Genomic DNA, 461,373 nt, shown 5'->3' with positions numbered 1-461,373 from the left:
CAGGCCTGGCGCATCGAGCGCATGCTGTTCGAGTTGAAGCTTGGTGGCACGCTCGACGGACAGCGTGCCATCCTGATCGGCGGCCTGGGTGGCCAACGCGTCAGTGAGTACGACAACGGCTATGACATCGAGCATGCGTTGCAGCGTTTCGGCCAGGCCTGTGGATTGCCGATCGTGCGCGGACTCGCCTTCGGTCACGGTCAAGACAAATGGACCTTGCCGTTCGGTGCGCACGCGGTACTCGATGCAGCCGGTGGAACGGCCCACCTGTCGGTCATGAATTACCCGTACGTTCGCGAATGAGGTGCCATTAGACGCCGCCTAGGTGTTCATCTGCGAGCCAGCTACGACGCCGAGATCCCGGTAGCCTTTCGCCGCAGTCCTCCATCGTAGCCAGACCATGACCGACCCCCTGCATACACCGCACGATCGTGCGGCGATTCCGCTCGCGCCTTCGTTGGACGATTCGCTTGTCGAGGCGCACATGCCGACGCGCTTGCCGTTGATAGGCGCACGCGTGCTGCGTATCTGCGCACTCGCCATCCTGCTCGGTCTCGTGGTGGGTGGCGTGGCGCGATTGCTCACGATGCTGATCGGCGTGGTGACGAACCTCGCGTTCCATCAAACGTGGAGTACCGCTTTCACATCGCCCGCGGGACATCACCTGGGCGCGTGGGTCATCGTGGTGCCGGTCATCGGCGGCGTGATCGTCGGTGCCATGGCGCGCTGGGGTTCACGCGCCATCCGAGGTCACGGCATTCCCGAGGCGATGGAGCAGGTGCTCACCAACGAGAGCCGCGTTCCCGCACGCATGACCTGGCTGAAACCCGTGTCCTCGGCCATTGCCATCGGCACCGGCGGCCCGTTTGGCGCCGAAGGTCCGATTATCGCCACGGGCGGTGCGCTCGGGTCGTTGCTGGGTCAGCGGCTTCCCGTGAGTTCCGACGAGCGCAAGACGCTGCTTGCTGCCGGCGCCGCCGCAGGCATGGCAGCGGTATTTAGCTCACCGGTAGCCGCGGTGCTGCTGAGCATCGAACTGCTGTTGTTCGAACGCCGTGCACGTTCGCTTCTGCCGGTGGCGTTGGCCGCGGTCACGGGCACGGGCGTGCGTTTCGCGCTGGAAGGGCCGGGTCCGGTGTTTCCGATGCCCGCGCTGGCGGCCGCCACGTCGACGGCGCTGGCCGTCTACGCGTTGCTCGGGTTGCTGATGGGTGTGGCCGGCGTACTGGTGACGCGGCTGACCTACGGCATCGAAGATGCGTTCGAACGCTTGCCCATCCACTGGATGTGGTGGCCTGCGCTAGGCGGTCTCGTGGTTGGCGCGGTCGGTTACGTCATGCCTGCCACGCTGGGCGTAGGCTACGACAACATCACCGCGGTCATTTCCGGGCAATTGGGCCTTGCCGCCATGGCGTTGCTGGCGCTCGCGAAACTGCTGTCATGGTCCGTCGCGCTTGGCAGCGGTACCTCGGGCGGCACGCTGGCGCCCTTGTTCACCATCGGCGGTGCGCTGGGTGGTGTGTGCGGGGTGGCATTGTCGGCATGGCCGCTGCTGCACGTCGATCCGCACATGGCGGCGCTTATCGGCATGGCCGCTCTGTTCGCCGGGGCGTCGCGCGCGTTGATGACCTCGGCGGTCTTCGTCTTCGAAACGACGATGCAGCCGCATGCCTTGTTGCCATTGCTGGCCGCATGCACCACGGCGTATCTCGTGTCGGGCCTGATGATGCGGCACACGATCATGACCGAAAAGATCGAGCGCCGCGGCGTGCACGTACCGACGGATTTCGTGGCGGACCGCGCGGGCTGAGTGAGCGCGCCCGCGCGGTCGCCGTGCGTCAGCCGAGCGCCGTGACCTGCGTGGCGCCGATCACGCCGATGAAGACGATCGACAGCATCCAGAACCGCGCCGGATCGCGCCACACGCAGACGCCGAGGCAGACGATACCCAGGACGCAGGACACGATGCCCGCAGCAGTCAGGCCAAGCGCGGCCAGGGAAGGATCGCCGCCGCCGGAAGCGAGCAGCATGGGACGGAAGATCGCATACCAGGCCAGTACCAGGCAGGCACCGCCGACGATGCCGAGAAGCCAGTTGGCGGGATGGTGCTTCGGCAACGTGCGGATACCGAGGAAGAGCGCGAGTACGACGACAGCGAAAACGACGAGCAGCAACGCCATGCATTAACCCCTTTGTCGTGGCCTGCGGTCCCCACCGCGAAGCCGGTTTCCCGAGCATGGCGCATGGGGACCGCCAGGTCATGCTGCGCCGCGCAAGCCCTCGATGCCGGCTCGACCTTATTTCGTCGCCCTATACCGCGTTTCGTCGGAAAGGCGGCCAGCGCCGCGAGGTCGCGTCGTATGCTCGCCGGCAATAACGGTGGGAGCGAATGGGATGGCGAGCCTAAAATTTCTCGGGCGCATCGGAGTGGCATGGTTCGCGGCGCTTTGCGTGCTGCTCGCGGCGTGGTCGAGTACGAACGACCGCGACTTCCCGTTCCTGTTCACGCTCGTGTGGTTCATCGGGCTATTCGTGGCGCTCGGCCGCGGCGTCACCCACTTGTATCGGGTCCGCACGATTGCCGGCCGGGTCGATGGCGAAACCTTGTCGAACCGGCAGCGTCGCCGCGTCGAAGTGCCTTATCCGGCCGACGAGGCGTTCGCGCTCGTGGAAGAGGTCATCCGGGAGCTGCCTCATGCCACCGATGTGAGCGGCACGCGTGGCGGACTGCAATGTCGCGCCGTGATCCGTCCACCTGTCGATCCGTCGCGCCGTCGCCGTCGCTGGGGCTTCGCCTGGCTCGATCGCGAGACGACGGTTTCCGCGACCGTCACACCTGCCGATGGATCGTGCAGCGTGATGTTCGTCTGCGAACCCGATCGAGGGGCCTGGACGGACTGGTTCAACCCCGATGGCGGCGCCTCGCTGGAATACGCCGAGACGATCGTTCGTGCCATGACGCAGCGGCTGTCCGACAAGCGTAACCGCGAGCGTGCCGACGCCCGCCAGACGGCGATGGAGAAGGAACTGACGGCGGCGCAACTCGGTCTCCTGCAGGCCCAGGTGGAACCGCATTTCCTCTACAACACCTTGGCGAGCGCCCAGGAGCTGGTGCGTTCCGATCCGGCGCGGGCCGATCGGATGCTCGGCCACCTTATCGATTATCTGCGTCGCTCGTTGCCACGTACGGACGGCTCGCTGTCCACACTCGGCGAGGAATTGGAGCGTTCGACGGCGTGGCTGGAGATCATGCGCTTGCGGATGGGCGAGCGGCTGGCGGTGCATACCGACGTGCCGCAAGACGCCATGAAGGCACCGATGCCCACGATGATGCTGCAGACCCTCGTCGAGAACGCCATCAAGCACGGGCTGGAGCCAAAACCGGGCGGCGGCGGCGTCTGGATTCGCGCAGGTGTCGACGGTTCGGGCCTGTCGGTCACGGTGGCCGACGATGGCCTGGGTTTCCGCAGCGACGGCGCGGGTACGGGCATCGGCCTGAAAAACCTGCGCGAGCGTCTTCGCCTCATGTACGGCAGTGCGGCGACGTTCGCCATCGGCAACAACTTCCCGCACGGCGTCGCCGCCACGATCACGCTGCCGCTGATGGGAGCGCCCGCGCATGGATAAGAAGGCGCCCCGTTGCATCGTGGCTGAAGACGAGAAGCTGCTCGCCGCTGCGCTCCAGCGCGAATTGGCAGCCGCGTGGCCCGAACTGGACGTGCTGGAACTCGCCGAAGACGGTGGCGCGGCGCTCGACGCCATCGCGCAGCACCGTCCCGATGTCGCGTTCCTCGATATCCGCATGCCGGGTCTCAGCGGTATGGCGGTGGCTGCGGCGGCCGCGGAGGTGAGTCCCGAAACGCTGGTGGTGTTCATCACCGCCTACGATCAATACGCCGTCGATGCTTTCGAGCGCGGTGCGGTGGATTATCTGCTCAAGCCCGTCACTGCCGAGCGGTTGGCGCAGACGGTGACGCGGCTTCGCGCGAGGATCGGCGACGCGTCGCGTCACGCGGGTCGAACGGCGCAGGTCGCCCGCGATCTTGCTGAGCGCATCGATGCCTCGCTCGACGAGCCGCTGACCTGGATCACCGCCAGCACCGGACGTGCGACGCGCCTGATCCTCGTCGAGGACGTGATCTATTTCCGTGCGGAGAACAAGTACACGTTGGTGGCGACGGCGGAAGGCGATGCCTTGTTGTCGCGCCCGATCCGCGACCTGCTACGTCAGCTCGACCCGAAGACGTTCCGCCAGATCCATCGTTCCACGATCGTCAACCTGCGTCAGGTGGGTTCGGTGGAACGCGACGACTCGGGCAAGGGCTGCCTGCGCTTGCGCGGGCGCCCCGAAACGCTGGCGGTCAGCCAGACGTTCATGACCCTGTTCCGCGCCATGTGATCGAGGAGACTTCCATGCGCATCTTCCTTTCCATCGTCTATTGCTTCATGAACCTGGCGGGCTGTACGGACGCCCAGAACCGCACGCTCGCGACCACGAACCGCGAGAATGGCATCGTGACGCTGGACAGTCGCACCGAGGTGCGCATGGGCCGCGCCCGCTTCGCCTGTGCCGCAAGCACCACGGGCCACTGTCACTACGCGGTGTTCGATGGCGACCGCCTGGTCCGCACGCTCACCCTGGCGGTGCATGAGGAACGCCTCGTCGATCGACTTCCTGCCGGCTTTGCCCTCTGCGTAACGCCGACCGACGTGAAGGTGACGGCGGGCTGCGCTTCTGCCTGAGCGCCGCTGTCACCTTCACTGCGGCAGCCCTAGGGCTGCGCGCGCGGCACCACGGTGATCGTGATCTTCGACGGATGCGCCGCATCGTGATGCACGGCATTGTGGGCGATCACACCCTTGGCCTCGTCGTAATTGTTGCCGCCGGTGTTGAGGTTACGGTCGAAGCGCGGGAAGTTGCTGCTCGTCACCGCCACGCGCAGCTTGTGCCCGGGGAAGAAGAAATTGCTGGTGTCGATCGGCTGGAAAGTCACCTTGTACACCTCGCCGTCCTTCATCCACACCGGCGGTTTGTCGTAACCCTCGCGGTAACGCATGCGCTGGATGTTCTCCGTGAGGTTGAAGGCGCGCCCGTCGGGGTAGACGTCCATCACCTTGAAGGTGAAGTCGGTGTCCTTCGCATCGGATGAGACATACAAGGTCACCGTGATCGGTCCGCTGACTTCCGTGCCCTGTGTGAACGGTTCTGAGTCGTACACGAGGATGTCGTTGCGGGCGAGCTGCGTGTTCTGGTCGAACGAGCCGAACTTCACCGCCGTGCCCTGACAGCAGCCGCCGCCACCCAACGTCGTGACCGGATTGGCGGGGTCGTAGATGAAGCGATCCGGTTGATCGGCGCCACCCGCGCTATCGACAAGCTTGCCATCGCCGTAGAGCGTGTTGGCCTTGCCGCCGCTGGTGAAGTACAGATCGCGGGTCTGTGCGCCCGCGGGCGGCCACGTCGGCGAGTCGTGCCACTTGTTCTCGCCCATCACGTAGTACATGACCTTGGGCTGCTTATCGACTACCGGGCTGTCCACGCCCTTCAGGAATTTGTCGAACCAGCCGAACACGAGGCTGTCGTAGTCGAACCGTGCATCGCCCACGTCCAGGTCGCCGATCATCGTATGCTCGGTGGCGCGGGTGAACGCGCAGTGCAGCACCGGCGCAATGATCGCGTATTGCTGATCGGCCACCGCCTTGGGCGCGGTGGCGCGCACGTGGTTGTACGCCGCAAGGTTGGGCGACACCGAAACGTCGAACCAGCTCATGAACCACAGACCGGGTTTGTCGATCTTCATGTCGTCGTGCCACAGCCCGCCCTTGTACCAGGCCGGGCTGTTCGGGGTACGCGCGATCATGTTGCCGCCCGTGGGCACGTCCATGGCATCGGCGAAGATGCCCTTCGGGCCGTCGGCGGCCTTCATGATGTCCTTCTCCGGCAATGTCCAGAAGGCCTTGTCCCAGTTCACTTCCGGCGGCTGCGAATCGAGGTCGAACATCTTTGACGCGCGGATCAGGTCGGCCTGCGACAGGTTCGCAGGGAACATCGGGCGAAGCTGGTTCTGTTCCTTGTAGAGCCACGCAATGAAGAGCATCTGCATTGCGCCGCCGCGGTACCAGTTGCCCTGCTCGTAGTAGGGGCCGACTCGGCCCACGCCAGCGCCGAACCCCTGCACGTTGAAGGTGGCGAGACCCGGCTCGTGCTGCGCCACCACGGCCATCTGCCATTCCGCCGTGGAAGAACAGCCCGTGGTGCCGACCTTGCCGCTCGACCAGGGCTGGGAGGTGATCCAGCGCACCGCGTCCACGCCATCCGACAACGGCGCGCCGAGAATGTCGTAGTTGCCCTCGGAGAAGTAATGGCCACGCTCGTTCATCTCGACGTACGCGTAGCCCCGCTTTACGGCGTCGAGTTCGCGGCTCATGTCACGCGGCGCGCCGAGCTTCACGTCCCAGAAATTGAAGTTGTAGGGCGTACGGACGAAGATCGTGGGCACCTTGCCGCTGGCGTTCTTCGGGCGGTAGATGTCCGCCGCCATGCGTTTGCCGTCGCGCATCTTCACCATGACCTTGCGGTCGACGACCGCGATGTCGCTCAGCTGCCTCTCGAGGTCGTTCCGCTTCGCGATCGTGGCCTGCTGCTCGCGGGTCAGCGTGCTCTGTGCGGCCACCGGCGCAGCGACTAGCGCGAGGCAAAGGGACGACAGGCCGACCGACAGCGCGGTCCTGACAAGGTGAAGGGCAGGGCGCTTGGCTCGCATTGGGGAGGCCTGTTTTAAGGGACGGTTCATCGAGTCTTGCAAAAGCGTCACGTCAGGTAAATGCATGACTTCCGGCAGGGGGCGGCGCACGATGCGAGGTGCGTGGAGTTCGGCAGCGCCGTCGCGCCCGCTAAGATGATCCGTTATCCCGGGGGACGCATGGCTTCGACCGAACTGTTCAAATTCGTATTGCTGTTGCTCGTGGCCATCCTGGCGTTAGAGCTGATTGCGCGAAAGCTTCGCCTGCCGTCAGCCGCCGCGCTGCTCGCCGGAGGCGTTGGCATTGCCTTCCTGCCGGGCATTCCGGCCGTGAGTTTCGACCCCGAGCTGGTGCTGATGGTGTTCCTGCCGCCGCTGCTCATGGATGGCGCGTTCTACACCGTGTGGTCGGAGTTCCGAAAGTATCTCGGCGGCATCCTTTGGCTCGCGGTCGGCGCCGTGGTGTTCACGACGCTGGCGGTGGGCGTCACGGTCCATTGGGTGCTGCCGTCGCTGCCCTGGGCCGCGTGCTTCGCCCTCGGCGCGGTGGTGTCGCCGCCCGATGCCGTGGCGGCCAAGGCGGTGCTCGGCAAGGTACGCCTCCCTCGTCGCTTGATGGTGCTGCTGGAAGGCGAGAGCCTGCTCAACGATGCCACCGGCCTGGTACTGTTCCGCTTTGCGGTCGCGGCGGCGCTGACCGGCGCGTTCAGTGCGCAGGGCGCGTTGATGAGCTTTGCCGGACTGGCGCTCGGTGGCATCGCGGTCGGCCTGCTGGTGGGTGCGGCCCTGATCTTTGCCCTGCGCCACATCGATCACGTCTTCCTTGCCATCACTGCTGCGTGCCTGTCGCCATGGGCGGCCTACATCGGCGGTGAAGCCGTGCACGTCTCCGGCGTGATGTCCGTCGTGACCTGCGGCATCATCTTCGGCTGGTACCAGCACGACGTGTTCTCCGCGAACGTCCGCGTGCGCAGCCTGGCGTTCTGGCAGGTGCTGATCTTCCTGCTCGAGGCGCTGGTCTTCATCCTGATCGGCTTCTCGCTGCGCGGCGTGATCGAACGGCTTGGCGGCTTGGGGCAGACGGTGGCGACCCTGGGCGTACCCATTCTCGCCGTGGTGGCGGCGGTGGTCCTGTCGCGCTTCCTCTGGATCTACGCCACGGACTATCTCCGCGTGCCCCTCGCCAGGATAGTGGGTCGGCGTCCGCTGCCGCCCTCGGCCAAGGCGTCGTTCCTGCTGAGCTGGGCGGGTATGCGCGGCGTGGTGACACTGGCGATCGCGCTGTCGTTGCCGGAGTCGATGCCGGGGCGCGACCTTACGCTGGCGGCGGCCTTTGCGGTGATCCTGGTCACCGTGCTGGTTCAGGGCGGCACCATGGGGCCGCTCATTCGCTGGTTGGGTCTGGATGGCGGCGAGCATACGGAGTCCTCCCATCTCAACGAGGCCGAGGCGTCGCTGCTGATCGACCGTGCCCAGTTGGAAGTGGTCAAGGCGTATGCGTACGACACGGACGGTACGCTGATCCATCCGCGCCTGCTGGAGCAGTACACCTATCGCCTGTCGGTCAGCGAACGCTACAGCGCGGCACCGCAGGCGATGGAGGGCGGCCGACGCGCGCATTACGACGTGGTGCTCGCCGCCGTGGCGGCCGGCCGAGCAGAGCTGCTGCGCTTGCATCGGTCCGGTCGCATCCACGACGAGTTGCTGCACTACATCGAGCGCGATCTGGATCTGCAGCAGATCGAGGCCGAGAACGACCGCCAGGGACCGGCCTGATGCGTCACGCAAAAAAACGCCACCGTTGTCCACGGCGGCGAGGGGAGTTTGCAATGAGGGGCCGTCCGTGGACCGATTGTTGTTGTGATGCCTGAATGTGGAATCGATTGGACGACGGCGGACCGCAGGGGCCGCCGTCGTCGCGGCGAGCTACGTGTGGATCAGAAGTCGTAGGTCGCGGTCAGACGAGCGTAGCGCGGCGTCTGGAAGTACAAGCCGGTGCCGTACGTATTCGAGACCGTGTACGGGCTGTCCTCGTACGTGTAGTCCTGCAGCAACGGCTTACGCTCGTTGGTCACGTTGAACACCTGCAGGCCGAAGGCCAGCTTGTGATCGGCGAACGACGGGCGGTATTCCACGGCAAGATCCAACTGCTTCACCCATGGCAGGCGCTGTTCGCCCGGGGCGTACAGCTTGCCGGCGCAGGAGTGGTACGAGGAACCGTATCCGATCGGATCCTCTTCATCCGGACCGAAGTACCCAAGGCAAGACTTCGGCGCGCCCGAGGTGATGCGCAGCGAACCGGAGAACATCCATTCCGGCGTGAGCTGGTACGAGCCGTAGGCCTTGAGCTGGTGCTTGCGGTCGTTGGCGAGGAGACCGTTGCTGTGGATCATGAGCGCGGCAGCATCCCAGTCCTGGGTCTTCGAAATATCGTTCTGGCCGATATCCGACTTCACCTGACCTTCCGTGTTGCCGTAGCTCTTCGAGAACGTGTAATCGACGCGTGCGAAGAACTTGCCGTCGAACGGATGCTCAAGATAGAGGTCGAGGGCGTAATACTTGCGCTTCGCGCCCGAGGTAAAGCCCCAATCCGCTGTACTCATCTTCACCTGCGTGCGGCCGACGCCGTTCGCGTTTGCGAAGCTGAATTCATTGGTCTTGCCAGGGTTGAAGATCACGCAACCGGGGACCGTGACGGTGTCGGGGTCGATGCCGCTGGCAGCCAGCTTGTCACTGACGCGGCCGGTATCGCAGACGTCGTCGATGGCCGCCTGGAGCTTGCGCAGCGTGAACTTCGCACCGGTCACCCAGTTCGAGCCCAGCGTCTTGTCGAAGCCGAGAATGGCTTCATCCTGGTACTGCGAATCCAGGTCGCGCGCCGTGATCGACTTGGCATCGTTGGGCTGGCCATATTCACCGTTCGACGAGACCGGACCCGGGCCGATGGGGCTGAGGCCGGTCGGCGCGCCGTTGGCGTCGATGCCGGTATAGGTGAAGTACTCGTTGGTGTACGTCGACGACGAGGCGCCGCGGATGGCAACGCTGTTCGGCAGTGCAAGGTAGTAACGACCGAGGTTGCCGTAGATCTTCAGGCTCGAATCGCCAAAGACGTCCCAGGCGGCGCCGAGGCGAGGTGCCCACTGATTGCCGCTGTTGACGTAGCTGGCACCGACGTTGTTGTAGTTGGTGAAGCGGTCGTTGCGCACACCGACCGTCAAGAGCACCTTGTCGGTGACCTGCCACTTGTCTTCCAGGAAGTAGGCCTTCTGATCGACCGACATGCTGGTGGTTGTGTTGAAGATATAGCGGCGGACGTAGTAACCGCGGCCTCCCGGCGCGCCAACACCGAGGCTGGGAACGAGCGGCACGTCGACATTGGCGGCGCTGGCCTTCCCATATATCCAGAGGTAGCCCGGACCGGTGGTCGCCACGCCTTCGTTGTGGCCGCTGTACTTCATGTTGTCGATACCGCCGGTCAGGCGGTGGTCGCCCACCTGCCATTCCAGGTCAGCACGAAGACCATGTGTCTTGCTGTTGGCATCCGGCGCGTTCTGCTGCGATGTCACGGTCGAACTGCGGATCGGATTGCCCCCGGTGATCAGCGGGTCCTGATTGGTCGCGCTGCTGATCAGCGGAAGATCGCTGTTGCCCGGGTTGCGGAGAATGTCGTCGGTGCGGCTGCGACCGTAGGTTGCGGAGAACGTGAGGTCATCGGTGATGTAGCTGGTGTACTTCGCGATGGCGTAACGCGACGAGATTTTGGTCGTGTCCGGATACGTGCCATTGCGCCCGGTGTTCTGTTGGGTGTCGTAGTCGTAGATGTCGTAGACACCGCTGCGTTCGTCGGTCGAACGGATCCCGGTCAATTCCACGATGTTGCTGTCGTTGATGTTCCAGTCGAACTTGGCGTAGTACTTCGGCAGGTTATACGTGTACTCATTGGTCGCCGGGTTGGCCGAAACGGCGGACGACGTGCTCCGGCCCTCCGTCTTTTCGGACTCGGCAGCCACGAACATGTACAGCTTGTCCTTGATCAGGGGGCCGCCGGCATATCCGCTGACCGTGCGGGTCCACTGCGTGTCGCCCTTGCGGCTACGGTAGAGCGTGCCGGGCTGATCCGTGTTGGTGTAGTCGTAGCCTGCGGGCAGGGTGCCATCCGGAAAATACTGGTTGCCGGGATTCGAGCGAGCGAACTTCGGCTCCCAAAGCACCTGCGCGCCAAAATGCCATTCGTTGGTTCCGCGCTTGCCGACCTGGCTGATGACGCCGCCATCGGAGCGGCCATACATGGCGCTGTAGCCGCCCGTATAGACTTCCTGCTGGTCGATCGCCCCGTAAGGCAGGCTGACGCCGCCGAGGTTGCGCAGCGGATCGGAGGTGTTATAGCCGTTGATGTAGTAAGCGTTTTCCGAAACACCCGCGCCGCCGAAGGAGACGACACGGCCGAAGTCGCCGGAACCGGTGACGACGCCAGGGGCGAGCAGCGCGATGGATTCGGCGTTGCGGCCAAGCGGCAAGCGGGCCAGCTGTTCCGACGTGACGACGGTGCGCGAGTCGGTTGCGGAAACATCGATAGGCGGCAGCGCGTTGGCCGTGACCGTGACGGACTCAAGGGACTGCGCGCCCGCCGTGGCGGCGGTACCGGTGAATGAAACTTCCGAACCAGCGCCGACGGTGAGCCCGACGTTCTTGCGAGAATCGACCACCTGGCCGTTCTGCACCACGTTGACGGTGTAGCTGCCCAGCGGCAGGTTGCCGATGCGGTAGCGGCCGTCTTGGCCGACGGCGACCTCGCGGGTCACACCCGTCGAGCCGGCCACTTGAATGGTGCTGCCTGCGGCGGCCTGACCGAAGATCGAACCGGTAGTCGCCTGAGCCAGGACGGCACCGGTGCCGCCGAGACCGGCGGCAAGGGCAAACGCCAATGCGGAACGACGCAGAATCTGCGCCTGACGAATGTTGCGTGAGTTCATTTACGGCTCCCCAGAATGGCCGATGGGCCAGCGAAAACGGTCGGCTGATGCCGATGTTCACGTAGAAAGCTTCCCCGTCGTGGACCAACCTCTCCCCGGATGAACACGGACGGGAAACTACGTGCCGCGGTGTAGTGCTACACCGAGGTGGTCCGAACATAAAACTTACATTTGCGGCCCGTCAAGCATTTCCCTTCGACTAAGTCGGGATTGACGCGAGTAGGTGTTTGAGAACTATATGTTTATGATTTTATGGCCGAATATCCTAGGAAAAAGTCCTAGGTTGCTATCGTGAATTCTTGCGCTTTTTGACGCTCACGCAGGAATGCGTGGACGGGTCGGCAAGGTATCGGACGTCGTCGACTTGGCCTGACTGGACGCATTGAGCAGGCTCGCAACGAAACGCACGGCCTTGTTGAGCACGGTGCCGATGAAGGGGAGTCGGCTCACTGGCACGGAAATGACAGCCACTTCTTCACGCACCAGATGGATGCTCGGTTCGGCGTGCCCCCAGGCGAGTTCGACCTCGTTCGGTGCATGCGATCGGCTGGGTACGTCGTCGTGGGTAATCCGCTGCGTCTCGCGATAGAAGTGCAGGTGGATGAAGCCATCGTCCGTCGGACCGGTGACAGCGACGCCGGTCGCGACGGCCGAGGTGAAGTGCGTGGGACGCACGTGCTGCACGATCTTCTTCGATGAGTTCGTCACGACGTTGCCTCGGGTTCTGGACACGAACGGGCAACGGTCGACGTCGATGCTGGCGGATCACCCGCTGCACCGGCGCATCCTCGAACGACACGGCCCCCTGGGCGGCGAGCATACGGGAAGTTCGATAGGCCGCGGCACGAGCCTCTGTGACGCAGTTCGGATTTCCAGCGTCCGTCAGTCGTAAGCGCCCCGCACCCGAGTCCCATGTGGGAGCCCATGGTCTGGCCCCACGACGGGCGACCGATGCCCGAATACGCCGTCTCGGACGATCGGTCGTTTGGACGGCTAAACGATTTCTGAATAGCAGGGCTTGAAATCCGTTCTTGGCTTCATAAATTACGCATGCCGGCCGCTTCGGGACCGGCCCGCCGCTCGCCGATGGGGCGGCTTGGAGACCATTCCGTATTGCTACGAAAGAGGATATGGCTATGCGAACCCTTCTTGATTTTGCTCCGCTGCATCGTTCCAGTGTCGGCTTCGACCGTGTGTTCGACCTGCTTGAGGCTGCTTCGCGCAATCAGGCCTCGGACAACTACCCGCCGTTCGATTCGATCAAGTTGGACGAGGACCGTTACCGGGTGACCATGGCGGTCGCCGGCTTCCGCGAAAGCGATCTCAATATCACCACGCAGGGCAACCTGCTGTTGGTGAGCGGCGAGCGCAAGGGTGAGCCCGAGGGCGAATACCTGCATCGCGGCATCGCCACGCGTTCGTTCCAGCGCCGTTTCGAACTGGCTGAGCACGTGCACGTGACCGGTGCGCGCCTGGCCGACGGATTGCTCTCGATCGACCTCAGGCGCGAAGTGCCGGATGCCATGCGCCCGCGCCAGATTCCGATCGGATCGGCCGACACCCTGGAACACAACGGCTCGGTGCGCCAGATCACGGACCAGCAAGCGGCTGCTTGATCGACCTGCTCTGGTGGGCTTCGAGCGTGAATGGCAAGGTACGGAAGGGGCGCGGAAACGCGCCCCTTCTTGCTGTGCTCTCGGTCGATCGAGACGGACTTTTACGGCGAAGGTGGAGTAGATTCGGCCGGGTTTCGAGCCGCGACGTCCACGCCGGATCGGGTGGGAGGCAGGGCGGGCGGCCATACCCTGGCGTCATCACCGTAACACCGTCATGAGGGAGATGGGCATGAAGCGAGTCACTGGCATCGGCGGCATTTTTTTTCAGGCGGAAGATCCTGCCGCGCTACGCGCTTGGTACAAGACGCACCTCGGCATCGATGTGCAGACCTGGGGCGGCGCGGCCTTCCGATGGACGAACGATGCGGGTGAACCGGTCGGTGGCACGACGGCCTGGTCGATCGGAGCACGCGGTGATCACTTCGCGCCGAGCAAGTCCGCTTTCATGATCAATTACCGCGTCGACGACCTCGACGCCTTGCTGCGCGCGCTGCGCAACGAAGGCTGCGACGTACTGGACAAGACCGACGACTCCGAATTCGGCAAGTTCGGTTGGGTCATGGACCCCGAGGGCAACAAGGTGGAGCTGTGGGAACCGCCGGCAGGCGGTTGAACCGTACCCATGGCAATACCGCCGAGCGCCTGCGCGCTCGGCGGTCGTGGTTCACGCCGCGAAACCGCCATCGATCATGAGGCTCGCGCCGGTGATGTTGCCGGCTTCCGGTCCCGCCAGATACGCCACGAAGCTGGCGACTTCCTCGGGATGACCGTAGCGGCCGATGGCGAGGTACGGAATCATGCCTGCCGCCATCGGTCCGTTCGCGGGATTCATATCCGTGTCCACCGGGCCCGGCTGGACGACGTTGACGGTGATCCCCGCCGGGCCGAGATCGCGCGCCAGGCCCTGGGTCAGGCCCTGCAACGCGGACTTGCTCATCGCGTAGACGGCGCCACCGGAGAACGGCATGCGCTCGGCGTTGGTGCTGCCGATGTGGATGATGCGCCCGCCCTTGCCCATGACACGCGCGGCGGCGCGGCTGGCGATCACGGCGGCACGGATGTTCACCGCGATCGTGCGATCGATGTCTTCCGTGGTGAATTCCGTAATCGGTGCGATGGCGAGTACGCCGGCACTGTTGACCAGAATGTCGAGGCTGCCGAAGGTCTCGACCGTCTTGGCGATCGCCGCTTCGACTGCCGCGTCGTCTGCACTGTCGGCCTGGATGGCAAGTGCGCGACCGCCGGCCTTGGTGATGTCTGCCACGATGGCATCGGCCGCCGAGGCGCCCTGCACATAGGTCAGGGCAACGGCGGCGCCACCCGCCGCGAGCCGGCGGGCAATGGCAGCACCGATGCCGCGTGAGCCGCCGAGTACCAGCGCGCTTTTGCTCTGGATCGAGTTGAGGTCGTTCATGAGGATCTCCGGAGGATGGATAAGCTTGCCCAGTCAATGTAGGCCGCCGTGTCCTCAGCCGGTAGCGCCTTTACGGTAGTTACATTCGATCCAACCGGTTTAGAGTGTGTGCCCATGGATACGCTCAACGGTATCGCTTGCTTCATCCGCAGTGCGGAGTCGGGGAGCTTTGCTTCCGCGGCGCGTGTGCTCGGTCTCACCCCGGCCGCGGTCGGCAAAAATGTGGCTCGGCTCGAGACGGAGCTGGGCGTCCGCCTGTTCCAGCGAACCACACGGCGACTGTCGCTCACCGAGGCAGGTGCAGCCTTTCTGCGGGACGTGCAGGGCAGTATCGATCAACTCGATGGTGCGATGGCCAATGCACGGGCGCGTACCGGCGGGCCGGCGGGCGTATTGCGTGTGGCCTTGCCTTACGCTTTCGGGCGCGAGTTCATCGTGCCGATGCTCGACAGCTTCCTGCAGGCGTTTCCCGCGGTAAGGCCGGACTGGCGATTCGACAATCGACCGGTCGACCTCATCGCCGACGGATTCGATGTCGCCATCGGCGGCGGTTTCGACCTCAAGCCGGGCGTGGTCGCTCGGGCATTGGCGCCAGCGCAGCGCATCCTGATCGCGTCGCCCGACTTCCTCGGTCGTGGGCCGCCGATCCTCACGCCGGACGACCTGGCCGGCAGGGAAGGCATTCTTATCCGTTCGCCACAGACGGGCCGGATCAGGGACTGGGTGCTCACACGGAGGAAGGGTGGTGAAGTCGCCATTGCGCTCGACCGGCGCGTCGTCTTCGACGATCCCGACGCGGCGTGCCGCGCCGCCGCGCTCGGCATGGGCGTGGCGCTCGTTGCGGTGCAGTCGGCGTTGCCGTGGTTCGAGCGTGCCGCGGTCGTACGCGTGCTACCCGAGTGGTGGGTCGAGGGCGGGAACCTGTCGCTGTATTACCCTGCGCAGCATCTGCTGCCACAGAAAACCCGGGTGTTCATCGATCACATCGTGGAGAGCTTCCGAATACAGGATTTGCCCACGCGTTTTTCCGCAGGGCATCCCGCCGTGTGCTGAGTATGCGATGCCGGCGCGTGCATATCTCTCGCAGGAATTTCACGGTGGTCCACTGATGGTAGGCGTCCCAGCCGCTGCCAGGACACATCGATGGATGCCATCAAACTTCTCAAGACCGACCACAAGCTCGTCAAGGAACTTCTGACGCAACTGGAAGAGACCAGCGAGCGCGCCACGAAGAAGCGTGCCGCGCTGCTTCACGAGATTCAGGTCAACCTGAAAGCGCACACGACGATCGAAGAAGAAATCTTCTACCCGGCCTTCAAGGCAGCCGGCCGCAAAGATGAAGCAAAGATGTACTTCGAAGCCCTCGAAGAACATCGCGCTGCCGAAGACCTCGTCCTGCCCGATCTGCTGAATACCGACCCTGGCAGCGTTGAGTTTTCCGGCCGGGCCAAGGTGCTCAAGGAATTGATCGAGCACCACGCAGACGAGGAGGAGAAAGAGATGTTCAAGGACGCCAAGGAGCTTCTATCCAAGGAAGAGCTCGCCGAACTCGGCGCACAGATGGAAGCTCGCAAGGCTGAGGTTATGGCATCGTTTGCCTGAGACCTTGCATGGCATACATAGCTATCCGGTATCGCGCGGTCGATGCCGGATAGCGACGGAAGCCTCGCGCAGTCCTTCACGACGGGCGTGGGTTAAGCAACCGATGCACGCCCATCCCCGCGATCATGGCGACCACGAACACCAGGGTAGGCCAGGGGACGATGACGAGATCGGCGAGTGCCGGGCCTGGGCACAGACCGACCAGACCCCAGCCCATACCGAAGAGCGCGGCGCCCGACAGCAACGCGGTATCGATGCGACGCGATGTCGGCACGTGAAATTGTTGGTCGAACACGGGGCGGGACCGCCGACGGCGAATCTGCCACGCCAAGGCCGATGGGATCAGCGCCGATATCATCACCAAGGCGAGCGAGGGATCCCATGTCCCGGCAACGTCGAGAAAGGCTTGCACGCGCTGGGGATTGACCATATCCGAAAGCGCCAGGCCGACGCCGAACAAAAGGCCTGCCAACACGCTGACGAATCGCGTCATGACGTATACCCGAGGATGTGACGCACGACGTAGACCGTGATGGCGGCCGTGCACATGAAGACACCTGTCGCCGCTATCGAACGTGGCGACAACCGTGCAAGGCCACAGACGCCGTGGCCGCTGGTGCAGCCGGAGCCGAGTCGCGTGCCGTAGCCCACCAACAAGCCACCGACGATAAGAACTGCCATGTTCGCGGTGGGCCCGATGGCAGGCCGGTGCAGCATCAGGTAGGTCAGTCCGGCACCGGCCATCGATGCGACAAGAAACAAACGGTTAGCCGTTCGATCGTGCCCGTCGGCCCAGCCGAGCGACGCGGCCGCCATGCCGGACACCCCGAGTATCCGGCCATTGAAAAGCAGAAGCATGCCGGCAGCAGTGCCGATGCAGAGGCCGCCGAGCACGGGCCAATACCAAGGCAGATGGGCGAGCGTTGCGATCATCACAGCAGGTCCAGCGGAAGCTTGAGATAGCGCACGCCATTGCCTTCCGGTTCCGGCAGATTGCCTGCGCGCATGTTCACTTGAACGGACGGAAGCAGCAGGCGCGGCATCGGCAGGGTGGCGTCTCTGGCTTCGCGCATGCGTACGAAGGTGTCTGCATCGATGCCTTCATGTACGTGTACATTGCTGGTGCGCTCGGCGAGGATGGTGGTTTCCCAAGCATAATCGTCGCGCCCCGGCGCCTTGTAGTCGTGGCACAGGAAGACGCGCGTGGCATCCGGTAGCGACATCAACCGTTGAATCGAGCGATACAGCGTGCGTGCGTCGCCGCCTGGAAAATCGCAGCGCGCGCTCCCGTAGTCCGGCATGAACAGCGTGTCGCCGACGAACACCGCGTCACCGATGACGTAGGCCATGCACGCCGGTGTGTGTCCCGGCACGTGCAGAGCCACCGCCTGCAGCCCGCCGATGGAAAACGTCTCGCCATCGATGAACAGGTGATCGAATTGCCGTCCGTCCCGGGCAAAGCGATCGTCCTCGTTGAAGATGTCGCCGAAGGTCCGTTGGACGGCGGTGATTTGTGCGCCGATGGCGAGCGTTCCACCCAGGCGCTGACGTAACCAGGGTGCCGCGGTCAGGTGGTCGGCGTGCGCATGAGTTTCCAGGATCCACGCGACCTTGAGCTGGCGTTCCGTGACGATCGCCGCGATGTTCTCCGCCGAGCGCGTGGCTGTGCGGCCGCTGGGTGCGTCGAAGTCGAGCACGCTGTCCACGATGGCGCAGGCATCGCTCGTTGGATCCTGCACGAGATGGCTGACCGTAAACGTGGCCGGGTCGAAGAACGAGGTGACGAGAGGCGACAAGGCCGGGGTGCCCATGGCGCCTTGCGATGTGCGAATGGCGCGTTGAAGGGAGGCATCGCCTGGGTAGGGTGTCATGGCACGTCACCGGGTTGGGATGGGATATATTTACATGATTTATGTATATATGTAACTATGGCTTTCAGCCGGTATGGCTTCTGGTCAGATTTCGTTGATGGAGAGCCCTTTGAACGCCGCTTTTCAAACTCCGCGCCCGTTGCGCCTCAACGAGCACGCACCCGATTTCCGCGCCCGGACCACGCAGGGCGACGTATCGCTCTCGGATTACCGCGGGCGCTGGTTGGTGCTGTTTTCCCACCCGGCCGACTTCACGCCGGTGTGCACCAGCGAGTTCATGGCCTTCGCGCAGGCGGCCGCCGAGTTCGCGGCGCTGGATTGCGCGTTGCTGGCGCTGTCCATCGACGGTCTTTACGCGCACCTTGCCTGGATTCGCGACATCAACGAGCGGTGGGGCGTGGCTATCGACTTTCCCATCATCGAAGATCCTTCGATGGCCATTGCGCAGGGCTACGGCATGCTCGCTCCGGATGCCGCCGATAGCGCGACGGCGCGCATCACTTATGTGATCGATCCGGAAGGCGTCATTCGCGCGATGAACTGGTATCCGATGGAAGTGGGGCGATCCGTGCCTGAACTGCTCCGACTGGTGGCAGCGCTACAGACCAGCGATCGGCATGCCGTTGCGACGCCGGAAGGCTGGCGCCCGGGATCGCCCGTTCTCGAACGTGTGGAAACGGACGCATCGAAGGCGTCTGCGATCCAGCCTCGCGATGGCGAGTCGTGGTATTTCCGGTGGCGCCCGTGTCCTTGAGCAACGACGCCACGCTGGACGCGATGAAGGCCGCCGTACCCGAGGTGGCGGAGTTGCTGCGTCTGTTGAGCGCACCTACGCGTCTGCTGCTGCTTTGCCATATCGCGCAGGGCGAATGTGCGGTAGGCGACATCGAGCGAGATCTCGGCATTCGTCAGCCGGGCCTTTCCCAGCAACTCGGTGAACTGCGCCAGGCGAAGCTTGTGACGACGCGGCGGCAGTCGCGGTCCATCTATTATTCGATTGCCGATGAGCGTGTGCGCATGCTGCTGGGCGCATTGCATGCCATTTTCTGTGGCGAAGGGCTGCCGATGGTGGCCCCATCGCCCGCATTGCCTGCCACGCGACAGGGCGGTGCAGCGCGCTTCGCGCGCGTGTTGCCTTAACGGTTGCGCGGAACGTAGACGCTACGACTTCCCGTTGCGCCAACGCCCCCGTCGAACCGTGCTCGCCGCTATAGCGGCTCCTACAAAGAGACGCGCCCCTCGTGCGGGAAACGCGCTCCGTTGCAGGAGCGCGCTTCGTTGTAGGAGCCGCTACAGCGGCGAGAGGCCACCCTCACCCTCGCCCGCGGATAGGCTCAGAGCTTGAAGCCGCTGACCACGGACTCGAGCGTGCGGGTCTGGTCTTCCAGTGCCTTGGCTGCGGCGGCCGCTTCTTCCACCAGTGCGGCGTTCTGCTGCGTCATGTCGTCGAGCTGCGTGACCACTCCGTTGACCTGCTCGATGCCCTGGCTCTGCTCGTGGCTGGCGGCCATGATCTCTTCCATGAAGGTGGCGACGTGCGCGACGCTGCCCGTCAGCTCGCCGATGCGCTCACCCGCCACGCGGACGAGTTCTGAGCCGCGCTCCACATCGTCCACCGATTCGGCGATCAGCGCCTTGATGTCGCGAGCCGCCTTGGCCGAACTCTGCGCCAGGCTGCGCACTTCGCCCGCCACCACCGCAAAACCACGCCCCTGCTCACCGGCACGAGCCGCTTCCACCGCGGCGTTGAGTGCCAGCAGGTTGGTCTGGAAGGCGATGCCGTCGATGACACCCACGATGTCGGCAATGCGCGCCGACGACTTCGTGATGGCATCCATCGTGGTGACCACCTCCGCGACCGTGCCGCTGCCACCGTGCGCCGCAGCTGCTGCTTCGCGGGCCAGCGTGTTGGCCTGGCGCGCATTCTCCGCATTCTGGCGAACCGTGGCGGTCAGTTCTTCCATCGACGCGGCGGTCTCTTCGAGCGAACTGGCCTGTTCTTCCGTGCGCTGCGAAAGGTCGAGGTTGCCGCTGGCGATCTGCGTGGCGGCTGAGGAAATGGCCGAGGAGCTGTCGCGCACCTGTCGCATCATGCCCTGCAGGCGCGCCACGAAGCTGTTGAAGCTTTCCACGACGCCGTTGTATTCGCTGCCGTTGCCTTGGGCGAGACGACGGGTAAGGTCTGCATCGCCCGAATTCAGGTCATCGATGTTGGCCTTGAGCGTGGCGAGCTGGCGCATCAGGGCGCGGATACCCAGCACAAGGGCAGCAAGCAGCAACAAGGCGAGCGGCACCTGCACGGAGGCCAGCTTGGTGAGAATGCGCGAACTGTTCTCGGTGAGCAGGCGAGTGGGCAGGCTGGTGGCAAGTACCCACGGCGTGCCGGCGATCGGCTTCAGGAAGAGCGTGTGCGATTCGCCGTCGGCATCGTAGTCATGCTCGATCTGTCCGGCTTTTGCCAGGCCGGGCAGGGCGTCCTTCACCTGAGCGATCATCGTCGAGCTTCCGGCGAGGTCGGCGAGCTTCTTGAGGACGATATCGTCCTTGATGTACGTGCTGTTGCTGACGATGGTGCCGTTCGGCTCGACGATCAGGATCTGGCCCTGAACCTTCTTTTCCATGTCGGCGACAAGGCGGTTGAAGAAGCCGAGAGTGACGTCGATGGTCGAGACGCCGAAGATCTCGTCGCCCTTGTAGATGGCCATGGCGCAGTTCGTGCGCGGCTGGGCGCTGGCATCGTCCTTGTATGCATTGGCCCACAGGCAGTGCCCGCGTGGTGCGCTCAAGCCGTTCTTGTACCAGCTCTGTTCCCAGTACTTCAGCGCGTCCGGCTGGTTCCAGTGCGTGTTGACGGCCAGCTTGCCGCTGGCGTCGCGCGCGAAGAAGGTGCTGTCGCGTTCCTTGGTTGCTTCGCGCTTGAACGGCAGGGGCCAGATGCCGCCGCCAAACACGTCGGCGTCGCCGTACTGATCGACCAGTCCGGGCTGGAGGCGATCGATGGACGCGCTGTCCATCAGGGCCACCGTCTGGGTGATGCTGCGCTGCTGCGCTTCCACCTGGTGCAGCTTGTTGGTAATGACGCTACCGATCTCGTCCACATTCCATTCGACCAGCTTGGCCTCGGTCGCGCGGAGGTCCGGACTGACGAACAGGCGGATGACGACAAGAGTCAGTGCCACCAGGACAAGAAAATAGGCAGCGACCGCCACCGTGTAGCGTGCCTGGGTCGACTTGAAAAGATTCACGCGGAGAGACCGTAGGGATATGGGAGTTCAATTAACGGCCCGGCCGGGCGGTTCTTTAGGGCTAAATTGTCAGTCTTTACAAACCTTTGCGTCTCGTTGGGGGTGAGACAAATCTAAGTAAACGCTTACGTCGTTGGGGCCCGGTCATGACACAGCGACTGCGGCGCCGAGGTCGTGAACGGCCGGGAGCGTGCCTGGCATGCCGATGTCAGGCGCATTCTGGGTTTCCCCCTCCTCTGCCAGACGTCGTAGCAGCGAGGCGACGTCGAGCAGCAACAGCGTCGTTTCCCCGGGTATCTCGGCGACTTCATGCATGTCCTGCCGCAGTTCGTCGTTCAAATGAAGGGCGATCAGGGCCGGGACCAACAGCTTGTTGGACGGTTCGATGCTGGTGATGCTACGCACGGCGTCGACGACCAGGCCATATTTGTGCCCTGCATGTTCCACGACGAGGATGCGGGTGTCTTCCGTTTCGACGAATGGCTCCATGCCGTACACGTGGCGCAGGTCGATCACGGTGATAAGCGCGTGGCCGGTGTTGAGCACCCCGCACACGTACGGTGAAGATCCGGGCGGGCTGACGAGGGGGTCGTGTGCACCGATGACCTCGCAAACCTGGTCGAGTCGCACCGCCATGGGGCGATCGAGATCGAAGGTCAGCCAGGTTTCCCGTTGAGTCTTGCGGCGGGCGTCACTGGAGTGTTCCTCCTCGTCGGTCACGAGGTACAGGTCATGATGGCCCTTCGCGAGGTGCGCCATGTAGGGGTTGGCAAAGAGCGCGCTGGTGCTGATCAGGATCAGGTCGCCTTCGCCGGTATCGCGTCGGCTGATGACGTTGGCGAACAAACCGATCTGTCCGCGCGTCGGTGGCATGGGCAGCAGCTGCGCCTCTGTGTGCGCCACGATGCTGTCGATGTCGTCGACGAGCAGACCAAGGTAGAAACCCTTGTCACGAAGCACGACGATGCGGCGCATGTCCTCCGCATCGGATGCGTCGGGTGAAGCCAAAGACGAGGCTTCGAGCCCCAGGAAGCTGGACACATCCAGCACCGGCACCGGGCGGTCGCGCAGGTTGAACCAGCCGCGACAGACGGAATCGGCCAATACCGAATGCTCCAGCTCCGGTACTCGTACGATTTCATGGATGGCATCCATGGCTAGCGCCATGTGACGACCGTTCACATGGAACGAAATGACCTTGCTGACTTTGCGCAAGGCGTTGCGTTGGCGCGCCTGCAGAGCGAGCAAGGCGCTGTTGGCCTGCGGAACGCCGGGGAGGCGAACGAGTGCTTCCGCAGACAGCACCTGGATGATGCGCTGGTCGAAGTGAAAAGCCCCGGCGATCAGGCCGGTGGCGTTCGCGCCGTTATCGAAGCGTACGATCTGGCTGCTGGCGAGGCGGAGCATCTCACCGGTATGGTCGAAGGTTACGCCGAGCAGGCTCTGGTCGGCTTTGATGATCGCGACGCGACGATTCGCCTGGTCGCCAACGGCAGGCTGGCCAAGGAACCGGGCCAGGTCCATGACCGGGATCATCATGTCACGGAGCAGGAACAGACCGAGGACATAGTCCGGCGCGAGAGGGATCTGCGTCATGCCTGAGGGGAAGCTCACCACTTCCTGCAGGACGTCGATCGGCAAGGCCAGTTCGAACTCGCCCAGATGGAACGTGCCGAACAGTTGCACGTTGGCCTGAGCACCGGGGGCGAGGTCTAGCGAAGGCATTTCCACGGTGAATTCCTCTAAATGACGCGTTCGAAACTGCGGACGACGAAGTGTTGCGTATCGCAGTGGATGCTCAGTTGCCTCCCGACGTGACCACCGGTTTCCGTGTGAATCACACGAATGCCCGCTTCGGCCAACAGACGTTGTGCTGTCAGGGCGTTGCTTTCGCCGATGCCGCCGTGAAGGATGGGCCGCGTATGCGGCATCATGAAAGCCCCGCCCGCAACAACGGCCTCCAGTTCCGCGTGGTGCTCCGCCGTTGCACCGATCGATGCCAGTAACGACGGAATTGCATCGGTGACGTACTTTGCGGAGAGTTGAGTCGAGGGGACGGCGGATTCAGGAAGCAGGCAGTGGGCGAGCGCACATACACCACGCTGTGGCCAAAGAATCCCGATACCCACGCATGAGCCCAAGGTGCTGCGCAGGATCTGCGCGCCCTTGCCCGATCGCACCTCACACATACCCACGTAGACATCCAACGTGCTCATCATGTTGTCTTCGTGTTTCGATAGATCAGCGGCTGCTCGTACGTCAAGCCGCTGCGGATGCGGTGCAGCGACTCCGATTCCCCAATGATCAGGGTGGACTCAGGTGCCATCGCGCGTCTTACGCGCTCCACGACCGCCTCCTGGCCCGGTTCGTCGAAGTAGATCAACACATTGCGCAGAAGGACGAGATCGAAGCGTGTCGGTTCGGTCAGATCCTGATAGAGGTTATGGGGGCGAAACGTCAGGTGTGCCTTCAGTGCAGGGCGAGCGCTGAATCCGTCGTCCTCCGGCGCGAAGTAACGTTCGACCATCTCAGGGCGGCTCGCCTGCAGCCCCTTGGCGTTCCGGCCCGCGTAGCTCCCTGCGGCGGCGATGTCGAGCACCGCTTGCGAGATATCCGTGGCGAGAATGCGGTAGCTGAAGTCCGGGTGCTTCTGGCGAAACTCGTTGGCGAGCATCGCCAACGAGTAGCCCTCTTCGCCCGTGGACGCGGCCGCGGACCAGATCTGCATCGTGGCGCCAGGATGCGCCGCGTGCCACCGAGGAAAAAAATGTTCCTCGAGGTACTGCCAGATACGCGGAGTACGAAAGAACGACGTTTCGTTGGTCGTGACCAGATCGATGAAACAGCCGACTTCGTGCTTCGACCTGCCCAAGAGGGCCAGGTAGGCTTCGTAGCCCGAGAGCTGAAGCTCCTGCAGACGCCGACGAAGCCTCCCGTGCAGCATCGTCCACTTCCGCTCGGCCATCACGATGCCGGTGTGCAGGCGTACCTGCGCGAACAGCGCCTCGCGAATGGAGGGATCGACGGCGGCTTCCCGATCGAACATGGCGGGTCAGGTCGCGAAGTCGTTGACGGTGGTGTTCAGTTCCACGGCGCCTTCCATCAGCGAGCCGCAGGCGCGAGCGATGCTGTCGCAGGTGGAGGCTGTCTTTTCGGTCTCCTCTGCGATGTGCTGCACCGCGCTGGCGACTTCGCGCGCGGCGACGGCTTGCTCTTCGGCACCGCACGAAATCTCCGACATCGCCTGCGTGGTGCTGACGACACCGAACAGGATCTTGTCGAACGCCTCGGAGGCTTCCTTGGCGATCTGGCTGCCCTGGGATGCGCGCTTTGCAGACTCGTTGATCAGCTTCGAGATTTCCTTGGAGGCCTGCGACGACCGCTCGGCAAGCTTGCGCACCTCGTCGGCGACGACGGAGAAGCCGAGGCCATGCTCGCCGGCACGCGCCGCTTCGATCGCTGCGTTGAAGGCGAGAAGGTTGGTCTGGCTGGCGATTTCACCGATGACCTTACTGATGTCACCGATGTCTTCCGACGACTTGTTGATCAGCTCCATCGCTTCGATGGACTTGCCAAGCGCCTTCGCGCCGCGCTCGGCTTCCTGCTGGGTGTCCTTGGCCAGCCGATCGGCGTTCTGCGAGTTGCTCGCGATGGAGCTGATGGATGCGGTCAGCTCCTCGATGGTGGCGTTCATCTCCTCCACGGTTGCGCCGAGCAGTTGCGCACCCGCGGCCATCTCATTGGACTGCTGGGCGATCTGGGTGGAGGCGGTGGAGAAGTCCGCGGCGCGGCGCTTCACCAGTTCTTCCAGTTCGCCCTGGAACGTGATGTCCGCAGCAAACTTGACGATCTTCCGCAGACGCCCATTGCCGTCGTAGATGGGGTTGTAGCTCGCCTGCAGCCAGACCCGGCGACCGCCCTTGGCGACACGGCGATAACGGCCGCGATCGAATTCACCGCGACGCAACCGTTCCCAGAACTCGGCGTACTCGGCGCTGGCGGTATAGGCGTCGTCGCAGAGCTTGCGGTGATGCTGGCCCACCAGCTCGTCGAGCGAGTAGCCGACTACCGCGAGGAAGTTCGCGTTGGCGGAAATGACATGGCCGCTGGGATCGAATTCGATCACGGCCTGCGACTTGTCGAGCGCCGTCATCTTCCCATCCAGCTCGGCGGTCTTATCGATCAGGGTGCTGATATCGGTCGCGAACTTGACGATCTTGTAAGGCTTGCCATCGCGGTCGAACACCGGGTTGTAGGAGGCGCTGAGCCATACCTCTCGGCCGTCCGCGGCGATGCGCTTGAATTCGCCGACCTCCGGATGGCCCGCACCGAGTCGCTCCCAGAATTGTTGGTATTCGTCTGCGGCGACGAACGCCGGCTCGCAGAACATGCGGTGATGGTGCCCAATCACCTGGTCGGCCGTATAGCCGAGCGTATTAAGAAAGTTTTGGTTCGCCGCGAGAATGTTCCCCTGCAGGTCGAATTCGATAATGGCCTGAACGCGGTGCAGTGCATCGCTCGTGGCCTTGAGGTCATTCACTTCTTGAGCGGCATTTGCACTTGCATTGCTGGCCATTTTCTTTCCCCGTCGCGTTTCGTTAGTGCCTACGGAGTTATCGCCGCAAAAACGGCAAACTTTAGGGCTATCTTGCTGAGTTGTAAGGCTAAGCTTATCCGAAGCTACGTGAAGGGGATGGCCCGTGGCGGGCCTTGATCGGCAGGCTGCGGAGCGAGTTTCAGTGCTTGCATTGTCGGCGAATAACCGTCAGAACCGTTTATTGGAGCGATATAAAAATTAGTGCTTGGGCAATTATTGTCGGTGTGCTTGGAACCTGGTTTTCGGCACCTTGTCACGCCGTGACTCCTTCGACATGAGGGCAGGCTGGGTTTCACCTCAGCTTTGTGAAAGATGCGGCGCGATGAGGCATCGGAAACACGTGCTCTCGACAGGAGAGCTGGACCGCTGGAGCCTTTCTCTTCCACGAGGAGAAGAGGCGGAGCGGAAGCGGTCGCAGACATGGTGCACCTTCAGCGCATGCGACCCGATGCGATGATGTTCTCGCCCGTGACCCATGACCTTGAGGGCCGCTTTAGTCACCATCAGCAGGCCTTTGACGTTCACGTTGAACATCTCGTCGAAGAGCACTTCGTCGAAGTCGGTCTATTCCATCGCCCGGCACGCCCTTGCAGCCCCCCCCTTCAAAAGGGGGGTGCTAGCGCGTCTGCTTGAGAGGACGAGGCAAAGCTCATGGACATTGCGGGGCCGCTCCAGGCGTTTAACGACGCTCGCCACGAGGATGGCTCACCGGCCTACGCCGTACGCCTGCTTTCCGAGCGAGGCGGCATGGTTCGGACAGACACCGGCGTACGGTTGGAAACACACCGGCTGGATCATCGCGCCGTAGAGGATGTCGACACCCTGCTGGTGGCCGGGGGTGACCTGCTTATGCCAGCTCACTCGACGGCTTCCCTTCGTGCGGCGCTCGGTCCACTGCTTGCCAAGCCGCGGCGGGTGGGTTCGGTATGCACGGGGGCGTTTGTTCTCGCCCAACTTGGGATGCTCGACGGACTTCCTGCAACGACGCATTGGGCCGCTGTGCGCCGCTTCGCCCAGCAGCATCCGGCAGTCGAACTCAGGCCTGACGCCATCTTCGTCACCGCCGGGCATATCTGGACGTCAGCCGGGGTGACTGCGGGGGCAGATATGGCGCTCGCGATGATCGCGGCCGATATCGGACACGGTGCCGCGCTCGCCGTCGCGCGTGCGCTGGTGCTCTATGTCAAGCGCCAGGGCGGGCAATCGCAGTTCAGTGTGGAACTTCAGCGCCAGACGCGCGATGCACGCGGGCGGTTCGACGCGCTTCACGATTGGCTGCGGCTGCACCTCGACGCCGACCTGTCCGTGCCAGCGCTCGCGGAAGCCGCCCGCATGAGTCCGCGCAATTTCGCCCGGGTCTACCAGAAGGAGACCGGCGAGAGTCCTGCCCGCACCGTTGAGCGCCTGCGCCTTGAAGCAGCAAGGCGTCTGCTCGAATTGGCACCCGACTCCATCAAGACGGTTGCGCGGCGCACGGGATTTGGCGACGACGAGCGCATGCGTCGAGCCTTCGTCAAGAACCTCGGCGTCTCTCCGCAGGATTATCGGGGGCGTTTTGGGGGCAGGGTGGTCTAGGCTGCCCTTCACCGACGGCGCCCCCATAACGTGACGTACCAACGCAGCAGTCTTCTAAAGGCGTGGCAAGGGCAGATCGGATAGCTATGTAAATCTATAATGGCCGTGCGTCCAAGCCCGACCTAGCATCGGCTGTCTTCACGCTTTGGCCTGACGGCCCATGACCGGTCCAACGTCTTCCTACGAATTCCTGCCCAGCGAGCGCCCCTCGTTTCCGGGCTCACCCTTCACACCGCGGCTTTCGCTGCCGCGACGTCTCGGTTACGCAGCGATTGCCTTGCTCGTCGGCGTGACTGCCACGTTGGGTAACGCCCTCGTCAATGTCAATTTGGCCGCCATCGCCGGAAGTGCCGGGATGTACGTGGTCGAGGCGTCGTGGCTACCGGCGATCTACGTGGCCTTCAACGCCAGTGCAAACCTCATGCTGGTCAAAGCGCGGGCGCAGTTTGGTATTCCCCGTGTGGTCATTACCGTGCTGGGGCTTTACGCAGCAACGGCCGCGCTGCAATTGATCTTTCCGGTATACCTCGGCGCGGTCGCCGTGCGCGCAGCATCCGGTCTGGCCGCTGCTGCCCTGACCACCTACACCGTGTATCACCTCATCGAGGCACTTCCACCGGCCAAGCGCGCTGGGGCGTTGGCCATCGGTATTGTGATCCCACAACTGGGTACGCCGCTGGCGCGCATGCTTCCGGTAGAGCTGCTGACGACGCATCAGTGGCGCGGTATTCATCTGATCGAACTCGCCACCGCATTGTTCTGCATTGCCGCGACGGTAGCGCTTCCGCTGCCGCCGACCGAGCGGTCCAAAGTGTTCTCTCGGTTAGACGTGCTCACGATGGGCCTGTTGTTACCGGCAAACGTCATGCTTTGCGGCTTTCTGAGTCTCGGTCGATTGCTATGGTGGGTGGATGCCACACAACTCGCCTTGCTGCTGTGTGGGGCCATCGTTTGCTATGTGGCGGCGTATCTTCTCGAGCGGCATCGGCGCGCTCCTTTATTGCAGATGCGGTGGATTACCACGAAGGACATCCTGCGCTTTGCTGCCGTGGCGATCTTCGTGCGCCTGGCGCTCGCAGAGCAGACCTATGAAGCCGTCGGGCTCCTCGCCAGTGGCGGGTTGATCAACGATCAACTCGCTGGACTGTTTGCATGGGTCGCACTCGCCATGATCGTCGGTATCGGTGTGGTTCTCGTTCTGCTCTCGCAGCAGCGATTGCCTTATCTCGTCATGGCGGCCAGTCTGACCATCGCGGTGGGCGCGATCCTGGACAGTCACAGCAATGCTTTAAGCAGGCCAGCACAGCTCTATGCCAGCCAAATGCTTCTGGGACTGGGCACCGCGTTGTTCATGGGGCCGGCGTTGCTGTATGGCCTGATGCATATGCGCTCGCAGGGACCCAACTTTCTTGTCAGCTTCGTCGTTCTCTTCAGTACCACACAGAACATTGGTGGCCTCGCGGGGTCGGCGATTCTCGGAACTCTTCAGACGATACAGACACGCGTGCACGCCACCAGCATGGCAACTCACCTTACCAGCGCCAACCCCGCCATCGCCGCGCAACTCCACGAGGGCGCTGCCGGCTTTGCCGGCGTGCTCACCGATCCGGTGGCCCGCCAGCTAGCCGGCGGACGTCTGTTGGGGCAGGCATTGAATACGCAGGCGGCCGCGGCGGCTTACGATGACGTTTTCGCCCTGGTTGCCGTTTTCGCCTTGGGGACGGCCCTTTATGTCGGCGTTGCGACATGGTCGACTCGCTACGTACGAAGGGACCGGAACGCATGAACACCGTAGAGACGCCGTCCGAACCGTGGCGTTCGGCCGAACATCATTGGCTTACGGTCATCACCGTGTGTGCCATGGCCGTCGTAGGAATCATGGCGACTCTCGCGTTCTGGCATCTGCCCCCCTTTGACCTCGGCGTCGAAGAAACGGAGAACGCCTATGTCCATGGCGAAACGACCGCTTTGGCTGCTCAGGTCAACGGCAATGTCGTCGAAGTGGCCGTGAGCGATTACGCACACGTGAGACGCGGGCAGACGTTGTTTCGCATCGACGACCGCATCTATCACGCGAAGGTCGAACAAGCCCAGGCGAACCTGGACGCGGCGCAGGCGCAGTTGGCAAATAACCTTCAGGCGCACGCGGCACGTGAAGCACAGATCCGCGCCCAGGAGGCGGCGCTACGCAGTGCAACGGCACAAAGCGTGCGCTCTGCGGCTGACTGGCGCCGTGCGCAAGCGCTGGTGACCGACGGTTCGATTTCCAAGCGTGAACGTGACCAGACTTTGGCGGGACAGCTCCAGGCAAAGGCTGCTGTCGAGCAATCGCAATCGGCGTTAGCCGTGGCTAGGGAGGATCTGCGCACCGTGGACGTTGGCCGAGGAGCGCTCGCCGCGCAGGTTGATGCAGCTCGCGCTGCCCTTCATGCAGCCCAGGTAGATCTGGATTACACCGTCGTGCGAGCGCCGAAAGATGGGCAACTTGGGCAGGTGGGCGTTTATCTCGGACAATACGTCGGGGTCGGAACGCAACTGGTGACCCTGGTGCCACCTGTGCGCTGGGTCATCGCGGACTTCAAGGAAGCGCAGACGGCGCACATCCATTCGCATCAGCTCGCGAGCTTCGCCGTGGATGCGCTGGCGGGAAGGCGCTTCACCGGGCACGTTGGGTCCATGGCCCCGGCGACCGGCGCCGAGTTTGCCGTGCTGAAACCGGATAACGCCACGGGCAATTTTGTAAAGGTGCCTCAACGTATCGGCATTTTGATTGAGCTGGATGCCAATCAGCAGGATGCCGATCGCCTTGCCCCTGGCATGTCGGTGGTCGCTCGGGTCGACACGCAATGAAGATCTGGGCAGGAGCGTTTGCCATGGTGTTGACGGCGTGTGCGGGGCCGCGACCGGCGCCGCCGCCCGACGCTAACGTGACGATTCCGACGGGATGGCAGCGCGGTGCAGCACAGATGGAAACGGGAGCGCTTACGCCAGCGTGGTGGAGCGTCTTCGGTTCGTCTGTGCTCAACGATCTGGTGGAGCAGGCGCTGGCGCACAACAGCGATGTGCTCGCGTCGGCCAGCCGGGTCAGTCAGGCGGAGGCGGAGTTGAACGCCGTTCGCGGCCAATCGAAGCCTTCGGTCGGCCTGGGCCTTGGCGGCGATCGCGAGCGCCAGGTGAACGCATTTGGGCAACCTCAGATGCAGCGTGCCTGGAGCGCTCAGTTCCAGGCGTCCTACGAAGTGGATATCTTCGGACGAATGGCCTCCGCATCCGCCAGTGCACGTGCAGCGTTGGCGAGCACTCGCGCAGTGCAAGCGTCCGTGCGGTTGTCCGTCGGCGCAACCGTAGCGCGTGCGTACATAGATCTGCTGGTCCAGCACGAGACGCTGTCTGTCGCCCAGCAGACACTGCAGGCTCGATTGGGGTCCAAAACGGTTGCTCAACGGCGATGGGACGCGGGTTACGGCTCGGAACTGGAACTGCGGCAAGCCGAGTCCGAATACGAAAACGCGGCTGCCCTGGTGCCGGCCACACGTCTGGCGATTGCCAAAGACGAGGATCTGCTTGCCGAGCTGACGGGCAAGCCGCCTTCGCCGATCGCCATTCACGAGCATCTCGGCGATATCCGTATTCCCCGCATCCCGCTCGCCATCCCGAGCCAGGTGTTACGGCAGCGGCCGGATGTCATCGCGGCCGAAGACACCGTCGTGGCCGCCGATCGTGCCTTGGATGAAGCGCGCGCCGAGTTCATGCCGTCCGTGAGCTTGATGGCTACCGGCGGTTATGTGGGGTCGACGCTGCTGGCGTCCCCGGTGAAGGTCTTTACCGTGGGAACCACCGCGCTGGCTCCCCTTTTCGAGGGGGGACGGCTACATGCGCAGGCCGACCGGGCAGCGAGCCTGCGCGACCAGGCCGCCTTTGCCTACCGCCGCGCTGCGCTGTCGGCTTTTGCAGAGGTTGAAGACGCGCTGGCTGCTTCGCAGCAATATGCGGATCGAGAACAGGCGCTAACCCGTCAACAGGACGCCACAGCGGCGGCTTACTCGTTAGCGCGCAACCGGTTCCGCGAAGGGTATGCGGACTACCTCGAACAGCTCGACGCGGAGCGCGCGCTTCTCGGTGCTCAGCTGGCTGCCTTGGAAGGGCGCGAAGCGCGACTCGACGCGTCGGTAGCATTGATTCAGGCCGTCGGTGGCGGATGGAACGACGCCGCACATTCGCAGCGGCCTCCCGCAGGTGCGCCCTGAAACGGTGGGCCTTGAGGCATGCCCGATCGGCGCGATCGATCGGTTACGCACTCAGTCTCGAACGAACCAGATGCACGGCAGCATCGCTGGGCGACCAGGGGGGCAGGCGCAGGCGATCTGCCATGCGTACGAGGTCGGCCAGCGACGCCGCCTTCATCTTCTCCATGATCTTGCATCGATGCGCTTGAAGGGTGACTTCGCGAATGCCCAGAATCCAGGCGGATTGCTTGTTGAGCAAGCCCGCCACGACGAGGTCGAGCACCTCCATCTCCCGCGGCGTCAGCGTGGCATAGCGACCTCGCAGTTGAGCGAGCCCCGACCGCACCACACGCTGCTCGCGATCGCAGGCAAGTGCGGCCGTCACCGTAACGAACAGTGCATCGTCCGAGCAGGCGCGCGGGAGCACGTCGAAGACCCCAGCCCGCATGGCTTCGACGGCCTGGGGTACGTCGATGTCATCTCCGATGCCAATCACCGGCATCCGGTCATAGGGCGCGAGTTCGCGGACGTGCAGGTTGCGCGAGCCTGAGGGCCACAAGTTGACGATGGCGCAACTGGGCGCGTCTGCCTTGGTCATGGTCTCGTTGGCTTCCGCACGGGAAAGCGGATGCGCTGCAAGGTTCATGGCGATGAGGCGTGCCATCAAGCGACCGCACTCGAACGGGTCCGTCTCGACGATGTAGATCATCTGGTCTTGGGATGCCATGAGATGTCATCTCTTCTGAAGCGCGGGGCCAGCTCATTCGAGGCATGCAGGCGTGCACATCCGCAGCGAACGACTGCGCGCCACACCTATTTACGTCGAGGCTTGGGGCGCGGATGTCACCCAATGCGCTGCGCTGGTGCCATAAACGACACCTCGGGCGCGATTGAGATTTCCCAGCGGACGGAACTCGGCGGGACTGTTCCAGGGATTGAAAGCCAGGCTTTGCACGAGAGCATGACCTGCTCGGGAGGTCTCGCTATGAAGATCTTGCTGCGGTAGCACCAAGGTTGCGATCTCCACGGAGGGCGATGCCTCTTGGGTCCATGGAACCGAAGCGTCTTCAATGGGCGTGAGTTCTTCGCTGACGAAGGGCTGGACGCCAAGGCGAAAGCGCAGATCGCCTTGATCGAGTCGACGAGCCAGATCGTCGAAGAGTCCGTCTGGACCCAGCGGTTCCGAGGGCGCCGAGCCGGGTTCGAGCACGGGGTGGATGGCGTAGCGAACCGGCTGCTTGCCCCATAGGTAGGCACCGCGACTCCAGAAATGCTCCCCGGCGAGCGTCGGGCATGGACGCATTCCGGTCTGAATGTTCGTAAGCATCCGTTGCGTTTCCGCGGGCCCGAAGCGCTCCAGAAGTCGTTCCATCATCGTGGTTTTGTCGCCCGAGGCAATGACCGCAAAGTCGACGAACTGCTTGGCATTCCGCGCATGCGACGCGGGAAAGTTCGTCATCAACAGGTCATGGGCAGGTGCCTCGGGCGGAAACAAGCGTACGGCGATGCCACGCATGTCGGCCAGGGTATCCGCCTGTGGCACGCCGCTCGCGTTGGAAAAACGAATCAGTGCAGGGATGCTGGCGCCGGGCTGTATGTAAAGGGACCGGTAGGCCTCCGGCAGGTCTGCATCGACATCCAGGCGTGCAATGGTGATGCCGGCAACGATCTTTGCATGCAGCGTACGCATCGGGCATGCCGCCTCTGCCGCCGCTTGATTGCGCTCCTGGACAATGGTCATGCAGCTAGCCAGTTGCTTGAACAGCGTCGCCTCTTCGCTGGCGGAGCCGCCGTCGAAGCGTTCGGACCAGACGGGGAAAGTGGCGTTCATGGGTATGTCCTGCGAAGGGATGAGAAGCCAACATCAGACGCGAAGGTCGCGATTACCGGTTCGTCTGGATCATTTCGAGAACGTCTGCGCCGCGTCCAGCCAGGACGGCGCGAGCCGAATAGAGCGCCAACCCAGCGATGGGTTTGACTTCCAAGAAGGGCGGTTTGACCAGCTCTACCGGATTGACGCGAACATTGAGCAGTGCAGGACCAGGGGTGTTGAGCCAGGCTGTCATTGCGTCTTCCAGCTGGGCAGCGTGGGTGACTGTGCGTCCAACCATCCCGATGGCGTCGGCCAGTCGGCCAAAGTCGGGATTGGTCAAATGGGTGAAGGTCTCCAGCATCCCCTCCGACTTTTGTTCCATCTCGACGAAGCCAAGCTTGCTGTTGTCGAACACCACGATCTTGATGTCGAGTTTCTCCTGCACCACCGTGAGCAGTTCGCCAAGGAGCATCGATAGGCCGCCATCGCCGCACATGGCGATCACTTGCCTATCCGGGGCGGCCTTCTTCAGGCCGATGGCGCTGGGCAGTGCCGTGGCCATGGTGCCGTGAAGCAAGCTCCCAAAGACCTTGCGTGCGCCATTGGTCTTGAAGAAACGCAACGCCCAGACGATGGGCGTGCCGTCGTCTCCGCTGACCAACGCGTCGTCGTCGGCCAGTTCGTTGAGCATGGCGGTCAGGTAGGAGCCGGGAATGGAGTCGTTCGGGCCTGGGTGAAGGTGTGCCCGCCAAGCGTCCATGGCCCTCCCGAATCGGCCTTGGTAGTCATCGAGAAACGAGCTGTCTTGCTTGGCGTCGAGCTTAGGAAGCAGCGCCTGCAGGGTGTGTTTCACATCGCCCACGACGCCGCAGGTGACCGGATGGCGGCGCCCCAGATGCGTGGCGTCGATATCGACCTGGATGATGTTTGCGTGGGATGGGTAGAACTGCTTCCACGCAAAGTCAGCACCCAGCAGGAGCAGGGTGTCGCATTCCAGGATGGCGTGATATCCCGCTTCGTTGCCGAGGATACCGGTAAGACCCACGTTGTACGGATTCCCATGCTCCATGACGTTTTTGGCACGTGAGGTATGGGCCACGGGTGCCTTCAGGCGCTCGGCCAGCGCGAGGATTTCTGACTTGGCACCTTCACAACCCGCACCGGCATAAATGGTGATGCGGTTTCCTGCGTTGAGGAGGTCGGCCATCCAATCCAGTTCTGTTGCGCTCGGCAAGATCACCGGGCGCGGCGTATGGATCGGATAGGCGGCATCGTGGGGCACCTCACTCTGCGCGACATCGACCGGCACGATGACCACGGCCACGCCGCGCCGGGTGACGGCAGCCTGGCAAGCCATGACCATTTTCTTTCGCGCCTGTTCCGGCGTCAGGATCATCTCGCAGTAGACCGAGCATTCCTTGAAGACCGTCTGGAAGTCCACTTCCTGGACGAACTCGAAACCCAACTCGTTCATCGTCACCTGGCTGGCGATGACCACCAGCGGGACACCATTGCGGTTGGCTTCGTACAGGCCATTGATGAAGTGGAGGCTACCTGGACCACAACTGCCGGCGCACGCGGTGAGCTGGTGGGTGAGTGTTGCTTCGGCAGCAGCGGCGAAGGCACCGGCCTCCTCGTGACGTACATGTACCCAGTCGATCGGACTGCGTTCGAGATGTTCGGCAAAGAGGTTGAGCGTGTCTCCTACGATCCCGTAGCAGCGTTGCACGCCTGCCTGGCGGAGTACATCGACGAGGACTTCGGCAACTTTGGTCATGGGGAGCCTTGATGCGCGATACGCGCCGAGAGGGGATGGGTGGTACGTCAGTCTCCCCCGCATGCGTTGGTCTGCGTATCCCCATGATGGGGGCACGGAGGGTCGCAAGAAATAGCGGGAGGCGTTTCTCACGTTCGCGCCACCAAACCTAAAAAGAACCAAGAAAAAACCTTGGTATCACGACAAGCCGAGGCGCTTGGCCTACGTTTATGTCGAATGCGCGATAGGCGCGATGCGCAACCTCCGGACCGTCAGTCCCCGGAGTTTGGATCGAATCCTGGGGGCGAGATGGACACCGAATTTCAGCACCTGGACAACGTAGCGTGCCTGGAGCCACAGACCGGTGACATGCCTGCGCGCGAACCGTGGTCGACGGATGCTCAGCAGGCGCTTCCTTGGCGCGAGAGCCTGGATCGCGCATGGCAGGCTGCCCGACAGATGGATGCAGAGGCCTTCTTCAAGGCACTTTCGGTGATCGACCGTGCCGAGAAGGATTGCGTTTCCGATCGGTTTCCCTCGTGGGCCCGGGAGGCGAGCACGCTCCACGCCATCGGTCAGGTATGGCGAGACGATGCGCAGTCCGTCGCGGCTTCGGTGGTCGAAGGACGAGGGCGGCACCGCTCTGCGGTCCACGCGGTCCTTCGTTATGCCGCCTGGCAGCGGCATGACCTGGCGCGGTTTCATCAGCTGGCCCGGATGGGTCGTCCCCGTGGCCCGCTGGCGGTGCTGTATGTGTTCGAGTTATCCATGCAGGCGGCGGCCGAGGCGGAACAATTGCGCTTCAAGCAAGCCGAGCGACTGGCCAAGGCTGCGCAGAGGATCCCACTGAACGGTGAAGCGGCCGGTCCGCAATACTTGCTTCCCACCTGCGTGCTGGCGGCCATAGCGTATGAAACCGGCGATCTCGACGAAGCCGATGTCCTGATTCGTGGGCGTATGGCGACGGTCGAGCGGGTGGGGGCCGCTGAGAGTGCCATTTTGGGTTTCGTCGTGTCCGCCCGGGTTGCTGTGGACCGCGGAAACATCAACGTGGCGTTGCTGCTCTTGGCGCATGGGGAGAGACTGGCACTTGAGCGAGGGTGGCTCCGTCTCGCGCTGCGCTGTGCCAGCGAGCGAATCCTCATTTACCTTGATCGAGGGAACTTGGAAGCCGCTCGCGCCGCGGAAGCCGAATTCGATGACGTGCTGCGCGCCACGTCCTTGCGCCTGACTGATCCTGACTTTGACAGGTGGCCGCTGGAAGTGGCCCGTTGCCGATTGGCCATGGCAAGCGAAAGACCCAGCGAGGCGGTCGCGTCAGCCAGCGCGCTGCGCTTCAAGGCCCGGTCGCGCGGCCAATTTTGGGTGTCCCTACGGCTGAGCGTGCTTATCGCTGGTGCGTCGATGGCTGCGGGCGACTGGTCGAATGGCCTCGCTGAGCTGGCGGGCAGCCTGGAAGAGGGCGCGCGCGTGGGCCTGTTTCGTACGTTCATCGATGAGATGGGCCTGCTCGTGGTCGGCCTGCGCAGGCTTAGGCAGGATGCCGAATTCTGTCGCGGCCACATGGCGGCCTATCTGGACGGATTGCTCGCTCATGAAAAGCCCCGGCCGCCGTTGACCCGAAGCCGACGAAGGCCGCACAGGGGGCAGATCGAGTCATTGACCGACCGTGAAATCGTCGTATTGCGCCTGATGAGCCTGGGGCTGTCCAATAAAGAAATCGCGCGTGCGCTCGACATCATGCCGGAAACCATCAAGTCCCATGCAAAACGCATCTTTGCCAAACTCGCTGCCAAGGCGCGCACCGAAGCGGTCTCCCGCGCCAACGAACTGGGCATCATGTGATCGGCATGCCAGGCATGCGACGGAAAGGACACCCGGGCGTGCGTGAGTTCGACGGATTTCGCCTGGATACACGGGACCACATGCTATGGCGAGTGGAGAATCCTGGCGAGGCAGTCCCGGTGGCGCTCGTTGGCAAAGCCTTCGATGTGTTGCGTTACTTCGTCGAGCGGCCGGGCCGCCTGGTCACGCACGAGGAACTGCTGGAAGCGCTGTGGTCCGGCGTTGACGTTCAGCCGGAAGTACTCAAAGGGTATGTCCTGACGATTCGAAACGCGCTGGGCGACACCGCGCGGGCGCCACGCTACATCGAAACGCAGCGCGGCCGGGGCTACCGCTTCATCGCGACTGTTCGCACCCCGCTCGAGTCCCATCCTGTCTCGTCCTTAAGGCATGAGGCGCCCCTGGTCGGGCGTGTCGCGGAGGAGGCGCGGCTTGACGCTTCGTTTCGGGCCAGTGCCGCGGGTGTGGCGCAGTCGGTGTTTATCCGCGGCGAGTCCGGCATCGGCAAGACGGCGCTGCTGGAACATTTCTGCACGACAGCGGCCTTCCGCGGGGCGTTGATCGGTTTGGGCCGATGCATTGAAGGATTCGGTGGCGTCGAACCGTTTTACCCTGTCATCGAAGCGCTCTCGACGTGGATGCGCGGCCCCGAAGCGGCACGCATTCAACACGCGTTGGTCAATCTTGCGCCGTCATGGGGAGGGTTACTCAGCAGCCTGCTCACGCGAGATCGCCGGGCGAAATTGCTGCGTGACCCGCAACTGTCGGCACGTAGCCGAATGATCGGCGAGTTCAGCGACTTCCTTGAACACCTGGCGCAGACGGCACCCGTGCTGCTCGCGCTCGAAGATATTCACTGGGCCGATCACTCGACGCTGGATCTGATCAGCGCGTTGGCGCGGCGACGATCCGCGGCCTCGATTCTCGTGATATGTACGTTGCGTTCGGACGATCCATCCGAAGGCACGTCCCGCTTCAAGCAGTTGATCGGCGATCTGGTGCTTCATCGCCTGGCTTCGGAGATGGAATTAGGCCCGCTATTGGCCGATGACGTGGCCACGCTTATCGACAGGGGCGGCTTGACCCCCGTGCCCGAAGTGGCAGACACGATGCTACGGCGTTCCGGTGGCAACCCGCTGTTCCTGTCGATCTTGCTTGACGATTGGAAAGGCGCAGCCGAGCGAATGCCGAATGACGGCCCGGAAGCGACGTCTGGCGAGCATGCGGCGATGGTGCCAGCCCCGATCCGGGCACTGGTGGAGTCGCGCATTGCCGCTTTGGATGCAGATTCCCGTCACGTGCTCGAAGCCGCCAGTGCGTGCGGAGAAACGTTCACACCGCCGGTGGTTGCCTCGGCCGCTGGCATGAGCGTGCGTCGGTTTGAGGAAATCTGCGAAACCCTGTGCCGGGACGAGGCGTTCATACGACGGCGGGACAAGGTTCAGACGGCGCGCGGGGATGCTCGTGTCTACATGTTCCGACATGCTTTGTTCCGCGAGGCCTTGCTCGATCGCCAAGGCCCCTTGCGCCTGGCTCGGATCCACGCGTTGATTGCCAAGGAGCTGGAAGCGCAAGACAACGATATCGATGATGGCCATCTGGCCTTCAACCTGGCCGTTCAGTTCTCCGGCGCCCAGGACTGGGCCAAGGCGACGCGCTATCTGGAGGCAGCCCTGCTGACTGCCAAAAAGCGATTTGCGCACCAGGACGCGTTGTCGATACTGGATCAGGCGGATTGGGTGGCGTCGCATCTTTCCGGCGCGGATCGCGAAGCCGCACGCCTGGAACTCCTGGAACACCGCGGAAGCATCTATGCGGCGATGCGCGAGCCCAAGGCACTGCAGGTGTTTGCCGAACTGGTCGACATGGCCGCGCGTGCGGGACGGGTGGATGTCCAGGCGCGGGCGGAGATTGGCTTGGCCTTTGTGTGGGGCTGGAAGGACATTGGCACCTGCGTGACTCATCTGGAGCGCGCAACCGATTTGGCTTGGCGCCAATCGACACCTCAATTACGCGCGCGCACACTTTTGAGCAGCGCATCGTGGCGCATATGGATCAGTGGCTGGAATCAGGCATTGTTCGAACTGTGCGAAGCGAATCTGAAACCATTGCGCAATGGGCCCGATCGTCAGGTTGCTGCATGGGGAATGGTCGAGTTCAGCATGATGTGCTTGTTGTCGGGCCGCTACCGGGAAGCACTGGAGACCATCGACGAGAATGTCGGCATTCTCATGAGGCATGCCATCGATCGGCCTGAATTCAACATTTTCCGTGCCATCTGGATGACGCATTTGGGGCGGCCTTGGTGTTATCTCATGCTGGGAGAGTGGGGGCGGTCGCTCGAAGAATTCGACGCGAGCGAACATCTCTTCGTCGTCAACGCCAACCGTTACAGCATTTGCACGCTCTTGACGATGCAGGGGTTGCTCAAGGTGTTCGCTGGAGACTTTGAAGGCATTCGACGCATCTGCATGCGCCTTGGCGTTTACAGGGACGTCGGAGGGCCGAAACCGGAACCTCTTTACACGCCGCTGTTACCGAACGAACTACGACACTGCGCGATCCTGGCGGGTATCTCGGAGATTGGCCTGGGAGAGGCCGCCGCCGGCATCGCCAAACTGGAAGCACTTGACCAGGAGATCCGCGAGCATGCGGTCAACATGGATTGGTATTGGCGTCTGCTGATTGCCTGGACCCTGGGCGATGCCTATCTGGCGGATAGCAACCTCGCCCGGGCTGCGATGGCTGCGGAGCGGATGCGCGACCTGATCGCCCCGATGGAAGAACCTACATGGCAGGTGATGGCGTTGGAGTTGAGCGCGCGAGTCGCCGCTCGACAAGCCCAATGGGATGCGGCGAATGCTTATGTTACTGACGCGTTGACTGTCGTCGCCCAAAGTGGTGCCCCGGTGGCGGAATGGCGTGTGCATTCGGTCGCAGCGGAAATCCTGCACACACGTGGCAGGACTGACGACGCCTCGGCGCACGACGCAGCGTTCGAGCAAAGCGTCACCCGGCTCGTAGATAGCCTTCCGTCTGGACACCCGCTGGCAGCCTGTTTCGGTGCCTACGCCAAGCGGGTCCGCGACTGCTGCATCTAGAGCCGCGACAAGCGCGCGATCAGTGGAGCAGAAGCGGCGACCAGATCGTGGAAGCGGCGGTGTTGAAACTCGGCGATGCTGAGGGCTCGAGCGAGAGTTTCAGGGCGGTCATCGATAGCTAGCGTATGAAGCTCACGGACGCTTTCCAGGCAAATGGCTAAGCCCATATACCAACCTACGAGATCCTTCGGTAGCGGCTCGGGTAGTACGCCAACCTGATGCCCCAAGGAATGGAAGATCGGGGAATAGTCCCGCTCGCCACGGAAATGGTGGGTCGGGGCATGCTCGCAAGCGCGCAGCGCCTTGAGGCCCTCTCGGAGCATGGGTAAGTAGGAGCCATCGATCCGGTCTCGAAGCGATCCCAATTCTCCGATCAGCGCGCACGCGATGCTTCGGCGAGCCCGACGGTCCTGAAGCCAACGATGGACGTTGTTCGACAAGAAACCGGAAAAGCTGCCGAATAGGCCGCCGGCAATCGCACCGGATACTTGTTCGAGGGAAGTCGCCATGCCGATGCTCGTGTGTGGCACGTGCGCCACTGACCGTTGTATCGGCACCTTCGACGAAGTGGTCGTCGGGTGCTATCCCCCGTCTGGGGCACGCGGGCACGCCACCGGCATCGAACCCAACCTCACCGATTCGGTGAGGTTGTGAGATGTAGTGTGCGTGACAACCACACTTCAGTTCGGTGAATGTCGCCGCTTCAGGGGACAACATTGGGGTGGGTAAAAGATGGGGACGAAGACGACGTGTGTCGCCAGCCATAACGAGCGGACGCGTGCCGCCATGTGGCGTGCAAAAGTATTGAGTGCGGCCATTTGTGCCGGCCTGGGCTACAGCATGTCAGGCCATGCGCAAACGGTCTGCAGTGACAGTCAAGGTGCCGCCGCAGGCACGGCAGTAGCGGCAGACGGCACGGCTTGCGGACATAACGCCTCTGCTATCGGCGACGGAAGCACGGCCTTCGGTGATTCCGCTATCGCGAATGGCGACCACGCCGCAGCATTCGGCGGTGGAGCAATCGCTAACGGCTTGAACACCGCGGCGCTTGGCGTCAACGCACTCGCCAACAGTGACGGCGCCATGGCGGTGGGTGCGTCAGCCGTAGCGACGGCCACGAGTGCTTTGTCGCTGGGCACGGCGGCACAGGCCCTTGCCGCGAATGCGGTGGCGCTGGGTGCCGGTTCGGTGGCTGACCGGAGCAATACCGTATCGGTCGGTGCCAGCGGCGCCGAGCGACAGATCACCAACGTCGCGGCCGGCACATTCGCCACCGACGCGGTGAACCTCGCACAACTGACTGACGCGACCCACACGGCAAGCACGTTCTTGAGCGTGGGCGACGCCAATGGCGATGGCGCACCCGCCGTGACGGATGGCGATGGCGCGGTCGCGCTTGGTCGGGCCGCGTGGGCATCCGGTTCGGAATCGGCGGCGTTCGGTGCCGCAGCGCTTGCGCAAGGAAACGGCGCAACGAGTCTCGGTAGCGAGGCTGTCGCTGCCGGCAACCTCGCTCTTGCGGGTGGATACGGCGCGTCGGCAACCGACGTGAACGCGGTAGCGCTCGGCGGCAATGCCAGTGCCAGCGGCGTCGCGTCGCTGGCGATCGGCGGAAGGAACGAGACGGCAGACGGTACCGCGATCTTAACGGGCACGTCGAACACGCTGGCGTCGGGTGTCGCGTCCATGGCCGTGGGCGCGGGTGCCCGGGCTACTGGCATTTATGCCAATGCGGTAGGTGCCGGCTCGTACGCCAGTGACCGCTCCGCCGTCGCGGTGGGCGGTGTGGTGGACGTGCTGTACGACGAGTTGGGCGAGGGATTCGATGGCGTGAATCTGCAGGCGACCGAGGCCACGGCCCGTCTCGCCAGCGCCTTCGGCTCGGGCGCCCAGGCGACTGAGTACGCATCCACGGCCGTTGGCACGATGGCTTCCGCGTCCGGCATTCGTTCGATTGCGATGGGTTACAGGACGACAGCCACCGGCTATGACGCAACGGCGATTGGCGACCGTGCAGCAGCCACGGCCGACTGGGCCACCGCACTTGGCGCGGGCAACGTGGTCAGCGTGACGGAAGGTACAGCGGTCGGCGGCTTCAATACAGTCTATGCACAGAGCGGCGTCGCGGTAGGTTACGGCAATCTGGTGGCAGGCGCCTACGCGACGGCAATCGGCTACGGCACCTGGTCTCAGGCAGACGACAGCGTCGCCATTGGTCATCAGGCCTTCGTCTGGCACTCGGGCCTTCCTACGGATGACCAGCCAGCGGTTCCCTTCTCCAATGACGTGGCCATCGGCTCGTATTCGGAAGTGTTCGGCAGCAACTCCGTTGCCCTGGGGCAGGGTGCCAGGGTCGGCAACAGCATCTTCTCGCCGGGTGACTCGAAGATCGTGAACAACAGCGTCGCCTTGGGTGCGGGTTCCTTCGCGGATCGCGACAACACCGTTTCGGTGGGTAGCAGTGGCGCGGAGCGTCAAATCACGAACGTGGCGGCTGGCGATCACGACACCGACGCCGTGAATCTTGCGCAGTTGCGTGCAGTAGCAGGAAACGTGGGCGACCTCGCCAACGGCGCCGTGACCTATGACGACAGCACGAAGGCAAAGGTAATCCTGGGCGGAGCGTCGGGCACCGTGATCGACAACGTCGCGGACGGGTCGCTGGTATCTACGAGCCACCAGGCGATCAATGGCGGCCAGTTCAATCAGGGCCTGTCCACCCTGGCAAACATCATCGGTGGCGGCACGATCGTCGATCCCACCGGTCACCTGAGGGGATTCAAGGTGTCGGTGCTCGGCCAGGACTACACCTCGATTGCCGGTGCGATTGGCGCGCTCGACACAGCAGTGAATTCGCTCTCGCACGGTGTGGCGCCTTCCGTGGCAGGAGGCATTGCCGTTGGGCAGGGAGCCGCTGCAGTCGCCACGTCGTCGGTATCGGTGGGTGACGCGTCGCGCGCTGGCGGACAGATGGCGACGGCGGTCGGCTCTCATTCGCTGGCGTTCGGCCCTGGCGATACCGCGGTGGGTGGCGGTGCGAATGTCGGAGCGGATCAGAGCACGGCGGTCGGCGCCAACGCCACCATCGCAGCCTCGGCACAGAACTCGGTTGCCGTCGGCGCTTCGTCTTCCGTGCAAAGCGCTTCGGGCACGGCGTTGGGGCAAGGGGCAGCGGTGACCGCAACCGGCGCCGTGGCGCTCGGTGCGGGCTCGGTCGCAGACCAGGCCAACACGGTATCGGTCGGCAATGCCACCACGCAGCGTCGCATCACGAATGTGGCGGTGGGGCAGGCGCCCACGGATGCGGTCAATCGTCAGCAGATGGATGCGGCCACGACGCAGGCGGTGCAAACGGCGCAGTCGTACGCCGATGCAGGCGATGCGCAGACGCTGTCCAGCGCCAACAGCTACACCGACACACGCGTGGCCAACGCGGTGAGTCGGACCGACTTCAACGCCTTTGAAAACCGGGTCGAGCAGCGCTTCGGTGCGTTGGATACCCGCGTGGCCCGTGTGGGTGCGATGGGTTCGGCGATGAGCGGTATGGCGGGTGCGATTGCGGCCGCCGAAGGCACGGATAACAGGGTGAGCGCCGCAGCGGGTGGTTATCGAGGTGAAGGCGCGTTGGCCGTGGGCTATGCGCATCGGCTTCCGGGGCGCGGCGCCATCATCGTCGGCGGCGCATTGGCAGGTGGCGGCGAAAGCAGCGGCACGGTGGGCGTCAGCTTCGGCTGGTGATCGGCCTGATACGCACCGCTTGCACAACATCAATTCCAAAGGGGCTAGACATGAAGTACCCAGCTAACAAGATGTGGATCGTCGGCGCGCTGCTGGCTTGCGCAGCGCCTTGCGCGCTGGCGCAGAGTATCGACGCAAAGGTTGCCAGCATGGCGCTGTCCTCCGGGCAGCGCATCGATGGCTTCATCGTGCATTACAAACCGGGCATGACGCCGAATGGAGCCGCCGCGGCGCAGGACATCTATGCGGCGAGTTCATCGCTCATGCGTTCGTCGACGGCCATGTCCGCCATTCAGGCCAATGCGCTGCGCACCGCGGGTTTCTCGTTCAAGCGGAAGACGTCGGTGGGCGGTTATGTCGTGCGTGCCAGCAAGGCATTGGATGGCCCGTCTGCGATGGCACTGATGCGCGAAGCGGCGGCCAATCCGGCGGTGGAGTCCATTGAGCCGGATGTGCGGCTTTATCCGTTCCGCGATTACCGTCTGGAAGACGTATCGACGGGTACGCCCAACGACCCGAATTTTTCCTACCAATGGCATTTCCGCGCGGGCGACGGCACGCCTGAGACGATCGGCCGCGATACCCAGGCCTTCGCGAACAAGGGCGGCTCGAACGCCGCCAAGGCATGGAGCCTGTCGCAGGGTGAGGGCGTCGTGGTGGCGGTGATCGACACGGGTGCGACGTCTCACCCCGATCTCGACACCTCGCTGACGGACCAGAGCTACGACTTCATTTCCGACGCGCTCGTCTCTGGGCGTGCGACGGACGGTCGAGCGAAAGGCGCCTGGGATTTAGGTGATTGGACCACCGACAGCAAATACCTGGCCAGCAATGGAGGCTGCGTCGACAACGTGGCGATCCTGCCCGAACCCAGCTCATGGCATGGCACGCACGTGATGGGCAATATCGCCGAGCTGACGGACAACGGCGTGGGCATGGCCGGCGTGGCAGGCAAGGCAAAGGTGTTGCCTATTCGCGCACTGGGTCACTGTGGCGGCGCGACATCCGATATCGCGGATGCCATTGTCTGGGCGGCAGGCGGCCACGTCGATGGTTTGGATGACAACGCGTTCCCCGCACAGGTCATCAATATGAGCCTGGGTGGCGAGGGGGCGTGCAGCGCTTCCACCGATCTGGGAAAAGCCATCAATACGGCGATGAGCCTCGGCACCACGGTGATCGTGGCCGCGGGGAACAGCGCTCAGGACGCCACCGGCACCAGCCCTGCCAACTGCCCCGGTGTGGTCACCGTCGCATCGAACGGCATCACGGGTAAGCCTGCCTTCTACTCGAATTACGGTGCCAACGTATCGCTGTCGGCACCTGGTGGCGGCGTGTATCCGAACGATGCCTCGTCGGGTACGCCGGTGGCCGCGGGTTTTGCCTGGTCTGCGATCAACTCAGGTACGACCGTTCCGGCGTCACCGACGTATGGCTCCATGGCCGGCACTTCGCAGGCCACCCCCGAAGTGGCCGGTGCGGCGGCGCTGATGATCGCTGCACGCAAGAAAGCCGGCCTGCCGGCGCTCACCCCCAATCTGGTCAAGGACTACCTGACCTCGACGACCCGTGGGTTCCCGCAGTCCAACGCGCAGTCCTATGGCATCGGCATCCTCGATACCTTTGCCGCAGTCACCAAGGCACTCGATCCCAACAGCAGCCCGGCGCAGAGTGCCATTCCGCTGGTCAACGGTGTCGTGGTACGCAGGGACGTGGGCTATAACGCCAGCGAGATCGTCTATAAGTTCGTCGTACCCGCCAAAACACGCGTGGCGACCTTCCGGACCATGGGGGGGAGCGGGGATGTCTCCCTGGTCGTCGGCAAGGACACGGTTCCCGTCACGACTACCGGACCGTACAGCTCGGCACACGTGGGGAACAACGAGTCGGTGACGATTTCCGCGCCCGCCGCAGGAACTTACTACATGCGGGTCACGGGTATCGGTCCCACGACCTCGTTCTCGGTCGTGGCCATGACGGTGCAGTAAGGCAAGCGGCCCGTCGGTGCATGGCTCCGACGGGCCGTTATCGCAGGCAGGCAGGGCGGAGCACAGCCCGGTACGACTCGCATAATCGGCAAATCCGCGCTACGGTAGGCCCCGTGTGCAGGGGACGTGGTGGGGGTGACCAGTGTTGGCGCGAGTTGCCTTGGTCGAGGACGACGACGATCTGCGCAAGGAAATTCTCGGGCCCGGCTTGGCGTGCTACGGCTTCGAGGTAACCACGTGCGCAACAGCCGAAGAGTTTCATTTCAAACGAGCCAGCCAGGCGTTCGACCTGCTGGTCGTCGATATTAATCTGCCCGACGATAGCGGTCTGCGTATCATCCAAGGGCTGCGTGGCGAAGGCTCACAGGCGGGAATCATCGCGTTGAGCGCCATGCCGATCGAGTCCGCTGGCCTCTCGGCGTATCAGTTGGGCACCGATCTTTATCTGATGAAGCCCGTCACTGTCGGCTTGCTGGCCTCGGCATTGCACGCCGTGCTCCGTCGAAGCTGGACACCTCGCGCAGCATCAGCCGGTCCAGCGGCGATGGCGGCTCCGGCGACGGACGGCTGGTATGTCTCTGGTCCCATGGGAGAAGTGCTTGCCTTGACTCAAGCGGAACGCATCGTCGTTCAGCGGCTGCGGCAAGGGCAGGGCAACCCCGTTGACCGGGAGTTACTGATCGAATCACTCACTACGGACGTGGAGGATTTCGATCCGCATCGGATCGAGGTCCTCATTCACCGCCTTCGTCGAAAGCTGACCCGTAGCGAGCGTCCTCACCTGGAGATCGTCACGGTCCGCGGCGCCGGATACGTCCTGGTGGAGTCGTGACCGGCGCTTCTGGTGGTTCGTCAGGCACGCCGCAAAGCCAGTTCGAATTGCGCGCCGTTGCCTGCATGCTCACAGAGAGCCAGACGTGCTTGCATCGACTCAGCCATCTGCCTTGCGCTGAATAACCCGAGCCCCGTGCCTTTACCTTGTTGCTTCGTGGTCCAGAACGGCTGAAACGCGTATTTGGCCTTGTCGGCATTTATACCCGGGCCTGTATCCGAAATGGTCACGACCACGGCATCGTCCCGTTCTTGTGCGCGCAATGAAAGCGTGCCGCGGCCTTCCATGGCGTCACGCGCATTGGCGGCGAGATTCAGGAGAATCAGCGCCAGTTGGGGCTCGTCGAAAAGGACCGGTGGCACGTTGTCCATATCCACCTCGACGTTGATCTGCTTCCCGACAGTGACTTTCAGGAGCGGCGCGATTTCCACCATGGCCGCGTCGAGATTGATCGGATAAGGCTCTCGCGCTTCGTTGCGCATCATGTCCATCACCTGGCGATTCAGCCGAAGCGCCTTTTCCACGGCACGCTCGATGCCATCCAAGGCCCGGGTCAGTGGCGTGTCCATGGTCACGACGGACTCCCACGCGAGGTTTGCGTAACCTTCGATGGCATTGAGTAGATTGCCGAAATCATGGGAGATGGCGGCCGATACCGATACGGCAGCATCGTGTGCCGCAGTGCGGTTCAAGCGCTGCTGCAAGTCCATGGTGTGATTCATCTGGTCGGCAAGTTGCCGATGTAACGCTTCGGATTCCGCTCGCCGAAGGTCGGCCGCTTCCATCGCGTTATGCAGCACCACGATCGTCCGATCGACCAGGCAAGCGGCGAGAGGCACCTGGAACAACTGCTTGCATAGGGCGACGATATAGGTCGGCTCGCGTATCGACTCCAGCCCATCGAACAAGAACTGATTGACCGCCGAGCCCAGCACCGCGGCGACGATCATGCCCGTCACCCACCAAAGCGCGCGCCGCCCCATCGTATATGCGGCGATGATCATGATCAGCAGAGGCAGGAGTGCGCTCGGCAGATCGCGCATGTCGTTCGATATGTAATGCCACGCCAGATAGAAGATAAGCCCCGCCAACAGAGCACGGCAGGCGTAGCTGAAGTTACGCGGCAGAAAGACCAGCGCCGCGATGCATGCGATGCCGAGCCCGACGTCTCGAACAAGGTGGGTGTAGGCGAACGGGGGATCGACCGTGATGTTGTAGTGGAAGCTGTAGGTGCCCAGGCAAACGTTAATGATGAGGACCAGCCAGGTGACCGTTCGTACCAGGGCGAGCTGATGGCGAATCAGACCGGATGGGGGCTGGTTCGACGGTGCGGTGGTGGCGAGAGGCGGAGTCATTGTGACCTCGGGGCTTCAGAGAGGCGGTGCCTGGTAGGTACTACAGCGTTCCTCTCATCATAAGCACCTTTCGGAGCGGTATTGAGTCGCGACTCGAATGGACTTCTCATGAATCTGTCGGCGCGATTGACGACGCCATCCTGCGGGGCATCAGCAGGCGAATCGAAAGAGATTGCGGCTTGGGCGCGGCCAAAAGGGCGATGTCATCCCTCCGCGAAGACCGTCGCCTCAGGGCGGCCCGACGCGCAGGGCGTTCTTCACCACGTCGAAGTAATTGTTGCCACCCTCGTCGTTCAGGCATCCGACAACGTGAAGTCCCAACGTTTGCAGATGGGCGACATACGCGTCCTCGCCCAGCGAACGGGAGGTTCGGCACGTCAGCAGGTCGTCCCATTGGCAGATTTCCCGCGGTGCACTGAAAAGAAGGCGACCGCCAGGCTCGAGTGCATCGGCGATGCGGCGAAGCACCTCGCGCTGGTCGTCTTCGTCGAGAAGAAAGATCAGGCCGATGGAAACAGCACCGCCGAATGGTCGGCAGAAGAACACGCTCTCCTGCGCGGCTTCGCAGGCCACGGGCATATCGGGAAAGCGCGCATGAAATGCAGCGACCAAGTTGGGTGAGGCATCGATCCCGAAGACGTTGAATCCGTCTTCAATCAGCACCTGCGCGATGGGTACGCCCGACCCGCAGCCTACATCTAGCACCGACGCCGATGGTGGAAGATTCTCCCGCGCCCACGCGCGCACCAGGGTTGCGCCAATACTGGACCGCGCCGCCAGGTACTGGTCGGCAACGTCGTTCCAGCCTTCGGATCGATCGCGGGGCATGGGGGCGGCCTGGGGGTGATCGGTATCGTTCGGAGCGTATCAACATGTGATGCTGCCATGCGATCGACGGCACTTGCTCTCAAGCACATGCGATGCACAGCGTGCGCTCGAATGCTCTGCAACGCTGAACCATCCAACCGTTGTGAGAATCCCATCACAGCCACGGCATGCTGCTATGCAGCATAATGCTGAGCGTCAACCGACAACGCTTCGATAACGGGGGGAATCCGTGAAAAGCGCTATCGGAGACGCTTAATGAAAAAACTGAACTTGGCCGCGTGCCTCACGGCCGCCTTGACCTCGACAGTGGCCGCCCCGGTGTCAGCCCAACAGACCCGCGGTGCTGCACCAGCGTTGCATCCGGCTCAGCGCTCGCTACAGGGCATTCCCGCCGTGCGCGGGCACGCCCCGGACTTTCTCCAGGACTGGCTGGCCGACCAGATCGCCGACCGCATCGTCAGAAAGATGACGTTGCAGGAAAAGCTGGACTACATCGGTGGCACCGGTGCCTGGGACATCAAACCGCTTACGAGGCTTGGACTGCCACAGATCTACGCGACCGACGCGTCGCTGGGCGTGCGGCTTTCGTCGCCGGCAGGCGTGAGTTACCCGGCTGGGCAAGCACTCGCGTCGTCGTGGGACACCCATCTCGCAAAGCAGTTCGGCTCATCGATTGGGCGTGACGCGCGCCAGCTCGGTTTCCAGAACATCCTCGGTCCGGGCGTGAACATGTACCGGACGCCGTACGCGGGGCGTGCGTTCGAATACATGTCCGGTGAAGATCCCTACCTGGGCGCCGCACTCGTTCCCCAGGTCATCGACGGCATCCAGGACCAGGGCGTCTGGGCCACGCTGAAGCACCTGGTCGCCAATGACGAGGAAAACAATCGCCTTGCGGTGAACATCTCGGTCGATGAGCGGACGTTGCGCGAGCTATACCTCGTTCCCTTCGAGTCGGCAGTCAAGGCTGGCAAGCCCGCAAACATCATGTGCGCTTTCAATGGTGTCAATGGTCCGCTTGCCTGCGAGAACGCGCATCTCAACAACGAGATCGTCAAACAGCAGTGGGGCTTCAAGGGCTTCATCGAGTCCGATTACAACGCGTTGCAGGATGGCACCAAGGGCGCGCTGGGTGGTACCGATCTGGACATGCCCAACGGGCAGTTCATGAATGCGACGACACTCCAGCCGCTTATCGCCAACGGCACGATTCCCCAATCGGTCATTGACGACAAGGTGCGCCGCATCGTGCGGCAGATTGCGTTGTTTGGCTTCACGGATAATACGGTTTCCACGGACAACACGCAGACGCCCGAGCAGCGCGCGCAGAGTCAGGCGATGGCACGAGACATCGCGCGTGAAGGCACCGTATTGCTGAAGAACGACCACAACAATCTGCCCCTGGCCAGCGATCATCCGCTGAAAGTGGCGGTCATCGGTTACCGCTCCGTCACAGCACCGCCGTCCGGGTTTGGCAGCGCCAACATCAACCCGAATGAGTACGTCAATGACATCGACGGCATTCGCGCGGCTGCACCCCAGGGAAGTCAGGTCGATTACATCGACCGGATGTCCCTCGATCCTGGATTGACTCCGAGCGTGGGTGGCTTCACCGGTGCTTATTCGTCGAACGGCCAGACTGTCACCCGCGACGACCGTCTGATCAATCTCGACTGGAACAATGGTGGCTCACCCTTCGGTAGCGCCATGCCGGATGCGGCCGTTTGGTCCGGAAAGATCACTCCGACGACGACGGGCGATCATGTCTTCAAGGTGAGGGCCGACGGTGCAGTGCGCGTCCAGATCAACGGGCAGGAGATCGTCAACAACGGCGCAGGCACCGTCATCACGCCGTCGATTCCACCGACCATCCCCTCGTACGGCACAATTCGCCTTCAGGCGGGCCAAACCTACGATGTGAGCATCCAGTACGAGCGCAAGCCAAACTACTTCGGCACGCTGGGCGGATTTCAGGGTGTGCAGTTCAGCTGGGCGTCGCTCGTCCCGACGACGGATCTGGGCCAGTACGATGCCGTTGTCGTGGTCGGTGGTCTGGGTTCCGAATACGAAGGCGAGGGTTTCGATCGACCGTTCATCCTCCCCGAGGCCCAGGACGAGCTGATCGCCAACGTGGCCGCGGCGAACCCTCGCACCACGGTCGTGATGCACGCCGGCGGCGGTGTCAGCATGCGGGCCTGGGTCGATAAGGTGGCAAGCGTGCTTTATCCCTGGTACGCGGGCGAGGAGGGCGGTGCGGCGATTGGTGAAATCCTGTTCGGCAAGGTGAATCCTTCGGGCAAGCTGCCGATCACGATCGAGCGCGATGAGAAGGACAACCCGACGTACGCCAACTACCCGTTCCCGCAGAACAGTACGGCGAACAAGGAAATCGTCTATTCCGAGGGCCTGCTCAATGGGTATCGCGGCTTCGAGGCAAAGGGCATAACCCCTGAATTCGCGTTCGGTCACGGGTTGTCGTACTCCTCGTTTACCTATGGCGCGGTGCATGTGACTTTCGGGAACGTGCCCTATCTGGACGACCGCCAGATCGTGGCCCGGGCTCAGTTCACGATCACCAACACGAGCCAGCGCGAAGGTACCGAGGTGGCGCAGGTTTATGTGGGCGAGGACGCGCCGCCCGTTTCCCGCCCGAAGAAGGAATTGAAGGGCTTCGCGCGCGTTACCTTGAAGCCGGGCGAAACCCGTCAGGTCGCGGTGCCGTTGAACGCACGTGCTTTCGCCTGGTTCGATACGTCGGTCAATACGTGGCGTATCGACCGCGGCAGCTATACAGTCTCCGTGGGCGGTGCGTCGGATGCCATTGCCGGTACGGCCAGCATCACCCTGCCGCGAGATCAGTTGTTGTCGGTGAAAGACAGCCTGCCGGTCGTCGAGTCGACCCGCCGCAACGAGCGGTAAAGAAACACTCCAGTGGGAGGCGGCATTGGCCGCCTCCCACTGGGATTCCGCTGTTCACGCGCTTTCACCAGACTCTGGAAGGCGTACATATCGAGTCATTCCACCGCTCCCTTTTATCTGCGCTGTTGCAGCGCATCCCGGAAGGAAGGCTCACGTTGGCGGAATACTTAATAGTCTGCGTTACGGTCGAGGATGATGGCGGGATTTAATGGACTACACGGTTCGCAATATTTGCGGACCTTGAATTACCCCAGCTTCTTGTTGGCTGTCGCAGCGTAAAAAAGCGAATTAGTTGCATTAACTGCCGAATTTAAGTTTCGACCGAATTTGCCGAAAACGTATAGGTAACCGGTCAGTACATCAGTCGCCAGGTGACCGTATGGTCATCACGACCCGTGCTTCCCGGCATTTCGGCAAAAGCGCCCGCTCCTGAAAACGGCGGTAGCTCGCGCCTTCTCTGCCCAGGAGGCACCATGCAATTCATCAAACTGGCTTCACGCAACAAGCTCATCTTCAGTGGTTTCGCCGCCATCGCCATGGTAGTGATCGTGCTCGTCGGACTCGTCTACGCCGCACTGCAGACCATGGAGCGGAGCACCCGCATGGACCTGCACTCGAACGAGGTGCTGCGGGTAGAGGGAGCGCTCCTGGGCGCCCTGGTCAACATCGAAACCGGTGAGCGCGGCTACCTGATCACGGGCAAGGAGGCCTCGCTGGCGCCGATGATCGCGGGACAGGCCGCCTATGCGGATGCCCTTTCCAAGCTGCGCCAACTCACGATCGACAATGCCGAGCAGCAGAAACGCCTCGCGGATATCGATGCGGTCTATCGCAGTTGGACGACCGATGCGATCGATCCAGTCATCGCTCTGCAGAAGAAGCAGCCGGAGAACAGCGGATCGAGCGCGGAGGCACTGGCGTACGAGCGCGAGGGCAAGGGCAAGGCCCGGATGGACGAGATGCGCGACCTGCTGGGAAAGTTCGTCGGTGCCGAGACAGCGCTACTTGACGAGCGTTCGGCTCAGGCCGCCACGACGCGTGCGCGTACCGACGGTATCCTCCTGGGCGGCGGTCTGCTCGCTCTGCTGGCGATCGTCGGCGTGGCGACCGCGCTCGTGCGCAGTATCCTCGCGCCGCTGGAACATGCCTCGGCCGTGACGGCGCGCATCGCAGCGGGTCACCTGGGCGAGTCGGTGTCGGTCACGCGCAACGACGACCTGGGACGCATGCTCAATGCGCTGCACGCCATGGACGAGAATCTCGCTCGCATCGTCGGCGCCGTGCGCGAGAACGCGGTGCAGGTTGAGCACGCCGCACGCGATATCTCGGCGGGTAACGACGATCTTTCCAACCGCACCCAGGAGCAGGCGTCCTCGCTGGAGGAAACCGCGGCATCGATGGAAGAGATGTCGTCCGCGGTCAAACAGAATGCATCGGGTGCGGCGCTTGCCCAGCAGATCTCCCAGGGCCTGCGCACCGACGCCAAGAACGGTGGCGCGGTAGCCGACGAAGCCGTGGAAGCGATGAAGCAGATCTCCGAGGCCAGCCGGAACATTGGCGAGATCGCGGTGTTGATCGACGAAATCGCCTTCCAGACCAACCTGCTGGCCTTGAACGCGGCCGTGGAAGCGGCGCGTGCGGGTGAGCAGGGCCGCGGCTTTGCGGTCGTGGCCGCCGAGGTCCGCAACCTCGCGCAGCGCAGCGCCGCCGCCGCCAAGGACATCAAGAGCCTGATCGGCACCACGGTGCAGCGGGTGAGCACCGGCTCGGACCTGGTCAATCGCACCGGGCAGGCACTGGTCACCATCGGCAACAGCGCGACCAAGGTCGCCGACATCGTCAGCGAAATCTCGGCCGCGTCGCAGGAACAGTCGGCGGGCGTGGAACAGGTCAACGTCGCCGTAGCCTCCCTCGACGACGTGACCCAGCAGAACGCTGCGTTGGTGGAGGAAGCCAGCGCCGCCAGCCGCCAGGCTCTCGAGCTTGCTCAGGAACTGACGCGTCAGGTGGCCTTCTTCAAGCTCGCGGACTCGGCGGCTGTGGTAGCTGGCGCGTCGTCGAAGCCGTCGCCGCAGCCCGTCAAGGCGGCTCCGGTGTCTGCACCCCGCGAGCCGTTGATGGCGATGGCGCCCGCGGCCCAGCCGGCCCTCGCTTCGGGACAGTGGCGCGAGTTCTGAGGGTAGTGGCTTTGGGTATCCCGACGCGGGGCGACACATCGCCCCACGTCGAAGCGGAGAAACTCACGGCTGCCGCGATCTCTAAATGAATATGCAGACGCCCGGCTTTTGGCCGGGCGTCATGCTTTGCAGCCGGCGCATTGATTCAAAGACAGCGGATTACCGCATTGCTTGACGGCTGCTGCCGCGTTCCTGCTGATCCTGTTGCTAGCCCGCGCGCGGCGCGTCATGCAAAACAAGTTGCCAGTCCGCATAGACGCGTGCGATGGCATTGACCGAACCAAGAAACACCTTGGGCACGTCAGCGGAATCGAAGAGCACACGATATCTCTTCCGGTTTCGCGGAGAGACGATGGCGATATGGTGCAGCATCGACAGCGTGACGTTGTCGCTCGCTCCATGCAAACCGCCGATCCGTGCCCGGTCACCGCGCGCCCGTCGCAAGTAACGGCCAAGACTGGTGAGCGTGGAAACATCCAGCAGCACCAATCCGGTCGATCGAGCCAGTCGCTCGGGGAAGCACGCGGAGTAATTGCCATCGATGACCCATCGCTCAGAAGCAATGGCTTGATCGTGTAGCTGCCGGAACTCGTCGTTCGGACGGGGCTGCCACGCGGTTCCAGGAAGGTGATGGAACTGATCCAGGTGTATCACCGGCAACTGGCGAACGCGGCCGATCGCATCGGCAAGCGTCGACTTGCCACTATTGGATGGACCGAGGATGCAGATGCGTTCTCCGAGTGCTTCGATTCGTAAAAAAAAATCATCCATTTGACTGATCCACACTCAGGGCCGGAAACCGGCTTCGGCACAAAACGATACCTCGTGGATGGGCATTTCAGCTCGAAATTGAGCCCCAAAAACGCAGCCTTGGCCCGAGCGTCGATTGGTGGAGGTGGCGGGACAAATCCGGCGGATTCAGGCAAATGCCTGATCTCCTTGCACCGACCTGCGGCCAATGCCCCACAGAACCCCCAGCCGTGATACCCGGGCTGTGACTCTAGTTTTGATCGATTCCAGGCGGCGGGCAACTCATGGCGAGCAGGCGGTTTCGTTCAAAGTGACGGCTTCTCGTCTTTTCTAACCTCAGAAGACGAGGATGCATCCCTCGCGGTGTCTGCTGGCGTGCCGGCCAACGGGTTGATGAAGACGAGCGCATCAAGGTCTGCGTTGTAGCGAACAAATAAACCGTGCCGTCCGTTCCCTGAGTCGCCAGCAATAGTCACGTTATCGGCGTCCGGTCCATGTAGTTGATTGAGCAACTCAAAAAAACGGGTGAGGGCGGGCGCCGGGTCCTCCCCTGGTGTAAAGACCAGCCTGATGGACGTACCCCCATCAAAATTGGCGATGACTCCGATCCGGTGGGAGTAGCGCGGGACATCGGGCAGTTTGCCGGGCGTACCCGTGAGTTCAACGTCCGGCCCGTTGTCGCCGAGAACGCGCTTGCTCAGCTTCTTGATGGCGCCTTCGAGCGCTTTGTAGCCCGCTTTGCCCGCCTCTTCAAAAAACGCTTTGAAGAGGCTATTGACTGCGAGCGCAACGATGACGGCCGGCGGAATGAAAAGCTCTAGCGCAGCGTATGGCGTGTTGGAGCGGACCGTGCGCCTGAAGACGATATTGCTGCTGGCGAGCTCTGATTCGAGGTCGTCAAAAGGCCTAGCTGGCATGCCCTCCAAGACGACTAAGTGAACGGTCGGCGTTTGTGTCGATTCGGTCATCACTAGGTTCTTCCTGTGGGTTAGGCGTGCATCGTCGCGGGTGCTGGTCGCAGTTCACGAGACGAGTGGCTCACCCGTCGCGCAACCGGTATCCGTTTGCCCGCCGCCGACCTTGATGGGAAGGGCAGCCCTTTAAGCGTTTCCATCGCGCCCCTGTATCTGACTACTGGAAAGGGAATGCACGGCACAGCAGAATGAGGTAATACATATGCACCAGGAAGTGATGCATGAAGGCAAACCTCAAGGGACTCGTCCAGCGACTCAAGCTCGAAAACGGCAAGGGGATGATGCCCCTCTACGAAGCCATTTCGAATTCGATGGACGCCATCATCGAAGCAGGCAAGGCCGGTGCGGCCGGTCGCATCGACATCAGGCTTATCCCGCTGCAAGACCTGGGAGCGAGCGCTGTTGAAGGCAAACTGGTCGTTGATGGGGTCGAGGTCACCGACAACGGTATCGGGCTGGATGATGGGCATCTCGCCGATTTCCGGGAAGCCCACACGGTCTCGAAACTCAAGGCTGGTGGCAAGGGCGTCGGTCGTTTTACCTACCTCAAGGTTTTCGATGAGGTCCGCGTAATCAGCGTTTTCGGCAAGGACCGCCAGCGCAGGCGGCGGGACTTCCCGTTCGACTTCGCCGACGAGGACCTGACCAAGGCCGACGCGACAACGTCTGTCGAGGAACCCACCGGAACCAGAGTGACCATGAAGGGCATGGCGTCCCAGTACAGGGCCTCCTGGCCCGCTGACGTCGAAGGTGTCGCCCGTCGCATCATCGAACACTTCCTTATCCGGTTCGCCTCCCGGGGATGTCCGCAAATCACGGTGTCGGCCCTTGGATTTTCGACCGTGGACGTCAATCGACTGTTTGACACCTCGGTCGTCGGGCAAATCCAGGAGGCAACCTTTGAGGTCAAGGGGCAGCAGTTCTCTGTCCAGGTCCTCCGCCAGTTGGGAACGAACCGCAGCCACGAATACCACCTCTGCGCGACCTCGCGGGATGTGGCATCGGCCAAGCTCAAAGACCTCCTGCCAGAGTTGCCGGACCGGTTTGTGGGCGAGGACGGCAAGGCATTCAGCCTGATTGCGTTGGTCACCGGTGAGTATCTGGACGAGAACGCCAACCAGGAGCGGACAACCATCACGTTCGAGAGCGACGAAGGGCTGGAACTCGATCGCGTTTCCATCTCCCGGCGGGCCCTCAACAAAGCCATTGGCGACACGCTGCGAACCCTGCTCGCCGAAGACCTGCGGGTGACCAACGCCGAGAAGATTGCCCAGATTGAGCGGTTCGTGGAGAAAGCACCGGAATACCGGGTCCTCACCCATGAGCGGTACCGCGCCCGTCTCGAATCCCGTGTCTCTCCAGGACTAACAGACACGCAACTCGACGAAACCCTGCTCCACATCCGCCGCGAAATCGAAGATGAGGTGTCCAGGGAGGAGAAGAGCCTGGCTGCCCGGATGGAGAAAGAATCGTTCGACAAGTATCAGGAACGGTTCAAGGTGCTCATGGAGGAGCTCAACGAAGTCGGCAAGGCCAAGCTGGCCTCCTATGTCGCCCACCGTCGGACCCTGCTGGACCTTGTTGATGCCAGCCTGAAAAAGTCCCGCACGGACGACAAATATCCGCTGGAGAAAGTGCTCCACAAGATGGTGTTTCCGATGGGAGCAACGTCGAAGGACGTGTTCTTCGAGCAGCAGAATTTGTGGCTCATCGACGAGCGCCTGTCTTTCCACACGTTGCTGACGTCGGATGTGGCGATGAAGAAAGCGCGGGGTCTGGAAGACACATCGGCGAAAGAGCCGGACATCCTTGCCCTGTTTTGGGACCGGCCGGTCGCCATCGCCGAGCCGGAGGCGCTGGCTTCCGGTGGGGTGGTTATTGTCGAGTTCAAACGCCCTGGACGGGACGACTACAACAAGGACCCGGGTGACCAGATAATCCAGCGCTTTGTCGAGATTTCAAAGGGCGGCGTCAAGGATATTGATGGGCGGCCCATCAATCCAAAAAGTGTCCGTTATCATGGATTCCTGATTGCTGACCTCACCCCCAGCCTCAAGAACCACGTCGAGTTCCGTTACATCGAGGCGTTTGACGGGGAGGGATATTTTCTCACCCTGCCAGGCGGCAACGGGCACGTCGAAATCATCTCCTACGACAAGCTCATCCGGCTTGCCAAGCAGCGAAACCGGATGCTGTTCGACAAGCTTGGGGTGCACAAACACTGAGTCCCTTGAGCCTTCTGCATGACAGTGCCCTCGGTGTTTTTTGTATGGTGATTCGCGCGCTCAACCTATTTGGAACTAACGGATGAAAGGCAAATCGAAGGTCAAGCTATCGACTCTCAATCTGGTCTATCCCCCGGTCTCGAACCGGGTGGCTTCCATGCACAGCGATGATAAGGAATTCGCCAGAATCATCTCCAACAGCGACTTTTATATGATTGGAGGGCGTGCGGCGGCATGCTTTGCAAACGTCGTGCAGGAAGCGGAAGAGGGTACGGTCTCATTTGATATTGTCGTTGCCGGTGGCCCTACAGCGACAGGACGTCTTCACTTCGGACGCATTAAGCGAATTCTCGAAGATGGCCGGGATGAAGTTCCGCTTCGACTGAGTTGGGGAGACGATGAGCTTTCGGTCTGGATAGCGGATGAAGCAGGCGAATCCAAGCTTGCTGCCGCATATAGCCCGGAAAGTGCCCTGATGACCGTTGGACGGAAGGACCCCAGCCCCCTTTCCGGGCTCGAGAACTATAGAGAACTGATGACTTTCGACCTTTTGTACGTCGGCATTGCGAAGGTCGGGGATACGTTTAGTCGGCTGATTGGACACGGTCACCACGCGCGCCAGAAAATCCTTTCGGAGGAACCGCAGCGCTATCCCGGCGCGTCGGTTACTGATGAGATTTTCCTCTTTGCGTTCGAGGTCGACCCGATGTTTGTCAGGACTTTCGGGGCCGATGCAGACATTGAAGATGAGGATGTGGACTTTAGTTATAACCCCAAGCCAATCGTTGCTGATGCGGAAAAGGCCTTCGTGAGTCTTCTCAAGCCGCCGTACAACCGCCAGCTGTTCGCAAACTACCCACGTGGGAAGGATGGGCTATACAACAATGGCCTCGACTCTTATTCCTACTCGATTGCAGAGGGCATGACTTTCCGCACGTCGTGGGGCGATTTCCATGGTGCGCGAAGCTTCATGTTGGATTTCTCGAATGAAGCGGATTCCATCATGGTCAAGGGTGACGAAATCACTATCTACATTGGCGAGACAGAAACATTCCTCGTATCGAAGGGCGGCGACCCGGAGAGTGAGGGAAGCAGCTGAGACATCAGCAGCCATTGTGCAACGCATGTATCGCCTTTATTCCTCAAAAAAAAGTGGTTCATCCTCTAGCATCTCCATCGGTGCCATGCGCCCGCTTCGCCCGGTCTTCGACCGCCCGTTGCCGGCGGAGGTAGGGCTCGAAGAACCCCGGCTTCCGGGGTGCAAGCTGCACCTCCGGGAACGCCACTTTGCTGATGTCTGAGAGACTGGATGTAGTGCCTCCTGAGCACCGTGCTGCCGGTGCTGTGTCCGGTTAGCTGGGCAATCCGACCGTCGGGACGCTGGCCCGTTCCGCAGCCGTGGCAAAGCTGTGCCGGAAGGAATGAAACACCTTGGTTGGGCTCGTGATGCCGCAGGTCTTTCGGAGGTATGTCCGGTTGAACCAGTCACCGATGGAATCCCCTGGCCCGTTGTCACCCCAGGTCAGGCCTGGGAACACGTGCTCGAATCGCGCCTTTTTGACGTCGACGAGGTAATCGAGAAAGCTGAGGCGGATGAGTTCCGGGTGCAGGGGCGCAAACCGGCGGGAAGCACAGTTTTTTGTCTTGCGTCGGATGTGCAGCCCCCAGATGCCGGCGATTTCCTCCACGTCTTCGACATGCAGCTGCCCGAGCTCGTTGACCCGTGCGCCGGTATACAGGGCCAGAATCGGGGTCCAGTATTTGTGCGGCAAGGTGTAGACGAGCTTGTCTGGTGAAAAAAGGGTCCGGAGTTCGGCAGGCGAAAAGGGTTCCCGTGTCTGGGACTCGTCCTCCGCCTTGCTGGTCACCTGGAAGCCATCGCAGGGATTGAAGTCCACCTTCTTGCGCTTGAGCCAGGTCCCGAAAAAGAGCCGCAGCCGGTCCAGATGCTTTTCCCGGGTCCGGGGCGCAAGACCTGGCGTGCGCTCGCGCTTCGCCTTGGCCACAACCTCCCTCGGTGTCAGGCCCCTGTAGGCGGGTTTCTTGCTCGCGTTCGCCGGCCACACCCGCATGGCGGCCATGAAGGTGTCAATGTCGTCAGCGGTGCAGGCCTGGGTCGGCTTGTCGCCCACGAGGGCCAGGAAAATAGCGAAGGTGTTTTCCGTGTCGAGCAGGTTCTTCTTGCTGCGGTTCTGCCCGCCCATGTGGCCCAGGAAGGCGGTGATGCGCGCTGAGAGCAGGTCGTCGGGGTTGGCCTTTGTTTCCGGCTCAATGACAGGGGCGTGGGCAGGTGCATTCAGGCGCTGGCCTTCGAGCTCCAGGGCGGCGAACGGGCCTCCGCGTTCTCCCGGGCCGAGCCGTCCGTAACGATTCGGACGCCGCCCGGGAGCTCGATGGTCAGGTCGACATGGGGGCCCCGTGCGGCAGCCAGCGCTGTCTCCAACAGGTTCTTATGGTCTGCCACAGGCTGCCCCCGCATCCGTTCATAGACCTGGCCCAGAACATACCCGATTTGCGCGGCCCGGAGGCGGGCCGCATCCGCCCGCTGGCCCCCCAGACTGAGCACGATGTAGCGCCGCCCGAGGGAGGGTTGCAGGAACGCAGGCACGAAAAAGCGGACGTGGAGTCCGCTTGGTCGGTGCAACAGCAATGGCTTTGGCACATGATACCTCGCGTGATACCTGACGGAATCAGCCGAGGCGGGCCATTTTCCCCGATGGACTGGGGACATGGACCAATTTGGTGGAGGTGGCGGGAGTCGAACCCGCGTCCGAAGGCGTTTAATCCCCGGATCTACATGCTTAGCTCACCGTTGGATCTCGTTTGCCGACAGCACGGCGTGCTAAGCGCGCCGACAAACCAGCCTGTTAGATCTAGTCGTAGGCTGAGAGGCGACAGCCATTGACGATCTCGTGATAGTGACCCTACACCGACGAGCACGAGCACAAGTCGGTTCGGGGCTTACGCCTTAAGCGGCGAGAGCGTAGTTGTCGTCGTTGGCAACTATAAGTTTGCTGCTGGATTAACGAGGAAAGCTGCCCCCTCGGCATGCACCAGGCAATCGCACTACCCCCGTCGAAGCCAGAACACCCCCGGGGAAAACGTTGTGTAACTACCTACCCGCAGTATAGGGGCGCCAACTCCCTGTCACAATGGGCGGGCGCCGGCCGTTCAGTCAGCCGGCGCGGTTGTGGGCGCGCATCGCGCGTTGCTTGTCGACCGCCCACTCGCGTTCCTTCTCGGCGTGGCGCTTGTCGTGCTCCTGCTTACCCTTGGCCAGGCCGATTTCGCACTTCACCTTGTTCCGCTTCCAGTAGATGGCGGTGGGGACGAGGGTGTAACCCTTGCGTTCCACGGCGCCGATCAGACGGTCGATTTCCTCGCGGTGGAGCAGCAGCTTGCGCGTGCGCCGATCGTTGGCCACCACGTGCGTGGAGGCGCTGATCAGGGGCGGAATCTGTGCGCCGACGAGGAAGACCTCGCCTTGCTGGATGATCGCGTAGCAGCCTTCGCCGAAGTTGATGCGGCCGGCGCGCAGGGACTTCAGCTCCCAGCCCTGCAGTGCCATGCCGGCCTCGAAGCGCTGGTCGATGTGATATTCGTGGCGCGCGCGCTTGTTCAGCGCGATGGTGCCGCCGCCTTCCTTTTCCGTGTCCTTTGCCTTCGCTTTTGCCATGTCCGTTAAAATCGGTCTATCGAGTCCCTGATACAAGGCCGGCGTGTCCATGCGCCGACGAAATAAGACGAGGTCCAACGTGATTGAAATCCGCCGCAGTGCGATCGTGCCGTTCACGCCCGCGCAGATGTTCGACCTTGTCAACGATGTGGAAGCATACCCAAAGCGCTTCGGCTGGTGTGACGCCGCCACGGTGGTGGAGCGCGACGAGAACGTGCTGGTGGCCCGGCTGGATCTCAAGTTCGCCGGGTTGAAGCAGCATTTCACCACGCGCAACACGATGCAGCGGCCGGAACGCCTGACCATGAAATTCGTGGAAGGGCCGTTTCGTTCGCTCGACGGCGTTTTTTCGTTCCAGGCCCTGGGCGACGTCGGCTGCAAGATCTCGCTGGATCTGGACTTCGACTACGCCGGCCTGGGCGGTTCGGTGCTGAAAATGGGCTTCCAGCAACTCGCCAACCGCATGGTCGACGATTTCTGCGACGAAGCGAGGCGCCAGTATGGCTGAGATCGGCGTCGAGGTCGCGTATGCCGGGCCGGAAGGGCAGGTGGTCCTGAAACTCGGTGTGCCCGAGGGCACGACGGCCTGGCAGGCCGTGCAGCAGGCCGCGCCCGCCTTGCCTGCCGGTGTCATGCCTGATCCCACACGGATCGGGATCTTCGCGAAGAAGGTGCCCCCGGAGCGGGTGCTGGAGGAGGGCGATCGCGTCGAGCTTTACCGCCCGCTGACGCTCGATCCGATGGAAGCCCGACGGCGCCGCGCGTTACGCGGCGCCTGAGCCATTACCGCTTGCTGGCGGGGCTGTCGTCCGACGAACCGCCGACGCTGAAGCCGCCGTCGTCGTCGCTCTTCTTGCCGCTGGTGTTCTTGTCGCCCTCGGCGCCGCCCGTCGGGTTGGCCTTGTACTTCTCGGAGTCCTTCAGCAGCTGCTTGGCATCCTGGGCGAAGAAATCGCCTTCGGTGCGCACCAGCGTGTCGTTGTTGAAGGTGAGGGTCAGCGTGCGGGTCGTCATGGGGCGGCCGCGATGCGAGAAGGTCGACACGTAGTCCCAGCGATCCTGATCGAACGGCGAGGCGACCGACGGCGTGCCGAGCAGTACGAGGACCTGACGCTTGGTCATGCCCGGCTGCAACTGATCGACGTTCTTCTTGTCGAGCAGGTTGCCCTGCTGCACGTCGGGGGTATAGACGAGGCCACAGCCCGCGATGGCGGTTGCCATCATGGCCAAACCCAGCGTGCGGATGAGCTTATGCATGCGTAGTAACGTCCGGATCGTGAAGCCTGTGATGATACACTAAGCGCCTTATGGCACCGCGAGGGGTCTCGACATGGACCAGGAAACCAAAGAGCTCCGCAAGGCGGGCCTGAAAGTCACCCATCCGCGCATGCGGATCCTGCAGATTTTCGAGGAGGCGGACGAGCGCCACCTGACCGCCGAAGACATCTACAAGCGCCTGCTGTCGCACCAGGAGGACATCGGGCTTGCCACGGTGTATCGGGTACTGACCCAGTTCGAAGCCGCCGGCATCGTCATGAAGCACAACTTCGAGGGTGGGCAGGCCGTCTACGAGCTGGACCGCGGCAAGCATCATGACCACATGATCGACGTGGACAGCGGAAAGGTCATCGAGTTCATCAGTGAGGAGATCGAGCGCCTCCAGCACGAGATCGCCGAGCGCCACGGTTACGTCATCGAAGACCACAGTCTGGTGCTTTACGTGCGGCCCAAGAAGAAGCGCTGAGCGGCCTGTATCCCCCGCGTAAGAGGGCTCCCATCGGGGGCCTTTTTTATGCCTGTCGCATGGTCGGAGGGCAGGCGAGCGCCCAAATAAAAACGCCGTCGGTGGGCTCCTGCCCACCGACGGCTTGATCCGGTGTTTTCATGGCTCGTGAAACGCGAGTTGCTCGCAGATCCACCGACCACCATGTTGCACCGGCGAGGCAACATCCTGTCGCCTCATCAGGTCGATCGTCCCCACGACCGACCTGGGCTCACCGTCTCTCGACGGCGGCTCCCCCACATCGATAATGAGATCGTAACGATGTGTTCACTCTCCGGCTATTGGAAAATTTCCTATGCCGGATCCGATACTTGTGCTGCGCAGCAGCACGCGTAGGTGAAGTCCTACAGGCTCCGGCCGAATGCGAAAGAGGCCGCCAAGTGCGGTGATGCGGTCGCTCATGCCTTGCAGTCCACGCCCGCCGCCATCGCTGCGATGACGGGCGGGCGGCGCGGACGAAAGCCCGGTGCCGTTGTCGCGGATGTCCAGGATCGCCACGGGGCCACTGTCGCGCAGGCCGATGCGTAGGCGCAGTGTCATCCGGCTGGCGCCGGAATGGCGAACCACGTTGGTCGCGCTTTCCTGCACCACGCGGTAGATCGCGGTAAGGGTGTCCTCGTCCAGCAGACGGGGCTCGCCACGGAGGTCGGTCACGTAGGTGATGCCGGCGGCGGTCAGCATGTCGCGGATCGGGCCTTCGTCCAGCGCGCGCAGCAGGCCGAACTCGTCCAGCACCGACGGCCGCAGGCTGTCGAGCATGCGGTGCAGCGCCTTGCGCATGTGGCCGAGGATGCCGTTGATCGATGTACCGATGTCCTCCATGCCCGCACTGCCGAGCCGACTCTGTGCCAGCTTGAGGTGGGTCTGGATGGCCGTGAGGTTCTGGCCCAGCTCGTCGTGCAGTTCGGCGGCCATGTGCCGACGCAGGTTTTCTTCGGCCTGCAGGTTGCCGCGCGCCGCGTCGCGTAGCTGGCGGGCCAGTTGATCGAGGCGCTGGTTCGCGGCCGCCAGGTGGGTGTTCTGTTGCGCCACGCGCTCGCTGCTGCGGCGTAGCGCATCGGTGGCGGCGCCGAGCATCAGCGTGCCTGTGCCGGCCACCGCGAGGAACAGGTGGGCCGCGGCCGTGGGCGCGCCGCGGCCGATCATGTCCTCGGTGACATTGAGACCCACGCTGGTGATCAGCATCGCCAGACCGGCACCGCGCCAGCCGTGGCGGAAAGCAAAGAACAGCACGGGTGCGAGAGAGAGCACGCGCGCGAACTGCGGTTGCGGCGAATACTCGGCCAGGGTGATGAGAATGGCGAGCGAGGGCAGCATTACCAACAAGCCATCGAGCAGCAGTTCTGCCATAGAGGCTTGCGTGGGGCGCTCGCGGAAGACCAGCACCATCACCGGCACGACCAGCAGCACGCCCAGGTAATTGCCGAGTAGATCGCTACCGAAGGTGGTGCCAAGCATTTCCACCGGGGCGGCGGGGTGCATGGAGGCCATCATCGCGGCGTTGCCCGCGGTGGCGACCGTGGCCGTGACCATGGCCGACAGCAGCAGACGCGCCACGTCTTCCGGCGTACTGAGGCTGGCGTGCAGGTGCGCCCGACGCAGAAGCCACAGGCAGGCCGCTACGGTGAGGGGTTCGGGAGCATCGCCCAGTACGAAGCCTGCGCCGCCGATAGGCAGGCCGCTGCGCCACTCGCAGAAAGCGCTGGCGACGATTTCCGCGCCGAGAATCCACGCCCAGTCGCGCGTTCGCATCAACAGCAGCGCACCGAAACGCAGGCCGAAGGGCAGCACCCAATAGGGCTGCTCTGTCGGCCACAGCATGACCCACGCGACAGCGTAGGCAAGGGCGAAGAGGGGGCCGGCGAAGCGGGGTTGTAGTCGCATGCCGGAATGTTACACGGGCGATGGAGGGCGTCGTGGCCCTCATCGCCCGTACGCCCGCGTCCGGAGCCTGCTACATTCTCTCCATGCCAAGAATCGTCCTAGTAGATGACCACGCTATTGTCCGTGAGGGTTTCAAACGGCTCATCGAGCTGGAACCCGACCTGGACGTCGTCGCCGAAGCACGTAACGCCGATGAGGCGGTAGAGGCGGTGACCCAGCACCGGCCCGACCTCGTGGCCGTGGATCTAACGCTCCCCGATGGCAGTGGCCTGCCGTTGATCGAGCATCTGGGTAGCATTTCGCCGGGCATGAAGATCGTGGTGCTGAGCATGCACGACGGCGAGCCTTACGTGTCCGAAGCCTTGCGGCGCGGTGCACGGGGCTACGTCACCAAGGGCGTGGCGCCGGAGGAGCTCGTGGCGGCCGTGCGTTCGGTGCTCAGTGGCGAGCAATACTTGAGCTCCGACCTGCGCCAGCGGCGTTCGGGTCGACCGTCGACGGATCTTGACCCGTTCAACCGGCTCACCGCCCGCGAGCGGGAAGTGTTCCTGCTTCTGGCTGCCGGCCGCGCGCCGAAACAGGTAGCCGCGGAGTTGGGCATCGGCCAGAAGACGATCTACATCCATCGTGCCGCGGTCATGAACAAGCTCAACGCAGGGTCCGAGCTGGACCTCTATCGGATGGCTCAGGAACGGGGCCTCATCCGGACCTGAGGCCGCTCCGTGGGATCCCTTTAGCGGCGCGAACCTACGAAGCAAAGGTAGGAGCCACCCTGGTGGCAATGAGCCAAAAGGTGCAGGTGGGAGCCAGCCTGCTGGCGAAAAGCCGACGGAGCGGTGTAGCAGCGAGGCAAGCTCCCATCGCCAGCAGGCTGGCTCCCACCAGTAAGCCCCTTCGCCGCCATGGCGGCTCCCACAAGGGTGGGGCTAGCCCACTCGTGGATGGGCTTACCCCTGCGCGCGGTCGAGCATCTTCTTGGCGTGGGCGCGCGTCTCTTTCGTGATTTCAACGCCGCCGAGCATGCGGCTCAGTTCGTCGCGTCGGCCATTCGCGTCGAGCGCGTGGATGCGCGTGCGCGTGGCTTCGCCATCGCTTTCCTTCGCCACGCGAAGATGCGCGTGTCCCTGGGCCGCTACCTGCGGCAGGTGGGTAACGCACATCACCTGCACGCGTTCGCCGAGCGCCCGCAGTTTCTGGCCGACCACTTCGGCCACGGCGCCGCCGATGCCGGTGTCGACTTCGTCGAAGATCATGCAGCCGATGTTGTCGTTGCCGAGCGTGGCGACCTCGATGGCGAGGCTGATGCGTGCCAGCTCGCCGCCGGAGGCCACCTTGCGCAGCGGCCGGGGCGGCTGACCTGGGTTGGCGCTGACCAGCAGTTCGCAGCGTTCGCGGCCTTGCGGGTCCGGATCGTCGCCTTCGGCGGGCTCCAGCGCGACTTCGAGCCGCCCGCCCGCCATGCCCAGCTCACCCATCAGCTCCGCCACCGCATGGCCTAGGCGACCGGCGGCATCGCGGCGCGTGGCCGACAAATCGGACGCTGCCTCGTCGTATGCCTTGCGCAGACGATCGCGCTCCTTGCCGAGGCGATCCAGCGCGTCACCGGCGCCTTCCAGCTCGGCAAGGCGCTCGCGGAGTTCGTCGGCCTTGGCCGTCAATTCCTCGATCGGCAGACGATAGCGACGCGAGAGTTCGTGCAGGTGGCTGAGATGCGTGTCCACCTCGGCCAGCCGTTCGGGGTCGAGTTCGACGTCCTGTGCGTACCGACCCAGCCCATCGACGGCTTCGCCCACCTGAATCTGGGCGCTGTCCAACAGTTCGAGCGTCGGTGCCAGTGTGGCGTCCAGTTCGGCCAGCCGGGACAGCTCCGCATGCGCTCGGAGCAGGGCACGACCGATGGCGAATTCGCTCTCGCCGTCGAGCATTTCCACCACGCCGTTGGCGCCCTCGGCGAGACGGCCGGCATTGGCAAGGCGACGGTGCTGCGCTTCGAGTTCTTCCAGGGCCGCAGGTGCCAGCGCCCAGCGATCCAGTTCTTCCAGTTCGTGAGCGAGCAGTTCGATCTGGTGATCCCGATCGTCGCCGCCGCTCAAGGTGCGGATGCGTGCCACGGTGTCGCGCCAGGCGCGGGCCGTGTCACGCACGCGAGCCAGACGCTCCTCGTTGCCGGCATAGGCGTCCAGCAGGGCCATCTGATGCTGGCGCGAGAGCAGGGCCTGGTGCTCGTGCTGGCCGTGGATCTCCACGATCAACGCGGCCAGGGCCGACATCTGCGCGAGGCTGGCCGGGCGCCCGTTGATCCAGCCGCGTGAGCTGCCCTCGGTGCGGATCACGCGGCGCAATTGGCAGGTCTCGCCGTCGTCCAGTTCCTCCTGGCGCAGCCAGGCGGTGGCTTCCGGCAAGCCGGCCAGATCGAACTCGGCGGCGAGTTCGGCACGATCGGAACCGGCGCGCACCATGCCGCTGTCGGCGCGGGCGCCGGCCAGGAGCATCAGCGCATCCACCAGCAGCGACTTGCCCGCACCGGTCTCGCCGCTGACCACGGTGAGGCCGGGGCCGAAGGCGACCTCGGCTTCTTCGACGACGGCGAACTGGCGGACGTAGAGCGAGGTGAGCATGGGCACCGACGTGGCGGAGGGAAACGCCGCGATTGTAGCGGGAGCGGAGTCGCAGGAGCCGAGACTTGCAAGCGGGGCGGCAAGACCTTATTGATAGCGGCAGCAACCGACCCCTTTCTTCATCCAGTCAGGCGCATGAATCCGTTTACCGGTCACGACATCGATGCTCGCGCGCGCCGGCTGCTGCGGACCCTGATTTCCCAATACCTTTCGGATGGCGAGCCGGTCGGCTCACGCACGCTGGCGCGTTCGTCGGGTCTGGAAGTGAGCCCAGCCACCATCCGGAACATCATGGCGGACCTCGAGGAGGCCGGGCTGGTCGCATCGCCGCATACCTCGGCCGGTCGGGTGCCTACGCCGCGTGGCCTGCGTCTTTTCGTGGACAGCCTGCTCGAACTCAAGCCGCTGCCACGCGACGAGATGGCGCGCCTGCAGGGCAGCCTGCCACCGCACCAGACCACCACGCGCGATCTCCTGGGCAACGTCTCGAACCTGCTTTCGGCGATGACGCATTTCGCTGGCGTGGTCACCGTGCCACGCCAGGGCGATTTCCCGCTGCGCCATATCGACTTCGTTTCCCTGCCGGACGCCCGCGTGCTGGTGATCCTGGTGTTCTCGGACAACCAGGTGCAGAACAGGGTGATCCAGCTTGCGCGTCCGATCGGCGCCAGCGAACTGGAGCAGGCGGCCAATTACCTCAACGCGCAGTTCGCCGGCTTCCGGCTGGCGGACATCCGCGCGCACCTTGCCAGCGAATTGCGCGAGGCAGGCGGCGAACTCAATCGCATGCTTGCCAGCGTGGTGGAACTGGCCACGGCTTCGTTCGCCCCGGACGAGGACGCCGACGACGTGCTGGTCAGCGGCCAGACCAACCTCATGGGGTACGCCGAACTGGCCGATATCGACCGGCTGCGCGACCTCTTCGACGCCTTCCAGCAGAAGCGCGATCTGCTGCAGTTGATGGAAATGTGCGTCAAGGCGCCCGGCGTGCGCCTGTTCATCGGAGAGGAATCCGGATTCTCGGCCCTGGACGGCTGCAGCATCGTCACCGCCACCTACGGCACCAACGGCCGCATGCTCGGCGCTGTCGGAGTTATTGGACCGACGCGTATGGCATATGAGCGGGTGATCCCCGTGGTCCAAGCCACGGCCGGATTGCTCAGCGACGCCTTGAATCGCGCCGCGGCGACCTCATAAACCGCCCCGGGAGGCGGGTTTACTAATTTCCCGCGAATGTTCGGCCCCTCGATCGAGCGGGCCGGTTGGCTGACATTTGGAGCAAGCATGCAGAACAACGATCCCCATGTGCCGGATCCGGCGCAGGATGGTACGGCGGAGCACGGCGTGAACGCCGACCTCGACGCCCTTACCGCGAAGCTGGGCGCCCTCGAGAACGAGCTGGCGCAGGCGCGCGAGACGGTGCTGCGCGAGCGCGCCGAAATTGAGAACCAGCGCCGCCGCCTGCAGCGTGACCTCGATCAGGCTCGCCGTTTCGCCAACGAAAAGTTGCTCGGCGACCTGCTCCCGGTCTACGACGGCATCGTTCTGGGCTTGGCCAATGAATCGGCCGACGCGAAGACCTTGCGCGAAGGCCTCGAACTCACGCTCAAGCAGTTGGAGAAGGTCACCCAGGCCAACGGCCTGAGCGTGGTCGACCCGCTGCACCAGCCGTTCAACCCGGACCACCACCAGGCCATCAGCTCGGTCGAGTCGAACGAGCATGCGCCGGGCACCGTCGTGGCCGTGGTGCAGAAGGGCTTCGTGCTCAACGATCGTCTGCTGCGTCCGGCGCTCGTCGCCGTGGTGCGCGACAACTGAACGAAAACCCCGTGCGGTGCGGTCTCGAGGCCGCCGGGGCGTCTCACCAGGCATTGAATCAATGGGGCAGAGCCCCACTTTCACAACAGTCGCGGCCGCGGGGGCCGCTTAGCATTCCGGAGCAACTTCAATGGCCAAGATCATCGGCATCGACCTCGGTACGACCAACTCCTGCGTTGCAGTGATGGAAGGTTCGACCGCGCGCGTCATCGAGAACGCGGAGGGCGATCGCACTACGCCGTCCATCGTCGCGTTCACCAAGGACAACGAGGTTCTGGTCGGCGCGCCGGCCAAGCGTCAGAGCGTCACCAATCCCAAGAACACCTTCTACGCGGTGAAGCGCCTCATCGGCCGCAAGTTCACCGACGCGGAAGTCCAGAAGGACATCAAGATCGTCCCCTACGGCATCGTCGCGCACGATAACGGCGACGCCTGGGTGCAGACCGCTGACGGCAAGAAGATGGCCCCGCAGGAAGTCTCCGCGAAGGTCCTCATGAAGATGAAGAAGACTGCCGAGGACTTCCTGGGCGAGCCGGTGACCGAAGCGGTTATCACCGTGCCGGCCTACTTCAACGACAGCCAGCGTCAGGCCACCAAGGACGCCGGCAAGATCGCCGGTCTCGACGTCAAGCGCATCATCAACGAGCCGACGGCGGCCGCGCTGGCCTATGGCCTCGACAAGACCGCCACGGGCGACCGCAAGATCGCCGTGTACGACCTCGGCGGCGGCACCTTCGACGTGTCGATCATCGAGATCGCCAACGTCGACGGCGAGAAGCAGTTCGAAGTGCTGGCGACCAACGGCGACACCTTCCTGGGTGGCGAAGACTTCGACAACCGCGTCATCGACTATCTCGTCGAAGAGTTCAAGAAGGAGCAGGGCATCGACCTGCGCCAGGACCAGCTCGCGCTGCAGCGTCTGAAGGACGCCGCCGAGCGCGCGAAGATCGAACTCTCGTCCTCGCATCAGACCGACGTGAACCTGCCGTACGTCACTGCCGACGCCTCGGGTCCGAAGCACCTCAACATCAAGCTGACCCGCGCCAAGCTCGAGTCGCTGGTGGAAGACCTGGTCAAGCGCACGATCGATCCGTGCCGCACCGCGCTCAACGACGCCGGCCTGCGCGTGTCCGACATCAACGAGGTGATCCTCGTCGGCGGTCAGACCCGCATGCCGAAGGTGCAGGAAGCCGTGAAGGACTTCTTCGGCAAGGAAGCGCGCAAGGACGTCAACCCGGATGAAGCCGTCGCCGTGGGCGCCGCGATTCAGGGCGGTGTGCTGGGCGGCTCGGTGAAGGACGTGCTGCTGCTCGACGTGACCCCGCTGTCGCTCGGTATCGAGACGATGGGCGGCGTGATGACCAAGCTGATCGAGAAGAACACCACCGTGCCGACCAAGGCGTCGCAGGTGTTCTCCACCGCCGACGACAACCAGACCGCGGTCACTGTGCACGTGCTGCAGGGCGAGCGCGAGCGCGCCAGCGCCAACAAGTCGCTCGGCAAGTTCGACCTGCAGGGCATTCGTCCGGCACCGCGCGGCACGCCGCAGATCGAGGTCACCTTCGACATCGACGCCAACGGCATCCTGCATGTGTCGGCGAAGGACAAGGACACCGGCAAGGAACAGAAGATCGAGATCAAGGCCGGCTCCGGCCTCTCGGACGACGAGATCCAGCGCATGGTGGCCGACGCCGAAGCCAACCGCGAGGACGACCGCAAGTTCCACGAACTGGTGCAGGTGCGCAACAAGGCCGATCAGCTGGTCCATGCCACGCGCAGCCAGCTGAAGGAGCACGGCGGCAAGATCCCGGCCGAGCAGTTGGCCAGCATCGACAGCGCCGTCTCCGATCTGGAGAAGGTGAAGGACGGCGACGACAAGGGCGCCATCGAAGCCAAGATCGCCAACCTCGAGCAGGTCGCCCAGTCGCTCGCCGCGGCGGCCCAGGCCGGCGGTGCGCAGGACGCTTCGGGTCAGTCGGCACCGGGCGGCGGTTCGGCCCAGCCGGACGACGTGGTCGACGCCGAGTTCACCGAAGTCAAGGACGACAAGAAGTAAGTCGCCTTGTTGAGCAAGCGATACGCCGCGGGTTCATGCCCGTGGCGTGTTTCCAACGGTTGAAGCGATCGATCGCGCCGAGGGGAAACCCGTCGGCGCGATCGTCCGTCAAGGGAAAGCAAGCGTGCAATGAGCAGCAGCAAGCGCGACTACTACGAAATTCTCGGTGTCGAACGCACCGTGACCGAGGGTGACCTCAAGAAGACCTTTCGTCGCGTCGCGATGAAGTATCACCCCGATCGCAATCCGGAACCGGAGGCGCTCGAGAAGTTCAAGGAAGCCAAGGAAGCCTACGACATCCTGTCCGACGCGCAGAAGCGCGCCGCGTACGACCAGTACGGTCACGCCGCTTTTGAAGGCGGTGGCTTCGGCCGCGGCCATGGCGCCGGGTTCGGCGACGTGGGGGATATCTTCGGCGACATCTTTGGCGACATCTTTGGCGGTGGCGGCGGTCGCCAGCGTGCGCGCCGCGGCGCCGATCTGCGCTATATGATGGATCTCGATCTCGAAGAAGCCGTGTTCGGCATCGAGAAGAAGATCGACATCCCCACGCAGGTGAATTGCCACCATTGCAACGGCACGGGCTCGGAAGACGGCAAGGTCTCCACCTGTACGACCTGCAATGGCCATGGCCGTGTGCGCATGCAGAACGGCATCTTCTCCATCCAGCAGGCGTGCCCCACCTGTCATGGCTCCGGCCAGAAGATCGACAAGCCGTGCAAGAAGTGCCACGGCGAAGGGCGCCTCGAAGAAGAACGCACCCTGTCGGTGCGCATTCCGGCGGGCGTGGATAATGGCGATCGCATCCGTCTTACCGGGCAGGGCGAAGCTGGTCCGGCCGGTTCGCCGGCGGGCGATCTCTACGTAGAAGTGCGCGTGCGCGAGCATCCGATCTTCCAGCGCGACGGTTCCGACCTGTACTGCGAGATGCCGATCCGCTTCGCTCAGGCCGCGCTTGGCACGGAGTTGATGGTGCCGACGCTGGAAGGCGAGGTGCCGGTGAGCGTGCCGCCGGAAACGCAGACGGGTCAGCAGTTCCGCCTGCGCGGTCGCGGCGTGAAGTCGGTGCGCGGCGGACGCACGGGCGATCTCATCTGCACCGTGGTGGTCGAGACGCCGGTTCGCCTGACCAAGGAGCAACGCGACCTGCTGCAGCAGTTGGAAGTTACATTCGTCGGCGAGGACGCCGCGAAGCACACGCCGCGCTCCAACACGTTCATGGATGGCGTGAAAGAGTTCTGGTCGCGCGTCACGTCGTAAGCCCAGATCGGCTTCCAGAGCCCAGGAAGCCGCCATCTTTGTGTGAGAGCCACCATCTTCGTGCGGGAGCCGCCATGGCGGCGAGGGAAGTTGCCTCGCCGCGTCATCGCTGGGGGGGGGCGGCACGTGTACCCGTGCCGCCTGGGTATCCACTAGCATTGACGTTCCTCGTCCGCAGAGTGCCTCGCATGTCCCGACCCGTCCGTCTCGCGATCAGTGGCGCCTCTGGCCGCATGGGGCTTGCACTGTTGGACCTTGCGCGCGACGACGAACGTTTCGAACTCGTGCGCGCTGTTGTCTCCCCGTCGTCGGGTCGTTTGGGCAAAGCGGTGTATGGCGACGTTTCCCCCATCCGCTTCGCGGACTGGTCCGGCGACGGCGATGTCGACGTGGTCATCGACTTCAGTGGTCCGGACGGCTTGCTCGCCGCAATCGAGCGTTGCGAGGCGAGCGGCGCGGCCCTCGTCACCGGAACTACCGGCTTGTCGCCGGCCATTGAGGAGCGCCTCGCCAAGGCCGGGGAAAGCATCGCGGTGCTGCGCGCGGCGAATTTCAGCCTCGGTGTCGCCGTGCTGACGCGCCTTCTGCGCGAAGCGGCCGCGGCACTGCCGGGCTGGGACCTCGATATCGTCGAGGCGCATCACAATCGCAAGGAAGACGCTCCCTCCGGCACGGCGCTCGCGCTGGGTCATGCGGCGGCTGCGGGCCGCGGCGCCACGCTGGATGAACTGGCCGTCTATGCGCGCGAGGGGCGCACTGGTCCGCGCCAGGCTGGCACGATCGGTTTTGCGGTGGTGCGCGGCGGCGACATCGTCGGCGAGCACCAGGCACTGCTGATGGGCCAGGGCGAGCGCATCGAGCTTGGTCATCGAGCGACGGATCGCTCGATCTTCGCGCGTGGTGCGCTCGAAGCGGCCGCCTGGATCACCGGCCGCGCGCCTGGCGCGTGGACTATCGAGGATGTGATTGCAGCGAAGGTGTGACGCCGACTGCCGGAGCCGCTGTTGCGGCGAAAGTCCAAAGGCACAGGTCGGAGCCAGCCTGGAGGCGACAAGTCAAAAGGTGCCGGTGGGAGCCAGCCTGCTGGCGAAAACCAACGAAGCGGTGTAGCAGCGAGGCAAGCTTCCATCGCCAGCAGGCTGGCTCCCACCAGCAGGTTCCCGTCGCCAGCCGCCGCCGGGTGGCTGCCCGAACCTCGAAGCCGTGTTAACATCCGCGCCGATGTCATTGGGGAGTAGCCATCCTCGTTCCCCCTGAGGAGTTCGCGTCAACAGACTTGGCGGTCGTTTTCGACCCCATGGCGCGAACGGTAGCGGCGCATGGAGAGTGCGCTGTCGGCCCGGCGAGACCTTTGGCCATCGACATGCTCACCCGGCCGGGCGAGCGGTGTCGTTGTGCCATCGGTTTCTTTCGCTCGCCCGGCCTTAAGTCGATCATGCTGCTGACGTGCTTCCTGTTCCTGGTGTCTGCCGGGGCCATCTATTTCGCCTGCGAATACTTCGTCAACGGTGTCGAATGGTTTGGGCGCAAGCTCAATCTCGGCTCGACCACCACCGGTACAGTGCTGGCCGCCTTCGGTACGGCCTTGCCGGAAAGCGCCGTGACCTTTGTGGCCGTCATGTTCGGGAAGAGTCCCGAGGCCCGTGACATCGGCGTCGGTGCGGCGCTCGGCGGCCCACTGGTGCTGGCTACCATCGCCTATGCGGTCGTCGGATTCGCTTTATATGCAGGCCGCAAGCGCCTGAAACGACAGGACACGCGGATTCGTGTGGACCACCGGCGGCTTGCCCGTGATCAGTCCTGGTTCCTCGCGATCTTTCTCGTGAAGCTGGGCCTCGGCCTGGTGGCCTTCGCGTGGAAGCCGTGGCTGGGCGTGCTGTTCCTGGCCGCGTATGCGTTCTACGTGTGGCGGGAAATGCGCGACGACACCAGCGGTCCGGAAGACGAGGAACTCGAACCGCTCACATTCCGCAGGCACGAGGCCGATCCGGCGATGGGCTGGGTGGTATTGCAGACCGGGCTGGCGCTGCTCGTGATCGCGATCGCGTCGCGCACCTTCGTCTGGCAGTTGGAATCGCTCGGTACGTTCTTCAACTTATCGCCGCACATCGTTGCGCTGGTGTTGAGTCCGGTCGCGACGGAACTGCCCGAAACGGTGAACGCGTTGATCTGGGTACGTCAGGGCAAGGAGAGGCTGGCACTGGCCAACATCTCGGGCGCCATGATGATCCAGGCGACTATTCCCAGTTCGCTGGCGCTGTTTGCCACGCCGTGGCTGTTCGATACGCCGCTGGTGGTGGCGGGCGTCATCACTGCCGTCGCCATCATCGTGCTCTGGGCCATGTTCCGCCGGGGCGCGGTCGAAGCCCGCTGGCTGATGCCAATCGGGGCGCTCTACGGCGTGTTCGCCCTGTTCGTGGCGTGGTGGTTCGGCGGCCGGTGAGGGTTCGCCACTCCCCGTAGGGGCCGCCGTCCCCTTGCAGGAGCCGCCATCCCCCTTGTAGGAGCCGCCATGGTGGCGAGGGAAGCTTGCCTCACCGCTATCGCTTCCCGCAAAAACTTCCCGCGTCGCCGCTCTGTTGGCTTCTCGCCGCCATGGCGGTTCCCACAACATCGCTTCGGAACTTGCTGGTGGGAGCCAGCCTGCTGGCGGCGGACGCTTGCCTCGCCTCTACACCGCTTCGTTGGCTTTTCGCCACCAGGGTGGCTCCTACCTCTGCTTCGCAGGAACCGCCATGCGGCTCCTGCGTGGCTCAGTCGGGGTGAGAGGCGTTGCGGTCGCGGTCGGCGCCGACCTTGCGGTCGAGCTTGCCGAAGATCTTCTTGAAGGCTCGCGAGAACTTGCCGCGCTTGGTCTTGCGGGCCTTCTCTTCCTCCGAGGTGAGCCAGGCCACCTGGATGACCCGGCGTTCGCCTTCGTACGGCAGATGGCCGTGGAAGGAGTTTTCCGCTCGGCGAAAGACCGCGAACTCGCCGTAAAGCGGCTTCAACTCCGGCGCAATCATGTCGTCGATGTCGTTGATCGAGCGAAGGAAACGCAGGCAGCCGTCGCTGGTGTCCGGCCACATCGGGTTGAGATAGATCAACGCCGTGGCGATCTTGGACTTGCTGTCGGTATGAATGGTGCCGTGGCGGCGGTTGAGCAGCCGGCACAGCGTGACCAGGGTGGGGTAGTTCTCCAGGCCTTCGATGCCCATATGGCGGCCGATCGCGGCGGAAAACGCGCGCGAGGTCATCTGTTCCACCAGCTCGTTTACCGATGGACCGCAATCGCTGGCGTCGTAGGGAAAGAACCCGGCGCTGCTGTACTGGGGGAAGTCGCGCTCCAGGTCGCTGCGCGCCTCGTCCGGCAGTTGCCCGTGGGCGATCATGAACGAGAACGGATCGTGCCTGATGTCTGTGTCGGGACGTTCCAGGCGGGCAGGGTCGAGCAGCATGCAGGCGATCTCGGTTCAGGGTTACCTTGCCGAGCATTGTATCGTGTCGGACCACGTTCCCTCGCGGCATTTTCCTACGCGTTCATTCATCGGATGAGGTGGACAGAAAGGCCTTTCGCGCCTATCATTCTTACCCGCCCTACGATCCTTATCCCCAAGGCCCACGAGCCGCTTCACGCAGGCTTGCGGGCTTTGCTGCACCTGAAGGCGGCCATCCCATGCGTACTCCTGCTCTGCTTGCTCTCGAAGACGGCAGCATTTTTCACGGCCACTCTGTCGGTGCCCGCGGTGAGACGGTTGGCGAGGTGGTGTTCAACACCGCCATGACCGGTTACCAGGAAATCCTGACCGACCCGTCGTACTCCCGCCAGATCGTCACGCTGACGTACCCGCACATCGGCAATACCGGTACCAACGACGTCGACGTCGAAGCCGACCGCGTTCACGCGGCGGGTCTCATCGTTCGCGACGTGCCGCGCCTCGCCAGCAACTGGCGCAGCGTGGAACCGCTGCCGCAGTACCTGCAGCGTCATGGCATCGTCGCCATCGCCGGCATCGACACGCGTCGTCTCACGCGCATCCTTCGCGAGAAGGGCGCGCTGAATGGCTGCATCGTTGCGGGCGAGGCTATCGACGCCGATGCCGCAGTGGCCAAGGCCAAGGCGTTCCCCGGCCTCAACGGCATGGACCTCGCCAAGGTCGTCAGCACGACGGCCACCTACCAGTGGAACGAGGGCGTGTACGACCTCGACAAGCAGGCGTTCTACAACGCGCCGAAGAAATTCCGTGTGGTGGCGTACGACTTCGGCGTCAAGCAGAACATCCTGCGCCTGCTCGCCGGCCGCGGTGTCGACATCACGGTCGTGCCTGCGCAGACGCCCGCGTCCGACGTCCTCGCCATGAATCCGGATGGTGTGTTCCTCGCCAACGGCCCGGGCGATCCCGCCGCGTGCGACTACGCCATCGAGTCGACCCGCCAGATTCTCGATACCAGGATCCCCACCTTCGGCATCTGCCTCGGGCACCAGATCATGGCGCTGGCGATCGGCGCGAAGACGCTGAAGATGAAGTTCGGCCATCACGGTGCGAACCACCCGGTGAAGGATCACGATACCGGCCGCGTGCTCATCAGCTCGCAGAATCACGGGTTCGCGGTCGATCCGGCCACGTTGCCGACGAATGTCCGCATCACCCACACCTCGCTGTTCGACGGCTCGCTGCAGGGCTTCGCCCTGACCGACCGGCCTGCATTTTGCTTCCAGGGACACCCAGAAGCGAGCCCGGGCCCGGAAGACGTCGGCTACCTGTTCGACACGTTCATTGCCGCGATGGAAGCGCACAAGGTGAAGCAGGCGTCCTGACGCCCGCCACCGCCCATCCATCCGCCATCGATTCGCGAGAGAAACCATGCCAAAGCGCAGCGACATCAAGACCATCCTCGTCATCGGCGCCGGCCCGATCGTCATCGGCCAGGCCTGCGAGTTCGACTACTCCGGCGCGCAGGCGTGCAAGGCGCTCAAGGAAGAGGGCTACCGCGTCGTCCTGGTCAATTCGAACCCGGCGACGATCATGACCGACCCCGAGACGGCGCATGCCGTCTACATCGAGCCGATCAACTGGCAGACGGTGGAGCGCATCATCGCCAAGGAGCGCCCGGACGCGGTGCTGCCGACGATGGGCGGCCAGACCGGCCTCAATTGCGCGCTCGACCTGGCCGATAACGGCGTGCTCGAGAAGTACGGCGTCGAGCTGATCGGTGCCACGCGCGACGCCATCCGCATGGCGGAAGACCGCGACCTGTTCCGCAAGGCGATGGCCGAGATCGGCCTGGAATGCCCCAAGGCGGAAGTGGCGCGTTCCATGGAGCAGGCGCTCGAAATCCAGACGACGGTGGGCTTCCCGACCATCATCCGTCCGAGCTTCACGCTCGGTGGTTCGGGCGGCGGCATCGCCTACAACAAGGAAGAATTCGTCGAGATCGTCGGTCGCGGCCTCGAACTCTCGCCCGTGCACGAAGTGCTGGTCGAAGAGTCGGTGCTCGGCTGGAAGGAATTCGAGATGGAAGTCGTCCGCGACAAGGCGGACAACTGCATCATCGTGTGCTCGATCGAAAACTTCGATCCGATGGGCGTGCACACCGGCGACTCGATCACCGTCGCGCCGGCACAGACGCTCACCGACAAGGAATACCAGCGCCTGCGTAACGCGTCCATTGCGGTGCTGCGCAAGATCGGCGTGGACACCGGCGGTTCCAACGTGCAGTTCGGCATCAACGCCGAAGACGGTCGCGTCGTCGTCATCGAGATGAATCCGCGCGTGTCGCGCTCGTCGGCGCTGGCCTCGAAGGCCACTGGTTTCCCGATCGCGAAGGTCGCTGCCAAGCTCGCCGTCGGCTACACGCTGGACGAACTCAAGAACGACATCACCGGTGGTCTCACACCGGCGTCGTTCGAGCCGTCCATCGATTACGTCGTGACGAAGATCCCGCGCTTCGCCTTCGAGAAGTTCCCGGCCGCCGATGCCCGCCTCACCACGCAGATGAAATCGGTGGGCGAGGTGATGGCGATGGGCCGCACCTTCCACGAGTCGATGCAGAAGGCCTTGCGCGGTCTCGAGATCGGCAAGACCGGCCTGAATCCGACCGGCCTGGACATCGGCAGCGAGGAAGGCTTTCTTACGCTCAAGCGCGAACTGCGCGAGCCACGTCCGGACCGCGTTTTCCACGTGGCCGATGCGTTCCGCGCCGGCCTGTCGCTGGAAGAAGTGCACGATCTCACGCATATCGATCCGTGGTTCCTTGCCGCGTTCGAGGACATCGTGATGACCGAGGGCGAAGTGCAGCGCCAGGGTCTCACGGTGCTGGACGAGCCGCGCATGCGCGAACTCAAGCGCATGGGCTTCTCCGATGCGCGCCTGGCCGAACTGGTCGGTACCGACGAGGGCGCCGTGCGCCACCTGCGCCGCACGCTCGGCGTGCGTCCGGTCTACAAGCGCGTGGATTCCTGCGCCGCCGAATTCGCGACCACCACGGCGTACATGTACTCGACCTACGAGGAAGAGTGCGAGGCCAACCCGACCAATCGCGACAAGATCGTCGTGCTGGGTGGCGGTCCGAACCGCATCGGCCAGGGTATCGAGTTCGACTATTGCTGCGTGCACGCAGCGCTCGCCCTGCGCGAGGATGGTTTCGAAACCATCATGGTCAACTGCAATCCGGAAACCGTCTCCACCGATTACGACACGTCCGATCGCCTGTACTTCGAGCCGCTCACGCTTGAAGACGTGCTTGAAATCGTCGATCTCGAAAAGCCGAAGGGCGTGATCGTGCAGTACGGCGGCCAGACGCCGCTGAAGCTGGCGCGCGCGCTGGAAGCGGCTGGCGTGCCGGTGATCGGTACCAGCGCCGACTCGATCGACCTCGCCGAGGATCGCGAGCGCTTCCAGAAGATGATCCAGAAGCTCGAGCTGAAGCAGCCGCCGAACCGCACGGCACGCAACGCGGACGAGGCGCTCGCGCTCGCCCGCGAGATCGGCTACCCGCTGGTCGTGCGTCCGAGCTACGTGCTCGGCGGTCGCGCCATGGAAATCGTCTACGCCGATGCCGATCTGTCGCGCTACATCCGCGAGGCCGTGCAGGTGTCCAACGAGTCGCCGGTGCTGCTCGATCGCTTCCTAGACCACGCGGTCGAGGTGGACGTCGACATCGTCGCCGACGCCGAGGGTAACGTGCTCGTCGGCGGCATCATGGAGCACATCGAGGAAGCCGGCGTGCACTCGGGCGATTCGTCGTGCTCGCTGCCGCCGTATTCGCTCAGTGCCGAAGTGCAGGACGAGATGCGTCGCCAGGTGAAGCTGATGGCGCTGGAGTTGAAGGTCATCGGCCTGATGAACACGCAGTTCGCCATCCAGGGCGATGAGGTGTTCATCCTGGAAGTGAATCCGCGTGCGTCGCGTACCGTGCCGTTCGTCTGCAAGGCCACCGGCATGTCGCTCGCGAAGATCGCGGCGCGCGCCATGGCCGGTCGCACGCTCGTCGAGCAGAACGCCACCAAGGAAATCATTCCTTCGTACTACTCGGTGAAGGAAGCCATCTTCCCGTTCCTCAAGTTCCAGAACGTGGACCCGATCCTCGGCCCCGAGATGCGTTCCACAGGCGAGGTGATGGGCGTGGGCCGCAGCTTCGGCGCCGCCTTCGCACGTGGCCACGAAGCCGCCGGCATCAAGGCGCCGCCGAAGGGCAAGGTATTCATGTCCGTGCGCGATGCCGACAAGGATCGCCTGCTGTCGATCGCCCAGGACGTGGCCAGCCGCGGCTACGGCATCGTTGCCACCTCGGGTACCGCCAAGTTCCTGCAGGACAACGGCGTGGCGTGCGAGCGCATCAACAAGGTGCTCGAAGGCCGTCCGCACATCGTCGACCTGATCAAGAACGGCGAGGTGGTGTACATCGTGAACACGACCGAGGGCAAGCAGGCCATCTCCGACTCGTTCTCGATCCGCCGTGAAGCGCTGCAGCAGCGCGTCACGTATTCCACGACCGTCGCAGGCGCGCGTGCGCTCGTGCATTCGCTCGACTTCCACGCCGATGGAGAAGTGAACAGCCTGCAGGATCTGCACAAGGAGTTGAACGCATGAGCAGCACTCGTCCTCCCATGACCCAAAAGGGTGCCGATCGCCTGCGCGACGAGTTGGAGTATCTGAAGCGCGTGAAGCGGCCCGAGATCGTCGCCGCAGTGGCGGAAGCACGTGCGCACGGCGACCTCAAGGAGAATGCCGAGTATCACGCCGCGCGTGAGATGCATGGCTTCAACGAAGGCCGCATCGCCGAGCTGGAAGCGGCGCTGTCGAATTCGGAAGTGATCGACACCGAGCGCCTCAGCGTGGGCAAGCGGATCGTGTTCGGCGCGATCGTGGACCTGGTCGACCTGGATTCGGATGCCAAGGTCACTTACCAGATCGTCGGTGACCTCGAGGCCGACATCAAGCAGAACCTCATCGCCGTGTCCTCGCCGATCGCGCGTGCGCTCATCGGCAAGAACGAAGGTGACGAGTTCGACTTCAAGGCGCCCAATGGCGTCAAGACCTACGAGATCGTTGGCGTTCGCTATAGCTGATCGGCTGCTCTTGACCTGGACTCGCGGCCGGCAGGGATGCCGGACCGCCCTAAGGCGCCGCATCGATCTACAGAGAAAGTGCGCCAGCGGGTAACGCAAACCCACGCATGCCGCTCACGATGCGGGCAAGCTTGTCTGGGTTTCGCTGTGCATGGATGCGGCGGATCGTGCTGCCATCGGTCGTGAAGGTCATCGCCGATTCCAGATGGCCCTGGATGTAGCGCAGTAGCGCCCACTCGCCGTTGATGCGCGTCGCGCGTACCTCGACGTCCGCGCCGTAGCGAAGATGCGCTGCGTAGAACACCTGCGCGATGCGCTGCCCGCCCAGCATGGGTTTTGGGAAACTGGTGACTTTGCCGCCGCCATCGCCGCGTAGTTCCGCATCTTCGGCGAGCATCGAACGGATGGCAGGGAAGTCGCCACTCGCCATGGCGTCGGCAAGACGCCGCACCAGTTCCCGTTGCGCGTCCTGCGGTACGTAGCGGGCCGGCTGGTCCTCGCGCACCTGATCCTTCGCACGATGCACCAACTGGCGGCAAGCGGCTTCCGTTTTGCCCAGCGTACGGGCGATCTCCGCATAATCCACGTCGAACACTTCGCGCAGCAGGAACGCCGCACGCGCCTCAGGGGAAAGCCGTTCGAGCAGCAGCAGGAACGCGACCGATACGTCGTCTGCCAGTTCGCTCAAGTCTTCCGGGGACGCGCCCTCATCGGTCCACACCGGCTCGGGCAGCCAGATGCCGACGTAGTCCTCGCGGCGGGCCTTGGCGGCACGCAGTCGGTCGATCGCGCGGCGCGTCGTCGCCGCGACCAGCCAGGCCTCGGCATGCTCGACCGTGTCGCAATCCGCGTTCCAGCTCAGCCAGATGTCCTGCAAGACATCCTCCGCCTCGGCCACGGAGCCGAGCATACGGTAGGCGATGCCGTGCAGGCGGGATCGCAGGGCGGAGAAAGTGGCAGTGGCGTCGCTCATACCCATCAAGACGATCCTGACGGGTGCTTTGTGACACGTCTTGGCGGAAGGCGTCCAGGGAGGCCGGCGGTCCGACTCAGGGGCCGGTCATGACCAGCGGCTTCTTGGCGTCCTTCAGGATGAACACCACGAACTTCGCCGGCTCGGTCTGGCTGGCGTTGCGGCCTACCGTATGGATGTCGTCGGGGCCTTCGTAGAACGTGTCGCCTGCCTTCAGGGTCTGCTCCTTACCACCCTTGACGCCCATCACGATCGTGCCTTGAAGCACGTACACGACGGCATGGGCATCGTGGTGGTGGATGGGTTCGACGGTCCCGGGTGGATAGTCCACGGAGATCAGCGTGATCTCCTTGCCCGGATAGTCCTTCAAGGCCTTGGTCATGACATCGCTGACGACCGGCAGGGGCGCCGCGCCGCCATGGCCGGCGGCATCGTGGGCGAGGGCAGCAGCGGGCGTCAACGCGCCGAGCAGCGCGAGCACTTTCATCATGCTCATGGGGTGTTCCTCATTCGATCGAAAACGCATCAGGACAGGTTCGCCTTGTCCAGGCCCCAGGCTTTGTCGTAGCTGCCCGGTTCGGCGCGGAAGGCGACGTTCGCGCGGTTCCATGCATTGATGATCATCACCGCGTAGGTGAGATCGGAAAGCTCTTGTTCGGAAAACTGCCCACGCACGCGCTCGTAGACGTCGTCGGAAACGCCTTCCACGGGAATCTGCGTCAGCACTTCGGTCCACGCCAGCGCGGCGCGCTCTTTCGGCTCGAACAGGTTGGACTCGCACCATGTGGCGATATGGTGCAAGCGCAACGGCCGCTCGCCGTGCAGTGTGGCTTCCTTCACGTGCATGTCGAGACAGAACGCGCAGCCATTGAGCTGCGATGCGCGAATCTTCACCAGATTCTGGATCGTCGCGCCGATGGACGATTTGGCGTTCACCGCACTGAGTTCCATCATCTTCTTGGTGAGTTCGGGCGACTGCTTCATGTAATCGATGCGCTGGGTCATGGCGTAGGTCTCGTGAGGTAAGGGGGAGCCGCCGTCATGGCGGGCACTCGAAGGCTAGGCTTCGCTCCAGGCACCCGGTAGATCCGCCGCCGAGTCCACGGTGTTGCGTCGCGCGCACCAATACGCCGTCACAAACCGCGATGCAGGCACGTCTAAGCAACATGGACCCGAAGACTTCCACCTATGGACGGCTGCGCAGCGCGCTCACGACACGCCATGCCGGCGACGTGCTCTGGCTCGACCTGATCGATGCCATTGCCGCCTTGCCGACCGATGCGCGCCTGGCACTTCTCCTGGCGGATGTCTTTGACGCGTCCCCCGAAGACATCGCGATGCTGCTTCATCGAAACCCCGATGCCTGCCGACGGCTGATCGACGACGCACACGCGCAGATCCACGCGGCAGCGAGTTCGAGGAAATAAGCCATGTCTCTACGAGCCATCACCTCATCCCCCGTTGCCCTGGTCGTACCCGACGCGCTGGCGACGTCGTTCTCGGCCACGTACGCGGGCGTTGTCGCATTCATCGCCGTGGCAACGGAAGGCAGCTTTGCGCGGGCAGCCGATCGTCTCGGTATCGGGCGGTCGGCGGTCAGCCGCAGCGTGCAGAAGCTGGAAATCCAGGTCGGTGCGCGGCTCTTTTCGCGCAACACACGAAGCACCTCGCTCACCCGTGAAGGCGAACGTTTCTTCGAGAACTGCCACCCGGGCATCGAACGGATCGCGCAGGCGCTGGACGATATGCGTGAACTTCGCGATGGGCCGCCGCGCGGCCAGTTGCGCATTGCTGCCCCGGTGGGATTCGGTCGCAAGGTCGTAGCGCCGCTGCTGCACCGGTTTCGCGACGCGTATCCCGAGATCGCGATCGATCTCATGCTGGACGACCGCGTCGTGGACTTCACCACCGACCGGGTCGATGTCTCATTTCGCGACGGACGCATGGAGGACAGCCAGGTCATCGCGCGGCAGATCATGCCGATGCATCTCTTCGTCTGCGCAACGCCGGGCTATCTGGAAAGACGCGGACCGATCGAGCGGATCGACGATCTACTCGCCCAGCGTGCGATCCATTTCCGCACCGCATCGGGACGGGTTGCCGAATGGGAATTCTCGGTGGATGGCGACTCGCGCAAGCTGTTGCCACCCGCGATGGATGCATTCAACGACAGCGATCTCGTGCTGCAGGCCGTGCTCGAAGGCCGTGGCATCGCGCAACTCGCGGGCTATCAGGTGAGCGAGTACCTGCGCTCGGGGCAACTCGTGGCGTGCCTTCCGCACTACGCACCCAACGATCGCGGGCACTACATCTGCTACCAGAGCCGCCGGCAGTTGCCGGCACGCATTCGCGTCTTCATCGACTTCATGGTGGCGTCTATCCGCGCGTGCAGTGCGTCGTATGCAGGGGAGGTCATGGCTGCGCGACTGGCCACTACCTCGTCGGTGAAGACTTCGCGCCACGCCCGGTACGCGACGACCGCCTGAAGGGAGGTTTGCATCGCAGGATCGCCGATCGCTTCGTTGTGCGCCGCACCGATGTTTTCTTGCGACTTTCTCGCGTCCTGCAACTCCAACCACCCGCCGTCCATAAGACCAACGTAGGGTGGTGCGCAGGTGGAACCTGCCTAAGATGCGATGCGGGGTGGGTCAACCTTCAAGCAGGGGGTAGGTCATGGGTGCAGGTGGATGGCTGTCGCGGGAACGTACGATCGCAGGACCGGGGTTCAATCGCTGGCTTGTTCCACCGGCCGCTTTAGCCATTCATCTATGCATCGGCATGGCCTACGGCTTCTCGGTGTTCTGGTTGCCGATGACCAAGCTGGTGCCGGGCGCGGATGCCGCCCTGTGCGCGAGCCAGGGCTTTCTCGATCAGTTGACCACCACGACGTGCAACTGGACCGTGCCCTCGGTCAACCACATCTTCGAAACCTTCATCGCCATGCTGGGTCTCGCTGCTGCCATCTGGGGCGGTTGGCTTGAGCACGCCGGTCCACGCAAGGCGGGGTCCATCGCCGCCTGCTGTTGGGGCGGCGGACTTGTGCTGGGTGGCATTGGCGTATCGATCCACCAGCTATGGCTCGTCTATCTCGGCTGCGGATTGCTTGGCGGCGTAGGGCAGGGGCTTGGCTACATCACGCCGGTCTCGACGTTGATCAAATGGTTTCCCGACCGCCGTGGCCTCGCGACCGGGTTCGCGATCATGGGCTACGGTGGCGGCGCATTGATCGGCGCGCCGATCGCGGTCAAGCTCATGGACGTCTTCAAGCAGGGCGACGTCCCGGGCGTGGCCGCGACACTGATGTGTCTCGGCGCGCTGTATTTCGTTGCCATGTCGCTGGGCGCGTTCGGCTTCCGTGTCACGCCCAACGGGTGGAAGCCGGCCGGATTCCAGCCCAAGGCGAGCGCCGCAAGCGCGCCGCTCGTCACGCCGCATCACGTCCATCTCAATCGCGCATGGAAGACGCCGCAGTTCTGGTTGATCTGGGGCGTGCTGTGCATGAACGTGACGGCGGGCATCGGGGTGATCTCGATGGCCAGCCCCATGCTCCAGGACGTGTTTGGCGCGCGCCTGGTCGGGGCCGATGCCACCACCGTGCTCACCACGGCCCAGAAGGCGGCGATCGCTGCTGCCGCGGCCGGGCTGGTGGGGCTCATCAGCCTGTTCAACTCCGTGGGCCGGCTGGCCTGGGCGTCGGCCTCCGACGTCCTCGGCCGCAAACGCACCTATGTGGTCTTCTTCGTGCTCGGCATCGCGTTGTATTGCCTGTTGCCCACACTGGGGCATCTGGGGATGGCGGCTGCCTTCGTGGTCACCGTGTGCGTGATCCTTTCCATGTATGGCGGTGGGTTTGCCACCGTGCCCGCCTATCTCGCCGATCTCTTCGGTACACAGATGGTCGGGGCCATTCACGGACGACTGCTCACCGCGTGGTCCGTGGCCGGCGTGGTCGGTCCGGTGTTGATCGCCAGCCTTCGCGAAGCGCAACTGAGCGCGGGCGTGCCCAAGAACCTCGTCTACGACCGCACCTTGTATATCCTCGCCGGCCTGCTGCTGGTGGGGCTGGTCTGCAACCTCCTGGTGCGGCCGGTTGCCAGCAAATACCACATGACCGAGGACGAACTCCGGCGCGAGCGTTCCCTGCAGCATGAGGCGCCGGCGTCCGCGATGGACCTCGCCGCTGCGGCGCGCGGACCGTTCGGTGTGCTGGGTGTCGTGGCCTGGGCGGCCGTAGGCATTCCCTTCCTCATCGGCGTGTGGATCGCCCTGCAGAAGGCGGCAGCGCTGCTCTAGCCCGCGGCCTTCACCTCGGGTTCTCGATCCGCGTCACAACCCTTCGAACCCGGCCGGCTGGCCTACTACTCCATCGCTCCCGGCCGGGGCTATGATCCGTGCGCGGGGGACCTCGAGGGGAGGACAGCCGCCAGGGCCAGGGTATGGCCCCTGCACTCAGAGGATGAGGTGATGGGGAGGAGGGTTATCCAGCATGCCGGCTGCCTTGGCAGCCGTGCGGCATTGTTCCGCGTGTCGTCTTCGGCACGAGGCCGAACTGCGGCGCGCGTACAGCGATGCCTACGCTGGGCTTTGGGGTTGCTGCTGGTCGTTTTCGCAACGGCCCAGGCGGGCGGCGTAAGCGATCCGACGCCATCGGCGATTCTCGACCGCGCCGATGCCGTCAAAGGTACGGACTTCGCTACGTTCTCTCGGCTGGTCGATCAGATGGCGCCGCGCGAGGCGGACCTCGAGCCGACCGAACGATGGCGTCTGCACTTTCTGCAGGGGTGGCGAGCGACCTGGCAAGGCGACTACGACGCAGGCCGTCGTTGGCTGAGCGACGTGGCGGATCATTCGACCGATGACGTGATACGGCTCCGCGCGATGGCGACGCTGATCAACCTGCTCGGCAACAGTCATCACTACGAGGAAGCGTTCACGCGCCTCACGCAATTGCAGGAACTGATGCGCTCGGTGCGCGATCGCTATGCATTGTTCGCCGCGCGTAGCGAGGCTTCGCAATTGCTCAGCTCGGTCGGTCAGTTCGAGCAGGCCGAAGCGTATGCCAAGGACATGATGGAAAACCCGCCGGCAGGTCAGACCATCTGCTTCGGTGCGCAGCACCTTCTTCGTGCGCGTCGCGAGGCGAATCGCCTGGTGTCGATTGATCCTTTGTTCGAACGTGCGCTTCAGGTGTGCGAGAGCACGGGCTATCAGGTTTTCGCGGAAAACATGCGCGCCGACATCGCTGCGTTCCATCTGGCGCAGGGGCGTCCGGCAGAAGCCGTGCAAGTGCTCGCGGCACACCGCGAAACCATGCGACGGCTCGATTACCCGGTGCTGCTGTCGGAGTTCGATGCAACGCTCGCCAAGGCCTATCTGTCGCTCGGAGACCTCGCCAATGCACGTCGCTTTGCGCAGTCGGCGGTAGCGGGCGCCATTCCTAACGAGTTCACCGATTCCCGTCGTGTGGGCTACGAGGTGCTGTATCAGATCGAACGAAAGCTGGGCAATGCATCGGCCGCTCTCGTTTTCCACGAGAAATACATGGCGGCGGACAAGGCCTATCTCGACGACGTCAGCGCGCGCAGCCTGGCGTTCAAGATGGTCGATCAGCAGGTCATCGCGCGCAAGGCAGAAGTGGATGCGCTGAGCCGGCAGAACGAAATCCTGCGCCTGACCGGGGCGCTCGACCGCAAGGAAGTAGAGACGGGGCGGCTCTACATCGTCGTGCTGATCGCGAGCCTCACCGCGATCATCTGGCTGGTGCTCAGACTGCGTCGCTCGCAGCTCCGTTTCATGAAGCTGGCGCGCCGTGATGGCCTCACAGGCATCTGCAACCGCGAACACTTCGTCGAGCAGGCGGAACGCGTGCTGGCCTACGGCGCGCGTTCGGACCGCGCGGCTTGCCTGATCCTGTTCGATCTCGACCACTTCAAGAACGTCAACGATACGTTCGGCCACGCTGTGGGCGACGAGGTCTTGAAGCGCGCTGTCGAAGTGAGCCGCCGTGCGCTGCACGCGTGCGATGTCTTCGGTCGGCTGGGGGGCGAGGAGTTCGCGGTGTTGCTGCCCGATTGCAGCCCGGCGCAGGCGCGTGCGCGTGCCGAACAACTGCGTTTGTCCATCGCCGCGGCGGCTGGTCTCCATGGGAAGCCGGCGCCGTCGGTCACCGCCAGCTTCGGCGTCGCCAGCACCGTGCCTTGCGGCTTCGAATTGCACCGGCTGCTCGTCGTGGCCGATGCCGCGCTCTATCGTGCCAAGCGAGCCGGCCGGAACTGCGTCTTCATGGGCGACACGGGCGATATTCCCGATTCGCCGTATTTGAGCGAGGCGCGCGGGTAGTCTGTCGACGAACCCTCAAGGCGATACCGGATCAAGATGTGCCTTTGGTGTCCTTTGCGAGCGTGCTTTTGCTGTAGGAGCCGCCATGGCGGCGAGGCCCGGTAGCGATGAGGCTTGGTTTACCTCGCCGCCATGGCGGCTCCTACAGGTGGACCGAGCAAAAAAAAAGACCGCTTTCGCGGCCTTTTTTTTCGACACGTCGCAGCTGGATCAGCGCTGACGAGCCTTGAAACGCGGGTTGCTCTTGCAGATCACGAACACTTTGCCGCGACGGCGAACGACTTTGCAGTCACGGTGACGCGACTTCGCGGACTTCAAAGAGGAAAGCACCTTCACGGCCAGCTCCTGAAACTTTACGGACAAGGAAAAACGGAATTCTAGCGATCTGGCCCAGGTTACGCAAGCCCCGGATGCCGTTCGTCTTTCAGCCGAGGCCGAGCTTCGCCTTGGCCTCGCGCACCGTGCGCAGGAAGCTCTCCAGCACGGGGGAGGAATTGTCCACGCGCGACGCCACGGCAAGCAACAGGTGCGCTTCCGGATCGTCCACGGGGACGAAGGTCACGCCGCTCATATGAACCGCGCGGAGCGAGGCAGGCACCAGCGCGACGCCGAGACCGGCGGCGACCAGTGGCAGCAGGGATGGAATCTGCTGGGCCTCCTGGCGGATGATCGGTCGGAACCCGGCCTTGTTCGAAAGCAGGGCGAGCCGATCGGTCAGCGTGGTGGCGTGTATCCGCGGTGGTGCGACAAAGCTGTCTTCGGCCAGGTCTTGCATGCGGATGGCGTCACGCTTCGCCAGCCGGTGATGCGGGGGCAGGGCGATCACCAGCGGTTCGCGGTCGATAACCTCGACATTGAGCTGACGAGCGTTGGCCACGCCGGAGGGATGCGCTCGCAGCAGTCCCACGTCGATCTGCCCGGAAAGGATCGCGTCGTACTGCGCTCCGGTAAGCATTTCACCGAGGTGCAGACTGACGCCGGGCGCGGCGTGCGAGAACCGCAGCAAGGTTTCCGGTAGGGCCGGGTGAAAGGAGACCGACACGGCGTAGGCCAGCCGCAGTTGGCCGGTGAATCCCGCCGCCGCTTCGGCTACCACGGTCCGAGCGCTTTCTGCACGCGCCAGGATGGCCTTGGCCTCCACAAGGAACAGTCGGCCGGGCTCGGTCAGCGCGACCCGTCGCCGATTGCGGTCCAGCAGGCGTACCCCGAGATCGGCTTCAAGCGATTGAATCTGCTGGGAGAGCGGCGGCTGCGAGATGTGCAGGCGTTGGGCCGCCTGGGTGAAACTGAGGGTCTCCGCCACCTCGACGAAATAGCGCAACTGGCGCAGATCGAACATAGTCGTTTTTCGTATAAGTGGGTGCTGAAAGATATATTGGCCGGAATTTCCTAGGAAATCTATGATTCTTTCCGGCCTACCACCAACCCCTCCCCCTGGGTCGGTAGGTTCCTCGCCCCGCATCGACGCTAACTACCGGCATCTGGCCTACCTCCCCCCCCGAGGCCCATGCTGAGGCGTCCTCTGCGGGGCGACTTTATTTCAGGCCACGGTAATTCAGCGCTCGCTGATTCAGCGCTCGGCGGGAGCTGGCCTGCTGGCGACGGGTGCTCGCGGCAAGCACCCATCGCCAGCAGGCTGGCTCCCGCCTTGGCTCTCTCAAAGACGCGACGTGAAGTTGCAGCCGGTACCGGCGCGCACCGTGGCCTCGTCCACGCCAGGGGCCAGTTCGATCAGTTCGAGGCCCGAGCGGCCCACGTCGAACACGGCCAGATCGGTGATGATGCGGTTCACCACCCCCTTGCCGGTCAGTGGCAGGGTGCATTCGGTGAGGATCTTGGGCGAGCCGTCCTTTGCCATGTGCTCCATCAGCACCACGACGCGCTTCACGCCGGCCACCAGATCCATCGCGCCGCCCATGCCCTTGACCATCTTGCCGGGCACCATCCAGTTGGCGATGTCGCCCTCGCAGGTCACTTGCATGGCGCCGAGGATCGAGATGTCGATATGGCCGCCGCGGATCATCGCGAAGGAATCCGCGCTGGAGAAGTACGATGCCCCCTCGCGTGCGGTGACCGTCTGCTTGCCGGCGTTGATGAGGTCGGCGTCCACTTCGTCTTCGGTCGGAAACGGGCCGATGCCGAGCAGGCCGTTCTCGGATTGCAGCCACACGTCCACGCCGTCCGGCAGGTGGTTCGCCACCAGCGTCGGCAGACCGATGCCGAGGTTCACGTAGTCGCCGTCGGAAAGTTCCAGGGCGGCGCGCTGCGCCATTTGATCGCGGTTCCAGGCCATGGTGATCTCCTTCAGGCGCGCACGGTGCGCTGTTCGATGCGCTTGGACGGCGCGGGGTTGTGCACGATGCGATCGACGTAGATGCCGGGCGTGTGGATCTGGTCCGGATCGAGTTCACCGATCTCGACCATGATCTCGACCTCTGCCACGCAAACCTTGCCGGCCGTGGCGGCCATCGGATTGAAGTTGCGCGCGGTCTTGCGATACACCAGGTTGCCCGACGGATCGGCCTTCCACGCCTTGACCAGCGCCACGTCGGCGACGATGGAGCGCTCCATCACGTACATGTGCCCATCGAATTCGCGGGTTTCCTTGCCTTCGGCCACCTGCGTGCCATAGCCGGTGCGGGTGAAGAAGGCGGGGATGCCGGCGCCGCCAGCGCGCAGTTTTTCGGCCAGCGTGCCCTGCGGCGTGAATTCCACTTCCAGTTCACCCGCGAGGTACTGGCGCTCGAATTCCTTGTTCTCGCCGACGTACGACGAGACCATTTTCTTGATCTGGCGGGTGGTGAGCAGCATGCCGAGACCGACGCCATCGATGCCGGCGTTGTTCGACACCGCTGTGAGGCCGGTGACCCCGGAGTCGCGCAGTGCCTCGATCAACAGTTCGGGAATGCCGCAGAGACCGAAACCGCCGACGGCGATGGTCTGTCCGTCGGCTACGAGACCCGCCAGCGCTTCACGAGCAGTGGCGACACGCTTGTCGCGCGAGTGCGACTTCACCTGGTTCATGCGTCATCGATTCCATCCGGACGGTCCCGCCGCCGGTTCGCCGCCCATGATAGCCGACGCCCAGCGTTTGCCGTGGCTGCCCTTTGGTCCAATGCACGCGCGCCGGACCCATGTTTCGTGCTGCACTGCAGCGGCGGAAGCCTCGCTGTGTCGGGTTCTTGCAAGACCCTGCACACTCGCTGGCGCTTGATGCTCGGAAGTTCGTCCTCAATGTCCATCCACTATCCCCGCGCGGAGGAAGCAACGTGAGCAAGCAGAAGATCGGCGTCATCGGCATGGCCGTGATGGGTCGCAACCTCGCCTGGAATATCGAGAGCCGAGGCTATGCGGTATCCATCTTCAATCGCAGCAAGGAGAAGACCGACGAGGTCATGGCTGCCAGCGAAGGCAAGAAGCTGGTTCCCACGTATACGCTGGAAGACTTCGTGGATTCGCTCGAGAAACCTCGACGCATCCTGCTCATGGTGCAGGCCGGCAAAGGTACCGATGCGGTGATCGAGCAATTGCGCCCCTTGCTCGACAAGGGCGACATCCTCATCGATGGTGGCAACACGTATTATCGCGACACGGTTCGCCGTGGCGAAGAGCTTGCCGCCGACGGGCTGCACTTCATCGGCACCGGCGTCTCCGGTGGCGAAGAGGGCGCCTTGAAAGGACCGTCGATCATGCCCGGCGGCCCGCGCGACGCCTACGACCTCGTGGCGCCGATCCTCACCGAGATTGCTGCGAAGGCGCCCGACGGTGCGCCCTGCGTCACTTATATCGGCCCGGGTGGCGCGGGCCACTACGTGAAGATGGTGCACAACGGTATCGAGTACGGCGACATGCAACTGATCGCCGAGAGCTACGCGGTGCTGAAGCACGTGGTCGGCCTCTCGAACGAGGAACTCGCGGAGGTCTATCGGGAGTGGAACGAGGGCGAACTCGACAGCTTTCTCATCGAAATCACCTCGAAGATCTTCCGGCGCAAGGACGAACGGACCGGCAAGATGCTCGTGGACATGATCGTCGATCGCGCGGCGCAGAAGGGCACGGGCAAGTGGACGAGCCAGAGCGCGCTCGATCTCGGCGTGCCGCTCACGCTCATCACCGAATCGGTCTTTGCCCGCGTGCTTTCTTCGATGAAGGAGGAGCGCGTGGCGGCGAGCAAGCAGCTCGCGGGGCCGGCGCGCGAGTCGTTCAGCGGGGACAGGAAGGCGTTCGTGGAGTCGGTACGTCGCGCGCTCTACATGAGCAAGATCATCTCCTACGCCCAGGGCTTCGCGCAGCTCCGCGCGGCGTCCGACGAGAACGGGTGGGATCTGCAATACGGCGAGATCGCAAAAATTTTCCGTGCCGGCTGCATCATCCGAGCGCGCTTCCTGCAGAAGATCACCGATGCTTACCAGCACGATGCGGGCCTGCGCAACCTGCTGCTCGACCCGTACTTCCGCGACGTGGCCCAGGAGTACCAGGCGGCGCTGCGCGAGGTCGTGGCCGAGGCGGTGCGTGTCGGCGTGCCGGTGCCCGGGTTCTCCGCCGCTATCGCTTATTACGATAGCTATCGCGCCGAGACCCTGCCGGCCAACCTCATTCAGGCTCAGCGCGATTTCTTCGGCGCGCACACCTTCGAGCGCGTGGACGACAAGGGCAGTTTCCACGCCGAATGGGCGGAATGACGGGCTAAGGCCAGGGGATGCGGCGCGAACCGGCGCCGCATCCCGCCGGTGGTCGGGATTTTTGGTGCGATCCATGACGCAAGTCCGCTGCCTGACGCTAGCACTGTAAGAACCCTCCCTTTAGAGTTGTCGGAATCGCCGGTACAGCTGTGTCGGTGTATCGTGCCGTGTCCAACGAGGGAGTACGTTGTTCCATGCTGAAAAGCTCTTTGATCGGCGCTACGGCGCTTGCGGTCGCGCTTGCCGGATGCACGACGCTGCCGCAGCCGCGCGACGACGGATCGTTGCAGCGCGAAGCGCTGGCAGGTACGGAGAAGCCCGTGCCACGCCCCCTCGCGGTGGGCACGGCCAACCCGGCGGTACCCCCTGCGGCGGCCCCGGACATCACCACGGGTACCGGCGAGTTCGTGAAGCCGGTTGGGCTCGCGAAGCCACGGCCGGTGGCCGCGGGCGAGGGCACCGTCACCTTCAATTTCGAGAACCAGCCGGTCGAATCGGTGGTCAAGGCCATCCTGGGCGACCTGCTGCACGAAAACTATTCGATCGTACCGGGCGTGCAGGGCAACGTATCGTTCTCCACCTCGCAGCCGGTCACCAGCGAGCAGGCGCTGCCGATCCTCGAGACCCTGCTGTCCTGGACCGGCAATGCCCTGGTGCGCAGCAATGGCCGTTACGTGGTGCTGCCGGCGAAGGACGCCGTAGCCGGTAACCTCGTGCCGAGTATCGGGGCCACGGCGCCCCCGGGCGGTCTGCAGGCGCGCCTGTTTCCGCTGCGTTTCATTTCCGCCACCGAGATGCAGAAGCTGATCAAGCCGTTTGCGCGGCCGGATGCCACCTTGCTGGCCGATCCTACGCGCAACGTGCTGGTCATGGCCGGCACATCGAGCGAACTGGACAACTACGAGCGCACGGTCAAGACCTTCGACGTCGACTGGCTGCGCGGCATGTCGGTCGGCGTGTTCAGCCTGCAGCGCGCCGAGGTAAAGGATCTGACGCCGACGCTCGACAAGCTCTTCGGCGACAAGGGCAACACGCCCATGGCGGGCCTGCTGCGCTTCATTCCGATCGAGCGGACCAACTCGCTCGTGGTCATCAGCCCGCAGCCCGCGTATCTGGAAGAAGTCAAGAGCTGGATCGATCGCATCGATCGCGGTGGCGGCAACGAGCCGCAGCTATACGTGTACGACGTGCGCAACGTGCAGGCCTCGGATCTCGCCGATTATCTTTCGGACATCTACGGCGGTGGCAGTGGCGGCAGCGGGTCGGGCGATCGCGGTGGCCGCGTCGGACCGGGCCTGACGTCGGGCACGCTCGGCGGCGACAGCGATCTCGGTAATCGCGGTGGTTCGGGTCTCGGCAGCACCACCGGCTCCTTTGGCAACAGTCCGTCGGGCAATGGTCTGCTCAACACGTCCAACAACGGTCTCAACGGATCGTCCGGCCTGAACGGGTCGTCCGGTTTGAACGGCTCTACCGGCAGCGGCATGTCGTCGTTCGGCAGCGGTGGGCTCGGCGATGACGACTCCGGTTCCCGCCGGCAGCGCAGTGGCCCCGTCACCACCGAGGACGGCGTGCGCATCACATCGGTGGATTCGAACAACCAGTTGATGGTGCGCTGCCGTCCGTCGCAATGGACGGAGATCGAGCAGGCGATCAAGCGCCTCGATGCCGTGCCGCTGCAGGTGCAGATCGAGACGCGCATCCTCGAAGTGGCCTTGACGGGCAGTTTCGAATTCGGCGTTCAGTGGTACCTCGAAGGCCTGGTCGGCAGCACCGATGGCAAGCCCACCCAGCCGGGCAACAAGCAGCAGTGGGCGTTGGGTAACGGTGGAGCCACGTACGGCGGCGAGAGCTTCTTCTACTCGTTCGTCAACAACAATCTCTCGGTCGCGCTGCGTGCGATGGAAACCAGCGGTAACACCAAGACCTTGTCCGCACCCTCGCTGGTGGTGCTGAACAACCAGAAGGCGCACATCCAGGTCGGCGACCAGATTCCGATCACGCAGACCTTCGTCAACACCAACGCGAACACGGACAACACAATCGGCCAGGTGGAATACAAGGACACCGGCGTGATCCTCAACGTGCGTCCGCGTGTGAATCCGGGTGGCCTGGTGTACCTCAACATCAACCAGGTGGTCAGCGCGCCGGGGCAGAAGGACACCACCACGGGCAACTTCCCCATCCAGCAGCGTGAAGTCTCCACGCAGGTGGCGGTGCAGAGCGGGCAGACCGTCCTGCTCGGCGGCCTCATCAAACAGCAGGAAGGCACTACAGATACCGGCATTCCGGGCCTGAATCGCATTCCGGTGTTCGGCCGCCTGTTCGGGTCCACCAGTCGCAATCGCGATCGCACGGAGCTGATCGTGCTGATTACCCCGCGGGTCATCAGCAACGGCGAACAGGCCAAGCAAGTCACCGACGAATACCAGCAGAAGTTCGAGTCGCTGCGGCCGTACCGCGGTCAGGCGGCAGGACCCGCCGCCGAGCCGACCGTGACGGTACCGCTCAAGCCGTAGCACGCGATGCCGCCCCGGTGCCGTCAGGGCAGCGGGGCGGTCAGTGCACCAAGGGATTCGGGTAGCTGGTTTTCGGGCGATAGGGCTCGACCGAGGTCCCCAGGTTCTGCCCCATGCGGTGACTGAGGCTGCTGGCGTTGTACAGGCCAAGCGTGTTCGTCGGTCGGCCGCCCACGGGCGTGCCGAGCCCGAAGTGTCCGCCGTCCTGCGTGGCCGCCATCGCGCGATTCAGGCATGCGTACGACAATGCGGCTCTCGCACCATCGGTCGTTTCGACGCAAGCCGTTTCGGCCGATGCGTGCACGCCGGGCAGGTCGACGACCATCGGCACCGGCACGGGCTACGCCTTCGCCACCGTCACCCCGACGGTGTCGGCCAAGGTCAGCACCTGTATCAAGAGCTGATAGCGCATACCAAACGATTCACGGAAGAACAGAGGAGGGGCTTTCGAGCCCTTCCTTTTTTTCATGCAGGCATGCGCCGTATCGGCAAACCAGGCGTCGCGTCATCGAGTCGACATGCTCTCGTGCCTAAGCTTCGAGCGACGAGGAGGGACGCCGTGCGACGGAATGATCGGGGATTCAGTCTGCTGGAAGCGCTCGCCGCCATGCTTCTGTTGGCGCTCTGCTTCGGTGCGCTGATGCACGCGGCGGGTGCCTCGATGGCCCTCGGCCTCCGTTCGGAAGGCTATACGCAGGCGTCGCTCTGGGCCAGTGGTTTGCTCGACCGGGTATTCGTCGCTGACTTTCCCACGGAGGGAATCCACCGTGGCGACTTCGACGACGAATATCACTGGACCATGCAGGTTTCTTCGCCTCCCGAAGAAGCTGCGGTACGTACGTCCACGCCGTTGCATCTCTACCGCGTGGAACTTACCGTCGAGTGGAAAGAAGGTGGTCGACCGGTCTCGGCGCGATTCGTGACCGTGCGCACCGTTTCGACGCGTCCCGCCGACACGCCGACACCAGCCGTGCAGGGGGATGCATGAAGAAATCGCGCGGCTTCAGCCTGATGGAGACGATCGCGGCGCTGGCCTTGCTCGCGTTGCTTTTGCTAGGCGTCACGGCGGCGTTGCAGACGCTGACCCGTTCGACACGCGCCGGTATGGCGCGAAGCCAACGGCTCGATGAGGTGCGTGCGGCGCAGGGCTACCTCCGTCATGCGCTGGCAAATGCGATGCCCTATCCGTGGAGCCTGGCGCACGACCGCAGCATGATCGTCTTCCAGGGCGATGCGAGCGAATTGGTCTTTGTCGCCCCCGGCCCCGGATATCTCGCCGCGAGCGGCCTGCAATTGCAGAAGCTCCAGATCATCGGGGACGGTGACCAGCGCCGTCTCGAAGCGGCGTTCGCACCGTTGGCATTGCGCGGCGGCTCGCCGATCGTGCCGGCCGATCCCGAGACGCTGGTGTCCGATGTGGTCTCCTTACGTTTCGTCTACAACGGCATGGACGACCAAGGGCATCTGTTGGGTTGGCAGGAGCGCTGGCCGTACGCGACGCGCCTGCCGACGATGGTCGGCGTGGAACTCGTGCTCAAGGGCGGTGTGCGCTGGCCGGTGCTGGCTGTGCCGTTGCGTATGGATGCCCGTGCGGTCAATGGGCGCGAAGGATTGGCGCGATTGACTACCTTCGCCAAGCCATGAACGTCACGGGGCTCGCGAGGCGTGCAACCGCGCAACGCGGTGTCGCTTTGCTCGTGGTGCTATGGGGTTGCACGCTCGCGGCGATCACGCTGGGCGCATTGGCGACCAACGCGCGCGTCGAGAGCCTGCAGGCGCGGACACAGTCGCTGCGTACCCAGGCCTTCTATGCAGCCGAAGCGGGCATCGACGTGGCGGTCTTTCACCTGAGTGACGCCGATGGGGATCGACGCTGGCAGCCCGACTGGCAGAGTCACGCCATGCGCGTCGGCGATGCCGACGTGTCGGTGTCCGTGTCGGCGGAAGAGGGGAAGCTCAACCTCAATCTGGCGACGCCGGAGCAGATTATCGATCTGCTGCGCGCCGCAGGCGTCGACGAAGAACGTATCGGACCGGCGGCCAAGGCGATCAGTGCGTGGGGCGATCCGGGCGAGGCCAAGGACACGGCGTTGCTGCTGCGAGGCGGCTTCACGAGCCTTGAGGAACTGCGCCGCGTGCCGGGCCTCGCTTCCGACATCGTCGACCGTATCGAGCCCGCGTTGACGCTCTGGACCGTGCAGCAGCCCAATCTTGCCTATGCCTCGCCTGTCGTTGTCGCCGCGGTGACGGGCGCGGACGCCGCAGCGGCGCGTGCCTATGTGGATCGCGTGAGCCGTACGCCCATGGGTGTGCTTCTGCTTCCACCGTTGCCTGGCACGAAGGCAGGCGATGCGTCACGCAGTCCCGTGGCGGCCTTCAACATCGTCGCCACGGCGACATTGAAAGACGGACAGGCGGTCACTCTGGACGTCGTGCTTTTCCTGAAGAACGACCCGGGTGATCCCGCCGCGTATCGCGTCGTGCGATGGCGCGAGCGTTCGAGCGCAGGTCGCGGTTGATCCGACGCGCGATGCACGCGCGTGGCTCTCGCATGGTTGCAACCGCTGTGCAATATCCAACGTCACCGCTGCGGCAATGCGCCGTCATGCCCGTGCGTTAGCGTCAAGCCACGCTTGCAGGCGATCCACGCGATCGAAGGCACGCTGTGTCGGCATCGTCGCGGGGAGCGGCGGCCGACAGTCCAGGCATCTTTCCTTCATCACGGTACCCATCGCGGTGCCGACGAACCCTATCGAGGTATGTCATGACGAACGAGAAGACGACGCTCAAGAGCCGTGTAAAGGTAAACCGTTGGCTCGCGCCTGCGGCTCGCTGCACCTTGCCCCTGTTGCTGGTGACCGCGGCGCTTCCTGCCATGGCCGCGAACCGTATCTATGTGGCGAATCAGATCGACAACACGGTTTCCGTCATCGACGCGGCGAGCAACCAGGTGACCGCGACCGTGCCGGTGGGCACGTTTCCCGCGGGCGTGGCAGTCAGCCCGAGCGGCAAGCGCGTCTACGTCGCCAATGCGAACGACAACACGGTATCGGTGCTCGATGCGAATACGAACACGGCCGTTGCCCTGATTGCCGTGCCGTCGACGCCGGTTGCCGTCGTTGTCAGCCCGGACGGTGCAACGGTCTACGTGGCCAACGCCAACGATGGCTCGGTGTCCGTGATCGATGCGGCGACGTACAGCGTCGTCGCCTCCGTGCCGGTCGGCGCCGTCCCTTTCAGCATGGCGGTGAACCCGAGCGGCAGCCGTGTCTACGTGGGAAACAGCGGCGACAACACCGTTTCCGTGATCGACGCCCGCGCGCGGAAGGTGATCGCCTCGGTGCCGGTCGGTGCCACCCCGTTCGGACTCGACGTGGGTCCGCTCGGCGCGCGTCTCTATGTGGCGAACGTTGCGTCCAACAACGTTTCGGTGATCGACACCTTCTCCAACAAGGTCGTGGCGACGCTGCCGGCAGGCAGCGGTGCCGACGCCGTGGCGACCAGCCCGATCGGGCTCCCGCTGTACGTCTCCAACTTCGGTGACGGCACCGTTTCGGTCGTCAACCCGCTCGACAAGAAGCTCCTGGCGACGGTTCCGGTGGGCAGTTCCCCGTCGTCGCTCACGGTCAGTGCGAAGTCGGGCCGTGTCTACGTCGCCAACGCCGACTCCAATACGGTGTCGGTAATCAATCCATTCACCAACAAGGTTATCGCGACCGTGCCGGTGGGCAGCGTGCCGTCCGCCATCGCCACCCAGCCGGAGTAACCGCAGGCCGGCCGTCCCCTATGGCCGGCCGGCTCCTCGGTTCATGCCTGCCGGATCCGTCGCAGGCCCCTGGGGGTCCCGGGGGGTCCCGGGGCCATTGACACACACGCGGCGCTCACGGCGCGCGTCGCAGATTGCCGGATATGACCTGAGAGGGGGAACTCCGGTGATCCACGACCTACGTACCTGGTCGAAAGTGCTGGAACTGATGCCCACGGCGATGTTCGTGCGGGATGCCCTGCACCGGTGGGTCTACGTAAACCGAATGGGCTGCGAGTATTTCGGCATCGCCTCCGCGGACGTTTTGGGGAAGCGCGACCTCGAACTCTTCTCGCCCGATCAGGCGGCACGCTTCGCGGCGGGCGACGATACGGTGCTGCGCGGACACGAGGTGGTCGAAACCGAAGAAACCGTGGCCGACACCAGCGGGCGTCAGCGCACGCTGCTTACCCGCAAGAGCTGCATCGACCTGGACGGCGAGCCGCACGTGCTCGCCTCCGTCACCGACATCACCGAACTGCGCGAATCCGAGGCGCACGTGCGCTGGCTGGCGTGCCATGACGCGCTCACCGGGCTCGCCAATCGCACGGCCTTGTTCAGCAAGCTCGACAAGGCCATTGCCCAGGCGGCCGGCGGCGGCAAGCCGTCGGTACTGTTCTATCTCGATCTCGATGGGTTCAAGCGCGTCAACGACACCTACGGTCATCTCGCTGGCGACGAGCTGCTGGTGCAGTTCGGAGCGCGACTGCGGGGGGCCGTGCGCGCGGAAGACACCGTGGCGCGTATCGGCGGTGACGAGTTTGCCCTGCTGGTGGAGGAGGCGGATGGCCTCGACGTCGAAGCGCTGGCCGAACATATCCTGCTGCTTGCCAATCAACCGTTCGACGTACCGGCCTATACGGCGTTTCTCGGTACGTCGGTCGGTGTGGTACCGATCGACGTCGACTCGGTAGCAGCGGGCGAAATGGCGCGCAAAGCGGACAGCGCGCTCTATGAAGCCAAGAAGGCGCGCAATCGCTGGGTGCTTTACGACGACGCGCTGGACGCTGCCATCGCCTACCGACGCGAGGTGGAACTCGCGCTCAGGGAAACGCTGCGTACCGGCGAAGGATTCAGCTGTCACTATCAACCGCTGGTCCGCGCCAGCGATGGCAAGATCGTCGGCGTGGAAGCGTTGGCACGCTGGAACCATTCTCGCCTGGGTAGCGTACCGCCGGTGCAGTTCGTGGCGGTGGCGGAAGAAACGGGGCTGATCGGTCCGCTCGGCGAGTGGGTGCTGCGCACGGCCTGCAAACGCGTTGCGCCGATGGGCGACCTGTTTGTGGCTGTAAACGTCAGTGCCGTACAACTGCGTGACGATCGGTTCGCGCGTGTGGTTCTCAGCGCATTGGCGGATGCCGGGCTGCCGCCCGAGCGGCTGGAACTGGAGATTACCGAGACGGCCATCGTCAACGCGGACCCGGCCACCGTGCGCCTGCTCAAACAACTGCGCCGCACCGGCGTACGCGTCTCGCTGGACGATTTCGGTACCGGCTATTCGAGCCTCACGTTGCTGAAGGACCTGGACGTGGACAAGGTGAAGATCGATCGCTCCTTCGTGCAGATGGCGCCCACGGCGGACGATTCCGCCGCGATCGTACGGGCGGTGTCGAACCTCGGCGCGGCGCTGGGCCTCTCGGTGGTGGCGGAAGGCGTGGAAACCGAGCAGCAACTCGCCTTCCTGCGCGAGGCTGGTTGCGACGAATTGCAGGGTTACCTCTTTTCCGAGGCGGTGCCCGGCGAGGGGCTTGAGCGCGTCGTCGGTTTCCCGGCGGGCAAACCGGGTCAGTCGGTCGGGTAGGCGTCAGCCGGCATGGGCCAGGTGCGGCGAAGGTCCGGCATGCCGGGCACGCTGGTCGGCTGTGGCAGCGGCAGCGGCATGCGTGTTCCGAGGATGCCCTCAGTGGCGTCGCCAACGATGGCGATGACGCATCCGCCACTGTCCTTCGAGGTGCCAAACGACAGCCGCCCCCAGGGCATCTGCATCACCAGATAGCGGTTGGGCAGCATGGACGGCGCGGCGGGCAGGTTCGTCTCGGAGCTGGGCGCGTGAAAGGCGTCGCCCACCTCGCCGCGCTGGAAGCACGGCCGCTGCTCGAGCTGGATGGAGGTGAAGCGAACCATGGGCACGTCACCGCCTTCATCCAGACCGCGCGCCTCGAAGGCGCTGACGCGGAAGCCATCGCGGGTGATGAACGGCGTGCTGCGCACGATCTGCGGCGGCGCGTCGGCCGTGGGATGCAGGCCGCCCGGGATCTTGCCCGCGAGCGAGTCCACGGCATTGGGCAAGGTGCCCATGGTGGCGTTGATGATTTCCACCAGCGTCTTGTCGCTGCGCTGCACACTCGCGATCGCCGGCTCGGCGCCAGCGGGCACGGCCAGGACGGCGGCGAGCAGCGGGGCCAGGGAGCGGAGAAGGCGCATGAGTTCCGGGCAAGGGTGATCGGGGCGCTAGTTTGCACGAGTTCGACGATTCTTACCGGACGTTTGCGCGTTGTCTGGCGGAAAGACCCCCTGGACCTCGCCGTGACGCTCCGCCGTGAGGTCAATGACCTTGCGTGCGGGGCGTCACGCCCGGATATCGTCAGGTGAACGCACAATCCGGGCCCCCGATGACAGACCTTCGCTTCGACAACGCTTTCGTCCGCGAGCTTCCCGCTGACCCTGACACCACGAACGCACCGCGCCAAGTGGTCGGGGCGGCGTTCTCGTGGGTGGACCCGACCCCTGTGCCGGCCCCGCGCACCGTCGCGGTGGCCCAGGAGGTAGCGGCGATGCTCGGCGTGTCGCCGGAGGCGCCGGATTTTGCGGAAGTGTTCGCCGGCAACGTGCGCTGGCCGGGCATGACGGGCTACGCCATGACCTACGGTGGCCATCAGTTCGGGCACTGGGCGGGTCAGCTTGGCGACGGGCGTGCCATCGGCCTCGGCGAGGTGCTGACCGAGCGGCATGGTCGCCAGGAGCTGCAACTCAAGGGCGCCGGGCGCACGCCGTATTCCCGTGGCGCGGACGGCCGCGCCGTGATGCGTTCGTCGATCCGCGAGTTCCTGTGCAGCGAGGCCATGCACCACCTCGGCGTGCCGACCACCCGAGCGCTGGCGTTGGTGGCGACGGGCGAGCAGGTGGTGCGTGACGTGATGTACGACGGCAACCCCGCGCCGGAACCGGGCGCCATCGTCTGCCGGGTAGCGCCGTCCTTCCTCCGTTTCGGCTCGTTCGAACTTCCGTCATCGCGCGGCGACGTGGCGTTGCTGCGCCGCCTGGTGGACTTCACCATCGCCACCCATTACCCGGAAATCGCGACACTCCCGGCAGGCGAGGGATACGCCGCGTTCTTCGCGGAAGTGTGCGAGCGCACCGCGCGGCTCATGGCGCACTGGATGCGGGTGGGCTTCGTGCATGGCGTGATGAACACGGACAACATGTCCATTCTCGGGCTCACCATCGATTACGGCCCCTACGGCTGGATCGACGATTTCGATCCGGACTGGACGCCGAACACGACCGATCGCACGCATCGCCGCTACCGCTTCGGCCAGCAGCCGCAGGTGGCGTACTGGAACCTGCAGCGTCTCGCCCAGGCCGTGTCGCCGTTGTTCGAGAACGTGGCGCCGTTGCAGGACGGCCTGAATCGTTACGTCGAGGTCTTCCAGGCTACCGACGCGGCGTTTTCCGTGGCGAAACTGGGTCTGGCCCGGCCAGACGACGCCGACGAGGCGCTTGTCGCCGACCTGCGCGGTCTGCTGGCGGCGGGTGGCATGGACATGACGATCTTCTTCCGCGATCTGGCGACGCTGGACCTCGGCGCGCCGCACGTGGCTACGGTGGATGCGGCGTTCTACGACGAGGCGGGACGTGCTGCCGTGGCGGAACCCTTGCAGGCGTGGCTGCAGCGTTACGCGACGCGGGTGCGGGACGACGAATCGTCGACAAGCGAGCGCGTCGCACTCATGCATGCCGCCAACCCGCGCTACGTGCTGCGCAATTATCTCGCCCAACAGGCGATCGACAGGGCCGAGCAGGGCGACGACGCCGGCATCCACGAGTTGCTGGATACTTTGCGCCATCCGTACGACGACCAACCGGGGCGGGAGCATCTGGCTGGGAAGCGCCCCGACTGGGCGCGCGAGCGCGTGGGTTGCTCGATGCTTTCGTGCAGCAGTTGATCGCTCAGGGCAGGGACAGCGGGTAGCTTACCCACGACCCGACCACGCCCGGCAACGCCGCCAGATGGCGCGCTTCGGCGACGAAATCGCGTCGCGGTATCTCGATCGCGCCCATGCTGAGCAGATGCGGATTGGTCACCTGCGCGTCCAGCAGGGGAAATCCCCATCCGTGCAGCAACTGGCACAGCGCGCCCAGGGCCGCCTTGGAGCCGCCGGTGCGTGCGCTGAACATGGACTCGCCGCAAAACAATCGTCCCACTGCCAGGCCGTAGATCCCGCCTACCAATGAGCCGCGGTCCCACACTTCCACGCTGTGTGCGTGGCCACGCCGATGCAGTTCCTCGTACGCCGCAATCATGCCTTCGCCGATCCAGGTACCCGGTTGACCGGCGCGGGGCGCGGCGCAGGCGCGCATCACGCGGCTGAACGAGGTGTCGGCTGTCACGCGCCAGTTGGACTGGCGCAGTTGCTTGCGCAGACTGCGGCTGACGTGGACGCCGTCGGTACGGAAGACGCAGCGCGGATCGGGGGACCACCAGAGAATCGGCTCGTCGGCGTTGAACCAGGGAAAGATGCCTTGGCTGTACGCCGCGAGCAGCCGTTCGGCCGAAAGATCGCCGCCCCAGGCAAGCAGGCCGTTCGGATCGGCGAGGGCGTTTTCCGGATCCGGAAACCAGCCGACCCGTGTGCGGTGCAGTTGCGGTAGCTGGATCATCGGTCGGCGTACGGCGAATGCGCCATGAGTTCCTCGCGGTACGCCTCGCGATGCGCTGCTTCCTGCACCAGCGCGTCGGCCACGGCGCGGCGGAAACCCTCATGGGCGATGTAGTGGCGCGAGTGCGTCGGCGTGGGAAGAAAACCGCGCGCGAGCTTGTGCTCGCCCTGCGCGCCGGGCTCGAAGCGCGCAAGACCTTCGCGGATGGCGTAGTCGATGCCGCGGTAGTAGCAAAGCTCGAAGTGCAGGCCGGAAACTTCCACGCTGGCGCCCCAATAGCGGCCATACAGTGCTTCGCCGCTGCGCAGGAACAGCGCCATGGCGACGATGTCGTGACCGTCCCGTGCGAGCGCCACCTGTACGTTCGTCCCGAGGGTGCGGCCGAGGTACTGGAAGAACCGCGCGGTGAGCGCCGCGTGGTTGCCCTTCATGTCGAAGGTGAGCTCATAGAGCGCGTGGATCTGCCGCCACTCGGCATCGGAAAATTCGTTGCCTCCACGCATCTCGACGGTGAGCCCCGCTGCGTGCGCATGGTTGCGTTCCTGGCGGATGTTCTTGCGCTTCTTGGCCGTCAGCGCCGCGAGAAAGGCGTCGAAGTCGGCGTAGCCCCGGTTGTGCCAGTGGAACTGATAATCGGAACGGATGAGCCAACGATCGTCGAACGCATCGAGGTCGGCCTCGGCGAGAAAGTTGGCGTGGATGGACGAAAGACCGAGACGGTCCGCTTCGTCGATCAGCGTGGCCGTGAGGAGATTGCGCATGGCGCCTGCGTCCGGCCCGTCGCGCACGAGCAGCCGCGGCCCGGGCACGGGGGAGTAGGGTGAGGCGACGAGCAGCTTCGGGTAGTAATCGCCCCCGGCGCGTTCCCAAGCCGCCGCCCAGCTCCAGTCGAAGACGAACTCGCCATGCGAGTTGCCCTTGAGGTACGTGGGTGCCGCGGCTACCAGGTGCTCACCCTCGAACACGGCGAGGTGGTAGGGCTTCCAGCCGTAGTCTTCGCGCAGGCAGCCCTTGGCTTCCATGCCGTGCAGGAAGGCATGCGACACGAAGGGGTTGCCATCGGGCACAAGGGCGTCCCAGTCGGCGGCAGCGATGCCGTCGAGGCTGTCGAGGAAGCGGATCGCGGGCATGCGAGGCATGCCCCGCGCCGGGGCGCGGGGCAGAACCGTCAGGCGAGCATGTGCTGTTGGTCGAGCCAGCGCTCGGCATCCAGCGCGGCCATGCAGCCGAAGCCGGCCGAGGTGATGGCCTGGCGATAGACGTGGTCGGCCACATCGCCGGCCGCGAACACGCCCGGCACCGACGTAGCCGTCGCCATGCCGTTCAGACCCGACTGGATTTGGATGTACCCGTCCTTCATCTCGAGCTGGCCTTCGAAAATGCCCGTGGCCGGGGTATGGCCGATGGCGACGAAGAAGCCCTGGACCTCGATGTCGCGCTTGGCCCCGGTGTTCACCTCCTTGACGCGCACACCGTTGACGCCCGAATCGTCGCCCAGCACCTCGTCGATCTGGTGGTTCCAGAGCAGCTCGATCTTGCCGGCCGCGGCCTTCTCGAAGACCTTGTCCTGCATGATCTTCTCGGCGCGCAGCTTGTCGCGGCGGTGAACCAGGTACACCTTGCGGCAGATGTTCGACAGGTACAGCGCCTCTTCCACGGCAGTGTTGCCGCCGCCCACCACGACCACGTCCTGGTCGCGGAAGAAGAAGCCGTCGCAGGTAGCGCAGGCGGACACGCCGCGGCCCTTGAACTTCTCTTCCGAAGCGATACCCAGGTACTTGGCGGTGGCGCCGGTCGTGATGATGAGCGCGTCGGCCGTGTACTCGCCACTGTCGCCCTTGAGGCGGAAGGGGCGGTTGCCGAGGTCCACGCTGTGGATGTGGTCGAAGACCATCTCGGTCTCGAAGCGCTCGGCGTGCTCGGCCATGCGGCGCATCAGTTCCGGACCCTGCACGCCCTTCTCGTCGCCGGGCCAGTTGTCGACCTCGGTGGTGGTCATGAGCTGGCCGCCTTGTTGCAGGCCGGTGATCATCGTCGGCTTGAGATTGGCGCGCGCGGCATAGACCGCGGCCGTGTAGCCAGCGGGGCCGGAGCCGAGGATCAGCAGGCGGCTGTGCTTGGGGGTGCTCATGTATAATCCTTGAGTTTACTGCGGCGTATTTCGGTCGTACCGCTCGCCTCTTGCGGCAGGATGCTAAGGCCGTGTCGAGGTCCGAAGAGGACATTGTCGACCCGGAAGAATGGGGAAGACGGAGGTGCGATTCAAGATGCTCGCCTCATGACGGCGAGCCGCGTCGTCCCCACGGCACGGCTTTATTCTTCGATTTGCTCGGCTCATTCAGGATCCTCCACAAGATGCGCATCGGTATTCCTTCCGAAACCAAGACCCTCGAAGGCCGCGTGGCCCTCATCCCGGCCGCCGCCGCCGACCTCGTGCGCCGTGGCCACGAGGTATTCATCCAGTCCGGTGCCGGCACCAAGAGCGGCTACGCCGATGCCGACTACGCTGCGCTCGGGGTCACCGTGGTGCCCGACGCCGCCGCCGTCTATGAAAAGGGCGAGCTGATCGTCAAGGTCAAGGAGCCGATCGAGGGCGACCTCAAGCTGCTCAAGAAGCACCACCTGCTGTTCTGCTACCTGCACCTGGCCGCCGAGCCGACGCTGACCAAGAGCCTGTTGGACATCGGCCTGACCGGCGTCGCCTTCGAGTCCGTGGACGAGAACGGCGCGCTGCCGCTGCTGCTGCCGATGTCCGTCATCGCCGGCCGCATCGCCACCCAGATCGGCACGACGCTCCTGCACCAGCCCAACGGCGGCAAGGGCAAGCTGCTGGGCGGCATGGCCTCGACCCCGCGCGGCAAGGTCGTGGTGCTGGGCGCCGGTGCCGCCGGTGGCAACGCTGCGGCGCTCGCCGCGTCGGCGGGTGCCAATGTGGTCGTGTTCGACAAGCGTCCGGATCGCATGGCCGAAATGATGGCCCTGGGCCCGAACGTCACCGCGCTGTATGCCTATGAATCGTCGGTGGCCGAAGAAGTGCGCAACGCCGATATCGTCGTCGGTGCCGTGCTGATCCCCAGCGCCAAGGCGCCGCGCGTCGTGACCGAAGACATGGTCAAGACGATGGAGAAGGGCTCGGTGCTCGTCGACATCTCGATCGACCAGGGCGGCTGCTTCGAGACCTCGCGCCCGACCACCTGGAAGGAACCGACCTACGACGTGCACGGCGTGACGCACTTCTGCGTGACCAATATGCCGGGCGCCGTGCCGCAGACGTCCTCGACCGCGATCTCCGCCGCCATCCTGCCGTACGTGCAGCGCCTGGCTGCCGGCAACGAGTGGCGCGACTACGCGCCGCTGGCCGCGGGCATCAATATCGAGAACGGCAAGCTCGTGCATCCGGCCCTCCAGGGCATGGCATGATGCCGAAAACCGGGACCGAGGTCGTTCGTTAGTGGCGCGTAGCGCGAAAGTCGTCAAAAGGCAGGCCAAGGCGCAGGTCAAGGCCCAGCGGGAGGGCTTGAGCGACGAGCTCAAGCGCCGCCTGCGCGAGGCCGGGGCACTGCTCCTGCTGCCGCTTGCCCTTTACCTTCTCGTCTGCCTGCTCAGCTACAACGACCAGGACCCGAGCTGGGGCCACATGGGCGTCGCCGAACACGCCACCAATTTCGGTGGCGCGGTCGGTGCGAACATCGCGAACCTGCTCCGGTACATCTTCGGCCTGGTGAGTTACGGCTTCCCCTTGTTGCTCCTCGCGCTGGGTATCCAGGTGATACGCCACCGCGGGGAGCGCAACGTGCAGCCGTGGGAGCCGTCGCTGCGGCTCATCGGTTTCGTGTTCTTCTTCATTACCGCGCCCGCGTTGATCTACCTCAACGTGGACGCCACGGTGCTGCCGGAAGGTCCGGGCGGCATCGTGGGCAAGTGGGTCGGTCGTGGCCTGCGCAATGCCTTTGGCGACAAGGGTGCGCCCCTGTTGCTGCTGGCGGTCTGCCTGATCGCCGTGACCCTCGCCACCGGCCTGTCCTGGTTCCGCGTGATGGACGCCACGGGCGAACTGGTCATGCGCATCGGCGGCTGGTTCGGCGGCAAGCTGCGCAGCGCGCCTGACGTTATGGCGGCGCGTTCCGCCCGCGCCGAGCGCGAAGTGGTCAAGAAGGCCGAGGCGGTCAAGCAGGCCAAGCGCGAGCCGGTCCGTATCGAGACCCCGACACCGATGGTGGTCAAGAGCGAGCGTGCCAGTCGCGAAAATCAGATTCCTTTGTTCACCGGCGCGTCGATGGATGGCGAGATTCCGCCGTTGTCGCTGCTGGACGAAGCGCCGCCGCAAGGCCCCGGGTACTCCGAGGAAACCTTGGAGGTGCTCTCGCGCCAGGTGGAACTGAAGCTCAAGGACTTCCGCGTGGAAGCGCGCGTGGTCGGCGTGTATCCGGGCCCGGTCATCACTCGCTTCGAACTGGAACCCGCGGCCGGCGTGCGCGGCAGCCAGGTGTCCAGCCTGGACAAGGACATTGCGCGCGGTCTTTCCGTCGTCAGTGTGCGCGTGGTCGACGTGATCCCGGGCAAGAACGTCATCGGCCTGGAAATCCCGAACACCAAGAAGCAGATCGTGTACCTCTCGGAGATCCTCCGCTCCGAGCGCTACGACCAGGTCAAGTCGCCCCTGGCGCTGGCGCTGGGCAAGGACATCGGCGGCAAGGCCGTCGTCACCGACCTGGCGAAGATGCCCCACCTGCTGGTGGCCGGTACCACCGGTTCGGGTAAGTCCGTGGCGGTGAATGCCATGGTGCTGAGCTTGCTGTACAAGTCCAGCCCCAAGGACGTCCGGATGATCATGATCGATCCGAAGATGCTGGAGCTCTCGGTCTACGAGGGCATTCCGCATCTTCTGGCGCCCGTGGTCACGGACATGAAGGAAGCCGCCAACGCGCTGCGCTGGTGCGTGGCCGAAATGGAGCGCCGCTACAAGCTCATGGCGGCCGTGGGCGTGCGCAACCTCGGCGGTTTCAACAAGAAGGTGAAGGACGCCGAGAACAGCGGCCAGCCGCTGCTCGATCCGCTGTTCCGCGCGAATCCGGACATGCCCGGCATGGTAGCCGAGCCGCTGCAGCCGCTGCCGCACATCGTCATCATCATCGACGAATTCGCCGACATGATGATGATCGTCGGCAAGAAGGTCGAAGAACTCATCGCACGTCTTGCGCAGAAGGCGCGCGCGGCCGGTGTGCACTTGATCCTCGCCACGCAGCGTCCGTCGGTGGACGTCATCACCGGCCTCATCAAGGCCAACATCCCCACGCGCATCGCCTTCCAGGTGTCGTCGAAGATCGACTCACGCACCATTCTCGACCAGTCGGGCGCGGAAGCGCTGCTGGGCCATGGCGACATGCTCTACCTGCCGCCCGGCACCGCCACGCCCGAGCGCGTGCATGGCGCCTTCGTGGACGATCACGAAGTGCATAACGTGGTGGAGTGGTTGCGCGCGCAGGGCACGCCGAACTACATCGAAGGCGTGCTGGAAGAAGTGCAATCCACCGCGGACGGCAAGATCATCAACGACGCTGGCCTGCCGCAGGACGCCGACGGCGATTCCGACAGCGACAACGCGCTCTACGACCGCGCCGTGCGCGTGGTGACCGAGACGCGTCGCGCATCGATCTCCGGCGTGCAGCGCCATCTGCGCATCGGCTATAACCGCGCCGCCCGCCTCGTCGAGCAGATGGAGCAGGACGGCATCGTCAGCGCACCGCAACACAACGGCAACCGCGAAGTACTCGCGCCGCCACCCCCGAAGGACTGATTCCGCATGAACGACATGAAGCCGGGCGCGCTACGCCAGCGTCCCTGGGGGCTGCTCGTCACCGGCGACCTTACGCCTACAGGCGAGGTGCTCGACGAAGTGGAGAGCATTTTCGAACTCAACCCGTCGATTCCGGGCCTGGAGCTGCGCGCCGACGACGGCCGCGCGTGCTTCGTCACGCGCGACTATCCGAGCGGCCATACGGCCGGCGTGGACGACGCGCTGGAAGTGATCTTCGCCGAGCAGCCGGAGATCGCTGAGGTCACCGTGCTGGGCCAGGAGGCGCGCGCCGTGCATACCGCCACTCGGGACGCACCGTTCTGGCATCGCGACGGCAAGGCCATCGCGGAGATCAGCGACAAGATGGAAGCGGGCGAGATCACGCCCACCGAAGCCATCGACATGCTTAAGTCGTTGTTCGAAAACGATCGCTGACAATCGCGCCGACTCTTACGGAATCCCTCCATGAAACGCTTCCTGCTTGCTGCCACGCTGTCCCTGCTCAGCCTGCCTGCGCTTGCCGCCGGCCCGGCGCGCGAGCGCCTGGATGCCTTCGCCAAGGGCATGCATTCCCTCAGCGGGCGCTTCAGCCAGACCATGTCCAACGCCAACGGCGATCCGGGCAAGACCAGCTCCGGCACCATGGCGTTGCAGGCGCCGCGTCAGTTCCGTTGGGAAACCACCGCGCCATACAAGCAGACCATCGTGGCCGACGGCAGCCGCGTGTGGCTCTACGATCCGGACCTGGAACAGGTCACGGTGCGTAAGCAGAGCAGCGAGGAAGCGCAGAGCCCGCTCACGGTGCTCACCGATCTGTCCCAGCTCGACAAGGATTTCAAGGTCACGGAACAAGGCGAGCGCGACGGCCTGCAGTGGCTGCGCCTGACTTCGACCAGCAAGGACCCGCAGTTCGAGTTCGCCGACCTCGGCTTCGACGTCAGCGGTCTGGCACGCATGACCTTTCGCGACCAGCTCGGCAACACGACGACGATCCAGTTCGCCGGATGGCAGCGTAATGCCGCTTTGCCGGCCGACACGTTCAACTTCGTGCCACCCGCAGGTGCAGACGTCATCGGCGACGCGCCAGTCCTCCAGACCCAACCGGTGAAGTAGCCCTAGCGTTGTGGGAGCCGCCATGGCGGCGAGAAGCCCACGATCAGGCCTCGGTCGTTCGCGCCTTCGTCGCATAGGCGATGTGGCCAGGAATCCTGAGGCGTATCGCCGAGCCTTTCCCGGGACGCGATACGACGTCGAGACGGCCGCCGATACGCGCGGCGCGCTCGCGCATGCCGACCAGGCCGAAGTGGTCGCCGCGCGGGGCAGCGTCCGTGTCGAAACCGTTGCCGTCGTCCTGCACGTCGATCTTGAGGTAACGAACCGCGTAGTCGATCGAGACGCGAATCGATCGCGCGTGGGCGTGTTGCGTGGCGTTGATCACGGCTTCGCGCACGATGGCATTCACCTCATCGACGACGACGGGATTCAGCGGGCGTCGGCGGCGCGAGGATGTCGACAGATGCAGCGGCGGGTCCATGTCATCGCCGAGTGCCGCGAGCTGCTGTTCCAGCGAGCCTTCTTCCACGGCATGGTCGCGAAGTCCCTTGACCCGATCGCGACCTTCGACCAGCAGCGCTTCTGCGCGGTCGATGGTCCGTTCCAGCGCCGCGCGGCGGCGATCGTCTTTCGCCAGGGCATCGGCGAACGCCTGGAACCGCAGGATGAGCCCCTGCACACCTTGCAACAAGGTGTCGTGCAAGTCGCGCGCAATGCGCTCGCGCTCGCGATGTCGTTCGTCCATCCGCCAGCGGAGGCGGCGCGTAAGCAGGCGCACCCGCCAGCGATGTACCTGCCATACCAGTGCGAAGGCAAAGAGAACGCACAACACCTGAAAGGAGGTCCGCTCGAAGAGACGTGGAGCCACCGTCACGCTCAGCGGATCCGAACGGCTCCAATGAACGCCGTCATACGATGCTTCCGTATGGAACGTATAACGCCCAGGCGGCAGGTCGGTATAGATAGCCTCACGACGCGTGCCGGCGTCCTGGTAGGCGACTTCGGCGCCGTCGAGCCGATAGCGGAACATCAGTCCACGCGGCTGCCCCGGGGCGAGCGCCGTATACGCCACACGCAAGTCGCGATTGTCGCGCAGTTCCACCGAGGCACTGCTCGGGAAGGTTCTGTCGCCGGCGACCACCGAGCGGATGACGACAGGGGGCGGTGAAGGGGGCGTCGGTTGCCGCGTCGGGTCCAGCCACGCCAGGCCTTGTGCACCCGCGAACCACAGGCGGCCGTCGCTGGCGGCGAGCACGGTCGGAAGCGGCCTCACGAGTTGGGTCGGGCCGGGGGCGCCATCCTCCATGGTGAGGAGGCGCGTAGCGACCGCTTCCGATGGCGCGCGTAGCACTGCCGCCCAGGCCTCTCGGCTGAATTGGACGACGCCAGCGATGCCGTAGGCCCAGACGCCGCCTTCCCGGCCTTGAACGATCCCCGTGATCGAGTCGAGGCGTCCGGCAGGCTGGGCCGCCACCTGCCGGAAGCGCTTCCCGTCGAAGAGGGAAAGCCCGCGCTCGGCACCGACGACGAGGGTTCCGTCGATCGTGGCGATCGAAACAATGGGCCCCTGGCGCAGGCCGTCGCCCGTTCCGAAGCGGCGTAGTACGTGCCCGTCGAGCATCGCGATGGTGCCGTCGAGATATCCGAACCACGCCCTGCCAGCCGGGTCGACGTGGATCGTCGCCGGTGCTTCGGCAGGGAACGCGGCGACCGTGGCGGCCGGAATCCAGCGTTTGCCGTCCTGCACGTAGAGGCCGCGCAGGCGCAGGGATGTCCAGAGCCGACCGGCGCCGTCGCGAGCGATGGCCTGGACGATGGTTTCGTGCGCCTCGACGTCCTCCGGCAGCGGAACGCGTGCAGGGACGCCGTCGCGCATATGCCAGAGCGTGCCCCTGCCGCCGAGCCACACGCTGCCATCGGCGTCGCGGTAGGCCGTGGTCACCGGGGCTGCGAATCCCGGGATGGGCACCGGCTCGGGTGTAAGCCGCCACAGCCGGTCCACCTTGCCGGTGTGCGCGGCCGTGCCCGTCCAGGTGTGCCCCTGTCCGTCTTCGACCAGCGCGAAGTAGACCTCGAGCTTGGGAAACCGCACACGCGACAGCCAACTGTCGCGGAACGTATCGAGTCCGACCTTGGTGCTCACCCACACGTGGCCGTCGCGATCTTCCATGACGCTCATCGTCGCCTGTGAGGTCATGCCGAGGTCTTCGCTGTATGCCTGCACCGCTGGCCCGCTCACGTCGCCGGTAAGGTGGGCGTCGACGTCCTTCTCGGCCACGCGGCAAAGGTTCGTGGCACAGTCGACTGTCCACAGGTTGGCTTCCGCGTCGAAGATGGTGGTGGTGCTGTTGGCCCGGCGCGGTTCGGTGTGCGGGAACGGCTGGCCCCATTCGTGCGGCAAGGGACGGATACCCGAGTTGGTGCGCGCCCACACGCTGCCGTCGGGATGGTTCAACAGTTCCCAGGGCTCGTCGCTCCCCAACCCGACATTCTCGAACCGCGAGGCGTTCTTCCTCAGTATGTAAACGGCGTTCTCGGTCGTTGCCCAGAGGTTGCCGCGCGCGTCCTCGAGCCACTCCTCGACATATCCCTGGATGCCGGAGTTCGCCGATACGTCGGTCCAACGGCGACCATCGAAACGGTATAGCCCCGTCTCCGTCGAGGCCCAGACGCGCCCCGCGCCATCGCTGCCAAACGCATCGATCGCGACGTGGTCGGGGAGCCCCTCGGCAGTGTCGTATAACGTGATGTCGCCATGCCGGAGGCGTGCGGCACCACCATCCGCGCGGCTGACCCAGAGGTCGCCACCAGGGGCTGCGTAGATGACCCAGGTGGCCTCGGTGCGGTTGCTGCCGGAAGGGAGGAGGTCGATCTTCTCGAACGTAAAACCGTCGTAGCGGTAGAGGCCCATGCGCGTGCTCAGCCAGAGCCAGCCGTCCTCCGTCTGCGCCATATGCGTGGCGCCACCCGGCGCACCGTCCTCCGCGCGGAGGGCGGTGTGGTGCAACTGCGCAAGCGTGCGTTGCGGGTCGGTGGCGCTCGCCGACGCGCAGGACACGAGCGCGATGATGAGAAACGCGAGGCGACGTACCAGAGGCATGCGGCATGATCGCCTGTTCGTCTTTCATTGGCGAGGAGCCTTCCATGGCTCCAACAACGTGACGGTTTCATGCCAGACTCTGCCGGGACATCGGATATATTGGGGTTAGAAGGACATGTATCTGGTTTGGGGTATCGTCGGCGCGGTGATCGGCGCCTTCGTGGGGGAGGGCTTTGGCGGCGGCATCGCCGGCTTCGCCATCGGTTTCCTTTGGGGGCGCACCTCGCAGCTGCGCCGTGAGCTCGACGACGCCCGCCGGGCGATCGAGCGCCTTGAAACCGCGTCGGTCACGCAGCCTGCCGTCGACGTCGGACCGTCGCCTGCGGTGTCCACGGTGCAGCCGCCCACGCCGCCGCCCATGCCGGAAGCGCCGACGCCTTGGCCGGCGCCCGAGCAGGCCTCGCGACCACGCGAAGCGCTGGTGGAGGACGTGCGGCACGAGCCGGCGCCGTTGCCGTCCGCGCCGCGCGAACCCTTGCCACCGCCGGGGCCTGCGGGCCCGACGGTCGTCGAGCGACTGACCGCCTCCATCAAACGCTGGTTCACCGAGGGCAACGTACCGGTCAAGGTCGGCATGCTCGTGCTGTTCGCCGGCATCGCGGCGTTTCTGAAGTACGCCTCGGACAGCGGCCTGCTGCGCGTGCCCGTGTCGGTTCGCTTGAGCCTCGTTGCGCTCGCAGCCATCGCGGGCGTCGCGTTCGGATGGCGGCAGCGTGACCGGCGCCGTGCCTTCGCCCTGTCGCTTCAAGGCGGTGCGATCGGCGTGCTGGTGATGACGGTGTTTGCCGCGTATCGCCTCTATGGCGTGCTGCCTGCCGGTGCCACCTTCGCGCTGTTAATCGTATTCGTCGGCGCGCTTGGCGTCCTCGCCGTGGTGCAGGACGCACTGGCCCTCGCGGTGCTCGGCCTGGTGGCGGGCTTTGCCGCCCCGATCATTGCGTCCAGCGGCCACGGCAATCACGTGGCGCTGTTCTCCTATTACGCCGTACTCAACCTAGGCATTCTCGGTATCGCCTGGAAACGCGCGTGGCGTGTACTCAACGTGCTGGGCTTCATCGCCACGTTCGGTGTCGGTACGGCCTGGGGCGTGCTCAGCTATAACCCGGCGTTGTTTGCGAGTACCGAGCCGTTCCTGATCCTGCATTTCCTGCTCTACGTGGCCGTACCCTGGCTGCACGTGCTGCGTTCGCCGCGGCGCGAACGCGCGATCCTCGATGGCTGCCTCATGTTCGGCAACCCCATCGCCTGTCTGTTGTTGCAAGGCGCTTTGTTGGACTGGCAGCCGATGCCGCTGGCGATCTCGGCGCTGGTCGCCGCGGCCATCTACGTGGCGATCGCGTTCGCCATTCGTCGCCGCGACGACATGACGCTGTTGCGCGAGACCTGGGCGGTACTCGCCGTCGCCTTCGCCACCCTCGCCGTGCCGCTGGCCCTGAGTGCGAGCGTGACGGCCAGCGTCTTCGCGCTCGAAGGCGCGGGGCTGATCTGGCTAGGCTTCCGCCAGGGACGTCGCCTCCCGCGCTGGTCGGGTGTCGGTCTGCAACTGGTCGCCGGTGCCGCCTGGGTACTCGCCACCGTGTTCCATTCGCACTACAACGACACGCCATTCCTCAATGCGGTCTTCATCGGCAGCCTGCTTTTGGTCGTGGGTGCCGTTGCGGGCGTATGGCAGTTCGATCGCCACGGTGCGTCGCAAGGTGTGTCGAGCCTCGCGCGCATCGGTCTGCTGGTCTGGGCGGTGCTCTGGTGGATGGTGGCATTCGCCTATGAAATCGAGACCTTCGTCGTCGACGATCGCATCGCTGCCGCGTCCTGGCTCGCGCTGCTGAGCGTGACCGGATGCCTGTTGGCGCTGGCATGTCGACGCGTGCGCAAGCTCGATCTTGGTGTGGTACTCGCGTTTGGACTGCCGTTGGCATTGCTGGCCGGCATCTCCGTCGTGCTGTCCGCGGCGAACGCGGGCATCCAGTGGTTGCTGGGTTGGCCGCTGCTGGCGGTGGCGATCGGCGCGGTGGCGGGCGTCTTTGCCTTGCGTGCGGTGCAGGCACATCGCGTCGCGTCCGTCACGCTCTGGTGGCTGCATTGGCTGGCGGTGTTCACCACAGCGATCGCCCTGGCGATCGATCCGTCCTGGTCGTTGGGGCAGGGCTGGCAGATGTTGGCATGCGCGTTGCCCACGCTGGTGCTGGCGGCGCTGGTGCTCTGGGGCGGACGTTGGCTCGCTATGTCGCTAGCCGACCGCGCCACGGACATCCGCTATGCGGTGGGCGCGTGCGCAACGCTCGCGATCATCATCGTGGGCCTGCAGGCACTGAGTTCTGCAGGCAATCCGAAGCCCTTGCCGTTCCTGCCGGTACTCAATCCGTTGGACCTGCTGCTGCTTGCCGTGTTGGCGTTTGCCGCACGGGCGATGTCCGATCGTTTGGTGCCGGGCCGCGTTCGTACATGGCGGCCAGCCGTGCTTGCGGCGATGTTCTTCGTGATCGCCACAAGCATGACCCTGCGTGCGGTGCATCACCTGGGTGGCGTGCCGTGGAACGACTACATGCCGCGCTCGAGCCTGGCGGAGCTGTCGCTCACCGTGGTGTGGAGCGCGATCGGCGTAGTGGCGTGGGTGCTCGGCTCGCGGCGTGGACAGCGACTGCTGTGGCTGGCCGGTGCGGCCACCATGGCGCTGGTCCTGTTGAAACTGCTGCTCGTGGATCGCGGCCATCTGGGCAACCTGTTCGGCATCGCTTCCTTCATTGCCTATGGCCTGCTCTGCACGGTCATCGGTTATCTCGCTCCCGCGCCGCCACGGGTGGCTGCGAACGATCCCTCGGAGTCCCCGCATGCGTCGTGACTGGCGTCGTTGTCTCATGGCCGCTGGCCTGTTTGTGGCGGCGGCACGTGCGGAAGCACCACCGTCGTTCGCCGTCGCTTATCCCCTCGCGATCGAGCCCGGCGCCAAGGCCTATGTGCTGGAGCTGCCGCAGGACGCTTACGCATGGGCCACGCTCGATGCTGGCCTCGCGGACGTCGTCGTGGTCGATGGTCAGGGAAGGCAGGTCACCGCAGGGCCGTACGTGGCCGCACCCCCGGGATGGCATCCGGTGACGCTCGACGCGCCGTTGCTGCCAGTACCGTCGACGGCCGATGGCATCGCCGGTCCGCGCATTCAGCGCAGTACCACCGGCGACATCATCATCGAGCCGGGGGCTGCGCCCGCCGACGGCGCACCGCATGAGTGGTTGATCGATGCGCGTCAGCCCGTGGCACCCGAGCGGCTGGAATTCGCACCGTTTCCGCGCGAGGCGAGCCTCGGCATCGACATCGACTCGAGCCACAACCTGCAGGACTGGACGCCGCTGGTGCGCGATGCATCGGTGGTGATGCTCGGCAAGGGCGACGACGCGGTGGACGTACGTGTCGTGAAGCTTGCCGGGAGCCCCGCACGCTACTACCGCGTGCGCGTGTCCCGCGGTGACGCGCCCTGGGGCACGAGCGCGACGACCGTAACCTTGTCGGGCAACGTCGAAGACGCGACGAGCAAGGATGTCGCGAAGCGTCGCTGGCTCGTCGTTGCGCCCACCGACACGCAGTCGAGCGGGCAGGGCGTCGATTACGACTATCGTCTTCCCGCGGCCCTGCCGGTGAGCGCGCTGCGGGTGAAGCTCGGCAAGAGCGACAGCGTGGCCCGTTTCGACGCCATTGCCGTCGAAGGCCAAATGAGCGGCGAGCAACTCGGCACGCTCGTCGTCACCCCCGGTGCCGACACCGAGGCGTCGCCGTCGCTGTCCGTGCCCGCCGCGCGACGTGACTTGCTGCGCCTGCATTCGGCGACGCCACTGCGCGAAGCGCCGCAGCTTTCCGTCGGCTGGCGACCGGATCGCATTGTCTTCCTGCCCGAGGGGCAGGGCCCTTACCGCCTGCTCGTCGGCAGCCGCTCGGCGCGGCGGCTGGCGTGGCCCATCGCCGACGCCATGACTGCGTTGCGCGCCGATGGCGGCCCGGCTTGGCGGCCCGCACCTGCGACGGTGGGCGAGGCCAAGGAACTGGAGGGCCGGAAGGCCGTTGAGGGCACCACGCCGTTCGACTGGACGCGTCCGCTGCTCTGGATCGTGCTGCTGCTGGGCGCCGCCCTCGTGGCCGGCATGGCCGCCAGCCTGCTGCGCAAGCCACGCCCAGGCGCCGAATGAGCCGTTGAGGCCGCTTGCACGGAGAACGCGCGATAATGCGCGTTCTCTCGCCGTATGCCTGCCCATGTCATTCCAGTCTCCCGGCCTGTTCGCCGAACCCGATGCCTTGAAGCCCCTTGCCGAGCGCATGCGTCCCCGCGCGCTCGACGAGATCGTGGGCCAGCAACGCGTGGTGGGCGAGGGCAAGCCGCTGCGCCGCGCGCTGGAGGCGGGCAAGGTGCATTCCATGATCCTGTGGGGCCCACCCGGCTGCGGCAAGACCACGCTCGCCTTGCTGGTGGCCCGCTACGCGGATGCGGACTTCCGCGCCATTTCCGCGGTGATGAGCGGGCTACCCGACGTACGCAAGGCTCTTGCGGAAGCCGAAGGCAAGTTTGCACAGGGACGCCGCACGGTGCTGTTCGTGGACGAGGTGCACCGCTTCAACAAGGCGCAGCAGGATGCGTTCCTGCCGCACATCGAACGCGGCGTCATCATCTTCGTCGGCGCCACGACCGAGAACCCGTCGTTTGAATTGAACTCGGCGTTGCTGTCGCGGTGCCGCGTGCACGTGCTCGACGCGGTGAGCGCTGACGACATCGTAGCGGCGTTGCATCGTGCGCTGGCCGACAAGGAGCGCGGCCTCGGCGAGTTGGGCTTGTCTGTGGACGAAGCATCGCTGAAGCTCATCGCCAGCGCCGCCGATGGCGACGTGCGCCGTGCGCTCACGTTGCTGGAAATCGCGGCGGAGCTTGCCGAAAACGGACGCATTGACGATGCCACCCTCGAGCAGGTGCTGGCCGACCGCACACGTCGCTTCGACAAGAGCGGCGAGCAGTTCTACGACCAGATCTCGGCGCTGCATAAATCCGTGCGCTCGTCCGATCCCGATGCCGCGGTGTACTGGCTCACCCGCATGCTCGACGGTGGTTGCGATCCGCTCTACCTCGCGCGCCGCATGACCCGCATGGCGGTGGAAGACGTGGGTTTGGCCGAGCCGCGCGCGTGGCGCATGGCATTGGATGCGTGGGACACGTACGAGCGTCTCGGCAGTCCGGAAGGCGAACTGGGCCTCGCCCAACTCGCGATCTGGCTGGCTATCTCGCCGAAGAGCAACGCCGCCTACATGGCCTATAACAAGGCCCGCGCCACGGTGAAGCAAATGGGCAGCCTCGATGTGCCCATGCATCTGCGCAACGCACCGACCAAGCTCATGAAGGGGCTGGGTTACGGCACGGGTTATCAGTACGACCACGACGTGGAAGGCGGTGTGGCGCTGGACCAGCAATGTCTGCCCGACGAGCTGGTGGGCACGACGTTCTACGAGCCCGTAGATCGGGGCCTCGAACTGAAGCTGAGCGAGAAGCTGGCGGCATTGCGTGCCGCGCGAGCCGCCGCACGCAAGTAAATGCAGCGCGTGCCTTTCGCGTTGTAGGAGCCGCCACGGCGGCGAGGCCCGGTTGCGATGAGGCGAGGTTTTCTCGCCGCCATGGCGGCTCCCACAGGCGGGCTGTGGCGATGATTCGCAGGCGATGCCGATCAGAATGCGAGGCTTCCGCGCATGCCGAGTTCGAGGTAGCTGCCGGACAGCCAGCGAATCCGCAAGGGATCGCCCGCATCGACTATCGATTCGGTGCTCACGTCGCGGCCCGTGCCGTAGTTGATCTGGACCTGGGGAATCTTAGGTACGCCAACCACCGCCACGATGCGGCTTCCTGCGGGGAGCAATCGCGCGGTTACCGTCTGGCTCTGGAATGCGAGGGTGATGGGCTGACCTGGCTGCAACAGGTGCCGGCGAGTGCGATCTTCCATGTAGCTCGCTCGGCCGAGATAAGAGGCCAGATCGAGATAGGTGCCGTCGGGCATCAACGCATAGAAGTTGACCGCCAGATCGAAGTCGCGCTTGTTGGTGACGATCTCGAATCGCCCATGAAACAAGCCATCGATCTCCAGTGATTTCGTCAGCCTCGATGTTTCGAACACCAGGGCGTTGCGCGTGTCGGGCATGCCCTCCGGCGGGCGGAAATCCGCATCACTACGGTCGGCGAAATTTACTACGAGCTCCGGCGCAAGGGACTGCCTGTCCGGTGTGTCATCGAACAACAACCGACCGCCTTCCTGACGGCCAGTGAGATAGAGGCGCCGGTAGCTCGCCGCCATATCGGCGAGCGTGGACGCGTGCCGCCAGGTGTTCGTGCCCATCACTTCGAAGTTGACCCGGTCGCTGAGCAGGTCGGGCAACGGTGCGCCGCGGAACACGTGTTCGAACCACTTCAGTCGCACGTCCTGCAGGTCGAGCAGCGCCGCCTTGTCGACGACATAGCCATCGATCTCGGGCAGCACGCCGGTCTGCATGGCGATGTGATGGTAAGGGCCGATCAGCATCCGGTCTTCTGCCGACGGGCGATATCGGATGTGTTGCTCGAAGTAGTACAACGCCCCCACCATGCCGCCGTCGTAGTAGCCGGTTTCGACGAAGACGGGGATGTCGATGTCGGCAAACTCGCGGCAATAGGGGATCAGGCGCTGCCAGTAGGCGTCGTAGGACGGGTGTTGCAGCCAGGTATCGAAGATCGGGTTGGGCTTGCCGTCGATCTTGTCCAGGTCGCGATAGGGCTTGCCGCTGACGTACCACTCGCGCTGGAGCGCGGCCCAATGCGCGCGATCGTTCATCGTCTCGCTATCGAGGCCCTTGGTGTTCGTTGTGTAGAACGGCCAGTAATAGATGAAACTCTGGAATACGTTGCCTTGCATCGGCGTATCGATGCCCGGGGCGTTGGTGGCGTGGGTGGCGATCGCCTTGAGTGCCGGCGGATGATGCTTGGCGGCAGCCCATTGGGTGAAACCGTTGTAGCTGCCGCTGAACATGCCGACGCGACCGTCGCTCCACGGTTGGCGTGCCAGCCATGCGATCACTGTCGACGCGTCTTCGCCATCATGGACGTAGGGCACCACGGCACCGGGACTGCGCCCCTTGCCTCGTGTATAGGCGACCACGCCGGCGTAGCCATGAGCGGCCATTTTCTTGGCGTCGCCCATGCTCCAGCTATCGTTGGCGTAGATCGTGAAGCTCAGCAGGGCGGTCAGCTTGGTCGCTGGGGCGGAGCGCGGGCGTACGAGGATCGCAGCGATCTCCGCACCATCCGGTGTCGGGATCAGGATCTGGTCGTCGATCAGGAACCGGCGTTGCGTATCGGCCTCGAGCAGCGGCTTCAAGGCGGGCACCAGGTAGGTCCAGGCGGTCAATCCTTGGCGAGCCGCGATCAGGTCTGCGGCGGAAGGACAACTCATCAGCCGGATTCCGGCGCAGGCTTTTTCCTGCTCCGCCACATGGGCGCGCATGGCGTCGAGATCGACGTCGTACCAAGGGCCGATGTCCACAGCCTGCGTATCGGGAAGGGAACCATAGAGTTCGAGAAAGGCTCGGCGCAAGGCGGCGGAAGCCTCGCTCCCGCTCGCCTCGTAGGCTTTCGCACGCGCGTAGATCTGCCAGGGCACGACCGAGGGAACCAGCCTAGGCTCGCTGGATCGATAGGCTGCGGTGAGGCGATCGAGGGTCGCCTCGGCATCGACGTAGCGCTCTGCGGCGAGTTGCAGCCGATACAGCACGATCAGCTCGGCGGGCTTTGCGGCCGAGGCATGACGGGCGATAAGCGTCGCCGCGATGTCGGGCATCGTGGCCTCCCTGGACGGAGGCGTGCCGGCATGGGCACCGGTGGCGACGAGGCCCCAGGCAAGCAGGAGGAGCAGGGCAAAAGCTTTCATGCGGTTCTTTCTCCGGATCATTCGGCCAATCTCGATTCGTCCTCGGCCGAGGGCCAGGACGGGGCGATGGTCGCGAGATACGGGAAGGAAAGGCCGGAAAATCGGTGAATGGACACGACGCCACGGTGAACGGGAACGGCGAGATGGTCAGATGACGCGGTAGCGCAGCAGCTTCGCCCCGTCGCGGCTGGTCGAAATGGTTTGGCCGTTTTCCATGTGCAGCAGCAGACGCCCGCCGCCGGCCGGCTCGGCACGGGCGATGCGATGGGTGTTCACGATCCACGAGCGATGAACGCGTACATACTTCGCCGGATCGAGCGACCTGGCGAATTCCGTCAGCGTCACACGCACCAGATGCTTCTCGTTCTGCGTGCGCACCTCGGCGTAGTCGTCCGCACCGCCGATGCTCACCACCGTATCCATGTCGAGTGGCCGGAGTTCGTCGCCTATCCGGACGAAATAGCGGGAAAGACTGCCATCGGCGCGTGCCTCGGGCTCCGCAGCAGGGGCGTCCGGCGCCGTAGCTATCTCCTTCTCCGCCGCACTGGCAGGGGGCGCCGCGATAGCCATGGGCGCAGCGTCTCCGGGCGGTTCACGGTGCAGCGCAACCTGCGCACGACTTTGGATCTGCAGGTACGAAACGGCTGCGATCAAGGCATAGGTCGTCACGTTCTCCAGCGATTGCCAGGCAGCTCCGGCGAGCGAGAAGGGGCGCACCACGAAACCCTCGGGACCGGCGCCGTTGAACAAGCCGAGCAGCACGATCAACAACACGTACGAGAGCGCCGTGAACGCCGCGCACAGCGCCAAGTGGACGACGAGTTGGGTTCCGGCTGGGCGCCCCACCAAGCGCTGCGCGACGATGCGGCGCACGGCCACTCCGAAAATGACCACGGGAATCGTATTGGCAGCGCCGCCCAGCAGGCAGCCGACAAGGTCAAGGCCCATGGCCAGTCGGATCGTGATCGTATAGGCCACGAAGACGCCAACAACGGCCAGGACATCGAAAGTGCGCTGCCTCATCCCCCGCCTAACCCTTGTTTCAGTGCCCAAAAAGCCGTCGTCTGAAGACGGGATGGCTCGCATGCTGCAATTGGCGGCCAGCGTCATCTGCCATGTACCCATCCAGCGTCACATGACGCGGTCGCCATCCTACCCCAAGGCCGTAGAAGGGCGCGAAACCAAAACGCCGTGCCGCGCGAGCCGCCGTTCCCACATAAGTGCGTCGTGCGATGCTTGCTCGGGCGATGCGTGACGACCATCGCCGGCTCGGCATGCCGGGCTCTAAAAATCAGCATTTGGCCGATACGGCGGATGGGGTGGCGCAACGTAGTGTGGCGCTATCGACCATCGACGGGGGTGTGCCATGTCTCGTGTTGATTACTGCCATCAGACGCCGGGTATGCCCCGGCGCGAATTCGGCACCATGGACCTGACCCAGGTTCGCAAGGCCTTGCTCCTGCCTACCCGATAGCGACGGGACCGATACGCGACGGCGCCCAGGATCGCGCGCCGGACATCGTGCAGGGATGGCCGGCGGGGGAGCCAAACTGGGGGCCCACATGCATCGCAACGACCTTCCCACCGCCCTCTGTGGCGGTGTTTTCGATTCTGTACCTCATACACGCGGACGGGAGCGCATCCCGTGATGCCCGTGACCGTGCTGCTTGCCGACGAGCACGCTTTGCTGCGCGAGGGTGTGGCTGCCTTGCTGGCAGCGCTGACGCGCTATGAAGTCATCGGCAGTACCGCCGACGGCCGCGAGTGCGTGCGCAGCGCCTTGCGCTGCCAGCCCGGCTTGATCGTGTTCGACTGCGCCATGCGCGGGTTGAGCGGTCTTGAAGCGATACGTCGTATCGCCCCGCGCTGCCCGCAGACGCGGTTGCTTTGCCTTTCCGGTTACGAGGACGCCCGGTGGGTGCGTGCGGCCTTCGACGCGGGTGCGCATGGCTACGTACTCAAGCGCGACGGCTTCGGCGTGCTGCGCGAGGCGATCGATAGCGTCATGCGTCACCGCTATTTCATCAGCCCGGACATCGCGCATCTGCTGGTGGACGGGCTACGCCGCAACGACGGGCCGGCCTTCGCGCCGCGCGAAGCATTGAGTGCGCGCGAGCGCGAGATCACGCAATTGTTTGCGGAAGGCTTGAGCGCACGCGAGATCGCGGAACGTCTGCATGTGAGCGTGAAAACGGTCGGTACGCATCGCGAACACATCATGGCGAAGCTCGGCATCAACGGCATCGCGCAGTTGACGCGCTATGCGTTGCGAGAGGGCATTACCACGCTCGAACCGTGATCAGCGTGTGCATGCGCGGGAATCAGGATTTTCCCGATCCCGCGCGGGCCAGCCTAAACGGAAAGTAGCTCCACAGGCGCAACGCCGAACCAGGAGCACACGACCCATGGCCGACTTCAACAGCTTCTTTCCCACGCTGCTCAAGCACGAGGGCGGATACGTGAACGATCCCGTCGATCCGGGCGGCGCCACCAACAAAGGGGTGACGCTGGCGACCTTCCGCCAGTGTGCGCAGAGCCTGCTGGGCATCGAACCCAGCCTCGACAATCTGCGCGCGCTGACCGACGCGCAAGCGGGCACCATCTACAAAGCGCTGTATTGGGACAAGATCCGCGGCGATCAGATCGCTTCGCAGCCGCTGGCGAACATCGTGTTCGATTTCCAGGTGAATGCCGGCGCCAACGCGTCACGTCTGTTGCAGCGTGTGTTGAACACGCTCGGCGCATCGCCGCAGCTTGCGGTGGATAGTGCGATCGGTGCGGGCACGCTCGCCGCGCTGGCGAAAGCGGACGCTGTGGCGGTGTACACGGCATACAAGCAAGGCCGCAAGGACTACTACACCGACCTGGTAAAACAGCGTCCGCCGCTGGCGAAGTTCCTGAAGGGCTGGTTGGCGCGGGTGGATTCGTTCCCCGACCTCACCGCCGCTCCAGCGGGAGGGGCCTGAGCCATGGCCGCGCAGACCTCGCTGAACACGTTGATCGAAGCCATTGCCGGCGCCGTCGTCGACGCGCAGGACCGCATCGAGCAACACCAGATGTCCCACCTGAGCGACTTCTTCGACGAGGACAACCGTCCGAAGAGTGTGGTGATCCGCATGCCGTCGCTGCACCCGCAGGCGGAAGAGGGCGACGAAGACCTGTACCGCGCGCCGATCCTGCCGCTGGTCTCGACCAACGTGCTGCGCATAAAAGACGTGGAAATCACTTTCGACGCGGACATCGGCCCCCTGGTAGAAGGCGACCCCACCGCGGACGACCACCCGCCGCAACCCGGGTGGAAAGGCAATGCTCCTGCATCGCGGCCGCACCTGCGCGTGGACCCGACCTCGGGGGGCGGGGATCGGAAGTCCGGCGCCGTACACGTGGTGCTGCGCGTGGAAGGCAGCGAGCCCACCGATGGCGCAGCGCGCCTCATGAACCACCTCTCGCAGACGCAAGGGGTCTTCAAGACGTTCAAACCGGGCGACTGATCGGTCGACCGCGTTGAGCCGCGGCGCGCATGTCGTGCGTCGCGTCAGATACCACAAGGAGTCACATCATGGCTGACGAACTCGTCAATCTATCCAGCCAGTTCAAGGGTCTGCCCATGGGCGACCTGATCGGCTCGCCGCTCAGTGCCGCCTGCGAAGCGCAGGTGAAGCTGGCCCAGGCCACAGCGGATTTCATCAAGGTCATCGGCTTTCTGCCGCCGGCCGCGAACGATCCCAATGGCGTGGGCGCGACCCGTACCGCGCAGTTCCGCTTCAAGCGTCCCGTGGACGATCCGAACAAGGCGGGCGGCATCGCCGAGGAAGACGTCGAACTCGAAGTGCCGCTGCTTGCCATCGTGAAGGTGCCCAACCTCAGCGTGACCAAGGTGGACATCACCTTCGACATGGAAGTGAAGTCGTCCTTCAGCTCCGCCGAAAAAGAAGACAAGTCGGGCTCGTTCAGTGCCGAGATGTCCATCGGCTGGGGCATCTTCAAAGCCTCGGCGAAAGTGTCCGGTTCCGTTGCCACGCACAAGGAAAATACCCGTTCGTCGGACAACTCGGCGAAGTACCACGTAGAGGTGCACGCGGAAGACAGCGGCATGCCGGAAGGTCTCGCGCGTGTGATGGACATCCTGCAGACCGCGTGCGCTCCGCGCAAGATCAGCGCGCCCGTGGCGGTGCAGGACACCACCAACACCAACACGAATAGCAACACGAACACCAACACGAACACCAACAACCAAAATCCTTGAGCAGTTCGTTCCAAGTGTGAATCGCGGCGTCGGCGTGGCGTCGCGGTTCCTTTCGGGAGATCACGATGTTCGACCTGAGCGACGTCAAGTTCGTCAAGCGCGTGGTGGTGGGTAGCGACGATCCGAACCACATGCAGAGCGAGGCGAAGATCGAGGAAGCACGCGCCTTGCTCAATCGCTGTTTCACGGAAACACCGAAGGGCACCATCATCGGTGTGGAGAAGAGTTTCACCGTGCTGCAGATCGGCGAGCACCAGATGGTGCTGCAGTGGCTCTGCTACCACGTGGGATTTCCGCGCAAGCCCGCCTGGCTGGAGGGCTAGACCATGGCGACATGCACACTCGATCAATGGTTGTACGCGCTGCGCATTGCTGTCGAAGCCGCCAATGAGTCACTACGACGTCGCCGCGCTATGCAGTACGCGGCGGGCGATGCGAGCGGACAAGCATTGCACGTGGACGTGCCGCGCGATACATCGGCGGATTCCCCCTTGGACTCGGTGGTGATTCCGCTGCGCTGGTTTCGCGATCCGCACGTGCCGCAGGTGACCGAGCTTTCGGTGGAGTTCTCCTGCCGTTTGCGCTACGAGCGCGGCCGAGGGGAAAGCGGTGGACTCATCATCGACCTGCATCCGCCGCGTCCGACGTGGTTTCGCCGCCGCTCATTGCATCGCATGCGCATTGCCTTCCGCGCCGCCGATGCGTGGGAGCCCAGTGTTTCGATCGACGAGCGCGTGGCGCTCATTCCGTGGCGGGGGAGGGCGTGATGCAGAAGCTATCCGGATTGCGTGTGCCGCCCGAATGGGAAGCGGCGCTCATCGCCTGCCTCGATCAACCGCCACGACGCGCTCGCAGCCGGCGCTCGCTATGGCTCGGCATCGTGCTGCTCGCGTTCGTTCTCGCCGGTATCGCCGGCACCGTGGCGTGGTTGGACCTGCGGGCCTGATCGCGCCATCTCACACCAGGAGACTGTCATGCACCGAACCACCGTAAAGACCTTTCGCCTCGCCGCGCTGCTTTGCCTGTTGCCGACGCTGGCTTTCGCCGCCGCGCCACAAGGCGCCTGGCGCGGATCGATTCAACGCGGCACCGACAGCGTACCCGTGGAAGCGAGCTTTTCGACCAACGCAGTCGAGGTGCGTTTTCCCAGCACCTTCGCCTGCAAGGTAAAAGCCGACTATGTGCGGCCCGAAGGCAAATCGCTCACGTATCGCTTCGGCCTGTCCATCAATGGCGGTGCGTTCTGCGACGGGCTCATGGGCAAAGCGTTGACCGTGACCGCAGACGGCAGCAACACCGTGACGCTGGCCTTCAGTTCCTCGGGCGACTGGACCGGAGAACTGACCAGGCAGTCGCCGACCCCGTAAGCGAGGTGCCACCATGGACACGATGCTGCTCTTCACTCAGTTCTGGTTGCTGCTGGCAGCGGTAGGAGGGGCCGTGCTCCCGGTGGCGCTCGGCAATGAACCCTCGCGCAAGCGCGCCGTGGTCCAGGTGGTATGCGGGGCGATGCTGGCGATCTTCCTCGCCCCCGCACTCGAACAGCGCTTCATCCCCGGCGCGTCGGCGCAGATCCAGGCCGGCGTGTCGTTTCTCATCGGTTGTTTCGGCCTGCGTGTGACCATGATCGTGCAGCGCCTGATCGACGACCGTGGCGAAGCGCTCGCCCAACGCGCGATCGATCGGATTGCAGGAGGCCGCCCATGAGCGACGGGCCGTTCTACATGTACGCCAACATCATTTGCAGCCTGGTGATGATGATCTGCGGGAGTTGGCTGCTCACCGACCGACGCCTGGGCCGGCTGCTGCGCGCATGCCACGCCTGCATCGTGGCCGGGGCGCTGGTGAATCTGCTGGGCATGTTTGCCGATCGTCTCGGCTTCCACGGCGTGAGCTACGGTCATGTGTGGCCGGGGGAGGTCGCCACCAATGCGGGCATCGCGGTGATCATGGCGACGCGCGTATGGCAGTCGCTCCGCGGCACTGCCGCAGAAAAGGCCGAAACGTCCTGAGCGGCAGCCCCTGCCGAAAGGCCGATATCGCTCGCCGCCGCGTGGTCGTACGCTCGGGCCAACGGACCAGGGAGACGGCTCATGCGTATCGCCATAGCGGGTTTGATCGGCGGGTTGGTGATGTTCTTCTGGGGCGCGTTCGCGCATATGGTGCTGCCGCTGGGCGAGATGTCCATGCGCGCACCGCTGGACGAGGACAAAGTGCTGACGGCCCTGCACGAGGGCCTGCCGCCGGAGCACGGCATCTACGTACTGCCGCATTTCGACCCGGCCGTGCACGGCGACGACACGAAGCTGGCAGCGTATTCGGCGAAGGCCAAGGCGTCTCCCTATGCCTTCATCGTCTACGCGCCCTACGGCAAGGATTCGCTGGCGATGGGCAACAATCTGTTCCACCAGTGGCTCTCCGACACCCTGGCCGCACTCATCATGGCCCTGGTGCTGATCCGCGCCGGCACCGGTGCCGTAAGGGGCCTCTGCATCGGCCTCGGCTTCGGCGTATTCACCTGGCTGGCGCTGAGCGTCCCGTTCTGGAACTGGTACCGCTTCCCCGGCGCCTTCACCATCGGCTACCTCATCGAGCAAGCCTTCGGCTGGCTGCTGGCCGGCGCGGTCATGGGGTGGTGGCTGGGGCGTAGGGCGAATGGCGCACTGAAACCGGTGGCCTGAGCCGCGGGCGCGTCCTGAGAGACGGCGGGGGGCCTTTAGCGGCTTGGTGGGAGCCGACCTTTCGGCGATCGCTACGAAGCGAAGTGGCAAATACGCTTCACGAGGGGCGCCGCATTCACGGCCCCCGAATTTGCGATAATCCCCGGTTCGCCACCCACGGAAGCAAAGAAGATGCTGGATCCCGCCCTCCTGCGCGGCCGCCTCGCCGAAACGGCAGAGCGCCTTCGCGCCGCCCGGAACTTCGAACTCGACGTGAGCACGATCGAGCGCCTCGAATCCGAGCGCAAGGCGCTGTCCACCGAGACGCAGGAACTGCAGAACCTGCGCAATACCCGCTCCAAGGCCATCGGCCAGGCCAAGGCCAAGGGTGAGGACGTGGCGCCGCTGATGGCGGAAGTGGCTGGCATCGGCGACAAGTTGAAAGCCAACGAACACGCGTTGGCCGAGGTGCAGGCCAAGCTGGCCGACATCGCGCTCGGCATCCCGAATCTGCCCGACGCGTCCGTGCCCATCGGCAAGGACGAGAACGACAACGCCGAGATTCTCCGCTGGGGCCACCCGCGTCCGTTCGACTTCCCGGTCAAGGACCACGTGGACCTCGGCGCACGTCACGGCTGGCTTGACGCCGAATCGGGTTCGAAGCTGTCCGGCGCGCGCTTCACGGTGCTGCGCGGCCAGCTCGCCCATCTGCATCGCGCGCTCGCGCAGTTCATGCTGGACATGCACACCACGCAGCACGGCTACCTCGAACACAACGTGCCGCTCATCGTGAATGCCGATGCGATGGAAGGCACGAGCCAACTGCCGAAGTTCGAGGAAGACCTGTTCGCCACGCAGGTGGGCGACACCCGGCGTTACCTGATTCCCACTGCCGAGGTGGCGCTGACCAACCTCGTGCGCGACAGCATCGTGGAAGCGGACGAGTTGCCCATGCGCATGACCGCGCACTCTATGTGCTTCCGCGCGGAAGCCGGCAGCTATGGCCGCGATACGCGCGGCATGATCCGCCAGCATCAGTTCGAGAAGGTCGAAATGGTGCAGATCGCCACGGCAGAGACCAGCTTCCAGCAGCTCGAGGAAATGGTCGGTCACGCCGAGGCCGTGCTGCAGGCGCTGAAGCTGCCCTATCGCAAGGTACAGCTCTGCACCGGCGACATGGGCTTTGCCGCCGCCAAGACCTACGACCTGGAGGTCTGGCTGCCCAGCCAGAACACCTACCGCGAGATCAGCAGCTGCTCCAACTGCACCGACTTCCAGGCCCGCCGCATGCAGGCCCGCTGGCGCAACCCGGCCACGGGCAAGCCGGAACTGGTCCACACCCTCAACGGCTCCGGCCTCGCCGTGGGCCGCACCCTGGTCGCCGTCATGGAAAACTTCCAGCAGCCCGACGGCTCCATCGAAGTGCCCGAGGTGCTGCGTCCGTATATGGCCGGCATCGAAGCCATCGCCTGAGGGCGAGGGCAGGGTACAATCACGCGCCGGGGGACCATCCCCGACGCGTGCGAAGTTGCAAACCGGCAGGGGTGCAATGCCCAGCCGGTGCAAAACACAACGGAGAGATGGCCGAGTGGTTTAAGGCAGCAGTCTTGAAAACTGCCGTAGGTGTAAGCCTACCGTGGGTTCGACAAGGCGGCGCAGCCGCCGCAGGACGCCCGGAGGGCGGTCCCGACCATCGGGAGGGATTCGTCGCGAAGCGGCGAACAATCCCACTCGGCTTCCGAGTCACCTTGTCGGTGATCGGAGCATGCGTTTAAATCAGGCGCGCAACGCGCCGAAGACAATACGGAGAGATGGCCGAGTGGTTTAAGGCAGCAGTCTTGAAAACTGCCGTAGGTGTAAGCCTACCGTGGGTTCGAATCCCACTCTCTCCGCCATGAACTCTCAAGGTGATCTTTTTCAGTCACTTACATGAGGCTGGAGAAATTCGGTGGTGGGCACCCGCATAGGCACTTCGCATGCGGATAGCACATCATCTTGATCGTTCCCCCACGGGGATGTTCCATTTTCGGCAAAAGGTGCCACTAGACCTACGAGAGGTGTTCCGACTCACGGTGATTCGCCGTAGTCTTGGGACGCGGGACCCTCGCATGGCACAGGTGCAGGCCTATGCCTTGTCCGCGCGCTACGCGGCCCTGTTCGACCAGGCAAGGAGGCTAAGGGGAATGAAGCAACCGGCACCCGACGATCCCTTTCTTTTGGATGTGGACGACCCCAGGCACCCGCTGCACATTGCCCCATGGAAGCTGGAGCGAACCGCCGACGGTTTCACCCTCGCCACCGAGTGCGATTCTGATAAGGAGCATGCCAAGGCCGTTGAGGTGCTCCGTGTGTTGATGGGCGCCCAACCGTTGCCGCCGCCCTCATTGCCGGTCGATGCACTGTCGCGCGGCAGGGCATCCGCATCGCGCACCAAGGTTGGCATTACGGTCGGTGAAGCCGCGCGGAAATATCTGCTGACGTTGGATTCGTCGTTGCTGCCGGATAAGACGCGCAGCCAAAAGAAAGCCGCCGTGAACGGATTCGCGCAATGGAAAGGCTCTGCAGAGCCCCTGGCATTTTGCTCGCGCACGGACATCGCGGAATGGGTGCAAAGTCTCCGTGCGGCACAGCTCGCGACCCCGACGCTGGCAAACAAAGCTTCATACTTGAAGGCATTCTTCGCTTGGTCCCAGGCGGCCGGTCATTACCCTCCGGGCGATAACCCTGCTCAGGGTCAGGTCAAATACGGTCTGCGCGAGAAGCGCTTGAGGCGAAAACTGGGGTTTGAGGCCTTCACAGCGGAACAACTTGCGGTGATCTACGGGCCCGCACTATCCAAGCTCAGGAAAGATGTTCAACTCGGCGCGCTGCTGGGTCTTTACACCGGTGCACGTGTGTCCGAACTCGGCCAACTGCACCTCCGTGATTTCATCGAGGAAGATGGGCTGCCATGCATCCGAATTTCGGCTGATGGGCAAGGTCAGAGCCTAAAAACCGACGCGAGTGCCCGTACTGTGCCGCTTCATCCGCGTCTCGTCGAGTGGGGCTTGATGCGGCATGTGGAGGCATTGCGAAACTCTGGACAAACCAGATTGTTTCCCAGGACCAAAGTCGGCTCCGTCAACGGTCATGGCAACTTCTTGTCTGCCGCGTTTGGTCGTTACATCAAGTCCATCGGCGTTGAACCGCGTGTTGGAAAAGTTGGCTTCCACAGCCTTCGAAAAACGATCGTTCAGACGATGCAGAGCGCTGGCGTGCCCTCGGAGTATCGAGCCCAATATGTCGGTCACGAATTGGGTGATGAGCATCACGCAGCCTATTCTCGTCGATACAGCATGTCTGAATTGGCGGCTAAAGTTCATCCTTCGCTGCATTCGTTGGGATATCGCGAAAGCATGGGTGAATGAGAATCTAAACCGGCAAACGGATGCTGACCTGCAGTGCCGCGCGGCTGAGCTTAACCGCCGCGTCAAAGTTGAGTATGCCGGGCTCCGCGGGTCCGAAGTGTGCTTTGACGACCATGTGGTCTTCTTGGCTCCCGAAACCACCAAGAGCGGGGAGGTCACGGCGGTCACGCTCGGCCGTGGGCGAAGGAAATCCTGCAAGCTCGCAAGGCTGCGAACGAGCGCCGACGGACTGACGATCCCAACGACTGGGTGTTCCCCTCACCATCCAGTGTTGGATCCGGCGATGGGTCCGCACATCTTCCTCGACGATATAGCCGAGGTCGTTGAGCGCTTTGAGACAGGCGATGAGTCCATCGTCAGGTTTTAAAGACCCTCGGGTCTTTGTCGACTGTCAAGCGAAGACTATTCGCTACGTCCTGCAATCCGCGCGATTCGACGGGATAATTGGTAGCTGCCGAAACTGTCCAGCCTCGCTTAATCTCTTGTCCGCCCAGCGCCGCCGTTGCGCTCGATACCCAAACGCGGTCGTAGGTCTAACACCCGGACTGTGAGGCGCACTTGGCCGTGCAGTTGTTGCTCGACGCGCTTGGCCTCATCGGAGAGAAGCTGACGCAGGCCGTTGATGTCGAGCCGCTCTCCAGTATCGGGGTGCTGCCATCCACGGTTGCTGCTCACGGTGACCAAAAGGCAGCCCGCGCGTCGATCCGTCGGCGCCAAGTATTTCCGAACCAGCTGGCTCTGGATGGTGTCTCGAAGCTCCGCGGCCGATGCATTTTTACCCACCTTGAGTTCGATCACGCCCGTGACCGATGAGGCGCTCGACAGCAGGCGGATATCGGTCTCTTTTTCGTCTGCGGACACGGCCTCTTGATTGACGCTATAAAGGCCTGCTGCCAAGCGATCCAGCTCGTGGCCAATGTTCCGACGCATCTCTCGCTCGATGGTCACCCGTGCCCATGTCTCTCTCGGCGACGTATCGGAGAGAAGCAGATCCTCCAGATCGTCGAGCCGGTGAGTCAACAGCGTGAACATCTGGGCTTGCGTCATGGGCGGCGGCGCCGCGCCGCGCAAGACGGCCCGCACCTGGGTGAGCGTGAGTGGATCGCCTTCGGCCTCCCGGGCAGCATGCGCGAGCGTCAGTGCACGGGCGCGGTCTGCGAAGGTTCCGATCAGCGGGTCGTTCGCCAGAGCCATTTTTGCGTCCCACGCCCCCACGCCGTCCGATTCAAGAAGTGCTGTCAGGAGGGCATCGCGGCCCTGCTCAGCACCATCGCGCGCATCGGGGGTGAACGAGCCGATATGCTCGACGTCGTCCCTCCGACGCACGTGGGCATACGCCAAGCGCGTAAGCCGCAACAACAGATCGGGCGTGAACCGCTCATCCCGAGCGTTGACACGCATGGCCTCGTGCCGATCGCCGAATAGGCCAGCCAGCAACCGCGCGCCTTCGCCCAGCTGACCAACCGGATATCGCGCCAAGCGCTGCTCGAGGATGGTGGTAGCTACCGGAGGATCCAGTGAGAACGCTGCGCAGAACCACAGCAGTTCCCACCCCCCGACCGCCGGACGCGCCAAAGCCTCAAGACTCGTGCTCAGCAGCGCGGCCGTCGCGGGAGAGCTGCCGTGCTTCAGCACCAGTCGAATCAGACGCTCAAATCCATAAGTGGGCTTGAGGGGTGTTGAGCGTGTCGTCAGGTTTACCGCGTGGGACGACAGCCAAGCCTCTAGCTGGGGCATGATCAGCGCTTGCAGCACCGGGTCGGCATATTCCACGTGCTGCAATGTCGTGGGGTGGGCCTGCGGGTCATGCAAGCAGGCCAACTCATCGTCGATCAACTGGGCCAGCGTGGTCCGAACCGGACCAGGATGGGCGACCGCCAATGCAGGCAACCACAGGGGAAAACGGTTGAGTTCGATAGGAACGTAGCGGGCCGCCAGAGCCGCTTCCGCAGGGGAGAGTCGCAGCGCCCAGCTCGCATCTTCCGATTCGGCGGCCAGCGCAGCATTGCCCATGCCCCACCGCACCAGCGTGGTGTTGCGCCCAGTCGGCGGGCGCTCGTGGGGAAGTGTCGGTTTGTCGGTGCGCCAAACATTCCGAAGGGCTTGCTTAAGCCGATTGGCAATGTCGACTCCAAGCTGGGCCTCCAAAAATGGCCGGTCCCATCCCGTGTGATGGTCGCCTTCGACCCGCCGGCTCATGACCAGCCAGATATTCCAAGCGGTGCCATAGGCACGGTCCGTGGTGAAAAACACATCTGGGTCCGCCAAAATCTCCCGGACAAACTTCTGCCAGCCGGCGCGTCGGTGGGCTTCCTTCTTGGTGTGTGCTTGGCGTCGGCGCACTTCGGTCGCGCGCATGCGTCGCAATTTGGGGTCGTCTCGTCGCGCACTGGCGACTTGCGCCACGCGCGCACTCAGTTCTGGGACGTCGGCAACTGCGCTAGCGAACGCCCGTAGACGGGCTGCCGGTGTGGGGAAAGCGGGGGCGATGCCTTGAAGGGCCGCGGTCAGCGCCGTGGCGCGTAGAGCGGGGGACTGGTTGCGGTCGGCAAGGATCGCCATGACCCAAGGTCCGTCCGTGACCGACAAGCGGACGAGGCCTGCCTCATCCAACGCATTCAAGCGGTCAAAAGGATTGTCCCCCGGATGAATCCCTTCCAGCAGCGCATGGGAAGCGACGAACGCCACACACCGCAAGGATTCTGGCCAAGCGGCGGCGGTGGCGCGCAGTTTCGCTGCGAAGTCGTCCGCGACCGATTCATTTACCGCCACTTGGACTGCGACGATGCTGGCCGCCAGCAGCGGACCCGAGAGCGGTTGCTCGGACAGCAGGCGCATGCATAGCGCGGCAAGCAATTCCGCCAAGTCAGGGCGGACCGTCCAATACCGGGGATATTCCGTTTGCGTCCAGTGCATCCCATCTACCACGCTGGCGACGAGACCGTCGCGCAGCCGCTCCAAATAGGTGGGTTCGAACGCCTCGTTGGTCAATTGGTAACAAAGCGAGCGCGCGAGATCGCGGCCAGGGCTGTTGCGCCCCACCACCATGCGGTCCAGCAGCGCGCGTAATGAGTCGGCACCGATGTGGCGCGGCACTAGGCGCAAGGCAACGGACGCGGCCACGCCATCGGGCCAACGAGCAGTATTCAACGCCAGTTCTTCGGCCAAGACGCGTAGGCGCGGGTCATTTGCCGCAATCAATGCCTCCGCAGCCCAAATCCGTTCCAAATGATCGCCGTTCGCATCCGTCAGCACCGCAAACGCGATCCGGGTGCCAGCCTCGCTGGGCCACGCCGTGAACATCTGCAGGAAGAGCTTTCGAACGTCGGGGTTTGTCAGACCCGTGTCCCAAATGTCCGGCAGTGCCGATACGACCTCGGCACAGGCAAATCGTTGGACCTGAACAGGGTAGAACTCCAAGCCTTCGCGCTGGCGGCTGCCGACACGGTTGACGTAGGCCATAAGGGCGCGCAGCCGGTCACGCTCATCCAGCGTCTCGGGGTCGCCGTATTGCAGCATCGCCTCAGGCTCGCGGGCGATCACCGCCTCGAACACTTCACGCGAATGCGCCGCCAACCAGACGGCCGTGGGGCGCATGGACGGACGGATGACTTCCATGCCCTGGGGGGTGATGGCGAACAACCGATCGGCGACATTGCGCCACGGGGCGCCGCCTTCCCTCAGTAACTTGAGTTGCTCCGCGGCTAGAAATTCGACGACGGAGCGGTGGTGGAATCGGACCCGCCCGTAACCTGCATGGCCGAACAATGGACGTTCCAAAAGCGCTTTGATTTCTTCGTCGGTCCAGTCTACGAGCACATCCCGAGGGTCCAGCACGGTCTCAACGGCATGCTCGCTGTCGGAGTCGGCGCCGTGCTTCAGCGCCAGGCGCCGGGTCAGCAGCATCGTCAGTGCCAGGATCCTGGCCCCTTTTATTGCTTTGTCGAACGGCAGCTGTCGCTCGTTGCGTCGCCGCGCGCCCCGGAGCTTTACTTCGGCGTTCAAGGCGACCTGATCGTGGTAAGTGCGCAGTCGACCCTCTGCCTTCCAGACGCCAATCAGCTCGATGAGATCCTGCGGGCGGCGTGCGAACGCAAAGGCGTTCTTCGCCGCAAGTGCGTCACTAAAAGCGGCGGGGTCGGTCACCCCGTGCGCGACCACAAACCGCTGCACTTCCGATTCCGACAGTGGCAGCAAGCCCACCGTGCGGACCACGGGGATCGGATCGCGGACTTCCTTTCGCTGTACCGCCGCTCGATTTCCCATAGCAGCCTCCACGAAGCCGTCGCCTGGCTCCGCTTCTGGCACATCTATCTCGGTGCATTCGGGGAACGGGAGGATCCTGATGACGGCTTGGCGATCGAAGTCGGTGGGTCGCGAAGTCACCACGAAGCGTGCTCGGTAGGCGCGCGGACCGATGGCGCGGTCAACTGCGATCAGCGCCTGCTCAAAGCTGTTCTTCATCAGCAAGAGTTCGTCCACCGAGTCGAGGAAGAAGGTGGCCACGCTGGACGGGTCGTCGAGCCAAGCCTGGAAGCGAACCAACGCCTCGTTCCCCAGGGTGTTTGGCAACTCGTTGCGCCCCAAACTGGCCAGCTCAATCCAGAATGCCGGCTTGCCTTCATCCCACATGCGACGTTGCTGGGCTTGGCATTCGAAGGTCTTGCCCGTACCCGCTTCGGAGACGATCAACACTCTCGGCGAGGCAAGCAATTCGTTCCAGTCGATCGAGCCGTACCCTTCGAAGGCCCAAGAGAACTCCGTGTCGCTTCCACTGGATTCAGTCAGGTCAGAGAAACGACGATCGAGCAGCACTGTTGTCGGCATGGGCCACATCATCCTTGGTGCGTTAGCCGTCGCAGGGCTGGGCACCGGTCCGGCCCGATTGTATCGATATACGGTGCGTTGGTGGACTCCAGAGAGATTACTGGTGGCACCTGCGCTTGCTCATGCAGGGAGGCCGATCATGTACCCGGTCTGCACATGGATTGCGGACGGTTGTATGAAGGAATCCGGTGTGGCCTATGGTCGGTGAGGTAATAGGCATTCGAGGAGCACCGGCCAATCTCGGGGGCGCCGTCACCAGGGCTATTCATGAAACTCGTTTGGACCGATGCGGGTCTCTATGCTTTAGGTTTCTTTTGACAAGCGAACGCTACTGGTTTGAAGGTGGCATCTCTGGTAGGGGAACGCCGCAGGAATGCGGCTTATTGGTTCGCTGACCTCACGTTGAACTGATGATCCACGGCGTGGTGTCGTCGTACAGGCGCTCGTCTTCGACGACGGAGACGTGCATGTGTTTGTCGTGTGGGTTCTCGCCCGCGTAAGGACGCCAAACCCACGGACCGTCGTTGGCATGGGCATAGGAACTGTACATCCGGCGGTTCCAAATGACGTACTTTATGCGGACATCGTGGCTGTGCTGAAGCCGTTCAGCCAGCTCGGCGCAATTGCATCCACCGGCGATGTCATGGGTTATGTCCAGGGCGGTGACAATACCCATCGCTCCATTACGCACGTGAGGGTTGTGATCCGATTCGCGGCCACAGTGCGCCGCATCACCGATGGTGCCGTCGCTATCTTTGCGCCGCCTTGGAGCCAGGGCGTTGATCTGATCGCGGAGAGTGATGAGGCTTTGCGCCACGCGCCAGGTTTGGGCGGCACACGGGTCTTCGAAGCGCGCAACAAGTAGCATCGTTCGAGACCGTACTGGTGCAAATTCCCTGGCCGCCGCCTCGTCGTCGCCCGCGTTGACTAAGGGCTGTCGGTTGAAGCGAGCTGAACTGCCCGGGTCCTCTGGATTCATGGCACCCCCTTAAGTGTTGTTGAACCACCACCCATATGGCGGTACACGCAGCTGGTATATCCGCACGGCTGTAACCATCGCAACTGTTTTGGCTGCGATACATACATTTTCGGCATCCGTCGGCCCCTCGAGCCGGCTTGCTGCCTTTCTTTGCGTCGGTGCGGACAGCTGCTAGCGTTTGGGTTGAGGGGATAGAGGCCAATTGTTGATATTTGATTGAGCCCCTGCAGCAATGCTATCCGCGAAGAAACGCCGCCGCCTGCTCGACGGTCGCTGATGAGGTCACTACAGCGGCGGCATACCCCGCTTGCGGTCGATGCCCAGGCAAGCCGAGCAGGTCGACCACTTGGACGGCCGCAGCATGCACCTCTGCATAGCCGGCTGCGGATGCCTTGGTGGCGAGCGGCCTTGCGCGGAAACGGGCCTCAGATAGGTCTCCATCGAGCAGCGCCTCGCTCAAGGCAACGGCATCGAGCAAGAGGTCTGCGGCGTCGAGCACGGCATCGTCTTCGATCATGAGAATTGCTCTGGTTCGGTAGCGGATATGCACCATGCCGGCGTTCGTAGGCAGTGCAAGCGGCTGTTGCGCAGATGATAAACGGGGCGGCATACCGACCGACTTACTTTATGCCCATTCGTGGCGGCGCAGCGCCTTCATATCGGCTCTTGCTCCGGTTAAGGGCGGGGCTCGGTCTTGCCTTGTGGGAAGGGACGAACCCAGAGCTTCAATCCCCGACTTTTGAATTAAGGGTATTGCGGTCGAGTTGTTCAGTCCTTGCGCGAAGGGTCCTGTCAAGCCGAAACCCAGGACATCAAACAAATCGACGAAATACGTGGGATGCATTCGTTCTTTTCCTCAGGTCACCGCGATGCTGCGAGCATCCAACTGAGTTGCCGGAAGCGTGCATGTGCGAGGTTGAATCAGCCCATCTGGCCGATGGCAGGCGGTCGGGAGCAAGGGTAGGGTAATCCTGCGGATTCACCAGGGAACCCTCCATGACCGTATCCACCGCTCGCGCCATTCTGCTGCGCCACGACGATGCTCTTTCGCTTGACCCGCACGCGCTCATCCAGCCCGGACATGTTCGTCTTTCCACGACGCTTCGGCTCGAGGCGTCGCACGTGCGGGCACCGCTGCCGAGTCCGGCCGGCGTGGCGTGGTCCTCGGTGCCCATCGAACCCATCGTGCCCGCTGCCTTGGATGCCGAGGCGCCAGACGCAGTGGCGAGCGCATGGGATGCAGCGCACGCGCTGGTCATCCATGCGCGGGCCGAAGGGGGGGCGATGAGACCTACGCTGAGCCGGATCTGCTCTACACACTCCCCTCCGATGTTCAGGCCGCCGCGGCACGCTCGGCAGCCTTGAAGCCCGCTCATACTGGGCAATGGAAGCCCGAGTGGCCGCCGTCCGCTGCTGACGTGCCAAAGCCGCGCATCGATTGGTTCCTCGACCACGCGAGGCTGCGCGATGCGCGCAGCCGCGTGATGGCTCAGCTCGTCTCGGCCTTCCGCGTCACCGTGGCTCATCTCGATACCGGCTACAACCCCAAGCACGTGGGTCTGCCGCGAGGCCTGCTTTGGGGCCATGGCATCGACTTCACCGTTGACCCACCGGGCAACGATGTGTCCGACCCCGGAGTGCCCGAACCCCTCCTGTCGTCACCAGGCCATGGCACCGGGACCGCTTGTCTGTTGGCGGGCGGTCACTGCAGCGCCACGGGGGAGGACTTGGGCGGGGTGCCGTTTGCCAACATCCTTCCCGTGCGCATTTCCGATCATGTTTGGCACCTGTGGACGAGCGTCATTCCCAAGGGCATCCACTACGCCATCGAGCAGGGCGCCCACGTCATCAATTTGTGCCACGGCGGCTTGCCGACACGGTCGTGGGCCGACGCCGTGAATGCCGCTTACGAGGCCGGTTTGGTCATCTGTGCGGCGACCGGGGACAACTTCGGCGGGCTTCCCTACCGATGGGTGGTTTGGCCGGCCCGATACCCGCAGGTCATCGGGGTGGCTGGCGTGACCTACGCGGGTAAACCGTACTTCAATGCCTCCTATGGCGTCGGCACGCTCGAAGGCAATTTTGGGCCGACGGGGGACATGGGCAATGTGATTGCCGCCTATACCCCGAATGTCCCCTGGGCACAGTGTCGGTTAGTCACCAACGGCCAACTCGGTGGCTACGTGACCGACGGCTACGACCTCGATGGCGGCGGCACCTCAGGCAGCACACCGCAAGTGGCGGCGGCCGTTGCGCTCTACATGCAATACTGGTGGCCGACACTGGAAAAATTGCAGGGCTGGCAGCGCGTCGAGGTGGTCCGTGCCGCGCTCAAGGCGTCGGCCAACACCTCTGCTCACGACGTTGAGCACTTCGGGGCGGGATGCCTCGACGCCATGGCCATGCTCAATCAGGATCCCGCGATCCTGGCGCCCACCGTCAAGAAGCTGATCCCTTCCGAATTCCAGTATGCATTTCTGACTCAGCAGCCTGGGTGGCCCGCGACCGTCGAAGGGGAGCGGCGCATGCTGCAGATCGAACTGACGCACATCGCGTTATCGAATCCGGGATTGTGGGAAGCAGTGAACGCTTGGCAGGCCTCCGGTGCCGTCACGGCGGATCCGCAGTTTCAAACCCTGAGGAACGCATTTCTGACGTGCCGAAATCCACGTCCCTCGAAGGCGCTTCGCGATCTGCTGATGAGCTAGGAAGGTCGTGTGCTGCATCTGCACCGGACGGCGCAGCAGCACGTCGGTCGTGGCGCGCTTCGCGCAATGGACCATCGCCATAGTTTTGGCACTCGATGTGAGCGTCACCCACCGCGACGGTGGTTTGTAGGGGAAATCCTACAGGACCTGTAGGTCTGCGCCGACACGCCGCTGAAGCAAGACTTTTCGATAATGCGGCACCTCTCCTGAGATTGCTGCGATGTCCACGACAAGGACTTGGTCCGCTCGCTCCCTGGTTCGGTTGATCGTCCAGTGTTCGCTCGCTTTACTGCTTTGCGTGAGCGGTTCAACCTGGGCCAAGTCAACCTACGGCGCACCCTATTACCTGACCAGCGGCTATAACGGGACCTTTTCGTCTCTCGACGCCGCCGTTGCATCGCTCGCGGCCCAGATGCGCGGCAACTGCACCACCAATTGCCCCACGCTTTATTATTACTATTACGACACTGATGCCCGTGACTCGGCGGTAGCCGCGGCGATAGCCACCCAACCCAATACGGCGGGTTATGGCGTTTGGGCGACCGAGTATGTTGCGCAGAATCCCGAGAAAAACCTGGGAGGTTGCGCGGCGGCGAATGGTGGAAAAGGCGGAGCGCTGGGCGGATCGAGCCCGCTACGAAGCTCCGGAGATGCTGCGAAAGAATCAGGGACCATGTGCCCAGGTTCCAACTTTGTCGGGGACCCCATCAACGCGTCCAACGGCAATAAGTACCAGCAAGACACAGACTTTCGAGACAATGAGGCGCTGACCTTTCGTCGCTTCTATAACAGCGACTCCACGGTCACCTCAACGGCCATGGGTGCCCACTGGCGCCACAGCTTTGACCGCTCGCTGGCGCTCCATGACGCCGCAGGGTCGAGCAATGCGCCGGTGACGACGGCCGCCGTTTATCGCCCCGATGGCTCGGTGGAGCGATTCTCAAAAGGCACGGGCGGATGGGTGGGGGCAGCCAATACCGTCAACACCCTGAGCGACGAGACCGATGGCACCGGGCACCTTGTCGGTTACGCCTTGTTTCTCGGCGCCGCGCGCGAGACGGAGCACTACACCCTGGATGGGACGCTCCAGTCGGTCGTGGATCTGTCCGGCGCAGTCACCATGCTTGCCTACAGCACGGCCAGCACCCCTTCGCAGACGGCGCCCCGTGCGGGTCTGCTACTGACCGTGACGGGGCCAGATGGGCGTGCTTTGAACTTCACCTACAGCAGCGCAGGCCGCGTGGCGGCGGTGACGCTGCCCGACGGGGCAGTGCTTTCGTATGGTTATGACAGCCAAGGCAACCTAGCCTCGGTGACTTACCCAGACAGTCACTCGCGCACGTATGTCTACAACGAGAGCACCCTCACAGGCGGCAAGGCTCAGCCCAACGCGATGACCGGTCTGGTCGACGAAAAAGGGGTGAGGTTCGAGACCACCACCTACGACAGCAGCGGTCGAGCTATTTCGGCGAGCTTCGCCGGCAATGTGGACACCTACCAAGTCACTTACGGTCAGCTGCGCAATACCGCGACCATGCCGCTGGGCGCGAAGACGGCACTCAATTTCGAGAGCTTCAAAGCCCAATCGCACGTCACCGGGGGTTCGGCACCTTGCGGCCCCGATTGCGCGCAACCCTATTCGACCATCAACTATGATGCGAACGGATGGCCCTCAAGCTTTATCGACTTCGCCAATCACGTTACGTCGGTGGTCAATACACCGGCTGGATTGGAAACCCAGCGCATCGAGGCGAAGAACACCACGGATCAGCGCACCACCGTGACCACGTGGGACACGCTCTGGCGCAATCCGCTGACGCGCACCATCAGCAATGCTTCAGGCACCGTTGTCGCCAAACTCGGATGGGCTTACAACGCACGCGGCCAAGTGACGGCCCAGTGCGAGATGGACCCGACCATCTCCACGGCTGCAAGTTATACGTGCTCGGCCACGGGTGCCGCGCCGGCTGGCGTGCGGCGCTCGACCATGACCTACTGCGACGCGGTCGACGCCACCCAGTGCCCACGGGTCGGACTGCTGCTGTCGGTGGATGGCCCCCGTGCTGATGTCAGTGATGTCACCCAACTGGGCTATTACCTCACGACGGATGAATCAGGGTGCGGCACGCTGGGCGGGGCGTGTCACCGGGCGGGTGATCTGGCACAAGTGACCAATGCACTGGGTCAGGTGACGCGAGTGCTGGCCTACGATCGGACTGGGCGACCGGTGCGTCGCCAGGACCCCAATGGGGTCGTGACCGATCTCAGCTACACCTCACGTGGCTGGCTGGCCAGCCAAACGGTGCGAGCCAACACCGACGGTACGGCGTCGGCCGGTGATGCCACGACCACCTTGACCTACGATTCGGTGGGCGCATTGACGTCGGTGACGGATGCGGACGGTGTGGCGGTCACCTACAGCTACGACGATGCTCATCGCTTGGTTGATGTGGCCAATGGCTTGGGGGAGCACATCCACTACACCTTGGATGCCTCGGGCAATCGGATCAAGGAGGAGACGTTCGACGCGCTGGGCGTGTCACGGCAAAGCCTCTCGCGGAGCTATAACACGCTGGGTCAGCTGGTCAGTGTGACCGATGGGCTGGGTCATGTCGTCTTCGACGCCACCGCCAGCGGCAGCTACGATGCCGACGGCAACCTGGTGTCAGCCAAGGATGCGCTCGGGACGGTTCAGAAGAGCGGCTATGATGGCCTAGACCGCGTGGTCAGCACCGTCGCCAATGCCAGCGGCACGGATGCTTCCAAGTCGAGCACGACCAAACTCTCGCTGGACGCTCTGGACCAGGTTAAGTCGGTGACCGACCCCGATGGCTTGGTGACCACCTATGGCTTCGATGGGCTGAGCAACCCTGCATCCCTGACCAGCCCCGATACGGGCACACAATCTTCCACCTTCGATCCTGCGGGCAACGCGCTGACCCGAACAGACGCCAAATCCACCGCGGCGAACCAAGCGTTTGATGCGCTGGGTCGCAAGACGTCCGTCAGTTACACGGACGCCACGCTCAACGTCGCGTTCCACTACGATGAGGCCGCGAGTGTCACCGGGTGTGCCAGCTCGTTCCCCGTCGGTCGTTTGACTCGGGTGGTCGAAAGTGCGGTCACCACGGTGTATTGCTACGACAACCAGGGGCGCGTGACCGAGCAGCGCCAGACGCAAGGCACGGTCACCGACATCACCGACTATATCTACACCAAGGCCGGTCGCTTGGCAGCGGTTGCCTCCCCGAGTGGACTCGTGACCGAATACGGACGCGATGCCGTCGGCCAGGTGACGAAGGTCACCGTCACCCCGGTCAAGGGCGCAGCCACCGCCGTTGTCAGTGCGGCTACTTATCTGCCGTTTGGCCCGGTAGCGAGTTACACCCTAGGTAACGGCCAAACCATCGTCCGCAGCTACGATGCCAACTACCGATTCACCGATATCACCAGCCCGGCCTTGAACCTGCATGTGGCGCGGGATGCGGTGGGCAACATCGTGGCCTTGGGCAACGCCGCGGGCGCATCGCCGGCCACGGAGACCTACACCTACGATCCACTCTATCGGCTCACCGGTGTTAAGGACGCCAGCGGCGCTCTCGTCGAGGCTTACACCTACTCGAAGACCGGTGATCGACTGACGAAGTCTGCTCCGGGCTTGGCCACAGGCAATTACGGATATCAAAGCGGCACGCATCGACTCACGGGCATCGGCTCCGAGTCTCGGACCTATGATGCGAACGGGTCAACCACCGGCAATGCCAGCGCTGGTATGGCCTGGGGGTACGGCTATAACGGACGTGGTCAGCTGACGGTGCTTCAGCAGGGCGGGGCGACGGTCGCGACCTACGCCTACGACGCCTCAGCGCACCGTGTTGCCAAGACGGTTGGCTCGACGACCACGCGCTACGTCTACGGTCCCGCTGGCCCGCTGGGCGAGTATGGGACCGCGTCGCGGGACTACGTGTGGATGGATAACACCCCGGTCGCGGTGGTGGACGGTTCCTCCATCAACTTCGTGCATGCCGATGGCCTGGATACGCCCCGCGCGGTCACCAACACCGCCGGCACGGTGGTGTGGAACTGGGCCTACCAGGGAAATCCATTTGGTGAGCAGGCGCCGACGTCGGCGAGTGGATACGTGCTGAATCTGCGGTTTGCTGGTCAATACTGGGACCAGGAAAGCGGATTTCTCTACAATATTCATCGCTACTACGACAGCGCTACGGGGCGATACATTCAGAGCGATCCGATCGGCTTGGCAGGCGGCATCAGCACGTATGCATATGCCAGTGGTAATCCGCTAAGTCTCTTCGATCCGCTGGGACTCACCGACCTAAACCTGTTCAAGCCGGGAACTCCGCAATATCAAAGCGCGCAAAGCTTTGTTTCACCGCCGGGGACCTATGTCGTAGGGGCCCACGGCAACCCGCTTGAAGTGCTTAATGACCAAAACAGCCGGATTCAAAAACTATCGCCGAGAGACCTTGCTGCGATGATCCAAGCGGATCCAAACTATTCGCCTGGTGAGACGGTGTTGCTGCTGGCATGCAACACGGGCGTTACGCCGGACCGCCGCATTTGGCATAAATCGGGCTCATTTGCTCAGTTGCTTGCCAGAGAGTTAAATGCTCCCGTCCAAGCGCCAGATAACTTCGGTTGGCTAGGCAAAGGGACATTTCAAAGCGCCGGCGCCCTTTCGAACGGGCAGCCCGTCACCTGGGACAGCCAAAATATTTCGCCCACTGGGCTGACTTTCGACCATGCCAACACCGGAACCATTCTGGAATTTCAGCCCTAAGGCCTTCTCATGAAGCAATCTAAAACGCTACTCATGTCAGTGCTCTGGTTAGCGGTTCAGACTGCCCACGCGCAAACTGCGCCGGAGCAGCCGGTGAACCTCAATCAAGACTTGGTCCTCACGCAGCAGCAATTGCAAACCCTTGCGGTTGAGGCGATGCGTGGGTCGTCGGAGGCGGCGTCAAAAATCTCCATTTTTTACGGTTTCGTGCTTCTTAACCCGATGGAGGAAAGGCGCTGGGCACTCATTGCCGCGGAGAATGGCGATCCGGTCGCGCAATACAATGTCTACGAAGACTTCATGAACAACGACACGGCGCTTGATCGCGAGCGTGCATTGTTCTGGCTGAGAAAGTCAGCCAACGCCGGATACAAAGAAGCGCAGGAAAAATTAAAGCGCGTTGGTGAAGATGGGAAGCGTGCATCGTTCCCGCATGCCCTAAAGCCGGATCCGCCGGGAAATTGAGCGATTTCTTCCGAGTGACCCAGACTCGGTATAACGACGAGCCTTGGCGAGCTTTGGCGAGCTTTGGCGACGCGGGGCGCGCAGCTGGACGTGCAAACGTGTCGCCGACCAACCCAGTGATGGTCAGCGGCCAAGCGATTGCTGACTTTCATAAACAAGTTTTCAACGCTATAGCGGGTGGCTCAGTGTCTTCCTGGGGCGCTCCGTGTTCGGGGGAGATCCCCCGTTCAGCAACTGGGCCGTCGATTGGTGCGAGGCGCAAGCATGTCATCCGTAATGCTTTCTCAACGTCGACTCTGGGCCGGGACGATAGTCACATCCCTATCCATCCCGTTTGTTTTCTTCCTGGCGAATTTTCTTTATTACTCTGCGATGGGTGACAGTTGGCCATGGAATGCTCTGTTGGGTTCCTTGGGTTTCACGTACCTCTTTGGGCTGCCTAGCGCCTTCATGGCGCTGGTCTTCTTAGGCTGGCCATGGTTGAAGGTTTTAGCGCGCTGGAAAAAGTTGTCTGTTAGATACGTTTGCGCTGGTGCAAGTGTCATTGGTGCAATCGTATTCGTTGTCACACTAACGGTTCTTCGTGGCAGATGGCCGTCTGAACTGAATATCTTGCTCGAGCAACTGGGTAAAGGGTTTGGCCTCGGACTTCTTTCAGCCCTGGGCTTTTGTGCCGCCGCCCGTGTGCCTATGCGGCCGGGATGAGCGGTGTCCCCAAAACCACTTGGGCCAGCTTTGGGGTGCGATGACCGTGCTCGTCCGACCGAGCATAGTTGCTTCGATGCGCTGACTAGACGATTGAGTGCCGCAGTGCGGGCGGATTTGATTATCCGGTAAATCTTTTCGAGATCCCCGGCCAATCTGGGTGAGTGCGTATACCTACGCCAGTTTGCAGCTGGGCCTCACGGACTCGACCGGCTGTTGCGCGAAAAACCCCAACAATCCCAAATGCAAATTGCCGATCGTGCAGCCGGCCATCACTAAAGTTTTTGGTAGCATGGGCAAAGAGCTTGGAATCGACCCGCTGTTTGTCATGTCCAGCGCGCTGCAGGAGAGCGGGTGGGACATGAAGCATATCTACGAGACGAACGCAAAATCTGGCGGCAAGCCGTTGAACAATCTTTTCGGTATGACGCGTCCAGGCAAGTCGAACTTGGCTTACCCCAGTTTTGGATGCTGCGGCGGATGCGTGGATAGCCAAGGGCATTCGTACTTCGATCTCTTGGCTGCCACAAAGCGGTGATGCGATGAACGTTTGTTCGTTGGGCTGCGCGAAATCGTCCCCGTTAACGGCGATCCGGCCCGGATACTCGACTCGAGTGCGTATCAAAGTGTTCTAAGCTAGGCTGACATGAGTATCGGCAACGAAGGACGGAATATTCCATGGAACCAATATGGCGGTCGCAGTGGTAACGGAGCAATCTACCGATGCTACGGAGAGGTTCAATTTTTTTCGCACTGTTGACTGCAGTCGTGAGTGCGCAAGCCAGAAGTGCAGATCACCCCGACTATGTCCCAGATAAGCGAACGGCTGAGGCGGTTGGGCTGGCGATTCTGCAAGCGAAATTCGGCGAAGCTGAGGTGAAAAAGCAACTGCCCCTAACGGTTATTCGGGGGCGTGGAAACGTTTGGATCGTTCAAGGAAATGCGTCCGAACCCATAGCAACGGGCGGCGGGATGGCTGTTTGGATTGATCGGAACTCAGGATGCATCGTTAACGTCATGGCTTACATGAAATAGGTGGTCATTTGACCCTCTTGATGACCGCATGTTGCCGACATCCGCTGACGAAGCATGGACTGATCAGCTATGCCCCGCGCTCGACCGGTGCCCCGCTTTAAGTAGCGGGGCGATTTTGAGTCCGGAGCTACTTTAACTGCTTCGCGCAGGCGGCAGGTGTCAACCCGCTCAACGCTTTTTTCGGTCGCTCCTCGTTGTATTCCCGTCGCCAGTGGTTGATCCCGCTTTCGACCTAACGCGAACACTGCGAGGGCTAGATTGCCTCAAGCCAAAAGGGAGGGCGTAGGCGAGTGGATATGTCTTTTGAATGTTTGAGCTGCGGCGCGCCCCTTGGTGTTGGCGAAATGCTCGATAACTGTGCAAGCTCGTCGACAGAACTGTCGGCGGTGTTCTTTTCGTGCCCGAAATGTCGATCGGAATGCCCGGTTGTGGTTCAAAAGAGTCGAATCGCCTGGGCTCGCGAGCTGCCAATCGAATCGTGGCTTACAGTGCCTGGCCTCGAAGTCCGCGCATTCTCTGACTTTGTCCACGCTTGGTACGAAGGCCGACATTGGGCCATTGCGGACCGTCATATGATCGAAACACCATCGCCGGGACGCTATCCGCATTAGGTCCGCTTTCGCGCCCCCCCAAGCGGACCTTCCTAAGGTGTCAACTATGCCCCGCTTTCCACGCAAGTATCTCTGCGCTGCGTGTCTAATAACCTGTGGGACGTTGAGTGGGTGTAAGCCAGAAGCTCTTGAGGCCGCTCGGCTAACAAGCCCCGATGGCTCTAAAGATGCAGTTGTGCTCGAAGGGGGAATAGATGGGACGTCGCCCTACAATTACGTCGTTTGCGTTGTTCCTGCCCAAAAGACTTGCGACGTAGATCAGGCGGTGGCTGAAATTTATGGCGCTACGAGAAACGCCCATGCGTACGGCGTGGACGTGCGTTGGGCATCACCGGGTCGGTTGGATGTGAGTTATCTGCACGCCAACAAGGCCCGAATGCTTCATTCTGTTGATTCGAAGTCTTCGGCCATTACCTTGTCGCTGAAAGATGGTATTGAAAACGCGCAAGCGCCTCCGGGGGCGATGGTGAAGGGTAATTAAGCGCGCCATCGGTCGATGGCCATTGTTCCTTGACCATCTGATTGGCTATTGCATGCTGTTCGACGGCGATACCGCCGTCGAACGCCCCATAACTTTCACTGGCGACTCGTGCGAGCGCTCGGGTGGCGCACGAGGACGCTGCCTCCTCTAAGGCCTCCTCGAGCGCGTCGCTCTGTTGCATGCGTGTCTCACAGGCGTGCCTTCGGTAGCGAAGCAGTCGGGCGCGTGATCCACTGGGCTTCGAGCTGCTCTGCGGTCAGCTTGGCATCCGCCTCAGCGAGGTGGCGTGCTTGCACGTCCGCCCATGGCGAGCCGTTTAGCGCGTCATGTAGGCGTGCCTCCGTGGCTAAGTCAGGACGGGCGCGCTACGGAAACGGGTGCTTGGCCCATCGCCAATGCACAGCATGGGCCGTCTCGGCCGCGGATGAAGGAATCGGCGTCTTTGGCGCGGGCGTATCAACCACTCTTAGCGTTCTAGCTGCTCGCGAGGCAGAGCGCTCATGATCGGTGCCGGAACTGTTCTATTTCCGACGCTGTTGAAGCGTACTGTCAGGCTACGCCATGTCTCCTGAGGTGGGTCGAAATGAGCAGACCTGCTGCCTCCGCTGATTTGAAGACAGCTATGCGAGTGGCAGAGTACATTCGCATGTCCACGGATCAGCAGACCTATTCGCCAGCGAATCAGTCCGCCGCCATCAGTGCTTTTGCTGATGCGCGGGGGATGCATATTGTTCAGAGATACTTCGACGGGGGAAGGAGCGGTGTTGGCGTGGCCCGCCGAGACGCTTTGCAGCGGCTCCTGGCTGACGTCAGCGGTGGACATGCCGATTTTGAGGCTGTGCTTGTCTATGACGTGAGTCGGTGGGGACGCTTCCAAAATGCTGACGAGGCTGCGTACTACGAATTCATCTGCACGAGAGCAGGAATCCCTGTCATCTACGTAGCGGAAGCCTTTACTGGTGATTCCTCTCCGTTCTCTTCGGTGATGAAGGGTCTTAAGCGGGTCATGGCTGCGGAGTTCAGCAGAGAATTGTCCGTCAAGGTCGCTGCTGGGCATCGGCGGCTTGTCGGTGAGGGCTTCCGACAGGGAGGAACCCCAGGCTACGCCTTTCGGCGCATGTTGATTGACCACAACGGCGTTCCGAAGCAAATGCTCGCGCCCGGAGAGAGGAAGTCACTTGGAACGGATCGGATCGTCCTGGTGCTTGGCCCGGAGAAAGAGCAGCTAGTAGTTAGGCGGATATTTAGAGAGTTTCTGGCTGGGCGAAACGAGGTCTGTATTGCCCGTCGGTTGAATCAAGAAAGTATCCCCAACGTGAAAGGGGAGCCATGGAAAGGAGTGAACGTCCACTCGATCCTGACGAATGAGAAGTACGTGGGGGATATGATCTACGGACGGACAAGAGGGCGGATTAACGGCCGAGTGATCCATGCCCCCGCAGAGGAGTGGACAACACGGAAGGGAGCATATCCTGCCCTTGTTTCTCGAAGGACCTTCGCGTCAGCCAAGCAGCGCATTCGGCTAAGGGGGCCACACATCACCGACGATGAACTCCTTGATGCCCTGCGCGAAATCTTGGCAAAACGCGGAAGGCTCACCACCGCAGTGATTCAGTCAGAACCCGGTGCATGGTCCATTCCTGTCTACATCCGGCGTTTTGGTAGCTTGCGGAAGACCTACGAACTGCTGGGATACGAGGCGACGCGAAGCCTCAAGTATGCCGACGCCCGTCGGCGGGTCGTAGAGGCACGTGCGAAATGTGTCGAAGACCTAAGCGAGCTACTTCGAGCGCGTGGAGTGGCGACCGTCGTAAAAGGGCGCAAGCTCGCCCTAAGTGCGGGGTTGGCTATCGCGGTCGTCGCACTTCGTGCCTATCCGTACAAGGGACGAGACCGGTGGTTCATCCGTCAGCGGCTTCAGTACGCCGAACTCGTGGTCTTCGCTCGCATGGACTCAGACGGCGAGACAATCCATGACTACGTGCTGTGGCCCCATGCGGTTTATCAGTGGGCTCCTAAGGAGGTGGCGACCAATGCACATCGATGGATCGCCAAGTACACGTTTGGGTCGCTCCGAGAAGTGGCAGCCGCAATCACGGGCTGCGCCAGCGACCTGGAGTACCCCGATGGAACGGCTGAGTTCGAAGAGGATCCCGGAGAAGCCTTCCGAGATCTGCAGCGTTGCTGCTCGTCCCATATCGAGGCTGTATCTCGTGCCGTTCCTGCGCTTGGACTGTTCCCAGGCCGGATCCATCCATCAGTGACACGCGAACTCAGCGTGAGAATTGACGGTCAACGGTCGGTGTTAATCCGAGACGCACAGCCAATATGGGACTTTGTGATTGTTCGGACGATCTTAGCTCGACTCGTCACACAAGCCGACCTGGTTGGGTGGCTTGCGCAGCACAAACCCGAAGAGCTGCGCGTCGTTCAGGCTGCAATCGATTTCTCCGGAATGGAGCAACGTTTTGAAATGGCTAGCTCATCCAGCGGTCAGCGATGGCTAGCCACCGTACGAGGAAGGACTCAAGTGCGTGAATCGACCGTCGAGGTGCCGGGACGGAAACACACCCCGGAGACGACCTAGTTCCCAAGCAACGGCAGGGGCGGTTGTGGTCAGCCCGGCTACAGAGGGGCAAATCCTATACGGCCAAGCTGGTCAGCTACGGCGAACATCGCGTCGCCGTAGCCTGATCGCGGCACCGCCCCCAGGGGCCCAAGTCGATCAAGCACGCGAGCCGCCGATAGCGATATATCAAGCAGCCCCACCGCATCCGCCTTGCCAACGATCAATTGCGCTCGAAAACGAGCCTCGTCAAAGTCGAAGGCAAGGGCAGCATCGTTCATTGCAGCCGAGTCTCGGACTATCTCGGCGACGGCAAGTATGGTTTCTTCACGCGGGTTCATGACTGGCCTATCGAGTCTTGTTAGAGGTCCGCGGCTCATGCGTTTCGCTTCACATTACGCGATAGAAGCATCGAGTGAAAGCGAGTTCGCGGCAGATCTCAACCGAAGAACACGAAGACAACCAAGACGGGACTCCCCCTGGTTTCTGGCCCGACGTCACGCCTCGCATCACATGAATGCGAAGGGATTTGGCCCAGCTCAGTTGATGTATTCTTCGTCGAACCCTGATGCCATTCGCGGTCAAGAACAAATCATGATTGAAAACTATGGTGGCGCGAGGCGATCGGGAGGCAATTCGGGCAATGAGATCAACGGTATTAGTTCTCAAAATCCCAAGGGCGAGGCTTATCGGCAAGCCGCACGAACGGAGTTTGGCGAGTGATGAGTCAGCGGCCGAAGCGAGTTCGCCCCCAAGCGGGAGAGGTCTTCAAGATATCCCTGGACGATGATGGATTGACTGCCTACGCGGTTGCTCTTAAATCGCCAAAATTTGCGGTGTTTGACGGCCGCGATGTCTCTGATGTTGAAGAGGCATTGAAACGGCATCCGATGTTTTATGTTTCCGTCATGGACCGCGCCGTCGTATCAGGGCGCTGGCCGGTGGTCAGGATGAACCCTGATGCTGTTCCTGCATTGAAGGCACCACCGACCTTCATTCAAGATCCGATCAACCCAGAGAAGTTTCAGATCTACGAAGGTGGCGTCATGCGTCCCGCAACGCGCACCGAGTGCGAGCCGTTGGAGCGGACCGCGGTTTGGGACCCAGAGCATGTGGAGGACCGCATTCGCGATGCCTACGCTGGGCTGGAAAATCGCTGGTTGCGATCCCTGCAAATCGATGCCGTCTGGCTAAAGCGCCAACCGTGAGGGAATGATGAGTATTGTGGATGAGCTGGTTTCGACCGTGAGCGCGGACATCGATCTGCTTCGAATCCGCGATGGCCAAGGGAACGTCTTCGCTCATCGTCGGCCGGTGGACTTTGTTTTCGTCACGGAAAGTGAGCCGCAAGCAACCAATGTGGCAGGTTTCTTGGCCGATTACCGGTATGCGGACACATCGGTCACTCCAGTCAATGGCGAGTTTCGCGTCGTCGCAACGATCGTGATGAGCGTAGAACAGCAAGAGCTGCTCGCCGTATCGGGATTCATGCGTTGCATCGCCGCGTTGTTCACCGTCACCTACGATGGGTGGGGCGCTCCCGTGGTGAAGTCGGCTTCGTAGAAGGGGCGGGCGCGGTGCGGGACGCAACGTCCTGCGCGCTGTGGAACGCGTCGCTGGCCATTGGTTCGCACTACGCTCGGACAATGGCCGATGATCTTGGACGCTTGGCATGTCCCACGTCGCCCCCGTCGAGGGAGCAGTGGGTGATAGTCCAGATGCAATTCGTCAGTTCGTGAGTGCGGCCCTCCTTTCTCACACACGGAAACGACTGGGCCGAGCATGTGACTTTCGCGTTGCATAAATGGGGTAGGCGGATACAGAGCTTCGAAGCACGCTTGCATCCTGCGCTCGGTCCTAGGTCGTTCAGCAGGCTCAGCAGGCGATGCCGGGTAGGAACGTGATGAGGCGAAGCGCGCGTCTATTTATTTCTTCGAAATAACGCGTCGAGCTTTGAGCCATGCATATGCGTTGAGTCAGGCCCGTGCAAAAACGCCAAGGCAGCCACAGGACGCTCGTCGGTTTGGACGAAACGGCCCGTGCGCGCGATAAATTACGAATGAGCAACGAACGCTCAGCAAACTTGACGGAGTTGGCAATACGCAGAATCGGCATCACGGAATGCTTGACGAACGTGAATTAGTCGCTTGAATGCAGGGCAAGGGGGCGGCGCTGAGGAAGACCTGAAGCGCCTCTCACGGAGTAAGAGAAGTCGGTCAGGACGACCGGCGCCTATGGCTGTTTAGACAAGGAATGTCATGAATCAACATTTTAGCGCTCGCCCCCATTTGACTGTGCACACGCGGTCGAAGAACCACTCGGCGGTTGCCGGGTGCGCGTATCGACTGGGTCTGAAGCTTTACGACGAGCGAACCAAAACTTGGCACGACTATAGAAAACGAGCACTGAGCCGCGCAGTGGTGCATGCACTGACCGTCGCGCCGTCCGACGCGCCACCGTGGGCGACGGACCCGGCAGCGCTGTGGAATGCGGCGGAAAGCGCGGAACGTCGACGCGACGGACAGGTGGCCAGAGACTACCGCGTCCCTGTGCCCTTGGGCTTCACCGACGAACAGGGTATTGATCTCGCCGAGGCCCTTGCCCGGTTCATCGCGGACGAGTTTGGAACTGCTGTGTCGTTCGCATTGCATCGAGATGCGGAGCACGATGCATTCGGAAAGGCAAAACCTGAGGGCATGCGGGGCCTGCATGCTCACCTGTATTTCCCCACTCGCCCCATCAAAACGGGTTCCATTGAAGGCGCACCTGCATTCGGCAGGAAGATCGCCGAGTTCCGGGACCAAGAGTCGGGGGCAGCGGCTATCGAACTCCTCAATAGCAAATGGGCGGAACTCAGTAATCTGATTGCGAACGCCGGCGGGCTCACTGTGCGTGTGGATCACCGGAGCTATAAGCGCATGGGCATCGCAAGGACGGCCGAGCCGGCGTTGGGGCAGGCCGCCACCGCGCTTGAGCGGTCCGGCCAACCCACTCGGCTTGGCAATGCTCTGCGCGCACACCGCGCCGCCAGAGATGGAGCTGACCCGAAGGACCAAGCGGTCACGGAAGGCGGAGGTGAGCCGATGCCATTGAATGCGAGCCCTGTGAATGCACCGGTTGCTGCTCCAATCGCTCCGAGCCTTACGCCGGGACAGGTGCATACGACCCCAGCGAGCGCTGCGCCAGCCCCACCTACGGGCGATCCAACCACGCCGCCGGTGGCACCCGCCAAGGCCCCGCCGGTCACGCACCGCCCCCCGAGGCTGACCCGTGCGATGATCGCCGAGTCGCCTGCGGCGTGGGAGGTGCCCCGTGCCGCCCCGTCGTTGGCTGATCGCTTCGGCGAGGCCTACGCGGCGCGCACAAAGGCCGCCGGCGTGCCGATGGACACCGCGGTGCTCGTGATCGTGCAAGCCGTCGGGAGAGCGCTGGCCGGACTAATGTTTGTCATGCGCGCGCTCCTGCACCTCGATGCGGACTACAAGCGGTTTGCGATGGCCAAGCACGACAACGAGTGGGCAGCGGACCAACAGCGCGGAGCGCTGGCCGACTTGCGGCAGGAACATGCAGCGGCGCGCAAACCGTATACGCCACGGATGTCGGCGGCGCACCGGGCACGCTTAGCCAAGATTCGCACGATCGAGGAAGAAGTGGCGGACAAATACCGGTTGTCGCAAAGCATCGATGAGCAGCTTCACGATATCTCGAGACGCTCACAGCCTTGGCGATTGCGCGGCCTCAATGAGCGCCGCTTGCTGAAGCTGAGCTTGGCGGAACTTCATGCGCAAGATGCGGAAGCGACGAATGATCTTGTGGGTGTGGCGGTCGATGACGAGCTGCCGTGGTTAAAGCTGCTCAGTGCCACAAGCGAGCCGACCATGTCGCTCCAAAAGCTCGCCGATGCGGCGGAAGCCGGCGAGCGCAAGACCAGCCAGGGTGCGCAGCACGCGTTCCGACCGCCGAAGCGCTGAGCGATCCCGTGTATGGACTGCAAGCGCCTCGACTTCTGGCGAGGCGTTCGCATACCCTGACCACACACTCGGACTGCTGTCGTAGGTTTATTGAAGTCCGAGTCGCCGGTCTTGTCATTCGTTCTCGGCGCGATTGTCACGTTGCCGGGGTTGGCGAACATGGTTTGGGATTTCGGCGGACGGGCCGTCAGACGCTCGCTTGCACCGAGGGCATCCGGAGAGTGAACATGGTTTCGCCGTCGTCATTGGACTGCGCGGTCAGGATGGCCGCATGTCCCCGAGCAATTTCTGACGCGATATAGAGACCCAGGCCTAAGCCGGGGCGAGGCGCGTGCGAAGTGGGGCGAACGAATGGGTGGAACAGTAGCGGCAGCATCGCCGACGGAATGGCGGTGCCACGGTTGGCTACCTGGATCTCAACAAAATCATCACCGGTGCGGCACCGAACCTCGACCGGGTGGTGTAGGTCGCCATGGGTCACGGCGTTGCCGAGCAGGTTGCCCAAAAGCTGGCGCATGCGTTTTTGATCGAACCGCGCGGTGCCGCACAGGCTGCCTTGAATTTCAATGCGGGCATTCGGATGGCCCATGCGTACTTCATCCACCGCATCGTGGATGACCGCGTCCAAGTCATGTCGGTCTTCCAACAGCAATTCCATGCCACTGCCCAGTCGGCCTCTGGTCATGTCCATAATGTCGGCAATCAGGCCATCCATGCGCTCGACTCCCTGAGCCGCGGTGCGCACCAAGCGTTGTGCGCGTTCCGTGACTTGCAACGGTTCCAGCAAGTCCGTCGCCAGCCTCACCGCCTGTAAGGGGCCGCGTAGGTCATGCCCGACGACTGCCAAGAACCGCTCGCGCAACTGTCCCACCTCTCGCTCGGCCTCTAGACCTTGCTCGGCCGCTTCGGCGCGGGTTTCCAACACCAGATGCGATTCGATGAGGTTGGCGAAGAGCTGAAGGGTCGCCACGATGGTCCCTTCATCAAAATCGCGTGGGACGCTGTCGATGGCGCAGAGAGTTCCAAAGAACTGATGGCCTGCCGTGAACATGGGCACCGACACATAACTCTCGAGACCGTAGATGCGTGGGGTGTGGTGCGTTGAGAAGACGGGGTGTTCGCTGGCCCGCCCGAAGATGACCGCATGGCCGTGTTGACGGATTTCGTCGCAAATGGTCGAGGTTAGCTCCAGCTCACCGCCGGGCAGGAGGCCAAAACCCATCCCGTCGGCCACCGCACAGGCCGTCCATCGGTCCTCCGTAACCCGAGCCACCGCGGCAAACCGCATGCCGGTCACTTGGCAGACTGTCGCCAAGATTTTGGGGACGATCGGCAGCGCCTGAATGGCTTCGATCGAGGCCTGTACGCTTTGTGGGGTCAGGCAGGCGGGCATATTCATGCGGCCATCATAGCCGTTCACCCCTTTAGGGCGCTCTGCGCAAGGCGCCGAGGCTGTCGATGGCTCCGAACGTTACTGCTGAGCCACTGCATGGGCCGGGCCTAGGCATGGCTCAGGTGCTGGGGTTGATGCTTCAAGCAAGTGGCTCCATTAGGGGGTGCCTTTGAACCGGGCAAGGAACCATGGCGCGCTTGATCACCCTGTCTGCTCCTGTCTTTGCCTGAGCGACGATGCCTGGAGCTGCGTGGCTAACCGCGGACGGCAGCAGCGTGGCGCCGGCGCTGTGTTCGGATGAGAAAGGTGCGGCACACCTGACCGCGCGTCTCTCACTCGAGGTCGCCGCTTACGCCTCACTTCACGAGTACCAGCTTGCCGTGTGCACGGCCCATCGAACGCAATGCCACCGCTTCCTGCCGCTCGTGCCATGTGAACGTGCGGCTGACGGGGACGTCGAAAAATACCTTTCGATGCGAGGCGCGTGCTCGGGTAGGGACTGCTCAATGTTCGGCCGCCGCGAGTCAGGATGTCTCGACCATCACGATGCCACATCCGCCGCCCGCGGGCAGTCTGTTGAGTTAGCCGGTAAGTGCCTTTGAGATCGCTGGTCGGGTGAGGTGAGCACGTACAGCTGTTCATTCCTTCTTACGTGGCCTCTGGATCCCAAACAGGCTGGCCATATAGGCATAAGTGCTTGATCTAGAATGAGCGCGAGGAAGAGGGTGCTGCCGCTGCTTTCCCCTATAAATATGGATGTGCTCGTTCACGCTGGTCAGCGTTCTCTATCGCGATGGCCTAAGCGACGCATCAGCGACCGCGCCAGAGCGAGGTTTCCGAGGTAAGCGTCGATGCGTGTCGCATGTCGGACGACCGGTCAGATGCGTGGGAATACGAAGTGTTGGCCAAAACAAAGGCCCCGCCGAAGCGAGGCCTTTGTTCCAACCGCGTCCATCAGGCCGCTTCCTTCACCTTCCTGGGCTTGCGGGCCGGATTCGTCACCCGCGTTACATGAGCGCTCCCGTTGGACCGCTGACGGCGACGCAAGGCCACCTGGTGGCATGCACCGCCAAGCACGCGTGCGTAGATGCCTTCGCGCGTGGCCACCTCAGCGAATGCTTTATCCCATTCGTCGGGACCATGGATGGAGGTGACGACCAGCGGCAAGCCCCTGCGGGTGCGCTCATCGAGCAACCGCCGGAACTGGACCGTTTCTTCGTCGCCCGCCGGCTCGGTGGCGAAGTCATCGATAATGAGCAACTCAGCTCGACTGAGCTGCTTGAAGTGCCGCTTGCGCTCCACCGTGCTCACGTCAGGGTCCAACAAGCGCTCCAGCATCGCCGGCGCCTGCACCATCGTCGAGCGAATGCCGTGGGCGATGGCTTCGCGGCCCAAGGCCGCGGCCAAGTGGGTTTTGCCCGAAAGGGTGGGGCCCGTGATGACGACGGTCTGGCCCGCCCGTGCCCAGCTCATGGCACGAAGATGTGCCATGCAGAGATCATCCACCCCAACTCGCAGGCCATGCTCGAAGGTGGCCAAAGCGAAGTGGGACGGCAAACCGGCCTGGCGAAAAAAGGCCTCGAGCTTGGTGTGATCGCGCGCCTGGAGATGAGCGTCGAGCAAGAAGCGCAGGCAGGCCTCCGGCCCCTGCTTGGCGTGACGGGGGTCCGCCGTCCAGACCTCCCACGCTCGAGCGAGCGTGGGGAGCCGAGCAGCAGAAAGGTCGCGGAACAGGTCAGTCGAACGGATCGGGGTGTTCATCGGAGCGCCTCTTGGCAGGAGTGAAAGAGCCGGGACCCAGCGCGTTTTTCGAGCGCGTGGGTTGGCGTGGAGTGGCACCCTCCTTGGCTTGGATCGACAGCTTCCGTTTCAACGCCGTCACGTTTGCAGCATCCAGCGACGGAAAATCTTTCAGGGCGCGCTCGACGGCCGCGGCGCCATAGCGCGATACGAAGGTTTTCACCTGGTCCGCCGGGCGCAGTCCCATGTAAGGACGGTCTTGCTCAAACAACCGATGCACAAAGCGTCCGATCATGGCGCCTTGCGTGATTGCCCACGCTTTGAGCGCCTCAGGATTGCGATCGGCCTGCGCGCGATGAGCGGGAAGTTGATGCGCTGGCATCGTGGTCAATCCGCCGATCACGCCGCTGCGGGCATGTTTGGCCACCAGCTTTTGCTCGTGAAACACCTCCACGCAGTCCGCCGTCAGCCGCACATCCACGCGTTGACCCGTCAACGCATGGGGGACGGAATAGCGGTGATGCCCGACCAAGATGTGATAGCCGCCATCGACCTTCAGTCCGGTCTTGACCTCGGCGTATTCATACGGCAACGCGGGCAGGGGACGCAGCGTTCGGCGTTCGAAGCTGTTGAAGCGATCGGTGCGGCTGGGCTCGCGGTTCCCCATTGGCCTGGCGTTGATCTGAGGCAGCAACGCCACGATTCGATCGCGGACCTCGTCCAACGAGTAGAGCGTGAGCGTGTTCAAGCGCCGCAGCACATGCTGTTGAACGAACTTCACGCCCGCTTCCACCTTGGCTTTGTCCTTGGGGTGGTAAACGCGTGTCGCCGCGATGGTGAGGCCGTAGTGCCGAGCCAGATCCTCGTAGTCGCGCTGTGGAGTGCCACCCGGTCCCGGTTTGGTCATGAAGGACTTCGCGTTGTCCGGCACGACCATGTGTGGCACGCCGCCGAAGAACGCGAACATGCGTGCGTGGGCCGCCATCACATCGGGCACGCTCTGAGAAGCGATCGCGTCGACGAAGGTGTAAGAGCTGCCACCCAACACGCCAACGAAGACCGTCACCGGCACGCGCTTCCGCGTGGCTACATCAATATAAGACGCTTGCAAGCCGGAGAAATCGACCAAGACCTTCTCGCCCGGTCGGTGCTCCATGTGCATGAAGGTTGGGAGCGTTTTTCTATACGCGTGCAGCTTGCGATGGACGCTCGAATACGAATAGGCCGTGCCCGGACGCATCGCCCGCAGGTAGTCCTCGTGCCAAACCTGGAGCGTCAGGCCCGTCGCGGCCAGCTCGGCGTGTAGCGCAGCGACGTTCAAGGGATCGCGAACCTTGTTGCCGCGCCGTGCCTTGTTGAAGTTCGTGTCGATCTGCGCGGGCGACCATCCTTTGACGTCGTCCCAGCTCAGTCGTTTGTAGGCCAGGAGATCGCGATACCGTCCGACCGTGGTCTTTGACAGACCGACGGAGGATGCGATTTCGCGCGCAGAGAGTTTGGTCTGCAGCAGCAGACGCAGGGTTTCGAGTTGCTTATGCATGGGGCGAGCCATCTGATAGAAATCCTTTTCGAGTGAAAGCCGCAATCCAGCGGCCAAAGCCATGCCTCATGCAGATGGCGAGCATCTGCAAAAGGCGTTTGATGGGGTGTCGCACATCACAGTGAGGCCGGGCATCGTGCCAGGCACTGACCGAGGTCGTTGATGGAATGACCGGTCAGCGCAATACCCATACCCCATGTGCCGCGGACGTCAAGAGGGACTGGCTGGTTTTCGACGCTGGCGCGGGACGCGCTCCTGATGGGTCGTCCGGAGTCGCGGTTCGTAGACTTCGGGCACCGGCTCGGCACGGCTAGGCCCCAACCGATACACCCGGGCGCCCTCCGCTTCCAACAGCAACAGGTGCCCCCGAACGCGTCCGCTGCGGGCGACCCTCAGCATCGCGTGGCATGCCTTTTTGCCGTAGGCCACCAAAACTGAGGGCGCCCCAGCTGCCCCGACTTCCTTGCCATCGAGGTTGGCGAAGCTCAGCCTGCCTTCAAAGAAAAGCAGCGCGGTCGCGTTGGGATGGCGCCACACGGATGCATGGAACATCTTCGTCTCCGTTCGGGCGAAGATCAGAGCCAGGCCGTTGCCGTGGTCTGCCGCCCGTCGCAACCATTCAGCGCACTCGGTGCCGTAGGGCGGATTGGTGAAGTAGAAATGGCGGGGATCCCACGCGTGGGCCAATCCGTCTTGGGCTTTGGTGATGTGCCGCTTGGCGGTGGGCCAAGGACGCGTCGGTGGCGAGCACGGATCAACATCCGCCAAGTGCGGCATGTCGAACGCATCGAGCAGCCATTTGGGCGTGAGCCAGGTGTCGTTGCCGGTCGTGCGATCGTGCTGGAACGCCGCTACGTGTCTGCGAGCGATGGAAGGCATGGGCTTGTCCTCGTTGGGGTGAGGCCAAGCTAAAGGGATCAAACCGGCCGATTTTGGCCGGGTGATCCCGAAGTTGTCGTGGGTGGATGGGGGGCGTCAGAGCCGGTCGGGAGCGGATGTCGCTCGGGTTGAGCCCATCGCCGCATCGATGCCGATGGCGCTCGTTTGAGCGCGACCCTCCGCGATCATCTGCTCGAGGTCTGCCAGGACACCTGCAACCGCGCGCTCCCAAGGTGCTCGGGCGGCCGGATTGGCCCACGGGTGCGTCAGGGCCTCCGGCGCGGTCAGCGCGATGAGGCGGCCGCCCGCGTGGAGAATCTCAATGAGCTTCACCACGGTAATGCCGCCTTGTCCCCATGCCGCCTCGATGCGGCCGTCGCGATGCTTAAGGAAGCGAAACTGCGTCTTCAGCAGGGCCATCAACTGCACCGCCAGCTTCTTCTTGCTTGTGTACACCGGTGCAGCGCGTTTGCGCTCGGCGTCCCAAGCTTTGGCGAAGGCTTTGACGAAGCGCCATCGGAAGTAGCCGCGTGCATCGCATTGCGGCGGAGGGTCCTGCAGCGCTTTCCTCCACGACTGCAGCTTCCCGTCTTTCACGCGCGTGTGCTTGGCTTTGAGCCGGCGCTCGAGCGTGAGGATGGAACAATCGCAATACGCCGCAACCACTTCGCGCGAGACGAAGCGGTTGGGATCGAGCGCGGAGAACAGCGCCTTGGTGGCAGCCGCGCTGAGCATGCATTCCACCTGCGCTTTCACGCCGATCGCTTTGAGGGCTCGACGCTTTGCTTCTCTAGCGCCGCTCGCCACCGTCAACGGATCGGCCACCGGACTTACACGCAGCAACTCGTCGATGGCAGTTGCGGTCTCGTCGAAGCGACTGGCGGCTCGAGTCATGATCGTCTTCCTTGAGGCAGTCCAAGGAGATCGGCCGCGACGGGTTGGCCTGAACAGGCATTTCCGGAAAATACTCGCTATCTCGTGCCCAAATTTGGCAAGCAGGCTCTCGCAACTACAGAACTCGAGCCGGGTCGCAGATGGATCTGTGGGAGGCGAAGAAATGGAACGCGGGCGAACGAGGCGGGCAGTCGGGGGATGGCTGGATCGCGTTGAGGCTCGCGGCGCCGAAGACCCCGGCAAGATAATTAGCGCGTGAGTGCGTGCGTCCAAGACGCTCGGAGCTGCCTCGCAAGGTCGGTCGAAGGGACGGTAGCCCGATCCGCGCAGCTTCGGCTTCATCGTTTTCCACCTCGACATAGCGTCTCTGGATTTCCCAGTTCAAGCCCTACTCGATGCCCACCGTGTCTCTGCGCATAGACCGTCAGACCTTTGGCCGAAGCGAAGGCAGCTGATGCATGTCGTGAGGATGGCGTACTACGATTTTTTTGAGATACCCTTGATCCGCGATAAGGTGTCGTGCAGACGGTGTGCGTGCGACCGGTGTGGCTCGCCAGCTTCTGATCGCGCTGGTCAGGCCATTCCTAAAAGTCAATTCGACGGGCTTCTCCGGCCCGAAGCCAACTGACCTCACCGCTTACGTTCGGGTGCGCTTTGGATAGACCGCCTAATGCTTTCCCTGAGTCCATCTTTCAGTTCCGGCCTCGCTGGAAGGAAGAGTTGATCTGCATTGGTCCCGGAGGTGAATTTGTGCTGGATTTCCCGATGGGCATTCCGACGGTCTACGTGCCCACGGAGCATGCCTGGGCGCAGAGTGCTCCCGCTTGGGCGAAAGCGTTATGGCCGGTATTTACGGCTGAATTGAACGCCTGGTGCACAGTGCACGATGTGGCGTTCCTCCTTGATGGCTCTGCCAAGTGCTACGGGGCCAGTTAGTCTGCAGTGCGATTGAGTGCGGTAGAGCCGGCCGCTGCGTGAGCGGCCGGCCGGGATGCGCGCTGGCGGAACACGCCGCAACGCTTGCGGGTGTTGTGCCTCAGCGCTTGGTCGTCGCGCGCCGATATACGCCATTGAAACTGACATTGGCACCGCCGCATTCCTGATTGTCCGATACCACCAGCAGGTCGCCGAGCAAGTGCAGGCGAACCTGGCAGGTGTCTTCCTTGACTTGCATCTGTTGACCTTCGGGATAGCCGCGCGCGGTGACTGCCCCAAGGTGCGGGCCGCCGGGGTTTTGCTGCGGGTCGGGATTGGCGCTGGGCCAGTAGGCGTTGCCGTTGACGGTCACGCTACCGTCGCCATTGGCGAGCAACTGTAGTTCGTTGTCGCCGTCATGCCACTGACCGTTCCAGGCTTGCGGTTTCGGAGGAGCGGCGGTCGGCAGCGGTTGGACGTTGGACGCTTCCACCCATCCGGCGCTGCCGCCAACCTTGTTGGGATAGAACGCGCAGACATAGGCGCCTTGGCGCTGTGCCAGCAAGACGACATCGTCCTTGAGCACATAGGCGCGTTGACGGCATACCGCTTCGCCCTTAGCCGGGCAGCCGTCGTCGTCGTTGAGGAAAAACAGGCGTGGCACCGTGACCTTGGCCAGGGAGAACCCTGCCGTGCTCATCGGGAAGCCGCCGTTACGGCACATTGCTGTGTCCTCGTCCGCGGCGGCGTGCGCCGCCGCCGGAACTGTCAACAACGCCAACAATAAGGTCTTGCGCATCACAGTGTTTCCAGAGGTGAAAGTGAAAGTGCGGAACAGGGTCGATGAATTGATGACGAGTAAAAGCCATCCCGCTTGGCCTCGCACGTAGCGGCAGGCCGGGCGAGGCCTGGCTCGGAGATGCGGGTCCGTCGAAACCAGGATCGCTTTGCGGCCACCCACTAGGCGGTGAACCGAGGCTATGCCACGTTCCTTGTTCCTCTCCCTCTGCATGCTTGGCATAGCGAAGGGAGCAGATTGCTAGAGTCGATGCAGAACCACATCGAACCCTTCCTCCGGTGCCGGTGGAACAAAATGCTTAGTAAAGAGAGAGAAATCGTCATCGCTCACGGTAAATTCGTGAGTGCCGTCGCTGTTTCGTCGAGCTAGACGCGATTTGCAAACGTCGTCCGGTACATCAAGATAGTGGAGCTGATGCCCCGAACCCGCCTCTTCAAACAACGTGCGCATCCATGACCGGCTCGAGGGTGTATTCGCAGGGAAGTCCAGCACTACAGAAAGGCCCGCCCGTAGCAAATCAACCAGATGCGCACTTATGGCGTCTCGCAGACGTGTTGCGTTGCGCACGTAATCAGCGAGACTGGTTTGTTCGCCAGGGTACAAGCGTGATAGCCAGTGATCTTCGTTCACAATCACTGTATGGGGTCGCTCTCCCAAAGCACGCGTGAGCGTGGACTTTCCAGCAGCAATCTTGCCGCACACAAGGTGCAGAATTGGTTGTTCTAAAGACATATTTTAGTGCCTTCGCAGCATGCAGTGACATTCACAAGCGGACAGACCCGGCTCGACGCATCAAGCCGGGCGCTTAATTCATCCGCTGGTCGCAATGTTGATCTGAATCACGAAAGGCATGGCGGGAATATGCCAGTCCTCCCATCGGGAGTCCATTGTGGGAGGGGATCCGGGTCGCTGGTGCTTCCCATCATGTTTTGCGTTGCGGCCGTGAGCCAGGCACGAGGACGTCGTCAACGGATGGATGCGCGGGCAATTCCGACCACTGCCTCCTCACCTCTTCGACGTGCCGTGCGTTGTATAGGGCGTCGGCGCTTCTCCTTTCACGCCGACCGCTTTTTGAGGGCCCGACTCTTTGCTTCTCTAACACCGCTAGCCACCGTCAACGGGTCGTCCACCGGACTCACGCGCAGCAACTCGTCGATGGCAGTTGTGGTCTCGTCGAAGCGACTGGTGACTCGAGTCATGAGCGTCTTCCTTGAGGGAGTCCAAGGAAATCGGTCGCGACGGGTTGGCCCGAATAAGCAGTTCTGGAAAATACTCGCCAACTGATACGCGGGGCCTCCCATCGACGATGTTTGCGCCGTTGAACCCGGTCACGACGAACTATCAACTACAACGAGGATGGGGTCGCGTTCCGTGGCTGGCGGAGCCCATCGCGTTCTAGTTCGCGTCGAACCAGAATGCATCGAGAGCGCTCGCCACACGCAGGATGGCCGCGCCATGGTTCGAGCGGGGAACACCGCCCGCCGGCCCGAGCCTCTCGATGGCATGAGTTGCGGCTGCGGCCACCGCGGGTAGGTTGGCCACCACGGCTTTCTCAGCCACGAGGCGCGCCCGGAATCGTGCCTCCTCGAAATCCTTCGCGAGTGCAGCCTGGGCCATGGCCTCGCAGTCGCGTACGATCTGCGCCACGGTAAGGATGGTTTCTTCGTCCGGTTCCATGGCAAGAGTCTAGTCTCGCTACGGGGATCTAAGGGAATGCCGGGCGTTGGCGCTCAGCGGGCAACTCCTGCTGCGGGCATCGAGGTGCAGTCCGGTTGCTCGTCGTTCTGTCTCACTGTGCGTTAGTGAAAGGCTTTCTGCGGCGCAGCCCTGTTTCGCACGCCGAAGGGCACTGAGGAGAGGCCGTGGCAGGTCGGGCTGGCACCCCGCTTGCGAGCTGCGGGTGGGCGGCGTACGGTGTTGGCACGTGGCCGCCATGGCCAGGGCCCTTATCGATGAAGTCCGCCATCGCCCTTGGCAGGGCTCCCGGAGCCACCTTGGTGGCTCAGTACGTGCGGATGTCTACGGACCAGCAACAGTATTCGATCGCGAACCAGTGCGCGTGCCTTGCCGCTTATGCGGCAAGCCATGGCATGCATATCGTTGAGAGCTACAGGGACGACGGCAGAAGTGGGCTTGATCTCGGCGGCAGGCCAGGGCTGCAGCGCCTATTGGACGAGGTGAGAAGGTCGCCTCGCTTCGAAGCCGTTCTGGTCTTCGATGTCAGTCGATGGGGACGTTTTCAGAACGCCGACGAGTCGGCATTTTACGAGTACCTCTGCCTCACGCACGGGGTGCGCGTGATCTACGTGGCGGAGCCGTTCGGCGACGGGCAGTCGCCTATGGCCGTCCTGTTGAAGGGGCTCAAACGGTCCATGGCTGCCGAGTACAGCCGAGAGCTTTCAGCAAAGGTGAGTGCTGGACAACGACGCCTGACGAGCATGGGGTATCGCATGGGCGGAGCGCCCGGATACGGGCTCCGGCGCATGGTGGTCGATGCGAAGGGCGAGCGCCGAGGCGTATTGCAACCCGGGGAAAGGAAGTCGTATCCCACCGACCGGGTGACACTCGTTCCGGGGCCGGCCGACGAGGTCGCAACCGTTCGCTGGATCTTCGAGCAGTCGGCCGCTGGCGTCCCTACAGACCACATCACGCGCCGTTTGAATCTTGTGTCTACGCAGCGGCGGTGGACGAAGACGGCGGTAAGGTCGATGCTCTGCAACGACAAATACATGGGTGTGAACACGTACGGACGGTTCACCCAAGTCCTTAAGCATCGCCTTTCCTCGCAGCCTGAGGACACCTGGACGCGATCGCCAGGGGCATTCGAACCGATCGTGTCGCCCGAGTTGTTTCTGAAAGCGAAGGCGGCACGGCAGAAGCGCTGCGCGGCTGTCAGTGACAGCGATGCCTTGGCAGCGCTACGACGACTCCTCCGCGAACATGGTCAGCTCACGTGCGGTCTCATCGCCCGATCGCCTTCGGTGCCAAGCCCGCAGCTTTACATGCGTCGATTCGGGAGCCTTCGACGGGCGTACGAACTCATCGGGTATGTCCCCGCGCGGGACATCAGCTTTGGAGAGAAGAAAGAGCGCATTGCGGTATGGCGAGACAGCGTCACCGCGTTCGCCGTGGATCTGCTTACCGATGCCGGCTCTGCCGTACGACGTTCGGGATGGACCATGACCGTCGATGACGCATGGTCTGTGGCCTTCCAGCTCCTCCAGGCGTCCAAAGACCACCGCCGATGGAAGTGGCGGGTTCCGGCTGTTTCGAGACCCGCGGACCTGATCATCTTCATTCGCATGGCGCCGGACGCCAGCGCGCCCCTCGATTATCTGGTGCTGCCGTCGAACGCTTCGCCAGCATGGCCTGCCTTGATCACCGAACAACCGGATGTCAGTGCCCGATTCTTCATGTTTCCCTCGCTGGCAATCCTCCTCGACCTGGCCGCTTTATCGCGAGGCTGACATGTGGGTGACCGAGGAAACACGGCGAGCGAGAGAGCAGGTCACCCTATCGGGCCTACGCCTCGCGTCGGACGTCTGTCGCTCCCAGCTTCGCGGGCTCCATTGCGTCATGAGCACCCTTTCGTCGGATGGCGATTGGTTGACGATGGCGGGGAGTCGGTGCATCAGGGCCGACGTCGCAGAGCGCGCAGCATGCGCTCCGATCTTGCAACTCATGGTCGCTCGTTCTTGCATTCGAAAGATGCTATCGGATGCCGAATTGGTGTGCTGGCTGGCGCGGCGTTACCCGGAGGGCCTCGCCCTTCTTCAAGCGACGGCCGACATACCCGAAGCGCGATACTCGAACGGCCTGCCCGCGACGGGCATTTAGCTGGGCCCCACGGCATGGCTGCCTTTCCGCGGCAGCAAAGGCAAACTGCGGCCTGAGACTCTGCTGCAGAGGCGAGCATCACCCCGACGAACTCGATGAGGCCGTGCCCTTCAGCTGTGGCTGCGGAAGAAATTCGGGTTTCTTGTGGCCTCGAACGCGATGGTGCGGCGAGGCCTGAGGGGCGCGCATGAAAAAGCCCACGGCGGGGAGGCCGTGGGCTTGGGATTCCATCGATGCACCAGCGGCAGGGGAACCGCCAAATATGCGTGGGACCGGCGCCTCTCGGCTGCCTTGCGAATAACTATACCCATGAGTATATGAACTCAAGATAAGTCGGACGGCTCGGTGTCGTCGATCGCCGGTGGGGCTGTTCGGCGGGGCCCGATTCACTTGCGGTGGAAGTCCCGCTTGAGCCAAGCGGCCCGCTCTTCGTCAGTCAGCAGGGTGACCAGCGCAGCCCACGCGAAATGCAGGTGCATCAGCGCACGTCGAGCCCGCTCCTGCGCTTGACGGCTGGCTTCGTCGAAGTGCCCCCACGCGTCGCGCCGCGGGCCCACGAAGCCGGTGCGCCACGCGCGAAAAGATCGAATCTCTTCGTCCGCCTCACGCAGTTTGCGCTCGGCGCGCGCGGAGGCATCGCGTTGGTAGGTCTGATGCAGGATCGGATTAGAAGCCAGCAGCCGCGCATTGCTTCGGCAATGCGCCAGGATGTCTTTCTCGGTGTAGCGGGCGAAGTCTTGGTTCATCCGAGCAACTCCTGGAGCGGTAGCGGATGCGCGTCGGCGGTCAAGGGCATGAGCCGGGCCACCTGGGCCAGATCGATGGACGGCACCGAAGACGCGCTGGCCTGGTAGGGCGCGCGCGCCTCCATGCCACGGGCGTCGGCCAAGCGTTGCACCTGCGCGCGCAGTTGCGTCGTGGCCGCTTCCGCTTGCTCGGCCAAGGCGGTGGCTTGGTCGCGCTGCAGCGCAAACGCTGCCGCGCTGTCGCGCATCCGTTCCAAGGCCCGCAGGGCGTCGATCACCTCAATGCATTCGTCCTCAAGGGCCATGGCCATGGTTTCAGCGTGCTGCATCTTGCGGCGAAACGCGGCCGGGTCACTTTCCCAGAGGTTCGCCGACAGCAGCCACGCGTCGGCGATGGATCGCAGCATCTGCGTGTGGTGGGTCATCGCGTCGACCGCGATGGCCAAGGTGTCGCTCTCTGTGCGGGCCGCTCGCCACTCCGGCCGAGGCGATGGCAGCGGCATAGGCTGTGTTGCTCGGGCGACCGGCAACCGCGGCGATCGGCGGCGCAGCGCCACGACCACGGCGCCGCCGCCGGCAAGCAGTCCCAGTAGCGTCATCATATGAAGCTCCTAAAGGGAAACGGTGTGCTATTCCAACGCACCAAGGCCGATGGTTCACGGCACCGTAGCGGTGAACGCCGGCTGCCCAGGTCCACCGAGCGACAGCGTGGTCAAGACCACGCGTGCGGGGACCACCTGAAGCTGCGGCATCCCGCGGTCGATCGTGCCTCCCACGACCTTGCCGTAGACGGTGGCGTGGACCGCGCGCGGGAACGGTTCGCCGCCGAGGGTCTTCTCCGTGGCGCGCGCTTCGGCTTCGTCCTTGGGCGCGTAGTGGTCCAAGGCACTGGGGGGCGTGAAGCGCACCTCGGCCGCGTTGGCTGCCACGCTGAGCACGGTGTCGCTGCCCAGGATCTGCGTCAGGTCGTACCGACCGTGATCGAGGTCATACGGCGGCACTTTCGTCTGGTAAGCCGGCAGCCGGATGTAGGGGTTGGCCTTCGCTTGCGTGATGGCTTGGTCCAGCCGGGTCTTGAAGGCCGCGAGCGCATCGCGCTGTGCGAACGCGTCGTGCGTGCCCTGGTAAGCCGGATCGAGCCGTTGCGCCACTGCGGTGTAGTCCACGGGTAGGCCCGACGTCGCGTAGAACTGCCCCAGCCACGGCAACGGGTCATCGCCCATCGCGATGTAGGCCTCGAAGGGCTTTTCGGCCGCAGTGACCGTCGGCGGTGCAGAAGCAGTGGACGACCCCGCGGACGGATTGGCATCAGGGGCCTGCGCCGGAGACTTCGGTGACGAACCCTGGGCCGCGTCGGACGCCGCAGGAGCTGCCGTAGACGAGGCTGCGGGTTGAGACGGTGAGCACGCTGCAATGCCCAAAAGCGATGCCGATAGGAAGAGCAGGGCAGGCGCGCGCATCAGCGAGCCTCCTTCTGGACCACCACCATCCAAGCCGTGGCGCTTCGAGGCGTGTGGGTCGCCGGATCGGCGCTGTAGTCGACGACGACGGACTGCACCGAAGCGACGGACCAGCCGGCTTGCGCGAGCTGGATCAGCGAGCGGTGCCCGGCTTCCGGGCAGTCCAGAGCCATCGAGGCCGTGAGCTTGTTGGGCGCGTCGCTCGACGCGGCGGGGGAGTAGCAGATGTCGGCCTCGCCGGCGGTGGCCGCCGAACTGGCGAGCATCAACAAGAGTGCGGTGACACGACGCATGGCGATTCCCCGTGTGGCCAATCAGCTGGCGGGGAAAGGCTAACGTAGTTCTTGGAGAAATATCAAAACATCAGATAAACGAAGTCGTCGTACGCAAACCTTGGCTATAGCGTTCGGGCCAGCTTTTGCCCCCGACACTCTCATGCCCAAGACGCCGCGCCCCCGGAAGCCTTCAGCTCAAAAGAGTCAATCCCGGCCGGAGAACCAAGCGGTTCTGGATGCGCTGCGGGCGGTGCGCGAAGAGGCGGACCTATTGCAGTCCGAGCTGGCCGCCCGGTTAGGGCGGTCGCAATCCTATGTGTCTTCGGCGGAGCGAGGCGTCATTCGCTTGGACGCGGTGCAACTGGCGGACTGGGCGAAAGCCTGTGGTTCGACGCTGACGAAGCTAGCGCAGGTTATAGAGCTGCGCTGGCGCTGACTGCAGCAATGGCTGCCCCGACAACGTTGGAGTGGCTTGATATCACAACGATCTGCGGTTGGCTTGTGCCGGATTTGTGTAAGCCAATGCTTACTTTAATTTCGGAATGCCCCTACAAGTCTATTGATAAGAGGTTCGTAGAATGAACCTTCATTCAGTAATGAAGGCATGGACGTGGCTAGAGCAAAAGCGGATAGCGCTAAGCGCACTCGGGGACCTGGCGCTTCGACGCGGAAAAGAGCTGCAAGTAAGGAAGCCGTCAGTGCGGTAAAGAACAGGGCGCCCCAGAAGCGTGGGGCATCTGCGCCACGCATTACCCTTTCTTTCATATCTGACGCTATCACCGTCTTTCAGGCATTGGCGCAACTCGCCATGTACGTGCATGCGCACAGCCCGGAGATTGCGAAGGTGCTTGAAGCCGCTTCTTCATTCTCTTTTGCGCAATTCCGGGCGAATCTAGACGCAACTCGCGCCCGCTCTTCAACGGGCAAGCGAAAAGGTGCCTTCGACGCAAAAAAGGCCTCGGCGGTCTTGTTGCGCCTGGGCGGCTTTTCAGCACGATTTGAGGATCTCGCAAAGCGCTTAGCCTCGGAAGGTTGGATTGCTGAGGCGACTGATGAAGAAGCTGATCTGGCAGCTCAGCTGTTCGCTGACGGTCTAGTCGGGGACAACGGAAGCGAGATGAAACCCATCGTCGTGGCGGCATATCGACAGTGGAAGCTCGGACGACTTCCGCCAGCGCGGACCGGCAATCGTCCGAAAGTGAGACTTTAAGAATCCCTTCCGATGGAGTTGAAACGCTTATGTGGTCGTCGAAGGAACGAACCGATGTTCTTCGAACCACGCCTCGCGCCGGTCTTTGGTGATGGGTTACGTCGGCCGATTTTTGGTCAGACCGTGGGGCCTGCAGTGGCGTCTAGTGCTGGAAGCACTCGTGCGGCACGTGGTGTAGAGCTGTTAGGCGACGCGGTTTCGGACGGGGGATGCTCCGGCTCATGCTCTCGGTTGGGCTATTGCCGAAGGCACGGCCGCCAGGGGGAGTTGGAGCTTAAATTCGGTGAGTGTCAGGGCGTGCTGAGCACCATCCATGGCGACGCCATCCTGGTGCCCGTAGAAGAGTGTATGGAGAAAGGCCGGAATGAGTGGTCCAAGTCCGGAGCCAGCAGCTACGACTAAGGATACTGGTAGCGTGGCATGTAATAGAGTTTGGCTCGATCCTACCTCTGCGCTGTCATCGCGTTGTCCCCTGTTGAGTTCGTTAGCGTACCGCGTGGGGATGGTCTTGTGCGGATCGGCCCGACGCCCAAGGCACATGCGCGTCCGGTCACAAACCCGGGCGCGTGTGTGGGCAAATTAGGGAAGAATTTGAGGATGGATATGGTCTCCCGATAGCGCTAAAGCTTTTCGGCTCGGCGCCGATGTCATGGTCGATAGATGGGCAGACTTTTTTGCGCCCAGTCACGGAACGTCTACTACTTCAGGACCTGCATGTCCCCCGATCGCGAAGCCAACATGTCGTTTGAAGCCGAAGTGCGACGCATTGCCGAGGCGCTTTGGAACCTGGAACCTGGCGCGTGCCAGCCAATGCATTACACCGACGATCCGGTGGTCCGAGAGATCGACGGCATTGCACGCCTGCGCGATGTGACCCACCTCATCATGGTGACAACCAGCACCCGCCTCGACAAGGTCAAAGCCGACTGCAAAAAGCTGCAATCGGCCGAATCCATCGAGCGCGGTCGAGCTGCTGCTGTGTCGAAGTGGCTCATCACCGAGGTCCAACTGGATGCTCAGCACGTCGAGCATGCGCGGAAGCAAAATGTTCTGGTCTTGACCTTGAGTCAGTTCCAGCGACGCTTTTTCGATAGTGCGAAGTATTTGGCACTTCGCGCGCGCGCAGCCTTCGGTTCTGCTCGCAATCCTTTGGATGAGTCGATCTCCATTCCCGACGGCGCCTATGTCTCGTTGCCAATGCGGGTGGCGATCGACACCAATCAGGCCAATGGCGGGATGGCCGGAAAGGCAATCACCTTGCAACAGATCGCGACGCGGCTTCGGGCCGGTGCCCTGATTGTGCTTCGCGCTCCCTTTGGCGGTGGTAAGAGCCTGACGACGCGGGAATTGTTTCGAACCCTTTCTGACTTCCAGCACCAGACCACCGAACAGCCTATTCCTTTGGCACTCAATCTGCGGGAACACTGGGGTGAAAACCACTTCGACGAGATGCTAGATCGGCACGCTCGAGCTGTGGGATATACGCCGCGCGAGGATCTCGTCGTTGCGTGGCGCGCTGGCATGTGTTGCTTGCTTCTCGACGGCTATGACGAGGTTGCTGCGCAGTCTCTGGTGCGGACGGACAACAAGAACTTCATGCGTGAGGCACGTCGGCATGCCCTGACCGGCGTGCGGGACTTTACCCAAAAGCTTCCGGCATCGGTCGGTGTCTTTATCTGCGGTCGAGATCAGTATTTCGACTCGGACTCGGAGTTGATGACCGCGCTTGGCATCTCGGGTCGCAAGGGGTTGGTGGTCGACCTCGGTGAGTTCGACGAAAGCAGCGCGAACGAGTTCTTAGCGCGCAACGGCGTAGCCGAGACGCTTCCTGATTGGTTGCCTCGCAAGCCGCTGCTACTGTCGTACCTATTGCGTGAGAATCTTTTCGAGGAAATTCTCTCGATCGATGGCAGCAAGGGGTTCGCCTACGCCTGGGACTCGTTTTTAACGGCAATCTGCGCGCGCGAAGCCGCACTGGATCGATCGGTCATGGAGGCGGAAACGGTTCGCAGCGTATTAGAACGCTTGGCGTTTGCTGTGCGCGCGAAACCCAGCGGGACTGGTCCTATCACGGGAATCGATTTAGCTGAGGCCTACACCCAGGAAACGGGGCAGGCGGCAGGCGAGGGCGTCTTGGCGCAATTGCAGCGCTTGCCCGGCCTCGCGCAGCGCGATGCCGAAGGTGGTACTCGCTCATTCGTTGATTATGAAATGCTTGCGGCTCTGCAGGGGAGTGCATTCGCCCATCACGTGCTGACGGGTTTTCGCAGCGCCTCAATTTCGCCGCTCGCCGCCCTCAGTTTGCGTGCTCAGGAGATGGCTGCTTATATCCTCGCCAAGTCTAACGCTGACCTGAATACGCTCGTGGGAGTAGTCACTCAGTTGCTGCGCGGTTCTGCCACTGACTCCCGCGCCGCACAGAACGCTGCGGATTGTTTGGCGGTCGCGATCCGCATCGCCGTGGTGAGCGAAACGTCGGACATCGATGTGCGCAATGCGGTTATTGACGGTGCCCTGATAGAGTCTGTGGCACTGGATGAAGTGACACTTCGCAACGTATCGTTCCGAAACTGCATCATCAGTGAGTTACGCCTCGGAGAAAGGGCCGAAAGCGATCACGCCAAGTTCTCAGGCTGCCTCATAAGTCGCGTAGTGGGGGCGAGCAGTCGCGGTGGCGTGCCCATCAGCTTGGTCTCGTTGGACTGCCAGATTGACGAGTTCGACGATGTATCAACAAACAACGCCGTCCTGAAGCTTGACGTGCCGCCTCAAGTCAAAGCACTGTTGACCATTCTTCGAAAGCTCTACAAGCAGGCTGGCGGTGGCCGCAAGATTGCGGCATTTTCTCGCGGCATTACACGCGCGGATGTCTTAGCGCATGTTGAACCTGTGTTGGCCATCTTGCTGCGACATCAGTTCATTTCGGTCTTCAACTCAGTCGTTCATCCGGTTCGCCGACAGTCGGGTCGTGTCGCTGCGATCCTCGCCTCACCCATGCTGGCCGATGATCCCATCATCATTGAAACCAAGGCGCTGCAAAATTGAGCACGGTGCAGCATGACCGAACCGAGTAGCGTGCATATGCGCTCGTAGATCGGATCTGAAGGGAGGCTTCCGGCGCAACTGTAGCTCAAACAGTAACTTCCAAGGGATCCGTCATAGCTATCTCGTTCGCACAGAAAGCAAAAGGATCAAGGTTTCACTGTTGAGCCATTGCTTGTTTCATGGAGGAGACGAGGGGGGTGGCCTCGTACTATTGAGACGAAACGACAACATATAATGTTCCAGGCCCGCGGCATGGAGCGACGATCAAAGGGGCTATCCAATGACTGAAGAATCTGGAGCCTCGCCCCTCACGGGTGCGGGAGACAGGACGCTAGATGCTGAGCTGGCAGCGATGCTGACAGAAGCACGGGCGCACGTCGAGCGGCTTGCGGCATTTGAAGAGGAGGCTTTGGCACACGCCACCGCCTTGAAGGCGTCACACGAGATGCTGTCACAACTCGTGCAGTCCGGCACCCAGCAACTTGCGGATATCCAGACGACTTCAAATGCAGTTATCGCAGCAAGCGAAAAAGTGACGACCGAACAGGCCGTGATCGCGGCGAAATCAGCGCATATCCAGGACGCCCAGGAGCATGCCGATAAAGTGCGTGCTCAGATGGACAAGTTGCTGACGGCGGTTGCTGGCAATGCTTCGAAGGCGGAGGCGTTGGAAGCTCGGTCAGAAGCTGCGGCCGAGGCCATCGCTACAGCTAGTGCCGCCGCGGCAGCTTCAAAAAGCGCAGTTGACGCCGATGCGAGCGCGGTTAAAGATTCTTTGGCTCAAGCTGAGCAGGCAACCAAGGAAAGCCGGGGCCTTGCTGACCGCGCCGTCAAGGTTGAGCAGGTGCTCAAGACCTACGAAGATCGATTGAAGGGACTCAATGTGCAAGCGGCGGAGCAATTAGAGACCATCAAAGCACTACTGCCAGGCGCGACCAGTGCAGGCCTCGCCTCAGCGTTTGACGCGCGTGCGGGGTCATTCCGCGCACCGCAGCGTCACTGGCAATGGATCTTTATTGGTTCGTTAATTTCACTCATTGTGCTGGGCATCACGGGCATCTGGCACGCACTGGCCTCTGCCACAGTGTTGACTTATGACGAACTCTTGAGGCTTTGGCTCACGCGCCTTCCGGTCGCCGGCGCGCTATTGTGGTTAACGTTGCATGCGGCGCGCGAAAGTGCCTTGGCCAAGCGACTCGAAGAGGACTATGGATACAAATCCGCGATCGCCTCGTCGTTCGAAGGCTTTAATCAGCAAATGTCGAAGATTGGTGAGTTGGCGCCGGTCGGCAGTCCACTTGAACGGCTATGCACGGACACGCTGGCGACCATTGCGAGCCCACCTGGACGCATTTACGACAGGCACAGACTCACCATTTCGCCCAGCCATGAGGTAGCCACTCTAGCCGCCGCTTTGGTGGCCGCCCTTAAGGCAGAGTCGAATGCTTCGCCGCACACGCTAGGCGGAAAGTCGACTACTGATGAATGATTTAACTGCCAGGTTCGGGGACTGGGGGTGCCTTAAGCGCTCGACTCATCGGCAGCGCTATCCAGATTTTCGGAGCCAAATAGCTGTGACGAGGAGCTGAACCTGGCATGGACGGTCTCGCCCAATGGCTGGCGGTATTTTGTAGCCTCGTGGCTGCTATCGCAGCGTTGCGAAAAGCCTACTTCTGGTTTTGGCCATTAGAGATTTGCCCCTCATACACCATCGTCGTGGATGGTTCGGGTCCGGATTGTTTGCGTGCCACCGTGACGAACCGATCGGGGACGACGGTATACTTGGCGAATTGCGTTGTCCGTGGCACTTATTCGCGCACGCACATCCTACGTTGCCACATCGCGAAGCCGTGGATCCCGCCAAGGCTTTATCCGAACGTTCGGTATAGCGCTCTGGTGTATACACTTGCGAATGAACCCATAAAGCTGGAGCCCGCGCAAGCGGTGACCCTCTCACACCCGATTGCAGAGCACCCTCTCAATGCGATGTATTGCCCTAAGTTCATCGTCAAGGCGAGGTTGACGACAGGTCGCACAGTATCCAGTAAGCGTATGGACACGCCTCCGGTTTGGCGCATGATCGGACGGCGGGGGAGATAATAGGATTGGAACAAGGTAGCGAGCCCGCTCGCCCGTCGGAAGAATGGTCTAAAGCGTCGTCACGGCTGCCTTGGTCGAAGCAGCGAGGCACTACTGGTCTTTAAGGGCGCAGAGCAACGGAAGGTGCAAGTCAAGGGGAAGTCTGTGACGGATTTTGAGCTGGCGCGCCAAGCATTGCGTCAGGCAGAGGCGCTCGTGGTAGGAAGCAACCGAAAGCCGACGGTGGACGGCCAGCAGGCTGCCTACCTCGACCACCTGTTCACCGGTCCCTCTCTCGTCGCAGCGGGTGCGAAAATGTTGCTCGTTCGATTGGGCATCACGCTTCTGGTTGCCGTGACGCTCTTCGCATACTTCGTCGCCATGGATCACAACCAATGGGCCGGGTCCATTTGGCCAGCCTTCGGCTATGCCGTGCTTGCGGTTTACTTCGGCTTGCCCAGCCGGACCGCGGCCGTCGGAGTTTCCAGTGCATACATCGCCACGCTCGCGTCATGGATGCATGAGGCGGCTCCCACCTCCGAGGACCTTTCCCGGCTTGACAAGGGCCTCGGCATCCTGCGTGCCTATAAACTAGACCGACTGGCCCGATTCAGTGGCTTGGCCGGCCTAGGTTGGGGCGCGCTCTTTTGGTATGCCACCTCGCACATTTTCGCCATCGGGCTCGACGCGTCAGCGCTTGGCGACAACATCGGACGCATCATCGTGGCAGCCCTGGCGTTCATGATGGTCATGGGCATCGCGTCGGCCCACGCAACCGGGGTTCGTGCCGTCCATCAAACCATTGAGTTTGGATTGCTCGAAGCCCAGCGGCTTAAAGAAGACGATGAGGCGTTAGGTCGGTCACCCCCGGCACTCCCTTGAGTAGGCCTGAAGCCAGTGGGTTCCAACAAAGGCGACGTGCTCACCCCGTCCTTGTTGCCCGATAGCCCATCTCAAGAGCTAGGCAAGCAGCGTCAAAGGCTGCCCAAGCCTGGTCAGGCGTGTTTCCGCAGCCGATCGGCTTCACCATCACGCTGAATCGGTCGCGTTGCCCGAAGAAGTTCCGCAAGGGCTGAATGATGAACTCGTAGCCGTAATGCACCCCGACCGCAGGCGGTGGCACGCCTGGCAACCACTGCTCCAGTGCTGCATAAAGCGTTTCTGGGGTGTTCAAGGCGCCATCGCGGAACATGACATCGATGTAGCCACCCACATAATGGGCATGAGCCATCTCTGCATTGCCTGCGAACAGTCCGCATTCGCACCCGGAGGTCATCAAGGCGCCAGGTTCGGCTAAATCTCCTAACAGGGCTGCCAAGCCTGCGCTCTTCTGAGCCTCAGGGATGCTGGCTACGCGCTCCGGGTGGTCCCGCAGGTCCACCCATCCATGGTTCTGGTCACCGTCGTCGTGCGTCTGCGGCCCGTAGGGCACGGCCGTCAGGGCCTCATCGGTTTGGGCGATGGTTATGCCGGAGCCTTGGTACAGGATGTAGTCGGTCATGGAGCCTTCCTCGATGGGGATTAGAGCCATGCTGAGCGATGGAACGCTGCTCCGCTATCGCCTAGCGCAGCGTTAATCATGTTGGCTCCCCGCAAAAAGACGGTGGTCAAGTGCGCAGCTGAGCTAGCTGGCTTTCCTGAGGTAGCAAAGCCAGCCTGCCGCCGCGCCGCCGAGGCGTTAGTCGAGCACGTCGTTTTCGATTACATGCAAGTGGAAGGGCAGGGGGCGGTGGCCCCTTGCGGAGAGCTAGATTTCTGTTAGACGTGCCGCAACTGTCACATGAATGAGGTTCAGTATGATTTTCCTAGCAGAAAGGAAAAATAGGACGCGGTTGCTTGAGCGATTTTTGCTTGCCACCATATTGGTGCTCTATTTCGCCATGCTTTTTAGCGAGGCGCAGTGAACTCAGGTGATCCCACAATAAAACACAGGGCGATGATTGATGCGGCGGCTGCGATTGCGAGCGCAGCGTATCGCCCTCGCGATCGAGCTTCCTTTTCGCTAAAAAGGACAAATGCTTGATAAATGCCAAAGATGGAGGAGATGGCAAAGACAGCGGTCAGTAGAAAGCTGTGACCGAGTCCGTGATAGAAGCGCGCAATATAATCCACAGGATGCCTCCAGATTTCCGTCATGCTTGACGGGTTTTGAGTACGCATAGCTTGCCTGTAGTACTGGCTCTTTTCTGTAGGGGAATGCCTACATGGATAGCCGATTGCGGTTATTGGCTAAGTAAGAACGCCGAGCCGCGTCATGTTGAATTATGGCCATGCCCCGACGTATGCATACATCAGTGATGACGGGCAGAATCTCCTGCGTACTCAACTGGCGGTGCGCGGCAGGAGCCGGCGAGATAACGATCAGGATAAGGCGTCGATGGAGTGCTTCTTCGGCCTGCTAGAACGGGAGTGGCTCGGGCGGCGGATGTAAGTCGTGGAAAACGCCGTACCCGCGAGGCGTTTGACTACATCAAGTCTTCTACAGTGCAAGGCGACTAAGTGCGAACGGAACGCACCCGGTATGCAGGCGCTCGCTCGATGGTAACGAAGTTGAGAGGATCTAAGTCTTGAGGCGGTAGATTCCGATCAGCGAAGTTCCACGTTGGCATCCGAGGGCGACTTTGCTACGTTGCGCCTAGGCACCCACTCGATGCACTCAACCGCGGGCGGTCGCCACCGAAAGAGGCTTGTTTTGCAGGGTTGGATGGAGCGTCGTACGGTCTCCCACTCTCTCCGCCAGTGTCCTAAATTGCGCTGTTGGATAACCTAGTAACTCTGTTCTAGCACGATGGCCAATAGTGGGGAGCGCATACATCCGGGATCTGTGCGCATCTACGGCATCGATTTCCTCAAGTTCATGGCCGCTTATGACTCCGCCGCGTCGAGGGGGAGAAGCACGCCACCCGCCCGGCTTATAAGAAAGGACAAGGGCATCCGGCGCCGGTAGTCTGCGGAACAAACTGCCGCCATGCCCCTTGCAAGGCAAGCGCTGTGGCGAATTGCCCTGTTGCCGCCTCCCGGAACGTATTCCGTGATTCAGACCCGGGCTTGTGTGCCAAATACCTCAGGCGGGTGTGTGGGACGCGTTGCGTTTATCGCGGAACTAGCTCGTACGAATTCGCCAAGATGTCGATGGCATCGCCGCTCTGCATCTCAATGACGACGTGAACGCCATCATCCACCTGCTCGGTTTTTACAGCGGATACAAGCGCACTCGGTCCCCACTCGTCCTCAAGGGAGGCAGAGAACTTCCGTAAGCCACGGAATTCGAGGGATCCTCTTATGGGAGGCCACGAATGCTCCAGATCCAGGCGCGCCACTTTTTCCGCCCACTCGACTTGAATCGAGGTGAGCGGGGCGTCGCGCAGATTGGGGAAGTTATTCGACATCACTGAGTTCCAATCGGGAGATGCGCAGCCGGGTCGTTCGGATGCACAGGATTTCCGTTTATATCAAGTCGCTGGCCATTTGAGTCATTGACATGCATATGTGGCTCCGGGTCGTTCCCGTGAGAGAGGATGCGTTCCGGCAGCTACTCAAAAGCCGAGAGGCGCGAATTGCTGAACTTCTCTTGTTGCCACCGGGAACCAGCGAGGCGGAGGCCGTCGAAAGGCATCCAAAAGGCGGCAACAGAGTCCGCGTTGAATCGTCACCCGATGCCATCTATAAATTCATCGCCTATCTGCATGGGAACGACTGGATATCCATGATTTGAGCCAACGACCACTTGGAGAAGGAATGTCCTGGGAAGAGAAGTATGGCGGGATCTGGAACCTTCGCCTTGGAAAGGGGGACGCCGTCCTTTCGGAGCAGTATCGGCCCGATATTGATGTGGTGACTGTGGTCGTACGCCGGTCAAATGGATTGCTATCGGCGTTCGTTCTCAGGAAAGGGAACGATCCTCAATGGCGGATGCCTTTTTGGCACGCTCCAGACGGTCCGGCTCTTGTCGAGACAGAAGACGACGCGAACAGGTACTTCCGCGCGGTGTTCGGCAAGGAGGCATAAATTCGGCAGCCGTCAGGGACGGACATGTGCCTCACCAATCATGCCTGAGCCACAGCGACTTGTTCGACCTGTCGTCGAGGTTCTCTTTCTTCAATTGCCTGTCGATAGCGCGGCCACGCCTGCGAGCAACGTCCTCAAGTGCTGATTCAGCACGCTTGGACCGAAGGCGGTGCCGCCTTCACAAGTGACCGTAATCCGGAACTTGACGACACGGTTGAACGCGAGAACCCCAGGCGTCCTTGCTGATTCGCTCACCCGATTTCTTCATTCATGGATTCTTGCCCGATGAAGGAGGATGGATACGTCCAGCGCTTTTCGGACGTCGGAGGTGTATCGCCGGATCTCGTCCCACGCTGGATGCCGCATCGCAGTTTCGCAGCCGTCCCGTGTATGCATGTCTTTTCCTGGGGCACTGATGGCATCGGTTGGAAGGCTCGACGCCATCATTTGCACCGTCCGGAGGAGCTCGACCTGGTCTAGGGGCAGTTGGTTAGCGGGCGACCCTACCACCGCTTCAATGGCGGCGATGGTGTCGTGTCTCAGCTCCCAGCCAGTGTTGTACGAATCCATCACTTCGCACTGCTCGGATGGAGACGCGCAGAGCAACTCCAGGACATCTATCATCCTGGAGAAGTAGTCGTCGTAGAACGGGTCGGTCGACGTGTTCATTCGAAAATCTATGGAATCTCGAGGAAAATTGGCGGTTCCGGCAACGGCTCGACAACCGGCTCCATGACAGGTGGTTCAGTCACGGCCGGTGGCTCAGGTGCTACCGGTTCCTGAGGAGCCGGTGCCCTTCCGCCAACGCCAGGATGCGCTTCCTCTGGCGAAATTGGATTCCCTGACTGGTCATACCTGCTCCAGCCCTTGACGCCGGGCGTTTGCGTCTTCCAGTACCCCTGTGAGCCTGGGGGGCCCCCGGCAGTATCCGAGGGCACCCATCGACACATTGTACGGCCACCGGGCTGTTTGGGCCCCCAGAAATCTCCGGCGCGCTGACCTGGTCCCGCAGGGGTCCATGGACCGCCCGGAATGCTGTCAGGAATGTCGGACGCATCAGGAATCCTGCCAGGCGCGTCCGGCGGGAATGGCCCCATCGGCGGAGGCCCGGCAGCAAGTCCCAGGGCGTCCCGGGCGGTCAAAGGCCGCGACATCGCGTAAACGTATGTGCTGGCGCCACCCCGAAGTCCGATGGGATCGCTCTTCAGGTACCGGCCCGAGGCAGCTTCGTAATCACGGTTGACGTTGTAGTTGAGACCCGACTCCGCATCAAAATACTGGCCGGGAAAACGTAGGTTGAGCACATAGCCTGATGCGGACGTCGGTGATGTCTCACCGAATGGGTTGCTGGCATATGGCCACTGCCAGAGCATCGTACCGGTGGCATTCGTGACCACGCGTGGGGTACCCAACCCATCCGCATGGATGAAGGCCACGGTGGCGGCTGTCCCTGCGCGGTCGACGATGCCCACGGGAAGGTCGCCGAGCCAGACGTAGTCACGGGTGCTCGACCCCGTCGATTCGGACAGCAGCTGACTTGACTCGTTGTAGTCGAAGCGTGTGGCCACCCCGCCGGCGACTTTCTGTATGCGCTGGCCCAAGGCGTTGAGCACATAGGTTCCGACGGTCGTGTCGTCCTTCTGGACCGAGGCCAGGCGATTGCGCTGGTTGTAGCCAAAGGTATACGCCCCGGAAGCCAATGTGCTGGCCGTTGTGTTGCCTCGGGCATCAACCTGGCGGGTTGTTGCACCGATGCCGGTGAGATGATGCGTGCCCGTGGCATAGCTGTATGCACCGGTAAGAATGCCTGGGCTCGTCTTGCTCAAGCGATCGCCGGTCTTGTTGTACGTGTAGGCCTCGATGGCCGTACCGGCCGGGTTCTTGACCCCGGTCAGGCGGTAGAGTGGGTCGTAGCTGTAGGTTTCCGTTGCCGTCGGTACACCGCTGGTGTTGCCGATACTGGTTATGTTGCCGAGGACATCCCGGTTGAGGTGGAGCGAGAACGCCGTGGCGCTGATGTCGGTCAGGGCTCCGGAAACATCGTGGGTGATGGTCACCGTCTGGCCGTCGCCGAGCTTGTAGGAAGCGACGGGGCCGAAAGACCGATAGACCACGTTGCTGACGATGGTCGCCGCCGGGCCACCCTGCGGAGTCGCGGTGACGGACGTAATGTTGCCGATGCTGTCGCGGGTGTAGGTGATGAGCGTTCCACTCGGTGTAGTGACCGAATTGAGCCGGTTGCCGCGCGTCCAGGCGTATGTGGTCGTCGTTGGCGTCGTGCCGACCGTCTGTTGTTTCCGCACGACGTTGCCGTGTACGTCATAGCAAAAGACGATGCCACTGTTGCCTTCGACGATTCGGGTCAGGTGGCCCTTGGCGAGATTGCCGGTACAACCGGTGACCGTGTCTGCCTCGTCATATTTGTACTGAACGTTGAGCGTGGTGTCCGCGTAGCTCGTCGACAGGAGGCGGTTGTTCGCGTCGAACGTCGACGTACTGCTGATGCCGGCCGCGTCTGTCGATGTCGTTGGGTTGCCTGCGACGTCGAACGTACGGATCGTAGTGCCGGTGTCAGGACTGTGCAGGCCGGGGACATTCCCCAGTGCGTCGATGTCGTAGGTGGTGTTCAACCCGTCCGGATCACTGAAGCCGGTGATGCGGTCGAGCGCATCGAAGGAGATGACCGACTGGGCATCCTTCGTTGCATTGTCGGTTCCCTGGTAGTTGCGAAGCGTGCTGACGAGGCGGTTGAGTCCATCGAATACCTGCTTGCGCTGCAGGCCCAGACCGTCCTGGCTGTGGATGAGGTTGCCATCGGCGTCATAGCTGTCGGCATAGGTCGCCGAGAACACGGTGCGGTTGAGACCATCGGTGATGGCGGTGAGCTGGCCCAGGGCGTTGAAGGCCTGCGAGGTGCGTCGCACCACGGTCCCGGCGGCAGTGATGACCTGTTCCTGCGTGCGGTTGCCTGCGGCATCGAGCGTGTAGTGGTACCGGCGACCCTGCCCGTCGGTGATGTCGGTCAGACGATGCGCAGCGTCAAAGGTGTAGGTGGTGACGACACCATCCGGATCGGTAACTTGGTGGACCGTGCCGTCGGGGTTGTAGCCGACGGTGGTCGTAGCGTCCGACGCCGATGGCGCGCCGGACGCCTGCGCGCGGACTGTGGTCGTCGCAAGCCAGCCGCGCGGGGTATACGTGTAGTCGGTGAGCACCCCGTTCGGAGCCTTCTGCCGCGTGAGACGCCCGGCCTTGTCGTAGCTCACGTACGTCGTGACGAGGCCCGCACCGTCCGTGACAGTCTTGAGGTCCCCCACGTGATGACAGGGCCCACCCAGCGTCCCGCAACCGGATTCGTCCGCCTGCTCGTACCAGGCATAGTTCAGGGTATCGGTAACGTCCGTGCGCGGGCCGTCGACCTGCAGGAGCAGGCCAAGGAGCGGGCAGGTGGACGACACCGTCGTGCAGTAGGTGTTGACAGTGCGGCGAACACCTGCCGGCGCCGTACCCGACGCCGCACAGGTGTAGGAGGGAGCCTTTATGGGGTCGATGAGGCACTGGGCGGTGACCTGCCCGCTGGCGTTGTACGCCCAGCCTTCCTTCCGTAGAACGGCGCCGGATGCATCCTTGACCGTGCGAAGCAGCGGCACGCGAAGCGCCGCGTTCCAGGTTGTGTCGATGGTGCGTTGGTCGCTGGAACCCTGGCCGTCGACCTGCTGCGCGAGGAGCCCATTGGCGTCGTACGTGCGGTTCGAGACGCGGCCGAGGAAGTCGGTGACGGTCGCCGGGTAGCCGTTGGCGTCGTAGGTACGCGATCCATAGCGCAGCCCACACTCGCCGCATGGTTTGTCGAGGTTCGCGATACGCATGAGCCCCAGCACCTTGGTGTAACCCTGGTGGGAAACACCTCCGAGCGGGTAGGTTACGTCAGACGAGCCGTCAGCGTTATAACGAATTGCGATCCGCCCGGCGCCACCAGCCGACTCCGTCGAGGTCGCGCGGCCATTCTCGTCATAAGATGTGGTCTCCAAACGAACGCCGTTCTCGTCAATCATCCCAGTCATCACTGCGGGCAGGTTCGTCCCTCCCGTAAGCGATTGTTCGTTGTAGACGTACTGTCGCTGATGACCTTCGGGATAGGTGACGACGCTTAGGTTCCCTGGGTGGTCATAGTCATAAGTAAGTACATTGCCATCCGGCAACGTGATCTGATGAATGCGCGAACTCTCATCGTAAATGAAGGATAGCGTGCGCCCTGAAGGGGCCGTTACCGATAGCAGAAGGTTGGATTGAGGGGCGACGGCGCGTGGAGTAGAACTGTCGCTATAGGTTAATGTTGCAATCTGCCCTGTGTTGTCCTTGATACTCAGCAGGCGCCCATCGGTGGCATACGTTTCCGTGTGCCGGATGGCTGCTATCCACAGGGCGTATCCGGTTGTGTTTCCTTCGGTGTCGACCGATTCGGTCAGGATGTCTGGGTTGTCTGATGACGCGGTCCAGCCAGCCGTGCCGTTCTTATGGAACAACTCGCGGAGACCGGTCGGCCGGTAGACGGTAATGGTTGATGCACCATTGAAGAGAAGCGTCCTGTCGAGTCGGCGATTGAATGAGTGGCTCCATCGCACGCCAATAGCACTGGAAGATGCCGCAGGATCGCTGTTATAGAACCGGCGGAACGTGAGCCAAGGGTCGTCGGTGTAGTCGGGTTCTTCCACGTACTTGTTGCCAGTCGCTGTGTTGACGGGATCTCCCGCAGTTGGCGCCCCGGCATCCGCTGGGCCCGCCGGACATCCGCCTTCACCGCCATCGCAACCGCCAGCGGGGCCGACGTTCTTCCCAGCGGGGTCATCATCAATGCCGTAACAAGAATCGAGGATTTCGTAGTCTTCCCCATAGACGCCTTCGTCAGGGATGTCGAAATTTCCCCATAGCGCGTAACAGCCGAGATAGTCGGGATAGTCGCCGTCATATGGTTGGTCCTTACACGACCCGTGAAATACCCAATCTCCCGGCATGTTTTCCTGTTCCCAGACGATGCCTGATTCGCAGTAAGCCAAGGCTTCAGATCTGGTTTTGTTGACGTAGGCACCAGCGGGTGACGAAGAAAATATCGCGATGACCAGAATCACCAAGGCCACCATGCCCACGTAGATCGACTTCACTGCTTTCCCCTGATTGCCGAGTGCGCCGGCCGTAAGTCGAAAATGTAAGACGGGCTCGCCAAGTCAGTCTGTAGGGGAATTCTTACATTGCGCGAAACAGGCTCAATTTCGCATGATCTTGCGGAAGTCATAGGCGTAGCCATGCCAAGAAGCTGTTCAAAGCGTCCATCGGCGCGGTCATGCATGCATTCGAAATGCCTACGCAGACCAATCCTAAGCAGCCGCCTTCGGTATGCCGAGGGCAACGCTCGCGTAGGGCGTGTCCTGCGAAGCATTTCAGTGCATGAGCGGTCACCCTGGACCTGCTCGTCCGTGATGGCGACCTTGACGTGAGATTACCCCCTGCGGATCTACTGGGCCTCGCCCTGACGTTCTTCCTCGGTACCGGTGAGGCGTCCGCACTTGCCCGGACGACCGCGCCGTCTGCCGGCATCGAGCCCTGGATGGTCGGTTACTGGAAGGTGTCGAAAAACGAGGCCCCGTTGCCGCCCGATACCTTCGGCATCGAGGCGGACGGCACGTACATCATGCAGGGCGTCAATTGCGGGGTGGACATTCGTGGGAAGGCGCACGTGTTTGACGGGGAGATCTTCACCCGGCTCATCCTGCCCGGAAAAGGGCCTATCGGGTTCATCCTCAAGCCGGATGGTCAGGGCAGTCTGACGTTCACGTCTACTCGCACACAGCGCAATGCCACTTACAGCAAGCTTCCCGGAAATCCTTGCCCAAGCGGCGCCATCAGCCGTCCCGATGTGGCCCCCAAGTGAGGAAAGGCACTGACGCGACGCTCTTCGGGACTTCCGGCCTTTTGTGGCGGGCTGGCTCGACGGCAAGAAGGGTGGCTACGGTCGCCTTGCTCGTGTTGTTCCTTTCACTGCTCAGCGGTTGCGAAAGCGATCAGGCCGTGGTGTGGCAGGCGGATGCCGTTTCACCTGACGGGGCATACACGGTCCACGCCGAGACCGTCCAGCAAAGCGGGCCGGGAAATGCCTGGATATCGACGACGGTCAAGCTGACACAGACAGGGCAGGAGACCGGTGTCGACATCCTCGTCCTCTCCCACAACCTGTTGCCTCGGCCACCCGGGTATGCCGTTCAAATGAGGTGGCTAGACCCAAGGCGAATTCGGTTGGCGTGGGCGGCAGGGAGCGAGGTCGATTTCCGGGCCGTCAGGGCGATTGCGGTGGACATTGAATCGGCTCCTCGCGGGAAGGAATGAGCCGGCCTGTTTCGTTCTGGTTGCCTTGTCGTGCTGCATACAGCGCTCCGACTAGCTAGGGATTTCGGTGAGTTTGACCTCACATCAAGGCGGCAGGCATCCGTGAAGGCTGACAACCCCTTGTCACGGGCAGAACTGCTCGCCTTCCTATCATTTACGATGGATGCCTTCTGAAGGTTGCACGAAGGAGAACCCGGATGGTGCAGTTCCCGTGGGGCAAGGCATGGCTTGCAGGTGTGCGTATCCTGGCGCCCATATTGGGACTGCTGATGGCGTTCTCCGCAGCAGCCGGCGACATCGTCATCGGAACCACCGCGACCTTTCATTCCGCCAAGCTAAATGAGGACCGCACCTACCAGGTGATGTTGCCTGCCTCGTACGAGAGATCCCCAAACCGGACTTACCCGGTGGTGTACGTTCTGGATGGCGAGACTCAGTTCCAACATACCGCTGCCGATGCGGCATTTCTTGCAGCCGATGGTCAAATCCCCGAAGTGATCGTCGTCGGTATCGTCAGTACCGTTCGCATTCGCGACTTTACGCAGACGGATTGGGCGGAAGCTTGGGAAGGGGGCGGCGGTGCGGCGCGTTTTCGCTCTTTTCTGGCCGACGAGTTCCTTCCACACATTGCATCGACGTATCGCGTAAGCCCATACCGAGCCTTATCCGGACATTCTGCCGGTGGCCAGTTCGCACTTTATGTGCTGACAGAAGACCCTGCACTTTTTCAAGGCATCATTGCCATCAGTCCGAGCCTGGATTGGGACCATCGCGTGCCACTGCGTACATTGCAGGAATCGATACCAAAGCGTCGAGACATCAAGAATTTTGTCTACTTCGCCAGTTCTGATGATTCCGGTGATGCCTTGAAGGACGACCAGACGCTGGCTGCCATTCTCAAGGGGGCCGCAAGCAAAGGCATTCGCAGCATTTATCGTCCTCATCCGCAGGAAACCCATACGGGTGTTGCGCTTCCCGCGCAGGCAGATGCTCTGCGACAGCTCTTTGCAGGCTATGTCGTACCGGACGCCGTAGTGTCGAAAGGAGTCGCCAATGTCGAGGCGTATTACGCCAGGCTGTCTTCGACACTCGGCATGAAGATTTCCGTGCCTGCCTCGGTCCGCAATGCTCTCGCGTTCGACGCGCTGCACGCCGGTCGGAAGAAAGAGGCGTTTGCCATGCTCCACGCCATCATCGCCGACGACCCGAACTCACCGGAGGCCTTTGATAGTTTGTCCGAGGCCTACCAGAGTGAGGATTCGTTGACGGAAGCGCTTGAAGCCTCGCGCCACGCCCGGTCGCTCGCTGATAAGTACGATCATGACAACCTTGCGTATTATGACCGGCAGCTGGCGCGGGTACTGCGAAAACAGAAGGTTACAGATGGAGGCAAATAGTGATGCATCTCGGCAGTTCCCGCCTGTGGAGACGGATTTGAACCGCCGCCAATGAGCCGCACCACATGAAGATGTAAGGTCCGCCAACCATGAGGGCGGATACGAAGAAGAGTCGCATACTTCTCCGGCCTTCGGCTCGAGGTTCCGCTCCGAAAACGAATTTTGGGAAGCGGGACGTCAAGGGAAGGAACGCAGAATCTCCTGCGCGATGCTCTCAATGTTCGTTGGAACCCGCGTATCTACCTTGATAACGATCCCTAGCCCTACCGCCTGATCGTATTCGGCGAGCATCTCTGGCGGCATTTCTTTCAGTGGGTGGGCGGCATGATGGCCGCTGGCAGCGGCACGATCACGGAAGCGACGGGCGGTTTCCATCTCGCCGCAGTCGCAATACACCTCGATAATAGAGGCATCCAAGCCGGCGAGCTTGGATCGCTCATAGGCGCTACGGGGTCTAAAGTTGGCCTCTAGCACGACCTGTGGCGCATATCGCGCCAGAGCCCATATTAATTCCATCGACGCACCACCCATCTTCCGTGATGCCGCTAAGTCCCCACCCGCATCACCAAACACGTTGGTCAAGGTCTCTTTGATGAGATCTTTGGAGAAAAGGGGAAATCCAAGCCGTGCTGCAAGCGGAACTGCCAGGGTTGTTTTCCCAGCGCCTGGCGCACCGGACACAATCACAATCTTTCTGTCAGCAGCCGCCACGATGCACCCGTTTAGTGAGTCACGCTCCAGACGCTACACGATGCACGTCCGTTTCTACAAAGGAAGATCGAGCGGGATGGGGCCGGGGCAGGGTCAAAGGCATAAGGCGCTGAGCGTGGTTAGGGATCGTATAATAGGGGGTACCTCACCGGGGAAACCGAGTGAGTATGCCAACCTCGCCCATTAATACCTGCTCCCCTTAGGGCAGCCAGGTAGCGCAAACCAGCCTCTTCTAAAACAACTAGAGAATGTCGTGAACACATCAACTCCCTCCGCGTGCCCGCATTGCGGCATGCAGAACGTCTATCCCGATGGGGATCTGTACATCTGTGCCGACTGCGCGCACGAGTGGCCGCAGAAGCAGGCGGATGGCGCGGAGCACGCCGCCGTGACGCGGGACGTTCACGGGAACGTGCTCAATAACGGCGACACGGTCGTGGTGATCAAGGATCTGAAGGTGAAGGGTTCTTCCATTCCCCTCAAGCAAGGTACCGTCATCCGCAACATCCGCTTGGTCGACGGGGACGCGGAACACATCGAAGGCAGTTCGGACAAGATCAAGGGTCTGGTGCTCAAGGTCTGCTTTCTGAAGAAGGCCTAGTCGCTGCCGCGCGAATCGGCTTTCGCCCGTGAGGGGCGAGGCCGATTCCCTAACCGGCCTATCCGTAAGGCCGTCCATCCTTATGTTCAAACTGCCATCCCGAGGCTGTTCGTACAGCTTTGATATCGTCGTTTGGATAGGACACGCTGTCGCCCGGCCGTCGATCGCCTACTTCAAGATAAGTCGCTTCGGTGTCGGACCGATTGACTAAGTGATGTGCTGTACCGTTACTCGGAAAGCCGGAACACGATCCTGCGTTGAGCGTGGTCTCTCCTGCGTCATGCACGAGTGTCAGTTCGCCGGTCAATACAAGGACGAACTCGTCCTGCATCGAATGGCGATGGTGCAACGCGGAGATCGCACCTGGCGGTAACGTTACGTGGTTCACACCGAAACCCTGGAGGCCGAAAAGATCGCCCAGGGGGCGCTTGATTCGCCCAGCCATCATCGAAGCGTAAGGCTCGGGATAGTTGCTCGGGGTTAGTCGGGGTGGCGCCTCGGGGGCAAACACAGCAACGGGGGACGCGGGTGGCGATAGATCCGACATAGCGACTCCATACAAGCACTGACTACGATGGAATAACCCAGGTGACTCATGCAGGCGCTCTACTCCAGCACCTACGTTACGATAGCTTGGTAGTGGAATCGATGCGCTATCGGAGCGAGGCCGGTGGCGATCAGGGCGATGTGTATTTTGCGCTTCTACAGCGGTCCGAGCAGTAACGTACGTTGTCCCAGTCCCGCGCCCATTTGCGGCGCCACGTGAAGGGCCGGCCGCAGCCGGCGCAGACCTTTTGAGGCAGGTCGGATTTCTTCTTCATGCGGGGCATGTCGCGTCTCAGGTCGCCATATCGTATGAAAACGTTAGGTCATTTATCTTGCGGCTGCCTGGAAAGGCCAACGAAAGTCGAGTGTCGACTAATGCGGGCACTCCACCGACGCAGATGGAAGAGCTTCATGGCCCCGGCTACCTATCATGTGCTCTGGCGCGCTTGCACGGTGGACACCGAGGCGGCGATGCCGGGCTGCGATGAGGCAAGTTTTTCTCGCCGCCATGGCGGCTCCCACAGCCGCATTGCGACAACGATTCGCAGAGGGGGGCTTACGAATACCGTGCGCTTGTTGACGTCGATGGTCCATCGAGGGATGCCTTTCGCGTTGACCGTGCCGCGCCCCACGCGAAAGGCATCCGATATCTACTCGGTCCGATCCACGAGCGGATCATGTATTGCCGTGAACCAATCCGGTATCCGCGACAGATCGCCTTCCATGGAGATCTGGCCTGTCTGTTTCGCTCGATCGAGCGCCGCGCCATACGCCGGGTCATCCGTGTAAAGCAGATTGAGTTCGCGGGCGACGGCGGCGCTCACCTCGATCACTACGTCAGCATGTTCGTCTGTGTGTACCCCAATCCGGTACGACGGCAACCCGTTGACGATGTCGAATCGGATGCCTTGAACGCGTCCGTTCGGCAGTGTGGTGCCATCGGTGTATCGCTCCACGAGCGACCAGTTCTCATCCGGGGCGAGGCCGGCGCGTAACGCGGCCTCGCACATTAGCGTTCCCAGCATGTCGAACCATGCTGCAGAGCCTTGGGGAAGTTTTCCTGACGTGCTCATGACTCACCGTCTTCCGCGACCGTCAGCACGATCTTGCCTCGTATATGGCCGGTGGCTGCACGCTCATGGGCTTTCCGCGCATCGGCGAGTGGGAATTCGCTGTCGATGGCGACGCGGATCGTGCCGTTGCTAAGCAAAGGTGCGATTTCGGCGAGTTGGGCTCCGTTCGAGCGGACCTGTGTCGCCGACACCGTGACGCCGAGACGCTCGGCTTCCTCGCCTCCATCAAAGCCCAAGGGGAAGACCGGGAAGAGGGCACCGCCACGCTTCAACGTGTGCAGGAAGCGGCCGGTCGTGGGGCCACCGACGGCATCGACGACGAGATCGATATCGCGTACCACGTCTTCGGGCTTGGTCGTGCCGTAGTCGATGAATTCATCGGCACCCAGGTCACGCAGGAAGGTTTCGTTGCTGCCGGAGGCGACAGCGATCACGCGGGCACCGCGCCATTTGGCGAGTTGCACCACGAAATGGCCGACGCCGCCCGCCGCGCCATTGACGAGCACGGTCTTGCCAGCAAGCGGCACGGGCACGTGGGTGTGCGGTTGAAGCGGATTCGGTTCGGTGTGGCCGAGATCGATAAGGAACTGCCATGCCGTCAGCAGAGACATCGGTGCCGCCGCTGCGTGCACATGATCGATGCCTGACGGCTTCAGGGAGAGTTGCGTCGCGGGCACCGTTACATACTCGGCGTAGGCGCTGCTTTCGCCTGCGAGGCCCCCGGGGAAACGGACCATGGCATAGACCTCGTCTCCGACCGCAAAGCTCTGCACGTCTTCGGCCACGGCCTCTACGACACCGGAGATGTCGGTACCCGGGATGATCGGGAAGGCGACCTTGGGCTGCCATTCGGGCGGCAGCATTTTATAGCCCTCGCGCAGGTACCAGTCGGGCGGGTTGATGCCCACGGCATGCACTCGGACCAGAACCTCGCCGGCCTTTATTTGCGGTTTAGGGGCGTCCTCATAAACCAGCACTTCCGGGCCGCCAAACGCATGCAGGCGAACCGCTTTCATCACGTTGCTCATGTCTCTGTCTCCATGGCGCGCGAGGGCGCGTTGTCATGGAGAAAGGGTATGTCCGTGCCATCCAGCTGATAATGGGGCTCCAATACGCTTTAATAGTGCCATGAAGGAACAAATCGCCCTGGAACGACTGACCGGCCTGATCGCGTTCGCGCGGGCAGGGTCATTGGGCAGCTTCACGGCGGCGGCCCGCTCGCTCGGGATTTCGCCTTCGGCAGTCAGCAAGAGCGTGCAACGCCTGGAGCAGCAGCTCGGCGTGTCCCTGCTCACCCGGACCACCCGGTCGCTCACCTTGACCGCGGAGGGCATGGAGCTGCACGAGCGGGCCCTGAAACTGCTGCGCGATGCGGAGGAGATCGACCAGGCAGCGAAAGCCGCTCGCGGCGAACCGACCGGTACTTTGCGCATTGCGGCCTCGCTGCCGATCGGGATCCATCTGATCGGACCTGCCTTGCCGGCTTTCAGGGAACGCTACCCCCAGGTGTCGATCGATCTCCGGCTCGACGACCGGTTGGTCGATGTCGTAGAGCAGGGCATCGATATTGCTGTGCGTATCGGCGAACTCGCGGATTCGCGCCTCATAGCGCGCAGGCTCGGTCCGTTGCGGCTAGGCGCTTATGCGTCGCCAGCGTATCTCGCCAAGTACGGCACGCCCGAGCATCCCGACGATCTGGCGGAACATGAAACGGTCAACTTCCGATATCAGAGCAGCGGTCAGATTTTCCGCTGGCCGTTTCGGATAGGAGGACGCGAAACAGACATCGTGCCCGCGTCGCACATCGTCGTGGATGCGAGCGAAGCCGTCGTCGCCACGTTGGCTGCAGGCGGTGGCATTGGCATCAGTGCGTCACTCATCGCCGCGCCCTATGTGGCACGCGGCGAGCTGGTGCCGATATTGCAAAGCTTCGCTGTGGAGCGTGACACCATCAACGCCGTATGGCCGTCGAGCCGCCGCAACAATCCTGCGGTGAAAGCGTTTCTAGAGCATCTGCGTGACGTCGCCGAGCGCGTCATCGCAGGGAGTGCTGTCAGCTGAGTTGCTCTTCCAAGCTGCGGGTGCGATCCGTCACTTCCGCTCCCGTGTGCAAGGTAGAGGCGGGCTCGATCAACAACACCCAGCATTCCTCGTCCGCGACCGGATTGTGTCGGACGCCTTTCGGCACCGTGAGGAACGCCCCTTGCCGAAGCACCGTGACACTGTCTTCGAACTCCATGCGAAGCTCGCCCTTCACGATGTAGAACAGCTCGTCTTCGCCGTCGTGCGCGTGCCAGACCAGCTCGCCCTTGAGCTTGGCCGCCTTGAGCAGTTGGTCATTGACCTTGCCGATGACTTTCGGCGACCAGTAATCGGTAACGCGAGCAAATGCGGCTTCGAGATCGTTGGCAGGAAACATGTTTGAACTCCCTCCGGAAGGCGACATTGTCCGCTTGTCATTCATGGCTTGTCGACGACCACCCCTGACCGGGGCGATCGCCTGGCACGCCCTCAACCAGCACGCACGATCTCGGCAGCGAAGTCGCGATAGTTGTGCAGCGGGCGGCCCAGAAGCTTGACCAACCGTTCCACGTCGCCGGCTTCCGGGATCATGCCGTCGCTGACATAGCGCTCAGCCATCAAGCGCATCTCGTAGGCCGTCCATTTCGGCAGGAAGCTCGCCACGGTCTGTTCGAAGCCGCTGGGATCGTCGCCGCCGTAGACGATCGTGCGGCCGAGCAGGTCCGTCCAGATCGTGGCGACTTCGGTGCCGGTCAGGGTGTCCGGGCCCACGAGGTTGATCGTTTCGAGCGGCAGCTTGCCCGGTGCCTGATCACGACGGATCAGTTCGATCGCGGCCACCTCGGCGATGTCGCGCGTATCGACCATGGCGACGCCCTTGCTTCCGATCGGCATCGGGTACACGCCGTGGCCCAGGATCGCGTCCTTGACCATCAGTTCGTTGTCGATGAAGTAGCTCGCGCGCAGGATGGTTGCGCTGAAGCCCATCTGCTCCAGCATGCGCTCGGCACCCGCCTTCACCGCGAAGTGCGGCACGTTGACGAAGCGATCGGCATGGATCACCGAGAGGTACACCACGCGTTCCACACCGGCCTCGCGGGCGAGGTTGAGGGTGATGATCGCCTGGGTGAATTCATCGCCCGTCACGGCATTGAGCAAGAAGAGGGTGCGTATGCCCTGGAACGCGCTGCGCACGGCATCGATGTCGAGCAGGTCGCCCTGGGCGACTTCAACACCGGCCGGTACGTTGGCCTTGGCCGGGTCGCGGGTCAGCACGCGCACCTTGGCGCCGCGCTGGACGAGCTGGTCGACGACGTGGCGGCCGACGCGGCCGGTGGCACCAGTTACGAGGATAGTCATGGCATGTCTCCGGGTTGGGTTGCGAACAGCCCCTATGCTATTGATCCAATTTCGTGTGCATAGCCGTTAGAATTGGACGCTTCGTCTCACAGGTGGAACACATGGATCTGCTCGCACTGGCCGATTTCACCCTGGTGGCCCGTCACGGCGGGTTCGGCAAGGCGGCCCGGGAGGCCGGTCGCCCGAAGGCCACGCTGTCCCGACGCGTCGCCGAGCTGGAGTCCAGCCTCGATCTGCGCTTGTTCGAACGAGGGGCGCGGTCACTCAAGCTCACGGAAGAGGGGCGCGCCTTGTTCGAACGCGCGGGCATGCTCCTGCTTGAACTGGAGGAGACGGCGGCAGCGATTGCATCGGGCGGTCAGACCGTCCGTGGGCGTTTACGGATCAGCGCACCGCTGCTGTTTTCGCAGACGGCCATGGGAAAGCTCGCGGCGGAGTTTGCGCTTCGCTATCCCGATGTGCGGCTGGAAATCACGGCGGACGATCGCGCCGTGGACATGGTGGAAGAGGCCTATGACCTGGTCATCCGGGTCAACCCGGAACCCGATGCCACACTCGTCGGGCGGATCTTTCTTCGGGATCGACTGGTCGTTGTGGCAAGCCCCGATCTCGCACGTCCTGCGGATGGCTCGCCGGTACCCGCGGTCACGCGCGGGGCGATGCAGCCGGCGCAAACCTGGAACGTGACGATGTCGTCGGGCCCATCGACCCTCACCGTCGCCCCGGTGCTCAGCATGTCGTCCTTGGTGATGGTGCGCGACGCGGTTCGCACGGGCGTCGGCGCAGCGCGCCTGCCACTGTCACTCGTCAGCCACGATCTCGCAGCCGGCACACTGGTTCATTGGGGCGACGTCGAAGGGCCGGAGATCGCTTTGTGGGCGCTGTACCCCACGCGACGATTACTGAGCGCTCGCGTGTCGGCGTTCCTGGAGCATCTTCGAAGCGCTTTTCCACGCGGCACGCCCGATGAACTCGCTGCCTATATGCGTTGACCTGGCTTTCGGTTCACGCGGCGGGGCGGGGGTGCTTATGCCGTCGGTGGCGTATCGAGAAGCACCCAGAGCCGGGCAATCCTGCCACCTTCGAATTCGGCCGCATCGGCCCCGGTGACGGCGATCGGCCCACCTTGCGGGCCGGCATGCCAACGCAGAACGGCGAGACCGTGATGCCCAACGGCCGAGCCCTCAGGGACGAAGGTGAAGGTCGGGCCGAACTGTTCGAGCAACTTGCCTGCGACCGCACCAATGGCGTCCCGCCCGCGGACGACAGCATCCGGTTCGAACATGACCGGATCGTCGACGTAAAGCTCCGCCAACGCAGCGGCGCGACGCTCAGCATCCCGTTCGTTGAACACCCGCTCCAGGTTGGAACGGAGCAGGCGGTCGTAGTTGAGGTCCGTTTCGGTCGTTGCCATGGAGGGTGCCTTGGGGATGGTGCTCCGGACCATAACCTACCCTCGCGTGGCGGGCCTTGTAGGTGTTTGCGATCCGTCGTCGATTGGGCACTATGCCGGCTCGGTGCGGCAGCCCAGGAGGCCGTTTTCGAACGCCGTTCGCGAGCGCACCGCGATGTCGAGCCGAAGAACGTCGTGCGACTCGGCATTCGGTTAGCCGTGTTTTTCCAGTAACCGTCATTCACTCGCCGGACCATTCCCATGCCTTGGATCATCACCAAATACGCCATCACCGCAGCAGTGGTCGTGCTGGTCTCGGAAGTCGCCAAGCGGAGCGATCGCCTGGGTGCGCTGATTGCGTCGCTGCCGATGGTCACCCTGCTGGCGCTGACGTGGCTCTATATCGAAAAGCAGCCTGCGGAGAAGATTGCCAACCACGCCTGGTATACGTTTTGGTATGTGGTGCCTACGCTGCCGATGTTCTTGCTGTTTCCCTGGTTGCTCAACCGCTTTGGCTTTTGGCCTTCGCTCGGATTGAGCGCCGTGGTCACTATCGTCTGCTTCGTGCTGTTCGCCTGGATGGTGCGGCCGTGGGGCATTCGGCTGCTTTGACCCGCTTTGCCGCACGGAGAGGCGCGATGCTCATGCCACGCGGGCGTGGTCTATGGAGGCAACGCTGCTGCGCTTCGCACCAACGGCCAGCAGCCAGAAGCACGTGCCCAGCTCGCCAAGCGCAGCGGGTAATGTGGCGTAGTCGGCGAGCGCCGAACGGCCATAGTCGGACCACAGGAGTTGCCCGAACACGTCGATGACATAGCCGAGGCTTCCCAGCATCAGCAGATAGCCCAGCAGTCGTGGAATCATCAGCGACACGACGATGAGATAACCGAGCGGCGCGAGCCACAGTCCCCAAAACAGGCTGGCGATGAGCAAGGCGTGGTCCCAATGATGCAACGCCGCCTGTGCCAGGGTGCGGCTTTCTGCGCTTGTAACCTCGGACAGCAGGTTTGTATCGGTAAGCCAGCCGATCGCGTCGAGGCGATAGGCGGCGGCAACGAGAGACACAGGCACGCTCGCCAGCGCCAGGACGACCATCAGGGCGGCATGCCATGGCCCTGCGTGACGCAGCCATCGGTAGAACATGATCGGCAGCACGCAAAAGGCAGCTTGCTCGACGATAAACGCTGCGGTGCCTGCGTTGTAAAGTGCGGGGTGTGCCAATAACCGTCCTAGTCTGTCAGACGGAGCACCGTCTCCCGCCAGCGTAGCCGGGACGTACATCAGGCTGAACAAGCCGGTCGCCACAACGATCAGATAGATCGCTCCGGTTAGTCGGCCGAGCTGCTTCTCGTCCATGCACGTATCCCTCGGCGCCGCTCTCGATGCTCGCGAGTATGCGAAAGGCGCCTCTTCGGGGACCGTGCCGAAAGTATCGTGGGGCGCCTCGCAGACAGAATGCGCATTTGGACACGGCAGGTTATCGATACCTCGCCACCGGGTTCTTCAAGACAGCGTCCGCAGCGCATCGCACAGTGCCGGCGTCCTTGTCCTCCTCGGCCACTCAATGCCCTTCTATCGCTCCATCCCCGCGTCGTTCTTCGGCATGGTCCTCGGCCTCGTTGGGCTGGGCGGTAATTGGCGTCTGGCGACGCGCCTTTGGGGTGTGTCGCCTGCTATCGGCGAGACCATCATGGCCGTGGCGTTCGTGGTGTGGCTGCTGGTAAGTGCGTCTTACACGTTGAAGTGGTGTCTTCATCGCGACGCAGCGGTCGAGGAGGCGACGCATCCCGTGCAGTGCTGCTTCATCGGCTTGGCGCCGGCGACAACGGCCCTGATGGCGGTGGTGCTTGCGCCGCATGCGCATGGACTTGCGATGGTCGCGCTGGCGGTCGGCGGGGTAGGCCACGTGCTCTTCAGCATCTGGCGGTTGGGCGGCATGTTGCAGGGCGGTCGCGAGGTGACGACGGTGACGCCGGTGATCTACCTGCCTTCGGTCGCCGGGAATTTCATCACGGCCATTGCGGCAGGCACCTTGGGCTATCCATCGTGGGGTGTGCTGTTCTTTGGCGCGGGAGTGTTTGCCTGGCTTGCGTTGGAATCGGTGATCGTCAATCGCTTGTTCCACGCGCAGCCGCTTCCGCTGCCGCTCCGACCGACCTTGGGTATCCAACTCGCCCCGCCTGTGGTGGCTGTCGCGGCGTGGCTCGCCAATACCAGCGGTGAGCCGGCGCTGCTGGTGCAGGCCACCTGGGGGTACGGCATGTTCCAGTTCCTGCTGTTGGCGCGGCTGATCCCGTGGATCGCCGAGCAGCCGTTCAGCCCTGCGTACTGGGCGTTTACCTTCGGTGTGACGGCGCTCTCGGGCACGGCCCTCACCATGACCTCGCGTGGCCTTACCGGCGCCATTCCGCAGCTTGCGCCCGTGCTTTTCGTGGCGACGAACCTCGTGCTGGCCGCGATCATCGTCGGAACGGTCATCCGCGCCTTTCAAGGCAAGCTTTTTCCTGCCGCGGTGATACGCCCCGCACCCTGATCGGGCGTTCCCTCGCGAACTTGGCGTTCCTCGCGCAGCCCTTGCGGCGTGCGATCGTTGGTGCATGATGTCGAAAATCCGAAAGGGAGAGCCAGGTCCGAGTCGTTCTTCCTTCGCCATCGTACAGTGACGTTTCCGAAGAGAGGATGTGGCCGAACTATGCTCGAAGACATCAAGGTACCCGTGAGGTTGCGCCTGGCCGGTCTCTGGACATCGTTGATGTTCTGCTATGTCTACGGTGATTACTTCGGACTTTTCGTCCCGGACCACCTGCGCAACATGCTTGCTGGAAACTTCGGGCCGATGGGGCCGACCACGAATTCCCTGCTCATTGGCGTGAGCGTGATGATGGCCATCCCCGCACTGATGGTGTTTGGCTCCATGGCGCTTCCCGCCGCGTGGTGCCGCTGGGGAAACATCGTCCTCGGCGTAGTTTATGCGGTCATCATCGTGATGACCCTGCCGGGCGCGGCGCCTTTCTACGTAATGTTCGGAGTGATCGAGATCGCGCTCAGCCTCTTCACCATCGTGACGGCCTGGCGCTGGCCGAGGCTAAAGCAGGCGTGACGGTCGATCTTCACGTTTCGTTGTTCAAGTCGCTTTACCTTCGGCCGATAGGATAGCGAGCTGCGAGGGAAGTCATGGCACAGCAACACTCATGCGGAGCGTGCCGTAACGGCATGGCTTTTGAAGGCACCATCACCATGGCGTTTCAGCCGATCCTGGACCTGTCGGCCAGGCGCGTCTTCGCGCACGAAGCGCTGGTGCGCGGTACCGACGGATCGTCGGCGGCCGACGTGCTCGCATCGGTCCATCCCGAGAACCAGTACGCGTTCGATCAGGCATGTCGTGTCAAGGCACTGGAATGCGCGGTGGACTCCGAGCTTCCAGCGCTGGTGTCGATCAATTTTTTGCCGAACGCGGTGTACAACCCCGAGCACTGCCTGCGCGCCACACTTGCGGCTGCCGAGCGTGTGAAGTGGCCGCTATCCGACATCATCTTCGAGGTGACGGAGCACGAGCGAATCACCGACCAGGCACACCTGCTGTCGATCCTGCGGACTTACCACGCCCGTGGCTTCCTCACCGCCATCGACGATTTTGGGGCGGGCTATGCGGGGCTGAATCTTCTTGCCGATTTCCAGCCCGACATCGTGAAGCTCGACATCGGACTGGTTCGAGACATCGGCGGCGATCACGTTCGCCAGCGCATCGTGTCGCACATGATGCGTCTGTGCGACGACCTCGATATCAAGGTCATCGCAGAAGGCGTCGAGACGATCGCCGAGTGTTCCGCGTTGCTCGACCTTGGCGTCGTGCTCCAGCAGGGTTTTCTTTTTGCCCGGCCGTCGATCGGCAAAGCCATGCCGCCCGTTTTCCCCGCTTAGGTCGTCAGGGCCGCGTTGTGTGTGGGCGCCGTCATGGCGGCGACGCACATCCGCGATGAGGCTAGGGCTTGCGCGCCGCCATGGAGGCGATCGGAACCCGTCGGTGGGAGCCATCCTGATGGCGATGGGGACCCGCCTCGGTGCTACACCGCTTCGTTGGCTTCTCGCCGCCATGGCGGCTCCCGAGATGATGTTCTGAGGTGGAAGCGGGGCTCAGTCGAGCCCCGTCCAGCGATGGCGCTCGGCCATGGCCAACGCCAGCTTCGGGCTGCGGCGGGCCACACGTTCACGCGTTTCGCGCTCTGCCCGGATGCGCGGCCAGGCGTCGAGATACGCAGCCAGTACATCGGCATCGCACGCGTAGCGGGCGAAAGCCTCCGGCGTCGCAGAACGCAAGGCCACCGCGCCGTTGTAGCCACCAAAGCCCTGAGTGACGCAGATGGCGCCCCCGTCGGCGTGTCCCGGTGTCGGTTCGGCCTGTAGGTGGAAGTGCGAACCGACTTCGGCGAGATCCGGGTCGAGGCGACGCAGGCTGGGCACGCCGGGGGCAGGGCGACCAAGCACGAATTGCACGGCCTGCGACAACGCCTTCAGGCCGGTTTCGCCCATGGTGTGGCCGTCGCCCACCGCCTTGTGTGCCCCGACGAAAAGCTTGGGCAATTCGCCCGTATGACCCTGGCGTTGCGCTGCGCCCTGCAGACCTGCGAGTGCGGTGCCGAGGTCGGTCTTGGAGTTGGTGCGCGTGCCGGTGGCATGGGCGGCGAGGTAGTGGAAGTCACCGATGGCATAACCGTGGCCCTGATAGGCCATTTCCATCGCCTGCACCAGGGCGTTTTCCCCACCGAAACCGACGCCTGCGAAATGCGCCTTGCCACCGGCCTCGGCACTCTGGCCCCAGCCCACGATGATCGAGGTGATGTCGAGATGGTTGCGCAGCGCGAAGTCGAGCGTCGTCACAAGCAGCCCGGAGCCACCGTGGCCGACCACCGTACCGTCGGCATCGGTGTCGAACGGCGCGAGTGCGTCGTGGGCGGTGCGCTCCGGCTCACCCGCATGCGCTTCGTTTTTTGCCGCCAGCTTGGCGCCGGTCATCAAGGCCCCGCCACCGAAGGCTTCGAGGATGCCGTAGCCGGGCTGGAGTGCCGCATCGGCGGCAGTCAGCAACACCATCTTCGGTTTCTGGAAACCGGGGTAATCGAACAGCAATTGCGGCGCGATGTCGGCCAGTGCGACGAGGCTGGATGCGCAGGCCCCAACAGCGGTAGACGGCGCCTGCGGAACGCGCATGAAACCGATCTCGTCGGAACGCAGCGATTCGCGCAGTTCCGGATTCTTAAGCACGCGGCTGATGCTGTAAGACGGTGCAAGCATCGTCGAGACGAGCGCAGGACCGTGCGAACCGAGGGAGTGCGACAGCCGGACCGCAAAGGTGTCTTTCGGGATACCACCGGCAGGCTGCGGCGCATCGGGGCGCAGCCACTGGCCCAATGCGTCGTGGCCGCCGAAGGCGGTGGCGGAGGCGACGCGGAAGCCGAACGGATTGGGCACCAGTTCCGACAACGGTCGGGGCAGGCCGGCCAGGGCACCCAGCGCGCCATACACGAACAACTGTGCCTGCAAAGACGGACTCAGCAAGGGCTCGTCCTGAAACAGGCCGTGCATGTCCTTGAGGCTGGATGCGCGTATGTCTTCGAAACGGATACCGGCAAGCCGGCGCAGGCCACCTGCCTCCAGATCGTGCGGCAGGGGCGCGGCGATGTCGGTCACGGCACGCGGCGCATGGTCGGCGACCTGAGCGACATGGCGGATACCGCTATTGGCACGCAGCTCGGCGCCGTGCAATCGCTCGAGATCCGCCAGCGTGGCCGGTTCGCCCACTTGCTCGCCCGACGCCCAGCGCATGCCGTCTGCCGCGTTTTCGGCGTGCGGATCAAGCGAGACGAGGCCGGCATCGAAGGCGGCCAGTGGCAAAAAATCGGGAGAACGCGCCACCAGCGCCTGATAGGTTTCCGTCGAGCCCACGGCGGAAAGGGTGCACGCGGTGCCAACGGTGACGAGGACCTGATCGCTTCGCAGCATGTTAATCGTCATGACAGGGAAAAGACGATTATAGCGCCCCGACCCATTCCCGCCGCCGCCGACCGCTCCCGGCCGGCGGCACCGCGTGCAAAGGCTTCAGTTCGAGCCCTGGACCTTGAAATGGGCTTCGGCCGCCTGTGACAGCGTGCCAAGGTCGAAATTTTTCTTGATCTCATCCGCCCAGATCTGCGCGATCACCTTGTAGACCTCCTCGGTGGGATGCGCTTCGTCGCTGGTCGTGGTGCAGAAGGCGTCGAGCTGGTTCCGCGGCGGCGCGCCATAGCGGACCTCGATGCCCTTCGGTTGCGCCTTCTGGACGAAGCCATAGGAATTGAGGTTTCTGCAGACGTGGTACATCGGCGTGAAGAGATCCACAACGAAAGCCGGAAGTGCGGCTGACACTTTATTGATCTGCGCCTTCAGCTCGTTGCCAAAATTGAGTGACCCGGTCGTAAATTTGGTGACCTTATCTCTTGCTTCCTGCCCGTAGTAGCGCACCGCATCCTTTGGGTCAGGGAGGTTGCCGAACAGGAAGTGTGCTCGGGGATCGAGCGCAAGAATCTGCCGACAGATATCGCTCATTTCACGCGCCACAGCGGCCATGTCGTCCATGTTGCGACTATTGGTGACCAAGTCATTGAGGCCGAACCAGATCAGGTACAGACCTTCGCCCGGAAGCTGAGGATGATTCTTCTTGTATGCGTCGACATCCTTCTTGTAGCGATCGAACTGTTCCTTGAACGTGCCGAGCCCGGTGCCCCAGCGATCCGACCCGCCCATCGCGCCACCTTCGGCGTAGTTGGCATAGTAGAGCGGGCTCGTGGTGGGCGAGCCTTGTTTGCTGTTTTCACTCCATGTCAAATGCGGGGCAGCAGCAGCCAGCGACGTGGACCGATCCACCGTGATCAACGGCTGGCCGCCGGCCCATTCCCAGATGAAGTCCGTCCAGTTGCGGTTGTCACTGAAGCGCTTCACCTGATTGGTGCGCATCAAGCCGAAGAGCGAAGCGAACTGTCCGGTCAGCGTGTCTCGCTTGACGCCGATATCCGAAAGACTGTCCCCGAAAATAATGAGTCGATTTGCCGTAACGGTCATGGCAGCATGTCCTTTGGTGTGATCACCCGAGTGATGTGTGCGGTGTGTCCAGCGGTGTATGCCGTGGACTGACGGGTACGCCTGCGGCGTCCCTCGGGGGTCACTATCGCGACACGCCGCGGCGGCCCGTATCGGGAAAATCCCGATCATGGGCCGCGATTTCGCCGAGCCGTGTCTGCCGTTACGTGTTCGGTGGATCGAGGTCGTCAGCCAGCCGTGACATGAGCTGGGCCGCGGTTTCGACGTCCTTGCTACTCCACGTGCTGAACGTCGCTTGTGCGATGCGCTCGCGCGCGGTATCGATCGCCCGATTCATGCGCTGACCTTGCGCGGTGATCGTGGCTTCGGAGATGCGCCTGTCGTGCGCGGCCGGCTGCCGTTGCACGAGCCCCAGCGCATCGAGCTTGGCAACCTGCCGGCTCACCGTCGTGTAGTCGCGTCCTACGCGATCGGCCAGTTCGCCGACGCCGATCGGCCCGAAGCGATCGACGAGAACGAGCAGGGGAAACAGCGCGCGGTCGAGCGAGATCCCCGCCGCTGCGATGAGCTGTTCGTCGCGCTGGGGCCGGTTCATCACACCCACGATGCGGATGAGCGCCGTATGCAGCTGGCGTAGCGTCGCCTTATTGTGTGTATCTTGCATATAGTTGTGTGCAGGCGTAGCCTTCAATGTGTGCAATATACACATATTGGAGAACGTGCGATGCCACCGATCTTCGTTTTGATATGCGGTGCCGGTCCGGCCGGACTCACCGCCGCCCTGGAACTTGTTCGTCGCGGGGTGTCGGTACGCCTCATCGACCGCCGCTCGGGACCGTTTCTCGCATCGAGGGGTAAGGGCATCCAGCCGCGCACACTGGAGATATTCGACGACCTCGGTGTGTTGGACCATGTGCTGGCCGCGGGCGGGCGTTACCCGCCGCAGATGATTCATGCCGATGACGGAAGCATCACCGAGGAAGGCATCCACCGTGCGCCGCCGACGGAGGCGGAGCCGTATGGCGAGCCCTGGATGGTGGTGCAGTACCGGACCGAACAAGCGCTGATGGACCGACTGGCAGCGTTCGGCTGCCATGTGGAATGGGTTACCGAACTCGATGCGGTGGAGCACGGTGAGTCGGTGAACGCGTCACTGCGTTCTGCCGCGGGCACCGAATCCGTGTCATGCACGTACCTGCTGGGGGCGGACGGTGGGCGGAGCACCATCAGGCACCACGTCGGCATTGGTTTTCCGGGCAAGACGCTGGGCGTGCGCGCTGTTGTAGCAGACCTGTCGATGAGCGGCCTCGACGACACGTTCTGGCATCGCTTTCATGACGGCGACATGGCGAGGCAGTTGTCGTTGTGCCCGTTGCAGGGAACGGGCTTGGTCCAGTTGCAGGCGCCAGTGCCGTTCGACGTTGACGTGGATACCTCGCCCGAAGGTCTGTCGCGCTTCATCGCCGAGCGCAGCGGGCATGCCGAGCTGATCGTTCATGACGTCGTGTGGGCATCCGTCTACGACATGAACGCACGTCTGGCGGAGCGCTACCGTGCGGGCCGCGTGCTGTTGCTCGGCGACGCCGCGCATACGCATCCACCAACGGGCGGTCAAGGACTCAATACGAGCATCCAGGATGCCTACAACCTTGGTTGGAAGCTGGCGGCCGTGCTGAACGGTGCACCGGATGCACTCATCGACAGCTACGAAGCGGAGCGGCGTCCTGTCGCCGCCGACATGCTCGGCTTGTCGACTCGTCTGCTCGATGCGGCAAGGCGTGGCGACATGCGGCGAGGACGCGACGCGCAGCAACTCGATCTGGGTTATCCCGATTCGCCTCTGAACCTGGAGGATCCGCCGCGTAAGGCTGGCCTACGAGCCGGCGACCGCGCGCCAGGGGCGGCATTCGTCGATGCATCGGGAAACGCGGTGCACCTGTTCGAACGGCTGCACGGCATCCACTGGACCGTGTTCTGCTACGAGAGCGAATCCGCACCTGCGCCGAGGTCCGATCTGCACGTGCATACCATCGGTTCGCGCGGTGAGCTTCGCGACACCGAGGGATCGTTCGCCCATGCCTATGAACCGCAGGCGGGCGACTGGTTCCTCGTACGGCCCGACGGCTATGTCGGCGCGATTCTCGGGTCCAGCGCGCATGGGCGTATTACGGGCTACCTGGACGCCGTGGGCGTCAGGTAAGGACGGGCGACGAGCGCCGCGCGCGGTGAACCAGCGCGGTGCTGCTACAACTTGAACAGCGGTTGCAGCGAGCGGGCCAGCCAGCCCGAGAAGCGTAGCGGTGCATCGGTTGCCGCCACACATACGCAGGGAACGCCGGGCGCCGTGACAGGCTGATGCTCGATGTCGCTGTCGAGGTCCGCGACGTCGCCCGGCGCGAAGTGACCGAGGGAATCGTCGTAGGCACCGCGCAGGATCATCGTCAGCTCGTTCTTGCCGTGCGTATGCATGGGCAAGCTGCGACCGGGGGCCACGCGCAGCAGCATGAGGTGCCCGTCGTCCACGCCGCGCGCCCGGATGTGGTGGATGCCGGGCCCGATCCACTTCCACGGCAGGTCGCGGTACGAGCGCCCGAAGTAGGGCCACAACGGCATCGGCAGGTCATCCGGGTCATGGGCCACGGGGCGGGCCGGAGACGGACGGGGTGCAGGAATGTCCTCCTCGCCCAGGCGTGCCAGCAAGCGCTCGCGAGCGTCATCGGACAAGGGCATGCCTTCTTGCTGGCTCAGCAATTGGCCGCCGATGGCGTCGGCGTCGAGCAGATGGTCGCGGCAGGTCGAGCAGACGCTGAGGTGTGCCGACACCACCGCAGCGAACGCAGCGGGCATCGCGCCTGCGGAGTAGCTCATCAAGGTGGCGGCGTCGAGATGATGGTGCGGCTTCATGGTGTTTTTCTCAGGCCTGCCTGCAGCTTCGCAAAGGCACGACGCAGGTTGGACTTGACCGAGCCCAGCGGTTGCCCAAGCTCCTGGGCGATTTCGCTGTGGCTCTTTGCTTCGAAATAGGACATCCGGATCACCCGGGCCTGCTGCGGCGGCAGTTCGTCGATCGCGCGCTCCAGACCCACGCCGTCCGCGAACCACTCCGTGCTGTTCGCATCGTCGTCGGTGCGTTGATCGAGCCAGTCGAGGCCGTCCTGGATGGGGAGCCAATGCGGCTCGCCGCGAATGCTGTCGATGTAGAGATTGCGCGCGATGCGGAACAGCCAGGTGGATACGTTCGCCCGGCCGGGGTCGAATAGGCTTGCACGCCGCCATACCCGAAGCATGGCTTCCTGCACCAGTTCCTCGGCCTGTGGCGCGGCCACGCCGAGGCCGACGAGATAGCGCTGGAGGCGCGGTCCGAAATGGGCGAACAGACGCATGAAACAGTCGACGTCGCGGTTCGCTGCGACGGCGGCCATCTGTCCCGCCCAGTAGGCGGGATCGTCGTTGGCCTGGGAAGCGGAATGAGACACGCGCCGATGGGCCTCGATCGGGATGACTTTCTGGTAAGTCGGGTCGGAACGCATCATAGCGGCATTCGTCGTGTCGTTACCGTGCCTGTGTCGGTGGCTCGGGCCAATGCTGGGGCACTTTGCGCAACTGCTTCACGTCGTAGCCCATCGCGGCCACGCGATCCACCAGTTGCTGGTACTGCGGGTCGGGCATCGTGGGGCTGCGCGCCATGATCCATACGTAGTCGCGCTTGTCACGAGCCACGATCACGGTGTGATAGTCGGCATCGACCCATGAGATCACATACTGCGCCTTGATCGGCCAGACGAACTGCATACCCCAGATGGCACCGTTCGTATCGGGACGCACATAGCCGGTGGCGCTCATCGTCTTCAGGTGACCGGCCGGCGTCTCTTTGCGGTACCGGAACGACGTCTCGATCTTGCCGTTGTGCAGCAGCTTGTAGGATTCCACGGCATTGACCGCACTTTCCTCGTAGGGTGTGGGAATGGACGCGATGACGTACCAATCGCCCATGTAACGTGGGACGTCCACATGGGACGCGCGGGGCACCGGCGCCGGGCGTTGCGTGGAGCACCCGAGCAAGGGCCACGCGACGAGCAGCGCACCGCCAAGACGGCGAACAAGGGTTCTCATGGGCATCTCCATCAATCGCCTCGTACGAAGCGGTAGTGAGCCACGAGCCATTCCTGCCCATGGGCGTAGCCGAACAATTCGGCGCATGACATCCAGAAGATGCGCCAGCGCTGGAACCAGAGCCGCGCGAGTTCCGCCGACCCGTATGCGCCGGTCAGCGTGGTCATCACCTCGTCGCGTCGTTCGTCCTGATTGCGAAGCCAGGCATTGGCCGTGCGTTGGTAATGCGTGCCATCCACGAGCCATTGGTCCTCGATGCGCAGGTGCTCCTGGAACCACAGCAGCGTGTCCGTGGCCGGCATCATGCCGCCGGTGAAGAAGTGCCTGCCCATCCAGTTGTCGGTACCCTCGGTATCGAAGAGATAGGCCGCTTGGCGGTGGGCGAAGATGTGGACGAACAAGGCGCCACCAGGACGCAGCCAGGATGCGATGCGCGCCATGAGCGCGCGGTGATTGCGCACATGCTCGAACATCTCCACCGAGACGCAGCGGTCGAATGCCTCGACCGGGAGGGCGAGCGTGTTGATGTCGCAAGTGATGACGCGCAGATTTAACAACCGTCGGCGCAGGCATTCGGCCTCGATGTGTTGGCGCTGCGAAGCCGAGTTGGAGACGGCAGTGATGCGTGCATTCGGATAACGCTCGGCCATCCACAGCGAGAGCGAGCCCCATCCGCAGCCGAGTTCGAGGATGTCCTGTCCGTCCGCGAGCCCTGCGCGCTGCGCATACAGTTCGAGCATCGTATTCTCGGCCTGTTCCAACGTGGCGGAAGGGTCAGTGAAGTAGCAGGCGGAATACTTGAGGCGCGGACCGAGGCAATGCTGGAAGAATGCGGTAGGCACTTCGTAGTGCTGCGCGTTCGCGGCGTCCGTATGCACCGCTACGGGTGCGCTTCGCAGTTGCTCGATGAGCATGCGGTGGCGATATTGCCGGGCCTCTGCATCGCCACGATTGCATTCGGCGAGCCGCTGCTCGCATAACCGGCGGATGCCGGCGCGGATGAGGGCGTCGGGCAGCAGGCCGCGCTCGGCGAGCCCCAACAGGCCCGGCGCAGCGCGATCCGGCGCCAACGCGCTTTCGTCAGCGAGCGTCGTGTTCATGGGAGTCCTTGACGGGTTTGGGAAACCAGGGGAAAAGCATGGGCGTGCTGCGCTGATAGTCACGGTAGTCTTCGCCGCGCGAGCGCAGCGCCTGCGCTTCCGTAAATGGAATACCGCTCAGCCAGCGGAGGAAGCCCAACATCACCACGGGGCCGAGCCAGGCGAGCCACGCCAGTGGCGACCCGACGGCCAGTGCCACGTAGCTGAACCAGTGCAGCCACTCGAAGAAGTAGTTTGGGTGGCGGGAGTAATGCCACAGGCCGCCGCGATACGTACGCGTCCGGCTCTCGGGCTGCCTGCGATAGCGCGCCAGCTGGCCATCCGCGATGGCTTCCCCGGCGACGCTCCCCACCCAGACGATCACGCCGAGCACGGCCCAGCCGTTGAGCGTCTGGGTGGGGTTTTCCGCCACTGCCATGAACGGAAGAGAGAAAAGCAAGACGAGTGCGGCCTGGGCGAGGAAGAAGGCGAGGAACTTCCCTTGATGCCCCTTCCAGTGCGAACGAAGGTAGCGATAGCGACCATCTTCTTCTTCATCGCGCACACGCTGCCAAAGATGCAACGCGAGGCGCACCGACCACGCCGCACCAAGGGTCGCCACGAGGAGACGAGGCAGCCATCCCCCCGAGCCCGTCGCTGCCATCCACAGCGCCGACATGCCCAGGCCTGCTGCCCAGAGCACGTCCACGATGCCGGCGTTCCGGTGCCGGCGCTGCCAGACCCAACCTGCGGTCATCAGCGCGAGCATGACGCACGCGAGGATGCCCAGTTGCAGCACGTGGTTCATGGGCGCCTCCGCACGTTCACGGTCATACCGGCCGTCCTTCGGCGTTGGCCGTCCAACGCCCGAGCGCGGGCCGAGCGCCCGGCTTGGCGAGCAGGAGGTGCGATACGCCGATGGAGCGTTCGAGGAAGCCGCCTTCGCAGTACGCGAGATAGAAGTCCCACAAGCGCATGAAGCGTTCGTCGAAGCCTTGCCGGCGCACGTCGTCGAGGTGTGCAAGAAAGCGCTCGCGCCACGCATGCAGCGTATGCGCGTAGGAGAGCCCGAAGTCTTCCAGGTGTACCAGCGCGAGATCGCTGGCACGCGTCTTCGCCGTCAGCATGGCGGCGATGGACGGAATGAAGCTTCCCGGGAAGACGTGGCGCTTGATGAAATCTACCGAGGCAAGGGCCTGTGCGTAGCGGTGGTCTTCGATGGTGATGGCCTGCACCAGCGCCACGCCGTCGGCGGACAGCAGCGCACCGATCTTCGCGAAATAGGTCTCCATGTAGCGAGCGCCGATGGCCTCGATCATCTCGATGGACACCACGCGATCGTAGGTGCCGTCGAGGTCCCGGTAGTCGCGCAGCAGCAGCTCGATGCGATCCTGCAACCCCGCCTCGGCAACGCGCTGGGTTGCCAGCTGGTGCTGTTCCTTGGAGATCGTGGTGGTGGTGACGTGGCAACCGTAGTGACGTGCGGCGTGGATCGCAAAGCCGCCCCAGCCCGTGCCGATCTCCATGACGCGCATGCCGGGCTTCAGGTCGAGCTTGGCGCAGATCACGTCCAGCTTGCGGGTGGATGCCTGGTCGAGGCTGTCCGTCTCGTCGCACCAGAGAGCGGACGAATACATGAGATCGCGCGAGAGGAACAACGCGAAGAACGGGTTGCCCAGGTCGTAATGCGCGGCGATGTTGCGGCGGCTACCGGATCGTGTGTTCTCGCGGAAGGCATGCCACAGGCGCATGGCCGCGCCGCCAAGGCGGGCAGCGCCACTCTCCATGGCATCGAGCAGGTCGCGGTTGCGTACCAGCAGGCGCACGAGCCCGACGATGTCGTTGCAGTGCCAGTGGCCTTCGATATAGGCATCTGCTGCACCGACACTGCCATGCGTGGCGAGCGAGCGGTAGAAACGGAGATCGGAAACCACCAGCTCGATACACGGCCACGCGGGATCGGCATCGCCCAGTTCCCGTTCTCCGAATGCATCGCGCAGCAGCAAGCTGCCATGACGGAGTCCGTCCAGTCGGTCGATCAGGCGGTTGCGGAGCCAGCGGTCCAACGCGGGAGCCGCGGGCGTGCGCAAGGGTAGGGAGGGAGTCCTGGTGAGTTCGTTCACGGCGCGGTTCCTGGTGCGCGCGCCTCGGGGAGGGAAGCGGCTTCGGGTGGGTGATCGTGGACGGGCGTACGCTTCGCCCACAGGCGCAGTGCCTGCCAGTGGATCGCGCCGATGACCTGCATCGTCATGAGCGGGTAGCGCCACAGCAGGCGGGCGAGGGCGGGGCCGGTCAGCGGTTGGCGTTGAAGCGCCAGCGTGGCGTCGAATTCGCAGGTGTCGGCGTCGTGCACTTTCATGTGCACGCGGAGATCGTCCGCTGGCGCGGTGAAGCGCCAGTCGTAGCGACGTGCCATCGCCATGAACGGCGAGACATGGAAACGCTTGTCGAAGGCCCAGCTCATGGCGCGCCCATGGGCGTCGGCGCGATCCACCGGCAGCACGTAGGCGTGGCGTTCGCGCCAGGGCGTATTGGTGATCTCCGCGACAATCGCTTCGAGCGTTTCGCCGTCCGCGGCGTAGCAGTAATAAAAGGTGACCGGATTGAACACGTAGCCGCCGTAGCGGAGATGCCCGAGCATCCGCACCGGGCCTTCCGGGCGTTTCCCTGTCTGGGCTTCCACCTTCTGGCGGACGACCTCGGCCAGTGGCCTGTCGTGTGGCGCCATGAAATCGGTACGCCGCCACTCTGCGAGGTTCGGTCGATTCACCGACCAGAACCAGCGTGAACGGAACACGTCGTCTACTTCGTCGAGATCGAGGTAGATCTGCGCCATGCGGTAGCTGAAGGCGTGCTGGGTCGGCTTATGGCGACGATGCACCACGCGGCCCTCGTAAATGGCGCTGGCGAAGCTCATGCGCTCACTCCACGATGCGACGTGCACTGTGTCGTGGTCGTGCTCTGATCCGACAGTGCGGAGGCGACCTCGACCGCGCTGCGCATGCCATCTTCATGGAAGCCCCATCCCCAGTACGCACCGGCGAACCAGGTACGCCGCTGTCCCTGGATTTCGTGCTTTCGCGCCTGCGCCGCGACGCTGTCGGCGGTGTAGACCGGATGCGCATACGACATGCGACGGAGGATATGCACCGGATCGATGCACGCCGCGAGGTTGAGGCTCACGATGAAGGGGCGCGGCGAGGCGATGCCCTGGAGGATGTTCATGCAGTAGCTGACCGTGCATGCTTCGCTGGGTCCCGCAGGAATCCGCGCGTTCCACGCCGCCCAGGCCTTGTGTTGACGCGGCAGGACGCGGGCGTCGGTGTGCAGCACGACGTCGTTGGTCTGGTAGGGAATGGCACCCAGGATCTCGCGCTCCTGGTCCGACGGATCAGCGAGCAGCCCGAGTGCCTGGTCGCTGTGGCAGGCCAGCACCACGTGGTCGAAGCTTTCCTGACCATGCAGCGAGGTGATGACGACATGCTGCGGATGCCGGGTCACGGCCCAGACGGGGCAGGACAACCGCTCGTCGACCTGCCATTGGCGTCGCATGGCCTGTATGTAAGTCGAGGAGCCACCGTCCACCACCAGCCATTGCGGGCGCTTCTCCACCTGCAACATCTGGTGATTGGCCATGAACTGGACGAGGTACCGCGCGGGAAAGTGGAGGATGGCGTGGGCCGGTGACGACCACAGCGCCGACGCCATCGGGACCAGGTGCTCATCGCGGAAGGCTTCGCCGTAACGGTGCTCGGCAAGATAATCGCCGAGGCTGGGGCCAGGCGAGGTGAGGTCGAGAAGCGCGGGCGCCTCGCGGTAGAACCGCAGAAGATCGCGCACCATGCCAAGAAAGCGCGGCGAGACCAGATTGCGACGCTGACAAAACAGTGTATCGAGCGTGGCGGCGTTGTACTCGAGGCCCGTGCCGGCGTGGCGCACCGAAAAGCTCATCGTCGTGGGCCGTGAGGCGACGCCCAGTTCGTCGAACAGCCCGTGCAGGAGCGGATAGTGGGCGCGGTTGTGCACGATGAAGCCCGTGTCCACCCGATAGGACTGCCCATCGAGCGCGATGTCGTGCGTATGGGTATGGCCGCCGAGATAGTCGTTCGCCTCGAACAGCGTGACCTCGTGTTCGTTGCGGAGCATCCAGGCAGTAGCCAGGCCCGCGATACCGGAGCCGATGACGGCGACACGCATGGTCAGTACCTCGCCTTGGCGTGTATCCACGCGGGTACGCGCTTGAGTTCCCAGACGAGACCCAACGCTTCCATGGCCTTCAGGCCGTACCAGGTCAGGTCGATCTCCCACCAGCGAAAGCCCTGACGCGCCGAGCCGGGATAGTAATGGTGGTTGTTATGCCAGCCTTCGCCGAAGGTGATGAGCGCCAGCCAAAGGTTGTTGCGGCTGTCGTCGCGCGTCGGGAAGCGTCGACGTCCGAAGCGATGGGCCAGCGAGTTGATGGTGACGGTGGCGTGGAACAGCACGATGGTGGAAATGAAGAAGCCCCAGACGAGCATCTGCGGACCGTCGGTGTGCCACGAAGGCACGTAGCGATGCAGGCCTGCGCCCAGCGCATACAGGACAACGGCCAGGATCAGGGGCACGACGACATCGTAGCGATCGAGCCAGCGCAGTTCCGGAAACGTTCGCAGGTCGGGCACGCGGTCCAGATCCGTCCGAAAGGCCGCCGGCGTCAGGAACCAGCCGACGTGGCTCCACAGGAAACCGCGCACGGAGGGCGAATGCGGGTCGAGCGGCGTGTCGGCGTGAATATGGTGGTGCCGATGGTGGGCTGCCCACCATAGCGGGCCGCGCTGGACGCAAGCGGCACCGATCACGGCAAACACGAACTGCACCGCACGCGACGTGCGGAATGCGCGGTGCGAGAAGTAGCGATGGTAAAAGCCGGTGATCGCGAACATGCGTACGGCGTAGAGCAGGCACGCCACGACGACCGCGACGGTGGACACTCCCACCCAGATCACCGCCAGGCAGGCCACATGCATGGCGATGAACGGTACCGCGCGCAGCCAGTCGATCCGCCGCTCGTCTCCCGCGGCGACGTCGGCGCTCCCGTCGAACCACAGGCGCAGCCTCCCCAGGCCATACCGGCTGGAGCGGCCGGTAGCAGGAGAGGGCGTCGCAGTCTGCTTCATGGGGAATCCTTTGCCGGTCTTGCAGGTGTATACGTTCGCCAGGGCGAATCGGATGCACCTGCGCGGCCGAAGGACTCAACTGATGCCGTTCGGGCCTTCGAGCACGATGCGAACCTTGCGCAGCAGGTCCACCATGGCATACGGCTTGTCGATGACGTCGTAGGCCGTGCCGCGCGCGTCGGTCCGTTCGATGGACGACTCCGCGTAACCGGTGGTCAGCAAGACCTTGAGATCCGGCCGGAGGGCCTGCGCGCGGCGGGCCAACGCGACACCATTCAGGTTCCCTGGCATCACCACGTCGCTGAAGAGCAGGGCGAAGTTGCCGTCCCGTTCGAGCACCGCCAGGGCTTCCTGGGCATCGGTGAGCGCCACCACGTCATAGCCATGACTTTCCAGCATGGTCTTGGCGATGTCCGCGAGATCCGCTCGATCGTCCACCACGAGGACCCGCTCATGCCCGCGTCGCCCCGCTGTGCGGGCAGCGCGTTGGCTCTGTCCGGTGTCCTGGTCGGCGGGAGCCTCGGTGACCGGGAAGTAGAGCGTCACCGTGGTGCCTTGTTGCAGCGCCGACTGGATAGCGACGGTGCCGCCCGATTGGCGGACGAAGCCGTAGACCATAGACAAGCCCAGCCCGGTGCCCTTGCCTTCCTCCTTGGTGGTGAAGAAGGGGTTCAGCACGTGGGCGAGGACTTCCGGCGGCATGCCGCTGCCGGTGTCGACGACGTCGATGGCAATGAAGTCGCTGCCGCGACCCGCCAGGTCGCCCTGGCTGGCAATCTCGTCGGTTGCCGCGTTGCGCGTGCGCACGATGAGCGTCTTTTCCGGCGAACCCACCATGGCATCGCGCGCGTTCAAAGCGATGTTGAGCAGCGCCACTTCGATCTGGGTCGGGTCGAGACGCGCGTTGCGCACCTCTGCCGCCAAGCGCAGATCGAGGCGAACGTCCGCCCCCAGTGCGCGTACGAGCATCTCTTGGAGATTGCGAATGACGTCGTTCGGATTGAGCACGCGGCCCTGCAAGCTTTGCTTGCGTGAGAAGGCCAGAAGCTGCGACGTGAGCTTGGAAGCGCGTTGGATGGCGCCGCGGGTGCGGCCCGCGAGACCTAGCAGCCGCGCGGTGTCGATCTGTGGCCGGCTGAGACCGGCTTCGATGACCTCGACGTAGCCCATCATGATCTGCAGGAGATTGTTGAAGTCGTGCGCCACGCCGCCGGTCAGTTGCCCAAGAGCCTCCATCTTCTGCGCCTGACGCAAGGCTTCTTCCGCGTCGCGGCGACGGCTGATGTCCAACTGCGAGGCGAAGAAATAGATGACGTTGCCGTTCCTGTCGTACACAGGCGACACGAACAGCGCGTTCCAGAACGTGGAACCGTCCTTTCTGTAGTTCAGGATTTCCGTGGCGATCTCGCGCTCGGCGGCCACCGCATCGCGCACCGCGGTAATGGTTGCCTGGTCGGTTGCCGGCCCTTGCAGAAGACGACAGTTCCGCCCAAGCAACTCGTCGTACGTGTAGCCGGTCATGCGCAGAAACGCGGGGTTTGCAAAGACGATTGGATTGTCGGCGAGCTTCGGGTCCGTAACGATCATCGGCATCCGCGTAGTGGAAACCGCCGCAAAGAAAATGCTACCCGCCTCCTTATCGAGCCCTTCGTAAATCATGGGCATAGGGCCGGTATCGTGGATGGGAATGTGATCCGCCATAGGCGTCTTCTCGCATCGAAAGGCGCGATGGTGCCACGAGCTGGCGCGGGATCGCGTTCAATTGACGGTGTCTTCACCAAGGTGAAGGCGCTCATTCTGGCCGCGTTTAATTGCGTGAACGCGACGGCGGTGAGAAGCCAGCACAGCAAGGTGGGAGCCAGCCTGCTGGCGAAAGGCCAACGAAGCGATGTAGCAGCGAGACAAGTTTCCCATCGCCAGCAGGCTGGCTCCCACCGGCAAGCGGGGCGTTGACGCAAAGCGGTGCGGAACACGTGCTTGCGCATAGCGGGGCGTAATTTGCATAGCGGCGCGCCGCGCGCCGGCATAGCGCTCGCCAAGCTGCGGGTTAGACTGCTCGCTCCGTTTGCCATGGAGTCACCCTGATGTTGAACGTCGCTGGCCTGGTCAAGTCTGTGCCTGGCGGAAGGACGCTCTTCGAGGGGATCGATCTTGCGCTCGCGGCAGGCGAGTTCGTCGCGGTGACGGGCGAGTCCGGCGCGGGCAAGTCCACGCTGTTGAATCTCATCGCGGGGCTCGATTCGCCAGATGCCGGCACGGTGTCGATAGACGGCACGAACATCGCCAGCCTCGATGACGACGGTCGCACGCGATTGCGGCGCGACCATATTGGTTTTGTTTTCCAGGCGTTCCACGTCCTACCGCACTTGGACCTCGCCCATAACGTCGCGCTTCCACTCGCTCTGCAAGGGCGGGATCCGCAGGAGGCGTTGCATGCAGCGGAGACGATGCTGGCCTCGGTCGGCCTGGGAGGACGTGGCGATGCCTATCCGCGCGAACTGTCCGGTGGCGAACTGCAACGGGTGGCCGTGGCACGTGCGCTCGTTCATGGGCCGGGGCTGATCCTGGCCGACGAGCCCACGGGCAACCTCGATCCGGACACGGCGGCGCGTACGCTGGCCTTGTTTGTCGAGCGCGTGCGCGACACGGGGGCCGCCGTCGTGCTGGTAACCCACTCGCGCGTCGCCGCCGCAGCGGCCGATCGCGAGCTCGTGCTTACACCGACGGGGCTGGTTCAACGTGGCTGAGTGGCAGGTGCTTCCCGTGGTGCGCCGCTGGCTCATCGCAAGCGAGTGGCGCGCGTATCCCGGGCGGTTCTTCACGGCGGTATTGGCAATCGCACTCGGCGTTGCGCTTGGTTTTGCGGTGCATCTCGTGAACGCCTCAGCACTCGGTGAGTTCGACAAGGCGATGCACGCAGCCAACGGCAGCGCGGACCTCACCGTGCGCTCGGCGAGTGCATTCGGATTCGACGAAAACCTCTACCCACGCATTGCGCGCCTGCCCGGTATGCGCGTGTCGCCGGTGGTCGCGCTGGCCGGCGTCGCCGAAGGCAAGACACCGGTCTCGATCGACGGCGTGGACATCTTTCGCTGGCTGGGCGCTGCACCCGTCCAGGACGCGGATAACGGCGCCGGCGCCGACGCGTTCGGCGATTTTCTCGTAGGGCGTGCCGTCCGCGTTTCCTCAGCAGTGCTGTCGGCAACCGGACGCCGGGTGGGCGATCGCCTGCGGCTCGACGCGAATGGACACACGTGGTCTGTACGTATCGCCGGTGAGATCCCCTCGACGGACGGACGTGCCTCCGTGCTCGTCGACATTGCCGCCGCACAATGGCGATTCGGATCGCTCGGGCGTCTGCATCGATTGGACATTCATCTATTGCCCGGCACGAACGCCGTCGAAGCGCGCCGATCGATCGAAGCGTTGCTGCCGGCCGATGCGATGGTGGCCGATGCGGCAAGCGATCGGAGTCGTAACGAGGGCCTGTCGGCCGCCTATCGCGTGAACCTGGACATGCTCGCCCTCATTGCGTTGTTGACGGGCGGGTTCCTCGTTTATTCCGCCCAGTCGCTCTCCGTCGCGCGTCGTCATGCGCAGTTCGCGCTGCTTCGCGTGTTGGGCATGGAACGCCGCAAGGTACTGGCCCAGGTGCTCACCGAGGCGCTCGTGCTGGGCTCCTTCGGCGCGGCGGCGGGCATCGGACTGGGCATCGCGCTCGCCGCACTGGCGTTGAAGCTGTTGGGCGGCGATCTGGGAGGCGGCTATTTCATGGGCGATGCGCCGACGCTGGTCTTCGCGCCGTGGGCTGCGGCGAGCTTCGCTGCATTGGGGGTCGCCGCGGCAGTGCTGGGTAGCATCGTTCCCGCGTCGGCCGCTGCGCGACTCGCACCGGGCGTCGCGATCAAGCAGGCGGGAGACATGGGCGATCCGCGGCGACGCCAACGTTCATGGCCCGCCCTGGCCCTGTTGGGTGGCGCGCTGCTGGTGTCCTTCCTTCCGGCGGTGGGTGGCATCGCGGTCTTCGGCTATGTGGCGATGGCGCTTCTCCTGGCCGGCGGCGTGATGCTCATGCCGTCGCTCGCCCGCGCGCTCGTGGCGCCGCTGCGTCTTGCGCCGTTCCGCAATCTGCCGTTTCGCCTGGCGACCGAGCGGCTCTGGGGAGCGCCGTCGCAGGCCTCCGTGGCATTGTCGGGCATCGTGGCGTCCACGGCGTTGACCGTCGCGATGGCTATCATGGTCACCAGCTTTCGCGGATCGGTCGAGCATTGGCTGGACGATGTGCTGCGAGCCGACATCTACGTGTCGGCGGAGAACGGTCCGACGGGTGGATTCGACGCCGACGCGCAGGCCCGCATGCGCCGCGTACCGGGCGTGGCATCGTTCGACGTACTGAAGGAAACGCCGTTGCAGTTCGACAAGCAACACCCGCCCGTGGTGCTGCGCGCGCGGGTGATGGCCGGGACGGAGAAGCATCTGGCGCTGATGGGTAGACCGGCTGCGGTGCCCGAAGGGCAGATTCCCGTATGGGTCTCGGAGCCAGCGTCGCGCATCTACGGCTGGCGGCCAGGCCAACGCTTGACCTTGCCGTTGCCGGGTGCGCCGATGGTGACAGTGGCAGGCATATGGCGCGATTACGCACGCCAGCACGGTGCCATCGTCATCGATGATGCCGCGTATACACGGCTTACCGGGGATGGCGCGCGCACCGGCGTGGCCGTCGTGCTCGCGCCTGGGGCGCAAGCCACCGACGTGATCGCGCGGCTGCGTGCTGCGGCGGGACCGGCGTATGCGAGCGCTACGGTGAGCCGGCCGCAGGACATTCGTCGTCAGGCGCTCAAGGCGTTCGATCGCAGTTTCCTTATTACCTATCTGCTCGAAGCCATTGCCATTGCGGTGGGTCTTGCCGGCGTGGCGGCGACCATCGGCGCGCAGGTCCTGTCGCGCATTCGCGAGTTCGGCATGCTCCGTCACGTCGGGGCCACACGCCGCGAACTCGCCCTCATGCTGGTCACGGAGGGTGCATTGCTCGGACTCGTGGGTGGCATTGCCGGTGTGGCGCTTGGTGCGGCCATGAGCCAGGTGCTGATCCACGTGGTGAATCCCCAGTCGTTTCACTGGACGATGGACACGATGCTGCCCTGGACACTGCTTTGTTCGGCGGTGGCCGGGCTCGTCGTCGCCACGTCGGGCACGGCGCTGATTGTGGGGCGTAGCGCGTTCTCCGCCAATGCGGTGCAGGCGGTGAGGGAGGATTGGTGATGCGCAAGCTGGCTGCACTCGCGTTGCCCTGGTTGCTCACGATGGCGGGCGCCGGCTTCGCCGACGACCGCGTGACGTATCCGGCCGTTTCACCGCACGATCCGCTCGTGTTGCCTCGCGATCACGGCGCCCATCCGGATTACAAGACGGAATGGTGGTACGTGACCGGTTGGTTGCAGACCACCACGGGACCGGTCGGCTTCCAGGTCACCTTCTTTCGCTCGCGCCTTCCGTTTGACGACGGCAATCCAAGTCGCTTTGCGCCGCGGCAGTTGATCGTGGCGCACGTCGCACTGGGCGACCCTGCGGTCGGTCACCTCCAACACGGGCAGCGGATGGCGCGCGAAGGATTCGGCCTGGCCGAGGCGGCGATCGGCGATACCGACGTCACCATCGACGACTGGCGTCTCGTGCGCGACAAGGATGGCGCATTCGCCGCGCATGCAGGCTCGGACGCGTTCACGCTCGACCTGCACATGTCGCCGACGCAGGCGCCGTTGTTGCAGGGCGACCGGGGCTACAGCCGCAAGGGGCCGGAAGAGGCGAGTGCGTATTTCAGCATTCCGCACCTCGCCGTCACAGGCCGACTGACACGCGCCGGCCACGCGGAAATGGTGCGCGGCGAGGCATGGCTGGATCGCGAGTGGTCATCGAGCCTGCTCAATACGCGGGCAGTCGGCTGGGACTGGGCGGGGCTCAATATGGACGATGGCAGCGCGATAACGGTGTTCCGCGTGCGCGATGCGCAGGGCGGCGTGGTCTGGACCGGGGGCAGCGTGCGCGGCGGCGATGGGTCGCTGCTGATCCTTGGGCCCGGAGACGTGACGTTCGAGGCACGGCGACGTTGGCGCTCGCCACGCACGGGCGCGATGTATCCCGTGGAGACCGAGGTCTCGATCAAGACACCGGCCGGTGTGCGGCACATGACGCTGCGCCCGCTGTTCGACGACCAGGAGCTGGACTCGCGGCCGACCGGTGGCCCCATTTATTGGGAAGGCGCAGTCAGCGTGGACGGCGGCCGCGGTTTTCTCGAACTTGTCGGTTACGGTGGCAAGGCACGTCTTTAGAGCGCTCGCACCGGTTCGTGATTCAGCCGGGCGATGGGTCGTGTCAGCGCGGTATCAGCAGGCGGAAGAAGGCGGCGACGAGACCCACGGCAACGACGCCTCCCAGGTAGAGAAGCACGAACCAGCCTGCCTGACGCCAGCGTGCGCGCGCGGCCATCAGTGGTACCCGGGATCGTCGTGCCGCACCTTGCCACGGAACACCCAGTAGGCCATGGCGGTGTAGACGAGGATGATGGGGATGACGATGGCGGCCCCCACCAGCGTGAACAACTGGCTGGATCGTGGCGCCGACGCGCTCCAGATGTCCAGCGACGGCGGCACGATGTTAGGGAAGATGCTGATGATGAGGCCACTGTAACCGAGGAACAGGATCGCAAGCGTCAGCAGGAAGGGCGCGCGATCCGAGCCGCGGCGCAGGCACACGAGGATGCCCACAAGGCATGCGATCACCAGCACCGGTACGGGAAGAAAGTAGAAAAGGTTTGGCAGCGAGAACCAGCGCGCGGCAACAGCCGACTGGCCGAGGATCGTCCACACGCTGACGATGCCCACGGTGGCGCCCAGCACCCAGGTGAGCGGACGCATCAGCACGCCCATGCGCCGCCGCAGCTCGCCCTCGGTCTTCATCAGCAGCCAGCCGCAGCCGAGCGTGGCATAGGTCACGAGCAGGCCGAGCCCGGTGAACAGGTTGAACGGCGTGAACCAGTCGAACGCGCCGCCGACGAACTTGCCGTCACGAATGGGAATACCTTGCAGCAAGGTACCCAGGATGACGCCCTGGGCGAAGGTGGCGACGCCGGAGCCAGCGATGAACGCGAGATCCCACAGGTGCTGTGTGCGTCGTGCCTTCGCGCGCACTTCGAACGCCACCCCGCGGAAGATCAGGCCGCACAGCATGGCGATGATGGGCAGATACGTCGCGGGCAGCAGCGTTGCATAGGCCACGGGAAACACGGCGTACAGCGAAGCGCCGCCGAGCACCATCCAGGTCTCGTTGCCATCCCACACGGGTGCCACCGTGTTGAGCATGACCTGACGTTCGCCCTCGCGATCGAAGAAGGGAAAGATCAGGCCGATGCCGAGGTCGAAGCCGTCCAGCATGACGTAGAGGAAGACGCCGAAGCCGATGATGGCCGCCCAGATGATTGGCAGGTCGATATGCATGGCGGATCACTCGTCGATGGGATCGGTGGGCCGCGAAAGCGGACGATGGTCGAACCGTTCCTTGCCGCGCCCCGTATCGGGCGCCTCGGCATCGGCTTCGTCGCGAGGCAGGTCGGGACCCTTCGCCATGAGCTTCAGCATGTAGTAGATGCCCGTGCCGAAGACGAGGAAGTACACCATCACGAAGATCATGAGTGAGGTGCCGACCTGTTGCTCCGTGAGCGCGGACACGGCATCGCGCGTGCGCAGCACGCCATAGACGACCCACGGCTGGCGCCCCGCCTCGGTGGTGATCCAGCCGGCAAGGAGCGCGATGAGCCCGGACGGCCCCATGACCAGTGCGAAACGTTGCAACCAGCGCGCGTTGTAGAGCCGATCGTGGCGACGCAGCGCCAATGCGGAAAGCGCGAGCAGCAGCATGAGCAGGCCCATGCCCACCATGATGCGGAAGCTCCAGAACACGATGGTGGAATTCGGGCGGTCCTCGGGTGCGAAGGACTTCAGTCCGCGCACCTCGCCGTTCCAGCTATGGGTCAGGATCAGGCTGCCGAGATGTGGCACTTTCACCGCATAACGTGTGGTTTCCGCCGCCATGTCGGGCCATCCGACGAGGTTAAGCGACGTGCCGCCTTGTTCCGTTTCCCACAGGCCTTCGATCGCGGCGATCTTTGCCGGCTGGTATTCACGCGTGTTGATGCCGTGCGCGTCGCCCACGGCGATCTGGACGGGCACCACGACCAGCAGCATCCACAAGGCCATGGAGAACGATTTGCGAATGCCCGCATCCTTGCGCCCCCGCAGCAGATGCCAGGCAGCGCAGGCGCCGACCAGGGTCGCTGTAACGATGAAGGCCGCCAGGGCCATGTGCATGAGGCGATAGGGAAATGACGGATTGAAGATGATCTTCATCCAGTCTTCGGGAACGATACGGCCGTCGACGAGCGCATAACCCTGCGGCGTGTGCATCCAGCTGTTCGACGACAAGATCCAGAACGTCGAGATAAGCGTGCCGGTCGCGACCATCAACGTGGCAAAGAAATGCGCTCTCGGTCCCACCTTGGTCCAACCGAACAACATGATGCCGAGGAAGCCGGCTTCCAGAAAGAACGCCGTAAGTACCTCGAAGGTCAGCAACGGGCCTGTCACGGCGCCCGCCACCGTGGAGAAACCCGACCAGTTCGTGCCGAACTGGTAGCTCATGACCACGCCGGAAACCACGCCCATGGCGAAGCCGACCGCGAAGACCTTGGACCAGAAGAAGAACAGTTCCTTGTAGACGATCTTTCCCGTCTTCAGCCACAGGCCTTCGAGGACGGCGAGATAGCTCGCCAGGCCGATGCTGATGGCGGGAAAGATGATGTGAAAGGACACGGTGAAGGCAAATTGCCAACGCGCCAGCAGGAGGGCTGTCTCGGATACGTTCATGGGAATCTCCGTCTGGTTTCGCAGTCTAGGGTGTGCCGTCAACCGCGCATGCGCCCGCGTCGTTTTGGCGCGCGGACGATTGTCGCAGGGCAGGTAACCCACCTGACTTGCAGCGTCTTGCTGCGACGGGGGCGGTTCGTACCCTGCCGGCCGTGTGCTCAATGCTAGGATCGACCGGTCCACACCGGGATCGTGGAGACAGACGTGGAGACATCACCCGTTTCGATCGACGCGCCACGCAAGCGACCTTCCCGGCGTTGGCGCCAGATGCTGCGCGAGGAGCGCTTTCTGGTCGTCAGTCTTGGCACCTGCGTGATCTTCATGCTGGCGCCTGAGAGCCTGCTGCCCGCGGCGCCGTCCATACTCTGGCTCGCGATCGTTTTCGCATGGCTGTTCCTCGTGATTCTGGGGTCCGCGGTCTCGGTGGTGCGTCATGCCGAGCATCTGGCGCATTACCTGGGCGAGCCACGCGGCACGCTGGTCCTCACGCTCGCCGTGACGTCCATCGAGATCATGAGCATCGCCGCCGTGATGCTGCACGGGGCGAACAACCCGACGCTGGCACGCGACACCTTGTTCTCGGTGGCCATGATCGTGTTGAACGGCATGGTTGGCGTGGCGCTCTTGCTGGGTGGCCTCAGGCACCGCGAGCAGAGCTACAACCTGCAAGGCGCGAACGCGTACCTCGGTCTCATCATTCCGTTGGGCGTACTCGGCATGGTGCTCCCCACTTTCGATCAAGATGCCGTCGACGCGACCCTGCGCGTGTCGCACCAGTGGTTTCTTGCCGTTTCGGCGTTGCTTCTCTACGCCGTCTTTCTGGTGCTGCAGACTCGCGGGCTGCGCGGCTACTTCGTTTCGGGGAAGACGGCGTTACACGATGATTTGCCGGAGCGCACCGCAGGCCATGGACCCCGCGTGGCAGCGTGTTTTCTCGTGGCGTACCTGATTCCCGTGGTGTTCCTCGTCGACAAGCTCGCGGTGCCGGTCGATTACGTGGTGGAAACGCTGGGCGCGCCAGCGCTGCTGGGCGGACTGGCGATGGCCGTGCTGGTGGCGATGCCGGAGGGCATGGGGGCCATCCGGGCAGCCAACCGCAACGAGTTGCAGCGTGCCGTGAACGTGCTGCTCGGTTCGGTACTCTCCACGATCGGCCTGACGATTCCCGCCGTCCTCATCATCAGTTGGGTGACCGATCATCCAGTGACGCTGGGCATCGGCGGTTCCGACCTTGTGCTCTTCCTGCTGACCATGGTGCTGTCCATCATGACGTTCACCAGCCCGCGCACGCATCTGTTGCAGGGCGCGGTGCACCTGCTGGTCTTTGCCTATTTCGTGTTTCTGATCTTCGCGCCCTGAGGCGCCGTACGGGCGCCAAGGCTGCGCTAAGGAACGGCGCCTACACTCGGCCGTAACTCGGGACCGGATCGCGGCATGCAGGTTTCTCGACCCCCTGGCGCCGGCAAGGTGCCGCAAATTACCGCCTTGTTCTGGGTGCTCAAGGTCGCGGCGACCACGCTCGGCGAAACGGGCGGCGATGCGGTGAGCATGTCGCTGGGCTGGGGCTATGCGTGGGGCTGTGCGTTCTTTGGCGCGATGTGCCTCGTTGCGCTCGTGGCGCAGATATCGGCCCAGGCGTTCAATCCCTGGCGTTACTGGTTCGCCATTGTCGCGACGACCACGGTCGGTACGACGCTCGCCGACATGGTCGACCGTTCGCTGGGGCTAGGTTATCTGGGCGGTAGTCTGTCGCTGCTCAGCCTGCTGGTGTTGACGATGGTCCTCTGGCAACGCTCCACCGGCAAGATATCGGTGGAGCGGGTTGCCTCGCCTCGTGCCGAGATCTTCTACTGGACGACCATCATGCTTTCGCAGACGCTAGGTACAGCGCTAGGCGATTGGACGTCCGACGACGGTGGCCTGGGCTATTTCGGCAGCGCCATGCTTTTCGGCGGCGCGCTGGCGCTCGTTGCGGTTCTCTATGCGATCACTTCGATCTCCCGCACCGCATTGTTCTGGAGCGCGTTTGTCCTGACCCGGCCGCTCGGCGCCGCGTTCGGCGATTTCCTCGACAAGCCGATCGACGATGGCGGGCTGGCGGTGAGTCGTTACACGGCGACAGCCGTGCTTCTCGTCGTCATGGCGGCATGCCTGACTCTGTTCCCTCAGCGTGCTGTCCGAACTCACGGCTGAGGATCGTCCGTTTCATCCGGTTTACGCCGAAAGTGCGGTCGGAGCGCCGCATTGGCCCGCGTATGATCGCCCCGGGTTCCCAAGGAGATGAAGGGCCGGTGGAAAAGATACTCAAGGACGTCCGCCTCACGGGACGTGAGGTCACCGTATGTTGGGCGGCGATTCCTTCGCCGTACGTGGTCTGGAATGAACGGCAGCTTGGGCAGGGGTTCGCCTGGCGACCGGGAGCCGTGTCGTTCCGTACCTTGGAAGACGATGGCCCCCATGACATACGGATCTATCGAGTCCGTGGCGAGCCGCCTTTGCCGCCGCGGGCGGTACGGGTCATCGAGGTGCCATTCCTGTTGCCGGTGGCCAACGGCATCGAAGTCGGTGGCCGGCTCGATACGCGGATGCTCGGGTGGCTGGCCGGAAGCTACCTGCTGCGCGTGGCGTTCTTCAACGCGCCGCGTTTGGAGTTTGCCTTCATGAAAGACGCGGAACCGCGGTTTGCCATTCCAGTGGCCGATGCGGGGATCGCGCGGCGTACGGATTTCGACCTGAGCGGCATACCCGCTTAGATCGACGATGGCGCAAGCGGGTCAAGACGCCGGCCGGTCGTGACCGCCATGGCGAAGACCACCGCGGCAGGAAGCCACAGCGCGCGACTCGTCCAGGCATCGGCGAGCGCGGCACCGGCGATGCCTCCGGCAATGAACGTGCCGATGACGACGACGCAGAGGCGAGCCCGTCGGCCGTCATAGGTGGCCCCACGCAGACGCTGACCGAGGGCGATACCAAGATCGGTGAACATGCCGGTCACGTGCGAGGTGCGCAATACGGCGCCGGTGACCAGTGAACTGGCACCATTCTGCAGTCCGATCGCCAGCGCGCAGAGGCACGTGCCGACCGTGGGCCATCCGTCGAGCACGTGGGCCGCCACGACAAGCAGTGCGCCTTCCATCGTCAGCATCGCAACGCAGGCACGCCCGCGCGCCCAGCGCGCCGAGCGGATCGTCCACGCACTTGCCATGCAGCCGAGCGTGAAGAAACACATGATCGCCGCGGCATGCAGCAGCAAGGCCACGTTGCCGGTGCCGATGCCGATGGCACCTTCGGTAGATATGCCGGTGAGGTGGGTGACGCCGCCATGGTGCAAGGCAAGCAGTGCGATGGCATTCGTGGCGCCTGCGGCGAAGGGCAGGGCGGCAGCCCAGCTCCAGACCCAGCGCGGGAAGGGAGGAATCATCGGCATCGAAGGTGTGCGGAAGGGCCTTAGTTTCGCACGAACCGCACGCGTTCCCGCACTCCGGCAGCGAAGCCGGACCAACGCGTATCGCGGAGGCGATGGCCCCCGCGATACGCCGGAGCATCACCGCCCCAGGTCGCTCAGGAAACGCTTGGTGTATTGCAGCACGCTCGTGCTCGGCACGGAGTTGCACGTGGGCGACGCAAACCCGCCGGAGCAGGGCGTGTCACGGTCGAGCGACCAGAAGTGCAAGCCCGCCAGCTTGTTGGTCGCTGCGTAATTGACCACGGTGTCTACGTCGCTGACGGTGAAGGTTTCGCTCGCGACGTCGTTGAGGCCGATCATCGGCGTGATTTCGATCTTGCTGAGTGGAATGCCATAGGTGTGCTGCAGGTTCTTTACGGCCTGGATCGCCGACTGGCCCATATCGCAGCTACCGTTCTTCACCACGCAGATGCCGGGCCCCGCCGCACCGTAGTCCATGGTCATGAGATTGATGGTGTAGTTCTTCAGCCCCGACGCCTTGACCGCGCGAACGACGGCATCGCCGGTGGCGTTGACGCCGCCATAGCTTCCGTCTGACGCCGCGAGCGTGGCGAGCGTGAAAGAGAAGCGCAGGTTCGGATACACACTCTCGGCATAGACCGCGTTGCTGACCAGCGCGTTGAGCTGTGCCGGCGTCTGTCCGCTCTCGATGTCGAAGTCCACGCCGACCATGTGCGGTGTCATATAGGTGGAAAGAAACTTGGCCATGCCGGTGGCGCTGCTGCAGGTGAATACGCCGGCCTGGCCGCCCGTGGACACGACGTAGTTGATCCCGGCGCTGTTGAGGCGCTGGATGTTGGCGCTCGCGAAAGCGGACGCGGGCACACCGCCCCAGTTCTCGCTGCCGCACTCGCCGGACGCGAATGCCAAGGTGATCGCACCAAGGTTGGGTACCTGCGTAGAGACGAGGCTGCCACTGCCCACGACGGGCAAGCGCGTGCCGGTCACCATCGTCGACATGATGTTCGTATTCCAGTCGAGATTGATGGTGATGTCCTTGTACGGACTGAAGAGCAGATCGCCAGCGGCCGGTGGCGGATTGTTCGGCGGCGGGTTGTCGGGTGGCGGATTGTCCGGTGGGGTACTGCCGCCGCTGCACGCGCCCTGCGAGGTCCAGGGCTGGCCCGAGCCGCTTCCGCCGTTATGGGTCGCGGGATCGTCGCCCTGCGTCCACCAATTGGCGAGATAGTTCACGCCATTCTCGCTGGCGACGTTGCCGCCGGTGTAGACGGTGCCCGCACTCCAGGCGGCCGCGCAGGCGGTGGCGGCGTGCGCAGCGCGAAGCGGCACGGCGGAGGAAAGGGCGAGGGCGATGGCCACGCCGAGCGTGCCGGTACAGCTGCCGGCCCACACGCGGGACGGCATGGCGAGTGACTTCATGAACATGGAGCGCCTCCGGATCGAAGTGAAAGGAAGGGGCTCGCGAAAGCCGCGGTCGTGCCGTGCCCTCCGTTCCCCTGGTCGCATCCGTGCGGTACCACCTACTGCGAAAGCGGACCCGGTTTAGTACTGAAATGACAACGTTGTCTATCTGCCTTGTCGCGAAGTGTGACGGCCGCCGTGAAGCGTGTTTAACGAGCCGTGATGCGCTGCGGCGGGTGTGTCAGGACATGGGATGTGTTTTGCGCTGGTGGGGCATCCTTGGCGTTTGACGCGATGCATCAGCCGAGAGCTTGGAAGAATTGTCCATCGACTGTCCTCAATGACAACGACGGTCATTCGGGCGTGTGACGGAGCAACGGCGGCCCGATCCGGCTTGCCGATTACGCGCCTTCGCGCCGTGCAGGGATACGCGCGTCTCACGGCCGTTCCTTGGCCGGGTTGGCGCTCGGACGTTCATCGCGCGCCGTCTCTCAAACGGTGTCGCGCGGCTTCTGTCGTTCGTTGTCGATTTCCTCGATCAGCGGCGCGACGGTGTCCGGTTCGCCCAGGGCCCGCAAGGTCTTGCGAAGTTCGCGCAGGTCCTGGGTCGCCCCGAGCGTATCGGAAAGCTTCGATAGGGCGCGGTGCGTGGCCTTATGCAGGTGGGGGTCGCGCCCTCCCTGCGTCCCGAGCGCCTTGGATGCCTTGTGCCGCAGTTCCAGTTGCATGCGCAGTCGGCGCACACGGCGCCGCCAGCGATGGGTGTTCTCCGGGGAGGGCTTGGCTGAGGCCCGTTTTTGCGCCTTGGCGACGCGTCGCTCCGAATGCGCCAACGCCTGTTCCACTGCGCGCTCGTCGACCCGGTCCCACGGTAGTGCTTCGACCTTGGTCGCGAGCTCCCGAAGCTGCCGGCGGCGAGCAAGGAATCGGGGATCGTCGTTCAGCACTTCTGCAAGGCGACCCTCGCAGCGATGTTCCAGCAGATCGATGGCGCGAGCCCACGACGGTGACGGCGCTGCGCCGGCGAGTTTTCGCGCCATGGTCGTGGCGACGTAGGCGTCGCGCAGCGGTGACAGGCTCTCGGCAAGTCGGGTCAACACCGCTTCGATCGCAGGCAATTCTGCTTTGAAAGGTGCCTCGCCGAGACGCAGGAGGCTCTTCAGCCGGCGAAGGGATTTGCGCGCCTCATGGACACCCCGGTGCCGTTGCTTCGCATCGGCCAGCGACCGATCCGCCTTGCGGCATTCCTTGAGGGCAAACGCGGCGAGTACGGCACCGATGGAGGTAGCGGTGGGCTTGGCCATGCGCATTAGATAGCAGGCCGGTGCCAGGTGCTATCCGGCCCGGCAGGTATCAGCTGGCGGAGCCGTCGTCCCCTGGTTCGGCTGTCTTGCGTCGGCGACGCGGCTTGGGTTCGCTTGCCGCAATCAGGGCCTGGAGATAGGCGATGCCTTCCTCCTTGGGGAACCAGGCCACCACATCGGCCACGGTCAGCCCATGGCGCAGTCGCAGCGCCTCGAACTCGGCACGGGCCGCGGCCAATGGATCGACCTTGGGCGGGCGACCGCGGCGCTTCGGCGGTGCGGGTGAGGGCGCCGGTGCTGGCGCCGGCGTGGGAGCGGCCTGGGGCACGGCGGGCTCGTCCTTGGCGGCCTTGCGGTCCAGGGCAGCAAGCTCCTCCTGGAACTGTTTGAAGTCGTATTTGCCGGACGAGTTCATCGCGATACTTGGACCAGTGGAACGGCCATTGTGCCACGCCATGCCCGTCTTCGCCGTGAGAAACAGGGACAGATGCCCTCGTTTCGCACGGCGACGGCCGCAAGCGGGCCATCAGTGGTCTGCGCTGTCCGTGCCGCGGAAAGTGACTACCAGAACATCGCGATGCGACGCCTTGCCGGCGTCCAACGGTGTCACCGGGGTAACGCCGTGGAAGACCCTCGGGTCGTGAATGAGGGCGGCATCGAGCGGCTGGGACAGGGTGAACTCGCCGAGGGCGCGGCCGTCCGGGTCGTGGATCGTGGTGGTGCCGCTGGCGATGTTCTCCCGGTCTACGAGCAGTACCAGCACGTAGTCGACACCATCGCGGTGGCTGCCTTCGGGCGTGGGCTCCCCAGGCGCACCGGCCGTGGCCTCGATGCGGAACTGATGCACCTCGATGTGCCACTGGTGAACGTCCGGCGAAAGAGCGCCAAAGAAGTCGCGGCAGAAGTCGAGTACGGCACGCAGGGTCGGGCTTTGCGCGATCTCGGGCAGCACGGGCTCGAACCAGCGTTCGATGTCGCCCTGGAGCGTGTTGTATGCAAGTGTCTGGAAGTGCGCCTGATGCGGCTGCTGCTCGACGGGACCAAAGGCAGTGGCGGCAAACGTGGCGTAGCGTCGACGCCGGGACCGGCCCGTGGCGGCGAGGTAGGTATCGGGTTCCAGCGCATTCCAACTGGCGGCAAACGCATCCCAATCGGACAGCGGGGTGAGCCGTTCCACCAGGCGGCGCATCTCGGCACCATGCACGAAGGCGAAACCCTCGTCCCGTACCTGATCGTGGAGGGTCGTTTCGGTCGCTTCGAGGGGGGTGTTCATGGGCGAAGTATACGTCCGCAGGATGCGCGAACGGCGCGGCAAAGCGTCTCGGTGCGAGCGCTCAGTCCCCCTCCGCCTCGCGTTCGGGCGAGTCTTCGCACCCCAGTTTCTTGCGAGCTGCCGCGGCGCGACGCGTGTAGTGCGCGCGGATGGCGTCGAGGGTCTTTTCGTCCAGCTCTTCCAGGTCCAGCAGGGCGGCATTGGCGCCCTGAAGCGCATTGATCAGCTCATCGAGCTTGATTTGCATGGCCTCGGTGTCGCGGTTCTGCGTGTTCTGGATCAGAAACACCATGAGGAAGGTGACGATCGAGGTGCCCGTGTTGATCACCAGTTGCCAGGTGTCGCCGAATCCGAACGCGGGACCGCTCGCGGCCCAGACGATCACGACGCCGACGACAACGGCAAACGTGGCCGGTTTGCCGGCTGCCTTGGCGACCGCCATCGCCACGCGGGTGAAGACGCTTTGCTGCTTGGTTGAGCTCGCCATCGTTGCCTCCGAGGTTGCCTGGCACGCGCGGCCGGCGCGCCGCATCGCGGTCAGCGTGTGGCCCCGACCGTGAAGCACGAGCGAAGACGGGAGGCGTGTCGCGACGAACCGTGGATGCGAACGTCGCGACCCTGTGGCGGCGTTACGCGCGCGCCCTGAACGGTTTGAACGGCGTGTGAGGCTTGACGGGTGCGGGCTTCTTGCTCTCGATGTTATGAACTCGGATGTTGTCCAGCGCCTCGGCAATATCCGAATCGCGCTTGAGCCGCTTGCCGTCACGCGCTGGCATCAGTGCGTCGTACAAGCGCTCGCACAGCCGTTTCATGGCGTCGGTGAGCTTGTTGCGCTCGGTCTGCTCGGCAGGAGTCAGCTTTCTCTGGCCTTTTGCCTGTGTCACGGGAGGCCGAACGAACTTGCCGAAGCGCGGGCTCATCGGCAGGGAAGGCGGACGGCGGTGTCCGGTGCCGACGGGGGAATGAGACGGGCGAAGTGAGGTGTGAATCATCGGGCGGCTCCTGGAAGGGTCCGGGAGTTATGCCCGGACGACCTTCGCGCCGAAGCCGGTCACCGCCGACCGTTGCGGTCGGCGGTTCGCCTTGTCAGGGCACGCGCAGGGGCTGAGGTTTGTCGAGGGCCGCCAGCAAGGCGCCGTCGCGATCGTAGACGTCGGGCTTGTACGCGAGCTTGCCGTCGTCGCCGATGTCCACCGTCCAGTAAGCGATGAGCACGGGCACCGCCGTGGGCAGCGTCACGTTCTGTGTCGTCTTGGCATCGATCCGCTGGTCGATCGCCTGACGATTCCATTTCTGTGCGTCGTTGAACAGCAGCTCCACGAGTTCGAGAGGGTGTTCGACGCGGATGCAGCCGGAACTCGTGTCGCGCTTGGCTTTTTCGAACAGATCCCTATGGGGCGTGTCGTGCAGGTAGACCGAGAACGGATTGGGGAAGCGAATGACCACCTGACCCAGCGAGTTACCCGGGCCGGCGTCCTGCCGCAGCGTGATGCCACGAGGATTGGACCAGTCGACGCTTGCCGGCGATAAGGTGTTGCCGCTGCTGTCCAGCACGCGAATACGGTTGTCGGCGAGATAGCCGCGATTCTTGCGGATCTTGGGCAGCACATCGTTCTTGAGGATGGTCGGCGGTACCGTCCAGGTGGGATTGAAGGTGACGTAGGTGATCTGCGAGCGAAAGATCGGTGTGCTGCGATAAGGCTTGCCGACCTGCACACGGGATTGCCACACGCGTTTTCCGTCGCGGTAGTAGCTGATCTTGTAGCCCGCGACGTCGACGACGACAAAGGTGCCCTGCAGGGAACGCAGCAGCCAACGGGCCCGTTCGAGGTTGACGCGTACCTGCCCGATGCGGGCCTGCACAGGCACGTTGAGCGCCGCGAGTGTGCCGGCGCCGACGTTGCCGTCGGCATCCAGATACTGATCGACCTGGAAGCGTTTCACCGCGTCGGCCAGCGGGCTGTCGTACAGCTCGCCATGCGCCAGTGTCGGATCGAGATAGCCGCCTGCGACGAGGCGCGCACGAAGTGCCTCTACCCGGGCGTCCTTCATTCCCGCCTTCAAGGTCGGACCGTCGGGAACGGAAGGCCAGCCGCCCGCCGCGGCGGTGGCGCGCAGTTGCGCCAGCGCGTCGCGCAACTTGGCATAAAGCGGGTTCTGCGGTCGCGCCATGGCGAACGCCTGATCGACGCTGCGCTCCTCGATCGACGTCTGCAGCATGGCCATGCCTTGTTGTGGGTCGATCGCCGTAGGGTCGAAGTTCCAGGTGGGGTCGAGCCGCACCGGGTCGACCTTGCCTCGCACGAGCTGCACCAGGGCCGTGATGTAGGACGCCGTGGCGGCTACGTCGAACTCGGCGCGCTGCGCCGGCGTGGTGTCGGGGCGTTGCAGTCCATCTGCTGCCGCCCGCAGTTCGGAGAGGTGGTAGTCCTCGGGCAACAGCCCGTCGTTTTCTACCGATGCCAGTCCGGCGAGCAGTTGCCGCACATTCGTCTCGTCCGACCACGCCGACAGGTAATGACGCTGGGCGTAGAAGTCGGCAATGGACTTTCCGAGGGCGGCGTCCTGGCGGGCGATCGGCCCGCCATCCAGCGGCGCCATCTGTTGCAGCCGGCCGTAGATGGCCTGGGCTACCGGATCGTCGGTGGATGGGGGCACGGCGGCGCTGGCAGCGACGGCCGGTTCGCTCGCCACAATGGGCGGCGGGGAGGCGGCCGAGGCATCGCTGCCAGGGATGGCCGTCTGGGCCAGGGCTGCCTGGGCAACTGCCCAGCCGACGGCGGCAACAAGAGCCCGCAGGCGGTTCTCCATAGGCATGATCTATCGATTCCTTGTCTGAGTAGCCAATGGACGCATCTTTTCATGAATCCAAAGGGCAAGGGTGTGACGATAATGTGGTCAATAAATGATCAGCACGTTAGGATGCCCCGTCGTCCGTTGTCCGGCTGATTGCATGATTCGATCGCTTCGTCCGCTCCTCGCCTGCGTTTCTGTTCTCGGCGCCCTCGTTTTTTTCCCCTCTGCCGCTCATGCCGCCGATACCCTTGGTGACGCATTGGCGCGACTGGCGCCGTCTGCCGATCCGAAGGTCATCGGGCTGGCGGTACGCGCCGCGGAGTGCGCACAGGTACAGGGCGGCGCGCCCGCCGAACGGCTGGCGGTGATCGATTATTCGAAGCCGTCTTCGGAACCGCGCCTCTGGGTGTTCGACACGGTGAACCGCAAGCTGCTGTTCCAGGAACTGGTGGCCCACGGCAAGAACAGCGGTGACGCGACGGCTACCCGCTTTTCCAACGCACCGGACAGCCTGGCGTCCAGTCTTGGCCTCTTTCGCACGTCGGACACCTACACGGGCAAGAACGGCTACTCACTGCGCATGACCGGATTGGAGCCGGGCGTCAACGACCAGGCGATGGCTCGTGCCATCGTCATCCACGGCGCCGCGTACGTCAGCGAGGCCATGGCGCGTGTCGCCGGGCGTATCGGCCGAAGCTGGGGTTGCCCGGCGGTGCGCACGGCCGTGGCGCACAAGTTGATCGACGCCCTCAAAGGCGGGCAGATGGTCTTTTCCTATTACCCCGACAAGCGCTGGTTGGGTTCGTCGCAGTATCTGAAGTGCACGGGTGGGCAACTGGCGAAGGCCGAAGCCCGCGCGGGCGGACAAAGCGGTACGTGATCGCACGCGTGCGCCGTCGCGCTAGAATTCCCGGACCTTCACCCTGGAATCCAGCATGAAACACGTTCTTGCGATCGCCGCCTGCACCCTCCTCGCCGGCTGCGCCACCAGCGGCATGACCGACACCCTGCCCAAGCTCAGCAGCAAGACGGGCAAGAGCGTGACGGCCTATGTGCAATGCGTGGAGCCGAAGTGGCAGGCGCTGGCGAAAGACGCCAAGGGCGATGCGAAGGACGACAAGGGCCGCGTCACTGCCAACGACGACGGCAAGCACGAGCGCCTGGATGTGACCGCGAACGGCGCCGGTGCCCAGGTAGTGATGTACGAAATCCAGAAGGGCAAGGGCGACTACGACAGCCGCTTCCGCGACGAGGCCATTTCCTGCCTTTGATGCCCGGTCGCGAGGCTGAGGTCTCGCGGAAACGCTATGCCCGGGGGCGCGATTCCCGGGCCCGTTCCACGGCGTCCAGCAGCTGGGCGCGATCGAACGGCTTCTCCAGAAATACCGCGGAAAGCGGGAAGGGCTCCAGATCCTGAGGCAGGCGGCTGGACACCACGACGATGGCCGTCGACGGACGTTCCCTGAGTGCCGCCTGCAGCAGGGCGGTGCCGCGTCGCTCGCCTGGCGTGTCTGCGTGGATCACCATGAGAGACAGTTCCGGCAATTCGTGGAACGCCCGCTTGGCATCGCGGTACGTTACCGTGGCCCGTGCCTGATAGCCGGCATCCGTAAGGACCATGGCCACCGTCTCCGCCACCATGTGGGCACGGTCGAAGACGAGAGCAGTAGGCGCATGGGCGGGTTTCACGGTCATGGCGCAGAGTCTAGCGTCGTCGCGGCCTTCGTGGCAGGGTTCCAGACGACTGGGTGACTCGATTTTTCACTCTTCATCGACAATATTCGGCAAATCCTTTCGTTCTTCCCCGAGGAGCTTCCCCATGCGTTACATCGCCCTTGCCGGTCTGGTCCTGCTCGCCGGCTGCGCCGCTACCCGCAACGAACGTCACGTGGGCCTGCATGACGTGCCGTCCAGCACCGTTTTCGGCCTGCAGGATCCCAACGGCGGCGACGCCATGCTGACCGTGGTACGCGCCCAGGGCCTTTGGGGCGGCGGCTGTTCCAGCGCCATCTACGTCGACGACAAGGTCGTGGCCGACATGGAGATCGGTGAGCAGCTCGCGCTGCATGTGCCGGCTGGCGCGCGCAAACTGGGCATGCAGCCGCATGGTTCGTGCAGCGGCGACCGCGTGGACGTGGACGCGACGGTCGGGCAGGGCGAATCGCGCACCTTTACGATCCCCGCCAGTGGCGAAGGCCTGACCGCCGAGGCGGCCCCGAAGGCCTGACACCGCTTGTCATTTCGCTGACGGCGGCGCGAGAATCGAGCCGCCGTCACGGCGACAACCTGGGGAGTCGTATCGTGCATCGACGTATCGTTGGCCAGTATTCCGTGGAGGTGCGTACGCTCAAGACGCCCGTCGGCGGCTGGAAAGCGGCGTACATCGTCGAACCCGCCGCGCAGGCCGGGCCACGCGACTTCGTCATGATCACGCTGCTCGACGAGTTCGACGACGAGCGGTCCGCCGTTGACGCGGCCATGGAAAAAGGCTCCCGGCATGCACATTGGCTCGCCGAGTCGAGGCGCGTGTGCACCCCGTGACGTGACCGCTACGGCGACTTCGCCATAACGCGCTCGCGACGGACGTCTACCTAGCTTCGTGACCACAAAGGCCAAGGGGGCCTTTCCCACGGAGCGGCATCCTTGCAGCGCACGATCCTCTATGTACCGTTCAATGCGTCGTCTCGCGGGCAATGGAGCCTGCGCCGCAACGCCGATCTCGTTGGGCAGTTCGCCACCCGAGACGAGGCGATGCGCCACGCGCTGGCGCTGACGGCGGCCATTCGCCACCAGGCGGGCCATGCCGTGGAGATCAAGGTCGAGGACGAAGCGGGCGCGTGGCATCTGGCTCCGGCAGGCACCGACGACGAGGACGCCTAGGCGTCGACGCGGCTTTCTAACGCATCGTCGCAGGATATGAGACAGAGTGTCGCGATAACGGGCGCCCCTCTGTTGCCCGGTATTTTCCATGGCCGCCTACCTCAAAGCTCTTCGCGCCGACGAGGCTGATGGCGTGCTCGCCACGGCGCACGACGGCCGCACGTTGGCGCATCGCCTTACCGACAAGTACGGCGACCGTGTGTGCTCCGCCTTTACCGTCTTCGGCCGAGAGGGAGATTTCGCAGCGCTGCCCGAGGACATGCCGGCGGGTCTGGGGCGCGCGCTTGCCGCCCGGGGCATCGAACGCCTGTACAGCCACCAGCAGGAAGCCTGGGCCGCAGCCCGCGACGGAAAGCACGTGCTCGTGGCGACGCCGACGGCATCGGGCAAGACACTCTGCTACACGATGCCGGTGATCTCCTCGGTGCTGGAGGCAGGCGCCAAGGCCTTGTACCTGTTTCCGACCAAGGCACTGGCGCAAGATCAGGTCGCCGAGTTGCTCGAGATCAATCGTGCGGGCGACCTGGGCGTCAAGGCCTTCACCTTCGATGGCGACACCCCGGGAGACGCTCGCCAGGCCATCCGGCTGCATGGGGACGTGGTCGTCAGCAACCCGGACATGCTGCACCAGGCGATCCTCCCGCATCACACCAAGTGGGCGCAGTTCTTCGAGAACCTTCGCTACGTTGTAATCGACGAGATCCACACGTATCGCGGCGTATTCGGTTCGCACCTTGCCAACGTGTTGCGCCGCCTGAAACGCATCTGCGCGTTCTACGGTGTGCGCCCGCAGTTCGTGCTCTGCTCGGCGACGATCGGCAACGCCACCGAACATGCCCAGGCGCTCATCGAGGACGAAGTCGTGACCGTCAGCCGCAGCGGCGCGCCCACTGGCGACCGCCACGTGCTGCTGTGGAACCCGCCGGTGATCAACCCTGACCTCGGTCTGCGTGCCTCCGCGAGGTCGCAGACGAGCCTCATCGCGCGCGTAGCGATCAAGGCGAAGATGAAGACCCTGGTCTTCGCGCAGTCGCGGCTGATGGTCGAGGTGCTGACGAAGTACCTGAAAGACGTGTTCGACCACGACACGCGCAAACCCGCGCGCATCCGCGCCTACCGCGGTGGTTACCTGCCCACGGAGCGCCGCGAAGTCGAGCGCGAGATGCGCGCCGGCAACGTCGATGGCATCGTTTCCACGTCCGCTCTCGAACTCGGAGTCGACATCGGCAGCCTGGATGCGGTGGTGCTGAATGGTTATCCGGGTTCCATTGCGGCCACTTGGCAGCGCTTCGGTCGTGCCGGGCGTCGGCAGCAGCCTTCGCTTGGGGTGCTGGTGGCGACCAGTGCGCCGCTGGACCAGTACCTCATGCGTCATCCCGCCTTTCTTACCGAGGCCAGCCCCGAGCATGCACGGATACAGCCCGACCAGCCGCTGATCCTGCTCGATCACATCCGCTGTGCCGCTTTCGAATTGCCGTTCCTCGATGGCGATGCTTTCGGCCCCGACGATGCGGGTCCGTACCTGCAGGTGCTGGCCGAGTCGGAAGTGCTGCATCGCGAAGGCGAGCGCTGGGAGTGGATCGCCGACAGTTACCCGGCCAACGCGGTGAGCCTGCGTTCGGTGGCGGACGGTAATTTCGTGGTGGTGGATCGTACCGAAGGCCGGCAGACGATCATCGCGGAGGTGGACTACTCGGCGGCGGCACTCACCTTGTACGAAGGGGCCATCCACATGATCCAGTCGGTGCCGTACCAAGTGGAAAAGCTCGACTGGGACGGGCGCAAGGCGTATTGCACACGTACTCGCGTCGATTACTACACCGACGCCATCGACTACACCAAGCTCAAGGAGCTGGAATGCTTCGACGGCACGCGATCGGGCGAGGGCAGTGCACGGCATGGCGAGGTGCATGTGGTCCGGCGCGTGTCGGGCTACAAGAAGATCCGCTACTACACGCACGAAAACATCGGCTATGGCCCGGTGAACCTGCCGGATCAGGAACTGCATTCCACGGCCGTCTGGTGGCAGTTGCCACAGACCGTCCTCGATGAAGCTTTTCGCTCGCGCCAGCATGCGCTGGACGGCTTTCTCGGTGCGGCGTACGCCTTGCATACGGCGGCGATCGTGGCCGTGATGGCCGAGCCGCGCGATCTGCAGAAGGCGGTAGGCTCGGGCGACGGCGGCTGGTCGGCGCAGGTGGATGCCGCCGGACGCGGGCAACTGCGCGCCGACGACGGCACGGCCGCGTTGCCCGATGCGCTGGAGCGTTTCCTTCCCACCGTCTACCTCTATGACAACTTCCCCGGTGGCGTGGGCCTCAGTGAACCGCTGTTCCGTCGCGCGTCCGAGCTGTTGACGCATGCGCTGGCGACCGTGGAAGGCTGTGCCTGCAAGGCCGGTTGTCCGGGGTGTGTCGGGCCGGTGCTCGCGGCGGACGAAGGTCGCGAGGAAACGCCGCGCAACCTTGCCACGCGTGTGCTGCGGCTGCTCGGGGCGGGCGCATGAGCGAGCTTGCCTCGCGGCTCGCCGCGTTGCGCAAACAGGCAGGAGCCGGCACGGGCAAGACGCCCGCGCCGCCCAAGGCCGCAGCAACGATAGCAGTGGTGCCCGCGCATCGCGGCATCGACCTGGCGGCACTGCGTCGCATGGCGGGTGTGCGCGAACGCCTGGGGCAGCCGCGTGCGATGTCGTCGCGACCGCTGTCGCGTGACGTGCCAGGCGAAGAGATTGCCCCCGGGTTGCGTTATCTCGAGCAACGTTTCGCCTGGGCCGAGCCGCCCGCCGAACTCGATCTCTCGTTCGCGCGACTTACCAGCGCCCGACGGGAGCATCTGCTGCACTTCGATACCGAAACCACGGGCCTCGCCGGTGGCACGGGTACCCGCGCTTTCATGATCGGCGCAGCGGACTGGCACGACGGCGCGCTGCGTGTCCGTCAGCTCTACATCACGACCATGGCGGCTGAAACGGCCATGCTGCGCGCATTCGCCGAGTGGATACACGCAGCCACGGTGCTCGTGAGCTACAACGGAAAATCGTATGACGCACCGCTGCTTGCTACGCGCTATCGGCTGGCGCGGCTTTCCAATCCCTTGCAGGGGCTGATCCACGTCGACCTGTTGCATCCCATGCGTCGACGTTATCGGCACGTGTGGGAGAACTGCCGCATGCAGACGGCGGAGCGGAAGCTGTTGCGCATCGTGCGTGAGGACGACCTGCCAGGATCGGAGGCGCCGCGCGCGTGGCTCACCTATCTGCGCGGAGGTTCGTCGACCGATCTGGTCCGTGTGGCGGAACACAACCTCCAGGACGTGCGCACGCTCAGCGGGCTGATGATCGAGGCGCACGGCTGGGCAGAGGTGCCTGTTCTCAATGTGTCGGCCGATATGCCTGCCGGTAACGAAAAATAGACGCCACGCCGCGCACGCTTTCCGCATGCCATGTGGAGGAACCGACGCATGAAAGAAGACAAGCCCTGCGACCATGCAGGTTGCCATTGCCGGGTACCGGTATCGAGCGAGTACTGCAGCGAGAGTTGCCGCATGGCGGCAGAGAGCCAGAACGTAGGCAGCGCCTGCGAGTGCGGCCATGCCGCTTGCCAGCAGCGACCCTGAACGACGGGAGTGAACGCATGACCAACGACGGCAAACAACAGAGCCCCGGATACCGGGAAGATAATCCCAAGCCCTCCCACGGCAAACCGAAGGTGCCCGGCGAGGGGCATCCGCAGGAAGATCAGAACATGCCGACGGAAAAGCCCGGGAAGCAGAATTCCCCTTAACGTGTTCAGAGCATCCCAAGGGCCGCGCGACGCGCGGCCCTTTCGTTTCGATCAGGCGGCCTTGCGAAGCAGGCTGCCGATCTTCGCGGTAGCGCCATCGACGGCTTGAGCCTTGCGCTCGTCACCCATGGCCAGCCCTTCGGCGCGTACAAACTCGATATCGGTCACGCCAAGGAAGCCGAACAGGGCGCGCAGGTAAGGTTCCTGGAAGTCCATCGCGCTGGCTGCGCCTTCGGTATAGACACCTCCGCGCGACGAAGCCACGATGAGGCGCTTGCCGCCGGCCAGGCCCTCAGGGCCATTGGCGGTGTAGCGGAAGGTCGTGCCTGCCACGGTGATGCGATCAATCCACGCCTTCAGCGAGCTGGCGATGCTGAAGTTGTACATCGGCGAGCCAAGCACCACGACGTCGGCGTCGAGGAATTCCTGCAAGACCTTCGCCGATTCCGCGGTAGCCTTCTCGTCGGCTGTGGGCGACCAGTGGGCGAGCGGAGCCGCGTGGAGGTCCCGATAGGTCACCTCCACTCCGGGATGATGACGAACGAACTCGTCCACGATCGCGGCAGTGAGGCCGCGGGAAACGGAGTGGGCACCGAGGGCGCTGGCGTCGACATGCAGGAGTTTCATGATGGAATTCCTCTAATAGGCCGCGTGGCGGCATGAGGAAACGATACGCCAGCGACAATCCCGCGATTAGTCGGCATGGAGTAGACTCATTGTTTCGCAAACGAAACGACCGGAGCTTGGGATGGACGGCGCGCTGCAGGACCTCAACGATCTGTACTTCTTCGCCTCCGTCGTTGAGCACGGCGGGTTTTCGGCAGCGGGCAGGGCGCTCGGTATCCCCAAATCCCGCCTGAGCAAGCGCATCGCCCAGTTGGAGGACCGCCTCGGCGTGCGCCTGCTCCAACGTACAACGCGCCGTTTCGTGGTGACCGAGATTGGCGAGCGCTTCTATCAACACTGTCGTGCGGTGCTGGAAGAGGCGCGCGCGGCGCAGGATGCCGTGGACGAACTGCGCACCGAGCCGCGCGGCGTGGTCCGTGTGAGCTGCCCGATCTCCCTGGCGCAGAACGTGCTCGGGCCGATGCTTCCGGCGTTCATGCTGGAGCACCCGAAGGTTCAAGTGCGTCTTACCGCCACCAATCGGCGCGTCGACGTCATCGGCGAGGGCTACGACGTGGCGATCCGTGTTCGCGAGAAACTGGATACCGACGCCACGCTCGTCCTGCGTAGCATCGGTTATGCGCGCAGCCTGCTGGTGGCAAGCCCCAAGTTCCTCGAGAGCAACGGTCGTCCGCGATCCCTCGACGAGCTGGCCCTGCTGCCCGCTCTGTCCATGTATGAGCACGAGGGCGCCCAGGTCTGGGAACTGGTGGATGCCAGCGGCAAGAAGTCCGCGGTGGAGGTCAAGCCACGCCTCGTCAGCGGCGACTTCTCGGTGCTCATTTCAGCGGCGGTGCAATGTTGCGGCGTGGCGCTCGTGCCGGAAGACTTCTGCGCACCGCTCATCGCCCAGGGGGAACTGGAGTGGGTGCTACCGGAGTACACCACGGCGCAGGGCACGCTGCATTTCGTTTACCCCAGCCGCCGTGGTCTGCTGCCCGCGGTCCGCAGCTTCGTGGACTTTCTAGCCGAGCGGTTGCCGAAGGCGCAGGCGGAGTTCGTCAAGGATTGTCAGAAGGTTGGGGCGAACCCGGAGCAGGCGGGGGCGATCCACCTCGCGCGCATGATAGGATCGACCCGGTCGACGGCGTTTGGCCGTCCAAACGAATAAGGGCGTTCGATGCAGCTCGATACCAAGCTTCCCAAGGTCGGCACCACGATCTTCAGCGTCATGAGCCAACTGGCGCTGGAACACAAGGCAGTGAACCTGGGCCAGGGTTTTCCCGATTTCGAACCGCCCGAGCCGCTGCGCGATGCGATCACCCGCGCCATGGCCGAGGGGAAGAACCAGTACGCGCCGGGCGTCGGTATTCCCAAGCTGCGTGAGCAGATCGCGGCCAAGACGGAGCGTCTCTACGGTCATCGCGTCAGTCCAGATACCGAGGTCACGGTCACGTCCGGCGCCACCGAGGCGCTTTTCTCCGCCATTGCCGCCGTGGTGCGGGCTGGCGACGAGGTGATCGTCTTCGACCCGTGCTACGACAGCTACGAGCCGGCAATCGAACTGCAGGGCGCCACGGCGGTGCATCTGCCGCTGACCTTGCCCACGTTCGCCATCGACTGGCAGCGCGTGCGCGACGCGATCACGCCGAAGACCCGGATGATCCTGATCAACTCGCCGCACAATCCGTCCGGCGCCGTGCTCTCGCGGGCCGATCTGGACGAACTGGCTGCCATTGTGCGCGAGACGTCCATCGTGGTGCTTTCCGACGAGGTGTACGAGCACATCGTGTTCGATGGTCAGGAACACCAGAGCGTGCTGCGCCACGAGGAACTCGCGGCGCGAAGCATCGTCGTGTCGTCGTTCGGCAAGACCTACCACTGCACGGGATGGAAGGTTGGCTATGCCGTGGCGCCCAAGGCGCTCACCGCCGAGTTCCGTAAGGTGCACCAATACCTTACGTTCTGCACGTTCAACCCGGCGCAGTGGGCGTTTGCGGAGTTCCTCGAATCCACTCCTGAGCACTATCTGACGCTGCCGGCGTTCTACCAGGCGAAGCGTGATCGTTTCCGCGAATTGCTTGCACCGTCGCGCCTGAAGCTGCTCGATGTTCCGGGTGGGTACTTCCAGCTCGTGGACTATGCCGCCATCCGCGATGTGGACGACATCAACTTCAGCGAGTGGCTGGTGCGCGAGGGCGGTGTGGCCGCGATTCCGCTCAGTCCGTTCTACGAAGCCGCGCCTGACACGCGCCTGGTCCGGCTCTGCTTCGCCAAAAACGACGCCACCATGGAAGCCGCCGCGGAGCTGCTGTGCAAACTCTGACCGTTTCTCTCGTCCAGGGCGCTACCCGGTGGCATGACGCGGCGGGCAATCGCGAGTACTACGGTCGTCTCGTCCGTGGCGCCGCGCCAAGCGACCTGATCGTGCTTCCGGAGACGTTCCTCTCCGGGTTCACCAACGACACGCTCAGCAATGCGGAGGCGATGGACGGCCCGAGCGTTGCGTGGATGCGGGCGCTGGCCGGCGAGGTGAATGCCACGCTGACCGGTAGCCTGGTCATTCGCGATGGCGACAGCGTCTACAATCGTCTCGTCTGGGCTTCGCCCGACGGCTCGATCGCGTATTACGACAAGCGCCATCTGTTCCGCATGGCGGGCGAACACACGCGTTATGGTGGTGGCAATGAGCGCCTGATCGTGGAGCTGAAGGGATGGCGCATCCTGCCGCAGGTCTGCTACGACCTGCGTTTTCCGGTGTGGCTACGCAACGGACGCCGCGAGGAAGCCGCAGGCGGCATGGATTACGACCTCGCCTTGTTCGTGGCGAACTGGCCGGCACCGCGTCGCCAGCCCTGGCGCACGCTGCTGCGTGCGCGAGCCATCGAAAACCTGGCCTATGTCATCGGCGTGAATCGCGTCGGTGTGGATGGCAACGACTTGCCCTATGCCGGCGACAGTGCCGTGATCGATCCCGTGGGCGAGCCGCTGGTGGAACTTGGCACTCAGGAACAGGTCGTCACCGTCGTGCTCGATCCGGCGCCGCTGAAGGCACATCGCGAGCGTTTTCCTGCCTGGATGGACGCGGACCGCTTCTCGCTCGACGTCTCGGTCTGAGGTGTGGGAGCCGCTATAGCGGCGAGAAGCCAACGAAGCGATTGTGGGAGCCGCTACAGTGGCGAGACGCCGCCTCAGTGCGCCGGTTGAAACGGCACGGGCGGCCCAATGCGCGCCGCTTTCCGCCAAGCATCGAGCTTGCTCTCAATGCCAGCGCCCACATCGATCTGCGGCTCGGACGGCTCCAGGGCGTCCCGCTTCTCCCAGCCTGCGATCTCCGCCTTCGCCTTGCCGAAAGCCTCGATGAAGTCCGGCGTAGCACTCAGCCCATGGGCAAGCCAAGCCCGACCAAAATAGGTGATGTCGGAATCCGCGCCGCAGCCGAACGAGGTCCGGTCGCTGCGTGCGGCGGTGAGCACCAGGGTGCCGGCGCCGCGCAATTTGGGTACGAAGCCGCCCGAGTAACACGCATTGACCACGACGACCTTCCAGCGAAACGGCTGCTTCGAAAGGATATCCGCGAGACCATCCGGGTCGATCTGATCGAGCGGGATCGGATCCATGTCGATGAGTAGGGTGTGGTCGCTGGAGCCGTGGGTGGCGATGTACAGCAGGAGCACGTCTTCGCGTGGGTCCATGACCTTGGCGAGACCGCCGAGTGCCGCTTCCAGATTCGTCCAGCTAGCCAGCGGGCGGGTGGTGAGTGTGGCCGGGTTGTTCTCCAGGATCACCGTATGGCCGGGGCTGGCAAAGCGTTTGCCTACCACGGCATCGACGTATTCCGCCTCGTTGCGGAATACGTCTTCGCTGCCATCGGCGCCCACGGCGATGGCGTAGAGATTCGGTTTGCCCGGCGTGCGCGGAGCCAGCCGCGACAAAGCCTTGCGCATGGCCTCGGGCTGATCGGTAAACACCTGCTCCGGCGTGGGCGCATCGTCCGGCCAGGCCGCCGCATCGGCATCGCCTTCCGTATCGCCGTCGGGCATATCGCCCCATAGCGACAGGGGCTCGGGTCGCTTGGCGGGCTCCCCCTGGGTCGGCGCCGATCGTGCAGCAGCAGGCTCGGGGGCGACCGCCTGGCTCGGCGCGGGGCGCGGCCCGTGCCACAACAGACTTGCCGTCAGCAGCACGCCCAGGGAAAACGACGCCAGGACGTAGATCGCCGTCTTGCGGCGGGAATCAAGGTGCGATGGCATCGAAATCGGCGACGGCAGGATGGCCGTTCTCGCTCAGAGGTTGCGGCGCACGGACGAGCTGCGTGGTGCGCATGCCCGCCGCGCGAGCGGCGTCGAGCTCTTCGCGGATGTCCGAAAGGAACAGCACCTGCGCGGGCGGGAGGCCAATCGCTTCGGCGATGCGGTGGTAGGAATCGACCTCGCGCTTGTGGCCCGTCTGCGTGTCGAAATACCCCGAGAACAACGGCGTGAGGTCGCCGTTCTCGCTATAGCCGAACAGGAGCTTCTGCGCCGGTACCGAGCCAGACGAATACACGTACAACGCAAGCCCCTGTTCGTGCCATGCACGGAGCCGCGCCGCGACCTCTGGGTACATGTGCGACACGTAGGCGCCGGACTCATAGCCCTCGCGCCAGATCATGCCCTGCAGTGCCTTGAGCGCCGTGGACTTGCGATCCTCGTCGATCCAGCGCACGAGCAGGTCGATGATTTCCGAGCGGCTGGCCTCGACGAAGCCGGCTTCCTTTGCCGCTTCGTGCAGCCAGTGCTGGACCTCGGGCGTGTCGGCGTGGGTCTCGACGTAGGCCGGGAGGTGCGTCCGGGCATATGGAAACAGCACGTCCTTGACAAAATCGATGGAGCTGGTGGTGCCCTCGATGTCAGTGAGGATGGCGCGGATGTCAGACATGGGGAAGCCTCGATCAGGAGGTTGGCAGAATAAACGACCGAATAGCCCATCGCTACGGCGACCGTCCGAAAGCGCCCCCGATTTTTCAGAATCGTCGTATAGGTCAAGCCCTAGCCGAAAAACAGAATGAGTCTCCCCCCACGCAACAGGAGACGACGATGTTCTTTTCTCAACGCATGCTGCGGCGATCCGCACTGCTTACCCCGATGGTCGCACTCGGTCTTGTGGCCAGCCCGGTTCTTGCGATTCCAGGCGAGATGGCATTGGGCCAACCCACCGTGCAATCCGGGATGGAGCGCACTCACGCGGACGCTACGTTTACGGCCACGATCAATGGCGTGACTTACGTGTCTGAAAGGGCATCTGCCACGGAACACCTCGGTGACGGCGCGGTTCCGAAATACCACTACTTCAACGCCGGAGAGCCGATAGGTGGTCCTCACATGAGCCCCATGCGCTTCGTCCGGCGTTTCATGGATCCGGCAGAGCAGGTCGTTGACGGTCGATATTATTTCGGCGCCCTCAACCTACCTCTGATGTTGAACTACGGGGAATTCGACATTGAGAGTGGACGCATCTGGTCGTACCACCCGACTTCAGGTCACTTGGATCTGACGTTCAGCCCCGACCGAACTTGGGTCGAGGGCAAGTTCACCTTCACAGCAGTTCGAATCGACGGCGGCAAGCTCATCGATGTTGACGGCACGTTCGCTATGCCAAATACCGATCTAGGTCTATAGAGCAGTCAAAAGCCGATGTGTGCGCAGCATGCAAAGGAAGCGGTTGCAATATCCTCGCCGCTTCCTTCGCATCGCCACGGCGGCCGCCTGAAAATATCCCGATTTTTCAGAATAATTCTATAGGGCAAGCCCTACGAAGAAAACAGAATGCGTCTCCACTGCGCAACAGGAGGCGACGATGTTCTTTTCTCAACGCATGCTGGGGCGATCCGCACTACTTACCCCGATGTTGGCGCTCGGTTTTGCGGCCAGCCCGGTTCATTCCGCGCCAAGCAAAATGTCGTGGGATCCGTTGTTCGTAGTGTCTCGGGATACGCGCGCCGATACGAACTGAACCTTCGAGGCGACGATCACGGAGTGCGCTACGTGTCCGACTGGGTATACGCCGCGATGTGGCGACTAGCTCGTATCGAACCATGCGGTATGTCTATGCGGCTGCCGCTTGTGCAGACCTTACTGTCTCGTTGATCGAATACATGAGAATGGCGCCGACTGCGGGCGGCTAATTTTCGACAACGTCGGCTCCCTTCCCATCCAAACGCGCCGATTTTTCAGAATAGTCGTATGGGCTAAACCCATGCGGAAAAACAGAATGAGCCTTCCCCCAACGCAACAGGAGACAAAATGTTCTTTTTTAAACCCATGCTGCGGCGATCCGCACTACTTACCCCGATGTTGGCGCTCGGTCTTGCGGCCAGCCCGGTTCATTCCGCGCCAAGTGAGACTTCGCTGGACCCGTTGACCGTTTTGTCTTGGGATGCGCGCACCGATACGAACGCAACCTTCGAGGCGACTATCAACGGAGTGCAACACGTGTCCGACGAGGCACACGCTTTCGCGATGAAGGGTTGGCCTGGTGAGCCGAATCGTCACTACTTCGTTGGACGGTACGTAGGTGGCCCCGACATGACCCCCATGAGCTTCGAGCTACGTTTCACGGATAATTCAGAGCACGCTGTCGATCGCATTTACTTTTTCGACAATCACAAAAAAAACAAAACAGACCTCGTCGTGCACTATGGAAAACGTCTAGCTCCTAACCAAGCGATATGGTATTCCCCGACCGGGGGGTATTTAGAGCTCAAGTTCAGTCCTGACCGCACTTGGGTCGAGGGTAAATTCGCTTTCAATGCTACTCGAAACGACGGCGCCAATGACATCACTGTCGAAGGCACATTCTCCATGCCAAACTATAATGAAGCCAAATATGAATGATTGTATAAGTCAGTCGAAGCCGACGTGTGCGGGGTCATGCGCGGAAAGTGTTCGCCGATATCCTCGCCGGTAAACTTTGCATCGCGGCTTTCGCTTTAATAAATAAGCTAGTCGCCACGCAATGTGGCGACTAGCTCACGTCGAACCGGGCGTTGTGTCGATGTGCTGCCGTTGGCGCGGGCATGCTGTCTCGTCGATCCAATGCACGAGAAGGGCGCCGACTGCAGGCGGCTAATTTTCGGTAACGTCGGCCCTCTTCCCGTCGCTACGGCGCTCATTCGAAAACACGCCGATTTTTCAGAATCGTCGTATAGGTTAAGCCCTAGCCGAAAAACAGAATGAGTCTCCCCCACGCAACAGGAGACGACGATGTTCTTTTCTCAACGCATGCTGCGGCGATCCGCACTGCTTACCCCGATGTTGGCGCTCGGTCTTGCGGCCAGTCCGGTTCATTCCTCGCCAAGCGACATGTTATCGGACCCGTCGACCGTGCCGTCTCGGACTGCGCGTGCCGATACGAACGCAACCTTCGATGTGACTATCAATGGAGTGCGACACGTGACCGACGTAGCTGGCGCTGTGGCGCTGCTCGGTTGGCGGCCCGGTGAGCCGAATGTTCACTACTTCGTTGGAACGAACGCAGGTGGCCCCGACACGACCTCCATGAGCTTCGAACTGAGCTTCATGGATACGTCAAAGCCGATTGTCGATGGCATTTACTTTTTCGACATGCACAAAAAAGACATGGTGCTGGACTACGGAGAACGTGACGGTTTTGGTGGCTGGGTAATGTATTCCCCAACCGGGGGTTACCTAGATATCAAGTTCAGTGCTGACCGCACTTGGGTCGAAGGAAAGTTCGCTTTCAACGCTTCTCGAAGTGACGGCGCCAAGGACATCGCTGTCGAGGGCACGTTCTCCATGTCAAACAGAGACTTAGGTCTATAAATCAGTCGAAGCCGACGTGTGCGGGGTCATGCGCGGGAAACGCTCGGCGATATCCTCGCCGGTGAACTTCGCATCGCGGCTTCCCCTTCGATAAAAAAACTAGTCGCCACGCAATGTGGCGACTAGCAGTCGTCCGAAAAGGCATCTATGTTTTATTGAAAGTCGTATGGATTAAGTCCTTGCGCAGGAACAAACTGAGTCTCCCCACACGGACGAGGAGATGGCAATGAACACAACCTTCAATGTGACGATCAACGGAGTGCAATACGTGTCCGATCAGGCAGCCGCTGGGGCGGTGCAGGGTTGGCCCGGTGAGCCGAATCATCACTACTTCGTTGGGTATAACGTCGGTGGCCCCGACATGACCCCCATGAGCTTCGAGCTGCGTTTCACGGATAATTCAGAGCACGCTGTCGATCGCATTTACTTTTTCGACAATCACAAAAATAACAAAACAGACCTCTTGGTGCACTATGGAAAGCGTGAAGTGGCAATGTATTCCCCGACCGGGGGGTATTTAGAGCTCAAGTTCAGTCCTGACCGCACTTGGGTCGAGGGTAAATTCGCTTTCAATGCTACTCGAAACGACGGTGCCAATGACATCGCCGTCGAGGGCACATTCTCCACGCGAAACAATGACTGAGTCTATAAATCAGCCGAAGCTGAGGTGTGAGGTGTCATGCGCGGAAAGCACTCAGCAATATCCTCGCCGGTGAGCTTTGCATCGCGGCTTCCCCTTTAATAAATAAGCTAGTCGCCACGCAATGTGGCGACTATCTCATATCGAACCGGGCGTCGTGTCGATGTGGCTGCCGTGGGTGCAGGCATTGCTGTCCCGTTCGATCCAATACACGAGAAGGGCGCAGCAGGCGGCTGATTTTCGACAACGTCGGCTCTCTTCCCGTCGCTGCGGCGCTCCTCCGAAAACACGCCGATTTTTCAGAATCGTCGTATGGGTTGAACCCACGGGGAAAAACAGTATGAGTCTCCCCCCACGCAACAGGAGACGACGATGTTCTTTTCTCACCGCATGCTGCGGCGATCCGCACTACTTACCCCGATGTTGGCGCTCGGTCTTGCGGCCAGTCCGGTTCATTCCGCGCCAAGTGACATGTTGTCGGACCCGTCGGCCGTGCTGTCTAGGAATGCACGCGCCGATACGAACGGAACCTTCGAGGCGACTATCAATGGGGTGCAATACGTGTCCGACACGGACACGCCAGGGAGCAGGTGATCACTGGCGGCTGGGCTCCAAAAACTCACTACTTCGACGCCGGACAGTTGATCAGTGGTGCCGTCGTGGACACCATGGGTTTCGAACTGCGTTTCAAGGATACGGAGGAGCAGGCCGTTGATGGTGCTTATTATTTCGACTTATACAAAACGGACCTGATGCTGTTTTACGGCGAATTCGATGGTCATGCGGTCTACGCATATTCTCCAAAAAACGGCGGTTACGTAGAGCTCAGGTTCAGCCCTGACCGCACTTGGGTCGAGGGCAAATTCGCTTTCACGGCATATCGATCCGATGGCGCGAAGCGCATCGAAGTAGACGGCACGTTCTCCATGCCGAACACCGACGTAAGTCTATAAATCAGTCGAAGCCGAGGTGTGCGGGGGCATGCGCGGGAAGCGCTCAGCGATATCCTCGCCGGTGAACTTCGCCACCCAGCCTTCCACGTTGGTAAACAGGCGAATCGCCACGAAGTAGGGCGATTCGCTCATATCGAACCAATGCGGCGTGCCGTCCGGCACGCCGATCAGGTCGCCTTTTTCGCACAGCACCTCGTAGACCTTGCCATCGAGATGCAAGGTGAACTGGCCAGCGCCAGCCACGAAGAAACGGACTTCGTCCTCGCTGTGCGTATGCTCGTTCAGGAACTTCTGGCGGAATGCGGCGCGATCCGGGTGATCCGGCTTGAGGCTGATGACGTCAACGGCTTGATAGCCGTTCTCGCGCATAAGGCGGTCGATGTCCTGGCGGTACGCGGCAATGACCTCGTCCTGGCTTGCCCCGGGCGCGATCGGCTGGTTGGCCTCCCATTGCTCGAAACGCACGCCAACCGCGTTCAACGCTGCGGCGATAGCAGCGTGGTCTTCATACACGGCCAGGGGCGTGTCGTGACGGGTGTCTTCGTAGATGCGCAGGCGACTCATGGGGAAAGCCTCCGTAGGTCGAGTTCGCAGCCGAGGAGGAATTCCAGGGCTTCGAGGTGGCGGCGCGCTTCGGCCATGTCATGGCCCCAGGTGTAGATGCCGTGGCCGTTGATGAGATAGGCGTACAACGGCTTGCCGGCGTCGATCCAGGCATCCACGCGAGCCTCAAGCTCGGGCATGTGCTGGGTGTTGGGGAAGACAGGGATATCCAGCGTGCTGTCATGGGTTGTGTGGCCAGCGATGGCCTTTTGCAATTCCCAGCCTTCGAGGCGCACGCGACCTTCCGCCGCGAACAGCCGAGACGCTACGCTCTGCGTGCGCGAGTGGGTGTGCAACACGACGTTGGCATCCGGAAAGCGTCGATAGACCTGCGTATGCAGCCCGGTTTCCGCCGATGGGCGGTATTCCGACCCCACCGCCTTGCCGTTCATGTCGATCACCATGATGTCGTCGCGACCCAAACGCCCCTTGTCGCGCCCGGAAATGGTGATGGCGGCGAGCTGATCGTCGATACGCATCGAAAAGTTACTGCTCGTGGCGGGCGTCCAGCCGAAGGCGGCCAGCTCGCGGGCAGCTTCGGCAATGGCGTCCGCTCGATCCGCGAGGAGGGCGGAGACGGCGGCGGGGAGAGGCTTCGACATGAGGATTTGGACGTCCAAACAGGCCGCAACTATAGCACGTGGGGTCTTTGGCCCTGCGGGGAGGGAGTGGCGACGACAGGGCGGATGGGGATTGCCATGGATGAATCGGTGCGACGGACGCTTCCTTTGCCCCTGAGACGGTACGATTCCCTCAGCACCGGGCGCTGGCCCGGCTTACCATCGACGGAGGTCTATCCCATGTCGCAACACGATAAGAATAATGAAGGACGTCGCCGTTTCCTCAAGGTCGCGGCTGGTGGGGTGGCGGCCGCCACGCTCCTCGGCACCCTCCCACGGAACGCCCGGGCTCAGGATTTGCCGCCGTTGTCTCCGACCGACCCGACGGCCAGCGCGCTGAAGTACACCGAGGACGCGAGCAAGGCGGCCGGGAAGAAAGATCCCAAGGACGCTTGTTTCAACTGCAATTTCTACCAGGGCAAGGCGGGTGCCCCCCGTGGCCCGTGCCAGTTGTTCCCAGGGCATTCGGTGGCCGCCAAGGGCTGGTGCGTGTCGCACGCGGTCATGATCTAAACGCTGCCTGGGCGTACAGAATCGACACGAAAAGGCCAGCCGCAAGGCTGGCCTTCGTTTGTCACTTAAGAAAATGCAGCCCAAGCGCGCCAGGCCGAGGAGCTGACCCGCCTGACGCGCCGGGCGGCAATCCGGGGCCCACTGCCAAGTGATTTACCCTCGGACTCGGGATCATACTCCCCTCCGATGGCGACCGGCCAATGGCAGCTAAATGACAGCGAAACTTTCTTCGATTTGCCTTTTAAAACAAGATATTACGGACTGAATCGGAGATTTGTTCGAATTTTGTAAAGCCGGTGCCCGTCAGGCGCCGCTGCTCCGCTTGAGTCGGCTGTGACGGTAGCCGTAGACCATGTACATCACGAGTCCGAGCAGGGTCCACACGCCCATCAGCACCCAGTTGCGCACGCCCATCGACCAGAGCAGGCCGATGCAGCTCAGAATGCCGAGCACGCAGGTGACCGGTGCCCAGGGCACGCGGAACGTGCGCGGGAGATCCGGCGCGGTCTTTCGAAGGATCATCACGCCACCGCAGACGGCGCAGAAGGCGACCAGCGTGCCCATCGAGGTGAGGTCACCCAGCACGTTGAGCGGGAACACCGCAGCGAGCAAGGCGATGCCGATGCCGGTGATGACCGTGTTGATGTGCGGCGTGCGGTACTTCGGGTGAATGGTGGTGAACACCTTCGGCATGAGGCCGTCGCGGCCCATGATCATGAAGATGCGCGGCTGAGCGATGATCATCACCAGCACGACGGACGAGAGGCCGATCAGCGCGCCGACTTCGACGATGCCGCGCAGCCAGCCCAGTTCCGGATGCTGACGAATCGCCGTGACCACCGGCTCCGAGGTGCCGAGTTCGGCGAAGGGAACGAGACCGGTCAGCACGGCGGCCATCGCGATGTACAGCACCGTGCAGATGGCGAGCGAGGCCAACGTGCCGATCGGCATGTCGCGCTGCGGGTTCTTCGACTCCTGTGCCGCCGTGGAGGTCGCCTCGAAGCCGATGTAGGCGAAGAAGACCATCGACGCGCCACGTAGGATGCCCGACCAGCCGTACTTGTCGCCGCCCTGATTCTCGGGGATGAAGGGATGCCAGTTCGCCGTGTCGATGTGGCTCGCACCCACCACGATCACCACGATGATCAGTGCGGTCTTGAGCAGCACCATCGCCATGTTGATACCGGCGGATTCCTTGATGCCCACGTAGCAAAGCCAGGTCAGCGCCAGGGTGATGCCGACGGCCGGCAGGTTGAACAGCGCGCCGGTGAACACCAGGTGCCCGTCCACCCAATCCACGGGCGCATTGGTCAGCGCTGGCGGGATGTGGATGCCGATGTGATCGAGCAGGCTGACGAAGTAGCCGGTCCAACTCACCGCTACCGCGGAGGCCGAGACGCCGTATTCGAGAATGAGATTCCAGCCGATGAACCATGCGGCGCCTTCGCCGAGCGTGGCATAGGCATAGGAATAGGCGCTGCCCGATACGGGGATCATCGAAGCGAATTCGGCATAACACAGCGCCGTGAAGGTGCTGCAGATCGCCGCGAGAATGAACGACACGATGATCGCCGGTCCCGCGTGTTCCGCTGCGGCGACGCCGGTAATGACGAAGATGCCGCCACCGATGACCGCGCCGATGCCCAGCGCGGTGAGGCCCCAGGGACCGAGCGTGCGGCGCAGGGCGGGGCCGTGCGCGTCATCCGGCTCGGCTTGGGGCGCTTTCTTCGCGAGTAACTGCTGGAGCATGGACAGCCTGGAGTCGTGTACGAAAAGGAAGGGCTGCAAACGCGAGGGCCGGCGGACGACCGCCGGCCCTCGTTTTCGCAGGTTAGATCAACCGAGCGACTTGCGCAGCTTGCTGTGCGCGTAGCCGTAGCCGAAGTAGATCAACTGGCCGATGATGATCCAGCCGATCATCAGGCGCCAATGCTCCTCGAATGCCTGCCAGAAGAGGTACACACAGGCCAGTGCGCCGGTGATGCAGATCGGCCACACGAACGGCACGCGGAAGCTGCGCTTCAGGTCCGGACGGGTGTAGCGGAGGATCAGCACGCCGATGCACACGGTGGCGAAGGCGAGCAGAGTGCCCATCGAGACCAATTCGCCGAGCACGCTGACCGGGAACAGGCCGGCCATGGCGGCGGCGGCCACGCCGACGATGATCGTGCCGATGTAAGGCGTGCGGAAGTTCGGATGCACCTTCGCCATGGTCTGCGGCAGCAGGCCGTCCTTCGCCATCGAGAAGAAGATGCGCGGCAGGCCCATGAGCATCACGAGGATGACCGACGACAGACCGGTGATGGCACCGAGCACGACGATCGCCTTCAGCCAGGAAAGATGCGGATACAGGCCGAGGGCGGTTGCCACCGGTTCCGGCGTGTTGAGCATGCGGAACGGAGCGATGCCGGTGAGCACGAGCGCCACGGCAATGTAGAGCACCGTGCAGATGGCCAGCGAGCCGAGGATGCCGATCGGCATGTCGCGCTGCGGATTCTTGGCCTCGCCAGCCGCGGTGGACACCGCGTCGAAGCCCACGTAGGAGAAGAACACGATGGTCGCTGCGCGGAAGATGCCGCTCCAGCCAAACATGCCCTCACCCTCGGACTCCGGAATGAACGGGTGCCAGTTGGACGGGTTGATCACCTGGATCGCGAAGGCGAGGAACAGCAGGATCACGGTGACCTTGATCGCCACGATGATCGAGTTGACGAAGGCCGACTGCGTGATGCCCACGTAGCAGAGGCCGGACAACGCGGCGATGATGACGACCGCGGGCAGGTTGATGATCGTGCCGGTTGCCTGGATGTGGCCCTCGACGAACTGGAAGGGTGCCGAGGCGAGCGAGGCGGGCAGGGCGATGTTGCTGCCGATCATCTGGCCGATCAGGCCGAGCAATTCGTTGAAGTATCCCGACCAACCCGCGGCCACCGTGGCGGCGGCGAAGAGGTACTCGAGCACCAGGTTCCAGCCGACGAACCAGGCGACGTATTCGCCGAGCGTCGCATAGGAATACGAGTAGGCGCTACCCGAGACCGGCAGCATCGCCGCGAACTCGGCGTAGCACAGGCCGGCGAGGGCGCAGGCGAAACCGGCGATGAGGAAGCTGATGACCAGCGCGGGGCCGGCGTGCAGCGCGGCGGCCTGGCCGGTGATGACGAAGATGCCTGCGCCGATGACCGGGCCGACACCGAGAAGGATGAGGTGCTTTGCGGTGAGAACCCGCTTCAGCTCGTTTCCGTGCGCGCCGGTATTGATGTGCTCGCCAGCGTCGACGTGCGGCGCGGCCTCAATGGGATGCGTCGCGAACAAGTGTTTCAACATGTGTCTCCCCTACTGCCGGAATGTTGCCTTTTATTATTGGGACCGCCGCGTGAGCCACGGTGGACACGCCGCTGCCCGGAAGCGCTGGCACGGCACCATAGCCCAGCGGGCCTCGGCCGTACAAGCTGCAATGCGAGGCCTGCCAAGGCATTGCGAGCATCCGGTAAACGTGTCGAGCATGACTTGCGGCGGTTGTGCATATGGCGACGCGATGCTTCAGAAGACCATGTTGAGCGCCACCTGGGGCGCCACGTAGTCGGAGGTGTTGCGGCCAGCCACGGTGAACTGCACGCCTGCGATGAGGCCCGTGTTCGGCGTGAAGTGGTATTCCACAGCCGGTGCAAGGCTGAAATCCTGGTTCGGCTTGAGACGACGTGCCACGTGCGAGCCCTCGGCGGACGTACCGACGAGGTCGATCGCGCCAGCACGGTTCCAGATGGCTTCGCCTACCAGCACCCAGCGCGGATTGAGCGTGTATTCGGCCGCCACCGAGGCATTCCATGCCTGATCGAGTCGTGCACGGCCGCGGAACCCGGCATCCGTGCCGTACACGCTGCTGTCGCGCAGCCGGATATGTCCAGGCGTCGGGCTCCATGCGAGCTGCGCCCGCCAACGGAGGGCGTGTGCGTCGTCAAGCCAGTGCAACTGCTGGGCGCCTAAGGAGAAGGTCGTTCGCATGGCGCCGCTGCCCGTGCCGTTGAGCGGGTTGCGATCCAACTGGTGGTAGCGGCCCGTCGGCAGACGCTGGGCTGCTGCCACGGCGAGGATCAGGCCGCCGCCGTCGGCGTCTGGCCCACGCAGTCGCTGCTGTAGACGTACGGTCGTGTCGCCGGTTCGCATGCCGTCGCTGTGCAGTCCGCCGCCGGACGTGCGCGACGACGTGAGGGTGAGCTGCACGACATGGGTGTCGCTCAGTGCGTAGCTCATCGGTACGGCCAGTTGCCACTGCCGCACCATCGAATGCTCTTCCCGGCGGTGGCCCGCGTTGTCGTAACGGCCGCGGGTGTTGGTGTGGATGAGATACGGCTCGATGTTGACCATGCCCTCGGGCATGCTGTTGACCGCGGGCGTGACCAGTGGGCCGGTGAAGTTGGCTTCCCGCGGCGCCGCAGAGGCGGCAAGCGGGGCGAGGCTGGCGAGGGCGAGGGCGACCGATGGAAGCGTCTTCGGCATGCGCAATTCCTTGCGTGACGGCGGGAGGGCGGCGAACGGAGCGCGTCGTGTGCTCCGGCGACCATCCTAGGCAAGCCGTGCCCGTGCCCGACATCGGACTAGTCCGAAAATGCCATGCGAGAATTGGCGATTTACGTGCAGGCATTCCCTGATGGACAAACCTGATCGTTTGCTGGACGCGCTCGACCGCTATGCGGCGCGTTGGCCGGAAGACCCCACCACCCGCGCGTTCGTGCGCCTTTTGCGCGAGGAGCCGCGGCCCTTCCATCGCGAAACCGTGGCGGGGCATGTCACCGGATCGGCCTGGCTGGTGAGTGCGGACGGGCAGCGCACGTTGCTCATGCTGCATCGGAAACTCGAGCGCTGGCTGCAACCGGGCGGCCATGCCGACGGCGATCCCGACCTCGCCGCCGTCGCCTTGCGTGAGGCGGAGGAGGAGACGGGGTTGCGCGATCTTGCCGTGCTGCCGGAGATTTTCGATCTCGATCGCCATCGCATACCGGCGCGCCGTGACGAGCCGGAGCATTGGCACTACGACGTCCGCTATGTCGTCGTCGCACGTGGCAGCGAGGATGTTGTCGCGAACGAGGAGTCGCTGGAACTGGCGTGGCGCTCGATCGCGGACATTGCCGCCGACCGCGAAGCCGACGTGTCGCTGCGCCGCATGGCGACGAAGTGGCTGGCGACCACCCGTTAGTTGTCGTTACCCACGTGGGCCACTATGGGGCGGCTTGCGCGGCGCGATCAGTCGGCGTAAGCCGCAGGTGCCGGATGCACGGTGCCACAGACCGTACACGTCCGCGCCTCGCGCGATCGGTAAAACCGCTCGAAGACCGGCGGGAAATCGCTTTCGATGCTGCCCAGCGGAAAATAGGTCTCGTACAACTTGTGATTGCACGCCTGACAGAACCACATCAGTCCGTCTTTCTCGCCCGCAAGGCGGCGCCGCTCGACCACGAGACCGATCGAATCCGGCATCCGCTGCGGTGAATGCGGCACGCCTGGGGGCAGATAGAACACCTCGCCCGCGCGAATGGGAATATCGCGGGCCTGTCCGTCATCCTGGACCTTGAGGACCATCTCGCCTTCGAGCTGGTAGAAGAACTCGGGGCCTTCGTCGTAGTGGTAATCCGTGCGCGCGTTCGGGCCCCCGACGATCATGATGATGAAATCGCCATCCACGATGCATTTGTTGCCGACCGGTGGCTTGAGCAGGGCGCGGTTGTCTTCGATCCAGCGCTTGAGGTCGATGGGAGGCAGCAGACTCATCGGAAGACCCACGTAACGGACATGGCGCGATGATACTCGCGAGCGGCGCCTGACGATCCGCGTCCTCGTGCCACTTTCGCCGTGCGTCGCTCTGGCGTACAACGCACCTCTCCCCGAGGAACCGCCGCCCATGCCGTCCTGGTACCACGACCGAGTGCCCGCGCCCGCGCCGCGGCCGCCCCTGCAAGGGCGGCGCGAGGCGGCGGTGGTGGTGGTCGGCGGTGGCTTCGCTGGCCTCAATACCGCGCTGGGATTGGCAGCGCGCGGCGTGCGCGACGTCGTGTTGCTGGAGTCGAAATCGATCGGTTTTGGCGCGTCGGGGCGCAACGGCGGCTTCGTCTTCGCAGGGTATTCGCTCGGCGAAAAGGCGTTGCTCGAAAAGTCGGGTGCCGAGCGGGCCAAGCGGCTGTACGCGCGCACGGTGGATGCGGTGAACCTCATCCGCGATCGCATCCAGGCCTTATCGATCGATTGCGACGCGGTGGACGCGGGCGTCGTATGGGCGAACTGGTTCCGCGATGCTGGCGTATTGCGCGAGCGGCAGCGCCTTCTGGCGGAATGCTACGACGCCGACTGGCAGTGGCTTCCGGAGGATGCGATGCACGAGTTCGTCCGCAGCCCGCGCTACCACGACGGGCTTTACGAGCGGAACGCGTTGCACATCGACCCGCTGGCCTATGCTCGTGGCCTGGCGTTCGCTGCCGAACGCGCGGGAATCGCCATCCACGAGGGCTCGCGGGTGCGGCGGCTGGAGCGCCGTGGCGCGGGGTGGGTCGTGCACGCCGGTGGCGCGGTCGTGGAGACCCCGAACGTAGTACTGGCCTGCGGTGGCTATCTTGCCGGCCTGGACAGGCGCATCGACCGCGCGGTGCTGCCCATCGCTACGTACGTGATGGTGACCGAGCCGCTTGGCGAGCGTCTACGTGAGTGCGTACGCACACGTGCCGCCATCTACGACACTCGCTTTGCCTTCGACTACTATCGACCGTTGTCCGATACGCGCTTGCTGTGGGGTGGACGGATCTCGGTGCGCGATCGTTCGCCGCGTGCGGTGCAGCGGTTGTTGAAGCGCGACCTCGCGACGGTGTTTCCGTCGCTAAAGGACGTGCGCATCGAGCAGGCGTGGTCGGGGCTCATGAGCTACGCTCGGCATGAGATGCCCCAGGTCGGCACCCATGGCAACGGGCTCTGGTATGCCCAGGCGTTTGGCGGTCACGGCCTTGCGCCCACCTGTGCGGCCGGTGAGGCGCTGGCGGATGCCATCGCCTCGAATGAGCCTGCGTTGGCCGATTACTCGGGCTTCGGTCTGGAACCGGTGCACCGCCCGTTCGGCTATCTGGCGGCGCAGGGCACCTACTGGCACAACGAATGGCGCGACTGGATGAAGTCGCGACTGGAAGGATGAGATGAGCGAAGAGATTACCTGGGCCGATTTCGAGAAGGTGATGTTGGTCGCTGGGACGATCGTGCGCGCCGAAGTGTTTCCGGAAGCGCGTCGGCCGGCCTACAAGATCTGGGTCGACTTCGGTCCGCACGGCGAAAAGAAGACGAGTGCGCAGGTCGCCGCGATCTACCAGGCGGACGAGTTGGTCGGCAAGCAGATCGTCGGCGTGATCAATTTTCCCGAGAAGCAGATCGGCCCCTTCCGATCGCAGTTCCTCTTGACCGGCTTTCATACCGACGACGGCGTGGTCATCACGACGACCGAGCGACCGGTACCGAACGGCACGCGAATGGCCTGACGCTGGGCTGGTCAGCGCGTACCGCGGTCCAGCCACACGACAACGCCTTGCGCGTTCAGGCGGATGTCGATGGCGAGGAGCTTCGCAATGTCAGCAGCAGGCAACGTCACGCCCTGACGCTGTGCACGCGAGACGTAGAGATCCGCGAACTCCTGTGCGATACGCTCTTCGCGATCCGGAGCGGTAGCGTGACGTTGGGCGATGGCCACCATGGCGTCGATCTGCTCGTGCAGGTCGGCGGCAAGCCGCGCCACCTCGGTCACTCTTCCGTAGTGGGTGAGGTACATCGCCTCAGGCTCGTAACCCAGCATGCGCGCAATGGATGCATGCGCCGCCTCGGGCTCGAACTGTACCGGCGACGTCGTCGGAATGATGAAGGCGCCACCGGATGAATCCAGCTCCCGATAGGACAGGCCGAAGATGTCGCCGGTGAAGAACGCATTGGCGCGTTCGTCGTGGATGGCGATGTGGTGGCGGGCATGGCCGGGCGTGTCGAGGCAGAGCAGGGCGCGTCCTGCGAGGTCGATCGCGAGGCCATCGTGGGCTTCCACGACACGATCCGCAGGCACGGGAACGATGTCGCCGTAATCGCGGCGAACGATGTCCTCACCGTAGACGCCTGCCGCACCGGCGATGAGCGCGGACGGGTCGATCATGTGACGCGCGCCGCGCGGATGCACGGCCAGCTTCGCGTTCGGAAGGTGTTGCATCAGGCTGCCGGCGCCACCGGCGTGATCCAGGTGCACGTGAGTGAGGATGACCCAGTCGACGTCGGCCGGTTCGATCCCGGCGGCGTCGAGTGCTTCGAGAAAGCGGGGTAGGGAGTGCGTCGTGCCGCTGTCGATGAAGGCACCGCGCCCGCGCTCCACGACGAGATAGGCGGCGTCGAAAGACGGGCGGCCGAAGCCGGTATCGATGGTGTGGATGCCGTGCATCGGCGGAGGTTACCCCAAACCTAAGCGAGTTGTGGGAGCCGCCATGGCGGCTCCCACAGGACTGAGGTTACAGGGCTTCGAACACGCCCGCGGCACCCATGCCGGTGCCGATGCACATGGTGACCATGCCGTACTTCTGCTTGCGGCGACGCAGGCCGTGGATCAGCGTGGCCGCGCGGACCGCGCCGGTAGCACCCAGCGGGTGGCCGAGGGCAATGGCGCCGCCGAGGGGGTTCACCTTGGCCGGGTCGAGACCGAGGTCGCGGATCACCGCCAATGCCTGCGCGGCAAACGCCTCGTTGAGCTCGATCCAGTCCAGTTGATCCTGGCTGATGCCGGTCTGCTTGAGCGCCTTTGGAATGGCTTCCTTGGGACCGATGCCCATGATGTCCGGTGCGACGCCGGCTACCGAGAAGCCCACGAAGCGAGCCAGCGGCGTCAGGCCGTAATCCTTGATGGCCTTCTCGCTCGCGAGCAGCAGCGCGCCGGCACCGTCGGACATCTGCGACGAGTTGCCTGCCGTGACCGATCCGCCGAACTGGCCGTTTCGGAACACAGGGCGCAGCTTGCCCAGCACTTCCAGCGAGGTGTCCTGACGCGGGCCTTCGTCGGTGTCGATGATCCGGCGATCCTCGCGGACGCTATGGTTCTTCAGATCCGGATAGCGGTCGTCGAGCTGGAACGGCGTGATCTCGTCCTTGAACTCGCCGGCCGCAATGGCGGCGATGGCGCGCTGATGCGACTGCAGAGCGAAGCGGTCCTGATCCTCGCGGCTGACCTTCCAGCGCTCGGCCACCTTCTCGGCGGTGATGCCCATGCCGAAGGCAATGGCGCGGTTCTCGTCGTTTTCGAAGATGGCGGGGTTCATTGCCACCTTGTGGCCCATCATCGGCACCATGCTCATCGACTCGGTGCCGCCCGCCAGCATGAGATCGGCCTCGCCCAGGCGGATGCGGTCGGCGGCCATCGCGATGGCCTGCACGCCGGAGGAGCAGAAGCGGTTGATGGTGACGCCGGGTACCTGCTCGGGCAGGCCTGCCAGCAGCACACCGATGCGCGCCACGTTCATGCCTTGCTCGGCCTCTGGCATAGCGCAGCCGATGATCGCGTCGGCGATCAGCGCCGGGTCGATCCCTGGTGCCTGTTCGAGCACGGCACGGATGACGTGCGCGAGCATGTCGTCGGGACGGGTATTGCGGAATACGCCACGCGGCGCCTTGCCCACGGGGGTGCGGGTGGCGGCGACGATATAGGCGTCTTGCACTTGCTTGCTCATGGGGTGGTTCCTTTAAGGGGGAAAGTCGGTTGCGTCAGAGCGCTTGGCGCATCAGTTACGCAGCGGCTTCCCCGTCGTCATCGTGTGGGCAATACGCGCCTGGGTCTTTTCGGTCTGGGCCAGTTCCACGAAGTGGCGGCGCTCGAGCGCCAACAACCAGTTCTCGTCCACCAGCGAACCCCGTTCGATCCGACCGCCCGACAGGGTGTCGGCAATGCGGCCGGCAATGTCGATGTCATGGGCGGAGGCGAAATAGCCCTCGGCCAGATTGGCGAGGGATGACTTGAACGTGGCCGTGGAGACGTCACCGCCAACGGGAACGGCGCGAGCTGGCAGCGGCGGGCGATAGCCCGATTCCGCCAGAGCGCGGGCCTGGGCCTTGGCGACGTGCAGCAATTCGTAACCGTTGAAGACGATCACGTCGTCCTTGCGCAGTAGGCCGAGCGACTTCGCCTCGAGCGCGCTGGCGGAGACCTTTGCCATCGCCACCGTCTCGAACACTTTCTTGAGGTATTCGAAGGGGTCTTCCGGGTTGGCCTGCGCAGCGCGTACGGCCAGTTCCTTCAGGCCGCCGCCTGCGGGAAGCAGGCCGACGCCCGCTTCCACGAGGCCGATGTAGCTTTCGAGCGCCGCTACCGTGCGGGCGGAGTGCATCTGGAACTCGCAACCGCCACCGAGCGCGAGACCGCGCACTGCCGCGACTACCGGCACCAGCGAATACTTGATGCGCATGCTGGTGGCCTGGAAGTTCGCCACCATCGCTTCGAACTGGGCGAGCTTGCCGGCCTGCAGAAGACCCAGCGCACCCTTGAGGTCGGCACCGGCCGAGAACGGCTCCGACGGCTGCCAGAGCACCACGCCGCGGAACTGCTGCTCGGCAAGCCCGATGGCGTGCTGGATGCCGTCAAGCACCTGATCGTTGACCGTGTGCATCTTGGTCTTGAACGAGATCACGCCGATGTCGTCGCCGGCATGCCACAGGCGCACGCCGTCGTTTTCCCAAACCGTGGTGCCCTGGTCGAAGCGCTCGCCCAGGATCGGATCGGGGAACGCCTGACGCTGGTAGACCGGATGGCTGGAGCGCGGCTTGTCGGCGTTCGCGGCGGCCGAGAACGAGCCGGCCTTGCCGTGCACGCCCGTGCGGCCGTCGGTCACCCACGCCGGCAGCGGGGCATTGCTCATGGCCTTGCCGGCGGCGATATCCTCGGCGACCCAGCCGGCAATCTGCTGCCAACCGGCCGACTGCCAGATCTCGAACGGTCCGAGCTTCCAGCCGTAACCCCAGCGGATGGCGAAGTCGACGTCACGCGCCGTATCGGCGATGTCGGCCAGGTGGTAAGCGGTGTAATGGAAGAGATCGCGGAACACGGCCCACAGGAACTGCGCCTGCGGATCGGCCGATGCGCGCAGCTTTGCGAACTTCTCAGCCGGATCCTTGATGGCGAGGATGGCCGATACCTCGTCGGATGCCTTCTGCTCGGACGGGCGGTAGTCCTGCTTCTGCAGGTCGAGCACCACGATGTCCTTGCCAGCCTTGCGGTACACGCCCGCGCCGGTCTTCTGGCCCAGCGCGCCCTTGTCGATCAGGCCCTTCAGCCAGGCGGGCGGCTGGAAGTAGCGATGCCAGGGATCGTCGGGCAGGGTGTCGCTCATGGTCTTGACCACGTGCGCCAGGGTGTCCAGGCCCACGACGTCCGCCGTGCGGAAGGTGGCGCTCTTCGGGCGGCCGATGGCGGGACCGGTGAGCGCGTCCACGGTGTCGAAGCCGAGGCCGAACGCCTCGGTGTGGTGCATCGTGGAGAGCATCGAGAACACGCCGATGCGGTTACCGATGAAGTTCGGGGTGTCCTTCGCGTACACCACGCCCTTGCCGAGCGTGGTGGTAAGGAAGGCTTCGAGACCTTCGAGCACGGCGGCGTCGGTGAGCCGGGTGGGGATCAGCTCGACCAGGTGCATATAGCGCGGCGGATTGAAGAAATGCACGCCGGTGAAGCGATGGCGGAGTTCTTCCGGCAGCGCTTCGGCGAGGCCGTTGATCGACAGGCCGGAGGTGTTGCTGGCGAGCACGGCCGTCTGCGATACGTGAGGTGCGATCTTCGTATAGAGATCCAGCTTCCAGTCCATCCGCTCGGCGATGGCCTCGATGATGAGGTCCACGTCGGCGAGCTGGGCAAGGTCTTCCTCGTAGTTGGCCGGGATGATCGCGGCGCCGAGGCTCTTCTCGGCCAGCGGTGCCGGCGAGAGCTTGGCGAGGTTGGCGATCGCCTTGATGGCGATGCCGCTCTTCGGACCTTCCTTGGCGGGAAGGTCGAACAGCACGGTTTCCACGTTGGCGTTCGTCAGGTGCGCGGCAATCTGCGCGCCCATGACACCGGCGCCGAGTACCGCGGCCTTGCGAATGCGTAACGGTGTTGCGGTCATGGTGATCTCCGATGGCTCAAGGATCGTCACGGTCAACGAGTGGCCGTGGCGTTCGAAACGGAAGGGTTGCGCAGGCCGGCGGCGGCAAAGCCGATGAGGTGCTCGGCCGCGGCTTCGCGGTGGTCGCGCTCGGCGACGTCGTTTTTGCGCTGGATGATGCCGAAGTCGGCCATCGCGTAAGTGAGGGCGCCGGTAACGATGTCCAGGCGCCAGTAGATTTCTTCCTTGGCCAACCCCGGCAGCAGGCGGCCGAATTCCGTGGCGAACTGGCGCAGCACGTGGCCGTAGTTGTCCGAAAGGAAGCGGCGCAGCGTCTCGTTGTGCTCGGCGTAGGCCCGGGCCAGCACCCGGACGAACGCCGCGCCGCCGCCGTCCGTGCGGGACAGGTCGAGGGCAGGGCGGATGTAGGCGTCCAGCACGTCCTCGAGGCGGGTGCCCTGCTGACCGGCAATCTTGCCCAGAGCAGCCAGGCGACGGCTGTTCAGTTCGTCCAGGCGGCGGCGGAACACCTCCTCGATGAGCTTGTCCTTGGAGCCGAAGTGGTAGTTCACGGCGGCCAGGTTGACCCGGGCCGCCGCCGTCACCTGACGGAGCGAGGCCCCAGCAAAGCCATGGGTGGCGAACAACGCCTCCGCGGCACCCAGGATCCGCTCTTTGGTGCTTCGTTCGCGGGACGCATAGGGTGCGTTCGTCATGTCGGCGGACTCCGCAGGCGGATGGTTTGAATCAAACGATCGTTTGAGGTTACGCCCACAGCCTCGGATGGGTCAATCTGCGACCGCACACGCCTGCAAACGGCTTGCGGATGAGCTAGAATCTGTCAAGATTTCGTGTGCTAAGTCAGTCATTCCGGACGTCTTTGGCCGCAAACTACCACCGGGCATCCAAGGGCCTGGCTGGGGTCCTCTTTCCTCGTTCATTTCCCGGAGCACTCGTATGGCGCTGGAGCGCACCCTTTCGATCATCAAGCCGGATGCCGTCAAGAAGAACGTCATCGGTCAAATCCTCGCCCGTTTCGAGGGCGCCGGCCTCAAGGTTGTCGCTGCGCGCATGGCCCAGCTGAGCCGCGCCGAAGCCGAGGGCTTCTATGCCGTGCACAAGGAGCGCCCGTTCTTCAACGCGCTCGTCGAGTTCATGATCTCCGGCCCGGTGATGATCCAGGTGCTGGAAGGCGAGGGCGCGATTCTCAAGAACCGCGAACTCATGGGTGCCACCAACCCGAAGGAAGCCGCGCCGGGCACCATCCGCGCCGACTTCGCCGAATCGATCGACGCCAATGCGGTTCACGGCTCCGACGCCGCTGAAACCGCTGCCGTCGAAATCGCCTACTTCTTCCGCACGACGGAAGTCGTCTCGCACTGAGCCATGCCGTGAATACGCCAGCCGAAAAGGTCAACCTGCTCGACTTCGACCGCCAGGGACTGCGCGATTTCTTCGCCCAGTTGGGCGAGAAGCCGTACCGTGCCGAGCAGGTCATGAAGTGGATCTACCACCGTCTCGAAAGCGATTTCGAGAAGATGACCGATGTCGGCAAGGCGTTGCGCGAGAAGCTCACGGCCAGCTGCTACGTCGGGCCGCCGAAGACCGTGTTCGAGAAAGGCGCGGTCGACGGCACCCACAAGTGGCTGCTTGGCATGGATGGCGGCAACGCCATCGAGACGGTGTACATCCCGGAGCCCACCCGCGGCACGCTGTGCGTGTCCTCGCAGGTGGGCTGCGCCCTGAACTGCCAGTTCTGCTCCACGGCGACCCAGGGCTTCTCCCGCAACCTGTCCACGGCCGAGATCATCGGTCAGGTATGGGTCGCGGCCAAACATCTCGGCAACGTGCCGCACCAGCAGCGCCGCATCACCAACGTGGTGATGATGGGCATGGGCGAGCCGTTGCTGAACTTCGACAACGTGGTCAAGGCCATGAGCCTGATGCGCGACGACCTCGGTTTCGGCCTGGCGAGCAAGCGCGTCACCCTGTCCACGGCCGGCCTCGTGCCGATGATCGACCGGCTCTCGGCCGAGAGCGACGTCTCGTTGGCCGTGTCCCTGCACGCCGCCAACGACGAGCTCCGTACGGAGCTGGTGCCGTTGAACAAGCGCTACCCGCTGGCCGAGCTGATGGGCGCCTGCGAGCGCTACATCCAGCGTGTACCGCGCACGTCGATCACGTTCGAATACACCCTCATGAAGGGTGTGAACGACCAGCCAGAGCATGCTCGCCAGCTCATCAAGTTCATGCGCAGGCTGCCTGGGGCCAACAAGGTCAACCTCATTCCGTTCAATCCGTTCCCCGGTGCGCGTTTCGAGCGCTCGGGGCAGGACGATATCCGCGCTTTCCAGACCCAGTTGCTCAACGCCGGTGTGCTGACGATGCTCCGCCGCACGCGCGGCGACGACATCGACGCCGCCTGCGGTCAGTTGAAGGGCCAGGTCGTGGACCGTACCCGCCGTCAGGCGGAATTCCGCAAGAAACTCGCAGAGGGAGTGGTGAATGCGGCTTGAGCGGTGGGGGATGCTGGCAGCGCTCGCTTTCGCGTGCGCTGGCTGCGTAGGGAGCGGTTCGGGGCTGAAGCCCTCGACGGCCGCCGATGATCGTGCCAAGGGGGCAGAGGTCCACACCGAACTCGGCCAGCGCTACATGCAGAACGGCGACCTCAAGGGCGCCATGGAAAAGCTGCAGAAAGCCCTGCAGTTCGACCCGAAATACGTGCCGGCGCACACCGTGATCGCCGTGCTCTACGAGCGCATCAACGACCCCGTCAATGCCGAGCTTCATTACCGCAAGGCCGCGGAGTACGACCCCAAGAAGGGCTCAGTGAACAACAACCTCGCCGTGTTCCTGTGCAAGCAGCAGCGCCCGGCGGAGGCCAAACCGTTCTTCGATCGCGCCCTGGCCGATCCTTTCTACGAAACGCCCGATCTCGCCCTGACCAACGCGGGTACCTGCCAGATGCAGTCGCAGGACTACGACGCGGCAGAGGGCTACTTCCGCAAGGCGCTCGATCGCAATCCGAACAACGCCGACGCCCTGTATCAGATGGCGCGCGTGTTGTACCTTAAGAACGATGCATTTCGGGCCCGTGCCTTCCTGCAGCGCTATGAAGCGCTCGGGGCGCCGAGCCCGGATTCGTTGAAGCTCGGTCACGACATCGAGCTCCGGCTGGGCAACGGGGAGGTTGCCCAGGACTACGCCAAACGCCTGCGCGAAAAGTTCCCGGATTCGGAACCCGCGCGCGCACTCGAAGCCACCGCACGTCAATGACCCCAGTATCTTCGAATTCTTCCGGTCGGGACGGACGCGAACAGGACCTGTTCGCGGGGCTCGAATCGCATGCAGACAGGGAGCACGCCATGGATCCCCAGCTCGTTGGCACCACCGAGGACGACGGCCGTGTGCTGATCGATCACACCGCCCCCTCGACCGGTTTCGGGGCGCGTCTTCGCGCCGCCCGCGAGGCGCGTGGCTACAGTATCGAAGCCTGCGGCCAGGCATTGCGCCTCCCGACGCGCCTGCTGCGCCAGCTCGAGGCGGGCGAGTACGGCGGTATCGACTACCAGGTCTATCTGGCGGGTTATCTCACCAAGTACGGCCACCACGTCGGTGTGGACGAAGACGCCATCCAGGCCGAATTGGCCCGTTTGACGCCTCGCCAGCCTGAGCTGGTGGTCACGGGTGGGGTGTCTCACTCCCGCTACCTCTTCGAGCGCTATCTCACGGCCGCTACGTATGTCGTGCTGACCGCGGTCATCGTCGTGCCGATGGTGTGGCTGGGCGTGCGTGGCACGCTCGACCGCGACATGGCCCGCCTCGCGCCGCTCGATGCAAGCCCGGTTGCGCAGCAGGACGCGCCGGCAGCGTCGTCGTCGACCGCGCCGGCGGCCAGCGTCGCCACCACCGAGAACAAGCCGGCGGTCAACGCCGAGCAGCGCGTCGAGGACCAGCAGCCGCTGCTCGCGTCCATGGCCATGTTCCCGCCGCTCGATCACGCCACGGCCAACAAGACACCGCTGGCCAGCGCGGCAACACCGGAAGCCGGTGCGGGGCAAGGCGGCCACAGCCTCACCCTCGACCTGCCGTCCGCGAGCTGGGTGGAAGTCACCGCTGCCGACGGTTCGCGTCTCGAGTACGGCATTCTGCCGGCCGGCACGCAGAAGTCCTATCGCAGCGACAGCCCGCTCGATGTGCGCATCGGCAATGCCAATGGCGCCCAGGTGTCGGTCGACGGCCAGCCGATCCAGATCGATGCGTTCCGTCGGGCCAACGTGGCTCGTTTCCGGGTCGACATCCGCGACGGCAAGGCGGCGCCGGTCGCCTTCTGATCTCCGTGTCGCGTCGCGCGATGCCGCGCGGCGCCGCCGGCCCGTGCTTTTCGGGTATCCTTGCCTATTGATTCCGCGCCGCCATCGCCGATGGCCGGTCCGGGCTCGTTTCCCTCCCTGGTATGGCTGCGCGGAGCGCAGCGGGTGATTGCATGGCATTCGACGTATACGACGATTACGAACAGGGCGAGCGCGTCCAGCAGTGGCTGCGCAAGAACGGCGTCTCCATTGCCGTCGGCATCGGCCTTGGGCTGGTGCTGATCTTCGGCTGGCAACAGTGGAAGGCGCACCGCGCCAACCACGAGCAGGCTGCCGCAACCGAATACTCGGCGCTCCAGGCTGCGGTGGCACAGAGCCGCGCCAACGAGATCGATATGCGTACCGAGACGCTGCTCAAGGACTATTCGGACACCGCGTGGTCCGTGTTCGCTGCAGGCGAGCGCGCCCAGCGCAATGTGCTGGCGGGCCAACTCGACAAGGCATCGGGCGACCTTGATTGGGCCAAGGCCCATGCCAAGGACGAGACCCTGAAGACGCTGGTCGAAATCCGTGCCGCGCAACTCAAGTACGCCCAGGGCAAACCGCAGGACGCCATTGCGGCGCTCGACGCGATCCAGGGCAAGTCGTTCGTCGCGCTCTCGCAGGAACTCCGCGGTGACGCGCTGGTCAAGCTGGGACGCCCGGACGACGCACGCAAGGCCTATCAGGCGGCGATCGCCGCCATGGGTGACAGCGCACCGCAACGCGGTGTGGTCCAAACCAAACTCGATGATCTGGCCGTGGCCGGGAAGCAGGGTGCATGAAACGTTTCTGGGCAATCGCGTTGACTTCGTCGCTGGTCGTACTGGCCGGCTGCCATTCGTTCAAGAAGGAAAACGTCGAACCGCCGACCCCGCTCGACAAGAAGTTCGAACCGACCATCAAGGTCGAGCGCCTGTGGAAGTCCAGTATCGGTGACGGTGCTGCTGAGTCCGGTGTGCGCATGCGTCCCACCGTCGTTGACGGCGTGGTGTACGCCGCCAGCACCGACGGCAAGATCGCCGCTCTCGATGCGGCCACAGGCAAGACGCTGTGGTCCAAGAGCACCCGCCAGCACGGCTGGTTCGGTTGGGGCGACGCCAAGCGCGAAGACGCCCGCTTCTCAGGTGGCCCGGGCGTGTCGGGCGATCTCGTCGCCATCGGCACCCTCGATGGTCACGTGTACGGCATCAACGCGAAGGACGGCGAGCGCCGCTGGGCGGCCGAGGTGTCCTCCGAAGTGATTACCGCCCCGGTGATCGTCGGCGATATCGTCGTGGTCCGCTGCAACGATGGCCGTGTGTACGGCATCGACGCCAAGTCCGGCGAGCGTCGCTGGGTATACGACCAGTCGATCGTCCCGCTCCTCAGCCTGCGCGGCAACGGCCGCCTGCTGGTGGCGAACGGCGTGGTCTTCATGGGCAGCGATGCCGGCAAGCTCCTCGCCATTCGCCTCGACAATGGCGAGAAGCTCTGGGAGCAGACGCTCGCCACGGGGGAAGGTCGTACCGAGATCGATCGCCTGGCCGATGCGGACGGCGCCATCGTCCTCGATGGCAGCACGCTCTACGGCGCGGCCTACCACGGTCAGCTCACCGCGATCGACGGTCCCAGCGGTCGTCCGTTGTGGAACCATGCGTTCTCGACCTTCACGTCGCTCGACGTGCATGGCAACGCCGTCTATGGCGTGGACGACCAGTCCCAGGTGTTTGCCTTCGACAAGTCCGGCGGTGCCAACATCTGGAAGCAGGACGGTCTCAAGCACCGTTGGCTCACCGGTCCGGCCGCGCAGGGCAATTACATCGTGGTCGGCGACCTCGACGGTCACATCCACTGGCTGTCGGATAGCGACGGCAAGATCGTGGCCCGCGAGCGCCTGTCCAAGAAAGCCATTCGTGCCCAGCCGGTTGTGGTGGGCGATACCGTGTACGTCGAGGATGTCGAGGGCCATATCGGCGCCTACCGCATCCCGGCGAACTGATTCACAGGATTAATGCCACTCCCATGTTGCCCGTCGTCGCCCTGGTCGGCCGCCCCAACGTCGGTAAGTCGACCCTCTTCAATGCGCTGACGCGTAGCAGGGACGCCCTCGTCGCCGATATGCCCGGCGTCACCCGCGACAGACACTACGGTGTCTGTCGCCTCGGTCCGCGGCCCTTCGTGGTCGTGGATACGGGTGGCCTGTCCGGCAGCGACGAAGGTATCGAAGGCCTTACCGCTCTGCAGGTTCGCGCGGCCATCGCCGAGGCGAACCTGCTTGTCTTCGTCGTGGACGCGCGCGACGGTGTACTGCCGCTCGATGCCTCGATCCTCAATGAGCTGCGCCGCAGCGGCAAGCCGGTCATCGTCGTGGTCAACAAGACCGACGGCGTGGACGAGACGCTGGCCCTGGGCGAGTTCGCGTCCTTCGGTATTGCCGAGACGCTGCCGATGTCGGCCGCGCACAGCCGCGGCATCGACACGCTGGTGGCGAAGGCGCTGCCGTACCTTCCTGACGACCGCGACGACGATCCGGGCCTTGAAGACCAGGGTATCCGCGTGGCCATCGTCGGCCGCCCGAACGCGGGCAAGTCCACCTTGATCAATCGCCTGCTCGGTGAGGATCGTCTGATCGTGTCGGACATGGCGGGCACCACGCGTGATCCCATCCGAGTCTCGCTCGAACGCGATGGCCGTCGTTACACGCTGGTCGATACGGCGGGTGTCCGGCGTCGCGCTCGCGTCGAAGAGGCTGTTGAGAAATTCAGCGTCATCAAGACGTTGCAGTCCATTGCTGCGTCGCAAGTCACCATTGTGATGATCGACGCCCGCGAGAATCTGGCCGACCAGGATCTGACCTTGATTGGCCATGCCATCGAGGAAGGGCGTGCGCTGGTGATTGCCGTGAACAAGTGGGACGGCATGGACAGCTACCAGCGCGAGCAGACGCAGAAGGCGCTTGAGCGCCGCCTGCAGTTCGCCGACTGGGCGAAGACGGTGTTCATCTCCGCGTTGCATGGCTCCGGTCTGCGTGAGCTGATGAAGGCGGTGATCCGCGCCCATGCCGCCGCGACGAAGGAACTCAGTTCCAGCGAGCTGACCCGTACACTGGAAAAAGCCTACGAGGCCTACCAGCCGCCGCTGGTTCGCGGTCATGCGCCGAAGCTCCGTTACGCGCATCCAGGCGGTTCCAACCCGCCGACGATCGTCATCCACGGCAGCCGTACCAAGCACATCGCACCGGCGTACCGCCGTTATCTGGAAGGCTTCTTCCGCAAGCGTTTCCGTCTTGAGGGAACACCGGTGCGGATCGACTTCCGAGATGGTGAGAATCCGTTTGCTGGACGCAAGAACGTGTTGACGGAAGGCCAGCAGCGCCGCCGTCAGCGCATGATCCGCAACGCGAAGCGCCGCGAAAAATAAGCGTCGCCCTCGCCGGGGAGCCTCGCATGACCGACGACCTCAACCGCGACCGCTGGCTTACCGATCTGCGCTCGCGCGTGCCCGAGGTCTCTGCCACTGAGGCGCTTGTCCGACAGCAGGGCGGCGCCTTGCTCGTCGATGTCCGCGAAGAGACCGAGCGCGCCACAGGCACGCCGCTCGGTGCGCTCGGGCTGTCACGCGGGTTCCTCGAACTTCGCATCGAAGAGGCTGTGCCGGACCGCGAGCGAGACATCCTCGTGCTCTGCGGCAGCGGCCAGCGCTCGCTCTTGGGCGCCGAAGCACTGCAGCGCATGGGATACCGCAAGGTGTCGTCGGTGGCCGGCGGCATGGCCGCGTGGAAGGCGGCCGGCCTGCCGGTCTCTACCGGCGCGCTGGATGCCGACGCAGCGGATCGTTATGCCCGACAGATGTTATTGCCGCAGATCGGTGCGGTCGGGCAGACAAAGCTAGCGGCCGCCAAGGTGCTGGTGGTCGGCGCAGGTGGCCTCGGTGCGCCCGCATTGCTGTATCTCGCCGCGGCGGGCGTGGGCCACATCAGCATCGTCGATGACGACCAGGTCGAGCGCTCCAACCTGCATCGGCAGGTGATCCATGCCGATGCGCGGGTGGGTATGGCCAAGTCCGAATCGGCCCGCATGACGCTGATCTCGCTGAATCCGCGGGTCCATGTTCGGCCGGTGGTCGAGCGACTCCGCGCGGAGAATGTCGAGGCGCTGCTCGCGGGGCACGACGTGGTGATCGACGGCGCGGACAACTTCGCCACGCGCTACCTCCTGGCGGCCGCGACGCGGCGACTCGGGCTGCCGATGGTGTACGCCGCCATCGAGCGCTTTACGGGGCAGGTGAGCGTGTTCGATCCGCGTCGCGACGATTCGCCGTGTTACCGCTGCCTGTTTCCGCAACCGCCCGCTGCGGTGGATGCCCCGAACTGCAGCGAAGCCGGTGTGCTCGGCGTACTGCCCGGGCTGATCGGCCTCGTCCAGGCGACCGAGGCAATGAAGCTGATCCTCGGCATCGGCCAGCCTTTGGTCGGCCGCCTGCTGACTTACGACGCACTCTCAATGCAATTTCGCGAGCTGACCCTCGGCCGTGACCCGGCGTGCCCGGAGTGTGGGCCGGATGCTCGCTTCGAGGGCTACGTGGACCTCGAGCGGATGTGCGCGGCGGCGGGTTGAAGCTGGCGAGGGGGCGGAGCCGAGGCGGGCACGCGTATAGACCGGGAAGTTACAGGTCTTCGCGGATCAACGAATACATCGCTGCATCCGTCGATTTATTCTTTACTACCAATCGTTTGCGAAGTATTCCTTCGAAAATACCTCCAAGACGTTCAGCTGTGCGGCGGCTCGGCAGGTTGTCCTGCGCAGCAACGATTTCCAGCCGCTCAATCTTCACCGTACGGAAAGCGAACTCGATGGCCAGGCGGCCGGCGCGAGTAGCGATGCCCCGATGTTGCGCCGACTCCCGCACCCAGTAGCCGAGATTGGCGAAACGCTGCTCGCGATTGCGCTGGTTGACGCCCACGCCTCCAAGTAACCGACCACCGCCGGCTTCCACGATCAGCATTTCGTAGCCGTCGCCCAGCAGCCAGTCCTTGCGGCAGAGGTCCATCCAGCGTCGCGCATCATCGATGTCATAAGCGGGATGGCACCAGTCCTGCCAGCGTCCCACCGTATCGACCGATTCGCACACCGCCTCGGTGAGTGCCGCCGCGTCCGTGTCCCGGTGGACGCGCAGCTCGACGATGCCATCGGTCAAGCCGGTGGGATAGGGCAGAATATCGGTGCTCATGGGTGCATTCTAAAAGCACAGGCGCCGGATATCGGCGATAATGCCGCGTTTTTCGCAGGGCAATTTCCCATGACGGCACGCATTCTCGACGGCAAGCGCATTGCGCAGGAACTGCTGGAGCACATCGCGCGCCGCGTTGCCAAGCGCATAGGCGAAGGAAAGCGCGCTCCTGGCCTTGCCGTCGTACTGGTGGGCGAGGATCCCGCTTCCGCCGTTTACGTCAAGAACAAGCGCCGTGCCTGCCAACAAGTGGGCTTCGAATCGTTCGGCTACGACCTGCCGGCCTCCACGACGCAGGACGAGTTGTTCGCCCTGATCGATCGTTTGAACGCTGACCCGGCGGTGCACGGCATCCTCGTGCAGTCGCCCTTGCCGGAACACATCGACGAGGACGCGCTGGTCGATCGCATCGATCCGGGCAAGGACGTCGACGGGTTCCAGGCGGTGAACGTCGGGCGCCTCGCATTGCGTCGGTTCGGCCTGCGCCCGTGCACGCCGAAGGGGGTGATGACGCTGCTGGGCCACACCGATCGCCCGGTCCGCGGCCGGCATGCCGTAATCGTGGGGGTATCGAACCATGTCGGGCGCCCCCTTGCGCTCGAGCTTCTAATTGCTGGCAGTACAGTCACTTGCTGTCATAAGTTCACGCAGGATCTAGCAGGTTTCGTAGGGCAGGCGGATATTCTCGTCGTGGCTGCGGGCAAGCCGGGTCTGGTCAAGGGCGAGTGGATCAAACCGGGCGCGGTGGTGGTGGACGTCGGCATCAATCGGCTCGAAGACGGCCGGCTGGTGGGCGATGTGGAATTCGCGACAGCGGCGGAACGCGCCTCGTGGATCACGCCGGTACCCGGCGGCGTCGGTCCGATGACCGTTGCGACCTTGATGGAAAACACGTTGGAAGCGGCCGAAGCCATCGACAATCGCTCGCGACCGTAAGCGAATCAGTTAGGAGCGGCGAGGGATTTGCCCGGCCGCGCGGCTAAACCGCTTCGTAGGCTTCTCGCCGCTATAGCGGCTCCCACAGTTCGGGCGGGTCGTGCGTACGCGCGAGTGGAGGGACAGGCTCGGCGCTCTGTCGTTTTGCTGCAACGCACGCTATAATGCCGCGATTTACTCGCGGGACTAATGCTATGCGCATCCTTGCCGAGGCACTCACTTACGACGACGTGTTTCTGGTTCCCGGCCACTCCACGGTTATGCCGCGCGATGTGGACACCTCGACGCGCTTCACGCGCGGTCTCCGCCTGAATATCCCCATTGTGTCCGCTGCCATGGACACCGTGACCGAGGCCCGCCTCGCGATCACCATGGCGCAAAACGGCGGCATCGGCATCATCCACAAGAACATGACGTTCGAACAGCAGGCCGCCGAAGTGCGCCTGGTCAAGAAGTTCGAAGCCGGCGTCATTCGCAACCCGATCACCGTGCGCCCCGATACCTCCATCGGTGAAGTGCTCCAGCTCACCCGCGCGCACAACATCTCGGGCGTGCCGGTGGTCGACGGCGAGAAGCTCGTCGGCATCGTCACCAGCCGCGATCTGCGCTTCGAGCGCAAGCACGACGACCCGGTGCGCAACATCATGACCCGGGAAGACCGCCTGATCACCGTCAAGGAAGGCGCGACGCACGACGAAGTGCTGCAACTGCTGCACAAGAACCGCATCGAAAAGGTGCTCGTGGTCAACGACGGCTTCCAGCTGCGCGGTCTGATCACGGTCAAGGACATCCAGAAAGCCCGCGACAACCCCAACGCCGCCAAGGATTCGCACGAGCGTCTCGTGGTCGGTGCGGCCGTCGGCGTGGCCGGCGATACCGAGCAGCGTGTCGAAGCGCTGGTCGAGGCCGGGGTCGACGTGATCGTGGTCGATACGGCCCATGGTCACTCGCAGTCCGTGATCGATCGCGCGGCCTGGGTGAAGAAGCGCTTCCCGCAGGTGCAGGTCATCGCGGGCAACATCGTCACCGGCGAAGCGGCGCGCGCGCTGCTCGATGCCGGCGTGGACGCGGTGAAGGTCGGCGTGGGCCCCGGTTCGATCTGCACCACGCGCATCGTCACCGGCATCGGCGTGCCGCAGATCACCTCCATCGATCTCGTCGCCACCGCGTTGAAGGGTGAAATCCCGCTCATCGCCGACGGCGGCATCCGCTACTCGGGCGATATCCCGAAGGCGTTGGCCGCCGGCGCGTCCTCCGTGATGCTCGGCTCCATGTTCGCCGGTACCGAAGAAGCCCCGGGCGAGGTCGAACTGTTCCAGGGCCGTTCGTACAAGAGCTATCGCGGCATGGGCTCCATTGGCGCCATGCAGCTCGGCTCGAAGGACCGCTACTTCCAGGACGAGGCAGACGCCGACAAGCTCGTGCCGGAAGGCATTGAAGGCCGGGTGCCGTATCGCGGCCAGCTGCGCAACATCATCCATCAGCTCATCGGCGGCCTGCGTGCCTCGATGGGTTACATGGGTGCGGCCACGGTCGAAGAGATCCACGCCAAGGCGCAGTTCGTGAAGGTCACCGGTGCGGGCGTGCTCGAAGCGCATCCGCACGATATCCAGATCACGAAGGAAGCGCCGAACTACCGCCTGGACTGACGCCTCCGGGCGCTCGCTCCAGGTGACTCAGGACGCCCGCCGCAAGTGGGCGTTCTGCTTTTCAGGGCTGTCGCGCATGCGCGAGGCCCTGCCGATTATCAAACTGCAGGCCGCCACGATGACCGACATCCATAGCGACAAGATCCTCATCCTCGACTTTGGCTCGCAGTACACGCAGCTGATCGCCCGCCGCATCCGCGAGATCGGCGTCTATTGCGAAGTGTGGGCGTGGGATCACGCGCCGGACGAGATCCGTGGCTTCGCGCCGCGTGGCGTCATCCTCTCCGGCGGCCCGGAGTCGGTGACGGAAGACGACTCACCGCGCGCACCGCAGGTGGTCTTCGAGCTGGGCGTGCCGGTGCTCGGCATCTGCTACGGCATGCAGACCATGGCCGAGCAACTCGGCGGCAAGGTCGAAGCCGGTCACCACCGGGAATTCGGTCCGGCGACGATCACCTTCGGTAGCTGCGCACTGTTCGACACCGTGGTGCAGGATGGTGAATCGCTCGGCGTTTGGATGTCGCATGGCGATCGCGTCACCGCGATCCCGCAGGGCTTCCAGGTCACCGCGTCCACGTCCAGCCTGCCGCTCGCTGCGATGGCGGACGAACAGCGCCGGTTCTACGGTCTGCAGTTCCATCCGGAAGTGACCCACACCAAGCGCGGCATGGAGCTGCTGCGCCGCTTCGTGGTGGACCTCTGCGGCTCTGCCACGCTGTGGGACGCCGCGCACATCATCGAAGACGCTGTCGAGCGCGTGCGCGCCCAAGTGGGCACAGACCGCGTGCTGCTCGGCCTGAGCGGCGGTGTCGATTCTTCTGTCGTGGCCGCCTTGCTCGAAAAGGCCATCGGCGACCAGCTCACCTGCGTCTTCGTCGACACTGGTCTGCTGCGCTACCAGGAAGGTGATCAGGTCATGGCCACCATGGCCGAGCACATGGGCGTGCACGTGATCCGCGTGGACGCCAAGCAGCGCTTCTTCGACGCTCTCGCGGGAGTGGAAGACCCGGAAGCCAAGCGCAAGGTCATCGGCCGCCTGTTCGTCGAAGTGTTCGATGAGGAATCCGCCAAGCTGGAAGGCGTGAAGTGGCTGGCCCAGGGCACGATCTACCCGGACGTGATCGAGTCGGCCGGCAGCAAGACCGGCAAGGCGCACGTCATCAAGAGCCACCACAATGTGGGCGGCCTGCCGGAGCACATGAAGCTCAAGCTGGTCGAGCCGCTGCGCGAACTGTTCAAGGACGAAGTGCGCCGCATCGGCGTCGAACTCGGCCTGCCGCGCGACATGGTCTACCGTCATCCGTTCCCGGGCCCTGGCCTCGGCGTGCGCGTGCTCGGCGAGGTCAAGCCGGAATACGTCGACCTGCTGCAGCGCGCGGACGCCATCTTCATCGAAGAGCTGCGCAGCCACGGCCTGTATGACCGCGTCAGCCAGGCCTTCGCGGTATTCCTGCCGGTGCGCTCGGTTGGCGTCGTCGGCGACGGCCGCGCCTACGAGTGGGTCATCGCACTACGCGCCGTGGAAACCATCGACTTCATGACGGCCCATTGGGCCCACCTGCCGTACGACTTCCTCGACAAGTGCTCGACTCGTATTATCAATGAGTTGCGCGGTATTTCTCGGGTGGTTTATGACATTTCAGGAAAGCCGCCGGCGACGATCGAGTGGGAGTGAGATCAGGTCTGTCGGGGCTATCGCAGGTTATCGATAAGGGCTTAGCTGGCCTCGGCTGATGTTCACTCGCTTGGCCAGGAAGTCCAGAAAGGCGCGTACGCGTAGCGGTAGGTATCCGCCCTGGCCGACGTAGATGGCGTGGACTTCCTCCACATCTCCTGGGTTGAAGTCTTCGAGCACCGGTAGCAGCCGACCGGCGGCCATGTCGTCGTGCACCTGGAAGGCGGCTAATCGCGCCAGCCCAAGGCCAGCTAAAGCCAAGTGGCGCAACGCTTCGCCATCGCTGGCCTGCGCATTGCCGATCACCGGAATCACGACGTCTCCACCCGGAGATCGCAGTGGCCAACCGGGGTGCGCTCGCACGTAGTTCGCACCCAAACGATTGTGCGCAAGCAGTTGCTCGGGCGTGGCGGGTGTGCCGTGGCGAGCGAGATAGTCGGGTGCCCCGACGATCACCATGCGCGTGCCGCCCAGTTTGCGCGCCACCAGGTTTGAGCTTTTCAGCGGGCCGGCCCGAACAGCCACGTCGGTGCGTTGCTCCAGGATGTCGATGACCTCATCGGTCAGCACGATGTCCAGTGTCACATCGGGATGGCACTCCAGGAATTCGGACGCCAGCGGCAGCAAGAAGTGGTGTCCGAAAGGCACATTGGCATTGACGCGGAGACGACCGCGAGGCGCGGTGTGCTCGCTCGCACAGCGTTCGGCTTCTTCCAGGTCGGCCAGAATGCGCACGCCACGTTCGTAGAATGCGCAGCCTTCAGGCGTGAGTTGGAGCTGTCGAGTGGAGCGGTTCACCAGGCGCGTACCCAGCCGTTGCTCCAAGCGTGCCACTAGCTTGCTGACAGCCGACGGAGTCATGCCACAAGCACGGGCACCGGCGGAGAAACCGCCCAGCTCGATGACGCGAACGAACACTTCCAGTTCGCCCGATCGGTTGACTTCCAGACGAGCCACGACCGTCTCCTGGTCATTCGGTTCATAAGTGATGTTCCGCCGGCCAGTCTATCCCGATTTGGTCTTTGAATTCATCATTAGTTAGTCGATCGCTAATGAATTCACTGATATGAAGAAACTTCCGAAATCGCTGTGCCACGCCTCCGCAGCGTTGACCTTGGCTTTGGCGACTGCCGTGGCCGTCTCACCTGCGATGGCGGCCTCGCCAACTTGGGTGGCGACCTGGCAGGCCAGTCCGCAGCCAGTCTGGGGGCCGGACTTCCTGTTTCCCTCGCACGTCCCGCCGAGATTGCACAACCAGACCGTGCGCCAGGTGGCTCGCATCAGCCTGGGTGGTCAACGTTTGCGGATCGTGCTGTCCAACACCTACGGGAACCAACCGTTGACCGTGGGAAAGGCGACGGTCGCACAGCCCGAGCGGAACGGCGAGGTGATCGCTGGCAGCGTGCGGAAGGTGACGTTTGGCGGCCAGGAACGAGCAAGTATCTTGCCTGGCGCTTCGTTGGTCAGCGACCCTGTTGCCTTGCCGGTGTCTGCACTGGCAGAGGTCGCAGTCAGCCTCTACCTACCGGATGCGACGTCGGTGACCACGTTTCACTGGGATGGCCGGCAGACGGGCTGGATCGTGCCCGGTGATCAGACATCGGCGTTGGCGTTGAGACTGCCGAAGGCAGACGGCACCCTGGAGAGCAGCACGGCTCGCCCGCTGCTGACGGGAATTCAGGTCGAAACCGAGCAGGCATCGCGGGCCGTCGTGGTGATTGGCGACTCCATCACCGATGGCGCAGCGGCCAGCCTCGACAAAAATACCCGCTGGCCTGATTTTCTGGCCGCGCGCCTGGCGCCTCACGGCGTTGCCGTGGTCAACGCTGGCATCTCCGGTGCGCGCTTGCTATCCGATGGCATGGGTGTCAACGCGCTGGCGCGGTTGGATCGAGACGTGTTGGCGCAACCCGGTGTAAGCAGCGTCATCGTGATGCTGGGCATCAACGATATTTCATGGCCAGGCACCGCCTTCGCGCGGGAAGCGCGCAGGCCGACACTGGACGATTTGACCGCGGGCTACCGGCAACTGGTAACGCAGGCCCACAGTCATGGCGTTCGCGTCATCGGCACAACGCTGGCACCGTTCGAGGGAGCGTTGCCCGGCACGCCGCTGGACGACTACTACCGGCCCGACAAGGACGCCTTGCGTGAGCAGGTGAACGAATGGATTCGTCATAGCGGCGTATTCGATGCGGTGCTCGACTTCGATGCGGTACTGCACGATCCCGTCCATCCGACCAGGATCGCTGCGCAGTACGACTCCGGCGACCATCTACATCCCGGCGATAGAGGCAACCGTGCGATGGCCGAAGCCGTCGATCTCGAAGCCTTGTTGCCGGAACTCGACGCCTCGCGCAGCGATGCTTCTCCCAAGTCATCAGTGGGACGTTGAGCCATGCTGTTCACGCCGTATCGCCTGGGAAAACGCGAACTGCTCAACGCATCGTTACGCCGCCCATGTTCATTCGCTGTGGGAGAAGGCATGCTGTAGGCCGGCACAGACGTATAAGCTATGGCGCGCAGGAGCAGGCGGCCGGAACACTCGGTGGGATGCCGCCGTAAGCGGGTGAAGCGCAGGGCGTTCCGCCGGCATGGACAGGCCGCACATCGACATGATTAGAATCCGGCAGGTTGCCCACTACGGCCAGTCATGACCGAACCAGACCAGTTCGCTCCCGAGTCCGCGTCCACCGCGCCGGCACCCGGTCCCGATCCCGCTGCCTTACAGGACGACGCGATGCACGTGCATGCGCCCGACCACCCCGTCACCACATGGCGGCAATTCCTTATCCATCTCGCCATCGTGACCATCGGCTTGCTCATTGCGCTGAGTTTGGAAGCCTTGGTCGAGGCCTACCACCACCGGTCCCTGGTGCTCGAAGCCCGACGAAACATCGAACGTGAGATCACCGAGAATCGGGGATTGGTGAAGCAGAACATCGCCAGCGTGCAGGCCGATCAGTCGCGCATGAAGACGAACCTGGAGGTGCTGCTGGCCCTTCGCCAAGCTCGCGAGGTGCCGAGCGACAGCCGCCTGCAATATCGGTTGGAATGGTCGGCTTTATCCGATAGCGCCTGGGCGACGGCTCGGGATACCGGGGCGCTTGGACACATGGAATATGCGGAAGTGCAGTGTTATGCGGGCATCTACACGCAACTGCACGTCATCAGTGAGCAGGGCCAACGCCTTCTGGAAAGCCAGACACGTGCCATTTCGCCCGCTCTGGTCGCCGGCAACCCTCTTGCCATGACAGAGGCCGAGCGCGATCTGGTGACAACGCGTTCGGCCGACTTGCTGGCGGACCTCAAGGGCGCCGAGCAATTGATGAGTCAATGGGACACCCAGTGCGCATCGTCCAAGCCCTGATGCCGTATCCAGTGCAGAAAGCCGTGGGATAGGTATGAACGGTCAAGCAAGAGAGTGCGTGGCAGCCAGCATGTACGAGCGATACATCGACTGTCTGAATGCGCGCACCTGGACCGAACTGGGCAACTTCGTGGCTACCAATGTGGTTCACAACGGGCGACCGTTAGGCCTCGACGGTTACCGGGCCATGCTGGAAGAGAATTACCGCGATATTCCCGACCTTCATTTCAACGTCGACCTCGTCGTGGCGAATGATGAGCACATCGCCGCTCGGCTTCGCTTCGATTGCGCACCTAGCCACGACTTTCTCGGCTTGCGCGTGGAGGGAAGACGAGTCGTGTTCCATGAGCATGCTTTTTATGCGTTGAGGGAAGGAAAGATCGCGGAGGTGTATTCCATCATCGACAAAACAGCCATTGAAGCGCAGTTGATGTCGTGACGATCACATACCCGATGGGCACATCAGTCAGGTCCTGTCACTACGTAGAGCCGCCTCTCGGTCGCCCCGCATCATGGGTATGCACGTCCCTGTTACAGCACGAGCGCCCGCCTCAGATCGTCATGCTCGAATGCACTGGCCATGCGGTCGATTTCCGCCGATCGAGCGCCAGCTGTCCTTGCGGTAGCACGCCATGTCGCGGTCACAGTCGCGACTTCCTTGATGATGGTGCGCGCTTGCGTCAGCGTGAGCGCGAAGAATCCTGAAGCTGATTCGAGGAGATCGAGGGAGCACGTGCCCTCGTCGAGATCGATGTTCGTCGTGAGCACTCGCGCCTTCAGATCGGCCGGAACCGGATTGAGATCATAGGCGGGCGAGAGCGACCATCCCGCCTTGCCCAGCCAGAGGAATCCGTGATTGCGCAGGTGGTCGTCGACGTTGGAGACAAGCACATTGAAAACCACGCGCCGATAGAGCGCATGAGCATCGGTCTTTCCTTGGGCGCCGTACTGCGCAAGGGCATCGACCATCTCAGGGTAGCTGCCGCGCTCGCCATCCCTGGCGCCCATGAGCGCCATGGCCGACAGGAACGGGATGCGCTTGGCGCCGTCGCGGTCAAAGCGCTGCGACAGCATCACGGCCTTGCCGGCGACGTCGATCAGTTCATGGCGCGGTGTGACGATTCCAGCCTGTCCGGCAAGCCGCAACGCGATCTCTTCCCAGGTCTCGATGCTGTAGTCATCGGTCTCCTTCGGAAACTTGGCGATGGAAAGACGACCGTGCTGATCGATGACCGAGGCTTTGGGACGCGCGCCGCCAAGGGATGAGCCCGGCGCAAAGATGAGCTGGAGGTCTTCGTCCGTTTCCTCATCGCGGAGAATACGCTCCGTGATCTGAAGCAGCCTGCCAAGCTCGATCAGGGCAGGGACGCCATGACGAATCGGCGCTTGGAATACCTCGTCGCCGATCCAGCGGAAGCGGAGCGCGCCAAGTCGGGTTTCGTCGGCGACACCGAGCAGATAATCGCTTTCCGAGAGGGTGCGAACGCCGCGGCCTTCGCGCTCGGCCAAGCGGCGCTCGGATCGCTGCATCAAGCGGCGGCCCCAGGTATCGGGCGCCGAGTCACCGATGGACCCGAAGGTCGCCAGTCCGGCTGGCGGAGCAAAGGCGCCGCGTGTCAGTGCAAGGGCAGGCTCAAGGGAGAAACGATCCGGATGTTCAAGCCACGCACCGTCGTATTCAAAAAGGATGGTTTCCGTGCCACGGATGCGATTGCTTCTCGCCAATCCGATCGGGCGAGTCTGGCCGTCCAGATCGATATGGACTTCAAAGTCAGCCATCGCGGGACGCTCCGGAGGGTCGCTTTAGGTGGACTCGCTTGGGTAGTTCGGCGCTGGCCAAGGCCTGTCCGACGCTGTCGTTGCCGATGTCGGCGACCTGGCTCAAGCCGTCGAGCAGACCGAGGGCCTGCAACACGGCAGCATAAATACCGATGCTGACGCTGGTGTCCCCGGCTTCCACCCGCTGCAGCGTCGATCGGGAAGTGAAGGCACGCTCCGCCACCACGGCCATGGGCAGTTTGCGGCGGCGCCGCGCGTCGTGGATATCCGCACCGAGCTTGCGCAAGGCGCGGCGCACGGCAGCTGGAGGGGCATGAGGGGTAGGCATTTTGCTATCTTCACGCTACATATTTCTAATATATGTAGCACCAAGATGGCATTTATTCCAGGGGTTCGTGTCATGCTTCCCTGCGAAAGCGTGTAGAACGTAGCGCGGTGGGGCAACCGGCGGTCGGACCGCCGTTGTCGACCAAGCTGCCGTTGCGCTTCAAGAGCTGACCCCGGCGGCGACCGCCGCATGGTTATATTAATCCGGGTAGAATTGACTGCAATTAATTTACCCGGGTAATATATCGCTCTGCTTCTTCAATGAGAGCGACATGTCCGATCCTGCTATCCCAACCTGCACAGCCTTCACCGGCCAACGCGTGCTGTCATCTGGCCTGCTGCCCGAGGTCGCTCTTGCCGTTCGCCGATGCGAAGGCATCGATCCCGTCCTCGTCTTCGAGGACGCGACGGGCCGACTGGTCGATCTCGATCTGCGCGGAAGCGATGCCGAGATCGTCGATCGGCTGTCCCAACCGCAGCAAACCTACCGGGGCCGCTACGCGCCGAATCCAGACGCGACGCTCGACGTGGCCACATCCGACGACACGCCAAACGTGAAAACGCGCGGACGCCCCAAGCTCGGCGTCGTCGCACGCGAGGTGACCTTACTGCCGAAACAATGGGAATGGCTGGCAGATCAGCCCGGCGGTGCGTCGGCGACGCTAAGGCGTCTTGTCGACGACGCTCGCAAGGGAGCGAATCCTCGCCAGCAGAAGCGCGCGGCACAGGACGCCGCATACCGGTTCATGCAGGCGATCGCGGGTGATTTACCCGGTTATGAAGAAGCGACGCGTGCACTGTTCGCCGACGACACGTTGCGACTGGAAGAGCATATGGCCGCTTGGCCCGATGACATTCGCGACTATGCGCTGCGTCTTGCCTGCGGCACGGGCGACGAGCAGCACATCTAGTGCGCCCTTCGACGCGACGCTGCTAGGAACAGACACATGGCTTATCTCGAACCCACCCAGGAAAGTGGCCGGCTGTTCGTGCAGCGCGGCCTTTCCGGGCCGGTGGTCATGCTCAATCTTCTGAAGTTCAGGGATGTCGCCGATTATTCGAGTCACCCCGACTTGGCACCCGCCGCGCCGATCAGCGGTTCACAGGCGTTCGATCGGTACGTCGAACACACGCTGCCTTTTTTATGGGAAAGCGGTGGTGATGTCTTGTTTCTCGGCGAGGGCCGATCCTTCCTCATCGGCCCGACCGATGAATGCTGGGACAGAATCATGCTCATACGGCAGGCCAGCGTTGCTTCGTTTCTTTCGTTCGCCAGCCATGCGGGGTATTTGGCGGGGTTGGGTCATCGCACGGCGGCCGTCGCGGATTCACGTCTTCTGCCAGTGTCCGAAATGCGCTTGCCCGCCGCGCTCGTTACGAGCGATCGCGGTATTCGAGGTGAATAAGAGGATAAGGCCGGCCTTGTCCGTCGACCGGCGAACGACCGACGCGCAGGAAGCCCATGCTTTCGTAGAAGCCGATAGCCTGACCATTCTGTTCATTCACGTCGGTGGTCAGTTTCGGGTGCATCGCAAGGCCGTGACGCACGAGCGCAGCGCCTAGACCCTTGCCATGAAACGCTGGATCGACGAAGAGTGCTTCCATGTGTCCGTTGTCGATGAGCATGAAGGCGAGTGGGCGGTCATTGCCATCTACGGCTAGCCAGAGCGGCGCTTGGGGCAGAAAGCCGCACACCATGTCGTCGATGGCGAGGCGATCCTCCGACGAGAGAAAATCATGCGTCGCATCGACGGCACGGCGCCAAATGTCGATCACGCGCTGACCGTCGTCAGCCCGGGAAGGCCTGATCTTAATCACGGTAGTCTCTTTATTCGTTCACTTGGCAAGAGTCTATCCGACCGTTGAACAGGCCAGCCACAGCACTCGGCCTTTTTGAAAAGGCGGCGCTTGACGGTGATGGGGATAGATTAATCTTCCAAAAAAGTGGGAAGCATCATGATGACGGCGTCGACACCGGTTGGCTTTGTCGGACTTGGCACGATGGGACTGCCGATGGCCTCGAACCTTGCGCGCGCGGGGACAGACCTGATCGTATGGAACCGTTCTTCTGACCGTTGTGACTCGCTCGTGGCGCTGGGCGCTACCGCGGTACCTGATGTAACCGACGTCTTCGCGCGGTGCGAGACAGTGATCCTGATGCTCGCCGACGAAGCCGCCACCGATGACGTGTTGGGGCGCGGGTTACCCGATTTCATCAAGCGTGTGTCCGGGCGCATGGTCGTGTCGATGGGCACGTTTCGCCCCGAATATTCGCTCGGCCTGGCGAATGCGATCGGCGACGCAGGCGGGCGTTATGTCGAAGCGCCCGTCTCGGGCTCGCGCAAACCCGCGGAGGCTGGCGAACTGGTCGGGATGCTCGCCGGCGAGCCGGACGACCTTGCAGCGGTCGAACCGCTGCTCGCTCCCCTGTGTCGTCAGGTATTTCGTTGTGGTCCGGCACCCAATGCCCTGCGGATGAAACTCGCGGTCAACGTCTTCCTTATCACGATGGTCACCGGGCTCGCCGAGGCAGCACATTTCGCCGATCGCCACGGCCTCGATCTCGATCGCTTCGCGGCGATCCTCGATGCAGGCCCGATGGCAAGCGATGTGTCTCGCGTCAAGGCAGCGAAGCTGCTACGTCGGGATTTCACGCGGCAGGCAGGTATCTCGGATGTCCTGAAGAACAATCGCCTCATCGTTGAAGCGGCCCAGGGAGCGGGCATAGCGGTGCCGCAAATGGACGCCTGTGTGAGGCTCTACGCGGAAACGGAAGGCCTTGGCTTCGGCAGCGACGACATGATCGCAGTGGTGCGCGCCATCGAAAAGCGGACGGCATTGATGGCCCAACACGACGCGCCCGACACGAAGGCACCGCACGGCTGGTGAAGTCGATACCCAATCAGGGCAAGCCTTCGTTGTAGGAGCCGCCACGGCGGCGAGGCCCGGTTGCGATGAGGCCAGGTTTTCTCGCCGCCCTGGCGGCTCCTACGGAGCGCATTGCGACGTTAGGGTTGCGGTGAGTCCAGCAAGGCACGCGCGTCGGGTTCCTTCGACGAAACCCGATGAACCCGCCGTCGCATCGCATAGCCGGCCACCATCGCGGCCGCAAAGCCAGACGCCGCACCGACGCCGAGCGACCAGCGCGGTCCGGCATGATCGGCCACCCAGCCTACGATCGGAGCGCCGATCGGCGTGCCACCGAGCGCGACGCCCAAGCGCAGTGCCATGACACGTCCGCGCATGGCAGGTTGCGTGGAGAGCTGCATCAGGCTCGTCGTTGCATTGGTGAACGTCAGCGCTGCCACGCCGATCACGACCAGGGCAGCGGCAAACAAGATGTAACTCGGCGCGATGGCAGCGAGCGTGCAGCCGAGCCCGAATACGGCTGCACCGACGAGCAAGGACATGAATTCTGGCCGTTCCCGGCCGGCAGCGAGAAGGGCACCCGAGACGGTACCGATGGCCATGATCGATGACAACAGGCCATAGCCCCGCGCATCGGCGTGGAACACGCCGACCGCCATGGTAGAAATGAAGATCGGGAAGTTCAGGCCGAACGTGCCGATCAGGAACAGCATGGCAAGCATCGCCATGAGGTCCGGCCGAGATGCCACGTAACGCAGCCCACCCGTCATGCTGCCTTTGGCGCGGTGAGCGCGTTCATGCGCGTGCAGTTGCGAGACGCGTAACAGAAACAGGGATGCCAATACCGCTACGAAACTGGCGCCGTTGATCAGGAATGCCCAGCCCGTGCCTACTGAAGCGATAACCAGGCCAGCCACGGCCGGCCCGATCATGCGCGCCGCATTGAACGACGTGGAGTTGAGCGCCACCGCATTCGGCAGGTCCGCATCGCCGACCAGCTCGGTCACGAAGGTCTGGCGCACGGGTGCATCGAAGGCCGAGGCGCAACCCGACAGGAAGGCGAAGACATAGACGTGCCAGAGCTGGACGATACCTGTGACGGTCAGGAGTCCCAATGCCAAGGCAAGAAGGCCCATGCTCGCCTGCGTCGCCATCAACAGCTTGCGCTGGTTGTAGTGGTCGGCCGCGAAGCCCGTCCACGGGAGCAGCAGAAGCTGCGGTCCGAACTGAAGCGCCATGACCGTGCCCACCGCTGACGCGTTGTGCGGCGTAAGCTGGGTCAGCACCAGCCAGTCCTGCGCCGTGCGCTGCATCCACGTACCCACATTGGATACCAGCGATCCCGCGGCCCATAACCGGTAATTGGGTTTCTTCAGCGAGCGGAACATGCCGGTCGTGGCGAACACCTCAGCGGTTCCGGGCTTCCAGCATGTCGATGATGTCCTGGGCGGTGCCCGTTTCACCGAGTCTTGGGAAGACGTTCGCGATGCTGTACTCGTGTGCCTCGGCACGCCCGTCGGTCATGGCATCGATGGCCAGCGTGACGTTGAATCCTTGTTCGTAGGCCTGGCGTGCGGTCGACTCGACGCCGGTAGCTGTCGCTACGCCGGTCACCACGACCTGAGTCACGCCCAGCGCACGCAGACGCTGTTCGAGGTCCGTACGCGCGAACGCACCCCAGGTATGTTTCGTGACAAGGAGGTCGCCGGGTTGCCGATCGAGTTGCGGGATGAGATCGGTCCATCCTTCGGGGATCGTCTCGAGCAGGCGAGGGCGCTCCGTACGCCCAGGCGCGACACCAGCCACATTCACCAGCACCACGGGCAAACCGTGCTGACGAAACGCGCCCAGCAACGCCTGCGTGCGTTCGATGATGCCGTCGATAGGATGGGCAAGCGGATAGCCGACGATGCCTTTTTGCAGATCGACAACGATGAGCGCGGTATGCGGATCGAGCGCAGTGATAGCCATGAGGATTTCCTTGGGGGGAGGGGGCTCAGAACTCGGCAAGACGTTGCAGCAGCTTCACAGCCGACGCGAGTTCGGCATGTTCCTGCGGGGAGAGTTGTGCCTGCAGGGCGCGGACCAGCCAGTCTTCTTTGGCGGAGCGGCTGGCCTTGAGGTTTTTCCGGAAGGCGGGCGTCAGGTCCACGAGGGTTTGTCGCCCATCGTTGGGATCGGGTTTGCCACTGATGGCTTTCATCGCCTCGAGCGCGGCGACCGTGACACGCATGGATTGCGGGCGAACGCTTTCGGCGCGAGCCAGGGCGGACACGGTGGCGGGTCCGTCACGGTCCAGGCGGAGCAGTACCGATTTCTGACTGGATGTGAAGTCGCCGGGACTGGCCTGTTCGCGCACGCGACGAAGCAGCTTCCCAACCGATATGCGTATTTCGGCTGCGAGGATCGAGACTGGCGGTGCATCGGCTGGACTGTGTGACTTGGCCATGACGATTCCTGATATCTACAGCTAAACTGTACAGATAGACTGTAATGATGGTCAAGACGCGTCCTTCCTTGCGGTGTAGGATCGCCGCAGACAAGCACGGCGAGGTGTGGCGATGGGACGAGTGAGAGTGGGTGCGTTTTCCCTGTCGATCGACGGTTTCGGGGCGGGGCCTGAGCAAAGCCTCGAGGCGCCGCTGGGCAAACGTGGCGGGGAACTGCACCGATGGTTCTTTGCCACGAAGACCTTCTGTTCGATGGTGGGGGAGGAGGGCGGCTCCACAGGCGTCGATGAGCATTACGCATCGCGCGGCAATTCAGGTTTCGGTGCCTTCATTCTTGGCCGCAACATGTTCAGTCACTCGCGCGGCGATTGGGCCGACCTGAGTTGGAAAGGCTGGTGGGGCGACAATCCGCCGTATCACGCGCCGACCTTCATCCTCACGCAGTACCCTCGCGAGTCGATCGTCATGGAAGGAGGCACTACGTTCCATTTCGTCACCGGCGGCATCGAGGAGGCCCTGGAACGGGCCAAGGCCGCAGCAGGCGACAAGGACGTGAAGATCGGTGGCGGCGTGAGCACGGTGCGCCAATACCTCACGGCCGGGCTCATCGACGAGATGCACTTCGCCATCTCACCGGTACTGCTCGGCCGTGGCGAGGCCATGTTCGAGGGCATCGACGTCCCGGGGCTGGGGTTCAAGGTCGTGGCACACGAGAACACCGAGCTCGCGACGCACATCGTTCTTGCCAAGTGAGCGACGTCAGCGACGGCGCCTGTCGTTAGCGCTTCGTCATGCGGTTTCTGCTGCCGCCACGTCGTTCCGGTCACGCGCATACCGTGCCGGCGGCATGCCCACGTGACGAGTGAATGCCACACTGAACGCGCTGGCTGAGCCGTAGCCGACGCGGTCGGCGATGTCCGCTATGCCTTGATCGCCGTTTCGAAGCAGGTTCTTGGCGAGCGCCATACGCCAGGTCAGCAGATACGCCATGGGTGCGAGACCGACGGCACGCTGGAAGCGTTCGAAGAACGCCGAACGCGACAGGGCAGCCTCTTTGGCGAGTTGCGCGACCGTCCACGATCGGTTCGGTTGTTCGTGCATGAGCCGCAGCGTGATGGCGAGTCGTTCGTCTGCCAGAGCTCGCGCCAAGCCAGGCGACGCCTTCGTGCCGGCAGATGAGCGCAGGGCCTCGATGAACAGCACTTCGAGCAGGCGCGCAAGCACCACGTCGCGGGCGGGCCGTTGCTCCCGAAACTCGTCTCTGACGAGTTCCACCAGCGTCGCCAATCGGGGCTCGCCGCGCACGTGCACTACGTTAGGAAGCAGCGACACGAGCAACGCGGCGTCCGGTGAGCCGAAGCGGCAATGGCCGATCAGCATGCGCAGGTCGGCCTCTCCGTCCGGGTCGCCGACCCGGAATTCACCCGTGGCGATCGCCACCGGCACGGCCTCAGGGATACCTGCCGGTACCGTCACGAGGCTGGACATCGCCATATCGTAGGCATCCGGAACGAGCAGGAAATCACCTGCGCGCAGTTCGATGGGCTCGTGTGCTTCGCTCTCGAAACGGCAGGCACCTTCGATGATGACGCAGTAGAACGGCTGGCCGGCCTCGGAACGGCGGACCTGCCAAGGCCCCGAGCCCATCACTCGCTTCGAGTGCCCCGCACTGAGTTGGAGCAGCGTGACCACCTCCGCCAGCGGATCGATCATGTCCGGACTCCTGCTAATGAATGAGCGACGATGAATGATAGGAAGTACGGGCCCCGAGGTCTATCGTGCTTTCCATCCACTGCAACCAAGGTGCGTCATGAAAACCATTCTGATCACTGGATGTTCCTCGGGCTTCGGCCTCGACACCGCCAAGCTCTTCGCCGAGCGCGACTGGAATGTGGTCGCGGCGATGCGCTCGCCGCGCGACGACGTGCTGCCTCGGTCCCCGAACCTGCGTGTGATCGCGCTCGACGTTACCGACCCTCAAAGCATTCGACAGGCCATCGAGGCAGCGGGACCGCTGGATGCCGTCGTCAACAATGCGGGCGTAGGCGCGGCGACACCGTTCGAAATCACGACCATGGCGACGATTCGCCAACTGTTCGAGACGAATACCTTCGGCACCATGGCGGTCACGCAAGCGGTGCTGCCGCAATTCAGGGAGCGCCGATCGGGCGTGGTGGTGAATGTCACTTCAGCCGTCACCTTGCGAGCGATTCCTCTCTTGGCGGCGTACACCGCGAGCAAGGCGGCGGTGCATGGATTCACTGAATCGATGGCGGAAGAACTGAAGCCCTTCGGCGTGCGTGCGCATCTGGTGCTGCCCGGGCGTGCGCCCGATACGCGTTTCGGCGAGAACGCTCGTGACCATATGCAGGGCCTCGATCACGAGGCGTATGCCGAACTGGTACAAGGTTTCGTGGCTGGCATGCGCGAGCCGGGCCCGGTCACGCATGCGCGCGACGTGGCCGAGGCGGTATGGCGCGCGGTGACCGACCCCGGCACGCCCATGCGGATTCCCGCGGGCGCAGATGCGACGCTGTGGTTCGAAGGGCGTTGATTTCCGTCACCTGTGTGACGTGCGAAGGCACGGCGTCACGCCGTGCCTTCGTTTCGGCACCACGCGATCAATGTGCAAGCGTCGCGTGGATTTCGGCGATGTATCCGCCAGGGAAGCGCACGACGGCGGACTGACGATCGGCTTCCGCATGCGCCGGTACCAGCGTTTCGACCCCTGCCGCTTGTGCCTTGGCGAGCGTGGCCGCCAGATCGGCGACTTCGTAGCCGGTGACATCGCGGCCATACGGCCACGGCAACTGGCCGTTGGACACTCTCACGGTCATGAGGCCGTAGCCGGAGGTGAGACGAATGCGGCGATAGGTCGTGCCGGGCTGACCGATCTCCACACCCGGCGCTGCCTTGTCATCGGCGATCACCTTGGCATGGGCGAAGCGCGTCCAGCTCTTCACGAACGTGTCGGCGCTGTCGGTCGTGAGGTAGACGCGGTTTTCGGGGATCGTCGCGAGCGCCGGGTAGCTGGGCTTGGTGGTGTGCCAGTAGAGCTGCATGTTCACGCCGCCGGGCCACTGCACCACGGCATCCCGGCCGATCGGGTCGGGAAACGTGGCGATGAGCCGTGCCGCGCCGGACTTCACCGCCGCGTCGACCGCCGCGTCGATGTCCGTCACGAGATAGCCATTACGCTCGACGCCGAACGGGTAGGGCACCGGCGTCGTGAAGCCGAACACCGAGAACGAACCGGCTGGCGTCAGCACGAGTTGCGACCAGGTCTTACTCGGCGTCGGGGTGACCTGAAAAGCGCCTTTCTTGCTGGTCGTACCGCCGAACGTGGCGACGAGGCTCTGCACGCAGCGGTCGAAGTCCTCCGGTGCCACATAGACGTGCGTGGAATCGTATTGCGCGCCGACGGCGTAATCGACAGTGGATTCGCGAGCGATCGCAGGCACGGCCGGCGCAGCACCAAGCATCAGTGCGAAAGCAAAAAGCGGCAAGCGGTTCATGGCAATTCTCCGTATATGACACGGTGTCCGGCTCGACAGTCGCGATCGAGCGTCGTTTGGTTCGTCATGGCACGTCCAGACGCCACGCATGCGAACTGCGTAAGCGTCCGAACGTTAGGAAACGCCACCATCGGCCGCAAGCTATACGAAGGGGCTAAGCGAAAACTTGCGAGCAACGCGAAAGCCGGAAAACGCGCGAGCGGTGCCTGACCTGCCGTTCACTCGCGGTGGCAACGGTGGGGGCAAGCCTGCTGGCGATGGGGATACCAGCAGCCCAACGGCGGGTGGGATCCTCTTGGTGGCGAGAGAACCCATCCGTGTTCTGAAACCCTTGCGGCAGGCTGATTGAGTACCTGCGCACTGAGGTTGCCTGTTTCGCCAGCAGGCTGGCTCCCACCAAGCATGCCTTCAGACGATGCGCCGGGCGTAGAGGTCGATGGTCAGGCGGTGAGCCCAGGATTCCCGAACCAGCGCCGCAGGGCGAGCTCGAGACCTTCATCGGCATCGTCGTCAATGGCCCAGGCTACGATGCCGTCGGGTCGCACCAGCAAGGCACTCGAGCTCCAGCGTTCCATCGCATCGAGGGCTACATAGGTCACGCGGTCGCACCATGGCTGCGCAAGATCGCGACGCCTGACGCGTCGATCGAAATCGAGCAGAAGTCCACCACCGAGCCGGAGCAGGGCATCGAGCCGCGTACCATCGCGCGCTTCGATCGGCGGCGCGCTGCGTCCCACGAGCGGATGTTCATCGCCCAGGTCGTAGCGCAGACCCAGACCCCATACACGCCCGGCGAAATACGTGGCGCCGTCATGCGTCTCCATGAGGTCGCGGAGGATCGCTCCGAGCGCACGCGATCCCGCATCAGGCCGCATCAACGTCACCTGCGCGCGCGAGGCGTCGAGAACGCGAGCGGCTACTGGCTGGCGTTCGTGTTCGTAACTGTCGAGAAGGTCGCTCGGCGCGTTGCCCTTCAGCGTCGCAGCGAGCTTCCAGCCCAGGTTCATCGCATCGCCCAGCCCGAGGTTGAGGCCCTGACCACCGAGCGGCGAATGGATATGTGCCGCATCGCCGGCCAGCAGCACGCGACCTTGTCGATAACGGCTCGCTTGAAAGGCTCGATCGGTCCAGGTGGTCGCCACGTGGAGAGTGGCGACGCTCACGTCGGTGCAAGCAATGCGGCGCAGCACGCTCTCGATGTGCTCGCGTGTGAGTGGTCCCGTGCGGTGAGCGGCGCCGCCGTCGAAGTCGACCATCGCGATCGTGCCTGGCACCGCATACGTGTATACGCCAGTGGCGGTGTAATGCCGCCCTGGCTTGAGCGCCTCGGCATCGGCGAGCGTCACCCGCGCCGAATAGCCGGTGAACTCGGGCTCTGTGCCCGTGAACGCGATGCCCGCCGCCTTGCGCACGGCGCTTCGTGCGCCGTCGCAACCCACGAGCCAGCGCGTACGGAACGACTCGCCGGGGGTACGGACGACCACGCCATCGTCAAAGGATTCCAGACCTTCGACCCCACACCCGCGGTGCAAAACGACGCCCAACGCGCTCGCGCGGCGAGCGAAGATCGCCTCGATGCTCGCCATGTCGGCCGCAAAAGTATCCGGCAGCGGAGGTAGACGGTACGACCACGCCGTCGGATCGACGCGGTCGTGGAAGAATGGGATGCCGGCGAAATGACCGCCCGGCCGGCGTGGCGTTGCCTGCATCCAGTGCGGTGTGTGGGGTGAGGTGTGTTCGGCGACATGCGCCTTCAGCGCGTCGAGTAGCCCACGACGTTCGAGGCTTTCAAGAGAGGGCACGGTAAGGCCGCGCAGCCCCAATGGCAGATCCTTCAACGGGGAATGCGGATCGGGTTCGTGTTCGAGCACGATGACGGAACAGCCCGCCAGCCGAAGTTCGCAGGCGAGAAACAGCCCAACCGGGCCGGCGCCGGCGATGGCGACGTCGTGGATATGAGCATCAGCGGCGTGCATGAGGTGGCTCCTTGGTCAGTGTTCGACCGGAGCGTTCCTCTTCACAGGAATCCGCACGGACGAACGAAGGGACGCCAGGCGTCCGATGTTCGTCGTGGGGATCTTCTGCACGAGGCCAAAGACCAGAGCTTTCGTTACCGAAAGGACTTGGGCTTACCAGACCAAGTCTGCCTTTTCCGACATGGGCGGGATGCTAGCACGGGGCAGACGCGATCTTGACGGCTCACCCCATAAAGAAGAGGGGCCAGTGCCACCTTCATGGAGCCGACCACGGTGCAGAAACCCATACCCGTCGCGTCACCCGAACCCGCCACGTACGTAGGCTGTGCCGGTTGGTCGCTTTCGTCGGAGATGGCGGGCAACTTCCCAGGGGAGGGCAGTCATCTGGAACGGTATGCGCGCGTGTTTTCGTGCGTGGAAATCAACTCGTCGTTCTATCGCCCGCATCAGCCGAAGACATATCGGCGCTGGGCGGAAAGCGTGCCCGATGACTTTCGTTTCAGTGTGAAGATGCCTCGCACGATCACGCACGAACGTCGGCTGCAGGACTGCGATGACTTGGTCCGTGGGTTCTGCGATGAGATCGCGTCGCTGGGCGAGAAGCTGGGCTGCCTTCTCGTGCAACTGCCACCGAGCCTCGCGCTGGACCAGAAGGTCGCCGCCACGTTCTTCGCCTTGCTCCGCGAAAACGCGACCGCGCGTGTGGCCTGCGAGCCGAGACATGTCACGTGGTTCACACCGCGCGGTAACGCGATACTTGCAGACGCCGGCGTGGCATGTGTCCAGGCGGATCCGGCGCCCGTCGCTCATGCCGCGTGCACGGGCGATCCGTCGCTACTGTATCTCCGCTTGCATGGTTCGCCCGACATCTATTACTCGGCGTATGACGATGCCTTCATCGACGACATCGCAACGGGGCTGCACCGTGCATACAAGGCGAAGACGGACGTCTGGTGCATCTTCGACAACACCGCGCGCGGCGCGGCCGTGCCCAACGCACTGACCTTGATGGAGCGGCTTTCGGCTCAGGCGACGCGCTGACGTGTGGCGGTTACGACGCGACGATCGCCTAACCCAACACGAACGAGGTCGGCAGGAACACCCGCCACGCGCTGTCGCGCTGCGCGGCGGGCGCGCCATCGTCCATTAGACGCGGCGCCCCTCGGCATCCACGACGCGCTCGCCGTCTTCCTTGGCGAACGCGCCTTGCTGTGCATTCGGCAGGATCTCGAGCACGGTTTCCGACGGCCGGCACAGGCGCGTGCCCAGAGGCGTGACCACGATCGGGCGGTTGATGAGAATCGGGTGCGCAAGCATGAAATCGATCAGCGCGTCGTCGCTCCACTTGGGATCGCCGAGCCCCAGTTCGTCGTAGGGCGTTCCCTTGATGCGCAATACGTCGCGCACGGGTACGCCCATCGCGGCGATCAGCCCTTGCAGCGTGGCGCGATCGGGCGGGGTCTTCAGGTACTCGATCACGGTGGGCTCCTCACCGCTGTTGCGGATGAAGCCCAGTACGTTGCGCGAGGTACCGCAGGCAGGATTGTGATAGATCGTTATGTCGCTCATGGATCGATTCCCGTAACGCGTCGATGGCGTTCATACCAGTCATGCGAGCGCTTGACCAGGGAGTCGACCGGGCCCGAGAGCTCAGGCCCGACCCGGCACCAGCTGCTGCCAGCGTTCGGACATCTCGAGCACGCTTTTCTGCACGAAACGTACGAAGTTGAGCGTGGCGTCGCTGACGACGCGGGTGGACATCGTCAGCGCATGCAAAGGCAGTGGGGCCGGCTCGAAGGCGTCCAGCACGGTGCGCAGGCGACCGGCAGCGATGTCGTTGGCCACCATGAACAACGGCAACTGGGCAAAGCCCACGCCCGCGCGTGCCGCGGCAAGCAAGGCGCCCAGATCGGCCGACGCCATGCGGGCATTGCGTCGACGCGGTGCCAGGCCACGGAACATCCAATAGCCGGACGTCTCGCTGGCGTAGCTGAGGCAGTGGCCTTCGTCGAGGCGCGCCGGGTGCTCCGGTTCGCCGAGGCGACACACCAGCTCGGGGCTGGCGATCGTCACCAGGCGCACGTCGCCCAGTGAACGCGCCACGATGTCGCCGCTGTCCGGCAGCGTCTCGCGCAGGCTAAGGATCACGTCGGTCTGTTGGCGCAGCAGTGCCTCCACCCCGGTGCCGCCGGTGCTGACGGACAGGCGGATGCGCGCGTGGGCGGTGGCGAATCCGGGCACCAGCTCCGCTACCAGAGGCGAGAGCAATCCCTGCGCTTCGATCCGCACCAGGCTTTGCGCGGCGCCCTCTGCCATGGCGGCTTGCTCCGCCGCGGTGGCTGCTTCGCACATGGCCGCGGCGTGCCGATAGACGCGCTCGCCAGTCGGCGTGATGGCGAATTGCCGCGCGTTTCGGTGCAGCAGGCGTGCGCCAAGGCGCTCTTCCAGCGCAATGATCCGGCGGCTGAGCAGCGAGCGGGTCGTACCCAGCCGACTCGCTGCCGCGGAGAATCCTCCGGCTTCGATGACCTGGACCAGCAGGAACAGATCATTAAGGTTGTTCATTCGATCCATTGCATTGCGCGTCGGCATGTCGCCGGACATCGCTCCCCCCGTAAACGGCAACCCCATACGTGCCAAAGCTTAGTCTAAGGAAGGCGATTCTTGCCGTTTTTGCGCAAGCGGTCATTTCCTTTGCTGGAGGGGAAAAATCTCATTCGAAGGCCTATACTGCTGCCGAAAACGCGCTTGACCGCCCGTGAAGGGCGGCAATGGGTGCGCAGGGGGAACACATGCAGTCTGCTCAGAGTCCGCACATTCTGGTCGTCGACGATGCGCCGGAGGACATCCGTGGGTTGATCCAGGCGCTTCGGACCCAGCCTTGGCAGGTCACCCTCGCTACCACCGCGCAGCAGGGCTACCAGCGGGCCCAGCTGCTGGTGCCGGACCTCATCCTGCTGGATGTGCGCATGCCGGGCATGGACGGTTTCGCCCTGTGCCGGCTGTTGCAGGAACTGCCGCGCGCCAGGGAGACGCCGGTCCTGTTCCTCACCTCGGCGTCCAGCCCCGAGGAACGGCTCGAAGGCCTCAACCACGGCGCGGTGGATTACATCCTCAAGACCTGCGAGCCAGCCGAGCTGCTTGCCCGCGTGCGTATTCATCTGCGGCTGTCACGGCGTGCGGCGCTTCCCGATCCCGTGACCGACCCGACACCGAACCGTGACGAAGTGGTGTTGCGAGCGGCCATGCGGTTGATCGGCAAGCGTCTCGCCGACACGTTTACGCTGGAAGAGATTGCCGCGGGCGTGGGGACGTACGACAAGCGGCTGTCTGCGATCTTCCGCGAGCGGTTGGGCATGACGGTGTTCGCGTGGATTCGCGAGGAACGCCTGCGCCGCAGCCGCGAACTGCTCACGGAGACCACGCTGGGCATGCAGGAAATCGCGGAGAACATCGGGTTCCGCAGCGCCTGCAACTTCACCACCGCATTCCGCGAACGCCTGGGCGTGACGCCCAGCCAGTTCCGCAAGGCGGCGAAAGAAGGCGCCGTAGCCGAAGCGGCCCACCGTGGTCGCTGAGCGTCGACGATCCATCCGTGCCGTTTGGCGTCACGTCGTGGCGTTCTGCTTCGGTATGCTCGTGGCCGTGGGGCAGGCGTACGCCTCCGCCGTGCAATTGCCGCTCACGTTCTACGACCAGGGCAACGGCCTCACCAGCCTCTCGGTGGTGCGCCTGTTCGAGGATCACGAAGGCTTTCTCTGGGTGGGTACCGAGAAAGGTCTCTACCGCTTCGATGGCCTCGGCTTCAATGCGATCGGGCATAACCGCGGCTTCCAGACGTCAGAAGTCGTCGGGTTGGCGGAGGACGCGGGCGATCACCTGTGGGTAGCATCGCGTGCCGGACTGCAACGGCGCGGCGACGATGGCAACTTCACCTGGGTGGCGCCGGGCGGCAAGACCTTGTTCGCGGATCGCGGCCAGTCGCTGGCCGCCGACGATCGCGGCGGGATGCTGGTCGTCAGCGGTCATCAGCCTTGGCGTCTCGCCCAGGACGATGCAGGGCGCTGGACGTCCGCGCCACTTCTGCAAGGCACGGCGGCCGAAGGCATCGGCGACGTCACGGCAGTGCTCCATCGCAGCGGCACGACCTGGTTCGGTTGCGGGGGTGCGTTGTGCCGCCTGCGCAATGGCGTGCTTGCCCGTTTCGGTACCGACCGCGGCGTACCGGCCGACAAATGGGTCGGTTTGCTGGCCTCGCGCGACGGCAGCCTGTGGGCGCGCGGCATCCGCCATGTGATTCGCCTTGCCCCTGGTGCGTCCGCCTTCACCACGCATGACATTCCCGGTGGCCATACCGAAGTCGCCGCCTCCAGCATCGATATCGTCGAGGACCGCGCGGGCCGCATCCTCACCCGCACCGACGTGGGTGTGGCGCGCTGGGACGGCGCGAAGTGGGAGTTGTTCGATCCTGGCAACGGCTTGCCGGGCGTGGGCATCTCATCGATGGTGGCCGATCAGGACGGCATGGTCTGGATGGGTACCTACGGACGCGGCCTCGTCTACTGGAGCAGTGCCGACGCGGTGGAAAACTGGACGTCCGCCCAGGGCCTGAGCGGCAGCCTCATCTGGTCCATTGCGCGTGGCGACGCACACACCGTATGGCTCGCCGGGGAATCCGGCGGCGAAGTGATCGTGCCGGCCGAAGCCCGCGCGCATCGTTGGCCGCTGTCCGTGCCTCCGCCGAACCAGGCGCATGCCGTCATCGCCGACGGCAAGGGCGGGATCTGGTACTTCCTCTTCGACGGCCGCGTGCTCCGCTACGACACGTCCGCCGGCACCACGACCAATGTGACCGCGCTACCGTACCTCGTGCGCGGCGCGCATCTCGATCGCGACGGGCATTTCTGGGCCTACACCCTGGGCGGTCTCTACGAAATCGACCCGGTTGGGGCGCGCGCCACGTCCGCGGCACCCGGATTGATTCCCTCCACGATGTGTTCCGACATGGCCGAGGATGCGGACGGCCGGCTGTGGGTCGGCTGCAGTTCGGGGCTGTACCGGCATAACGCCAAGGGCTGGTCGCGGGTGCGCGTCATGCCGACCGAATCGTCGGGCGGCTACGAAAATGTGGCCGTCACGCCCGACGGGCGGCTGTGGCTGAGTTCGTTGCAGCCGGGCCTGTTCGTCGGCCACGTTACCGATGCCGACGCAGTGACCGTGGCACCGGTGAACGATCCGCTGCTTGCCGACACGCGCTTCTATTTCCTGCGTACCGACCGGCGCGGTCGTCTTTGGGCGGGCGGCGGCAACGGCGTAGACGTGGCCGATGGGAACACCTGGACGCGCCTGTCGATGCGCGACGGTCTGCTTTGGGACGAGACCAATCACGGCGCGTTCCTTGCCGACGATGACGGCACGGTGTGGATCGGCGCGCCGGTGGGCTTGACCCACGTGCTCGACCCCGACCAACTTCTCGCACCTCGTCACATCCGTCCCTTGCTGCTCTCGGCCCATTACGGCGAAAGCGAAGTCGCTGCGGCGTCGCCCACGCTGCCGTTCAAGGAAACCGCGCCACTGGTCCTGCGCTTCGGCGTGCTCGGCAACAGTGCGGGTCATCCCGTGCGTTTTCGTTATCGCCTTCCGGGCCTGGACGAGGACTGGGTCGATACCGCGCAGCGCGAGGTCCGCTACGCGTCGTTGCCGCCGGGGCAGTATCGCTTCGAGTTGACTGCCATCGACGTCAACCGGCGCACGTCGTCCGAACCGGTCACGCTCGACTTCACCGTGGCACCGCCGTGGTGGCAGACGCCGTGGGCATACGCGATCGAGGTGCTCCTGCTCATCGCGCTCATCGCGCTGGCGTGGCGCTGGCGCACTCGCCGGCTGATCGCGCACGCCCAGCGGCTGGAAGGCATCGTGCAGGAACGCACCGCCGAACTCCGCCAGTCGTTGCAGGCCAGACGCATGCTCCTGGCCCACGTAGGCCACGACCTGCGCGCACCGCTGGGCGCGATCATGAATGCGGTACGCCAGTGGCGCGCCGGCAACACCCGCCGCGACTATCCGCAGATCATCGAGCGCCACGTGCGCCAACAGGTGGATCTGATCGACGACCTGCTGGAATTCTCTCGCGGTGAACTGACCGGCTTGCGTCTGGAGCCGGTACCCGGTTACCTGCACGGGTTCCTGCACGACGTGGCGGAGCAGGCCGTGCTTCTGGTGGAACGGCACGGCAACCGCTTCGCATGCCATTTCGACGAGCACTTGCCGCCGGTGGTCAGCGCTGACTTCCGTCGCCTGCGTCAGGTGCTTCTGAACCTGCTGGGCAATGCGGCGAAGTTCACCCACGACGGTGCCGTGGCGTTTCGTGCCGATGCGGTACCCGAGCGCGGAGGATGCGTGCGTCTCGTGTTCACCGTGGAAGACGACGGCATCGGCTTCGATCCCGCCGCCCTGGAATCGCTGCAACAGCCGTTCGCCCGCGGTGACAACGCGAACCAGCACGAAGGGAGCGGGCTTGGCCTCGCCATCGTGGTCCAGTTGCTCCAGCACATGGGCACGCGCCTCGAGGCCGAGCGCCTGCCGTCCGGCGGAAGCCGCTTCAGCTTTGCCGTGGCGCTTCCGCTGGCGGACGAGGACGATCTCGAGGCCGAGCTCGAACCGGGTGGAGAGATCGACGAGCCCGACGGCGAGGGCAGGATCGTGCTGGTCGTGGAACCGCACGCGGCCCGCCGTGCGGTCGTCTGCGATCTGCTCGATGGCTATGGCTTCCAGAGCGTCGGCGTGGCAGATCCCGCGAAAGCGCTGGATGTCCTTCGGCATGAACGGGCGGACCTCGTGATCACCGAACAGCAGTTGCCGCGCGGCGACGGGTGGACACTGCTGCAGGCCCTGCGTGCCGAATCCCCGGATGTACCGGTGTTTCTCTATACGGCAACGTCGCCGCTGCGTCCTGCCGATGCGCGCTTCACCTTCGACGCGGTGCTGCTCAAACCAGCGACGGCAGCAGAGCTGGTGACCTGCGTCGTCCGCCTCATCGCGGCCGCGGCGGACGAAGAAGCGACTCCCATGCGTGATCGAATCGACTGAATCGACGTCGGACGGCCGTCGCCCGGCCTCCGCTGCAGCAAACGTCTTCGCCACAGTTCCGTTCCTTCCAAGCGCCGCAGCAGTTCGGCGCTGCGTTTTCACGTGCGCCGGATAACCGTCGCGGAGCTTTGCCCGAGCGGAAGATCGTCACGCCGCACGTGACGCAATTTCCCATGTAACCGTCTTCTCTGTATCGCCGATGAGACATAGGATCGGCCCCGCCGCTGTGACGTGGTTCACAGCATCACGCTGCCGATCCTTTCCCCGAGCGCCTCCGGCCTTCGGGCGGAGCCCGTCGGCCCATGTCATGCCCGTCCATCAGTAAGGCGCCCCATGCCAGGGACCAAGTCATCCAACCCCTTCCGTCCGCGTGCCCACCGCTATGCGCTGGAGCCCCGCCAGATGTATGACGGCGCGGCGCTCGTCGAAGCGGCCCATCACGTCGATCCCGCGCACGCAGCGCAGGACGCAGGCAAGTTCGTCAGCCCGGCCAGCGAGCAGCCTGGGCACGCAGCGCCTGCACCGACGCCACCTCCCGCACCCAGCGTGCCGCCGCCGACCGAGGTCTACATCGTCGATCAGAGCGTGGCCAACTGGCAGTCGCTGGTGTCGCAGTTGCCGAAGGGCAGCCAGATCGTGGTGCTCGATGACAAATCGTCAGGTCTGACGCAGATCGCCGACGCACTGCGCGGCGAGCACGACGTCGCCGCCATCCACATCCTCAGCCATGGTGCCAGCGACTCGATTTCGCTCGGCAGCGACACGGTCACGGCAGCGAACGTTGCGGCGTACACGAGCCAGCTGCACGACATCGGCGCATCGCTCGGTGCCAACGGCGACATTCTTCTCTACGGCTGCGATGTGTCGAGTCACGACACCGCGTTGGTCACGCAGCTTAGCCGCCTGACCCAGGCCGACATCGCATCTTCCACCGACGCCACGGGCGCGGCTGCACTCGGCGGCGACTGGGTGCTGGAAAGCAGCGTCGGCCATATCGAAACGCGCGCACTTGCGTTGAACTACGACGGCCTGCTCGCGGCGCCTACGGTCGATACGACCAGCAAGGGCATCACCGTCGCGGAACCGAGTTCCTTGAATGCAGCGGGCGCGGATCGCACCACGTTGAGCGGCTGGTCCATCGTCGACGACGCGGTGGGCGGAGACTCGATCACGGTCAAGGCCGTGGTCGGCGACACCAGCAAGGGCAGCCTCACGTCGGCCAGTGGCGGTACCGCGATCGCTGGCGGATTCACCTTCACCGGGACCCGTGCGCAGGCCAGTGCCTGGCTCAACCAGCTCACCTTCGTGGCGGCCGACGTCGAACTCGGCAACACCGCGGTACGCACCACCATCGACGTGACCGTCACCGATGCGCAGTCGCTGTCGGCCACCCGGTCGCTGGACGTCACGATCACGCCGTCGAACGATCCGGTCGCGGTACCCGATGCGGTCAAGACCGTGGCCGAAGTCGATAGCAGCGGCCACGCCAGCGTGACCGTGATCGGCACCGATACGCTCGCGGCCGTGGATGCCGAGGTCACGGCCGGCACGCAGACGCCCACGCAGATCGTCTACAGCCTCACCGCGCTGCCGCAGTACGGTTACCTCACGCTCAATGGCAACCGCCTCGGTGCCGGTTCCGTGTTCACGCAGCAGGACGTCATCGATGGACGCCTGAGTTACGTACATACGGCCACGGGTGCCGACCAGGACACCAGCGACGGCTTCGTCGCGCGGGTGAACGATGGCGCCACGCCGCTCGACAAGTCGGCCAATGTGCACGTGACGTTGAACGTGCAGCCGGTCAACCAGGCGCCGACCATCGGCGGCGAAGGCATGGTCTACGAAGGCCAGCCGCGCAACGCCGTGGATACCGGCAACGTGGGCCAGTACATCGTGGCTACCACGGGCGGCGATCCGCAGGACACCTCGCTCACCGTCACCATCACCTCGCTGCCGACGCACGGCACGCTGTTCTACAACGGCGTGGCAGTCACCGTCGGCCAGACCTTCGACTACGCCAACCGCAATCTCCTGACCTACAGCAACGACGGCGTCGATGGCATCGCGCAGGACAGCTTCGGCGTCCGCGTGAACGATCTCGGCGGCGGTACGGGCACGCCGGGCAGCGCGGACGGCACGATCACGCTCGACATCCACGCGGTCGACGACGACCCGTCGCTGGATGCCGGCAGCACGCGCACGGCCACCGTTACAGCACCGGGCAACGGTCCTGCCGGCGCCTATTCGGTCGTGCTCACGCCGGGGATGATCGGTGCGTCCGACGTCGATTCGCCGGACCAGAACCTCAGCTTCGTGACCAGCCAGGCCGGCCTCACCCACGGCTATCTGCTGCTCGACGGCGAGCAACTGAAGGACGGCGCGACGTTCACCATGGCCGACATCACCGCCGGTCGCGTGCAGTACGTGCAGACCACGGGCGCCACGGCAGGCCAGCAGGACACGTTCCACTTCCAGGTCGTGGACAACACCATGGCCCTGCGCTGGAACCCCGACGGCACCACGTTTACCCGCATCGGTGGCGACTACACCGGCGGTGCGCGGACGGACACACTGCGCGACTACACCTTCGCCATCAACCTCGCCCCGACGCCGAACGGTAATGCCGGCGGCTTCCCGATCCACGACCCGGTCACGGCCGAGAACGGTTCCACCTTCGCAGGCGTCGACCCGAGCGGCCACGCGCTGGGCGTGCTGCCGGAAGGTGGCAACATCGTCATCCACGGCACGACCACCAACGGACAGCCGACCGATTTCGCGACCATGCCCGGCTTGAGCTACACGGCGCAGGGCGTGGATCCGTCGCAGGTCGTGTACACCTTCCTCGGCTTCACCAACGACGGCGTGGCCGGTAGCGCGGGTACGCTGCAGAAGCAGGTCAACGGCACCTGGGTCGACGTCGCCACGTACGGTACGTTCACGCAGGCCGACCTCGATGCCGGGCACGTGCGCTTCCAGCACGATGGCGCAAGCGAGAACTTCCACGTCACCGCCAACTTCTCGGTCTCCGCCGGGTTGCTCACCGTGCAGAACGGGCAGGCCGTAGCCGATAGCTGGACGCCGTCGTTCGACATTTACGTGACGCCGGAAAACGATGCGCCGGTCGTCACTGGGTCGTCGAGCACGGTCATCAACGAAGGTGAGATTGCGTACATCACCAAGGGCCAGCTCGGCATCATCGATCCCGACGACGCTACGAGCCAGGGGTATCTCGAAGGCTCGCCGACGCTTGCGGGTGGCGGCAACAACTACGCGTACAACAACGACGCCACCGGCGCGAATGCGCTCAAATTCCTCATCACCAGCCTGCCGCCGGGCGGCACGCTGCAGTACTCGACCGATGGCGGCGCGCATTGGCAGGACGTGACGGTCAACACGCTGCTCGACGCGTCGATCGTCACCGGCAGCGCCGGCACCACGGGCCTGCGCTTCGTCAGCAACGGTTCCGAGGTCCGCAGTGCCAGCTTCACGGTCGAGGCACAGGATCGCTGGGGCCAGCGTTCGGCCACGGACGGCACGGTGACCATCCAGATCACCAACGTCAACGATGCGCCGCAGATTGCCAAGGATCCGACCCAGGCCGATCCGGGCGTGCCGTCGGATTCGCCGAACAACATCGGCGGTAACCCGGTCAACGAGCCGCTCACGGTACCCGAGGGTGGCTACGCGCAGATCACCACCGGCATGCTCCAGGCCTACGATCCCGACAGTTCGGCCGAGCAGGTGCAGTACACGATCACCAGTGCGCCTGCGCACGGCAACATCGCCTATTCGACCGATGGCGGCGCCACCTTCCACATTCTCGGCAAGGGCTCGTCGTTCACGCAGGCCGATGTCGCCGCAGGCCGGATCTACTATCTCAACGACGGCACGGAAGCGACAGGCGTGTCGTATCCGTCCACGCCGGATGACCGCTTCGGCTTCACGCTTTCCGACGGCGACAAGGAACAGACGGGCAACGAGTTCTGGATCTACACCGATCCGACCAACGACGCGCCGGTCGTGACCGCGCCCACCGGGCCGATCGATCTCGGTGGCGTCGATGCGCAGCACAACCCGGTACCGGGCTTCAGCGTGGCCGATCCCGACCTCACGGCGGGTGTCGGCGGCGGGGAGGCCGACTTCGTGCAGGTCACGGTGCGTTTGCTCAACCCGAACGGCACGGCCTTCACCGCAGCCGACTACGCCGCCGATGGTGTCTCGATTGGCGTCGCCACCGGCGGTGGCGTGGTCGTGGACGGCGACAAGGACGGCAACGGCGACTTCCTCGTGCTGCGCGGTACGCGTGCGCAGGTCAACGCCGCGCTCGCCGGCCTCACGGTCAACTTCGCAGGCGATCGCGACGCGACCTACCAGGTGCAGGTCATCGCAGACGATCGCCTGCGCGATGCCAACGGCGATCTCACCAGCGGCGCCAACGGCGGCAGCGTCAATCAGTCGGCCACGCCGGGCACCGGCACGGGAACGAGCACGCGCCCCGTCGATACCACCAATTACGACTGGTACAGCGCTGCCGTGCCGGCCAACACCGGCAACCTCGCTGCAGCGGCCGTCGTAGTGCGTGCATCCAGCGTCAACGAGCCGGGCACACTGACCGGTCCCAGCAGCGGCACCGTCTACGAAGACCAGGCGACCTACATCGGCGGCGGCTTCGTGGTTGCCGATCCGGAATCGGCGGCGTTCGACACGCCGGTGACGGTCACGCTCACCGTGCCCAGCGGCGTGCTGGGCATCGGGGGCAACGGCGCGCAGACGAGCGCCATCGCAAGTGCTGCGGGCAGCCGCGCGGTGACCATCACGGGCGACAACACCGGCACCCTCGTTCTTACGGGCCGCGCCAGCGATATCCAGGCGTTGCTCAACGACGCCAGCAAGGGCCTGACCTACCAGAGCGCTGCCAACGTCAATCACGACCTCAACGGTGCGGCGGCGGGCGACGTCACGCTCACGCTGCACTTCGACGACGCGGGATCGCGGATCGGTGACGACACCGGCGCCGGCAGCGTCGCGAACAATCCGCCCGACATCCAGGTCGCGCTCGACATCGTCGCGGTCAACGATGCACCGACGGTCAGCGCCGGTGCGGGCACCATTTATCTCAACGGCAACACGGCCGTGGGCGGATTCGTGGTGGGCGACGTCGACTACACAGACGGCGGCGGCATCACCACGGGCGAGCAGGACTTCATGCAGGTGACGGTACGCGTCACCGACGCCAACGGCGTCCCGTTGTCGCAGGCCGCCTACGCCAACATCGTGCTCGGTTCGAGCAACAGCGGCACGGCCGGCGCGGCGATCGACGGCACCTACGACGGTACCGACGCCGCGCTGGTGATCCGAGGCACGCGAGCGCAGGTCAATGCGTATCTCGCAGGCCTGGAGGTGTCCATCGGCGGCTCGCTGGCGAACGCAGACCAGTCGTATCGCGTGCAAGTGATCGCCGACGACCGCCTGCGGGACGCCAACGGCAACCTCGACGGTTCGGGCGCGGCGAACGGCGGTCAGAACGCGAAGGCAGGTGGTGGCACGCAGGTCGTGCCGACCGCCGCCATCGATCCGTACGCGGCCGTGCCTGGCGGTCTCACGCAGGACGTCGCCTCGGCCTATCGCGTGGTGTTCCCGTCCTCGGTGAACAACCCCACCGCGATCGGCGTTACCGCGCCGAACGCTGCCGATGAAGGGGCAGCCGGCATCTACACCCTGAGCCACGTCACTCTCGCCGATCCGGATGCCGGCACCGCGCCGATTACCGCGACGGTGACCTTGCCGACGGGCTTTGGCGTGCACGACGTCAACGGCGTTGCGGGTACGTCCGGTACGTTCGGCGGCGCCGCGTACACCGTTGGCGCAGACGGGCAGGGCCGTACCACGATCACCATCACCGGTACGGTCGGTCAGGTCGAAGCCACCATCAATGCAATCGGTGTGCAGCTTCCGAGCGCCGAAGTGGGCGACAACAACGCGTACTGGAACGGCACGTTCCAGGTGCAGGTCGCCGTCAACGACAACGGCAACCATGGCGGTCGCCCGGATCGTCCGACGCTCGACACCGACGGCACGGACAATGCCAGTGCCGATCCGAGCACCGTGGGCGACCACTACGGTTACGCCGATGGCGACGGCGGCACCTCGAATGCGCTCGTCACCACACGCGTGTTCGACGTCACCATCAGCAGCCGCACGCAGGTGAACGAAGCTGGCTTGGCCGATGCCAGCGGCAGCCAGGGCGTGGACGGCACGGCGACGCTTGCGCTGTTCAACAACGTCGACAGCGTGACGATCGGCAATCCGGCGGATGGCGCCGGACACGCGATCACGCTGACACTCGCGCAACTGAACGACCTGGCCAACGTGCCGGTCGCCCAGCGCACGATCGTCACCGACCACGGCACCCTCGTCGTTACCGGTTACCTGCCGGGCTCGGACGATGCGCATGGCACGCTGGTTTACCACTACAGCCTCACCGGCCCCGTCAACCAGCCGGGTGCGACCGGCAGCAGCGAGACCATCGCCATCGCCACCCGCGACAGCGAAGGCTTCACCGACAGCGGCAGCATCACGGTGAACATCGCCGACGACGTGCCGGTGGCGCACGCCGATACGGGCGACGTGAACGAGGATGGCGCGGCGCTGTCGGGCAACGTGGTCAGCGGCGACGCCGGTGGCGGCCAGGCCGACCATGTCGGCGCCGACGTGACCGCGACGCCGGTGTCCGGCGTCGTCGCCGGCACGGCTGGCGGTCCGGTCAACGGCAACGTGGGCGCAGGCGTGACGGGTCAGTACGGCACCTTGACGCTGAACGCCGACGGCAGCTACGGCTATCTGCTCGACAACGGCAACAAGATCGTGAATGCGCTTAAGGACGGCGAGACGCTTACGGACGTCTACACCTACACGATCACCGATGCCGACGGCGATACCAGCACAACCACGCTCACCATCACCATTCACGGCCACACCGATGGCGCGCCCGCCATCACGCCGCACGATGGCAACGGTCCGGGCAACAGCACCGAATCCACCGGTCATACCACCGTGTGGGAATCCGGCCTGACGCCGGACGGTCCGCTCGGTCACGATCACGTATCGACCGATTCCATCGACATCTCTGCGCCCGACGGGCTGGTGAGCATTGTCGTGGGCGGCACGACGCTCACGACCGCGCAGTTGAACGCGTTGAGCAGCGGGTCGCCGGTCGTCATCACGACGCCGAACGGAACACTGTCGCTCACCGGGTTCACGCCCAGTGGGTTCGTCGGCGGCGTGCCGACGGGTGGCACGCTCACCTACACGTATACCCTCACGGCATCCGTCGATCAGGCCGGCGCGGATCACAGCACCGACACGATCGCACTGTCCGTCACCGATGCCGGCGGCTCGACCGCCAACGGCGCGCTGGTCGTGGACATCGTGAACGACACGCCGACCGCACGCGCCGACCAGGCCGACGTCAACGAAGACGGCGCGGCGATCGGTGGCAACGTGGTCACGGGCGGCACGGCGGGACTCGTGGCCGACCGCGTAGGTGCGGACGGTACGGCAACGCCTGTCTCTGGCGTCGCGGCCGGAACGGCGGGTGGTCCGGTGACGGGCAACGTGGGCGATCGCATCGAGGGTCAGTACGGCACGCTCACGCTGAACGCCGATGGCAGCTACGGTTACGTGCTGGACAACGACAATCCGACCGTCAATGCGCTGCGCGACGGTCAGACGATCACGGATGTCTATACGTACACGATCACGGATGCGGACGGCGACACCAGCACCACGACGCTGACCATCACCATTCACGGCCACACCGATGGCGGCCCATCCATCCTGCCGGTGGATGGCAATGCCGCCGCCGTCGGTCATGCGACCGTGGCAGAGTCGGGTCTCGTGGATCACGACGGTTCGCAGGTCACCACCGGCATGATCGACCTCACTGCCGACGATGGCCTCGCCAGCGTCACGATCGGCGGCACCACGGTCACGGCGGCGCAGCTCGCAGCGCTGAGCAGCGGCTCCACGGTAAGCATCGTGACGCCGCAGGGCACGCTCGTGCTCACGGGCTTCCAGCCCAGCAGCAGCGTCGGCGGCGTGCCGACGGCGGGCACACTCAGCTATACGTACACGCTTGACCACGCGGTGGACCAGCCGGGCAGCACGGGCAGTGTGGACCCGATCGCGCTCACCATCACCGATGCCGGTGGCGGCCATGCGAACGGCACGCTTGTGGTCGACATCGTGGACGACGTGCCCACCGCGCACGACGATGCCAACAGCATCAAGGAAAACGATGCGACGGTCTCGGGCTCGGTGCTGGTCAACGACCGCGTCGGTGCCGATGCCACGCCGACGCCGGTCTCCGGCGTCGGCTTCGGCGGCGCAAACGGCACCGTCGGCTCGCCACTGGACGGTAAGTACGGGGCGCTCACGCTGAATGCCGACGGCAGCTACAGCTATGCGCTCAACAACGACAACCCGACCGTCAATGCGTTGAAGGACGGCGAGTCGCTCACCGAGACCTATACCTACGTCATCACCGACGCCGATGGCGACAGCGCCACTGCCACGCTCACCATCACCATCCACGGCACGACGGACGGGCAGCCGACGATCGTTCCCGATGGCGACGGCAGCGTCGGCGGCGGCGATCACGTGGCGGAACCGGGTCTCGTGGACGGCGGCGGCAGCGATACGACGAAGGGCCATATCGATCTGGGTGCGCTCGACGGCCTCGCCAACGTCACCGTAGGCGGCACGACGCTCACGGCGGAACAGCTCGCCTCGATAAACCCCGAGCAGCCGACCACGATCCGCACGCCGGACGGCACGCTGATGCTCACCGGCTTCACACCGACGACGATGGTGAACGGCGTACCGACAGCGGGCCGCCTCGACTACACCTATACGCTCGACCATGCGGTACAGCAGAACGCTCCCATCACGCACGACGTGATCGCGCTCAGCATCACCGACGTCACCGGCGTCGAGTCCACCGGGCAACTGGTGGTCGCCATTGCCAACGACGTGCCCACCGCCCACGACGACAGCGCCACCATCGTCCAGGACGCAGGGCAGACGAGTGCGGGTGGCAACGTGTTCACCGGCAGCGGTGCCAATCACGACGGTGCGGACCGCATCGGCGCGGATGGTCCCGCCGTGGGAGGGCCGTTAACCGCCGTGGTCTCATCGAACACGGGGCAGCAAGGCGTCGTTGGCGGCGGCAGCCGCGGCGAGTACGGCACCCTGGTGCTCAACGCCGACGGCAGCTATAGCTACCAGCTCGACAAGAGCAACCCGAAGGTCAGCTCGCTCGATGCGAGCCGTACGCTGACCGAGGTGTTCGTCTACACGATCACCGATGCCGACGGCGACGCCAGCGAGGCACGCCTGACCATCACCATCCATGGCACCACGCCACCGATGCAGGCTCGCTGGGGCGATCAGATCTTCCCGATCGCGTACGAGCACACCTCGCGGGACATCCGCCAGGGCTATGTGCCCGGACTGTTCGTGCTTCCGGAAGTCAGCGCGTCGCAGAGCGACACGTTGCGCTGGCAGAACCAGTGGGTGAGCGGACGCGGCGATGCCACCGCAGCGACGGATGCCATTGCACAGGATCCATCCAATACGCAGTTCGTGCTGCGCGACGGCGTGGCGTTCTCGCGTCAGCTTCTGGTCGAGGCGCATGCGCGTGCTCGCATCGCGCTCAACGACTTCGGTCTGGCATCGAGCCCGCTGTGGGACGATTTCTCGCCGTTCGCGCCGAGCCGCATCGCCGAGCGGGAAGCCTACGGGCGGTCCGCACCGGAACGCGCGCACGTCCCGGCTGGCCACGCCCACGAACGCGACCACGAAACGACGCCGCCGACGCAGGGCAGGGAGCCCGCCAAACACGTGTCGCATCCGGTGCCCGCTGAGGTCGCCGTCGTGACGCAGGTGCCGCCTCCGGCATCCACGCCGACCGGTGCGCCGTCGTTCACTGCACAGATCGCGGCGATGGCAAAGGCCGGCGCCGTACCGTTCACTTCCGCGCCCGCTACTACGCAGCCACGCCATTAATCGCGTGCCGGCGATGCGATCCATCGCCGGCCCCGCTCACAAGGACCGACTCTCCATGCTCCAGCATCACGCCATGAAGACCACTTCGACGACCCCCGCGCTGCGTCGCGCACCGCTGGTCGCCTCGCTCGCCATCGCCGTGTTTCTTACCGGCTGCGGTGCCGTCAAGCCCAAGCCGCTGACTCACGATGAAATCGCCACGCGGGTCAAGAACGACCAGCAGGCCATGTACAAGGGCCAGGAGGCGGTGACGGCGCCGCTGACGCTGTCCGACGTCATGGCACGGTCGCTCAAGTACAACCTCGACTATCGCCTCAAACTGATGGAAACCGCGCTGTCGCGCGGCCTGCTCGACGTCTCCGAACTGGACATGCTGCCGAAGTTGATGACCGACGCCGGTTACCGTTGGCGCAGCAACGATTCGGGCGGTACCAGCATCGGTATTCAGGACCGCGTCGTCAGCCTGCGTCCCTCGACCTCCGAGGAGCGCGTGCACTACCTCGCCGACGCCACGCTGTCGTGGGACGTGCTCGACTTCGGCCTCAGCTACTACCGTGCGAAGCAGCAGGCGGACGACGTCAACACCACCGACGAACGCCGTCGCAAGGTGCTGCAGAACATCGTGCAGGACGTGCGCGATGCCTACTGGCGCGCTCTCGGCGCGCAGCGCCTGCTCGGTGAGACCCAAGCGTTGGCCGACAACATCCAGGCTGCGCTGGAAAAGACCCGCCAGGCCGAGCGCGCTGGCGTGCTGCCTCCCGTGGAAGGCCTCGAATACCAGCGCGCGCTGCTCGACGCGATGACCCTGGTGAACGAGAAGCGTCAGGAAATGGAATTCGCCAAGCGCGAACTCGCCGCCCTGATGAGCCTGCCGCCGGGTACCGACTTCACGCTGGCCGACGCCACCGAGACGAACCTCTCGCAGGTGCCGGGCAATCTCGACCAGCTCGAGCAGATGGCGCTGGAACAGCGTCCGGAGCTGCGCGAGGAAGACTACAAGACGCGCATCGACGCCATCGAGACGAAGAAGCAGATCGCCGCGCTGTTCCCGAACCTCAATCTGTTCGGTGGCGTGGGGTACGACTCGAACAAGTACCTGTACAACGAGAACTGGGCGCAGGGCGGCGTGAGCATGTCCATGAACCTGTTCCGCCTCGCGGGCATTCCGGCGATCAAGCGCACCAACAAGGCGCGCATGGAAGTGGACGACGCGCGTCGCATGGCGCTCAGCATGGCGATCCTGACCCAGGTGCGCGTCTCGGTGGAGCGCTACAAGCTGGCGGTCTACGACCACCAATTGGCCCAGGAATCCGCGCAGGTGGACCAGCGTCTCGCCAGCGTGGCTCGCGCCGGTTCCAGCAACCAGCTCACCAGCGAACTGGAAACGCTGCGCACGCAGGCTCGCTCGATGGTCTCGCGCTTCCAGGAAGCGTCGTCGTACGCCGCCGCGCAGTCGGCCTATGGCCGCGTGCTGAACTCGGTGGGCATCGACCTGATGCCGGAACAGGTGGCCGGCAGTGACGTGCCCGCGCTTTCCCGCGCCATCCAGACCAGCCTGCTCGATGGGGAAAAGCAGGTGTTCCCGCAGCTTGCCGATGCCGTGAGCGTGGATCGTCCGATCCAGTTGAGCGTGTCCGGTCTGCCGCCGCGCGTCGATGGCGATGCCGTGCGCAGCGCCGTTGGCAAGGTGATGACCAGCAACCGTCTCGCGCTTGGCAGCGGTGACGACAGCCTGTCCGTCGATCTGCGCTACAGCGCCACGCCGGGCAAGGCCGCCATTCGCGCGCAGTGGGATGTGACCGTGCAGGATCGCGCCGGTAAGCGGCTGCTGACGCAGAGCTACCGCAGCTTCATGCCCAACGAGATCACCACGCGCTCCGTCACGGCACTGGCCGAAGCGGCCGCGCTCTCGGTCATGGGTGACGTGCGTCGCCTGGCGACAGCACCCGAGACGGCCTCCGCCGCCGCGCAATGAACGGCAAGACGACGAAACGAAAGATCATGAAGAAGACGATGTGGTTCGGTGGCTTGCTCGCGTTGGGGCTCGCCGGCATGGCGTCGGCGCAGGGGCAGTCGTCCCCTGCGGCCGGCGCGCAGGCGCCGGTGCGTTTCCTCGTGGTGGCCGACAAGGAAAGCCCGCTGTCGGCCGCGTCGCCGGGCCGCGTCGCGCGCGTCTACGTCCAACTCGGCGACAGCGTCGCCAAGGGCAAGACCATGGTGGCGCTGGATTGCAGCGACCTCGACGCACGCCGCGCTGCTGCCGATGCGGAATACAAGGCTGCGGAGCTTCGCTACGAAGCGAAGGCGAAGCTGCAGGGTCTCGACTCGGCCGCGGCGCTGGAAGTGGAACTGACTGCCGCGGACGTCAACCGCACGCGCAGTCAGTTGCGCATCTTCGACGCGCAGTTGGCGCAGTGCCGCTTCGTTGCGCCGTTCGACGGTCGCGTGGCGCGCATCCACGTGAAGGAAGGCCAAGGCGTGGCCGCGGGCGCACCGGTCGTCGACCTGGTGGGTACGGGCACCCCCAAGGCGCGGCTCAACGTGCCGTCGAACTGGATCGGCTGGCTCAAGCCCGGCGCGCATCTGGACGCAAGCATCGACGAGACCGGTGGCCACTACCAGCTCACGGTGACTCGTCTGAGCGGTCGTGTGGATGCAGTCAGTCAGACGATCGAGATCGAAGCCGAGTTTCAGGGCGATACGGCCAACGTGCTGCCGGGCATGAGCGGGCGCGCGACGCCAGCCAAGACCAGCGGGCAGGGCTGAACCCATGACGGAAGAGGCATCCACCGGCGCCCACGCGTCGTCGCGCTTCTACGCGCTCGCCGTCCGCGCCGAGGCCGCGTCTACTGCCGCGGAACTCGGCTTTGTTGCGGTGAACGAGACGCGCCTGCTGGTCGATTACCGGCAGGCATCCCTGGTCGCGCTGACGCCGGGGCGCCCGCCGCGCCTGGCCGCGCATTCGGGTCTGGCCGATGCGGACCCGAATACGCCGTATGCGTTGTGGTTGTCGGCGGTTGCCAAGCGCATCGCGCCGCGTTGCATCGATCTCCCCGCGGCGGTCCGTGTGCTGCCGCTCTCGCCGGACATGCTGGGCGATGCGTTGGCCGCGGAATGGGCCGAGTGGCTGCCGGCCCAGGTATGGGTGTTGCCGCTGTTCGGGCCTGACAAAGCCGTGCACACGCTGCTTTTTCTCGCACGCGACGAGCCGTGGCCCACTAGCTTGCATGCGGACGGCGCGGAATACGCGCTGCTGCAGATCGCGAATCTCTACGGCTATGCATGGTGGTCGCTGGTGGCACGACCTTCGCGTTGGCGGCGCTGGTGGCATGCCATCACGCGCGGTCGTCGTCTGCGCTACGGGCTGATGGCACTGGCTGTGTTGTTGCTCGTGCCGGTGCGCGAATACACGCTGGTACCGGCGGAAATCATTTCCACGCGCAGCCAGGTCATCGCCTCGCCGCGTGAAGGCGTGATCCATCGCATGACCGTGTTGCCCAATGCGCCCGTCAAGGCCGGCCAGGTGCTGGCAGAGCTCGACGATACGACCTTGCGCAATCGCCTCGCCGTGGCGCAGGCGGAACTGGCGACGGCGAGCGTGGAAATGCACCAGGCCGCGCAGCAGGCCATCGAGAACCAGAGCGCCAAGGCGGATCTCGGCATGGCCGAGGGCAAGTGGCGCGAACGTCAGGTGGACGTCGCCTCACTCCAGCGCGAAGTGGACAAGCTTGCCATCCGCGCACCGTCCGACGGCGTGTTCGTGTATTCCGATCCGGACGACTGGGCCGGACGTCCCGTGCAGACGGGCGAGCGCATCGGTCTTCTCGCCGATCCGCATGTATTGGGCGTGCGTGCCTGGGCGCCGGTGGGCGAACCGACCAATCTTGCGCCGGGTGCACCGATGACGGTGTTCCTCAAGGTTGCGCCGCTGAGTCCGCTCGACGCACGGCTCGACTATGCCGGCTACCAGCCGGTGGAGGCGCCCAACGGCGTAGCGAGCTACGTGCTGCGCGGCACGATCGACGGCGCACCGGCAGGCGCACGTATTGGTCTGCAGGGCACCGCGCGTGTTTCCGGACGTTGGAGCGTTCTCGGGTATCTGATGCTGCGTCGACCCCTGGCGACCGTCCGCGCCTGGTGCGGTCTCTGATGATGGCCGCCGTCGCCGACCCTGGCATGCTGGCCGCGGCGCCTCCGCCGTTGCCGGGGTTGCGCGACGACCTGAAGATCCACCCTTCGGGTCGCAATCGCGACGGGTCGCCGGCCTGGCATCTGTCCGACCCCGTGCGCAACCAGTTCTTCCGCATCGGTTGGCTGGAATTCGAGATGCTTCAGCATTGGGGTCTCGGCGATCCGCAGCGCATCGCCGAGGCGATCGCGGCGCGTACCACGCTGGCCCCGGAAGTCGACGACGTGCTCGACTTCGCGCGCTTCCTGCAACAACAGCAACTGACCCGCATGGCGCAGCCGAAGCGGAATGCGTCCGCGCTGCACTGGTTGTTGCAGAACTATCTCTTCATCCGCATCCCCCTCGTGCGTCCGGAACGTTTCCTGCGCCGCGCACTGCCGTATGTGCAGTGGATGTTCGGCATGCGCTTTCTCGTGGCGACACTTCTCGCCGCCGTGATGGGCCTGCTGCTGGCGGCGCGCCAATGGGATGCGGTGCAGGCAAACCTGCACGGCGCGATGAGCTGGGAAGGCGTGATCGCGTTCGCAGGCGCACTGGTGTTTTCCAAGTGCTGGCACGAGTTCGGCCACGCGTTCATGGCGACGCGCTACGGCGTACGGGTAGGGCACATGGGCGTGGCGCTGCTGGTGATGTGGCCCATGGCGTATACCGATACCGGCGAGAGCTGGAAGCTGGAAGGCTCGCGTCGTCGCCTCGCCATCGCCTCGGCGGGGGTGATGGCCGAGCTGGTGCTGGCCGCGTGGTGCACGCTGCTGTGGTCGTTCGCACCGGAAGGCAATTTCAAGAACGCGCTGTTCTTCCTGGGCACGACGGCATGGGTGCTGACGGTGGCGGTGAACGCCAGCCCGTTCATGCGCTTCGATGGGTATTTCATTCTTGCCGACGCGCTCGACTACCCGGGTCTGCACGAGCGTGCCGGTCGCTGGGCAAAGCGGTGGGTGCGCCGCGCTCTGCTGGGCATCGAAGACCCGCGACCGGATGCGGTGTCGCCGCGCTTCGCGGCTTTTCTCACCGCATTCGCCTTTGCGACCTGGCTGTATCGCCTGGTGCTGTTCGTCGGTATCGCCGTGGTCGTGTACCACGCCTTCTTCAAGGCCCTCGGGCTCATTCTGTTCCTGGTGGAAATCGTGACGTTCGTGGGGAAGCCGATGCTCAACGAAGTACGCGTGTGGTGGATGCGTCGCGCGGAGATCAGTCGACCGCGACTGCATCGCTGGCTGGCTGTGCTCGGCGCGCTCGCCCTGGTGCTTCTGGTGCCATGGTCATCGAGCATTACCGGCGATGGCGTCGTGGAAGCCGGGTTCGAGCAACCGGTGTTCACTCCGTTCGCGGCACGCATGGAGCGTGTGGCGATCGTCGATGGCGCGAAGGTGAGGGCAGGGCAGGTGCTCTTCGAGCTTTCTGCGCCGGCACCCGAAGACGACGGTGCGAAGGCCGATGCGTTGCGCGAGGCCTATGAAGCGACGGCACGGGGTGCCGGGGCGCTCGATCGCGATGGCGTCGCCAAGCAGGTGGTCGCCGAGCGCATGGCGGATCAGTACGACGTGCAGCGCCGCGCGAGTACCGCCGAACTGCATCGCCTGCGCCTCGCTGCGAGCGAGGACGGCGTCATCCGCGATCTCGATCCGACCTTGCGCCCGGGGAGCTGGGTGTCGCCTGGCTCGCGCATCGCCACCGTGGTCGGCGGCACGCGCTGGCGTGCGGAAGTGCTGGTCTCGGAGTCGGACCGTGCACGGCTCGTACCTGGCGCGGTCGCGACCGTCTATCCGCACGGTCGCTGGCAACCGCTCCATGGGCGCGTGGTAGCGGTGGACGATGGCGCGCTGGAACATCTGCCGAGCCTGATGCTTGCCAAGAACCACGGCGGCCCGATTCCGTTGAATCCCACGGCACCGGCCAAGGACCTGCGTCCTGCAAGCGTCTGGTATCGCGTACGCGTGGAAGGCGACGGGTTGAGCGGCCCGCTGGCGGCCGAAGAAGTGGCCACCGTCCGCATGGAAGGGCACCGCGAAAGCCTGGGCCGGCGCTGGATCGACAGCGCCTTGCTGATCCTGTTGCAGCAAACCGGCCTGGGCAAGGAAGGCTGACCCGCACCGCTGGGCGGGGTCAGCGCGAGGTCAGGCCGCGGCGCGGCCGATGCCGTCCAGATCGCGCAACGCGTCCTCCTGCAGCACCAGTTCGCGAGCCGCAAGATTCTCGCGCAGATGCGTCACTGACGAGGTGCCGGGAATCAGCAGGATGTTCGGCGCACGCTGCAGCAGCCAGGCAAGCGCCACCTGCATCGGCGTGGCGTCGAGACGCTTCGCGACGTCCGATAGTGCGGACGACTGCAGCGGCGTGAAACCGCCCAGCGGAAAGAACGGCACGTAGGCAATGCCGTCCCGGCCGAGCGCATCGATCAACGCATCGTCGTCACGGTGCACGAGGTTGTACTGGTTCTGCACGCAGACGATCTCGCAGATCCGGCGCCCTTCGGCCACCTGCGCCGCGGTGACGTTGCTTAGACCGATGTGGCGAACGAGCCCCTGTCGCTGAAGCTCGGCAAGTGGCGTGAGCAGCGCTTCGATCGAGCCTTCCGCCGGTCCATGCACGTCGAACATCACGCGCAGGTTGACGACGTCGAGCACGTCGCGGCCGAGATTGCGCAGGTTGTCGTGTACGGCGGAGGTCAGCGCGTCGGGCGAAAAGGCGGGGAGCCAGCCACCTTTCTCGTCACGCCGCGCGCCGATCTTCGTGACGATCGTGAGGTTGTCCGGGTACGGCGACAGCGCTTCGCGGATCAACTGGTTGGTGACGTGGGGGCCATAGAAGTCGCTGGTGTCGATATGGTCGACGCCCAGGGCGACCGCCTCGCGCAGCACGGCCAGCGCGGCCTCGCGATCCTTGGGCGGACCGAACACGCCGGGGCCGGCCAGTTGCATCGCGCCGTAGCCGAGCCGGTTCACGGTACGGTCGCCGAGGGAATAGGTCGTGACGTGGTTCATGGTCAGCGCTCGCTTGGGAAGGATGCGAGGACGATAGTCCGATCGGATAAGACTGATAATCCGGTAGGATCGGCACGGGGTGTGCGGAAAGGCGAACAATGAAGATCGACCTGAACGACCTGGATGCTTTTGTGGCCGTGGCCCGGGCGGGCGGCTTCCGCGAGGCGGCACGTGCGCGGGGTGGCAGCGCATCGGCGCTGAGCGAGGCCGTGCGTCGGCTCGAAACGCAGGTGGGTGTGCGGCTGCTTAACCGCACGACTCGCAGCGTCGCGCCGACCGAGGCGGGTGAGGGCCTGCTCTCGCGCCTGGCGCCTGCATTGAGCGAAGTCGAGTCGGCCATCGATGCGGTGAACGGGTTTCGCGATCGCCCCGCCGGCACGTTGAAGCTCAACGTGCCCATGGCTGCCGCGCGGCTGGTCCTGCCTGCCATCGTGCCGCCCTTTCTGGCCGCGTATCCGGAGATCCGGCTGGAGATTCTCGCGGAGGAAAACTTCGTCGACGTGCTTGCCGCCGGTTGCGATGCGGGCATCCGCTACGACGAGCGGCTTGAGCAGGACATGATTGCCGTACCGATCGGTCCGCGCGTGCAGCGTTTCGCGGCCGCCGCGTCGCCCGCCTATCTGGATCGTCACGGACGCCCGGCCCATCCTCGCGATCTCATGGCGCATGCCTGCCTGCGCGGACGCTTTCCGGAGCGCGCGATGCCGCCATGGGAGTTCGAGCGCGATGGCGAGACCTTGCTCGTCGATCCGTCGGGACCGCTGGTGGTGAGCATCGGCGGGGCGGTGGATCTCGCCGTGGATGCCGCGGTCGCCGGTGCCGGTATCGTTTATCTGTTCGAAGGCTGGCTGCGCCCGTACCTCGACAGCGGCGCCCTCGAACCGGTACTCGAAACATGGTGGCCGAGCTTCTCGGGCCCGTTCCTGTACTACCCCGGCCGGCGCCTCACGCCAGCGCCGCTCAAAGCGTTCGTCGAGTTCGTGAAGGCGTCGGGAGCCGCGGCTGCAACAGCCTGAATACGCTGAGATAACACGCCCGTGTCATTCCCTGCATAGACGCTGCGGACGGATCGATGGTACGAAGGCGGTCTTTCGATGTTGCCTGGAGTATCCACATGGCTCAGCCCGTTCTGTTCAAACCGTTCCGCGTGCGGAACCTGGCATTGGCCAATCGCATCGTCATCGCGCCCATGTGCCAGTACTCCGCGGAAGACGGCTGCATGAACGACTGGCACCACATCCACCTGGGCCAGTTGGCCATGTCGGGGGCCGCGCTGCTGACGATCGAAGCGACGGCGGTCTCGCCGGAGGGGCGTATCTCCTGGGGCGACGTCGGTCTCTATGACGACGCGACCGAGGACGCCATGCGGCGCACCCTCGAAAGCGTGCGTCGCTGGTCTGACATCGGTATCGGCATCCAGCTCGGCCACGCAGGACGCAAGGCGTCGACCGAGGTGCCCTGGGCCGGTGGGCAGCAGATCCCGCCGGACAAGACGCATGGCTGGCAGACCGTGGCACCTTCGGCGGTGCCGTTCGCTGCGGAGAGCCACGCACCGGAAGTGCTCGACGATGCCGGCCTTCGCCGCATCCGCGATGCGTTCGCGGCGGCGGCGCGGCGCGCGGCCCGCCTCGGGCTGGACTTTATCCAGTTGCATGGCGCGCACGGTTACCTGCTGCATCAGTTCCTGTCGCCGCTGTCGAATCAGCGCACCGATCAGTACGGCGGTTCGCTGGAGAACCGCATGCGCTTCCCGTTGGAGGTGTTCGACGCGGTGCGCGAGGCCTTCCCGGCGGATCGCGCGGTGACGATGCGCGTGTCGGCAACCGACTGGGTGGACGGCGGCTGGGATCTCGAGCAGACGATCGCTTTCGCGCAGGCCCTCGAAGCGCGCGGTTGCGATGCCATCCACGTGTCCACGGGCGGGCTGCACCCGGCGCAGAAGATTCCGGTAGGACCGAGCTACCAGGTGCCGTTCGCGCGTGCGGTAAAGCAGGCGGTGTCCATGCCCGTGGTCGCTGTCGGGCTCATCACGAGCCCCGAACAGGCGGAGGCGATTGTTGCAACCGGCGACGCGGACCTGATCGCGCTTGCCCGTGCGGTGCTCTACAACCCGCGTTGGCCTTGGCACGCCGCCGCGGAGTTGGGGGCGACCGTGCTCGCCCCGAAGCAGTACCTGCGTTCTCAGCCGTCGAAGCATCGGCACCTGTTCGGTGTGGATGGGCCGGTGGGTCCGACACCGACCTGGGTGCGCGACGAGAACGGCGCGTACTGGTGATGACAAGCGCCGGATGGCGCGGCCTCGCGCATCGCGGCATGCTGTTCGGTCGAACGGCGATGGCGAGGCCCGCATGACCGAGGAACCGAAGCGCTGCGCCTGGGCGGGCAGCGATCCCCTGTACCGCGACTACCACGACACGGAATGGGGCGTGCCGCTGCACGACGCGCGCCTGTTGTGGGAGCAGCTCATGCTGGAAGGCTTCCAGGCCGGCCTGTCGTGGATCACGATCCTGCGCAAGCGTGAGCATTTCCGGAAGGCGTTCAAGGGCTTCGACCCCGCCAAGGTGGCGCGCTTCGGCGAAAAGGACATCCTGCGCCTGCTGCAGGACCCTGGCATCGTCCGCTCGCGCGCCAAGATCGAAGCGACGATCCAGGGTGCGCGCATCTACGAGGCGATGCGCGACGAAGGCCAGGACTTCGACGCGTACTGCTGGTCGTTCACCGACGGCAAGGTCATTCGTGGCAACGGCCGCAGCGTGCCGGCGCAGACCCCGCTGTCGGTCACGATCTCGAAAGACCTGAAAAAGCGCGGCTTCAAGTTCGTCGGCCCGACGATCACCTACGCCTGGATGCAGGCCGTGGGTATCGTGGACGACCACATGCTGGGTTGTTTTCGCCGCTAGGCGACGGTAAACAGCAGGCCGGCGAGCGTGCGCTGCCGTAGAATCCGGTTTTGCGCGATGGAACCCCGCCTTGCTTCCGCCCGATGTGATCCCCGCTCCCGATCTGCCTTTCACCGATGCCGACCGGGCGTGGATGGCGCGTGCGCTCGAGCTGGCGGCGCATGCGGAGCAGGCCGAGGGTGAAGTGCCGGTGGGCGCGGTGCTCGTGCTGGACGGCAAGGTCGTCGGCGAAGGCTGGAACCGCAACATCACTCTCAACGACCCGACGGCCCATGCGGAAATCCAGGCGTTGCGCGCCGCGGGACAGACGCTCTCCAACTATCGTTTTCCCGGCGCCACGCTCTACGTGACGCTGGAGCCTTGCGCCATGTGCGCGATGGCCATGGTGCATGCACGGGTAGGTCGCGTGGTGTTCGGGGCCACCGACCCCAAGACCGGTGCCGCGGGCAGTGTGTTCGACACGCTCGTGTCGCCGCGGCACAACCATCGCGTGGCGGTGCAGGGTGGATTGGACGCCGAAGCGGCCGGCGACATGCTGCGCCGGTTTTTCCGGGCGCGTCGTTAGCGCGTTTCCATCGCCGGATCGCTGGCGTAAGGCGCGAGGGCTTCGGCGCAGGACCGCTCGATCTTCAGCGTGAGCAGGTCATCGGCGCGCGTGACCCCGAGGTTGATCGAGGCAATGGGCAGGTTCCGCCGGGACGCTTCGAGCACGAAGCGATAACCCGAGTACACCATGAGTGAGGAGCCGACCACGAGCATGGCATCGGCGCGGCCGAGATGCGCCCATGCGGTGTCCACGCGCGCACGCGGCACGTTCTCGCCAAAGAAGACGACGTCGGGCTTGAGGATGCCGCCGCAGACGGTGCAGGGCGGAATCGTAAAGGTGGAGAAGTCTTCGTCGAGGTCCGCGTCACCATCGGGAGCCACCGTGGCCTGCATCGACAGCCATGCGGGATTGTCGTCTTCCAGCCGCCGTTGCATGGCCTCGCGCGAGGTGATGTCGCCGCATTGCATGCAGCGCACGCGATCCAGACGACCATGCAGGTCCACGGTGTTCAGGCTGCCTGCGGCCTCGTGCAGGCCGTCCACGTTCTGGGTGAGCAGCAGTTCCACGCGGCCACGACGTTCCATGGCCGCGAGGGCGTGATGCGCGAGATTGGGTTGCACGGTGGCGAAGTGTCGCCAGCCGATCATGCCGCGAGCCCAATAGCGTGCGCGTGCCGGCGGGCCGCTCATGAACGCCTGCAAGGTCATCGGCGGACTGCGTTTCCACGCGCCCTGGTCGTCGCGGTAGTCCGGTATACCCGAGTCCGTGCTGATACCGGCACCGGTCAGCACGAACAGGCGTGGGTGCGCGTCGATGAACTCGCGCAGGCGATCGTCGGCCGTGGTGTCGAGGGAAGGCTGGGTGCTCACGTGTCGGGACTATAGCCGATCGAGCCAACGTGCTCGCGCAGCGCGGCGAGCACCTGGCTCGCATCGTCGGCGAAGCGCCGGATCGCCGTGTCCAGATGCGTTTGTCGCCCTTGTTCCAGCTCCCGCTCCAGGGTCAGGCCCACGCGCGACAACGCGGTGGCTTCCGCCATGCCCAAGGCACCGGAAACCCGGTGCAGCCACGCCTGCAACGCATTCGCGCCCGGCTCGGCCAGGAGGCGTTCCAGGTCGGCCAGATCGCGACGCAGTGCGGCGTCGAGCGCGACGATGACTTCACGCAGGGCGGCATCCCCGCCGAGCGTCGAGCGCAATGCATCGACGTCGATCTGAGCCGAGGGACGCGGCCGCTCGAAGGCGAGTTCGACGATCACGCGGCGGCCGGCATCGGCGCCATGTTCGGCATGCACCGCGCCACCGACGCCACGCATGGCGGCTGACGCGAGGGCGATAAGCGCGGCGTCGACCGAGGCATCGTGCTGTGCATCCGCCACAGTGAAGTGAACGATCTGGACGCGCGCGTTGTCGCCCACGACGTCCACATGCAGTGCGACGCGCGCGCTGCGCTGCGCGATGGCGCGATCGAGCAGCCCGACGAGCGCCTCGCCGAGCACACCCAGGGGCCCCGGCAGCGACGCAGCGAGTGCAGGGTCCACCTCGAGTCGGAAGACCGTGCCGCGCGCCTGCGCTTCGCCGACATAGCGATGTTCGAGGTACGCAAGAAGCTCGTCGAGGTGGCCGCATGCCTCCATGCGCGCGCGCTCGCGAACGCTACGCCGTGCCGCGATCCACCGCGCGATGCGCTGATGCAGTGGCATCGTAAAGCGCGATGTGCTCAACTCTTCGCCCCACCGACGGCAGCCGAGACCAATCCGGCGGTGACTGGACAAGCAAGATAGGACGGATTACCCATGGTCTATCGCGTCATCCTGGCGGACGATCACCCCGTGGTTTTGAAGGGCCTCAGCCTGGCTCTTGCCAAGGACGATCTCGCCACCGTCGTCGCCGAAGCACAGTCGCCCGACGAACTGCTTGGGCTGCTCGCCAAGACACGGTGCGACGCCCTCATTACCGACTTCAGCATGCCCGCGCCCGGGAGGGACGGCCTCGCCTTGCTGCGCGAGATACGTCGGAGCTACCCGGACCTTCCCGTGATGGTAATTACCACTCTCGCCAACCCCGCGCTGTATCGCGAGATCCTCGGCACGGGCGTCTTGGGCCTCGTCGGCAAGTCCGGCGATGCGAGGGAAATCCCCGAGGCCCTGCTGGAAATCCTGTCGAACCATGTCTACCTCGGAAGCTCCGTACGCGCGTTGATCGGCTCGCCACCTGGCGAGCCATTGGGTAAGTCGGGCACGCTCGCCGATCTGTCGCCTCGGGAGCTTGAGATTCTGCGCCTGTTCGCGGCCGGCAACAGCGTTACCGATATCGCCAGAGCCACGGGGCGCGGCTTGTCCACCATCAGTCAGCAGAAGTCGAATGCGATGCGAAAGCTGCGTCTGGAAACGGATGCGGAAATCTTCGAGTACATCGAGCGGCTGCGCCTCTGACCTGTGGGCGGGCCGCGACGACGATAACGACGCGGCGCCCGCGCGGACATGGAAGAATTCGTAAAACGCGGCGTATGCTTGCGGATTACGCGGCGTACGTCTGTGCACGTACGCTTGACACCCTGGCCGGATCGTCGGCCTACAATTTCGCGCCCCGGCCCATCGGCCGGGTGACTGCCCAAGGAGTCGCCCTTCGTGAGTGCCAAGATCAGCCCGCTCGCCGGCAAGCCCGCCACGGAAAGCCAGCCGGTAGACGTGGCGGCCCTGCTGGCCGCTTATCACGACCTGACGCCCGACCCGTCGGTGCCCGAACAGCGTGTTGCCTTCGGCACGTCGGGTCATCGGGGATCCTCGTTCGATCGCTCGTTCAACGAATGGCACGTCTTGGCCGTGGTCCAGGCCATCTGCGAGTACCGGGTGAGGAGCGGCGTTGACGGCCCGCTGTTCGTTGGCATCGACACGCATGCACTGTCCGGTCCGGCGTTCGAGAGCACGCTTGAAGTGCTGGCGGCCAACGACGTGCAGACACAGGTGTCGGCGGGCGGCGAATATACCCCTACGCCCGCCGTGTCGCACGCGATCCTGACCTATAACCGCGGCCGCGAACACGGATTGGCCGATGGCATCGTCATTACGCCGTCGCACAATCCGCCGGAAAGCGGCGGCATCAAGTACAACCCGCCGCATGGCGGCCCCGCCGATACGGACGCCACGGGCTGGATCGCCGCGCGTGCCAATGCGCTCATGGAAGGCGGCCTGCGCGACGTGAAGCGGATGCCGTTTGCCCAGGCAATCAAGGCATCGAACACGCACGAATACGACTTCCTGCAGCGCTACGTCGGCGATCTCGGCGACGTGCTGGACCTTGAGATCATCCGTGCGCAGGGTGTCCGCATGGGCGTCGATCCGCTTGGCGGAGCGGGGGTGCATTACTGGAGCGCCATCGGCGAACGCTATGGCCTCGACCTCACCGTGGTCAGTGAGACGGTCGATCCGACCTTCTCGTTCATGTCCCTGGACTGGGACGGTCGCGTGCGCATGGATCCTTCATCGTCGTATGCCATGCAGCGGCTGATTGGCCTCAAGGACCGCTTCGAGGTCGCCTTTGCGTGCGATACCGATCACGACCGCCACGGCGTGGTCGCACCGAGCACGGGCCTCATGCAGGCCAATCACTATCTCGCTACCGCCGCCTGGTACCTGTTCCAGAATCGCCCGGGCTGGCGTGCGGATGCCGCGATCGGCAAGACCGCCGTGACCACCGCCTTGATCGATCGCATCGCCAAGCACCTGGGCCGGCCGCTCCGCGAGGTACCGGTCGGCTTCAAGTATTTCGTGTCCGGTCTCTACGACGGCAGCCTCGGCTTTGGCTGCGAGGAGAGTGCCGGCGCGTCCTTCCTTACCAAGAACGGCTCGGCGTGGTCCACCGACAAGGACGGCATCGCCGCGGCCTTGCTGGCGGGCGAGATGACCGCGCGGATGGGCAAGGACCCGGGCCAGATCTACGGCGACGTCACAGCGCTGCTCGGCGATCCCGCGAACGCCCGCATCGATGCACCGGCCAATCATGCGCAGAAGGCGAAGCTGTCGAAGCTCGCACCGACGCAGGTGACGTCGACCATCCTGGCCGGCGATCCGATCGTGGACGTGACCAACCAGGCGGGCGGGCAGGGCATCGGCGGCATCAAGGTCGTGTCGGACCACGGTTGGTTCGCCGCGCGCCCCTCCGGCACCGAAGACATCTACAAGGTGTACGGCGAGAGTTTCCGTGGCAAGGAACACTTGCAGACCGTGCTCGAGGAAGCCCAGGCCATGGTGGACCGCGCCCTGGCCGATTGAACCGCCGTCCTCACATCGCCGAAGCGGTGGCCGCGGGCTGATACCATGCCCGCGGTTCACGAAGGCGCTTTCCCATGTCAAATCCTTCCTTGCCGATCAAGGTCCTGGTCGGCTCGCGCAATCCCATCAAGATCTCTGCCGTGCATTCCGCTCTGGCACCGCTGTTTCCGGGGCGGCTCGTCGAATGCGAGGGCATGCATGCGCCCTCGGGCGTGCCCGACCAGCCGATGACGGCCGCGGAGACACGCGAGGGTGCGATCAATCGCATGAACTTCTGTCGTCAACAAGGCGACGCGGATTTCTACGTAGCGCTCGAAGGCGGCGTGGACGTCACCGAAGACGGCCCCGGCACGTTCGGCTACGTGGCCATTGCCAACGGCGTGGACGTCTCGGTCGGTCGCAGCGCGTGGTTGCCGCTGCCGCCTGCCGTGTACGAGTCGCTGCTCGACGGCGAGGAACTCGGCCACGTCATGGATCGCCTGTTCGGAACGGTCAACATCAAGCAGCAGGGCGGGGCCATCGGCCTCGTCACCAACGGCCACGCGACACGCGAAAGCGCGTATGCCCAGGCCATGGTGCTGGCGATGGCACCGTTCCTTCATCCGGACCTGTACGGGACGCATCCGGAAGAGTGATTCACGAAGGCGGGTGCGCCGTGACGACGCAGCCCGCCTTCCGGATCGCGATGCGGAAAAGCTCAGCGCAGCCCGCCCGAGCCGAGAATCAGCTCACCGGTCACCCAGCGCGCGTCATCGGAAGCGAGGAAGGTCACGATGGGCGCGATATCGTCCACCTGACCGACACGGCCGAGCGGCGTCATGCTGGTCAGTGCCTGTTCCATCTCCGACGCAGCGAAGCCCGCGGCCTGCACGCCCTCGGTGATGACCATGCCCGGGTTCACAGCGTTGACGCGGATACCGCGCGGTCCGAGTTCGCGGGCCAGCACGCCGGTAATGGCGTCGACCGCGCCCTTCGTTCCCGTGTAGACGGCGCTCTCGGGCGGGGTGATGCGGGTGACCGCCGAGCCGATGTTGATAATGCTGCCGCCCTGACCGAGGTGCTTGACGGCCGCCTGGGTCACCAGCAGCGTGCCGAACACGTTGATGTCGAACATGCGGCGGTAGTGCTGCTCGGTGATGGTCTCGATCGAGGCGAACTCGTACACGCCTGAGTTGTTCACCAGGACGTCCAGACGGCCGAAGTGCTCGATCGCCTTCGCCACCAGGTTCTCCGCGTCGGCCTGCTTGGACACGTCGCCGCCCACGGTGACAGCCTTGCCACCGGCCGCCTGGATCTCTGCGACGACCTTATCCGCACCCGCCTTGCTGGATGCGTAGTTCACGATGACCGCCGCGCCTTCGGCTGCGAGCGACTTGGCAATGCCCGCGCCAATGCCCTTGGATGCACCCGTAACGATCGCCACCTTGTCTTTGAGCTTGCTCATGGGATGTATGTCCTTCGATGGGCCTCGACATGAGGCCGCCACGCCCATGCATGGGGACGCCAGGAACGCGACTGTCATAGGCCGCAAGTCAAAACACTTGTGCGTGCGAGGCAAGGCAGCTTTGGCATGTCGGCCTTGAAAGGCGCACGTCGTGCCGCATTCAAGATCGGGTTGGCCTCACGGCCGTGTTTCCTTGCCTCGCGGATTTCCCCAGACCATGAATGCTTCTCCCAGCCCCCTCGAACCGGTCGACTCCTTCGATTACGTGATCTTCGGCGCCACTGGCGACCTCACCATGCGCAAGCTGCTGCCTGCGCTGTACCGGCGTTTCGCGGAAGGCCAGATACCCAGCGACTCGCGAATCATCGGCACCGCGCGCTCGCCGCTCGATGACGATGCCTACCGCGAACGGGCCCGCAAGGCGCTGAACGACCATGTTCCCGCCGACGAACGAATCGACGCCACGGTAAACCGCTTTCTCCGGCTGGTTCACTATGTCAGCCTCAATGGCGCCGAAGCGACAGGCCCCTGGGACGATCTCAAGAGCTTGCTCGACGCGCATGCCGATGCCGAACGCATTCGCGTGTTCTACCTCGCCACGGCACCGGCACTCTACGGCGACATCGCCCGCAACATTGCAGAGAAAGGCCTGCGCACCGAACAGTCGCGCATCGTGCTGGAGAAACCGATCGGCACGGATCTCGATACCGCTCGGCAGGTCAACGAAGGCGTCGGCCGCTATTTCCCCGAGTCGAGCATCTTCCGCATCGATCACTACCTCGGCAAGGAAGCGGTACAGAACATCATCGCGTTGCGTTTTGCCAACCCCATGCTCGAACGGATGTGGGACCGCGAGTCGATTGAGTACGTACAGATCACGGCAGCGGAGACGGTGGGCCTCGAAGGGCGTGGCGGCTATTACGATGGCTCCGGCGCCCTGCGCGACATGATCCAGAACCATCTGCTCCAGGTGCTCACCGTGGTCGCGATGGAGCGGCCCTCATCGCTGGACGCCGATGCGCTGCGTGACGAGAAGGTCCGCGTATTGAAATCGCTGAAACCGCTCGATCGCGACAACTTGAGCGCACACGTGGCACGCGGTCAGTACGTGCAGGGCACGGCGGACGGCCAGCGCGTCCCGGCATATCGCGAGGAACTGCCCGACGAGGCACCGAGCAAGACCGAGACCTTCGTCGCCTTGAAAGCTGAGATCGACAATCCGCGTTGGCGCGGCGTGCCGTTCTACCTGCGCTCGGGCAAGCGCATGCCGGAGAAGCTGACCGAGGTGGTGGTGCAGTTCCGCGCCGGTGAGCCCGGCCTGTTCGGCGAAGCGCGGCCCGGTAGCCGCCTGGTCATTCGTGTGCAGCCGGACGAGAGCGTGACCTTGCCGCTGTTCGTCAAGCACCCGGGCAACAGCTTCGGGCTGGACGAGGTGGATGCGCTGTCACGCCTCGGCGTTCCCGAGCGCGTGCGCTATCGCGATTCCTACGAGGGCTTGCTGCTGGATGCGGTGAAGGGCAGCCCGGCCCTGTTCGTGCGCAAGGACGAGACCGAAGCCGCCTGGCGGTGGGTCACGCCCATTCTCGAAGGCTGGCGCGAGAACGAGCAGGGCCCCGACCCGTACGAAGCGGGTACCTGGGGCCCGGAGTCGGCGCGCGAGTTGCTGGACCGGGCCGGACACCGTTGGGTCGAGGACGCGGTGGCCTGACGCGTTCACGATCGCTGGGCGTTGCGCCGGGCGTTGCATATGCGACGCCCGCCCGCATTATGGGGGGAGCGCTGGCGGCGGGAGGTGCCGCCGGCCGCCTACCTTGTCCGGAGGTTCCCCATGTCGAAGTACCGCAAGACCCCCGAAGCCCTCGCGAAACTGACGCCCGAGCAATTCCGGGTGACCCAGGAAAGCGCGACCGAGCGGCCTTTCCAGAACGCATTCCATGACAGCCACGATCCGGGCATCTACGTGGATATCGTTTCGGGCGAGCCATTGTTCTCCTCGCTCGACAAGTTCGACAGCGGTTGCGGCTGGCCCAGCTTCACCCGTCCGCTCGAAGGCGAGCACGTGGTGGAGAACCGCGACACGACCCACGGCATGATCCGCACCGAGGTTCGCTCGACGCATGCCGACAGCCACCTCGGGCATGTCTTCCCGGACGGCCCGCGCGACCGTGGCGGCCTGCGCTACTGCATCAATTCCGCCTCTCTCCGTTTCATTCCCGTCGCGGATCTCGAGAAGGAAGGCTATGGCGAATACGCCAGCCTGTTCGCCGAAAGCAAGGGAGGTGTGGCATGACGACGTCGCGCGCCATCCTCGCGGGCGGGTGTTTCTGGGGCATGCAGGACCTGATCCGTAAGCAGCCGGGCGTGATCGCCACTCGTGTTGGCTATTCGGGTGGCGACGTACCCAACGCCACTTACCGGAACCACGGCACGCATGCCGAAGCGATCGAGATCGAGTTCGATCCGCAGAAGGTCAGCTACCGCAAGATCCTCGAGTTCTTTTTCCAGATCCACGACCCGACCACGGCGAATCGTCAGGGTAACGACGTCGGCACGAGCTACCGTTCTGCCATCTTCTACCTGGACGACGAGCAGAAGGCCGTAGCCGAGGACACGATCGCCGACGTGAACGCGTCTGGCCTCTGGCCGGGCAAGGTCGTGACGGAGCTGGCTCCCGCCGGTCCGTTCTGGGAAGCCGAGCCCGAGCACCAGGATTACCTGGAGAAGTACCCGAACGGCTACACCTGCCATTTCATCCGTCCGGACTGGGTGCTGCCCCGCCGGAATACTGCCTGATCCGACATGCCCCGCCGGCTCTGGTATAAGAGCCGGCGGGGCGTGGTAAAGGGGCAGGGCATGGATGGGGGCGACGCTGACGCGCGGGAATCACGGCCGAGGGGATGGCGCCGCAGGGCGCCGTGGGCGTGGGTGGCCCTGCTCGTGGCGATTGGTCTGTTGCGGGCGACGAACCGTTATCTCGTCGACGTCGCCAATCATCAGCCGTCGTTGTTTCTACCCAAACTGGTCGAGGAACTGACCGGCTCGCTGAGCTTCGGCGCGTTTCTGCCGGTGCTGTTTCTCGTGCTTCGTCGCATGCGTTGGACGTGGCTCAATCACGCCGCCACGTTCGTCGCGCTTTCGTTGCTGCAGACCAGCCTGATGATGGCATCGCGCCAGGTCGTGTTCCGCGTGCTGGGCATGCCGGACTTCACCTATCTCCCCAGCCTATGGCGGTATCTCATGGAGATGCCGACGCAGTTGTTCTTCTACGTCGTGATCGTTGCCGGCGTCTGGTTGTTCGACCGCTATCGCGAAGGGCAAGCGCGTGAACTCCGCGCCGTTCAACTGGAGTCGGCGTTGTCGGAAGCGCGGCTCGAAGCGCTCCGCCTGCAGCTCAATCCCCATTTCCTGTTCAACACGCTCAATGCCGTATCCGAGCTGATGTACGAGCGGCCCCGCGTGGCGGACGAGATGCTTTCGCGCATCGGCGAACTGCTCCGCGCCACGCTCTCGGCCACGGGCCAGGAACATCGGCTGTCCGATGAATGGCGCCTCGTGTCGCTGTACATGGACATCCAGCGCGTACGTTTTGGCGACGGCCTGGATGCACAGGTGCAGGACGATCCCTCACTGGACGAATTGCGCGTGCCGTTCCTGCTTCTGCAACCGCTGGTTGAGAACGCCATCGAACATGGCGGCGTGGGACACCAACGCCGCGTGCGTGTGGAGGCGTCGCGGCAGGGTGGGTGTCTTACGTTGCGCGTGCGCGACTTCGGCGGCGGTGGGGGAACGTACGTAGGACACGGCATCGGGCTGGGCAATGTGGATGCGCGGCTTCGCCATCTGTACGGCGACGACGCGGGCGTCCGGCTCGATCCCGTGGACACCGGAGGCAGCGTCGTCACCGTATGGCTGCCGGCGCGACGCTGGGTGGTTGCATGAGCCTGCGCGCGGTCGTCATCGACGACGAGGCGCCGGCACGCGCCAAGTTGCGTCGCTATCTCGCGCAGAGCGACGGCATGCAGTGGGTGGGCGAAGCCGCGGACGGACCCTCGGCGGTAGGCCTGATCCACAAGGCGCGTCCGGACGTGGTGTTCCTCGACATCAGCATGCCGGGCATGGACGGTTTCGCGGTGTTACAGGCCCTGGGCGAGCCGTTGCCCGCGGAGGTCGTCTTCGTCACGGCGCACGACGACCAGGCAGTGCGCGCATTCGAGGTGCATGCGTTCGACTATCTGCTGAAGCCGGTGGGCCCGGAACGTTTCGCTCGCGCCATCCAACGACTGCTGGACAAGGTGAAACCGTCGCTCGACATGGCCGGACGCATCGAGGGCCTGCTGGATGGCGCACCGGTGCCGGTCAGATATCTGGAGCGCCTCCTGCTGCCCAGCGGCGAAGCGGCAGAGCTGGTACGTGTGGAGCACATCGACCGCGTGGTGGCCAACCGCAACTACCTAGACGTGTTCGTGGAAGGCCAGCCGCGGCGCCTGCGCGGTACGCTGGACAGCATGCATGGGCGACTGAATCCGGCGTCCTTCGTTCGCGTGAACCGCTCCACCATCGTGCGCCTCGACGCGATCCGCCAGGTACAGCCGTGGCCCGATGGGGAGCAGCGCTTGCTGCTGGTCGATGGCAGTCGCGTCACCTGGACCCGGCGCTTTCTGACGAACCTGCCCCCGGGTCTTTCCCTTTCCTGATCCCGCATTCGTCCCCGGGCTGACGGGGTTCGTCCCCGACGGTGCGCCGACCGCCTCGCGACGGGGCGACACTCCGCCCATCACGGGAGGATCGCATGGGAAGAAGAACCTATATCGTCGCTGGCGCGGTCGCCGCGCTGGGTGTCGTGGGCTGGTTCGTGGCGAGGCCCGACCAGGCTTTGCGCGTCGCCGCTGGCGTTGCCGCGCATCACGTCTGCTCGCTGACCTTCGTCTCGGGTCAGGACGCGCAGACCACGTATCGCGAACTGGTCGTGCCCATGATCGGTAACGTGGCGGGCCATTGGCTCACACCGCACGTGTCTGCCGAACGGCAGAGCGTGGACGTGTCCGGCCTTTTCGGTGTCCTCGCCAGCGCCGACTTCACGCCGGGCTATGGTTGCCGGTTACGCCTGCCAGGCAACCGTCCTCTGGCAGCCGAGCATGCCACGCATCGCGTCGCGGCTGACGACCTCGGTCCTGCGCAGCCCATGGTGACCGAGCCGCCCGCGATCGCGGCAGCGCTCGATCGACTGTTCCGTGAGGCGCCGGACAAACCTATCAAGCGGGTCAAGGCCGTGGTCGTGGTGAAAGAGGGAAAGGTGGTGGCGGAGCGTTACGCGGCCGGTTTCGACGCGCGGACGCCGCTGCTCAGTTTCTCCGTCGCCAAGTCGTTTACCAATGCATTGATTGGCATCCTGGTCCGCCAGGGTCGCTTGCGCGTGGATCGTCCGTTGGCGGCCCCTGAATGGAACGCGCCGGACGATCCACGTCGTGCGATCACCGTCGAGGACTTGATGCGCATGCGCAGCGGCCTCGCCCTCGAAGAAGCGGAGTCGGCCTTCAGCCCAGTGGCGCGCATGGAATTCCTGCATGCCGACATGGCCGGCTTCGCCGCGACGCAACCGGCCAAGGAGCCGCCGGGGCGTCATTTCGAATACACCTCCGGCGACACCGTATTGCTCTCCCGCCGGATCGGCGAGTTGGTGGGCGGTGGTCCCGCCGGTCTACGCGCCTTTGCCCGGCGTGAACTGTTCGATCCGCTCGGCATGGGCGACGTCACCATGGAGTTCGACGGGCAGGGTACCTTCGTGGGTTCCACGTACGTGTATGCCACCGCCCGGGACTATGCCCGCTTCGGCATGTTGTTTCTCCGCGATGGCGTGACGACCGACCACCGCCGCCTGCTCCCTGAGGGTTGGGTGGCGTGGTCCCGTCGGTCGACACTCGGAGCGCCATATGGCGCCGGTTTCTGGACCAACGACGGGCCGAGCCTGCCAGCGAAATGGCGGGTCGAAGGCGGCTTTCCGAAGGACGGGTTCTTCGCCAGCGGCACGTTCGGCCAGCGGATCTATATCGTGCCGTCGGCGCAGCTGGTGGTCGCGCGCTTCGGCTACTCCGCGCCGCCCGACTATGGCATTCAGGACGACGTGGCACTCATCGAGGCCGCCATCGAGGCCACGCGCTGATGGGCGATCAACCGCGTGTGGTGGCCGCTGGCTGAATGGTCAGAAGGTCAGGCATCCTGTCGATGACGGCGAGCGCACCGGTCGCATGAAGATCGAGCGATTTGCGGTAGCCATAGCTCACGAGCACGAAGTCCATCCCGGCATCGCGCGCGGCCAGCACGTCGCTTTCCGAGTCACCCACCATGAGGGTCTCGGCAATCGACACACCGGCGCGCTCGGCCAGGTAACGCAGCGGCACGCCGCTCGGCTTGCGCTCGGGCAAGGTGTTGCCGCCGACGATGCCGTCCACGAAGGGAAGCATGCCGCGCGCGTCGAGCAAGGGTTTCACGAACTCCTCGTTCTTGTTCGTGCAAACGGCCACCTTCACGCCTTGCGCATGCAGGGTGGTCAGCGTCTCCACGACACCGTCGTACGCGACGGCATCGAGCGCGGTCTCCGCGTAATGGACGAGAAACCCTGGCATCACATCGTCGATGTCCGCATCGCTGCCGGCATGGCGGAACGCATAGGTGATGAGCTTGCGCGAGCCTTCGCCGATCCACTCCGTGATCTGCGCCGTGTCGTAGGTCGGCAGCTTCCAATCGCGCAGCGTGCGATTCACCGATTCGGCAATGTCCGCCGCACTGTCGACCAGGGTGCCGTCCAGATCGAAAATCGCCAGGGAGTAAGGAAAAGGCAAGGGCTGGCTCCGCATTCAAAGAGGTCATTCTACGCCCGGCGCCCCTTCAGCACAGAACGACGCCGTCCCCTCTATGATGCGCACCTTGCCCGCTGCCCGGACCTCTCGTGAGCCCAGACACATCGCAAGAAGCTGCCGTCACGCCACAGCCATCGCTGCGCCTGCTCTTCACGGCCTTGATGATGGTCATGCTGCTGGCCGCCCTCGACGGCACCATTGTCTCCACGGCGCTGCCCACCATCGTCAGTGACCTCGGTGGCCTCGATCAGTTGTCCTGGGTGGTCACAGCCTATCTGCTGAGTTCTACCGTCGTCGTGCCGCTGTATGGCAAGTTCGGCGACCTGTTCGGGCGGAAGGTCGTCTTGCAGGCCGCCATCGCGATCTTTCTGCTCGGCTCCGTACTGTGCGGCCTTGCGCAGGACATGACTCAGTTGATCCTCATGCGCGCCTTGCAGGGGCTGGGCGGTGGCGGTCTGCTGGTGGTCACCATGGCGTCCATCGGCGACGTGATCCCGCCCGCCGAACGTGGCCGATACCAGGGCCTGTTCGGCGGCGTGTATGGGCTGGCTACGGTCATCGGTCCGTTGCTCGGCGGCTTCATGGTGGATCATCTGTCCTGGCGCTGGATCTTCTACGTGAATCTGCCGCTCGGCGTGCTGGCAATCGGCGTCATCGCCGCGGTGTTCCACCCACACACGCGACACAAGCAGCACGCGATCGACTACTGGGGCGCCGCATGGCTGACGGTGGCGCTGAGCGGCATCATTCTGTTCACGACCGAAGGCGGTACCACGCTGCCGTGGAACGCGCCGACGCTGTGGTGCATCCTCGCGCTTGCGCTCACAAGCGCCGTTGCGTTCGTGATTACCGAACGAAGGGCCGTAGAGCCGATCATGCCGCTGCACCTGTTCGGTCACCGCATCTTCGTTTTGAGTAGCCTCATCGGCTTCTTCGTCGGCGCAGCGCTGTTCGGTTCCACGACCTTCATCCCGCTCTATCTGCAGGTGGTGAGGAACGCCACGCCGACGGTGGCCGGCATGCAGCTGCTGCCGCTGATGGGCGGCGTGATCGTCAGCTCCATCGTCTGTGGACGGCTCATCAGCCGCCTGGGGCGCTATCGCATCTTTCCGATCGTCGGCACCGTGGTTGCCACGATCGGCCTGGTGATGCTCGGTACGATCGGCGACAACGATCCCCTGTTTTTGATCTACGGCCACACGGGCTTGCTCGGCCTCGGTCTCGGCATGGTGATGCAGGTACTGATCCTCGCCACGCAGAACAGCGTCGAGATGCAGCATCTTGGCGTCGCCACCTCCGGCGTGACGCTGTTCCGTTCGATCGGTGGCTCGATCGGCGTGTCGTTGTTCGGCGCCATCTTCACCCTCGGGCTGCAGCATCGCGTGCGCGCTGCGCTGCCCGAGGGCATGGCAGTGCCGCGATCGCTGGGCCCTGAGGCAATACGCGGGTTGCCGAGTGTCGTCCACGAGCGCTACGTCCAGGCATTCGGCGCCTCGCTGCACACTGTCTACCACGTGGCGGCCGTGTTCATGGCCGTGGCGTTCCTGCTTGCGTTGGGCATGCGCGACGTGCCGCTGCGCAGGGCCAGCGCCTGAGGTTACGCGACGTCAAACGCCGGGACGTAGCGACGCGCCGAGGCGCAAGCGATGGAACCGGCATACGTCGATGTCGCGGAAGGCCCGCGTGACGCCATTGGCGAAGGTGACGTCGAACGTGCGCATGCAGTCGCCGGCGGGGAGCCTTACCGTGGTGGCCGTGAGTCCGCCGCTTAACGGCTCGCCCAAGCCGACTTCGGTGGCCGGACCCGTATCGGCACCCCTCACCGCCACCGCGGTCACGCTGTCCGATGTGGCGTTGACCAGAGTGAACATCTTCGCGGGAACCTTAGGGTTTGCCGTGGCTTGGCCGAAGACGGGAAGGGCGACAAGGGACAACGCGACGACGGCGATGTGGGTGGGTTTCATCGGTAAGGCTCCAGGTAGGGTGGAGCCATTGAGCCGTCACCATGAACCGCGAAAGAACCCGTTCGGGACGAATCGTCGTGGTCGCGGGACGAGTCGTAGCGCCGAGCGTTTTCGCTTTGCGAGCGGTCGTGCTCGCCCTACCATGCGTCCCGACACCGCACGGATCACGCCCATGAAGGTTCGCTTAGGCAGCACGGAGATCGGCCTCGGTCGCTATATCGCCTTGTGGACGGCGATCGCGATCGTCTTCGCCTTTCAGCGCTACATGACCTCGCTGCTGGGTGGCCCGGTGTGGGATGCCGTGGACTACCTGCGCTGGTCGTTGATCCAGTGGTACACCTGGGCTGCGCTCGCGCCGCTCGTGTTCCGGCTCGCGGTCAGGTATCCGATCCAGGGCGCGGTACGGCTGCGCGGCCTGGGGATGCAGTTGCCAGCGAGCGTCGGCGTCACCGTTCTGTCCCTCGCGATCGGTGCGATGGTCTCCACGCTGTTCGAACCCAGTTCGTTCGGCGAACAGTTTCGCCAGTTCCTCGGCCAGCACTTCGCCACCGGCCTGCTGACCTACTGGGGCCTGTTCGCGATCCAGCAGGCCGTGACCTTGCACGCGGAGAAGGTCCGACGCGAGGTGGAAGCGAGTCGACTCGCCACCGAATTGGCACAGTCGCGATTGCAGGCGTTGAAGTCGCAGCTGCAACCCCACTTCCTGTTCAACACGCTTCATGCGATAGCGACCCTGTTGAGGGAGGACGCGCTGTCGGCGGAAGACATGCTGCTTCGCCTCAGCGAGCTGCTGCGTGCGTTTCTGGAGGATTCCGACGGGCAGGAGATCACCTTGCGCCGGGAACTCGTCTTGCTCGAACTCTACCTCGGCATCCAGGGCATGCGTTTCAAGGATCGCCTCACCACGCGCATCTATCTCGATCCGGCGACGCTCGATTGTGCGGTGCCGAGCCTCATCCTCCAGCCCATCGTGGAGAACGCGATTCGTCACGGCATCGGCGAGCGCGTGGGTTCGGATCACATCGAGATCGAAAGCCGTCGGCAAGGCGACAGCCTGTGCATCGAGGTGCGCAACCGCAACAGCACCCTCGAAGCGCGCCCCGCGCCATCCAGCGGTGGACACGGCATCGGCATGTCCAACACCGCGCTGCGGCTGCGTGAGCTTTACGGCGATGCGGCGGAAGTCAGACTCGACGTGATCTGGCCCGAAGGCGTGGTCTGCCGTATCCGCCTGCCGTTCAGGGAAACCGAGGACGTCGACGACGGTCCAGAGATCGAAAGCGCATGAAGATCGCCACACTGGTCGTCGACGATGAGCCGATCGCACGGCACGCCGTGCTGCGTCTGCTGCGCGACGATCCCGACATCGTGATCGCGGGCGAATGCGGCGACGGCGCGTCCGCCGTAAGCGCCATTCGCGAGCAGTCGCCCGACCTCGTCTTTCTCGATATCCAGATGCCGGCGATGACGGGTATCGACGTCGTAGCGACGATCGGGCCAGCACGCATGCCCGCCACGGTCTTCGTCACCGCCTACGAGCAATACGCCGTCCGGGCCTTCGAAGCCAACGCGGTGGACTATCTGGTGAAACCCTTCAGTCGCGACCGTTTCGCGGACACGCTGCGTCGTGTGAAAGCGCGCCTGGGGCCGGTCGCCAGGCCCGACGACGACGGTGCCGCCATACGCCAGGTGCTGGAAACGTTGCGTCGGCGCGAGGGTTACCTGGACCGCGTGCCGGTACGTGTCGACGACCAGGTCACTTTCGTGGACGTGAACGACATCGTGTGGATCAAGGCCAACCGTAACGTGGTCGAGATCCACCTCGCCGACCGTACTCACGAGGTGCGCGAGACGATGACGGCGCTGGCGGAACGCCTGGACCCGAGGTACTTCGCGCGGGTGCATCGTTCCGCCATCATCAATGTCCGCCGCGTCCGCTCCATCCACCCCTGGTTCAACGGCCACCACGTGGTCACCATGGACACGGGGCAGAAGCTGCGGATGAGCCGCTATCAACAAGAGGCCTTCATGCGGCTGGTCTCGACGCGCGTCGAGAAGACACCCGACGAGTAAAGCGTATTCGGCCGCGTTGCTAGCGTCGCGTCGCGAGCACGCCATCCAATGCCAGTTGCGCCTTGAAGCCCGCCTTTTCGAGGCGCTTCTCGACTTCGCGCGGCACGTCGCGTCCCGACGTTAGCTTGTTCGGCGAGCCGGTGTAATGGAACAGGCGTCCGCCACGCCGCAGTACACGCGCGAGTTGGTCGTAGAACGCCTGTGAATACAGCTCCCCGGCAATGCCGAAGCGCGGCGGATCATGCAGGATCGCGTCCATCGACGCGTCGGGCAGCGTCGTCACCGCTCGCGACACGTCGTCGTGCGTGAGTTGCAGACGCCCACCAGACGACGGCGCATCGGGGTCCGGCGACCACGGATTGATCGTTCGAAGCCAGAGCACGTCGTCGTTCTTCTCGAACGACACGATGCGTCCCACGCCCGCGTCGAGGCAGCACGCAGCGAAGTAGCCCAGGCCACCGCAGGTATCCAGCACCGTCTTGCCGCGCGGTTCCACGAGCGCCACCTTGCGGCGCGCGTCGTCGAGCGGCGACTCCTTCGACGTGGGAAGCATCTTGATGCCGTCGATCTCGAACGTGGGTACGCCCCATGACGTCGGCACGAGCTTGATAAGCGAGCCCGAGAAACGCGATACGGCGACGAAGTCGTCGCCATCCCAGTAATAGAGCGTGCGGTCCTTCAGACGATCCGGATAGGGATAGGCGAGGCCGGCCCATTGCCATTGCGTTGGCCCGAGCTGCGCGACGCCTTCGGACCGGCCGAGATCAAGCGAGCCGGTCCAGGTCGTAGTGTCGGCATCGCGCGCGGATGCCAGGGCGTCGGCATCGGCGCGGGTAAGCAGGGGACGGGAGTAATGCGACACGAAGTTTTCCAGGGCGCCGACGGCGCAAAGGGCTGCATGGTACCAAGCGCCGTTCGTTGAACGGCTTGGGCGCTTCCGGCGGCAAGGTGGCGGCGTCAGCTGCTCGACCGCCAGCGCCGCGCATCGCGCGCTCAGGGGGCGTCCGCGAGCGCGTCCAACCCCGCCAGTGCAAAGGTCGCCATGTGATCGGCCAGGTCGGGGGAGCCGGGCTGCAAGGCAGGCAGCGCTTTCTCGCGGAGGCCGGGCGGCGCGAGCACCAGCACGATGCACGGCACCACCGTCATCAGCAGGCCGCGCTGCACCTTCGGGTGGTCGTGCGGCAGACCCATGCAGTCGGCGATGAGCCCGGCCACGATGCCCGCTTTCGGCACGATTGCTTGGTCGACCAGCGTCGAAGCGAGCGGCGAGGGCGCCATGACCTCGCGCAGCACGACCTTGAAGCCCCACGAGGTTTCGTCCTGCCCCATCTGCGCGACGAGGTGTGCCATGAGGCCGCGCACCCTGTCTTTCGCAGGGTGGTCCGAGGCGACCAGGGCGCGCAGTTCCTCCTGGCTGATAACTTGCCGGTGCGCCTCGACGAGCACGGCGGCATAAAGCCCGTCGCGACTGCCGAAGTGGTAGTTCACAGCGGCCATGTTCACGCCTGCGCGAAGGCAGATGTCCTTGCTCGACGTACCGAGGTAGCCATGTTCCGCGAACAGCCGTCCGGCGATGTCGAGCAGGGTGGCGCGGGTCGTCTCGCCGTCCTGACGGGGACTCCGCTGAGGCGTCGGGGACGAAGGTAGGCGAGCGGACATGGGCGGACCGGAGTGCGAGGTGCGGCAAAATGTAACTCAAATTTGTATTTGATTCGACCCTGTCCGCACCCTAGACTGCGGGAACTCTCGCGGCTCAGGGGCCCTTCATGCGCAGACCGACGCCTCGTTTCCTCGCTGTCGCTGCGGTGACGCTGGCGGTCGCCGCGGGCATCGCCTGGTGGCTGCTGCGGCCGCATGGCGATGAACCGATCGTCTTGCACGGTAACGTCGATATCCGCCAGGTCTCGCTCGCCTTCAACGGTAGCGAACGCGTCGCGCAGATGCGCGTGGAGGAAGGAGATCGGGTCGTCAGCGGTCAGGTTCTTGCCACGCTCGACACCACCAAGCTCGCCTTGCATCTCGCTCAGGCGCAGGCACAGCTCGGTGCGCAGGATCAGCTCCTCAAGCGGCTGGAAGCCGGCAATCGTCCCCAGGAGATCGCCCAGGCCGACGCGAACGTGCGCGCCGCGCAGGCCGATGCACGCATGGCGCGGCAGACGCTCGATCGACTCCGGGAGATCAGTCGCGATACGCGCGGCCGTGCGGTGAGCCACGAGGAACTGGACCAGGCCGCCGCCGCGAGCGCCGCCGCCGATGCCAAGCTCGACGCGCAACGCAAGGCGCACGATCTCTCCGTGGTGGGAGCGCGCAAGGAAGACATCGACCAGGCGCGCGCGCAACGCGACGCCGCGGCAGCGGAACGCGCGGTCGTGGCGCAGCAACTCGCGGATGCCGAATTGAAGGCCCCCGTCGACGCCGTGGTACGCAGCCGCCTCGTGGAGCCGGGTGACATGGCCTCGCCGCAGCGCCCCGTGTACACCTTGGCGCTGCTTCACCCGAAGTGGATCCGTGCCTACGTGTCGGAGACGAATCTCGGCCGCATCAAGCCGGGCCAGGCGGCTCGCGTCACCACCGACAGCGCACCGGCTCACCCGATCGAGGGTCGCGTCGGCTACATCGCCTCGGTGGCCGAGTTCACGCCCAAGAACGTGGAAACCGAGGACCTTCGCACCAGCCTGGTCTACGAAGTGCGGATCAACGTCGACGATCCCGACGATCGCCTTCGCCTCGGCATGCCGGCGACCGTCGAGCTGCCCGGTACGGTGGCTGCACGGCCATGAACGACGAACTTGCCCTGGTGGCCCGCGGTATCGGCAAACGCTTCGCCGCGAGCCGCACAGGGCAGGCGGAGCAAGCGCTGGACGACGTCTCGCTCGCCGTGGCAAAGGGCACGATCACCGCACTTGTAGGACCTGACGGCGCGGGCAAGACGACCTTGCTGCGTCTTGCCGCCGGGTTGATGGTGGCCGATGCGGGAACGATGACCGTGCTGGGCATCGACGTCGCCCACGATCCGCAGGCCGTGCAGGACAGCATCAGCTACATGCCGCAGCGCTTCGGCCTCTACGAGGACTTGAGCGTTCAGGAAAACCTCGATCTCTATGCCGACCTTCACGGCGTCGATGCGGCCACGCGTCGCGATCGCTATGCACGTCTCATGGCGATGACCGACCTGGGGCGATTTACCGACCGTCCCGCAGGCAAGCTGTCCGGCGGCATGAAGCAGAAGCTCGGCCTGGCCTGCACGCTGGTGCGTTCGCCCGCACTGCTGCTTCTGGACGAACCGACCGTCGGCGTCGATCCGCTGTCTCGCCGTGAGCTGTGGGAGATCCTCGAGCAGCTCGTCGCCGACGAGCGGCTCAGCGTGCTGGTCAGCACGTCCTACATGGACGAGGCGGAGCGTTGCGAGCATGTGGCCATCCTGCATGAAGGTCGTCTGCTGGCGGACGGCCCCCCATCGACGATCCGCGCGACGGCGGACGGCTTGTGTTTCGCTGCCACTCCCGCGGCAGGGACGGCGGCGCGCTCGCTCCAGGCCCGACTGCTCGACGACGAGGACACGATCGATGCCGTGCCGCGCGGCGGAAAAGTGCACGTCGTGCGTGCACGACATGCCGTGTCGCAGGGCGATCCTGGGCTCGCCGCGCTGCTCGGTGCGGCGAGCAGCGTACCGGTGGCGGCCACCCTGGAGGACGGGGTGATGCTCGCATTGCGTTCGAAGGTACAGCGCGATTTCGCCGCGGCTGCCTCCACCAGTACGTCGGGAGCGGCGCAGCGGGCGCATGACGGGCCCGTCATCGAGGTCAAGGATCTGGTCCGCCGATTCGGGGACTTTATTGCTGTGGACCGCACGAGTTTCAGCGTGGAGCGCGGTGAGATCTTCGGCCTGCTTGGCCCGAACGGCGCCGGCAAGACGACGACGTTCCGCATGCTGTGCGGGTTGCTTCCGGCCAGTTCGGGCAGCCTGCACGTCGCCGGATACGACCTTCGACGCGCACGCGCGCACGCTCGCCAGCAGGTCGGCTACGTGTCGCAGAAGTTCGCGCTGTACGGCAGCCTCAGCGTGGACGAAAACCTTTCGTTCTTCGGTGGCACCTATGGATTGCACGGCGCCCGGCTGCGCGAGCGCATGCATGCGGTAAAGGCGCAATTCGAACTGGAACGGTCCGGCAGTGCGCCGGCGGGCAGCCTGCCCGGTGGATTCAGGCAGCGGCTGGCGATGGCGACCGGCCTCCTGCACGAGCCGGACATTCTGTTTCTCGACGAACCGACGAGCGGCGCGGATCCGCTGGCTCGCCGCGAGTTCTGGCGACGCATCACGGCGCTGGCCGAAAGCGGCACGACCATCATTATTACCACGCACTTCATGGAGGAAGCCGAGTACTGCGATCGCGTCGTGATCCAGGACGCAGGGCAAGTGCTTGCGCTCGGCACACCCGCAGCCATCCGTCGGCAGGCCGGGGAGACCGACGAGGCCCCCTTCGACATGGAGCAGGCGTTCATCGGCATCGTGCGGCAGCACCGACAGCATACAGGCGGCAACGCCAGGGATGCCGCATGAGCACGGCGAACAGAAGCGGTTTTGCGCGGCGGTTGATCGCGCTCGTACGCAAGGAGGTCAAGCAGTTGCTCCGGGACCGGAGCAATCTCATGGTGGGTATCGCCCTGCCAGGCGTGCTGATCCTGATCTTTGGCTATGGCCTTTCGTTCGACGTGAAGCATGCCCCCGTCGCGGTCGTGCTCGAAGACCCGTCGCCGATGGCGAACGACGTGATGGCCGGCATGCGCCTGTCGCCGTATCTCGATCCGAAGCCGGTTCACGACATGCACGCCGCCGAGGCGCTGATGGCCGATCGCGAGGTAAACGCGATCCTGCGTATTCCCTCGGACTTCTCGCGACGTCTGCTCCTCGGCGACGCGCACTTGCAATTGATCCTGCACGGTGCGGATGCCAATACGGCGCGCACGGTGCAGGGCTACGTGGAGTCGTCGTTACAGGCGTGGGCCGCCGAGCAGGAACAGCGTGCAGGTGACACCGCCACGCCGATCGGCATGGTGCATCTCGAGCAGCGCCTCTGGTTCAATGAGGCCAACACCAGCACGTGGTTCCTCGTGCCCGGATTGCTCGTACTCATAACGACCCTGGTGGGCGCGTTCCTCACGGCGTTGGTCATGGCGCGGGAGTGGGAACGCGGTACGCTCGAAGCCTTGTTCGTCACGCCGGTACGGCCCCTGGAAATCCTGCTGGCGAAAATCATTCCGTACTTCGTGGTCGGCCTGATCGGGCTGGCGATGTGTCTGCTCGCGGCGCGCTTCCTGTTCGAGGTGCCGCTGCGCGGATCGCTGCTGCTGATCCTGCTTCTGTCGGTGTTCTACATGTTCGTCGCGCTCGGCATCGGTCTACTGATTTCGGCGGTCACCAAGAATCAGTTCAATGCCAGCCAGATCGCGTTGATCGCCAGTTTTCTTCCCGCGCTCATGCTTTCCGGTTTCATCTACGACCTGCGCAACATGCCCTGGCCGGTGCAGATGGTGGGACACGCGCTTCCGGCGACGTATTACTTGGAGGCGCTGAAAAGTCTCTTCCTGGCCGGCAACCTTTGGTCCATGGTCCTGAGGAATTGCGCCATCCTTTTCGGCTACGCGGTCGTGCTCCTGGCGGCGGCACGCCTGAAGACCCGGAAGCGCATCGGATGAACAGCCTTGTCGCCTTCCTGCGTCGCGTGCTCAACCTCTGCCGGAAGGAGCTTAAGGTGATCCTGAAGGATCCGGCGGGCCGCATGGTGTTGTTCGCACCGGTGCTGGTGCAGTCGTTGATTTTTGGCTACGCGGCGACGCTCGACCTGCGGCAGGCCCCTTATGCGCTGCTCGATCAGGATCACGGCGAGGCGGCCACGGCGCTGGTCGCCCGGATCGAAAGCTCCGGCGCCTTCCAGCGCGCGGCCACACTCCGGAACGAGAGCGACATCCCGCCCATCGTCAATGCGGGCGACGTGCTGTTCGTCGTACACATCCCGCCGCGCTTCGAAAGCCGTCTTTCCAACGGCGAGGACACGCCGGTGCAACTCGTGCTCGACGCGCGCAATTCGGTCTCGGCAGGGACGGCGGCGGGGTACCTGGGCACGATCGTGAGCCGCTTCAATGCCGATTGGCGGAAGGAACACGGTGGTGGCGAGGTTCCGCTTACCGTGGACGTGCGCAGTTGGTACAACCCGAATCTCGAAACGCGCTGGTTCATGATGACCGCCATGATCGCGAACCTGAGCATGCTGCAGACGCTCATGCTGACCGCGCTGTCGGTCGCCCGCGAACGGGAGCAGGGCACGTTCGATCAGTTGCTGGTGACGCCGTGTACGCCGACGGAGATCATGATCGGGAAATCGGTGCCGTCGATCATCGTCGGTCTCGCGCAGGCCAGCCTCGTCGTGCTCATCACCAGCCTGTGGTTCCGCATCCCGCCGGCGGGTTCACTAGTGACGCTTTATACGGCGCTGTTGGTGTTCACTTTGGCGGCCGTGGGCATCGGGCTTGCCATTTCCGCACTGGCGGTGAGCATGCAGCAGGCGATGCTCTACACGTTCGTGCTGATGATGCCGCTCGTCCTGCTGTCGGGCATGACCACACCGATCGCCAACATGCCCGTGGTCATGCAGTGGTTCACGATGATCGATCCCGCGCGTTACGGCATCCACATGGTTCATCGTGTCTATCTCGAAGGCGTGGGTCTTCAAGCGGTGCTCGCCGACATCTTGCCCTTGCTCGCCATTGCCGCTGTGACCCTGCCCACCGCGGCGTGGCTCTTCCGTCATCGACTCACCTGAATCCGGTACGCCTCATGCGCACGCCTACGCCTCGCTTTCTGCCGCTTCTCGTCCTGGCGATGGGCACGCTCGGCGGCTGCGCCGTCGGCCCGGATTTCGTACGCCCGACACCGACGACCAAGCCGCCTGCGGACTGGACGACCCTGCGCGCCGGCGACCCGTCGCTGCGCGACGCGGCATCGTCCGGCGAGCACGCCGAACCGTCGAGCGATTGGTGGAAGGCGTTCGGTGATCCGGTGCTCGACGCACTGGAAGCGCGCGCCGCCGCGGCCAACCCCGATCTGCAGACGGCGGCGCTGCGTTTTGCCCAGAGTCGTGCGCAGCGCCACGCCGTCGCGGCACAGCACGGTCCTCAAGTAAACCTGGGTGCCAGCGCGCAGCGCCAACGCCCGAGCGAGAACGGCGCGACCACCCGAACCATCGATGTGCTTGCGCCGGCGAGCAGTCGCGATGCCGTGCTTGCTCTCCTGAGCCAACCGTTCAACGTGTACGAGGCGGGCTTCGACGCTTCCTGGGAACTCGACTTCTGGGGACGCGTACGGCGTTCGGTCGAAGCAGCCGACGCGCAGGTGGACGAGTCCGGGGCACTCTTCGACGGCGTTCGACTCGATGTGGCGGCCGAGGTGGCACGACGCTATATGGAACTGCGCGGCGTACAGCGGCAGGTCGCCCTCACGCGGGCCGACATCGATGCCGCCACCGAGCGCTTCGCCCTGCTGAAAGCACGCGCGGACGGCGGCATGGCCAGCGACCTCGATGCGACGCGGCAGCAGGCGCTGCTGGCCGATCTCGAGTCGCGCCTGCCGACCTTGCTGGACCAGGAGGCCAGCGCGATCGATGGACTCTCGTTGTTGCTCGGGCAGCCGCCGGGGGGGCTCCAGACCATGCTGGCTCCCCTGCATGACGAGGCGCCCACGCCGGTCTGGCCCGATCTGGCGCTGGGCGTGCCTTCCGAGCTTGCACGCCGTCGGCCCGACATCCGCCAGGCGGAAGCGCGTCTGCACGCTGCTACGGCGAACACGGGCGTTGCCGTGGCCGACCTGTACCCGCGCATCACGCTCGGCGGTTCGTTCGCATTCGAGTCGCTCCGATCCGGGGAACTTGGCGACTGGGGTAGCCGCCAGTGGACCGTAGGGCCGCGACTGGACCTCCCGGTATTCGACATGGGCCGCCGACGCAGCGTCGTCACCCTGCGCCGGCTGGAACAGCAGGAAGCGGCGGTGGCGTATCAGAACACCGTCCTCCAGGCGTGGACGGATGTGGATACCGCATTGAACGGGTACGCCGCCGAACGCCAGCGGCATGCGCGACTCGTCGAACGCGAGCGTCTGTCGCGCGACGCGTACGACATGGCGGTGTCGCGCCATCGGGCCGGCGATGTCAGCTATATCGATGAGCTGGATGCGCAGCGGACCCTGCTCGACGCGCAGCGCGACCTGGCACAGAGCACGGCGGCGGTTTCGGTGCGATACGTGGCGGTGTGCAAGGCTATCGGGGGCGGCGACACGCCTGATTGACCGGGCTCATGTGGCGGACTGCGTCATCGCCTATGATCCGCCCCATGAACACTTCTTCTTCACATTTCTCCGAGCCCACCCCGCGCCGCGGCAGCCTGGCGTGCGTCGGCATGGGCATGACCCTCGGCTCGCACCTCACGCCCCTGGCACACAGCTACATCGTCCAGGCGGACGTCGTGTTCGCGGCACTCTCCGATGCCGTGGTGGAAGCCTGGCTCCGGCGCATGCATGGCGACGTGCGCAGTCTGCAGCCGTACTACCGCGAAGGAAAATCGCGCATGCGGACGTACCGGCAATGGGTCGACCTGATGCTGGACGAGGTGCGCGCGGGCAAGCGTGTGTGCGGCGTGTTCTACGGGCACCCCGGCATCTTTGCATGGTCGCCGCACAAGGCGATCGAGAAGGCGCGGGAGGAGGGCTTCGAGGCGAGGATGGAGCCCGGGATCTCGGCGGAGGATTGCCTATATGCCGACCTGGGCATCGACCCGGGCCGCTACGGATGCCAGCACTTCGAAGCCAGCCAGCTCCTGTTCTACGAGCGTCGGCTCGACCCCAGTGCGTACCTGGTGCTGTGGCAGGTCGGCGTGGTGGGCGACCGATCCCTGGCTCGCTTCGCGACCGGGCCGGCCTACCGACAGGTATTGGTGGATGTACTGGCCCAGGACTACCCGTTGGATCACGAGATCATCGTCTACAGGGGCGCGACGCTGCCCATCCAGACACCGGGGGTGCGCCGCATTCGTCTGCGCGACCTGCCGGGGGATCCTCTGACGGCGGTGGAAACCGTGGTGCTGCCTCCCGCCGTGGCCCTGAAGCCGAATCCGGCGATACAGGAGCGCCTGGCCGCGATCGATGCGCTTGAGGTTGACGCCGGACGGTAAAGAAACGGCGGCGGCTGCCGTCACGGTTTCCGGGGCCTCGGCCCTGACATCGACCGTTATCGGAAAACAGGGGAACAACATGCGTGACACGATCGAACTGCTGGAGGCCATCGGGCGCGACGCCGCGTTACGCGATGCGTCGGCCGAAGAACTGGCCGCGTTGCTCGCGAAGGCCGGTGCGACGGAGGCATTGGTGAAGGCCGCTGCCCTGGGTGACAGCTCCCAGTTGGACGGTGAATTCGGCCGCATCACCATGCACACGACGCAGATTTCCCAGACCCCCTGCCACGAGGATGACGATGACGGGGATGACGACGGGGACGACGATTGCGACGATAACGACGACCAAGGCGACGACGATTGCGACGACGAGCCGCACGCGCCGCCAGCGCCCGGTCACGCCGAGCCATAGTCGAGGCCCGCGACGGGGGAGGACCAGGGATGAAACGTTTCAGGTCATGGTTTGCCTGCCTCGTCTTCGCCTGCGGCGCCGTGGAAGCCGCAGAGCGTACCGCGACTTCGATCGACGACCCGGCGACATTTCTCGCCCAGACCGAAAGCCTGCGCACGAAGGATCATGCCGAGTTCGTGCGCCGGCTTGAGGAAATCCACCGCGTGGCGCCGCCGATGGATACCTCGACCACGTGGTACCTGCGTTATCTCGACGCCTGGCAGACCATGTTCTCGGGCGATTACGTCAAGTCACAGACGGCGCTGCAGGACATCGTGGCGCATTCCGGCGACGCCACACTGGCGGCCAAGGCGTCGGCGCTGTTGCTGAGCAACCTCGCCGCCAACCGTCGCTATGCGGAAGCGTTCGCGCTCGCGAACCAAGTCACAGTGGGCCTGGACAAGGTCACTGACCCGCTTGCCCGGTCGATGCTGCTGATGAATCTGTCGCAGATGCTGAATCTCGCAGGGCAGGCGGACCTCGCCCTGCGCTACGCGGCGATGATGGAGGAATCCATGCCGCCGGGCGGCGATCTCTGTTATCCACGCTCCTTGCGCGTCGCCGCGCTCGATACACGCGGCCATCTCTCGTCGACAAGCACCGACCTGACAGAGGCCATCGAGACCTGCGTGTCGTCGGCTCAACCGGTGCTCGCCAACACCATGCGGCTGGTTCTCATCGACCGGCTGCTCGACGAGAACCAGCCGCGCAAGGCGCTCGATCTGCTCGACCACATCGGCGGCAGTATCCGTACCAATGCGTACTATCCGCACATGCTGGCGTCGCAAGTGCAACGTGCCAGGATCTACGAAAAGCTCGACAGGAACGACGAAGCCCGGAAGGCGGCGCTAGCCGCCGTGGCCATGAGCGATCCGTCCGACCTGAGCGAGTGGCTGAGGGATGCTTACGGCGTGCTGTACCGGATCGAGAAGGCCAGTGGGCACAGCGCCGCCGCGCTCAACTATTACGAGCGCTATACCGCTGCCGACAAGGGATATCTCACCGATCTCACGGCGCGCAGCCTTGCCTTCCAGCTCAGCCAGCAGCACGTCGTGGTCCAGAAACTGGAATCCGAGCAGCTAGCCAAGCAGAACAACATCCTGCGCCTGCAGAAGGCACTGGAAACGAAAGCGCTGGAAACGGGGCGGCTCTACATCGGCCTGCTGTCGATGTTCCTCGCCTCGGTGATCTTCTGGCTGTTCCGCACCAAACGGTCGCAGCTCCGGTTCCGCAAGCTGTCCCGTTACGACGGCCTCACGGGAATCTTCAATCGCCAGCATTTCATGAACGAAGCGGAGCGCGTGCTGCGTTCGATGGAAAAGCGTCACGCACCCGCGTGTCTGCTGTTGATCGACCTGGACCATTTCAAGCAGGTCAACGACACCTACGGTCATGCCATGGGCGACGTCGTGCTTCGGCACGCGGCGACCCTTTGCCAGCAGCAGTTGCGCCCCGCGGACTTGTTCGGACGGCTCGGTGGAGAGGAATTCGGGGTGTTCCTACCGGGCTGTCCGCTGGACGAGGGCGTAGCGATCGCGGAGCGCATCCGGCGGGCCATCGAGCTGTCGCCCGCCGTGGAAGACGGGTACACCATCGTGTTTTCCGCCAGCGTGGGGGTCGCAGGCACCGAAGACCACGGCTATACCTTGCCGCGTGTATGCCGCGAAGCCGATGCATCGCTCTACGCGGCCAAGCGCGCTGGACGCAATCGCGTGGTCGCGAACGGCCACGCGCACGAGTTCGCACAGCCGTCCGTGGCCTAGCCGCTAAAGGTCGAACGAGGCCGACACATAGAACGTGCGCGGCGTGCCCTGGGTCAGGTAACCGCCGTTGGCCGAGGCCCAGTAACCCTTGTTCGCCACGTTCTGCACCGTGAGCCGGAAGGTGACAGGTACGCCTTCCAGATGCGTGGTGGTGCGCGCACCGAGATCGTACGTCGTCCACGCCGGTACCTTCAGGGTGTTCGCGGCGTCGAGATACTGCTTGCCGGTATGCACCGCCCGTGCGCTCAGGGTGACGTCGGGCACGTTCGGCAGATCCCACTCCACGCCGGCATTGGCCTGGAAGCGGGGCACGCCGATCGCGTCGTTGCCTTCGTTCGTGCCCCCCTGAGTCTTCACCAGTTCGGGCCGGATGTAATTGACGCCACCAAGCACGCGTACCCCCTCGGTGGGCTGGCCGAACACGTTCCATTCGATGCCGCGATTCCGCTGCTCACCGTCCACGACATACGTGTTAGACGTGTCGACGTAGGCGCTCGGCTGCTTGATCTGGAACAGCGCGAGGCTGCTGCCGACGGTACCGGCATCCCACTTCACGCCCACTTCGTTCTGCTTCGCCTTGTACGGCGCGAACACCTGGCCGGCATTGGTCACCGGTCGGTTGTTGAAGGTCTCCGGCGCCTGATCGCCCTGCGTCAGCGCTTCGATATGGTTGGCGTAGACCGACCATTGCTCGGCGATACGGTAGTTCAGGCCGATGACGGGGCTGGTGGCGTACTGCTCGTACTCGGCATTCTTCGCACCATCCACGCCGTTCACCGCGTAGTTGTAACCGAGCACGTGCAGCTTCTGGCGACGGGCGCCGAGCGTGAGTTCCAGGCTGTCGTCGAGGAAGCCGAGGGTATCCGACACCGCGAGGCTGCGCAGTTGCGTGCGCCCCGTGATGCCCGGATCGGAGATCGGGCCCACGTTATAGGCAAACGCCGGCACCGGCACATAGGTCGGCGCGTAAAGGTTGGTCTGGATCGGATCGAGTGAGCCGGCGTACGCCGCCTTCTTGCGGAACGTCAGCGCGGAGAAGCCGACGTTGACGCGGTGGCTGACCTCGCCGGTGTCGAAGTGCATGTTGACTCCCGCCTCGCCGGTGGCGGTGTCGGCGATATACGGCACCGTGAAGCGCGTCTCCTTGGCGTTGCCGGCGCGATCGAGCAGGGTAGGGCTCACGTAGTCGCCAAACTCGTTGCCGTGGTGCGCACCGGCCGCGACGTAACCGGTGATCCACGGTGCGAAATCGTACTCGGCGCGAACGACGCCGAAGGTGTCCTCCAGCGACGAGTTCGACCACGGTTGCGCGTAGTTGGTGCGTGCGGACGGGGCACGCGGAACGGCGGTGAGGCCGCTGGCATAGACGACGGCACGGCCGCCGGTAATGACCTGCTTCTGGTAGCCGAGATCCGTGGTGACGCGCAGCTTGTCGCCGCGGTAATCGAACGCGACCGACGCGGCGGTGACGCGGCGCTGTTCGCCGTCGATGCCGGTGTTGCCGTCGCGATGCACGGCATTCACGCGCACACCGAAGGCATCGCCAGCGCCAAAGCGACGACCGAGATCGACGCTCGCACCCACCTGACTGTCGCTGCCCCAGTCGAGCCCGACCCGTGTGATCGGCTGCGCTTCGGCGCGCTTGGGTGCGATATTGATCGAACCGCCGATGCCGGAGCCGCCGGGGCTGATGCCGTTGAGAAACGCGCTGGATCCCTTGAATACTTCCACGCGGCTGACCAACTCCGGTGCGAGCAGTTGCCGGGGCAGCAAGCCGTACAGGCCATCGAAGGCGATATCGTCGCTGTAGAGCTGAAACCCGCGAATGGTGAAGGTCTGCGAGAAGTTGCCGAAGCCGAAGCCGGTGCGTACGGCGGCGTCGTTCGACACCACGTCCCCCAGCGTGCGCGCCTGCTGGTTGCGAATAAGCGTGTCCGTGTAGCTGGTACTGGCAAACGGCACGTTCATGGCGTCCTGGTTACCCAGCACGCCAAACCGTCCACCGCGCGCGACCTGATCGCCTGCATAGGCCGCGGTGGGCGCCGCCACGTTGGCTTCGACCTGGATGCCCGAGAGCGTGGTGCTGTTGTCGCGGGGCGTCTGCTGTGGATCGGTATCGCCGGTCGCATGCACGGTGGGAGACAGGAGCACGACGAGGATCGCGCCGGCGAGCGCACGAAGGGTGGGGGCAGTGAAGGGCATCGAGGATCCAGGCAGGTTCGCGGGCGGATGTAAATGCGAAGCAGTCGCATTATCAGGTAAAGCTAAGCCGCTGCCAAGCGTCGTCGGTCGCGTATTTCCACAATAAATTGCGAAAAAGGCGGCGCTAAATGTCGCATCCGGCTGGCGCCCGCCGAGCCGCCCCAAGGAGAGTGCGCCATGACAAGCCGCCTGTTATCGAACCGGTCGATCCTTTCGTTTGCCCTGGCGACCGTCGTCGCAGCGTCCGCCACGAACGCCGCTTGGGCACAGACCGCCAAGCCGGTGAGCCCTGTGATCAAGATCAATCAGGCCGCGGCCACGGACCCCATCGAGACGACGGCGCTGCGCGGATCGCTGAGCATGCTTTCGGGTTCGGGCGGCAACATCACCGTGCTGGCCGGCAAGCAGGGGAAGCTGTTGGTCGATGCCGGCATCGCCGTATCGCGACCGCGCGTGGAAGCCGCACTCGACGCGCTGGGTAAGACGCCAATCAAGTACGTCATCAATACGCACTACCACTGGGATCACACGGACGGCAACACATGGGCGAGTGAGGGCGGCGCCAAGATCCTTGCCACGCAGGGCACGGTGCGCCGCGTTTCGGAAGTGACGCATGTGGCGTTCTGGGACTTCACCTTCCAGCCGCTGCCCAAGCGCGCCATCCCTAACGAGGTGGTCAAGGCGGACAAGACCCTTCACTTCGAAGGTCAGACCGTGGAAGTGCGTCTGCTCGAACCGTCGCATACCGACACCGATCTGTACGTGTTTTTCAAGGAGGCCAATGTGGCCTCGCTTGGCGACCTGTTCTGGAACGGCGTCTATCCGTTCATCGATAACGAGCATGGCGGTGGCATCGACGGCATGATCAAAGCGGACGACGCCATCCTTGCGCGACTCGATGACAACGTCATCATCGTGCCCGGCCACGGACCGGTCGGCACGAAGAAGCAGTTGAAAGCATTCCGCGACATGCTCGCCGGCATTCGCGACAAGGTCGTCGCCATGAAGAAGGCAGGCAAGTCGCTCGACGAAGTCATCGCCGCGAAGCCCACGGCCGAGTACGACGCGATCTACGGGCACTTCGTGATCGCCCCCGATTTCTTCACCCGCATCGTGTACGAAGGCGTCAAGTAATCGGAAGGGGCCGTCACGGCGGCTTGTGAAACCTCAGTAGCAAGCAGCTACCTCCCCGTAGGAGCCGCCATGGCGGCGAGGAAATCTTGCGGCATGGTGACAAGATTCCCCTCGCCGCCATGGCGGCTCCTACAGGAGAAGCGCGCAGGTTTCTGGCATGTGACAGAACGATTCGCGGCGGCCGCGCTCCTGTCCCACTTATGAAAGGAACCGCTTCCGCCGTGCCTTAGTTTTTCATTGCTCATTGAGAAAGGCGTTGGAAAGAACGCCGCACTAACGTTGCGCACAGACTCCTCCAGCGCGACGCGATCGACCTCTCGTGAACTCACCGGCGTGTACGACAAGAACCCGCCGTGTGACGGCAGCGATGAGCATGCGAGTGGGCGGGCTTATCGTCCTGCTCGTTCTTCGCGTGTTGTGGTTGTCGGCCTATCCCATGAATTCGGATGAGCCGCAACATGCGCATGTGGCGTGGAGCATTGCGCAGGGCGCGATGCCTTACCGCGATGTTTTCGATAATCACGGTCCGTTGTTCAGTGCGATCTACGCCGCGCTGCTGAAAATTCTCGGCGAACGGCCAGACATTCTGTGGTGGCTGCGCCTCGCCGTGGTGCCCTGGTACATGCTGTCGCTGGTAGCGACATGGCGCATCGCGCGCCGGCTGTATTCCAACGGTATCGCGGATGCAGCCGCGATCCTCATTGGCCTGCTTCCCATCCTGTTCATCAAGTTCGGGGAGTTCCGCACCGACGATCTGTGGGCGGCGTTGTGGCTTTGCGGCATGGCGACGATGACTCTTGCGCAGCGGCGAATCTGGCGCTGGCTGGCGAGTGGCGTGTTGTTCGGCGCAGCCTTGTCCGTCTCGCAGAAAACGCTGCCGCTGACGGTCGTCGCACTCGCGTCTGCGGGCGCAATCTGGGGCGCATGGTGGTGGACACATCGCCGCGTCACCGCGGCGAACGCCTTGGCGCTGCTCGCGGGTATGGTGACCGTGCCGGGCCTGTTCGTCCTGTGGCTGGCGATGCGGCACGATGGTGCCCCCGCCTGGTTCGACATCGTTTCGTACAACCTCGCGCCTACCGGTTGTCCCGGGCGCCCATGGCATCTTGCCGGTTACGCGCTTGTCGCTGTCGCGATTCTTGCCTTCGTTGTAGTGACGATGCGCGGTAAGGATGCGACCACGCGATGGCGAACATTCCTCGGCGTGCATGCGCTCCTGTTCATGCTGATGATCTGGTTCGTCTGGCCTCTGCCGACGGAACAGGATTTTCTCCCCGTGCTGCCCATGGCGGTGCTCTGGCTGATCGGATTCGTCGACCGCTCCGGCGTCCTTCCATCCAAGGGCAAGATCGCGCTCGTTTCTCTCCTCGCGCTCACGGAGTTCGGCCTGGTGCTCACCCACGCTCCGCTCTGGCGCGACAAGCTCGCGGCGGAGGAGGCGCAACTGCGTGTCGTGATTGCCTGCACCACGCCGAACGACACCCTGATGGATCCGAAGAACGGAGGCATCTTCAGGCGTCGCCCCTACTATCTGGTGATCGAGAGTCTGGCGAGGCAGCGTTTCAAGTACGGCCGCATGCCGGACGATATTGCCGGGTGGCTGATCGCAAACCATACGATGGTCGCGATCGATGGTATGTATCCACCGGCTGCACAAGCATTCATCGAGCAGCACTACCTGCCCGGTACGGGAGGGGCGCGCATGGCTGGCATCGCCGTTCCCGCACTGGCAGGTCCGACGAACGTCGATGTCGCGCTGGCCGGCAACTATGTCGCGACGGATGGTCTCCAGGAGATGCCGGTCTCGATCGATGGCGCAACGGCCGCTACCCGCTGGTCGCTCGCTGCGGGGCATCACACCGTGAGTGCGGCTACCGGTCGTCCGCTGATGATGGTCTGGCGACAGGCGTGGGAATGCGGCTGGCGGCCGGACGTGGTGCAGTCACCCGCATCAGGTCACGCTCTGCCGGTGCCGCGCGCCTGAGGCGTTGGGCGACCGGATAGCCAACTCGCCGATGTCCCTCAGGGAGCGCGGCTTCCCAGCGGATCGTCGATGGCCTCGCCGAGGAAATCGAGGAACGTGCGGAGTCGTCGCAGACGACGCAGGTCGGCGTGATAGCAAAGCCATAGATCGCGCGACGGCAGCGCATCGCCGGTATCGATGCGTTCCAAGCCGTAGTGGTGACCGAGGACGCTGGGCAGCACGGCCAGCCCTGCGTCATGCGCGCAGGCGATGCCTTGCGCTTCGCGGCTGTTGCTGCGGATCGTGAGTTGCGCGCGGGGAAATCGCTCATGCAGCCACGCGACATCGGCCAGCGCATCGAACTGCGTATCCATACCGATGATGGCGTGGCCTTCCCCGTCGGCCGTGGCCTCGGGACGGCCGCGTGCGGCGAGGTATCCGGAAGAGGCGAACAGATCGTAGCGAACGTACGTGAGCCGACGTTGCACCACGTCGGGCACGTCGGACGGGCGAAAGCGGAAGACGAGATCGGCTTCCCGACGATCGAGGCTGAGCATGCGGAAGTCCGCCACCAGTTCGATCGTGACCCGGGGATGGCGCAGGCTGAAACGCGCGATGGCCGGAGCAAGCACGAGATGAGCGAACCAGTCCGGTGACGAAACGCGCAACTGACCGTGCAGGGTATCGTCCTGACCCGCCAGTTCGCGTTCCATCGCGAGTACTTCGTCTTCCATGCGCTCGGCGTGGCGTAGCATGGCCGCACCCTCGTCGGTGAGGCGGAAGCCGCTCGCAGAGCGTTGGAACAGGGCGCAGCCACAGGCTTCTTCCAACTGACGCAGGCGGCGGCCCGCGGTGGGTTGGCTGAGGTCGAGCTGGGACGCCGCGGCCGTCAGCGTGCCGGTCTTCGCGATGGCGAGGAACAGGCGGAGGTCGTCCCAATCGAGGCGTGCGTCGTTCATGCGATTTCGTATGGCGGCCATGCGGCGGTGACGGTGGTCAGGCAGGGGCGAGGTCACCACACTGGCAACACGACGCCGACATGCCGCGGCGCTCGCCAGACATCGGATTCCCACCACCCTCAGCAGAGATCGCCAGTATGCCTGACACAATCCACGCCGCCGTTGTCGAGCAGGTCGATGGACCCTTCGTGCTCAAGACGCTGTCGCTTCCACCGCCCGGCCCCGGCGAGGTTCGGGTACGCATCCACGCCAGCGGCGTCAATCCGCTCGATACCAAGATCCGCGCGGGCAAGGCCGAGCACGCCCGCCATCCGCTTCCCGCCGTCCTGGGCCTGGATCTGGCCGGTGTCGTCGAAGCGGTGGGCTCCGACGTGACGGCTTTTCGGGTGGGTGACGAGGTCTGGGGCATGACCGGTGGTGTGGGCGGCCACCAGGGCAGTCTCGCCTCGGCCGCGAACGTGGACGCCCGGCTGCTCGCGCACAAGCCGCGTGCGCTGTCGATGCGCGAAGCGGCCGCACTGCCGCTGGTGTTCATCACCGCATGGGAGGGCTTGATCGATCGCGCCCGGCTCGCGCCAGGCATGAAGGTGCTCGTGCAAGGTGGAAGCGGCGGCGTCGGCCGTGCAGCGGTGCAAATCGCCCTGGCGCGCGGTGCGGACGTGTACGCCACGGATCGTCCCGAACGCGCGGGCGAGCTTGCCGCCATGGGCGTCACACCGATCGACCGCGACCGCCCTGTGGACGACTACGTGGCGCAATGCACCGGCGGCGACGGCTTCGACGTGGTCTACGACACCGTGGGCGGTGCGGTGCTCGATGCGTCGTTCCGTGCCGTGCGGCGTTTCGGTCACGTGGTCAGTGCGCTCGGCTGGGGGACGCATTCCCTCGCGCCGCTGTCATTCCGCAGCGCAACGTACTCCGGCGTGTTCACGCTGCTGCCGCTGCTGAGTGGGGAAGGGCGGTCGCACTACGGCCGGATCATGGCCGAAGCCACGCTGCTGGCCGGCGCGGGTAAACTCCGGGTCACGCTCGATCCGCACCGTTTCACGCTCGCCACCGTGGCCGATGCGCATGCCTTGCTGACGTCCCAGGCGGCGCGAGGCAAGGTGGTCGTCGATATCGCCTAGCCTGGGCCCCGCTCATGTGGGAGCCGCCATGGCGGCGAGGGCACGCTTGCTGGTGGGAGCCACCCTGGTGGCGATGGGGGATGGCCTCACTGCTGAATCGCTTCGTTGGCTTTTCGCCACCAGGGTGGGCGCCCGCCGTCCGAAAAAATGCGCGGGCGCCGTGTGGCATGACGCCCGCGTTTCCGATCGAAGCTCAGTACTGGTACTGCAGGGTGACACCGATCGTGCGTGGCTGGTTCAAGGCCACACGGCGTGTCGTCGGCAGGTCGGCCGAAATCGCGACGGGCAGGTCGGTTTCCCCGTGCTTGTCGAACAGGTTGGTGGCGTAGAACGAGATGTCGAATCCGTTGCGGCCTTCCACACCCACGCGGACGTTGGTCGTGGCAAAGCCCTTGCGCCGATAGAACGGGCTCTCGCGGTCATACAGGAAGTTCGAATCGCCCACGTAGCTGACGTCCGCACGCATGAAGCCGTCGTATTCCGCGTTGACGCGGCGGCGGTATTCGGCCGCAAGTGAACCGGTGAAGCGCGGCACGTTTACGAGGCGGTCGCCATCCTTCGCGGAGGTACCCGGCACGTCGTTCTTCAGGTGGGCATCGTTGTAACCGAAGCCGGCGCTCAAGGTTACGGCATTGACGGGCAGGAACTTCAGTTCCAGCTCTGCACCCTGGCTGACGGCCTTGCCGAAGTTCGCGGTGATGTTGTATCCGCAGCCCAGCACGATCTGCTGCTGCACGTGATCCCAGTCGATGTGATAGACGGACGCATCGACGAGCAGGCGACGGTCCAGCCACGCGCTCTTGAAACCGATCTCGTAGTTCCAGAGCGTGTCCGGGTTGTACTTGTTCAACTGCGACTTGCTGAGACCGAGCCCCGCCACTTCCGAGCCGCACAGCGCTTCCGGTGCAGGATTGTTCGGGCCGCCAGGGCGATAGCCCTCCGAGGCGGTGACGTACACCATGTTCTCGGGGCTGACCTGGTACTGCAGCGTGAATTTCGGCGTGCTGCCGTAGTCCTTCGAGTCGCTGTGCACCGTGCTCGGGCCGCCGTTGAGCAGGCCGTCACCGCTCTGCGAGAAACCCTGCTTGACCTCGAACGCACGGATGCCTGCGCTCGCCTTCAGCTTCTCGGTAATGTTCCAGGACAGCTCCCCGAAGACGGCATATTCCTTGAGCGTGGCGGTACGCGCCCCCTGGTAGATGGTGGAGTAGCCCGGGAACGGCGTATCGAACGTCTGGTTGAAACCGTCGGGATACGGAATGGATGAGGCAAGGGGGGCGCGCACGTCGTGGTAGAACGCGCCAAGAATGCCTTGCACCGGTCCGTCGAACTTGCTGGTCGCCCTGACTTCCTCGGTGAACTCCTTGTTCTTGTAGCTTCCGTACATCGTCGTCGGATATACGGTCGGAAGACCGAAGAAGTAGTTGATGACCTTGGAGCTGTCGTCGCGAATGGAGACGTTACGTGTGAAGTACGAGGTCGACGACATCAGTTCCAACGCATCGAACTGCTTGTGGACGGCGATGTTGGAGATCGTCGATTCCTGCACATTGGTTTCGTTGACGTCACGCACCTGGTACGGATTCGCGAGCGTGGCGGGAATCTTGTCGTAGGTGAACGGCGAGCCCAGCTTCGAGTACTGGTAGATGATGCTCGGCGTGATCGTCAGCGAATCGTCCGGCTTGATGAGCATCGCCATGCGCGCGCCGTACGTCGTGTACGTGTTGACGTTGTCCTTCTTCTTGCCGTCCGGGTCGGCCTCCAGATAGTTCGTCGGCGAAATGGCATAGCGATCGATGTAACCGTCGTCGCGGCGGTAGTAGGCTGACACGCGCAGCGCGACCTTGTCCTTGAGCAGCGGGACGTTGAGCACGCCGTTGACGTTTGCGTTGGGGCCGCCGTGGTACGTGCCGGAGACATCCGTCTTGATGCGGGCCTCGACGAAATCGAGATCCGGCTGGTTGGTCACGTACTTCACCGTGCCGCCCATGGAACTGGAACCGTAGATGGTGCCTTGCGGGCCGCGCAGCACTTCGACGCGTGCGATGTCGAAGACGGACGGGTCGATCACGCCTCGGGTCGACAGCAGGGCAGCGTTGCTCGATGCGGCAATCGGCACATCGTCGAGGTAGTAGCCCACCGTGGCAGCGGAGCCTGCGCTCGACGAGATGCCGCGAATGATCAGGTTGTTCGAGCCCGGGCCCGACGACGCGACAGTCAGTGACGGCGCAATGCGCGCCAGATCCACAAGACTGGTAACACCCTGGCGTTCGAGTTGTTCACCGGTCAGCGCCGTCATGCTGATCGGCACCTTCTGAATATCCTGGTCGCGCTTTTCGGCCGAGACGGTGATGCCTTCGAGCGTCTGCGGCGTGGCGGACGACTGGGTCTTCGTCTTGTCGTTTGCCGAGGTGGAGGCGTCCTGCGCATAGGCCACGCCCGATGCCAGAGCGACCGACAACAGGGCCGTATAGAGAAGGGTGCGCTTCAAATCATGGTTCATTGGGACTCCCCAGAGTCGGCTGGACGGAAGACGGCCTGCGAAACGTGCACGTCCTTCGTGCACGCTCATGGGTCAGAGCGCGTTCGTCTGTTTTGTTGTGTATGCCCCCGGACCCCGTACCACGGACGATGCCGTGAGTGGCCGTTGCTCGATTGACACCAGACGTCCATGACCGGCTGCGCCTGTATCCCCTGGCGCCCTAACGTATGGCCGTCCAAAAACCGCGTATGCTGCGGTGCACACTGCGTGATTTCGATAAGATCAAAAAGTTTTGATGGCGTCAAGCTTTTACGTTAGGATCGAACCGAACCGGTCAGTTAGCCACCTAAATGGTTCCGGTCGATACCGTCAGCCTTTCGACGACGACGCCGGCAGAGCGACTTCTCACATGCTTCAGGGGTGCCATGAAAACCACTTCCGTGCTGTTCTGCGCGTTGAGCGCTGTGTCTGCAACCATCGCCGTGTCAGCTGAAACACCTGCTGTGTCGACGTCCGCCGCCATCAAGCAGACGCTGGACGCGAGCGCTGCAGCATGGTCGGCAGGCGATCTCAAGACCTTCATGGAATGCTATGAACGTGCGCCGGGCACGCGTTATGTAAGCGCGAGCGGCATCGTCGAAGGTTACGAGGCGATCGAATCGATGTACGCCTCGCGGTTTCAGAAGCCCGGTGCCAGTCTGGGCAAGCTCACTCTGGAACTGGTGGACGTCAAGCCGCTGGGTTCGCAGTACGCGTTCGTCATCGGCCGCTACCACCTCAAACCCGACACGGGTGCGGAGATCTCGGGTGTGACCACGTTGCTCTTCCACAAGGTCGGCACGCGCTGGCTCATCAGCAGCGATCACAGTTCGTAACGATGGCGGCCGCACAAGGCACGCCGGACAAGAGTGCGGGCCTGAGCATCGGTTCGGCGATCCGCGACCGCCGGCGCGGGCTGGATCTTACGCTGCAAGCGCTCGCCAACCGCTCGGGGCTGTCGATACCGTTTCTTTCGCAGGTCGAGAGGAATCTTGCCTATCCGTCGTTGTTGTCGCTGGAAGCGATTGCGCGGGCGTTGGACGTCGACGTCGATTATTTCGTCGGCGTGCCCACGCCGGGGCAGATCGTTTGCCGCGCCGACGAACATGACCGCATCGACCTGGAATCTCCGGTCGTGTACGAACGGCTGAGCGGCAGGCATGCCGAACGCAAGATGGAAGCGCTTCGCTTGACGGTCCCGCCAGGCCTCGCCGCGCCGACGATTCACCGCGAAGGTGAGGGGTTCTGGTACATCCTGAGCGGCAGGCTCGAAATGACGGTGGGCAGGAAGAAGTTCGTGCTCGACGCGGGTGACAGCGCGCACTTCGACCAGAGACATCCTTACAGCATGCGCAATGTCGGCAAGGCCGAGGTGCGCATGATCTGGGTCGGTACACCGGCCATCTTCAAGGACTGACGGTGCCGCTCGACCCGTCGAGCGGCACCGTACGCTCCGTCACACCGACTTAGAAGATGCCGGGGTCTTCGGTACGCGACGTATCGGACGAGCCGTCCGGATGGGTAAACCACAGCAGTCGGTTGCGCTGGCCGGCACAGCCATTGGCGTCCGCTACCGCGGCAAGCACACCACTGTCCGTGCTGATCTCGCGGCTGTAGCAGCTGCCGAGGTTATCCTTGAACCGATAGACCTGGCGGCTATGCTGACCACTGTGGCCCGTGACCGCACCACCAGTGAAGGCGAGCGTATCGGCTGTGTCGATGCCATTGTCCACGTTGCTGCGATAGACAAGCAGGCTACCTACACGCTTCGAGAACTGGCGTGAGAAGCCCTGGGTGACGGCGCTCGGCGCGGAGACGATGTTGCCACCGGCATCGAAGGCGTACTTGAAGGTCGCGACCAGGGGGAAGTCGTAGTGCGCTTCGGTGGTCACCGTCCATCCCAGCGGACCCTGGCGGGTCTTCGTCGTGCTGTCCACCGTCGAGACCTGGTCGATCGCCTGCTGGTACTGCGTGGCATCGATGGTAAAGGTCTGCGTGTTGCGGAACGCCACGGTCTGCGCGACGTCCGTGGCGACGCGGCCGTGCGACGTATCCACGTAACCGCTGGTGCGGAAGCTGCGCGATGCGCGGGTGGCGACGGCGCCGCCCACCGTGCCGGACTCGTCCGTCAATGTGTTGTCCACCGACGCGGTCGCGGGCTGTCCTTTCAGGGTATTGGCAGTCAGTGCGCCCGAGAGAACCTTGCGATCGCGGTCGAGGTAGACGAACAGGTTGCCGGTCACGGCGAAGTAGCCGTTCGCCCCGGTCACGTTGATGGACAGCGCATGCGGCTTGCCGTCGTTGAGCTGCGCAGCGAATGGCGTGATGTCGACCCGGTACGGCACGAAGTTGAGCGTCTGTACGCCTGGCGTGGGGCGCCACATGTACGGATCGATGCCGCCGGTGAAGATCCACGGATAGACGGGCGCGACGCCGGCGGGCTGCCCATCGATAGCGACCTGTACCTCGCGGTATGACCCGCCGCCGCAGCTCTGTGCAGTCGTCGCGACCTCGTCCGGCACACAGGAATACCAGAACTCATCGCCGCCCTGACCCTGGGCGAAAACGTCCAGATAGGCGCGCTCGATATTCGTCGGCAGCGTGAACGTGCGCGTCAGCGCATCGGCTCCGGTATTGAGCGTGACGGGTCCACCCACCGTGCCGTCGGAAAGCGGAAACACCGCATCTGGCGCATCGACCCGGGGTGCGAGGACATTGGCGGGGTAGAACACGAGCCTGGCGGAGCCGCTGATCACGCCGGTATAGGTGTCGTTGACGACGTTGCCAAGCACCGCCTGGCCGGTCTGCGGGTTGCCGAACAGGCTGGCAAAGTCGGTGACGTCGCGTTCCACATGCCAGCTCGGAGCGACCGAGGACGACGGCTCCTGCGTGGTGCCGAAGTAGAGGTTGGCGCCCCCCAGCCACAGCGATGCGGTGCGATCGAACTGGCGCCCCGCCGTCACGGAAAAATCGGCCTCGAGCACGACCTTCGACCACGACCGGCCGCAGCCCGTCGGTGGCGCATAGGTATAGGGATGATTCGAGAAGTCGGTGAAGGTGAACCCTTCGAACAGCTGGACCACGCACGCCTTACCCGGCGGTCGAGGCACCGCGGGGTCGGCCACCGCAACGTTCGCGGAGCCCACGTCGAACCCTGGCGTCGTTGCGGCGAACGCCCCCGGCGCGGCACAGGCCGCGATACAGCCAAGCGAAACCCATCGCAAGACCTTGCGGTCTGCCCCATCGATAAAAGCCATGCGCCCGTTCTCCCGCGACGTACTGGCCCCCTGCGGGAGGAAACGTACCACGGCAGGAGGCCGGTGCGCGTATCGCCATCCAGACGTCCACTCCGTGGTCTGAGAGCGTCGCCGACCTGTCGGCGATGGCTACGAAGCGACGCTCCAGTGTGTCGTCAGCGGAAGCTCGTTGCCGTTGACGGGATCGCTTGCAGGGAAGGGCAGACTGCGTATCCGCGTGAGCATGGCGTCGTTCGGCGCTTCCCTGCAGATGTCCCACGATTGCCCGCGCGGGTATGCGCCCACCACGAGGAAATCGTCGGTGGCCGACAGGCGGCAGTGTCCGGTACCCACGGGCAGGAGCGCCACGTCGCCGGCGCTTACGGTGACCGCGTGCCCTTCCGGTCCACCCAGCATGAGCTCGGCCGAACCCGCTGCGACGCCGAGCACCTCGTGCGCAGTGGAGTGGTAGTGGTGATAGTCGAACACACCATCGCGCCAATCAGGTGGCCACCCGTTGGCAACGAAACGCGCTTCGATCAGGGAAGCGAGGTCGTCGCCCCGAACAGCGTCTCGGTAGATCAACACCGGAAGTCGATCGTTGTTCGGTACCCAGCCGTTGCGTTGCAGTGACAGTGCTTCGGGCTCGACGTTGCGTTGTTTGGCCATGGGTCTCTCCAGTGGCGCGAAGTGACGCGCAAGCATGCAACGCAAGGACGTGAGTCTTTCGCCAAGGGTGTTCAAGCGTGGCGTGAGGGAAGGATCCGGGCTGCTGCCATGGGCGTGAGACGAAGCAGGATGACGCCGTGCCGGGCAATCACGGCGTGGAAGGGCGAGGTCTCGGTGCGCGAGGTGTGTGCCCAGAGATCGCGTACGTGGGCGCCAGAGCCGAAACGCGCGTGCACGCGCTGCCAGGGTATCGACACGGGCGCCGGGCGGTCGCCACGATTGAACAGACCTACCACCACGGAGCCGTCGCTCATGTCGCGGACCAGCACCTCGACGTCGCCCTGCTTCTCGATCCGCCGCGCGGGCTTGCCGGCGGGGTCTTGATCGACGGCGATCACTTCGCGGTTGAGCAGGATGTCCCGGGTTGCCGCGTCCATCGACGTGAGATCGTTGCCGGCCAACAGCGGCGCAGGCAGGAGAGACCAGAGACTCATCTGCGTACGGTATTCGTCCGGGGTCATCCCCCCGTTGCCGATCTCCAGCATGTCCGGGTCGTTCCAGTGCCCGGGGCCGGACCAGACGGTCAGGTCGAGCTGGCGAAACCCACGTTGGGACATGGAGGTCCAGTCGTCGCTGATGTCGGGCGTGGTGCGCCACATGTTCGCGCCAGTGCCCGGCCCCCACCGCCAGATGTCGAAGTCGCCGGATTGCGACAGGCTGTAGACCATCGGGCGGCCCGTCTTGCGCAAGGCGGCACCCATGCGTCGGAACAGGGCCTGCTGGTTTTCCAGCGTCACCGGATAGAGGTCTCGCGCGCCGCAATAGTCGTATTTGAGGAAGTCCACGCCCCAGGTAGCGAAGGTTCGGGCATCGCTGTCCTCGTGCCCATGGCTGCCGAGAAAACCCGCGCATGTGGTGGCGCCCGGCGACGAGTAGATCCCAAGTTTCAGTCCACGGGCGTGCACGTAATCCGCGAGCGCCTTCATGTCCCCGAACTTGTCGTTGGCCCGGATTTCACCAGCCGCGGTTCGGGTGCCTTCCCAGGTGTCGTCGATGTTCACATAGACGTAGCCCGCGTCGCGCATGCCGCTCGACACCATGGCGTCGGCCATGGCGCGGACGTCCTTCGCCGTGATGCGCCCGGCGAAATGGTTCCAACTGTTCCAACCCATCGGTGGACGCAACGCTAGCCCGTTGCCGGGGACGGCGGGAACCGGTGCCGGCGATGCAGCGTGAGGCGCATCCACCGCGGTGGCGACCAGCGGCATCAGGGCGAACAGACCGCACAGCAGGGCAGGAAGGAGGCGAAGTGTCATGGTGTCGCTAACGGCCGGAGGGCGAACGCCGAGCTTATATGACGGAACGCGGCGGTGGCCGGGATTCACAACGTGTCTACCCGTTCCGCCGTACATACCGCCGAATCCATTCCTATCGCTTCGACTTCGGGCTCGCCGAGGGCGACCCCGCCCTTGCGGCGATCGAGGAACGGCTCGCGGCGAAGCCCCCGACCACGGTCCCGGCCATCACGATCGCCCGGAATGCGACGACCTTCGCAGAATCCACATCGCCATACACGACGGCGTGACATTGGAACGACCCTGTCACATTTCACCGTGACACTCCGCTGCACAGGGCAACGCAGTAGCGGATCGCGTGGGCATGCGACGCATGCGCCCCATCCGCGCAAAGGGCACACCATGACGTCACACGATCGGCGGCACTTCCTCAAGCTTTCGCTCGGCGCAACGGGCGCCGCTCTCGCCGCCGGGGTCGTTCCCTCATCGATCACCAAGGCGCTTTCGATTCCTGCCTCGCGCCGAACGGGCACCCTCGCCGACGTGGAACACGTGGTGATCCTCATGCAGGAGAACCGTTCGTTCGACCATTATTTCGGCAGCCTGGGCGGCGTGCGTGGCTTCGGCGACACGCGCACTTTCACGCTCGCGAGCGGCCGCTCGGTATGGCATCAACCATACCCCGGGAGCCCCGACGACTACCTGCTGCCGTTCCACCCGGATGCCGAGCGACTCGGCCTGCAGTTCATCGAAGACCTGCCGCACGGCTGGAACGATACGCACGCGGCAGCCAACGGCGGCAAGTACGACGGATGGGTGCAGGCGAAGGGCACCACCACCATGGCGTACCTGACGCGCGAGGACATCCCGTTCCACTATGCGCTCGCGGATGCCTTCACGATCTGCGATGCATATCACTGCAGCATGCTTTCCTCGACCGATCCCAATCGCTACTACATGTGGAGCGGCTACGTCGGCAACGACGGGCAGGGCGCCGGTCCCGTGCTCGACAACGCCGAGAAGGGCTACCACTGGACGACCTATCCGGAGCGGCTGGAACAAGCGGGCGTCTCGTGGAAGATCTACCAGGACATCGGCACGGGCCTGGACGCGGCGGGAAGCTGGGGCTGGACCCCGAACCCGTACATCGGGAACTACGGCGACAACTCGCTTCTCTACTTCGACAACTACCGCAACGCGCAGCCGGGCAACCCGCTTTACGACAAGGCGCGTACCGGTACCGAGATCGCCCGAGGGCAGTCGCCCTTCGCCCTGCTGCGCGAGGACGTGATGGCGAACCGCCTGCCGCAGGTATCCTGGATCGCTGCACCCGAAGCCTATACCGAACATCCGAGCTGGCCTGCCAACTACGGCGCCTGGTACGTCGACGGTGTGCTGGATGCACTCACGTCGAATCCCGACGTGTGGAGCAAGACGGCGCTGTTCATCACCTACGACGAGAACGACGGCTTCTTCGATCACATCGTGCCGCCGTATGTACCGGCGTCCCGAGACCAAGGATTGTCGACGGTGTCGACCGAGGGCGAGTTGTATGCCGGCGGCCATGGCTTCGTGCCCGGCGTGTACGGTCTCGGCGTACGCGTGCCGATGCTCGTCGTTTCACCCTGGAGCACCGGCGGCTGGGTGTGCTCGGAGACCTACGACCACACGTCCATCCTGCGTTTTCTCGAAGCGCGTTTCGGCGTGCGCGAACCGAACATTTCCGCCTGGCGCCGTGCGGTGTGTGGCGACCTCACGCGTGCCTTCGATTTCTCGCGCCATGACGGCGATGCGCCTCGCCTACCCGCCACCGGGGATTACCGACCGGATCAGCAGAAGCACGACCCGCTGCACCCCGCGCCGCCTGCAGAGCAACGCATGCCGAAGCAGGAACCCGGCCAGCGCCCCTCGCGCGCCTTGGCCTATGACGTGGACGTACGCGGTCGCGTCGACACCGGCGCGGGCAAGTACGGGCTGGAATTCATCAACCAGGGAAAAGCCGGCGCATTCTTCCACGTGTTCTCCGCGGCGCGCACCGATGGTCCCTGGACCTATACGGTCGAAGCAGGCAAGTCGCTCGCGGACACATGGACAAGCCTCTACAGCGGCAATGCCTACGATCTGTCGGTAACCGGTCCCAACGGATTCCTTCGCCGCTTCGCCGGAAGCCAGCCCGTTCCCGATCCGGGCCCGCACGCGGCGCTGGAAGTGCACATCGCGGAAAGCGAACTCGACGGGTTGCTGCGTCTCGTCATCGTCAACGAGGGAAGCCGTGCCTGCATCGTGACGGTCAACCCGAGCGACGATTACACGCACCAACCCTCGCGCCGCCACGTCGTTCTGCCGGGCAGCCGCATCGAGAGTCTTTGGGAGATTCTTTCAAGCGATCACTGGTACGACATGACCGTCACCAGCGACCACGACCCGCATTTCCTGCGTCGTCTCGCCGGTCATCGCGAGACGGGGCGCCCGTCGCGCACCGATCCAGCGCTTTCGTCGCGACGCTGAGACGCGTTAAGGAACGCGCCGCCGCGATGCTTCGCGGCGGCGCGGAAACTCACTTGCCTTCCTGTACCAGGTTGGCGAACTTGCCTTTCTTGTCGAACTGGCAGGTGAAATTTTTCTTGCCATCGATGCCGGCGTCCGCCGTACCGCTCATCGTATAGCCCGAGTCCGACGACTGCAGGGGCTGGAGCTGGACGTAATCGTGCTTCACGTCGAACTTGTCGGCGGCCTCTTTTGTGCACTTCTCGGTCAGCTTGACCGGATCGGGGCGATCCGAGGCGAACGCGTGCGAGGCAAAGGCGAGGCCGAGCGAGGCGGCCAGGAGCAGGGTGGATTGGCGCATGGAACGATCTCCGTACGAGGCACGAGGCCGGAAACACTGCAGCCGGACTATGCCCCGGCCTTCCTTGCGCCAGGATGAATCGGGGGATTGCCCGAACCGGCGTCGTACAGCGCCGGTTCGGGGCTCAGACACGGGCTTACCAGCTGTCGTCGTCGGAGGAACTGCTGCTGTCGTCCCAGGACGCGTCATCGTTGCCCATATCGATCGGGTCATCGCGCAGGTCGTCGTAAGCCTGGCCCGTCGGGTCCGTAGGCTGATCGACGAACGTGCCCGCCGCGCGCGGGTCACCACCCGCGCCGAGGCCGGACTCGCCGTGACCACGCAAGGCTTCATCGAGCAGCATGCCTGCCGCCACACCGCCCAGGCCGGCCGCGACGGCCGTACCCACACCCGAATGCGCTGGGGCCGGCGGAGGGTAGGCACCATACGGTCCGTTGCCGCCGTATCCGCCATATGGCGGCTGCCCGTTCACCGGGGGCGGCGGATAGGCCGTGGCCGGCGGCACCGCGTCGCGGCGACGACGCATCAGGAAGAAGATCAGCAGCAAGGCGATGCCGCCGACGATCACGAGACCGAGATGCGACGAACCGCCCGTGGTCGCGGCGACGGGCGCGGCCACCGCCGGCGCCTGCGGAGCGTCAATGCTCCGCAGCGACCCCAAAGGGCGCTTCGCTCCCGGCGTGCCGAGTGCGGCGTCGAGTTTGCGCTGGAAGGCCTGGAACTTCGCCGGATCGGTGAAATGGGTGGCCGGGTCCAGCGACGACGCTTTCGTCGCCTCCGCCTTGGCTTCGCCAATGTTGCCCTGGTGTGCGAGCACTTCCGCGAGCACGTAATGCGCCTTGGCGCTCGACGGATGCTCGCTCACGGCTTGCCGGAGCAGCGTCTCGGCCGTCGCATAGTCGCCGCGGTCGATCGCCGCCTGCACATCCTTGGGGGAATCCGCTGCCGAGGCCGCAGTGGCCAGGCATAGCAGTACGAGGAAAAGCATCAGCTTCTTCATGGATATCTTCGATGTCGGCCACGTGGCACCGCACAGCGTACGCTCACGGAATTTTCCGCAGGCTTTCTTCCACGTCACGGATTCAGGAAGAACTTACGAAAGGCGCGTGGAGACGTCTCACGCCGAGGCGGCAAGGCTTGCCCTGAGTTCCGCGGCCTTGGCGCGTATGGCCGTCAACGTCTCGGGCGACAGCCGATCGAGCGACCGCCACTGCATGGCCGCGCGGGGATGATGGCGAAAGCGTTCCTCGTGACGGGCCAGGAAGTCCCAATACAAGGTGGTGAACGGACAGGCGCTGTCGCCCAGTGCGTCACCTGGACGGAAGCGGCAGCCGTCGCAATAGTTGCTCATCCGTTGGATATAACGGCCCGAAGCGACATACGGCTTCGACACCATGCGTCCTCCGTCGGAGAACTGGCTCATGCCGAGCGTATTGGGCGCTTCGACCCATTCGACGGCGTCCACGTAAACCGCCAGATACCACTCGTGCACGAGATGTGGTTCCACGCCGAGCAGCAGCGCGAAGTTGCCCGTGACCATCAAGCGCTGAATGTGATGCGCGTAGCCGAAGCGCAGCGTCTGGCCGATCGTTTCCGCAAGACAGCGCATGGGCGTCTCACCGGTCCAGTACCACGAGGGAAGGGCGCCATCGGCCTTCAACGCGTTGCCGCTGAGGAGGCGCGAGGGTGACAGCCAATACACGCCACGGACGAATTCACGCCAACCGAGGATCTGGCGGATGAAGCCTTCCGCGGATGCCAGTGGCACCTTGCCGGCGTCGTAGCGATCGAGCACGGCACGGATCACTTCGGCCGGACTCAGCAGCTTGAGGTTCATCGAACTCGACAGGCGCGCGTGGTAAAGCCATGGCTCGCCGGCCCACATCGCGTCCTGCCACTGGCCGAAGGCTAAGAGACGGTGATCGAGAAAATCGTCGAGCGCCGCCAGCGCATCGGCGCGCGTCACAGGCCAATCGAACGTCGACGGGTCACCCGGATGCTCGGGGAACGCTGAACTCACCTCGGCGATGGTTTCACGGGTCACCGCATCCGGTTCGAAACGCTGCGGCGCCGGAAGCCAGCCCGGGCCGGCGCGACCGAAGGCGCCGCGGTTGTCATGATCGTAATTCCAGCGGCCACCCACCGGCTTGCCATCCTCCAGCAGGACACCGTGGCGCACGCGCATCCAGCGGTAGAAGGCCTCCATGCGCCACTGGCTCTTGCCGTTGGCCCAGGTGGCGAAGTCCTCCGTGGAAACCATGAAATGGTTGTCGGGCCGTTCCACGTAGTCGATGCCGTGACGTGCGGCGATGGCGCGCAATCCCTCGCGCAGGCGATGCTCGCCGGGCCGTACGGCAACCAATCGCTTGGGCTGCCGCTGGGCCACGGTCTCGTCCAGCAAGGCGAGGAGGTCGTCAGGACCCGCGTCGTCGAGCCTCGTGTAAAGCAAGGGCAGGTCGGCATCCCGCAGCGCTTCGGCAAAGTGGCGCATGGCCGATAGAAACAAGGCACTGCGGGTCTTGTGCGACCATACGTGCGTCGATTCTCCGCGCCGTTCGGCCATCCACACCACGTCCTGCGCGCTATCGAACTCGTCGAAAGCATGGGAGTCGAGATTGAGCTGATCGCCCAGGACGATGACGAGATGGCGCATGGGTGGTGAAAGACCTGAGCGGCCCCGGCCGCGACACGACGATCGTGGCACAGCCATGACGGCGAGAAAACGCGCACGGGGTCTTCACCGGATATTGCCTGCACGACTGAGACCCTGAGCGGGATGACTCGAGCCTCGCCCGCACGTGACATGCCCCTCATGACCCTCGGTCACTCGAACCGAAGCATCGACGACTTCCTTGGCGTGCTGCAGGACTCGCACATCGAGCGTGTGGTGGACGTACGAACCTTTCCGCGTTCGCGCACCCATCCGCACTTCAACATCGAGACGCTTCCCGCGTCGCTGGCTGCGGTGGGTGTCGCATACGACTATCTGCCGGACCTCGGCGGGCGGCGACGCAAGTCGAAGGAGATCGATCCCGCCGTCAACGCGTTCTGGCGGGTGTCCGGATTTCACAACTACGCAGATCACGCGATGTCGGATGCCTTCCAGGCATCGCTGCGTAAACTGCTCGCGCTGGCCGACGAACGTCGCACCGCGATGATGTGCTCGGAGGTGCTCTGGTGGCGCTGCCACCGGCGCATCATCACCGACTACGCGATCGCCTCGGGCCGCGACGTGGTGCATGTCTTCGACGTGGGACATAGCGAGCTTGGGCGAATGACACCGGCAGCCATCGTTCGAACGGATGGCCTGCTCGCGTATCCGGCGACGGACACGTAACGACCGGGCCATGCACATTTCTGGCAGTGAACATCATGCCAAAGGCCGTTAACGCGTAGTTCTCGCAAGGCCGCACGCCGGACCATCGTGTTACGGTCCCAAGGCCGCATCTGGCGGCGTATGACCTCAGGAGCGTTCCATGGATAAGCGCGATCAGGTGATGCACGACTCGAACCCGTTTGGCATCCAGATGGAAGCACCGATGCAACCGACCGTGACGGTCGGCAAATGGGCGCCGAAGATCGACGACACGGGCGACATTGGCCGCATCGGCTCCATCCACGGCGGCGGCGACTGGGGCTGAGTCCCCCGGAACTTCGTTCCGCTACGCACGCCGAAGCCGCCTTCTTCCGAAGGCGGCTTTCTTCGCAGGGAGCTCACCGGTGATCAAGGCCGAGATATCGCTATCGGATCTGTCGTTCGAACCCACGATCAAACAAGGCGCCCTGTCCGTCGGCGCAAGCTGGATCCGGGCCCACGCCCACCCGTTGCTGGAAACCGTATGCGTTCGCGCGCCGGAGCAATGGTTCGTGGTGGTCAGGGAGCGAAAGGCATCCAGGGATGCGATCCACGCCGAGGCAGGGAAGCTTGTCGTCGAGTACACCGACGAAGCCCGCTTCCATTCGCTCTATCAAGAAAGCCTGCTCTGGCCGCTCGACTACGTGATGATCGAAGTCGCGCAAGCAGGCCACCGCCTGCGCATTCGCGCTGGCGTGCTTGGCGCGGTTCCGGTGTACGCGCGAGTGCTCGATGACCGCGTGACCCTTACCTGGGATTCGGCCGAGTTCGCCGATGGTCCGGCAGCGATCGATACGGAAGTCGCCAGCCATCAACTGGCGCTGCACACCTTGTATGGCGCGCGGCAGCTGTATACGGGCGTGGTGTTGCTCACCGAACGTGCCTCACTGCACGTGGAGCCGGGCAAGGCTCGGTTTCGCTATCCGGAGTCGATCGCGCCCACGACGCCGTCGCCGGAAGACGGCGAGGATGTACTGCCGCGATTCGCAGACGCATTGCAAAAGGTCTTGAGCCTGCGTCCCTGGCTGGGTGCCGCGTCGGTCGAATTGAGTGGCGGCATGGACTCCGCGACGGTCGCCACGGCGCTCGTGCAATGGCATGAGCATATCGACAGCAAGGGGATTCTTCTGGACGGCGATGTCCGCGGACCGCAGGTCCATCGACGGCGCCTGATCGCCGAACGCCTGGGACTGTCCGACCGGACCGTCGATATCGCCGACTACCCACCGAACCTGGATCTTTCGCCATCGCAGCGCCCGTACGGGTTCTGTCACGATTTCTACCTGGATGCCTGTTCCGCGCTATGGGACTCGGCGTCCGTCAAGGGCCGGCATGTCATGTTCACCGGGATTGGCGGTGACGAACTGTTCCCTGCCTACCGGAGTGAAGTGTCCGAAAGCGCCATGGCCGGCCCGGCCTGGGCCAAGGATGCGCGCAGCTTTGCCGAAGGTCTGCTGACGCCGCGAGCACTCAACGCCGCGCGCAGTCGAACGCTCTTCGATGCGCCCGAGAGTCCTGTGCCTGCGACGTCGCTGTTGGCCCAGGCATGCCGTGCGCCGGACCTGCTTGCGCATGGCCAATGGCCCGTCAACCCATTGAGCGATCCGCGTCTCACCGCGTTCTGCCATCGCCTGCCGCGAAGCAGCCGCGAGGGAAGGGAAGTGATGCGCCGCTATCTCGAAAACCATTTGGGCGCCGATGTGTTCCCAAAGGGCTACATCAAGGAAACCTTCGCCAACGTGCTGCCGCCGCTCATCGCACGCCATGCGAAGACACTCGCTGCACAGCTTCGCGAATGCGCTCTGGCGGATATTGGACTCGTCGACCGCACCGCGGTATTCAAGCTGTTGGAAACGATCGAGCGGACACAGGAGCACCCGGCGACCTCGGCGTTCGCGTCCTTTCTGTGGCTGGAGCGATGCGCGCGACAGGCTGCATGCGGATAACGACTGTGGGACCCGCTACAGCGGCGAGAAGCCAATGAAGCGATATTGTGGGAGCCGCCATGGCGGCGAGAAGCCAACGGAGCGGCGACGCGGGAAACCTGCAGGTAACGATGAAACGCTGAGGCAAGTTTCCCCTCGCCGCCATGGCGGCTCCTACAACAAGCCGCGACGCACGACAAACCGCGACGCGGAGAGTTGGCCTCTCAGCGAAGAACCTATTTTTTGCTGTGCGCTGACGCAAGAACTTTCGTCTGCAAGGGCATTGACTCTGTCGCAGTGCGTCAAGACAATGCGCGGGCCGTCGGCCACCAGCGCCCGCGGCATTCCTGTCCGACCAAACCAAGGCATATGGACGATAACCCTAGTCGCCATGTCGACATCCGCGAGCATCGGATGCCGGCGTCGCATCACAAGCTGATTGCCTGCGGCGACCGCCTGCGGTCGGCCGGCGCTTTCCTCGACTAGGGAAGACCGGCCCACTCCTGACGGCCGTCTTGGGCCGTAACGAGGAGATGGGCTATGAAGCTCCTTCGCGATGTCTTTCGTCTGCGCGCTGCGGGCCGATCGCTGCTGGATCGCCGTGTCGCTTCCCGCCATGACTGGACCATCACGGTCCCCGCACCGCTGAACACGTCGGTGACCATGGCAACCATTGATATGCACTGGCATCGCGAACCGGGCAGTGAGCGCCCGGTCGCGCGCTGGCATCGGCACGTTGCCCTGAAGAGCTCCGACCCGTTCCCACGGGTCTTTGCGTGAACACGCCGCGGAGCATGCCGTCGCCCTGACGGGCGATATCCATTCTCTCCGTGCCATTCCTGCTCGTAGGCCATGACCCGCGACGGGTTCTCTATGCCAAAGCACCGGGAATTCCCATGCTGTTCCATGCTCGCCATACCCTTACGGCCCTGATCCTTTCTCTACTCTTGGCAGCCTGTTCCAACGCCAGCCCCTCTCAGGAAGCGACACCGGCCGTCGTCGTCGATCACGGTGTCATCCGTGTACCGCCGGCTTCTCCGCTTCGTACGCGTCTGAAAGTGCAGTCCGTAGCGCTGCACGGGCTGCCCCATGCTTTGTCGGCACCCGCACTCGTCGAGGCCGATCCCGCCCATACCATCAACGTTCTGGCACCGCTGACGGGGCGCATCACCGAGCTCGACGTCAGGCTCGGCGATCGCGTGAAGCGTGGACAGCTCCTGGCCGTGATGGCGTCGAGCGACTACGCCCAAGCCGTTACCGACCAGCAGAAGGCAACCGATGCGCTCGCACTCGCCAAGGCGACGCTCGATCGCGCCGAAGGCGTGAAGCAGGCCGGCGGTGCCGCCCAGAAAGATCTGGACGCCGCACGCAGCGCCTTCATCCAGGCGCGCGCCGAGCACGATCGCACACAGGCGCGGCTGGATTCGATCACGAGTGACACCACTCACCCAGGCAGCGCCCGCCACATGGCGGTGGTCGCTCCGACGGATGGCAGCATCACGGCGCTATCGGCCGCGCCGGGTGCTTTCGTCAATGACGCCTCGGCAGCGCTGATGACGATCACCGACCTGCGCCATGTATGGGTCACCGCGAACGTGGCAGAAAACGAGTCGGCCGAGATCACGCCTGGACTGTCGGCCGATATCGTTCTGCCGGGCCTTCCAGGGCGGCATGTGCAGGGCACCGTCCAGTCGGTGAGTGACGTGCTCGATCCGGACTCGCGCCGCGTCAAGGCGCGTATCGCCGTGTCGAACGCCGACGCCGCGCTGAAGGTCAACATGTTCGCCACGGCGACCTTCCAGGTGCCGCAGACGAAGGCGCTGCTGGTGCCTCAATCGGCACTGCTTATGAACAACGACAACGTCACCGTTTTCGTGGAGGTGTCGCCCTGGGCGTTCCGTCGCCGAACCGTCGTGCTGGGCGCCGACGAGGGCGATCAGGCGCGCATCCTCGAGGGACTGCAGCCCGGTGATCGGGTGGTCGTGGCCGGTGGAGTGCTGATCAATGATTGACAAGATCATTGCCTGGTGTCTCCACCGGCGCGGATTGGTGTTCGGCATCGCCATGCTCGTCGCGATCTATGGGCACTACGCATGGACCCAGTTGGCGGTGGAGGCGTATCCGGAACTCAGCGACGTGACGGTGCAGGTCACGACACAGGTGCCTGGTCTGGCCGCCGAAGAGATCGAACAACAGATCACCACGCCGCTGGAGCGCGCATTGGCCGGCACACCCGGGCTGACGTCGATGCGTTCCAGCAGCACCTTCGGCCTCTCCCTGATCACGCTGGTCTTTCGCGATGGCGCGGAGATCTATTGGTCTCGCCAACGCGTCACTGAGCGCATTGCCGGCGTCACCCTGCCGCAGGGCGTGACACCGGGTCTCGATCCGGTGTCCGGACCGGCGGGCGAGATTTACCGCTACACGCTGGAATCGGACACGCACAACCTGATGGAGCTCTCGGAGATCCAGCGCTGGAAAGTGATCCCCGCCCTGCAACAAGTGCCCGGCGTGGCGAACGTCGACAACTTCGGCGGCTTCACCAAGGAATTCCAGCTGGAGGTCGATCCGCAGAAGCTGCTGCAGTTCGGCGTGGGCATGAACGACGTGATCGCCGCGCTCAGTGCCAACAACACCAATGCCGGGGGCGGCCGCGTGACGCGTGGCGAGCAGTCCTACGTCATCCGCGGTGAGGGTCTGATGCGCTCGCTCAAGGACATGGGCGATATCGTGGTGACCCAGCACAACGGCGATCCGATACGCGTGCGCGACCTGGGCACGTTGCAGGACGGTCATCAGATTCGCGAAGGCATCCTGGGCAAGGACGGCAACCCCGACACCATCGAGGGCATCGTCGATCTGTTGCTGGGCGAAAACCCGTCCATGGTGCTCAAAGGCATTCACGCGAAGGTCGACGAACTGAACCGGCAACTTGCGCCGTCCGGCGTACGCATCGTGCCATTCCTCGATCGCGACGATCTGGTGCAGGCCACGGTGAGCAAGGTTGGGCACACGGTGATCGAAGGTGTGGCCCTGGTTTGCCTGGTGCTGATCCTGTTCCTCGGCAGCCCGCGCGCCGCACTCGTGGCCGCGGTGACCATTCCGTTTGCGTTGATCACGACCTTCATCGTCATGCATTTCACCGGGATGCCGGCCAATCTCTTCTCGCTGGGGGCCATCGACTTCGGCGTGATCGTGGACGGCGCGATCGTGGTGACCGAAGCGATCCTGCGCAAACGCGAGGCCCGGCCACAGGCCTACCTGCACGAAGCCGACGTACTGAGCGCGGTCAAGCAGGTGGCACGGCCGATCTTCTTCGCCACGCTGATCATCATCACCGCATATGCGCCGCTGTTGGCGTTCGAGCGGGCCGAGGGCAAGTTGTTCTCGCCGATGGCGCATACGGTGGGCTACGCGTTGCTCGGCGCACTGCTGTGTGCGATCACTCTTGTTCCGGCACTGGCCTGGCTGGCCCTACGCAAGCCGCGCAAGATGTTCCACAACAAGCCTCTGGAACGCCTGCAGACAGGCTATCGCCGAACGCTGGAACGGTTGCTCGGCCATCCGCGAATCACCTACGCGATCGTCGTCGGCGCATTGGCCGCGGTGATCGCGCTGGGCGCGACCATAGGCCGTGAATTCCTGCCGGACCTGGATGAGGGTTCGCTATGGGTGCAGGTGCAGTTGCCCAGCGGACTGTCGCTGGAAAAGGCCAGCGAGATGGCGAGCGAATACCGTCACGTGGTGGGCGCATTTCCCGAGGTCAGCTACGTGGTGACCCAACTGGGTCGCAACGATACGGGTAGCGATCCCTGGACACCGTCGCACATCGAGTCCGGTGTGGGTCTCAAACCGTACGCGCAGTGGCCGAACGGCGAGAGCAAGGCCGAATTCATCCGGCACCTCAATGCGCGCCTGCAACAGATACCGGGGATCAGCGTAGGCATCAGCCAGCCGATCATCGACGGCGAGAACGATATGGTCGGGGGCGCCCACAGTCCCTTGGTGCTGCGCGTCTACGGCGAGGAGTTCAAGGAACTCCGCCGCATCGGTGGGGAGATCGTGGACGTGCTCAAGACCGTGCGGGGCACCGCCGATGCTTCCATCTTTCAGGAGCCGCCGATTCCCCAGCTGACGGTCACGGTCGATCGCGACGCGGCGGCGCGCTATGGCATCAACGTGGCGGACATCAACACGCTCATCCAGACCGGCGTGGGCGGTGCCCCCATTACGCAGGCCTACGTCGAGGATCGGGTCTACAACGTGACGGCGCACGTGCCGCACCAGGTAGCCGCCGATCCCGAGGCGCTCGGCAAGCTGGTGTTGACGGCTCCCTCCGGTGCGCGCGTGCCTCTGGCGATGGTGACCCGCATCGTTCTGCAAACCGGTGAAAGCACCATTGCCCATGAAGGAGCCGAGCGGCAACTGACCGTGCGCATCGACAATCGCGACCGGGCCTTGTCGGACTACCTCGCCGAAGCGCAGGACAAGATTGCCGCCAAGGTGAAGTTCGATCCGCAAAAGTATCACCTGGAGTGGGCCGGCCAATTCGAGAACCAGCAGCGCGCCCAGGCACGTCTCGTGCTGGTCATGGGTCTGGTACTTGCCGTGATGGCGGTGTTCCTGTTCGCCGAATTCGGCAATCTCCGCCAGGCGTTGCTGGTACTGGGCGTTGTTCCGCTCGCTGCGCTGGGTGGCCTGGTGTCGCTGCACGTGAAGGGCGAGACGCTCAATATCGCTACGGCCGTGGGTTTCATCGCGCTGTTCGGCGTAGCCGTGCAGAACGGGATCATCATGGTGTCGAACTTCAATCGCATGCGTCGCGAAGGACATGGCGTGCGCGACGCCGTACTCATCGGCTCCGCCGAGCGCTTTCGCCCTGTACTGATGACGGCCACGGTGGCGAGTATCGGCATGCTGCCGGCAGCGCTCGCCACCGGTATCGGCACCGATGTACAGCGCGGACTGGCGACGGTCGTGGTCGGCGGCCTCGTGATCGCGACCTTGCTCACGCTGTTCATCCTTCCGGCGCTTTACGACGTGCTCGAGCGCTTCATGGAGCGCCGCCGTCGGCGCCACTCGCAGCCCGCCAAGGAGATCTGACCATGTGGATTGCACTCAAGCATGCCAGCCGGTGGTCCGTGACCGGCGTCATCATCGTGTTGGCGGGCTGCGCTGTGGGCCCCGACTATCGGCGCCCGTCGACGCCGGAGGCCAAGTCCTTCGCGCCACAACCGCTGCCGCAAGCCACGGTCGGCACTGCAGGTGCCGACGGAGAGACGCAGCGCTTCGTCGCGTCCATGGATATCCCCGGCCAATGGTGGGCCTTGTTCCACTGCGCGCCGCTCAATGCGTTGCTTGACGACGCGCTTGCGCACAACGCCGATGTAGATGCGGCCCAGGCAGCGCTTCGAGTGGCGTGGGAGAACGTCTACGCCCAGCGCGGAACCTATTTTCCTGCCGTCGCGGCCGGCCTCGAGCCGACGCGGCAAGACGTTGCCAAGGACGTCGCCACGTCGGCCGCCTCGGGAAGCAGCCTGTACAGCCTGACCACGGCGCAGGTCAGCGTGTCGTACTCGCCAGACCTTTGGGGCGGCAATCGCCGCCAGGTGGAGTCGCTGGTGGCGCAGGCACAGGCACAGCGCTTTCAGGTGGAAGCGACCTACCTGACACTGACGAGCAACCTGGTGAATGCGGCGATCGAAGAAGCCTCGTTGCGCGGGCAGCTCGACGCCACGCACCGCATGGTCGAACTACAGACGCAGGTTCTGGACACCGTAAAGCGGCAATATGCGCTCGGCGATGTGTCGGAGGCTGCCGTGGCTGCCCAGGTGGCGACGCTGGAGCAGAGTCGCGCTGCGCTGCCGCCGCTGGAAAAGCAACTCGTCCAGCAGCGGGATCTGATCGCCGCCTTGGCGGGCCGCACGCCGGACCGCCCTGTGGCGGTCACGTTCACGCTGGATGACCTTCGCCTTCCCAGTGAACTACCGCTCAGCATGCCGGCTCAACTGCTGGAACAACGTCCCGACGTACGTGCCGCCGAGGAAGCGTTGCATGCGGCCAGTGCGAACGTGGGAGTAGCCATCGCCAATCGGTTGCCCAACATCCAGATCGACGCCACCTTCGGTCGTTCGTCCGAAAAGGCCAGCCGCTTGTTTGCCGGCGAGGCCGGGTTCTGGAATCTGGCGGGCAATGTGACCCAGCCCTTGTTCGACGGCGGCGCGCTCAAGCACAAACAGCGTGCGGCGGAGGCGGCTTATCGGGAGGCGTCTGCCCAATACCGCAGCACCGTGATCAGTGCCATGCAGAACGTCGCCGATGCGCTCCATGCGATCCATGCGGATGCCGAGGGAATGGCAGCCGCCGAACGGGCCGAAGACGCCGCGGCGCACAGCCTGGACATTGCCAGGCGCCAGTTGGCACTCGGCGATATCAGCGAGAGCAGCTTGCTCGCCGCGGAGGTGACATGGCAGCAGACAAATCTTGCGCTGGTACAGGCCCGGTCGGCGCGGTACTCGGACACGGTGGCGTTGTTTCAGTCGCTAGGCGGTGGCTGGTGGAATCGCCGTGACACGGTCGCGAAGCTCTCGCCCCAGTGATGAGGTTATCCCTTATCGCCAGCAGGCTGGCTCCCACCTCGTCCAGGCCCGGGGACATACAGCACACAAAGGCCCGCGATGAACAAGCTGAAGCCTCCCAGGCCGAGTGCCCAGATCGGCTGGTTGTGGAAACACAGTCGCAGGAGCAGACCCAGGATGCTGGCGGCGAGCACCTGGGGGATGACGATGAAGAAGTTGAAGATGCCCATGTAGACGCCCATCTTCGCGGTCGGGAGGTGGTCCGACAGCAACGCATACGGCAGCGACAGGATCGATGCCCAGGCAAAGCCGACACCTACCATCGAGGCGAGCAGCCAGCGTGGATCGCGAATGTAGAGGAAGGACAACAGGCCCGCGCCGCCCAGACAGAGGTTGACCATGTGGCTGATGCGCAAGCCCCAGCGCCGGACCATGAAGGGAATGACGATCGCAGCGAGGGCGCCGAAGCCGTTGTATGCGGCGAACAACACGCCCACCCAGTTCGCACCCTCGTTGTAGATCGACGAACTTGTATCGCTGGTCCCGTAGATGGTCTGGGTGACCCCGGCCGTGGTGTAGATCCACATCGCGAACAGCGCGAACCAGGAGAACAACTGGACACCGGCCAGACGCCGCATCGAGTCGGGCATGCCGTAGAGGTCGCCAACGACCTCGCGCAGCATGCCGCGGCTGCGTGTGCGGCTGAGCCAGGTAAGCATGAGCCCGAACGCGAGCAGACCGCCGGAGAGGAGGTAGACCTCCCGCTCGAGCGTGAAGTACCGGATGGCGAACAGCACCATGACACCCGCGACAAGTAGCAGGAGCCCAGGGCGCACGGCGCGCGATACGTCCACCGGCAGACCTTCGGGCACCGTGTCCGCGAAGGAACGCAGTTGCGCAGGGGAGTACTCCCGCGTCGTCAGCATGGTCCACAGCACAGCGCCCAGCAGCACGGCACCGCCGACATAGAAGGCGTACTTCACCGTGTCCGGTATGCCGCCGTCCGGCGCCACGTTCGCGACACCGAACCGCGCGAGCGACCACGGCAGCAGCGATGCCACCACCGCGCCCGCGCCAATGAAGAAGCTCTGCATCGCAAAGCCTGCGGGTCCTTGCTTCGTGGGCAACTGATCGCCGACCAGCGCGCGAAATGGCTCCATCGACACGTTGATCGAGGCATCCAGAATCCACAGCAGACCGGCGGCGATCCACAACGCGGGCGCGTTCGGTAACCAGAGCAAGGCCAGGGAAGCGAACACTGCGCCGGCCAGGAAGTACGGCCGCCGCCTGCCGAGACGGTTCCAGGTGCGATCGGAGTAGTGCCCCACGATCGGCTGCACGATCAATCCGGTCAGCGGCGCGGCGATCCACAGCGCGGGAATGTCGTTGAGGTTCGCACCGAGTGTCTGGAAGATCCGGCTGACGTTGGCGTTCTGCAGCGCAAGGCCGAACTGAAGGCCGAGAAAGCCGAAGCACATGTTCCATATCTGCCAGAACGACAGCGTCGACCGCTTCGTCACGGGTAGCTGGCTGGGCGGCGGACACAGCCGGGCCGCAAGCGAACGCTCATCGGCGGCTTGCTCGGCATGCATGTGGCTGGCCTGCGCTGCGTTGATCCAGGACACCGGTTCCTCCTCCCGGACGCAGTTATGTCATGGCGCGGCGCCTCGCGCATGCTGCGGACGCAGCATCGAGGCCTTTCTCCGCGCTTGTAAAGGGCAGGGCTGTGGCGGCATAGTCGAACGAAGGTTTGAGGACAGCGGAGAATCCATGCGGGTACGCCTCGAAGATGTGGCGCGCGCAGCGGGCGTATCGCCCAAGACGGTGTCACGCGTGCTCAACGACGAGGCCAACGTCACCGATGCCACGCGGCAGCGGGTGCGCGCCGCCATGGAGGCGATGGACTATCGCCCCCATCCGTCGGCGCGCAGCCTGGCAGGCAATCGCTCGTTCGTCGTGGCGATGCTGTACGACAACAACGACAACCCGTCCTCGACCTACCTGGCGGAAATCCAGGACGGCGTGCTCGAGGCTTGCGACGCGCATCGCTACAGCATGATGGTGCGGCCGTTGCGCATGCGCGATGGCGATTTCATCCGCCGCCTCGACGCGCTGATTGCCGATCATCACCCCGACGGAGTGGTGCTGACGCCGCCCATTACCGACTATGCGCCGCTGCTGAAACGCCTGCGTGAACACAAGGTGCCGTATGCCAGCGTGTCCCCGTTGCATCGCGGGAAGACCGTTGGCGTAACCATGGACGAGCAGGGTGCCGCACGTGCGATCGTCGAGCATCTGCTGGCCCTCGGGCACCGGCGCATCGCGCACGTGATCGGTATCGCGAACCATGGAGCGAGCCGATGGCGCCTGGCAGGCTATCGCGATGCGATGGCTGCGGCGGGACTGCCGGAAGATCCCGCCTTGGTCGTGCAAGGCGCCTTTACCTTCAGCTCGGGCGTGCTGGCTGCGCAGCAACTGTTGTCGCTGAGCGAACGCCCGACAGCCGTCTTCGCCGCCAACGACGACATGGCGACCGGTGTGATGTGGGCGGCTGGCGAATATGGTTTGAAGGTGCCGCACGATCTGTCGGTCTGTGGATTCGACGACACGCCGTTGTCGCGCCAACTGTGGCCGGCACTCACCACCGTCCAGCAACCCGCCCGTGAAATGGGAAAGATCGCGGCGGAGCAGTTGCTCGGCATGCTGCGCAGTCACAGCGTCGGCCAACTGGTGCAGATGCCGTACACCCTCCAGATCCGCGGTTCCACGGCCGCAGCTCCCTGAGATCGTTCGCTGGCGATGCCCGCGGTCATGCTGCATAGCAAATTGACAGCGCTGTCATTCCTGCCAAGATGCGGCCCGGAAGCGCACCGCCGGTGCGCCAGCCAGGGGCCCATGCCGTGCCATTGCTGCAGCGATCGTGCCTGTTCTTGCGAAGCCATTCCGTTGCGCTGGCGTTTGCCGGCGCCGTGTTGAGCACCGTGCCGGCCGCGGCCGGTGATGCCACCGCAGTACACCCCGAGCAATGGCCGAAAGGCGCATCGCCGTTGCTGCCGAACCCGGCGATCGAGGCGCGGATACACGCGCTGATGGCGAAGATGTCGATCGAGGACAAGGTCGGCCAGATGATCCAGGCCGACATCAAATACGTGACGCCGGACGACGTGCGCACCTATCGCCTGGGCTCGGTGTTGGCGGGCGGCAATTCCAAGCCGCCGGGGCATCCGTTTCCGGACGGCTCGCATTGGCGGGCCCTGGCCGACGCGTTCTACCACGCCTCCATGGACACCTCGCGTGGCGGACTGGCGATCCCGGTGCTGTTCGGCATCGACGCCGTGCACGGCCACAACAACCTGGTCGGCAGCACGCTGTTTCCGCAGAACTCCGCGCTGGGAGCGACGCGCGATCCGCAACTGATCCACGATATCGGCGAGGTCACCGCGCAGGAACTCCGCGCCAGCGGTATCAGTTGGACGTTCGCGCCGACGCTTACCGTGCCACAGGATGGTCGCTGGGGACGTGCGTACGAAGGCTACTCGCAGAATCCGGCGTTGGTCGCGCAGTACGCCGCGGCAGTCGTCGGTGGGCTGGAAGGCAAGCCGGGCACGCCGCAGTTCCTCGATGCGCAGCATGTGATTGCCACGGCCAAGCATTTCGTCGGCGATGGCGGTACGCACGACGGCAAGGACCAGGGCGATGCGCAGATCAGCGAAGCTGCACTGCGCGACATCCACGCCGCCGGCTATCCACCGGCCATCAAGGCGGGCGTGCAGGTCGTGATGGTCTCGTTCTCCAGTTGGAACGGTGCCAAGATGGCCGGCAACAAGGCGTTGATTACCGGCGTACTGAAAGAGCGCATGGGCTTCGACGGAATCGTGCTCGGCGACTGGAACGCGCATGGCCAGGTGCCGGGCTGCACCAACGAAGACTGCGCCGTGGCGTACAACGCGGGGCTCGACATGCTGGAAGCCCCCGATTCCTGGAAGGGTCTGTACACGAACACGCTGGCCCAGGTGAAAGCCGGCACCATCCCGATGAGCCGCGTAGACGATGCGGTAACCCGCATCCTGCGCGTGAAGATGCGGCTGGGCATGTTCGACGCCGGTGCGCCGTCGACCAATCCGCTTGCCGTCAAGGCGGCCGACATCATCGGCAGTCCTGCGCATCGCGAGGTGGCTCGTCGCGCCGTCCGCGAATCACTGGTGCTGCTGAAGAACCATCGGGGCACGTTGCCGATCGATCCGCGCAAGCACGTGCTGGTGGCCGGTGACGGTGCCGACGACATCTCCAAGCAGAACGGCGGTTGGACGCTGGGCTGGCAAGGCACGGGGCTGACCAACGCGAATTTCCCGGGAGCCACCTCCATCTGGGCGGGCATCGACGCACAGGTGAAGGCCGCAGGTGGCAGCGCCGAGTTGTCGGTGGAAGGCAACTACACACAGAAGCCCGATGCCGCGATCGTCGTTTTCGGCGAGGATCCCTACGCCGAATTCCAGGGCGACCGTTCCAATCTCGCCTACCGTCCCGGCAACGACCACGACCTGGAACTCCTGCGTAAGCTGCGCGGGCAGGGTATCCCGGTGACGGCCGTGTTCCTGACTGGACGTCCGCTCTGGGTCAATCGCGAGATCAATGCCGCGGACGCGTTCGTGGTGGCGTGGCTGCCGGGCAGCGAAGGCGAGGGCGTGGCAGATGTCTTGTTGCGCAAACCCGATGGCCGCGTGGCGTACGACTTCCACGGCAAGCTGGCCTATGCGTGGCCACGCAGCGCGGCGCAGATACCGGTCGCAGCCATCGCGCGCGGCGAGCGTCCGCAGTTTCCCTACGGCTTCGGCCTGACCTACGCCGACCATGCGGACACCGGCAACCTGCCGGAGGACCCGGGCCTCACGCTGAACAACGAGCAGACCGGCGTTTACTTCACGCGCGGCAAGCCGGCAGCGGATTTCGTGCTGCGCCTGAGTGGCCCGCATGGTGGCGCCACGAACGTCACCGCGATGCCATCGGCCACGACCGACGGCAGCCTGCGCATCGAAGCCGTCGACTACAAGGCCCAGGAAGACGCACGCGAGATCCGCTGGTCCGGTACCGCGAGCGTGGAACTCGTCGCGCCCGCACCGCTTGACGTGGAGCGCGAAACGAACGGCGACGTGCTGCTCGTCACCACGTTGCGGATGGATGCCGCGCCGCCGGCGGACAGCGCTATCGGTGTGGGCTGCGGAACCGGATGCGAGGCCAGCGTGCCGGTCGGTACACAGCTCGCCGCGTTGCCCCAGGGGCAGTGGCTGCGAGTGGGCATTCCGTTGAAATGCTTCAGAGCGGCCGGCGCGAACATGAGCCGGTTGGATCGGCCTTTCGCGTGGTCCAGCCACGCCGGTGCGCAAATGGCCATCACGGATGTATCGCTCAGTACGGTGGCGGACCGCATCTTGTCGTGCCCGCCGCCAGGGAACGCGCCATGACTACCGCTTTCGGGCTTCCGGCTCGAGTGCGCTTGTTTGCTTTGCACCAAACCCGAGGCGTCTACCGCCTCGGCGAGCCGCGCATGCGAGTGCGCGGTGGGGTTTTTCGCACCTGTGAAGACGTGCTGCCGTGCCGCAAGCATTCGTTATCAACGCGTTTTATCATCGACCAATGACAGCGCTGTCATTCGGGGGAATGGCGTGTCGATGGGGACGTAGGGAAAACGTTTGTCTAGACCGGTAGTGCGGCGGACAACATTTATCCGAACGATGGACGGGGAGAGCCAAATGAATCTGCATCGCAAGTTGTTGTATGTCGCCATCACGCTGGCAATCGCGCCAGGCACGCTGTTGGCGGCGGAACAGGACACCACCGCACAGAGCACGCCGACGAAAGAGCAGGGCAGCAACGAGAAGAAAATCCAGAATCTGGACGCGGTCTCCGTGACCGCGACCAAGCGCGAAACGCCGCTGCAGAAGACGCCCGTGGCGGTGACCGCCATCTCCGTCGATACCCTCGACCGAGAGCGGGTCATGACCGTGCAGGACCTGACCAAACTGGTACCGGGCCTGCAGGGTACGTCGCAGGGCGACCACGGTGTCGTGACGCTGACCTTGCGCGGCATCGGTAACGACAGCGCCAAGACCGAATACGCCGATCCGGAAGTGGCGACCTTCGTCGATGGCGTCTATGCGCCGCGTGCCGAAGCGGCATCCGGCCTGCTCCTCGACATGGACGGCGTCGAGACGCTGCGTGGACCGCAGGGCACGCTGTGGGGGCGCAACTCCACCGCCGGCGCCATCAGCTTCCAGACGGCCAAGCCGGATATCGGCGCGGGCTTCTACGGCAACGCGCAGGTGGGCGCGGGCAACTACAACCAGGTGGGCGCGCGCGCTGCGTTCAACCTTCCCATCAGCAACACGTTCGCCATGCGTGTTGCCGTGGTGCACGAACAGCACGACGGCTACGTCGACTACCAGAATCCGTCGGGCCAGTTGCCCAGCATCGCGCAGCAACAGCAGGCGTATCTTGCGTCGTCGGCGTCCGGCGGCACGCTCGCCAACTTCAAGCCGATCGATCCCGGCCAGTACGTCCAGCGGGGCGACAAGTACAACTCGCAGGATCAATCTGCGGCGCGTGTCAGCGCTTTGTGGCAGCCCAGCGATGCGTTCAAGTGGAACCTGTCGTACGAGTACTTCGTCGACCGCGGCACGCCGAGCATGAGCCTCATGCAGAAGCCGCGCGAGGGGCAGGATTTCTGGTCGGCACTGATCGACACCGCGCCGTACCTGGACCGCACGTCCAAGACGCTGCGTAGCCGCATGGACTGGAACATCAACGACAGCATGCAGCTCAGCTACATCGCTGGCTACAACCACTACACGGGTCGAAGCGATTTCGACCAGGATGTGGGCGTCAGCGTGCCAACCAGCTTCACCACCAATGGCGTTTACCAGGACGATCGCACCAACGACTCCCGTTACAAGAACTGGAGCCAGGAGCTGAACCTGAAGTCCGTCGGTCCGCAGACGGTCGACTGGATCCTGGGTGCCTATTACGGCTACGAAGACAACAGCATCCGCTTCGATATCCCCATCATGAACGGTACGCGCTACGGCACCGTGAACTGGCAGGGCTCGTTCATCCAGCCCAAGGAGACGGTGGAGTCGTATGCACTGTTCGGCCAGGCGACCTGGCATCTGAGCGACCACTGGCGCCTCACCGGCGGTGCGCGCTGGTCGCACGACACCAAGAAGAACGAGGGCGGTATCAACTGGGGCTGGGCTTACGATCCGACCGTGCCTCAGGTGCCGATCTCGCCGGACGTGTATCCGGACCCGTCGAACGGCTTCTCCGTTTCGCAGCGCAATACAGCCAAGTACAGCAAGGGCAAGCCGACCTGGCTGCTGCGCCTGGACACCGACGTCAGCGAGAACGGCCTGCTCTATGCCAGCGTATCGACCGGCTACAAGTCGGGCGGTACGCAGGACGCCGGTACGCTGTACAAGCCCGAGACGCTGACCAACTACGAAGTCGGAAGCAAGTTCACCTTCCTCGATGGCCACATGACATGGAACTCGGCCATCTATTACGAGAACTTCAAGAACTTCCAGCTCTCCGCGCCCATCGTCTATCCGGACGGCAATCATGGCCTGGGCTTCTCCAACGTCGGCGGCAGCACGAAGGTGCTCGGCTTCGAGACGGAGCTGGCGTATCAGCAGACCGACGACCGCTTCAACCTCATCTTCTCGGCGATCCCGAAGAAGGAACTCGGTCGTCTGATCTACGCCGGCTCCAACGACTATCAGGGCCTGCCGGCATGCCCGCCGCAGTCAAACCTTGCCAACTGCGCGAACGTGACCGGCAACGATCTGCCGCATGCACCCAATGTGTCGCTTACGGGTATCTACGAGCACACGTTCCACCTCGCCAACGGGGGACGCCTCACGCCCCGCGTCAGCGCTCAGTACCAGAGCTCGCAGTGGCTGAGCTACTTCAACCTGGGCGCTGGTGACCGGCAGAAGGCGTACACGCGTGGCGACGTGTCGCTGCGCTACAGCGAGCCAGGCGACAAGTGGTGGGTCAACGCGTACGTGCAGAACGTGTCCGATGGAAAGGTCCGTACGAGCGCCGGGCGCTTCCTCATGTCCGACGGCTCATTGGAATACGTATCGCAGTACCTCGCGCCGCGCACTTACGGTGTGCAACTCGGTGTGTGGTTCTGACGTCATCCAGGGCGTCCCGTGTTCAGGACGCCCGACGTTTGCCGTTCCGTTGGGGCCGCTTCGGCGAGCGCTCACCCCTCTCCCCGTGAATGGCTTCTTTGCCGGGCCCGCATGATGCGGCCCGGCTGTTCTTTGATCGATCGCTAGCAACCCGCGGGAGCAGATCATGGCGCGCCTCAAGAACGTGTTGATCGTGGGCGGCGGTACCGCCGGGTGGCTGACGGCGTGTTACCTCGCCAAAGCAGTGAACGCCCTCGATCCGCGCAGCGTGCAGGTGCATCTGGTGGAGTCGCCCGACATCGGCCTGCTCGGCGTCGGCGAGGCGACGTTTCCTTCCATTCGCGGCACGCTGGCGGCCATCGGACTCGACGAGCGTCGTTTCCTGGTGGGCGCTACTGCGACGTACAAGCAAGGTATCCACTATCGCCATTGGGTGCGCCCACCGGGCACGCCCGGTGCCGACCATTTTTTTCATCCCTTCAATGCACCCAGCCAACGCCCGGGCGGTCCTGATCTGCTTCCGTACTGGCTGCTGGGTGCAGCACCGGAGGGCATGCCGTTTGCCGATGCCGTGTCGATGCAGAGCACGCTGGTCGACCACTCTCGCGCACCCAAACGTGCGCGTGACAGCGATTATCAAGGCCCGATGAACCACGCGTTCCACTTCGATGCGGCGTGCTTTGCGCGCGTGCTCGCGGAGCACGGCCAACAGTCGCTCGGCGTTGTTCGGCACGTGGCGACGGTGGAACGCACGGAGCTGGATGAGACGGGTGCCATCGCACGCGTGGTGACGAAGGAGGAGGGCGACCTCACCGCAGACCTCTACGTGGATTGCACTGGCCTGCGCGGCATGCTGATCGGCAACGTGATGCAATCGCCGTTCCGCAGCCGGGCGGACGTGCTGTTCGCCAACCGCGCCGTCGCCATGCAGGTGCCGTACGACACACCGGATACACCGATTCCCTCGTACACCATCTCCACGGCCCAGGAGGCCGGGTGGACCTGGGACATTGGCTTGCAGAAACGGCGCGGCGTGGGTTACGTGTATTCGTCGCGCCACACCAGCGACGACCGTGCCGAAGACGTTTTCCGACGTTACCTCGGCCAGGCCGCCGAAAACCTCAAGGCCATGCATATCCGGTTCGAGACGGGATATCGGCCCGAGCATTGGCGCAAGAACTGCGTGGCGGTGGGGCTGGCAGGCGGCTTCGTAGAGCCGCTGGAATCCACCGGCATCGCACTGATCGAACTGGCGACGTACCTGCTTTCCCATCTGCTGCCCAGCGACACGGATGGCATGGAAAGCGCCGCGCGCCACTTCAACGACATGATGGTTGCGCGCTACGACCGCATCATCGATTTCATCAAGATGCACTACTGCCTGAGCCAGCGACGCGACTCGGCGTTCTGGATCGACAATGCCGATCCCGCCACGATTCCGACCACGCTGCAGGAAAAACTGGCGCGGTGGAAACACCGGCCGCCGCATCGACTGGACTTCGTGACCGACCTGGAGATGTTCATGCCATGCAGCTGGCAATACATCCTGTACGGCATGGAGTTCAAGACCGATCTCGAACCCATGCGCAGCGCGTATCCGCATGTGGCCGCCGCGCGTCACGAGTTCGCCATGATCCAGCAAGCGGCCATTCGCGCCCTCGATGATCTACCGGATCATCGGGCGCTGGTCGAGCAGATGTGTGGTGAGCATGTGCGGCGTGGCCAGTCTCAGGAACCCGGCGTGGTCCACGCCACGGCCTGAGTCAGGACGGCTGAGGGAGCCGCCATGGCAACGAGGTCAGGGCGCTAGATTGTGGGAGCCGCCATGGCGGCGAGGGGAATCTGCCTTGCCGCTTCATTGCTCTGTGGGCTTCTCGCCGCCATGGCGGCTCCCACAGATAAGGGGAAGCCGGCCGCTCAGTAGCCCCAAGCTCGGTGGGAGCCAGCCTGCTGGCGATGGAAGAGACAACCTACGGCCCGGCTTGCAGCTTCTTCAGGTGGTCGGCGCCGTGAGTGTTGGAAGGATTGAGGACGAGCGACTTGCGGTAGTTGGCGATGGCATTGGGCTTGTCGCCCAGCGTCTCGTAGCCCTCGGCCAGACTGTCGAAGGCGTTCCAACTGGTCGACCACTGCTCCGTGTTGTAGAGAAACAGTCCGATCGCCTGAGTACCTTTGCCTTCGCGCAATAGGCGGTAGGCCCATGTGTTCACGAAGTCTTCCGTGAGATGCAGCTCCGGATACTTGCGCTTCACCCTCGCGATCACGCGCGAAGCATCGCCGGAACGATCGTCCTGCAAGGCGCGTTCGAGCGCGGCCAACGCCGGGGGCTTTCCCCAAATCTCTTCCAGCGCCTGGTTCGCGAGGTTCTGCAGTTCGTTCTGCGCTTCACCGGGCCGATTGGCGAGGAGAACGATCCCGTAGCCGAGCGCCGGATACATTTCGATGTAGCTGGCACAGCCGAACGTGCTACCGGACATGCGCAGGCGCGGCTTGTTGTCCACAGTTCGGCTGAGCACCCAGTTGAGGCCCATCGCGGACGTTTTTTCGGGATCGCCCCAAGCCGTTTGCTGGGTAAGGCGAATGGCGGGATCGGTGGCTGCCAGTTCCGCAGTCAGGAACTTCGCCATATCGCGCGTGCTGTAGCGCAGGCCGCCGGCCATCAGAAACGCATCCTCGTACATCCGCGGCATCGCGACATGCCGCTTGTTGTAGCCGTCCACCTCGAACGCTTGCCGACTCTTGCCAAATCCCGACTGCATGCCGAAGGGCTTCTCGATGTAGCGCGCCACGAGGCTTTGGTACGGCTCGTCATAGACCTTCTCGAGAATGCGCCCCATGAGCACGGGTGCGAGGTTCGAGTGCTGCGTCTCCGTGCCCGGCTTGCGACTGAGTTTGGCCGTCTTGAGTTCGGCATAGACCTGTTCCGGCGTGATGCGGCTCATCGCCTCCGTCGCGAGGAAGGGCGCCTTGTCCGGATCGACCCCATCGGGGAACGGATTGGGGAGGTTGTCGGGCAGGGCCGAGGTCGTCGTGACCAGATCGACGATGCGCACCGGCGTGCCTTCCCATTGCAGGTTGGGGTAGTCGCCGGGCAGATAACGTCGAATGTCGTCCTGCAATCGGATCTTTCCTTCGATCACGGCATGCGCAAGGATCAGCGCATTGAAGACCTTGCTGACTGAACCGATCTCGTAGACCGAGTTCTCGGTCGGCGGGCTGTCCTTGCCACGCGTGGTTGTACCGAAGTTGTAGAAATGCGGCCGACCGTTCCGGACGACCGCGATCGACACACCGTCGGCGCGGCCGTCCGCAACGAACTGGGTGCCGAGCCGCTGGAATACGCGGTCCATTCGCGCCTGCTCAGGCTCGGCGGTCGTCTGTGCCATGGCAATAGAGGCAGCCATGGACGCGCTGCAAATCAGCAAGAGGATGAGCTTGCGAAACGGCATCGTGTTTTCCCGTGGACGATGGGGTGTGCAAACGCCGGACTCGGCCGCAAGGGCCGAGAGCGGATTCGTTAACGGGAAGGATGCGCGGGTGTGGAAAAAGGTTGAAACGCGATCTTCAACGTTGGGAGGAAGGCGGGCCAGGCAACCTTCGATATAGCTGTGCCAGTGCATCCACCTTTTCCTGGATGACCGCCATGTCCGCGTCCACCAGATCGGGGGGCGTCATAGGCTTGCCGAAGAACCGGGCGAGAAGCTGGTCAGGTGCGGCGTCGAATCCTTCGGCCATCAGCGCGGCGTATCGCTTCTGAAAGTCGGCCGGATCTTTTCGGGCCATGTCGAACATGCGCGTAGCCCACAATCCCGCGTAAAGATAATTGGCGAGATACAGCGGATCCTCGAACATCAGGCGCTTGCCGATCCACGCGTGCGCCAGTGACGGGTCGATGGAAGGCCAGATCTCGAACCGCCGGGTGATGTCCAGCGTCAACGCGTCCATGTCCGCGGCGCCGCGGATCTTGCCGGCAACGACGCCGTCATAGATGCCTTCCTCCCATTGCGCCTCTTCGGCTGAGGTGAAGATCTCGAAGGTCATCTCGTCCAGTTGCGCCTGAAGGTAATACGCCTTCGCCGCGGGATCGTCGGTATGCCGATAGAGGTACTCGTAGAACAGCATCTCGTTCAGGATAGCAATGGCTTCATGCATCCAGCTCGGGCCGTGGTTGAAGAAGGGTGATACCCCGCGCTCGTCCATCAACTGACTGTGGATCGCGTGACCGCCCTCGTGTGCCACGACGCTGGCTTCCTTGACCGTCGGCTTCCATACGCCGAGAAAAAGCGCGCCGGGAGATCCAGGGGCTGCAAGAGAGAAGGCATCGTCTTCGCGCGTGCCCTGCACGGTGGCGAGGTCGGTGCGCTTGTTCGCAGGGTCGAGCAGGGCGCGAAAATGGGCCACGTAGTCACGACCAAGCGGCGCCAGTGCCTCGGGAATCACGCGGCGCATCTGCATGTCATCGAAAGCAGGTGGCTCGAACCCCGACGTCGGCATCGCGAGATCCCAGCTATGCGCTTGCTCGATGCCGAGCGCGTGTGCGACATGCTCCGCGCGCAGGCGTTGGTACGCCTGTAGCAAGGGCGCATGGGCTTCCACTGCCTTCGCCGTGGCATCCACGTCGGCGCGGGTAAAAAGACGCGCGAAGTACGCGGCCTCCGGCGCATCGTTGAAGTGCTGCAGCTTGGCGACGCGGTCGTTGAGGCGGACGATCCCCACCAGGATCGACGCATAGGTTTCCTCCTGCGCGGCCAAGGCATCCTGGCGCAGCTTCCACGCCTGTTCGCGAACGCCGCGGTCGGGATCGGAAGCAAGCTTGTCGGCATCCTTCCCGACATCGAGGTCGCCCTGCGATGTATGGACATGGCCATAGGCCGTGGCGCGGCGCGTCTTCTGGTAGATGTTCCAGAACGTCTGGCTGTCCTGGTCGGACAGCGTATCGAGGATGGATTGTTGCGCATCGGGAAGTTCGTGCGGCAACGCGCGCACGGCGCGTTCCAGCAGCCAGTGGTAGCGCGCGAGCGCGGGCAGGGCAGCCACGTCCTTCGCAAAGCCGTCTTCGCCAATCGTGCGCAAGGTCTGGCGAGTGCGTTCCACGACGGTGTCGCCGGCGTCACCCACCGCACGGCGCGCTTCGGCGGCGGCATGGTCGTCGATGTCCTGGGCCGTGCGCAGGTGCAGCCAGGCCGCGTGGCGTTGAACGCGTGCCTGCAGACGTTCGGCCTTGTGCAGATAGTCGAGCAGCGCGCCGGGCGCGGGCGTGTCGAGGACGGGCAGCGCCGCGACGTCCGTCAACAATGTCGTGCGATCCGTCGCCTCGGCGGCGGAGCTCGCAAACCACAGGCGGGGATCGATGCGCCGGTCTTCGGCGTGAACGGCGGCGACGAGCACCGCCAGCAGAACGAATGGGATGAAGGTTTTCATTGGCCCACGCTAGCAGGCGCGTGAAGGCAACGCTTTACCCGGATTAGCGCGACCTGCGCCAGGCCGAGGGTGTCACGGCGTGCACCGCGCGGAACGAGCGGGAGAACTGCGCCGCACCCGCGAAACCGCATTCGAGGGCGATGTCCAGCAACGGCCGCCGAGTGGTGCGCAGCAAGTGCGCTGCGCGCTCCACGCGCAGCCGGCGCAGGTAGTCGCCTGGCGTGCAGTGGTGAAAGAGCCGGAAACTGCGGGCGAGATGGACGGGGTGGCGTTCTGCTACGGCCGCCAGATCGGCCAGCGACCAGTCGCGTGCTCGATCGTCATGCAGGCACTGGCGGACCCGGCGCAGCCAAGCCGGCTCCATCATGCTCAGCTCTGCCATGCCGCGACCGGTTTCCGCCAGAACGTCCAGGGCCAGGCCTTCGGCACACAGCGGCGCGCATGCGTCCTCGACCGCCATGGCCTGAACGATGCGCCATCCCAGCGCATGCAGCGTGGCCGACCGACGTATCAATGGGCGCCCGTCCAGTCGCGCATGGTGCTCGGCCAGCAGGCCAGCCAGCGTGTCGTTGGGATGGAAGATGACCTTGCGCGCGCCGCGCTGGCCGAAGCGCTGTTCGTGCTTTGCATGAGCGGGGCAGAACAGGAGATCGCCCGGCTCATGGACATTGCGCATGCCGAGAATGGTTTCTTCGTAACCGCCTTCCACGACGAGACAGAACCAGGCCTCGTCGTGGCGGTGCCCGGCCATGTGGCCGCCGGGACGGTATTCGGAGACGTGGAGATCGACGATACCGCTCATCCAGATGTTCCCGTACAGGCTATCGCGCCGAGGCTTGCCCCGTGAGCCACGGTTGCGGCTCAACCAGTCGGAATACGTTGGACTCCACGGCGTCCTTGCGCAAGTGGGGGCCGTGGCCTGCGCCATAGATGACCAGCACGCGATCGTCGGGCTTGGTGGCGAGCGCGCGGATGTGCGTGAAGATGCGCAGGTTGCGTGCATACCATTGACCGACCCATGCGGCGCCTGGGTTGTTGCTGTCGTCGCCGAACTGCGGCAGATCGAAGTACCCCTTCTGGTCCTCGGCCATACGCTTCGGGTCGTTCCACATGAGGTACCACTCCGTCACGCTGTGGCTTTTCAGGTACTCGGTTTCCTTCGCCGCCTGAGCTTTCCATGGGGCGACCCTTGCCTCCAGCAGATCGGCCTTGCCATGCGCCTTGGCCCACGCCATCCAATCGTAGTCGGCGTCCTTGCCAGGGGCGTTGTCATTCCAGTCCACGGCATCGACACGTGGCAGACCCAGCTGTTTTGCCAAGCGCAGGCCGATCTGGTCGGTCTCGTCTGCCGTCAAGGTATAGCGGCCCGCCCGGTAATCGGCATAGCGCTTGTCCAGTTCCGCTTGCTTCGCATAGGGAAATTCGATGGCGACGTGCGTGGGTTTCCAGGCGGCCAGCCGCGTGACCATCGCCTCGATCTCGGCCTGCCGTGCAGGGGTGCGCACGTCCTCCACATGCGTATTGGCGACGTCACGATTGTGATTGGCCAGGTGGCCGGAGCCCAGGAACATCATCTGCGGAGCCTCCTGGGCGCCCGCGCACAGAGAGACGACAGCCAGGAAGGCAGCGGATACCCAACGACACATGGTGAACCCCATCGGATGGTCTACGAGCCGATGGGATGCGCGCCACGGCGGAAGCGTTGGCATGACTTTCGGCATGCCAACGGCGTGGACCGTAACACTAGATCGCGGCCACCGCAGGTTCCTGCGCCGCGTCGAGTGGCGCTTTCGCCACGCGATACTCCATCAGCAGTGCCGACGGCACCGGGCATGCGGGGTGCATGCGCGCCAGTTGCAGGATCGACCCCGACACACCGCTCATCAGCCCCGGGTTGAACGCATCGCGTGCCAGGCCACCGACAATGCCGTGCTCCTCGATGCTCGACAACACGATCGCCGCTGGCGGCATGCCGCTATCGGGCACCTGGGACGCGGCAATGCGCGACGCGCGGGTCAACAGCTCCCAGTTGCTGAGATCGCCATGGCAAAGCGTGTGACTGTGGCCCCAGCCACCCTCGACCGCGACGCGCACCGCGCGGCGCAGCGTGTCCAGGTGACGCGGGTGTCCCGTACGTTCGTAGAGATCGCAGGCCGCCAGGCCAATGCCGACGCTGCCGTGACACCAGGTGTTCGCGAAGTCCCGGCTATCCGGCTTGCGAACGTCGATCCAGTTGCCCGCCTCCGTGTCGTACAGCGATTCCTCGAAGTCGAACGCCCGCTCGGCGAGCGCGAGCCAACGCTGTCGATCGGTGGCCGTCCCGGCGTTACCGAGCGCAAGACGCGTCAACGCCCAGCCTGTGCCGGTGGCGCCATGCGCAAAGCCACCGATGGGCTCGTCGAAGATCGACGCGGGCCAGCGTGCGCCGCGTTCGTCGACGATGGCCGTGGCTTCGAGGTGCCTGCCGGCACGCTCGGCGAGTGACAGCCAACGTGAATCGCCGGTAGCCTCGGCAAGGTTGAGCAGGGGAACGATTGCACCGCCGACGCCTTCGAGAATGTCGAGAACGCGCTCGTTCTCGATGTTCCACTGTTCCATACGTGCGGCCTGTGCCACAGCACGGGACACGTAGCCACGCCCAGGCATCAGCTCATCGAGCACGAGCCACGTCTGCACCTGCGAACCGAGCCCAATGAAGCCGCCGATCGCCTCGGGTTCATCGCCGTCTTCGGCCGCGCGCAGAATCCGAAGCACCCCCTCCAGCGCATCGCCGACGCCCGCCACCTCATCGAGGCGTCCTTGGCGCATCTCTTCAGCATAGGTCGCCAATGCCAGCACGATGCCGCCAAGACCGACGTAGAGATTGGATTGCAGTGTACGCATCTGCCAACCGCCGCGGCCCAGCACCGGGCTGATCCAGGTCATCGTGCGATCGTCACCACGCACGGAGAGGCGCAACAGCTGTTCGAGCGTCTGCCGAGCCATGGATCGCCGCCGTCGATCCAGATCGTTCGCATGCGGATGGTGCGCAGATAGGTCGTAGGGAGACCGCTTGTCGTCGTTGAGTCGAACGTTGAGGTGAGCTGTCACGAGGGCGCCGCGGATGGTCAGCTCCTCCAGTTCGACGCGCATGTCCAGCCAGGCTCGAAACACCTCGTCACGCTGCGACGCATCGAGTACGTTGGCGAAGACGGGCACATCCCCGTAAAGCATGTCGTCGATCTCGTTGGCGATAAGCGCCGGCTCGGACGGCGCCACGGGGGACACGGCGGCGTTCTTCGCAAGCAGGTCGCGAGCGCGCTCGATAGCGGCGGCTTCGTCATGCAGCGATGCGGGATGCCAGAGCATGCGTATGACCTCGACGTACGCCTGCGTCGGCCGCCGGATGCGTCGGATCCGGCACCCGACGAAGGCATCGAGCAGAGGCGCGAGTTCCCCCTTGCGATGCCGCTCCGCCAAAGCCTCGGTCATCGTGCGGAAGCCGACGACGATGTCTTCCCAGAAGCGCGAGATGTCGGGGTTGAGACAGGGATGGTTCTTGCCGGCATCGATATCGACACTGACCAGGCCGACACGGGCTTCCGTCGTTCCGGGATCGACGATCTCCGGCACGCGGATCTTCGGCTGCTCACCTTGCAGCGCACCGATGGCGGATATGTCCACGCCGTCCAGCCCGAGAACGGGTGCGCGAAAGGGGACAAGACCCGTCCGCAGGACCGACGAGCGGATGAGCGCCTGCGCAAGATCGACGGCTTCGCCCTTTTGCGAGGGCGGCAGGGGGATCTCGGTGACGAACAGGCTTTCGACGTCGACCACATAGGGCACCGTGGACGAGGCGATCAGGTTCTCGTAGTGGATGTCGGTACCGCCCAGGAGTCGCATGACCGCGAGCCAATGGCCGATGTTCCGATAGAACACAGCAAGCTCGGCATCGTCGACGCAGTACACGTGGTCGACATGCCGGCTCCAACCATAATCGCCTCGGTCGAGCACCGCAGGAACGCGTATGCGCGATGCATCCTCGTGCAGCGCCGTGGCGAGAAAGCGATCCAACGCCGCATCGACACGCAGCGACCTCGGCTTGTACATGACCGTGCCGCCAACGAACGTGAGGCGCGCTACGGATTGCCCGCCCTCGTGGACGTCGCCTTCGCCGAGGTGCAATGCGCGCAGCGCGCCCAGATCGGCACCGAGGAAGACAGACAAGGTATCGCGATCGGCTTCCAGTCGGGACACCATGGCGACGATGGCCCGGCGTTGCTGATCGAGGGCACGAGCGAGGCGAGGCCTCAGCACGGGGTAACGTCGGTCGATGGCTGCGATGAACTCGGTCGTCATCGAGCGGGCGATAAAGGCGGCGAAACGCGATGCCTCAGAGCCTTCAGGCAGATCGCCGGACAGCTTCGCTGCGTGCAGTTCGAGCAGAAGCACGCGGTTGAGCTTGCGTTCTGCGTTGTCGCGCAAGGCGCGCTCTGCGGTCGCTGCGACCAGCTCTCTTTCGGCGGTGTCGAGCCCGGCCTGGGCGGCGATGTCACCGGCGAGACGTCGTCGTACGTCGTCCGTCAGATAAGCAATGAGGGGAGCAAAGGCGTTGGGCGATGCGGATGCATCCATGGGCGGTCCCTGCATGACCGTTGCAAGCGGGAGGAGCGACGGAAGAGATAGCCGTGGTGGTTGCCACGGCTATCGCGACTACTGCCTGTCAGCAGCAGACGCCCGGCCGGGAAGCCGTACACGAACTGCAATTGGAAATCAGTGCGATATCCGTACTGGTCATGGCCATGAGGGTCTGGTTGTGACCTTCGGTGTAGAGCGGCCCAGCCGGGTTGTCATACCCACCTACGTTGTCGGCGCCACTCAACCATCCCGCGAGGATCTTGTCGGTCTGCATACGAGTACTCCTTACGTGTTACGGGTGTGCGCCCGGACGGTATAGGAATCGCGTCGCGGCGGGCGCGTCCACGACGTCACCGCTCAGGCATTCTGAGGAGTTCGCAACGTGATTTTGTGCGATTTGCCGATTCCGCACGCAATAGGCTTTTCATGCCGACTATGCATGTCTGGCACCATGCGCAGACGCGACAATGGTGTAAGGATGCGTCGATGATCCTCAAGCGCTTCATCCTTCGGCATCGCATGCTCGTGGCGAGCGCCGTGGCATTGTCTGCCGCAAGCGCGCTGTCCACCATGGCGCTGCTATCGCACATCAACGCCATGGCGACGCATGGCGTGCATGCCGGTGATCCCGCACCGCTATGGAAAGGCGCGGGCTGGTTGGTTGCGGTCCTCGCGACAGGAGCCGCGTCGCAGTTCATCCTCGCCCGCCTGGGTGGCGATCTCGTCGCGCAGCTGCGCATCGACCTCTCCCGTCGATTCATCGACCTCGAGTACGAAACGCTCGCCAACGATAAGCACACGATCTTCGGATCGCTCATCGAAGACGTGGCGAGTATCGCGCCGCTGGTCCTCGTCGCACCATTGCTGTCATACAACGTGCTGCTTGTCGTTCTGTACGTGAGCTATCTCGCCAGCGTGTCGCCGCCACTGCTCGCTATTCTCGCGGGTTTTCTCAGCGTCACCGTGGTTGCGTCGATGGCATTGGAACGTTTTCTTCGTCGTCGCTTCGATGCCTTGCGCGATGCGAATGAAAAGGTCTTCGAGTATTTCCGTTACTTGAGCGAAGGAAAAAAGGAACTGGCGCTCAACGCCGCCCGCGCAAAGCATGTCGCCGACGAACTCATCCGCCCGGCCATCGGCCGCTCCCGCCGCCTGATGGTGCAGGTGCACACGGGCCTGGGCTTCAACGAGGCGTGGACATCGACCGTGATCTACGCATCGGTCTTCGTCATCGTCTACATCGGCTATGCGAGCCTGGCCTTGCCGCAGACGACGATCATGCGGTTCGTGATCGGCGCCTTGTTTCTCAGCGGCCCCGTGGCCTTCATCGTGAGTGCTGCGCGGCAGGTAGGTGTCGGCACGGCGAGTCTTCGGCATCTTCAACGTGTCGGTCTGGACCTCGATGGTGACGGCTCATCGAGTCGGTCCGATGTGCAGGGACAGGGGGGAGCGTGGCAGCGCATCGCGCTCCGCGGCGTGACCTATGCCTATGCGGGCGATGAAGACGGGCGCGTGGCGCTAGGCCCCATCGACCTCGATATCCAGCGTGGCGAGTTGCTTTTCATCGTGGGCGGCAATGGCAGCGGCAAGTCGACCTTGTTGCTGTTGCTTGCCTCGTTGCTCACGCCCCGCACCGGGGAACTGCTCGTCGATGACGTGCCGCTTGGTCGAGATACGCAACCGCACCGGCAGCGCTTCACCGGGGTGTTCGGCGACTTCTTTCTTTTCCCCCACGTACTCGACGCGAGCGGGCGGCCGCTATCCGATGAGCGCATCCGGACCTTGCTGACCTCACTGGGCCTCGGCTCGCTGGTGCAGGTGGAGCAGGGGGAATTGTCCAAGCTCACGCTCTCCACCGGACAGCGCAAGCGCCTGGCGCTGTTGCAGTGTTATGCCGAGGACAGGGACATCTTCTTCTTCGACGAATGGGCCGCCGATCAGGACACGCACTTCCGCGATTACTTCTACCGCACCTTGCTGCCGGACCTGAAAGCTCAGGGCAAGACCGTGGTCGCGATTACCCATGACGACCGCTATTTCGCGCTCGCCGATCGCGTGGTGAAGCTGGAATCGGGACGCGTCGTGTCCGATACGCGACGTCGTGACCCTGGAGTCGCCTATGCGGCGGGCGATCCTTCTGCGGATCACCGCGTGGGCTAGCCGCAGGAAGTACCGCGTCCGCACGGGACGCGGGGCATCGAAAGAACTTGCGTTCGCGTCTTCACGAAGACGTAGACATCGCTTGCCTATCGTTGCCCCACCGATTCCCGAATGAGTGCCCATGAACACCGCATCGCAACGCTCGCCACGTGCGCTCGAAGCGGCCAGTTTCTTTCTTGCCGATGTGCAGGCGGGTGTGGGCCCGTTCCTGGGCGTGTATCTCCAGGCGCACCACTGGGCGCCCGGGCAGATCGGAACGGCGATGACGATCGGCGGCCTCGTGGCACTTGCCGCGACGGCTCCGGCGGGTGCGCTGGTGGACGGCACCACACACAAGCGAGGGCTGGTGGCTCTGGCGAGCGTCGGGACCGTGCTCGCGACGCTCCTGCTGCTGTACTCGACCGCATCGCCCGCCGTGGTGACGTCGCAGGTCCTCACGGCGCTTACGGGAGCCGTGTTCGGTCCGGCGCTTGCCGGCCTCACGCTGGGCCTGGTGGGACAGAGCGGCTTCGATCGGCAATTCGGTCGTGTGCAGGTGGCCAACCACGCCGGCAACGTCGTGGCCGCCGCATTGTCCGGTTATCTGGGCTGGCGTTTCGGTTTTCCCGCTATCTTCTTGCTTGCAGCGGCGTTCGGCGCGTTCGCCATCGGTGCCACCTACACCATCCGACGGACCGACATCGACGACCGACGCGCACGCGGGATGGGCGAGGGGGCGAAGGGCGAGGACGCGGGTACACCCGGCGGCTTCCGCCTCGTCTGGCAGAACCGTGCGCTGTTGATCCTCGCGGCGACACTCTGCCTCTTTCACCTCGGCAACGCAGCGATGCTGCCGCTGTTCGGTCTCGCCGTCGTGGGACGAGGACAGGCCGACCCGGCACTGTTCACCTCGGCCACCATCGTGATCGCCCAGCTCGTCATGATCGTGGCGTCGCTCGTTGCCATGCGTTGGATGCGCACCCGCGGGCACTGGTGGGTCGTCATGCTGACCCTCGTCGCCTTGCCGATCCGTGGCGTGATCGCCGCACTCTGGATGGACACCTGGGGCGTCATTCCGGTGCAGGTGCTCGATGGCATCGGCGCGGGCCTGCAGAGCGTCGCGGTACCGGCGCTGGTTGCCCATCTGATGAACGGCACCGGCCGCGTCAACGTCGCCCAGGGCGCGGTATTGGCCGTACAGGGCATCGGCGCGGCACTCAGTCCCGCATTGGGTGGCTGGGTGGCGCAGTGGTACGGCTTCGCCCCCGCGTTTCTCTGCCTTGGCGCGCTCGCGGCGTTCGCCATCGTTATCTGGTGCTTGGGCCGCGCCGCCTTTCCCCACACAACTCCCCACTCATCTCGTATGCCACAGGAGGCACACCATGCATTGGATTGATCCCGACCATCTCCCGATCACGCGCGGCAAGATCGCGCGCCTGTTGCTCAATCCCCACGGCCATCTCGACGGTGTATTGCTGAAGGACGGCACCGAGGTGCACATCCCACCGCATCTGTCCGGCAAGCTTCTGCCACGCATGAAGATCGGCGACAGCATCGCGGTACGCGGCGTTCGCGTGCGCGGCAAGCCCCTTATCGTCGCGGTAGCCGTCGAGCCCGCGCATGGCGCGGCGGTCGTGGACAACGGACCGCAGGCCGAGAAGACCGTCGAACGTCACACACCGACCAAGGCAGAACGGTGGGGATACAGCGGCGTCATCGAATACCTCGTCCATGGCCCCAAGGGCGACGTCCACGGCGTGATCCTCGACGACGGCGTGCATCTTCGTTTCCCGCCCCATGCGGCGAAACGCTTCGCCAATGTCCTGAAGGTCGGTCGCGAGATCGAAGTGGAAGGCACATGGCACGAATCACCCCACGGCGTCGTCATCCACGCCGATCATCTGGCTCGCGCGGGGAGGCCGCTCGAAGCGGTCGAGTGAGGGGGCTGGGAGGGGGCGCCTCTATGGCGCTCCCTTGGCAGATCAGGCCGGAAGCCGACGGAGCGGCAGCCGTGAGGTACATGTTCCTCGCTGCCATGGCGGCTCCTACGACGACGGTGTCGCCACGCGCGACGCTAGGCCCGCTGTATGATCGCCATCCATACGGCCTGCTCGGAGCCCGCATGTACGTTCCACCGTTGTTTACCGAATCCAGGCCCGAGGAACTCCGGCGCATCATTCAAGCGCATCCGCTCGGGATGATGGTCAGTAACACGGCCGCTGGATTGGAGGCCAACCACCTGCCATTCGTGCTGGACGAGAGCCGCGGTGCATTCGGAGTGCTGCTCGCCCACGTTGCGCGCGCGAATCCGATCTGGCAGGAGCTTCGGAATGGCGATCCCGTCTTGGTCGTGTTTCGTGGAGCGCAGGGTTACATCTCTCCGAACTGGTACGTGAGCAAGCAGGAAACGCATCGCCACGTGCCCACCTGGAACTACGAGATCGTGCATGCGCACGGACGGATCAGCATCCACGACGATGAGTCGTTTGTACGCGGCATGGTGGCGCGACTCACGCGTCAGCAGGAGGTGAGCATGCCCGCTCCCTGGAAGATGAGCGATGCGCCCGCCGATTACCTGACAGAACATCTGGCTCATATCGTCGGTTTGGAGATCGACGTCACCCGACTGGAGGGCAAGCGCAAGCTGAGCCAGAATCGCGAGCCGCGGGACTTCGACAGCACGCTGGAAGCCCTCGATGAGCACGGTCACCGTGAGCTTGCCGAGTCCATGCGACGCGCTCGGCCGGGAGGCGATTGAACCCAGGAGGACGCCGCCCGCGCACGGATCTCATGCGTAAGGACGATCGCTCAACGCATCGGTGGCGAGGGCTTTCGCCAACTGCCCTAGCAACTCGGTGACAGCGGCCGTTACGTCCGTTGCCGACACGATGCCGACGAGACGGCGTTCGTCGTCCACCAGCGGCAGGTGCGCCACGCCGCCACCGGCCATCGCCTGCACGATGTCCGCCAGTGATGCGTCCGCATGGCAGACGATGGCGGGCGTGGACATGATGCTGGCGGCGGTCATATGGACAAAGTCCGCTCCCGGGGCCAGCGCCCGCAAGACCAGGTCGCGCTCGGAAATCACGCCGAGCGGTTTCATGCTCGCTTCCGCGACGACGACGAGACACGACGCCTGATGCTTCTGCATCGACCGCGCGACTTCGGCCACGGGCGTGCCGCTCTCGACGGTGGGAACGCGTCGCCGGCCGATCTCGATGGCTTTCATGGCGTGACCTCCGGATGCTGCGACGGCTGATAAACCGACCGCACCGAACATGTCGGCGTGGGTTATCGCTCCTCGCCCGGCAAGCGACTGCGTGACTCAGTGGTAGAGCAACGTCGCCAGCTCGTTATGCGCGAGGACCTGCCGCGTAGCGCCACCGAACAGGCGTTCCCGCAGCCGCGTATGCCCGTAGGCGCCCATGACCAACAGATCGGCCTTGAACTGGTGAGCTTTTTTCAGGATCGTCGCGCCCGCTTCCCCCGGTGTGGTCCGCACGCGCCGGTGCGTCGCCTCGATACCGTGGCGTGCCAGGAAACCCGCAGGATCGAATCCTGGTGTTTCGTTGTCACTCTGGTGCGCGGGACGTCCATCGAGCAGAAGCACATCCTGGGCCGCCGCGATCAGCGGCAAGGCCGCACGGATCGCGCGGACGGCAGGACGGCTGCCGTCCCATGCGACCACGACCCGATCAAACACGCCGGAGGGGGCGCAGACGGAAGGCAGCACGAGGCAAGGCAGGCCCGTTCCCATCAGCAGGCTTTCCAGGCCGTCCAGGGAATTGGCGTGCGGATCGGCAGGCCGCTGGACCACGATCAAGTCGTGCCACGCGGCGAGCATGGCCAGCGTATGGCCCGGATCGTTTCCCGCCCAGGCCCACTGTGGCCTCTGCGCACCCGCAGCGAGGGCCAAACGGAGAAAGGTGTCGCGACCGGCTACGGCTTCCCGACCTTCGCTCTGAGACGAGTGAACAACGGGTTCGCGCAGCAACGTGGAACGCGTGCCGGCTTCAGCAGAGGGGACGCCCAGGAACGCCGGCGAGATCGCGCAACCGGTGACGGATCCGTCGTCTCGCGCGGCGAGACGACTCGCGACATAGGCCGCGCCATCCACCGGTCCGGCGACGACGGCCAGAACATCGCCCACAGCCGGCAGGCAGGAAGCAGGTATCTGAGCCACGGTGCGCTGGGAACGTGCTGTCGTATTCATGAAAGCCCCGCTCTGAAATGGCTACGTCTGCACGCTAGCGCAATGGCGGGGTGCGTCCTTGACCTGCGTCAAGCCGCCGGTTCTTGCGCCGCGAGGAGCACCGCCATGGCCGCCGATGCCACGCGCGCGGCCGACGTATCGGACCGGCTGGTGAGGGCGACGGGCAGGGCGGCGCCCAGGACCATACCCGCCGCGATGCCGTCCGCGAGCAACACCAACGCCTTCGTCAGCAGATTGCCGGACTCGAGATCCGGCGCGATGAGGATGTTGGCATGCCCCGCCACGTGGGAATCGATATGTTTCAGGCGCGCGGCCGCGGGGCTCAGGGCATTGTCCAACGCGAGCGGACCGTCGACGTCGGCATCCGTGATCTGGCCGCGCGCTGCCATCTTGGACAGTGCGGCGGCATGGAGCGTCGCCGGCATGTCCTCGTGAAGCGTCTCCACCGCGGCGAGAATCGCCACGTGCCGACGCTCGATGCCGATGGCCTTCGCCAGGTCGATGGCGTTCTGGCAGATGTCGCGCTTTTCATCGAGATTCGGCCGTATGTGGATGGCGGCGTCGCTCACGATCAACGGATGCGCATAGGCGGGCGTGTCGATGGCAAAGGCATGAGTCATACGCCCCGGACCGCGAAGACCTGTATCGCGGTCGAGCAGCACATGCAGCAGATCGGACGTATGCATGTCGCCTTTCATCAGTGCGGCGATATCGCCGCGGCGTCCTGCCATGACCGCGAACTGAGCCGCGGTGTGGGCATCGGGCGCGTCGTGGATGATCACGCCTTCGAGACCGCGCCCCAGCGTGTCGGCCAGGCGACGGATGTGCGTTTCCGGCCCGAACAACCAAGGTTCGATCAGGCCGTGCGAAGCAGCATCGAGCGCGCCCTCGAGGGAAACGGCGCTACAGGGATGGACCACACCCATCGGAAGTTTCGGGCGATTGCGACAACGCGACAGCAGAAAGCGGAAACGCGGATGACGAAGGTCGGCATCGGCGATCGTATCGGTGCTTGGCAGCGACATGGCGACTCCAGCGCGTACATCACGAAGAGGGGCGGGCTCGGCGACGCGATGCCTTGGCTACCGACTTATGGCATCAACGCGTCGACGTCGCGAAGCGTGCCTCCATTCTGAATCCCGTCACAGCCCACTTATTGATCCTCGTCAAGGCGATGGGTCGGGTTCAAGTCACAAGAGCAGCCCAAGAGCCACCAGTCCCATCACGACCGTGGCCACCCAGCCCAGAAGGCGAAGCGTGCCTTTGAGGACGAAGGGTCCCATCAGCGATCGGCTGCACGCCGCGACCATGATCGCCCCCATGAGCGGTACGGCGATCACACCGTTGATCACCGCGGACCAGAACAGCAAACGCAGTGGCGATACGGGAAGGAACGTGAGCAAGGTACCCAGCGCCGTGGCAACCGCCAGAATGATGTAGAAAGTCCTCGCCTCGGCGACCGTGTTCTCCAGGCCGCCTTTCTGCCCCAGGGCTTCGGACACGGCGTATGCCGCGGAACCCGCCAGCACCGGAACGGCGAGCATGCCGGTACCGACGATACCCAGGGTGAACAACATCGACGCCAGGCGACCGGCAAGAGGCTCCAATGCGCGCGCCGCGTCTGCCGAGGTGTCGATCGACGGCAGCCCGGCACCATGCAGTACGACGGCAGCGGTCAGCATGATGAAGAACGCAACGGCGTTCGAGTAGGTCATGCCGAGATTCGTGTCGATGCGGATGCGACGGAACTCTTCTGGCGCGTCTTCCGGTGCGGCAAGCAGGGCCTGTGCACCCGGCTCACCGCGTTCCTGTTCGACTTCCTCTGCCGCCTGCCAGAAGAAGAGATAGGGACTGACAGTCGTACCGAAGACGGCGGTCAACGCCACCAGCGTGCGATGGTCCCAGCGTTCCGGACGCCAATGCGCAACCATCTCGCGCCACGGGATACCGACGACGCACGCCGTCAGTACATAGGCGAGGAGGCTCGCTGTGAGTACCTTGAGGATGGGTGCGTAACGCCGGAACGGTATGAAGACCTCCAGCAGCAAGGAGACCGCTGCACAGAGCAAGGCAAGATAGCGCGCGTAGCCGCCGGTGAGCATGGCCAGCGCATCGCCCATGGCGCCGATGTCGGCGGCGAGATTCACCACGTTGTTGATGACCAGCAGCCCGACCAGCCCGGCGACCACCCCGCGCGGCAGGATGCGGGTGAGGTTGGCGGCCAGCCCCATTCCCGTGACCCGGGCGATGTGGGCGCAGATCGTCTGGATGCCGATCATCAACGGGACGGTGGCGACCGTCGTCCAGAGCATGCTGTAGCCGAACTGCGTGCCTACCTGTGAATAGGTGGCAATGCCACTGGGGTCGTCGTCCGCCGCGCCTGTCACCAGGCCAGCCCCGAGTCGCCGCCATCCCGCCTTCACGGCGGAGGTCCGGGTACGGCGTGGGGACGCAGGACTGTTCATGACGAGGGCAGTGCAACAAAACCGGCGTCCCCCGGAGTTGATACGCATCAAGAGAACATCAGCTCGCCCTGGCTCAAGGCGTGGCCACGCGCGTTGCGGCGAGCAACGGCCTTGCGGGGTCCGAATCCGACAGCACCAGCATGCCCGTGGGCGGAATCGATACCTCGCTGCCGCATGCGAGGACGGCAGCCGCGGTGGGCCGGCGGTCCGCATCGAGCACGACGAACCATGCCTCGGTCCCCGGTGGCGCAGGCAAGCGGAAGGTCCGCTCGTGTTCCCCTGGATTGAGAGCGAGAAAGATGCGTTCGTTGGCCGCGTCGCCTTCGCCGGGACCGGTGACGAGGACACCGAGAGCGCGCTCTGCAGGATCTGCCCATCCCGCCGAGTCGAGTTCGGATCCATCGGGCTCGGACCAGCGGATGTCCCGGTCGTCGACGTGTATCGCCGTGGCCCCACGGAAGAACGCGTCGACACGCGGAAAGCGGAACCGTCGCCGCAACTGCAACGCGCGGGCGAGCCATGGCCGCAGATCGCGCATGGGGTCGTCGATGGCGGTCCAGTCGAGCCAGCTCATGGCGTTGTCCTGGCAAAAGGCATTGTTGTTGCCGTGCTGCGTGCGCGATAGCTCGTCCCCAGCGAGCACCATCGGCACGCCGCGAGACAGCGCCAGCGTCGCCAGCATGGCGCAGCGTCGGCGACGACGGGTCAGGCGCAGGGCTTCGTCCGGTGTATCGCCTTCCTCACCGCCATTGCTGCTCCAGTTCTCCGGACTACCGTCATGGTTGTCATAGGGATTTGCCTCGTTATGCCTGACGGCGTACGAGGTCACATCTGCCAGCGTGAAGCCATCGTGGCAGGTGACGTAGTTGACCCCGTGCAGCGGGCCGCGGCCGCCGTGGTCGAACACATCACTGGAACCGGCCAGTCGCGTCGCCATCGCGCCGCGGGCGCAAGCGTCGCCACGCCAGAACCGTCTGATGTCATCGCGATAGCGGCCGTTCCATTCGCGGATGGGCGGCGGAAACGACCCGAGGGCCCCCGACGTCGAGGCATCCCACGGCTCGGCGATCAACTTCAGGTCGCGGAGATCCGGATCGGCGGCAATGGTGCGCCACAAAGGCGCATCCGCGTCGAACGCGCCGGTCTCGGAGCGTCCCAGGAGTGTCGCCAGATCGAAGCGAAACCCGTCGACCCCAATCTCGCAAGCCCAGTAGCGCAGCGTGGCGTGGAAAAGTGCGATGACGGCGGCTTCGGACGGATCGAGAGTGTTGCCGCAACCCGAGGCATCCACATAGCGTTCCGGGTGCTGCTCCTGCAAACGGTAGTACACGGCGTTGTCCAGACCGCGCAACGTCAGCGTCGGCCCGTCGGCACCGCCTTCAGCGGTGTGATTCAGGACGATGTCAACGATCACCTCGATACCGGCGTCATGCAGTCGATCGACGGCGTCCGCCATGGCACGTGCGTCTCCGCCGCCAAGGTAGGGCGCATGGACGGCCATCGGGGCGATCGGGTTGTAGCCCCAGTAATTGGTCAGCCCGTGCCGGACGAGATGCCGTTCGTCGATGAACGCTGCCATCGGCATGCACTCGATGGCCGTGACGCCAAGCTGCCGCAGGTACGCGATGATGGGGGGCGTTGCGAGCGCGGCGACGGTGCCTCGTATAGCCTCCGGCACGGCCGGATGGGATTGGGTAAATCCCTTGACGTGCAGTTCGTAGATGACCGTGTCGTTCCATGGCGTGCGTGGCCGGGCCGGTCGCTCCGAAAGCGGCGACAGAGGCGTCGCGACGACGCACTTCGGCACGAACGGTGCGCTGTCGCGTTCATCCATGGCGGAGGCAACGTCGGGCGTTCCACCGGCGTACCCGAATACCGCATCGTCCCAGGTGAACATGCCGAGCAACGCCCGGGCACATGGGTCGATGAGCAGCTTGTGGGGGTTGAATCGGTGCCCACGGCATGGATCGTAAGGGCCATGCACCCGAAGCCCATAGACGAGACCGGGGCCTGCGCCTTCGAGGTAGCCGTGCCAGATGTCGCCGTCGCGCACGGGCAGGGGAAGGCGAGCGAGTTCACGCTCGCCCGTCTCGTCGAATACGCACCATTCGATGGATTGAGCGTGCCGCGACACCACGGACAAGTTCACGCCGTGACCGTCCCAGTGAGCACCTAAAGGCTCCGGTGCCCCTGCTGCGAGGACAAAAGGCCCGTTCATGCGGCCTGTGCAGGGTTTGGGGGCATGACGACTCTTTACATATCTGCCGAGGTTGCAGGCACTGTGACCTTCGCCACGAAGCCGCTCGTTGATCCTCGTCAATACCTCAGCGTCTCGCTGGCGAGAACGTAACGGCTGCCGCCCAGGAGGTCGCCAATGCACATGCACCGGATTCTTCCGCGCTCGCTTCCACCGGGCCTCGAGCCATTGAACGACCTCGCGCTCGATCTCCGCTGGACATGGAACCACGCGGTCGATGCACTCTGGCGACAGGTGGACGGAGAGCTATGGGATTTCACGCATAACCCATGGGTGGTGCTGCAAAACGCGTCGCAGGCGCAGCTCGATCAACTCGGACGCGACGAGGCTTTCCTGGAGCGACTGAAAACGGCTGTGGACCAACGCCGTCATTACCTGGAAACCCCAGGGATGCTTGCCGGCCATTCGTCGGGCGACATGCCTAACGGTATTGCCTACTTCAGCATGGAGTTCGGGCTCAGCGAAGCGTTGCCCCTGTATGCCGGAGGCTTGGGCGTATTGGCTGGCGATTACCTGAAAACAGCCAGCGATCTCGGCGTGCCGTTGATCGGCGTGGGACTTCTCTATCGGGAAGGCTACTTCCGTCAGACGATCGACAGCGCAGGCAACCAACAGGAAGCTTTCCCGTCGAACGATCCGACCAGCTTGCCCATCCAACCGTCGGTCGGTCCCGATGGTGCGTGGCTGGAACTCGCGCTGCCGCTTCCCGGACGGACGTTGCGGCTTCGCGTGTGGCAGGCCGACGTAGGGCGCACCCGGCTCTACTTGCTCGACAGCAACCATGTACTCAATGGCGCCGTTGACCGCGGCATTACCGCCAAGCTCTATGCCGGCGGTTCCGAAATGCGCCTGCTGCAGGAGGTGGTGCTCGGCATTGGTGGCTGGTGCCTCGTGGAAGCACTCGGCTTGCCCGTCGAGGTATGTCACCTTAACGAGGGACATGCCGCGTTTGCCGTACTGGAGCGGGCACGGCGATGCATGCATCGTCGCAACGTCACGTTCCAGGAAGCATGGTGGGAGACCCGGGCGGGCAACGTATTCACGACGCACACGCCTGTCCCCGCCGGGTTCGACGCATTTGCGCCCTCGCTGATCCGAAAATACGCGCAGGATCTGCTCAACGACTGCCAGCATTCGCTACGCGACTTCCTCGCCCTGGGTCGTATCGACCCGGCAGACGAAGACGAACCGTTCAACATGACCTATCTCGCGTTGCGCGGTTGCGCGCAAACCAGTGCGGTAAGCAAGCTCCACGGCCAGGTGAGTCGAAAGCTCTTCGCGCCGCTCTACCCGCGCTGGCCGTTTGACGAGGTGCCGGTTCGCCACGTCACCAACGGCGTTCACGTGCCGTCATGGGATTCCGCACCCGCCGATGAACTCTGGACCCAGACGTGCGGCAAACGACGCTGGCTCGGCGACGTCGGCTGCCTCGAAGCGTCCATAGCCGCCTGCGATGACATCGTGCTTTGGGATCTGGCGGCCCGCCAGCGACGCGAATTGGTGCAGTACGCACGTGACCGGCTGGCGATGCAACTCGGCCTTCGAGGTGAACCGCCAGCAAGCATCGCCATGGCGCGCCGCGTTCTCGATCCCAATGTTCTGACCGTGGGCCTCGCGCGCCGCTTTACCGAATACAAGCGTATGAACCTGTCGCTCCACGACCCGCAGCGGCTCATCGATATCCTCACCGATGCGAAGCGGCCGGTTCAGCTCATCATCGCCGGGAAAGCACATCCCGCCGACGAGGAAGGCAAACACCAGGTGCGTGCCTGGGTGGAATTCACGCAACGTCCGGACGTTCAGGGCAGGGCAGTGTTCCTGGAAGACTATGACCTTGCTCTCGCACAGCGGCTGGTGCAGGGCGTGGACGTATGGCTCAACACGCCGCGCCGACCGTGGGAAGCCTGCGGTACCAGCGGCATGAAGACCCTGGTGAACGGCGGGCTCAATGTCTCCACGCTGGACGGCTGGTGGGCGGAAGCCTATGACCCGGCCTGCGGGTGGGCGATCGACGGACACGGTGGCGACCCGGAAGACGCCGACTGTCTTTATCGCCTGCTGCAAGACGAAATTGCACCGTGCTTCTACGAGCGCAACGACCGCGGCGTGCCGCAGCGCTGGGTGGAACGGATGCGTGCGAGCATGTCGCGGCTCACACCCGCATTCAGCAGCAACCGCATGCTGCTCGACTACGTGGATGGCTTCTATCTTCCGGCCGTTCGCGCACTGAGGAAGCGCCATCAGGGAGAACTACTCGCATGGAGCGACGCCGTGTCGTCGCATTGGCACGAAGTGCGACTCGGCGACGTGGACGTGACGCTCGACGACGCCCACTGGCGCTTTCACGCGCAAGCGTACCTCGGTGGATTGAACGTCGAGTGGGTAAAAGTAGAACTTTATGCCGAGGAACGCGACGGATTTCCGCGGCAGTCCATTCCGATGAGCCAGGGGGATGCGATCAGTGGCGCGATCGGCGGTTACGTGTTCACCGTGTCACTCCCTGCCACCCGCCCCGCAAGCGACTATACGGTGCGACTGCGGCCTTGGCACGAGGACGCCTTCCTCCCGGCCGAGCTGCCTCTTGTGACGTGGCAGCGGTGAGGGGCTGGCCGCCCGTGTCAGGCGGCCGGACGTTTCGCTTCAGCGGCGAAGTCGTGAGGAAACGCAGCCCGGACATGTCGCTCCATGTCCTCGGCCGACAAACCGACCACGTCCTTGCCCAGTGAGCCGGCGACCATCGCCGTTTCATCGCCGAACTGGTCGGAGAGCACACCCAGGAAGCGCGGCGGCGCGACGATGAAGAGTCGCTCGTAACGGCGGTGTGCATGTGCCTCACGCAGCGTTTCGGCAAGGCTGTGAGCAAACATACGCGCGCTGTGATCCTTTCTGCTCTCGCGAGGCTCGATCACATGCCTTGCGGCACCGACGCTTTCCTGCGAACGGGGCACCGTACGACCCGTGCCGCGATCCGCAGGGGGCCCCCTCAGTTCGGGATTGGCATAGCAGGCTACTTCGCACCACGCCGTATGCCTGTCCGCGCTTTCGAATAGGCGCGCCCGCGCAGCGTCGCACACCAAGATCCAGGTCAGAGCCATGGTAACCACCTCCGTCTGTGCGGCAAGGGTGTCGAAACGATGACGTCAACAACGTTGTAGACGGGGGCACCGCTGCCGACGTTGACGTAGATCAATCCGGGCGGAGAGGCGCTTGATTCAGATCAAGGCGTGAGGCGGGCACCGCACGCATGCTCGAGCCACCGACTTCGGGAGGTGCGCCATGAACCGATTGAAAGGAAAGGTCGCGCTGATTACAGGCGGCGCCATGGGTATCGGCGCAGCCTGCGCGCAGCGCATGGCGGACGAGGGTGCCGACGTGGTCATCGCGGACGTCTGCCGCCCCGAGCGAGCCTTAGGCCCCGACGTCGATTTCGTTCATGCCGATGTGGGCAACGAAGCGGACGTGGCCGGTGCGATCCAGCATGCGCATGCGCGATTCGGTCGGCTCGACATCCTCGTCAACAACGCCGGCATCGTAGGCCCCGACAAGCCGACGCATGAACTGACCGAAGAGGAGTGGGACCGCGTCCAGCGCATCAACGTCAAGAGCGTGTTCTTCGGCGTCAAACATGCCGTCGCTCCCATGAGGGCTGCTGGCGGCGGCAGCATCATCAACCTGTCGTCGATTTACGGACTGGTCGGCGCCGCCGACGTACCGCCCTATCACGCATCGAAAGGCGCGGTTCGTCTCATGACCAAAACGGATGCGCTGCTCTACGCAAAGGACAGGATACGGGTGAACTCCATCCACCCCGGATTCATCCACACGCCGATGGTGGAGGGTTACGTGGCGGGCATGGACGTGGAAGAGGCGGCAGGCTTCCAGGCGATCGCAGCGTTACATCCGCTGGGCCGCCTGGGGACGCCTGACGAAGTGGCCTGGTGCGCAGTGTTTCTCGCCTCGGACGAAGCGTCGTTCATCACCGGCGCGGAGTTCGTGGTCGACGGGGGCTATACCGCACGCTAGCTCGGTTGGCGCAGGCACAGCCCTCAACGATCACTTCGGCATCAGGTGATACAGCCCTCCGGGCGAAGCATCCTCGAGCATCCACAGCGAACCGTCCGGGGCTTCCTCGATATCGCGTACACGCTTGCCGACGCTCCACCGTTGGACGGCGGTCGCGCCGCCCTTTTCGTCGAACGTCACGCGCACGATGCCCAGAGCGGTGAGACCGCTGAGCAACGCGCTCCCATTCCATTGCGGGAACAGCGTGCCCTTGTAGAACATGATGTTTCCCGGCGCGATGACCGGGTCCCAATAGATGACCGGCTTGACCAGATCGGGGCGCGTATCCGGGTTGGGAATGGGCACGCCGTTGTAGTTCATGCCATACGAGACCAAGGGCCAGCCGTAATTCTTACCGCGCTGGACGAGGTTCAACTCGTCACCGCCCTTGGGACCATGCTCGAGTTCCCATAAGCGGCCGTCCGGACCAAACGCCAGGCCATAAGGCGTGCGGAAACCGACGCTCCAGGTTTCTGCAGGCGTGAGGTTGGGTCCGGTGAAGGTGTAAGTGCTGACGATCGGCGCCGTCTTGGCCTTTTCGGTATCGGCGGGCGGATCGATCAAGGGAATGGTTCGCGCGCCGACTTTTCCTGCCCACGGATTGCCGGGCGCCGGCTTGCCGTCGAGCGTGAGCCTGAGGATCTTGCCGAGCGGCTGACTCGGATCCTGCGCCGGGGTAAAGCGCTGGCGGTCACCGAGCGTGAGGAACAGGTACTTGCCGTCCGGCGAGAACGCGATCTGGCCACCCGGTTGACCGCCCTTGCCGGTAGGCACCTGGCGCCACAACACCTGAAAGCCTTCCAGCCGGGGTTGCTTGTCGTCCAGCACGAGGCGTCCTCGGCCCAGGGCCACGCCGCCGCCGTAGTCGCCCGGCTCGACGTAGGTCAAGTACACGCTGTGATCGGCGGCGTAGTGCGGCGAGAGGAACACGCCCAACATGCCGTTCTGGCCTTCGAAGTAGCTCGCCGGCACGCCACCGACATCGGTCTTGTCACCCTGTGGAGTGACCAGTGCCACGCGTCCCACCTTCTCCGTCACCAGCATGCGGCCGTCGGGCAGGAAGGCGATGCGCCAAGGCAGGTCGAGGCTGGCTACCTTGGTGATGGTGAACGGGAGGTCGGAGTCCGGCTTCTGGTCGCCGGCATTCGTCTGCGCGTGGACCGCGCCCGTGATGCAAGCCGCGAACAAAACCGCGTTAGCCAGTTTCTTCATGTCCCCATTTCCCGCGCCGTGGTGATCTACAAAACATAGCGTGCGAAAGATCGTTCATGTGTGACGGTGTCTTTCATCCGCAGCGCAAGTCGCTCATTCAGATCGCGGAATCTGGCCTTGAGTCGAGGATGCGTTAACCCGCACGAGTATCGGCAGTGCAAAGGCCCAGCAGGCACCTATCCATACCAATGCCCAGGGGGAGGTCCATTCGACCGCATGCCAGCCACTGGCAGCGGCCGAATAGGCCAACGGCGCACCGAGACCGCCCAACACAGCGGCAAGCCAAGGGCGCCCACGGACGACCGTAAGCGAGCGATTGATCGTTGTCGCGAAACAGGCCCAGAGCATCAAGATCCACAACGGCGCACCCTGCGGCGGTAGTGCGGGAGCAGGGGACGCATAGCGCAGCCAATCCAACGCCGCCGCTACGCCATCCGTGACCGCCCCCAGCAGCAACGCGGCCACCACGAGGCGACCTTCGCTGCGTGGCTCTGCCGTCATGATCAGTTGAACCACCACAAACGCGACCGCAGCGGCAATCGGCACGACCAAGCTGGCGCGTGCGGCGCCACTGACGAGCAGGAACCACACCCCCTGATAGCCGAGAAGATTGGCCCAGAAGCCCAAGCCGCGGCGAAGCGAAGCGTTCGTCGGCACTCGCATGCCCCGCATGCGCATCAGACGCGATACCCGACATCAGGCGCCGCGCCGTCGGTGGTAAGCGCGGGAGCGGCCGCAAAGAGAACCTTCGCAGTGGCCGCTGCCGTCGGTAGGAACGTCTTCACGGTGGTTCTCCTGGATGAGGGCCAAAGCGGCATGCCCCGGTCAGGGTGCGGCTCGCTCACCTTCCTATACGTAGCACCGAGCGTTTTGGACTCAGTATCCGATCAACGTGCCGCCCCCGGGCACCGCTTGCACTCCGCACAAGGACAGGCATACACTGAACCACATGGTTCACTATGAAGCTTCCCTCGACGCAACGTTTGCCGCGCTTTCGGATATCACGCGGCGTGGCGTGCTCGCGCAACTCGGGGCCTCAGACGCCTCGATCAGCGACCTGGCGCAGAAGTTTCAGATGACGCTCACGGGCATGAAGAAACACGTGAGCGTGCTGGAGCAGGCCGGCCTGGTGAGCACGGAGAAGGTCGGGCGGGTGCGCACCTGCAGGCTAGGTCCGCGCCGCCTGGAAGAGGAGGCTGCCTGGATCGAGCAGCAACGCCGCCTTTGGAACGCACGCTTCGACGCACTGGACGCGCTCGTCCAGCACATGAAACGCGAGGAGAACGCAAATGGCCGCCACAAACGAAAATAATGCCAGCACCGCGAACCGCACGGTGGTGGAAGCCAGGTCGGACCGGGAACTCGTCGTCAAGCGAACCTTCGACGCGCCGGTACATATCGTGTTCGAAGCCTGGAGCACGCCGGACCTCTTCAAACAGTGGTGGGTGCCGAAGTCGGCCGGCATGTCACTGGAAGAATGCAGCATGGACATTCGCACGGGTGGTACGTACAAGCTCGTGTTCCGCCACCCGGCATTCGACCAGCCCATGGCATTCTTCGGCACGTACAAGGAAGTGACGCCGCTCGAGCGCATCGTGTGGACGAATGAGGAAAGCGAGGAGGGCGCCCTGACCACGGTGACGTTCGAGGCGCACGGCGACAAGACGCTCGTCACTCTCCACGAGCTCTATCCCACGCAGGCGGCTCGCGACGAGGCGCTCAAGGGTTCGGCGGAAGGCCTGCCCGAGCAGTTCGCGCAGTTGGATGCGATGCTCGACCAGGGCAGCCCGCGGGACGGCGCCTAGGCGGTCACAAGCGCCGCGCCAACGCTTCGGTCGCGCCCTTCGGCTTTGGCGGCGTAGACCGCCGAATCGGCCTGGCGCAGCAATTCGTCAATGGGGGGCCAACGGCCCCCTTCGACCGTCACGAGGCCCGCGCTGAAGGTGATTCGTGTATCGGGTGGCAACGGCGATGGAGGAGCAAGGGCAACCGCGATGCGCGCGCGTTCGACGTATAGCAGGGCGCTCTCTAGCGTTACCTCTGGAAACAGCAGGACAAACTCTTCCCCGCCGTAGCGCGACACGACGCACGAGGGGACGGCATCGGCTATCTGCGTCAGCGAACGCGCGACATGCACCAGACAACGGTCACCGGCCTGGTGACCGTACTCGTCGTTGAAGCGCTTGAAGTGATCGACGTCGATCATGGCGATGCTGAATCCTGCAGGATGGCGTGCGGCGTCGTATTCGCGTTGCAGGATATGGAACAGGCCGCGGCGGTTGAGCAAGCCCGTCAGCGGATCATGCACCGCGGCGTGTTGCAGCCTTCGGCGAAGTACCCGCATCTGGTCCTCTGCCGAAAGGTGATACCAGACGACCAGCGCATTCCTGCAGGCAAACAGGGTCAGTGCCGCCACCAGGGCGCGAATGGCGAGCGTCTTGTCGACATGGGCGGTCGCGAGTGCGACGAAGCATGTCGCTAAGCTCAATGCGAATGGCCTGACCATGCGCGACAACCGACGTTGCAAGAGGGACGGACGGAAACCACGCAACCAGACGGCCTTGCGCCGGCTGAGGAGCATGCCGACCACCACCATCGGCAGCGTCAACAGCAGCTCCGGAAGATACGAATCGGTCGCCACGACAAGGCGGTTGTGAACGGCGGCGACGATCGCGTCGGTGACCGTGAAGGCAGCGACGACGCCGAAGAAGCGTCGCTCGTCGGCCCGGCGTGTGCCGAGGAATCGCACGAGCACGATGGCAGCGACAAATCCGTCCAGGGCGTCGAACAGGCGAGTGAGGAACACCGCCGAATCGGCGGCCGTCGGTCCCTCGATGGCCGCGCGCAAGAGAACATAAAACAGGCCGACCGACAGCATCGACGTGAGAATATCCCCAAGGGACGCCCATCGAACCGTTGGCGTGGCCGCGTCGAACGACGCCGCGGCAATCAGGAACCAACCCGCCACGCAGAACCAGAAGCTGGGGTCGACCATCACCAGCGTCCCTTCGCTGTGATGGACGCTGTCGATGAGTAAAAGCGTAAACGCGACACCTTTCGCTGCAAGGCTTGCCAGCAGCAGCGCCCAAAGAGGCCGGTTATGTCTCACCGCCAGGGATACCCGCCTGGCGCACAGCAGTATGGCAAGCGCAACGGTGGTCACCACCGCAACGTAGCTATGAAACAGGGTGTTCTCGGTCGCCCACAAAACGGCAATACATTGCCCTGCCATGGGCACGCTGAAAAAGACCGGGGTCCATCGCTGTATTCGCATCGGGCCTCATATAGGGAGCATGACAACGACCACTCCGGCCCTGGAGCAAGCGCGCATCCGTTGCGGCACCCACGCAGGAGATTCACCCGTATCAGCACCGGGGCCATCCTTTGCACGCAGGATACGGCGAGCCCGCGGCGCTGCCTAGACGCCGGCTCGGGCTCTCATAGCTCCGGGGCTTCCGTGCCGTGGCGCCCGCTCAACCGTCCGTCGAACACGTCAGCGCCTCCCACTGGTCGATCTCGGCGGTGAGATCGGCCAGCTTCTGCCTGACCAGGGCAAGCGCATCGCTTCCCAGCAGCAGGTGCGCCGGTGGCGAGTCACTGTCGATCACCTTCAATATCGCCTGCGCCGCCTTCGCGGGATCCCCGAGTTGCTTGCCGCTCTTTTCGATGCGGGCTTCTCGAATCGGGTCGAACAGCGCGTCGTAGTCCGGAATGGAACGCGGTGTCCTGACCATCGAGCGTCCCGCCCAATCCGTGCGGAATGAACCGGGCGCCACCGCGGTGACGGCAATACCCAATGCCTTCAACTCCTTGCCGGCCACCTCGGAAATACCTTCCAACGCGAACTTGCTGCCGCAGTAATACGAAATGCCGGGCAGGGTGATGTAACCGCCCATGGAGGTGATGTTGACGATGTGCCCTCTGCGACGGGCACGCATATAAGGCACCACAGCCTTCATCATTGCCACGGCGCCAAATACGTTCACGTCGAACTGGCGGCGCATGTCCGCGAGGGGCGATTCCTCCATGATGCCCTCGTGGCCATATCCGGCGTTGTTGATCAGCACGTCGATAGAGCCGACGCTGGTTTCGACATCGCTCACGATCTCGTCGATCGCGTCGAAGTGCGTCACATCGAGAATGCGGCCCAGGGCGCGCCCGGGAGAGAGCCGTTCGAATTCAACCCGGGCCTGCGCGTTTCTCACTGTGCCAACGACGCGATGACCGGCTTGGAGTGCTTCTTCGGCCAAGGCTCGGCCGAAACCGCTGCTGACGCCGGTAATAAACAAGGTCTTGCTGGCTACCATGGGGTCACTCCCAACTAACGACAATGTATGCACAATACTGTCGTTAGGCCGCCGTTTTTATGCCTAATCACTCGTCTTTATTGCCTATTCTTATGAGCGCCTTGTAATGCTGTCTGACGGGAAGTCTACGATGGAGGAACAACGCCGCATGGTGGCGCTCATTCGCGCGCTGGCGCCACAGGAGGGTTACAACCTCACGGCGTTGCCCGGTGTACGCATCCTGCGCTCCGACCGGGTGCTATCTCAGACACCGGTTCTATACGACCCAGGCATCGTGATCGTGTGCCAAGGGTGCAAGCGCGGCTATTTCGGTAAGCAGATCTATGTGTACGACGAGCAGCACTACCTGGCCGTAGCGGTACCTGTCCCTTTCACCATGACATCGGATGGCTCACCGGATCGCCCTCTGCTGGCGCTCTACATGCACCTGGACTTTCAGATGGCCGCCGAGCTGGCCATCCAGATCGATCGCCTGCACTCGCCGGTGAATCGAGACGAGCCGGCCGGTATGGTGTCCAGTCCGATGGATGCCTCGTTGATAGCGTCGGTGCTCCGTTTATTGGAGGCCATGCAAAGCCCCTTGGAAGCGCCCATCCTTGGACCGAACCTCGTACGCGAACTCTATTTCCGCGTACTGACCGGGCCGCAGGGCAGGGCGATCCGTTCGGCCCTGGCGATGCAAGGCCCCTTCGGCAAGATAGGAAAAGCTCTGCAACGGATACACGCCAGCTACGCCGAACCCATCAATCTCGCGGCCTTGGCGAAGGACGCCAACATGAGCGTTCCCACGTTTCATACGCACTTCAAGGCGATCACCCAGACGTCGCCCATGCAATACGTGAAGTCCACGCGTCTTCACCAAGCCCGCTTACTGATGGTGCGCGAGGGCATGACGGCGGAAGCCGCTGCCTATGCCGTGGGATACGCCAGTGCCTCGCAATTCAACCGCGAGTTCAAGCGGCTTTTCGGCCTGCCGCCCGTTGCGGAAATCAGGCGTATGAAGGAGCAATTTGCAGTTCCACCGGCACAGGCAACCTCTGCCTATGTCTCCTCGCATTGAGGACAGCTCCCAGTGTCGAACGTCGGCCGGACCGAAGCGGCAGCCTGGCGGACTCGACGTGGGGTGCTGGCGTCGTGCTCAAACAAGCTGCAAATCGCGCGGCTTGGCACGGGGGAACACCGTGCCGAGATCCGCATCCGATAGCCCGTACATGCGCTTCATCAGCCCGCCCAGCACGTCGCGATAGTTATTGAGTACCGGGTAGTCGCGATTCTGCAGCAGACTTCCGGCATTGATGGCAACCTGCTCGCCAGCGACGCGCCCGCCACGGACCTTGCCGCCCAGCACCCAGTACGTGGTGCCATGACCATGGTCCGTGCCCTTGTTGCCGTTCTCTCGGAAGGTGCGGCCGAACTCGGAAACCACGACAACGACGGTGTTGTTCCATTCCGTCGGCCCCAGCTCATCGGCAAAGGCGCTGAGGCCTTGCGAGAGGTTGTCCAGGTTGTTGGCGAGCTGACCGTCCGCGCCGCCCTGGTTCACGTGCGTGTCCCAACCACCCACGTCGACAAAGCCGAGGCGGAAACGGTCTTTCATCAGGGTAGCCATACGCTGGCCCTGCTGGGCGAAACCACGCGCGTTCACTGCGCCGCGGCTGGCGGCAACCATTTCCGTCTGCAGATCCTGAGCGACCTGCTGGCGCAGTTGCAGACCTTCGGTGGCGGCCGCTTGCAGCGGCGTGCCTTCGTACATGCTGGCGAGGATTTTCGACTGGCGATCGTCGAACACGGCCTTGCCGTCGCCCTTCAACGAGATGTTTGGCACATCGCCCGTGCCGCGGAAGGACAAGGGCAGGGCATCCGTGAACGCGATCGGTGGGACGCCGCGCAGCACACCGCTCAGACGACCCATGAACCCCGAGCCGTACTGGCGCGCGTCACTGGGTTCGCCCGCCTCGATGTTGTCTTGCGTTTCGAAATGGCTGCGCGAGAGATCGTCGGTCCCAGCGAACGGGATGAACGCGAGCTGCTTCTTGTCCCACAGCGGCCCCATGGTCTGCGCGACGGCCGGCGTGAGCCCCCAGTGTGCATCCAGCGCGCGCACCGACTTCGGATCGCCATCCGTGGGCTTCGCCAGCGCAATGCTCGGGCGCGACTCGTAGTAGAAGTCGCTCGCGTACGGCACAAGCAGGTTATTGGCATCGTAGCCGCCACGAAGAAACACGAGCAGGAAACGCGGCGAGCTGGTGGGCGCGGCGAACACTTTGCCGCCCAGCGTCAGGGCGGGCACGGTCGCGGCGAGGGTGAAGAGGAATTGGCGACGGTCCATGGCGGAACCTCAGCGGTAGTTGAATTCGGGTGAGGCGAGCAGGAACGTATTCCACTCCTGCTGCGACGTGGCCTGCGACAGCGCAGCACGCGTCTTGGGGCCGAGCGTGGGCTCGATCGTGGCGTAATAGGTCGGCGTGGTGAGCTGCGGGAATCCACCGACGCTACGCTTACCGGTATCGTCCAAGTCGAACAGATGATTGGCACCGCTGCCGATCGAGCGCGCGATCTCGAAGCGCTTCGCCACCTGGCCGGAACTCGACCATTCCGAGTCTGTGACCGGCCAGCCGTCGGGTGTGATTCGGCCGAACGGCGCCTGGCCGAGCTGGGTGATCCAGTTCACCAGGGGACGCGGGTTTTCTACCGGCTTGCCGTCGTAGGCGAGCCGCATGGTCGAGACGAGGAACTGCGTCGGATCCTTGTAGCGCTTGCCCAGCGATGCAGTGAACTCCTTCGACGTGAGCATCGTCTCCATCACCTTGGCGATGTCGCCATCGCTGCGGCGGAACGTCTTCGCCATAGCGGCGATCAGCGACGGCGACGGGTTGTCCGAGACGAAGTACTTTGCCAGCTTGGTCGAAATGAACGTGGCACACGCCGGCTGGCTGACGATCAGATCGACGGCCTTTTCGACCTCGTCGAACCCACCGCCCTTGATGGTCTTGCCGAGCAGGATCTGATCGCCGAAGTCGTGGCGATTCGGATTGAACTCGAAGACACCCTCCTGCAAGTAGTAGGGCCTCAGGTCCGGGCGCAGCTTGCGCGGTTGTCCGTCGAAATTCACACCGACGCCCGTGAGGATGTGAGCGAGGCTCTGCACGTCGGCCTGGGTATAACCGCTGTTTACGCCGAGCGTGTGCAGTTCCATGAGCTCGCGCGCGTAGTTCTCATTGATCTTGTCGCGCGCGTTTTGCGCGTTGTCGAGGTATTCGAGCATGGCGGGGCTTTTCAGCGTTGCCATGACAAGGTCGCGGAACTTGCCCAATGCATGCGGCCGTATGGTGTTCTGCGCATAGTCCGCGACCAGCCAGCGCACGCGGCCTTTGTCCTTGAACACACTGAAATGGTTCAGCCAGAACCACACCAATTGTTCGCGCAGTTGGTTTTCATCGTAGATGGCACGCAGCAGCTCGGCCGCCTGCGCCTGCTGCGCGTAATCGTTCCCCTGTTTCTGCAGTGCCTTTCGCGCCTCTTGTTTCGCATCGCCATCGGGCATGGCGTTGATGTCGCGATACTGGTCGCGCACTGTGGCCAGCAAAGTTTCCGGCGGCGTCTTCATGACATCGAAACCGGCGATCTGTGCGGCGATCGGTTGGGGCAGGGCATCGGTTTTCGGATGCAACTGCGCTTCGAGGAAGCGGCGCCGGCCAAGATCGCGGTAGCTGGCCACGGTGGCGGTATCGAGGCCGAAGGTCACGCGATCGAGCCACTCCGTGTCTTCCTGCGAAAGCGGCTTATCGGCGGCGAAGGCGGGCGGGGCGGCAGCGGCCAGGCAGAGCAGTGCGGTCAGGCTGGTCGTGAAGATCGAACGCATCCGGTTCTCCGTTCGAGGCAGGATGACCCTCAAACGGGGGAGGGCCATTAGGGTTTACTGGAGGTGTTGGCACGGGTTCATAGTTTGGGCTTTCGCCACATCATTTTCATCGGCGCACATGAACGCCGTGTGGCTTCGCAAAGGGATACGGCCGCCGCATTTTCTTGCGCGTACGCCAATCAAGCTTTTAGCTGGCTCTTCGACCTAGACCGTCTCCCTTGAGCCGCACCGACGAAGCATCTTTATAAGGTATGACTTTCGTCGCTTGCCGTTCCCTGCTCGCATCCTTGAGCATGCGTGACGACACCTGAGGGGGAAGGTATGAAGTCGCTGCTCGCCACTGCGCTGCTGCTCACGGCGCCTATTGCGTCGGCACAGGACTGGGCTGCCAGCCTGCGCATGGATGCCAAGGCGATGCACGATGACATCGCCCGCAACCATCCGGGGCCAGTCGATCCTGAAAATCCCGGTTTCGCCGCAAAAAACGATCAGGCCCTGGCACTGGCACTGCAACGCGCGGGCAGCACTACGACGTATGCGGGGTACCTTTATGCCCTCATCGCGTACGCCGCTACATTTGACGACGGACACCTTGCCGTCTTCGTGCCCGAAGATGTCATCCAGCCGCCGCTCGTCACCCGATGGCCCGGATTTCTCACGACGTTCGACACGAAAGACGATCAACGGGTCGTGACCCGTGCTGCGGACGCACCCGTGCCCCTCGGTGCACGCCTCATCGCCTGCGACGGAAAGGACGCCGCCGCACTCGCGCGTGACAATGTCGGCGGCATGGGAGGAAGCGGCCAGTGGAATCTTCATGCGTCACGCGTCATGCGCGGCAAGCGCCTTTTCACCGACGTGGGCAATCCCTGGATCAAGCGCCCCGTCCGGTGCACGTTCGACGTGGACGGCACGCGCCGCACGGTGGATCTGGCATGGCGTCCGATTGACGATAAGGAATTGGACCGCCGTTTCGCCGAAGCCTTTCGACGCAAGGCCGAACCGATCGGCATGCGGACGCTTTCCGACGGCACCGTCTGGATCGCGCTCAGCGATTTCGACGGCGACCCCGATCATCCTGCAGCCAAGGCGCTGGAGCCTTTGATTGCAAAGGTGCAATCGCAGCGGGAAACGATACTCGCTGCGCCGCGCGTCGTGCTCGATCTGCGCGGAAACAATGGCGGCGACTCCGGATGGAGCCACCGTGTGGCCGAAGCACTCTGGGGCAAGAAAGCTGTGGATGCCGTCAACCTGGCTCCAACCCGCGTCGACTGGCGCGCCTCCCAGGACAACATGGCGCAGATGCAATCCTATGTGCGCATGTGGTCCGCCCATGCGGATGCGCCCCCTGAGAACCTTGCTTGGGGAAAAAGTACCGTTGCAGGCATGCAGGCGGCGATGGCGAAGGGCGAACCGTTCTACATGGAGCCGGGTGAGGCAAAGCGTCCTACGCCGAAGCCGCCGAAGACTCACACCCGCATTTTCATGGTGACCGATAGCGGCTGCGCGTCGGCCTGCCTCGATGCTGCAGATCTATTCTTGGCCCTGGGCGCCGTCCACGTCGGCCAGGTAACCAGTGCAGACACGGCGTATATGGACATTCGCCGCACCATGCTTCCGAGCGGACACATCGCGCTGGTCGTACCCATGAAGGTGTACCGCGGTCGTCAGCGTGGCAGCAACGTGCCGCTCGTGCCGCGCTACGTCTATCAAGCCGACCTGACCGACAACACCGCACTGGAACGTTGGATCGCTGGCTTACGCTGAGGACGGTCGCAGTGCGTGACGTCTAACGATAGCTCGCTTCCATGAGCGCCGTGCCCAGATCGCCCATTTTCATATGATCGAAACTCGTGTTGTTCATCAGGATGACGGTGTGTCCGTCGTCGAGCGTGCGCCACACGAGTACCCGGTACGCACCCGCCGACCCGTATTCCCAGGCGACGGGATGATCTTTGCCGCCAAAGGAGAGTGTCTTGGTACGTCCACCCAGGGCGTAGTGCTGGGTAGGGCGTTCGACGGTCATCAAAATGCGCGTTAGTTCGGGCGACAACATTCTTCCTGAGAAAAGGCCATCGACGAGGACGAACAAGTCGTTGGCACTGGCGTAGAACCCACCGGCGAGCATCATGAAGTTCGGCGAAGGCTTGTCCAGCGGTTCCGCTTGAGGAATCAGTTTCAGGTAACCGTGAGCCATGCCCGGCACCGTCAACGAGCTTCCAGCGAAAGTGCCGCTATGGTGCATGGCGAGTGGCTGGACGATGTAGCCATCGATCAGCGAGGCGTAGTCCCGCTTCGTAACCCGCTCCACGATGGCCTTGACCAGAAGCCAGTTGGAGTGCGAGTACTCCCAATCCGTCCCTGGCTCGAAATGTAAGTCACCGCTCGCAAAGCGGCGCACGGCTTCCGCCTGGTCGATCGACAGGTTCCGCGTGGCCGGATCGCGCTTGATCGCCTCATCGATGGCATTGGGAAGCCCGCTGGCATGGGACATCAAGAGACGCAGCGTCAGCTTGGCACCATTATCAGCTCGATAATCCGGCAGATATGTCGAAACTGGCTCGTCCAGTGCGAGCTGCCCCTGCTGGACCAGTCGTAGGACCAGCATCGCCGCGATCCATTTCGATATCGAGCCGGACTCGAACGGCGTGTCGGCCGTCAGAGCTCGCCCCGTGGCGGCATCCGCCAGACCGAAGCTCGCGGAGTAGTCGATGTGCGAACCGTGGCCCACAATCACCACGCCGTTGAAGCCTTGATCGACGACGAAAGGGCGAACGATGGCGGCACAGCTACCGCAGTCGGCCAACGCCGGAACGGAAACCGGCAGGCTCATCAGACATAGCGCTACGCTTCGTAGCGCACGGCGGCATGCCCGCTTGTGCAGTCCTGGAAAACCATTCATCGATGAACCCCGCGCCGACGACTACGGCATGGATGCGGTCCGCGTCGCAAAGGTTTAGTTGCCCAGGGTAGGGCGAAATCGGGTGCGCTTTGCAAACGGCAGGACCCGGCAAAGCCGTTCTTGAGTCGAAACGTTGAATCGCGGGCCTGCGCTGACGTGCGACCACCCGCCAGCGTGGGGTGCCGGCGTCGCGAATCCCTTGCTGACTAGAGGACGCCAGGTATCAGCGCTGCGGTTCTGGCTTTATAGGCGGCATATGCGCCGCCAAAGGTTTCCCCAAGCATGCGCTCCTCCATCTGCAACTTGCGCCAGAACGAAGCCAACACGATCAGCACCGCCACGATGCCGCGCACGTCGCCCTCCCTGATCGCCGTGCCGATGAATGCCAGGAGAAGTCCGCTATAAATGGGATGCCGGATATAACGGTAGGGACCGGCTTCGATCAGTTCATGATCCTTCTTGATCTGCACGACGCTGCTCCAGTTACGTCCCAAGAGGTAGCGCGACCAGCAGGCGAGGGCAACACCGGCGGCGACAATCACGAAAGCCGTCGCGAAGAAGGGAAGGGTGTGCGGCACGATCCCTTCGCGTAGCCACGTGCGGCCGAACCAATCGCCCGGTCCCAGCAACACGAAAGCCAGCGTCAATGGCATCCAGTACAGAAGAAGCCGTGTCATCCACGGCTCGCCGCGCGCAACGACTTTGTTCCCCCGGGCGCTCCAGAGCCACCAGGCAAGCAGGAAGTACCAGCAAACACTGACACCTCTTTTCAGAAGTTCTTCCGTTTCCACCGATCCTCCGCTAAGCGTGGCCCAGCCCCCGCCAGTGCTTCGAATATTGCAGTGGGGGCCATGCGTGACTAGTGCCGATGTGCCTATGTTGAAGCGGGTGCGTTATGGCCTTTCCCCCTAACTCAAGCTCGGGTAAACCGCACCCGTACCGGTTAACGACTGAAGTAGGCCTTCTTTCCTGCGCGGCGCCCCAGCATAGTGGCCTTGGCTCTCAAGAAGAACACCGTGTGGCAGATCACAGCGCCGATTGCGAGACCCCTGGCGACGATGCTTGTGCTGGACATCCAGATCAGGGCGGCAAAGGCGAATGCATCGATCGCGCTGAAAAACCAAGCGAACCCGAGCGTCCACGGGCTCGTGCGCCCTTGAACGATGCCATCGAGCACTGCGACTCGTGCGCCGATATTTCCAATCGGGTCATTCGGGTTGGGATGGCCTATCGGGCTGAACGGCCATGCTTCTTCGTCGCGAGTCCGCGCTGTCTCGATGCCAAGCTGCTCCGCTTTCAAAGGCGTTGCCTCGGCGACGCCCAGCAAACCTCGGGGATCGTCCACCACAAAACGGGCCGAGCCGACCTTGAATTCGCGTTCCATGTGACTTCCCTAAGCCTCGTAAGTGAGTTTAGCCGACGCATGACGTGCGAGGGGCAGGGCATTGAGTTGTGTCGCTAATACCCAGACGCGTTTACGCTGCGCGCGCATAGTGGCTGGGTGGTTGTCCGACATGCCTGGTGAATGCCGCGCTGAACGCGCTGGTCGACCCGTAGCCGACGTGTTCGGCGATCTCCGACACGAACAACTCACCGCGACGCAAGAACTCTTTCGCGATTTCCATTCGCCAGGCGAGAAGATACTCCATCGGCGCAACCCCGACCGTCCGCGTGAATCGTTCGAAGAAACTGGACCGAGATAGCGCAGCGATCTTTGCAAGTTGCGCAACCGACCACCTCCGGCCGATATGGGCGTGCATCTGCTTCAGTGCGGCGGCTAATCGCTCATCGCCCAATCCACGGAGGAGGCCCGGCGGGGCGCTGCCAGAGGTTGTCGAACGCATGGCCTCGACGAGCAGCATGTCGGCCAGCCGAGAACGCATGAACTCGTTGCCTGGTTTCTCGTCCGCAGTCTCCTCACCCACCATCTGCACGAGCTGTGACAGCCGCAACGAACCTTGCACGTGCACCACTCCAGGCAGCAGCGACACCAGCAAACCAGGATCGACGCAATCGAACAGGAACGCGCCTCCCAATGAACGCATGTCGGGTTGGCCTGTTTGCTCGCCATAGCGTAGCTCCAGTCCCTTCGGCACTTTGGTGGGGTCCAGGTGGACGGGGGGCGAGGGGAGGAAGCTGGATAGCGTGAAGCCGGGTGTCGTAGGAAGCAGCACAAAATCCCCGGCGCTTAGCGTCGTCGGCTCGTGACCATCCACCGCCAGCCGACAGCTGCCTTCCAGCATGATGCAAAAGCTGGGTTTGCCGAACTCGGAGTAGCGCACCGCCCAATTGCCCTTGCCACTGATCAGATTGGCGAACACGGCCTGCGGGCGCAGCAACCGAACGATTTCTGAGAGAGGGTCACTCACGCTGGACGATCACTGGAATAATACGGATTATTTAGTATCGACGATCCGAATAGCGTCCTCTATCGTTTTCTTCGAGTCAACTACACAACTCGGAGAACGAATTGAACACTGTACTGATTACTGGCTGTTCATCCGGTTATGGCCTGGAAACCGCACGTCACTTCCTCGCAAGAGGATGGAATGTCATCGCTACCATGCGGACGCCGCGGTCGGACCTTCTTCCAGCCTCGGACAACCTACGTATCCTGCCCCTGGACGTCACGCAGCCCGATAGCATCGGCCGGGCCCTGGAAGCCGCTGGCCCCATCGATGTTCTGGTGAACAATGCCGGCATCGGACTCTTCGGCGCATTCGAAGCTACGCCTATGTCCACCGTGCGAGAGATCTTCGAGACCAACACGTTCGGTGTGATGGCGATGTGCCAGGCGGTGATCCCGCAGTTCCGTGAACGCGGAGACGGCGTGATCGTCAATGTCACGTCCAGCGCGACCCTTGCTTCGTTTCCACTGGTGGCCGCTTACACAGCTAGCAAGACCGCCATCGAAGGCTTCACGGCGTCGCTGGCGCATGAACTCAAAGCAGTGGGTGTGCGAGTCAAGCTGGTCGAACCCGGCTACGGACCTTCCACGAGCTTCGCCACCAATGGCCAGCAGCGCATGCAGGGACTGCTCACGAAGCCCTACGAGTCTTTCGCCCGTGAAGTGCTTACGGGATTCGGCCACCTGTCTGCCGTGACAGCCGCGACAGATGTCGCCGAAGGCATCTGGGATGCCGCCAACGACACCACCGGCCAGCTGCATTTCCCGGCGGGTGCCGACGCTGTTGCGCTGGCGTCGGCGCGGGGTGCCTGATCGTGAGCGCCTACGGCAAAGGCCGATGCTTCAATTAGACATAATATACATTATGCGAGTTTATGGTTGCGACACTCCTTTGGCAGTCTGCTGTCGACAACCTCTTAGTTTTGTCCTCAGCGGCTTAATTTTGACTACGGGCTTTGTGGCGTCCTCGCCACGGCTCCCCCCAGGATGACCATTGAGTCATTCGGCTACGGCGACCGAGGCGTAGTGGTTTTTGCCTTCCGACGTGTTGGCGATGGCGTTTCGCGGTCGTTGGCGCTTTGGATTTCTTCTTCCCTCTGGTGGCCGTTTCGAGCTTCCGCGCTGCAAGCAGCGCATCAACACCGACTAATCATTCCAGTCGTGCGCCGGTGCTAGTCCGCGGGAGACAGTAGGACCCGTTCGCAAACTTGGCCAGTTGCATTAGCAACCTCCTAACGCGTGTGCATGGGCTCGTCAGGTAGCTTCCGCTCAGACTCCAGTATCAGAGTCGCCAGCATTTTGTGGGATGATTGAAGTCATTTCTCGCTGAATGACTGCGGCCAATAGGGCGCTCGTGGAACTGGCACCTGCGGTTGCAAAAGTAGCTAGCGCGGCCAAGCAAAGTAGATTGTTCTCAGGTGTCCCGTCGGGTACCCAGCGGAATCCATTGAGGTACTTGGATTGTACGCAGTCCTCCATGGTCATTCTATCCACCGATGGGCCGTCGTTCTCGACTTCATCGGGTCCCAGGCCCTTGGGAATTCCCAAACGGAGCGCACGCATATCTTGGGAGTCAGCGAAGTACGCCCCTTCCTTCAAAAACACAAAGGCATCGAATGGATAGAAAGATGAACTCTGCTCGGCAAACTTTTCTTGCATTGCCATTAGCAAGTCTGGGGCAACTTCGTATGCAAAGAGAACTCGTAGCGGCCTATCAATATGGTGACAACCCAGAAATTCCAAGAAAGAATTCATGCTAGCGCAGGCGTCATTCAAATCCTTTTCTGTTAGGTGCGATTTGACTTCGACCGTCATTGAGATGTGCTCGCACGTAACAATGCTGTTCGTATGATGAGCATCCAGCGGCCAACTTGAACCTCTTTCTGCGTCATGTACGACCAGATCTATCTCCGACGGAGCCTCCTCGCCATCGGCCGCGACTGCGAATACATTGGTCAAGACGTTGAAACGCTTCGACACCCAAGTGGAAACGAACCGCGCAACCGCGTCCTCACGAAGTATTCCTTTTCCACTTGGAAGTTTATGAGCAGCGCTGGAGTAGTACGTGGAAAGAAGATCGTAATAATGGCCGGTCAGTGCCTGGTGCAGCCTCTTGCGCCTTGACTTCTTCTTCATAGGCTGATCATCAATTCCTACTTAATCGGTAGATCGGTCGGATGCGCGCAGGCAGGATAGCGCCCTGCGAAGGAGAGTAGCAGCAGAAAGTTGCCGGGAATCAAGCGCTGCGATGTCAAACGCTCCCTACTCCCGACAACATGGGCTACTCATCCTAAGCACGCCGGGCGCAGTCGATTCCGGAAGGCCTAAGTGCGACCATAGACGCGCAAACAACCACCGGTTTGCGCGGACACGAGGGTCGGCTTTCTGGAAAGCCGTAGGTCATGTATTGCGCCGGGCGTCCTGGTCGCCCGGTGACGCCGGACCTTCCCGGCATCATCGTACGCGACGAACTGCCGTGCTTGTCGATACACGACAAGTCCAGCGGCGGTCCGGGACCGCGCCGGCCTATCAGTGAACAACAACGTCCCGTGCCGTCCTGTCCGGCAATGGCACCGCCCCGTCGTTAGCCGCCTGCGTCGTCAATCGGGTCTGTCCTTCCCCGTCACCGCCCTGCCTCGCCTTGCTTTTTCTTGCCGAGGCGAGCAGGTCGCACTGGTAGACGAGCCGCTCGGAGAAACCTTTTGCCAGTGCCGGTACGATTGCAATGACGACGCCCGCACCGATGAAGGCTCCGAGGATGGGCGACCCAGGCTCGACCCATTTGAGATCACTGAGCACCTTCCACAGAGTCACCATCGACAACGCGCTGGTCACAACCGCCGACTTGTCGCCGAGCACCGACGCCATCCGCGACTGACTCGCGTCGAGTCTTGCGCGGTACTGAGCCTCGACGTCCTCAAGCGCATCATCGTCAAATACGGCGAGTGCCTCGACCTGCGGGGTACGGTGATCAAGCCGGGCAAGCTGATGGTGCGCCTCATCCTCCGCTCGATGCGCGCGGCGCATGCACCGGACAATCAGGTCGGCGGATGAGTAGGTGAATCCGGCGATGATGCTAGCCACTGCAAACGCCAAACCGGACCATTTGATCCAACCAGGCAGAGGGCCCGTTGCAAAGCGAACTGCCCAGAGAATGAGCATCGTGGCAAAGCCCAAAGCAAAAACATGTGCGGCCGCCCGTTCAATGCGTTTTTCGGCCTGCTCCTTCTGACCAGGGTTCTTCAACGGTCGATAGGGCATCGTTTCGGAAAGGAGGCGGATGATGTCGTGTCGCTGGCTCATGGGTGACTCCCCTGGATGAGTGGCGCGGCGCAAGGTGCGCCGCAATCCGAGTGTGCATAGCTCCGTCTCAAATGCCGCGACTTGAGCGAGAGATCATCCACACAAGCTAGTGGGGCGATTCCTATCCCCCGCGATACCCAGCCCTAAACGCTCTCCCTCGGCGGCATCATCGAGCTATCCGCTTGGGCCACAACCGCACCCTCCGAACTCACCCAACAAGGTAATCGCGCCACGCCAATAGCACGTCAACCACCTCGGCATCGCGACTTGGGTTAGGCCCCATCCCTATCTGCTCCGTGCTCAACCAAAGCAAATAATCGGCGACATCCTTTCCGTCTGCCGTGCTCTTGAGAAGCCGGAATACCGCAGACACATAGCTTTGATACTCGTCCCTGGCTTGTGGGACGCCCGCTACGCCGATGGGATCCCACATGTAGTGGAGGACTTCGTCGACTCTGCGGAGAAGCTCTTTGTCTTGTGGCGAGAGTTCCAATGTCTCATCCCTGCTCTGGCTTTCGTTGATGTCCGCTGCGAGTCGAATGCGGATACCACGATTCTACAGATGCCCGACGGTCATCATGGATGACACGCCGAATTTATAGATCAATTGTCACCTGCCGAGTATCACCTTCTTGCAAGGCGACGCCCCGCAGACGTCGCTATAACTCATCACTCGCAGCGTCCGTTGCACGGACCATCCTCCCCGAGAACCAAAGAGGACATGCATGTGAGCGATACCCCCACACTGCGTTCCATCCCTATTGGCATCCATGCCACAGGAACGCGAGAAGAATTCGACAGCATGGGCACGGTCAGCGTACAGGCGGACCGCTACTGGGGCGCCCAGACCGAACGCTCGCTGCACCACTTCAATATCGGCACCGACAAGATGCCGGCGCAGGTGTATCACGCGTATGGCTTTGTGAAAAAGGCCTGCGCCTTGGTCAACGCCGCGGCCGGCCGCCTGCCGGAATGGAAGCGCGACGCCATCGTGCAAGCCGCTGATGAAGCCATCGCGGGCGAGCTGGATATGCATTTCCCGCTGTATGTCTGGCAGACCGGTTCGGGCACGCAGTCGAACATGAATGTCAACGAGGTCTTGTCCAACCGTGCCATCCAGCTGCTGGGTGGAACTCTCGGCAGCCAGCACCCCGTAGGTCCCAACGACGACGTCAACATGGGACAGTCTTCGAATGACACCTTTCCGACGGCGATGCATGTCGCGACCGTCCTTGCCATAGATGATCAGCTCATACCCGCAGCTTCTCGGCTCATCGGGGTCATCGAGCGCAAAGCCGACGAGTGGATGACCGTCGTCAAGATTGGGCGCACCCACCTTGAAGACGCCGTACCGCTGACCGTCGGTCAGGAATGGCATGGCTGGGCCGGGCAGTTGCGTGCATGCCTCGAGGATGTCAAAGCAACTCGGGCCGGACTCTACGAACTCGCTGTCGGGGGCACGGCCGTGGGTACGGGCCTGAATGCACCTAAGGGATTTTCGACGGACGTGGCGTCGAGAATTGCGGAGCTCACTGGAAAGCCTTTCGTGACGGCGCCCAACAAATTTGCGGCACAGGGCTCGCTCGACGCGATGGTCAGGGCATCGGCTGGGTTGCGTGGGCTTGCCGTTGCGCTCATGAAGATAGCCAACGACATGCGCTGGCTAGCATCCGGGCCACGCTGTGGACTCGGTGAACTGACGCTTCCGGCCAACGAGCCAGGATCGTCGATCATGCCGGGAAAGGTGAATCCGACCCAGTGCGAGGCCATGGTCATGATCGCCATACAGGTGCTTGGCAACGACAGCGCCGTTGCCATCGCCGGTAGCCAGGGCAACTTCGAGCTCAACGCGATGCGGCCGGTCATCATCAACAACGTGCTTCATTCCATACGAATCCTCGCGGACGGCTGTGACCGTTTCCGCGAGTTTTCGGTGGAGGGTACGCAGATCGTTCCCGGGAAAATCGGCCAATACGTCGAGGGCAGCGTGATGCTTGTGACCGCGCTCTCTCCCGTCATCGGCTATCAGAACGCCGCCCACATCGCCGAGAAAGCGATCGCCGACGGAACGACCCTGAAGGAGGCCGCCCTCGCATCGGGGCTCGTGGATGAAGCACTTTTCGACAAAACGATTCGCCCCATCGAGATGGTCGGGCACGGCTTGGCTGGCGCATGAGGAGAACAAAGCAATGATTCGCTGCATACGAATGTGGACGGCTGCCGATGGCAACTCGCTCTTTGAGGAGGGCGAGCTCGAGATAGGCGCTGGACGACATGGTCGCGCCTCCGGTCTGCCTATCGCGGTCAATGAGCTGTCGTTTCAGGAAACGACCACTGGCGGGTCGTTCGAATGGCATCAGGATCCGCAACCCCAATTCGTGCTGACTCTCACCGGCACCGTGGAGTTCGAGGTCAAGTCCGGTGCGACCTTCACGATTTATCCCGGCGATGTGCTGATAGCCCAGGATGACAGCGGCACCGGACACCGCTGGCGACTGATAGGCGACCAGCCGTGGCGACGCGCTTACGTTGTGTATGACCCGGGCGCAACCCTGCACTTCAAAACGAAGGGAGACGAGGCATGAGTTCACGAAGCGAGCCGGACGTCGACGTCCTTCTCATCGGCGCCGGCATCATGAGCGCCACCACCGGCACCTTGCTGCATACACTCGAGCCCGGCCTGAAGATGATGGTCGTCGAGCGACTCCACGATTGCGCGCTGGAAAGCTCCATGGCCTGGAATAACGCAGGCACCGGCCATGCAGCAAACTGCGAACTGAATTACACACCGCAGCGACCGGATGGCAGCGTCGATATCTCGGAGGCGCTGAAGGTCAACACGGAGTTCGATATATCGCGCCAGCTCTGGGCTTACCTCGTTGATAAGGGTGCCATCCCCGATCCACGCGCCTTCCTCCATCCGTGTCCGCACATGAGCTTTGTCTGGGGCGAGGAGAACGTCGCTTTCCTCAAGGCACGCCACACCGCCATGAGTGCCCACCACTGCTACAGGGGCATGGAGTACAGCGAGGATCATGCCAAGATTGCCGGATGGGCACCGCTTGTCATGAAGGGACGCGACCCGGCGCAGCATGTCGCTGCAACGCGCCTGGTAACGGGGACGGATGTCGACTATGGCGCGCTGACCCGCCTTCTCGTCGGGCATCTGCAGGGCAACGGCATCGAAGTTCGGTACAACGCCGAGGTCATCGCACTGGAGCGATCCGACGATTCCCGGTGGACCGTGACCTTTACGGATACCGTCTCCGGCGTGACACGGGCGGTATCGACGCGCTTCGTCTTCATCGGTGCCGGTGGCGCTGCTATTACGCTTCTTCAAAAGTCGGGCATTCCCGAGGCCAAAGGCTATGGTGGTTTTCCGGTCAGCGGCATCTGGTTGAAATGCGACGTCGATGACGTCACCACGCAACACCACGCCAAGGTCTACGGCAAGGCGTCTTCCGGGTCTCCTCCGATGTCGGTCCCCCACCTCGATACGCGGGTCATCGATGGCAAGACGTCGCTGCTCTTTGGTCCCTATGCGGGGTTCTCGACGAAGTTCCTGAAGCATGGTTCGCACGCGGACCTGTTCGAGTCCGTCACGGCCAGCAACATCCTTCCGCTACTGTCCGTGGCAAAGGAGAACGCTGAGCTGGAGGAGTACCTGATAGGACAGGTTCTGCAAAGTTCGCATCACCAGTTTCAGCTGCTTCAGGACTTCTACCCGACAGCGCACCGTTCTCAGTGGCAGGAAGCAGTCGCTGGGCAGCGTGTACAGATCATCAAGCCCGATGAGGGTGACCACGGTGGCACGCTGGTTTTCGGCACCGAGCTCGTCGTCGCTGCGGACAAGTCGCTGGTGGCCCTGCTCGGGGCATCGCCAGGTGCGTCCACTGCGGCAGCGATTGCGGTGGAGGTACTGCAGGCCTGTTTTCCCGATCGCCTCACGGAAACCGGTTGGTTGCCGATGCTCAAGACCGTGTTTCCGACGTACGGGATCAACCTCGTCGAAGATGCAGCAGCGTGCGATGCCACACGCACCGCCACCGCGGCTGTCCTCAAGATTGAAAACATCCCATGATGGGAAATGTGCCCCCTGCCCTTGCGGCTGGGGGCACCTCCAACCAGGTCGCCGTTGGCGATATCAGTCGCGCACATTCCCCGCACTTCGGGACTTGCGGTACGAGTGAGGCGTCATACCGATCGCGGCCTTGAATGACCGAGTAAAGTGCGCCTGATCGTTGAAGCCGCACGCCATGGCAATGTCAGCAAGGCTTCTGCGCGTGCTGCAAAGCTGCTGGCAGGCTTCCTCGATGCGCTTGCCGTGGCGCCAGCGATGCGGGCTTTCGCCGAAGGTGACCTTGAACGCGCGGCTGAAATAACTGCGCGACAGACGGCACGCTGCGGCGAGGTCACTGATCGCAAGGCCCAGGTCGAGTCGCGCGAGCGCGATTTCCTTGACGGTGCGGATTTGCCATGGGGCCAGCCCACTGTGTGGACGTGGCGCATGGGCGCTGATGCGCTCCTGGTGGATCTGCAACGCTTGCGCAAGATAACGCGCACAGGCAACGCGATCCACCTTGTCTACATCCGTTATCTGACGTAACGCGTGGTCCAGCAGCTGTTGCACGGCCCGAACCGGCGACGGGTCGTCGCCGGATGAGCCCGATGGCGATGAGTTATCGATTCGCATGGAGTCACCATCTCCACAGTTCGAAGACCCATCGGATGCTATCCATCCACCCAGGACGGTTGACCCCCTGTATGGGGGGGCACGTTCTTAGGACGAACACGTTTTGGCAGGAATGTGACGCTACCCATCGCACGTGACGCCAATCGCTGTCGCCTGCCCTTCCCCATACTGTCACGCCCATCGCGCCGCAGCCCATGCATCTTCGACGCCCCTCCTGTTCATATCATCGCCTTCATGCACTCGGTCGTCGTCGCGTGCTCTGCGTCGGCATCGTTCTGTCGGCGTTGCCAGGCGTTGGCATGGCGGACGGCATCTTCTCCGATGGGCATGTCGATGGATCGGTGCGCTTGTACGACTACCACCGCATGTACGACTCGCCCAACACGCCCGATGCATCCGCGCTCGCCAGCGCCCTGCTCGTCAATGCGCGGAGCGGCGAGGTGCAGGGCTTCTCAGCCGGTGTTTCCCTGGTCTATGCGAATGCTTTGGGCACGCGCAATACACCCGCCAACCGAATCGACGTAACGCTGATGGGCCGCGAGAATTCGCTGGGGGCCATAAGCCAGGCATACGTCCAGTACCACGTTTCCGGTTGGACGCTGCGCGCAGGCGACCAGTACCTCGACACGCCCTGGCTCGGGATGAGCGATTCGCGCGTGCTTCCGGCTGCCTATCGCGCGTTGAGCGCCCGGTTCGACGCAGGCACGGACTGGTCGTTCGTCGTGGCACGAACCTTCCAGTGGAAGAGCCGCACGTCCGACCGGTTCTTTTCAGACAATCTCTATTACCCAACGCACTTTGACGGCGACCCTGTGTATGGCGGCAACGGCGCGTTGCCGCCCGATGCCAAGGCCTATCGCGGCACCTGGCTCGCCGGCTCCACGTACCGGCACGGGATGTTTTCCGGGCAGACATGGCTCTATGACTTCCTGCATTTTGCCCGGATGGCCTACACGGACGGCACAGTGACCTTCCCCGCGATCGGGATCGTGCATCCGTTCGTCTCCGCACAGCTTGTCGAAGAGTGGACGACGGGCGACAACACGCTCGTGCAGACGGGCACGAAGATCCTCGGCGTGGCCGGACGGCGGGTGCGAAGTGAAATACCGGGCATCGACGCTGGCGCGCATGTCGGCCACACCCGTTTTGATGTGTCGTGGAACCGTGTGGTCCGCCAAAGTGGCGGTACCGTCGGCAGCGGCACGCTTATCTCTCCGTTTACCGCCAACTATGCCACCGACCCTCTCTACACAACGTCGATGCTGCGAGGCCTCGTCGAGCAGGGGCCGGGTCATGCGTGGAAGGCACGGATCACCCAGATGCTGCTTGGCGACCGACTCCAGGTGGTGACCGCCTACACCCAATACCGAACCCTGTACCGGGGCAACAGCCACGATGTGTACCTCGATCTCATCTACCGGTTCACCGGCCCCTTGAACGGCCTGCAGTTGCGTAATCGGTGGGAGCGCTCCGTGGGCGGAGCAAACAACCTCAACCCGGGCAACCGCCCCTTCTCGTACAATCGGGTCATGATTTCCTACGCGTTCTGACGGCACTCGTGTGCGCCGGGAGACATCGGCGACTCGATGCGGCGATAGATTCTGACCACGCAGGGCGTCAAGCCACGCGGCGCCCACATGTTGTATCCCGATCGCCAGACCATCTCGGCACAACCATGACATCACAGGCCATCCGCGTCATCGTCGTCGATGACCACCCCCTCTTTCGCGCGGGTGTGGTGGCCATGCTGGCCGCCGAACCGGACGTGCTCATCGTTGGACAGGCGGGGACCGGGGCCGAGGGCATCGAGGCTTTTCGGACCATGCGGCCGGATGTTGCCGTCGTCGACCTCAAGCTGCCGGACATGGACGGCGATGCGATGGTTGGTGCCATGCGGAAGATCGAACCGACGGCCCGCGTGATTGTGCTCACGACCTACGGCGGGGATGCGGCCGCGAGGCGGACCCTTGCGGCCGGCGCCCAGGGCTACCTTCTCAAGACCTCGCTCGCCAACGACCTTGTAGGGGCCGTTCGCGCCGTCCACGCGGGGCAGCACCGCGTCTCGGCGGAGGTCGCTAAACGCCTTTCCGAACACCGGGGCGATGAGCCGCTCACGGAGCGGGAGCTCTCTGTCTTGCGTGGCGTGGCGGCCGGACTGGAGAACAAGCAAATCGCCAAGCACCTCGGCATTGCTGCCGACACGGTCAAGGAACACCTCTCCCGCGTCATGGGCAAACTCCGTGCGAGCAACCGGGCGCATGCTCTGTCCATTGCGCTCGCCCGGGGTTATCTCGGCTGAATCAGGGTGTTCTCGTGTAGTTGACGGGTACCCATTGGTAACCCGTCCCCGTGCGCCGGATGTGCCCAAGGCCGGGGAAAGACACATGCGCCGCGGCGACCCAATACCCCTTGGCCACCGCGTCCTCGAGCGCACGCTTTCTCGAGACCGCCGCTTGCTCCTCGTCGTAGTCGTAGCGGATCGAGGCGTTCGGCTCGGCAAGCTGCACGGTAGCCACGTGGACCGTGTCACCCCAGGCCAGCAGATGCTCATCCCCGCTCGTGATCAGGTACCACGTGTGCCCCGGCGTGTGCCCCGGCGCCGGGATGGCATGGAAGCCAGGCAGTACGTCGGTTTCCCCCGCGAACGTCACGACATGCCCGGCCTTCTGGTAAGGCGCCAGGGAATCCATGGCACCTGAAAACATGGGCAGGAGGATCTTCGGAACCTTGTTTTCATTTGCCGCGTTGAGCCAGAAGTCGGCGTCCGCCTTGTTGACGTGGACGATTGCGTTGGGAAACAGCATGGTGCCGTTGCGGATGAGACCACCGACATGGTCGCGGTGCAGATGCGTCAGGAGGATGTCGGTGACATCCTCGGGGCGGTAGCCCGCCGCTAGCAGCGCCGTGGGCAGGAATCCGCCATCCCCTGCGTAGAGGGGGCCTGCGCCTGTATCGATGAGAACCAGCCGGTCGGGCGTCTTGACCAGGAAAGCGTTGATCGATCCCTGCACGGGGGATGCGAGGTAGTCGGCTTTGAGAAGACTGTCGACCTTTGTACGGTCGATATGGGTGAGCAGCTCATCGGCGAGAAACGGATGCGTGCCGTCGAGCAGCGCGGTGACCTCGTCCGCGCCCATGCGGAGGCGGTAAAACCCAGGGCCCTGCGGACCGACCCGCACATCGGTGGCCAGGGCAACACCCGTTGTGACGAGGAGCGCGAGCAACAACGCGAGCCGCTTCATGCCACACCCCCGTTCCAGCCGCTGAGGAAATCGAGCAGCAGGGAGTTGACGATTTCCGGCTGCTCCTCCTGGGGAAGATGGCCGCACTGGGCAATGGGCTCGGCACGAAGATGCGTCGCCATCCCGCGCCAGACCGCCGACATGTCGAAAGTACCGCCGACGGCTTCGAAATCGGCGCCCCAGATGGACATCGTTGGGCATGCGATGAGCGTATCGGCGTCTTGTTCGTCCTGGAGGACATCCTCGGGCGCCGCGCGGTAGTCGGCCATAGCCCCGCGAACGGCACCCGGTTCGCGGTACGCCGACACGTAGGCCTCGAAATCGGCGCCTTCGATCGTATGCGGGTCGTAGCACCAGTCGGTGAAGAAATGGCGCAACCAGACATCCTCGCGGCCAGAAATAAGCGCCTCTGGCAAATCGAGCACCTGGTGGAACGCGAAGAACCAGTATGCCTTGGCGACCTTTGCATTCATCGATTGGGCAACGATGCGCGTTGGCACGTTGTCCATCACCACCAGTCGGTCGAGGCGCTCCGGGTGGTCCTTGGCAAAACGCGTCGCGACACGCGCACCACGGTCATGACCCACGAGCGCGATACGGTCGATGCCGAGGTGATCGAGCAGCGCGACGAGATCCTTCGCCATGTTGCGCTTGTCGTAGCCCGTGGCCGGCTTGTCGGTCTTGCCATAGCCGCGGAGATCCGGCGCGATGACGCGGTACTTCTCGGACAGAACCGGAATCTGGTGACGCCAGGCGTAAGAGGTTTCGGGAAATCCATGGAGAAGGACGACTGGCGCCCCCTCACCTGCTTCGATGAAATGCTGGCGGATGCCGTTGGCCTTGATGGTGTGGTGTTTCATTGCGCGTCGACCGCAGCCAGGAGAAGGGTGCAGCGTAGCGATGACGCAAAGGCGGAAATAGCACGATTGGACCGCTCATTGATGAGGCATGAGGTGAACGCGTAGAACGATTGTCCGCCTCATCTTCCTGCAAGCTCCGCACAGGTAGTTGTCCTAGCTTGGCGTGTGTTTTGTCCCCGCACACCATTCTTCGCCATCGAAAGGACCTGCCATGAGCACCACATCAACCGCCTCGCCCACCATTGTCCTCGTCCACGGTGCCTGGGCCGATGGCTCGAGTTGGAACGCCGTCATTCCCAAGCTCCTGTCGAAGGGCCTGAAGGTCGTCGCCGTGCAAAACCCGCTTACGTCGCTCGCCGAGGATGTGGCTGCAACGAAGCGCGTCATCGATTTTGTCGAGGGCCCGGTTGTCCTCGTCGGTCACAGCTGGGCGGGGTTCATCGTCACCGAGGCCGGTGAGGACCCGAAGGTCAAATCGCTGGTCTATGTCTCGGCTTTCTCCGGCGAAACGGGCCAGACGACCGGTGAACTCGTCGGCAAGTACCCTGCTCCACCGGCGCTCGGTGGCATCCGCGACGATGGCAACGGTTTTGTCTATCTCTCCGAGCAGGCCTTCATCGATGACGTCGCGCAGGATCTGCCATCCGAGACAGCCCGCCTTCTTTCGGTCACGCAGGGCCCGCTCGCCAAGGGTACGTTCGCCGACGCGCTCACGAAGACCGCCTGGCGCACGCGCCCGTCCTGGTTCATCGTCTCGACAAGTGACCGCGCAGTCTCCCCGGAGCTGCAGCGCGATGCCGCGAAGCTCATGGGCTCCACGGTCACGGAGGTGCCGTCGAGCCATATGTCGCTCATCTCGCACGCCGATGAAGTCATCGAGGCCATCACGCAGGCCGCGGCGGCTGCATCACGCGGCTGACCAGGCAATCCCGGGCGACGCCCGCCGTCTCAGTGCACCTGCTGAGACGGCGAGGCGCGCCGCCGAACGAGGCTGAGGAGCAATGCACCCACAGGTAGCACGCCACCGAGGATGCAGACGCCCCGCCAGCCACCATGGACAAACGCCGTGGCTGCCGCCATCGACCCGAGCGCACCACCCACGAACATCGTGGTCATGAAGAGCGTGTTGAGCCGGCTCTTGTATTCCGGGTGCAGGCCGTAAATCAGGTGTTGGTTGGACACCAGCGCAATCTGCACGCCGAAGTCGAGCACCACGACGCCAACGATGAGCCCGATCAGGCCCGGCCATAACCCGAAGACGAGCCAGGCCACCATGGTTGCCGCCGCCCCGAGGGCGATGACCGGGGCCGGGCCGCGACGATCGGCTACGCGGCCCGCCACCGGCGCCATCGCGACGCCCACGGCACCGACGATGCCGAACAGGCCTGCTGACGCGGCGCCAAGGTTGAGCGGCGGTTCGGCCAGGCGGAGCGCGAGGGTCGTCCAGAATGCCGAGAACGAAGCAAACAGCAGCGCCTGCGTGATCGCTGCGCGGCGCAGCACCGGCTCACCACGCCAAAGGTGGATGAGCGAGCCCAGCAGGTCGCCGTAGCGGAGCTTTTTTGCCGGGTGATGTGCCGGAAGGCTGCGCGCCATGAGCGCGGCGCCCAGCAGGGCCAGTGGCACGGCCAGCCAGTACATCGCCCGCCATCCGGCCATGCTCGAGACGATGCCGGCGAGCGTGCGGCTGAGGAGGATACCGGTGAGGAGCCCGCTCATCACCGTGCCGATGGCCGCACCCCGCTTTTCTGGCGCGGAGAGGATGGCCGCAAACGGCACGATTTGCTGCGCGACCGTGGCCGCGGCGCCCACGAGGACCGATGCCAGGGCGAGCACGGCCAGGCCAGGGGCGATGGCCATGACCACGAGGGCAAGGGCGAGTACACCGAACTGAACGACGATGAGCTTCCGGCGCTCGCGCATGTCACCTAGCGGAAGCAGGAACAGCAGGCCCGCGGCATAGCCGAGTTGGGTCAAGGTGGGAATCCATCCACTGACGCGCGCATCGTGGAAGGTATTGGTCATCACGCCCAGCATGGGCTGGTTGTAATAGATGGACGCCACCGCGAGGCCTGCCGCGAGGGCCATGGCAAACAGGACGCCCCGGCGGGGGCCGCTTGCACGTTCTGTCGGTGAGGACATGGGGATTCCAGAGACGGGGGATGGCGCGCATGGTACGCGCCGAAAGCCGCTTTGCTAGTAGGACTGTGTCATAGCGGTCGTTCCGTACACGCATGAGCATTGAACGATCGGGCGTGACGCCAAAAGTGCAAGCCGGCCCGTAGACCACGCGCTAGGATTTTTGCGGTCGCCGGGATCCCGGCTCTTCTTTCAGCGCATGCATGGCAGCGGACATCGGCATCAGGGATGCACCCGACGAAGGACGCTTCATCGCCGAACTCGGCCGGCAGAGCGCGAGCGCCTGGTATGAACGGAACGGACGTGTGTTGCGCTTTTTCCGTGTCGATATTTCCCAGGCCCTGATCGAAAACGGGGTTGGCATCCAGCTCATGCGGGTGGCCTTGGCCCAGGCGCGGCTGCAGGGCTTCCTGGTCGAGCCAGCCTGCGATTTTGTGACGGAGTACATGCGCGACAATCCCGAGACGCAGGACCTGTTGACGAGCGATGGCTGGCGGATGCTTCAGCGCTCTGACAACAACGCCCTCACCGAACGGGAAATCTCGGTCTTGCGCGGTATCGCGGCGGGGCTCGAAAACAAGCAAATCGCAGAACGCCTCGGCCTCTCGACGGAAACGGTGAAGGAACACCTGTCGCATGCGATGAGCAAACTGCAGGCCAACAATCGCACGCACGCCGTGGCCATCGCACTCAAGCGTGGCTTCCTTCGGTAGATGGTGGACCTTCCACGGCGCGGTGGTCACAATGGCTCGAGGCCGTCCCGGGAAACGCCGATGCGTCGAGTTATGAAGCACCTGCTGGCCGCTTTCGGCCTGCTCTTGCTCGTGTACGCATCGACCGCCTTAGCCGACGCGCCACCGGCACCCGCTTACCGCCCGATCCGACAACTCATCCACCGCGCCTTTCCTGCCAGTGCAGGAGCGCCGGCCGGGGTCTGGGCAATCACGCAGGACCGCGAGGGCTACCTGTGGCTTGGTGGTCCGACGGGCCTGTTCAAATTCGATGGCGTCACCTTCGACGGCAGCCTCAGCCCCTTGCTGCCCCATCCCCAGATCATGTCGTTGCTTGCCACGCCCGACGGCGCTTTGTGGGTAGGTGACCGGAGTGGCTACATCACCCGCATTGCCGGCGGCAAAGCGCAGGTGTTTCCGAGGCCGGATGGCGTGGGAACGGTCATATCCCTGGCCCGCACCACGGACGGTACGTTATGGGCCGTGCGCACCAACGGGCTGTATCGGTTCACGGGCAGTAGCTGGGAGCGATTTCCAAAGACAGAGCCCGAGCCCAGGGAATATATCCAACAGGGATTCGTCGCACCCGACCAGTCCATCTGGCTTCTTCGCGAAAAGAGCGCGCTGCGGAAAGAACCCGGTGCCGCGGCCTTCGAACTGCGGACCCTCGCCGACTACCGTGCTGCGCAACTCGGTCGCGCGGGTGGCGTGTGGCGCCCGGAAGACCAACTCACCGACGAGATCATCGACGATGAGGGTGCCATGTGGTGCGGTGCGAATGCCGGCGTGGTGCGCATCATCTGGCCGGGAAGCGGTCCGGCGACAGGCCCGCCTGTGGTCGAGACGTACAGCGAGAAGGACGGGCTGACCGGTGCATCCGCGCTTGCGGTCTTCAAGGACCGCGAAGGCACCATCTGGGTGGCGACCCCCAAGGGCATCGACCAGTTCAGATGGGGTCGCTTCGAGCCAGTCGATCTACCTCAGGACACGTACAAGCCGGCCATCGCCACGGACGGCCAGGATCACCTGTGGGTGGCTTCCCAAGGCGGCTTGACCGAATTCGGGCCGATCGCCAAGGCGTGGCCACAAGCCGGAAAGCAGATAAACGCCGTCGCAAGGGCCCCGGACGGCAACGTCTTGATGACGTCGGACCGGGGCTTGCTGCGAATCGACGGACACGACATCAAGGTCGAGCCGCTTCCCTCGGCCATCATGGATATGCCGAGACAAGTGCGCGCGCTGTCCCAGGCTCGCGACGGCTCGGTGTGGCTGGCCTTCCGCCAGGCCTTCCGCCTGGCCGGTGGAACGGGTGTCCCCCTTGGCACGGACGCAGGCCTTCCGGGAAAAGAAAAGAACCTCCGTGCGATCGCCACGCGTGCCGACCACGGCTTGTGGCTTGGTTACGACGACAACACGGTGGCGACCATCGAGGATGATGGAACACGCGCGACGGTCTATACGGGCGCTGCAGGCATCGCCGTCGGACAGGTGATTGCCTTATGGCCACGCCACGACGGCGTCTGGATCACAGGCGACCATGGTGTGCAGTTCTTCACCCCGGGCAAACCCGTTCGCTCCTTGCGCTTCGCCGACGACCATGTGGTGCGGCTGGGCACAGGCATCGTCGAGCAGGCCGATGGCGATCTGTGGGTCAACGCGTCCGACGGACTTTATCGTGTCGCGGCGGATGACATGAAGCGATGGTGGGCAGACCCCCACTACCTCGTGCCTGTGCAGCACTTCGACGAGCGTGATGGCTGGCCGGGTCTTCGGGACGCGGTACCCGCCCCCTCGCTCATCCCTGGTGCCGGCCATCGTCTATGGGTCGCATCCGACACGGGTGTGGCGGGGCTCGACCCGGCACGCCTCACGCAAAACCCTCGCCCCCCGGTCGCGACGGTCCTGGCGGTCAACGGCAGGACCCTCGGGCCAGATGAGGCATTGGCCGCTGGCACGACACGTCTTGAGTTTCGTTATACGGCACCGGTTCTTTCCATCCCCGAACGTGCGCGATTCCGCTACCGGCTCACGCGCCAAGATGAAACGTCGCGAGACGTGGGCAACGTGCGGGAGGCGACGTATACGAATCTCTCGCCAGGCAGTTATACCTTCGAAGTTCTCGCGGCCAATGAGGACGGCGTCTGGTCCACGATTCCCGCACGCGTGTCATTCCGTATCGCGCCCTATTTTTACCAAACGACGTGGTTTGCGCTGCTCTGCGCGGCCATCGTGATCGCCCTGCTCTACGCGCTTTACGCCTGGCGCCTGCGGATTCTGGGTACGGTCTTGCTTGCGCGGGTCATGGAGCGCGAGCGCATCGCGCGTGAGTTGCATGACACGGTGCTGCAAGGACTGCATGGAGTGCTGCTTTACGTGCGCGTGGCGGCCAACGCAATGAAGGAAGGCGCCGCTCGTGATCACCTCAAGCGGGCCCTGCGCGTGGCTGAACAGACCATGGCGGAGGGACGGCAGCGCGTCGTGGACCTTCGCACGACTCCCAGACCATCGATATCGCTGGTCGTGCGCTTGCGCGCCGCGCTGAACGAATGCCTCGCCGACACCAACATCGAGGGCGTCGTCACAGTCGACGGCGAGGAGAAACCCATCCGGGCCGAAGCGGAAGATGATCTCAACGCCATTGTCTTGGAGCTCATCCGTAATGTTCGAAAGCACGCGCATGCGAACGCCGTCTGCGTCAACATTCGGTTTGGCGAGCACCATCTCGACATCGAAGTAAGCGACGACGGCGTGGGGGTGGCCCCCGGAGCGACTGACAAACCGCTATCGTTTGGATTGCAAGGCGTCCGGGAAAGGACGGCGCGCTGGTCGGGCCACTTCACGATCGGGCAAGGCGAACCCAGGGGCACCAGTGCTTACGTGACCATGCCTGCTGTGGCGATTTATGCGTCGGCGGCCGGCAGGCGGTGGAGGTTCGGGCTTCCGCGTAAGACTGAGTGACGAGAAGAAGACGTAGGCAGCTCGCTCCGTTCGCCAAGTTTGGCCTACTTGAACAATCATCTGGCCTAAATTCGCCATCGTGCCTGACAGGCCGCGGGTTCTAATACGACGTCTAAACATTAATGAGTCGTATTTGTATGCGCAGGCTATCGTGCAAGGGAAGGCCTTTCGGACGTATCTGCGGGACAGTCCCTGCCCGTCCACAGCGGGCCCGCCCCAAGGGATTACTCGGGTGTGCAGCGCGCAACAATCTGGGTTCTGCCATGGTCGTCGCCTTGGTCATCAGCGCGCAGAACACCTTCGCCGCCGAGCCGACGCCGGTCCAGGACAATGCCAAGGAGCACGCGTCCAAGGACAAGCTGACCTTGCCGGTCGTGATCGTCACAGGCCATGTGGACCCCGAGGCGACCGAGGGGACCGGTTCATACACGACGGGAAAAACGGCGGCGGCCATGCGCCTGCCGCTAGCGTTGAAGGAGACACCGCAGGCGGTCACGGTGATCACGCGTCAACACATGGACGACCAGCAATTGAACTCGGTACAGAGCGTGCTGGATAACACCGCAGGCGTCACCTCGTACCAGTCCGACAGCGAACGGACGAGCTTCTATTCCCGCGGTTTCCTGATTAACAACATTCAGTATGACGGGATACCAACGGCCGTTGGTGATGTTGTCAATGGCAGCGGCATCGGTTCTCTCGACACTGCCTTTTACGATCGTGTCGAGGTCGTACGTGGTGCCTCCGGCTTGCTGACCGGCACCGGCAATCCCTCGGCCGCCATCAATCTGGTACGCAAACGGCCCACCCGTGATTTCTCGGCATCTGCGTCTCTCGGCGCAGGCAGTTGGGATACCCACCGGGGAACCGCTGACGTCTCGACGCCTCTGACCAAGGACGGCCGCGTCCGAGCACGTGTGGTGGGGACGTATCAGGACGGAAACTCCTACATCGACCGATACAAGCCGCGGAGGAAGGCATTCTACGGCGTCGTCGAGGCCGATCTGACGCCCGACACGTCGATAAGCATGGGCTTCGACTATCAGGACAGCTCCCCTAAGGGTTCGACCTGGGGAGGGTTACCGCTCTGGTTCAGTGACGGCACACAAGCGGACTACCCACGCTCAAAGTCCTTCGGGCAGACATGGAGCGGTTGGGACACACATATGAAAACCGCATTCGCCACGATAGAACACCGCTTTGCCAATGGGTGGAACCTACGGGCCGTTGCCAATCAGTATCGCACCGGATTCGACTCACACCTGATCGCGCTGGGCGGCCGTCCTGATCGTCTCACGGGGCTGGGCGCCTATCCCTTCGGGGCCTATCCGGTAGCGCTAGCGTCCGAAGGCCGCAGCCACCAAAACACCCTGGACGTCATGGCAAGCGGCCCTGTAGAACTCTTGGGCCGCTCCCACGACGTGGTGGTCGGCGCGACGAGTTCTTGGCGCGACGGCAGCGAACGGGACATTCCTCCGTTTTATCCAGGCTTGGTGCCAGTCAACATCTACGACCTCGGCTCGCCCTACCCCCGGCCCGACTTCGAGGCGATGGCGTCGGTACCGACCCAAACCCGAATCAAGCAAGTCGGTGTCTATGCCGCAGCCCGTTTTTCGCTTGCCGATCCCCTGAAACTCGTCGTGGGCGGCCGCTTCACCACCTATGAAATCAACGAGAACGTCAACGGCGCGCCTTTTCATTACAAGAAATCCGGTGAGTTCGATCCATACGCCGGCCTGATCTATGACATCAACACGACCTATTCGGCCTACGTCAGCTACACCGGCATCTTCAACCCGCAAACCGACTACCGCGACAACAACGGCAACGTGCTCACGCCGGCCAAAGGTAAAACCAGAGAAATCGGGCTGAAAGGCGATTACCTCGAAGGGCGTCTCAATGCATCGGTCGCCTTGTTCGATACCCATCTGGACAACGCCGCGCAGATCGTCGCTGGGCGATATACACCAAGCGGCGCCCAGGCCTATGAGAGCGTGAACGGGACGACGTCGCGCGGCGTCGAGCTGGACCTTCAGGGCGAACTGGCGCGCGGCTGGAGTGTATATGCAGGTCTCGCCCACTTTACGGCCAAGGACGGCAAAGGTGTACGCCTAAACTCGCAGCTACCCCGCACCACGGCACAGCTTTTCAGCACGCATCAGTTTTCTGGAAGCTGGAGCCGACTTACGCTGGGCGGTGGGCTCAAGTGGCAAAGTCGCTTCTACGAGGCGGCGAACACCGGCACCAGCACATTGGGCGGAGAGCAGGCGTCGTATGCCATGGTGTCGCTGATGGGACGCTATGCCATAGCGAAGGGAATCGACGTCGCGGTCAACGTCAACAACCTACTCGATCGGAAGTACGCGTTACAGAAAGGCGACTTCGACACAGTCGGCTATGGCGCGCCACGGAACGTGATGGTGACGCTGAACCTCAAGTACTGATTTGTCTCGGTGCAGGCGTTAGCCACGCGAACCCTGCACCTAACCATCGACCGTGGAGAAAATCCACGCCCGTTCAGCGGCAAGAACACAGGAGTTGGCAAATGACGATGAATAGCTCGGATTTTCCACTGGTATGGATGAACTTTTCACACCAGCCTGGGCATGACGCCCAGAAAGACTTCGATGAATTCGAGGCCAATTTAAAGCGCGGCGAGTCATTCGTCATCTTGAGTGATTCCTCCCCCTCCGAAGACCATGAGCATACGCCGGAGGAAAAGAAGCTCGTTTCGCTCTGGATGAAGAAGCACAAGCTTCAATTGCGAACGCTGGTTCTTGCCATGATCGTCGTTGAGCCAAGTCAGGCAAAACGTGTTGCTTATAAAGCCATGTCGGCCATGTTTGCTAAGTTTTGGGGTTATCCGATGATCCTTGCCGCTTCACGCGAGCAGGCCATCGATATGGCTAGAGAATTGCTGTCGACTGGCGCGGTGTCGCCTCAATAATCCAACGGCTTCCATAACGACTTGAATTCCAGATGAGGCTAGGCACACACCATGTCGGTCGGCGACGTCACCAACATGAGCATACAGATCGACATCGACAACGTACCCGGGCGCGTCGTTGCCTTGAGCGCCACATCGGTAGCAAAAGACTGGGAAAACACGAAGCACCAGCATCGTAAGGCCCAACTGATCTACTCTGTTCGCGGCATCCTCAACTGCGAAATCGAAGACGGTGTGTGGATCGTACCGCCGCAGTGCGCCATATGGATTCCAGGCAACCTGCCACACTCGGCACGTGGGTCGGGTGAAACGGAATGTCATTGTGTGTTCGTGGAGCCGGACGCGGCATCGAATCTTCCGAAAACCTGTTGCACGATCTCGGTCTCCCCACTGCTACGTGAGCTATTGCTGACGGTGGCCGGCTTTCCTGCGCTTTACATGCCGGGTGGCCGGGAGGACCGCCTGATTGCGGCATTGCTCGACGAGTTGGCGCTGGCTCCCTTGGAGGACCTGCATTTCCCCATGCCGCGCAACCTTCGATTGCGGCGCATTGCGGAATACCTGCTGGCAGCGCCCGACGATAAAAGCTCGAAGGCCGACTGGGCCGCACGAATAGGCATGAGCGAGCGAAGCCTGAGCCGCCTGCTGCAAAGCGAAATCGGCATGGGTTTCGGACAGTGGCGAAGGCAGCTGCACGTCATCCTCGCGCTTCAGCGGTTGACGAAGGGTGAGAGCGTGCAGACGGTGGCGTTCGAGTTGGGCTATGAAGATGCCAGCGGCTTCGTCACCATGTTTCGCAAGGCGGTAGGCAAGCCACCGGCCCGATACCTCGCCGAAAAAACGATTGATGGACAATCCACTCCCTCGCGGGGCATTGTGATTTCCGATTAGGACTGATTAGATCGAGTGTCCCAAGGACGTCGATCCCGCCCCGCTCCGCCTTCAATCCTGGTAAGGAGACAAAGATGCAGCAGCTCATTGAGACTATCGAGCCCTTACCCGATGCCATTAGAGACGCAAAGGCCGGCGTGCTCAGAGGCGCCCGCTTCTGTTTCCACGACGCTTTCCAGCTCACAGCATGTTACCCGGATGTGTCCCTGGTCCTAGGCTTTCTCCATGAGGACGGCGAGGTATATCCCCACGCCTGGATCCGGGCTGGAGAAGTCGACTTCGATCCCACGTCATCGCGTGCGGGTCCGAGGATCGCGTTGGCGCTATGGACGCACGCTCAATGCCGTGACCACGTCTTCCACAGCCCCAGCGTGCCGGGTCGTCCCGATGAGCGCGCGGTGATACCACCACGGGTGAATCGCGCCGGTGACATCGTGTTTACCGAAATCGACAATCGCGACCGCGAGTTGCTTAGCGCCGGTGACAAAGCGCGTGCCGCAGTGCTGAGGGCACAGCTTCTGGCCATCATCGCGTCAGCTGGGCGGTGAGTTTGTAGGTCGTCTTCTCTAGGCTGGCATCTTCGCTATCATTCGGTCATCGCAACCCTATGGCTGGCACGGCATGCATGAAGGGACTCCGCAAATCGATCTGTCCAGGCTGATGCCCGGCTTGTATTCCCAGGGCACCGAGGAAGCGATTCTCTCCCGTATTCTGGAACGTATCCCGACCACGAATCGATACTGTGTCGATATTGGGGCCAGCGACGGCTTGCGTAACAGCAATACGGCCTTGTTGCTGCGTGAGCAAGGTTGGTCTGGCACGTTGGTCGAAGCATCCGCTTACCGATTTGGACGGTTGCGGGAGAACTACGGCGAAGCGAAGAACGTGACGTTGGTCGGAGAACGCGTCCAGCCTGATATGGCGGACGATTTGCTCGACGAAGCCGGGGTGCCGGCTGTGTACGACTTTCTTTCCCTCGACATCGACGGCAACGACTACTGGGTGTGGCGTGCGTTGCGTCGTCATCGCGCGCGCATCGTCGTCGTGGAATACAACCCGTACTATGCGCCTCCCGAACGCTGGGTCATGGCCTTCGACGCTAACCATGCCTGGGATGGGTCGACCCATTACGGAGCCAGCCTCGAGTCACTGGTTGCGCTCGGCAAGACGCTCGGCTATGAGCTGGTGTGCTGCGACGACATGGGTAACAACGCCTTCTTCGTCGACCGCGACCTCTACCCCCTGCTCGGCATCGCCAATAACGAACCGCGGCTGTTGTTCCGCCCGGCGATGTACAACCTTCGATACGTGGGGCACAACACGTTCCTTACCGGGCATCCTTACCGGTTCGGACCTGGCGAGTCGATCTGAGTGACGTCCTCATCCCCCGCTTCGCTGGCTTTCCCGAACGACTACGATCTGCGCCCTCTGGGCAAGGCCGTGCCGGTGACCGAGCGCGTTTCCCGGTGGTCGACAGATCAGGGCGATGTGGCGGTCAAACGGTTCACGGCGGCAGACAGCCTCCGTGGCGCACGGGAAGCGGAGCTGATCGCGTTTCTCGGTTCTCACCGCGATGACGCCTACCGCGTCCAGTCGCTGATCAGGACGACGACGGGTAAGACTTCGGCGGAACACGACGGTCAACGGATTCTCGTGACTCGCTGGGAAGCCGGTACATACCGACCTTACGACACCTACTCGGCTGCGGAATGGGCGTCCCTTGGCCGCTGCCTGGCGTCACTGCATGCGAGGCTGGACGAGGTAACCACGCCCTCCCTCGATACCCTATCCCAGCGCGTGGGACGTATCGATGCCGAGGCCGAGCTTTTCCGGCTGGAACAGAGCGGCCTGTTCATATCGGAACATGTCGGCATGGATAGCTCAAGCGTTACACGCTATTTGACGGTCTGCCGTGACATGTTCGCTTCCTGCTACGCACGCGCCGTCGAGGCCTTTCCGCTCGACGATCCGGAGCGGCCGATTCACAACGACTTCAACCAGTTCAATTATCTTTTCCATGCCGGCTTGCCCCCGCTGATCATCGACTGGGAAGCTTCCATCGGTGCGCCACGCGAATTCGAGGTCGTCAGGTGCCTGAATCACCTGCCCTTGAAGAACGCCGCGCTAGCCCGCTCTTTCCTGGCGGGCTACCTCAGTCTCCGCCCGCTACACGCCGAGCGCATGCGCTGGGCCGTGGACGTGTCGTGCGTCATGCATGCAACGAAGCACTGGGTGCTCGAAGGCTGGATAGCGGGTCGCGCGGGTTTCGAGGAACGCCTGCGCGGCGCCATGGAGATGGTTTCGATGCTTGCGCGGGAACGTAACGGTCTGGCTGATTTCTATATCCAATGTGTAGGAGACGCGTCGTGAGCACGGTCGAACGGGAGCACGTTTTTCCCCCGCTCATGGAGCGTCACTATCCTATCGTCGATGGGCGCATCCAGACGCGATCCCTTGAAGCTCACATCGTGGATCATTGCAACCTGACGTGTGTCGAATGCTGCTCGCTGTCACCACTGTTGCCCACCTGGACGGCCGACCCGGCGTCGTTGTTCGAGGACCTCACGCGGGCGGCACGCGTCGTCAAACCGCGCGTCTTCAAGCTGGTCGGCGGTGAACCCACCCTACATCCGGAACTGGTCGCGATACTTCGCGGCGTTCGAGCGACGGGAATTGCACCGAAAATCTCGGTGACGACGAACGGCTTGCTACTCGGCCGCCTCCCCGACGCGTTCTGGGAAGAAGTCGATGCGCTGACGATCTCGCTCTACCCGAAACCGCGCCTCGGTGCCGCACTCGCCGCGCACATCGAGGCCCAGGCGACGCGCTTCAACGTGGCGCTCAACTGGAAAACCCAGACTCAGTTCGTGCGTATGACGCGCGACCCTGCGTCACACGACGTGGCGGAGACGCAGGCGGTCTACCACGACTGTTGGCTCAGGGAACGCTGCCACCTCATTCGCGATGGCATCTTCTACACCTGCACCCGACCGCCGCACATGCAGACACTCCATCGCGGAGCGAATGACTTCACGCACGATGGCATCCCGCTGCACGACGGCGATGCGTTGGTCGAGGACCTTCACGCGTATCTGATGCGCGAGACGCCACTGCAGGCGTGCTTCCATTGCCGCGGCGGTAGCGCATCGATGGAGCCGCATCGGATGATGCGGCACGCCGAAGTCCAGGCAGAGAAGGCCCGCTTCGAATGATCCTTGGTTACCGCGACGCCTTCGGCTTCGAACAGCTTATTTACCATCCCGCGAGTGGAACCTACGGCGCAAGCATCCGCGGGCTGATCAGCCGGGGATCGCTCGCTTGCGGACACGTCGATACGGGCGCGGTCGCCGGATACTTCAGTGGCATGCGCTTGCCGGGACGCACAGTACTCGCGGACTTCTTTGCGGTGCCTCCTGGGTATGCGCTTTTGACTTCGCCCAGCGGCCTTACCGTCGCCCCTCGGCCCATGGTCTCGGAAGCGGGCGATCTGGAATCGCTTCTTCTCGCGTCGCTGGAGCGTGTTCTCGAACGCAAGCGCCCCGCCGCGATCGCGCTGAGTGGCGGCCTCGATTCCGCCTTGCTCCTCGCGATGCTGGACACCCTCGGAGCCACCCACATCCCCGCCTATGTGTTGACGACGAGACTGCCCGGCTACGACGAACTTGACGCCGCACTCGAGACGGCGAGGCGATCGGGCGTCGCGGTAGTGGTCGTCGAAGCCAGTGAGGCCGACTTCGTTGACGCCGTGCCCGATGCCATGCGCCATCTCGAAGAGCCGTTGTTCAACCTGCATCCTGTGGCGAAGCTCCTTTTGGCCCGGGCCATGCGGCGCGATGGGATCGAACTTGCCATCAGCGGCGACGGTGCCGACCAGGTGCTTCGACGCGACACCTCGGCCGACTATCTGCCGTTATGCCGCACCTTGTTCCGGGCCGAAGGCATCGAGCTTGTCCCGCCCTTTCTGGATGGCGATGTCGTTGCACACATGCAGGCGCTTCCGCCTGATCCCGAGAAGACGTGCCTACGCGTGCTTGGTAGGCGCTTCGGGGTCTCTTCTGAGTTGACCGACGGACCCAAGCGAGTCCGCCTGGCGCCACCAATGAATATCGATCATCTCTTGCCAAGGCCGGATATCGAGGCGCTGGCCGCCCAAATCGGCACGGCCACGCCGGCGCTGACGACCGATGCCGAACGCGTGCAATGGGCCACGCTGCGCCTGCTTCTGGCCGACCTCGGAGTCGCAGGCTGATGTGCGGCCTTGCTGGCTTGATCCGGTATGACGGCGACGCGCGCATGCACACGGACCGAGTGATCGCGATGCGTGACCGTCTTCGTCACCGCGGCCCGGATGGCAGCGGCCTTTGGCACGACCCGTGCGCCGTGCTCGGCCATACCCTGCTCGCCCTCGTCGACCCGGCCAACAGCGCGCAGCCGATGCGCAGCGCCGACAACCGCTACGCGCTCGTGTACAACGGCGAAATCTACAACCACGACGCGCTGAGGACCGAGCTGTCGAAAGCATGGCGGTTCCAGTCGCGCAGCGACAGCGAGGTCGTGCTGGCGGCTTACGCGACGTGGGGAGAGGCATGCCTGGCTCGCTTCAATGGCATGTTCGCGTTCTTCGTGTGGGACACGGAACGTCGTCAGGGTTTTGCAGCGCGGGACCGTCTGGGAATCAAGCCCTTCGTTTACGCCGAACAGTCCGACGAGTTCATCTTCGCGTCGGAAGCGAAGGCCTTGCTGCCGGCCATGCATGCGCGCCCGCACGCGAACATCGAAGCCGTCACCGAATATCTGGTCGCTCCTTACTTCAGCGGTGTTGCAGCGCCGATGTTCGTCGGCATGAACTACCTCCCGCCTGGCCACGCGTTGCGCATCACCGCGGAAGGCGTACGCGTGTGGCAGTGGGCGATCGAGGGTGAAGCGACCGCTTCGCCAGGCTCGTGGAAGGAAACGGCTGACCACCTGCGCGTGCGGTTGGGCGAGGCTGTTCGGCGAACTCTCGTGGCAGACGCTCCCGTGGGGCTGTTCCTGAGCGGCGGCCTGGATTCCACCTTGATCGGTGCGTTGGCAACGCAGGCCGGCGCAACACCGGAAAGCTTCACCATTGCCTTCGCCGAGCACGATCGCTACGACTACGCAGCCTCCCTGATCGTGGACTCCGACGATCAGCCGTTTGCGGAAAGCGCGTCGACGCATTTGCGACTGCCGCGTACGGACGTCAGGCCCTCGCGCGATGACTTCGGAAAAAGCTTGCGCGAGGTGGCAAGTCAGAACGATGCCCTGCCCGCATGGGAGCAGGAACTGGCGCAACATCACCTTGCTCGGACGGCGGGAACCCGCATGAAGGCCGTCATGGTCGGCGATGCCGCCGATGAAACGCACTTCGGCTATCACTTTCTTCTCGACCCCCACGCGACGAGCGATCCGCTTCATGTGTTGCAGCGTTTGACCGGCGACCCCTACCTGCGCCCAGGCTTGCTTGCGCGGCCGCTCGAATATTTTGGCGCGGCGTACCGTGCGTTGGCCCAGGATGCCGGTCATGAGTGGGCGACCGTCGGCGGTCGTTTACGCGCGACCCAATGGCTGGTCAGACATCGGTGGCTGCAACGTCTTCTGCATAACGGCGATATTCATTGCATGGCCCATGGCGTGGAAGCACGCGTACCCTTCGGCGACACGGCACTGCTAGATCTCGCGGTGTCGATAGCGCCTGAAGACGCGCTGCGCCACGGTGTCGAGAAGGCCATGTTGCGCGAGGCGGCGCGGGGTCTGGTGCCCGAGGCTATTCGGCGTCGACGGAAGTCGGCGCTCCCCAAAGACCAGGGTGCTGGCGAACATGTCCGCCAGCACGCCCATGAGACGCTGCGGGACCATGGCGACTCTGTCGCTGTCGTGATGGATGTACCACGCCTGCTTCGACGTTGCGCCGATCCCAGGCCGCTCGACGAACACGAGCGTGCGGTCATGTTCCGCGCCTCCGCCTTGGCCCACTGGGCCACCCTTCACGATGTGAGTTTTGCATGAGCCGTGTTCTTTTCTGTGTCGTTCCAGAGCGCGGGCACATCAATCCGTGCATGGGGCCGGCACTTGCATTGAAAGCGATGGGCCATGCGGTGGCGTTTCATGCGCCCGGCGACATCCGTCACCAAGTGCGGCGCGCAGGTGAGTTCGAATGTTTTGGACCTGTCGAATCGCCGCGCCCGGCGGACTGGCGACGCGGTGCAGAATTTGCGAGGCAGGTGCGCGATCCGTCGTGGCTTCGCGAGTGGGTGCGCTCCTTGCTGATCGATGGGGTGCCTGCCGAGATCGACCGTGTTCGTGAAAGCATCGGTCGCTGGCGCCCGGATATCGTCGTCATCGATCCGTTGCTGTACGCCGCTGCCATCGCCGCCGACGCCGAGGGGCTACCCTGGGTGGCGATGTCCAACTCGCTGAATCCCGTGCTGCCGCCGTCGCTCGACTCCGATCTATTGGCAACCGTTCGATGGCTTGCACCTTCTCGCGATGCGCTCTTTGCCGCACACGGGATGAATCCGACGTTTCGAGGCTGCGACGTGATCTCGCCATGGTTGACGATCGCTTTCACCACCGAGGCGTTGGCGGCCGACGCACCACTGGATGTCGCCCTGGTCGGACCTTCATTACCCGCCACACTGCGCGGCGACGAGCCAGACTTCTCCTGGGAACGCCTGGACCCTGCCCTACCCCTCGTGTACATGTCGCTGGGCAGCCAGATCTACTACCAGCCCCAGATGTTCTCGAAGGTCATCGAAGCGACTCGCGACCTCCCCGTGCAGTTGGTCCTGTCGTTGGCCGACCTGCTCGACACGACCGAGCTGCCGATGTTGGGGCCGCATATGCACGCGGTGCGCTATGCACCGCAACTCGCGATGCTGGACCGCGCGTCGCTCTTCATCACGCACGGAGGCGCCAACTCGGTCATGGAGGCGCTGTCGTTCGGCGTGCCCATGATCATCTCGCCGCTGTGCAACGACCAGTTTCATCAGGTGCATTTCGTCGAGCGCGCAGGTGTGGGGCGGCGGCTCGATCTCGAGCACGCATCGCGTGATGACATTGCCGATGCCATCACGGGATTGATGACGTCCGAACAGGTCAAAGCGAACGTTGCACGCGTTGCGGAGAGCTATCGCCGCCCAGGGTCTACGGAAGCCGCGCAACTCATCAGCGAGCTCGCCGCAGGAAACCGTCGGGCGACAGCGTCATGATCACCTGGTCTTCGATGTCATGATCCACCTCGAAGCGGTCGTTCTCGACGAGAAAAGCCTTTGCCGCCGTGGCTGGGCTATTACCCCTGCCATACGGCTTGCCTGCAAATGTCTCAGCCGGCAGGTGCTCCATGATCGTGTCCATGACGATCGCATAGCTGCCCGGCGTCACCAGCGGCGCATACGTACGAAGCTCGCCGAGTACATGATCATGCGTGTGGACGAGATCGAGAATGACCATGGTCGGCGAGAGGTCGGCGCACTGCGCCACGACCTTTTGAAACGTCGCGGGATCGAGCGAATCGCCTTCGACAATGCGCATGCGATGCGCCAGGCGATGCGAAAGCAAGCGGTCCCGAACCTCGGCCCGGAGTTTGGGTTCGACGGCAACAACGATCCCGTCGCCACCCGCCAATTCCAGCATCGAGGCGGAAAATACCGCTCCGCCGCCCGCAGCGATGCCTGTCTGGATGATGCACCGAGGCTTGACGCGCCAAACCAGCTCTTGAATGGCGAGCATGTCGCCGGGAAGATGAAAGAACCGCTCACCGAGCCATCGGTTATGGAACAGATGATCGACCTCAGCGGCGCGGGTCAGCCATTCCACATTGATATCGCGCATGCGAGCGGAAATACGTTCGGACATGATCGAGCCAGGTCATGGACAGCGTGATGGACGACGCGGCATTAGCGCTGCTAAGTACCGCGTGGGGGCTTGGCGACGTACGCCCGGAGCCTTTGCCTGCGGGCCATACTAACAGTTCGTACCTCGTCCCCACCGAACAGGGCGCGTGTATCGTTCGCGTCTCCTGGCCAGGAAAGACGGCTGAGCAGGTCCATAGAGAGCGGCAGGCGATCCGACAGGTACGCGGGAAGCCGGGTGATATCGCGGTGCCTGCGGTCATCCCTACCCGGGAGGGAAATGACTTCGTCAGGACCGACGAAGGACGTTGGCTGCATGTGTTCGAACGTATCGATGGGAAACCGGGATTGCCGCAGGATCCCGACCGTGCGACGACACACGCGATGCACGCTCTGGCGGGGCTGCACGCCGCACTGGTGCCCCTCCCATGCACGAGCGCCCATCCGCTGGCCTGGCTATGGCAGCGCTACGAACGCATTCGGGCACACCCCGCTCCGCTGCTGCCGGCGATCCCGAATGCGCATTATGATTTGATGCTCGACCATGCACACGCATGGCTGACGGCAGCCACGACATGGGTGCGCGGGCCGATACAGTGGCTACACGGCGACTTCCATGCCGGCAACCTTCTCTTTATCGACCATCGGGTTAGCGGGATCGTGGACTTCGACGAGGTGGGCCAAGGGACTTCCTGGCTCGAAGCCGCCTTCGCTGCGTTCGCTCTCTCACGCGATGCCGAGCGAGATGACGGTTTTCACTTTGATGATCGGCGGTGGCATCGAGCGGTGTTGGCGTATGCTGAAAGGATTCCCGGTGCTGACGCAACCTGGTGGTTGCGCCACCAAGAGGCACTCATGAATCTGTTCTGCCTCGATCAGGTGCTGATCCATATCCACGCGGCGCAACGTCGGCTCTGGCAGCCCGGCCCGGGCATGGGTTTTCTCGGTTGCTGGCGAGCCCTGCGTCGTCAATACGATCTCAGCGAGAGCCAGCGCTCGACGGCGTCGACGGTTGCTTCGCGTTCCTCGGCAGTCGGGGAAGCATCGTGCAGGCAGAGCACGGCATCTTCGTTACGTTGAATCTGATCGGCCATATGCGCACGCATGGCCCCAACAAGGCGGTCTACGTCCGGAGCGGGTCTTACCCAGTCGTCGAAGAGCGACGTCCATCCCACATGCGATCGACCGAGGGATGCGAGCACGCGCATGCGGGTGTCGCCCTCTTGCGCGCCATACGGCAGCCGTAGCGGGATGCTCTCTGGCGAAGCGACACCGGCCTTATCGAAAGCCTCACGAATAAGGCGATCGGTCGCCGCGATATCGTCCTTGAGTCTTTGATCGCTCAATTCACCGTCATGCGCATGCGACCATGTGTGATTGCCGATCACGTGACCGTCTTCAACCATGCGTCGCAGGAGTGCAGGCTGCGCTTGCGCGTGTTTTCCAAGGACGAAGAAGGTCGCGGTGAAGCGCGCGTGCCCCAGCACATCCAAGAGGCGAGCGGTTGAGGGTCCGGGGCCGTCGTCGAATGTCAGTTGGATGGAAATCATAGGTTTCGACGCTATCGCCTCGCCGCTTCAACGCACCCTGATTCCATCGAGAAACAGATCGACCAGGTGCTTGACTCGTGACTTCGCCGGACCACCCTGCTCCACCGCCAGGGAGATCGCCGTGATGACGCAGAGCAGATCGTCGAATGAAACGTTTTTCGCCACGGCCTTGGCTTTCTGCGCGCGCTGCAGCAGGCGCTGCCCTTCCTCGCGTCCTGCGTTGCATCCGACGGTATGGCTCTTGAGCACCGTCCCGAGCTGCACGGCCAGTCCTTGGTAATGGCTGGCATGCGTGGCGAGTTCGACCATGAAGGCGCGGAGCGACGTGCCTGGGTCCATCACGTCGTCGCGGGTGCGGCTGTTGGCGGCGAGCGCGAGCAGGCGTTCGTCGCAGAGCGCGCCTAGCAGTGACTCGCGCGTCGGGAATCGACGGTAGAGCGTGCCGATACCGACCTTCGCGCGTTTCGCGACGTCCTCGAGGGACGCGTCCGCACCGCGTTCAGAGAACACCTCATCCGCCGCCGCAAGGATGCGCTCGCGGTTGCGCGCCGCATCGGCACGTAGCGGCATCTCGTCGATCGTCGGGGATGTTTGGGTCATGGACAGCCTCGGTTGCAAAGTGGATGATGCCTCCATATATTAAATGGAGCAATCCTCCACTTATCTAAAGGGCACTTATGAACAAGCGTTTCGAAGGCAAGATCGTGGCCATTACCGGCGGCAGCGAAGGCATCGGCCTCGCCACGGCCAAGGCGTTCATTGCGGAAGGCGCGCGCGTGTACGTCACCGGGCGCCGGCAGGACCGATTGGACGCAGCGGTGGCGGAACTCGGCGAGGCCGCCGTGGGCATCCAGGGCGACGTGGCGAACCTGGGCGACCTGGACCGCCTCTACGACCGCATCCGCCAGGACCACGGCAAGCTGGACGTGCTTTTCGCTAATGCCGGTACGGCGGACTCCGATTCCCTCCCGTTGAACGACATCACCGAACAGGACTTCGAGCGAATCTTCGGCGTGAACGTCCGCGGCCTGCTTTTCAGCGTTCAGAAGGCGCTGCCGCTGCTCGGTGCAGGTAGTGCCGTGGTCCTTAACGGGTCCGTCGCCGGCAGCAAGGGTTTTCCGGGGCAGTCGCTCTACAACGCCACCAAGGCGGCGGTGCGCTCGTTCGCTCGCAGTTGGACCGCCGACCTGAAAGAGCGCGGCATCCGCGTGAACGTCGTCGCACCCGGCGGCACGGAAACACAGCTGATGCGCGGCTACCTCGATACGCGCCCGGGCGCCGAGGAAATGTTCAATCAGCTCATTCCGCTCGGTCGCATGGGCCGCACGGAAGAAGTCGCCGACGCGGTGCTCTTCCTTGCGTCGAGCCAGAGCAGCTACATCGCGGGTGCCGAGCTCGTCGTCGACGGCGGCCTCGTCGCGGTCTGAGCCTGTCGCGGCCAGCGGCGGCCGCGTGGCGCGGGAAACCGGCGATCCATCATGCCTTTCCCGCGCGCGCGGCTCCGCGTTGCGAGCGCGCCGCCGCATCCCAGGCCAGCATGACGTGAGAGATACCGGCTTCGACGGTGCTCAGGCGAACACCGTCTCGGGCGAGCACCGACAACCCCATCAGGAAGGCGTCGAAGACGGCAGCCAGCCCTTGGGCCTCGATGCTGGCGTCGAGATCGCCACGGTCGATACCGCGTTGTACACAGGCAATGAATCCCTTGCGGGTGCGCGAGCGCGAGCGCGTCAGCCCGATACTGACCGACGCATGCGCATCGGAAGGTGCGCTCATGACGCCCAGCCCGACCATGCAGCCTTTCGGATGGCCGCGCTCGTATTGCATGCGGGCGGACTGACGCAAGGCGGTTTCGATGGCGTCTCTTGGCGCCATGTCGGTGTCCCACAGACACTCGGTCACCTGCGCGTACGTTTCCAGGTAGCGCTGCACGCACTCCTGAAACAGCGCTTCCTTGGAACCGAATGCCGCATAGAAGCTCGGGGCAGAAATCCCGCCACCCATCGCTGCCTTGAGCTGGCTCAACGACGTGGCTTCGAAGCCGTTCTGCCAGAACAGCTGCAAGGCCTCATCGATTGCCTTGTCGCGGTCGAACGTTCGTGGGCGGCCCATGACGGCCATAACGGCATCCTCAGGCGAAAACTTGCTTTAGATACTAATCGATATACAAGTTGTTGACTACGCACGGCCAGACTATTTAATGTATCGCTCGATACATAAGTACCCATGAGCGCGAAGCGGACATGGGCCTCCCCGTCGTCCTGCCCCGGAAAGCGCCTCATGTCCTCGTCTGCCCGCTCCGTGGCCACCAGCACCCCATGCCTGAACACTCGACACACGATGCGCAACGTTGGCTGGCTTTGGCGGTGCTGCTGACGGGAACGCTGCTGCCGCCGCTGGATTTCTTCATCGTCAACGTGGCGTTGCCGGCAATTCGCACGGACCTCAAAGCCTCTTCGGATGTCGCTCAACTGGTGGTCTCGGTCTATGCGACCGCGTACGCCGTGACGCTTATTCTGGGCGGCCGGCTCGGCGATCTATATGGGCGCAAGCGCGCCTTCGTGGGTGGCATGCTCGGTTTCGCCGCCGCCTCCGCATGGTGCGGCTGGACGCCCTCGCCCGCCGTGTTGGTTGTCGGGCGATTGCTCCAGGGTGTTTCTGCTGCCGTC

Annotated in this window: 395 protein-coding genes, 1 tRNA gene, 1 other RNA gene, 3 pseudogenes and 1 riboswitch (2 of these 401 only partly in view); of the genes and pseudogenes, 227 read left to right on the top strand and 173 right to left on the bottom strand. The window is 63.7% G+C overall.

Annotated features, from left to right (window positions below):
• Together BT115_RS04220 and BT115_RS04215 are read left to right on the top strand one after the other, a co-directional pair.
• Positions 1-303 carry the end of an LD-carboxypeptidase gene (locus tag BT115_RS04220; RefSeq protein ID WP_072321263.1) on the top strand. It extends 627 nt beyond the left edge of the window, so the window shows 303 of its 930 coding nt (coding positions 628-930); its start codon lies beyond the left edge, outside the window; its stop codon occupies positions 301-303.
• A 97-nt stretch (positions 304-400) separates the two neighbouring features.
• Positions 401-1,810 (top strand): chloride channel protein, encoded by a 1,410-nt coding sequence (locus BT115_RS04215; RefSeq protein WP_343124039.1) that lies wholly within the window; start codon positions 401-403, stop codon positions 1,808-1,810.
• A 28-nt stretch (positions 1,811-1,838) separates the two neighbouring features.
• Here the strand turns inward: BT115_RS04215 and BT115_RS04210 are convergent, their stop codons facing one another.
• Positions 1,839-2,180 (bottom strand): hypothetical protein, encoded by a 342-nt coding sequence (locus BT115_RS04210; protein ID WP_072321262.1) that lies wholly within the window; start codon positions 2,178-2,180, stop codon positions 1,839-1,841.
• 214 nt (positions 2,181-2,394) lie between these two features.
• Here BT115_RS04210 and BT115_RS04205 point away from each other — a divergent pair, with 214 nt between their 5' ends.
• Genes BT115_RS04205 through BT115_RS04195 form a run of 3 tightly spaced genes read left to right on the top strand, consistent with a single transcriptional unit; the run spans position 2,395 to position 4,743 of the window.
• Positions 2,395-3,627: a sensor histidine kinase gene (locus BT115_RS04205; protein WP_072321261.1), complete on the top strand. Its 1,233-nt coding sequence runs from the start codon at positions 2,395-2,397 to the stop codon at positions 3,625-3,627.
• Complete coding sequence (locus tag BT115_RS04200) at positions 3,620-4,399, top strand: LytR/AlgR family response regulator transcription factor (RefSeq protein WP_072321260.1); 780 nt, start codon at positions 3,620-3,622, stop codon at positions 4,397-4,399. The genes BT115_RS04205 and BT115_RS04200 overlap by 8 nt, the downstream gene beginning before the upstream one ends.
• 14 nt (positions 4,400-4,413) lie before the next feature.
• A complete protein-coding gene (locus tag BT115_RS04195; protein ID WP_072321259.1) occupies positions 4,414-4,743 on the top strand; it encodes a hypothetical protein in 330 nt (109 codons plus the stop codon).
• Between the two features lie 29 nt (positions 4,744-4,772).
• On the opposite strand, the gene BT115_RS04190 is transcribed toward BT115_RS04195, so the two are convergent.
• A complete protein-coding gene (locus BT115_RS04190; protein WP_072321258.1) occupies positions 4,773-6,764 on the bottom strand; it encodes a CocE/NonD family hydrolase in 1,992 nt (663 codons plus the stop codon).
• Between the two features lie 159 nt (positions 6,765-6,923).
• Here BT115_RS04190 and BT115_RS04185 point away from each other — a divergent pair, with 159 nt between their 5' ends.
• Entirely contained in the window at positions 6,924-8,519 is a 1,596-nt protein-coding gene (locus tag BT115_RS04185; RefSeq protein ID WP_072322247.1) for a Na+/H+ antiporter, read from the top strand.
• 161 nt (positions 8,520-8,680) lie between these two features.
• On the opposite strand, the gene BT115_RS04180 is transcribed toward BT115_RS04185, so the two are convergent.
• Both BT115_RS04180 and BT115_RS04175 read right to left on the bottom strand, forming a co-directional pair.
• Positions 8,681-11,716, bottom strand: coding sequence for a TonB-dependent receptor (locus BT115_RS04180; protein ID WP_072321257.1), 3,036 nt, complete (start codon positions 11,714-11,716; stop codon positions 8,681-8,683).
• Positions 11,717-12,031: 315 nt separating this feature from the next.
• A complete protein-coding gene (locus BT115_RS04175) occupies positions 12,032-12,424 on the bottom strand; it encodes a hypothetical protein (RefSeq protein ID WP_072321256.1) in 393 nt (130 codons plus the stop codon).
• A gap of 428 nt (positions 12,425-12,852) precedes the next feature.
• Between BT115_RS04175 and BT115_RS04170 the strand changes: the two genes are divergently transcribed.
• A complete protein-coding gene (locus BT115_RS04170) occupies positions 12,853-13,332 on the top strand; it encodes an Hsp20 family protein (RefSeq protein ID WP_072321255.1) in 480 nt (159 codons plus the stop codon).
• A gap of 229 nt (positions 13,333-13,561) precedes the next feature.
• Positions 13,562-13,945 (top strand): VOC family protein, encoded by a 384-nt coding sequence (locus tag BT115_RS04165; protein WP_072322246.1) that lies wholly within the window; start codon positions 13,562-13,564, stop codon positions 13,943-13,945.
• Between the two features lie 51 nt (positions 13,946-13,996).
• On the opposite strand, the gene BT115_RS04160 is transcribed toward BT115_RS04165, so the two are convergent.
• Positions 13,997-14,746 (bottom strand): SDR family oxidoreductase, encoded by a 750-nt coding sequence (locus BT115_RS04160; RefSeq protein ID WP_072321254.1) that lies wholly within the window; start codon positions 14,744-14,746, stop codon positions 13,997-13,999.
• A gap of 114 nt (positions 14,747-14,860) precedes the next feature.
• Between BT115_RS04160 and BT115_RS04155 the strand changes: the two genes are divergently transcribed.
• Both BT115_RS04155 and BT115_RS04150 read left to right on the top strand, forming a co-directional pair.
• Positions 14,861-15,799 carry a LysR family transcriptional regulator gene (locus BT115_RS04155; protein WP_072321253.1) on the top strand — a complete coding sequence of 313 codons (939 nt, stop codon included), beginning with the start codon at positions 14,861-14,863 and terminating at the stop codon, positions 15,797-15,799.
• 90 nt (positions 15,800-15,889) lie between these two features.
• A complete protein-coding gene (locus tag BT115_RS04150; protein ID WP_072321252.1) occupies positions 15,890-16,348 on the top strand; it encodes a hemerythrin domain-containing protein in 459 nt (152 codons plus the stop codon).
• Positions 16,349-16,424: 76 nt separating this feature from the next.
• Here BT115_RS04150 and BT115_RS04145 read toward each other — a convergent pair whose 3' ends face one another.
• From BT115_RS04145 to BT115_RS04135, 3 genes are read right to left on the bottom strand one after another with little or no spacing between them, the layout of a single operon-like run.
• Entirely contained in the window at positions 16,425-16,841 is a 417-nt protein-coding gene (locus BT115_RS04145) for a YeeE/YedE family protein (protein WP_072321251.1), read from the bottom strand.
• The gene (locus tag BT115_RS04140; RefSeq protein ID WP_072321250.1) at positions 16,838-17,281 is read right to left on the bottom strand and encodes a YeeE/YedE family protein; all 444 of its coding nucleotides are present in this window, start codon (positions 17,279-17,281) and stop codon (positions 16,838-16,840) included. Before BT115_RS04140 ends, BT115_RS04145 begins: the two co-directional genes overlap by 4 nt.
• Entirely contained in the window at positions 17,281-18,159 is an 879-nt protein-coding gene (locus tag BT115_RS04135) for an MBL fold metallo-hydrolase (RefSeq protein ID WP_218184735.1), read from the bottom strand. Before BT115_RS04135 ends, BT115_RS04140 begins: the two co-directional genes overlap by 1 nt.
• Positions 18,160-18,328: 169 nt before the next feature.
• Between BT115_RS04135 and BT115_RS04130 the strand changes: the two genes are divergently transcribed.
• Both BT115_RS04130 and BT115_RS04125 read left to right on the top strand, forming a co-directional pair.
• Entirely contained in the window at positions 18,329-18,973 is a 645-nt protein-coding gene (locus BT115_RS04130) for a peroxiredoxin (protein ID WP_255369353.1), read from the top strand.
• Between the two features lie 23 nt (positions 18,974-18,996).
• Complete coding sequence (locus tag BT115_RS04125; RefSeq protein WP_072322245.1) at positions 18,997-19,359, top strand: ArsR/SmtB family transcription factor; 363 nt, start codon at positions 18,997-18,999, stop codon at positions 19,357-19,359.
• A 194-nt stretch (positions 19,360-19,553) separates the two neighbouring features.
• Here the strand turns inward: BT115_RS04125 and BT115_RS19040 are convergent, their stop codons facing one another.
• The 5 genes from BT115_RS19040 to BT115_RS04100 form a co-directional block, all read right to left on the bottom strand.
• Entirely contained in the window at positions 19,554-21,464 is a 1,911-nt protein-coding gene (locus BT115_RS19040) for a methyl-accepting chemotaxis protein (protein ID WP_072321248.1), read from the bottom strand.
• 144 nt (positions 21,465-21,608) lie between these two features.
• On the bottom strand, positions 21,609-23,189 hold the full coding sequence (locus BT115_RS04115; protein ID WP_072321247.1) for a chemotaxis protein CheW: 1,581 nt from the start codon (positions 23,187-23,189) through the stop codon (positions 21,609-21,611).
• Positions 23,190-23,206: 17 nt separating this feature from the next.
• Positions 23,207-23,683 carry a chemotaxis protein CheD gene (locus tag BT115_RS04110; RefSeq protein WP_072321246.1) on the bottom strand — a complete coding sequence of 159 codons (477 nt, stop codon included), beginning with the start codon at positions 23,681-23,683 and terminating at the stop codon, positions 23,207-23,209.
• Positions 23,680-24,510 (bottom strand): CheR family methyltransferase, encoded by an 831-nt coding sequence (locus BT115_RS04105; protein ID WP_072321245.1) that lies wholly within the window; start codon positions 24,508-24,510, stop codon positions 23,680-23,682. Before BT115_RS04105 ends, BT115_RS04110 begins: the two co-directional genes overlap by 4 nt.
• A gap of 6 nt (positions 24,511-24,516) precedes the next feature.
• Positions 24,517-26,040, bottom strand: coding sequence for a methyl-accepting chemotaxis protein (locus BT115_RS04100; protein ID WP_072321244.1), 1,524 nt, complete (start codon positions 26,038-26,040; stop codon positions 24,517-24,519).
• Positions 26,041-26,709: 669 nt separating this feature from the next.
• Here BT115_RS04100 and BT115_RS19035 point away from each other — a divergent pair.
• From BT115_RS19035 to BT115_RS04075, 5 genes and pseudogenes are all read left to right on the top strand, one after another.
• Positions 26,710-27,177: pseudogene (locus BT115_RS19035) on the top strand (AraC family transcriptional regulator); the annotation flags it as partial.
• Positions 27,169-27,636: a helix-turn-helix domain-containing protein gene (locus tag BT115_RS19030; protein ID WP_343124050.1), complete on the top strand. Its 468-nt coding sequence runs from the start codon at positions 27,169-27,171 to the stop codon at positions 27,634-27,636. The pseudogene BT115_RS19035 and the gene BT115_RS19030, both read left to right, overlap by 9 nt.
• Positions 27,637-27,796: 160 nt before the next feature.
• A complete protein-coding gene (locus BT115_RS04085; RefSeq protein ID WP_072321241.1) occupies positions 27,797-29,422 on the top strand; it encodes an MFS transporter in 1,626 nt (541 codons plus the stop codon).
• Positions 29,419-30,486, top strand: a complete 1,068-nt coding sequence (locus tag BT115_RS04080) for an HlyD family secretion protein (RefSeq protein WP_083527302.1) — start codon at positions 29,419-29,421, stop codon at positions 30,484-30,486. Before BT115_RS04085 ends, BT115_RS04080 begins: the two co-directional genes overlap by 4 nt.
• On the top strand, positions 30,483-31,883 hold the full coding sequence (locus tag BT115_RS04075; RefSeq protein WP_072321240.1) for an efflux transporter outer membrane subunit: 1,401 nt from the start codon (positions 30,483-30,485) through the stop codon (positions 31,881-31,883). The genes BT115_RS04080 and BT115_RS04075 overlap by 4 nt, the downstream gene beginning before the upstream one ends.
• Positions 31,884-31,926: 43 nt before the next feature.
• Here BT115_RS04075 and BT115_RS04070 read toward each other — a convergent pair whose 3' ends face one another.
• The 3 genes from BT115_RS04070 to BT115_RS04060 form a co-directional block, all read right to left on the bottom strand.
• Positions 31,927-32,589, bottom strand: a complete 663-nt coding sequence (locus tag BT115_RS04070; protein ID WP_072321239.1) for a response regulator transcription factor — start codon at positions 32,587-32,589, stop codon at positions 31,927-31,929.
• A 90-nt stretch (positions 32,590-32,679) separates the two neighbouring features.
• Positions 32,680-33,693, bottom strand: a complete 1,014-nt coding sequence (locus BT115_RS04065; RefSeq protein ID WP_072321238.1) for a catalase — start codon at positions 33,691-33,693, stop codon at positions 32,680-32,682.
• A 52-nt stretch (positions 33,694-33,745) separates the two neighbouring features.
• Complete coding sequence (locus tag BT115_RS04060) at positions 33,746-35,452, bottom strand: thiamine pyrophosphate-dependent enzyme (protein ID WP_072321237.1); 1,707 nt, start codon at positions 35,450-35,452, stop codon at positions 33,746-33,748.
• A gap of 288 nt (positions 35,453-35,740) precedes the next feature.
• On the opposite strand from BT115_RS04060, the gene BT115_RS04055 reads away from it, so the two are divergent.
• Positions 35,741-37,276, top strand: a complete 1,536-nt coding sequence (locus tag BT115_RS04055) for a LuxR C-terminal-related transcriptional regulator (protein ID WP_072321236.1) — start codon at positions 35,741-35,743, stop codon at positions 37,274-37,276.
• 38 nt (positions 37,277-37,314) lie between these two features.
• Positions 37,315-40,377 carry an ATP-binding protein gene (locus BT115_RS04050; RefSeq protein ID WP_177257375.1) on the top strand — a complete coding sequence of 1,021 codons (3,063 nt, stop codon included), beginning with the start codon at positions 37,315-37,317 and terminating at the stop codon, positions 40,375-40,377.
• Here the strand turns inward: BT115_RS04050 and BT115_RS04045 are convergent.
• The gene (locus BT115_RS04045) at positions 40,374-40,886 is read right to left on the bottom strand and encodes a hypothetical protein (RefSeq protein ID WP_072321234.1); all 513 of its coding nucleotides are present in this window, start codon (positions 40,884-40,886) and stop codon (positions 40,374-40,376) included. The genes BT115_RS04050 and BT115_RS04045 overlap by 4 nt on opposite strands.
• Positions 40,887-41,409: 523 nt before the next feature.
• On the opposite strand from BT115_RS04045, the gene BT115_RS04040 reads away from it, so the two are divergent.
• From BT115_RS04040 to BT115_RS04030, 3 genes are all read left to right on the top strand, one after another.
• Positions 41,410-44,115, top strand: a complete 2,706-nt coding sequence (locus BT115_RS04040; RefSeq protein WP_072321233.1) for a YadA family autotransporter adhesin — start codon at positions 41,410-41,412, stop codon at positions 44,113-44,115.
• 50 nt (positions 44,116-44,165) lie between these two features.
• Positions 44,166-46,103 (top strand): S8 family serine peptidase, encoded by a 1,938-nt coding sequence (locus BT115_RS04035; protein WP_072321232.1) that lies wholly within the window; start codon positions 44,166-44,168, stop codon positions 46,101-46,103.
• Positions 46,104-46,263: 160 nt separating this feature from the next.
• Positions 46,264-46,935, top strand: a complete 672-nt coding sequence (locus tag BT115_RS04030; protein ID WP_177257374.1) for a response regulator transcription factor — start codon at positions 46,264-46,266, stop codon at positions 46,933-46,935.
• 20 nt (positions 46,936-46,955) lie between these two features.
• Here BT115_RS04030 and BT115_RS04025 read toward each other — a convergent pair whose 3' ends face one another.
• Together BT115_RS04025 and BT115_RS04020 are read right to left on the bottom strand one after the other, a co-directional pair.
• Complete coding sequence (locus BT115_RS04025) at positions 46,956-48,290, bottom strand: sensor histidine kinase (protein WP_072321230.1); 1,335 nt, start codon at positions 48,288-48,290, stop codon at positions 46,956-46,958.
• Between the two features lie 228 nt (positions 48,291-48,518).
• On the bottom strand, positions 48,519-49,118 hold the full coding sequence (locus tag BT115_RS04020; protein WP_072321229.1) for a class I SAM-dependent methyltransferase: 600 nt from the start codon (positions 49,116-49,118) through the stop codon (positions 48,519-48,521).
• Positions 49,119-49,373: 255 nt separating this feature from the next.
• Here BT115_RS04020 and BT115_RS04015 point away from each other — a divergent pair, with 255 nt between their 5' ends.
• On the top strand, positions 49,374-52,037 hold the full coding sequence (locus tag BT115_RS04015) for a beta-glucosidase family protein (RefSeq protein WP_072321228.1): 2,664 nt from the start codon (positions 49,374-49,376) through the stop codon (positions 52,035-52,037).
• Between the two features lie 473 nt (positions 52,038-52,510).
• On the top strand, positions 52,511-54,214 hold the full coding sequence (locus BT115_RS04010; protein WP_072321227.1) for a methyl-accepting chemotaxis protein: 1,704 nt from the start codon (positions 52,511-52,513) through the stop codon (positions 54,212-54,214).
• Positions 54,215-54,421: 207 nt separating this feature from the next.
• Here BT115_RS04010 and BT115_RS18835 read toward each other — a convergent pair whose 3' ends face one another.
• The gene (locus BT115_RS18835) at positions 54,422-54,985 is read right to left on the bottom strand and encodes an AAA family ATPase (RefSeq protein WP_072321226.1); all 564 of its coding nucleotides are present in this window, start codon (positions 54,983-54,985) and stop codon (positions 54,422-54,424) included.
• Positions 54,986-55,269: 284 nt separating this feature from the next.
• Positions 55,270-55,932, bottom strand: a complete 663-nt coding sequence (locus BT115_RS04000) for a hypothetical protein (protein WP_072321225.1) — start codon at positions 55,930-55,932, stop codon at positions 55,270-55,272.
• Between the two features lie 227 nt (positions 55,933-56,159).
• On the opposite strand from BT115_RS04000, the gene BT115_RS03995 reads away from it, so the two are divergent.
• Entirely contained in the window at positions 56,160-58,163 is a 2,004-nt protein-coding gene (locus tag BT115_RS03995; protein ID WP_072321224.1) for a hypothetical protein, read from the top strand.
• A gap of 82 nt (positions 58,164-58,245) precedes the next feature.
• Positions 58,246-59,262 carry a hypothetical protein gene (locus BT115_RS03990; protein WP_072321223.1) on the top strand — a complete coding sequence of 339 codons (1,017 nt, stop codon included), beginning with the start codon at positions 58,246-58,248 and terminating at the stop codon, positions 59,260-59,262.
• A 253-nt stretch (positions 59,263-59,515) separates the two neighbouring features.
• On the opposite strand, the gene BT115_RS03985 is transcribed toward BT115_RS03990, so the two are convergent.
• The 3 genes from BT115_RS03985 to smpB form a co-directional block, all read right to left on the bottom strand.
• On the bottom strand, positions 59,516-60,367 hold the full coding sequence (locus tag BT115_RS03985; protein ID WP_072321222.1) for a site-specific integrase: 852 nt from the start codon (positions 60,365-60,367) through the stop codon (positions 59,516-59,518).
• A 536-nt stretch (positions 60,368-60,903) separates the two neighbouring features.
• Positions 60,904-61,257: a transfer-messenger RNA gene (gene ssrA, locus BT115_RS03975) on the bottom strand.
• A gap of 81 nt (positions 61,258-61,338) precedes the next feature.
• Entirely contained in the window at positions 61,339-61,839 is a 501-nt protein-coding gene (gene smpB, locus BT115_RS03970) for an SsrA-binding protein SmpB (RefSeq protein WP_072321220.1), read from the bottom strand.
• A gap of 79 nt (positions 61,840-61,918) precedes the next feature.
• Between smpB and BT115_RS03965 the strand changes: the two genes are divergently transcribed.
• Positions 61,919-62,347 (top strand): type II toxin-antitoxin system RatA family toxin, encoded by a 429-nt coding sequence (locus BT115_RS03965; RefSeq protein WP_083527299.1) that lies wholly within the window; start codon positions 61,919-61,921, stop codon positions 62,345-62,347.
• Positions 62,340-62,618 (top strand): RnfH family protein, encoded by a 279-nt coding sequence (locus BT115_RS03960; RefSeq protein WP_072321218.1) that lies wholly within the window; start codon positions 62,340-62,342, stop codon positions 62,616-62,618. The genes BT115_RS03965 and BT115_RS03960 overlap by 8 nt, the downstream gene beginning before the upstream one ends.
• A gap of 4 nt (positions 62,619-62,622) precedes the next feature.
• On the opposite strand, the gene bamE is transcribed toward BT115_RS03960, so the two are convergent.
• A complete protein-coding gene (bamE, locus tag BT115_RS03955) occupies positions 62,623-63,096 on the bottom strand; it encodes an outer membrane protein assembly factor BamE (RefSeq protein ID WP_072321217.1) in 474 nt (157 codons plus the stop codon).
• Positions 63,097-63,169: 73 nt separating this feature from the next.
• Here bamE and fur point away from each other — a divergent pair, with 73 nt between their 5' ends.
• A complete protein-coding gene (fur, locus tag BT115_RS03950; RefSeq protein WP_072321216.1) occupies positions 63,170-63,583 on the top strand; it encodes a ferric iron uptake transcriptional regulator in 414 nt (137 codons plus the stop codon).
• 306 nt (positions 63,584-63,889) lie between these two features.
• Here the strand turns inward: fur and BT115_RS03945 are convergent, their stop codons facing one another.
• A complete protein-coding gene (locus BT115_RS03945; RefSeq protein ID WP_072321215.1) occupies positions 63,890-65,506 on the bottom strand; it encodes an MASE1 domain-containing sensor histidine kinase in 1,617 nt (538 codons plus the stop codon).
• An 83-nt stretch (positions 65,507-65,589) separates the two neighbouring features.
• Between BT115_RS03945 and BT115_RS03940 the strand changes: the two genes are divergently transcribed.
• Complete coding sequence (locus BT115_RS03940) at positions 65,590-66,219, top strand: response regulator transcription factor (protein ID WP_072322242.1); 630 nt, start codon at positions 65,590-65,592, stop codon at positions 66,217-66,219.
• A 234-nt stretch (positions 66,220-66,453) separates the two neighbouring features.
• Here BT115_RS03940 and recN read toward each other — a convergent pair whose 3' ends face one another.
• Positions 66,454-68,124, bottom strand: a complete 1,671-nt coding sequence (gene recN / locus BT115_RS03935) for a DNA repair protein RecN (RefSeq protein WP_072321214.1) — start codon at positions 68,122-68,124, stop codon at positions 66,454-66,456.
• 135 nt (positions 68,125-68,259) lie between these two features.
• On the opposite strand from recN, the gene hrcA reads away from it, so the two are divergent.
• From hrcA to BT115_RS03905, 6 genes are all read left to right on the top strand, one after another.
• On the top strand, positions 68,260-69,321 hold the full coding sequence (gene hrcA / locus BT115_RS03930) for a heat-inducible transcriptional repressor HrcA (protein WP_072321213.1): 1,062 nt from the start codon (positions 68,260-68,262) through the stop codon (positions 69,319-69,321).
• 87 nt (positions 69,322-69,408) lie between these two features.
• Positions 69,409-69,942 (top strand): nucleotide exchange factor GrpE, encoded by a 534-nt coding sequence (gene grpE / locus BT115_RS03925; protein ID WP_072321212.1) that lies wholly within the window; start codon positions 69,409-69,411, stop codon positions 69,940-69,942.
• A gap of 130 nt (positions 69,943-70,072) precedes the next feature.
• Positions 70,073-71,998 (top strand): molecular chaperone DnaK, encoded by a 1,926-nt coding sequence (dnaK, locus tag BT115_RS03920; RefSeq protein WP_072321211.1) that lies wholly within the window; start codon positions 70,073-70,075, stop codon positions 71,996-71,998.
• A 129-nt stretch (positions 71,999-72,127) separates the two neighbouring features.
• On the top strand, positions 72,128-73,258 hold the full coding sequence (gene dnaJ, locus BT115_RS03915) for a molecular chaperone DnaJ (protein ID WP_072321210.1): 1,131 nt from the start codon (positions 72,128-72,130) through the stop codon (positions 73,256-73,258).
• A gap of 188 nt (positions 73,259-73,446) precedes the next feature.
• Positions 73,447-74,241 carry a 4-hydroxy-tetrahydrodipicolinate reductase gene (gene dapB, locus BT115_RS03910; protein ID WP_072321209.1) on the top strand — a complete coding sequence of 265 codons (795 nt, stop codon included), beginning with the start codon at positions 73,447-73,449 and terminating at the stop codon, positions 74,239-74,241.
• Positions 74,242-74,475: 234 nt separating this feature from the next.
• Positions 74,476-74,677: riboswitch (yybP-ykoY riboswitch) on the top strand.
• 16 nt (positions 74,678-74,693) lie between these two features.
• Entirely contained in the window at positions 74,694-75,701 is a 1,008-nt protein-coding gene (locus BT115_RS03905; protein ID WP_072322241.1) for a sodium:calcium antiporter, read from the top strand.
• Positions 75,702-76,011: 310 nt separating this feature from the next.
• Here BT115_RS03905 and BT115_RS03900 read toward each other — a convergent pair whose 3' ends face one another.
• On the bottom strand, positions 76,012-76,695 hold the full coding sequence (locus BT115_RS03900) for a 2OG-Fe(II) oxygenase family protein (RefSeq protein ID WP_072321208.1): 684 nt from the start codon (positions 76,693-76,695) through the stop codon (positions 76,012-76,014).
• 218 nt (positions 76,696-76,913) lie between these two features.
• On the opposite strand from BT115_RS03900, the gene carA reads away from it, so the two are divergent.
• From carA to greA, 3 genes are read left to right on the top strand one after another with little or no spacing between them, the layout of a single operon-like run.
• Positions 76,914-78,056, top strand: coding sequence for a glutamine-hydrolyzing carbamoyl-phosphate synthase small subunit (gene carA, locus BT115_RS03895; protein WP_072321207.1), 1,143 nt, complete (start codon positions 76,914-76,916; stop codon positions 78,054-78,056).
• Between the two features lie 46 nt (positions 78,057-78,102).
• Positions 78,103-81,330, top strand: a complete 3,228-nt coding sequence (gene carB, locus BT115_RS03890) for a carbamoyl-phosphate synthase large subunit (protein WP_072321206.1) — start codon at positions 78,103-78,105, stop codon at positions 81,328-81,330.
• Positions 81,327-81,809, top strand: coding sequence for a transcription elongation factor GreA (gene greA / locus BT115_RS03885; RefSeq protein WP_072321205.1), 483 nt, complete (start codon positions 81,327-81,329; stop codon positions 81,807-81,809). The genes carB and greA overlap by 4 nt, the downstream gene beginning before the upstream one ends.
• A 67-nt stretch (positions 81,810-81,876) precedes the next feature.
• On the opposite strand, the gene BT115_RS03880 is transcribed toward greA, so the two are convergent.
• The 3 genes from BT115_RS03880 to BT115_RS03870 all read right to left on the bottom strand — a co-directional run bounded on the left by BT115_RS03880 (position 81,877) and on the right by BT115_RS03870 (position 83,787).
• A complete protein-coding gene (locus tag BT115_RS03880) occupies positions 81,877-82,782 on the bottom strand; it encodes an RNA polymerase sigma-70 factor (RefSeq protein ID WP_072322240.1) in 906 nt (301 codons plus the stop codon).
• Positions 82,783-82,858: 76 nt separating this feature from the next.
• Entirely contained in the window at positions 82,859-83,278 is a 420-nt protein-coding gene (locus BT115_RS03875) for a cupin domain-containing protein (protein WP_255369352.1), read from the bottom strand.
• 29 nt (positions 83,279-83,307) lie between these two features.
• Positions 83,308-83,787, bottom strand: coding sequence for a carboxymuconolactone decarboxylase family protein (locus tag BT115_RS03870; RefSeq protein ID WP_072321204.1), 480 nt, complete (start codon positions 83,785-83,787; stop codon positions 83,308-83,310).
• A 161-nt stretch (positions 83,788-83,948) separates the two neighbouring features.
• On the opposite strand from BT115_RS03870, the gene BT115_RS03865 reads away from it, so the two are divergent.
• From BT115_RS03865 to BT115_RS03850, 4 genes are all read left to right on the top strand, one after another.
• Positions 83,949-84,209, top strand: a complete 261-nt coding sequence (locus BT115_RS03865; protein ID WP_072321203.1) for a sigma factor-like helix-turn-helix DNA-binding protein — start codon at positions 83,949-83,951, stop codon at positions 84,207-84,209.
• A 3-nt stretch (positions 84,210-84,212) separates the two neighbouring features.
• Entirely contained in the window at positions 84,213-85,268 is a 1,056-nt protein-coding gene (locus BT115_RS03860; protein ID WP_072321202.1) for a LysR family transcriptional regulator, read from the top strand.
• Positions 85,269-85,455: 187 nt separating this feature from the next.
• Positions 85,456-87,075, top strand: coding sequence for an OFA family MFS transporter (locus tag BT115_RS03855; RefSeq protein WP_072321201.1), 1,620 nt, complete (start codon positions 85,456-85,458; stop codon positions 87,073-87,075).
• 297 nt (positions 87,076-87,372) lie between these two features.
• On the top strand, positions 87,373-89,121 hold the full coding sequence (locus BT115_RS03850; protein ID WP_072321200.1) for a sensor domain-containing diguanylate cyclase: 1,749 nt from the start codon (positions 87,373-87,375) through the stop codon (positions 89,119-89,121).
• Between the two features lie 210 nt (positions 89,122-89,331).
• Here BT115_RS03850 and ykgO read toward each other — a convergent pair whose 3' ends face one another.
• The 4 genes from ykgO to BT115_RS03830 all read right to left on the bottom strand — a co-directional run bounded on the left by ykgO (position 89,332) and on the right by BT115_RS03830 (position 92,145).
• A complete protein-coding gene (gene ykgO / locus BT115_RS03845) occupies positions 89,332-89,457 on the bottom strand; it encodes a type B 50S ribosomal protein L36 (RefSeq protein ID WP_029213509.1) in 126 nt (41 codons plus the stop codon).
• An 88-nt stretch (positions 89,458-89,545) separates the two neighbouring features.
• The gene (locus BT115_RS03840; RefSeq protein WP_072321199.1) at positions 89,546-90,460 is read right to left on the bottom strand and encodes a LysR substrate-binding domain-containing protein; all 915 of its coding nucleotides are present in this window, start codon (positions 90,458-90,460) and stop codon (positions 89,546-89,548) included.
• Between the two features lie 318 nt (positions 90,461-90,778).
• Positions 90,779-91,414 (bottom strand): CoA transferase subunit B, encoded by a 636-nt coding sequence (locus BT115_RS03835; protein ID WP_072321198.1) that lies wholly within the window; start codon positions 91,412-91,414, stop codon positions 90,779-90,781.
• An 11-nt stretch (positions 91,415-91,425) separates the two neighbouring features.
• Positions 91,426-92,145, bottom strand: coding sequence for a CoA transferase subunit A (locus BT115_RS03830; RefSeq protein WP_072321197.1), 720 nt, complete (start codon positions 92,143-92,145; stop codon positions 91,426-91,428).
• A gap of 245 nt (positions 92,146-92,390) precedes the next feature.
• Here BT115_RS03830 and gndA point away from each other — a divergent pair, with 245 nt between their 5' ends.
• Together gndA and gspD are read left to right on the top strand one after the other, a co-directional pair.
• Positions 92,391-93,803: an NADP-dependent phosphogluconate dehydrogenase gene (gndA, locus tag BT115_RS03825; protein ID WP_072321196.1), complete on the top strand. Its 1,413-nt coding sequence runs from the start codon at positions 92,391-92,393 to the stop codon at positions 93,801-93,803.
• Positions 93,804-93,997: 194 nt separating this feature from the next.
• Positions 93,998-96,322, top strand: a complete 2,325-nt coding sequence (gspD, locus tag BT115_RS03820) for a type II secretion system secretin GspD (protein WP_072321195.1) — start codon at positions 93,998-94,000, stop codon at positions 96,320-96,322.
• A 40-nt stretch (positions 96,323-96,362) separates the two neighbouring features.
• Here gspD and BT115_RS03815 read toward each other — a convergent pair whose 3' ends face one another.
• Positions 96,363-96,659 (bottom strand): hypothetical protein, encoded by a 297-nt coding sequence (locus BT115_RS03815; RefSeq protein WP_072321194.1) that lies wholly within the window; start codon positions 96,657-96,659, stop codon positions 96,363-96,365.
• A gap of 222 nt (positions 96,660-96,881) precedes the next feature.
• Here BT115_RS03815 and BT115_RS03810 point away from each other — a divergent pair, with 222 nt between their 5' ends.
• The 5 genes from BT115_RS03810 to BT115_RS03790 all read left to right on the top strand — a co-directional run bounded on the left by BT115_RS03810 (position 96,882) and on the right by BT115_RS03790 (position 101,928).
• Positions 96,882-97,310 (top strand): prepilin-type N-terminal cleavage/methylation domain-containing protein, encoded by a 429-nt coding sequence (locus BT115_RS03810; protein ID WP_072321193.1) that lies wholly within the window; start codon positions 96,882-96,884, stop codon positions 97,308-97,310.
• Complete coding sequence (locus BT115_RS03805) at positions 97,307-97,966, top strand: prepilin-type N-terminal cleavage/methylation domain-containing protein (protein WP_072321192.1); 660 nt, start codon at positions 97,307-97,309, stop codon at positions 97,964-97,966. Before BT115_RS03810 ends, BT115_RS03805 begins: the two co-directional genes overlap by 4 nt.
• Positions 97,963-98,841, top strand: coding sequence for a general secretion pathway protein GspK (locus BT115_RS03800; protein WP_072321191.1), 879 nt, complete (start codon positions 97,963-97,965; stop codon positions 98,839-98,841). Before BT115_RS03805 ends, BT115_RS03800 begins: the two co-directional genes overlap by 4 nt.
• 245 nt (positions 98,842-99,086) lie before the next feature.
• A complete protein-coding gene (locus tag BT115_RS03795; RefSeq protein ID WP_072321190.1) occupies positions 99,087-100,088 on the top strand; it encodes a beta-propeller fold lactonase family protein in 1,002 nt (333 codons plus the stop codon).
• A gap of 166 nt (positions 100,089-100,254) precedes the next feature.
• Entirely contained in the window at positions 100,255-101,928 is a 1,674-nt protein-coding gene (locus BT115_RS03790; protein WP_072321189.1) for a putative bifunctional diguanylate cyclase/phosphodiesterase, read from the top strand.
• Here the strand turns inward: BT115_RS03790 and BT115_RS03785 are convergent.
• A complete protein-coding gene (locus tag BT115_RS03785) occupies positions 101,913-102,551 on the bottom strand; it encodes a hypothetical protein (protein WP_072321188.1) in 639 nt (212 codons plus the stop codon). The genes BT115_RS03790 and BT115_RS03785 overlap by 16 nt on opposite strands.
• A 188-nt stretch (positions 102,552-102,739) precedes the next feature.
• Here BT115_RS03785 and BT115_RS03780 point away from each other — a divergent pair, with 188 nt between their 5' ends.
• The gene (locus BT115_RS03780; protein ID WP_072321187.1) at positions 102,740-104,293 is read left to right on the top strand and encodes a protein adenylyltransferase SelO; all 1,554 of its coding nucleotides are present in this window, start codon (positions 102,740-102,742) and stop codon (positions 104,291-104,293) included.
• Between the two features lie 4 nt (positions 104,294-104,297).
• Here the strand turns inward: BT115_RS03780 and aat are convergent, their stop codons facing one another.
• From aat to trxB, 3 genes are read right to left on the bottom strand one after another with little or no spacing between them, the layout of a single operon-like run.
• Complete coding sequence (aat, locus tag BT115_RS03775) at positions 104,298-105,008, bottom strand: leucyl/phenylalanyl-tRNA--protein transferase (RefSeq protein WP_072321186.1); 711 nt, start codon at positions 105,006-105,008, stop codon at positions 104,298-104,300.
• Positions 105,005-106,138 (bottom strand): GNAT family N-acetyltransferase, encoded by a 1,134-nt coding sequence (locus BT115_RS03770; protein WP_072322238.1) that lies wholly within the window; start codon positions 106,136-106,138, stop codon positions 105,005-105,007. The genes aat and BT115_RS03770 overlap by 4 nt, the downstream gene beginning before the upstream one ends.
• 38 nt (positions 106,139-106,176) lie before the next feature.
• Positions 106,177-107,139 carry a thioredoxin-disulfide reductase gene (gene trxB / locus BT115_RS03765; protein ID WP_072321185.1) on the bottom strand — a complete coding sequence of 321 codons (963 nt, stop codon included), beginning with the start codon at positions 107,137-107,139 and terminating at the stop codon, positions 106,177-106,179.
• A gap of 224 nt (positions 107,140-107,363) precedes the next feature.
• Here trxB and BT115_RS03760 point away from each other — a divergent pair, with 224 nt between their 5' ends.
• The 4 genes from BT115_RS03760 (at position 107,364) to lolA (ending at position 111,918) form a co-directional block, all read left to right on the top strand.
• Positions 107,364-108,428, top strand: a complete 1,065-nt coding sequence (locus BT115_RS03760; RefSeq protein ID WP_072321184.1) for an alanine dehydrogenase — start codon at positions 107,364-107,366, stop codon at positions 108,426-108,428.
• A gap of 97 nt (positions 108,429-108,525) precedes the next feature.
• Positions 108,526-110,805, top strand: a complete 2,280-nt coding sequence (locus tag BT115_RS03755; protein WP_250337999.1) for a DNA translocase FtsK — start codon at positions 108,526-108,528, stop codon at positions 110,803-110,805.
• A 6-nt stretch (positions 110,806-110,811) separates the two neighbouring features.
• A complete protein-coding gene (locus BT115_RS03750) occupies positions 110,812-111,240 on the top strand; it encodes a hypothetical protein (protein WP_072321182.1) in 429 nt (142 codons plus the stop codon).
• Positions 111,241-111,270: 30 nt separating this feature from the next.
• Entirely contained in the window at positions 111,271-111,918 is a 648-nt protein-coding gene (gene lolA, locus BT115_RS03745; protein ID WP_072321181.1) for an outer membrane lipoprotein chaperone LolA, read from the top strand.
• 43 nt (positions 111,919-111,961) lie between these two features.
• Here lolA and BT115_RS03740 read toward each other — a convergent pair whose 3' ends face one another.
• A complete protein-coding gene (locus tag BT115_RS03740) occupies positions 111,962-114,958 on the bottom strand; it encodes a sensor histidine kinase (protein WP_072321180.1) in 2,997 nt (998 codons plus the stop codon).
• 115 nt (positions 114,959-115,073) lie between these two features.
• Here BT115_RS03740 and BT115_RS03735 point away from each other — a divergent pair, with 115 nt between their 5' ends.
• The 3 genes from BT115_RS03735 to BT115_RS03725 all read left to right on the top strand — a co-directional run bounded on the left by BT115_RS03735 (position 115,074) and on the right by BT115_RS03725 (position 120,523).
• On the top strand, positions 115,074-117,800 hold the full coding sequence (locus BT115_RS03735) for a DUF2339 domain-containing protein (RefSeq protein WP_072321179.1): 2,727 nt from the start codon (positions 115,074-115,076) through the stop codon (positions 117,798-117,800).
• Positions 117,790-119,136: a DUF3999 family protein gene (locus tag BT115_RS03730; protein ID WP_177257373.1), complete on the top strand. Its 1,347-nt coding sequence runs from the start codon at positions 117,790-117,792 to the stop codon at positions 119,134-119,136. Before BT115_RS03735 ends, BT115_RS03730 begins: the two co-directional genes overlap by 11 nt.
• Before the next feature lie 64 nt (positions 119,137-119,200).
• Entirely contained in the window at positions 119,201-120,523 is a 1,323-nt protein-coding gene (locus BT115_RS03725; RefSeq protein ID WP_072321177.1) for a replication-associated recombination protein A, read from the top strand.
• A gap of 131 nt (positions 120,524-120,654) precedes the next feature.
• On the opposite strand, the gene BT115_RS03720 is transcribed toward BT115_RS03725, so the two are convergent.
• Complete coding sequence (locus BT115_RS03720) at positions 120,655-122,880, bottom strand: CocE/NonD family hydrolase (protein ID WP_177257372.1); 2,226 nt, start codon at positions 122,878-122,880, stop codon at positions 120,655-120,657.
• A 147-nt stretch (positions 122,881-123,027) separates the two neighbouring features.
• Positions 123,028-123,990, bottom strand: coding sequence for a LytR/AlgR family response regulator transcription factor (locus BT115_RS03715; RefSeq protein ID WP_177257371.1), 963 nt, complete (start codon positions 123,988-123,990; stop codon positions 123,028-123,030).
• A 538-nt stretch (positions 123,991-124,528) separates the two neighbouring features.
• On the opposite strand from BT115_RS03715, the gene BT115_RS03710 reads away from it, so the two are divergent.
• The 14 genes and pseudogenes from BT115_RS03710 to BT115_RS03645 all read left to right on the top strand — a co-directional run bounded on the left by BT115_RS03710 (position 124,529) and on the right by BT115_RS03645 (position 133,193).
• Positions 124,529-125,179 carry a response regulator gene (locus tag BT115_RS03710; protein ID WP_072321176.1) on the top strand — a complete coding sequence of 217 codons (651 nt, stop codon included), beginning with the start codon at positions 124,529-124,531 and terminating at the stop codon, positions 125,177-125,179.
• Between the two features lie 106 nt (positions 125,180-125,285).
• Entirely contained in the window at positions 125,286-125,846 is a 561-nt protein-coding gene (locus tag BT115_RS03705) for a glycoside hydrolase family 108 protein (protein ID WP_072321175.1), read from the top strand.
• Positions 125,847-125,849: 3 nt separating this feature from the next.
• On the top strand, positions 125,850-126,371 hold the full coding sequence (locus BT115_RS03700) for a DUF2589 domain-containing protein (protein WP_072321174.1): 522 nt from the start codon (positions 125,850-125,852) through the stop codon (positions 126,369-126,371).
• A 68-nt stretch (positions 126,372-126,439) separates the two neighbouring features.
• Positions 126,440-127,048 (top strand): annotated as a pseudogene (locus BT115_RS03695) (DUF2589 domain-containing protein); the annotation flags it as partial.
• A gap of 143 nt (positions 127,049-127,191) precedes the next feature.
• The gene (locus BT115_RS03690) at positions 127,192-127,449 is read left to right on the top strand and encodes a hypothetical protein (RefSeq protein WP_072321173.1); all 258 of its coding nucleotides are present in this window, start codon (positions 127,192-127,194) and stop codon (positions 127,447-127,449) included.
• 3 nt (positions 127,450-127,452) lie between these two features.
• A complete protein-coding gene (locus BT115_RS03685; protein WP_072321172.1) occupies positions 127,453-127,893 on the top strand; it encodes a hypothetical protein in 441 nt (146 codons plus the stop codon).
• Positions 127,893-128,072: a hypothetical protein gene (locus BT115_RS03680; protein ID WP_072321171.1), complete on the top strand. Its 180-nt coding sequence runs from the start codon at positions 127,893-127,895 to the stop codon at positions 128,070-128,072. Before BT115_RS03685 ends, BT115_RS03680 begins: the two co-directional genes overlap by 1 nt.
• 28 nt (positions 128,073-128,100) lie before the next feature.
• Positions 128,101-128,493, top strand: coding sequence for a hypothetical protein (locus BT115_RS03675; protein ID WP_072321170.1), 393 nt, complete (start codon positions 128,101-128,103; stop codon positions 128,491-128,493).
• A 13-nt stretch (positions 128,494-128,506) separates the two neighbouring features.
• Complete coding sequence (locus tag BT115_RS03670; RefSeq protein ID WP_072321169.1) at positions 128,507-128,833, top strand: hypothetical protein; 327 nt, start codon at positions 128,507-128,509, stop codon at positions 128,831-128,833.
• Positions 128,830-129,138 carry a signal peptidase II gene (locus BT115_RS03665; RefSeq protein ID WP_072321168.1) on the top strand — a complete coding sequence of 103 codons (309 nt, stop codon included), beginning with the start codon at positions 128,830-128,832 and terminating at the stop codon, positions 129,136-129,138. Before BT115_RS03670 ends, BT115_RS03665 begins: the two co-directional genes overlap by 4 nt.
• Before the next feature lie 81 nt (positions 129,139-129,219).
• Entirely contained in the window at positions 129,220-129,807 is a 588-nt protein-coding gene (locus BT115_RS03660) for a hypothetical protein (RefSeq protein WP_072321167.1), read from the top strand.
• A 171-nt stretch (positions 129,808-129,978) separates the two neighbouring features.
• Positions 129,979-131,259 carry a serine--tRNA ligase gene (gene serS / locus BT115_RS03655; RefSeq protein WP_072321166.1) on the top strand — a complete coding sequence of 427 codons (1,281 nt, stop codon included), beginning with the start codon at positions 129,979-129,981 and terminating at the stop codon, positions 131,257-131,259.
• Between the two features lie 332 nt (positions 131,260-131,591).
• Positions 131,592-131,681 (top strand) — tRNA-Ser (locus BT115_RS03650).
• An 81-nt stretch (positions 131,682-131,762) separates the two neighbouring features.
• Positions 131,763-133,193 carry a site-specific integrase gene (locus BT115_RS03645; protein WP_072321165.1) on the top strand — a complete coding sequence of 477 codons (1,431 nt, stop codon included), beginning with the start codon at positions 131,763-131,765 and terminating at the stop codon, positions 133,191-133,193.
• Between the two features lie 474 nt (positions 133,194-133,667).
• Here the strand turns inward: BT115_RS03645 and BT115_RS03635 are convergent, their stop codons facing one another.
• From BT115_RS03635 to BT115_RS03625, 3 genes are all read right to left on the bottom strand, one after another.
• Entirely contained in the window at positions 133,668-138,020 is a 4,353-nt protein-coding gene (locus BT115_RS03635; protein ID WP_072321163.1) for a hypothetical protein, read from the bottom strand.
• A 397-nt stretch (positions 138,021-138,417) separates the two neighbouring features.
• A complete protein-coding gene (locus tag BT115_RS03630; protein WP_218184712.1) occupies positions 138,418-138,999 on the bottom strand; it encodes a hypothetical protein in 582 nt (193 codons plus the stop codon).
• A 235-nt stretch (positions 139,000-139,234) separates the two neighbouring features.
• Positions 139,235-139,516, bottom strand: coding sequence for a hypothetical protein (locus BT115_RS03625; RefSeq protein WP_143144453.1), 282 nt, complete (start codon positions 139,514-139,516; stop codon positions 139,235-139,237).
• Positions 139,517-139,995: 479 nt separating this feature from the next.
• Here BT115_RS03625 and BT115_RS18635 point away from each other — a divergent pair, with 479 nt between their 5' ends.
• The 5 genes from BT115_RS18635 (at position 139,996) to BT115_RS03600 (ending at position 148,216) form a co-directional block, all read left to right on the top strand.
• Positions 139,996-140,364: a hypothetical protein gene (locus BT115_RS18635; protein ID WP_072321160.1), complete on the top strand. Its 369-nt coding sequence runs from the start codon at positions 139,996-139,998 to the stop codon at positions 140,362-140,364.
• Between the two features lie 53 nt (positions 140,365-140,417).
• Complete coding sequence (locus BT115_RS03615; RefSeq protein WP_072321159.1) at positions 140,418-141,707, top strand: S8 family peptidase; 1,290 nt, start codon at positions 140,418-140,420, stop codon at positions 141,705-141,707.
• A gap of 298 nt (positions 141,708-142,005) precedes the next feature.
• Positions 142,006-146,508, top strand: a complete 4,503-nt coding sequence (locus BT115_RS03610; RefSeq protein ID WP_177257369.1) for an RHS repeat-associated core domain-containing protein — start codon at positions 142,006-142,008, stop codon at positions 146,506-146,508.
• Positions 146,509-146,517: 9 nt separating this feature from the next.
• Positions 146,518-146,973, top strand: coding sequence for a sel1 repeat family protein (locus BT115_RS03605; RefSeq protein ID WP_072321157.1), 456 nt, complete (start codon positions 146,518-146,520; stop codon positions 146,971-146,973).
• 865 nt (positions 146,974-147,838) lie between these two features.
• The gene (locus BT115_RS03600; RefSeq protein ID WP_143144452.1) at positions 147,839-148,216 is read left to right on the top strand and encodes a glucosaminidase domain-containing protein; all 378 of its coding nucleotides are present in this window, start codon (positions 147,839-147,841) and stop codon (positions 148,214-148,216) included.
• 624 nt (positions 148,217-148,840) lie between these two features.
• Here BT115_RS03600 and BT115_RS18365 read toward each other — a convergent pair.
• On the bottom strand, positions 148,841-148,933 hold the full coding sequence (locus BT115_RS18365; protein ID WP_255369380.1) for a transposase: 93 nt from the start codon (positions 148,931-148,933) through the stop codon (positions 148,841-148,843).
• A 1,455-nt stretch (positions 148,934-150,388) separates the two neighbouring features.
• On the opposite strand from BT115_RS18365, the gene BT115_RS03585 reads away from it, so the two are divergent.
• Positions 150,389-152,392: a recombinase family protein gene (locus tag BT115_RS03585; protein WP_083527289.1), complete on the top strand. Its 2,004-nt coding sequence runs from the start codon at positions 150,389-150,391 to the stop codon at positions 152,390-152,392.
• A 38-nt stretch (positions 152,393-152,430) separates the two neighbouring features.
• On the opposite strand, the gene BT115_RS03580 is transcribed toward BT115_RS03585, so the two are convergent.
• Complete coding sequence (locus BT115_RS03580; RefSeq protein WP_072321153.1) at positions 152,431-152,712, bottom strand: hypothetical protein; 282 nt, start codon at positions 152,710-152,712, stop codon at positions 152,431-152,433.
• A gap of 37 nt (positions 152,713-152,749) precedes the next feature.
• Here BT115_RS03580 and BT115_RS18360 point away from each other — a divergent pair, with 37 nt between their 5' ends.
• From BT115_RS18360 to BT115_RS19025, 4 genes are all read left to right on the top strand, one after another.
• Positions 152,750-153,094, top strand: a complete 345-nt coding sequence (locus BT115_RS18360) for a hypothetical protein (RefSeq protein WP_143144451.1) — start codon at positions 152,750-152,752, stop codon at positions 153,092-153,094.
• Entirely contained in the window at positions 153,094-153,579 is a 486-nt protein-coding gene (locus tag BT115_RS18240) for a hypothetical protein (RefSeq protein ID WP_083527288.1), read from the top strand. The genes BT115_RS18360 and BT115_RS18240 overlap by 1 nt, the downstream gene beginning before the upstream one ends.
• Before the next feature lie 37 nt (positions 153,580-153,616).
• Positions 153,617-153,934 carry a ribonuclease E inhibitor RraB gene (locus BT115_RS03570; protein ID WP_177257367.1) on the top strand — a complete coding sequence of 106 codons (318 nt, stop codon included), beginning with the start codon at positions 153,617-153,619 and terminating at the stop codon, positions 153,932-153,934.
• Positions 153,935-154,629: 695 nt separating this feature from the next.
• The gene (locus BT115_RS19025) at positions 154,630-156,342 is read left to right on the top strand and encodes a MobA/MobL family protein (protein WP_072321151.1); all 1,713 of its coding nucleotides are present in this window, start codon (positions 154,630-154,632) and stop codon (positions 156,340-156,342) included.
• Positions 156,343-156,529: 187 nt separating this feature from the next.
• Here the strand turns inward: BT115_RS19025 and BT115_RS03560 are convergent, their stop codons facing one another.
• The 8 genes from BT115_RS03560 to BT115_RS03520 all read right to left on the bottom strand — a co-directional run bounded on the left by BT115_RS03560 (position 156,530) and on the right by BT115_RS03520 (position 166,179).
• A complete protein-coding gene (locus BT115_RS03560) occupies positions 156,530-157,741 on the bottom strand; it encodes a GAF domain-containing sensor histidine kinase (RefSeq protein ID WP_083527286.1) in 1,212 nt (403 codons plus the stop codon).
• 948 nt (positions 157,742-158,689) lie between these two features.
• The gene (locus BT115_RS03555) at positions 158,690-159,496 is read right to left on the bottom strand and encodes an ATP-binding protein (RefSeq protein ID WP_072321150.1); all 807 of its coding nucleotides are present in this window, start codon (positions 159,494-159,496) and stop codon (positions 158,690-158,692) included.
• The gene (gene istA, locus BT115_RS03550; RefSeq protein WP_177257366.1) at positions 159,471-161,015 is read right to left on the bottom strand and encodes an IS21 family transposase; all 1,545 of its coding nucleotides are present in this window, start codon (positions 161,013-161,015) and stop codon (positions 159,471-159,473) included. Before istA ends, BT115_RS03555 begins: the two co-directional genes overlap by 26 nt.
• 210 nt (positions 161,016-161,225) lie before the next feature.
• Positions 161,226-161,894: a DNA N-6-adenine-methyltransferase gene (locus tag BT115_RS03545; RefSeq protein WP_072321148.1), complete on the bottom strand. Its 669-nt coding sequence runs from the start codon at positions 161,892-161,894 to the stop codon at positions 161,226-161,228.
• Positions 161,895-161,990: 96 nt separating this feature from the next.
• A complete protein-coding gene (locus tag BT115_RS03540; RefSeq protein WP_072321147.1) occupies positions 161,991-162,788 on the bottom strand; it encodes a hypothetical protein in 798 nt (265 codons plus the stop codon).
• A 1,036-nt stretch (positions 162,789-163,824) separates the two neighbouring features.
• Complete coding sequence (locus BT115_RS03530; RefSeq protein WP_072321145.1) at positions 163,825-164,502, bottom strand: hypothetical protein; 678 nt, start codon at positions 164,500-164,502, stop codon at positions 163,825-163,827.
• Between the two features lie 240 nt (positions 164,503-164,742).
• Positions 164,743-165,234, bottom strand: coding sequence for an AAA family ATPase (locus BT115_RS03525; protein ID WP_072321144.1), 492 nt, complete (start codon positions 165,232-165,234; stop codon positions 164,743-164,745).
• Positions 165,235-165,897: 663 nt separating this feature from the next.
• On the bottom strand, positions 165,898-166,179 hold the full coding sequence (locus BT115_RS03520) for a hypothetical protein (RefSeq protein WP_072321143.1): 282 nt from the start codon (positions 166,177-166,179) through the stop codon (positions 165,898-165,900).
• A 275-nt stretch (positions 166,180-166,454) separates the two neighbouring features.
• Here BT115_RS03520 and BT115_RS03515 point away from each other — a divergent pair, with 275 nt between their 5' ends.
• Positions 166,455-167,969: a recombinase family protein gene (locus tag BT115_RS03515; protein WP_083527284.1), complete on the top strand. Its 1,515-nt coding sequence runs from the start codon at positions 166,455-166,457 to the stop codon at positions 167,967-167,969.
• 756 nt (positions 167,970-168,725) lie between these two features.
• Here BT115_RS03515 and BT115_RS03505 read toward each other — a convergent pair.
• From BT115_RS03505 to BT115_RS03490, 4 genes are all read right to left on the bottom strand, one after another.
• Entirely contained in the window at positions 168,726-169,085 is a 360-nt protein-coding gene (locus BT115_RS03505) for a hypothetical protein (protein ID WP_072321141.1), read from the bottom strand.
• On the bottom strand, positions 169,082-169,531 hold the full coding sequence (locus BT115_RS03500; protein ID WP_177257365.1) for a hypothetical protein: 450 nt from the start codon (positions 169,529-169,531) through the stop codon (positions 169,082-169,084). The genes BT115_RS03505 and BT115_RS03500 overlap by 4 nt, the downstream gene beginning before the upstream one ends.
• Positions 169,532-169,741: 210 nt before the next feature.
• Positions 169,742-170,545, bottom strand: a complete 804-nt coding sequence (locus tag BT115_RS03495) for a hypothetical protein (RefSeq protein ID WP_072321139.1) — start codon at positions 170,543-170,545, stop codon at positions 169,742-169,744.
• Positions 170,545-170,838: a hypothetical protein gene (locus BT115_RS03490; RefSeq protein WP_072321138.1), complete on the bottom strand. Its 294-nt coding sequence runs from the start codon at positions 170,836-170,838 to the stop codon at positions 170,545-170,547. Before BT115_RS03490 ends, BT115_RS03495 begins: the two co-directional genes overlap by 1 nt.
• A gap of 142 nt (positions 170,839-170,980) precedes the next feature.
• Here BT115_RS03490 and BT115_RS03485 point away from each other — a divergent pair, with 142 nt between their 5' ends.
• The 5 genes from BT115_RS03485 to BT115_RS03470 all read left to right on the top strand — a co-directional run bounded on the left by BT115_RS03485 (position 170,981) and on the right by BT115_RS03470 (position 178,036).
• Positions 170,981-171,256 carry a helix-turn-helix domain-containing protein gene (locus BT115_RS03485; protein WP_083527371.1) on the top strand — a complete coding sequence of 92 codons (276 nt, stop codon included), beginning with the start codon at positions 170,981-170,983 and terminating at the stop codon, positions 171,254-171,256.
• 372 nt (positions 171,257-171,628) lie between these two features.
• Positions 171,629-172,030, top strand: a complete 402-nt coding sequence (locus tag BT115_RS18355) for a hypothetical protein (protein WP_143144450.1) — start codon at positions 171,629-171,631, stop codon at positions 172,028-172,030.
• A gap of 714 nt (positions 172,031-172,744) precedes the next feature.
• Positions 172,745-175,075, top strand: coding sequence for an NACHT domain-containing protein (locus BT115_RS03480; protein WP_072321137.1), 2,331 nt, complete (start codon positions 172,745-172,747; stop codon positions 175,073-175,075).
• Between the two features lie 280 nt (positions 175,076-175,355).
• Positions 175,356-176,564, top strand: a complete 1,209-nt coding sequence (locus tag BT115_RS03475) for a hypothetical protein (protein WP_072321136.1) — start codon at positions 175,356-175,358, stop codon at positions 176,562-176,564.
• A gap of 755 nt (positions 176,565-177,319) precedes the next feature.
• A complete protein-coding gene (locus tag BT115_RS03470) occupies positions 177,320-178,036 on the top strand; it encodes a hypothetical protein (protein WP_143144449.1) in 717 nt (238 codons plus the stop codon).
• A gap of 40 nt (positions 178,037-178,076) precedes the next feature.
• Here BT115_RS03470 and BT115_RS03465 read toward each other — a convergent pair whose 3' ends face one another.
• Positions 178,077-178,655, bottom strand: a complete 579-nt coding sequence (locus BT115_RS03465; RefSeq protein WP_072321134.1) for a hypothetical protein — start codon at positions 178,653-178,655, stop codon at positions 178,077-178,079.
• 1,591 nt (positions 178,656-180,246) lie between these two features.
• Positions 180,247-180,543, bottom strand: coding sequence for a hypothetical protein (locus BT115_RS03455; RefSeq protein ID WP_072321132.1), 297 nt, complete (start codon positions 180,541-180,543; stop codon positions 180,247-180,249).
• A 92-nt stretch (positions 180,544-180,635) separates the two neighbouring features.
• On the opposite strand from BT115_RS03455, the gene BT115_RS18630 reads away from it, so the two are divergent.
• Both BT115_RS18630 and BT115_RS03445 read left to right on the top strand, forming a co-directional pair.
• A complete protein-coding gene (locus BT115_RS18630) occupies positions 180,636-180,869 on the top strand; it encodes a hypothetical protein (RefSeq protein WP_177257364.1) in 234 nt (77 codons plus the stop codon).
• 23 nt (positions 180,870-180,892) lie between these two features.
• Positions 180,893-181,162, top strand: coding sequence for a hypothetical protein (locus BT115_RS03445; RefSeq protein ID WP_072321130.1), 270 nt, complete (start codon positions 180,893-180,895; stop codon positions 181,160-181,162).
• A 264-nt stretch (positions 181,163-181,426) separates the two neighbouring features.
• Here the strand turns inward: BT115_RS03445 and BT115_RS03440 are convergent, their stop codons facing one another.
• Both BT115_RS03440 and BT115_RS03435 read right to left on the bottom strand, forming a co-directional pair.
• Positions 181,427-181,831, bottom strand: a complete 405-nt coding sequence (locus BT115_RS03440; RefSeq protein ID WP_072321129.1) for a hypothetical protein — start codon at positions 181,829-181,831, stop codon at positions 181,427-181,429.
• Between the two features lie 8 nt (positions 181,832-181,839).
• A complete protein-coding gene (locus tag BT115_RS03435) occupies positions 181,840-186,324 on the bottom strand; it encodes an RHS repeat-associated core domain-containing protein (protein ID WP_072321128.1) in 4,485 nt (1,494 codons plus the stop codon).
• 329 nt (positions 186,325-186,653) lie between these two features.
• On the opposite strand from BT115_RS03435, the gene BT115_RS03430 reads away from it, so the two are divergent.
• Positions 186,654-187,091: a hypothetical protein gene (locus BT115_RS03430; protein WP_072321127.1), complete on the top strand. Its 438-nt coding sequence runs from the start codon at positions 186,654-186,656 to the stop codon at positions 187,089-187,091.
• A 649-nt stretch (positions 187,092-187,740) separates the two neighbouring features.
• Entirely contained in the window at positions 187,741-188,940 is a 1,200-nt protein-coding gene (locus BT115_RS03420; protein WP_072321125.1) for an alpha/beta hydrolase-fold protein, read from the top strand.
• A 177-nt stretch (positions 188,941-189,117) separates the two neighbouring features.
• On the opposite strand, the gene BT115_RS03415 is transcribed toward BT115_RS03420, so the two are convergent.
• Entirely contained in the window at positions 189,118-189,651 is a 534-nt protein-coding gene (locus BT115_RS03415; RefSeq protein ID WP_072321124.1) for an AAA family ATPase, read from the bottom strand.
• A gap of 253 nt (positions 189,652-189,904) precedes the next feature.
• On the opposite strand from BT115_RS03415, the gene BT115_RS03410 reads away from it, so the two are divergent.
• Positions 189,905-190,252, top strand: coding sequence for a zinc ribbon domain-containing protein YjdM (locus tag BT115_RS03410; RefSeq protein WP_255369351.1), 348 nt, complete (start codon positions 189,905-189,907; stop codon positions 190,250-190,252).
• 58 nt (positions 190,253-190,310) lie between these two features.
• Here the strand turns inward: BT115_RS03410 and BT115_RS03405 are convergent, their stop codons facing one another.
• The 4 genes from BT115_RS03405 to BT115_RS03390 form a co-directional block, all read right to left on the bottom strand.
• The gene (locus BT115_RS03405; protein ID WP_072321122.1) at positions 190,311-190,799 is read right to left on the bottom strand and encodes a cupin domain-containing protein; all 489 of its coding nucleotides are present in this window, start codon (positions 190,797-190,799) and stop codon (positions 190,311-190,313) included.
• A 130-nt stretch (positions 190,800-190,929) separates the two neighbouring features.
• Positions 190,930-191,073 (bottom strand): DUF2256 domain-containing protein, encoded by a 144-nt coding sequence (locus BT115_RS03400; protein WP_218184711.1) that lies wholly within the window; start codon positions 191,071-191,073, stop codon positions 190,930-190,932.
• Positions 191,074-191,448: 375 nt separating this feature from the next.
• On the bottom strand, positions 191,449-191,823 hold the full coding sequence (locus BT115_RS03395) for a hypothetical protein (protein WP_218184710.1): 375 nt from the start codon (positions 191,821-191,823) through the stop codon (positions 191,449-191,451).
• A gap of 44 nt (positions 191,824-191,867) precedes the next feature.
• Positions 191,868-192,899: an NADP-dependent oxidoreductase gene (locus tag BT115_RS03390; RefSeq protein WP_072321119.1), complete on the bottom strand. Its 1,032-nt coding sequence runs from the start codon at positions 192,897-192,899 to the stop codon at positions 191,868-191,870.
• Positions 192,900-192,999: 100 nt separating this feature from the next.
• Here BT115_RS03390 and BT115_RS03385 point away from each other — a divergent pair, with 100 nt between their 5' ends.
• Entirely contained in the window at positions 193,000-193,932 is a 933-nt protein-coding gene (locus BT115_RS03385) for a LysR family transcriptional regulator (RefSeq protein WP_072321118.1), read from the top strand.
• Here BT115_RS03385 and BT115_RS03380 read toward each other — a convergent pair.
• Both BT115_RS03380 and BT115_RS03375 read right to left on the bottom strand, forming a co-directional pair.
• Positions 193,925-194,290, bottom strand: a complete 366-nt coding sequence (locus tag BT115_RS03380; protein ID WP_072321117.1) for a cupin domain-containing protein — start codon at positions 194,288-194,290, stop codon at positions 193,925-193,927. The two genes, BT115_RS03385 and BT115_RS03380, sit on opposite strands and share 8 nt — an antisense overlap.
• Before the next feature lie 92 nt (positions 194,291-194,382).
• Positions 194,383-195,252, bottom strand: a complete 870-nt coding sequence (locus tag BT115_RS03375) for an SDR family oxidoreductase (protein ID WP_072321116.1) — start codon at positions 195,250-195,252, stop codon at positions 194,383-194,385.
• A 101-nt stretch (positions 195,253-195,353) separates the two neighbouring features.
• On the opposite strand from BT115_RS03375, the gene BT115_RS03370 reads away from it, so the two are divergent.
• Positions 195,354-196,244 (top strand): LysR family transcriptional regulator, encoded by an 891-nt coding sequence (locus tag BT115_RS03370; protein ID WP_072321115.1) that lies wholly within the window; start codon positions 195,354-195,356, stop codon positions 196,242-196,244.
• A 35-nt stretch (positions 196,245-196,279) separates the two neighbouring features.
• Here the strand turns inward: BT115_RS03370 and BT115_RS03365 are convergent, their stop codons facing one another.
• Positions 196,280-196,666, bottom strand: coding sequence for a nuclear transport factor 2 family protein (locus BT115_RS03365; protein ID WP_072321114.1), 387 nt, complete (start codon positions 196,664-196,666; stop codon positions 196,280-196,282).
• 240 nt (positions 196,667-196,906) lie between these two features.
• On the opposite strand from BT115_RS03365, the gene BT115_RS03360 reads away from it, so the two are divergent.
• The gene (locus BT115_RS03360; protein ID WP_072321113.1) at positions 196,907-197,257 is read left to right on the top strand and encodes a DUF3147 family protein; all 351 of its coding nucleotides are present in this window, start codon (positions 196,907-196,909) and stop codon (positions 197,255-197,257) included.
• 30 nt (positions 197,258-197,287) lie between these two features.
• Here BT115_RS03360 and BT115_RS03355 read toward each other — a convergent pair whose 3' ends face one another.
• The gene (locus BT115_RS03355) at positions 197,288-198,001 is read right to left on the bottom strand and encodes a DUF4386 domain-containing protein (RefSeq protein WP_072321112.1); all 714 of its coding nucleotides are present in this window, start codon (positions 197,999-198,001) and stop codon (positions 197,288-197,290) included.
• Positions 198,002-198,209: 208 nt separating this feature from the next.
• Between BT115_RS03355 and tehA the strand changes: the two genes are divergently transcribed.
• From tehA to BT115_RS03340, 3 genes are all read left to right on the top strand, one after another.
• Complete coding sequence (tehA, locus tag BT115_RS03350) at positions 198,210-199,178, top strand: dicarboxylate transporter/tellurite-resistance protein TehA (RefSeq protein WP_072321111.1); 969 nt, start codon at positions 198,210-198,212, stop codon at positions 199,176-199,178.
• Positions 199,179-199,337: 159 nt separating this feature from the next.
• Positions 199,338-199,745 (top strand): DUF6326 family protein, encoded by a 408-nt coding sequence (locus BT115_RS03345; RefSeq protein ID WP_072321110.1) that lies wholly within the window; start codon positions 199,338-199,340, stop codon positions 199,743-199,745.
• 74 nt (positions 199,746-199,819) lie between these two features.
• Complete coding sequence (locus BT115_RS03340) at positions 199,820-200,566, top strand: EAL domain-containing protein (protein ID WP_072321109.1); 747 nt, start codon at positions 199,820-199,822, stop codon at positions 200,564-200,566.
• A 213-nt stretch (positions 200,567-200,779) separates the two neighbouring features.
• Here the strand turns inward: BT115_RS03340 and BT115_RS03335 are convergent, their stop codons facing one another.
• From BT115_RS03335 to BT115_RS03325, 3 genes are all read right to left on the bottom strand, one after another.
• Positions 200,780-202,645: a hypothetical protein gene (locus BT115_RS03335; protein WP_072321108.1), complete on the bottom strand. Its 1,866-nt coding sequence runs from the start codon at positions 202,643-202,645 to the stop codon at positions 200,780-200,782.
• 96 nt (positions 202,646-202,741) lie between these two features.
• Positions 202,742-203,740 (bottom strand): SGNH/GDSL hydrolase family protein, encoded by a 999-nt coding sequence (locus BT115_RS03330; RefSeq protein ID WP_072321107.1) that lies wholly within the window; start codon positions 203,738-203,740, stop codon positions 202,742-202,744.
• A gap of 181 nt (positions 203,741-203,921) precedes the next feature.
• Complete coding sequence (locus BT115_RS03325; protein ID WP_083527282.1) at positions 203,922-204,383, bottom strand: MarR family winged helix-turn-helix transcriptional regulator; 462 nt, start codon at positions 204,381-204,383, stop codon at positions 203,922-203,924.
• 60 nt (positions 204,384-204,443) lie between these two features.
• Between BT115_RS03325 and BT115_RS03320 the strand changes: the two genes are divergently transcribed.
• The gene (locus BT115_RS03320; RefSeq protein WP_072321105.1) at positions 204,444-205,919 is read left to right on the top strand and encodes an FAD-dependent monooxygenase; all 1,476 of its coding nucleotides are present in this window, start codon (positions 204,444-204,446) and stop codon (positions 205,917-205,919) included.
• Between the two features lie 44 nt (positions 205,920-205,963).
• Here BT115_RS03320 and BT115_RS03315 read toward each other — a convergent pair whose 3' ends face one another.
• From BT115_RS03315 to BT115_RS03270, 10 genes are all read right to left on the bottom strand, one after another.
• Positions 205,964-206,623 (bottom strand): ChrR family anti-sigma-E factor, encoded by a 660-nt coding sequence (locus BT115_RS03315; RefSeq protein ID WP_072321104.1) that lies wholly within the window; start codon positions 206,621-206,623, stop codon positions 205,964-205,966.
• Entirely contained in the window at positions 206,620-207,252 is a 633-nt protein-coding gene (locus BT115_RS03310) for a sigma-70 family RNA polymerase sigma factor (protein WP_083527281.1), read from the bottom strand. The genes BT115_RS03315 and BT115_RS03310 overlap by 4 nt, the downstream gene beginning before the upstream one ends.
• A gap of 19 nt (positions 207,253-207,271) precedes the next feature.
• Positions 207,272-207,832 (bottom strand): lipocalin family protein, encoded by a 561-nt coding sequence (locus tag BT115_RS03305; protein ID WP_255369350.1) that lies wholly within the window; start codon positions 207,830-207,832, stop codon positions 207,272-207,274.
• A gap of 11 nt (positions 207,833-207,843) precedes the next feature.
• The gene (locus BT115_RS03300; protein WP_072321103.1) at positions 207,844-208,932 is read right to left on the bottom strand and encodes an SAM-dependent methyltransferase; all 1,089 of its coding nucleotides are present in this window, start codon (positions 208,930-208,932) and stop codon (positions 207,844-207,846) included.
• Positions 208,913-209,719, bottom strand: coding sequence for a DUF1295 domain-containing protein (locus BT115_RS03295; RefSeq protein WP_072321102.1), 807 nt, complete (start codon positions 209,717-209,719; stop codon positions 208,913-208,915). Before BT115_RS03295 ends, BT115_RS03300 begins: the two co-directional genes overlap by 20 nt.
• Before the next feature lie 22 nt (positions 209,720-209,741).
• A complete protein-coding gene (locus BT115_RS03290; RefSeq protein ID WP_072321101.1) occupies positions 209,742-211,034 on the bottom strand; it encodes an SAM-dependent methyltransferase in 1,293 nt (430 codons plus the stop codon).
• A complete protein-coding gene (locus BT115_RS03285) occupies positions 211,031-211,828 on the bottom strand; it encodes a DUF1365 domain-containing protein (protein WP_072321100.1) in 798 nt (265 codons plus the stop codon). Before BT115_RS03285 ends, BT115_RS03290 begins: the two co-directional genes overlap by 4 nt.
• Positions 211,825-213,108 (bottom strand): NAD(P)/FAD-dependent oxidoreductase, encoded by a 1,284-nt coding sequence (locus BT115_RS03280; RefSeq protein ID WP_072321099.1) that lies wholly within the window; start codon positions 213,106-213,108, stop codon positions 211,825-211,827. The genes BT115_RS03285 and BT115_RS03280 overlap by 4 nt, the downstream gene beginning before the upstream one ends.
• 2 nt (positions 213,109-213,110) lie before the next feature.
• The gene (locus BT115_RS03275) at positions 213,111-214,004 is read right to left on the bottom strand and encodes an acyl-CoA desaturase (RefSeq protein ID WP_072322229.1); all 894 of its coding nucleotides are present in this window, start codon (positions 214,002-214,004) and stop codon (positions 213,111-213,113) included.
• Positions 214,005-214,142: 138 nt separating this feature from the next.
• Positions 214,143-215,732, bottom strand: coding sequence for a histidine kinase famiy protein (locus BT115_RS03270; protein WP_143144447.1), 1,590 nt, complete (start codon positions 215,730-215,732; stop codon positions 214,143-214,145).
• A gap of 419 nt (positions 215,733-216,151) precedes the next feature.
• Here BT115_RS03270 and BT115_RS03265 point away from each other — a divergent pair, with 419 nt between their 5' ends.
• From BT115_RS03265 to BT115_RS03255, 3 genes are read left to right on the top strand one after another with little or no spacing between them, the layout of a single operon-like run.
• Positions 216,152-216,814, top strand: coding sequence for an ABC transporter ATP-binding protein (locus BT115_RS03265; RefSeq protein ID WP_072321098.1), 663 nt, complete (start codon positions 216,152-216,154; stop codon positions 216,812-216,814).
• Positions 216,807-219,329, top strand: coding sequence for an FtsX-like permease family protein (locus tag BT115_RS03260; protein ID WP_072321097.1), 2,523 nt, complete (start codon positions 216,807-216,809; stop codon positions 219,327-219,329). Before BT115_RS03265 ends, BT115_RS03260 begins: the two co-directional genes overlap by 8 nt.
• A complete protein-coding gene (locus BT115_RS03255; RefSeq protein ID WP_072321096.1) occupies positions 219,329-220,396 on the top strand; it encodes a lipocalin-like domain-containing protein in 1,068 nt (355 codons plus the stop codon). The genes BT115_RS03260 and BT115_RS03255 overlap by 1 nt, the downstream gene beginning before the upstream one ends.
• A gap of 43 nt (positions 220,397-220,439) precedes the next feature.
• Here the strand turns inward: BT115_RS03255 and BT115_RS18350 are convergent, their stop codons facing one another.
• Genes BT115_RS18350 through BT115_RS03240 form a run of 3 tightly spaced genes read right to left on the bottom strand, consistent with a single transcriptional unit; the run spans position 220,440 to position 222,985 of the window.
• Positions 220,440-220,553 carry a DUF2474 family protein gene (locus tag BT115_RS18350; RefSeq protein ID WP_072321095.1) on the bottom strand — a complete coding sequence of 38 codons (114 nt, stop codon included), beginning with the start codon at positions 220,551-220,553 and terminating at the stop codon, positions 220,440-220,442.
• Positions 220,553-221,560 (bottom strand): cytochrome d ubiquinol oxidase subunit II, encoded by a 1,008-nt coding sequence (gene cydB, locus BT115_RS03245; RefSeq protein WP_072321094.1) that lies wholly within the window; start codon positions 221,558-221,560, stop codon positions 220,553-220,555. The genes BT115_RS18350 and cydB overlap by 1 nt, the downstream gene beginning before the upstream one ends.
• A gap of 6 nt (positions 221,561-221,566) precedes the next feature.
• Complete coding sequence (locus BT115_RS03240; protein WP_072321093.1) at positions 221,567-222,985, bottom strand: cytochrome ubiquinol oxidase subunit I; 1,419 nt, start codon at positions 222,983-222,985, stop codon at positions 221,567-221,569.
• 204 nt (positions 222,986-223,189) lie between these two features.
• Between BT115_RS03240 and BT115_RS03235 the strand changes: the two genes are divergently transcribed.
• The 3 genes from BT115_RS03235 (at position 223,190) to comJ (ending at position 225,738) form a co-directional block, all read left to right on the top strand.
• Positions 223,190-224,344, top strand: a complete 1,155-nt coding sequence (locus BT115_RS03235; protein WP_218184709.1) for a calcium:proton antiporter — start codon at positions 223,190-223,192, stop codon at positions 224,342-224,344.
• A gap of 75 nt (positions 224,345-224,419) precedes the next feature.
• A complete protein-coding gene (locus BT115_RS03230; RefSeq protein ID WP_072321091.1) occupies positions 224,420-225,178 on the top strand; it encodes a COG4705 family protein in 759 nt (252 codons plus the stop codon).
• A gap of 98 nt (positions 225,179-225,276) precedes the next feature.
• Positions 225,277-225,738, top strand: a complete 462-nt coding sequence (gene comJ, locus BT115_RS03225; protein ID WP_072321090.1) for a competence protein ComJ — start codon at positions 225,277-225,279, stop codon at positions 225,736-225,738.
• On the opposite strand, the gene BT115_RS03220 is transcribed toward comJ, so the two are convergent.
• From BT115_RS03220 to BT115_RS03185, 8 genes are all read right to left on the bottom strand, one after another.
• A complete protein-coding gene (locus BT115_RS03220) occupies positions 225,735-226,406 on the bottom strand; it encodes a YoaK family protein (RefSeq protein ID WP_072322227.1) in 672 nt (223 codons plus the stop codon). The two genes, comJ and BT115_RS03220, sit on opposite strands and share 4 nt — an antisense overlap.
• A 123-nt stretch (positions 226,407-226,529) precedes the next feature.
• The gene (locus BT115_RS03215) at positions 226,530-227,837 is read right to left on the bottom strand and encodes a carbohydrate-binding protein (RefSeq protein ID WP_072321089.1); all 1,308 of its coding nucleotides are present in this window, start codon (positions 227,835-227,837) and stop codon (positions 226,530-226,532) included.
• 467 nt (positions 227,838-228,304) lie between these two features.
• Positions 228,305-229,117, bottom strand: a complete 813-nt coding sequence (locus tag BT115_RS03210) for a CHAD domain-containing protein (RefSeq protein WP_177257363.1) — start codon at positions 229,115-229,117, stop codon at positions 228,305-228,307.
• 49 nt (positions 229,118-229,166) lie between these two features.
• The gene (locus tag BT115_RS03205; RefSeq protein WP_072321087.1) at positions 229,167-229,532 is read right to left on the bottom strand and encodes a hypothetical protein; all 366 of its coding nucleotides are present in this window, start codon (positions 229,530-229,532) and stop codon (positions 229,167-229,169) included.
• 111 nt (positions 229,533-229,643) lie between these two features.
• Positions 229,644-230,390 carry a 2OG-Fe dioxygenase family protein gene (locus BT115_RS03200; protein WP_072322226.1) on the bottom strand — a complete coding sequence of 249 codons (747 nt, stop codon included), beginning with the start codon at positions 230,388-230,390 and terminating at the stop codon, positions 229,644-229,646.
• Between the two features lie 61 nt (positions 230,391-230,451).
• Positions 230,452-230,877 (bottom strand): low affinity iron permease family protein, encoded by a 426-nt coding sequence (locus tag BT115_RS03195; RefSeq protein ID WP_072321086.1) that lies wholly within the window; start codon positions 230,875-230,877, stop codon positions 230,452-230,454.
• A 142-nt stretch (positions 230,878-231,019) separates the two neighbouring features.
• A complete protein-coding gene (locus BT115_RS03190; protein WP_072321085.1) occupies positions 231,020-231,310 on the bottom strand; it encodes a hypothetical protein in 291 nt (96 codons plus the stop codon).
• 166 nt (positions 231,311-231,476) lie between these two features.
• A complete protein-coding gene (locus BT115_RS03185; protein WP_072321084.1) occupies positions 231,477-233,207 on the bottom strand; it encodes a L,D-transpeptidase family protein in 1,731 nt (576 codons plus the stop codon).
• Positions 233,208-233,343: 136 nt separating this feature from the next.
• On the opposite strand from BT115_RS03185, the gene BT115_RS03180 reads away from it, so the two are divergent.
• Both BT115_RS03180 and BT115_RS03175 read left to right on the top strand, forming a co-directional pair.
• Positions 233,344-234,066, top strand: coding sequence for a murein L,D-transpeptidase catalytic domain family protein (locus BT115_RS03180; protein ID WP_072321083.1), 723 nt, complete (start codon positions 233,344-233,346; stop codon positions 234,064-234,066).
• A 55-nt stretch (positions 234,067-234,121) separates the two neighbouring features.
• On the top strand, positions 234,122-234,457 hold the full coding sequence (locus BT115_RS03175; protein WP_072321082.1) for a hypothetical protein: 336 nt from the start codon (positions 234,122-234,124) through the stop codon (positions 234,455-234,457).
• 34 nt (positions 234,458-234,491) lie between these two features.
• Here the strand turns inward: BT115_RS03175 and BT115_RS03170 are convergent, their stop codons facing one another.
• Positions 234,492-234,881 carry a hypothetical protein gene (locus BT115_RS03170; RefSeq protein WP_072321081.1) on the bottom strand — a complete coding sequence of 130 codons (390 nt, stop codon included), beginning with the start codon at positions 234,879-234,881 and terminating at the stop codon, positions 234,492-234,494.
• 124 nt (positions 234,882-235,005) lie between these two features.
• On the opposite strand from BT115_RS03170, the gene BT115_RS03165 reads away from it, so the two are divergent.
• The 6 genes from BT115_RS03165 to BT115_RS18625 all read left to right on the top strand — a co-directional run bounded on the left by BT115_RS03165 (position 235,006) and on the right by BT115_RS18625 (position 239,848).
• Positions 235,006-235,413: a hypothetical protein gene (locus BT115_RS03165; protein ID WP_072321080.1), complete on the top strand. Its 408-nt coding sequence runs from the start codon at positions 235,006-235,008 to the stop codon at positions 235,411-235,413.
• A gap of 74 nt (positions 235,414-235,487) precedes the next feature.
• Complete coding sequence (locus BT115_RS03160) at positions 235,488-235,727, top strand: hypothetical protein (RefSeq protein ID WP_072321079.1); 240 nt, start codon at positions 235,488-235,490, stop codon at positions 235,725-235,727.
• Positions 235,728-235,829: 102 nt separating this feature from the next.
• Positions 235,830-236,066, top strand: coding sequence for a hypothetical protein (locus tag BT115_RS03155; protein ID WP_072321078.1), 237 nt, complete (start codon positions 235,830-235,832; stop codon positions 236,064-236,066).
• Between the two features lie 88 nt (positions 236,067-236,154).
• Entirely contained in the window at positions 236,155-238,572 is a 2,418-nt protein-coding gene (locus BT115_RS03150) for a DEAD/DEAH box helicase (protein ID WP_072321077.1), read from the top strand.
• Positions 238,569-239,477: a ribonuclease H-like domain-containing protein gene (locus BT115_RS03145; RefSeq protein WP_072321076.1), complete on the top strand. Its 909-nt coding sequence runs from the start codon at positions 238,569-238,571 to the stop codon at positions 239,475-239,477. Before BT115_RS03150 ends, BT115_RS03145 begins: the two co-directional genes overlap by 4 nt.
• A gap of 221 nt (positions 239,478-239,698) precedes the next feature.
• Positions 239,699-239,848: a hypothetical protein gene (locus BT115_RS18625; RefSeq protein ID WP_177257362.1), complete on the top strand. Its 150-nt coding sequence runs from the start codon at positions 239,699-239,701 to the stop codon at positions 239,846-239,848.
• A 51-nt stretch (positions 239,849-239,899) separates the two neighbouring features.
• Here BT115_RS18625 and BT115_RS03140 read toward each other — a convergent pair whose 3' ends face one another.
• A complete protein-coding gene (locus BT115_RS03140) occupies positions 239,900-240,475 on the bottom strand; it encodes an FMN-dependent NADH-azoreductase (RefSeq protein WP_072321075.1) in 576 nt (191 codons plus the stop codon).
• Between the two features lie 121 nt (positions 240,476-240,596).
• Here BT115_RS03140 and BT115_RS03135 point away from each other — a divergent pair, with 121 nt between their 5' ends.
• From BT115_RS03135 to BT115_RS03125, 3 genes are read left to right on the top strand one after another with little or no spacing between them, the layout of a single operon-like run.
• A complete protein-coding gene (locus BT115_RS03135; protein WP_083527277.1) occupies positions 240,597-241,625 on the top strand; it encodes a LysR substrate-binding domain-containing protein in 1,029 nt (342 codons plus the stop codon).
• A 9-nt stretch (positions 241,626-241,634) separates the two neighbouring features.
• Complete coding sequence (locus BT115_RS03130) at positions 241,635-242,780, top strand: pyridoxal phosphate-dependent aminotransferase (protein ID WP_072321074.1); 1,146 nt, start codon at positions 241,635-241,637, stop codon at positions 242,778-242,780.
• Positions 242,768-243,571: an amidohydrolase gene (locus BT115_RS03125; protein WP_072321073.1), complete on the top strand. Its 804-nt coding sequence runs from the start codon at positions 242,768-242,770 to the stop codon at positions 243,569-243,571. Before BT115_RS03130 ends, BT115_RS03125 begins: the two co-directional genes overlap by 13 nt.
• A gap of 74 nt (positions 243,572-243,645) precedes the next feature.
• On the opposite strand, the gene BT115_RS03120 is transcribed toward BT115_RS03125, so the two are convergent.
• Together BT115_RS03120 and mtnC are read right to left on the bottom strand one after the other, a co-directional pair.
• Positions 243,646-244,707, bottom strand: a complete 1,062-nt coding sequence (locus BT115_RS03120) for a C13 family peptidase (RefSeq protein ID WP_072321072.1) — start codon at positions 244,705-244,707, stop codon at positions 243,646-243,648.
• Entirely contained in the window at positions 244,691-245,374 is a 684-nt protein-coding gene (gene mtnC, locus BT115_RS03115; protein ID WP_072321071.1) for an acireductone synthase, read from the bottom strand. Before mtnC ends, BT115_RS03120 begins: the two co-directional genes overlap by 17 nt.
• Positions 245,375-245,532: 158 nt before the next feature.
• On the opposite strand from mtnC, the gene BT115_RS03110 reads away from it, so the two are divergent.
• From BT115_RS03110 to BT115_RS03085, 5 genes are all read left to right on the top strand, one after another.
• Complete coding sequence (locus tag BT115_RS03110) at positions 245,533-246,114, top strand: hypothetical protein (protein ID WP_072321070.1); 582 nt, start codon at positions 245,533-245,535, stop codon at positions 246,112-246,114.
• 624 nt (positions 246,115-246,738) lie between these two features.
• On the top strand, positions 246,739-247,329 hold the full coding sequence (locus BT115_RS03105; protein ID WP_072321069.1) for a hypothetical protein: 591 nt from the start codon (positions 246,739-246,741) through the stop codon (positions 247,327-247,329).
• Between the two features lie 369 nt (positions 247,330-247,698).
• Positions 247,699-248,277 (top strand): hypothetical protein, encoded by a 579-nt coding sequence (locus BT115_RS03100; RefSeq protein WP_072321068.1) that lies wholly within the window; start codon positions 247,699-247,701, stop codon positions 248,275-248,277.
• Between the two features lie 226 nt (positions 248,278-248,503).
• Positions 248,504-248,920, top strand: a complete 417-nt coding sequence (locus BT115_RS03095; RefSeq protein WP_143144445.1) for a hypothetical protein — start codon at positions 248,504-248,506, stop codon at positions 248,918-248,920.
• A 587-nt stretch (positions 248,921-249,507) separates the two neighbouring features.
• Positions 249,508-249,870 (top strand): hypothetical protein, encoded by a 363-nt coding sequence (locus BT115_RS03085; protein WP_072321065.1) that lies wholly within the window; start codon positions 249,508-249,510, stop codon positions 249,868-249,870.
• Here the strand turns inward: BT115_RS03085 and BT115_RS03080 are convergent.
• Both BT115_RS03080 and BT115_RS03075 read right to left on the bottom strand, forming a co-directional pair.
• A complete protein-coding gene (locus BT115_RS03080; protein ID WP_072321064.1) occupies positions 249,865-250,434 on the bottom strand; it encodes a 1,2-dihydroxy-3-keto-5-methylthiopentene dioxygenase in 570 nt (189 codons plus the stop codon). The genes BT115_RS03085 and BT115_RS03080 overlap by 6 nt on opposite strands.
• Positions 250,431-251,075, bottom strand: a complete 645-nt coding sequence (locus BT115_RS03075) for a methylthioribulose 1-phosphate dehydratase (protein WP_072321063.1) — start codon at positions 251,073-251,075, stop codon at positions 250,431-250,433. The genes BT115_RS03080 and BT115_RS03075 overlap by 4 nt, the downstream gene beginning before the upstream one ends.
• Before the next feature lie 198 nt (positions 251,076-251,273).
• Here BT115_RS03075 and BT115_RS03070 point away from each other — a divergent pair, with 198 nt between their 5' ends.
• Positions 251,274-251,606, top strand: a complete 333-nt coding sequence (locus tag BT115_RS03070; RefSeq protein WP_072321062.1) for a high-potential iron-sulfur protein — start codon at positions 251,274-251,276, stop codon at positions 251,604-251,606.
• 303 nt (positions 251,607-251,909) lie between these two features.
• Here the strand turns inward: BT115_RS03070 and BT115_RS03065 are convergent, their stop codons facing one another.
• From BT115_RS03065 to BT115_RS03055, 3 genes are all read right to left on the bottom strand, one after another.
• Complete coding sequence (locus BT115_RS03065) at positions 251,910-253,355, bottom strand: amino acid permease (protein ID WP_072321061.1); 1,446 nt, start codon at positions 253,353-253,355, stop codon at positions 251,910-251,912.
• An 87-nt stretch (positions 253,356-253,442) separates the two neighbouring features.
• Positions 253,443-254,930 (bottom strand): amino acid permease, encoded by a 1,488-nt coding sequence (locus BT115_RS03060; RefSeq protein ID WP_072321060.1) that lies wholly within the window; start codon positions 254,928-254,930, stop codon positions 253,443-253,445.
• 216 nt (positions 254,931-255,146) lie between these two features.
• On the bottom strand, positions 255,147-256,103 hold the full coding sequence (locus BT115_RS03055) for a transporter (RefSeq protein ID WP_072321059.1): 957 nt from the start codon (positions 256,101-256,103) through the stop codon (positions 255,147-255,149).
• Positions 256,104-256,254: 151 nt separating this feature from the next.
• Between BT115_RS03055 and BT115_RS03050 the strand changes: the two genes are divergently transcribed.
• Positions 256,255-256,800: an NUDIX hydrolase gene (locus BT115_RS03050; RefSeq protein ID WP_072321058.1), complete on the top strand. Its 546-nt coding sequence runs from the start codon at positions 256,255-256,257 to the stop codon at positions 256,798-256,800.
• Positions 256,801-256,847: 47 nt separating this feature from the next.
• Here BT115_RS03050 and BT115_RS03045 read toward each other — a convergent pair whose 3' ends face one another.
• The gene (locus BT115_RS03045; RefSeq protein ID WP_072321057.1) at positions 256,848-257,372 is read right to left on the bottom strand and encodes a 3-hydroxyanthranilate 3,4-dioxygenase; all 525 of its coding nucleotides are present in this window, start codon (positions 257,370-257,372) and stop codon (positions 256,848-256,850) included.
• A 130-nt stretch (positions 257,373-257,502) separates the two neighbouring features.
• On the opposite strand from BT115_RS03045, the gene BT115_RS03040 reads away from it, so the two are divergent.
• Positions 257,503-258,777: an NAD(P)/FAD-dependent oxidoreductase gene (locus BT115_RS03040; RefSeq protein WP_072321056.1), complete on the top strand. Its 1,275-nt coding sequence runs from the start codon at positions 257,503-257,505 to the stop codon at positions 258,775-258,777.
• Position 258,778: 1 nt separating this feature from the next.
• Positions 258,779-259,114, top strand: a complete 336-nt coding sequence (locus BT115_RS03035) for a tRNA-binding protein (protein WP_072321055.1) — start codon at positions 258,779-258,781, stop codon at positions 259,112-259,114.
• Positions 259,115-259,125: 11 nt separating this feature from the next.
• On the opposite strand, the gene BT115_RS03030 is transcribed toward BT115_RS03035, so the two are convergent.
• From BT115_RS03030 to BT115_RS03015, 4 genes are all read right to left on the bottom strand, one after another.
• Positions 259,126-260,049 (bottom strand): MBL fold metallo-hydrolase, encoded by a 924-nt coding sequence (locus BT115_RS03030; RefSeq protein ID WP_072321054.1) that lies wholly within the window; start codon positions 260,047-260,049, stop codon positions 259,126-259,128.
• A 67-nt stretch (positions 260,050-260,116) separates the two neighbouring features.
• A complete protein-coding gene (locus BT115_RS03025; RefSeq protein ID WP_072321053.1) occupies positions 260,117-261,325 on the bottom strand; it encodes an acetyl-CoA C-acyltransferase in 1,209 nt (402 codons plus the stop codon).
• Positions 261,326-261,376: 51 nt separating this feature from the next.
• Positions 261,377-263,746 (bottom strand): 3-hydroxyacyl-CoA dehydrogenase/enoyl-CoA hydratase family protein, encoded by a 2,370-nt coding sequence (locus BT115_RS03020; protein ID WP_072321052.1) that lies wholly within the window; start codon positions 263,744-263,746, stop codon positions 261,377-261,379.
• Between the two features lie 32 nt (positions 263,747-263,778).
• Entirely contained in the window at positions 263,779-264,441 is a 663-nt protein-coding gene (locus tag BT115_RS03015) for a TetR/AcrR family transcriptional regulator (protein WP_072321051.1), read from the bottom strand.
• A 241-nt stretch (positions 264,442-264,682) separates the two neighbouring features.
• Between BT115_RS03015 and ndk the strand changes: the two genes are divergently transcribed.
• From ndk to moeB, 8 genes are all read left to right on the top strand, one after another.
• Positions 264,683-265,108, top strand: a complete 426-nt coding sequence (gene ndk / locus BT115_RS03010; protein WP_072321050.1) for a nucleoside-diphosphate kinase — start codon at positions 264,683-264,685, stop codon at positions 265,106-265,108.
• Positions 265,105-266,241, top strand: a complete 1,137-nt coding sequence (gene rlmN / locus BT115_RS03005; protein ID WP_072321049.1) for a 23S rRNA (adenine(2503)-C(2))-methyltransferase RlmN — start codon at positions 265,105-265,107, stop codon at positions 266,239-266,241. Before ndk ends, rlmN begins: the two co-directional genes overlap by 4 nt.
• Complete coding sequence (pilW, locus tag BT115_RS03000; RefSeq protein ID WP_072321048.1) at positions 266,231-267,001, top strand: type IV pilus biogenesis/stability protein PilW; 771 nt, start codon at positions 266,231-266,233, stop codon at positions 266,999-267,001. The genes rlmN and pilW overlap by 11 nt, the downstream gene beginning before the upstream one ends.
• A gap of 89 nt (positions 267,002-267,090) precedes the next feature.
• Complete coding sequence (locus tag BT115_RS02995; protein WP_083527276.1) at positions 267,091-268,059, top strand: helix-turn-helix domain-containing protein; 969 nt, start codon at positions 267,091-267,093, stop codon at positions 268,057-268,059.
• A gap of 152 nt (positions 268,060-268,211) precedes the next feature.
• Positions 268,212-268,862, top strand: a complete 651-nt coding sequence (locus BT115_RS02990; protein WP_072321047.1) for a YfgM family protein — start codon at positions 268,212-268,214, stop codon at positions 268,860-268,862.
• Positions 268,859-270,058 carry an outer membrane protein assembly factor BamB gene (bamB, locus tag BT115_RS02985; RefSeq protein WP_072321046.1) on the top strand — a complete coding sequence of 400 codons (1,200 nt, stop codon included), beginning with the start codon at positions 268,859-268,861 and terminating at the stop codon, positions 270,056-270,058. Before BT115_RS02990 ends, bamB begins: the two co-directional genes overlap by 4 nt.
• 23 nt (positions 270,059-270,081) lie before the next feature.
• Entirely contained in the window at positions 270,082-271,479 is a 1,398-nt protein-coding gene (gene der, locus BT115_RS02980; protein ID WP_072321045.1) for a ribosome biogenesis GTPase Der, read from the top strand.
• Positions 271,480-271,505: 26 nt separating this feature from the next.
• A complete protein-coding gene (gene moeB / locus BT115_RS02975) occupies positions 271,506-272,675 on the top strand; it encodes a molybdopterin-synthase adenylyltransferase MoeB (RefSeq protein WP_072321044.1) in 1,170 nt (389 codons plus the stop codon).
• Positions 272,676-272,724: 49 nt separating this feature from the next.
• Here moeB and BT115_RS02970 read toward each other — a convergent pair whose 3' ends face one another.
• Positions 272,725-273,288 carry a GNAT family N-acetyltransferase gene (locus BT115_RS02970; protein WP_072321043.1) on the bottom strand — a complete coding sequence of 188 codons (564 nt, stop codon included), beginning with the start codon at positions 273,286-273,288 and terminating at the stop codon, positions 272,725-272,727.
• 69 nt (positions 273,289-273,357) lie between these two features.
• Here BT115_RS02970 and folD point away from each other — a divergent pair, with 69 nt between their 5' ends.
• The 3 genes from folD (at position 273,358) to guaA (ending at position 277,548) form a co-directional block, all read left to right on the top strand.
• Positions 273,358-274,224, top strand: coding sequence for a bifunctional methylenetetrahydrofolate dehydrogenase/methenyltetrahydrofolate cyclohydrolase FolD (gene folD / locus BT115_RS02965; RefSeq protein ID WP_072321042.1), 867 nt, complete (start codon positions 273,358-273,360; stop codon positions 274,222-274,224).
• A gap of 194 nt (positions 274,225-274,418) precedes the next feature.
• Positions 274,419-275,873 carry an IMP dehydrogenase gene (gene guaB, locus BT115_RS02960; RefSeq protein WP_072321041.1) on the top strand — a complete coding sequence of 485 codons (1,455 nt, stop codon included), beginning with the start codon at positions 274,419-274,421 and terminating at the stop codon, positions 275,871-275,873.
• 118 nt (positions 275,874-275,991) lie between these two features.
• Entirely contained in the window at positions 275,992-277,548 is a 1,557-nt protein-coding gene (guaA, locus tag BT115_RS02955; protein WP_072322224.1) for a glutamine-hydrolyzing GMP synthase, read from the top strand.
• Positions 277,549-277,575: 27 nt separating this feature from the next.
• On the opposite strand, the gene BT115_RS02950 is transcribed toward guaA, so the two are convergent.
• A complete protein-coding gene (locus BT115_RS02950) occupies positions 277,576-278,505 on the bottom strand; it encodes a LysR family transcriptional regulator (RefSeq protein ID WP_072321040.1) in 930 nt (309 codons plus the stop codon).
• Between the two features lie 193 nt (positions 278,506-278,698).
• Here BT115_RS02950 and BT115_RS02945 point away from each other — a divergent pair, with 193 nt between their 5' ends.
• From BT115_RS02945 to BT115_RS02935, 3 genes are all read left to right on the top strand, one after another.
• Complete coding sequence (locus BT115_RS02945) at positions 278,699-279,943, top strand: SGNH/GDSL hydrolase family protein (protein WP_255369379.1); 1,245 nt, start codon at positions 278,699-278,701, stop codon at positions 279,941-279,943.
• Positions 279,944-280,201: 258 nt separating this feature from the next.
• On the top strand, positions 280,202-280,918 hold the full coding sequence (locus BT115_RS02940; RefSeq protein WP_072321038.1) for a hypothetical protein: 717 nt from the start codon (positions 280,202-280,204) through the stop codon (positions 280,916-280,918).
• 58 nt (positions 280,919-280,976) lie between these two features.
• Positions 280,977-281,357, top strand: a complete 381-nt coding sequence (locus BT115_RS02935; RefSeq protein ID WP_255369349.1) for an ester cyclase — start codon at positions 280,977-280,979, stop codon at positions 281,355-281,357.
• 92 nt (positions 281,358-281,449) lie between these two features.
• On the opposite strand, the gene BT115_RS02930 is transcribed toward BT115_RS02935, so the two are convergent.
• A complete protein-coding gene (locus BT115_RS02930; RefSeq protein ID WP_072321036.1) occupies positions 281,450-282,697 on the bottom strand; it encodes a type II toxin-antitoxin system HipA family toxin in 1,248 nt (415 codons plus the stop codon).
• Positions 282,690-283,025, bottom strand: coding sequence for a helix-turn-helix domain-containing protein (locus BT115_RS02925; protein ID WP_072321035.1), 336 nt, complete (start codon positions 283,023-283,025; stop codon positions 282,690-282,692). Before BT115_RS02925 ends, BT115_RS02930 begins: the two co-directional genes overlap by 8 nt.
• 271 nt (positions 283,026-283,296) lie before the next feature.
• Here BT115_RS02925 and BT115_RS02920 point away from each other — a divergent pair, with 271 nt between their 5' ends.
• On the top strand, positions 283,297-283,935 hold the full coding sequence (locus tag BT115_RS02920; RefSeq protein ID WP_072321034.1) for a DUF2239 family protein: 639 nt from the start codon (positions 283,297-283,299) through the stop codon (positions 283,933-283,935).
• 36 nt (positions 283,936-283,971) lie between these two features.
• On the top strand, positions 283,972-284,430 hold the full coding sequence (locus BT115_RS02915) for a DUF1330 domain-containing protein (RefSeq protein WP_072321033.1): 459 nt from the start codon (positions 283,972-283,974) through the stop codon (positions 284,428-284,430).
• Here the strand turns inward: BT115_RS02915 and BT115_RS02910 are convergent.
• Positions 284,399-284,842, bottom strand: a complete 444-nt coding sequence (locus BT115_RS02910) for an acetyltransferase (protein WP_072321032.1) — start codon at positions 284,840-284,842, stop codon at positions 284,399-284,401. The two genes, BT115_RS02915 and BT115_RS02910, sit on opposite strands and share 32 nt — an antisense overlap.
• 138 nt (positions 284,843-284,980) lie before the next feature.
• Here BT115_RS02910 and BT115_RS02905 point away from each other — a divergent pair, with 138 nt between their 5' ends.
• Positions 284,981-285,913 carry an NAD(P)-dependent oxidoreductase gene (locus tag BT115_RS02905; protein WP_343124038.1) on the top strand — a complete coding sequence of 311 codons (933 nt, stop codon included), beginning with the start codon at positions 284,981-284,983 and terminating at the stop codon, positions 285,911-285,913.
• A 119-nt stretch (positions 285,914-286,032) separates the two neighbouring features.
• Here the strand turns inward: BT115_RS02905 and BT115_RS02900 are convergent, their stop codons facing one another.
• Genes BT115_RS02900 through BT115_RS02890 form a run of 3 tightly spaced genes read right to left on the bottom strand, consistent with a single transcriptional unit; the run spans position 286,033 to position 288,341 of the window.
• The gene (locus BT115_RS02900; protein WP_255369348.1) at positions 286,033-287,298 is read right to left on the bottom strand and encodes an MFS transporter; all 1,266 of its coding nucleotides are present in this window, start codon (positions 287,296-287,298) and stop codon (positions 286,033-286,035) included.
• Position 287,299: 1 nt separating this feature from the next.
• A complete protein-coding gene (locus BT115_RS02895; RefSeq protein WP_072321031.1) occupies positions 287,300-287,863 on the bottom strand; it encodes an isochorismatase family protein in 564 nt (187 codons plus the stop codon).
• 25 nt (positions 287,864-287,888) lie between these two features.
• Complete coding sequence (locus BT115_RS02890; protein ID WP_072321030.1) at positions 287,889-288,341, bottom strand: MarR family winged helix-turn-helix transcriptional regulator; 453 nt, start codon at positions 288,339-288,341, stop codon at positions 287,889-287,891.
• A 127-nt stretch (positions 288,342-288,468) separates the two neighbouring features.
• On the opposite strand from BT115_RS02890, the gene BT115_RS02885 reads away from it, so the two are divergent.
• Positions 288,469-289,095, top strand: coding sequence for a dihydrofolate reductase family protein (locus BT115_RS02885; protein WP_255369347.1), 627 nt, complete (start codon positions 288,469-288,471; stop codon positions 289,093-289,095).
• Positions 289,096-289,131: 36 nt separating this feature from the next.
• Here the strand turns inward: BT115_RS02885 and BT115_RS02880 are convergent, their stop codons facing one another.
• Positions 289,132-290,055 (bottom strand): AraC family transcriptional regulator, encoded by a 924-nt coding sequence (locus BT115_RS02880; protein WP_072321028.1) that lies wholly within the window; start codon positions 290,053-290,055, stop codon positions 289,132-289,134.
• A 97-nt stretch (positions 290,056-290,152) separates the two neighbouring features.
• On the opposite strand from BT115_RS02880, the gene BT115_RS02875 reads away from it, so the two are divergent.
• Positions 290,153-290,896, top strand: a complete 744-nt coding sequence (locus BT115_RS02875; protein WP_072321027.1) for an SDR family oxidoreductase — start codon at positions 290,153-290,155, stop codon at positions 290,894-290,896.
• A gap of 67 nt (positions 290,897-290,963) precedes the next feature.
• On the opposite strand, the gene BT115_RS02870 is transcribed toward BT115_RS02875, so the two are convergent.
• Positions 290,964-291,857 carry a glyoxalase gene (locus BT115_RS02870; RefSeq protein WP_072321026.1) on the bottom strand — a complete coding sequence of 298 codons (894 nt, stop codon included), beginning with the start codon at positions 291,855-291,857 and terminating at the stop codon, positions 290,964-290,966.
• A gap of 440 nt (positions 291,858-292,297) precedes the next feature.
• Positions 292,298-293,833, bottom strand: a complete 1,536-nt coding sequence (locus BT115_RS02865) for an FAD-dependent monooxygenase (protein WP_072321025.1) — start codon at positions 293,831-293,833, stop codon at positions 292,298-292,300.
• Positions 293,834-294,106: 273 nt separating this feature from the next.
• Between BT115_RS02865 and BT115_RS02860 the strand changes: the two genes are divergently transcribed.
• On the top strand, positions 294,107-294,874 hold the full coding sequence (locus BT115_RS02860) for a DUF72 domain-containing protein (protein ID WP_255369346.1): 768 nt from the start codon (positions 294,107-294,109) through the stop codon (positions 294,872-294,874).
• Between the two features lie 105 nt (positions 294,875-294,979).
• On the opposite strand, the gene arsC is transcribed toward BT115_RS02860, so the two are convergent.
• Together arsC and BT115_RS02850 are read right to left on the bottom strand one after the other, a co-directional pair.
• Positions 294,980-295,402 (bottom strand): arsenate reductase (glutaredoxin), encoded by a 423-nt coding sequence (gene arsC, locus BT115_RS02855; protein WP_072321023.1) that lies wholly within the window; start codon positions 295,400-295,402, stop codon positions 294,980-294,982.
• A gap of 81 nt (positions 295,403-295,483) precedes the next feature.
• Positions 295,484-296,398 (bottom strand): LysR substrate-binding domain-containing protein, encoded by a 915-nt coding sequence (locus tag BT115_RS02850; protein WP_177257361.1) that lies wholly within the window; start codon positions 296,396-296,398, stop codon positions 295,484-295,486.
• A 227-nt stretch (positions 296,399-296,625) separates the two neighbouring features.
• On the opposite strand from BT115_RS02850, the gene BT115_RS02845 reads away from it, so the two are divergent.
• The 7 genes from BT115_RS02845 to BT115_RS02815 all read left to right on the top strand — a co-directional run bounded on the left by BT115_RS02845 (position 296,626) and on the right by BT115_RS02815 (position 317,266).
• Positions 296,626-297,411: a response regulator transcription factor gene (locus BT115_RS02845; RefSeq protein ID WP_072321021.1), complete on the top strand. Its 786-nt coding sequence runs from the start codon at positions 296,626-296,628 to the stop codon at positions 297,409-297,411.
• 37 nt (positions 297,412-297,448) lie between these two features.
• Positions 297,449-300,922 (top strand): hybrid sensor histidine kinase/response regulator, encoded by a 3,474-nt coding sequence (locus BT115_RS02840; protein ID WP_143144443.1) that lies wholly within the window; start codon positions 297,449-297,451, stop codon positions 300,920-300,922.
• A gap of 333 nt (positions 300,923-301,255) precedes the next feature.
• Positions 301,256-310,990: a cadherin-like domain-containing protein gene (locus BT115_RS02835; protein WP_083527274.1), complete on the top strand. Its 9,735-nt coding sequence runs from the start codon at positions 301,256-301,258 to the stop codon at positions 310,988-310,990.
• 73 nt (positions 310,991-311,063) lie between these two features.
• On the top strand, positions 311,064-312,965 hold the full coding sequence (locus tag BT115_RS02830; RefSeq protein ID WP_072322221.1) for a TolC family protein: 1,902 nt from the start codon (positions 311,064-311,066) through the stop codon (positions 312,963-312,965).
• A gap of 26 nt (positions 312,966-312,991) precedes the next feature.
• Positions 312,992-313,756 (top strand): efflux RND transporter periplasmic adaptor subunit, encoded by a 765-nt coding sequence (locus tag BT115_RS02825; protein WP_255369345.1) that lies wholly within the window; start codon positions 312,992-312,994, stop codon positions 313,754-313,756.
• A gap of 4 nt (positions 313,757-313,760) precedes the next feature.
• A complete protein-coding gene (locus tag BT115_RS02820) occupies positions 313,761-315,140 on the top strand; it encodes an efflux RND transporter periplasmic adaptor subunit (protein WP_072321017.1) in 1,380 nt (459 codons plus the stop codon).
• Positions 315,140-317,266: an HlyD family efflux transporter periplasmic adaptor subunit gene (locus BT115_RS02815; protein WP_083527273.1), complete on the top strand. Its 2,127-nt coding sequence runs from the start codon at positions 315,140-315,142 to the stop codon at positions 317,264-317,266. Before BT115_RS02820 ends, BT115_RS02815 begins: the two co-directional genes overlap by 1 nt.
• Before the next feature lie 30 nt (positions 317,267-317,296).
• Here BT115_RS02815 and BT115_RS02810 read toward each other — a convergent pair whose 3' ends face one another.
• Positions 317,297-318,163 (bottom strand): aldo/keto reductase family oxidoreductase, encoded by an 867-nt coding sequence (locus BT115_RS02810; protein WP_072321016.1) that lies wholly within the window; start codon positions 318,161-318,163, stop codon positions 317,297-317,299.
• 119 nt (positions 318,164-318,282) lie between these two features.
• Between BT115_RS02810 and BT115_RS02805 the strand changes: the two genes are divergently transcribed.
• The 4 genes and pseudogenes from BT115_RS02805 (at position 318,283) to tadA (ending at position 321,628) form a co-directional block, all read left to right on the top strand.
• Entirely contained in the window at positions 318,283-319,179 is an 897-nt protein-coding gene (locus BT115_RS02805) for a LysR family transcriptional regulator (RefSeq protein WP_218184730.1), read from the top strand.
• A 98-nt stretch (positions 319,180-319,277) separates the two neighbouring features.
• A pseudogene (locus BT115_RS02800) lies at positions 319,278-320,351 on the top strand (NADH:flavin oxidoreductase/NADH oxidase); the annotation flags it as partial.
• Between the two features lie 160 nt (positions 320,352-320,511).
• Positions 320,512-321,063 carry a DNA-3-methyladenine glycosylase I gene (locus BT115_RS02795; protein WP_072321013.1) on the top strand — a complete coding sequence of 184 codons (552 nt, stop codon included), beginning with the start codon at positions 320,512-320,514 and terminating at the stop codon, positions 321,061-321,063.
• Positions 321,064-321,133: 70 nt separating this feature from the next.
• Complete coding sequence (gene tadA, locus BT115_RS02790) at positions 321,134-321,628, top strand: tRNA adenosine(34) deaminase TadA (protein ID WP_343124037.1); 495 nt, start codon at positions 321,134-321,136, stop codon at positions 321,626-321,628.
• Here the strand turns inward: tadA and BT115_RS02785 are convergent.
• Both BT115_RS02785 and BT115_RS02780 read right to left on the bottom strand, forming a co-directional pair.
• Complete coding sequence (locus tag BT115_RS02785) at positions 321,625-322,479, bottom strand: NAD-dependent protein deacetylase (protein WP_072321012.1); 855 nt, start codon at positions 322,477-322,479, stop codon at positions 321,625-321,627. The two genes, tadA and BT115_RS02785, sit on opposite strands and share 4 nt — an antisense overlap.
• Entirely contained in the window at positions 322,476-323,312 is an 837-nt protein-coding gene (locus BT115_RS02780; protein ID WP_072321011.1) for an Hpt domain-containing protein, read from the bottom strand. The genes BT115_RS02785 and BT115_RS02780 overlap by 4 nt, the downstream gene beginning before the upstream one ends.
• 93 nt (positions 323,313-323,405) lie before the next feature.
• Between BT115_RS02780 and BT115_RS02775 the strand changes: the two genes are divergently transcribed.
• The 3 genes from BT115_RS02775 to yjjX all read left to right on the top strand — a co-directional run bounded on the left by BT115_RS02775 (position 323,406) and on the right by yjjX (position 326,518).
• Entirely contained in the window at positions 323,406-324,044 is a 639-nt protein-coding gene (locus BT115_RS02775) for a response regulator transcription factor (protein WP_072321010.1), read from the top strand.
• A gap of 195 nt (positions 324,045-324,239) precedes the next feature.
• Positions 324,240-325,883, top strand: a complete 1,644-nt coding sequence (pgm, locus tag BT115_RS02770; protein WP_072321009.1) for a phosphoglucomutase (alpha-D-glucose-1,6-bisphosphate-dependent) — start codon at positions 324,240-324,242, stop codon at positions 325,881-325,883.
• Between the two features lie 74 nt (positions 325,884-325,957).
• Complete coding sequence (gene yjjX, locus BT115_RS02765; protein ID WP_072321008.1) at positions 325,958-326,518, top strand: inosine/xanthosine triphosphatase; 561 nt, start codon at positions 325,958-325,960, stop codon at positions 326,516-326,518.
• A gap of 62 nt (positions 326,519-326,580) precedes the next feature.
• Here the strand turns inward: yjjX and BT115_RS02760 are convergent, their stop codons facing one another.
• Positions 326,581-327,327: a glucose 1-dehydrogenase gene (locus BT115_RS02760; RefSeq protein WP_072321007.1), complete on the bottom strand. Its 747-nt coding sequence runs from the start codon at positions 327,325-327,327 to the stop codon at positions 326,581-326,583.
• 217 nt (positions 327,328-327,544) lie between these two features.
• Between BT115_RS02760 and zwf the strand changes: the two genes are divergently transcribed.
• From zwf to BT115_RS02730, 6 genes are all read left to right on the top strand, one after another.
• Positions 327,545-329,035, top strand: a complete 1,491-nt coding sequence (gene zwf, locus BT115_RS02755) for a glucose-6-phosphate dehydrogenase (protein WP_072321006.1) — start codon at positions 327,545-327,547, stop codon at positions 329,033-329,035.
• Between the two features lie 120 nt (positions 329,036-329,155).
• The gene (gene msrB / locus BT115_RS02750; protein WP_072321005.1) at positions 329,156-329,617 is read left to right on the top strand and encodes a peptide-methionine (R)-S-oxide reductase MsrB; all 462 of its coding nucleotides are present in this window, start codon (positions 329,156-329,158) and stop codon (positions 329,615-329,617) included.
• Positions 329,614-330,120, top strand: a complete 507-nt coding sequence (gene msrA, locus BT115_RS02745; protein WP_072321004.1) for a peptide-methionine (S)-S-oxide reductase MsrA — start codon at positions 329,614-329,616, stop codon at positions 330,118-330,120. Before msrB ends, msrA begins: the two co-directional genes overlap by 4 nt.
• Before the next feature lie 60 nt (positions 330,121-330,180).
• The gene (locus BT115_RS02740) at positions 330,181-331,266 is read left to right on the top strand and encodes a sensor histidine kinase (RefSeq protein WP_177257360.1); all 1,086 of its coding nucleotides are present in this window, start codon (positions 330,181-330,183) and stop codon (positions 331,264-331,266) included.
• Positions 331,263-332,021 carry a LytR/AlgR family response regulator transcription factor gene (locus BT115_RS02735; protein ID WP_072322218.1) on the top strand — a complete coding sequence of 253 codons (759 nt, stop codon included), beginning with the start codon at positions 331,263-331,265 and terminating at the stop codon, positions 332,019-332,021. Before BT115_RS02740 ends, BT115_RS02735 begins: the two co-directional genes overlap by 4 nt.
• A 95-nt stretch (positions 332,022-332,116) precedes the next feature.
• The gene (locus BT115_RS02730; RefSeq protein WP_072321002.1) at positions 332,117-333,487 is read left to right on the top strand and encodes a serine hydrolase domain-containing protein; all 1,371 of its coding nucleotides are present in this window, start codon (positions 332,117-332,119) and stop codon (positions 333,485-333,487) included.
• Between the two features lie 7 nt (positions 333,488-333,494).
• Here the strand turns inward: BT115_RS02730 and BT115_RS02725 are convergent, their stop codons facing one another.
• The gene (locus tag BT115_RS02725; RefSeq protein ID WP_072322217.1) at positions 333,495-334,166 is read right to left on the bottom strand and encodes an HAD-IIIA family hydrolase; all 672 of its coding nucleotides are present in this window, start codon (positions 334,164-334,166) and stop codon (positions 333,495-333,497) included.
• Positions 334,167-334,273: 107 nt separating this feature from the next.
• Between BT115_RS02725 and BT115_RS02720 the strand changes: the two genes are divergently transcribed.
• Positions 334,274-335,779, top strand: a complete 1,506-nt coding sequence (locus tag BT115_RS02720) for an MDR family MFS transporter (protein WP_072321001.1) — start codon at positions 334,274-334,276, stop codon at positions 335,777-335,779.
• Between the two features lie 12 nt (positions 335,780-335,791).
• On the opposite strand, the gene BT115_RS02715 is transcribed toward BT115_RS02720, so the two are convergent.
• A complete protein-coding gene (locus BT115_RS02715) occupies positions 335,792-336,148 on the bottom strand; it encodes a hypothetical protein (protein WP_072321000.1) in 357 nt (118 codons plus the stop codon).
• Between the two features lie 172 nt (positions 336,149-336,320).
• Here BT115_RS02715 and BT115_RS02710 point away from each other — a divergent pair, with 172 nt between their 5' ends.
• The gene (locus tag BT115_RS02710; protein WP_072320999.1) at positions 336,321-337,436 is read left to right on the top strand and encodes a sensor histidine kinase; all 1,116 of its coding nucleotides are present in this window, start codon (positions 336,321-336,323) and stop codon (positions 337,434-337,436) included.
• Positions 337,433-338,221 carry a LytR/AlgR family response regulator transcription factor gene (locus BT115_RS02705; RefSeq protein WP_072320998.1) on the top strand — a complete coding sequence of 263 codons (789 nt, stop codon included), beginning with the start codon at positions 337,433-337,435 and terminating at the stop codon, positions 338,219-338,221. The genes BT115_RS02710 and BT115_RS02705 overlap by 4 nt, the downstream gene beginning before the upstream one ends.
• A gap of 19 nt (positions 338,222-338,240) precedes the next feature.
• Here the strand turns inward: BT115_RS02705 and BT115_RS02700 are convergent, their stop codons facing one another.
• Complete coding sequence (locus tag BT115_RS02700) at positions 338,241-339,083, bottom strand: class I SAM-dependent methyltransferase (protein WP_072320997.1); 843 nt, start codon at positions 339,081-339,083, stop codon at positions 338,241-338,243.
• 131 nt (positions 339,084-339,214) lie between these two features.
• On the bottom strand, positions 339,215-339,880 hold the full coding sequence (locus BT115_RS02695) for a TetR/AcrR family transcriptional regulator (protein WP_072320996.1): 666 nt from the start codon (positions 339,878-339,880) through the stop codon (positions 339,215-339,217).
• 107 nt (positions 339,881-339,987) lie between these two features.
• Here BT115_RS02695 and BT115_RS02690 point away from each other — a divergent pair, with 107 nt between their 5' ends.
• The 8 genes from BT115_RS02690 to BT115_RS02655 all read left to right on the top strand — a co-directional run bounded on the left by BT115_RS02690 (position 339,988) and on the right by BT115_RS02655 (position 349,654).
• The gene (locus BT115_RS02690) at positions 339,988-341,001 is read left to right on the top strand and encodes an HlyD family efflux transporter periplasmic adaptor subunit (protein WP_072320995.1); all 1,014 of its coding nucleotides are present in this window, start codon (positions 339,988-339,990) and stop codon (positions 340,999-341,001) included.
• The gene (locus BT115_RS02685; RefSeq protein ID WP_072320994.1) at positions 340,998-342,782 is read left to right on the top strand and encodes an ATP-binding cassette domain-containing protein; all 1,785 of its coding nucleotides are present in this window, start codon (positions 340,998-341,000) and stop codon (positions 342,780-342,782) included. The genes BT115_RS02690 and BT115_RS02685 overlap by 4 nt, the downstream gene beginning before the upstream one ends.
• Complete coding sequence (locus BT115_RS02680) at positions 342,779-343,918, top strand: ABC transporter permease (RefSeq protein ID WP_072320993.1); 1,140 nt, start codon at positions 342,779-342,781, stop codon at positions 343,916-343,918. The genes BT115_RS02685 and BT115_RS02680 overlap by 4 nt, the downstream gene beginning before the upstream one ends.
• The gene (locus tag BT115_RS02675) at positions 343,915-345,042 is read left to right on the top strand and encodes an ABC transporter permease (protein WP_072320992.1); all 1,128 of its coding nucleotides are present in this window, start codon (positions 343,915-343,917) and stop codon (positions 345,040-345,042) included. Before BT115_RS02680 ends, BT115_RS02675 begins: the two co-directional genes overlap by 4 nt.
• Before the next feature lie 14 nt (positions 345,043-345,056).
• Complete coding sequence (locus BT115_RS02670; protein WP_072320991.1) at positions 345,057-346,559, top strand: efflux transporter outer membrane subunit; 1,503 nt, start codon at positions 345,057-345,059, stop codon at positions 346,557-346,559.
• A 44-nt stretch (positions 346,560-346,603) separates the two neighbouring features.
• A complete protein-coding gene (locus BT115_RS02665) occupies positions 346,604-347,440 on the top strand; it encodes an SAM-dependent methyltransferase (RefSeq protein WP_072320990.1) in 837 nt (278 codons plus the stop codon).
• Positions 347,441-347,519: 79 nt separating this feature from the next.
• Positions 347,520-347,852, top strand: a complete 333-nt coding sequence (locus BT115_RS02660) for a hypothetical protein (RefSeq protein WP_072320989.1) — start codon at positions 347,520-347,522, stop codon at positions 347,850-347,852.
• A 29-nt stretch (positions 347,853-347,881) separates the two neighbouring features.
• A complete protein-coding gene (locus BT115_RS02655; RefSeq protein WP_255369344.1) occupies positions 347,882-349,654 on the top strand; it encodes a GGDEF domain-containing protein in 1,773 nt (590 codons plus the stop codon).
• Between the two features lie 3 nt (positions 349,655-349,657).
• On the opposite strand, the gene BT115_RS02650 is transcribed toward BT115_RS02655, so the two are convergent.
• Positions 349,658-351,856, bottom strand: coding sequence for a TonB-dependent receptor (locus BT115_RS02650; protein ID WP_143144442.1), 2,199 nt, complete (start codon positions 351,854-351,856; stop codon positions 349,658-349,660).
• A gap of 177 nt (positions 351,857-352,033) precedes the next feature.
• Here BT115_RS02650 and BT115_RS02645 point away from each other — a divergent pair, with 177 nt between their 5' ends.
• Both BT115_RS02645 and BT115_RS02640 read left to right on the top strand, forming a co-directional pair.
• Positions 352,034-352,990, top strand: coding sequence for an MBL fold metallo-hydrolase (locus BT115_RS02645; RefSeq protein WP_072320988.1), 957 nt, complete (start codon positions 352,034-352,036; stop codon positions 352,988-352,990).
• A 367-nt stretch (positions 352,991-353,357) separates the two neighbouring features.
• Positions 353,358-354,974: an ArnT family glycosyltransferase gene (locus BT115_RS02640; protein ID WP_072320987.1), complete on the top strand. Its 1,617-nt coding sequence runs from the start codon at positions 353,358-353,360 to the stop codon at positions 354,972-354,974.
• A gap of 38 nt (positions 354,975-355,012) precedes the next feature.
• On the opposite strand, the gene BT115_RS02635 is transcribed toward BT115_RS02640, so the two are convergent.
• Complete coding sequence (locus BT115_RS02635; RefSeq protein ID WP_072320986.1) at positions 355,013-355,912, bottom strand: LysR family transcriptional regulator; 900 nt, start codon at positions 355,910-355,912, stop codon at positions 355,013-355,015.
• A 137-nt stretch (positions 355,913-356,049) separates the two neighbouring features.
• Between BT115_RS02635 and BT115_RS02630 the strand changes: the two genes are divergently transcribed.
• Positions 356,050-357,039, top strand: coding sequence for a zinc-dependent alcohol dehydrogenase family protein (locus tag BT115_RS02630; protein ID WP_177257359.1), 990 nt, complete (start codon positions 356,050-356,052; stop codon positions 357,037-357,039).
• A gap of 193 nt (positions 357,040-357,232) precedes the next feature.
• Here the strand turns inward: BT115_RS02630 and BT115_RS02625 are convergent, their stop codons facing one another.
• Positions 357,233-359,542 (bottom strand): TonB-dependent receptor, encoded by a 2,310-nt coding sequence (locus BT115_RS02625; RefSeq protein ID WP_072320985.1) that lies wholly within the window; start codon positions 359,540-359,542, stop codon positions 357,233-357,235.
• 404 nt (positions 359,543-359,946) lie between these two features.
• On the opposite strand from BT115_RS02625, the gene BT115_RS02620 reads away from it, so the two are divergent.
• Entirely contained in the window at positions 359,947-360,396 is a 450-nt protein-coding gene (locus tag BT115_RS02620; RefSeq protein WP_072322213.1) for a YybH family protein, read from the top strand.
• A gap of 2 nt (positions 360,397-360,398) precedes the next feature.
• Entirely contained in the window at positions 360,399-360,977 is a 579-nt protein-coding gene (locus tag BT115_RS02615; RefSeq protein ID WP_072320984.1) for a helix-turn-helix domain-containing protein, read from the top strand.
• A 49-nt stretch (positions 360,978-361,026) separates the two neighbouring features.
• On the opposite strand, the gene BT115_RS02610 is transcribed toward BT115_RS02615, so the two are convergent.
• The 3 genes from BT115_RS02610 to BT115_RS02600 all read right to left on the bottom strand — a co-directional run bounded on the left by BT115_RS02610 (position 361,027) and on the right by BT115_RS02600 (position 364,781).
• Positions 361,027-362,817 (bottom strand): peptide-N4-asparagine amidase, encoded by a 1,791-nt coding sequence (locus BT115_RS02610; protein ID WP_072320983.1) that lies wholly within the window; start codon positions 362,815-362,817, stop codon positions 361,027-361,029.
• A gap of 129 nt (positions 362,818-362,946) precedes the next feature.
• Complete coding sequence (locus tag BT115_RS02605; protein ID WP_072320982.1) at positions 362,947-363,465, bottom strand: cupin; 519 nt, start codon at positions 363,463-363,465, stop codon at positions 362,947-362,949.
• 71 nt (positions 363,466-363,536) lie between these two features.
• Positions 363,537-364,781 (bottom strand): glycoside hydrolase family 27 protein, encoded by a 1,245-nt coding sequence (locus BT115_RS02600; RefSeq protein WP_072320981.1) that lies wholly within the window; start codon positions 364,779-364,781, stop codon positions 363,537-363,539.
• A gap of 38 nt (positions 364,782-364,819) precedes the next feature.
• Between BT115_RS02600 and BT115_RS18740 the strand changes: the two genes are divergently transcribed.
• Positions 364,820-365,050, top strand: coding sequence for a hypothetical protein (locus BT115_RS18740; RefSeq protein WP_072320980.1), 231 nt, complete (start codon positions 364,820-364,822; stop codon positions 365,048-365,050).
• 112 nt (positions 365,051-365,162) lie between these two features.
• Positions 365,163-367,268 (top strand): phosphocholine-specific phospholipase C, encoded by a 2,106-nt coding sequence (locus BT115_RS02590; protein WP_072320979.1) that lies wholly within the window; start codon positions 365,163-365,165, stop codon positions 367,266-367,268.
• Between the two features lie 49 nt (positions 367,269-367,317).
• Here BT115_RS02590 and BT115_RS02585 read toward each other — a convergent pair whose 3' ends face one another.
• The 3 genes from BT115_RS02585 to BT115_RS02575 all read right to left on the bottom strand — a co-directional run bounded on the left by BT115_RS02585 (position 367,318) and on the right by BT115_RS02575 (position 370,261).
• On the bottom strand, positions 367,318-367,608 hold the full coding sequence (locus BT115_RS02585; protein WP_072320978.1) for a hypothetical protein: 291 nt from the start codon (positions 367,606-367,608) through the stop codon (positions 367,318-367,320).
• Between the two features lie 136 nt (positions 367,609-367,744).
• Positions 367,745-368,608, bottom strand: coding sequence for a tetratricopeptide repeat protein (locus tag BT115_RS02580; RefSeq protein WP_072320977.1), 864 nt, complete (start codon positions 368,606-368,608; stop codon positions 367,745-367,747).
• A 117-nt stretch (positions 368,609-368,725) separates the two neighbouring features.
• A complete protein-coding gene (locus BT115_RS02575) occupies positions 368,726-370,261 on the bottom strand; it encodes a cryptochrome/photolyase family protein (protein WP_072320976.1) in 1,536 nt (511 codons plus the stop codon).
• A gap of 150 nt (positions 370,262-370,411) precedes the next feature.
• Here BT115_RS02575 and BT115_RS02570 point away from each other — a divergent pair, with 150 nt between their 5' ends.
• From BT115_RS02570 to BT115_RS02545, 7 genes are all read left to right on the top strand, one after another.
• Positions 370,412-370,945, top strand: coding sequence for a DUF488 domain-containing protein (locus tag BT115_RS02570; protein ID WP_143144440.1), 534 nt, complete (start codon positions 370,412-370,414; stop codon positions 370,943-370,945).
• 139 nt (positions 370,946-371,084) lie between these two features.
• A complete protein-coding gene (locus BT115_RS18620; protein WP_177257358.1) occupies positions 371,085-371,249 on the top strand; it encodes a hypothetical protein in 165 nt (54 codons plus the stop codon).
• A gap of 79 nt (positions 371,250-371,328) precedes the next feature.
• Entirely contained in the window at positions 371,329-372,909 is a 1,581-nt protein-coding gene (locus tag BT115_RS02565; RefSeq protein ID WP_072320974.1) for an asparagine synthase-related protein, read from the top strand.
• 519 nt (positions 372,910-373,428) lie between these two features.
• Entirely contained in the window at positions 373,429-373,668 is a 240-nt protein-coding gene (locus tag BT115_RS02560) for a hypothetical protein (RefSeq protein ID WP_072320973.1), read from the top strand.
• Positions 373,669-373,784: 116 nt separating this feature from the next.
• On the top strand, positions 373,785-374,900 hold the full coding sequence (locus BT115_RS02555; RefSeq protein ID WP_072320972.1) for an efflux RND transporter periplasmic adaptor subunit: 1,116 nt from the start codon (positions 373,785-373,787) through the stop codon (positions 374,898-374,900).
• Positions 374,893-377,991: an efflux RND transporter permease subunit gene (locus tag BT115_RS02550; protein WP_072320971.1), complete on the top strand. Its 3,099-nt coding sequence runs from the start codon at positions 374,893-374,895 to the stop codon at positions 377,989-377,991. The genes BT115_RS02555 and BT115_RS02550 overlap by 8 nt, the downstream gene beginning before the upstream one ends.
• A 2-nt stretch (positions 377,992-377,993) precedes the next feature.
• On the top strand, positions 377,994-379,487 hold the full coding sequence (locus tag BT115_RS02545; protein WP_072320970.1) for an efflux transporter outer membrane subunit: 1,494 nt from the start codon (positions 377,994-377,996) through the stop codon (positions 379,485-379,487).
• Between the two features lie 5 nt (positions 379,488-379,492).
• Here BT115_RS02545 and BT115_RS02540 read toward each other — a convergent pair whose 3' ends face one another.
• Entirely contained in the window at positions 379,493-380,944 is a 1,452-nt protein-coding gene (locus BT115_RS02540) for an MFS transporter (RefSeq protein ID WP_072322212.1), read from the bottom strand.
• A gap of 292 nt (positions 380,945-381,236) precedes the next feature.
• On the opposite strand from BT115_RS02540, the gene BT115_RS02535 reads away from it, so the two are divergent.
• The 4 genes from BT115_RS02535 to BT115_RS02520 all read left to right on the top strand — a co-directional run bounded on the left by BT115_RS02535 (position 381,237) and on the right by BT115_RS02520 (position 389,417).
• Positions 381,237-382,250, top strand: a complete 1,014-nt coding sequence (locus tag BT115_RS02535; protein WP_072320969.1) for a LacI family DNA-binding transcriptional regulator — start codon at positions 381,237-381,239, stop codon at positions 382,248-382,250.
• A gap of 68 nt (positions 382,251-382,318) precedes the next feature.
• Positions 382,319-384,928, top strand: coding sequence for a glycoside hydrolase family 3 protein (locus BT115_RS02530; RefSeq protein WP_072320968.1), 2,610 nt, complete (start codon positions 382,319-382,321; stop codon positions 384,926-384,928).
• Between the two features lie 288 nt (positions 384,929-385,216).
• Positions 385,217-387,655: a TonB-dependent receptor gene (locus BT115_RS02525; protein WP_072320967.1), complete on the top strand. Its 2,439-nt coding sequence runs from the start codon at positions 385,217-385,219 to the stop codon at positions 387,653-387,655.
• Between the two features lie 166 nt (positions 387,656-387,821).
• The gene (locus BT115_RS02520; protein WP_072320966.1) at positions 387,822-389,417 is read left to right on the top strand and encodes a tryptophan halogenase family protein; all 1,596 of its coding nucleotides are present in this window, start codon (positions 387,822-387,824) and stop codon (positions 389,415-389,417) included.
• A gap of 208 nt (positions 389,418-389,625) precedes the next feature.
• Here BT115_RS02520 and BT115_RS02515 read toward each other — a convergent pair whose 3' ends face one another.
• From BT115_RS02515 to BT115_RS02490, 6 genes are all read right to left on the bottom strand, one after another.
• Entirely contained in the window at positions 389,626-391,104 is a 1,479-nt protein-coding gene (locus BT115_RS02515) for a serine hydrolase domain-containing protein (protein ID WP_072320965.1), read from the bottom strand.
• 115 nt (positions 391,105-391,219) lie between these two features.
• Entirely contained in the window at positions 391,220-393,076 is a 1,857-nt protein-coding gene (locus BT115_RS02510; protein ID WP_072320964.1) for a M3 family metallopeptidase, read from the bottom strand.
• A 43-nt stretch (positions 393,077-393,119) separates the two neighbouring features.
• Positions 393,120-393,878: an AraC family transcriptional regulator gene (locus BT115_RS02505; RefSeq protein ID WP_072320963.1), complete on the bottom strand. Its 759-nt coding sequence runs from the start codon at positions 393,876-393,878 to the stop codon at positions 393,120-393,122.
• Between the two features lie 19 nt (positions 393,879-393,897).
• Complete coding sequence (locus BT115_RS18615) at positions 393,898-394,722, bottom strand: DUF5694 domain-containing protein (protein ID WP_177257357.1); 825 nt, start codon at positions 394,720-394,722, stop codon at positions 393,898-393,900.
• A 97-nt stretch (positions 394,723-394,819) separates the two neighbouring features.
• The gene (locus tag BT115_RS02495; RefSeq protein ID WP_072320962.1) at positions 394,820-397,690 is read right to left on the bottom strand and encodes a type 2 lanthipeptide synthetase LanM family protein; all 2,871 of its coding nucleotides are present in this window, start codon (positions 397,688-397,690) and stop codon (positions 394,820-394,822) included.
• An 88-nt stretch (positions 397,691-397,778) separates the two neighbouring features.
• Positions 397,779-397,967, bottom strand: coding sequence for a DUF6229 family protein (locus BT115_RS02490; RefSeq protein ID WP_072320961.1), 189 nt, complete (start codon positions 397,965-397,967; stop codon positions 397,779-397,781).
• A 212-nt stretch (positions 397,968-398,179) separates the two neighbouring features.
• On the opposite strand from BT115_RS02490, the gene BT115_RS02485 reads away from it, so the two are divergent.
• The 4 genes from BT115_RS02485 (at position 398,180) to BT115_RS02470 (ending at position 402,590) form a co-directional block, all read left to right on the top strand.
• Entirely contained in the window at positions 398,180-399,853 is a 1,674-nt protein-coding gene (locus BT115_RS02485; protein WP_072320960.1) for a cyclic peptide export ABC transporter, read from the top strand.
• 121 nt (positions 399,854-399,974) lie between these two features.
• Positions 399,975-401,228 carry an MFS transporter gene (locus tag BT115_RS02480; protein ID WP_072320959.1) on the top strand — a complete coding sequence of 418 codons (1,254 nt, stop codon included), beginning with the start codon at positions 399,975-399,977 and terminating at the stop codon, positions 401,226-401,228.
• Positions 401,215-401,772: a hypothetical protein gene (locus BT115_RS02475; protein ID WP_072320958.1), complete on the top strand. Its 558-nt coding sequence runs from the start codon at positions 401,215-401,217 to the stop codon at positions 401,770-401,772. Before BT115_RS02480 ends, BT115_RS02475 begins: the two co-directional genes overlap by 14 nt.
• Before the next feature lie 182 nt (positions 401,773-401,954).
• Positions 401,955-402,590 (top strand): FMN-binding negative transcriptional regulator, encoded by a 636-nt coding sequence (locus BT115_RS02470; RefSeq protein WP_072322210.1) that lies wholly within the window; start codon positions 401,955-401,957, stop codon positions 402,588-402,590.
• A gap of 30 nt (positions 402,591-402,620) precedes the next feature.
• On the opposite strand, the gene BT115_RS02465 is transcribed toward BT115_RS02470, so the two are convergent.
• From BT115_RS02465 to glgX, 5 genes are all read right to left on the bottom strand, one after another.
• Complete coding sequence (locus tag BT115_RS02465) at positions 402,621-403,061, bottom strand: CBS domain-containing protein (protein ID WP_072320957.1); 441 nt, start codon at positions 403,059-403,061, stop codon at positions 402,621-402,623.
• 96 nt (positions 403,062-403,157) lie between these two features.
• Positions 403,158-404,045 carry a universal stress protein gene (locus BT115_RS02460; RefSeq protein WP_083527264.1) on the bottom strand — a complete coding sequence of 296 codons (888 nt, stop codon included), beginning with the start codon at positions 404,043-404,045 and terminating at the stop codon, positions 403,158-403,160.
• Positions 404,046-404,113: 68 nt separating this feature from the next.
• Positions 404,114-405,070, bottom strand: coding sequence for a bifunctional enoyl-CoA hydratase/phosphate acetyltransferase (locus BT115_RS02455; RefSeq protein ID WP_072320956.1), 957 nt, complete (start codon positions 405,068-405,070; stop codon positions 404,114-404,116).
• A 165-nt stretch (positions 405,071-405,235) separates the two neighbouring features.
• Positions 405,236-406,468: an NRAMP family divalent metal transporter gene (locus BT115_RS02450; RefSeq protein WP_255369343.1), complete on the bottom strand. Its 1,233-nt coding sequence runs from the start codon at positions 406,466-406,468 to the stop codon at positions 405,236-405,238.
• 115 nt (positions 406,469-406,583) lie between these two features.
• Positions 406,584-408,728: a glycogen debranching protein GlgX gene (gene glgX, locus BT115_RS02445; RefSeq protein WP_072320954.1), complete on the bottom strand. Its 2,145-nt coding sequence runs from the start codon at positions 408,726-408,728 to the stop codon at positions 406,584-406,586.
• Between the two features lie 162 nt (positions 408,729-408,890).
• Between glgX and glgP the strand changes: the two genes are divergently transcribed.
• Entirely contained in the window at positions 408,891-411,368 is a 2,478-nt protein-coding gene (gene glgP / locus BT115_RS02440) for an alpha-glucan family phosphorylase (protein ID WP_072322208.1), read from the top strand.
• A 17-nt stretch (positions 411,369-411,385) separates the two neighbouring features.
• On the opposite strand, the gene BT115_RS02435 is transcribed toward glgP, so the two are convergent.
• A complete protein-coding gene (locus BT115_RS02435) occupies positions 411,386-411,862 on the bottom strand; it encodes a host attachment protein (RefSeq protein ID WP_072320953.1) in 477 nt (158 codons plus the stop codon).
• Positions 411,863-412,043: 181 nt separating this feature from the next.
• Between BT115_RS02435 and BT115_RS02430 the strand changes: the two genes are divergently transcribed.
• Positions 412,044-412,790 carry an SDR family NAD(P)-dependent oxidoreductase gene (locus BT115_RS02430; protein ID WP_072320952.1) on the top strand — a complete coding sequence of 249 codons (747 nt, stop codon included), beginning with the start codon at positions 412,044-412,046 and terminating at the stop codon, positions 412,788-412,790.
• Positions 412,791-412,820: 30 nt separating this feature from the next.
• Here the strand turns inward: BT115_RS02430 and BT115_RS02425 are convergent, their stop codons facing one another.
• On the bottom strand, positions 412,821-414,041 hold the full coding sequence (locus BT115_RS02425; RefSeq protein ID WP_072320951.1) for a PQQ-dependent sugar dehydrogenase: 1,221 nt from the start codon (positions 414,039-414,041) through the stop codon (positions 412,821-412,823).
• Positions 414,042-414,134: 93 nt separating this feature from the next.
• On the bottom strand, positions 414,135-414,704 hold the full coding sequence (locus tag BT115_RS02420; RefSeq protein WP_072322207.1) for a DUF2878 domain-containing protein: 570 nt from the start codon (positions 414,702-414,704) through the stop codon (positions 414,135-414,137).
• Between the two features lie 286 nt (positions 414,705-414,990).
• On the opposite strand from BT115_RS02420, the gene BT115_RS02415 reads away from it, so the two are divergent.
• Both BT115_RS02415 and BT115_RS02410 read left to right on the top strand, forming a co-directional pair.
• A complete protein-coding gene (locus tag BT115_RS02415; RefSeq protein WP_072320950.1) occupies positions 414,991-415,353 on the top strand; it encodes an ArsR/SmtB family transcription factor in 363 nt (120 codons plus the stop codon).
• On the top strand, positions 415,331-415,846 hold the full coding sequence (locus BT115_RS02410) for an SRPBCC family protein (RefSeq protein WP_072320949.1): 516 nt from the start codon (positions 415,331-415,333) through the stop codon (positions 415,844-415,846). Before BT115_RS02415 ends, BT115_RS02410 begins: the two co-directional genes overlap by 23 nt.
• On the opposite strand, the gene BT115_RS02405 is transcribed toward BT115_RS02410, so the two are convergent.
• Both BT115_RS02405 and BT115_RS02400 read right to left on the bottom strand, forming a co-directional pair.
• The gene (locus tag BT115_RS02405) at positions 415,843-417,249 is read right to left on the bottom strand and encodes a GGDEF domain-containing protein (protein WP_177257356.1); all 1,407 of its coding nucleotides are present in this window, start codon (positions 417,247-417,249) and stop codon (positions 415,843-415,845) included. The genes BT115_RS02410 and BT115_RS02405 overlap by 4 nt on opposite strands.
• 265 nt (positions 417,250-417,514) lie before the next feature.
• A complete protein-coding gene (locus tag BT115_RS02400; protein ID WP_255369342.1) occupies positions 417,515-418,381 on the bottom strand; it encodes an oxidoreductase in 867 nt (288 codons plus the stop codon).
• Positions 418,382-418,478: 97 nt separating this feature from the next.
• On the opposite strand from BT115_RS02400, the gene BT115_RS02395 reads away from it, so the two are divergent.
• Entirely contained in the window at positions 418,479-419,408 is a 930-nt protein-coding gene (locus tag BT115_RS02395; RefSeq protein ID WP_218184708.1) for an AraC family transcriptional regulator, read from the top strand.
• 78 nt (positions 419,409-419,486) lie between these two features.
• On the opposite strand, the gene BT115_RS02390 is transcribed toward BT115_RS02395, so the two are convergent.
• Positions 419,487-420,677 (bottom strand): DUF1501 domain-containing protein, encoded by a 1,191-nt coding sequence (locus tag BT115_RS02390; RefSeq protein ID WP_072320946.1) that lies wholly within the window; start codon positions 420,675-420,677, stop codon positions 419,487-419,489.
• 9 nt (positions 420,678-420,686) lie between these two features.
• Complete coding sequence (locus BT115_RS02385; RefSeq protein ID WP_143144439.1) at positions 420,687-422,210, bottom strand: DUF1800 domain-containing protein; 1,524 nt, start codon at positions 422,208-422,210, stop codon at positions 420,687-420,689.
• Positions 422,211-422,531: 321 nt separating this feature from the next.
• Here BT115_RS02385 and BT115_RS02380 point away from each other — a divergent pair, with 321 nt between their 5' ends.
• Positions 422,532-423,977, top strand: coding sequence for a S41 family peptidase (locus BT115_RS02380; protein WP_072320944.1), 1,446 nt, complete (start codon positions 422,532-422,534; stop codon positions 423,975-423,977).
• Positions 423,978-423,999: 22 nt separating this feature from the next.
• Here BT115_RS02380 and BT115_RS02375 read toward each other — a convergent pair whose 3' ends face one another.
• From BT115_RS02375 to BT115_RS02360, 4 genes are all read right to left on the bottom strand, one after another.
• On the bottom strand, positions 424,000-425,043 hold the full coding sequence (locus tag BT115_RS02375) for a serine hydrolase domain-containing protein (protein ID WP_072320943.1): 1,044 nt from the start codon (positions 425,041-425,043) through the stop codon (positions 424,000-424,002).
• A gap of 275 nt (positions 425,044-425,318) precedes the next feature.
• The gene (locus BT115_RS02370) at positions 425,319-425,903 is read right to left on the bottom strand and encodes a methyltransferase family protein (protein WP_072320942.1); all 585 of its coding nucleotides are present in this window, start codon (positions 425,901-425,903) and stop codon (positions 425,319-425,321) included.
• 152 nt (positions 425,904-426,055) lie between these two features.
• A complete protein-coding gene (locus BT115_RS02365) occupies positions 426,056-426,496 on the bottom strand; it encodes a hypothetical protein (protein ID WP_072320941.1) in 441 nt (146 codons plus the stop codon).
• Between the two features lie 91 nt (positions 426,497-426,587).
• A complete protein-coding gene (locus BT115_RS02360; protein ID WP_072320940.1) occupies positions 426,588-427,481 on the bottom strand; it encodes an AraC family transcriptional regulator in 894 nt (297 codons plus the stop codon).
• A gap of 101 nt (positions 427,482-427,582) precedes the next feature.
• Here BT115_RS02360 and BT115_RS02355 point away from each other — a divergent pair, with 101 nt between their 5' ends.
• Positions 427,583-428,332 carry an SDR family oxidoreductase gene (locus BT115_RS02355; protein WP_072320939.1) on the top strand — a complete coding sequence of 250 codons (750 nt, stop codon included), beginning with the start codon at positions 427,583-427,585 and terminating at the stop codon, positions 428,330-428,332.
• A gap of 456 nt (positions 428,333-428,788) precedes the next feature.
• Here BT115_RS02355 and BT115_RS02350 read toward each other — a convergent pair whose 3' ends face one another.
• Positions 428,789-429,655 carry a DUF6602 domain-containing protein gene (locus tag BT115_RS02350; protein ID WP_072320938.1) on the bottom strand — a complete coding sequence of 289 codons (867 nt, stop codon included), beginning with the start codon at positions 429,653-429,655 and terminating at the stop codon, positions 428,789-428,791.
• Positions 429,656-430,048: 393 nt separating this feature from the next.
• On the bottom strand, positions 430,049-430,822 hold the full coding sequence (locus BT115_RS02345; RefSeq protein ID WP_072320937.1) for a hypothetical protein: 774 nt from the start codon (positions 430,820-430,822) through the stop codon (positions 430,049-430,051).
• A 727-nt stretch (positions 430,823-431,549) separates the two neighbouring features.
• Here BT115_RS02345 and fumC point away from each other — a divergent pair.
• From fumC to mqo, 3 genes are read left to right on the top strand one after another with little or no spacing between them, the layout of a single operon-like run.
• A complete protein-coding gene (gene fumC / locus BT115_RS02335) occupies positions 431,550-432,998 on the top strand; it encodes a class II fumarate hydratase (protein WP_255369341.1) in 1,449 nt (482 codons plus the stop codon).
• A 13-nt stretch (positions 432,999-433,011) separates the two neighbouring features.
• Positions 433,012-433,407 (top strand): cupin domain-containing protein, encoded by a 396-nt coding sequence (locus tag BT115_RS02330; RefSeq protein ID WP_072320934.1) that lies wholly within the window; start codon positions 433,012-433,014, stop codon positions 433,405-433,407.
• On the top strand, positions 433,404-434,903 hold the full coding sequence (mqo, locus tag BT115_RS02325; protein ID WP_072320933.1) for a malate dehydrogenase (quinone): 1,500 nt from the start codon (positions 433,404-433,406) through the stop codon (positions 434,901-434,903). The genes BT115_RS02330 and mqo overlap by 4 nt, the downstream gene beginning before the upstream one ends.
• Before the next feature lie 63 nt (positions 434,904-434,966).
• On the opposite strand, the gene BT115_RS02320 is transcribed toward mqo, so the two are convergent.
• Positions 434,967-435,452 (bottom strand): helix-turn-helix domain-containing protein, encoded by a 486-nt coding sequence (locus BT115_RS02320; RefSeq protein WP_177257355.1) that lies wholly within the window; start codon positions 435,450-435,452, stop codon positions 434,967-434,969.
• A 362-nt stretch (positions 435,453-435,814) separates the two neighbouring features.
• Between BT115_RS02320 and BT115_RS02315 the strand changes: the two genes are divergently transcribed.
• Together BT115_RS02315 and BT115_RS02310 are read left to right on the top strand one after the other, a co-directional pair.
• On the top strand, positions 435,815-437,065 hold the full coding sequence (locus BT115_RS02315; RefSeq protein ID WP_083527259.1) for a hypothetical protein: 1,251 nt from the start codon (positions 435,815-435,817) through the stop codon (positions 437,063-437,065).
• A 125-nt stretch (positions 437,066-437,190) separates the two neighbouring features.
• Positions 437,191-437,814: a response regulator gene (locus tag BT115_RS02310; RefSeq protein ID WP_072320930.1), complete on the top strand. Its 624-nt coding sequence runs from the start codon at positions 437,191-437,193 to the stop codon at positions 437,812-437,814.
• A gap of 1 nt (position 437,815) precedes the next feature.
• On the opposite strand, the gene BT115_RS02305 is transcribed toward BT115_RS02310, so the two are convergent.
• Both BT115_RS02305 and BT115_RS02300 read right to left on the bottom strand, forming a co-directional pair.
• Positions 437,816-438,757, bottom strand: a complete 942-nt coding sequence (locus BT115_RS02305; protein ID WP_072320929.1) for an MBL fold metallo-hydrolase — start codon at positions 438,755-438,757, stop codon at positions 437,816-437,818.
• Complete coding sequence (locus BT115_RS02300) at positions 438,754-439,617, bottom strand: alpha/beta fold hydrolase (RefSeq protein WP_072320928.1); 864 nt, start codon at positions 439,615-439,617, stop codon at positions 438,754-438,756. Before BT115_RS02300 ends, BT115_RS02305 begins: the two co-directional genes overlap by 4 nt.
• A gap of 211 nt (positions 439,618-439,828) precedes the next feature.
• Here BT115_RS02300 and BT115_RS02295 point away from each other — a divergent pair, with 211 nt between their 5' ends.
• Positions 439,829-440,536, top strand: a complete 708-nt coding sequence (locus BT115_RS02295) for an alpha/beta fold hydrolase (RefSeq protein ID WP_083527258.1) — start codon at positions 439,829-439,831, stop codon at positions 440,534-440,536.
• A 29-nt stretch (positions 440,537-440,565) separates the two neighbouring features.
• Here the strand turns inward: BT115_RS02295 and BT115_RS02290 are convergent, their stop codons facing one another.
• Entirely contained in the window at positions 440,566-441,759 is a 1,194-nt protein-coding gene (locus BT115_RS02290; RefSeq protein WP_072320926.1) for an MFS transporter, read from the bottom strand.
• Between the two features lie 200 nt (positions 441,760-441,959).
• Between BT115_RS02290 and BT115_RS02285 the strand changes: the two genes are divergently transcribed.
• The 12 genes from BT115_RS02285 (at position 441,960) to BT115_RS02230 (ending at position 456,512) form a co-directional block, all read left to right on the top strand.
• Positions 441,960-442,469, top strand: coding sequence for a helix-turn-helix transcriptional regulator (locus BT115_RS02285; RefSeq protein WP_072320925.1), 510 nt, complete (start codon positions 441,960-441,962; stop codon positions 442,467-442,469).
• Between the two features lie 60 nt (positions 442,470-442,529).
• On the top strand, positions 442,530-445,445 hold the full coding sequence (locus BT115_RS02280) for a sensor histidine kinase (RefSeq protein ID WP_177257354.1): 2,916 nt from the start codon (positions 442,530-442,532) through the stop codon (positions 445,443-445,445).
• A 263-nt stretch (positions 445,446-445,708) separates the two neighbouring features.
• Entirely contained in the window at positions 445,709-447,889 is a 2,181-nt protein-coding gene (locus BT115_RS02275; RefSeq protein ID WP_177257353.1) for a TonB-dependent siderophore receptor, read from the top strand.
• 101 nt (positions 447,890-447,990) lie between these two features.
• Positions 447,991-448,392 carry a hypothetical protein gene (locus BT115_RS02270; RefSeq protein ID WP_072320923.1) on the top strand — a complete coding sequence of 134 codons (402 nt, stop codon included), beginning with the start codon at positions 447,991-447,993 and terminating at the stop codon, positions 448,390-448,392.
• 51 nt (positions 448,393-448,443) lie between these two features.
• Positions 448,444-449,283, top strand: coding sequence for an AraC family transcriptional regulator (locus tag BT115_RS02265; RefSeq protein WP_072320922.1), 840 nt, complete (start codon positions 448,444-448,446; stop codon positions 449,281-449,283).
• Positions 449,284-449,357: 74 nt separating this feature from the next.
• Positions 449,358-449,831 carry a hypothetical protein gene (locus tag BT115_RS02260; RefSeq protein WP_072320921.1) on the top strand — a complete coding sequence of 158 codons (474 nt, stop codon included), beginning with the start codon at positions 449,358-449,360 and terminating at the stop codon, positions 449,829-449,831.
• A 73-nt stretch (positions 449,832-449,904) separates the two neighbouring features.
• On the top strand, positions 449,905-450,654 hold the full coding sequence (locus BT115_RS02255) for a hypothetical protein (protein WP_072320920.1): 750 nt from the start codon (positions 449,905-449,907) through the stop codon (positions 450,652-450,654).
• Positions 450,655-451,653 (top strand): phosphotransferase enzyme family protein, encoded by a 999-nt coding sequence (locus BT115_RS02250; protein ID WP_072320919.1) that lies wholly within the window; start codon positions 450,655-450,657, stop codon positions 451,651-451,653. It begins immediately after the preceding gene.
• Complete coding sequence (locus BT115_RS02245; protein ID WP_218184707.1) at positions 451,650-452,495, top strand: hypothetical protein; 846 nt, start codon at positions 451,650-451,652, stop codon at positions 452,493-452,495. The genes BT115_RS02250 and BT115_RS02245 overlap by 4 nt, the downstream gene beginning before the upstream one ends.
• Positions 452,492-453,532, top strand: a complete 1,041-nt coding sequence (locus tag BT115_RS02240; RefSeq protein WP_072320917.1) for an asparagine synthase-related protein — start codon at positions 452,492-452,494, stop codon at positions 453,530-453,532. The genes BT115_RS02245 and BT115_RS02240 overlap by 4 nt, the downstream gene beginning before the upstream one ends.
• Complete coding sequence (asnB, locus tag BT115_RS02235) at positions 453,484-455,310, top strand: asparagine synthase (glutamine-hydrolyzing) (RefSeq protein ID WP_072320916.1); 1,827 nt, start codon at positions 453,484-453,486, stop codon at positions 455,308-455,310. Before BT115_RS02240 ends, asnB begins: the two co-directional genes overlap by 49 nt.
• Positions 455,307-456,512: a glycosyltransferase gene (locus tag BT115_RS02230; RefSeq protein ID WP_072320915.1), complete on the top strand. Its 1,206-nt coding sequence runs from the start codon at positions 455,307-455,309 to the stop codon at positions 456,510-456,512. The genes asnB and BT115_RS02230 overlap by 4 nt, the downstream gene beginning before the upstream one ends.
• On the opposite strand, the gene BT115_RS02225 is transcribed toward BT115_RS02230, so the two are convergent.
• On the bottom strand, positions 456,469-457,158 hold the full coding sequence (locus tag BT115_RS02225; RefSeq protein WP_072320914.1) for a cephalosporin hydroxylase family protein: 690 nt from the start codon (positions 457,156-457,158) through the stop codon (positions 456,469-456,471). The genes BT115_RS02230 and BT115_RS02225 overlap by 44 nt on opposite strands.
• A gap of 14 nt (positions 457,159-457,172) precedes the next feature.
• On the opposite strand from BT115_RS02225, the gene BT115_RS02220 reads away from it, so the two are divergent.
• Positions 457,173-458,234 carry a phosphotransferase enzyme family protein gene (locus BT115_RS02220; protein ID WP_072320913.1) on the top strand — a complete coding sequence of 354 codons (1,062 nt, stop codon included), beginning with the start codon at positions 457,173-457,175 and terminating at the stop codon, positions 458,232-458,234.
• A gap of 497 nt (positions 458,235-458,731) precedes the next feature.
• Here BT115_RS02220 and BT115_RS02210 read toward each other — a convergent pair whose 3' ends face one another.
• Positions 458,732-459,304, bottom strand: coding sequence for a TetR/AcrR family transcriptional regulator (locus tag BT115_RS02210; RefSeq protein WP_072320911.1), 573 nt, complete (start codon positions 459,302-459,304; stop codon positions 458,732-458,734).
• A gap of 77 nt (positions 459,305-459,381) precedes the next feature.
• On the opposite strand from BT115_RS02210, the gene BT115_RS02205 reads away from it, so the two are divergent.
• Positions 459,382-460,131 (top strand): glucose 1-dehydrogenase, encoded by a 750-nt coding sequence (locus BT115_RS02205; RefSeq protein ID WP_072320910.1) that lies wholly within the window; start codon positions 459,382-459,384, stop codon positions 460,129-460,131.
• Between the two features lie 49 nt (positions 460,132-460,180).
• Here BT115_RS02205 and BT115_RS02200 read toward each other — a convergent pair whose 3' ends face one another.
• Positions 460,181-460,825 (bottom strand): TetR/AcrR family transcriptional regulator, encoded by a 645-nt coding sequence (locus BT115_RS02200; protein ID WP_072320909.1) that lies wholly within the window; start codon positions 460,823-460,825, stop codon positions 460,181-460,183.
• A 245-nt stretch (positions 460,826-461,070) separates the two neighbouring features.
• On the opposite strand from BT115_RS02200, the gene BT115_RS02195 reads away from it, so the two are divergent.
• Positions 461,071-461,373: the beginning of an MFS transporter gene (locus tag BT115_RS02195; protein ID WP_255369378.1), read on the top strand. Its footprint extends 1,047 nt past the window's final position; the window shows 303 of its 1,350 coding nt (coding positions 1-303); it begins with the start codon at positions 461,071-461,073; the stop codon falls past the right edge of the window.

The organism is Luteibacter sp. UNCMF366Tsu5.1 (genome assembly GCF_900119235.1).
Taxonomy (GTDB): domain Bacteria; phylum Pseudomonadota; class Gammaproteobacteria; order Xanthomonadales; family Rhodanobacteraceae; genus Luteibacter; species Luteibacter flocculans.
This window is presented reverse-complemented; position numbering and strand designations above follow the sequence as displayed.

Excerpts from the sequence above, each read along its gene's own strand:
- BT115_RS03380 (WP_072321117.1), bottom strand. The coding sequence starts at position 194,290 with ATGTTTCCTGCCAACGATCTCGAAGCCGCATTTGCTCGCGTTACCGAT.
- BT115_RS02480 (WP_072320959.1), top strand. The coding sequence starts at position 399,975 with ATGAACACCGCATCGCAACGCTCGCCACGTGCGCTCGAAGCGGCCAGT.
- BT115_RS03900 (WP_072321208.1), bottom strand. The coding sequence starts at position 76,695 with ATGCTGCTCGACCCTGCCCGCCTGGAACGTCCCGACACAGACATCAGG.
- BT115_RS04000 (WP_072321225.1), bottom strand. The coding sequence starts at position 55,932 with ATGACCGAATCGACACAAACGCCGACCGTTCACTTAGTCGTCTTGGAG.
- carB (WP_072321206.1), top strand. The coding sequence starts at position 78,103 with ATGCCAAAGCGCAGCGACATCAAGACCATCCTCGTCATCGGCGCCGGC.
- BT115_RS03200 (WP_072322226.1), bottom strand. The coding sequence starts at position 230,390 with ATGAACACCCCCCTCGAAGCGACCGAAACGACCCTCCACGATCAGGTA.
- BT115_RS02640 (WP_072320987.1), top strand. The coding sequence starts at position 353,358 with ATGAGCATGCGAGTGGGCGGGCTTATCGTCCTGCTCGTTCTTCGCGTG.
- BT115_RS18625 (WP_177257362.1), top strand. The coding sequence starts at position 239,699 with ATGACCAACGACGGCAAACAACAGAGCCCCGGATACCGGGAAGATAAT.
- BT115_RS03355 (WP_072321112.1), bottom strand. The coding sequence starts at position 198,001 with ATGGACGAGAAGCAGCTCGGCCGACTAACCGGAGCGATCTATCTGATC.
- BT115_RS04035 (WP_072321232.1), top strand. The coding sequence starts at position 44,166 with ATGAAGTACCCAGCTAACAAGATGTGGATCGTCGGCGCGCTGCTGGCT.
- BT115_RS03795 (WP_072321190.1), top strand. The coding sequence starts at position 99,087 with ATGACGAACGAGAAGACGACGCTCAAGAGCCGTGTAAAGGTAAACCGT.
- BT115_RS02865 (WP_072321025.1), bottom strand. The coding sequence starts at position 293,833 with ATGCACGCCGCTGATGCTCATATCCACGACGTCGCCATCGCCGGCGCC.
- BT115_RS02940 (WP_072321038.1), top strand. The coding sequence starts at position 280,202 with ATGACCGAACCAGACCAGTTCGCTCCCGAGTCCGCGTCCACCGCGCCG.
- BT115_RS02385 (WP_143144439.1), bottom strand. The coding sequence starts at position 422,210 with ATGCGTTCGATCTTCACGACCAGCCTGACCGCACTGCTCTGCCTGGCC.
- BT115_RS03860 (WP_072321202.1), top strand. The coding sequence starts at position 84,213 with ATGTCTCTACGAGCCATCACCTCATCCCCCGTTGCCCTGGTCGTACCC.
- BT115_RS04145 (WP_072321251.1), bottom strand. The coding sequence starts at position 16,841 with ATGACGCGATTCGTCAGCGTGTTGGCAGGCCTTTTGTTCGGCGTCGGC.
- BT115_RS03015 (WP_072321051.1), bottom strand. The coding sequence starts at position 264,441 with ATGACGAACGCACCCTATGCGTCCCGCGAACGAAGCACCAAAGAGCGG.
- BT115_RS02290 (WP_072320926.1), bottom strand. The coding sequence starts at position 441,759 with ATGTCCTCACCGACAGAACGTGCAAGCGGCCCCCGCCGGGGCGTCCTG.
- BT115_RS03270 (WP_143144447.1), bottom strand. The coding sequence starts at position 215,732 with ATGCCCATGATTTACGAAGGGCTCGATAAGGAGGCGGGTAGCATTTTC.
- BT115_RS04065 (WP_072321238.1), bottom strand. The coding sequence starts at position 33,693 with ATGAACGCCACTTTCCCCGTCTGGTCCGAACGCTTCGACGGCGGCTCC.
- BT115_RS02685 (WP_072320994.1), top strand. The coding sequence starts at position 340,998 with ATGAACGACGAACTTGCCCTGGTGGCCCGCGGTATCGGCAAACGCTTC.
- BT115_RS03830 (WP_072321197.1), bottom strand. The coding sequence starts at position 92,145 with ATGAACCAGGTGAAGTCGCACTCGCGCGACAAGCGTGTCGCCACTGCT.
- BT115_RS02280 (WP_177257354.1), top strand. The coding sequence starts at position 442,530 with ATGCGTCGAGTTATGAAGCACCTGCTGGCCGCTTTCGGCCTGCTCTTG.
- BT115_RS04170 (WP_072321255.1), top strand. The coding sequence starts at position 12,853 with ATGCGAACCCTTCTTGATTTTGCTCCGCTGCATCGTTCCAGTGTCGGC.
- BT115_RS02350 (WP_072320938.1), bottom strand. The coding sequence starts at position 429,655 with ATGAAGAAGAAGTCAAGGCGCAAGAGGCTGCACCAGGCACTGACCGGC.
- BT115_RS04075 (WP_072321240.1), top strand. The coding sequence starts at position 30,483 with ATGAAGATCTGGGCAGGAGCGTTTGCCATGGTGTTGACGGCGTGTGCG.
- BT115_RS02715 (WP_072321000.1), bottom strand. The coding sequence starts at position 336,148 with ATGAAACCCACCCACATCGCCGTCGTCGCGTTGTCCCTTGTCGCCCTT.
- serS (WP_072321166.1), top strand. The coding sequence starts at position 129,979 with ATGCTGGATCCCGCCCTCCTGCGCGGCCGCCTCGCCGAAACGGCAGAG.
- BT115_RS03325 (WP_083527282.1), bottom strand. The coding sequence starts at position 204,383 with ATGCAAGATACACACAATAAGGCGACGCTACGCCAGCTGCATACGGCG.
- BT115_RS03220 (WP_072322227.1), bottom strand. The coding sequence starts at position 226,406 with ATGATTCCTCCCTTCCCGCGCTGGGTCTGGAGCTGGGCTGCCGCCCTG.
- BT115_RS03685 (WP_072321172.1), top strand. The coding sequence starts at position 127,453 with ATGGCGACATGCACACTCGATCAATGGTTGTACGCGCTGCGCATTGCT.
- grpE (WP_072321212.1), top strand. The coding sequence starts at position 69,409 with ATGCAGAACAACGATCCCCATGTGCCGGATCCGGCGCAGGATGGTACG.
- BT115_RS02810 (WP_072321016.1), bottom strand. The coding sequence starts at position 318,163 with ATGAACCACGTCACGACCTATTCCCTCGGCGACCGTACCGTGAACCGG.
- BT115_RS02915 (WP_072321033.1), top strand. The coding sequence starts at position 283,972 with ATGGCTTATCTCGAACCCACCCAGGAAAGTGGCCGGCTGTTCGTGCAG.
- BT115_RS18740 (WP_072320980.1), top strand. The coding sequence starts at position 364,820 with ATGACGGAACGCGGCGGTGGCCGGGATTCACAACGTGTCTACCCGTTC.
- BT115_RS03025 (WP_072321053.1), bottom strand. The coding sequence starts at position 261,325 with ATGAGCAAGCAAGTGCAAGACGCCTATATCGTCGCCGCCACCCGCACC.
- BT115_RS03045 (WP_072321057.1), bottom strand. The coding sequence starts at position 257,372 with ATGAGTCTGCTGCCTCCCATCGACCTCAAGCGCTGGATCGAAGACAAC.
- BT115_RS02730 (WP_072321002.1), top strand. The coding sequence starts at position 332,117 with ATGGGAAGAAGAACCTATATCGTCGCTGGCGCGGTCGCCGCGCTGGGT.
- BT115_RS03785 (WP_072321188.1), bottom strand. The coding sequence starts at position 102,551 with ATGCGCCTTCTCCGCTCCCTGGCCCCGCTGCTCGCCGCCGTCCTGGCC.
- dnaK (WP_072321211.1), top strand. The coding sequence starts at position 70,073 with ATGGCCAAGATCATCGGCATCGACCTCGGTACGACCAACTCCTGCGTT.
- BT115_RS03495 (WP_072321139.1), bottom strand. The coding sequence starts at position 170,545 with ATGCGCGCGCCTGCCCTGCTCTTCCTATCGGCATCGCTTTTGGGCATT.
- BT115_RS02525 (WP_072320967.1), top strand. The coding sequence starts at position 385,217 with ATGAATCTGCATCGCAAGTTGTTGTATGTCGCCATCACGCTGGCAATC.
- BT115_RS03870 (WP_072321204.1), bottom strand. The coding sequence starts at position 83,787 with ATGACCCAGCGCATCGATTACATGAAGCAGTCGCCCGAACTCACCAAG.
- BT115_RS04215 (WP_343124039.1), top strand. The coding sequence starts at position 401 with ATGACCGACCCCCTGCATACACCGCACGATCGTGCGGCGATTCCGCTC.
- BT115_RS02665 (WP_072320990.1), top strand. The coding sequence starts at position 346,604 with ATGAACACTTCTTCTTCACATTTCTCCGAGCCCACCCCGCGCCGCGGC.
- BT115_RS03465 (WP_072321134.1), bottom strand. The coding sequence starts at position 178,655 with ATGACCGACTACATCCTGTACCAAGGCTCCGGCATAACCATCGCCCAA.
- BT115_RS03780 (WP_072321187.1), top strand. The coding sequence starts at position 102,740 with ATGACAGACCTTCGCTTCGACAACGCTTTCGTCCGCGAGCTTCCCGCT.
- hrcA (WP_072321213.1), top strand. The coding sequence starts at position 68,260 with ATGAATCCGTTTACCGGTCACGACATCGATGCTCGCGCGCGCCGGCTG.
- BT115_RS03335 (WP_072321108.1), bottom strand. The coding sequence starts at position 202,645 with ATGCTGCGAAGCGATCAGGTCCTCGTCACCGTTGGCACCGCGTGCACC.
- BT115_RS03020 (WP_072321052.1), bottom strand. The coding sequence starts at position 263,746 with ATGACCGCAACACCGTTACGCATTCGCAAGGCCGCGGTACTCGGCGCC.
- BT115_RS02625 (WP_072320985.1), bottom strand. The coding sequence starts at position 359,542 with ATGAACCATGATTTGAAGCGCACCCTTCTCTATACGGCCCTGTTGTCG.
- BT115_RS03585 (WP_083527289.1), top strand. The coding sequence starts at position 150,389 with ATGAGCAGACCTGCTGCCTCCGCTGATTTGAAGACAGCTATGCGAGTG.
- BT115_RS03875 (WP_255369352.1), bottom strand. The coding sequence starts at position 83,278 with ATGAGCATGATGAAAGTGCTCGCGCTGCTCGGCGCGTTGACGCCCGCT.
- BT115_RS03120 (WP_072321072.1), bottom strand. The coding sequence starts at position 244,707 with ATGCCATCGCACCTTGATTCCCGCCGCAAGACGGCGATCTACGTCCTG.
- BT115_RS04100 (WP_072321244.1), bottom strand. The coding sequence starts at position 26,040 with ATGGCCAGCAATGCAAGTGCAAATGCCGCTCAAGAAGTGAATGACCTC.
- BT115_RS02260 (WP_072320921.1), top strand. The coding sequence starts at position 449,358 with ATGCAGCAGCTCATTGAGACTATCGAGCCCTTACCCGATGCCATTAGA.
- BT115_RS03605 (WP_072321157.1), top strand. The coding sequence starts at position 146,518 with ATGAAGCAATCTAAAACGCTACTCATGTCAGTGCTCTGGTTAGCGGTT.
- BT115_RS18240 (WP_083527288.1), top strand. The coding sequence starts at position 153,094 with ATGAGTCAGCGGCCGAAGCGAGTTCGCCCCCAAGCGGGAGAGGTCTTC.
- msrB (WP_072321005.1), top strand. The coding sequence starts at position 329,156 with ATGTCGAAGTACCGCAAGACCCCCGAAGCCCTCGCGAAACTGACGCCC.
- BT115_RS02695 (WP_072320996.1), bottom strand. The coding sequence starts at position 339,880 with ATGTCCGCTCGCCTACCTTCGTCCCCGACGCCTCAGCGGAGTCCCCGT.
- BT115_RS04015 (WP_072321228.1), top strand. The coding sequence starts at position 49,374 with ATGAAAAAACTGAACTTGGCCGCGTGCCTCACGGCCGCCTTGACCTCG.
- BT115_RS02995 (WP_083527276.1), top strand. The coding sequence starts at position 267,091 with ATGGATCCCCAGCTCGTTGGCACCACCGAGGACGACGGCCGTGTGCTG.
- BT115_RS02430 (WP_072320952.1), top strand. The coding sequence starts at position 412,044 with ATGAACCGATTGAAAGGAAAGGTCGCGCTGATTACAGGCGGCGCCATG.
- BT115_RS02830 (WP_072322221.1), top strand. The coding sequence starts at position 311,064 with ATGAAGACCACTTCGACGACCCCCGCGCTGCGTCGCGCACCGCTGGTC.
- BT115_RS03690 (WP_072321173.1), top strand. The coding sequence starts at position 127,192 with ATGTTCGACCTGAGCGACGTCAAGTTCGTCAAGCGCGTGGTGGTGGGT.
- BT115_RS03770 (WP_072322238.1), bottom strand. The coding sequence starts at position 106,138 with ATGCCCGCGATCCGCTTCCTCGACAGCCTCGACGGCATCGCTGCCGCC.
- BT115_RS03940 (WP_072322242.1), top strand. The coding sequence starts at position 65,590 with ATGCCAAGAATCGTCCTAGTAGATGACCACGCTATTGTCCGTGAGGGT.
- BT115_RS02635 (WP_072320986.1), bottom strand. The coding sequence starts at position 355,912 with ATGAACGACGCACGCCTCGATTGGGACGACCTCCGCCTGTTCCTCGCC.
- BT115_RS03805 (WP_072321192.1), top strand. The coding sequence starts at position 97,307 with ATGAAGAAATCGCGCGGCTTCAGCCTGATGGAGACGATCGCGGCGCTG.
- BT115_RS03215 (WP_072321089.1), bottom strand. The coding sequence starts at position 227,837 with ATGTTCATGAAGTCACTCGCCATGCCGTCCCGCGTGTGGGCCGGCAGC.
- BT115_RS02680 (WP_072320993.1), top strand. The coding sequence starts at position 342,779 with ATGAGCACGGCGAACAGAAGCGGTTTTGCGCGGCGGTTGATCGCGCTC.
- BT115_RS04105 (WP_072321245.1), bottom strand. The coding sequence starts at position 24,510 with ATGTTCGATCGGGAAGCCGCCGTCGATCCCTCCATTCGCGAGGCGCTG.
- asnB (WP_072320916.1), top strand. The coding sequence starts at position 453,484 with ATGGGCCACGCTGCGCCTGCTTCTGGCCGACCTCGGAGTCGCAGGCTG.
- BT115_RS04205 (WP_072321261.1), top strand. The coding sequence starts at position 2,395 with ATGGCGAGCCTAAAATTTCTCGGGCGCATCGGAGTGGCATGGTTCGCG.
- cydB (WP_072321094.1), bottom strand. The coding sequence starts at position 221,560 with ATGCATATCGACCTGCCAATCATCTGGGCGGCCATCATCGGCTTCGGC.
- BT115_RS03725 (WP_072321177.1), top strand. The coding sequence starts at position 119,201 with ATGTCATTCCAGTCTCCCGGCCTGTTCGCCGAACCCGATGCCTTGAAG.
- BT115_RS03800 (WP_072321191.1), top strand. The coding sequence starts at position 97,963 with ATGAACGTCACGGGGCTCGCGAGGCGTGCAACCGCGCAACGCGGTGTC.
- BT115_RS03395 (WP_218184710.1), bottom strand. The coding sequence starts at position 191,823 with ATGCTGGGAACGCTAATGTGCGAGGCCGCGTTACGCGCCGGCCTCGCC.
- BT115_RS03135 (WP_083527277.1), top strand. The coding sequence starts at position 240,597 with ATGGACGGCGCGCTGCAGGACCTCAACGATCTGTACTTCTTCGCCTCC.
- BT115_RS03545 (WP_072321148.1), bottom strand. The coding sequence starts at position 161,894 with ATGCCTTCCATCGCTCGCAGACACGTAGCGGCGTTCCAGCACGATCGC.
- BT115_RS03445 (WP_072321130.1), top strand. The coding sequence starts at position 180,893 with ATGTCCTGGGAAGAGAAGTATGGCGGGATCTGGAACCTTCGCCTTGGA.
- ndk (WP_072321050.1), top strand. The coding sequence starts at position 264,683 with ATGGCGCTGGAGCGCACCCTTTCGATCATCAAGCCGGATGCCGTCAAG.
- BT115_RS03645 (WP_072321165.1), top strand. The coding sequence starts at position 131,763 with ATGCGGATAGCACATCATCTTGATCGTTCCCCCACGGGGATGTTCCAT.
- BT115_RS03625 (WP_143144453.1), bottom strand. The coding sequence starts at position 139,516 with ATGATCGAAGACGATGCCGTGCTCGACGCCGCAGACCTCTTGCTCGAT.
- BT115_RS02945 (WP_255369379.1), top strand. The coding sequence starts at position 278,699 with ATGGCGGCCTCGCCAACTTGGGTGGCGACCTGGCAGGCCAGTCCGCAG.
- BT115_RS04060 (WP_072321237.1), bottom strand. The coding sequence starts at position 35,452 with ATGACCAAAGTTGCCGAAGTCCTCGTCGATGTACTCCGCCAGGCAGGC.
- BT115_RS02600 (WP_072320981.1), bottom strand. The coding sequence starts at position 364,781 with ATGACACTTCGCCTCCTTCCTGCCCTGCTGTGCGGTCTGTTCGCCCTG.
- mtnC (WP_072321071.1), bottom strand. The coding sequence starts at position 245,374 with ATGTCTGACATCCGCGCCATCCTCACTGACATCGAGGGCACCACCAGC.
- BT115_RS02895 (WP_072321031.1), bottom strand. The coding sequence starts at position 287,863 with ATGGCTATCACTGCGCTCGATCCGCATACCGCGCTCATCGTTGTCGAT.
- BT115_RS03390 (WP_072321119.1), bottom strand. The coding sequence starts at position 192,899 with ATGAGCAACGTGATGAAAGCGGTTCGCCTGCATGCGTTTGGCGGCCCG.
- BT115_RS02330 (WP_072320934.1), top strand. The coding sequence starts at position 433,012 with ATGATTCGCTGCATACGAATGTGGACGGCTGCCGATGGCAACTCGCTC.
- BT115_RS03865 (WP_072321203.1), top strand. The coding sequence starts at position 83,949 with ATGGACCCGAAGACTTCCACCTATGGACGGCTGCGCAGCGCGCTCACG.
- BT115_RS02390 (WP_072320946.1), bottom strand. The coding sequence starts at position 420,677 with ATGGACCGTCGCCAATTCCTCTTCACCCTCGCCGCGACCGTGCCCGCC.
- BT115_RS18615 (WP_177257357.1), bottom strand. The coding sequence starts at position 394,722 with ATGTGTCGTTGGGTATCCGCTGCCTTCCTGGCTGTCGTCTCTCTGTGC.
- BT115_RS02670 (WP_072320991.1), top strand. The coding sequence starts at position 345,057 with ATGCGCACGCCTACGCCTCGCTTTCTGCCGCTTCTCGTCCTGGCGATG.
- BT115_RS03110 (WP_072321070.1), top strand. The coding sequence starts at position 245,533 with ATGTTCTTTTCTCAACGCATGCTGCGGCGATCCGCACTGCTTACCCCG.
- BT115_RS02305 (WP_072320929.1), bottom strand. The coding sequence starts at position 438,757 with ATGAAGCGGCTCGCGTTGTTGCTCGCGCTCCTCGTCACAACGGGTGTT.
- BT115_RS04150 (WP_072321252.1), top strand. The coding sequence starts at position 15,890 with ATGGATGCCATCAAACTTCTCAAGACCGACCACAAGCTCGTCAAGGAA.
- BT115_RS03630 (WP_218184712.1), bottom strand. The coding sequence starts at position 138,999 with ATGAATCCAGAGGACCCGGGCAGTTCAGCTCGCTTCAACCGACAGCCC.
- BT115_RS03360 (WP_072321113.1), top strand. The coding sequence starts at position 196,907 with ATGCCTTGGATCATCACCAAATACGCCATCACCGCAGCAGTGGTCGTG.
- BT115_RS02705 (WP_072320998.1), top strand. The coding sequence starts at position 337,433 with ATGAAGATCGCCACACTGGTCGTCGACGATGAGCCGATCGCACGGCAC.
- BT115_RS03515 (WP_083527284.1), top strand. The coding sequence starts at position 166,455 with ATGAAGTCCGCCATCGCCCTTGGCAGGGCTCCCGGAGCCACCTTGGTG.
- bamE (WP_072321217.1), bottom strand. The coding sequence starts at position 63,096 with ATGCATAAGCTCATCCGCACGCTGGGTTTGGCCATGATGGCAACCGCC.
- BT115_RS02570 (WP_143144440.1), top strand. The coding sequence starts at position 370,412 with ATGCCCCTCATGACCCTCGGTCACTCGAACCGAAGCATCGACGACTTC.
- BT115_RS03345 (WP_072321110.1), top strand. The coding sequence starts at position 199,338 with ATGCTCGAAGACATCAAGGTACCCGTGAGGTTGCGCCTGGCCGGTCTC.
- BT115_RS03525 (WP_072321144.1), bottom strand. The coding sequence starts at position 165,234 with ATGTCTTTAGAACAACCAATTCTGCACCTTGTGTGCGGCAAGATTGCT.
- BT115_RS02585 (WP_072320978.1), bottom strand. The coding sequence starts at position 367,608 with ATGCGCCAATCCACCCTGCTCCTGGCCGCCTCGCTCGGCCTCGCCTTT.
- dnaJ (WP_072321210.1), top strand. The coding sequence starts at position 72,128 with ATGAGCAGCAGCAAGCGCGACTACTACGAAATTCTCGGTGTCGAACGC.
- BT115_RS03555 (WP_072321150.1), bottom strand. The coding sequence starts at position 159,496 with ATGAACACCCCGATCCGTTCGACTGACCTGTTCCGCGACCTTTCTGCT.
- bamB (WP_072321046.1), top strand. The coding sequence starts at position 268,859 with ATGAAACGTTTCTGGGCAATCGCGTTGACTTCGTCGCTGGTCGTACTG.
- BT115_RS03175 (WP_072321082.1), top strand. The coding sequence starts at position 234,122 with ATGAAACACGTTCTTGCGATCGCCGCCTGCACCCTCCTCGCCGGCTGC.
- BT115_RS18630 (WP_177257364.1), top strand. The coding sequence starts at position 180,636 with ATGCATATGTGGCTCCGGGTCGTTCCCGTGAGAGAGGATGCGTTCCGG.
- BT115_RS02415 (WP_072320950.1), top strand. The coding sequence starts at position 414,991 with ATGGTTCACTATGAAGCTTCCCTCGACGCAACGTTTGCCGCGCTTTCG.
- arsC (WP_072321023.1), bottom strand. The coding sequence starts at position 295,402 with ATGAGCGACATAACGATCTATCACAATCCTGCCTGCGGTACCTCGCGC.
- BT115_RS02240 (WP_072320917.1), top strand. The coding sequence starts at position 452,492 with ATGATCCTTGGTTACCGCGACGCCTTCGGCTTCGAACAGCTTATTTAC.
- BT115_RS03835 (WP_072321198.1), bottom strand. The coding sequence starts at position 91,414 with ATGGCCTGGAACCGCGATCAAATGGCGCAGCGCGCCGCCCTGGAACTT.
- BT115_RS02645 (WP_072320988.1), top strand. The coding sequence starts at position 352,034 with ATGACAAGCCGCCTGTTATCGAACCGGTCGATCCTTTCGTTTGCCCTG.
- BT115_RS03210 (WP_177257363.1), bottom strand. The coding sequence starts at position 229,117 with ATGGCCAAGCCCACCGCTACCTCCATCGGTGCCGTACTCGCCGCGTTT.
- BT115_RS02740 (WP_177257360.1), top strand. The coding sequence starts at position 330,181 with ATGGATGGGGGCGACGCTGACGCGCGGGAATCACGGCCGAGGGGATGG.
- BT115_RS04045 (WP_072321234.1), bottom strand. The coding sequence starts at position 40,886 with ATGGCGACTTCCCTCGAACAAGTATCCGGTGCGATTGCCGGCGGCCTA.
- BT115_RS03265 (WP_072321098.1), top strand. The coding sequence starts at position 216,152 with ATGTTGAACGTCGCTGGCCTGGTCAAGTCTGTGCCTGGCGGAAGGACG.
- BT115_RS03105 (WP_072321069.1), top strand. The coding sequence starts at position 246,739 with ATGTTCTTTTTTAAACCCATGCTGCGGCGATCCGCACTACTTACCCCG.
- BT115_RS02465 (WP_072320957.1), bottom strand. The coding sequence starts at position 403,061 with ATGAAAGCCATCGAGATCGGCCGGCGACGCGTTCCCACCGTCGAGAGC.
- BT115_RS03880 (WP_072322240.1), bottom strand. The coding sequence starts at position 82,782 with ATGAGCGACGCCACTGCCACTTTCTCCGCCCTGCGATCCCGCCTGCAC.
- BT115_RS03990 (WP_072321223.1), top strand. The coding sequence starts at position 58,246 with ATGAAAGGCAAATCGAAGGTCAAGCTATCGACTCTCAATCTGGTCTAT.
- aat (WP_072321186.1), bottom strand. The coding sequence starts at position 105,008 with ATGATCCAGCTACCGCAACTGCACCGCACACGGGTCGGCTGGTTTCCG.
- BT115_RS03945 (WP_072321215.1), bottom strand. The coding sequence starts at position 65,506 with ATGCGACTACAACCCCGCTTCGCCGGCCCCCTCTTCGCCCTTGCCTAC.
- BT115_RS03230 (WP_072321091.1), top strand. The coding sequence starts at position 224,420 with ATGCAGGTTTCTCGACCCCCTGGCGCCGGCAAGGTGCCGCAAATTACC.
- BT115_RS18350 (WP_072321095.1), bottom strand. The coding sequence starts at position 220,553 with ATGGCCGCGCGCGCACGCTGGCGTCAGGCAGGCTGGTTCGTGCTTCTC.
- BT115_RS03190 (WP_072321085.1), bottom strand. The coding sequence starts at position 231,310 with ATGAGCCCGCGCTTCGGCAAGTTCGTTCGGCCTCCCGTGACACAGGCA.
- BT115_RS02275 (WP_177257353.1), top strand. The coding sequence starts at position 445,709 with ATGGTCGTCGCCTTGGTCATCAGCGCGCAGAACACCTTCGCCGCCGAG.
- BT115_RS02925 (WP_072321035.1), bottom strand. The coding sequence starts at position 283,025 with ATGCCTACCCCTCATGCCCCTCCAGCTGCCGTGCGCCGCGCCTTGCGC.
- BT115_RS02575 (WP_072320976.1), bottom strand. The coding sequence starts at position 370,261 with ATGCGCCATCTCGTCATCGTCCTGGGCGATCAGCTCAATCTCGACTCC.
- BT115_RS02220 (WP_072320913.1), top strand. The coding sequence starts at position 457,173 with ATGGACAGCGTGATGGACGACGCGGCATTAGCGCTGCTAAGTACCGCG.
- BT115_RS04180 (WP_072321257.1), bottom strand. The coding sequence starts at position 11,716 with ATGAACTCACGCAACATTCGTCAGGCGCAGATTCTGCGTCGTTCCGCA.
- BT115_RS03905 (WP_072322241.1), top strand. The coding sequence starts at position 74,694 with ATGCTGCTGACGTGCTTCCTGTTCCTGGTGTCTGCCGGGGCCATCTAT.
- BT115_RS02850 (WP_177257361.1), bottom strand. The coding sequence starts at position 296,398 with ATGAACAACCTTAATGATCTGTTCCTGCTGGTCCAGGTCATCGAAGCC.
- BT115_RS02505 (WP_072320963.1), bottom strand. The coding sequence starts at position 393,878 with ATGAGCGGTATCGTCGATCTCCACGTCTCCGAATACCGTCCCGGCGGC.
- BT115_RS03070 (WP_072321062.1), top strand. The coding sequence starts at position 251,274 with ATGTCGCAACACGATAAGAATAATGAAGGACGTCGCCGTTTCCTCAAG.
- BT115_RS04070 (WP_072321239.1), bottom strand. The coding sequence starts at position 32,589 with ATGGCATCCCAAGACCAGATGATCTACATCGTCGAGACGGACCCGTTC.
- BT115_RS02775 (WP_072321010.1), top strand. The coding sequence starts at position 323,406 with ATGGTCTATCGCGTCATCCTGGCGGACGATCACCCCGTGGTTTTGAAG.
- BT115_RS02410 (WP_072320949.1), top strand. The coding sequence starts at position 415,331 with ATGGCCGCCACAAACGAAAATAATGCCAGCACCGCGAACCGCACGGTG.
- istA (WP_177257366.1), bottom strand. The coding sequence starts at position 161,015 with ATGCATAAGCAACTCGAAACCCTGCGTCTGCTGCTGCAGACCAAACTC.
- BT115_RS02295 (WP_083527258.1), top strand. The coding sequence starts at position 439,829 with ATGAGCACCACATCAACCGCCTCGCCCACCATTGTCCTCGTCCACGGT.
- yjjX (WP_072321008.1), top strand. The coding sequence starts at position 325,958 with ATGTCAAATCCTTCCTTGCCGATCAAGGTCCTGGTCGGCTCGCGCAAT.
- BT115_RS02425 (WP_072320951.1), bottom strand. The coding sequence starts at position 414,041 with ATGAAGAAACTGGCTAACGCGGTTTTGTTCGCGGCTTGCATCACGGGC.
- BT115_RS03060 (WP_072321060.1), bottom strand. The coding sequence starts at position 254,930 with ATGTTGAAACACTTGTTCGCGACGCATCCCATTGAGGCCGCGCCGCAC.
- BT115_RS02475 (WP_072320958.1), top strand. The coding sequence starts at position 401,215 with ATGCATTGGATTGATCCCGACCATCTCCCGATCACGCGCGGCAAGATC.
- BT115_RS03240 (WP_072321093.1), bottom strand. The coding sequence starts at position 222,985 with ATGAACGTATCCGAGACAGCCCTCCTGCTGGCGCGTTGGCAATTTGCC.
- BT115_RS03490 (WP_072321138.1), bottom strand. The coding sequence starts at position 170,838 with ATGCGTCGTGTCACCGCACTCTTGTTGATGCTCGCCAGTTCGGCGGCC.
- BT115_RS02760 (WP_072321007.1), bottom strand. The coding sequence starts at position 327,327 with ATGAGCAAGCTCAAAGACAAGGTGGCGATCGTTACGGGTGCATCCAAG.
- BT115_RS03660 (WP_072321167.1), top strand. The coding sequence starts at position 129,220 with ATGCGTATCGCCATAGCGGGTTTGATCGGCGGGTTGGTGATGTTCTTC.
- BT115_RS02930 (WP_072321036.1), bottom strand. The coding sequence starts at position 282,697 with ATGGCTGACTTTGAAGTCCATATCGATCTGGACGGCCAGACTCGCCCG.
- BT115_RS04020 (WP_072321229.1), bottom strand. The coding sequence starts at position 49,118 with ATGCCCCGCGATCGATCCGAAGGCTGGAACGACGTTGCCGACCAGTAC.
- BT115_RS03540 (WP_072321147.1), bottom strand. The coding sequence starts at position 162,788 with ATGACTCGAGCCGCCAGTCGCTTCGACGAGACCGCAACTGCCATCGAC.
- BT115_RS03365 (WP_072321114.1), bottom strand. The coding sequence starts at position 196,666 with ATGGCAACGACCGAAACGGACCTCAACTACGACCGCCTGCTCCGTTCC.
- BT115_RS02545 (WP_072320970.1), top strand. The coding sequence starts at position 377,994 with ATGTGGATTGCACTCAAGCATGCCAGCCGGTGGTCCGTGACCGGCGTC.
- BT115_RS02870 (WP_072321026.1), bottom strand. The coding sequence starts at position 291,857 with ATGAACCGCTTGCCGCTTTTTGCTTTCGCACTGATGCTTGGTGCTGCG.
- BT115_RS02835 (WP_083527274.1), top strand. The coding sequence starts at position 301,256 with ATGCCAGGGACCAAGTCATCCAACCCCTTCCGTCCGCGTGCCCACCGC.
- glgX (WP_072320954.1), bottom strand. The coding sequence starts at position 408,728 with ATGAACGGGCCTTTTGTCCTCGCAGCAGGGGCACCGGAGCCTTTAGGT.
- BT115_RS02365 (WP_072320941.1), bottom strand. The coding sequence starts at position 426,496 with ATGGAACGCGAATTCAAGGTCGGCTCGGCCCGTTTTGTGGTGGACGAT.
- BT115_RS02650 (WP_143144442.1), bottom strand. The coding sequence starts at position 351,856 with ATGCCCTTCACTGCCCCCACCCTTCGTGCGCTCGCCGGCGCGATCCTC.
- BT115_RS02795 (WP_072321013.1), top strand. The coding sequence starts at position 320,512 with ATGACCGAGGAACCGAAGCGCTGCGCCTGGGCGGGCAGCGATCCCCTG.
- gspD (WP_072321195.1), top strand. The coding sequence starts at position 93,998 with ATGCTGAAAAGCTCTTTGATCGGCGCTACGGCGCTTGCGGTCGCGCTT.
- BT115_RS03455 (WP_072321132.1), bottom strand. The coding sequence starts at position 180,543 with ATGTCGAATAACTTCCCCAATCTGCGCGACGCCCCGCTCACCTCGATT.
- recN (WP_072321214.1), bottom strand. The coding sequence starts at position 68,124 with ATGCTCACCTCGCTCTACGTCCGCCAGTTCGCCGTCGTCGAAGAAGCC.
- BT115_RS02780 (WP_072321011.1), bottom strand. The coding sequence starts at position 323,312 with ATGCCACTGCATCAGCGCATCGCGCGGTGGATCGCGGCACGGCGTAGC.
- BT115_RS02550 (WP_072320971.1), top strand. The coding sequence starts at position 374,893 with ATGATTGACAAGATCATTGCCTGGTGTCTCCACCGGCGCGGATTGGTG.
- BT115_RS02845 (WP_072321021.1), top strand. The coding sequence starts at position 296,626 with ATGCAGTCTGCTCAGAGTCCGCACATTCTGGTCGTCGACGATGCGCCG.
- BT115_RS02890 (WP_072321030.1), bottom strand. The coding sequence starts at position 288,341 with ATGGCCAAGTCACACAGTCCAGCCGATGCACCGCCAGTCTCGATCCTC.
- BT115_RS03140 (WP_072321075.1), bottom strand. The coding sequence starts at position 240,475 with ATGAAACTCCTGCATGTCGACGCCAGCGCCCTCGGTGCCCACTCCGTT.
- BT115_RS02675 (WP_072320992.1), top strand. The coding sequence starts at position 343,915 with ATGAACAGCCTTGTCGCCTTCCTGCGTCGCGTGCTCAACCTCTGCCGG.
- BT115_RS02535 (WP_072320969.1), top strand. The coding sequence starts at position 381,237 with ATGCGGGTACGCCTCGAAGATGTGGCGCGCGCAGCGGGCGTATCGCCC.
- BT115_RS03315 (WP_072321104.1), bottom strand. The coding sequence starts at position 206,623 with ATGAAGCCGCACCATCATCTCGACGCCGCCACCTTGATGAGCTACTCC.
- BT115_RS03185 (WP_072321084.1), bottom strand. The coding sequence starts at position 233,207 with ATGCCTATGGAGAACCGCCTGCGGGCTCTTGTTGCCGCCGTCGGCTGG.
- BT115_RS03580 (WP_072321153.1), bottom strand. The coding sequence starts at position 152,712 with ATGAACCCGCGTGAAGAAACCATACTTGCCGTCGCCGAGATAGTCCGA.
- BT115_RS02230 (WP_072320915.1), top strand. The coding sequence starts at position 455,307 with ATGAGCCGTGTTCTTTTCTGTGTCGTTCCAGAGCGCGGGCACATCAAT.
- BT115_RS03165 (WP_072321080.1), top strand. The coding sequence starts at position 235,006 with ATGCGTTACATCGCCCTTGCCGGTCTGGTCCTGCTCGCCGGCTGCGCC.
- BT115_RS04160 (WP_072321254.1), bottom strand. The coding sequence starts at position 14,746 with ATGAACGACCTCAACTCGATCCAGAGCAAAAGCGCGCTGGTACTCGGC.
- BT115_RS02225 (WP_072320914.1), bottom strand. The coding sequence starts at position 457,158 with ATGTCCGAACGTATTTCCGCTCGCATGCGCGATATCAATGTGGAATGG.
- BT115_RS02630 (WP_177257359.1), top strand. The coding sequence starts at position 356,050 with ATGCCTGACACAATCCACGCCGCCGTTGTCGAGCAGGTCGATGGACCC.
- BT115_RS03485 (WP_083527371.1), top strand. The coding sequence starts at position 170,981 with ATGCCCAAGACGCCGCGCCCCCGGAAGCCTTCAGCTCAAAAGAGTCAA.
- BT115_RS02300 (WP_072320928.1), bottom strand. The coding sequence starts at position 439,617 with ATGAAACACCACACCATCAAGGCCAACGGCATCCGCCAGCATTTCATC.
- BT115_RS03840 (WP_072321199.1), bottom strand. The coding sequence starts at position 90,460 with ATGTTCGATCTGCGCCAGTTGCGCTATTTCGTCGAGGTGGCGGAGACC.
- BT115_RS02610 (WP_072320983.1), bottom strand. The coding sequence starts at position 362,817 with ATGGCTTTTATCGATGGGGCAGACCGCAAGGTCTTGCGATGGGTTTCG.
- BT115_RS02435 (WP_072320953.1), bottom strand. The coding sequence starts at position 411,862 with ATGGCTCTGACCTGGATCTTGGTGTGCGACGCTGCGCGGGCGCGCCTA.
- BT115_RS03285 (WP_072321100.1), bottom strand. The coding sequence starts at position 211,828 with ATGAGCTTCGCCAGCGCCATTTACGAGGGCCGCGTGGTGCATCGTCGC.
- BT115_RS02555 (WP_072320972.1), top strand. The coding sequence starts at position 373,785 with ATGCTGTTCCATGCTCGCCATACCCTTACGGCCCTGATCCTTTCTCTA.
- BT115_RS04080 (WP_083527302.1), top strand. The coding sequence starts at position 29,419 with ATGAACACCGTAGAGACGCCGTCCGAACCGTGGCGTTCGGCCGAACAT.
- BT115_RS03710 (WP_072321176.1), top strand. The coding sequence starts at position 124,529 with ATGCCCGTGACCGTGCTGCTTGCCGACGAGCACGCTTTGCTGCGCGAG.
- msrA (WP_072321004.1), top strand. The coding sequence starts at position 329,614 with ATGACGACGTCGCGCGCCATCCTCGCGGGCGGGTGTTTCTGGGGCATG.
- dapB (WP_072321209.1), top strand. The coding sequence starts at position 73,447 with ATGTCCCGACCCGTCCGTCTCGCGATCAGTGGCGCCTCTGGCCGCATG.
- BT115_RS02490 (WP_072320961.1), bottom strand. The coding sequence starts at position 397,967 with ATGCAGACCGACAAGATCCTCGCGGGATGGTTGAGTGGCGCCGACAAC.
- glgP (WP_072322208.1), top strand. The coding sequence starts at position 408,891 with ATGCACCGGATTCTTCCGCGCTCGCTTCCACCGGGCCTCGAGCCATTG.
- BT115_RS03095 (WP_143144445.1), top strand. The coding sequence starts at position 248,504 with ATGAACACAACCTTCAATGTGACGATCAACGGAGTGCAATACGTGTCC.
- BT115_RS04010 (WP_072321227.1), top strand. The coding sequence starts at position 52,511 with ATGCAATTCATCAAACTGGCTTCACGCAACAAGCTCATCTTCAGTGGT.
- BT115_RS02560 (WP_072320973.1), top strand. The coding sequence starts at position 373,429 with ATGAAGCTCCTTCGCGATGTCTTTCGTCTGCGCGCTGCGGGCCGATCG.
- BT115_RS03735 (WP_072321179.1), top strand. The coding sequence starts at position 115,074 with ATGTATCTGGTTTGGGGTATCGTCGGCGCGGTGATCGGCGCCTTCGTG.
- BT115_RS02660 (WP_072320989.1), top strand. The coding sequence starts at position 347,520 with ATGCGTGACACGATCGAACTGCTGGAGGCCATCGGGCGCGACGCCGCG.
- BT115_RS02880 (WP_072321028.1), bottom strand. The coding sequence starts at position 290,055 with ATGATCGATCCGCTGGCGGAGGTGGTCACGCTGCTCCAACTCAGTGCG.
- trxB (WP_072321185.1), bottom strand. The coding sequence starts at position 107,139 with ATGAGCACCCCCAAGCACAGCCGCCTGCTGATCCTCGGCTCCGGCCCC.
- BT115_RS03560 (WP_083527286.1), bottom strand. The coding sequence starts at position 157,741 with ATGAATATGCCCGCCTGCCTGACCCCACAAAGCGTACAGGCCTCGATC.
- BT115_RS03520 (WP_072321143.1), bottom strand. The coding sequence starts at position 166,179 with ATGGAACCGGACGAAGAAACCATCCTTACCGTGGCGCAGATCGTACGC.
- BT115_RS03720 (WP_177257372.1), bottom strand. The coding sequence starts at position 122,880 with ATGAAAGCTTTTGCCCTGCTCCTCCTGCTTGCCTGGGGCCTCGTCGCC.
- BT115_RS03330 (WP_072321107.1), bottom strand. The coding sequence starts at position 203,740 with ATGACCGTTACGGCAAATCGACTCATTATTTTCGGGGACAGTCTTTCG.
- BT115_RS02495 (WP_072320962.1), bottom strand. The coding sequence starts at position 397,690 with ATGGATGCATCCGCATCGCCCAACGCCTTTGCTCCCCTCATTGCTTAT.
- BT115_RS03530 (WP_072321145.1), bottom strand. The coding sequence starts at position 164,502 with ATGCGCAAGACCTTATTGTTGGCGTTGTTGACAGTTCCGGCGGCGGCG.
- BT115_RS02375 (WP_072320943.1), bottom strand. The coding sequence starts at position 425,043 with ATGAGCCTGCCGGTTTCCGTTCCGGCGTTGGCCGACTGCGGTAGCTGT.
- tehA (WP_072321111.1), top strand. The coding sequence starts at position 198,210 with ATGCCCTTCTATCGCTCCATCCCCGCGTCGTTCTTCGGCATGGTCCTC.
- lolA (WP_072321181.1), top strand. The coding sequence starts at position 111,271 with ATGAAACGCTTCCTGCTTGCTGCCACGCTGTCCCTGCTCAGCCTGCCT.
- BT115_RS02710 (WP_072320999.1), top strand. The coding sequence starts at position 336,321 with ATGAAGGTTCGCTTAGGCAGCACGGAGATCGGCCTCGGTCGCTATATC.
- BT115_RS02315 (WP_083527259.1), top strand. The coding sequence starts at position 435,815 with ATGGCGGACGGCATCTTCTCCGATGGGCATGTCGATGGATCGGTGCGC.
- BT115_RS02970 (WP_072321043.1), bottom strand. The coding sequence starts at position 273,288 with ATGAGCACCGATATTCTGCCCTATCCCACCGGCTTGACCGATGGCATC.
- guaB (WP_072321041.1), top strand. The coding sequence starts at position 274,419 with ATGCGCATCCTTGCCGAGGCACTCACTTACGACGACGTGTTTCTGGTT.
- BT115_RS03295 (WP_072321102.1), bottom strand. The coding sequence starts at position 209,719 with ATGAACCACGTGCTGCAACTGGGCATCCTCGCGTGCGTCATGCTCGCG.
- BT115_RS03065 (WP_072321061.1), bottom strand. The coding sequence starts at position 253,355 with ATGCTCCAGCAGTTACTCGCGAAGAAAGCGCCCCAAGCCGAGCCGGAT.
- BT115_RS04165 (WP_072322246.1), top strand. The coding sequence starts at position 13,562 with ATGAAGCGAGTCACTGGCATCGGCGGCATTTTTTTTCAGGCGGAAGAT.
- BT115_RS19025 (WP_072321151.1), top strand. The coding sequence starts at position 154,630 with ATGAATCAACATTTTAGCGCTCGCCCCCATTTGACTGTGCACACGCGG.
- BT115_RS02735 (WP_072322218.1), top strand. The coding sequence starts at position 331,263 with ATGAGCCTGCGCGCGGTCGTCATCGACGACGAGGCGCCGGCACGCGCC.
- BT115_RS02815 (WP_083527273.1), top strand. The coding sequence starts at position 315,140 with ATGATGGCCGCCGTCGCCGACCCTGGCATGCTGGCCGCGGCGCCTCCG.
- BT115_RS03145 (WP_072321076.1), top strand. The coding sequence starts at position 238,569 with ATGAGCGAGCTTGCCTCGCGGCTCGCCGCGTTGCGCAAACAGGCAGGA.
- BT115_RS04155 (WP_072321253.1), top strand. The coding sequence starts at position 14,861 with ATGGATACGCTCAACGGTATCGCTTGCTTCATCCGCAGTGCGGAGTCG.
- BT115_RS03680 (WP_072321171.1), top strand. The coding sequence starts at position 127,893 with ATGCAGAAGCTATCCGGATTGCGTGTGCCGCCCGAATGGGAAGCGGCG.
- BT115_RS03730 (WP_177257373.1), top strand. The coding sequence starts at position 117,790 with ATGCGTCGTGACTGGCGTCGTTGTCTCATGGCCGCTGGCCTGTTTGTG.
- BT115_RS18360 (WP_143144451.1), top strand. The coding sequence starts at position 152,750 with ATGCGTTTCGCTTCACATTACGCGATAGAAGCATCGAGTGAAAGCGAG.
- BT115_RS04190 (WP_072321258.1), bottom strand. The coding sequence starts at position 6,764 with ATGCGAGCCAAGCGCCCTGCCCTTCACCTTGTCAGGACCGCGCTGTCG.
- BT115_RS03050 (WP_072321058.1), top strand. The coding sequence starts at position 256,255 with ATGGACAAACCTGATCGTTTGCTGGACGCGCTCGACCGCTATGCGGCG.
- BT115_RS03750 (WP_072321182.1), top strand. The coding sequence starts at position 110,812 with ATGAACGACATGAAGCCGGGCGCGCTACGCCAGCGTCCCTGGGGGCTG.
- BT115_RS03440 (WP_072321129.1), bottom strand. The coding sequence starts at position 181,831 with ATGAACACGTCGACCGACCCGTTCTACGACGACTACTTCTCCAGGATG.
- BT115_RS04185 (WP_072322247.1), top strand. The coding sequence starts at position 6,924 with ATGGCTTCGACCGAACTGTTCAAATTCGTATTGCTGTTGCTCGTGGCC.
- BT115_RS03300 (WP_072321103.1), bottom strand. The coding sequence starts at position 208,932 with ATGAACACGACGCTCGCTGACGAAAGCGCGTTGGCGCCGGATCGCGCT.
- BT115_RS04025 (WP_072321230.1), bottom strand. The coding sequence starts at position 48,290 with ATGACTCCGCCTCTCGCCACCACCGCACCGTCGAACCAGCCCCCATCC.
- carA (WP_072321207.1), top strand. The coding sequence starts at position 76,914 with ATGCGTACTCCTGCTCTGCTTGCTCTCGAAGACGGCAGCATTTTTCAC.
- BT115_RS03195 (WP_072321086.1), bottom strand. The coding sequence starts at position 230,877 with ATGGCGAGCTCAACCAAGCAGCAAAGCGTCTTCACCCGCGTGGCGATG.
- zwf (WP_072321006.1), top strand. The coding sequence starts at position 327,545 with ATGAATGCTTCTCCCAGCCCCCTCGAACCGGTCGACTCCTTCGATTAC.
- smpB (WP_072321220.1), bottom strand. The coding sequence starts at position 61,839 with ATGGCAAAAGCGAAGGCAAAGGACACGGAAAAGGAAGGCGGCGGCACC.
- BT115_RS02265 (WP_072320922.1), top strand. The coding sequence starts at position 448,444 with ATGTCGGTCGGCGACGTCACCAACATGAGCATACAGATCGACATCGAC.
- BT115_RS02470 (WP_072322210.1), top strand. The coding sequence starts at position 401,955 with ATGTACGTTCCACCGTTGTTTACCGAATCCAGGCCCGAGGAACTCCGG.
- BT115_RS19030 (WP_343124050.1), top strand. The coding sequence starts at position 27,169 with ATGGCGCTCGCGATGATCGCGGCCGATATCGGACACGGTGCCGCGCTC.
- BT115_RS02540 (WP_072322212.1), bottom strand. The coding sequence starts at position 380,944 with ATGTGCTTCGGCTTTCTCGGCCTTCAGTTCGGCCTTGCGCTGCAGAAC.
- BT115_RS03150 (WP_072321077.1), top strand. The coding sequence starts at position 236,155 with ATGGCCGCCTACCTCAAAGCTCTTCGCGCCGACGAGGCTGATGGCGTG.
- pilW (WP_072321048.1), top strand. The coding sequence starts at position 266,231 with ATGCGGCTTGAGCGGTGGGGGATGCTGGCAGCGCTCGCTTTCGCGTGC.
- BT115_RS03310 (WP_083527281.1), bottom strand. The coding sequence starts at position 207,252 with ATGATGCGTTCCGACCCGACTTACCAGAAAGTCATCCCGATCGAGGCC.
- BT115_RS03255 (WP_072321096.1), top strand. The coding sequence starts at position 219,329 with ATGCGCAAGCTGGCTGCACTCGCGTTGCCCTGGTTGCTCACGATGGCG.
- BT115_RS03205 (WP_072321087.1), bottom strand. The coding sequence starts at position 229,532 with ATGAACTCGTCCGGCAAATACGACTTCAAACAGTTCCAGGAGGAGCTT.
- BT115_RS02510 (WP_072320964.1), bottom strand. The coding sequence starts at position 393,076 with ATGAAAACCTTCATCCCATTCGTTCTGCTGGCGGTGCTCGTCGCCGCC.
- BT115_RS03030 (WP_072321054.1), bottom strand. The coding sequence starts at position 260,049 with ATGCACGGCATCCACACCATCGATACCGGCTTCGGCCGCCCGTCTTTC.
- BT115_RS03400 (WP_218184711.1), bottom strand. The coding sequence starts at position 191,073 with ATGAAGAAGAAATCCGACCTGCCTCAAAAGGTCTGCGCCGGCTGCGGC.
- BT115_RS03665 (WP_072321168.1), top strand. The coding sequence starts at position 128,830 with ATGAGCGACGGGCCGTTCTACATGTACGCCAACATCATTTGCAGCCTG.
- BT115_RS03370 (WP_072321115.1), top strand. The coding sequence starts at position 195,354 with ATGGATCTGCTCGCACTGGCCGATTTCACCCTGGTGGCCCGTCACGGC.
- BT115_RS02690 (WP_072320995.1), top strand. The coding sequence starts at position 339,988 with ATGCGCAGACCGACGCCTCGTTTCCTCGCTGTCGCTGCGGTGACGCTG.
- BT115_RS03480 (WP_072321137.1), top strand. The coding sequence starts at position 172,745 with ATGTCCCCCGATCGCGAAGCCAACATGTCGTTTGAAGCCGAAGTGCGA.
- BT115_RS02380 (WP_072320944.1), top strand. The coding sequence starts at position 422,532 with ATGAAGTCGCTGCTCGCCACTGCGCTGCTGCTCACGGCGCCTATTGCG.
- BT115_RS02825 (WP_255369345.1), top strand. The coding sequence starts at position 312,992 with ATGAAGAAGACGATGTGGTTCGGTGGCTTGCTCGCGTTGGGGCTCGCC.
- BT115_RS04125 (WP_072322245.1), top strand. The coding sequence starts at position 18,997 with ATGAAGGCCGCCGTACCCGAGGTGGCGGAGTTGCTGCGTCTGTTGAGC.
- BT115_RS03705 (WP_072321175.1), top strand. The coding sequence starts at position 125,286 with ATGGCCGACTTCAACAGCTTCTTTCCCACGCTGCTCAAGCACGAGGGC.
- BT115_RS02455 (WP_072320956.1), bottom strand. The coding sequence starts at position 405,070 with ATGTCGCTGCCAAGCACCGATACGATCGCCGATGCCGACCTTCGTCAT.
- BT115_RS03960 (WP_072321218.1), top strand. The coding sequence starts at position 62,340 with ATGGCTGAGATCGGCGTCGAGGTCGCGTATGCCGGGCCGGAAGGGCAG.
- BT115_RS02820 (WP_072321017.1), top strand. The coding sequence starts at position 313,761 with ATGACGGAAGAGGCATCCACCGGCGCCCACGCGTCGTCGCGCTTCTAC.
- BT115_RS04055 (WP_072321236.1), top strand. The coding sequence starts at position 35,741 with ATGGACACCGAATTTCAGCACCTGGACAACGTAGCGTGCCTGGAGCCA.
- der (WP_072321045.1), top strand. The coding sequence starts at position 270,082 with ATGTTGCCCGTCGTCGCCCTGGTCGGCCGCCCCAACGTCGGTAAGTCG.
- BT115_RS03405 (WP_072321122.1), bottom strand. The coding sequence starts at position 190,799 with ATGTCGGATCTATCGCCACCCGCGTCCCCCGTTGCTGTGTTTGCCCCC.
- BT115_RS04085 (WP_072321241.1), top strand. The coding sequence starts at position 27,797 with ATGACCGGTCCAACGTCTTCCTACGAATTCCTGCCCAGCGAGCGCCCC.
- BT115_RS03995 (WP_072321224.1), top strand. The coding sequence starts at position 56,160 with ATGAAGGCAAACCTCAAGGGACTCGTCCAGCGACTCAAGCTCGAAAAC.
- BT115_RS02530 (WP_072320968.1), top strand. The coding sequence starts at position 382,319 with ATGCGGCCCGGAAGCGCACCGCCGGTGCGCCAGCCAGGGGCCCATGCC.
- BT115_RS04195 (WP_072321259.1), top strand. The coding sequence starts at position 4,414 with ATGCGCATCTTCCTTTCCATCGTCTATTGCTTCATGAACCTGGCGGGC.
- BT115_RS02655 (WP_255369344.1), top strand. The coding sequence starts at position 347,882 with ATGAAACGTTTCAGGTCATGGTTTGCCTGCCTCGTCTTCGCCTGCGGC.
- BT115_RS02345 (WP_072320937.1), bottom strand. The coding sequence starts at position 430,822 with ATGAGCCAGCGACACGACATCATCCGCCTCCTTTCCGAAACGATGCCC.
- BT115_RS02875 (WP_072321027.1), top strand. The coding sequence starts at position 290,153 with ATGAAAACCATTCTGATCACTGGATGTTCCTCGGGCTTCGGCCTCGAC.
- BT115_RS03855 (WP_072321201.1), top strand. The coding sequence starts at position 85,456 with ATGGGTGCAGGTGGATGGCTGTCGCGGGAACGTACGATCGCAGGACCG.
- BT115_RS03670 (WP_072321169.1), top strand. The coding sequence starts at position 128,507 with ATGGACACGATGCTGCTCTTCACTCAGTTCTGGTTGCTGCTGGCAGCG.
- BT115_RS04110 (WP_072321246.1), bottom strand. The coding sequence starts at position 23,683 with ATGATGAGCACGTTGGATGTCTACGTGGGTATGTGTGAGGTGCGATCG.
- BT115_RS03385 (WP_072321118.1), top strand. The coding sequence starts at position 193,000 with ATGAAGGAACAAATCGCCCTGGAACGACTGACCGGCCTGATCGCGTTC.
- BT115_RS03420 (WP_072321125.1), top strand. The coding sequence starts at position 187,741 with ATGGTGCAGTTCCCGTGGGGCAAGGCATGGCTTGCAGGTGTGCGTATC.
- BT115_RS02205 (WP_072320910.1), top strand. The coding sequence starts at position 459,382 with ATGAACAAGCGTTTCGAAGGCAAGATCGTGGCCATTACCGGCGGCAGC.
- BT115_RS02210 (WP_072320911.1), bottom strand. The coding sequence starts at position 459,304 with ATGACCCAAACATCCCCGACGATCGACGAGATGCCGCTACGTGCCGAT.
- BT115_RS04140 (WP_072321250.1), bottom strand. The coding sequence starts at position 17,281 with ATGATCGCAACGCTCGCCCATCTGCCTTGGTATTGGCCCGTGCTCGGC.
- BT115_RS03170 (WP_072321081.1), bottom strand. The coding sequence starts at position 234,881 with ATGACCGTGAAACCCGCCCATGCGCCTACTGCTCTCGTCTTCGACCGT.
- BT115_RS02310 (WP_072320930.1), top strand. The coding sequence starts at position 437,191 with ATGACATCACAGGCCATCCGCGTCATCGTCGTCGATGACCACCCCCTC.
- BT115_RS02200 (WP_072320909.1), bottom strand. The coding sequence starts at position 460,825 with ATGGCCGTCATGGGCCGCCCACGAACGTTCGACCGCGACAAGGCAATC.
- moeB (WP_072321044.1), top strand. The coding sequence starts at position 271,506 with ATGACCGACGACCTCAACCGCGACCGCTGGCTTACCGATCTGCGCTCG.
- BT115_RS02590 (WP_072320979.1), top strand. The coding sequence starts at position 365,163 with ATGACGTCACACGATCGGCGGCACTTCCTCAAGCTTTCGCTCGGCGCA.
- BT115_RS18835 (WP_072321226.1), bottom strand. The coding sequence starts at position 54,985 with ATGGATGATTTTTTTTTACGAATCGAAGCACTCGGAGAACGCATCTGC.
- BT115_RS02580 (WP_072320977.1), bottom strand. The coding sequence starts at position 368,608 with ATGAAGAAGCTGATGCTTTTCCTCGTACTGCTATGCCTGGCCACTGCG.
- BT115_RS03280 (WP_072321099.1), bottom strand. The coding sequence starts at position 213,108 with ATGCGTGTCGCCGTCATCGGCTCCGGTATCGCGGGCCTGGCTACTGCC.
- BT115_RS03635 (WP_072321163.1), bottom strand. The coding sequence starts at position 138,020 with ATGCCGACAACAGTGCTGCTCGATCGTCGTTTCTCTGACCTGACTGAA.
- BT115_RS03340 (WP_072321109.1), top strand. The coding sequence starts at position 199,820 with ATGGCACAGCAACACTCATGCGGAGCGTGCCGTAACGGCATGGCTTTT.
- BT115_RS04200 (WP_072321260.1), top strand. The coding sequence starts at position 3,620 with ATGGATAAGAAGGCGCCCCGTTGCATCGTGGCTGAAGACGAGAAGCTG.
- BT115_RS03475 (WP_072321136.1), top strand. The coding sequence starts at position 175,356 with ATGACTGAAGAATCTGGAGCCTCGCCCCTCACGGGTGCGGGAGACAGG.
- greA (WP_072321205.1), top strand. The coding sequence starts at position 81,327 with ATGAGCAGCACTCGTCCTCCCATGACCCAAAAGGGTGCCGATCGCCTG.
- BT115_RS04135 (WP_218184735.1), bottom strand. The coding sequence starts at position 18,159 with ATGGGCACCCCGGCCTTGTCGCCTCTCGTCACCTCGTTCTTCGACCCG.
- BT115_RS04210 (WP_072321262.1), bottom strand. The coding sequence starts at position 2,180 with ATGGCGTTGCTGCTCGTCGTTTTCGCTGTCGTCGTACTCGCGCTCTTC.
- BT115_RS03035 (WP_072321055.1), top strand. The coding sequence starts at position 258,779 with ATGAGCGAAGAGATTACCTGGGCCGATTTCGAGAAGGTGATGTTGGTC.
- BT115_RS03055 (WP_072321059.1), bottom strand. The coding sequence starts at position 256,103 with ATGCCGAAGACGCTTCCATCGGTCGCCCTCGCCCTCGCCAGCCTCGCC.
- BT115_RS18635 (WP_072321160.1), top strand. The coding sequence starts at position 139,996 with ATGACCGTATCCACCGCTCGCGCCATTCTGCTGCGCCACGACGATGCT.
- BT115_RS03760 (WP_072321184.1), top strand. The coding sequence starts at position 107,364 with ATGCGCATCGGTATTCCTTCCGAAACCAAGACCCTCGAAGGCCGCGTG.
- BT115_RS03985 (WP_072321222.1), bottom strand. The coding sequence starts at position 60,367 with ATGGGCGGGCAGAACCGCAGCAAGAAGAACCTGCTCGACACGGAAAAC.
- BT115_RS03320 (WP_072321105.1), top strand. The coding sequence starts at position 204,444 with ATGCCACCGATCTTCGTTTTGATATGCGGTGCCGGTCCGGCCGGACTC.
- BT115_RS03715 (WP_177257371.1), bottom strand. The coding sequence starts at position 123,990 with ATGACGCTGGCCGCCAATTGCAGCATGCGAGCCATCCCGTCTTCAGAC.
- BT115_RS03100 (WP_072321068.1), top strand. The coding sequence starts at position 247,699 with ATGTTCTTTTCTCAACGCATGCTGCGGCGATCCGCACTGCTTACCCCG.
- BT115_RS02460 (WP_083527264.1), bottom strand. The coding sequence starts at position 404,045 with ATGAATACGACAGCACGTTCCCAGCGCACCGTGGCTCAGATACCTGCT.
- BT115_RS02615 (WP_072320984.1), top strand. The coding sequence starts at position 360,399 with ATGGCGGCCGCACAAGGCACGCCGGACAAGAGTGCGGGCCTGAGCATC.
- BT115_RS03505 (WP_072321141.1), bottom strand. The coding sequence starts at position 169,085 with ATGAACCAAGACTTCGCCCGCTACACCGAGAAAGACATCCTGGCGCAT.
- BT115_RS03675 (WP_072321170.1), top strand. The coding sequence starts at position 128,101 with ATGCACCGAACCACCGTAAAGACCTTTCGCCTCGCCGCGCTGCTTTGC.
- BT115_RS02255 (WP_072320920.1), top strand. The coding sequence starts at position 449,905 with ATGCATGAAGGGACTCCGCAAATCGATCTGTCCAGGCTGATGCCCGGC.
- BT115_RS02905 (WP_343124038.1), top strand. The coding sequence starts at position 284,981 with ATGATGACGGCGTCGACACCGGTTGGCTTTGTCGGACTTGGCACGATG.
- fur (WP_072321216.1), top strand. The coding sequence starts at position 63,170 with ATGGACCAGGAAACCAAAGAGCTCCGCAAGGCGGGCCTGAAAGTCACC.
- BT115_RS02605 (WP_072320982.1), bottom strand. The coding sequence starts at position 363,465 with ATGGCCAAACAACGCAACGTCGAGCCCGAAGCACTGTCACTGCAACGC.
- BT115_RS03375 (WP_072321116.1), bottom strand. The coding sequence starts at position 195,252 with ATGACTATCCTCGTAACTGGTGCCACCGGCCGCGTCGGCCGCCACGTC.
- folD (WP_072321042.1), top strand. The coding sequence starts at position 273,358 with ATGACGGCACGCATTCTCGACGGCAAGCGCATTGCGCAGGAACTGCTG.
- guaA (WP_072322224.1), top strand. The coding sequence starts at position 275,992 with ATGACCGACATCCATAGCGACAAGATCCTCATCCTCGACTTTGGCTCG.
- BT115_RS02485 (WP_072320960.1), top strand. The coding sequence starts at position 398,180 with ATGATCCTCAAGCGCTTCATCCTTCGGCATCGCATGCTCGTGGCGAGC.
- BT115_RS02515 (WP_072320965.1), bottom strand. The coding sequence starts at position 391,104 with ATGCCGTTTCGCAAGCTCATCCTCTTGCTGATTTGCAGCGCGTCCATG.
- BT115_RS04115 (WP_072321247.1), bottom strand. The coding sequence starts at position 23,189 with ATGCCTTCGCTAGACCTCGCCCCCGGTGCTCAGGCCAACGTGCAACTG.
- BT115_RS02420 (WP_072322207.1), bottom strand. The coding sequence starts at position 414,704 with ATGCGAGTGCCGACGAACGCTTCGCTTCGCCGCGGCTTGGGCTTCTGG.
- BT115_RS02620 (WP_072322213.1), top strand. The coding sequence starts at position 359,947 with ATGAAAACCACTTCCGTGCTGTTCTGCGCGTTGAGCGCTGTGTCTGCA.
- BT115_RS02395 (WP_218184708.1), top strand. The coding sequence starts at position 418,479 with ATGGAGGAACAACGCCGCATGGTGGCGCTCATTCGCGCGCTGGCGCCA.
- BT115_RS03040 (WP_072321056.1), top strand. The coding sequence starts at position 257,503 with ATGCCGTCCTGGTACCACGACCGAGTGCCCGCGCCCGCGCCGCGGCCG.
- BT115_RS03080 (WP_072321064.1), bottom strand. The coding sequence starts at position 250,434 with ATGAGTCGCCTGCGCATCTACGAAGACACCCGTCACGACACGCCCCTG.
- BT115_RS18355 (WP_143144450.1), top strand. The coding sequence starts at position 171,629 with ATGTACGTGCATGCGCACAGCCCGGAGATTGCGAAGGTGCTTGAAGCC.
- BT115_RS03075 (WP_072321063.1), bottom strand. The coding sequence starts at position 251,075 with ATGTCGAAGCCTCTCCCCGCCGCCGTCTCCGCCCTCCTCGCGGATCGA.
- BT115_RS03740 (WP_072321180.1), bottom strand. The coding sequence starts at position 114,958 with ATGCCTCTGGTACGTCGCCTCGCGTTTCTCATCATCGCGCTCGTGTCC.
- mqo (WP_072320933.1), top strand. The coding sequence starts at position 433,404 with ATGAGTTCACGAAGCGAGCCGGACGTCGACGTCCTTCTCATCGGCGCC.
- BT115_RS02920 (WP_072321034.1), top strand. The coding sequence starts at position 283,297 with ATGTCCGATCCTGCTATCCCAACCTGCACAGCCTTCACCGGCCAACGC.
- BT115_RS03130 (WP_072321074.1), top strand. The coding sequence starts at position 241,635 with ATGCAGCTCGATACCAAGCTTCCCAAGGTCGGCACCACGATCTTCAGC.
- BT115_RS02285 (WP_072320925.1), top strand. The coding sequence starts at position 441,960 with ATGGCAGCGGACATCGGCATCAGGGATGCACCCGACGAAGGACGCTTC.
- BT115_RS02520 (WP_072320966.1), top strand. The coding sequence starts at position 387,822 with ATGGCGCGCCTCAAGAACGTGTTGATCGTGGGCGGCGGTACCGCCGGG.
- BT115_RS18620 (WP_177257358.1), top strand. The coding sequence starts at position 371,085 with ATGGATAAGCGCGATCAGGTGATGCACGACTCGAACCCGTTTGGCATC.
- BT115_RS03305 (WP_255369350.1), bottom strand. The coding sequence starts at position 207,832 with ATGAGAACCCTTGTTCGCCGTCTTGGCGGTGCGCTGCTCGTCGCGTGG.
- BT115_RS03180 (WP_072321083.1), top strand. The coding sequence starts at position 233,344 with ATGATTCGATCGCTTCGTCCGCTCCTCGCCTGCGTTTCTGTTCTCGGC.
- BT115_RS02270 (WP_072320923.1), top strand. The coding sequence starts at position 447,991 with ATGACGATGAATAGCTCGGATTTTCCACTGGTATGGATGAACTTTTCA.
- BT115_RS03700 (WP_072321174.1), top strand. The coding sequence starts at position 125,850 with ATGGCCGCGCAGACCTCGCTGAACACGTTGATCGAAGCCATTGCCGGC.
- BT115_RS02990 (WP_072321047.1), top strand. The coding sequence starts at position 268,212 with ATGGCATTCGACGTATACGACGATTACGAACAGGGCGAGCGCGTCCAG.